The organism is Planococcus sp. 107-1 (assembly GCF_021513255.1).
In the GTDB taxonomy this organism is placed as follows: Bacteria; Bacillota; Bacilli; order Bacillales_A; family Planococcaceae; genus Planococcus.
Genome location: NZ_CP090977.1, coordinates 1,496,561 through 1,957,933 on the forward strand (window position 1 = coordinate 1,496,561; position 461,373 = coordinate 1,957,933).

General features: G+C 44.1%; 446 protein-coding genes, 1 other RNA gene, 61 pseudogenes, 2 riboswitches and 1 other annotated feature (3 of these 511 cut by a window edge). Of the genes and pseudogenes, 251 read left to right on the forward strand and 257 right to left on the reverse strand.

Annotated features, from left to right (window positions below; all coding sequences use genetic code 11):
• From alaS to mtnN, 10 genes and pseudogenes are all read left to right on the forward strand, one after another.
• A pseudogene (gene alaS / locus L0M13_RS07885) lies at window positions 1–1,349 on the forward strand (alanine--tRNA ligase); it begins 1,274 nt to the left of the window's first position.
• 89 nt (window positions 1,350–1,438) lie between these two features.
• Entirely contained in the window at window positions 1,439–1,705 is a 267-nt protein-coding gene (locus L0M13_RS07890) for an IreB family regulatory phosphoprotein (protein WP_052651832.1), read from the forward strand.
• Window position 1,706: 1 nt separating this feature from the next.
• On the forward strand, window positions 1,707–2,123 hold the full coding sequence (gene ruvX, locus L0M13_RS07895; protein WP_235199018.1) for a Holliday junction resolvase RuvX: 417 nt from the start codon (window positions 1,707–1,709) through the stop codon (window positions 2,121–2,123).
• 13 nt (window positions 2,124–2,136) lie between these two features.
• Window positions 2,137–2,445, forward strand: coding sequence for a DUF1292 domain-containing protein (locus L0M13_RS07900; protein ID WP_235199019.1), 309 nt, complete (start codon window positions 2,137–2,139; stop codon window positions 2,443–2,445).
• 220 nt (window positions 2,446–2,665) lie between these two features.
• Window positions 2,666–3,789, forward strand: a pseudogene (gene mltG / locus L0M13_RS07905) (endolytic transglycosylase MltG).
• 92 nt (window positions 3,790–3,881) lie between these two features.
• On the forward strand, window positions 3,882–4,499 hold the full coding sequence (locus L0M13_RS07910) for an O-methyltransferase (protein WP_235199020.1): 618 nt from the start codon (window positions 3,882–3,884) through the stop codon (window positions 4,497–4,499).
• Between the two features lie 25 nt (window positions 4,500–4,524).
• A complete protein-coding gene (gene udk / locus L0M13_RS07915) occupies window positions 4,525–5,148 on the forward strand; it encodes a uridine kinase (RefSeq protein WP_235199021.1) in 624 nt (207 codons plus the stop codon).
• A 77-nt stretch (window positions 5,149–5,225) separates the two neighbouring features.
• On the forward strand, window positions 5,226–5,702 hold the full coding sequence (gene greA / locus L0M13_RS07920; RefSeq protein ID WP_235199022.1) for a transcription elongation factor GreA: 477 nt from the start codon (window positions 5,226–5,228) through the stop codon (window positions 5,700–5,702).
• 548 nt (window positions 5,703–6,250) lie between these two features.
• A complete protein-coding gene (locus L0M13_RS07925; protein WP_235199286.1) occupies window positions 6,251–6,550 on the forward strand; it encodes a YrrS family protein in 300 nt (99 codons plus the stop codon).
• 51 nt (window positions 6,551–6,601) lie between these two features.
• Window positions 6,602–7,305, forward strand: a pseudogene (mtnN, locus tag L0M13_RS07930) (5'-methylthioadenosine/S-adenosylhomocysteine nucleosidase).
• Window positions 7,306–7,363: 58 nt separating this feature from the next.
• Here mtnN and pssA read toward each other — a convergent pair.
• Window positions 7,364–7,903, reverse strand: coding sequence for a CDP-diacylglycerol--serine O-phosphatidyltransferase (pssA, locus tag L0M13_RS07935; protein ID WP_235199023.1), 540 nt, complete (start codon window positions 7,901–7,903; stop codon window positions 7,364–7,366).
• A gap of 247 nt (window positions 7,904–8,150) precedes the next feature.
• On the opposite strand from pssA, the gene L0M13_RS07940 reads away from it, so the two are divergent.
• From L0M13_RS07940 to L0M13_RS07995, 12 genes are all read left to right on the forward strand, one after another.
• Entirely contained in the window at window positions 8,151–8,924 is a 774-nt protein-coding gene (locus L0M13_RS07940; RefSeq protein ID WP_235199024.1) for a phosphatidylserine decarboxylase, read from the forward strand.
• A gap of 30 nt (window positions 8,925–8,954) precedes the next feature.
• Window positions 8,955–9,485, forward strand: coding sequence for a YqeG family HAD IIIA-type phosphatase (locus tag L0M13_RS07945; protein WP_260107751.1), 531 nt, complete (start codon window positions 8,955–8,957; stop codon window positions 9,483–9,485).
• Window positions 9,482–10,585 carry a ribosome biogenesis GTPase YqeH gene (gene yqeH, locus L0M13_RS07950; RefSeq protein ID WP_235199026.1) on the forward strand — a complete coding sequence of 368 codons (1,104 nt, stop codon included), beginning with the start codon at window positions 9,482–9,484 and terminating at the stop codon, window positions 10,583–10,585. The genes L0M13_RS07945 and yqeH overlap by 4 nt, the downstream gene beginning before the upstream one ends.
• A gap of 10 nt (window positions 10,586–10,595) precedes the next feature.
• Window positions 10,596–11,423 carry a shikimate dehydrogenase gene (gene aroE, locus L0M13_RS07955; protein ID WP_235199027.1) on the forward strand — a complete coding sequence of 276 codons (828 nt, stop codon included), beginning with the start codon at window positions 10,596–10,598 and terminating at the stop codon, window positions 11,421–11,423.
• Window positions 11,410–11,709 (forward strand): ribosome assembly RNA-binding protein YhbY, encoded by a 300-nt coding sequence (gene yhbY / locus L0M13_RS07960; RefSeq protein ID WP_235199028.1) that lies wholly within the window; start codon window positions 11,410–11,412, stop codon window positions 11,707–11,709. Before aroE ends, yhbY begins: the two co-directional genes overlap by 14 nt.
• On the forward strand, window positions 11,706–12,308 hold the full coding sequence (locus tag L0M13_RS07965) for a nicotinate-nucleotide adenylyltransferase (protein WP_235199029.1): 603 nt from the start codon (window positions 11,706–11,708) through the stop codon (window positions 12,306–12,308). The genes yhbY and L0M13_RS07965 overlap by 4 nt, the downstream gene beginning before the upstream one ends.
• On the forward strand, window positions 12,262–12,840 hold the full coding sequence (gene yqeK / locus L0M13_RS07970; RefSeq protein WP_235199030.1) for a bis(5'-nucleosyl)-tetraphosphatase (symmetrical) YqeK: 579 nt from the start codon (window positions 12,262–12,264) through the stop codon (window positions 12,838–12,840). Before L0M13_RS07965 ends, yqeK begins: the two co-directional genes overlap by 47 nt.
• Window positions 12,833–13,171, forward strand: a complete 339-nt coding sequence (gene rsfS / locus L0M13_RS07975) for a ribosome silencing factor (RefSeq protein WP_235199031.1) — start codon at window positions 12,833–12,835, stop codon at window positions 13,169–13,171. Before yqeK ends, rsfS begins: the two co-directional genes overlap by 8 nt.
• Window positions 13,168–13,893: a class I SAM-dependent DNA methyltransferase gene (locus tag L0M13_RS07980; RefSeq protein ID WP_235199032.1), complete on the forward strand. Its 726-nt coding sequence runs from the start codon at window positions 13,168–13,170 to the stop codon at window positions 13,891–13,893. The genes rsfS and L0M13_RS07980 overlap by 4 nt, the downstream gene beginning before the upstream one ends.
• 158 nt (window positions 13,894–14,051) lie before the next feature.
• Window positions 14,052–14,651 (forward strand): helix-hairpin-helix domain-containing protein, encoded by a 600-nt coding sequence (locus L0M13_RS07985; RefSeq protein ID WP_235199033.1) that lies wholly within the window; start codon window positions 14,052–14,054, stop codon window positions 14,649–14,651.
• Window positions 14,652–14,733: 82 nt separating this feature from the next.
• Window positions 14,734–15,324 carry a ComE operon protein 2 gene (locus tag L0M13_RS07990; RefSeq protein WP_235199034.1) on the forward strand — a complete coding sequence of 197 codons (591 nt, stop codon included), beginning with the start codon at window positions 14,734–14,736 and terminating at the stop codon, window positions 15,322–15,324.
• Window positions 15,325–15,407: 83 nt separating this feature from the next.
• Entirely contained in the window at window positions 15,408–17,621 is a 2,214-nt protein-coding gene (locus tag L0M13_RS07995; protein WP_235199035.1) for a DNA internalization-related competence protein ComEC/Rec2, read from the forward strand.
• 20 nt (window positions 17,622–17,641) lie between these two features.
• On the opposite strand, the gene L0M13_RS08000 is transcribed toward L0M13_RS07995, so the two are convergent.
• Window positions 17,642–17,776, reverse strand: coding sequence for a YqzM family protein (locus L0M13_RS08000; RefSeq protein WP_036806444.1), 135 nt, complete (start codon window positions 17,774–17,776; stop codon window positions 17,642–17,644).
• A gap of 156 nt (window positions 17,777–17,932) precedes the next feature.
• Between L0M13_RS08000 and holA the strand changes: the two genes are divergently transcribed.
• On the forward strand, window positions 17,933–18,964 hold the full coding sequence (holA, locus tag L0M13_RS08005) for a DNA polymerase III subunit delta (RefSeq protein ID WP_235199036.1): 1,032 nt from the start codon (window positions 17,933–17,935) through the stop codon (window positions 18,962–18,964).
• Window positions 18,965–19,010: 46 nt separating this feature from the next.
• Here the strand turns inward: holA and rpsT are convergent, their stop codons facing one another.
• Complete coding sequence (rpsT, locus tag L0M13_RS08010) at window positions 19,011–19,262, reverse strand: 30S ribosomal protein S20 (RefSeq protein ID WP_235199037.1); 252 nt, start codon at window positions 19,260–19,262, stop codon at window positions 19,011–19,013.
• Window positions 19,263–19,482: 220 nt separating this feature from the next.
• On the opposite strand from rpsT, the pseudogene lepA reads away from it, so the two are divergent.
• The 23 genes and pseudogenes from lepA to recO all read left to right on the forward strand — a co-directional run bounded on the left by lepA (window position 19,483) and on the right by recO (window position 40,442).
• Window positions 19,483–21,311: pseudogene (lepA, locus tag L0M13_RS08015) on the forward strand (translation elongation factor 4).
• A gap of 56 nt (window positions 21,312–21,367) precedes the next feature.
• Complete coding sequence (gene hemW / locus L0M13_RS08020) at window positions 21,368–22,507, forward strand: radical SAM family heme chaperone HemW (protein WP_235199038.1); 1,140 nt, start codon at window positions 21,368–21,370, stop codon at window positions 22,505–22,507.
• 167 nt (window positions 22,508–22,674) lie between these two features.
• Window positions 22,675–23,706, forward strand: coding sequence for a heat-inducible transcriptional repressor HrcA (gene hrcA / locus L0M13_RS08025; protein ID WP_235199039.1), 1,032 nt, complete (start codon window positions 22,675–22,677; stop codon window positions 23,704–23,706).
• A gap of 19 nt (window positions 23,707–23,725) precedes the next feature.
• Complete coding sequence (gene grpE, locus L0M13_RS08030) at window positions 23,726–24,328, forward strand: nucleotide exchange factor GrpE (RefSeq protein WP_235199040.1); 603 nt, start codon at window positions 23,726–23,728, stop codon at window positions 24,326–24,328.
• Between the two features lie 22 nt (window positions 24,329–24,350).
• Complete coding sequence (dnaK, locus tag L0M13_RS08035; protein WP_235199041.1) at window positions 24,351–26,180, forward strand: molecular chaperone DnaK; 1,830 nt, start codon at window positions 24,351–24,353, stop codon at window positions 26,178–26,180.
• A gap of 118 nt (window positions 26,181–26,298) precedes the next feature.
• Window positions 26,299–27,417: a molecular chaperone DnaJ gene (gene dnaJ, locus L0M13_RS08040; RefSeq protein WP_235199042.1), complete on the forward strand. Its 1,119-nt coding sequence runs from the start codon at window positions 26,299–26,301 to the stop codon at window positions 27,415–27,417.
• A gap of 15 nt (window positions 27,418–27,432) precedes the next feature.
• A pseudogene (gene prmA, locus L0M13_RS08045) lies at window positions 27,433–28,372 on the forward strand (50S ribosomal protein L11 methyltransferase).
• A 12-nt stretch (window positions 28,373–28,384) separates the two neighbouring features.
• A pseudogene (locus L0M13_RS08050) lies at window positions 28,385–29,120 on the forward strand (16S rRNA (uracil(1498)-N(3))-methyltransferase).
• Window positions 29,121–29,135: 15 nt separating this feature from the next.
• Window positions 29,136–30,470 carry a tRNA (N(6)-L-threonylcarbamoyladenosine(37)-C(2))-methylthiotransferase MtaB gene (gene mtaB / locus L0M13_RS08055; protein WP_235199043.1) on the forward strand — a complete coding sequence of 445 codons (1,335 nt, stop codon included), beginning with the start codon at window positions 29,136–29,138 and terminating at the stop codon, window positions 30,468–30,470.
• A 40-nt stretch (window positions 30,471–30,510) separates the two neighbouring features.
• Window positions 30,511–31,179, forward strand: coding sequence for a deoxyribose-phosphate aldolase (gene deoC, locus L0M13_RS08060; protein WP_235199044.1), 669 nt, complete (start codon window positions 30,511–30,513; stop codon window positions 31,177–31,179).
• Between the two features lie 94 nt (window positions 31,180–31,273).
• Window positions 31,274–31,447, forward strand: coding sequence for a 30S ribosomal protein S21 (gene rpsU, locus L0M13_RS08065; RefSeq protein ID WP_052651799.1), 174 nt, complete (start codon window positions 31,274–31,276; stop codon window positions 31,445–31,447).
• A 300-nt stretch (window positions 31,448–31,747) separates the two neighbouring features.
• Window positions 31,748–32,515 carry an NfeD family protein gene (locus tag L0M13_RS08070; RefSeq protein ID WP_235199045.1) on the forward strand — a complete coding sequence of 256 codons (768 nt, stop codon included), beginning with the start codon at window positions 31,748–31,750 and terminating at the stop codon, window positions 32,513–32,515.
• 4 nt (window positions 32,516–32,519) lie between these two features.
• On the forward strand, window positions 32,520–33,509 hold the full coding sequence (floA, locus tag L0M13_RS08075; protein ID WP_235199046.1) for a flotillin-like protein FloA: 990 nt from the start codon (window positions 32,520–32,522) through the stop codon (window positions 33,507–33,509).
• Between the two features lie 26 nt (window positions 33,510–33,535).
• Window positions 33,536–34,021 carry a hypothetical protein gene (locus L0M13_RS08080; RefSeq protein WP_235199047.1) on the forward strand — a complete coding sequence of 162 codons (486 nt, stop codon included), beginning with the start codon at window positions 33,536–33,538 and terminating at the stop codon, window positions 34,019–34,021.
• Between the two features lie 146 nt (window positions 34,022–34,167).
• Complete coding sequence (locus L0M13_RS08085; protein ID WP_235199048.1) at window positions 34,168–35,127, forward strand: PhoH family protein; 960 nt, start codon at window positions 34,168–34,170, stop codon at window positions 35,125–35,127.
• A 214-nt stretch (window positions 35,128–35,341) separates the two neighbouring features.
• Complete coding sequence (locus tag L0M13_RS18510; RefSeq protein ID WP_311195642.1) at window positions 35,342–36,415, forward strand: hypothetical protein; 1,074 nt, start codon at window positions 35,342–35,344, stop codon at window positions 36,413–36,415.
• Window positions 36,402–37,007: an HDIG domain-containing metalloprotein gene (locus L0M13_RS18515; protein ID WP_311195643.1), complete on the forward strand. Its 606-nt coding sequence runs from the start codon at window positions 36,402–36,404 to the stop codon at window positions 37,005–37,007. The genes L0M13_RS18510 and L0M13_RS18515 overlap by 14 nt, the downstream gene beginning before the upstream one ends.
• A 64-nt stretch (window positions 37,008–37,071) precedes the next feature.
• Complete coding sequence (locus tag L0M13_RS18520) at window positions 37,072–37,467, forward strand: hypothetical protein (protein ID WP_311195644.1); 396 nt, start codon at window positions 37,072–37,074, stop codon at window positions 37,465–37,467.
• 14 nt (window positions 37,468–37,481) lie between these two features.
• Window positions 37,482–37,964, forward strand: a complete 483-nt coding sequence (gene ybeY, locus L0M13_RS08095) for an rRNA maturation RNase YbeY (RefSeq protein ID WP_235199049.1) — start codon at window positions 37,482–37,484, stop codon at window positions 37,962–37,964.
• The gene (locus L0M13_RS08100) at window positions 37,951–38,304 is read left to right on the forward strand and encodes a diacylglycerol kinase family protein (protein WP_235199050.1); all 354 of its coding nucleotides are present in this window, start codon (window positions 37,951–37,953) and stop codon (window positions 38,302–38,304) included. Before ybeY ends, L0M13_RS08100 begins: the two co-directional genes overlap by 14 nt.
• 19 nt (window positions 38,305–38,323) lie before the next feature.
• Entirely contained in the window at window positions 38,324–38,734 is a 411-nt protein-coding gene (locus L0M13_RS08105; RefSeq protein ID WP_235199051.1) for a cytidine deaminase, read from the forward strand.
• Window positions 38,718–39,635, forward strand: a complete 918-nt coding sequence (gene era, locus L0M13_RS08110) for a GTPase Era (protein WP_235199052.1) — start codon at window positions 38,718–38,720, stop codon at window positions 39,633–39,635. Before L0M13_RS08105 ends, era begins: the two co-directional genes overlap by 17 nt.
• A gap of 12 nt (window positions 39,636–39,647) precedes the next feature.
• Window positions 39,648–40,442 carry a DNA repair protein RecO gene (gene recO / locus L0M13_RS08115; RefSeq protein ID WP_235199053.1) on the forward strand — a complete coding sequence of 265 codons (795 nt, stop codon included), beginning with the start codon at window positions 39,648–39,650 and terminating at the stop codon, window positions 40,440–40,442.
• A 143-nt stretch (window positions 40,443–40,585) separates the two neighbouring features.
• On the opposite strand, the gene L0M13_RS08120 is transcribed toward recO, so the two are convergent.
• Window positions 40,586–41,962: a glycine--tRNA ligase gene (locus tag L0M13_RS08120; RefSeq protein ID WP_235199054.1), complete on the reverse strand. Its 1,377-nt coding sequence runs from the start codon at window positions 41,960–41,962 to the stop codon at window positions 40,586–40,588.
• A gap of 312 nt (window positions 41,963–42,274) precedes the next feature.
• On the opposite strand from L0M13_RS08120, the pseudogene L0M13_RS08125 reads away from it, so the two are divergent.
• The 8 genes and pseudogenes from L0M13_RS08125 to L0M13_RS08160 all read left to right on the forward strand — a co-directional run bounded on the left by L0M13_RS08125 (window position 42,275) and on the right by L0M13_RS08160 (window position 50,633).
• A pseudogene (locus L0M13_RS08125) lies at window positions 42,275–42,912 on the forward strand (helix-turn-helix transcriptional regulator).
• Window positions 42,913–42,922: 10 nt separating this feature from the next.
• Window positions 42,923–43,725: pseudogene (locus tag L0M13_RS08130) on the forward strand (pyruvate, water dikinase regulatory protein).
• Window positions 43,726–43,977: 252 nt separating this feature from the next.
• Window positions 43,978–45,781 (forward strand): annotated as a pseudogene (gene dnaG, locus L0M13_RS08135) (DNA primase).
• Between the two features lie 33 nt (window positions 45,782–45,814).
• A complete protein-coding gene (gene rpoD, locus L0M13_RS08140) occupies window positions 45,815–46,972 on the forward strand; it encodes an RNA polymerase sigma factor RpoD (RefSeq protein ID WP_235199055.1) in 1,158 nt (385 codons plus the stop codon).
• Between the two features lie 130 nt (window positions 46,973–47,102).
• Window positions 47,103–48,241 (forward strand): annotated as a pseudogene (locus tag L0M13_RS08145) (acyl-CoA dehydrogenase).
• 129 nt (window positions 48,242–48,370) lie between these two features.
• Window positions 48,371–48,763: a cytochrome c550 gene (cccA, locus tag L0M13_RS08150; RefSeq protein WP_235199056.1), complete on the forward strand. Its 393-nt coding sequence runs from the start codon at window positions 48,371–48,373 to the stop codon at window positions 48,761–48,763.
• Between the two features lie 60 nt (window positions 48,764–48,823).
• Entirely contained in the window at window positions 48,824–49,564 is a 741-nt protein-coding gene (locus tag L0M13_RS08155; protein ID WP_235199057.1) for a tRNA (adenine(22)-N(1))-methyltransferase, read from the forward strand.
• Entirely contained in the window at window positions 49,524–50,633 is a 1,110-nt protein-coding gene (locus L0M13_RS08160) for a Nif3-like dinuclear metal center hexameric protein (RefSeq protein ID WP_235199058.1), read from the forward strand. Before L0M13_RS08155 ends, L0M13_RS08160 begins: the two co-directional genes overlap by 41 nt.
• Window positions 50,634–50,647: 14 nt before the next feature.
• Here the strand turns inward: L0M13_RS08160 and L0M13_RS08165 are convergent, their stop codons facing one another.
• Both L0M13_RS08165 and L0M13_RS08170 read right to left on the reverse strand, forming a co-directional pair.
• Window positions 50,648–51,178 (reverse strand): DNA topology modulation protein, encoded by a 531-nt coding sequence (locus L0M13_RS08165; RefSeq protein WP_235199059.1) that lies wholly within the window; start codon window positions 51,176–51,178, stop codon window positions 50,648–50,650.
• 95 nt (window positions 51,179–51,273) lie between these two features.
• The gene (locus L0M13_RS08170; RefSeq protein WP_235199060.1) at window positions 51,274–52,251 is read right to left on the reverse strand and encodes a 4-hydroxy-3-methylbut-2-enyl diphosphate reductase; all 978 of its coding nucleotides are present in this window, start codon (window positions 52,249–52,251) and stop codon (window positions 51,274–51,276) included.
• A gap of 125 nt (window positions 52,252–52,376) precedes the next feature.
• Here L0M13_RS08170 and L0M13_RS08175 point away from each other — a divergent pair.
• From L0M13_RS08175 to L0M13_RS08200, 6 genes and pseudogenes are all read left to right on the forward strand, one after another.
• Window positions 52,377–53,671 (forward strand): annotated as a pseudogene (locus L0M13_RS08175) (DEAD/DEAH box helicase).
• Window positions 53,672–53,684: 13 nt separating this feature from the next.
• Window positions 53,685–54,578: a deoxyribonuclease IV gene (locus L0M13_RS08180; protein ID WP_235199061.1), complete on the forward strand. Its 894-nt coding sequence runs from the start codon at window positions 53,685–53,687 to the stop codon at window positions 54,576–54,578.
• 185 nt (window positions 54,579–54,763) lie between these two features.
• Complete coding sequence (locus L0M13_RS08185) at window positions 54,764–55,537, forward strand: metal ABC transporter ATP-binding protein (RefSeq protein WP_235199062.1); 774 nt, start codon at window positions 54,764–54,766, stop codon at window positions 55,535–55,537.
• Window positions 55,530–56,384, forward strand: coding sequence for a metal ABC transporter permease (locus tag L0M13_RS08190; RefSeq protein ID WP_235199063.1), 855 nt, complete (start codon window positions 55,530–55,532; stop codon window positions 56,382–56,384). Before L0M13_RS08185 ends, L0M13_RS08190 begins: the two co-directional genes overlap by 8 nt.
• Window positions 56,381–56,791 (forward strand): Fur family transcriptional regulator, encoded by a 411-nt coding sequence (locus L0M13_RS08195; RefSeq protein ID WP_235199064.1) that lies wholly within the window; start codon window positions 56,381–56,383, stop codon window positions 56,789–56,791. Before L0M13_RS08190 ends, L0M13_RS08195 begins: the two co-directional genes overlap by 4 nt.
• Window positions 56,736–57,179, forward strand: a complete 444-nt coding sequence (locus tag L0M13_RS08200; protein ID WP_235199065.1) for a hypothetical protein — start codon at window positions 56,736–56,738, stop codon at window positions 57,177–57,179. The genes L0M13_RS08195 and L0M13_RS08200 overlap by 56 nt, the downstream gene beginning before the upstream one ends.
• A 174-nt stretch (window positions 57,180–57,353) precedes the next feature.
• On the opposite strand, the gene L0M13_RS08205 is transcribed toward L0M13_RS08200, so the two are convergent.
• The 3 genes from L0M13_RS08205 to L0M13_RS08215 all read right to left on the reverse strand — a co-directional run bounded on the left by L0M13_RS08205 (window position 57,354) and on the right by L0M13_RS08215 (window position 59,804).
• The gene (locus tag L0M13_RS08205) at window positions 57,354–57,944 is read right to left on the reverse strand and encodes a hypothetical protein (protein WP_235199066.1); all 591 of its coding nucleotides are present in this window, start codon (window positions 57,942–57,944) and stop codon (window positions 57,354–57,356) included.
• 12 nt (window positions 57,945–57,956) lie between these two features.
• Window positions 57,957–59,078, reverse strand: coding sequence for a flavodoxin-dependent (E)-4-hydroxy-3-methylbut-2-enyl-diphosphate synthase (gene ispG, locus L0M13_RS08210; RefSeq protein WP_235199067.1), 1,122 nt, complete (start codon window positions 59,076–59,078; stop codon window positions 57,957–57,959).
• A 216-nt stretch (window positions 59,079–59,294) separates the two neighbouring features.
• Complete coding sequence (locus tag L0M13_RS08215; protein WP_235199068.1) at window positions 59,295–59,804, reverse strand: DUF1189 family protein; 510 nt, start codon at window positions 59,802–59,804, stop codon at window positions 59,295–59,297.
• A gap of 170 nt (window positions 59,805–59,974) precedes the next feature.
• Here L0M13_RS08215 and L0M13_RS08220 point away from each other — a divergent pair, with 170 nt between their 5' ends.
• From L0M13_RS08220 to L0M13_RS08280, 13 genes and pseudogenes are all read left to right on the forward strand, one after another.
• A complete protein-coding gene (locus tag L0M13_RS08220) occupies window positions 59,975–61,606 on the forward strand; it encodes a Na/Pi cotransporter family protein (protein ID WP_235199069.1) in 1,632 nt (543 codons plus the stop codon).
• 191 nt (window positions 61,607–61,797) lie between these two features.
• A complete protein-coding gene (locus L0M13_RS08225; RefSeq protein WP_235199070.1) occupies window positions 61,798–62,277 on the forward strand; it encodes a DUF456 domain-containing protein in 480 nt (159 codons plus the stop codon).
• Window positions 62,278–62,387: 110 nt separating this feature from the next.
• Window positions 62,388–62,996: a superoxide dismutase gene (locus L0M13_RS08230; RefSeq protein ID WP_235199071.1), complete on the forward strand. Its 609-nt coding sequence runs from the start codon at window positions 62,388–62,390 to the stop codon at window positions 62,994–62,996.
• Window positions 62,997–63,107: 111 nt separating this feature from the next.
• The gene (locus L0M13_RS08235; protein WP_235199072.1) at window positions 63,108–65,300 is read left to right on the forward strand and encodes a peptidoglycan D,D-transpeptidase FtsI family protein; all 2,193 of its coding nucleotides are present in this window, start codon (window positions 63,108–63,110) and stop codon (window positions 65,298–65,300) included.
• Between the two features lie 189 nt (window positions 65,301–65,489).
• Window positions 65,490–66,464 carry a PstS family phosphate ABC transporter substrate-binding protein gene (locus tag L0M13_RS08240; protein WP_235199073.1) on the forward strand — a complete coding sequence of 325 codons (975 nt, stop codon included), beginning with the start codon at window positions 65,490–65,492 and terminating at the stop codon, window positions 66,462–66,464.
• A 70-nt stretch (window positions 66,465–66,534) separates the two neighbouring features.
• Complete coding sequence (pstC, locus tag L0M13_RS08245; protein WP_235199074.1) at window positions 66,535–67,461, forward strand: phosphate ABC transporter permease subunit PstC; 927 nt, start codon at window positions 66,535–66,537, stop codon at window positions 67,459–67,461.
• Between the two features lies 1 nt (window position 67,462).
• Window positions 67,463–68,340: pseudogene (gene pstA, locus L0M13_RS08250) on the forward strand (phosphate ABC transporter permease PstA).
• A gap of 28 nt (window positions 68,341–68,368) precedes the next feature.
• Complete coding sequence (gene pstB, locus L0M13_RS08255; protein ID WP_235199075.1) at window positions 68,369–69,187, forward strand: phosphate ABC transporter ATP-binding protein PstB; 819 nt, start codon at window positions 68,369–68,371, stop codon at window positions 69,185–69,187.
• Between the two features lie 16 nt (window positions 69,188–69,203).
• Window positions 69,204–69,863 (forward strand): phosphate signaling complex protein PhoU, encoded by a 660-nt coding sequence (gene phoU, locus L0M13_RS08260; protein ID WP_235199076.1) that lies wholly within the window; start codon window positions 69,204–69,206, stop codon window positions 69,861–69,863.
• Window positions 69,864–70,025: 162 nt separating this feature from the next.
• Window positions 70,026–70,175, forward strand: a complete 150-nt coding sequence (gene rpmG, locus L0M13_RS08265; protein ID WP_036809376.1) for a 50S ribosomal protein L33 — start codon at window positions 70,026–70,028, stop codon at window positions 70,173–70,175.
• 64 nt (window positions 70,176–70,239) lie between these two features.
• Window positions 70,240–70,815, forward strand: a complete 576-nt coding sequence (locus tag L0M13_RS08270; protein WP_235199077.1) for a 5-formyltetrahydrofolate cyclo-ligase — start codon at window positions 70,240–70,242, stop codon at window positions 70,813–70,815.
• Entirely contained in the window at window positions 70,812–71,003 is a 192-nt protein-coding gene (locus L0M13_RS08275) for a YqgQ family protein (RefSeq protein ID WP_052651762.1), read from the forward strand. Before L0M13_RS08270 ends, L0M13_RS08275 begins: the two co-directional genes overlap by 4 nt.
• A gap of 164 nt (window positions 71,004–71,167) precedes the next feature.
• A complete protein-coding gene (locus L0M13_RS08280) occupies window positions 71,168–73,120 on the forward strand; it encodes an LTA synthase family protein (protein ID WP_235199078.1) in 1,953 nt (650 codons plus the stop codon).
• A gap of 85 nt (window positions 73,121–73,205) precedes the next feature.
• On the opposite strand, the gene L0M13_RS08285 is transcribed toward L0M13_RS08280, so the two are convergent.
• Window positions 73,206–73,385 (reverse strand): DUF2759 domain-containing protein, encoded by a 180-nt coding sequence (locus L0M13_RS08285; RefSeq protein ID WP_052651760.1) that lies wholly within the window; start codon window positions 73,383–73,385, stop codon window positions 73,206–73,208.
• A 143-nt stretch (window positions 73,386–73,528) separates the two neighbouring features.
• Between L0M13_RS08285 and L0M13_RS08290 the strand changes: the two genes are divergently transcribed.
• The gene (locus tag L0M13_RS08290) at window positions 73,529–74,161 is read left to right on the forward strand and encodes an MBL fold metallo-hydrolase (RefSeq protein ID WP_235199079.1); all 633 of its coding nucleotides are present in this window, start codon (window positions 73,529–73,531) and stop codon (window positions 74,159–74,161) included.
• 66 nt (window positions 74,162–74,227) lie between these two features.
• On the opposite strand, the gene L0M13_RS08295 is transcribed toward L0M13_RS08290, so the two are convergent.
• Window positions 74,228–74,470 carry a DUF2626 domain-containing protein gene (locus L0M13_RS08295; RefSeq protein ID WP_052651758.1) on the reverse strand — a complete coding sequence of 81 codons (243 nt, stop codon included), beginning with the start codon at window positions 74,468–74,470 and terminating at the stop codon, window positions 74,228–74,230.
• 379 nt (window positions 74,471–74,849) lie between these two features.
• Between L0M13_RS08295 and L0M13_RS18325 the strand changes: the two genes are divergently transcribed.
• The 11 genes and pseudogenes from L0M13_RS18325 (at window position 74,850) to gcvPB (ending at window position 83,469) form a co-directional block, all read left to right on the forward strand.
• Complete coding sequence (locus L0M13_RS18325) at window positions 74,850–75,425, forward strand: ATPase, T2SS/T4P/T4SS family (protein WP_260107755.1); 576 nt, start codon at window positions 74,850–74,852, stop codon at window positions 75,423–75,425.
• Window positions 75,406–75,894 (forward strand): GspE family protein, encoded by a 489-nt coding sequence (locus L0M13_RS18330; RefSeq protein WP_260107756.1) that lies wholly within the window; start codon window positions 75,406–75,408, stop codon window positions 75,892–75,894. Before L0M13_RS18325 ends, L0M13_RS18330 begins: the two co-directional genes overlap by 20 nt.
• Window positions 75,848–76,891, forward strand: coding sequence for a competence type IV pilus assembly protein ComGB (gene comGB, locus L0M13_RS08305; protein ID WP_235199080.1), 1,044 nt, complete (start codon window positions 75,848–75,850; stop codon window positions 76,889–76,891). The genes L0M13_RS18330 and comGB overlap by 47 nt, the downstream gene beginning before the upstream one ends.
• 11 nt (window positions 76,892–76,902) lie before the next feature.
• Window positions 76,903–77,226, forward strand: coding sequence for a competence type IV pilus major pilin ComGC (gene comGC / locus L0M13_RS08310; protein WP_235199081.1), 324 nt, complete (start codon window positions 76,903–76,905; stop codon window positions 77,224–77,226).
• The gene (gene comGD / locus L0M13_RS08315) at window positions 77,226–77,657 is read left to right on the forward strand and encodes a competence type IV pilus minor pilin ComGD (RefSeq protein WP_260107769.1); all 432 of its coding nucleotides are present in this window, start codon (window positions 77,226–77,228) and stop codon (window positions 77,655–77,657) included. Before comGC ends, comGD begins: the two co-directional genes overlap by 1 nt.
• Window positions 77,658–77,682: 25 nt before the next feature.
• Window positions 77,683–77,943: a hypothetical protein gene (locus L0M13_RS08320; protein ID WP_235199083.1), complete on the forward strand. Its 261-nt coding sequence runs from the start codon at window positions 77,683–77,685 to the stop codon at window positions 77,941–77,943.
• Window positions 77,931–78,374, forward strand: a complete 444-nt coding sequence (gene comGF / locus L0M13_RS08325) for a competence type IV pilus minor pilin ComGF (protein ID WP_235199084.1) — start codon at window positions 77,931–77,933, stop codon at window positions 78,372–78,374. Before L0M13_RS08320 ends, comGF begins: the two co-directional genes overlap by 13 nt.
• Window positions 78,375–78,574: 200 nt before the next feature.
• Window positions 78,575–79,087, forward strand: coding sequence for a shikimate kinase (locus L0M13_RS08330; RefSeq protein ID WP_235199085.1), 513 nt, complete (start codon window positions 78,575–78,577; stop codon window positions 79,085–79,087).
• A gap of 141 nt (window positions 79,088–79,228) precedes the next feature.
• Window positions 79,229–79,321: riboswitch (glycine riboswitch) on the forward strand.
• A gap of 188 nt (window positions 79,322–79,509) precedes the next feature.
• Window positions 79,510–80,619 carry a glycine cleavage system aminomethyltransferase GcvT gene (gene gcvT / locus L0M13_RS08335; RefSeq protein WP_235199086.1) on the forward strand — a complete coding sequence of 370 codons (1,110 nt, stop codon included), beginning with the start codon at window positions 79,510–79,512 and terminating at the stop codon, window positions 80,617–80,619.
• A gap of 27 nt (window positions 80,620–80,646) precedes the next feature.
• Window positions 80,647–82,014 (forward strand): aminomethyl-transferring glycine dehydrogenase subunit GcvPA, encoded by a 1,368-nt coding sequence (gene gcvPA, locus L0M13_RS08340; protein ID WP_235199087.1) that lies wholly within the window; start codon window positions 80,647–80,649, stop codon window positions 82,012–82,014.
• A pseudogene (gene gcvPB / locus L0M13_RS08345) lies at window positions 82,007–83,469 on the forward strand (aminomethyl-transferring glycine dehydrogenase subunit GcvPB). The gene gcvPA and the pseudogene gcvPB overlap by 8 nt, the downstream one beginning before the upstream one ends.
• Before the next feature lie 58 nt (window positions 83,470–83,527).
• Here the strand turns inward: gcvPB and L0M13_RS08350 are convergent.
• Both L0M13_RS08350 and L0M13_RS08355 read right to left on the reverse strand, forming a co-directional pair.
• Window positions 83,528–84,799 carry an AAA family ATPase gene (locus L0M13_RS08350; protein WP_235199088.1) on the reverse strand — a complete coding sequence of 424 codons (1,272 nt, stop codon included), beginning with the start codon at window positions 84,797–84,799 and terminating at the stop codon, window positions 83,528–83,530.
• Between the two features lie 78 nt (window positions 84,800–84,877).
• Window positions 84,878–85,261 (reverse strand): rhodanese-like domain-containing protein, encoded by a 384-nt coding sequence (locus tag L0M13_RS08355; RefSeq protein ID WP_052651746.1) that lies wholly within the window; start codon window positions 85,259–85,261, stop codon window positions 84,878–84,880.
• Between the two features lie 155 nt (window positions 85,262–85,416).
• Between L0M13_RS08355 and L0M13_RS08360 the strand changes: the two genes are divergently transcribed.
• From L0M13_RS08360 to L0M13_RS08455, 20 genes and pseudogenes are all read left to right on the forward strand, one after another.
• Window positions 85,417–86,196 carry a lipoate--protein ligase family protein gene (locus tag L0M13_RS08360; RefSeq protein WP_311195665.1) on the forward strand — a complete coding sequence of 260 codons (780 nt, stop codon included), beginning with the start codon at window positions 85,417–85,419 and terminating at the stop codon, window positions 86,194–86,196.
• A 177-nt stretch (window positions 86,197–86,373) separates the two neighbouring features.
• Window positions 86,374–88,931, forward strand: a pseudogene (locus tag L0M13_RS08365) (vitamin B12-dependent ribonucleotide reductase).
• A gap of 242 nt (window positions 88,932–89,173) precedes the next feature.
• Window positions 89,174–89,605, forward strand: coding sequence for a type II 3-dehydroquinate dehydratase (aroQ, locus tag L0M13_RS08370; RefSeq protein ID WP_235199090.1), 432 nt, complete (start codon window positions 89,174–89,176; stop codon window positions 89,603–89,605).
• 6 nt (window positions 89,606–89,611) lie between these two features.
• A complete protein-coding gene (locus tag L0M13_RS08375; protein WP_311195645.1) occupies window positions 89,612–90,679 on the forward strand; it encodes a M24 family metallopeptidase in 1,068 nt (355 codons plus the stop codon).
• A 17-nt stretch (window positions 90,680–90,696) separates the two neighbouring features.
• Window positions 90,697–91,257 (forward strand): elongation factor P, encoded by a 561-nt coding sequence (gene efp / locus L0M13_RS08380; RefSeq protein WP_235199092.1) that lies wholly within the window; start codon window positions 90,697–90,699, stop codon window positions 91,255–91,257.
• 228 nt (window positions 91,258–91,485) lie between these two features.
• Window positions 91,486–91,995, forward strand: a complete 510-nt coding sequence (gene accB / locus L0M13_RS08385) for an acetyl-CoA carboxylase biotin carboxyl carrier protein (RefSeq protein WP_235199093.1) — start codon at window positions 91,486–91,488, stop codon at window positions 91,993–91,995.
• Window positions 91,996–92,009: 14 nt separating this feature from the next.
• Entirely contained in the window at window positions 92,010–93,359 is a 1,350-nt protein-coding gene (gene accC, locus L0M13_RS08390) for an acetyl-CoA carboxylase biotin carboxylase subunit (RefSeq protein WP_235199094.1), read from the forward strand.
• A gap of 17 nt (window positions 93,360–93,376) precedes the next feature.
• Window positions 93,377–93,771, forward strand: a pseudogene (locus tag L0M13_RS08395) (Asp23/Gls24 family envelope stress response protein).
• A gap of 228 nt (window positions 93,772–93,999) precedes the next feature.
• A complete protein-coding gene (gene nusB / locus L0M13_RS08400) occupies window positions 94,000–94,389 on the forward strand; it encodes a transcription antitermination factor NusB (protein ID WP_235199095.1) in 390 nt (129 codons plus the stop codon).
• A 14-nt stretch (window positions 94,390–94,403) separates the two neighbouring features.
• On the forward strand, window positions 94,404–95,279 hold the full coding sequence (folD, locus tag L0M13_RS08405; protein WP_235199096.1) for a bifunctional methylenetetrahydrofolate dehydrogenase/methenyltetrahydrofolate cyclohydrolase FolD: 876 nt from the start codon (window positions 94,404–94,406) through the stop codon (window positions 95,277–95,279).
• A gap of 72 nt (window positions 95,280–95,351) precedes the next feature.
• Window positions 95,352–96,713 carry an exodeoxyribonuclease VII large subunit gene (gene xseA, locus L0M13_RS08410; protein WP_235199097.1) on the forward strand — a complete coding sequence of 454 codons (1,362 nt, stop codon included), beginning with the start codon at window positions 95,352–95,354 and terminating at the stop codon, window positions 96,711–96,713.
• On the forward strand, window positions 96,706–96,942 hold the full coding sequence (gene xseB / locus L0M13_RS08415; RefSeq protein WP_235199098.1) for an exodeoxyribonuclease VII small subunit: 237 nt from the start codon (window positions 96,706–96,708) through the stop codon (window positions 96,940–96,942). The genes xseA and xseB overlap by 8 nt, the downstream gene beginning before the upstream one ends.
• Entirely contained in the window at window positions 96,939–97,817 is an 879-nt protein-coding gene (locus tag L0M13_RS08420) for a polyprenyl synthetase family protein (RefSeq protein WP_235199099.1), read from the forward strand. The genes xseB and L0M13_RS08420 overlap by 4 nt, the downstream gene beginning before the upstream one ends.
• Window positions 97,818–97,909: 92 nt before the next feature.
• Window positions 97,910–99,810, forward strand: a pseudogene (dxs, locus tag L0M13_RS08425) (1-deoxy-D-xylulose-5-phosphate synthase).
• Window positions 99,807–100,632, forward strand: a pseudogene (locus L0M13_RS08430) (TlyA family RNA methyltransferase). Before dxs ends, L0M13_RS08430 begins: the two co-directional pseudogenes overlap by 4 nt.
• A 194-nt stretch (window positions 100,633–100,826) precedes the next feature.
• The gene (gene ahrC, locus L0M13_RS08435) at window positions 100,827–101,276 is read left to right on the forward strand and encodes a transcriptional regulator AhrC/ArgR (RefSeq protein WP_052651734.1); all 450 of its coding nucleotides are present in this window, start codon (window positions 100,827–100,829) and stop codon (window positions 101,274–101,276) included.
• A gap of 17 nt (window positions 101,277–101,293) precedes the next feature.
• Window positions 101,294–102,991 (forward strand): DNA repair protein RecN, encoded by a 1,698-nt coding sequence (recN, locus tag L0M13_RS08440; RefSeq protein ID WP_235199100.1) that lies wholly within the window; start codon window positions 101,294–101,296, stop codon window positions 102,989–102,991.
• Between the two features lie 33 nt (window positions 102,992–103,024).
• On the forward strand, window positions 103,025–103,783 hold the full coding sequence (gene spo0A / locus L0M13_RS08445) for a sporulation transcription factor Spo0A (RefSeq protein ID WP_235199101.1): 759 nt from the start codon (window positions 103,025–103,027) through the stop codon (window positions 103,781–103,783).
• A gap of 135 nt (window positions 103,784–103,918) precedes the next feature.
• Window positions 103,919–104,362, forward strand: coding sequence for a glycerophosphodiester phosphodiesterase (locus tag L0M13_RS08450; RefSeq protein WP_235199102.1), 444 nt, complete (start codon window positions 103,919–103,921; stop codon window positions 104,360–104,362).
• A gap of 8 nt (window positions 104,363–104,370) precedes the next feature.
• Window positions 104,371–104,643, forward strand: coding sequence for a hypothetical protein (locus L0M13_RS08455; protein ID WP_235199103.1), 273 nt, complete (start codon window positions 104,371–104,373; stop codon window positions 104,641–104,643).
• A gap of 27 nt (window positions 104,644–104,670) precedes the next feature.
• Here L0M13_RS08455 and L0M13_RS08460 read toward each other — a convergent pair.
• A pseudogene (locus tag L0M13_RS08460) lies at window positions 104,671–104,917 on the reverse strand (DUF2627 domain-containing protein).
• 123 nt (window positions 104,918–105,040) lie between these two features.
• On the opposite strand from L0M13_RS08460, the gene L0M13_RS08465 reads away from it, so the two are divergent.
• The 14 genes and pseudogenes from L0M13_RS08465 (at window position 105,041) to L0M13_RS08530 (ending at window position 122,225) form a co-directional block, all read left to right on the forward strand.
• Window positions 105,041–107,086 carry a sigma-54 interaction domain-containing protein gene (locus L0M13_RS08465; protein WP_235199105.1) on the forward strand — a complete coding sequence of 682 codons (2,046 nt, stop codon included), beginning with the start codon at window positions 105,041–105,043 and terminating at the stop codon, window positions 107,084–107,086.
• Window positions 107,087–107,218: 132 nt separating this feature from the next.
• A complete protein-coding gene (gene yqiS, locus L0M13_RS08470; protein WP_235199106.1) occupies window positions 107,219–108,130 on the forward strand; it encodes a phosphate butyryltransferase in 912 nt (303 codons plus the stop codon).
• 22 nt (window positions 108,131–108,152) lie between these two features.
• Window positions 108,153–109,247 (forward strand): Leu/Phe/Val dehydrogenase, encoded by a 1,095-nt coding sequence (bcd, locus tag L0M13_RS08475; RefSeq protein ID WP_235199107.1) that lies wholly within the window; start codon window positions 108,153–108,155, stop codon window positions 109,245–109,247.
• Between the two features lie 22 nt (window positions 109,248–109,269).
• A complete protein-coding gene (buk, locus tag L0M13_RS08480; protein ID WP_235199108.1) occupies window positions 109,270–110,361 on the forward strand; it encodes a butyrate kinase in 1,092 nt (363 codons plus the stop codon).
• Window positions 110,362–110,378: 17 nt separating this feature from the next.
• Window positions 110,379–111,806, forward strand: a complete 1,428-nt coding sequence (lpdA, locus tag L0M13_RS08485; RefSeq protein ID WP_235199109.1) for a dihydrolipoyl dehydrogenase — start codon at window positions 110,379–110,381, stop codon at window positions 111,804–111,806.
• A gap of 13 nt (window positions 111,807–111,819) precedes the next feature.
• Entirely contained in the window at window positions 111,820–112,824 is a 1,005-nt protein-coding gene (locus tag L0M13_RS08490) for a thiamine pyrophosphate-dependent dehydrogenase E1 component subunit alpha (protein ID WP_235199110.1), read from the forward strand.
• Window positions 112,824–113,806, forward strand: a pseudogene (locus tag L0M13_RS08495) (alpha-ketoacid dehydrogenase subunit beta). The gene L0M13_RS08490 and the pseudogene L0M13_RS08495 overlap by 1 nt, the downstream one beginning before the upstream one ends.
• A 289-nt stretch (window positions 113,807–114,095) precedes the next feature.
• A pseudogene (locus tag L0M13_RS08500) lies at window positions 114,096–115,439 on the forward strand (dihydrolipoamide acetyltransferase family protein).
• Window positions 115,440–115,577: 138 nt separating this feature from the next.
• Entirely contained in the window at window positions 115,578–117,119 is a 1,542-nt protein-coding gene (locus L0M13_RS08505) for a methylmalonyl-CoA mutase family protein (protein ID WP_235199111.1), read from the forward strand.
• Window positions 117,116–117,277, forward strand: coding sequence for a hypothetical protein (locus tag L0M13_RS08510; protein ID WP_235199112.1), 162 nt, complete (start codon window positions 117,116–117,118; stop codon window positions 117,275–117,277). The genes L0M13_RS08505 and L0M13_RS08510 overlap by 4 nt, the downstream gene beginning before the upstream one ends.
• Window positions 117,274–119,419: pseudogene (gene scpA / locus L0M13_RS08515) on the forward strand (methylmalonyl-CoA mutase). Before L0M13_RS08510 ends, scpA begins: the two are co-directional and overlap by 4 nt.
• On the forward strand, window positions 119,419–120,486 hold the full coding sequence (gene meaB / locus L0M13_RS08520) for a methylmalonyl Co-A mutase-associated GTPase MeaB (protein WP_235199113.1): 1,068 nt from the start codon (window positions 119,419–119,421) through the stop codon (window positions 120,484–120,486). The pseudogene scpA and the gene meaB overlap by 1 nt, the downstream one beginning before the upstream one ends.
• A gap of 65 nt (window positions 120,487–120,551) precedes the next feature.
• On the forward strand, window positions 120,552–120,992 hold the full coding sequence (locus tag L0M13_RS08525) for a BrxA/BrxB family bacilliredoxin (protein ID WP_235199114.1): 441 nt from the start codon (window positions 120,552–120,554) through the stop codon (window positions 120,990–120,992).
• A 240-nt stretch (window positions 120,993–121,232) separates the two neighbouring features.
• Complete coding sequence (locus L0M13_RS08530) at window positions 121,233–122,225, forward strand: aromatic acid exporter family protein (protein ID WP_235199115.1); 993 nt, start codon at window positions 121,233–121,235, stop codon at window positions 122,223–122,225.
• A 44-nt stretch (window positions 122,226–122,269) separates the two neighbouring features.
• Here L0M13_RS08530 and L0M13_RS08535 read toward each other — a convergent pair whose 3' ends face one another.
• Window positions 122,270–122,449: a CsbD family protein gene (locus tag L0M13_RS08535; RefSeq protein ID WP_235199116.1), complete on the reverse strand. Its 180-nt coding sequence runs from the start codon at window positions 122,447–122,449 to the stop codon at window positions 122,270–122,272.
• 103 nt (window positions 122,450–122,552) lie between these two features.
• Between L0M13_RS08535 and L0M13_RS08540 the strand changes: the two genes are divergently transcribed.
• Window positions 122,553–123,164 carry a 3'-5' exonuclease gene (locus L0M13_RS08540; RefSeq protein ID WP_235199117.1) on the forward strand — a complete coding sequence of 204 codons (612 nt, stop codon included), beginning with the start codon at window positions 122,553–122,555 and terminating at the stop codon, window positions 123,162–123,164.
• A gap of 60 nt (window positions 123,165–123,224) precedes the next feature.
• On the opposite strand, the gene prli42 is transcribed toward L0M13_RS08540, so the two are convergent.
• The gene (gene prli42 / locus L0M13_RS08545; RefSeq protein WP_199876604.1) at window positions 123,225–123,320 is read right to left on the reverse strand and encodes a stressosome-associated protein Prli42; all 96 of its coding nucleotides are present in this window, start codon (window positions 123,318–123,320) and stop codon (window positions 123,225–123,227) included.
• A gap of 167 nt (window positions 123,321–123,487) precedes the next feature.
• Here prli42 and mce point away from each other — a divergent pair, with 167 nt between their 5' ends.
• The 6 genes and pseudogenes from mce (at window position 123,488) to L0M13_RS18335 (ending at window position 129,517) form a co-directional block, all read left to right on the forward strand.
• Window positions 123,488–123,886: a methylmalonyl-CoA epimerase gene (gene mce / locus L0M13_RS08550; protein WP_235199118.1), complete on the forward strand. Its 399-nt coding sequence runs from the start codon at window positions 123,488–123,490 to the stop codon at window positions 123,884–123,886.
• Between the two features lie 15 nt (window positions 123,887–123,901).
• Window positions 123,902–125,440: pseudogene (locus tag L0M13_RS08555) on the forward strand (acyl-CoA carboxylase subunit beta).
• A gap of 403 nt (window positions 125,441–125,843) precedes the next feature.
• Window positions 125,844–126,965: a M20/M25/M40 family metallo-hydrolase gene (locus L0M13_RS08560; protein WP_235199119.1), complete on the forward strand. Its 1,122-nt coding sequence runs from the start codon at window positions 125,844–125,846 to the stop codon at window positions 126,963–126,965.
• A gap of 91 nt (window positions 126,966–127,056) precedes the next feature.
• Window positions 127,057–128,292, forward strand: a complete 1,236-nt coding sequence (locus tag L0M13_RS08565) for a DNA polymerase IV (protein WP_235199120.1) — start codon at window positions 127,057–127,059, stop codon at window positions 128,290–128,292.
• A 7-nt stretch (window positions 128,293–128,299) separates the two neighbouring features.
• Window positions 128,300–129,260 (forward strand): annotated as a pseudogene (gene rnz / locus L0M13_RS08570) (ribonuclease Z).
• Between the two features lie 128 nt (window positions 129,261–129,388).
• Window positions 129,389–129,517, forward strand: coding sequence for a hypothetical protein (locus L0M13_RS18335; RefSeq protein ID WP_260107760.1), 129 nt, complete (start codon window positions 129,389–129,391; stop codon window positions 129,515–129,517).
• Between the two features lie 178 nt (window positions 129,518–129,695).
• Here L0M13_RS18335 and namA read toward each other — a convergent pair whose 3' ends face one another.
• Together namA and proC are read right to left on the reverse strand one after the other, a co-directional pair.
• Entirely contained in the window at window positions 129,696–130,712 is a 1,017-nt protein-coding gene (gene namA, locus L0M13_RS08575) for an NADPH dehydrogenase NamA (protein ID WP_235199121.1), read from the reverse strand.
• A 56-nt stretch (window positions 130,713–130,768) separates the two neighbouring features.
• Complete coding sequence (gene proC / locus L0M13_RS08580; protein ID WP_235199122.1) at window positions 130,769–131,572, reverse strand: pyrroline-5-carboxylate reductase; 804 nt, start codon at window positions 131,570–131,572, stop codon at window positions 130,769–130,771.
• An 82-nt stretch (window positions 131,573–131,654) separates the two neighbouring features.
• Window positions 131,655–131,862: a binding site (T-box leader), on the reverse strand.
• Window positions 131,863–131,981: 119 nt separating this feature from the next.
• On the opposite strand from proC, the gene L0M13_RS08585 reads away from it, so the two are divergent.
• The 8 genes and pseudogenes from L0M13_RS08585 to L0M13_RS08620 all read left to right on the forward strand — a co-directional run bounded on the left by L0M13_RS08585 (window position 131,982) and on the right by L0M13_RS08620 (window position 141,823).
• Complete coding sequence (locus L0M13_RS08585) at window positions 131,982–132,929, forward strand: MBL fold metallo-hydrolase (RefSeq protein ID WP_235199123.1); 948 nt, start codon at window positions 131,982–131,984, stop codon at window positions 132,927–132,929.
• A 116-nt stretch (window positions 132,930–133,045) separates the two neighbouring features.
• Window positions 133,046–133,597, forward strand: coding sequence for a DUF3221 domain-containing protein (locus L0M13_RS08590; protein ID WP_235199124.1), 552 nt, complete (start codon window positions 133,046–133,048; stop codon window positions 133,595–133,597).
• A gap of 197 nt (window positions 133,598–133,794) precedes the next feature.
• Window positions 133,795–135,027 (forward strand): argininosuccinate synthase, encoded by a 1,233-nt coding sequence (locus L0M13_RS08595; RefSeq protein WP_311195646.1) that lies wholly within the window; start codon window positions 133,795–133,797, stop codon window positions 135,025–135,027.
• Window positions 135,024–136,398, forward strand: a pseudogene (gene argH / locus L0M13_RS08600) (argininosuccinate lyase). The gene L0M13_RS08595 and the pseudogene argH overlap by 4 nt, the downstream one beginning before the upstream one ends.
• Before the next feature lie 266 nt (window positions 136,399–136,664).
• A pseudogene (locus L0M13_RS08605) lies at window positions 136,665–138,418 on the forward strand (ABC transporter transmembrane domain-containing protein).
• Window positions 138,418–140,192: pseudogene (locus tag L0M13_RS08610) on the forward strand (ABC transporter ATP-binding protein). The pseudogenes L0M13_RS08605 and L0M13_RS08610 overlap by 1 nt, the downstream one beginning before the upstream one ends.
• Window positions 140,193–140,517: 325 nt before the next feature.
• Window positions 140,518–141,228, forward strand: a complete 711-nt coding sequence (locus L0M13_RS08615; RefSeq protein ID WP_235199126.1) for a cytochrome c biogenesis CcdA family protein — start codon at window positions 140,518–140,520, stop codon at window positions 141,226–141,228.
• Window positions 141,229–141,322: 94 nt separating this feature from the next.
• Window positions 141,323–141,823 (forward strand): CcdC family protein, encoded by a 501-nt coding sequence (locus tag L0M13_RS08620; RefSeq protein ID WP_235199127.1) that lies wholly within the window; start codon window positions 141,323–141,325, stop codon window positions 141,821–141,823.
• Between the two features lie 17 nt (window positions 141,824–141,840).
• Here L0M13_RS08620 and L0M13_RS08625 read toward each other — a convergent pair whose 3' ends face one another.
• Window positions 141,841–142,293, reverse strand: a complete 453-nt coding sequence (locus tag L0M13_RS08625; protein WP_235199128.1) for a DUF2621 family protein — start codon at window positions 142,291–142,293, stop codon at window positions 141,841–141,843.
• A gap of 121 nt (window positions 142,294–142,414) precedes the next feature.
• Between L0M13_RS08625 and L0M13_RS08630 the strand changes: the two genes are divergently transcribed.
• The 4 genes from L0M13_RS08630 to L0M13_RS08645 all read left to right on the forward strand — a co-directional run bounded on the left by L0M13_RS08630 (window position 142,415) and on the right by L0M13_RS08645 (window position 143,712).
• Window positions 142,415–142,633, forward strand: coding sequence for a DUF1659 domain-containing protein (locus tag L0M13_RS08630; RefSeq protein ID WP_235199129.1), 219 nt, complete (start codon window positions 142,415–142,417; stop codon window positions 142,631–142,633).
• 25 nt (window positions 142,634–142,658) lie between these two features.
• A complete protein-coding gene (locus tag L0M13_RS08635; protein ID WP_235199130.1) occupies window positions 142,659–142,874 on the forward strand; it encodes a DUF2922 domain-containing protein in 216 nt (71 codons plus the stop codon).
• Window positions 142,875–142,931: 57 nt separating this feature from the next.
• Window positions 142,932–143,060: a YvrJ family protein gene (locus tag L0M13_RS08640; protein WP_235199131.1), complete on the forward strand. Its 129-nt coding sequence runs from the start codon at window positions 142,932–142,934 to the stop codon at window positions 143,058–143,060.
• 109 nt (window positions 143,061–143,169) lie between these two features.
• Window positions 143,170–143,712 (forward strand): SCO family protein, encoded by a 543-nt coding sequence (locus tag L0M13_RS08645; RefSeq protein ID WP_235199287.1) that lies wholly within the window; start codon window positions 143,170–143,172, stop codon window positions 143,710–143,712.
• Between the two features lie 13 nt (window positions 143,713–143,725).
• On the opposite strand, the gene mscL is transcribed toward L0M13_RS08645, so the two are convergent.
• The gene (gene mscL, locus L0M13_RS08650) at window positions 143,726–144,115 is read right to left on the reverse strand and encodes a large conductance mechanosensitive channel protein MscL (RefSeq protein WP_235199132.1); all 390 of its coding nucleotides are present in this window, start codon (window positions 144,113–144,115) and stop codon (window positions 143,726–143,728) included.
• Between the two features lie 138 nt (window positions 144,116–144,253).
• Here mscL and L0M13_RS08655 point away from each other — a divergent pair, with 138 nt between their 5' ends.
• Window positions 144,254–144,910 (forward strand): lytic transglycosylase domain-containing protein, encoded by a 657-nt coding sequence (locus L0M13_RS08655; protein ID WP_235199133.1) that lies wholly within the window; start codon window positions 144,254–144,256, stop codon window positions 144,908–144,910.
• Between the two features lie 45 nt (window positions 144,911–144,955).
• On the opposite strand, the gene L0M13_RS08660 is transcribed toward L0M13_RS08655, so the two are convergent.
• From L0M13_RS08660 to L0M13_RS08670, 3 genes are all read right to left on the reverse strand, one after another.
• Window positions 144,956–145,216, reverse strand: coding sequence for a GlsB/YeaQ/YmgE family stress response membrane protein (locus L0M13_RS08660; protein ID WP_235199134.1), 261 nt, complete (start codon window positions 145,214–145,216; stop codon window positions 144,956–144,958).
• Window positions 145,217–145,305: 89 nt separating this feature from the next.
• A complete protein-coding gene (locus L0M13_RS08665) occupies window positions 145,306–145,848 on the reverse strand; it encodes a cysteine hydrolase family protein (protein ID WP_235199135.1) in 543 nt (180 codons plus the stop codon).
• Window positions 145,849–146,121: 273 nt separating this feature from the next.
• Window positions 146,122–146,976, reverse strand: coding sequence for a site-specific integrase (locus L0M13_RS08670; protein ID WP_235199136.1), 855 nt, complete (start codon window positions 146,974–146,976; stop codon window positions 146,122–146,124).
• Between the two features lie 218 nt (window positions 146,977–147,194).
• Here L0M13_RS08670 and L0M13_RS08675 point away from each other — a divergent pair, with 218 nt between their 5' ends.
• The 4 genes and pseudogenes from L0M13_RS08675 to L0M13_RS08690 all read left to right on the forward strand — a co-directional run bounded on the left by L0M13_RS08675 (window position 147,195) and on the right by L0M13_RS08690 (window position 151,490).
• Window positions 147,195–147,701, forward strand: a complete 507-nt coding sequence (locus L0M13_RS08675; RefSeq protein WP_235199137.1) for a DinB family protein — start codon at window positions 147,195–147,197, stop codon at window positions 147,699–147,701.
• Between the two features lie 127 nt (window positions 147,702–147,828).
• Window positions 147,829–150,539, forward strand: a pseudogene (gene acnA / locus L0M13_RS08680) (aconitate hydratase AcnA).
• Between the two features lie 218 nt (window positions 150,540–150,757).
• Window positions 150,758–151,198: an acyl-CoA thioesterase gene (locus tag L0M13_RS08685; protein WP_235199138.1), complete on the forward strand. Its 441-nt coding sequence runs from the start codon at window positions 150,758–150,760 to the stop codon at window positions 151,196–151,198.
• The gene (locus L0M13_RS08690; RefSeq protein ID WP_235199139.1) at window positions 151,182–151,490 is read left to right on the forward strand and encodes a hypothetical protein; all 309 of its coding nucleotides are present in this window, start codon (window positions 151,182–151,184) and stop codon (window positions 151,488–151,490) included. The genes L0M13_RS08685 and L0M13_RS08690 overlap by 17 nt, the downstream gene beginning before the upstream one ends.
• Here L0M13_RS08690 and L0M13_RS08695 read toward each other — a convergent pair.
• Both L0M13_RS08695 and plsY read right to left on the reverse strand, forming a co-directional pair.
• Entirely contained in the window at window positions 151,471–151,797 is a 327-nt protein-coding gene (locus L0M13_RS08695; RefSeq protein WP_235199288.1) for a HesB/YadR/YfhF family protein, read from the reverse strand. The two genes, L0M13_RS08690 and L0M13_RS08695, sit on opposite strands and share 20 nt — an antisense overlap.
• Before the next feature lie 25 nt (window positions 151,798–151,822).
• Complete coding sequence (gene plsY, locus L0M13_RS08700) at window positions 151,823–152,416, reverse strand: glycerol-3-phosphate 1-O-acyltransferase PlsY (RefSeq protein ID WP_235199140.1); 594 nt, start codon at window positions 152,414–152,416, stop codon at window positions 151,823–151,825.
• A 205-nt stretch (window positions 152,417–152,621) separates the two neighbouring features.
• Here plsY and L0M13_RS08705 point away from each other — a divergent pair, with 205 nt between their 5' ends.
• The 7 genes and pseudogenes from L0M13_RS08705 (at window position 152,622) to arsC (ending at window position 162,343) form a co-directional block, all read left to right on the forward strand.
• Window positions 152,622–153,029 (forward strand): CoA-binding protein, encoded by a 408-nt coding sequence (locus L0M13_RS08705; RefSeq protein ID WP_235199141.1) that lies wholly within the window; start codon window positions 152,622–152,624, stop codon window positions 153,027–153,029.
• Window positions 153,030–153,149: 120 nt separating this feature from the next.
• Window positions 153,150–155,120: a DNA topoisomerase IV subunit B gene (gene parE / locus L0M13_RS08710; RefSeq protein WP_235199142.1), complete on the forward strand. Its 1,971-nt coding sequence runs from the start codon at window positions 153,150–153,152 to the stop codon at window positions 155,118–155,120.
• Window positions 155,117–157,547: pseudogene (gene parC / locus L0M13_RS08715) on the forward strand (DNA topoisomerase IV subunit A). Before parE ends, parC begins: the two are co-directional and overlap by 4 nt.
• 320 nt (window positions 157,548–157,867) lie before the next feature.
• Window positions 157,868–159,463, forward strand: coding sequence for a long-chain-fatty-acid--CoA ligase (locus L0M13_RS08720; protein ID WP_235199143.1), 1,596 nt, complete (start codon window positions 157,868–157,870; stop codon window positions 159,461–159,463).
• Window positions 159,464–159,522: 59 nt separating this feature from the next.
• A complete protein-coding gene (locus L0M13_RS08725) occupies window positions 159,523–160,149 on the forward strand; it encodes an HAD family hydrolase (protein WP_235199144.1) in 627 nt (208 codons plus the stop codon).
• A gap of 304 nt (window positions 160,150–160,453) precedes the next feature.
• Window positions 160,454–161,890 (forward strand): DHA2 family efflux MFS transporter permease subunit, encoded by a 1,437-nt coding sequence (locus L0M13_RS08730; protein ID WP_235199145.1) that lies wholly within the window; start codon window positions 160,454–160,456, stop codon window positions 161,888–161,890.
• A 34-nt stretch (window positions 161,891–161,924) separates the two neighbouring features.
• Window positions 161,925–162,343: pseudogene (gene arsC / locus L0M13_RS08735) on the forward strand (arsenate reductase (thioredoxin)).
• Between the two features lie 55 nt (window positions 162,344–162,398).
• Here the strand turns inward: arsC and L0M13_RS08740 are convergent.
• The 4 genes from L0M13_RS08740 to L0M13_RS08755 all read right to left on the reverse strand — a co-directional run bounded on the left by L0M13_RS08740 (window position 162,399) and on the right by L0M13_RS08755 (window position 167,342).
• Window positions 162,399–163,721: a CitMHS family transporter gene (locus tag L0M13_RS08740; protein ID WP_235199146.1), complete on the reverse strand. Its 1,323-nt coding sequence runs from the start codon at window positions 163,719–163,721 to the stop codon at window positions 162,399–162,401.
• A 176-nt stretch (window positions 163,722–163,897) separates the two neighbouring features.
• On the reverse strand, window positions 163,898–164,608 hold the full coding sequence (locus L0M13_RS08745) for a response regulator (protein ID WP_235199147.1): 711 nt from the start codon (window positions 164,606–164,608) through the stop codon (window positions 163,898–163,900).
• A complete protein-coding gene (locus tag L0M13_RS08750; RefSeq protein ID WP_235199148.1) occupies window positions 164,605–166,254 on the reverse strand; it encodes an ATP-binding protein in 1,650 nt (549 codons plus the stop codon). The genes L0M13_RS08745 and L0M13_RS08750 overlap by 4 nt, the downstream gene beginning before the upstream one ends.
• Window positions 166,255–166,421: 167 nt before the next feature.
• Window positions 166,422–167,342 carry an iron-hydroxamate ABC transporter substrate-binding protein gene (locus L0M13_RS08755; RefSeq protein ID WP_235199149.1) on the reverse strand — a complete coding sequence of 307 codons (921 nt, stop codon included), beginning with the start codon at window positions 167,340–167,342 and terminating at the stop codon, window positions 166,422–166,424.
• A 292-nt stretch (window positions 167,343–167,634) separates the two neighbouring features.
• Between L0M13_RS08755 and L0M13_RS08760 the strand changes: the two genes are divergently transcribed.
• The 10 genes from L0M13_RS08760 (at window position 167,635) to L0M13_RS08805 (ending at window position 174,753) form a co-directional block, all read left to right on the forward strand.
• Entirely contained in the window at window positions 167,635–168,147 is a 513-nt protein-coding gene (locus L0M13_RS08760) for a hypothetical protein (RefSeq protein ID WP_235199150.1), read from the forward strand.
• 135 nt (window positions 168,148–168,282) lie between these two features.
• Window positions 168,283–168,480, forward strand: a complete 198-nt coding sequence (locus tag L0M13_RS18525; RefSeq protein ID WP_311195647.1) for a hypothetical protein — start codon at window positions 168,283–168,285, stop codon at window positions 168,478–168,480.
• Window positions 168,453–168,797 (forward strand): GNAT family N-acetyltransferase, encoded by a 345-nt coding sequence (locus L0M13_RS08765; protein ID WP_311195648.1) that lies wholly within the window; start codon window positions 168,453–168,455, stop codon window positions 168,795–168,797. The genes L0M13_RS18525 and L0M13_RS08765 overlap by 28 nt, the downstream gene beginning before the upstream one ends.
• Before the next feature lie 570 nt (window positions 168,798–169,367).
• Entirely contained in the window at window positions 169,368–169,760 is a 393-nt protein-coding gene (locus tag L0M13_RS08770; RefSeq protein ID WP_235199151.1) for a hypothetical protein, read from the forward strand.
• Window positions 169,761–169,875: 115 nt separating this feature from the next.
• Window positions 169,876–170,034 carry a hypothetical protein gene (locus L0M13_RS08775; protein WP_235199152.1) on the forward strand — a complete coding sequence of 53 codons (159 nt, stop codon included), beginning with the start codon at window positions 169,876–169,878 and terminating at the stop codon, window positions 170,032–170,034.
• 161 nt (window positions 170,035–170,195) lie between these two features.
• Complete coding sequence (locus L0M13_RS18530) at window positions 170,196–171,806, forward strand: ATP-binding cassette domain-containing protein (protein ID WP_311195649.1); 1,611 nt, start codon at window positions 170,196–170,198, stop codon at window positions 171,804–171,806.
• Window positions 171,718–172,659, forward strand: coding sequence for an ATP-binding cassette domain-containing protein (locus L0M13_RS08790; RefSeq protein ID WP_235199153.1), 942 nt, complete (start codon window positions 171,718–171,720; stop codon window positions 172,657–172,659). Before L0M13_RS18530 ends, L0M13_RS08790 begins: the two co-directional genes overlap by 89 nt.
• A gap of 118 nt (window positions 172,660–172,777) precedes the next feature.
• On the forward strand, window positions 172,778–173,167 hold the full coding sequence (locus L0M13_RS08795; RefSeq protein WP_235199154.1) for a VOC family protein: 390 nt from the start codon (window positions 172,778–172,780) through the stop codon (window positions 173,165–173,167).
• A 486-nt stretch (window positions 173,168–173,653) separates the two neighbouring features.
• Window positions 173,654–174,505 carry a hypothetical protein gene (locus L0M13_RS08800; RefSeq protein WP_235199155.1) on the forward strand — a complete coding sequence of 284 codons (852 nt, stop codon included), beginning with the start codon at window positions 173,654–173,656 and terminating at the stop codon, window positions 174,503–174,505.
• 59 nt (window positions 174,506–174,564) lie between these two features.
• Entirely contained in the window at window positions 174,565–174,753 is a 189-nt protein-coding gene (locus L0M13_RS08805) for a hypothetical protein (RefSeq protein WP_235199156.1), read from the forward strand.
• A 48-nt stretch (window positions 174,754–174,801) separates the two neighbouring features.
• On the opposite strand, the gene L0M13_RS08810 is transcribed toward L0M13_RS08805, so the two are convergent.
• The 8 genes and pseudogenes from L0M13_RS08810 to L0M13_RS08845 form a co-directional block, all read right to left on the reverse strand.
• A complete protein-coding gene (locus L0M13_RS08810) occupies window positions 174,802–176,808 on the reverse strand; it encodes an ABC1 kinase family protein (protein WP_235199157.1) in 2,007 nt (668 codons plus the stop codon).
• Between the two features lie 120 nt (window positions 176,809–176,928).
• Window positions 176,929–177,441, reverse strand: coding sequence for a GNAT family N-acetyltransferase (locus L0M13_RS08815; protein ID WP_235199158.1), 513 nt, complete (start codon window positions 177,439–177,441; stop codon window positions 176,929–176,931).
• On the reverse strand, window positions 177,438–178,259 hold the full coding sequence (locus L0M13_RS08820) for an MBL fold metallo-hydrolase (protein ID WP_235199159.1): 822 nt from the start codon (window positions 178,257–178,259) through the stop codon (window positions 177,438–177,440). The genes L0M13_RS08815 and L0M13_RS08820 overlap by 4 nt, the downstream gene beginning before the upstream one ends.
• Window positions 178,260–178,425: 166 nt before the next feature.
• Window positions 178,426–179,058 carry a YIP1 family protein gene (locus L0M13_RS08825; protein WP_235199160.1) on the reverse strand — a complete coding sequence of 211 codons (633 nt, stop codon included), beginning with the start codon at window positions 179,056–179,058 and terminating at the stop codon, window positions 178,426–178,428.
• A gap of 50 nt (window positions 179,059–179,108) precedes the next feature.
• Window positions 179,109–179,762 carry a Yip1 family protein gene (locus tag L0M13_RS08830; RefSeq protein WP_235199161.1) on the reverse strand — a complete coding sequence of 218 codons (654 nt, stop codon included), beginning with the start codon at window positions 179,760–179,762 and terminating at the stop codon, window positions 179,109–179,111.
• Between the two features lie 164 nt (window positions 179,763–179,926).
• Complete coding sequence (locus tag L0M13_RS08835; RefSeq protein ID WP_235199162.1) at window positions 179,927–180,433, reverse strand: AAA family ATPase; 507 nt, start codon at window positions 180,431–180,433, stop codon at window positions 179,927–179,929.
• A 300-nt stretch (window positions 180,434–180,733) separates the two neighbouring features.
• On the reverse strand, window positions 180,734–181,180 hold the full coding sequence (locus L0M13_RS08840) for an SRPBCC family protein (protein ID WP_235199163.1): 447 nt from the start codon (window positions 181,178–181,180) through the stop codon (window positions 180,734–180,736).
• Between the two features lie 131 nt (window positions 181,181–181,311).
• A pseudogene (locus L0M13_RS08845) lies at window positions 181,312–182,032 on the reverse strand (3-ketoacyl-ACP reductase).
• A gap of 145 nt (window positions 182,033–182,177) precedes the next feature.
• On the opposite strand from L0M13_RS08845, the gene L0M13_RS08850 reads away from it, so the two are divergent.
• Window positions 182,178–182,384: a hypothetical protein gene (locus tag L0M13_RS08850; protein WP_235199164.1), complete on the forward strand. Its 207-nt coding sequence runs from the start codon at window positions 182,178–182,180 to the stop codon at window positions 182,382–182,384.
• 23 nt (window positions 182,385–182,407) lie between these two features.
• Here the strand turns inward: L0M13_RS08850 and L0M13_RS08855 are convergent, their stop codons facing one another.
• Complete coding sequence (locus L0M13_RS08855; RefSeq protein WP_235199165.1) at window positions 182,408–183,634, reverse strand: AI-2E family transporter; 1,227 nt, start codon at window positions 183,632–183,634, stop codon at window positions 182,408–182,410.
• A 236-nt stretch (window positions 183,635–183,870) separates the two neighbouring features.
• Between L0M13_RS08855 and L0M13_RS08860 the strand changes: the two genes are divergently transcribed.
• Window positions 183,871–184,023: a hypothetical protein gene (locus L0M13_RS08860; RefSeq protein ID WP_235199166.1), complete on the forward strand. Its 153-nt coding sequence runs from the start codon at window positions 183,871–183,873 to the stop codon at window positions 184,021–184,023.
• 47 nt (window positions 184,024–184,070) lie between these two features.
• On the opposite strand, the pseudogene L0M13_RS08865 reads toward L0M13_RS08860, so the two are convergent.
• The 3 genes and pseudogenes from L0M13_RS08865 to L0M13_RS08875 form a co-directional block, all read right to left on the reverse strand.
• Window positions 184,071–185,983, reverse strand: a pseudogene (locus L0M13_RS08865) (fructose-specific PTS transporter subunit EIIC).
• Window positions 185,980–186,910 (reverse strand): annotated as a pseudogene (gene pfkB / locus L0M13_RS08870) (1-phosphofructokinase). The pseudogenes L0M13_RS08865 and pfkB overlap by 4 nt, the downstream one beginning before the upstream one ends.
• A 13-nt stretch (window positions 186,911–186,923) precedes the next feature.
• Window positions 186,924–187,658, reverse strand: coding sequence for a DeoR/GlpR family DNA-binding transcription regulator (locus tag L0M13_RS08875; RefSeq protein ID WP_235199167.1), 735 nt, complete (start codon window positions 187,656–187,658; stop codon window positions 186,924–186,926).
• Window positions 187,659–187,835: 177 nt separating this feature from the next.
• Here L0M13_RS08875 and L0M13_RS08880 point away from each other — a divergent pair, with 177 nt between their 5' ends.
• Together L0M13_RS08880 and ptsP are read left to right on the forward strand one after the other, a co-directional pair.
• Window positions 187,836–188,105, forward strand: a complete 270-nt coding sequence (locus L0M13_RS08880; RefSeq protein WP_235199168.1) for a phosphocarrier protein HPr — start codon at window positions 187,836–187,838, stop codon at window positions 188,103–188,105.
• A complete protein-coding gene (ptsP, locus tag L0M13_RS08885) occupies window positions 188,102–189,817 on the forward strand; it encodes a phosphoenolpyruvate--protein phosphotransferase (RefSeq protein WP_235199169.1) in 1,716 nt (571 codons plus the stop codon). The genes L0M13_RS08880 and ptsP overlap by 4 nt, the downstream gene beginning before the upstream one ends.
• Before the next feature lie 287 nt (window positions 189,818–190,104).
• Here ptsP and L0M13_RS08890 read toward each other — a convergent pair whose 3' ends face one another.
• Complete coding sequence (locus L0M13_RS08890) at window positions 190,105–191,031, reverse strand: MBL fold metallo-hydrolase (RefSeq protein WP_235199170.1); 927 nt, start codon at window positions 191,029–191,031, stop codon at window positions 190,105–190,107.
• A 130-nt stretch (window positions 191,032–191,161) separates the two neighbouring features.
• Entirely contained in the window at window positions 191,162–192,283 is a 1,122-nt protein-coding gene (gene yfkAB, locus L0M13_RS08895; protein WP_235199171.1) for a radical SAM/CxCxxxxC motif protein YfkAB, read from the reverse strand.
• 229 nt (window positions 192,284–192,512) lie between these two features.
• On the opposite strand from yfkAB, the gene L0M13_RS08900 reads away from it, so the two are divergent.
• Window positions 192,513–193,379, forward strand: coding sequence for an NAD(P)H-hydrate dehydratase (locus L0M13_RS08900; RefSeq protein WP_235199172.1), 867 nt, complete (start codon window positions 192,513–192,515; stop codon window positions 193,377–193,379).
• Window positions 193,380–193,421: 42 nt separating this feature from the next.
• A complete protein-coding gene (locus L0M13_RS08905; RefSeq protein ID WP_235199173.1) occupies window positions 193,422–194,129 on the forward strand; it encodes a Na-translocating system protein MpsC family protein in 708 nt (235 codons plus the stop codon).
• 39 nt (window positions 194,130–194,168) lie between these two features.
• Here L0M13_RS08905 and L0M13_RS08910 read toward each other — a convergent pair whose 3' ends face one another.
• On the reverse strand, window positions 194,169–195,599 hold the full coding sequence (locus tag L0M13_RS08910; RefSeq protein ID WP_235199174.1) for a carbon starvation CstA family protein: 1,431 nt from the start codon (window positions 195,597–195,599) through the stop codon (window positions 194,169–194,171).
• Window positions 195,600–195,840: 241 nt separating this feature from the next.
• A pseudogene (locus tag L0M13_RS08915) lies at window positions 195,841–196,293 on the reverse strand (SGNH/GDSL hydrolase family protein); the annotation flags it as partial.
• Between the two features lie 523 nt (window positions 196,294–196,816).
• On the opposite strand from L0M13_RS08915, the gene L0M13_RS08920 reads away from it, so the two are divergent.
• Window positions 196,817–197,383, forward strand: coding sequence for a TVP38/TMEM64 family protein (locus L0M13_RS08920; RefSeq protein WP_235199176.1), 567 nt, complete (start codon window positions 196,817–196,819; stop codon window positions 197,381–197,383).
• 54 nt (window positions 197,384–197,437) lie between these two features.
• Here L0M13_RS08920 and L0M13_RS08925 read toward each other — a convergent pair whose 3' ends face one another.
• Both L0M13_RS08925 and L0M13_RS08930 read right to left on the reverse strand, forming a co-directional pair.
• Window positions 197,438–197,821, reverse strand: a complete 384-nt coding sequence (locus L0M13_RS08925; protein ID WP_235199177.1) for an EAL domain-containing protein — start codon at window positions 197,819–197,821, stop codon at window positions 197,438–197,440.
• A gap of 135 nt (window positions 197,822–197,956) precedes the next feature.
• Entirely contained in the window at window positions 197,957–198,487 is a 531-nt protein-coding gene (locus L0M13_RS08930) for a divergent PAP2 family protein (protein ID WP_235199290.1), read from the reverse strand.
• Window positions 198,488–198,775: 288 nt separating this feature from the next.
• Here L0M13_RS08930 and L0M13_RS18340 point away from each other — a divergent pair, with 288 nt between their 5' ends.
• The 3 genes from L0M13_RS18340 to L0M13_RS08940 all read left to right on the forward strand — a co-directional run bounded on the left by L0M13_RS18340 (window position 198,776) and on the right by L0M13_RS08940 (window position 201,336).
• Window positions 198,776–199,603, forward strand: coding sequence for a DUF2207 domain-containing protein (locus L0M13_RS18340; RefSeq protein ID WP_260107762.1), 828 nt, complete (start codon window positions 198,776–198,778; stop codon window positions 199,601–199,603).
• On the forward strand, window positions 199,596–200,444 hold the full coding sequence (locus tag L0M13_RS18345; RefSeq protein ID WP_260107764.1) for a DUF2207 domain-containing protein: 849 nt from the start codon (window positions 199,596–199,598) through the stop codon (window positions 200,442–200,444). Before L0M13_RS18340 ends, L0M13_RS18345 begins: the two co-directional genes overlap by 8 nt.
• A 118-nt stretch (window positions 200,445–200,562) precedes the next feature.
• Entirely contained in the window at window positions 200,563–201,336 is a 774-nt protein-coding gene (locus L0M13_RS08940) for an arylamine N-acetyltransferase family protein (protein WP_235199178.1), read from the forward strand.
• An 82-nt stretch (window positions 201,337–201,418) separates the two neighbouring features.
• On the opposite strand, the pseudogene L0M13_RS08945 reads toward L0M13_RS08940, so the two are convergent.
• The 29 genes and pseudogenes from L0M13_RS08945 to L0M13_RS09070 all read right to left on the reverse strand — a co-directional run bounded on the left by L0M13_RS08945 (window position 201,419) and on the right by L0M13_RS09070 (window position 225,630).
• Window positions 201,419–202,593 (reverse strand): annotated as a pseudogene (locus L0M13_RS08945) (iron-containing alcohol dehydrogenase).
• A gap of 21 nt (window positions 202,594–202,614) precedes the next feature.
• Window positions 202,615–204,044 (reverse strand): annotated as a pseudogene (locus L0M13_RS08950) (aldehyde dehydrogenase family protein).
• Window positions 204,025–205,446 carry a DUF3360 domain-containing protein gene (locus tag L0M13_RS08955; RefSeq protein ID WP_235199179.1) on the reverse strand — a complete coding sequence of 474 codons (1,422 nt, stop codon included), beginning with the start codon at window positions 205,444–205,446 and terminating at the stop codon, window positions 204,025–204,027. Before L0M13_RS08955 ends, L0M13_RS08950 begins: the two are co-directional and overlap by 20 nt.
• A gap of 146 nt (window positions 205,447–205,592) precedes the next feature.
• A complete protein-coding gene (locus L0M13_RS08960; protein WP_235199180.1) occupies window positions 205,593–206,603 on the reverse strand; it encodes a LacI family DNA-binding transcriptional regulator in 1,011 nt (336 codons plus the stop codon).
• A gap of 147 nt (window positions 206,604–206,750) precedes the next feature.
• On the reverse strand, window positions 206,751–208,784 hold the full coding sequence (locus L0M13_RS08965) for a Na+/H+ antiporter (RefSeq protein WP_235199181.1): 2,034 nt from the start codon (window positions 208,782–208,784) through the stop codon (window positions 206,751–206,753).
• A gap of 103 nt (window positions 208,785–208,887) precedes the next feature.
• Window positions 208,888–209,262, reverse strand: a complete 375-nt coding sequence (locus L0M13_RS18535; RefSeq protein WP_311195650.1) for an HNH endonuclease — start codon at window positions 209,260–209,262, stop codon at window positions 208,888–208,890.
• Window positions 209,246–209,857 (reverse strand): hypothetical protein, encoded by a 612-nt coding sequence (locus L0M13_RS18540; protein ID WP_311195651.1) that lies wholly within the window; start codon window positions 209,855–209,857, stop codon window positions 209,246–209,248. Before L0M13_RS18540 ends, L0M13_RS18535 begins: the two co-directional genes overlap by 17 nt.
• A gap of 258 nt (window positions 209,858–210,115) precedes the next feature.
• Window positions 210,116–210,430 carry an ABC transporter permease subunit gene (locus L0M13_RS08975; RefSeq protein WP_235199291.1) on the reverse strand — a complete coding sequence of 105 codons (315 nt, stop codon included), beginning with the start codon at window positions 210,428–210,430 and terminating at the stop codon, window positions 210,116–210,118.
• Entirely contained in the window at window positions 210,321–210,947 is a 627-nt protein-coding gene (locus L0M13_RS08980) for a carbohydrate ABC transporter permease (RefSeq protein WP_235199355.1), read from the reverse strand. Before L0M13_RS08980 ends, L0M13_RS08975 begins: the two co-directional genes overlap by 110 nt.
• An 11-nt stretch (window positions 210,948–210,958) precedes the next feature.
• A complete protein-coding gene (locus L0M13_RS08985) occupies window positions 210,959–211,837 on the reverse strand; it encodes a carbohydrate ABC transporter permease (protein WP_235199182.1) in 879 nt (292 codons plus the stop codon).
• An 81-nt stretch (window positions 211,838–211,918) separates the two neighbouring features.
• Window positions 211,919–213,031 carry an extracellular solute-binding protein gene (locus L0M13_RS08990; RefSeq protein ID WP_260107771.1) on the reverse strand — a complete coding sequence of 371 codons (1,113 nt, stop codon included), beginning with the start codon at window positions 213,029–213,031 and terminating at the stop codon, window positions 211,919–211,921.
• Window positions 213,032–213,035: 4 nt separating this feature from the next.
• Window positions 213,036–213,179: a hypothetical protein gene (locus L0M13_RS08995; protein ID WP_235199183.1), complete on the reverse strand. Its 144-nt coding sequence runs from the start codon at window positions 213,177–213,179 to the stop codon at window positions 213,036–213,038.
• Between the two features lie 246 nt (window positions 213,180–213,425).
• The gene (locus tag L0M13_RS09000; protein ID WP_235199184.1) at window positions 213,426–213,686 is read right to left on the reverse strand and encodes a toxin-antitoxin system YwqK family antitoxin; all 261 of its coding nucleotides are present in this window, start codon (window positions 213,684–213,686) and stop codon (window positions 213,426–213,428) included.
• Between the two features lie 20 nt (window positions 213,687–213,706).
• Window positions 213,707–214,522, reverse strand: a complete 816-nt coding sequence (locus tag L0M13_RS09005; RefSeq protein ID WP_235199185.1) for an MBL fold metallo-hydrolase — start codon at window positions 214,520–214,522, stop codon at window positions 213,707–213,709.
• A 155-nt stretch (window positions 214,523–214,677) separates the two neighbouring features.
• Window positions 214,678–215,121: a mannitol dehydrogenase family protein gene (locus L0M13_RS18545; protein ID WP_311195652.1), complete on the reverse strand. Its 444-nt coding sequence runs from the start codon at window positions 215,119–215,121 to the stop codon at window positions 214,678–214,680.
• On the reverse strand, window positions 215,079–215,831 hold the full coding sequence (locus L0M13_RS09010) for a mannitol dehydrogenase family protein (protein ID WP_311195653.1): 753 nt from the start codon (window positions 215,829–215,831) through the stop codon (window positions 215,079–215,081). Before L0M13_RS09010 ends, L0M13_RS18545 begins: the two co-directional genes overlap by 43 nt.
• Window positions 215,832–216,268 (reverse strand): annotated as a pseudogene (locus L0M13_RS09015) (PTS sugar transporter subunit IIA).
• Window positions 216,269–216,301: 33 nt separating this feature from the next.
• Window positions 216,302–217,447, reverse strand: coding sequence for a PTS transporter subunit EIIC (locus L0M13_RS09020; RefSeq protein WP_397443527.1), 1,146 nt, complete (start codon window positions 217,445–217,447; stop codon window positions 216,302–216,304).
• On the reverse strand, window positions 217,434–217,781 hold the full coding sequence (locus L0M13_RS18715) for a PTS sugar transporter subunit IIBC family protein (protein ID WP_397443528.1): 348 nt from the start codon (window positions 217,779–217,781) through the stop codon (window positions 217,434–217,436). Before L0M13_RS18715 ends, L0M13_RS09020 begins: the two co-directional genes overlap by 14 nt.
• A 375-nt stretch (window positions 217,782–218,156) precedes the next feature.
• A complete protein-coding gene (locus L0M13_RS09025; protein ID WP_235199186.1) occupies window positions 218,157–218,750 on the reverse strand; it encodes a TetR/AcrR family transcriptional regulator in 594 nt (197 codons plus the stop codon).
• 244 nt (window positions 218,751–218,994) lie between these two features.
• Window positions 218,995–219,483: a DUF1648 domain-containing protein gene (locus tag L0M13_RS09030; protein ID WP_235199187.1), complete on the reverse strand. Its 489-nt coding sequence runs from the start codon at window positions 219,481–219,483 to the stop codon at window positions 218,995–218,997.
• 118 nt (window positions 219,484–219,601) lie between these two features.
• Entirely contained in the window at window positions 219,602–220,336 is a 735-nt protein-coding gene (locus tag L0M13_RS09035; RefSeq protein WP_235199188.1) for an SDR family oxidoreductase, read from the reverse strand.
• A gap of 101 nt (window positions 220,337–220,437) precedes the next feature.
• Entirely contained in the window at window positions 220,438–221,097 is a 660-nt protein-coding gene (locus L0M13_RS09040) for a uridine kinase family protein (RefSeq protein ID WP_235199189.1), read from the reverse strand.
• 20 nt (window positions 221,098–221,117) lie between these two features.
• Window positions 221,118–221,567 (reverse strand): VOC family protein, encoded by a 450-nt coding sequence (locus L0M13_RS09045; protein WP_235199190.1) that lies wholly within the window; start codon window positions 221,565–221,567, stop codon window positions 221,118–221,120.
• A 42-nt stretch (window positions 221,568–221,609) separates the two neighbouring features.
• Window positions 221,610–221,825 (reverse strand): hypothetical protein, encoded by a 216-nt coding sequence (locus tag L0M13_RS09050; protein WP_235199191.1) that lies wholly within the window; start codon window positions 221,823–221,825, stop codon window positions 221,610–221,612.
• Window positions 221,826–221,894: 69 nt separating this feature from the next.
• The gene (locus L0M13_RS09055; protein WP_235199192.1) at window positions 221,895–222,347 is read right to left on the reverse strand and encodes an SRPBCC family protein; all 453 of its coding nucleotides are present in this window, start codon (window positions 222,345–222,347) and stop codon (window positions 221,895–221,897) included.
• 86 nt (window positions 222,348–222,433) lie between these two features.
• Window positions 222,434–223,297 (reverse strand): M15 family metallopeptidase, encoded by an 864-nt coding sequence (locus tag L0M13_RS09060; protein ID WP_235199193.1) that lies wholly within the window; start codon window positions 223,295–223,297, stop codon window positions 222,434–222,436.
• A 129-nt stretch (window positions 223,298–223,426) separates the two neighbouring features.
• Window positions 223,427–223,993: a DNA-3-methyladenine glycosylase I gene (locus tag L0M13_RS09065; protein WP_235199194.1), complete on the reverse strand. Its 567-nt coding sequence runs from the start codon at window positions 223,991–223,993 to the stop codon at window positions 223,427–223,429.
• 47 nt (window positions 223,994–224,040) lie between these two features.
• Complete coding sequence (locus L0M13_RS09070) at window positions 224,041–225,630, reverse strand: sensor domain-containing diguanylate cyclase (RefSeq protein ID WP_235199195.1); 1,590 nt, start codon at window positions 225,628–225,630, stop codon at window positions 224,041–224,043.
• 499 nt (window positions 225,631–226,129) lie between these two features.
• Between L0M13_RS09070 and L0M13_RS09075 the strand changes: the two genes are divergently transcribed.
• Window positions 226,130–226,987, forward strand: a complete 858-nt coding sequence (locus tag L0M13_RS09075; protein WP_235199196.1) for a pentapeptide repeat-containing protein — start codon at window positions 226,130–226,132, stop codon at window positions 226,985–226,987.
• Between the two features lie 103 nt (window positions 226,988–227,090).
• Here L0M13_RS09075 and L0M13_RS09080 read toward each other — a convergent pair whose 3' ends face one another.
• Complete coding sequence (locus L0M13_RS09080; RefSeq protein ID WP_235199197.1) at window positions 227,091–227,759, reverse strand: hypothetical protein; 669 nt, start codon at window positions 227,757–227,759, stop codon at window positions 227,091–227,093.
• A gap of 314 nt (window positions 227,760–228,073) precedes the next feature.
• On the opposite strand from L0M13_RS09080, the gene L0M13_RS09085 reads away from it, so the two are divergent.
• The gene (locus tag L0M13_RS09085; protein WP_235199198.1) at window positions 228,074–229,012 is read left to right on the forward strand and encodes an aldo/keto reductase; all 939 of its coding nucleotides are present in this window, start codon (window positions 228,074–228,076) and stop codon (window positions 229,010–229,012) included.
• Window positions 229,013–229,206: 194 nt separating this feature from the next.
• Here L0M13_RS09085 and L0M13_RS09090 read toward each other — a convergent pair whose 3' ends face one another.
• The 15 genes from L0M13_RS09090 to L0M13_RS09155 form a co-directional block, all read right to left on the reverse strand.
• On the reverse strand, window positions 229,207–229,560 hold the full coding sequence (locus L0M13_RS09090; protein ID WP_235199199.1) for a transcriptional activator HxlR: 354 nt from the start codon (window positions 229,558–229,560) through the stop codon (window positions 229,207–229,209).
• 174 nt (window positions 229,561–229,734) lie between these two features.
• The gene (locus L0M13_RS09095) at window positions 229,735–230,295 is read right to left on the reverse strand and encodes an HAD-IIB family hydrolase (protein WP_311195666.1); all 561 of its coding nucleotides are present in this window, start codon (window positions 230,293–230,295) and stop codon (window positions 229,735–229,737) included.
• Window positions 230,295–230,570 (reverse strand): HAD family hydrolase, encoded by a 276-nt coding sequence (locus L0M13_RS18550; RefSeq protein ID WP_311195654.1) that lies wholly within the window; start codon window positions 230,568–230,570, stop codon window positions 230,295–230,297. The genes L0M13_RS09095 and L0M13_RS18550 overlap by 1 nt, the downstream gene beginning before the upstream one ends.
• Before the next feature lie 131 nt (window positions 230,571–230,701).
• Entirely contained in the window at window positions 230,702–231,256 is a 555-nt protein-coding gene (gene hxlB / locus L0M13_RS09100) for a 6-phospho-3-hexuloisomerase (protein WP_235199200.1), read from the reverse strand.
• 1 nt (window position 231,257) lies between these two features.
• The gene (gene hxlA / locus L0M13_RS09105) at window positions 231,258–231,899 is read right to left on the reverse strand and encodes a 3-hexulose-6-phosphate synthase (protein ID WP_235199201.1); all 642 of its coding nucleotides are present in this window, start codon (window positions 231,897–231,899) and stop codon (window positions 231,258–231,260) included.
• A gap of 402 nt (window positions 231,900–232,301) precedes the next feature.
• Window positions 232,302–233,558, reverse strand: coding sequence for a Y-family DNA polymerase (locus L0M13_RS09110; protein WP_235199202.1), 1,257 nt, complete (start codon window positions 233,556–233,558; stop codon window positions 232,302–232,304).
• 177 nt (window positions 233,559–233,735) lie between these two features.
• Complete coding sequence (locus L0M13_RS09115) at window positions 233,736–234,014, reverse strand: hypothetical protein (RefSeq protein ID WP_235199203.1); 279 nt, start codon at window positions 234,012–234,014, stop codon at window positions 233,736–233,738.
• Entirely contained in the window at window positions 234,011–234,886 is an 876-nt protein-coding gene (locus L0M13_RS09120) for a leucine-rich repeat domain-containing protein (RefSeq protein WP_235199204.1), read from the reverse strand. The genes L0M13_RS09115 and L0M13_RS09120 overlap by 4 nt, the downstream gene beginning before the upstream one ends.
• A gap of 34 nt (window positions 234,887–234,920) precedes the next feature.
• Entirely contained in the window at window positions 234,921–235,127 is a 207-nt protein-coding gene (locus L0M13_RS09125) for a hypothetical protein (RefSeq protein ID WP_235199205.1), read from the reverse strand.
• 83 nt (window positions 235,128–235,210) lie between these two features.
• A complete protein-coding gene (locus L0M13_RS09130) occupies window positions 235,211–235,507 on the reverse strand; it encodes a hypothetical protein (protein WP_235199206.1) in 297 nt (98 codons plus the stop codon).
• A 50-nt stretch (window positions 235,508–235,557) separates the two neighbouring features.
• Window positions 235,558–236,010: a hypothetical protein gene (locus tag L0M13_RS09135; RefSeq protein WP_235199207.1), complete on the reverse strand. Its 453-nt coding sequence runs from the start codon at window positions 236,008–236,010 to the stop codon at window positions 235,558–235,560.
• A 25-nt stretch (window positions 236,011–236,035) separates the two neighbouring features.
• The gene (locus tag L0M13_RS09140) at window positions 236,036–236,404 is read right to left on the reverse strand and encodes a hypothetical protein (RefSeq protein WP_235199208.1); all 369 of its coding nucleotides are present in this window, start codon (window positions 236,402–236,404) and stop codon (window positions 236,036–236,038) included.
• A gap of 470 nt (window positions 236,405–236,874) precedes the next feature.
• Window positions 236,875–237,330: a hypothetical protein gene (locus L0M13_RS09145; RefSeq protein ID WP_235199209.1), complete on the reverse strand. Its 456-nt coding sequence runs from the start codon at window positions 237,328–237,330 to the stop codon at window positions 236,875–236,877.
• Between the two features lie 47 nt (window positions 237,331–237,377).
• On the reverse strand, window positions 237,378–237,899 hold the full coding sequence (locus L0M13_RS09150) for a DUF2199 domain-containing protein (protein WP_235199210.1): 522 nt from the start codon (window positions 237,897–237,899) through the stop codon (window positions 237,378–237,380).
• A gap of 200 nt (window positions 237,900–238,099) precedes the next feature.
• Window positions 238,100–238,537 (reverse strand): hypothetical protein, encoded by a 438-nt coding sequence (locus L0M13_RS09155; protein WP_235199211.1) that lies wholly within the window; start codon window positions 238,535–238,537, stop codon window positions 238,100–238,102.
• A 624-nt stretch (window positions 238,538–239,161) separates the two neighbouring features.
• Here L0M13_RS09155 and L0M13_RS09160 point away from each other — a divergent pair.
• Genes L0M13_RS09160 through L0M13_RS18555 form a run of 3 tightly spaced genes read left to right on the forward strand, consistent with a single transcriptional unit; the run spans window position 239,162 to window position 240,574 of the window.
• Entirely contained in the window at window positions 239,162–239,680 is a 519-nt protein-coding gene (locus L0M13_RS09160) for a cysteine hydrolase family protein (protein WP_235199212.1), read from the forward strand.
• 41 nt (window positions 239,681–239,721) lie between these two features.
• Window positions 239,722–240,345 carry an HAD family hydrolase gene (locus tag L0M13_RS09165; RefSeq protein WP_235199213.1) on the forward strand — a complete coding sequence of 208 codons (624 nt, stop codon included), beginning with the start codon at window positions 239,722–239,724 and terminating at the stop codon, window positions 240,343–240,345.
• Window positions 240,346–240,370: 25 nt separating this feature from the next.
• A complete protein-coding gene (locus L0M13_RS18555) occupies window positions 240,371–240,574 on the forward strand; it encodes a hypothetical protein (protein ID WP_311195655.1) in 204 nt (67 codons plus the stop codon).
• 44 nt (window positions 240,575–240,618) lie between these two features.
• On the opposite strand, the pseudogene L0M13_RS18560 reads toward L0M13_RS18555, so the two are convergent.
• Window positions 240,619–240,907 (reverse strand): annotated as a pseudogene (locus L0M13_RS18560) (hypothetical protein).
• A 1,168-nt stretch (window positions 240,908–242,075) separates the two neighbouring features.
• Between L0M13_RS18560 and L0M13_RS09175 the strand changes: the two are divergent.
• Together L0M13_RS09175 and L0M13_RS09180 are read left to right on the forward strand one after the other, a co-directional pair.
• Window positions 242,076–242,687: a TetR/AcrR family transcriptional regulator gene (locus L0M13_RS09175; protein ID WP_235199215.1), complete on the forward strand. Its 612-nt coding sequence runs from the start codon at window positions 242,076–242,078 to the stop codon at window positions 242,685–242,687.
• A 35-nt stretch (window positions 242,688–242,722) separates the two neighbouring features.
• Window positions 242,723–245,038, forward strand: a complete 2,316-nt coding sequence (locus L0M13_RS09180) for an MMPL family transporter (protein WP_235199216.1) — start codon at window positions 242,723–242,725, stop codon at window positions 245,036–245,038.
• Window positions 245,039–245,183: 145 nt separating this feature from the next.
• Here the strand turns inward: L0M13_RS09180 and L0M13_RS09185 are convergent.
• Window positions 245,184–245,587, reverse strand: a pseudogene (locus L0M13_RS09185) (VOC family protein).
• Between the two features lie 356 nt (window positions 245,588–245,943).
• On the opposite strand from L0M13_RS09185, the gene L0M13_RS09190 reads away from it, so the two are divergent.
• Entirely contained in the window at window positions 245,944–246,348 is a 405-nt protein-coding gene (locus L0M13_RS09190) for a hypothetical protein (protein WP_235199217.1), read from the forward strand.
• 376 nt (window positions 246,349–246,724) lie between these two features.
• On the opposite strand, the gene L0M13_RS09195 is transcribed toward L0M13_RS09190, so the two are convergent.
• The 3 genes from L0M13_RS09195 to L0M13_RS09205 all read right to left on the reverse strand — a co-directional run bounded on the left by L0M13_RS09195 (window position 246,725) and on the right by L0M13_RS09205 (window position 249,337).
• Window positions 246,725–247,123: a VOC family protein gene (locus L0M13_RS09195; protein ID WP_235199218.1), complete on the reverse strand. Its 399-nt coding sequence runs from the start codon at window positions 247,121–247,123 to the stop codon at window positions 246,725–246,727.
• 403 nt (window positions 247,124–247,526) lie between these two features.
• Window positions 247,527–248,153, reverse strand: coding sequence for a potassium channel family protein (locus L0M13_RS09200; protein WP_235199219.1), 627 nt, complete (start codon window positions 248,151–248,153; stop codon window positions 247,527–247,529).
• Between the two features lie 410 nt (window positions 248,154–248,563).
• Complete coding sequence (locus L0M13_RS09205) at window positions 248,564–249,337, reverse strand: PhzF family phenazine biosynthesis protein (protein ID WP_235199220.1); 774 nt, start codon at window positions 249,335–249,337, stop codon at window positions 248,564–248,566.
• Window positions 249,338–249,962: 625 nt separating this feature from the next.
• Here L0M13_RS09205 and L0M13_RS09210 point away from each other — a divergent pair.
• Window positions 249,963–250,887, forward strand: a pseudogene (locus tag L0M13_RS09210) (iron-hydroxamate ABC transporter substrate-binding protein).
• A 378-nt stretch (window positions 250,888–251,265) separates the two neighbouring features.
• Here L0M13_RS09210 and L0M13_RS09215 read toward each other — a convergent pair.
• From L0M13_RS09215 to L0M13_RS09225, 3 genes and pseudogenes are all read right to left on the reverse strand, one after another.
• Entirely contained in the window at window positions 251,266–252,162 is an 897-nt protein-coding gene (locus L0M13_RS09215; RefSeq protein WP_235199221.1) for an alpha/beta hydrolase, read from the reverse strand.
• 130 nt (window positions 252,163–252,292) lie between these two features.
• Window positions 252,293–253,627: a right-handed parallel beta-helix repeat-containing protein gene (locus tag L0M13_RS09220; RefSeq protein WP_235199222.1), complete on the reverse strand. Its 1,335-nt coding sequence runs from the start codon at window positions 253,625–253,627 to the stop codon at window positions 252,293–252,295.
• Window positions 253,628–253,893: 266 nt separating this feature from the next.
• A pseudogene (locus L0M13_RS09225) lies at window positions 253,894–254,262 on the reverse strand (GNAT family N-acetyltransferase); the annotation flags it as partial.
• A gap of 647 nt (window positions 254,263–254,909) precedes the next feature.
• Here L0M13_RS09225 and L0M13_RS09230 point away from each other — a divergent pair.
• On the forward strand, window positions 254,910–256,025 hold the full coding sequence (locus L0M13_RS09230) for an IS4 family transposase (RefSeq protein ID WP_235199223.1): 1,116 nt from the start codon (window positions 254,910–254,912) through the stop codon (window positions 256,023–256,025).
• A gap of 291 nt (window positions 256,026–256,316) precedes the next feature.
• Here the strand turns inward: L0M13_RS09230 and L0M13_RS09235 are convergent, their stop codons facing one another.
• From L0M13_RS09235 to L0M13_RS09265, 7 genes and pseudogenes are all read right to left on the reverse strand, one after another.
• A complete protein-coding gene (locus L0M13_RS09235; RefSeq protein ID WP_235199224.1) occupies window positions 256,317–256,817 on the reverse strand; it encodes a DinB family protein in 501 nt (166 codons plus the stop codon).
• 52 nt (window positions 256,818–256,869) lie between these two features.
• Window positions 256,870–257,304: a YybH family protein gene (locus L0M13_RS09240; protein ID WP_235199225.1), complete on the reverse strand. Its 435-nt coding sequence runs from the start codon at window positions 257,302–257,304 to the stop codon at window positions 256,870–256,872.
• A 153-nt stretch (window positions 257,305–257,457) separates the two neighbouring features.
• Complete coding sequence (locus L0M13_RS09245) at window positions 257,458–257,829, reverse strand: YciI family protein (RefSeq protein WP_235199226.1); 372 nt, start codon at window positions 257,827–257,829, stop codon at window positions 257,458–257,460.
• A 506-nt stretch (window positions 257,830–258,335) separates the two neighbouring features.
• A pseudogene (locus L0M13_RS18565) lies at window positions 258,336–258,624 on the reverse strand (hypothetical protein).
• A 1,264-nt stretch (window positions 258,625–259,888) separates the two neighbouring features.
• Window positions 259,889–260,113: a hypothetical protein gene (locus tag L0M13_RS09255; RefSeq protein WP_235199228.1), complete on the reverse strand. Its 225-nt coding sequence runs from the start codon at window positions 260,111–260,113 to the stop codon at window positions 259,889–259,891.
• A gap of 32 nt (window positions 260,114–260,145) precedes the next feature.
• Window positions 260,146–260,457 carry a hypothetical protein gene (locus L0M13_RS09260; protein WP_235196232.1) on the reverse strand — a complete coding sequence of 104 codons (312 nt, stop codon included), beginning with the start codon at window positions 260,455–260,457 and terminating at the stop codon, window positions 260,146–260,148.
• Window positions 260,418–260,810 carry a hypothetical protein gene (locus tag L0M13_RS09265; protein ID WP_235196233.1) on the reverse strand — a complete coding sequence of 131 codons (393 nt, stop codon included), beginning with the start codon at window positions 260,808–260,810 and terminating at the stop codon, window positions 260,418–260,420. Before L0M13_RS09265 ends, L0M13_RS09260 begins: the two co-directional genes overlap by 40 nt.
• A 1,021-nt stretch (window positions 260,811–261,831) precedes the next feature.
• Here L0M13_RS09265 and L0M13_RS09270 point away from each other — a divergent pair.
• The gene (locus L0M13_RS09270) at window positions 261,832–262,044 is read left to right on the forward strand and encodes a hypothetical protein (RefSeq protein ID WP_235196234.1); all 213 of its coding nucleotides are present in this window, start codon (window positions 261,832–261,834) and stop codon (window positions 262,042–262,044) included.
• An 83-nt stretch (window positions 262,045–262,127) separates the two neighbouring features.
• Here the strand turns inward: L0M13_RS09270 and L0M13_RS09275 are convergent, their stop codons facing one another.
• From L0M13_RS09275 to L0M13_RS09295, 5 genes are all read right to left on the reverse strand, one after another.
• Window positions 262,128–262,541 carry a hypothetical protein gene (locus L0M13_RS09275; protein ID WP_235196235.1) on the reverse strand — a complete coding sequence of 138 codons (414 nt, stop codon included), beginning with the start codon at window positions 262,539–262,541 and terminating at the stop codon, window positions 262,128–262,130.
• A 139-nt stretch (window positions 262,542–262,680) separates the two neighbouring features.
• Entirely contained in the window at window positions 262,681–262,962 is a 282-nt protein-coding gene (locus tag L0M13_RS09280) for a hypothetical protein (protein WP_235196236.1), read from the reverse strand.
• A 73-nt stretch (window positions 262,963–263,035) separates the two neighbouring features.
• Window positions 263,036–263,275: a hypothetical protein gene (locus L0M13_RS09285; RefSeq protein ID WP_235196237.1), complete on the reverse strand. Its 240-nt coding sequence runs from the start codon at window positions 263,273–263,275 to the stop codon at window positions 263,036–263,038.
• 227 nt (window positions 263,276–263,502) lie between these two features.
• On the reverse strand, window positions 263,503–263,853 hold the full coding sequence (locus L0M13_RS09290) for a DUF3221 domain-containing protein (protein WP_235196238.1): 351 nt from the start codon (window positions 263,851–263,853) through the stop codon (window positions 263,503–263,505).
• Between the two features lie 419 nt (window positions 263,854–264,272).
• Window positions 264,273–264,929: a hypothetical protein gene (locus tag L0M13_RS09295; protein ID WP_235196239.1), complete on the reverse strand. Its 657-nt coding sequence runs from the start codon at window positions 264,927–264,929 to the stop codon at window positions 264,273–264,275.
• Between the two features lie 484 nt (window positions 264,930–265,413).
• Here L0M13_RS09295 and L0M13_RS09300 point away from each other — a divergent pair.
• Together L0M13_RS09300 and L0M13_RS09305 are read left to right on the forward strand one after the other, a co-directional pair.
• Window positions 265,414–266,617, forward strand: a pseudogene (locus L0M13_RS09300) (Nramp family divalent metal transporter); the annotation flags it as partial.
• Between the two features lie 221 nt (window positions 266,618–266,838).
• A complete protein-coding gene (locus L0M13_RS09305) occupies window positions 266,839–267,057 on the forward strand; it encodes a hypothetical protein (protein ID WP_235196240.1) in 219 nt (72 codons plus the stop codon).
• A gap of 67 nt (window positions 267,058–267,124) precedes the next feature.
• On the opposite strand, the gene resA (L0M13_RS09310) is transcribed toward L0M13_RS09305, so the two are convergent.
• The 6 genes from resA (L0M13_RS09310) to L0M13_RS09335 all read right to left on the reverse strand — a co-directional run bounded on the left by resA (L0M13_RS09310) (window position 267,125) and on the right by L0M13_RS09335 (window position 271,252).
• The gene (gene resA / locus L0M13_RS09310) at window positions 267,125–267,661 is read right to left on the reverse strand and encodes a thiol-disulfide oxidoreductase ResA (RefSeq protein WP_176295239.1); all 537 of its coding nucleotides are present in this window, start codon (window positions 267,659–267,661) and stop codon (window positions 267,125–267,127) included.
• 42 nt (window positions 267,662–267,703) lie between these two features.
• Window positions 267,704–268,411 (reverse strand): cytochrome c biogenesis CcdA family protein, encoded by a 708-nt coding sequence (locus L0M13_RS09315; RefSeq protein ID WP_235196241.1) that lies wholly within the window; start codon window positions 268,409–268,411, stop codon window positions 267,704–267,706.
• A gap of 63 nt (window positions 268,412–268,474) precedes the next feature.
• A complete protein-coding gene (locus L0M13_RS09320) occupies window positions 268,475–268,915 on the reverse strand; it encodes a disulfide oxidoreductase (RefSeq protein WP_235196242.1) in 441 nt (146 codons plus the stop codon).
• Window positions 268,915–269,598 carry a DsbA family protein gene (locus L0M13_RS09325; RefSeq protein ID WP_235196243.1) on the reverse strand — a complete coding sequence of 228 codons (684 nt, stop codon included), beginning with the start codon at window positions 269,596–269,598 and terminating at the stop codon, window positions 268,915–268,917. The genes L0M13_RS09320 and L0M13_RS09325 overlap by 1 nt, the downstream gene beginning before the upstream one ends.
• A gap of 31 nt (window positions 269,599–269,629) precedes the next feature.
• Entirely contained in the window at window positions 269,630–270,721 is a 1,092-nt protein-coding gene (locus L0M13_RS09330; protein WP_235196244.1) for a copper resistance D family protein, read from the reverse strand.
• Entirely contained in the window at window positions 270,722–271,252 is a 531-nt protein-coding gene (locus tag L0M13_RS09335; protein ID WP_235196245.1) for a copper resistance CopC family protein, read from the reverse strand.
• 240 nt (window positions 271,253–271,492) lie between these two features.
• Here L0M13_RS09335 and L0M13_RS09340 point away from each other — a divergent pair, with 240 nt between their 5' ends.
• The 3 genes from L0M13_RS09340 to L0M13_RS09355 all read left to right on the forward strand — a co-directional run bounded on the left by L0M13_RS09340 (window position 271,493) and on the right by L0M13_RS09355 (window position 274,960).
• A complete protein-coding gene (locus L0M13_RS09340; protein ID WP_235199294.1) occupies window positions 271,493–272,107 on the forward strand; it encodes a CadD family cadmium resistance transporter in 615 nt (204 codons plus the stop codon).
• A 76-nt stretch (window positions 272,108–272,183) separates the two neighbouring features.
• Window positions 272,184–272,549 (forward strand): ArsR/SmtB family transcription factor, encoded by a 366-nt coding sequence (locus L0M13_RS09345; RefSeq protein WP_235196246.1) that lies wholly within the window; start codon window positions 272,184–272,186, stop codon window positions 272,547–272,549.
• Between the two features lie 242 nt (window positions 272,550–272,791).
• Window positions 272,792–274,960, forward strand: coding sequence for a heavy metal translocating P-type ATPase (locus L0M13_RS09355; RefSeq protein WP_235199295.1), 2,169 nt, complete (start codon window positions 272,792–272,794; stop codon window positions 274,958–274,960).
• Between the two features lie 49 nt (window positions 274,961–275,009).
• Here L0M13_RS09355 and L0M13_RS09360 read toward each other — a convergent pair.
• Window positions 275,010–276,399: pseudogene (locus L0M13_RS09360) on the reverse strand (murein hydrolase activator EnvC family protein).
• Between the two features lie 362 nt (window positions 276,400–276,761).
• Between L0M13_RS09360 and L0M13_RS09365 the strand changes: the two are divergent.
• The 3 genes from L0M13_RS09365 to L0M13_RS09375 all read left to right on the forward strand — a co-directional run bounded on the left by L0M13_RS09365 (window position 276,762) and on the right by L0M13_RS09375 (window position 278,941).
• Window positions 276,762–277,229, forward strand: coding sequence for a class I SAM-dependent methyltransferase (locus L0M13_RS09365; protein WP_311195543.1), 468 nt, complete (start codon window positions 276,762–276,764; stop codon window positions 277,227–277,229).
• Between the two features lie 358 nt (window positions 277,230–277,587).
• Window positions 277,588–277,923 (forward strand): ArsR/SmtB family transcription factor, encoded by a 336-nt coding sequence (locus L0M13_RS09370; protein ID WP_235196247.1) that lies wholly within the window; start codon window positions 277,588–277,590, stop codon window positions 277,921–277,923.
• Window positions 277,924–277,996: 73 nt separating this feature from the next.
• Entirely contained in the window at window positions 277,997–278,941 is a 945-nt protein-coding gene (locus L0M13_RS09375; protein ID WP_235196248.1) for a cation diffusion facilitator family transporter, read from the forward strand.
• A gap of 259 nt (window positions 278,942–279,200) precedes the next feature.
• Here the strand turns inward: L0M13_RS09375 and L0M13_RS09380 are convergent, their stop codons facing one another.
• The gene (locus L0M13_RS09380) at window positions 279,201–279,494 is read right to left on the reverse strand and encodes a hypothetical protein (protein ID WP_235196249.1); all 294 of its coding nucleotides are present in this window, start codon (window positions 279,492–279,494) and stop codon (window positions 279,201–279,203) included.
• Window positions 279,495–279,882: 388 nt separating this feature from the next.
• Window positions 279,883–280,854 (reverse strand): arsenic resistance protein, encoded by a 972-nt coding sequence (locus L0M13_RS09385; protein WP_235196250.1) that lies wholly within the window; start codon window positions 280,852–280,854, stop codon window positions 279,883–279,885.
• A gap of 122 nt (window positions 280,855–280,976) precedes the next feature.
• On the opposite strand from L0M13_RS09385, the gene L0M13_RS09390 reads away from it, so the two are divergent.
• The 4 genes and pseudogenes from L0M13_RS09390 to L0M13_RS09405 all read left to right on the forward strand — a co-directional run bounded on the left by L0M13_RS09390 (window position 280,977) and on the right by L0M13_RS09405 (window position 285,735).
• Complete coding sequence (locus tag L0M13_RS09390) at window positions 280,977–281,525, forward strand: bifunctional transcriptional activator/DNA repair enzyme AdaA (RefSeq protein WP_235196251.1); 549 nt, start codon at window positions 280,977–280,979, stop codon at window positions 281,523–281,525.
• A 112-nt stretch (window positions 281,526–281,637) separates the two neighbouring features.
• Window positions 281,638–281,856: pseudogene (locus L0M13_RS09395) on the forward strand (hypothetical protein); the annotation flags it as partial.
• A gap of 1,071 nt (window positions 281,857–282,927) precedes the next feature.
• The gene (locus tag L0M13_RS09400) at window positions 282,928–284,379 is read left to right on the forward strand and encodes an N-acetylmuramoyl-L-alanine amidase (RefSeq protein WP_235196252.1); all 1,452 of its coding nucleotides are present in this window, start codon (window positions 282,928–282,930) and stop codon (window positions 284,377–284,379) included.
• A gap of 205 nt (window positions 284,380–284,584) precedes the next feature.
• Window positions 284,585–285,735 (forward strand): IS3 family transposase gene (locus L0M13_RS09405; protein ID WP_235196253.1). Its coding sequence is split into 2 segments (ribosomal slippage): window positions 284,585–284,858 and window positions 284,858–285,735, totalling 1,152 coding nucleotides; the frame shifts between segments, so codons are not numbered across the junction.
• 467 nt (window positions 285,736–286,202) lie between these two features.
• On the opposite strand, the gene L0M13_RS09410 is transcribed toward L0M13_RS09405, so the two are convergent.
• The 7 genes and pseudogenes from L0M13_RS09410 to L0M13_RS18720 form a co-directional block, all read right to left on the reverse strand.
• Window positions 286,203–286,934, reverse strand: coding sequence for a ZIP family metal transporter (locus L0M13_RS09410; protein ID WP_235196254.1), 732 nt, complete (start codon window positions 286,932–286,934; stop codon window positions 286,203–286,205).
• A gap of 486 nt (window positions 286,935–287,420) precedes the next feature.
• A complete protein-coding gene (locus L0M13_RS09415; RefSeq protein WP_235196255.1) occupies window positions 287,421–287,993 on the reverse strand; it encodes an alanyl-tRNA editing protein in 573 nt (190 codons plus the stop codon).
• Window positions 287,990–288,163 carry a hypothetical protein gene (locus L0M13_RS09420; protein WP_235196256.1) on the reverse strand — a complete coding sequence of 58 codons (174 nt, stop codon included), beginning with the start codon at window positions 288,161–288,163 and terminating at the stop codon, window positions 287,990–287,992. Before L0M13_RS09420 ends, L0M13_RS09415 begins: the two co-directional genes overlap by 4 nt.
• Before the next feature lies 1 nt (window position 288,164).
• Window positions 288,165–289,211, reverse strand: a complete 1,047-nt coding sequence (locus L0M13_RS09425; RefSeq protein ID WP_235196257.1) for a threonine aldolase family protein — start codon at window positions 289,209–289,211, stop codon at window positions 288,165–288,167.
• Window positions 289,212–289,646 (reverse strand): MarR family winged helix-turn-helix transcriptional regulator, encoded by a 435-nt coding sequence (locus L0M13_RS09430; RefSeq protein ID WP_235196258.1) that lies wholly within the window; start codon window positions 289,644–289,646, stop codon window positions 289,212–289,214.
• A gap of 288 nt (window positions 289,647–289,934) precedes the next feature.
• Window positions 289,935–290,051, reverse strand: coding sequence for a hypothetical protein (locus L0M13_RS09435; RefSeq protein WP_235196259.1), 117 nt, complete (start codon window positions 290,049–290,051; stop codon window positions 289,935–289,937).
• Window positions 290,052–290,183: 132 nt separating this feature from the next.
• Window positions 290,184–290,429, reverse strand: a pseudogene (locus L0M13_RS18720) (DUF6431 domain-containing protein); the annotation flags it as partial.
• A gap of 463 nt (window positions 290,430–290,892) precedes the next feature.
• Here L0M13_RS18720 and L0M13_RS09440 point away from each other — a divergent pair.
• Window positions 290,893–292,779 carry an LTA synthase family protein gene (locus L0M13_RS09440; RefSeq protein ID WP_235196260.1) on the forward strand — a complete coding sequence of 629 codons (1,887 nt, stop codon included), beginning with the start codon at window positions 290,893–290,895 and terminating at the stop codon, window positions 292,777–292,779.
• A 164-nt stretch (window positions 292,780–292,943) separates the two neighbouring features.
• Here the strand turns inward: L0M13_RS09440 and L0M13_RS09445 are convergent, their stop codons facing one another.
• From L0M13_RS09445 to L0M13_RS09500, 12 genes and pseudogenes are all read right to left on the reverse strand, one after another.
• Window positions 292,944–293,588, reverse strand: a complete 645-nt coding sequence (locus L0M13_RS09445) for a lytic transglycosylase domain-containing protein (protein ID WP_235196261.1) — start codon at window positions 293,586–293,588, stop codon at window positions 292,944–292,946.
• Between the two features lie 132 nt (window positions 293,589–293,720).
• Window positions 293,721–294,002 (reverse strand): annotated as a pseudogene (locus L0M13_RS09450) (redoxin domain-containing protein); the annotation flags it as partial.
• A 197-nt stretch (window positions 294,003–294,199) separates the two neighbouring features.
• Entirely contained in the window at window positions 294,200–295,087 is an 888-nt protein-coding gene (locus L0M13_RS09455; protein ID WP_235196262.1) for a hypothetical protein, read from the reverse strand.
• Window positions 295,088–295,144: 57 nt separating this feature from the next.
• Window positions 295,145–296,329, reverse strand: a complete 1,185-nt coding sequence (gene ccsB / locus L0M13_RS09460) for a c-type cytochrome biogenesis protein CcsB (RefSeq protein WP_311195545.1) — start codon at window positions 296,327–296,329, stop codon at window positions 295,145–295,147.
• On the reverse strand, window positions 296,326–297,966 hold the full coding sequence (locus tag L0M13_RS09465; protein WP_235196263.1) for a cytochrome c biogenesis protein ResB: 1,641 nt from the start codon (window positions 297,964–297,966) through the stop codon (window positions 296,326–296,328). Before L0M13_RS09465 ends, ccsB begins: the two co-directional genes overlap by 4 nt.
• Window positions 297,967–297,979: 13 nt before the next feature.
• The gene (gene resA / locus L0M13_RS09470; RefSeq protein ID WP_235196264.1) at window positions 297,980–298,525 is read right to left on the reverse strand and encodes a thiol-disulfide oxidoreductase ResA; all 546 of its coding nucleotides are present in this window, start codon (window positions 298,523–298,525) and stop codon (window positions 297,980–297,982) included.
• A gap of 40 nt (window positions 298,526–298,565) precedes the next feature.
• Window positions 298,566–299,273, reverse strand: coding sequence for a cytochrome c biogenesis CcdA family protein (locus L0M13_RS09475; protein ID WP_235196265.1), 708 nt, complete (start codon window positions 299,271–299,273; stop codon window positions 298,566–298,568).
• A gap of 133 nt (window positions 299,274–299,406) precedes the next feature.
• Window positions 299,407–300,321, reverse strand: a complete 915-nt coding sequence (locus tag L0M13_RS09480) for a COX15/CtaA family protein (RefSeq protein WP_235196266.1) — start codon at window positions 300,319–300,321, stop codon at window positions 299,407–299,409.
• 145 nt (window positions 300,322–300,466) lie between these two features.
• Window positions 300,467–300,907, reverse strand: coding sequence for a disulfide oxidoreductase (locus tag L0M13_RS09485; protein WP_235196267.1), 441 nt, complete (start codon window positions 300,905–300,907; stop codon window positions 300,467–300,469).
• Window positions 300,907–301,593, reverse strand: a complete 687-nt coding sequence (locus L0M13_RS09490) for a DsbA family protein (protein WP_235196268.1) — start codon at window positions 301,591–301,593, stop codon at window positions 300,907–300,909. Before L0M13_RS09490 ends, L0M13_RS09485 begins: the two co-directional genes overlap by 1 nt.
• Before the next feature lie 28 nt (window positions 301,594–301,621).
• A complete protein-coding gene (locus tag L0M13_RS09495; RefSeq protein WP_235199297.1) occupies window positions 301,622–302,662 on the reverse strand; it encodes a copper resistance D family protein in 1,041 nt (346 codons plus the stop codon).
• 54 nt (window positions 302,663–302,716) lie between these two features.
• A complete protein-coding gene (locus L0M13_RS09500; protein ID WP_235196270.1) occupies window positions 302,717–303,274 on the reverse strand; it encodes a copper resistance CopC family protein in 558 nt (185 codons plus the stop codon).
• A 214-nt stretch (window positions 303,275–303,488) separates the two neighbouring features.
• Here L0M13_RS09500 and L0M13_RS09505 point away from each other — a divergent pair, with 214 nt between their 5' ends.
• Together L0M13_RS09505 and L0M13_RS09510 are read left to right on the forward strand one after the other, a co-directional pair.
• Entirely contained in the window at window positions 303,489–303,857 is a 369-nt protein-coding gene (locus L0M13_RS09505) for an ArsR/SmtB family transcription factor (RefSeq protein WP_235199298.1), read from the forward strand.
• Window positions 303,854–305,962 carry a heavy metal translocating P-type ATPase gene (locus tag L0M13_RS09510; protein ID WP_235196271.1) on the forward strand — a complete coding sequence of 703 codons (2,109 nt, stop codon included), beginning with the start codon at window positions 303,854–303,856 and terminating at the stop codon, window positions 305,960–305,962. The genes L0M13_RS09505 and L0M13_RS09510 overlap by 4 nt, the downstream gene beginning before the upstream one ends.
• A gap of 180 nt (window positions 305,963–306,142) precedes the next feature.
• Here L0M13_RS09510 and L0M13_RS09515 read toward each other — a convergent pair whose 3' ends face one another.
• The 4 genes from L0M13_RS09515 to L0M13_RS09530 form a co-directional block, all read right to left on the reverse strand.
• Window positions 306,143–306,706: an SCO family protein gene (locus L0M13_RS09515; protein WP_235196272.1), complete on the reverse strand. Its 564-nt coding sequence runs from the start codon at window positions 306,704–306,706 to the stop codon at window positions 306,143–306,145.
• Between the two features lie 231 nt (window positions 306,707–306,937).
• A complete protein-coding gene (locus L0M13_RS09520) occupies window positions 306,938–308,332 on the reverse strand; it encodes a murein hydrolase activator EnvC family protein (RefSeq protein WP_235196273.1) in 1,395 nt (464 codons plus the stop codon).
• 426 nt (window positions 308,333–308,758) lie between these two features.
• Window positions 308,759–309,541 carry an alpha-glucosidase C-terminal domain-containing protein gene (locus L0M13_RS09525; protein ID WP_235196274.1) on the reverse strand — a complete coding sequence of 261 codons (783 nt, stop codon included), beginning with the start codon at window positions 309,539–309,541 and terminating at the stop codon, window positions 308,759–308,761.
• 11 nt (window positions 309,542–309,552) lie between these two features.
• On the reverse strand, window positions 309,553–310,212 hold the full coding sequence (locus L0M13_RS09530) for an alpha-amylase family glycosyl hydrolase (protein ID WP_235196275.1): 660 nt from the start codon (window positions 310,210–310,212) through the stop codon (window positions 309,553–309,555).
• A 371-nt stretch (window positions 310,213–310,583) separates the two neighbouring features.
• On the opposite strand from L0M13_RS09530, the gene L0M13_RS09535 reads away from it, so the two are divergent.
• The gene (locus tag L0M13_RS09535) at window positions 310,584–310,817 is read left to right on the forward strand and encodes a hypothetical protein (RefSeq protein WP_235196276.1); all 234 of its coding nucleotides are present in this window, start codon (window positions 310,584–310,586) and stop codon (window positions 310,815–310,817) included.
• A gap of 124 nt (window positions 310,818–310,941) precedes the next feature.
• Here the strand turns inward: L0M13_RS09535 and L0M13_RS09540 are convergent, their stop codons facing one another.
• From L0M13_RS09540 to L0M13_RS09570, 7 genes are all read right to left on the reverse strand, one after another.
• A complete protein-coding gene (locus L0M13_RS09540) occupies window positions 310,942–311,886 on the reverse strand; it encodes a cation diffusion facilitator family transporter (RefSeq protein WP_260107220.1) in 945 nt (314 codons plus the stop codon).
• A gap of 113 nt (window positions 311,887–311,999) precedes the next feature.
• Window positions 312,000–312,962 (reverse strand): sodium:calcium antiporter, encoded by a 963-nt coding sequence (locus tag L0M13_RS09545; RefSeq protein WP_235196277.1) that lies wholly within the window; start codon window positions 312,960–312,962, stop codon window positions 312,000–312,002.
• Between the two features lie 350 nt (window positions 312,963–313,312).
• On the reverse strand, window positions 313,313–313,963 hold the full coding sequence (locus tag L0M13_RS09550; RefSeq protein ID WP_235196278.1) for a vWA domain-containing protein: 651 nt from the start codon (window positions 313,961–313,963) through the stop codon (window positions 313,313–313,315).
• Window positions 313,964–314,055: 92 nt separating this feature from the next.
• Complete coding sequence (locus L0M13_RS09555; RefSeq protein ID WP_235196279.1) at window positions 314,056–315,054, reverse strand: macro domain-containing protein; 999 nt, start codon at window positions 315,052–315,054, stop codon at window positions 314,056–314,058.
• 54 nt (window positions 315,055–315,108) lie between these two features.
• Window positions 315,109–316,341: a glycosyltransferase family 4 protein gene (locus L0M13_RS09560; protein ID WP_235196280.1), complete on the reverse strand. Its 1,233-nt coding sequence runs from the start codon at window positions 316,339–316,341 to the stop codon at window positions 315,109–315,111.
• 130 nt (window positions 316,342–316,471) lie between these two features.
• On the reverse strand, window positions 316,472–317,461 hold the full coding sequence (locus L0M13_RS09565) for a bile acid:sodium symporter family protein (RefSeq protein WP_235196281.1): 990 nt from the start codon (window positions 317,459–317,461) through the stop codon (window positions 316,472–316,474).
• Entirely contained in the window at window positions 317,458–318,861 is a 1,404-nt protein-coding gene (locus L0M13_RS09570) for an FAD-binding oxidoreductase (protein WP_235196282.1), read from the reverse strand. Before L0M13_RS09570 ends, L0M13_RS09565 begins: the two co-directional genes overlap by 4 nt.
• Window positions 318,862–319,036: 175 nt before the next feature.
• Between L0M13_RS09570 and L0M13_RS09575 the strand changes: the two genes are divergently transcribed.
• Entirely contained in the window at window positions 319,037–319,768 is a 732-nt protein-coding gene (locus tag L0M13_RS09575) for a FadR/GntR family transcriptional regulator (protein ID WP_235196283.1), read from the forward strand.
• Between the two features lie 45 nt (window positions 319,769–319,813).
• Here the strand turns inward: L0M13_RS09575 and L0M13_RS09580 are convergent, their stop codons facing one another.
• The 3 genes from L0M13_RS09580 to L0M13_RS09590 are packed head-to-tail and all read right to left on the reverse strand — an operon-like array spanning window position 319,814 to window position 321,604.
• Window positions 319,814–320,584, reverse strand: coding sequence for an SDR family oxidoreductase (locus L0M13_RS09580; RefSeq protein WP_235196284.1), 771 nt, complete (start codon window positions 320,582–320,584; stop codon window positions 319,814–319,816).
• Window positions 320,584–321,117, reverse strand: a complete 534-nt coding sequence (locus tag L0M13_RS09585; RefSeq protein WP_235196285.1) for an NUDIX hydrolase — start codon at window positions 321,115–321,117, stop codon at window positions 320,584–320,586. Before L0M13_RS09585 ends, L0M13_RS09580 begins: the two co-directional genes overlap by 1 nt.
• Before the next feature lie 49 nt (window positions 321,118–321,166).
• Entirely contained in the window at window positions 321,167–321,604 is a 438-nt protein-coding gene (locus tag L0M13_RS09590) for a GNAT family N-acetyltransferase (RefSeq protein WP_235196286.1), read from the reverse strand.
• Window positions 321,605–321,847: 243 nt separating this feature from the next.
• Here L0M13_RS09590 and L0M13_RS09595 point away from each other — a divergent pair, with 243 nt between their 5' ends.
• Window positions 321,848–322,042, forward strand: a complete 195-nt coding sequence (locus L0M13_RS09595) for a helix-turn-helix transcriptional regulator (protein ID WP_235196288.1) — start codon at window positions 321,848–321,850, stop codon at window positions 322,040–322,042.
• Window positions 322,043–322,044: 2 nt separating this feature from the next.
• Complete coding sequence (locus tag L0M13_RS09600; protein ID WP_235196289.1) at window positions 322,045–322,500, forward strand: DUF3278 domain-containing protein; 456 nt, start codon at window positions 322,045–322,047, stop codon at window positions 322,498–322,500.
• Window positions 322,501–322,657: 157 nt separating this feature from the next.
• On the opposite strand, the gene L0M13_RS09605 is transcribed toward L0M13_RS09600, so the two are convergent.
• Window positions 322,658–322,951 carry a DUF2087 domain-containing protein gene (locus tag L0M13_RS09605; RefSeq protein WP_235196290.1) on the reverse strand — a complete coding sequence of 98 codons (294 nt, stop codon included), beginning with the start codon at window positions 322,949–322,951 and terminating at the stop codon, window positions 322,658–322,660.
• Window positions 322,952–323,028: 77 nt separating this feature from the next.
• A complete protein-coding gene (locus L0M13_RS09610; RefSeq protein ID WP_235196291.1) occupies window positions 323,029–323,472 on the reverse strand; it encodes an Lrp/AsnC family transcriptional regulator in 444 nt (147 codons plus the stop codon).
• A gap of 118 nt (window positions 323,473–323,590) precedes the next feature.
• Here L0M13_RS09610 and L0M13_RS09615 point away from each other — a divergent pair, with 118 nt between their 5' ends.
• Window positions 323,591–324,136, forward strand: a complete 546-nt coding sequence (locus L0M13_RS09615) for a cysteine hydrolase family protein (protein ID WP_235196292.1) — start codon at window positions 323,591–323,593, stop codon at window positions 324,134–324,136.
• A gap of 154 nt (window positions 324,137–324,290) precedes the next feature.
• Here L0M13_RS09615 and L0M13_RS09620 read toward each other — a convergent pair whose 3' ends face one another.
• From L0M13_RS09620 to L0M13_RS09630, 3 genes are all read right to left on the reverse strand, one after another.
• On the reverse strand, window positions 324,291–324,479 hold the full coding sequence (locus L0M13_RS09620; RefSeq protein WP_235196293.1) for a hypothetical protein: 189 nt from the start codon (window positions 324,477–324,479) through the stop codon (window positions 324,291–324,293).
• Between the two features lie 89 nt (window positions 324,480–324,568).
• Window positions 324,569–325,069, reverse strand: a complete 501-nt coding sequence (locus tag L0M13_RS09625) for a site-2 protease family protein (RefSeq protein ID WP_235199300.1) — start codon at window positions 325,067–325,069, stop codon at window positions 324,569–324,571.
• Between the two features lie 299 nt (window positions 325,070–325,368).
• Window positions 325,369–325,818: a VOC family protein gene (locus tag L0M13_RS09630; RefSeq protein ID WP_235196294.1), complete on the reverse strand. Its 450-nt coding sequence runs from the start codon at window positions 325,816–325,818 to the stop codon at window positions 325,369–325,371.
• A 76-nt stretch (window positions 325,819–325,894) separates the two neighbouring features.
• Between L0M13_RS09630 and L0M13_RS09635 the strand changes: the two genes are divergently transcribed.
• Window positions 325,895–326,803, forward strand: a complete 909-nt coding sequence (locus tag L0M13_RS09635) for a helix-turn-helix transcriptional regulator (RefSeq protein WP_235196295.1) — start codon at window positions 325,895–325,897, stop codon at window positions 326,801–326,803.
• A gap of 229 nt (window positions 326,804–327,032) precedes the next feature.
• Here L0M13_RS09635 and L0M13_RS09640 read toward each other — a convergent pair whose 3' ends face one another.
• The gene (locus tag L0M13_RS09640) at window positions 327,033–327,494 is read right to left on the reverse strand and encodes an NUDIX hydrolase (protein ID WP_235196296.1); all 462 of its coding nucleotides are present in this window, start codon (window positions 327,492–327,494) and stop codon (window positions 327,033–327,035) included.
• A 335-nt stretch (window positions 327,495–327,829) separates the two neighbouring features.
• Window positions 327,830–328,330, reverse strand: coding sequence for a GNAT family N-acetyltransferase (locus L0M13_RS09645; protein ID WP_235196297.1), 501 nt, complete (start codon window positions 328,328–328,330; stop codon window positions 327,830–327,832).
• Window positions 328,331–328,520: 190 nt separating this feature from the next.
• Here L0M13_RS09645 and L0M13_RS09650 point away from each other — a divergent pair, with 190 nt between their 5' ends.
• Together L0M13_RS09650 and L0M13_RS09655 are read left to right on the forward strand one after the other, a co-directional pair.
• Window positions 328,521–328,862, forward strand: coding sequence for a hypothetical protein (locus L0M13_RS09650; RefSeq protein ID WP_235196298.1), 342 nt, complete (start codon window positions 328,521–328,523; stop codon window positions 328,860–328,862).
• 63 nt (window positions 328,863–328,925) lie between these two features.
• On the forward strand, window positions 328,926–329,288 hold the full coding sequence (locus tag L0M13_RS09655; RefSeq protein WP_235196299.1) for a hypothetical protein: 363 nt from the start codon (window positions 328,926–328,928) through the stop codon (window positions 329,286–329,288).
• Window positions 329,289–329,363: 75 nt separating this feature from the next.
• On the opposite strand, the gene L0M13_RS09660 is transcribed toward L0M13_RS09655, so the two are convergent.
• From L0M13_RS09660 to L0M13_RS09695, 8 genes are all read right to left on the reverse strand, one after another.
• The gene (locus L0M13_RS09660) at window positions 329,364–329,957 is read right to left on the reverse strand and encodes an NADPH-dependent FMN reductase (RefSeq protein WP_235196300.1); all 594 of its coding nucleotides are present in this window, start codon (window positions 329,955–329,957) and stop codon (window positions 329,364–329,366) included.
• A gap of 14 nt (window positions 329,958–329,971) precedes the next feature.
• Window positions 329,972–330,955: a ring-cleaving dioxygenase gene (locus L0M13_RS09665; protein WP_235196301.1), complete on the reverse strand. Its 984-nt coding sequence runs from the start codon at window positions 330,953–330,955 to the stop codon at window positions 329,972–329,974.
• A gap of 235 nt (window positions 330,956–331,190) precedes the next feature.
• Entirely contained in the window at window positions 331,191–333,113 is a 1,923-nt protein-coding gene (locus L0M13_RS09670; RefSeq protein WP_235196302.1) for an ABC transporter permease, read from the reverse strand.
• Window positions 333,091–333,906 (reverse strand): ABC transporter ATP-binding protein, encoded by an 816-nt coding sequence (locus tag L0M13_RS09675; protein WP_235196303.1) that lies wholly within the window; start codon window positions 333,904–333,906, stop codon window positions 333,091–333,093. The genes L0M13_RS09670 and L0M13_RS09675 overlap by 23 nt, the downstream gene beginning before the upstream one ends.
• Before the next feature lie 102 nt (window positions 333,907–334,008).
• Window positions 334,009–335,031: a sensor histidine kinase gene (locus L0M13_RS09680; protein WP_235196304.1), complete on the reverse strand. Its 1,023-nt coding sequence runs from the start codon at window positions 335,029–335,031 to the stop codon at window positions 334,009–334,011.
• Window positions 335,032–335,045: 14 nt separating this feature from the next.
• Window positions 335,046–335,723, reverse strand: coding sequence for a response regulator transcription factor (locus L0M13_RS09685; RefSeq protein ID WP_235196305.1), 678 nt, complete (start codon window positions 335,721–335,723; stop codon window positions 335,046–335,048).
• A gap of 111 nt (window positions 335,724–335,834) precedes the next feature.
• Window positions 335,835–336,440, reverse strand: coding sequence for a lipoprotein BA_5634 family protein (locus L0M13_RS09690; protein ID WP_235196306.1), 606 nt, complete (start codon window positions 336,438–336,440; stop codon window positions 335,835–335,837).
• A gap of 217 nt (window positions 336,441–336,657) precedes the next feature.
• Window positions 336,658–338,703: an ATP-binding protein gene (locus tag L0M13_RS09695; protein ID WP_235196307.1), complete on the reverse strand. Its 2,046-nt coding sequence runs from the start codon at window positions 338,701–338,703 to the stop codon at window positions 336,658–336,660.
• Between the two features lie 201 nt (window positions 338,704–338,904).
• On the opposite strand from L0M13_RS09695, the gene L0M13_RS09700 reads away from it, so the two are divergent.
• The 4 genes from L0M13_RS09700 (at window position 338,905) to L0M13_RS09715 (ending at window position 341,502) form a co-directional block, all read left to right on the forward strand.
• Complete coding sequence (locus L0M13_RS09700; protein ID WP_235196309.1) at window positions 338,905–339,240, forward strand: hypothetical protein; 336 nt, start codon at window positions 338,905–338,907, stop codon at window positions 339,238–339,240.
• Between the two features lie 90 nt (window positions 339,241–339,330).
• Window positions 339,331–339,513: a hypothetical protein gene (locus L0M13_RS09705; protein WP_235196310.1), complete on the forward strand. Its 183-nt coding sequence runs from the start codon at window positions 339,331–339,333 to the stop codon at window positions 339,511–339,513.
• Between the two features lie 179 nt (window positions 339,514–339,692).
• A complete protein-coding gene (locus tag L0M13_RS09710) occupies window positions 339,693–340,271 on the forward strand; it encodes a TetR/AcrR family transcriptional regulator (protein ID WP_235196311.1) in 579 nt (192 codons plus the stop codon).
• 55 nt (window positions 340,272–340,326) lie between these two features.
• Entirely contained in the window at window positions 340,327–341,502 is a 1,176-nt protein-coding gene (locus tag L0M13_RS09715; protein ID WP_235196312.1) for an MFS transporter, read from the forward strand.
• Window positions 341,503–341,572: 70 nt separating this feature from the next.
• Here the strand turns inward: L0M13_RS09715 and L0M13_RS09720 are convergent, their stop codons facing one another.
• The 3 genes and pseudogenes from L0M13_RS09720 to L0M13_RS09730 form a co-directional block, all read right to left on the reverse strand.
• Complete coding sequence (locus L0M13_RS09720; protein ID WP_235196313.1) at window positions 341,573–342,196, reverse strand: flavodoxin family protein; 624 nt, start codon at window positions 342,194–342,196, stop codon at window positions 341,573–341,575.
• Window positions 342,197–342,346: 150 nt separating this feature from the next.
• Window positions 342,347–342,887 (reverse strand): annotated as a pseudogene (locus L0M13_RS09725) (NADPH-dependent FMN reductase).
• A gap of 220 nt (window positions 342,888–343,107) precedes the next feature.
• Window positions 343,108–343,665 (reverse strand): TetR/AcrR family transcriptional regulator, encoded by a 558-nt coding sequence (locus tag L0M13_RS09730; RefSeq protein ID WP_235196314.1) that lies wholly within the window; start codon window positions 343,663–343,665, stop codon window positions 343,108–343,110.
• Between the two features lie 153 nt (window positions 343,666–343,818).
• Between L0M13_RS09730 and L0M13_RS09735 the strand changes: the two genes are divergently transcribed.
• The 3 genes from L0M13_RS09735 to L0M13_RS09745 all read left to right on the forward strand — a co-directional run bounded on the left by L0M13_RS09735 (window position 343,819) and on the right by L0M13_RS09745 (window position 345,896).
• Window positions 343,819–344,760, forward strand: a complete 942-nt coding sequence (locus L0M13_RS09735; RefSeq protein WP_235196315.1) for a DsbA family protein — start codon at window positions 343,819–343,821, stop codon at window positions 344,758–344,760.
• 5 nt (window positions 344,761–344,765) lie between these two features.
• Entirely contained in the window at window positions 344,766–345,071 is a 306-nt protein-coding gene (locus L0M13_RS09740; RefSeq protein WP_235196316.1) for a monooxygenase, read from the forward strand.
• 234 nt (window positions 345,072–345,305) lie between these two features.
• Window positions 345,306–345,896, forward strand: coding sequence for a DedA family protein (locus tag L0M13_RS09745; protein WP_235196317.1), 591 nt, complete (start codon window positions 345,306–345,308; stop codon window positions 345,894–345,896).
• Window positions 345,897–346,103: 207 nt separating this feature from the next.
• Here L0M13_RS09745 and L0M13_RS09750 read toward each other — a convergent pair whose 3' ends face one another.
• A complete protein-coding gene (locus L0M13_RS09750) occupies window positions 346,104–347,978 on the reverse strand; it encodes a serine hydrolase domain-containing protein (RefSeq protein ID WP_235196318.1) in 1,875 nt (624 codons plus the stop codon).
• A gap of 525 nt (window positions 347,979–348,503) precedes the next feature.
• Here L0M13_RS09750 and L0M13_RS09755 point away from each other — a divergent pair.
• The gene (locus tag L0M13_RS09755) at window positions 348,504–349,181 is read left to right on the forward strand and encodes a YoaK family protein (RefSeq protein ID WP_235196319.1); all 678 of its coding nucleotides are present in this window, start codon (window positions 348,504–348,506) and stop codon (window positions 349,179–349,181) included.
• 37 nt (window positions 349,182–349,218) lie between these two features.
• Here the strand turns inward: L0M13_RS09755 and L0M13_RS09760 are convergent, their stop codons facing one another.
• Complete coding sequence (locus L0M13_RS09760) at window positions 349,219–349,350, reverse strand: DUF1232 domain-containing protein (RefSeq protein ID WP_235196320.1); 132 nt, start codon at window positions 349,348–349,350, stop codon at window positions 349,219–349,221.
• A 16-nt stretch (window positions 349,351–349,366) separates the two neighbouring features.
• On the reverse strand, window positions 349,367–349,879 hold the full coding sequence (locus tag L0M13_RS09765) for a helix-turn-helix domain-containing protein (protein ID WP_235196322.1): 513 nt from the start codon (window positions 349,877–349,879) through the stop codon (window positions 349,367–349,369).
• A 161-nt stretch (window positions 349,880–350,040) separates the two neighbouring features.
• Between L0M13_RS09765 and L0M13_RS09770 the strand changes: the two genes are divergently transcribed.
• From L0M13_RS09770 to L0M13_RS09780, 3 genes are all read left to right on the forward strand, one after another.
• Window positions 350,041–350,976, forward strand: coding sequence for an LCP family protein (locus L0M13_RS09770; RefSeq protein ID WP_235196323.1), 936 nt, complete (start codon window positions 350,041–350,043; stop codon window positions 350,974–350,976).
• A gap of 49 nt (window positions 350,977–351,025) precedes the next feature.
• A complete protein-coding gene (locus tag L0M13_RS09775; RefSeq protein ID WP_235196324.1) occupies window positions 351,026–351,313 on the forward strand; it encodes a hypothetical protein in 288 nt (95 codons plus the stop codon).
• A gap of 132 nt (window positions 351,314–351,445) precedes the next feature.
• Window positions 351,446–351,916: a DUF948 domain-containing protein gene (locus L0M13_RS09780; RefSeq protein WP_235196325.1), complete on the forward strand. Its 471-nt coding sequence runs from the start codon at window positions 351,446–351,448 to the stop codon at window positions 351,914–351,916.
• A gap of 170 nt (window positions 351,917–352,086) precedes the next feature.
• Here the strand turns inward: L0M13_RS09780 and L0M13_RS09785 are convergent, their stop codons facing one another.
• The gene (locus L0M13_RS09785; RefSeq protein ID WP_235196326.1) at window positions 352,087–352,410 is read right to left on the reverse strand and encodes an IDEAL domain-containing protein; all 324 of its coding nucleotides are present in this window, start codon (window positions 352,408–352,410) and stop codon (window positions 352,087–352,089) included.
• 348 nt (window positions 352,411–352,758) lie between these two features.
• Between L0M13_RS09785 and L0M13_RS09790 the strand changes: the two are divergent.
• The 5 genes and pseudogenes from L0M13_RS09790 to L0M13_RS09810 all read left to right on the forward strand — a co-directional run bounded on the left by L0M13_RS09790 (window position 352,759) and on the right by L0M13_RS09810 (window position 357,575).
• Window positions 352,759–353,459, forward strand: a pseudogene (locus L0M13_RS09790) (DNA alkylation repair protein).
• 156 nt (window positions 353,460–353,615) lie between these two features.
• Window positions 353,616–354,356, forward strand: coding sequence for a Bax inhibitor-1/YccA family protein (locus tag L0M13_RS09795; protein ID WP_235196327.1), 741 nt, complete (start codon window positions 353,616–353,618; stop codon window positions 354,354–354,356).
• Between the two features lie 152 nt (window positions 354,357–354,508).
• A pseudogene (locus L0M13_RS09800) lies at window positions 354,509–355,670 on the forward strand (Gfo/Idh/MocA family protein).
• Between the two features lie 34 nt (window positions 355,671–355,704).
• Window positions 355,705–356,448 carry a ThuA domain-containing protein gene (locus L0M13_RS09805; protein WP_235196328.1) on the forward strand — a complete coding sequence of 248 codons (744 nt, stop codon included), beginning with the start codon at window positions 355,705–355,707 and terminating at the stop codon, window positions 356,446–356,448.
• Window positions 356,449–356,465: 17 nt separating this feature from the next.
• Window positions 356,466–357,575 (forward strand): Gfo/Idh/MocA family protein, encoded by a 1,110-nt coding sequence (locus L0M13_RS09810; RefSeq protein WP_235196329.1) that lies wholly within the window; start codon window positions 356,466–356,468, stop codon window positions 357,573–357,575.
• A 151-nt stretch (window positions 357,576–357,726) separates the two neighbouring features.
• Here the strand turns inward: L0M13_RS09810 and L0M13_RS09815 are convergent, their stop codons facing one another.
• The 3 genes from L0M13_RS09815 to L0M13_RS09825 form a co-directional block, all read right to left on the reverse strand.
• Window positions 357,727–358,710 carry a ketoacyl-ACP synthase III gene (locus tag L0M13_RS09815; RefSeq protein WP_311195549.1) on the reverse strand — a complete coding sequence of 328 codons (984 nt, stop codon included), beginning with the start codon at window positions 358,708–358,710 and terminating at the stop codon, window positions 357,727–357,729.
• 166 nt (window positions 358,711–358,876) lie between these two features.
• The gene (locus L0M13_RS09820; protein WP_235196330.1) at window positions 358,877–359,647 is read right to left on the reverse strand and encodes a DUF4240 domain-containing protein; all 771 of its coding nucleotides are present in this window, start codon (window positions 359,645–359,647) and stop codon (window positions 358,877–358,879) included.
• Window positions 359,648–359,792: 145 nt separating this feature from the next.
• Complete coding sequence (locus L0M13_RS09825) at window positions 359,793–361,085, reverse strand: M48 family metallopeptidase (RefSeq protein ID WP_235196331.1); 1,293 nt, start codon at window positions 361,083–361,085, stop codon at window positions 359,793–359,795.
• 181 nt (window positions 361,086–361,266) lie between these two features.
• Window positions 361,267–361,372: riboswitch (TPP riboswitch) on the forward strand.
• A gap of 89 nt (window positions 361,373–361,461) precedes the next feature.
• On the opposite strand from L0M13_RS09825, the gene L0M13_RS09830 reads away from it, so the two are divergent.
• The 5 genes and pseudogenes from L0M13_RS09830 (at window position 361,462) to L0M13_RS09850 (ending at window position 364,789) form a co-directional block, all read left to right on the forward strand.
• On the forward strand, window positions 361,462–362,052 hold the full coding sequence (locus L0M13_RS09830) for a YkoF family thiamine/hydroxymethylpyrimidine-binding protein (protein WP_235196332.1): 591 nt from the start codon (window positions 361,462–361,464) through the stop codon (window positions 362,050–362,052).
• A gap of 1 nt (window position 362,053) precedes the next feature.
• A pseudogene (locus L0M13_RS09835) lies at window positions 362,054–362,634 on the forward strand (ECF transporter S component).
• Complete coding sequence (locus tag L0M13_RS09840) at window positions 362,621–362,785, forward strand: hypothetical protein (protein WP_235196333.1); 165 nt, start codon at window positions 362,621–362,623, stop codon at window positions 362,783–362,785. Before L0M13_RS09835 ends, L0M13_RS09840 begins: the two are co-directional and overlap by 14 nt.
• The gene (locus L0M13_RS09845; protein ID WP_235196334.1) at window positions 362,782–364,056 is read left to right on the forward strand and encodes an ABC transporter ATP-binding protein; all 1,275 of its coding nucleotides are present in this window, start codon (window positions 362,782–362,784) and stop codon (window positions 364,054–364,056) included. Before L0M13_RS09840 ends, L0M13_RS09845 begins: the two co-directional genes overlap by 4 nt.
• On the forward strand, window positions 364,037–364,789 hold the full coding sequence (locus L0M13_RS09850; protein WP_235196335.1) for an energy-coupling factor transporter transmembrane component T family protein: 753 nt from the start codon (window positions 364,037–364,039) through the stop codon (window positions 364,787–364,789). Before L0M13_RS09845 ends, L0M13_RS09850 begins: the two co-directional genes overlap by 20 nt.
• Window positions 364,790–364,989: 200 nt before the next feature.
• Here the strand turns inward: L0M13_RS09850 and L0M13_RS09855 are convergent, their stop codons facing one another.
• The 4 genes from L0M13_RS09855 to L0M13_RS09870 all read right to left on the reverse strand — a co-directional run bounded on the left by L0M13_RS09855 (window position 364,990) and on the right by L0M13_RS09870 (window position 368,554).
• Window positions 364,990–365,814 (reverse strand): GNAT family N-acetyltransferase, encoded by an 825-nt coding sequence (locus L0M13_RS09855; protein ID WP_235196336.1) that lies wholly within the window; start codon window positions 365,812–365,814, stop codon window positions 364,990–364,992.
• A 66-nt stretch (window positions 365,815–365,880) separates the two neighbouring features.
• Window positions 365,881–366,297, reverse strand: a complete 417-nt coding sequence (locus L0M13_RS09860) for a sporulation protein (protein WP_235196337.1) — start codon at window positions 366,295–366,297, stop codon at window positions 365,881–365,883.
• 61 nt (window positions 366,298–366,358) lie between these two features.
• On the reverse strand, window positions 366,359–367,546 hold the full coding sequence (locus L0M13_RS09865) for an AI-2E family transporter (RefSeq protein ID WP_235196338.1): 1,188 nt from the start codon (window positions 367,544–367,546) through the stop codon (window positions 366,359–366,361).
• Between the two features lie 60 nt (window positions 367,547–367,606).
• Window positions 367,607–368,554, reverse strand: coding sequence for an LCP family protein (locus tag L0M13_RS09870; RefSeq protein ID WP_235196339.1), 948 nt, complete (start codon window positions 368,552–368,554; stop codon window positions 367,607–367,609).
• A 181-nt stretch (window positions 368,555–368,735) separates the two neighbouring features.
• On the opposite strand from L0M13_RS09870, the gene msrA (L0M13_RS09875) reads away from it, so the two are divergent.
• Window positions 368,736–369,272: a peptide-methionine (S)-S-oxide reductase MsrA gene (gene msrA / locus L0M13_RS09875; protein WP_235196340.1), complete on the forward strand. Its 537-nt coding sequence runs from the start codon at window positions 368,736–368,738 to the stop codon at window positions 369,270–369,272.
• 58 nt (window positions 369,273–369,330) lie between these two features.
• On the opposite strand, the gene L0M13_RS09880 is transcribed toward msrA (L0M13_RS09875), so the two are convergent.
• Window positions 369,331–370,026, reverse strand: a complete 696-nt coding sequence (locus tag L0M13_RS09880) for a YjjG family noncanonical pyrimidine nucleotidase (protein ID WP_235196341.1) — start codon at window positions 370,024–370,026, stop codon at window positions 369,331–369,333.
• A gap of 24 nt (window positions 370,027–370,050) precedes the next feature.
• A complete protein-coding gene (locus tag L0M13_RS09885; protein ID WP_235196343.1) occupies window positions 370,051–371,235 on the reverse strand; it encodes an MFS transporter in 1,185 nt (394 codons plus the stop codon).
• Between the two features lie 89 nt (window positions 371,236–371,324).
• Between L0M13_RS09885 and L0M13_RS09890 the strand changes: the two genes are divergently transcribed.
• Window positions 371,325–371,558 carry a hypothetical protein gene (locus L0M13_RS09890; RefSeq protein WP_052651512.1) on the forward strand — a complete coding sequence of 78 codons (234 nt, stop codon included), beginning with the start codon at window positions 371,325–371,327 and terminating at the stop codon, window positions 371,556–371,558.
• A 108-nt stretch (window positions 371,559–371,666) separates the two neighbouring features.
• The gene (locus L0M13_RS09895; protein WP_235196344.1) at window positions 371,667–373,274 is read left to right on the forward strand and encodes an ABC-F family ATP-binding cassette domain-containing protein; all 1,608 of its coding nucleotides are present in this window, start codon (window positions 371,667–371,669) and stop codon (window positions 373,272–373,274) included.
• Between the two features lie 282 nt (window positions 373,275–373,556).
• Here the strand turns inward: L0M13_RS09895 and L0M13_RS09900 are convergent, their stop codons facing one another.
• The 4 genes from L0M13_RS09900 to L0M13_RS09915 all read right to left on the reverse strand — a co-directional run bounded on the left by L0M13_RS09900 (window position 373,557) and on the right by L0M13_RS09915 (window position 375,196).
• Entirely contained in the window at window positions 373,557–374,033 is a 477-nt protein-coding gene (locus tag L0M13_RS09900) for a YkvA family protein (protein WP_235196345.1), read from the reverse strand.
• A 44-nt stretch (window positions 374,034–374,077) separates the two neighbouring features.
• The gene (locus tag L0M13_RS09905; RefSeq protein WP_235196346.1) at window positions 374,078–374,320 is read right to left on the reverse strand and encodes a cold-shock protein; all 243 of its coding nucleotides are present in this window, start codon (window positions 374,318–374,320) and stop codon (window positions 374,078–374,080) included.
• 176 nt (window positions 374,321–374,496) lie between these two features.
• Window positions 374,497–374,697 (reverse strand): cold-shock protein, encoded by a 201-nt coding sequence (locus L0M13_RS09910; RefSeq protein ID WP_052651506.1) that lies wholly within the window; start codon window positions 374,695–374,697, stop codon window positions 374,497–374,499.
• Between the two features lie 202 nt (window positions 374,698–374,899).
• Entirely contained in the window at window positions 374,900–375,196 is a 297-nt protein-coding gene (locus L0M13_RS09915; RefSeq protein ID WP_235196347.1) for a DUF1033 family protein, read from the reverse strand.
• Window positions 375,197–375,396: 200 nt separating this feature from the next.
• Here L0M13_RS09915 and L0M13_RS09920 point away from each other — a divergent pair, with 200 nt between their 5' ends.
• On the forward strand, window positions 375,397–376,098 hold the full coding sequence (locus L0M13_RS09920; RefSeq protein WP_235196348.1) for a 5-bromo-4-chloroindolyl phosphate hydrolysis family protein: 702 nt from the start codon (window positions 375,397–375,399) through the stop codon (window positions 376,096–376,098).
• Window positions 376,070–377,251, forward strand: a complete 1,182-nt coding sequence (locus L0M13_RS09925) for a toxic anion resistance protein (RefSeq protein ID WP_235196349.1) — start codon at window positions 376,070–376,072, stop codon at window positions 377,249–377,251. The genes L0M13_RS09920 and L0M13_RS09925 overlap by 29 nt, the downstream gene beginning before the upstream one ends.
• 58 nt (window positions 377,252–377,309) lie before the next feature.
• Here the strand turns inward: L0M13_RS09925 and L0M13_RS09930 are convergent, their stop codons facing one another.
• The 11 genes and pseudogenes from L0M13_RS09930 to L0M13_RS09980 all read right to left on the reverse strand — a co-directional run bounded on the left by L0M13_RS09930 (window position 377,310) and on the right by L0M13_RS09980 (window position 389,259).
• A complete protein-coding gene (locus tag L0M13_RS09930; RefSeq protein ID WP_235196350.1) occupies window positions 377,310–379,163 on the reverse strand; it encodes a vWA domain-containing protein in 1,854 nt (617 codons plus the stop codon).
• A gap of 9 nt (window positions 379,164–379,172) precedes the next feature.
• On the reverse strand, window positions 379,173–380,027 hold the full coding sequence (locus L0M13_RS09935; RefSeq protein ID WP_397443537.1) for an AAA family ATPase: 855 nt from the start codon (window positions 380,025–380,027) through the stop codon (window positions 379,173–379,175).
• Window positions 380,028–380,092: 65 nt separating this feature from the next.
• Complete coding sequence (locus L0M13_RS09940; RefSeq protein WP_052651494.1) at window positions 380,093–380,290, reverse strand: DUF6501 family protein; 198 nt, start codon at window positions 380,288–380,290, stop codon at window positions 380,093–380,095.
• A 56-nt stretch (window positions 380,291–380,346) separates the two neighbouring features.
• On the reverse strand, window positions 380,347–380,946 hold the full coding sequence (locus L0M13_RS09945) for a DedA family protein (protein ID WP_235196352.1): 600 nt from the start codon (window positions 380,944–380,946) through the stop codon (window positions 380,347–380,349).
• Window positions 380,947–381,040: 94 nt separating this feature from the next.
• A complete protein-coding gene (gene odhB / locus L0M13_RS09950; protein WP_235196353.1) occupies window positions 381,041–382,312 on the reverse strand; it encodes a 2-oxoglutarate dehydrogenase complex dihydrolipoyllysine-residue succinyltransferase in 1,272 nt (423 codons plus the stop codon).
• Window positions 382,313–382,402: 90 nt separating this feature from the next.
• A complete protein-coding gene (locus tag L0M13_RS09955; protein ID WP_235196355.1) occupies window positions 382,403–385,225 on the reverse strand; it encodes a 2-oxoglutarate dehydrogenase E1 component in 2,823 nt (940 codons plus the stop codon).
• A gap of 236 nt (window positions 385,226–385,461) precedes the next feature.
• On the reverse strand, window positions 385,462–386,406 hold the full coding sequence (locus tag L0M13_RS09960) for a sensor domain-containing diguanylate cyclase (protein ID WP_235196356.1): 945 nt from the start codon (window positions 386,404–386,406) through the stop codon (window positions 385,462–385,464).
• An 84-nt stretch (window positions 386,407–386,490) separates the two neighbouring features.
• Complete coding sequence (locus tag L0M13_RS09965; protein WP_235196357.1) at window positions 386,491–387,120, reverse strand: PAS domain-containing protein; 630 nt, start codon at window positions 387,118–387,120, stop codon at window positions 386,491–386,493.
• A gap of 18 nt (window positions 387,121–387,138) precedes the next feature.
• Entirely contained in the window at window positions 387,139–387,837 is a 699-nt protein-coding gene (locus tag L0M13_RS09970) for a diaminopimelate epimerase (protein WP_235196358.1), read from the reverse strand.
• Window positions 387,822–388,091 carry a diaminopimelate epimerase gene (locus L0M13_RS09975; protein ID WP_235196359.1) on the reverse strand — a complete coding sequence of 90 codons (270 nt, stop codon included), beginning with the start codon at window positions 388,089–388,091 and terminating at the stop codon, window positions 387,822–387,824. Before L0M13_RS09975 ends, L0M13_RS09970 begins: the two co-directional genes overlap by 16 nt.
• A gap of 74 nt (window positions 388,092–388,165) precedes the next feature.
• Window positions 388,166–389,259: pseudogene (locus L0M13_RS09980) on the reverse strand (undecaprenyldiphospho-muramoylpentapeptide beta-N-acetylglucosaminyltransferase).
• Between the two features lie 145 nt (window positions 389,260–389,404).
• On the opposite strand from L0M13_RS09980, the pseudogene L0M13_RS09985 reads away from it, so the two are divergent.
• Window positions 389,405–390,759 (forward strand): annotated as a pseudogene (locus L0M13_RS09985) (MATE family efflux transporter).
• Here the strand turns inward: L0M13_RS09985 and L0M13_RS09990 are convergent.
• The 16 genes and pseudogenes from L0M13_RS09990 to L0M13_RS10065 all read right to left on the reverse strand — a co-directional run bounded on the left by L0M13_RS09990 (window position 390,747) and on the right by L0M13_RS10065 (window position 402,302).
• Window positions 390,747–390,992, reverse strand: a complete 246-nt coding sequence (locus tag L0M13_RS09990) for a hypothetical protein (protein ID WP_235196360.1) — start codon at window positions 390,990–390,992, stop codon at window positions 390,747–390,749. The pseudogene L0M13_RS09985 and the gene L0M13_RS09990 sit on opposite strands and share 13 nt — an antisense overlap.
• On the reverse strand, window positions 390,989–391,870 hold the full coding sequence (locus tag L0M13_RS09995; RefSeq protein ID WP_235196361.1) for a CobW family GTP-binding protein: 882 nt from the start codon (window positions 391,868–391,870) through the stop codon (window positions 390,989–390,991). Before L0M13_RS09995 ends, L0M13_RS09990 begins: the two co-directional genes overlap by 4 nt.
• A gap of 60 nt (window positions 391,871–391,930) precedes the next feature.
• A pseudogene (locus L0M13_RS10000) lies at window positions 391,931–393,470 on the reverse strand (S41 family peptidase).
• A gap of 105 nt (window positions 393,471–393,575) precedes the next feature.
• Complete coding sequence (gene deoD / locus L0M13_RS10005) at window positions 393,576–394,280, reverse strand: purine-nucleoside phosphorylase (protein ID WP_235196362.1); 705 nt, start codon at window positions 394,278–394,280, stop codon at window positions 393,576–393,578.
• Window positions 394,281–394,350: 70 nt separating this feature from the next.
• Complete coding sequence (locus L0M13_RS10010) at window positions 394,351–394,566, reverse strand: YozE family protein (RefSeq protein WP_235196363.1); 216 nt, start codon at window positions 394,564–394,566, stop codon at window positions 394,351–394,353.
• A gap of 57 nt (window positions 394,567–394,623) precedes the next feature.
• Window positions 394,624–395,049 carry a peptide-methionine (R)-S-oxide reductase MsrB gene (msrB, locus tag L0M13_RS10015; RefSeq protein ID WP_235196364.1) on the reverse strand — a complete coding sequence of 142 codons (426 nt, stop codon included), beginning with the start codon at window positions 395,047–395,049 and terminating at the stop codon, window positions 394,624–394,626.
• Entirely contained in the window at window positions 395,046–395,576 is a 531-nt protein-coding gene (msrA, locus tag L0M13_RS10020) for a peptide-methionine (S)-S-oxide reductase MsrA (RefSeq protein ID WP_235196365.1), read from the reverse strand. The genes msrB and msrA (L0M13_RS10020) overlap by 4 nt, the downstream gene beginning before the upstream one ends.
• A 15-nt stretch (window positions 395,577–395,591) precedes the next feature.
• Window positions 395,592–396,170, reverse strand: a complete 579-nt coding sequence (locus L0M13_RS10025) for a YpmS family protein (protein WP_235196366.1) — start codon at window positions 396,168–396,170, stop codon at window positions 395,592–395,594.
• An 11-nt stretch (window positions 396,171–396,181) separates the two neighbouring features.
• A complete protein-coding gene (locus tag L0M13_RS10030; RefSeq protein WP_235196367.1) occupies window positions 396,182–396,841 on the reverse strand; it encodes a GDSL-type esterase/lipase family protein in 660 nt (219 codons plus the stop codon).
• A gap of 176 nt (window positions 396,842–397,017) precedes the next feature.
• On the reverse strand, window positions 397,018–397,857 hold the full coding sequence (locus L0M13_RS10035) for a DegV family protein (RefSeq protein WP_235196368.1): 840 nt from the start codon (window positions 397,855–397,857) through the stop codon (window positions 397,018–397,020).
• A 76-nt stretch (window positions 397,858–397,933) separates the two neighbouring features.
• Window positions 397,934–398,677, reverse strand: a complete 744-nt coding sequence (locus L0M13_RS10040; RefSeq protein ID WP_235196369.1) for a lysophospholipid acyltransferase family protein — start codon at window positions 398,675–398,677, stop codon at window positions 397,934–397,936.
• A gap of 9 nt (window positions 398,678–398,686) precedes the next feature.
• Window positions 398,687–399,166 (reverse strand): dihydrofolate reductase, encoded by a 480-nt coding sequence (locus tag L0M13_RS10045; RefSeq protein WP_235196370.1) that lies wholly within the window; start codon window positions 399,164–399,166, stop codon window positions 398,687–398,689.
• 31 nt (window positions 399,167–399,197) lie between these two features.
• A pseudogene (locus tag L0M13_RS10050) lies at window positions 399,198–400,141 on the reverse strand (thymidylate synthase).
• A 72-nt stretch (window positions 400,142–400,213) separates the two neighbouring features.
• Window positions 400,214–400,807 carry a YpjP family protein gene (locus tag L0M13_RS10055; protein ID WP_235196371.1) on the reverse strand — a complete coding sequence of 198 codons (594 nt, stop codon included), beginning with the start codon at window positions 400,805–400,807 and terminating at the stop codon, window positions 400,214–400,216.
• A gap of 288 nt (window positions 400,808–401,095) precedes the next feature.
• Window positions 401,096–401,869 carry a class I SAM-dependent methyltransferase gene (locus tag L0M13_RS10060; protein ID WP_235196373.1) on the reverse strand — a complete coding sequence of 258 codons (774 nt, stop codon included), beginning with the start codon at window positions 401,867–401,869 and terminating at the stop codon, window positions 401,096–401,098.
• A pseudogene (locus tag L0M13_RS10065) lies at window positions 401,866–402,302 on the reverse strand (BrxA/BrxB family bacilliredoxin). Before L0M13_RS10065 ends, L0M13_RS10060 begins: the two are co-directional and overlap by 4 nt.
• 290 nt (window positions 402,303–402,592) lie before the next feature.
• Between L0M13_RS10065 and L0M13_RS10070 the strand changes: the two are divergent.
• Complete coding sequence (locus L0M13_RS10070; RefSeq protein WP_235196374.1) at window positions 402,593–403,708, forward strand: IS4 family transposase; 1,116 nt, start codon at window positions 402,593–402,595, stop codon at window positions 403,706–403,708.
• A gap of 549 nt (window positions 403,709–404,257) precedes the next feature.
• Here L0M13_RS10070 and L0M13_RS10075 read toward each other — a convergent pair.
• The 4 genes and pseudogenes from L0M13_RS10075 to L0M13_RS10090 form a co-directional block, all read right to left on the reverse strand.
• Window positions 404,258–404,548 carry a hypothetical protein gene (locus L0M13_RS10075; RefSeq protein WP_235196375.1) on the reverse strand — a complete coding sequence of 97 codons (291 nt, stop codon included), beginning with the start codon at window positions 404,546–404,548 and terminating at the stop codon, window positions 404,258–404,260.
• 156 nt (window positions 404,549–404,704) lie between these two features.
• Window positions 404,705–405,840, reverse strand: a pseudogene (locus L0M13_RS10080) (conserved virulence factor C family protein).
• A gap of 26 nt (window positions 405,841–405,866) precedes the next feature.
• Window positions 405,867–407,750, reverse strand: coding sequence for an ABC-F family ATP-binding cassette domain-containing protein (locus L0M13_RS10085; RefSeq protein ID WP_235196376.1), 1,884 nt, complete (start codon window positions 407,748–407,750; stop codon window positions 405,867–405,869).
• A pseudogene (locus L0M13_RS10090) lies at window positions 407,747–408,380 on the reverse strand (HD domain-containing protein). The gene L0M13_RS10085 and the pseudogene L0M13_RS10090 overlap by 4 nt, the downstream one beginning before the upstream one ends.
• A gap of 163 nt (window positions 408,381–408,543) precedes the next feature.
• Here L0M13_RS10090 and L0M13_RS10095 point away from each other — a divergent pair.
• Entirely contained in the window at window positions 408,544–408,750 is a 207-nt protein-coding gene (locus tag L0M13_RS10095) for a cold shock domain-containing protein (RefSeq protein WP_235196377.1), read from the forward strand.
• 118 nt (window positions 408,751–408,868) lie between these two features.
• Here L0M13_RS10095 and L0M13_RS10100 read toward each other — a convergent pair whose 3' ends face one another.
• On the reverse strand, window positions 408,869–409,069 hold the full coding sequence (locus L0M13_RS10100) for a zinc-finger domain-containing protein (RefSeq protein WP_235196378.1): 201 nt from the start codon (window positions 409,067–409,069) through the stop codon (window positions 408,869–408,871).
• A gap of 144 nt (window positions 409,070–409,213) precedes the next feature.
• Between L0M13_RS10100 and L0M13_RS10105 the strand changes: the two genes are divergently transcribed.
• The 4 genes from L0M13_RS10105 (at window position 409,214) to L0M13_RS10120 (ending at window position 410,964) form a co-directional block, all read left to right on the forward strand.
• The gene (locus tag L0M13_RS10105) at window positions 409,214–409,897 is read left to right on the forward strand and encodes a queuosine precursor transporter (RefSeq protein ID WP_235196379.1); all 684 of its coding nucleotides are present in this window, start codon (window positions 409,214–409,216) and stop codon (window positions 409,895–409,897) included.
• Window positions 409,898–409,905: 8 nt separating this feature from the next.
• Entirely contained in the window at window positions 409,906–410,295 is a 390-nt protein-coding gene (locus tag L0M13_RS10110) for a ribonuclease HI family protein (RefSeq protein WP_235196380.1), read from the forward strand.
• A gap of 124 nt (window positions 410,296–410,419) precedes the next feature.
• The gene (locus tag L0M13_RS10115) at window positions 410,420–410,632 is read left to right on the forward strand and encodes a hypothetical protein (RefSeq protein WP_235196381.1); all 213 of its coding nucleotides are present in this window, start codon (window positions 410,420–410,422) and stop codon (window positions 410,630–410,632) included.
• A 14-nt stretch (window positions 410,633–410,646) separates the two neighbouring features.
• A complete protein-coding gene (locus L0M13_RS10120; RefSeq protein WP_235196382.1) occupies window positions 410,647–410,964 on the forward strand; it encodes a hypothetical protein in 318 nt (105 codons plus the stop codon).
• 8 nt (window positions 410,965–410,972) lie between these two features.
• Here L0M13_RS10120 and L0M13_RS18350 read toward each other — a convergent pair whose 3' ends face one another.
• Window positions 410,973–411,095, reverse strand: a complete 123-nt coding sequence (locus L0M13_RS18350; protein WP_260107278.1) for a hypothetical protein — start codon at window positions 411,093–411,095, stop codon at window positions 410,973–410,975.
• Window positions 411,096–411,168: 73 nt separating this feature from the next.
• Here L0M13_RS18350 and L0M13_RS10125 point away from each other — a divergent pair, with 73 nt between their 5' ends.
• The gene (locus L0M13_RS10125) at window positions 411,169–412,179 is read left to right on the forward strand and encodes a PQQ-dependent sugar dehydrogenase (protein ID WP_235196383.1); all 1,011 of its coding nucleotides are present in this window, start codon (window positions 411,169–411,171) and stop codon (window positions 412,177–412,179) included.
• A 66-nt stretch (window positions 412,180–412,245) separates the two neighbouring features.
• On the opposite strand, the gene L0M13_RS10130 is transcribed toward L0M13_RS10125, so the two are convergent.
• From L0M13_RS10130 to L0M13_RS10140, 3 genes are read right to left on the reverse strand one after another with little or no spacing between them, the layout of a single operon-like run.
• Complete coding sequence (locus L0M13_RS10130) at window positions 412,246–412,743, reverse strand: GNAT family N-acetyltransferase (protein ID WP_235196384.1); 498 nt, start codon at window positions 412,741–412,743, stop codon at window positions 412,246–412,248.
• Between the two features lie 15 nt (window positions 412,744–412,758).
• Window positions 412,759–413,769, reverse strand: coding sequence for a S66 family peptidase (locus L0M13_RS10135; protein WP_235196385.1), 1,011 nt, complete (start codon window positions 413,767–413,769; stop codon window positions 412,759–412,761).
• A 25-nt stretch (window positions 413,770–413,794) separates the two neighbouring features.
• A complete protein-coding gene (locus tag L0M13_RS10140) occupies window positions 413,795–414,001 on the reverse strand; it encodes a hypothetical protein (RefSeq protein ID WP_235196386.1) in 207 nt (68 codons plus the stop codon).
• Window positions 414,002–414,184: 183 nt separating this feature from the next.
• Here L0M13_RS10140 and L0M13_RS10145 point away from each other — a divergent pair, with 183 nt between their 5' ends.
• The gene (locus tag L0M13_RS10145) at window positions 414,185–414,829 is read left to right on the forward strand and encodes an SDR family oxidoreductase (RefSeq protein WP_235196387.1); all 645 of its coding nucleotides are present in this window, start codon (window positions 414,185–414,187) and stop codon (window positions 414,827–414,829) included.
• Window positions 414,830–414,859: 30 nt separating this feature from the next.
• Here L0M13_RS10145 and L0M13_RS10150 read toward each other — a convergent pair whose 3' ends face one another.
• Together L0M13_RS10150 and L0M13_RS10155 are read right to left on the reverse strand one after the other, a co-directional pair.
• A complete protein-coding gene (locus L0M13_RS10150) occupies window positions 414,860–415,117 on the reverse strand; it encodes a hypothetical protein (RefSeq protein ID WP_235196388.1) in 258 nt (85 codons plus the stop codon).
• Window positions 415,118–415,188: 71 nt separating this feature from the next.
• Window positions 415,189–415,692, reverse strand: a complete 504-nt coding sequence (locus tag L0M13_RS10155; protein ID WP_260107283.1) for a cupin domain-containing protein — start codon at window positions 415,690–415,692, stop codon at window positions 415,189–415,191.
• A 126-nt stretch (window positions 415,693–415,818) separates the two neighbouring features.
• On the opposite strand from L0M13_RS10155, the gene L0M13_RS10160 reads away from it, so the two are divergent.
• On the forward strand, window positions 415,819–416,616 hold the full coding sequence (locus L0M13_RS10160; protein WP_235196389.1) for a TIGR00266 family protein: 798 nt from the start codon (window positions 415,819–415,821) through the stop codon (window positions 416,614–416,616).
• A gap of 70 nt (window positions 416,617–416,686) precedes the next feature.
• Here the strand turns inward: L0M13_RS10160 and L0M13_RS10165 are convergent, their stop codons facing one another.
• Entirely contained in the window at window positions 416,687–416,896 is a 210-nt protein-coding gene (locus L0M13_RS10165; protein WP_235196390.1) for a hypothetical protein, read from the reverse strand.
• A gap of 2 nt (window positions 416,897–416,898) precedes the next feature.
• On the reverse strand, window positions 416,899–418,479 hold the full coding sequence (locus L0M13_RS10170) for an amidohydrolase (protein WP_235196391.1): 1,581 nt from the start codon (window positions 418,477–418,479) through the stop codon (window positions 416,899–416,901).
• A 180-nt stretch (window positions 418,480–418,659) separates the two neighbouring features.
• On the opposite strand from L0M13_RS10170, the pseudogene L0M13_RS10175 reads away from it, so the two are divergent.
• A pseudogene (locus tag L0M13_RS10175) lies at window positions 418,660–419,998 on the forward strand (hemolysin family protein).
• 40 nt (window positions 419,999–420,038) lie between these two features.
• Here the strand turns inward: L0M13_RS10175 and L0M13_RS10180 are convergent.
• The 12 genes and pseudogenes from L0M13_RS10180 to L0M13_RS10235 form a co-directional block, all read right to left on the reverse strand.
• A complete protein-coding gene (locus L0M13_RS10180; RefSeq protein WP_235196392.1) occupies window positions 420,039–420,971 on the reverse strand; it encodes a sulfurtransferase in 933 nt (310 codons plus the stop codon).
• A gap of 3 nt (window positions 420,972–420,974) precedes the next feature.
• Window positions 420,975–424,556 carry a dynamin family protein gene (locus tag L0M13_RS10185; protein ID WP_235196393.1) on the reverse strand — a complete coding sequence of 1,194 codons (3,582 nt, stop codon included), beginning with the start codon at window positions 424,554–424,556 and terminating at the stop codon, window positions 420,975–420,977.
• Window positions 424,557–424,743: 187 nt separating this feature from the next.
• The gene (locus L0M13_RS10190) at window positions 424,744–425,502 is read right to left on the reverse strand and encodes an SDR family NAD(P)-dependent oxidoreductase (protein ID WP_235196394.1); all 759 of its coding nucleotides are present in this window, start codon (window positions 425,500–425,502) and stop codon (window positions 424,744–424,746) included.
• A gap of 99 nt (window positions 425,503–425,601) precedes the next feature.
• Window positions 425,602–427,107, reverse strand: a complete 1,506-nt coding sequence (locus L0M13_RS10195; RefSeq protein WP_235196395.1) for a carboxypeptidase M32 — start codon at window positions 427,105–427,107, stop codon at window positions 425,602–425,604.
• A 54-nt stretch (window positions 427,108–427,161) separates the two neighbouring features.
• Window positions 427,162–429,069, reverse strand: coding sequence for an ATP-dependent DNA helicase (locus L0M13_RS10200; RefSeq protein ID WP_235196396.1), 1,908 nt, complete (start codon window positions 429,067–429,069; stop codon window positions 427,162–427,164).
• A 50-nt stretch (window positions 429,070–429,119) separates the two neighbouring features.
• Window positions 429,120–430,254, reverse strand: a pseudogene (locus tag L0M13_RS10205) (class I SAM-dependent RNA methyltransferase).
• Window positions 430,251–431,999 carry a putative bifunctional diguanylate cyclase/phosphodiesterase gene (locus tag L0M13_RS10210; RefSeq protein WP_235196397.1) on the reverse strand — a complete coding sequence of 583 codons (1,749 nt, stop codon included), beginning with the start codon at window positions 431,997–431,999 and terminating at the stop codon, window positions 430,251–430,253. The pseudogene L0M13_RS10205 and the gene L0M13_RS10210 overlap by 4 nt, the downstream one beginning before the upstream one ends.
• A 79-nt stretch (window positions 432,000–432,078) precedes the next feature.
• Window positions 432,079–432,456: RNase P RNA component class B (gene rnpB / locus L0M13_RS10215), an RNA gene on the reverse strand.
• A 48-nt stretch (window positions 432,457–432,504) separates the two neighbouring features.
• The gene (gene gpsB, locus L0M13_RS10220) at window positions 432,505–432,798 is read right to left on the reverse strand and encodes a cell division regulator GpsB (RefSeq protein ID WP_052651436.1); all 294 of its coding nucleotides are present in this window, start codon (window positions 432,796–432,798) and stop codon (window positions 432,505–432,507) included.
• A gap of 65 nt (window positions 432,799–432,863) precedes the next feature.
• On the reverse strand, window positions 432,864–434,111 hold the full coding sequence (locus L0M13_RS10225; RefSeq protein ID WP_235196398.1) for a ribonuclease H-like domain-containing protein: 1,248 nt from the start codon (window positions 434,109–434,111) through the stop codon (window positions 432,864–432,866).
• Window positions 434,112–434,118: 7 nt separating this feature from the next.
• A complete protein-coding gene (locus L0M13_RS10230) occupies window positions 434,119–436,389 on the reverse strand; it encodes a DEAD/DEAH box helicase (RefSeq protein ID WP_311195550.1) in 2,271 nt (756 codons plus the stop codon).
• Complete coding sequence (locus tag L0M13_RS10235) at window positions 436,382–436,750, reverse strand: YppE family protein (protein WP_235196400.1); 369 nt, start codon at window positions 436,748–436,750, stop codon at window positions 436,382–436,384. The genes L0M13_RS10230 and L0M13_RS10235 overlap by 8 nt, the downstream gene beginning before the upstream one ends.
• 191 nt (window positions 436,751–436,941) lie before the next feature.
• On the opposite strand from L0M13_RS10235, the pseudogene recU reads away from it, so the two are divergent.
• Both recU and L0M13_RS10245 read left to right on the forward strand, forming a co-directional pair.
• Window positions 436,942–437,537: pseudogene (recU, locus tag L0M13_RS10240) on the forward strand (Holliday junction resolvase RecU).
• A gap of 32 nt (window positions 437,538–437,569) precedes the next feature.
• Window positions 437,570–440,308, forward strand: a complete 2,739-nt coding sequence (locus L0M13_RS10245) for a penicillin-binding protein 1A (RefSeq protein WP_235196401.1) — start codon at window positions 437,570–437,572, stop codon at window positions 440,306–440,308.
• A 96-nt stretch (window positions 440,309–440,404) separates the two neighbouring features.
• Here the strand turns inward: L0M13_RS10245 and L0M13_RS10250 are convergent, their stop codons facing one another.
• Window positions 440,405–440,959: a lysozyme inhibitor LprI family protein gene (locus L0M13_RS10250; RefSeq protein ID WP_235196402.1), complete on the reverse strand. Its 555-nt coding sequence runs from the start codon at window positions 440,957–440,959 to the stop codon at window positions 440,405–440,407.
• Window positions 440,960–441,109: 150 nt separating this feature from the next.
• Here L0M13_RS10250 and L0M13_RS10255 point away from each other — a divergent pair, with 150 nt between their 5' ends.
• The 4 genes from L0M13_RS10255 to L0M13_RS18580 all read left to right on the forward strand — a co-directional run bounded on the left by L0M13_RS10255 (window position 441,110) and on the right by L0M13_RS18580 (window position 444,565).
• The gene (locus tag L0M13_RS10255; protein ID WP_235196403.1) at window positions 441,110–441,580 is read left to right on the forward strand and encodes an RNA polymerase sigma factor; all 471 of its coding nucleotides are present in this window, start codon (window positions 441,110–441,112) and stop codon (window positions 441,578–441,580) included.
• A 33-nt stretch (window positions 441,581–441,613) separates the two neighbouring features.
• Window positions 441,614–442,321, forward strand: a complete 708-nt coding sequence (locus tag L0M13_RS10260; protein WP_235196404.1) for a hypothetical protein — start codon at window positions 441,614–441,616, stop codon at window positions 442,319–442,321.
• Between the two features lie 370 nt (window positions 442,322–442,691).
• The gene (gene asnB / locus L0M13_RS18575) at window positions 442,692–443,846 is read left to right on the forward strand and encodes an asparagine synthase (glutamine-hydrolyzing) (RefSeq protein WP_311195551.1); all 1,155 of its coding nucleotides are present in this window, start codon (window positions 442,692–442,694) and stop codon (window positions 443,844–443,846) included.
• Window positions 443,847–443,875: 29 nt separating this feature from the next.
• On the forward strand, window positions 443,876–444,565 hold the full coding sequence (locus tag L0M13_RS18580) for an asparagine synthase-related protein (protein ID WP_311195552.1): 690 nt from the start codon (window positions 443,876–443,878) through the stop codon (window positions 444,563–444,565).
• 97 nt (window positions 444,566–444,662) lie between these two features.
• Here L0M13_RS18580 and L0M13_RS18585 read toward each other — a convergent pair whose 3' ends face one another.
• Window positions 444,663–446,168: a bifunctional NAD(P)/FAD-dependent oxidoreductase/class I SAM-dependent methyltransferase gene (locus L0M13_RS18585; RefSeq protein ID WP_311195553.1), complete on the reverse strand. Its 1,506-nt coding sequence runs from the start codon at window positions 446,166–446,168 to the stop codon at window positions 444,663–444,665.
• Window positions 446,169–446,181: 13 nt separating this feature from the next.
• Entirely contained in the window at window positions 446,182–446,586 is a 405-nt protein-coding gene (locus L0M13_RS10280; RefSeq protein ID WP_235196405.1) for an Rrf2 family transcriptional regulator, read from the reverse strand.
• A gap of 263 nt (window positions 446,587–446,849) precedes the next feature.
• Between L0M13_RS10280 and L0M13_RS10285 the strand changes: the two genes are divergently transcribed.
• Complete coding sequence (locus tag L0M13_RS10285) at window positions 446,850–447,218, forward strand: MFS transporter (RefSeq protein ID WP_235196406.1); 369 nt, start codon at window positions 446,850–446,852, stop codon at window positions 447,216–447,218.
• Window positions 447,219–447,262: 44 nt separating this feature from the next.
• On the forward strand, window positions 447,263–448,054 hold the full coding sequence (locus tag L0M13_RS10290) for an MFS transporter (RefSeq protein ID WP_235196407.1): 792 nt from the start codon (window positions 447,263–447,265) through the stop codon (window positions 448,052–448,054).
• Window positions 448,055–448,121: 67 nt separating this feature from the next.
• Here the strand turns inward: L0M13_RS10290 and L0M13_RS10295 are convergent, their stop codons facing one another.
• Window positions 448,122–449,498: a M1 family metallopeptidase gene (locus tag L0M13_RS10295; protein WP_235196408.1), complete on the reverse strand. Its 1,377-nt coding sequence runs from the start codon at window positions 449,496–449,498 to the stop codon at window positions 448,122–448,124.
• 399 nt (window positions 449,499–449,897) lie between these two features.
• Between L0M13_RS10295 and L0M13_RS10300 the strand changes: the two genes are divergently transcribed.
• Both L0M13_RS10300 and L0M13_RS10305 read left to right on the forward strand, forming a co-directional pair.
• Window positions 449,898–450,275 carry a GNAT family N-acetyltransferase gene (locus L0M13_RS10300; protein WP_235196410.1) on the forward strand — a complete coding sequence of 126 codons (378 nt, stop codon included), beginning with the start codon at window positions 449,898–449,900 and terminating at the stop codon, window positions 450,273–450,275.
• A gap of 155 nt (window positions 450,276–450,430) precedes the next feature.
• Window positions 450,431–450,676, forward strand: coding sequence for a KGG domain-containing protein (locus L0M13_RS10305; protein WP_235196412.1), 246 nt, complete (start codon window positions 450,431–450,433; stop codon window positions 450,674–450,676).
• Window positions 450,677–450,960: 284 nt separating this feature from the next.
• Here the strand turns inward: L0M13_RS10305 and L0M13_RS10310 are convergent, their stop codons facing one another.
• The gene (locus L0M13_RS10310; RefSeq protein WP_235196414.1) at window positions 450,961–451,284 is read right to left on the reverse strand and encodes a YpoC family protein; all 324 of its coding nucleotides are present in this window, start codon (window positions 451,282–451,284) and stop codon (window positions 450,961–450,963) included.
• Window positions 451,259–451,939, reverse strand: a complete 681-nt coding sequence (gene nth / locus L0M13_RS10315; RefSeq protein WP_235196416.1) for an endonuclease III — start codon at window positions 451,937–451,939, stop codon at window positions 451,259–451,261. Before nth ends, L0M13_RS10310 begins: the two co-directional genes overlap by 26 nt.
• Before the next feature lie 13 nt (window positions 451,940–451,952).
• Complete coding sequence (locus L0M13_RS10320) at window positions 451,953–452,654, reverse strand: DnaD domain-containing protein (protein ID WP_235196418.1); 702 nt, start codon at window positions 452,652–452,654, stop codon at window positions 451,953–451,955.
• Window positions 452,655–452,713: 59 nt separating this feature from the next.
• A pseudogene (asnS, locus tag L0M13_RS10325) lies at window positions 452,714–454,008 on the reverse strand (asparagine--tRNA ligase).
• A 35-nt stretch (window positions 454,009–454,043) separates the two neighbouring features.
• Window positions 454,044–455,234 carry a pyridoxal phosphate-dependent aminotransferase gene (locus L0M13_RS10330; protein WP_311195554.1) on the reverse strand — a complete coding sequence of 397 codons (1,191 nt, stop codon included), beginning with the start codon at window positions 455,232–455,234 and terminating at the stop codon, window positions 454,044–454,046.
• Window positions 455,235–455,249: 15 nt separating this feature from the next.
• Window positions 455,250–455,726 (reverse strand): cell wall elongation regulator TseB-like domain-containing protein, encoded by a 477-nt coding sequence (locus L0M13_RS10335; RefSeq protein WP_235196420.1) that lies wholly within the window; start codon window positions 455,724–455,726, stop codon window positions 455,250–455,252.
• Window positions 455,727–455,734: 8 nt separating this feature from the next.
• Window positions 455,735–455,905, reverse strand: a complete 171-nt coding sequence (locus L0M13_RS10340) for a YpmA family protein (protein ID WP_110925597.1) — start codon at window positions 455,903–455,905, stop codon at window positions 455,735–455,737.
• 74 nt (window positions 455,906–455,979) lie between these two features.
• Window positions 455,980–458,742, reverse strand: coding sequence for an ATP-dependent DNA helicase DinG (dinG, locus tag L0M13_RS10345; protein WP_235196421.1), 2,763 nt, complete (start codon window positions 458,740–458,742; stop codon window positions 455,980–455,982).
• 194 nt (window positions 458,743–458,936) lie between these two features.
• A complete protein-coding gene (panD, locus tag L0M13_RS10350; RefSeq protein WP_235196422.1) occupies window positions 458,937–459,320 on the reverse strand; it encodes an aspartate 1-decarboxylase in 384 nt (127 codons plus the stop codon).
• Between the two features lie 2 nt (window positions 459,321–459,322).
• Window positions 459,323–460,159, reverse strand: coding sequence for a pantoate--beta-alanine ligase (gene panC / locus L0M13_RS10355; protein WP_235196423.1), 837 nt, complete (start codon window positions 460,157–460,159; stop codon window positions 459,323–459,325).
• A gap of 245 nt (window positions 460,160–460,404) precedes the next feature.
• Window positions 460,405–461,373 carry the 3' portion of a biotin--[acetyl-CoA-carboxylase] ligase gene (locus L0M13_RS10360; RefSeq protein WP_235196425.1) on the reverse strand. 15 nt of this gene lie beyond the right edge of the window, so only the last 969 of its 984 coding nucleotides appear in the window; the start codon falls outside the window, past its right edge; the stop codon is at window positions 460,405–460,407.
• Window positions 461,366–461,373: the 3' end of a CCA tRNA nucleotidyltransferase gene (locus L0M13_RS10365; RefSeq protein ID WP_235196426.1), read on the reverse strand. It continues 1,126 nt past the right edge of the window; only the last 8 of its 1,134 coding nucleotides appear in the window; its start codon lies beyond the right edge, outside the window; it ends in the stop codon at window positions 461,366–461,368. The genes L0M13_RS10360 and L0M13_RS10365 overlap by 23 nt, the downstream gene beginning before the upstream one ends.

The window sequence follows — 461,373 nt, forward strand, 5'->3', positions numbered from 1 at the left end:
TGCAAGCGCAGCGCGACCGTGCACGCAGTGCGCGCCAAAACGTCAACTCGATGCAGACGCAATCGGAAGTACTCGGGAATATTAAAGAACCGAGCGAATTTATCGGCTATACGCAAACAGTTGCGGACGCAAAAGTTCTTGTCATTATCAAAGACGGTGAGTTAGCTGAAAGTGCGCATGAAGGGGAAGAAGTGCAAGTCATTCTCGACCAGACGCCTTTTTACGCAGAAAGCGGCGGGCAGATTGCCGACCACGGAAAACTGACGAACGACTTAGTAAAAGCTGTAGTGCTTGATGTGAAAAAAGCACCAAATGGCCAAAACCTCCATTCAGTTCGAGTGGAAACCGGTGAATTGACGAAAGCATCGGTCCACGCCCAAGTGGATTCAAGTGAACGCCGCCATACCGTCAAAAACCATACGGCAACCCACTTATTGCACCAGGCATTAAAAGATACATTAGGAACACACGTCAATCAGGCAGGTTCATATGTCGGTCCAGATCGCCTGCGTTTCGACTTCTCCCATTTCGGGCAAGTGACAAGTGAGGAACTGGAAAAGATTGAACGAATCGTCAACGAAAAAGTCTGGGAAGGCATTTCGGTTCAGACCGGCTACCATAATCTGCAAGAAGCAAAAGACATGGGAGCTATGGCTTTATTTGGTGAAAAATACGGAGATGTCGTTCGCGTCGTTGAAATTGGCGGCTATTCGCTTGAACTTTGCGGCGGTGTCCATGTAACGAATACAGCTGAAATCGGCGTCTTCAAAATTGTTTCGGAAAGCGGAATCGGAGCAGGCATCCGCCGTATTGAAGCGGTAACAGGCAAAGGCGCTTATGAAAACTTGAAAGAAAGCGAAAACTTGCTTGAAGAAACAGCGGGCTTGATGAAATCTTCAACGAAAGATCTGATCCAGAAAGTCCAATCGTTCCAGCAGGAAATGAAAAATCTCCTACGTGAGAACGAATCGCTGATGGCAAAAATGTCGAATGCCCAGTCTTCTGAAATTATGGCAGCTGCACGCCAGGTTGACGATATCACGGTGCTTTCTGCAAGAGTCGAAGCGAAAGACAACAACCAATTGCGCCAAATGATGGATGATTTGAAACAGAAGTTTGAGAAAGCCGTAATAGTTTTAGGTGCCACAGACGGTGAAAAAGTTATGTTGGTTGCAGGCGTGACAAAAGAATTGGCAGGCGGGAACTATCACGCCGGACAGATCGTCAAACACGTAGCTGAACTTTGCGGAGGCAAAGGCGGCGGCCGTCCGGACATGGCGATGGCCGGTGCTAAAAATCCAGGCAAACTCGATGAAGCATTAGAATCTGTCTACAACTTGCTCAAATAGGTTTAATAAATGGAAGATATCGTTTATAATGAGATTCAGGCAGTGAGAACGTTTATCTCCTATCTAAATCCGAAAGCGAGGTGCTTGTCGTGAGTTCATTTGATCAAACTATGAAATTCAATCCGTCTGATGAATCGATGGAGCAGGAAGTGAAGCATGTGATGCTTCAGGTCCATGCTGCACTCGAAGAAAAAGGGTATAACCCGATCAATCAGATTGTCGGCTATTTATTATCAGGTGATCCGGCTTATATTCCTCGCCACCAGGATGCACGCAATATGATTCGCAAACTTGAACGGGATGAAATTCTGGAAGAGCTTGTGAAATTCTACATCAAAAAGAATAACGAGGAATAACATGAGAACAATGGGACTGGATGTCGGTTCGAAAACAATTGGTGTTGCCATCAGCGATGCGCTTGGGTGGACAGCCCAAGGCATTGAAACTGTCAAAATCAATGAAGCGATAGGCGAATTCGGCTTGGAGCGTTTAGGTGAATTGATCAAACAGTATGAAGTCAGCCATATTGTTGTCGGTTATCCGAAAAACATGAACAACTCAATCGGTCCGCGCGCCGAAGCATCCGAGAAATTTGCAGCGATGCTTGAAGAAGCGTATTCCATACCTGTTGTGCTATGGGATGAACGGTTGACGACGATGGCCGCAGAGAAAATGCTGATTTCAGCGGATGTCAGCCGAAAGAACCGCAAGAAAGTGATCGACAAGATGGCGGCAGTGATGATTTTGCAAGGCTATCTTGATTTTAAAAAATGATGAGGTGACCCAAATGGAACACGGACAAGAACATATTACGGTCGTAGACGAAAACGGCAACGAGCAATTATTTGAGGTATTGTTTACATTTGAATCAGAGGATTTCGGAAAATCATATGTATTGTATTTCCCGGTAGGCGCTGAGGAAGATGACGAAGGCGAGATTGAAATCCAAGCTTCTTCATTCACTGAAAACGAAGATGCAGATGGAAAAATCGCTGGAGGCGAACTTCGCCCGGTTGAAACAGACGAAGAGTGGGACATGATCGAAGAAATGCTGAACACGTTCCTTGACGAAGAAGAAGAAAACGAAGAATTTTAATCTAATTGGAAAGGGACGGAATTGATTGCTGATTCCGTCTTTTTCTTTTGCAGCGACTTCTGTATACTGATAGAGAGAAACTTTTAGACATGGAACTTCTTCATTCCTGCTGCGTTTCAATAGTATGGAACTAATGATAGTGGCCAGTGATTTTCTGCTTGAACGGGCAGAGTCTTGCTGGCCATTAAAATGGATTGAAGAAAAAGCTAAGGGGGGACCCATGGACAAGCCGTCAAAGAAACAAGTCATGTTCGAACGGATGAGCGAAAAGAAAAAAGAAACGAAGGTCGTCCGCCGAATCGTGGCGATTATTGCGCTGGTATTGCTGCTTATTGTCGGGGTCGCTGGATTCCTGACGTATAATTACGTGACAGGTGCATTAGCACCGGTCGATCCGGATTCTGAAAAAGTGATCGAAGTTGAAGTGCCGATCGGTTCAAATCTAGACAGCATTGCGGAATTGCTTGAAGAAAAAGGGTTGATTGAAGATGCACGGATTTATAAATATTACGTGAAATTCAATAATCATTCTGATTTCCAAGCGGGAACCTACGGGTTGCTGCCGTCGATGACGTTGGATGAAATCACCGAAAGCTTAAAAACGGGTAAAGTCTACCGCGAACCGTTGTTTTCAATCACTGTCCCAGAAGGGCTCACGCTCGAAGAAATTGCAACGCGGTCATTGAAGAAAAAACCGATTATACAGCTGAGGAATTTATGGCGCGTGTAACGGATGAAGCTTATATCGACCAATTGATGAATGAGTATCCTACGCTGTTGACAGAAGAAATCAAAGGCGAAAATATCAAGTTTGCACTGGAAGGCTATTTATTCCCTGCGACCTATCCGTTTTATGAAGAAGATCCATCCTTGGAGCTGATCATTAAACAAATGTTGGATGCCACAAACTCAGTTGTCTCCCAATATCAGACGGTACTAGAAGAAATGGAAAAGACGCCGCACTGGCTTTTGACTTTCGCTTCCCTTCTTGAGGAAGAAGCGACAGCCCAGGCAGATCGCGAGACGATTGCAAGTGTCTTCTACAATCGCTTGAACGATGATATGCCGCTGCAGACAGATCCGACCGTCATTTACGCGATGGGTGAACACAAAGAACGTCTGTTCAATAAGGATTATGAATTCGAAGATCCTTACAGCACCTATCAGAACAAAGGCTTGCCGCCGGGGCCGATTGCTGGAGCAGGAGCTTCATCGATCGAGGCTGTATTAGATCCTGCAACGACCGAATACTATTATTTCTTAGCCGATTCAGATGGAGTCAACCATTTTGCTAAGACATATGACGAACATTTGAAGAATCAGGCCGAATACATCGGCAACTGATGATGCGCAAGAAGGAAGCGACCTCGCATTCCTTCTTGTTTTATGTTATTATAGGTAGTAATTTTTGCTGCGGTAAAAAGGAGCTATTAATGATGGAACAACAGAAATTATTCGCTGCTTTGGCATTGGTCAGAATTTACGCAGAAGAGCATCATGTGCCGATCATGGAAGAAACCGGAATCGATGAACTGCTGGCCTTATTAAAAAAGCAGCAGCCTCACCATATCCTGGAGATCGGTTCGGCAATCGGGTTTTCAGCCATTAAAATGGCTGCTGGAATGCCAGGATGCCATGTCGATACGATTGAGCGGGATGATACGCGCTACGAAAAGGCGGTTGAATTTATTTCACTTGCTGGCTTAAGTGAGGCCATCCGCATTTTCCATGCAGACGCATTGGAAATGGATTTAGCGGAGCTAAAAACCTCTTATGACGCAATTTTTATCGATGCAGCCAAAGGGCAATATGAGAAGTTTTTTAATAAATATGAAAGCCTGTTGGCAGACAATGGCTTGATTTATTGTGATAATATGCATATGCACGGCATGGCTGGAATGGATATCTCGGAAATTCCGAGAAGAAAACGGACGATGATCCGAAATCTGAAAGCCTTCAAAGAACATATGATGAATCACCCCTCTTACGAAGCGGAATTGCTGCCGGTAGGAGACGGCATCATGATTTGCCGTAAAAAATCATTAAAAAAATAATATAGTTTGCAAGGAGCTTGGAAGTATGTCTAAAAACCGTCCAGTCGTAATTGGAATTGCAGGAGGATCAGGCTCAGGCAAAACGAGCGTGACAAATTCCATTTATGAAGTATTCAAAGAAAATTCAGTAGTAGTGATCGAACAAGATTATTATTACAAAGACCAAAGCCATTTGGCATTTGAGGAACGGCTGGAAACGAACTATGATCATCCATTGGCATTCGATACAGATTTGCTGATTGACCATATCAATGAATTATTAGCTAGAAAACCGATAGAAAAACCTATCTATAACTATGCCTTACATACCCGTGCTGAAGAGACGGTCGTGATTGAACCGAAAGATGTCATCATTTTAGAAGGCATTCTTGTGCTTGAAGACCAACGCCTCCGTGATTTGATGGATATTAAGCTATTTGTTGATACCGATGCCGATTTACGAATTATCCGCCGCCTGCTGCGTGATATCAACGAACGGGGACGGACAATCGATTCTGTCATCGAGCAGTATTTGACCGTTGTGCGTCCGATGCACAATCAATTTATCGAGCCGACAAAGCGCTATGCAGATGTGATTATCCCTGAAGGCGGGCAGAACGAAGTCGCAATTGACTTGATGGTTACAAAAATTAAAACAATTCTTGAATAGATTGACAGTTTATAATATGATGATACGAGACTGACGGATAGGAATATCCAAAGTCAGCAGTTGAAGGAGTGGGAACAATGGCGAACGAAAAACAATTTCCGATGACAGCTGCAGGAAAGCAGAAGTTGGAAGAAGAACTGGATTTCTTAAAAACCGTAAAACGTAAAGAAGTCGTTGAACGGATTAAAATAGCACGCAGTTTCGGAGATCTTTCCGAGAACTCTGAGTACGATTCGGCTAAAGAAGACCAGGCATTTGTAGAAGGCCGAATTTCAACATTAGAATCGATGATCCGCAACGCGGTAATCATCAATGAAAACGAACTGAACAAGGATATTGTCCGTTTAGGGACAACGGTTACTTTCGTAGAAGTTCCGGATGGCGATGAAGAATCGTACACAATCGTCGGATCAGCGGAAGCAGATCCGTTGGAAGGGCGAATTTCAAATGACTCGCCTATCGCAAAAAGTATGATCGGCCGGACAATCGGTGAGAATGTGAAAGTATTGACGCCAGGCGGCGAAATGGAAATTAAAATCGTTTCAATTACCTAATGCTTGGGGCCATTCTTAGTAAGAATGGCCGTTTTTATTAAAAATTAATCGAAAATGAAACATTCTTTTCGTCAAATCGTCAAATTTGTTACAGCGCATTATGCTAAAATAATGTGAAGAGGAGGCAATTGAATGTCGAATGAAGAAAAACCGTATCCTTCTCGTTTGAAAAAGAAAAATCGATCGAATTCCATTTTAAATATGATGATCGGTTTGGTATTTACATTAATCCTGATTACAGGGGCTTTTATCTTCCTGGATAATGGAGAAGAAAATGCGGCGGAACCTGAAAAGGTGGAAATCGCATCAGATACTGAACAGCAAACGAGCGAAGAAGATACGAATGCCACAGAAGACGAAACTGAAACAGATGAAACTACTGACACGGATACAGAAGCAGACTCAGAAACTGATGCAGCAACTGAAGACACAGAAGCGGAAGCAACTGAAGAAGACAGTGAAGCAGAAGAAACGGAAGAAGGCACTGTGACGGTTGGCGGAAAATCACGCGTGAGGAGTCAAATGATCCGATCGTTGAAGAAACTGTCATCAACACAAGCTGGGAACCAGTCGGCACATCTCAATCCGGAAATCACGTTTCGGTCTATGACAAAGGTTCAGTGGACTGGAATGAAAAAATCAAAGCGATTTCTTATGCCACAGGTCTTGGTGAAGACAATATGTACATCATGATGATCAAAAACGGCGGTGGGCCACAAAAATCCATCGGCGTCGTACAGTCGAAAGACCAATCCCAGAAATACCGCGTCCATCTGGAATGGGTTGACAGCGAAGGTTGGAAACCTGTTAAAATGGATGTATTAAAAACGCTTGATGGCGCCTATTAATAAGGCGTCTTTTTTTACGAAATGATTTGTGGATGAAAGGATGATCATAAAATGAAGATTGGCGTAATCGGAGCAATGGAAGAAGAAGTGGAGCTGCTGCGGAGCAGTTTGGAAAATGCGGAGACGGAAACGATTGCAAATTGTGAATTCACTTCCGGTACCTATAAAGGCCAGGAAGTGGTTTTGCTTAAAAGCGGCATCGGCAAAGTGAATGCTGCGATGTCGACGACTCTTTTACTGCATCACTTCAAACCGGATATTGTCATCAATACGGGATCAGCAGGCGGATTTGATGAAGAATTGGAAGTTGGTGCGATTGTCATTTCGGATGAAGTCCGCCACCACGATGTAGATGTTACGATTTTCGGCTATGAAATGGGCCAGGTGCCTCAAATGCCGGCTGCTTTTACATCCAATGAGGAATTGGTCGAATTAGCGGTAAAAGCGGTAGAGGAGATCGGAGAGCACGCTCACGCTGTTGGCTTGATTGCAACAGGTGATTCGTTCATGAATGACCCAGAACGCGTAGCGAAAGTGCGGAATTTTTCCCGACAATGAAAGCTTCTGAAATGGAAGCGGCAGCCGTTGCCCAAGTTTGCTATCAATTCAACGTTGCTTTTGTCGTCATCCGTGCCCTGTCCGACATTGCCGGCAAAGAATCGAATATCTCTTTTGACGAATTCCTTCCGGTAGCGGCCAAACATTCGACGCAAATCGTCCTTCATGTAATCGAGCGCCTTGCAGACCGAATTTAGTTTGAATAGATAGGCAAAAAGAAAAAGCTGGAGGCGTTTTTCACAACGCTTCCAGCTTTTAAACTTTTCTTAAGGTAAATGTGCTGATCATCAAGATGGCGCAGATAATGAAAAGAAACATGAATGCAACTGGCGGGAATACGGATATTCCGAAAAAGGATAAGGTGACAACTGTTCCGGCTGCTGTAATCGGCAAACCGACAAAATAGCCGTTCGATTCAGAGATATTGAAGCGGGCGAGCCTGAACGCGCCGCTGGCAATATAAATCACGGTGAAGACCATACCGGTTATGCCGAAATCCGTTAGCACCAATTCATAGATTAGAATCGCGGGCGCTACACCGAATGATATGATATCGCTCATTGAATCGAGCTGTTTGCCAAGTTCCGATTCCTGGTTGAACTTTCTTGCGACCATTCCATCAAAACGGTCCAAAAATGCAGCGATGAAAATAAAAAGTACACTATAGCTATAAAAGCCATTCAGCGAAGCCATTAAAGAAGCACCGCCAAATGCCATATTCCCAATGGTGATCATATTTGCGGTTTGAGATCTCAGTTTTTTGATTGTGCTATCCATTCGTTCGATTATCAGCAATGGAAAACACTCCTTTTTTGTCTAGTCTACAGCATAAGTGAAATACCAATGCTTGCGCTTTTATCAACGTACATTCTCATGGATTAAAGAGATGATGGATCATTCAGTATGGCATATTCCAGCCTGCAAACCAACTGAATCTAAAAAAATTTAGTGAGGATTGTATATTTATAGTATACTTATTCATTTCATTATACTGTGAAAGGCCAAAAAATGGTAGACTATTTTAAGCGATGGAGGTGTCCCTGTGAAGAAAAAACTTTATCAGCAATCAATTGAATTGACGAATGGCCCCATCACCTCTGGGCTGGTCAGGAAATTTGCTGAATCATCGATAAGCCGGAGATTCATTCCCGGCTATATTAAAACTTATAAAATTGATACAGCTGATATTGAAAACCCGCTCGAATCTTTCCCCACTTTGCATAATTTTTTCATTCGTACGCTGAAACCGGAAAGCCGGCCAATTGCTTCCGCAGAGGTCGTTTCACCTGTTGATGCTAAAATCGAAATTACAGGGGATTTGCATGAAGGTATTCAATTTCTTGTGAAAGACCAGCATTATTCTCTTTCGGATCTGCTCGGAAACAAAGAACTGGCGGATCGGTATCAGAATGGAAAGTACATCGTTCTCTACCTTTCTCCGGCAGACTACCACCGAATACACAGTCCTGCAAACGGGATGGTCATCAAACAATACGTGCTTGGCAAAAAATCGTATCCGGTTAATGACTGGGGTCTGAGCTTCGGCAAATCGCCTCTAAGTGGAAATTATCGATTAATATCGGAACTTGAAACGGCATTTGGACACATGCTGTCAGTCAAAGTCGGCGCTATGTTCGTAAATTCCATCCAATTGACGAATCTTACGGATAATTGGACAAAAGGAGACGAAGTCGGTTATTTCAGCTTCGGTTCTACTGTGGTGCTTTTCTTTGAAAAAGACAAGATTGAATTCAGCGATAATGTGAAATCTGGAAAACGTATCTATATGGGAGAAGCGCTCGCATATATGGTATAATCAATAGCATTAAGTTCGGAGAAACAGGAGTTGTTTGCAGTGTATCAATATTTTATACCAAGCCAATACGTGAGAAAAGTCTATGACATTTCGCCTGAGATGCTTTTAGAGCAGAACGTAACGGGAATCATTACCGATTTGGACAATACTTTAGTGGAATGGGACCGGGCAGATGCTACGCCGATGCTGATTGATTGGCTGAAGGGCATGAAGGATGCCGGCATCCAAGTAGTGATTGTTTCCAATAATAATGAACTTCGCGTGAAGTCTTTTGCAGATCCGCTCGGCATCCCATTTATTTTCCAGGCTAGAAAGCCGATGGGACGCGCTTTCCGTAAAGCATTGGCAATCATGCATGTGAAGCGTGAAAATGTCGTGGTGATTGGAGACCAGATGCTGACCGATATTTTTGGCGGCAATTTGAACAAATTCCATACCATTCTTGTACTGCCGGTCGCGCAGTCGGATGGTTTCTTTACGCGTTTTAACCGCATGGTCGAACGCCGCATCATGAAAAAATTAAAGCAAAAAGGTCAACTTACTTGGGAGGAAGAAAATTGAACGAAATGCCTACATGCATCGGATGCGGAGCGCAAATCCAGACAGATCGCCCCGGCGAACTTGGATATGCTCCTGTGTCATCTTTAGATAAAGAAGAAATTATTTGCCAACGCTGTTTCCGTCTGAAAAATTACAACGAACTGCAGCCGGTTTCATTGACGGATGATGATTTCCTGAAAATCCTAAATGGACTTGGGGAACGCAAAGGACTGATTGTTAAAATCGTCGATATCTTTGACTTTAATGGCAGCTGGCTGCCGGGCCTCCACCGTTTTGTCGGCAACAACGACATCCTGTTGATTGCCAATAAAGCGGATTTATTGCCGAAATCAGTCAAACAGCAAAAGCTCATCAACTGGATGAAGCAAGAAGCGAAAAAACTTGGCTTGAAGCCGATTGACGTATTGACAGTCAGTGCCCATAAAGGCACGGGCGTGGAAGAAGCGATGGCGCTGATCGACAAATACCGTAAAGGCCAGGACGTTTACGTTGTCGGCTCTACAAATGTCGGGAAATCGACGTTCATCAACCGCATCATCAAACAGGCGACCGGACAGTCCGATATTATCACGACTTCCCATTTCCCGGGAACGACACTGGATATTATTGAAATTCCGCTTGATGATAAACGTTCCCTATACGATACACCGGGGATCATCAACCACCATCAGCTTGCGCATTATTTGAATCCGGCTGATTTGAAAATGATCATGCCGAAAAAAGAGCTGAAGCCGCGCGTTTTCCAATTGAATGCGGAACAAACGCTTTATATCGGCGGCCTTGCCCGTTTTGACTTTATCAAGGGGGACCGGTCTTCGTTTACTGTCCACGTAGCCAATGATCTTGGGATTCACCGGACAAAACTGGAAAATGCAGACGCTTTGTATGAACAGCACCTCGGCGATATGCTTTCTCCGCCGTCTGCTGAATACAAAGAAGATTTCCCGGAGTTAGTGCGCCACGAATTCCGGGTAAAAGACAGTAAAACAGATATCGTATTTTCAGGCCTCGGATGGATTACCGTCCAGCATCCGAATGTGGTTATCGCTGCCTATGCGCCAAAAGGCGTCGAAGTGATTTTGCGCCCATCGTTGATCTAGGAGGATTCTAATGAAGAAATGGTATGCCGTAATAGGAGATCCGATCGGCCATTCACTATCGCCTTATATGCACGATTTGTGGATGGATGAACACGGAGTTGATGCCAGCTATATCCCGGTCCATGTAAAACCAGCGCGATTAAAAGAATCATTCGATGCTTTGAAGACGCTTGGAGTGGGTGGATTCAATATCACTTTGCCGCATAAGCAGACAATCGTTCCTTATTTGGATGATTTGGATGAAACGGCTGTTATTATGGATGCTGTCAATACAGTGACATTCGATGGCCAAAAATATAAAGGCTGGAATACGGATGGGGACGGATTTGTCCGTTCGCTCATGTCCGAGCCGATTACATTAAATGAAAAAGTGCTGATCATTGGGGCAGGAGGAGCGGCTCGAGGCATTGCTTTTGCTTTGAAGCGAGCTCGCTTCCAGGATGTCACGATTGCCAACCGGACTTTTCAGCGTGCTGAAGAACTGGCAGCAGCTACGGGAAGTGCACCGATTACATTGAAGGATGCAGAGGATTCATTAGGGGATTTTAGCATCATCATCCAGACGACTTCGGTCGGGCTTGCGGAAGATGAAGCCTTGCCGCTATCTCTGGATTCGGTTCAACCGGGAGCATTGGTAGCGGATATTATTTATACGCCGCTCGAAACCCGGTTTCTAAAAGCGGCAAAAGAGAAAAACTGTACGATTTTGAATGGCGTCGGCATGTTTGTCTATCAAGGCGCCATCGCATTTGAAAAATGGACAGGGATTAGCCCGGACACAGAAAAAATGATCAAAATCATCACGGATAAACTAGGAGGAAATTATGTTAACAGGTAAACAAAAACGCTTTTTAAGAAGCGAAGCCCATCATTTAGACCCTATTTTCCAAGTCGGCAAAGCAGGCGTCAGCGGAACGATGCTGCGCCAGATCGAAGAAGCATTGGAAGCAAGAGAATTAGTGAAAATCAGCATCTTGCAAAACAACGAAGACGATAAGCATGATGTTGCGAACCAGCTGGCTGAAGGCACTTATGCGGAGTTGGTCCAATTAATCGGCCATACAGTTGTCCTTTACAAACCATCAGTCAATAAAAAACGGATCGAGCTGCCGGTGAGCAGATGAAAAAAGTCGGGATATTAGGCGGAACTTTCAATCCACCTCATCTCGGCCATTTGATCATGGCCAATGAAGCGCTTCACGCCGTCGGTTTGGACGAAGTGCGCTTTATGCCGAATTTCATCGCGCCTCATAAAGAAGTCAGTGGGGCAGGTGCTAAACAGCGGTTGGCAATGACGGCACTTGCGGTTGAAAACATTCCGTATTTCTGCGTTGAAGATTTTGAAATCAAGCAAGGCGGAGTCTCCTACAGTTTTGATACCTTATCGAAATTGCGGAAGAAAGAACCCGACAGTGAATTTTATTTCATCATTGGCGGGGACATGGTGGAAGGTTTGGCCAGCTGGCATCGAATCGATGAACTGGCAGAGATGATCCGTTTTATCGGCATTAAGCGGCCAGGCTACTCACATTCGAGCCCATACCCGGTACAAATGATTGATACGCCGGAAATCCATCTATTGTCAACGATGATTCGCAGCCGGGCTTCTGATGGAGGCACAATTCGCTTCCTGGTTCCGGAAAAAGTGGAAGCTTATATTCGAAAGGAGCGGTTATATGGATCGGAGTACAATGCTTCAGCGAGTGAAGAAACGCGTTCCTGAAAACCGGTTTAATCATATACTCGGGGTCATGAAGACGGCAATGGCATTAGCCCAAACGTTCAATGTATCAGAAGAAAAAGCACAGATTGCGGCCATCTTGCACGATGTCGCTAAATTTTCCGATCGGGATTGGATGAAGTCCATTATTGAAAAACAGCAGATGGATCCTTTATTGCTCGAATACCATTCTGAATTATGGCATGCCCCAGTCGGCGCTTACGTCGCTTCCTATGAATTCGGCGTCAACGACGAAGACATCTTGAACGCGATCCGTTACCATACGACAGGCCGTCCAGGAATGTCAGATTTGGAAAAAGTGATTTATATTGCCGATCTGGTAGAACCAAACCGCAAATTTTCAGGAGTTGAAGAATTGCGACAATTAAAAGATCAAGGATTGGATGTTATGATGGAAGCCAGCGTCAAGCATACGATCGACTTTTTAGAATCAAAAAATCAGCCGGTTTATCCGGATTCACTGAAGTGTTATGAATACTTCGTGCAACAGAAAGGGAAAGTGAAGAATGACTAAACACACATTGCTACAAATGGCATATGATGCCGCGGAGGATAAAAAAGCCGAGGATATCGTGGTTTTAAATATGGAAGGCATCTCGCTTCTTGCAGATTATTTTGTCATCTGCAGCGGGAACTCTGACCGCCAAGTCCAAGCGATTGCGCGTGAATTGATCGAGCAGTCGAACAAAGCGGGGAATGAAGTGAAGAGCGTTGAAGGATTTGATGCAGCGCGTTGGATCCTGATCGACCTAGGAGACGTGGTTGCCCATGTGTTCCATAAAGATGAACGTTCATACTATAACTTGGAGCGCTTGTGGAGAGAAGCTCCTCAAATGGAAATATGAGATATGGAAAATTTGCATCAGTGTACGATGAACTGATGGAAGATATTCCGTACGAAAAATATGTGGAATGGGTTGCTGCCCATGTAAAATCCGGCGCTTTGCTGGATTTGGCGTGCGGGACAGGAACCCTTTCGCAGCTTTTTGCTGAAATGGGCTATCAAGTCACTGCAAGCGACCTGTCGGAAGAAATGTTGGCTATCGCTAGCCAGCGTTTCCAAGATGCACAGCTGCAAGTGCCACTCCTCCAATTATCGATGGATAATCTGGAAGGTCTAGCTGGCTTCGATGCCATTACGATTGCCATCGATTCATTGAATTACTTGGAAACCGAACAGCAAATTCGGGAAACCTTCAAAGAAGTGCATGCTGCACTAAATGAAGGCGGACATTTTTTCTTTGATGTCCATTCCCTCCATAAAGTGGACCATATTTATATGGACAGCCCGTTTGTTTATGATGGAGAAGATATTTCGTATATTTGGCATACAGCTGAAGGCGACTCTGAACACAGCGTGATCCATGATTTGACTTTCTTCATCCGCAACGGGGAATTTTTCGAGCGATTTGAAGAAACGCATGAACAACGGACGTTTCCAATTGCGCAATACAGTGCTTGGCTAAGTGATGCAGGCTTTGAAGTAATGGAAGTCACAGCTGATTTTACAGATGAAAAACCTGTTGATGACAGCGAACGCATTTTTTTCCATGCATGCAAAAAGTAAAATACGCCATCCGCAAACCAGCGGATGGTTTTTTTGTTGTGCGAGCAGACCTGCTAAAAAATAAATTCGACATCCGATAAAAGTTAATATATAATTCAGACAGCTTCTATCTGATTGCTGATTGTGGAAAAGAGGGGAACCTACTGAACTTTTCACAGTTGAAAGACAAATTTGGCTGGCTGTTGATCCCAGCAATCGCCTTCGCAGCCGCAGCCATCTATTTTTTAGCTCCTCAAGATGACCCGGAAGCAACGCTCGAACTGACCCAAACTGAGCCCCCACCGCAAATAGAAACCCCCATCGAAAGCAATCCCATACCTGAAGTGATCATGGTCGACATTAAAGGCCAAGTTGCCAATCCAGGCGTTTATGAACTGCAGACAGGAGCGCGTGCAAAAGATGCGATCCAGGCCGCTGGTGGATTTTTAGAAACGTCTGAAACTTTATCCATCAATTTAGCGATGGTCATTCAAGATGAAATGGTTCTTTACGTTCCGGAAATCGGAGAAGAAGCGGCCGTTCCGGCAATTCAGGCACATCAGCCTGCCGCTGCAGAAGCCGGCAGCCTCGTTAATTTAAATACGGCTACAGCAGAAGAGCTGATGACGTTGAACGGCATTGGACCATCGAAAGCCGAAGCGATCCTTTCCTACCGGACAGAGAATGGAAATTTTCAAAGCATCGAAGACTTAACGAAAGTATCTGGCATCGGCGACAAAACTTTTGAAAAACTGAAAGAGGCCATTACGGTCAATTAACCAGGCGTGAGCCAAAAGAACGGTTGACGAAAATTTCGCCTCTGCTACACTTATTTTAACTAAACCAGCAGGAGGCAATCAGATGAAGCGAATAACTTGGGATCAATTCTTCATGGCGCAAAGCCATTTACTAGCACTTAGAAGCACGTGTACAAGGCTATCTGTCGGAGCGACAATTGTCCGGGACCGACGGATTATGGCGGGCGGCTACAACGGCTCAATTTCAGGCGGCGACCATTGCATCGACAAAGGCTGCTACGTCGTGGATGGGCATTGCGTCCGGACCATCCATGCCGAAATGAACGCATTGTTGCAATGCGCAAAATACGGCATCAATGTCGGCGGAGCAGATATGTATGTCAGCCATTTTCCGTGTCTTCAATGCACAAAGTCGATCATTCAAGCCGGCATTTCGAGACTGTATTATGCAGCGGATTACAGAAACCATGAATATGCGATTGAACTGCTTGAACAAGCGGGTGTCGAAGTGGTGCAAGTGCCATTTGATGAACGCAAAATCGATTTCTTAAGTGTAGAGAAAACCGCTTTGTACATGGAATTGCTTGAAAAATTGCGGGAAAAAGGCGGCAGCGAAGAAGAATTGGCCCATTACAACGAACGGGTGAAACAATTATTCGGAGACGTGGAAGAAGTAGAGGGAGCCGAAGTGTAAGTTCGAATTTCTTCATTTATTTAGCGGCGGCAACAATGCTCGCGAGCTTTGCAGCGCATGAATCACCGAGGATGCTTGGTTTCATGGCGCTGCTTTTTTTCTGGATGGCTTGGAAACGGGAAACCCTCTTATTAATCGGCTTTATCGCTTTTTCTGCCTGTTTAATTTATATGGTGCAGGAAATCAGGGATCTGGATAGCGAAACCTTAGCTCCGAATTTTGCTGGAGAGCTGTTATTTCTGCCAAATTATACAATCGACGGAGACGGATTGCGCGGATTTGCCCGGCTCGGCGGAGATAAGCTGGTCTATGCCAAATACCGGTTTGAATCGGCTGAAGAAAAAGCGCTTTATGAAAACAGGCTCTATAAATCGACGCTCCGTGTAACCGGGGCTTTTGAAGAAGCCAGTGAACCGTCGCACCGTTATTCATTCAATATGAAAAATTATTTGGAGCATAACGGCGCCAGCGGCTTATTTAAAATTGAAACCATTCAAGCGCTTTCTGAAAATCGGACATTTAAGAGCTGGATGGCAAGCCGGCGCGAATCGTTGAAAAAACATATTCGCGGAAGTTTTCCGGACAGTTTGTCGACGGAGGCAGAGGCGCTCTTGATCGGTGAACAGGACCGTATGAGCCTTGAAGAACGGCAATTGTTCCAGACGCTCGGCATCACCCATTTGTTTGCGATTTCCGGGCTTCATGTTGCGATCATTGCCGGCATCATCTATTTCCTGCTGATTCGCCTGCATTTCCGCAAAGAAACCGTGATTTTGCTGATGCTAGCTATATTGCCGCTGTATGCTTTGCTTGCCGGAGGAGCACCTTCCATCTGGCGTTCTGTCAGTATGGTGTGCCTCGTCTTAGCGGGGAGTTTGTTGAAACTAAAATGGCCGATTGCACATGTTTTAGCCGTAAGTTTGATTTTCTTTGTTTTATGGAATCCGACACTGCTATACAATATCGGATTCCAGCTTTCTTACGGCGCAACGTTTGCAATCATCTATTCCAGCCGATTTTTATCACAGTCTGCTTCAGCATTCAAAAACGGATTGATTATCACTTGTGTTTCCCAATTAAGTTTGTATCCTTTGCTGCTATACCATTTTTATGAAATTTCATTATCGTCTTTTTTGGTGAATAGCTTGTTTGTGCCGCTGTATACATTGATTATCTTGCCGGTTAATTTAATTCTTCTGGTGCTGACTTTTATTTGGCCGCCCGGTGCAGAAATCCTCTTTCGCATCTACGAACCGGCTAGAGGCTTAGTCGCTGGGTTTATGGAATCGCTCGCAGCGGTACCGCATCAAATGTGGAATCCTGGAAAGCCTGAGCCGCTCATCCTCGTTTTGCTTCTCGCTAGTGTCTTCGTCTTTTACTTGCTGGCTGAAAGACAATTCCGGTATCGGCAATTGTTTGTCTTGCTAGTTCCAGCCATTCTTTTTACGCTGTTGCCGTATACAGACAGCAGCTTGAAAGTCACCTTTTTGGATGTGGGGCAAGGAGACAGTGCAGTCATTGAACTGCCGCACCGGAAAGCAGTTTACGTCATTGATACAGGGGGCTTGCTGCGCTTTGAGCAGGAAGCTTTCCAGGAGCGCGAAAAGCCTTATGAAATTGGACGCCAAGTGGTTGTGCCTTATTTGAAAGGCAAGGGTATTTCAGCAGTCGATATTCTCGTCCTTTCGCATGCCGATGCCGATCATGCCGAAGGGGCGGAAGAACTGTTCAAGCTCTTGTCAATCGATGCTCTCCATTTATCGCCAGGCTCCGCTGAAACGGATTTGATGCAGGCACTTGCGCCTTATGCAAAAGAAGCGGCTGTTGCTTTCCCTTATGCCGGATCTTCTTGGCGTTCTGGAGAGATAAACTTTTCATACTTGTCGCCTGCAGACAATGTGTATGAAGGGAATAACGATTCGCTTGTGCTTTTGCTTGAAGTGGCAGGGGCGCGGATTTTGTTTACCGGTGATTTGGAGGCGGAAGGTGAGCGGGAAATCGTAGAGAAATACGGGAGTTTGATTGCCAATCTGTCTTTGTTGAAAGTCGGCCATCATGGCAGCAAGTCTTCAAGCAGCGAAGCCTTTCTGGAAACGGTGAATCCGGCCCTCTCCATTTTTTCGACAGGCAAGGACAATCGCTACGGGCATCCCGCGGCAGAAGTGGTGAACCGTTTTGAAGATCTGGAATTGAAGACTCTCAATACAGCTGAGCGTGGAACGCTTGAATTCACATTCAGCGGCGGTGAAATGAGATTGGATGCGATGCGCCCAATAAAAAAAGGTTCCAGCCGATGAAGGCGGAACCTTTTTTCTATTTAGCGAGCTACAAATTGCACTACTGCCGCAATAATGAAGATAGCTGCAAAAAATACGAATGATACAACAAATCCCATTCCTGCGTCGATCGCGTCATTGCGCTTCGACTGTACGTTCTGTTCAAATTCATTCATTGCTATCCCTCCTAATTCCCTCTTATTATAAGCGATGGGTGTGGAAAAATCTAGATTGAAGAAGATTAATCTAAAGGAATTTAGCGGCAGACACAAAAATGTCAAAATACCAAAACAGCTGAAAATCCGATATAGTAGAAAGAGGAGGTGCGGTTTATGATCACTTCAGTATGGAAAGCGATACGCAGTGGACAAATCGATCCTGTATACATCATTACGGGGACGGAAAGTTATTTCATCGAAAAAACGCTGGATTTATTGAAAACGAAATTGACGGACGGGGAGCCGGAGTTCATCCATTTTGATCTGGACGAAGTGCCTGTCGATTATGTAATAGAAGAAGCGGATACAATTCCTTTTTTCAGTGACCGAAAATTGATCATCGCGAAGAATGCTTCGTTCCTTAAAGCGGCAGAACGCGGCAAAGAAAAGATCGACCATAATTTAAAAGCGTTGGAAGCATGGCTTGAAAATCCACCTTCCAGTTCCGTGACTGTATTTGTGGCGCCATATGAGAAATTGGATGAGCGGAAGAAAATCACGAAGCTGATGAAACAGCGGGCGATCATGGTGGAAGCGAAATCGCTGCAAGCGAATGATTTGGAGACATGGCTGACGCATGAAGCGAAAACATACGGCAAGATTTTGGAGAAGCAATCGGCTCAGAAGCTTGTCGAAATGGCAGGGACCAATTTAACGCTGCTGTCTTCTGAACTGGAGAAGATGTCGCTTTATTTGGGGGCGGATGAAGAAGAGATTACGGGCGGCTTGATTGAGCAGATGACGGCACGGACCTTGGAACAGGATGCTTTTAAGATGCTCCAGTCCTATTTGGATGGAGATGTCAGTGGAGCGCTCAGCGTCTATTACGATTTGATCCGGCAGAAAGAAGAGCCTGTAGCGCTTACGGCTTTGCTTGCTTCGCAAATTCGTTTCATGGTACATGTGTTTTATTTGCAGAAAAAGGGTTATCACGCCCAAGCCATTTCAAAGCAGTTAAAAGCGCATCCGTACCGCGTCAAATTGCTTGTTGAAAAGCGCCAGCAGATTTCCGAACAGCGTTTACTGGAAGTGCTGCACGATTTGGCGGAAATCGATCTGCAATTAAAAACGCAAAGCGGGAACCGGGAACGGATTTTGGAATTCTTTTTGATGAAACGCAAAGCAGTGCCGGCAGCGGCACGCTGAATAAAGTAAAAAGGCCGACTCCCCGTAGGGAATCGGCCTTTTGCTGTTACGCTTGTTTTTTCATCAAGCTAGATTTTTTACGAGCTGCTGTGTTTTTGTGGATAAGACCTTTAGAAGCTGCTTTTTCCACTTGTTTGATAGCTGCTTTTACAGAATCGCTTGCGTTTTCATCTTTGTTAAGCAAAGCTGTTTCAGCTTTTTTAACTGAAGAACGCATTGTCGATCTCACGTGTGAGTTCTGAGCATTTTTCGTTTCATTCGTGCGAACACGTTTGATTGCAGATTTAATGTTTGGCATGTATTTCACCTCCTAGACAAATAGGAACAGAGATGGAATCATCTCATGTATCTTTTATGTCTCTATACAACATGAGTTATTTTATCAAATCGCGGAAGGGATTGCAATAGATATGTGCAAAGAAGTTTACCTTGACACTGAAATCATTTCGACAGTCATACATTGCTGAATACAGGCTGTACTGCTATAATTCATAGTAGTTTATATAGGAGTGAAGAAAATGAATCATGAGGAAAGATTATCCCGGCAAAGCAAAATACGAAACTTTTCCATTATCGCGCATATAGATCACGGCAAGTCGACGCTTGCTGACCGTATCTTGGAGAAAACGGAAGCCTTGACTTCCCGAGAAATGAAAGCACAATCGCTTGATTCCATGGACCTCGAACGCGAGCGCGGCATTACGATCAAATTGAATGCTGTCCAGTTGAATTATAAAGCAAAAGATGGGGAAACTTACATCATGCACTTAATAGATACACCGGGACATGTCGATTTCACTTATGAGGTGTCGCGCAGTCTGGCAGCTTGTGAAGGAGCTGTTCTGGTTGTCGATGCTGCGCAAGGCATTGAAGCGCAAACTTTGGCGAATGTCTATTTGGCACTTGATAACGAACTTGAAATCTTGCCAGTCATCAACAAAATCGATTTGCCAGCTGCCGATCCTGAACGGGTCCGGGGAGAAATCGAAGATGTGATCGGACTGGATGCGTCAGAAGCGGTCTTGGCTTCAGCCAAGGCGAACATCGGCATCGAAGAGATCCTTGAACAGGTAGTTGAAAAAGTGCCGGCTCCGACCGGCGACCCGAGTGCGCCGTTAAAAGCGCTGATTTTCGATTCAATCTATGATCCGTATCGCGGCGTTGTGGCCTATATCCGGATTATGGAAGGGACAGTCAAGCCGGGAGACCGCATTAAAATGATGGCATCAGGCAAAGAGTTCGATGTCATCGAAGCAGGCGTTTTCACACCGCACGTTTCTTTGCAAAAGGAATTGACCGTAGGCGATGTCGGATTTTTGACCGCAGCCATCAAAAACGTTGGAGATTCAACGGTTGGTGATACAATCACGCTTGCAGACAATCCGGCAACAGAAGCACTTCCAGGCTATCGCCGCCTGAATCCGATGGTCTATTGCGGCTTGTATCCGATTGATACATCGAAATACAATGACCTTCGGGACGCTCTTGAAAAATTGGAATTGAATGATGCCGCTTTGCAATTCGAACCGGAATCTTCGCAAGCGCTTGGCTTTGGCTATCGGTGCGGTTTCCTGGGCTTATTGCATATGGAGATCATCCAGGAACGCATTGAGCGTGAATTCAATATTGATTTGATTACGACTGCGCCAAGTGTAATCTACGATGTCCACATGACGGACGGGGAAGTCTTGAAAGTTGATAACCCTGCCATGATGCCAGATGCACAGAAAATTCAAGTCGTAGAAGAGCCGTATGTAAAAGCGACCGTTATGGTGCCGAATGATTACGTCGGCGCAGTTATGGAAATTTGCCAGAAGAAACGCGGAATTTCCTGACAATGGATTATATCGACGCAACTCGCGTCAGCATCATTTATGAATTGCCATTGGCTGAAATTGTCTATGATTTCTTTGACCAATTGAAATCGGGCACGAAAGGCTACGCTTCATTTGATTATGAATTGATCGGCTATAAAGAATCGAAACTGGTGAAAATGGATATCCTGTTGAACAGTGAACAAGTCGATGCCCTTAGCTTTATTGTCCATCGCGATTTCGCTTATGAACGCGGGAAAGTCATCGTCGACAAATTGAAGACTTTGATTCCACGCCAGCAGTTTGAAGTGCCGATCCAAGCTGCGATCGGCCAGAAAATCGTCGCTCGCCAAACAATCAGCGCAATGCGCAAAAACGTTTTGGCGAAATGTTACGGGGGAGACATCTCGCGTAAACGTAAACTTTTGGACAAGCAAAAAGAAGGTAAGAAGCGCATGAAACAAGTCGGTTCTGTCGAAGTGCCTCAAGAAGCTTTCATGGCCATCCTGAAAATGGACGACCAATCAAAATAAACAAAAAAAGGAGGCCGATTTTGCGCCTCCTTTTCCTATTAGAAAGAAGGAATACTATGGTCAAGGGATTGTACATCCATATCCCCTTTTGCCACCAGATTTGCCATTACTGTGATTTCAATAAAGTCTTTTTCAAAGATCAGCCTGTGGATGCGTATATCGATTCGTTGGGGAAAGAGCTTGCGCTTTGGAAGCAGGAAGGAGCGCTCGACCAGCCGCTAGAAACGATTTTTCTTGGCGGTGGAACGCCAACATCGCTAGATCCGGACCAATTAAGAAAATTACTGGCTTACATCCATGAATTTGTGCCGATGGCAGAAAATCTGGAATGGACTTCAGAAGCGAATCCGGACGAATTGACGAAGGAGAAAATGGAAGTGCTGTTTGCAGGCGGGGTCAACCGGATTAGCATGGGCGTCCAGACATTCGATGCCGATCTATTGCAGCGCCTTGGACGCACCCATAGTAATGATGATGTCCACCGTGCGGTAAAAGAAGCGCGCGAAGTCGGCTTTACGAACATCAGCTTTGATTTGATGTATGGTTTGCCAGGGCAAACGATGGCGCAATGGGAAGATACGCTGAAACAGGCTTTCGAATTCGACTTGCCGCATTTCTCTGCCTACTCATTGATCATCGAACCTAAAACGGTATTTTATAATCTGATGACCAAAGGCAAACTCAACATCGTGACCGAAGATTTGGAAGCGGATATGTATGAAAAGCTAATGAATGAAATGGAACAGCGGGGGTTGAAGCAATATGAAATTTCGAATTTCGGAAAGCCGGGATTCGAATCCCGGCATAATCTCATCTACTGGGACAACGAAGAATACATTGGCGCCGGTGCCGGTGCCCACGGCTACGTAAAAGGCATCCGCTATTCAAATGCCGGACCATTAAAGAAATACATGGGACCGCTTGATGGAGGGGAACGTCCACTGCTGAGCACGCACGAGGTGCCGGTCAATGAACAAATGGAAGAAGAAATGTTCCTAGGGCTTCGGAAAACGGCAGGCGTATCACTCGCCCATTTCCAAGAGAAATTCGGCCGTTCACTCGAAGAAGTCTACGGCGAAATTATCGGAGTGGAAATCGGCAAAGAGAATTTAGCCATTGAAGATGGCTGCATCAAATTAACGAAGCATGGCCGATTTGTCGGCAACGAAGTTTTTGAGAAATTCCTTCTCGCTTAATATTTGCGGAGAAGAAATAAATCGAAGCAGTCGGCGAAAATTAATTTTAAAATTTGTCTTTCTTTGACAAAAACAAAAGCGCATTCGTTGACAAGGCTATTAGAATTTGATAATTTTAAAGTAGTCTTAGCACTCACACCTATAGAGTGCTAACAGAGGTGATGATCATGTTAACAGAACGGCAGTTGCTCATTTTAAAAGTAACAGTAGATGATTACATTCAATCAGCTCAGCCGGTCGGATCGAACCAACTCTCAAAAAAATCCGAAATCCCATTTAGTCCGGCAACGATCCGTAATGAGATGGCTGATTTGGAAGGGTTGGGCTTCTTAGAGAAGACCCACACTTCTTCCGGCAGGGTGCCTTCAGAAAAAGGATATCGTTACTACGTCGACCATATGTTGACGCCACGGCCATTGCCGAAAGAGGATATCGTACAGCTTCGTTCCATTTTCGACGATAAGATTGCAGAAACCGAAGAAGTGATCAAACGGTCTGCGATGATTCTGTCGGAATTGACGAACTATACGGCCATTCTGCTTGGTCCCGATGTGCGGAAGCATACGGTTAAAAAGCTATCGATTGTCCCATTGACGATGGATACTGCAGTGGCCATTATCGTAACGGATAACGGCCACGTAGAAAACCGGGTCTTTACAATTCCGCAAGGGCTAGATCCTTCGGATATTGAAAAGATGGTCAATATCTTAAACGAACGGCTAGTCGGCGTTTCATTGAACGACTTGCACCGCCGTTTGGAACAGGAAACTTTGACGATTTTCAAACAGCATGTTAACCGCTACGGAGAACTTTTTTCGACCTTTAGAAAAGCGGTTATCCTTCCGCACGAAGACAATGTCTATTATGGCGGAAAGCTGAACATCCTGAATCAGCCGGATTTCCACGATTTGCATAAAATCAGGAATCTCATGGATGTGATGGAAGAGTCCAAACATATTCCAATGATTCTTCCTGTAGGCAGCCAAGGGCTCCACATACGGATCGGTTCGGAAAATGCGCTTTCAGCAATGGAAGATTGCTCAGTGATCACCGTTTCATACGATATCGGAGAAGAACAGACGGGATCAATTGCTATTGTCGGCCCAAAACGCATGGATTATAAACGCGTTGTCACGTTACTCGACACACTTAGCGGTGATTTATCGAAAGAACTGACCCGAATGATCAGGGGCAAGTGAACAAAAGGAGGAACAGGATTTGTCTAATGAAAAAGAACCTCAAAAATCAACAGAAGAAGTAGAACAGGAAGTCCAAACTGAAGCGGCAGGGGACGCTGTGGAACAGCAAGAAGAGCTAGTTCTAGATGAAGCTGCCGGACCTGCCGAAGAAACAGTGGACGCACCGGTTGAAGTGGATGAAACTGCTGCATTGAAAGAGGAATTGGAAGCTGAGCAGAACAAATACCTGCGTTTGTTGGCTGATTATGACAATTTCAAGCGCCGCTCCCAAAAAGACCGGCAAGATGCGGAGAAATTCCGTTCTCAGTCTTTGCTGGTGGACTTGCTTCCGGTATTGGACAATTTTGACCGCGCTTTATCTGTTGAAACAAAAAGCGAAGAATCTGCGTCCTTGTTAAAAGGTGTGGAAATGGTCCAGAAATCTTTGATTGAAGCGGTTAAACGCGAAGGCTTAGAAGAAATCAAGGCACTTGGTGAGCCATTCGATCCGAATTTCCACCAAGCAGTGATGCAAGAAAAAGACGAAACAGCCGAACCGGGCATCGTGTTAATGGAACTGCAAAAAGGCTATACGTTAAAAGGCAGAGTCTTGCGCCCGGCAATGGTTAAAGTAAACGAATAAATCAGATAATGGAGGAATTTCAATGAGCAAAATTATCGGTATTGACTTAGGAACTACAAACTCTGCTGTCGCGGTATTAGAAGGCGGCGAACCAAAAATCATTCCAAATCCAGAGGGCAACCGTACAACTCCTTCTGTTGTAGCGTTTAAGAACGGCGAGCGCCAAGTCGGTGAAGTGGCAAAACGCCAATCAATCACTAACCCGAATACGATCCAATCGGTAAAACGTTTGATGGGTACTCAGCAAAAAGTAACGGCTGAAGGAAAAGAGTATACAGCACAAGAAGTTTCTGCCATGATTCTTCAATACTTAAAAGGCTATGCAGAGGAATATTTAGGCGAAAAAGTAACGAGAGCCGTTATCACGGTTCCGGCTTATTTCAATGATGCAGAACGCCAAGCAACAAAAGATGCAGGCCGTATTGCAGGTCTTGAAGTGGAACGCATCATCAACGAGCCGACTGCAGCAGCCCTTGCATATGGTCTGGATAAAACTGATACGGACGAAACGATTCTGGTATATGATTTAGGCGGCGGTACGTTCGACGTTTCAATCCTTGAACTTGGTGATGGCGTATTTGAAGTTAAATCAACAGCGGGCGACAACCGTCTTGGTGGAGATGACTTCGATAAAGTGATCATCGATTATTTGGTACAGGAGTTCAAAAAAGAGAACGGCATTGACTTGTCTCAGGACAAAATGGCGACTCAACGTTTGAAAGATGCGGCTGAAAAAGCGAAAAAAGACCTTTCTGGCGTTTCTTCTACTCAAATTTCATTGCCATTTATCACTGCAGGAGAAGCTGGACCGCTTCACTTGGAAGTGACAATGAGCCGTGCGAAATTCGACGAATTGACTTCTTCATTAGTGGAACGCACGATGGGGCCAACTCGCCAAGCGTTGAAAGATGCAGGCATCTCTGCTTCTGAACTTGACCGCGTAATCCTAGTCGGTGGGTCTACACGCATTCCTGCCGTTCAAGAAGCAGTGAAGAAAGAAACAGGCAAAGATCCGCATAAAGGCGTTAACCCGGATGAAGTTGTAGCAATGGGCGCAGCTGTACAAGGCGGCGTATTGACAGGTGACGTTAAAGACGTAGTCTTGCTTGACGTAACTCCACTATCTTTAGGGATTGAAACAATGGGCGGCGTGTTCACGAAATTGATCGACCGCAACACAACAATTCCAACATCAAAATCGCAAACATTCTCAACGGCTGCTGACAATCAGCCAGCTGTAGATATCCATGTATTGCAAGGTGAGCGCCCGATGGCTGCTGCCAACAAAACGCTTGGCCGTTTCCAATTAGCGGATATTCCGCCGGCACCACGCGGCATTCCACAAATCGAAGTGACATTTGATATCGATAAAAACGGTATCGTAAGCGTTAAAGCGAAAGATCTTGGAACACAAAAAGAGCAGACGATCACGATCCAGTCAAATACTTCATTAAGTGATGATGAGATTGAACGCATGATCAAAGAAGCAGAAGAAAATGCAGAAGCGGATGCGAAAGTGAAAGAAGAAGTTGAACTTCGCAACGAAGCAGACCAAGCAGTTTTCCAAACAGACAAAACAATCGCTGACCTTGGCGAAGTTGTCACTGAAGATGAAAAAAAACAAGCTGAAGAAGCACGTGATGAGTTGAAAGCGGCTCTAGAAAGCGACAATATCGACACGATTCGCGAGAAAAAAGACAAATTGAACGAAATCCTTCAAGGTTTGGCGATGAAAGCTTATGAGCAAGCAGCAGCTCAACAAGCAGCCGGCGGCGAAGAAGGTGCAGCTCCAGGAAACGACGATATCATGGACGCTGAGTACGAAGAAGTAAACGACGACAAAGACAAGTAAGATAAGCGGGGCCTGAAAAAGTCAAAGCAAAGCAACATGCTTTGGCTTTTTCAATGTCTTTGCAACCACAATTTAAACCGTGTACAATTACAGGTGATTGCAATAGGGAGAGTGACATATGAATAAACGAGATTATTACGAAGTGCTCGGCGTTTCAAAAGACGCTTCGAAAGAAGAAATCAAAAAAGCTTACCGGAAATTATCGAAACAATTCCACCCGGATATCAATAAAGAAGCAGATGCTTCTGAAAAGTTCCAAGAAGTAAAAGAAGCTTATGAAGTTTTAAGCGATGAGCAAAAACGTGCTCAATATGATCAATATGGCCACCAAGACCCTAATCAAGGATTTGGTGGATTTGGCGGCGGTGCTGAAGGATTCGGATTTGATGATATCTTCAGTACGTTCTTCGGGGGCGGTTCAAGACGCCGGGATCCGAATGCGCCGCGCAAAGGCGACGATCTGCAATATTCAATGACGATTGATTTCATGGACGCCGTTTTCGGCAAAGAAGAAGAAATCGAATTGCCGAAAGACGAAACTTGCTCAACGTGTCATGGATCAGGTGCAAAGCCTGGGACAAAACCGAAAACTTGCCCTTATTGTGAAGGGTCTGGCCAAGTGAATGTCACGCAGGACACACCGTTTGGCCGTATGGTCAATCGCCGTGCTTGCCAACATTGCCAAGGCACTGGACAAATCATTCCAGAAAAATGTACAACATGCCACGGTGAAGGAAAAGTCCGCAAAGTCAAGAAAATCAAAGTTACCATCCCTGCAGGCGTCGATGATGGCCAGCAATTGCGTGTTACGGGACAAGGCGGCCCAGGTGTAAACGGTGGGCCAACTGGAGATTTGTATGTAGTCTTCCGCGTCAGACCGCATAAAACGTTCGAGCGCGACGGCGATGATATTTACATGGATTTGGCCATTTCCATTGCACAAGCAGCACTTGGCGACGAAATTGAAGTGCCGACTGTATCGGGCAAAGTGAAATTGAAAATCCCGGCAGGAACCCAGAGCGGAGCGCGTTTCCGTTTGAAAGGCAAAGGCGTCAAGAACGTTCACGGCTACGGCACGGGCGACCAGCACATTATCATCCAAGTGAAAACGCCAACGAAATTGAACGAAAAACAAAAGCAGCTGCTCCGTGAGTTTGCAGAAATCAGCGGAGATATTCCGGAAGAACATAGCAGTTCGCTGTTTGATAAAATCAAGCGCACCATCAAAGGTGAGTAAAGGAGCCGGTTTTAGATGAAATGGTCAGAACTGTCAATTCACACGACAAACGAAGCGATTGAAGCTGTTTCGAATATTATGCATGAGGCAGGCGCTAGTGGAGTTGTCATTGAAGACTCCGATGATTTGACGAAAGAACGAGCAGATGAATTTGGGGAAATTTGGTCGCTGGACCCAGAAGATTTTCCGACCGAAGGCGTCATTTTAAAAGCATATTTGCCAGTGAATAGTTTCCTCGGCGAAACCGTAGAAGCGATTAAATTGGCGATTAATAATTTGGTGACTTTCGACATCAACCTTGGAGCCAATCTGGTAACAATCAGCGAAGTGAACGAAGAAGAGTGGGCGACCGCGTGGAAAAAGTATTACCATCCGGTAAAAATTTCAAAACGTTTTACCATTGTGCCGACATGGGAAACGTATGAACCTGTTTCAAGCGATGAATTGATTATCGAACTCGATCCCGGGATGGCTTTTGGAACGGGTACCCATCCAACGACCGTCATGAGTCTACAGGCGCTGGAAAAAACGGTGAAGTCTGGGAATCGCGTGATCGATGTGGGAACTGGGTCGGGTGTCTTGGCAATCGGAGCCGCTTTATTGGATGCGAAAGAAGTCCATGCGCTCGATTTGGATGATGTCGCTGTGACGGCAGCCCGCATTAACGTCAAATTAAACAAAGTCCAGAATAAAATCAATGTAGTGCATGGAAATCTCCTGGATACGATAGATGAACCAGGGGATGTCGTGGTCGCCAATATTTTGGCGGAAATCATCATGTCGTTTACCGATGATGCTTTCCAAGCAGTTAAGCCAGGGGATTTATATCACTTCTGGCATCATTTCTGCGAAGAAAAATGATGTGCGAGATGCACTTGAGGCTTCTGGATTTATCGTGGAAGATGTCATGATGATGGAAGACTGGGTTACGATCATTTCTAAAAAACCGGAATAACGGGGTGTAACGATGCAGAGATATTTTATTGAAGGCAAAGTTCCCGATAACCGAAAAGTGGCGATAACTGGCGATGATGCGAAGCACATCGCCAAAGTTATGCGGCAAGGCACTGGGGACGAAGTCATTGTCGTGATGGAAGGGAAATCTTTTTTAGCGATTATTGAAAGCGCTGAATTCGATATTGAGCTCCGGTTGTCAGAAGAGCTGCAGGCAGATGTAGAAATGCCTAAAAATGTAACGATTGCTTGCGGTTTGCCAAAAGGCGATAAATTGGAACTCATTGTCCAAAAAGCTACTGAACTCGGCATGCATGCCATGATTCCGTTCGAAGCTGAACGATCGATTGTAAAATGGGATGCTGGAAAAGGCGAAAAGAAACGGGTCCGCCTTCAAAAAATCGCCAAAGAAGCAGCCGAGCAATCCCATCGGGTAAAAATACCCGAGATACATAAAATCCATACGTTCAAACAATTGCTCGAAACGGCGAAATCGTATGATGCCATCATTGTCGCCTATGAAGAGGAAGCCCGTGCTGATGGTGGAAATCGGTTTGCCGAAATTTTAAAATCAATGTATGATAAAGATTCAATAATCCTTATCTTCGGTCCGGAAGGTGGAATTTCAATTTCTGAAGTCGAACGGCTGAAGGAAGCCGGGGCGTTGTTCACTGCTTTAGGCCCGTATTTTACGTACGGAAACAGCTCCGCTTTATGCGTTATCTGCAATGTCTTATGAATTCGAATGAGAGAGGTGGACACTTATGCCAACGGTTGCATTTCATACCCTAGGTTGTAAAGTGAATCATTATGAAACCGAAGCGATTTGGCAATTGTTTAAAGAACAAGGCTATAACCGTGTAGAGTTCGAACATCATTCCGATGTCTATGTCATTAATACATGTACGGTTACAAATACAGGAGATAAAAAGAGCCGCCAAGTGATACGCAAAGCCGTGCGCAAAAATCCAGACGCAGTCATATGCGTGACCGGATGCTATGCACAAACTTCACCTGCTGAAATTATGGCAATTCCCGGCGTTGATATTGTTGTGGGCACTCAAGATCGCACCAAATTGCTTGGGTATATTGACCAGTATCGCAATGAGCGCAAGCCGATCAACGCGGTTGGGAATATTATGAAAAACCGGGTGTATGAAGAGTTGGACGTACCTGCTTTCACTGACCGCACACGTGCTTCATTGAAGATTCAAGAAGGCTGCAATAACTTCTGTACTTTTTGCATCATTCCATGGGCCCGTGGATTAATGCGTTCCAGAGATCCACAAGAAGTGGTAAGGCAGGCACAGCAATTAGTAAATGCGGGTTATCAGGAGATTGTCTTGACTGGAATCCATACAGGCGGCTACGGAGAAGATTTAAAGAATTACAATTTAGCCCAGCTTTTGCGTGATTTGGAACAGCAAGTCGTTGGTTTAAAACGGCTGCGAATTTCTTCAATCGAAGCAAGCCAATTGACGGATGAAGTCATTGAAGTGCTCCGGAATTCGGAGATTGTGGTCCGCCATCTTCATATCCCAATCCAATCAGGATCGGATACGGTATTAAAACGCATGCGCCGAAAATATACAATGGAATTTTTTGCAGACCGGCTTGTGCAGCTGCGCAAAGCTTTGCCGGATCTTGCCATTACTTCCGATGTCATAGTCGGATTTCCTGGAGAGACCGAAGAGGAATTCATGGAGACCTATCGCTTCATTCAGGAGCATAAGTTTTCTGAACTCCATGTTTTCCCATACTCGCAGCGGACCGGAACGCCCGCTGCCCGGATGGAAGACCAAATTGATGATGAAGTTAAAAACGAACGGGTTCATCGCCTGATTGCGTTAAATGATCAATTGGCTAAGGAATATGCTTCGAATTTCGAAGGGGAATTGTTGGAAATCATTCCTGAAGAACGCTTCAAGCAAAACGAGGAAACCGGATTGCTTGAAGGATACACGGACAATTACTTGAAAGTGGTCATCCCTGGAGATGACCGGCTGATCGGGAAGATTGTCAAAGTGAAAATCGTGAAAGCCGGCTATCCATATAACGAAGGACAGTTTGTCCGAGTGATGGAAGAACAGCTGGCTTAGCGCCAAACCGAATTCAAAAAGAGAATGGAGTAATTTTAACATGACCAACATCGCTTCTTATATCGACCACACTTTATTAAAGCCAGAAGCTACAAAAGAACAGATCGTTCAACTTTGCAAAGAGGCTGCAGAATATCAATTCGCATCTGTTTGCGTTAACCCTGCTTGGGTAGCTACTGCTGCAAAAGAACTTGCGGACAGCACGGCGAAAGTCTGTACCGTTATCGGCTTCCCATTAGGTGCATCAACTTCTGAAACGAAAGCTTTTGAAACGGCTGATGCAATTTCAAAAGGTGCTGACGAAATTGATATGGTCATCAACATCGGCGCTTTGAAAAGCGGAGATACGGAACTTGTGAAAAATGATGTTGCTGCTGTAGTGGAAGCTGCGAAAGGCAAAGCAATCGTTAAAGTCATTATCGAAACTTGCTTATTGTCTGACGAAGAAAAAGCGGTAGCGTCTCGCCTTTCAAAAGAAGCGGGGGCAGATTTCGTTAAAACTTCGACTGGTTTCTCAACCGGCGGAGCGACTGTGGCTGATGTGAAAATTATGCGCGAAACAGTAGGTCCGGATCTTGGCGTGAAAGCTTCAGGCGGCGTTAGAAGCCTAGAAGATTTAAACGCAATGGTAGAAGCAGGGGCAACTCGCATCGGTGCTAGTTCAGGTGTTAAAATCATGCAGGGATTAATTTCAAATTCCGATTATTAAGTATTGACCTAGGTAGATATATACGTTATAATTTTTGATATATAACACGTATTGTTATATGTTTCAACGTGTGTTCGGAGGGAGGGAAAAAGAGATGTCAAAAACTGTAGTTCGTAAAAACGAATCGATTGAAGATGCTCTTCGCCGCTTCAAACGCACTGTTTCTAAATCCGGAACAATGCAAGAGGTAAGAAAGCGCGAGTATTATGATAAGCCAAGTGTTAAACGTAAATTGAAATCAGAAGCTGCGCGTAAACGTAAATTTTAATTGACCTTACTTTATAAAAGACATTAAAAAATATGAACGATCAGCCATGGCCGGGTACACGTATCATCGTGTACCCGGTTTTTCTATGCCTAATAATAAATGAGTTTCCCGATATGTATTTAACAGTACCCGAAGTATGCCTGCAGAAGTAAACCGGTCGCTTCCGCTTTTCTATATTTGTAAGCGCATTCCTTCGTGTTTCAAAATTATTCATTTATAATGAAGTTAGCTACAAAAAATGAAACCTTTTCCCTTTTGGTCCGTATAAAAGGTAGCAGTAAAACGAAAGGAGAGATTCGTTTGCATCCGTTTAGGATTTTTTCTGCACTTATGATTCTATTTGCGTTGTCAGTATTTCTCATGCCTGGTGCATTGGCGGCAGAATCTGCTGATGCGAGCGGAACATTCGGCAGCCAATTGATAGAATTCATCACGCATCCGTTTGTGGTGCCGGTTCTGTTGTCTATTGCAGCGCTTGGCATTCTTTTGGAAATGTTTACTCCAGGTATGGGCGTACCGGGATTGATCGGGTTTACCGCTTTGGCTGTTTACTTTTACGGCCACTGGGCAGCTGATCTGGCTGGCTGGGATACCTTGTTTCTGTTAATTCTTGGCGTCACTCTCCTTTTAGTTGAACTGATAATCCCAATCGGGCTGATTGGTTTTCTTGGGTTGTTAGCTATTCTTGGCAGTGTGTTATTGGCAGGTGGAGACCTTAAAACCACTGCCATCGCCATTTTGATCGCATTGATTGTAGCAACTGCAGGGATGGTGATTATTGTGAAATTTTTTGGCAAGAGGCTTCATTTGTTCAAACGAGTGGTCTTGACGGATTCAACCAATACGGAAAGCGGATATGTATCGAATGTAAACCGCTATGAATTGGTTGGCCAAACTGCCAAGACGGCCACTGCATTGCGTCCATCAGGTACGATTAAGTTGATGGATGAACGGATAGACGCCGTTTCTGACGGGCGGTTTATCGATGCTGGAAAAGAAGTGAAAATCATCAAAGTCGAAGGTTCACGGATCGTAGTTCGAGAAGTGGAAAAAGAGGAGGAGGAATAAAAGCATGGAATTAGGTCTTATAGGTTTAGCCGCAGCAATAATCGGTGTCATCATCGTTCTGGCAATATTCTTCACGTTTGTTCCGATTACATTATGGATATCTGCGCTGGCAGCAGGTGTTAAAGTCAGCATCTTCACATTAATCGGGATGAGATTGCGCCGCGTTATTCCGTCGCGCATCGTTAACCCGTTGATCAAAGCGTCAAAAGCGGGATTGACTGTATCTATCAACCAATTGGAAAGCCATTACTTAGCAGGCGGTAACGTTGACCGCGTCGTAAATGCGTTGATTGCAGCACACCGTGCGAATATCGAACTTCCGTTTGAACGCGCAGCTGCCATTGACTTGGCCGGCCGTGACGTGTTAGAAGCGGTTCAAATGTCCGTTAACCCGAAAGTCATTGAAACACCATTTATTGCAGGTGTAGCAATGGACGGGATCGAAGTAAAAGCAAAAGCGCGTATTACAGTTCGTGCAAACATCGATCGCTTAGTCGGTGGTGCCGGTGAAGAAACAATTGTTGCCCGTGTAGGTGAAGGGATTGTCTCGACACTCGGTTCAAGCACAAGCCATAAAAAAGTATTGGAAAATCCTGATTTGATTTCGCAGACTGTTTTAGCGAAAGGCTTGGATTCGGGTACGGCATTTGAAATCTTATCCATTGATATCGCGGACGTTGATATCGGCAAGAACATTGGTGCCGAACTTCAAACGGAACAAGCGGAAGCGGATAAGAAAATTGCACAGGCCAAAGCGGAAGAACGCCGCGCAATGGCTGTTGCCAGCGAACAGGAAATGAAAGCCAAAGTTGTCGAAATGAGATCGAAAGTTGTGGAAGCGGAAGCGGAAGTGCCGCTTGCGATGTCCGAAGCGCTTCGTTCTGGCAATATCGGTGTCATGGACTACGTAAATTATAAGAACGTCCAAGCGGATACTGGCATGCGTGATTCGATTGCCAAGACCGGCATGGAAAAATCCGACGATAAACAATAACCGTCGATAGCAAGGGAGGTTATTGAATGGAAGGTTTTATCTTCGCTCTTGTGGTGATGGCGCTCGGAGCGATATTCGGCAATAAAAAAGGCGGCGAAGACAAGGATCCGGCAAGTCCGCCGGTTCCGAAGAGCCCTCAGACCCGTCAAACTCGGCAAACCCAAACGCGTGAAACCGGACAGAAAGCATTTAAGCGAGTTGAAGATTATGCCAGGGAAATCTATGGCGATTTGCAGACTCAGATGAAAGAACAGCCGGAAAAAGCGAAACAGGTGCAGCAGAGAGTCGAAAAAGCAATAGACCGGACGCCTCTTCGTGAAACTCGCCAAGAAATACAGCGTGAAATTCAAGAACGGCAGCCTACCGGCAGGCTTTCTGCACATCAAAATGCTCGTCCAGCCGTTGTTGCGAAAGCAAAACAGGAAGAAGACATCTTCCCGCTGGATGCCGACGATATCCGAAAAGGCATCATTTTAGCGGAAGTGTTAATGCCGCCTAAATCGAAAAGATGATTTTTAACCGATCAGATTCTTCTGGTCGGTTTTATTATACTTATAATATTATTATGTAAACAAATATGATTAAAATGTTTTACAATTCCAAATGAATAATGATACAGTGAAATTGTACTAAATATTCGATTCCAAGGAGCGTCTACATGACAGAAAACCAACTATTAGAACTGCATGTGAAAGATCCAAATGAAGCGGTGCAGCTGCTCGGGATTTCTGATAGTCACATGACTTTAATCGAAGAAGCATTTCAAATTCAAATCATCACACGTGGAGACGTTATCAAATTATCAGGCTCTGAAGAAGGCAAACAGACAGGGAAATTACTAATCGAACAATTATTGAAAGTCATCCGCAAAAATATCAATATCGACCAACGGGATATTGTCTCAGCAATTGAGATGGCTCGCGCCGGAACGATTGAATATTTTGCGGAACTATATGATGAAGAAGTTGCGCGGAATGCCGGCGGGAAAGCGATACGAGCAAAAACAATCGGACAACGGCATTACATTCAAGCCGTACGGAGCAATGATCTGGTTTTCGGCATCGGACCTGCCGGAACCGGTAAAACTTACCTGGCCGTGGTTATGGCGGTCCAGGCATTAAAAAATGGCCATGTCAAAAAAATCATTCTTACCCGTCCAGCTGTTGAAGCAGGAGAAAGCCTCGGATTTCTGCCGGGCGATTTAAAGGAAAAAGTGGATCCTTATTTACGTCCTTTATACGACGCGCTTCATGATGTTCTCGGACTCGAACAGACGAACCGTTTTATCGAGCGAGGGACCATAGAAATCGCGCCTCTCGCCTATATGAGAGGGCGGACGCTTGACGAGGCATTTGTCATACTCGATGAAGCACAGAATACGACTAAAGCCCAAATGAAGATGTTCCTGACCCGCCTCGGATTTGGTTCGAAAATGATTATTACAGGCGACAAAACCCAGATTGATTTGCCGAGAGGGGCAGAATCTGGATTAATAGCGGCAGAAACCACTTTATCTAAAGTGCGGGGACTGCATTTCCAGTACTTAGAACGCGGAGATGTCGTGCGCCATCCGCTTGTTGCGAAAATCATTGCAGCTTATGAAGACCAGCCTTCCTGATTATTAGCCAATAAATTTTCATTTACAGCCGATGAGGAAAAGCCTTACTTTTCCTTATCGGTTTTTCGTGGTTTTAAAGATTCGTTTACGAATTATAAATGAAGAAAGGGAATTAACAGTAATAATACATAGCGAATTTCAAAAAATTACAAATAGACAATGAAATACTTTCTTTAAATTGATATGATGAGAATACAAGAAGAGAGGTGTTTCAATGCGCAATTGGGCGAAACAAGTCTACGACAGGATGGGCTACCGGATGATTGCGGCCACGTTGATTTTTCTGATCGGCGCAGTTATTTATGCTTTCCTCTATACGTCTGTAAACGGCGATACATATAAAGTTGAGCTTTTCCAGCTCTCTGAAGAAACCATACGATCCGCTAAGACGGTTGAAGATCCAGTGAAAACAGAGTTGGAACGCCAACGGGCAGCGGCTGAACTGGGGCCGAGCTATCAATTTTCAGCTGAAAATGCTGACAATCAGGCTGCATTGATCAAATCGATTTTCGGGTATATAACCGATGTAAAAGAAATTCCTGAAAATGAAGAGACGCTCAAGCCGCAAGCGATCAACAAAATGATTGAAGACGTAAGAAAAAACATCCAATTATTGGATGCGAATGAAAGCAATCTCCGCTTAACGGATGAAATGCTTCGTGCGCTGCTCTTAGTACCGGATGAAAATCTAGTGAGAATGGAACAGGAATTGACGGAACTGGTGAAATCCAGATTAAGCGAGCCGCTAAGAGAGGAAGACGTCGCTGGAGTTCAAAACGAAATCGAACAGGAAATCCGGGGAAGTACGAGAATTCCTGCTTCCGCTTTGCAGGCGGCGATTGTCATTGGGCGTTTTGCGATTGGGCCGAACGAAGTTATTGACGAGGAACTAACGGAGGCTCAAGCAGAATCAGCACGGGCAAGTGTCGAACCAACCCGCATTTTGCAAGGCCAGGTATTGGTGCAGGAAGGGCAAATGATTGACCGTGAGGTTTATCGTCAACTGGAACTTGCGGGCATGACGCAAGAAAAGGAAGATTTCAAACCTCTGGCTGGTTTATTGTTGTTTGTCGTTATTACAATGGGAATTCTTGTCATCTTAACGATTCGTTCGAAATCTTCAAAGCAGCAGAAGCTTATCAAATTCTCTGTTATTCTAGCGGTTGTTCTTATTTCGTTGACTTTAATGCAGCTATTGAGCCTGGTCAGCGGCAATTTTGATGTAACCATCGCCTTTCTTTTTCCCGACTGCGTTAGCAGGAATGCTCGTTCGCATGCTGTTGAATGAACGAATTGCTGTCTACATTACCTTGTTGATCGGCGCGGTCGGCGGCATGATGCTGCAAGGGGAGAATGCCTCTACGCTGCAGATGGATATTGCGTTGTATATCATTTTTGGAGGGCTTGCCGGCGTTTATTTGATTGCGCAGCAAGACCGCCGATCTCATTTGCTGCAGACAAGCTTAGCTGTAGCTGTAGTGAATGCTTTCTTTATTGGCTTCTACTTATTGGTAGGCCAAAGCCAGTATGACTGGACAGAAATCGGCTTCTATTTTGCAGCTGCAGTCATCTCGGGATTGTTATCAGGGGCTTTGACGATTGGGCTATTGCCGTTTTTCGAGTCGATTTTCGGCTTATTGTCGACTATGCGCTTGATTGAACTGTCGAATCCGAACCATCCATTGCTGAAGAAGATTTTAACAGAAACACCAGGGACGTACCATCACAGCGTCATGGTGGCAAATCTCGCGGATGCATCTTGTGAAGCGATTGGTGCTAATGGGCTTTTAGCGAGAGTGGGCTGCTATTACCACGATATCGGCAAAACGAAGCGTCCGCAGTATTTTATCGAAAACCAAGTGAGCATTAAAAACGCATGATTCCTTGCCGCCTGAAAAGAGCCGCGACATCATTTTGGCGCATGGTGCGCAAGGAGCGGAATTGTTGAGAAAGCATAAAATGCCGAAAGAAATCATCGACGTCGCTGAACAGCATCACGGCACCAGCTTACTGAAGTTTTTCTATTATAAAGCGAAGGAAGAAAATCCGGAAGTTCGTGAAGAAGACTACCGGTATGTCGGCCCAAAACCTCAGACAAAAGAAATTGCAATCATCAGCGTGGCAGACAGTATCGAAGCGGCAGTCCGTTCGATGAAAGAGCCAACATCAGAAAAAATAAAAAAATTGGTTGATGCAATAGTTGAGGATAAACTTAAAGATGGGCAATTTGATGAATGTGATTTGACGATGAAAGAGTTGAAGACCGTTAAACACGTTATGTGTGAAACATTGAATGGGATTTTCCATTCGCGGATCGAATATCCGCAAGATACAAAATGAGAGGAGGAAAAAACATGCTAGCGATCGATTTAATTGATGAAACAGCAACTTTAAAAGAACAGGAGCTGCAATTTGTAGAGAAAATCCTGAAACATGCAGCAGAAGAGGAACAAGTGGGGGATTCGGAAGTATCGGTGACTTTTGTGACGAACGATATGATCCAAGCGATCAATAAGGAATACCGCGGCAAAGATACGCCAACAGACGTTATCTCTTTTGCCATGGAAGAATTGGGCGAAGGGGAACTTGAAATCGTCGGTTCACCTGAAACTAGAGTTCTAGGGGATATCATCATTTCGCTGGACCGTACAAAAGAACAAGCTGCCGATTACGGGCATTCATTTGAACGTGAATTGGGCTTTCTTGCCGTCCATGGATTCTTGCATCTTCTAGGATATGACCACATGAACGAAACGGATGAAAAGGAAATGTTCGGAAAACAGGAAGCGATTTTATCTTCGCTTGGCATTACCCGTGACGCGCATGAAGCTGAGTAGGTTTTTCCGATCTTTCAGTTTTGCGGCACAAGGGATTGTTGCGGCTGTCCGAAAAGAACAGAATATCCGCTTTCATTTGATGGCGGCGGTTGTCGTAGGCATTTCCGGATGGCTGACAGGCCTCTCCAAAACGGAATGGCTCATCGTGATCTTGCTGATTGGCGGCATGCTCGCATTAGAGCTCGTCAATACGGCAATGGAACGTGTCGTGGATCTTGCTTCTCCTGCGGTCCATCCACTCGCTAAACAAGCGAAGGATATGGCAGCAGGCGCCGTTTTGGTATTTGCAGCAGCTAGTGCTATAATTGGATTACTAATATTCTTGCCCAAATGGCTATAACTCACAGAGGTGATTCGCAATGGAGAAAGAACAATTGATGACAGAATCAAAAACTGCACGCGAACGGGCATATGTGCCGTATTCAAAGTTCAAGGTAGGGGCAGCGCTTCTTACAGCTGACGGCAAGGTTTACCATGGCTGCAATATTGAAAATGCCGGCTATTCCATGACAAATTGCGCAGAGCGTACAGCGATGTTCAAAGCGGTATCCGAAGGCGAGAGAAACTTCACTGCACTGGCTGTTGTGGCAGATACAAAAGGCCCGGTGTCGCCGTGCGGTGCATGCCGACAGGTGATTGCAGAATTCTGCTCGCCAAATATGCCGGTTTATTTAACAAATTTAAATGGAGATGTCCAGGAAACGACAGTCAGCGAACTGTTGCCTGGAGCATTTTCAACGGAGGATTTAGAGTATGCAGCAGGGAAATAACGGATTCAAATCAGGCTTTATCTCAATCATCGGACGACCGAATGTCGGAAAATCGACGTTTTTGAATCGGGTTGTCGGCCAGAAAATCGCGATCATGAGCGACAAGCCTCAAACGACGCGCAACAAAGTGCAAGGCGTCGTGACGAACACGGACAGCCAGATGATCTTCATCGATACACCAGGGATCAACGAACCGCGCCATAAGCTGGGCGATTTCATGCTGAAAGTGGCGAAAAACACATTCCGTGAAGTGGATGTGCTGCTATTCGTTGCCAGTGCAGATGAGCGGATCGGCAAACAGGATCGCTTCGTCCTTGAAATGATCAAAGGCCTCGATGTACCGGTCTTTTTAGTGTTGAATAAAATCGATCAAGTACATCCGGATGAATTGCCGAAGCTGATCGAATCCTTTAAAAAGGAATTCGATTTTAAAGAAGCGATTCCGATTTCGGCGCTGCAGGGCAATAATGTCGAAAACCTGCTTTCGAAAATCAGCGAATACCTTCCGGAAGGCCCGCAGTACTACCCGGCGGACCAAGTAACAGACCATCCGGAACGGTTCATCATTTCGGAACTGATCCGGGAGAAGGCCTTGCATTTGACGCGTGAAGAAATTCCGCATTCGATTGCTGTGGTCATCGAGAAAATCGCACCCGACAGCGAAAATGAGAACATGATCCGCGTACAGGCAACGATCATGGTCGAGCGCGATTCCCAAAAAGGGATTGTCATCGGCAAAAAAGGCGTGCTTTTAAAGGAAATCGGTTCACGCGCCCGCAAGGATATTGAAAATCTCCTTGGCTCAAAAGTCTATCTGGAACTTTGGGTGAAAGTGCAAAAAGATTGGCGCAACAAGGCGATGCATTTGCGCGACTTCGGTTTTAGAGACGACGAATATTAAGGAGTCGGTTCCATGCTGAATCAATTAGAGGGAATTGTGATCCGGACGCAGGCTTATGGCGAAAACAATAAAATCGTTACGCTTTTCACCCGTGAAGCCGGCAAAATCACTTGCATGGCGAGAGGTGCTAAAAAGCCTTCGAGCCGATTAGCTGCGGTGACCCAGCAATTTACCCATGGTAGCTATTCCGTCTTCAAAGGGCGCGGGATGGGCACACTCCAAAGCGGGGATCCGCTCGAGTCGCTTCGCCATATCCGGGAAGATATCATGAAAACGGCCTACGCCAGTTATATTACAGAATTGATCGACCGGCTGACGGAACAAGATGAACCGCAGCCGTCGATCTACGATATGCTTTACCAGGCCTTACATGCAATTGAAGAAGGGTATGATCCGGAAGCGATTTCGCTGTTTGTTGAATGGAAGATGCTGCCGCTAGCTGGACTGACGCCGACTTTGCATGAATGTGCGAATTGTGGGGCGACTGAAGGCGAGTTCGCGTTTTCGTTTCAGGAACTCGGCTTCCTGTGTCATCGCTGTTTTGAAGTCGACCGTTACATTATCCGGCTAAGCCCAGCACTCGTGAAATTGATCCGCACTTTTTATTTTGTGCCGATTGAACGCGTCGGGTCCTTGAAACTGAAAAAAGAATCGAAATCGCTTTTAAAAGGGATTGTCCGCACCATTTACGAAGAACAGGCGGGAATTCGCCTGAAATCACGTAAATTCTTGGAACAGTTGGAACGGACACCTGAATTTTTGCCCCGAAAAGAAGAACAAGACCCGCAGCAGGATGAAATCACCTGAGCGGGTCTTTTTTGATGTTTTTACCGGGGGGAAGTAGGTTCTTTGCAGAATCGGGAAGCTTTATTTCTATTTTCATTTACTTTCCGAACCAAAAAAGGGAGACCCGCATCGAAATGCAGGTCCCACTTTTTGTAAGGTCTTAATTAAAATTGAATGTGTTTTTCGATATAAGCCTGTACTTCGGCAATCGGCATACGGACTTGTTCCATAGAATCGCGGTGGCGGACAGTCACTTGGCCGTCTTCTACTGAATCAAAGTCGTACGTGATGCAGAATGGCGTACCGATTTCGTCTTGGCGGCGGTAGCGTTTACCGATTGATTGGGATTCGTCGTAGTCGACCATGAAATGCTTCGCCAAATCAGCAAATACTTCCGTTGCGCCTTCAGCCAATTTCTTCGATAGCGGAAGAACGGCTGCTTTATACGGAGCAAGAGCCGGGTGAAACTTCAAGACTGTGCGTTTGTCGTCGTTTTCAAGCGCTTCTTCGTGGAAAGCATCTACTAGGAAGGCTAAAGTGACGCGGTCGGCACCAAGAGATGGCTCGATGCAATAAGGCACATAGCGCTCGTTCGTAATCGGATCGATGTAATTGAAGTCTTCGCCTGAATGTTCCATATGGCGCTTCAAATCGAAATCTGTGCGGTCAGCAATGCCCCATAGCTCGCCCCAGCCGAATGGGAATTTGTATTCGATGTCGACGGTTGCATTGGAGTAATGCGACAATTCGTCTTCGTCGTGTTCACGAAGGCGCATATTGTCTTCGGACATGTTCAAATTCAGCAGCCAGTTTTTGCAGAAATCGCGCCAGTAAGCGTACCATTCCAAATCTTCGCCGGGCTTGCAGAAAAATTCAAGTTCCATTTGTTCGAATTCGCGTGTACGGAACGTGAAATTCCCTGGTGTGATTTCATTTCGGAAACTTTTACCGATTTGAGCAATACCGAACGGCATCTTTTTGCGCATTGAACGCTGAACATTTTTGTAGTTCACAAAAATCCCTTGCGCTGTTTCAGGGCGAAGAAAAATCTCGTTTGTCGAAGATTCGGTAACGCCTTGGAAAGTCTTGAACATCAAATTGAATTGGCGGATGTCTGTGAAATCCTCTTTGCCGCAAGTCGGGCATTTGATTTCATGTTCTTTGATCAATTCAGCCATTCTTTCAAAAGACAGACCGTCTACGATCATTTCGATGCCTTTTGCATCTAAAGCATCTTCAATTAATTTATCGGCACGGTGGCGTGTTTTGCAGCTCTTGCAATCGATCATCGGATCGTTGAAGTTGCCGACATGCCCGGATGCCACCCAAGTTTTCGGGTTCATCAAAATTGCAGCGTCAAGGCCGACGTTATGCGCCGATTCTTGGACGAATTTTTTCCACCATGCTTTTTTGATATTGTTTTTAAGTTCTACGCCAAGGGGACCGTAATCCCATGTGTTGGCAAGGCCGCCGTAAATTTCAGAACCCGGAAATACAAAGCCTCTGTGTTTCGCTAACGATACTACTTCTTCCATTGACATAAAAAAACCTCCATAAAATAAAAAATCGTACACGTCCCGGACATAATGTCCGAGGACGAGTACGTTAAGACCCGCGGTTCCACCTCGATTGGCTGCATCAATGCAACCCTCTTAAAAGAAACTGGCTCCAGAGCGCCTTTTCCCGTCTTTGCAGGCTTCCACTATCCCCGCTCGCTGATTGCGACAGTACTTATAACTCCATCATTGCCTGATATTCAATTCTTTAGTATTGTATCACGGGAAAGTTTTCTTCGCAATATCGCATCCATTAGTATATAATAATCATCATTGAGTATAACATATTTTGAGGCGGTGAGTCCGATCGAACTCAATAAGAGACAAGAGGAAATCCTGCAGATCGTGAAAGGCAATGGCCCGATAACGGGGGAACAAATTGCTGAACGCCTGCATTTGACAAGAGCTACATTAAGGCCAGATTTGGCAATTTTGACGATGGCTGGGTTTTTAGATGCCCGTCCGCGTGTCGGCTATTTCTATTCCGGCAAAAAACCTGGCCAGGACATCACGGATACGATGAACAATATGAAAGTGAAAGACTTTCAGTCGATTCCGGTTGTGGTAAGGGAAGATGTCAGTGTTTATGACGCGATCAGCCAGATGTTCCTTGACGATGTCGGGACCTTGTTCGTCGTCGACAAGAATTCGTTTCTGACGGGTGTGTTGTCCGCAAAGATTTATTACGGACAAGCCTCGGAAGCCAAAATTTAACTGCAATCCCGGTACATATCATCATGACAAGAATGCCGAATATTACCTACTGCGTGAAAAACGAGTCGCTAATTCAGGCTGCTCACCGGTTGATCAATCAGCAGATTGATGCTTTGCCGGTCGTAGAAGAACAGCCGGAAGGCTTTAAAGTCGTCGGGCGGTTGACAAAAACGAATATCACCCGGGCGTTTTTATCATTGTCGGAAAACCACGAATTGTGAGGTGCACGAAATGAAACAACTCCGTATGTTCATAGTCTCTGACTCTGTAGGAGAGACTGGCGAACTGGTTGCAAAAGCGGCTATTAGCCAATATTTATATGCCGATCAAAATGCAGTATTAAAGCGGTTCCCCTATATTGATTCCGTTGAACATCTTGAGGAAATCATAAAACTGGCAGCACAGCAGCAGGCCTTTATCGTCTACACATTGGTGTCAAAAGAATTGCGGCGGTATATCCAATCGGAAACGCCGAAATTCAATGTAACAGCTGTTGATTTAATGGGGCCGCTGATGGACGCATTGGAAAATGAACTGGATTCCATTCCTTTAGAAGAAGCGGGGGTTGGTTCGCAAATTGGATGATGATTACTTTAAAAAAGTGGAAGCCATCGAATTTGCTGTTAAATATGACGATGGACGGGACCCGCGGGATATTGATGGCCGATATTGTTCTGGTCGGAATTTCGAGAACGTCTAAAACGCCGTTATCGCAATATCTGGCGCATAAGCGTTTGAAAGTGGCGAACGTACCGCTCGTGCCAGAAGTGGATCCTCCTGAAGAACTTTATAAAGTCGATCCAGCCAAATGCTACGGATTGGTCATTTCTCCTGAGAAATTGAACTCAATCCGCAAAGAGCGGTTGATTGCATTAGGATTAAGCGATGATGCAAATTACGCGAAAATCAACCGGATTCATGAGGAAATTGCCCATTTTGAGAAAGTTGTCAGCAGAATCGGCTGTGAAGTCATCGATGTGACAAACCGCGCCGTAGAAGAAACTGCTAATTTAATTTTGAGCAAACGCAAGTAATAGCGACCATTCACCTGCAGGCGATGGAGCCCAGTTGAGTGGAAAATAGTAAACAACAAAGAAAAACCTCCTCAACAGGTGGTTTTTCTATTTAAATTGTGGATTTTTTGTCCAAAACGTTTTATAATGAAGAATTGTGGCTAAAACAAATATAATGGCCAATAAATTGTCTCGATCTTTTTGATGAAAGATGAAGGAATTCCTTAAAATATCACGAATTAAGTATGTTAAGCAAAAAAAGATGGTGATAATGTGTCAAATCGAGTTCCAGAAGAAGTGATCGAACAAATCCGTACTTCTACGGATATTGTAGACGTCGTCGGTGAATATGTTCAATTAACAAAAAGAGGGCGCAATTGGTTCGGGCTCTGTCCATTTCATGGTGAAAGCACGCCATCGTTCTCGGTAACATCCGACAAGCAGATTTTCCATTGCTTCGGCTGCGGAGGCGGGCGGAAATGTCATCACTTTCCTGATGGACATTGAAAACATTACATTTCAAGACGCATTGGCTCGCCTCGGCAGCCGGGCAGGAATCGACGTAGACATCACAGTCCCGAACGATTCCGGCCCAGCACCTACAAAAACAGACCATCAGCTTATTTTGATGCATGAATTTGCAGCAGACATGTACCACCATATCCTCATGAATACAGAAGAAGGGCAAGAAGCGCTCGACTATTTGGAAAACAGAGGGTTCACAAAGGAAATGATTGAAAAATACCGGATTGGCTGGTCATTGCCCGAATGGAATTACATGGCTACCGCATTGCAGCGAAAAGGCTTCAGTGAAGAGGAATTGGTGTCTAGCGGGCTCGGTATCCAGCGAGAGCAAAAAAATGGATTTTTTGATCGTTTCCGCGGTAGAATCATGTTTCCAATCACGAACGAATCTGGTAAAGTCATTGCATTTTCCGGCAGGATCTTAGTAAAAAGCAAGGAAGAGGCAAAGTACCTTAATAGTCCCGAGTCGCCGATTTTCCAGAAAAGCCAAGTGCTTTATAATGTGCATCTGGCCCGAAATGCAATCCGGAAAAATCGGAAAATCGTTTTATTTGAAGGATTTATGGATGTTATTGCTGCCGGCAAAGCAGGTGTAGATAATGCGCTTGCAACGATGGGCACTTCTCTTACGTCGCAGCATATTAAAGCGATGAAGCGTTTCGCACAGGAAATTGTCATCTGCTTTGATGGGGATGATGCCGGATGGGAAGCTGCTAAAAGAGCGGCCATTGCATTAAATGAAGAAAAGTTCAAAGTGGAAGTTGCTGTCCTCCCAGGCAAAATGGATCCTGATGATTTTGTCCGGGAACACGGCAATGAAGCTTTTAAAGAGCAGATCATCGGCAAACCGCATGCATTTATTGCATTTGCGATGATGCATGCCCGCAGACATAAAAATTTTCAATATGAAAATGACCTTCTGCAATACATTCAAGAAGTGCTGCAGCTCTTAGCAGGGCGGTCGTCACCGATTGAACGTGATCTTTACATCAAGCAATTGTCTAATGAAACCGGCCTGTCAGAGGAAGCGATTCTTCAGCAATACCGGAAACTTGAAAACAAGACAATCGAACGCAGCCGTCCAAGCGCACCAGTTCAAGAAAAAGCGCCGAAGCGGGATCCGAAACGTGTGACTTCTCTCCACCGTGCTGAAAGGCTGCTGTTTTCCCATGCGTTAGCAAATGCTAGAACCATGGAAAAGTTAGCCCAGGCACCAGATGGCATGCCGTTTGTCAGCGAAGAATTTACAGCGCTGTACGTTCAATTGCTCGGTTTTTACGAAGAATGGGAAAAAGCGGATTTCCATAAATTTCTGGAAACGCTGCGTGACCCGGAACTTCGGAAGCTCGTTATGGAAACAGCTTTGACTGAACGCGATCCTGAACATGCAGATGAAGAAATTGCCGATTGCTTGACGCATCTGCAAAAGCATCGGATCGAACAGCAGATCAAGCTGAAAATTCAGCAGTCAAAAGAAGCTGAAAAACAGCATGATATGAAGCGTGCCTTAGTTTTGGCACAAGAAGTGATTGCTTTGAAGAAATCATTATAGGTTAATCCCGTTTTTTTAAAGGAGGAAAATCGTATGGCTGAGAAATCAGAACGTCCAAACGAAGTTGAAGCAAGCAATGTCTCATTAAGCACTACAGAAGGTCCTGAAGCGACTGTAGAAGAAGCGAAAAAACAATTGATCGAAACAGGTAAAAAAACGGGAGAACTGAATTATGAACAGATTGCCGATAAATTAGCTGTTTTTGAAATGGAATCGGATGCCGTTGAAGAATTCATCGATCAACTTGAGGGGCATGGCATTGAATTGGAACGGAAATCAGATGATGAAGAGCATTTGGACCGTCTCATGAAGCCGACTGAAGAGAAATTCGATTTGAATGATTTAAGTGTGCCGCCAGGCGTCAAAATCAATGACCCTGTCAGAATGTACTTGAAAGAAATCGGCCGGGTGGACCTCTTAAAAGCGGAAGAAGAAGTAAGGTTGGCCAAATTGATTGAACAAGGTGACGAAGAAGCGAAAAAGCGCTTAGCTGAAGCGAACTTGCGTCTTGTTGTCAGTATTGCCAAACGCTATGTTGGACGAGGCATGCTTTTCCTTGATTTGATCCAGGAAGGGAATATGGGCTTGATCAAAGCAGTTGAGAAATTCGATTACTCGAAAGGCTTTAAATTCAGTACGTATGCAACTTGGTGGATTCGCCAAGCGATCACTCGTGCGATTGCCGACCAAGCGCGTACAATCCGTATCCCGGTGCATATGGTGGAAACCATCAATAAATTGATCCGTGTCCAGCGCCAGCTTCTGCAAGACCTTGGACGTGAACCTTCACCGGAAGAAATCGGAGAAGAAATGGATCTATTGCCGGAAAAAGTCCGGGAAATCCTGAAAATTGCTCAAGAGCCAGTATCATTGGAAACACCGATTGGTGAAGAAGATGATTCCCATTTGGGCGATTTCATCGAAGATTCGGATGCGCAATCACCATCTGACCATGCTGCCTATGAATTATTGAAAGAGCAGTTGGAAGACGTTTTAGATACATTGACTGACCGTGAAGAAAATGTATTGCGCCTTCGCTTCGGCTTGGATGATGGGCGTACGCGCACTTTGGAAGAAGTAGGGAAAGTCTTCGGCGTTACACGTGAACGGATTCGCCAAATCGAAGCCAAAGCGCTTCGCAAACTGCGCCATCCGTCACGCAGCAAGCGTTTGAAAGATTTCCTCGAATAAAAAATGCAGGTTGCCGAAATTTTCGGCAGCCTGTTTTTTTATGAATTTCCCCTTTAGAGTTGAGTTTGTCTAAATTTTTCCTATATAATGAAAGTTGTAAGCGTATTCATAACAAAGGGGATGTAATAAGATGAATTTTGATTTGACGCAAGAACAGCAAATGATTAAGAAAACGATTAAAGAATTTGCGGATAAAGTGGTGGCGCCCGGAGCAATCGACCGTGACCGCACAAATGAGTTTCCAAAAGAAATTTTCAAACAGCTTTCCGACATGGGGATGATGGGATTGCCGTTTGATGAGAAATACGGCGGCGCGGCGCTGACACGACAAGTTTCGCTATCGTAACAGAAGAATTGAGCCGCGCATGTGCTTCTACAGGCATTACGTATTCAGCGCATATCTCACTCGGCGGTGCACCGTTGAATCTTTTCGGCACGGACGAACAAAAAGAAAAATACTTGGCTCCGATTTGTTCAGGCGAATCGTTCGGCGCTTTCGGATTGACAGAACCGAACGCAGGGTCGGATGCAGGCGGTACGGAAACACGTGCAATCGAAGACGGCGATGACTGGGTCATCAACGGTTCGAAAGTTTATATCACGAATGCAAGCTATGCAAAGCATTTGGCGATTACCGCAATCACAGGAATGGAAAATGGCAAGAAAGAAATCAGTGCCATTATCGTGCCGACAGATGCAGAAGGCTTCACAATCATCGACAATTATGAAAAGATGGGGCTTCATGCATCGAACACGACGGAACTGGTACTGGAAAATGTCCGCGTGCCGAAAGAAAACTTGCTTGGCAAGCGCGGAGAAGGCTTCAAGCAATTCCTGGTGACTTTGGACGGCGGCCGCATTGGCATCGCTGCAATGGCTGTTGGAATCGCTCAGGCGGCGTTTAACCGTGCATTAAACTATTCTAAAGAGCGCAAGCAATTCGGCAAGAGCCTATCCGAATTCCAAATCACGCAGTTCAAGCTGGCAGATATGGCCCTCAAAATTGAATTGGCACGCAATATGGTATACAAGGCAGCATGGCTGAAAGACCAAGGGCGTCCGTTTACGAAAGAAGCTTCGATGGCAAAGCTTTATGCTTCGGAAATTTCAATGGAAGTGGCGGATGAAGCCATTCAAATCCACGGCGGCTACGGTTATATGAAGGAATATGAAGTGGAGCGTTATATGCGCGATGCGAAATTGCTGGAAATCGGCGAAGGGACATCTGAAGTGCAAAAAATGGTGATTGCACGACAAATCGGCTGTTAAATTACTGAATTTGTCACAATAACTTAAAACTTCTCCCATAAGACTTTTCGTTTTGCAAATAATACAGTACAATAATGAATGATACGAACACTATCATCAAGCAGAACTTTATAGAGGGAGGGGTAACGGATGCAAAAAAATGCAATTGTACCTTATATCTTAATCATGGCGTTCGGTATTGGTCTGATTTTCTTCTTATCTTTAGAAGGCGCCAATAACCAAGAAGAGATTGCTGCAGAACACGCAGAAGAAGAAGGCGGCACAGGCGGCGAAGAGCAAGGCAACGACGGCGGCAGCACGGATTCTGCTGAATTCGATCCAGAAGCACAAGCACAGCAAAGCTGTGTATCATGCCACGGTTCAAGCTATGAAGGCGGAGTAGGTCCATCATTGGTTGATACTGAAATGGATCAAGCAGGAATCGAAGATATTATTGCAAATGGTAAAGGCGCAATGCCAGGCGGACTCATCGAAGAAGAGAATATTCCAGCTATGGCTGAGTGGATTTTATCTCTCGAATAGTTTGAAAACCCCCTTAGTTCTTCTTGAGCTAAGGGGTTTTTGTTGATAGGAGGATAACGGATGAATGCTCAACAATTATCGCTGCGATTAGAACGAGTGGCAAGCCATGTACCGGAAGGCGCCATCGTTGCAGATATCGGCAGCGACCATGCTTACCTGCCATGTTACTTAATATTAAATGGGATGGTTAAAAAAGCGGTTGCCGGGGAAGTAGTAAAAGGTCCCTTTGAATCGGCAAAAAAACAAGTTCGCTTAGAGCAGCTTGATGAACAGATTACGGTGAGGCTAGCGAGCGGACTTTTGGCCATCCACCCTGAAGATGGTGTGACAGCAGTCACTATTGCGGGAATGGGCGGTCCGTTGATTACCTCCATTTTAAATGAGGGGATGGAGCGGCTAGAAGGAGTCAAACGCTTGATTCTACAGCCGAATGTCCATGCCAAAGCCATCCGCGACTGGGCTCAGCAAAACAGCTGGACCATCCAAACGGAAGAAATCTTAAAAGAAAACGATAAAATTTATGAAATTTTAGTGTTGGAACCTGTCGCTGCAGTTTCGGGCTTATCGGAAACGGAACTTTTGATGGGACCTTATTTGATGACACAGCGTTCTCCGATATTCATTGAAAAATGGCAGCGCGAAAGTACCCAATGGAAGAAAATCGTCGCTTCCATGGAATCTACTGAACAAACGGTAGAGATCCTTTCGCGGAAAAATGATTTAGTGCATAAAATCCAACTAGTAGAAGAGGTGCTGAACAGTGAAAATACCGAATGGACAGCAGATCATCGAGGAGTTTGAGAAATGGTCGCCGAAATACTTGGCGATGGAAGATGACCCGATCGGGCTTCATGTGGGAACGTTAAATAAGAAAATCGAACGGGTATTGGTGACTTTGGATGTCAACGAAGAAGTCGTGGATGAAGCGATTGCAAAAGGTGCAGAGTTGATCATTGCCCATCACCCGCCGATTTTCCGACCGCTCAAGAATCTGCAGACCGATTTTCCGCAAGGGCGCTTAATGGAAAAGCTCATTAAACATGACATCGCCGTGTATGCGGCCCATACCAATTTGGATGTGGCAAAAGGCGGCGTCAATGATTTGCTTGCGGACGCGCTAGGGCTCACGAATACGAAAATTCTTGTTCCTACATACGAAGCGGAGTTAGTTAAAATTGCCGTTTTTGTACCGGAAACCCACGAAGAAGAAGTTCGCGTGGCACTCGGAAAGGCAGGAGCCGGAGCTATCGGAGACTATGAATATTGCAGCTATACATTGAGCGGCACGGGACGTTTCAGGCCAACCGATGATGCAGATCCGTTTATCGGCGAAGCGGGAAAAATGGAGATGACGGCAGAATCGAAAATTGAAGTGGTCATCCGGAAAAACGAAAAAGACCGTGCGATCAAAGCGATGATTGCGGCACATCCCTACGAAGAAGTGGCATACGATGTTTTTACATTGGAAAACAAAGAGTTGCCAATGGGCTTAGGGCGCGTCGGCTTGCTTGACGCAGAAATGAGCCTCGAGGATTTTGCGGAACACGTAAAAGGGCGGCTCGATGTTCCGGCTGTACGAATTGTCGGCGACCTCACAAAACCTGTCAAAAAAGTAGCTGTACTCGGTGGCGATGGCAATAAATACATCCATGCAGCAAAACGTGCAGGGGCCGATGTCTACGTCACGGGGGATCTTTATTTCCACGTGGCGCAGGACGCTGATGCAATGGGCCTTGCTGTTGTAGATCCTGGACACCATGTTGAAAAAGTGATGATCAAAGGCGTGGTCAACCACATGTCAAAAACGCAGAACTGGCAATGTGAATTCCTGCCATCCGAAGTCAGCACAGAACCGTTTACATTCAAATAAACAGAGAATCCAGTTTACTTAACGGTAACTGGATTCTCTGTTTTTAGTTGTTCGATAAAGTCTTTTGCTTCTTTTGGGGAAGTCAAAATAACAATTTCTTTTTCACTTGAAAGTTTTTGCAATTTCAGCAAGACGTTCGGGCGTTTATCACGCGGATAATTCCACACCCACTTCAAAAAATTCAAATCAAAGCGTTCTTTGCAGCCTGCAGCTATATCAGGGCGCTGCTTGTTCCGGTAAAGGAAGTTGCGCTTCAGTATCCGGTAAACACATAATTTCCGCGGCATATCCATAAAAATGATGCAATCAGCAGCTTTTAAGCGAAGATCCAGCGTGCCATTGTAATTGCCATCGATGATCCAATTCTCTTTACTGACCATTTGAAGCTGAATCGCTTCTTGTTGCTCCCGAGAGACGGCTGTCCAGTCCGGTTTCCAAAGGATGGCGTCAAGATGATAAACGTTTAGCTGCAATTTTTCACCCAAGTGGCGTGCAAAAGTGGATTTTCCAGACCCTCCTGAGCCGATGATTGCAATTCTTTTCAAGTTGTTTCACCTCACTTTAATCATACGTAAAGCAAAACCGTGAGACTTTGTAGAAAGCTCACGGTTTATTTTAATGGCCCATAGGACATTTCAAACTATTCAACTGGATAAGGTTCAATGCGTTCCGAAGGTTTCGGATGTTTGATCTTCGGCAAGATTTTATTTAATGGTACGCTGCGTGTCAATTCATGCGTTTCCGGATTTTCCGGATCATATTTATCAAGGAAGTTCATCACTTCTTTGACGATCGGAGTCGGAGTAGATGCACCGGCAGTGATGCCGACTGTTTCAACGCCATCGAGCCATTCCAATTTCAGTTCTGAAAGATCTGAAATGCGGTAAGCCGGAGTTCCAGCGATGTCTTGTGAAACTTGAGCCAAGCGGTTCGAGTTGTTGCTCATCGGATCGCCGATGACAATCAGCAAATCCGCTTCGCCTGCTTGGGTTGCCACCGCTTCCTGGCGAACTTGTGTAGCCAAGCAAATTTCTTTATGGACTTCTGAATGCGGGTATTTCTCTTTCAGGCGCTTCATCATATCTACAACATCCCATTGGCTCATGGTCGTCTGGTTGGTCACAATGATTTTGTCTGCTGTTAATTGCAATTGGTCGACATCTTCAACGCTTTCAACCAAGTGAACCAAGTCAGGCGCCACGCCGATTGCCCCTTCAGGCTCCGGATGGCCATTTTTCCCAATGTAGATGATGTGGTAGCCTTCTGCTGTCTTTTCCCGGATCAAATCATGGGTAACTGTTACATCTGGGCAAGTTGCGTCGATAGACACCAAGCCCTTTCTTCTGGCAAGTTCACGGACTTGTGGAGAAACGCCGTGTGCGGTAAAAATAACGGTACCGGATTCCACTTTTTCCAAAATTTCAAGCCGGTTTTTGCCATCCAATGTGATGATCCCGTCTTCTTCAAATGCGTCTGTAACATGTTTATTGTGGACTATCATGCCTAATATATAAATAGGGCGGGGCAAAGTTTCGTCCATTGCAGCATTTTTCGCAATGACCATTGCATCAACTACGCCGTAACAATACCCTCTTGGCGATATTTTCATTACCTTCATAACCGCACTCCTTTCAAAATCATACCTTCATTATAAACGAGACGGCCTGTCTTTACAAAAGTTGCAATACGAAAAAAGGGAATTCATGCTATAATGTCAAGAGCGTAAGGAGGGAATATAATCCCATGACAAAATTTAATGACTATCCATTCAAGCCGTTCCTATTAGAAGCGGTGGAAAAACTCGGTTTTAAAGAACCGACCCCGATTCAAAAAGAGATGATGCCCCACATATTGAAAGGCAACTCAGCCATCGGACAATCCCACACAGGAACAGGGAAGACCCATAGCTTCATCATTCCGATTGCAGAGCGCATCGACACAAGCCGCCAAGAAGTTCAGGCAGTCATCTGTGCCCCGACACGTGAACTAGGCACGCAAATTTATGCAGAAATGATGAAACTGGTAGAAGGTTCCGATATCGAAGTGAAAAGCTTTATCGGCGGTACGGACAAAAAGCGTTCGATTAATAAGCTGAAGACTCAACCGCATATCGTCATCGGCACACCGGGACGATTAAAGGACTTGGTGAATGAAAATGCGCTTCTGGTCCATACAGGAAAAATTCTTGTAGTCGACGAAGCGGATCTGGCTTTCGACCTTGGCTTTATCGAAGAAATCGACCAAGTGGCGGGCAAAATGCAAGAAAAATTGGAGATGTATGTATTTTCTGCGACCATTCCGGAAAAATTAAAGCCATTTCTAAAAAAATACATGGAATCGCCGGTCCATATTAAAATTGGCGACAAACGACCGACTGCGGAAGGCTTGGACTTCTACTTGGTGCCTGCACGAAGCAAACGGAAAGTAGAGCGCCTGAAAGAAATCATGGGCATCATCAATCCATATCTAGCCATTATTTTCGTCAATACGAAAACAAATGCAGACTATGTGGCAGATGAACTGGCAAAAGCGGGCATCCGTGTTGGCCGTGTCCATGGTGATTTGGCTCCTCGCGAACGCGTGAAAATGATGAAGCAAATCCGCGACTTGGAATATCAATACATTGTCGCAACGGATCTTGCTGCGCGCGGAATTGACATCCAAGGCGTCAGCCATGTCATCAATTATGAGCTGCCGGAAGACCTGGAGTTCTTTATTCACCGCGTCGGCCGTACGGCACGAGCCGGATTAAAAGGGATTGCCATCACGATTTTCAATCCGGAAGAGGAAGATGCGATCAACCGCGTCGAGAAAATGGGCATTCCATTCCAGCAAAAAGATATCGTCAAAGGCGAGTTTGTTGATTTGAAAGACCGCCACAGCCGCAAAACGCGGTTAGACAGACAAATGAAGCGGATGCGAAAGCGAAGACCATGGTCCATAAACCAAAAGCTGTAAAACCGATGTACAAAAAGAAAATGAAATGGAAAATGGACGAAATCAAAAAAGTCGAACGCCGCAAAAACCGCAAAAAGTAAGGAGATTTTTTAGATGTTAATAGGTTCACACGTATCCATGAGCGGAAAGAAAATGCTTCTTGCAGCAAGTGAAGAAGCGGCTTCCTACGGAGCGAGTACATTCATGATCTACACCGGGGCACCGCAGAATACGCGGCGCAAACCGATTGAAGATCTGAATATCGAAGCGGGACAAGCCCACATGGCTGCCCATAATTTGAGCAATATCGTGGTTCATGCACCTTATATCATTAATTTGGCGAATACCGTAAAACCTGAAACTTTTGAACTTGGCGTTGAATTTCTCCAAAAAGAAATCGAACGGACTGCAGCGCTTGGCGCAAAACAGATCGTCCTTCATCCGGGAGCTCACGTGGGAGCTGGTGCAGAAGCGGGAATCGCGAAGATCATTGAAGGGTTGAACGAAGTGCTGACAGAAGATTATGCTGTCAATATCGCGCTTGAAACGATGGCTGGCAAAGGGACGGAATGCGGCCGCAGTTTTGAAGAAATCGCGGCGATCATTAACGGGGTAACCCATAATGAGCGTTTGTCGGTTTGCTTCGACACGTGCCATACGCATGATGCCGGCTACAACATCAAAGAAGATTTTGACGGAGTGCTTGAGAAATTCGATCGGATTGTCGGAATCAACCGTTTGCAAGTGCTCCATATCAATGACAGCAAAAATGTCCAGGGCGCCGGGAAAGACCGCCATGAAAACATCGGCTTCGGTGAAATCGGATTTGAGGCTTTGAATGGCATTGTGCACCATCGCGATTTGAAACATGTGCCGAAAATTCTTGAAACACCGTATGTCGGAAGCGATGCAAAAAATAAAAAGCCGCCGTACGCTTTTGAAATCGAAATGTTTAAAAACGGGATTTTCACTCCCGGCGTCATCGAAGAAATGAAAACCCCTCTATAAAAGGGATATATAGAAACCGCAGGCAAAACCGGAAGTTCCGGCAAGCCAGCGGTTTTTATTTTTACTGAAATGGTTGAAAGCGAGTGGTTTTCTGAGTTCAATCTATTTACAAGGGGGCTGGAGTCATCTATACTGATTTAATGATGTAAATCGTAATCATTATTAATTAGAAAAGAGGCGGCTTTATGGACGCGCCATTAATCAACATTAAAGAAATCAGTTATGAATATGAACAGACAAAAGCACTTGAGAACATTTCCCTGCAAGTGGAAGAAGGCGATTTTCTGGCCATACTCGGACCGAATGGATCCGGAAAATCAACTTTGCTGAAAGTCATGCTCGGCTTGATCAAGCCGACAAAAGGCAAGATTGAACTTTTTGGCGTCGATTCAAAAAACTTCAAACACCGTGAATGGATCGGCTATGTTTCCCAGAAATCCAATTCCTTCAATTCCGGTTTTCCGGCAACAGTTGAAGAAGTGGTCGCGGGGGGACTGGCCAAAAAAGCAGGCTTGTTCCACCGGCTTTCGAAAAATTACAAACAGGATGTAAAAGAAGCGCTCCTGTCGGTCGGCATGGAAGCTTTCAGCGGCCGAAGCGTCAGTGAATTATCAGGCGGACAGCAGCAGCGCGTTTTTATTGCGAGGGCTTTGGTTGCAAAGCCGAAAGTGCTCATCCTGGATGAACCGACGGTCGGCATCGACCATCAGAATGTCCAATCTTTCTATAATATGCTGGCTTCGCTTAACCGCGATCAAAACATTACGTTGGTGCTGGTGACCCATGACGTGGATACGGTGACGGACCGCATCACTCATGTAGCTTGTCTAAACCAGACCATCCATTTCCACGGATTTAAAGAACAGCTTCATACAATGAGCGACGCCCAGCGCGAAGCTTGGTATGGCCATTCTGTCCGTAAAATTCACCATATCGGAGGAAGCCATAGCCATGATTGATGCTATATTAACGTATGAATTTCTGCAAAACGCCTTTGCTGCAGGGTTGATTATCGGCGTGATTGCACCGCTTCTAGGCGTGTTTATCGTGGTTCGCCGCCTTTCGCTTATAGCGGATGCCCTGAGCCATGTAACCTTAGCGGGAATAGCCGGAAGCTTGTTTTTGAGCCAAAGTGTAGCCGCTTTTGCTTTATTGAATCCGTTATTTCTGGGCATAGCCGCATCTGTCGGCGGATCGATTCTGATCGAACGTCTGAGAAGCCTCTATAAGCATTATGAAGAACTGGCAATTCCGATTATCATGTCGGCAGGGATTGGCTTCGGGGCCATCTTCATTTCGCTGGCGCAAGGCTTTTCCAATGATTTATTCGGCTATCTATTCGGTTCCGTTTCGGCCGTCAGCCGGGAAGACCTGATGATTGTAGCTGGAATTGCGATCGTTGTCTTGGTCTTTATCTTATTATTCTTCAAAGAATTATTCGTATTGTCGTTTGATGATGAGTACGCCAAAGCTTCCGGTTTGCCGGCTAAGTGGATACATTTCCTATTTATGATCGTCACAGCGCTTGTTATCGCGGGCTCAATGCGGATTGTCGGGATTTTATTGGTGTCATCACTGATGACAATTCCCGTAGCTGCAGCAATGCGGGTAGCGAAAAGCTTCAAGCAGACCATCCTGTTGTCCATCTTTTTTGGTGAATTTTCTGTCATCACAGGGTTGGTCACCGCATTCTACTTTAATTTAGCGCCGGGAGGCACTATTGTTGTCACTTCAATTTTCTTGTTATTGCTGGTCATTGGCTTCAAAAAGATCTCTGTTTCAATGAAGAAGGGGGCTGTCGCATGAACATCTCAAAAGCGTGGGACATTTTAAAAGAAAACGGCTATAAGGAAACGACAAAACGTTCGCAAATCCTTGAGTTATTTGCAGACGATGACCGCTATTTGACGGCTCGTGATTTGCTCGACGTCATGCAAAAAGATTATCCGAGCATGAGCTATGATACCGTGTACCGCAACTTGGCGACATTTGTGTCGCTTGGCATTTTGGAAGAGACGGAATTGTCGGGAGAGCGCCATTTCCGGATGCAATGCGAAAGCGAGCATCATCATCACCACTTTATCTGTTTGGACTGCGGGAAGATCAAAGAAATTCCAGTTTGTCCGATGGATATGCTGGGTGCGGCATTGCCGGCTTATGAAATTGCCAACCACAAATTCGAAATTTACGGCAAATGCCCAGAATGCCAATAAGAAAAGCGGAAGTGCCTGTCCAGCTTCGAAAGGCATAAGACGGATTGCCGAAGCGGCGCATCTTGCCGCACAGGCGAGACGGCTTATGACCCGAGAAGCTAGGCACTGGAGTCTGGACAGTAAGAAAAGCGGAAGTGCCTGTTCAGCTTCGAAAGGCATAAGACGGATTGCCGAAGCGGCGCATCTTGCCGCACAGGCGAGACGGCTTATGACCCGAGAAGCTAGGCACTGGAGTCTGGACAGTAAGAAAAGCGGAAGTGCCTGTCCAGCTTCGAAAGGCATAAGACGGATTGCCGAAGCGGCGCATCTTGCCGCACAGGCGAGACGGCTTATGACCCGAGAAGCTAGGCACTGGAGTCTGGACAATAAGAAAACGCAAGCGGTCTGATGCCGCTTGCGTTTTTTCATGTATTTATTCACCGAATGCAAATAACTTACTGCTGAATGCAAATAAAAAATTTTAAGCGCAAATAAACCGCCGCCAAGCGCAAATAAACTTCCTTCAATTGCAAAGAACCAAACAAAAAACCATCAGCGGTTCAGTTCCGCTGATGGTTTTCATTTATTTTGACCGAATGGTTTGCTGAAGAGCAAATTCTTTTTCCACCCATTGCTCGGCTTCTAGCCAGTTATAAACGCGGACCACATTTTTAGGTGTCGGCAAGCGGTTATAAGGAGTGTCGAACAAAATGACAGGAATGTCCAGCTCCTCAGAAATTTCAACAGCGTTATCATGTTTGTCTTCAAAGAAGAGATCCACTTGATGGCGTTTTGCTGTTTCGATTTTCTTATGGGTTCCGATCAATTCGATATGATCATAAGCGATGGCGTGCTCTGCAAACCAATCGTACGTAACATCGCGGACATTTTCGCCGCGTGCTGAGATGAAATACAATTCGTATTGCTCTTTCCATTTATCCAAAATATTCTTTGCGTTTTCCGAAATGGGCGAAGTGGCATAGATTTTTGGTTCAGCTCCCCGGAACCAGTCAAAAAACTCGCTTTTGGGAAGGTGGGGAAGAGCTGCAGTCAAATCGTATTCCTTTATGTCATTTAAAGTCAGGGTGCTGTTGAATGCTTCATTAATATGTGGAATCAATGAGGTAGGTGATGTCACCGTACCATCGATGTCAATGCCAAAACGGCTTCTCATAGCTTCACGACCTTATACTTGTTGTTGTTCCAATTCCGCTTTTTCAGCAGCTTGCTTTTCAAAGTATTCCTTTGCGAGCTTATCGATTTCAACTTTCAATTCTTCAACCATTGTTTCTTCCGGTACTTTACGGACCGTTTTGCCTTTCATGAACAGCAAACCTTCGCCGCGGGCACCAGCGATGCCGATATCGGCTTCACGAGCTTCACCTGGGCCGTTTACCGCACAGCCAAGGACTGCTACTTTAAGTGGAGCTTTGATGTGGGAGATGTATTCTTCCACTTCATTTGCGATTTTGATCAAATCGATTTCAATGCGTCCGCAAGTCGGGCAAGAAATCAATGTCGCAGCGTTTGAAGACAAGCCAAAGACTTTCAATAATTCACGGGCCACTTTTACTTCTTCAACCGGGTCAGCACTTAGCGAGATGCGCAAAGTATTGCCGATGCCTTTTGCAAGCAGTGCCCCGATGCCGGCAGCACTTTTCACAGTTCCAGAGAACAAAGTACCGGATTCTGTGATGCCGAGGTGAAGCGGATAGTCGAAAGCTTTCGAAGCTTTTTCATAAGCTTCAATCGCCAAACTTACATCTGATGCCTTCATCGAAACGATAATGTCATGGAAATCCAAGTCTTCCAGGATCTTAATGTGGTGAAGTGCACTTTCAACCATGCCATCTGCAGTTGGGTAGCCGTATTTTTCAAGGATTTTGCGTTCCAAAGAACCGGCGTTAACCCCGATGCGGATCGGAATGCCTTTCGCTTTTGCTGCGTTTACAACAGCTTCCACTTTTTCGCGGCGTCCGATATTGCCTGGGTTGATGCGGATTTTGTCAGCGCCTTGTTCAATAGCGATCAAAGCCAATTTATAGTCAAAATGAATATCAACAACAAGCGGGATATTGATGCGTGCTTTGATTGCACCGATTGAATAAGCTGCGCGTTCATCCGGACAAGCGACGCGGACAATTTGGCAGCCTGCTTCTTCAAGGCGCAGAATTTCTGCAACTGTCGCTTCCACATCGTGGGTTTTTGTTGTTGCCATACTTTGAATGAATAATTCATTGCTTCCGCCAACCGTCAGATCACCAACTTTAACGGGGCGTGTTTTCGTACGGTGAATGCTTTCACTCATTAAAATTCTCTCCTTTTTAGCAGGATAGGCTTCACTCGGCCTACCGCTTTTTCCAACTAGTTGACTAGTTTGTTTCAGTTACCTATTGCCATTTTAGCAGTCTGACAACCGAAAAGACAAGAAAGAACGGTTATGCTGCCATTTTTTTGAATAATGGCAAGACTCCATTGCGAGATCGGGATCTGTTCTTGTGCAGATTTCGGTTTAAAGCATATTTCAAGCTTTTTTAACCGGTTGTTTTGGATAATAATTCGTGGCCAAATACAAATAGAGGACCGTCAACAAACTTGTTCCGGCTGAAACCCATAAATCAGCTCCGATAAAACTGAAGGCAAAGGACACAAGTGTCGGAATTGTGACTGCTAAAGCAGTAGTGCGCCAAAGGTGGCGATATTCGCCTTTGCGTTTTTTCATTTTAATAAATAACAAGCCGACTAAAGCGAAAAAACTGATTTTCAAAAAATGATAGAGTGTCGTCGAAACAAATAAAAATACGAAAGCAAAAGGATAGAGCAGAAATTCGATTTGTTCGACAAACTGGAGAAGGCCATCCACATCACTGGTCGTATCGCTCAAGCCGAGTGATAATTCAATGAAGGAAATTACCGTCATAAACAGGATGAACACGAAAACAAAGCGCATAATCTTTCCTATTGTCATAATACGGACGGCTGCCTGCTTTTTTGGTTCCATTAAACTGGCTTTAAATAATTGATAAAGATTCACATCCATCTTCCTTTCAGCTAATAATTATATCCTAACATGGAGAGCAGGTAGAAATTGGGGTGCTTTGTTACGGGAATGTAAATTTTAATTAAAGGTATTTACAATGCCTTATCGAACTCTTCATAATAGACTAGGTGTGAAATCGTAAATTTAGGAGTTGAATGTACATCGTGGAAACGAATTGGCAAGAAATGCTTTTTACTTTCTTTGGCGGTTTGGGAATATTCCTATTTTCTATTAAGTATATGGGGGATGCCTTGCAAAAAGCTGCGGGCGACAGATTGCGGGGAATTTTAGACCGCTTTACGACTAACCCTTTCATGGGAGTCCTCGTAGGGATTATCGTTACTGTGCTGATTCAATCGAGTTCGGGTACAACAGTTATTGTTGTCGGATTAGTAAGTGCAGGATTTATGACTTTAAGACAGGCTATCGGTGTCATCATGGGTGCCAATATCGGGACAACCGTAACGGCATTTATCATTGGGCTGGATGTAGGGGCGTATGCATTGCCGATTATGGCAGTCGGTGCCGCGCTGATTTTCTTCTTTAAGAAAAATCAAATCCAGAACTTCGGACAAGTGGTGTTCGGTTTCGGCGGCCTGTTCTTCGGGCTCGAATTGATGAGCGACGGGATGAAGCCTTTGCGCGAATCTTCCGCTTTTATCGATTTGACAGTCAGTTTAAGTGATCTGCCGATTCTAGGAGTAGTTGTCGGGACGGTATTTACCTTGATCGTACAAAGTTCAAGTGCGACTGTTGCGATTTTGCAGGGCCTTTACGCAGAGAATGTCTTGTCGTTGGGCGCATCGCTGCCGGTACTTTTCGGAGATAATATCGGTACAACGATCACTGCTGTACTCGCAGCATTAGGGACTTCAATTGCTGCGCGCAGAGCAGCAGCTGTCCATGTCCTGTTTAATGTCGTGGGTTCAATTGTTTTCCTGCTGCTATTGATGCCGTTCACGGCGTATGTAGAATGGATTGCTGGGATATTGAACCTGGAACCGAAAATGCAAATCGCTTTTGCCCACGGTACATTTAACGTTGTAAATACAATTATTCAGTTTCCATTGATCGGCTTCTGGGCTTATCTGGTGACGAAAGTCATACCAGGCGAAGAAGTTTTGATCGAATTCAAGCCGAAGCATTTGGATGTCCATTTTATCGAACAATCGCCTTCGATTGCGTTAGGCCAAGCGAAAGAAGAAGTTTTGCGAATGGGCGGATACGCGGTGCAAGGCCTTGAAGAAACTTACGAATACTTGAAAACGAAAAGCAAGAAAAGTGCGGAGATGGCTTATCAGCTGGAAGATGCCATCAATAATCTGGACAGCAAAATAACGGATTATTTGGTATTGATTTCTGCTGAATCGATTTCCGCTACAGATTCGACACGCCACACAATGCTGATGGAAACGGTGCGGGATATTGAACGGATCGGAGACCATTTTGAAAACATCATTGAATTGGTGGATTATCAGGAAAATAACCGAGTGAAAATCACAGAAGATGCAATGGAAGATTTACGTGAAATGTTCACATTGACGATTGCCACTGTGAAAAAAGCTTTGGATGCTCTGGATACAACGAGCCACGAATTGGCGCGTGAAGTAGCTGAGCAAGAAGATCTGATTGATAAGATGGAACGCAAATTCCGCAAAAAGCATATTATGCGCTTAACGGAAGGCCAGTGTTCTGCTCAAGCGGGAATCGTTTTTGTCGACATCGTCAGCAATTTAGAACGGGTCGGCGACCACTCCGTCAACATTGCAGAAGCCATTCTTGGCAACCGGGCATAAAACATACTGGCGGGTGGAGAAAAACGGATTTTCGTTGCTCTTTAACCGGCAGCAGCAAGAACCCGGGAGTTAAACTGGAACTCTTGCTGCCCATTCCAGTAGAATAGATAAAACAGCTCCTTTTCATTACTTTACATTTCAAAAAATGTAGGGCACGATGAAAAGGAGTTTTTTACTAGGAGGATGAAGAAATGGAAATTTTCGCTTGGATTGTCATTTTGCTGTTTTTTGCTGTTGGATTCATCGGCTTGATTTATCCGATTATTCCAGCGGTCCTATTTATCTTCGGCGGATTTGTCGTTTATGGGCTGTTCTTCGAGTTCAGCGATTTGCCTTGGTGGTTCTGGCTGATTGAAAGCTTGTTTGTTATTTTGCTGTTCGGAGCGGATGCGCTGGCCAATGCTTTCGGCGTAAAAAAATTCGGCGGTTCGAAAGCGGGTTTATGGGGCAGCACAATCGGGTTGATCATTGGCCCATTCGTCATCCCGATTGCCGGTATTTTAATCGGGCCGTTCCTTGGGGCGATTCTTGCAGAATTGATTTTCAATAAATCGACGATCAAGCAATCGGTAAAGTCCGGCATCGGTTCTGTCGTCGGGTTCATCACGTCGGTCTTCACTAAAGGGATCATCCAAATAATCATGGTCGTCCTGTTCTTTATCGTAATTTGATTCAGTCAAAAGACTGATTAAATGAATTGTCTGGGCATTTTAATTGTATCGCTCGAAAAACTTTGATACGCTAAGAAAGTAGAACAATAGACTCAAGGAGGAATTTAATCATGGCTTATGAATTACCAGAATTACCTTACGCGTATGACGCACTTGAACCACACATCGACAAAGAAACGATGAACATTCACCACACGAAGCACCATAACACTTATGTAACAAACGTAAATGCGGCTTTAGAAGGCCACGAAGACCTTGCTTCAAAATCAGTGGAAGAACTAATCTCTGACTTGAACGCAGTTCCTGAAGATATCCGTACAGCAGTGCGCAACAATGGCGGCGGACACGCTAACCACTCATTGTTCTGGCAATTGCTTACGCCAAATGGCACTGGCGCTCCATCAGGTGCTCTTGCTGAAGCAATCGATGCTAAATTCGGCAGCTTTGACGAGTTCAAAACTAAATTCGAAAACGCTGGTAAAACACGCTTCGGTTCAGGCTGGGCTTGGCTAGCAGTTTCAAACGGTGAGTTGGAAGTAACTTCAACTCCTAACCAGGACTCTCCATTAATGGAAGGCAAAACGCCGATCCTTGGAGTAGACGTTTGGGAACATGCTTACTACTTGAAATACCAGAACAAACGCCCTGATTACTTGGCGGCATTCTGGAACGTAGTAAACTGGGATGAAGTTTCAAAACGCTACGAAGCAGCAAAATAATTCAAATCCAACGCAACTTTACACACACTTTTTCGTCAGAAAAAGTGTGTGTTTTTTTATGTAAAATGCTATACTAGCAATTGCCTATTTTGGTGAAAGGAGTGCACAAAAATGAATACCCCTCAGAAAAGGCGTGTATCGCTCGCGAAAGCGAAACTGAAGTCGCATACCGTCTTTCGGATGAATATCCTCTTTTTCTCCATTTTCTTGCTGTTTTCTGTATTGATTCTTCGGCTAGGCTATTTGCAGATCGTTAAAGGCGAAGATTTCACGCGCGCTTTGGCCCGGACAGAAGAAGTTCCGGTCAACACCAGCGTGCCGCGGGGACGTATTTTTGATAGCGAAGGCCGCGTGCAAGTTGATAATAATCCTGTCAACGCCATTACATACACGGCCATGCAGACGACCAAAAGAGAAGAAATGATGCGAGTTGCAGAAAAACTGGCATCTTTGATTGAAAAAGACCCAAAAAAAGTGACGCTGCGCGATAAACAGGATTTCTACATTTCATTGAATACCGAAAAAGCGACAGCAAAAGTCACAGATGAAGAACGCCTTGAGATCAACAATAAAGACATTCAGGAAAAAGAAAAGCAGCGTGAAATCGACACGTTGATCCGCGAAAGAATAACAGATGAAGAGCTGGCGAGCCTGACAGACCAGCAACTCGAAGTATTGGCGATTTATCGCGAAATGACATCTGGCTATGCGCTTTCTCCCCAAATCATTAAAAACGAAGGCGTAACCGATGAAGAGTTTGCCCGGGTATCTGAACGTTTGACCGATCCGGATTTAAAAGGAGTCAACACGATCACGGACTGGAAACGGGTAAAAACATCGGATTTGACCATTTTAGGGAATACGACGACGCCTGAACAAGGGCTGCCAGCAGATAAAATCGATTATTACTTGGCACGCGATTATTCACGCAATGACCGCGTCGGCATCAGTTTCCTGGAAGCGGAATATGAAGAAGTGCTGCAAGGCCAGAAATCCATCGTGAAAAACGTGACGGATGGCCGGGGGCGTGTTGTTGAGACGGTGACTGTCGATGAAGGGGAGCCAGGGAAAGATGTGGTTCTTACCATCGATTCAGAAATTCAAAATGCAATGGAAGATATTGTCGAAAAGAAACTATTGGAGCTGAAAGCTGGCCCCAATTCCCAATTGGTGAAAGATGCTTATTTAGTCATGATGGATCCGCGGACCGGGGAAATCATTTCGCTAGTGGGCAAACAATTGGACCGGGATGAAGACGGCAAACGGATCGTCCGCGATTACTCATTCGGAACCATCACGGCAGCTTATCCGACAGGTTCGGTCGTCAAAGGGGCGACAGTACTTGCGGGTTACAGCAATGATGCCATTGCCATGGGCCAAACGATGATCGATGAGCCGATGCTGCTTCCTGGCGGCTTGATGAAAGCTTCCCTTTTCAACAGAACGATCGGCAACAGAGTAGCGGTCAATGACCAGACTGCACTGGAACGTTCGTCCAACGTTTATATGTTCAAAATTGCATTGGCAATTTCCGGGAATGCCTATGAACGCTATAGAGGATTCAGCGTAGCGCAAGAAGATTGGGATACGATGCGCAATTCCTTTGCGGAATTCGGTCTGGGTGTACGCACAGGCATCGATTTGCCGAACGAAGGAAAAGGTGTTACCGGCCGTTTCATCCGGACAGAGCCCGGTACATTCCTTGACTTTGCCATAGGACAATATGATACGTATACGCCGCTCCAATTGCTTCAATATGTATCAACAATCGCCAATGACGGCTACCGCATGCAGCCGCATGTTGTCAAAGAAATCCGCCAGCCTTCAAGCGACGGCAAAACTTTAGGTGCGGTCGAAACGGTGGTTGAACCCAAAATCTTGAATCGCATCAACAATAGCCAGGCTGAAATCGACCGGGTGAAACAAGGCATGCGCATGGTTTACACAGGCAGCAACGGGACTGCCCGCAAATACTTTAACGACCTTAAATATTCTGCTGCCGGCAAGACAGGTACAGCAGAGATCAATTATTACGACGACAAAGAGAGCCCTTTCTATACAAAAGCTTCGGTCAATACGACGCATGTCGGGTTTGCACCTTATGAGAATCCTGAAGTCGCCTATGCGGTGGTAATTCCTTATATTACGACCGATCCGCGCAACGTTCCGCCAGCGAGCAATGAGATTGCGCGTGCCGCTCTGGATAAATACTACGAACTGAAAAACAAAGAAGTAAATGAATCACCTTCCGTTATCAAATCACCTGCCACTGATACCGCAGTTGAAGAAGGCGAAGAAAACTGATCAAAAGCGATGGACACAGGCTTTAAGCCCGGGTCTATCGCTTTTTTTACGTCTTCAAACTGTTTATGAACCAAACTACATGGAAATAAACCCGATTTACATTTTCTTAACATTCGCTTTATACTTCCTCAACAATCGGTCTTTATAGTTAAGAATGTAAATAACACAAACCTTAGGAGGAAATGAGAAATGAGAAATTGGAAGTTCGCAATGGCATCGACAATTCTAGGTTCAGCGTTAATTTTAGGGGCATGCGGCGGAGAAGAAGGATCTGCGGATTCGAATTCTGACGTTGAAGAAACAACATCTGACACAGCAGGCGAAGAGTCAGCTGAAGTAGAAGGCGCTGTTTCAGGTGATGGATCTTCGACAGTTGCACCTATCATGGAAGGAATTGTTGAAGAATATGCAGGAGACCAGCCGAAGGTCCAAGTAACAGTTGGGGTTTCCGGTACTGGCGGCGGATTTGAAAAGTTCATCCAAGGTGAAACGGATTTCTCAAATGCATCACGTCCGATTAAAGAAGAAGAAGCGGCAAGCCTGGAAGAAGCAGGCATTGAATACACAGAGTTCCTACTCGCTTACGACGGCTTATCAGTCGTTGTCAGCCAAGACAACGACTGGGTGGAAGATTTGACGGTAGAAGATTTGAAAAAACTGTGGGTCGAAGATGGCTCTACGAAAAAATGGTCGGATATCAATCCTGAATGGCCGGATGACGAAGTGGTCTTCTACGCTCCAGGAACTGATTCAGGGACATTTGATTATTTCAATGAAGTCATTCTAGAAGATGAAGACATTGTCAGCAGTGCGACGCTATCAGAAGATGACAACGTGTTGGTTCAAGGGATCCAAGCTGATCCGAACGCGATCGGATTCTTCGGATTTGCTTATTACATCGCTAACAAAGATACATTGAAAGTAGTGAATATTGGCGGAGTGGAGCCGACGCATGAAACGATCGAATCAGGCGAGTACGAACCATTATCGCGTCCGTTGTTCACCTATGCGAGCAATAAAGCCATTTCAGAAGATCCAGCTGTTTATGATTTCATGGAGTACGCATTAGAAAATGCAGGTGAAATGGCTGAAGCAGTCGGATATGTATCACTTCCAGAAGAAGAATATGAAAAAGGGCTTGCAGATTTAGAAGCACTTAAATAATACGGGTTAAAGATCGGGTCTTAGGGTGAGCAGCCGCTGCTCGCCTTTTGCGGTTGAAAGGGGATTTCATATGCGTCCATCTGTGCAGGAAATGATCGCGCAGTCGAAAGGCAAGAAAAGTAAAAAGATCATTGAGAAAATCATTCCAATTCTATTATTCCTGATTGCTTCAGTTTCGGTACTGACGACAATCGGCATTGTTTTAACTTTGATTGTAGAAACCTTCACGTTCTTCTCGCGTGTTTCGTTCTTCGATTTCATCACCGGCACCACGTGGCTGCCGTTTTCGAATAAAGAAGCGCAGTACGGCATTTTGCCGTTGATCATCGGTACGCTGAAAATAACGGCGATCGCTGTGAGTGTCGCTGTCCCTATCGGTATCGGGGCTGCCATCTATTTAAGTGAATATGCTAGCGAAACGGTCCGAAGAATCGTTAAGCCGGTACTGGAAATCCTCGCTGGAGTTCCGACGATCGTTTACGGTTTTTTCGCTTTGACATTTGTGACACCTGTCTTGCAAGGGTTATTTCCGGAAATCAAAATCTTCAATGCCATCTCACCAGGGATTGTAGTAGGCATCATGATTATTCCGATGATAGCTTCCTTATCCGAAGACGCGATGTCTTCAGTGCCTAGGCAGATCAGAGACGGGGCTCTTGCAATGGGTTCGACGAAATTTGAAGTGGCCATAAAGGTCATTTTGCCAGCCGCTTTATCCGGGATTGTCGCATCCGTGGTGCTTGCCGTCTCCCGTGCAATCGGTGAAACGATGATCGTGTCACTGGCGGCAGGATCTACACCAAGGTTTGACGGGGATTTCACAGGTTCCATCCAGACCATGACTTCGTATATCGTCCAAGTTTCAAAAGGCGATGCAGGATATGGCACGACGATTTATTACTCCATCTATGCCGTCGGTTTTACCTTATTCATCTTTACGATGCTTATGAATATCCTTGCCACTTATGTTTCAAAACGTTTCAAGGAGGAGTATTGAGATGAGATATGTAGACCACGACTTAGTAGTGAAGCGGATGGGCAGCAGAAAAATCGTCAATTTTCTGTTCAAGGGCCTTTTCATGCTCGCAACAACCATTGCATTGCTCGCATTGGCAATTTTGCTTTATCGCATCATTACCCAAGGAGCGGAAATCTCTCGTGGGAATTTCTGAACAACTTCGCTTCCCGGTTCCCGGAAAAAGCGGGGATCAAAGCGGCTTTGATCGGCTCACTTTGGCTAATGGCTGTAGTGGCTCCGACTTCCATCATTTTAGGTGTTGGTTCAGCCATCTATTTAGAGGAATATGCGAAGAAAAACCGGATGACTTCCTTTATCCGCACCAATATCTCAAACTTGGCGGGGGTCCCGTCAGTCGTGTTCGGCTTGCTTGGGTTAACCATTTTTGTCCGAGCCCTATCACTTGGAAATAGTGTGTTGGCAGCCGGATTCACCATGAGTCTGCTGATATTGCCGGTCATTATCGTAGCAGCACAAGAAGCGATCCGTGCGGTGCCAAATGAACTCCGGGATGCTTCGCTTGGAATGGGTGCAACTAAATGGCAAACGATTGTGAGGATCATTTTGCCGGCTGCCATTCCGGGAATCTTGACGGGTAGCATTTTGGCTTTATCACGTGCGATCGGGGAAACGGCGCCTTTGATTGTCATCGGGGTGCCGGTGATCATCCAGTTCCTGCCTGCCGGTGTAATGGACACGTTCACCGCATTGCCGATGCAAATCTATGATTGGTCAAGCCGCCCGCAGCAAGAATTCCAAGCAGTCGCGGCAGCTGGAATCATTGTGCTGATGGCCGTACTTTTAACGATGAATTCAATCGCTGCACTTATCCGCAACAAGTTCCAGAAACGCTATTAATACTATTTATGTGAGAGGGGTTTCACAAATGACAACCATCAGTCCGATAAAAATCAAAAAAGAAATTCAGCCGAAAGAGCAGCACGACATAAAAAAATCGGTGTATTTAACGAAGCAATTGAATCTTTGGTACGGCGATAAGCATGCTTTGAAAAACATTGACTTGGATATAAAAGAACATGAAGTCACGGCCATAATCGGGCCTTCAGGATGCGGAAAATCAACATATATCAAGACTTTGAACCGCATGGTGGAATTGGTGCCGACGGTTAAAACGTCTGGAGAAATCCTTTACCGCGAACGGAATATTTTCGATTCAAACTACGCTGTCGAAGAATTGCGCACGAAAGTCGGCATGGTATTCCAGAAACCGAATCCATTTCCGAAATCAATTTATGACAATGTGGCTTATGGACCGCGGATCCATGGCATCAAAAACAAAAAAATCCTTGATGAGATTGTCGAGAAAAGTTTGCGCGGAGCAGCCATTTGGGATGAAGTGAAAGACCGGTTAAATGAAAATGCCTACAGCATTTCAGGGGGGCAGCAGCAGCGGATCTGCATCGCCCGGGCACTTGCGATCGAACCGGATGTCATCCTGATGGATGAACCGACTTCGGCACTGGATCCCATCTCGACATTGAAAATCGAAGAATTGGTCCAGGAATTGAAAAAAGACTACAGCATCATCATCGTTACGCATAATATGCAGCAGGCAGCGCGTATTTCGGATAAGACCGCTTTCTTCTTGAACGGCGAAGTGATCGAATATGATGATACGGATGTCATTTTCTCAAATCCTTCCGATAAACGGACGGAAGATTATATTTCAGGGCGATTCGGATAAAGGAGCGGAACAGAATATGTCAGTACGCGAAAAATTTGATTATGAATTAAATTCTGCGCAAGACCAGCTGATCGGAATCAGCAAAATGGCAGTTGAAGCTTTAAGCAAATCGGTAAAAGCCTTACTGACCCATGATGTGGATGCGGCGCTTGAAGTCATCGAAGATGATGTCGAGATTAATAAATTAGAAGAAGAAATCAACGACCAGGTAATTTTGATGATCGCTAAACAATCGCCGGTGGCAACTGACTTGCGGAGATTAATCGTTACGATCAAAGTAGCAAGTGATATGGAACGCGTCGGCGATTATGCGGTGAATATTGCAAAAGAAACCATCCGGATCGGCAAAGAGGATTTGCTTCCGCAAATTCGCCAAATCGAGCAGATGCACGACTTGGCCGTAGCGATGCTTTATCAAGTAATCGATGCTTTTGTAGAAGAAGATGTCTTGAAGGCAAAAGAGATTGCAGAACTGGACGACCAAGTCGATGAATTATACGGCGATGTCATCCGCAAATTGATGCATGCAGGTGGGGAGCATCCTGAAAAGCTCAGCCAAATCACACAATTGGCATTCGTCAGCCGGTATATGGAACGTTCAGCTGATCATGCCACAAATATCGCAGAACAATTATTTTATCTGGTGAAAGGCCGCCATTACGACTTAAATAGCTAACCGCTTCCCGGCAGCATTCACTGCCGGGAAGTTTCTTGTATTTCCGGAAGAAATAATGAATATTTTCAGTAGACTTTGCCTCTAGATATGCTATAATAGTTAAGTCGTATAGATCAACCGCTTATTAACAAATGATCTTTGAAAGAATTAGGAGGGATACCGATGCGTGTTAACATCACTTTAGCTTGTACAGAATGTAGCGAACGTAACTACAGCACTGTTAAAAATAAGCGCAACAACCCTGAGCGTCTTGAAATGAAAAAATATTGCTCACGTGAAAAGAAAATGACTCTACACCGTGAAACGAAGTAATTCATTGACTGCCAAAACCTACACGGGTTTTGGCTTTTTTCTTTATATAAGGAGATGTTTTGATATGGACAAATCCACCAGCAGAAAAGAAATGCTTGCAAAATTAAAGGCGATGCCTGAAGAAGTACATAGAGAAAAAACAGAAAAAATCATTCAGCGATTGGCTGAAGATCCTATTTTTGTAAATGCAACAACTATCGGAATGACCATTTCGGCTTTTCCGGAAGTCGATACCTCGCAACTGATTCACTATTGCTGGAGCATCGGCAAAAAAGTGGCTGTTCCTAAATGCATTCCGAGTACGAGAGGAATGGATTTTTACATCTTGACGGATTATAGTGAACTGGAAAATGTCTATATGAAATTGCTGGAGCCACGGATTGACAAAAACCGCTACGTTTCACCGAATGAAATCGATTTAATGATTGTACCCGGTGTGGTATTCAGTAAATCCGGGTATCGCATCGGTTTCGGCGGCGGCTATTATGACCGTTATCTTTCTGCCTATAACGGGGACACTGTTTCACTTGTCTTTGAAATCCAAATGGTGGAATCGATGCCTGTAGAAAACCACGACATTCCTGTGCAGCAACTTATTACGGAAAATGAATGGATCGAAACGATGGGGTGGCGAAAATGAAAAATTTATATGATGTGATGCAATTATTGAAGCGATACGGCACGATCATCTACACGGCTGATTTTCAAGCGGATTTGGCATTGATGGAAGATGAGGTGCGGGAGCTTTACCGCATGCAATTCATTACGGCAAAAGAATATACCACCGCTTTGATGATTCTTCGCCAAAAGCGCAGTGAAGGAAAATAGTTCTTAGAAAGAAACAATTTGAGGTTTTATCCGTCTTAATAAGGGTACTCAATATGTTGAGGCTATAATCTGCAAACTTCCAGTTTACATTCTTATGTTAAAGTAGAGGTAGACGGAGGGTTAAGAATGTGTAAATTACCCCTGTGAAAAGGAGGATGCGCGGGATGATGAAAAAAGAGTGGCCCAGACATTCGATCCTGGCTATCGCAATCATCGTTACATGGCTAAAAACCTACATTATCTACAAAACCAGCTTCTCGATTACAATCGACAACGCTTTGCAGGAATTTATCCTTTTTATCAATCCGCTTAGCTGGCTGCTGTTCGTTTACGGCATATCGCTATTCTTTAAAAGCGATAAAGCCAAAAATCGGTACATTCTTGCAATCGCTGTCATTTCGTCTATCGTTTTGTACGCCAATGTTGCCTTTTACCGGTTTTTCAGCGATTTCATTACGCTTCCGGTGTTGTTCCAGAAAGATAATTTCGGGGATTTAGGAGCAAGTGCTGCCGAAAGTGTTTACTGGACAGACATTGCTTATTTTATCGATGTCATCGTAATTTCACTTGCGATCAAGTTCATAAAAATCAAATCGGAATCAACAGCATTCCGCAAAGGGCAGCGAAAAGCCTATTTCATCCTCTCCACTGCAGTGATGTTTTTCAATTTAGGCCTTGCGGAAGCAGAACGGCCACAGTTATTGACACGCAGTTTTGACCGTGAAATGTTAGTGAAAAATATCGGGATGTACAACTACCATATTTACGATATTTATATCCAATCAAAATCACAAGCGCAGCGCGCTCTCGCAGATGGCTCGCAGCTCGTTGAAATCAATAACTATGTAAGTTCAAACCAATCAGAGCCCAATCCGGAAATGTTTGGGCTCACTGAAGGCCGGAATCTTATCGTCGTGACATTGGAGTCGCTGCAATCATTTACGATCAATAATGATATGAACGGAGAGACGATTACTCCTTTCCTGAATGACTTGACAGAAGATGAAGATACTATTTACTTCCCGAATTTCTATCACCAAACAGGGCTTGGAAAAACTTCCGATTCTGAATTCCTGCTTGAAAATTCGCTTTACCCATTAAGCGGCGGAGCCGTATTTTTTACGCATAGCGGAAATTCTTATAATTCAATGGCAGAAAGCCTTGGAAAGAATGGGTATCATACTTCCGTCCAGCACGCGAACACAAAGAGTTTCTGGAACCGCGACATGATGTATGAATCATTGAATATCGATGAATTTCTGGACATCGACAGCTATGAAATCGGGGAAGGTGAAGCGGTAAACTGGGGAATGAAAGACATCCCGTTTATGGAGCAATCCGTAGAGCATATGGCAAAATTGCCTGAGCCGTTTTATACCCGTTTATTGACGCTGACGAACCACCATCCTTTCTATTTGGATGAGGAAGATAAAATGATCGATGAATTCGATTCCAATTCAGGCACCTTGAACCGCTATTTCCAAACAGCCCGTTATTTAGATGAATCGGTAAAAGTATTATTCGATGAATTGAAACAGCAAGGGCTGTATGAAAATTCGGTTATTGTGATGTATGGTGACCATTATGGAATTTCAGAAAACCATAATGCCGCGATGGAGCAGTATCTTGGAAAAGAAATTACACCATTTGAGACGGCGCAGCTGCAGAAAGTGCCTTTCTTTATTCATATCCCGGGCTATGGTGAGGGGCATGTTGATGAAGAAATCGGCGGGCAAGTGGATATCCGCCCAACTATCATGCATTTGATGGGTGTGGAAACGAAGGAAGACATCCAGTTCGGCGGCGATCTATTCTCGGAAGAACATGAAGAGTTTGTTGTGTTCCGCGATGGACGCTTCATCACCAAGGACCACGTTTATGCAGGAAATACTTGCTACGATAGCGAAACCGGCGAAGAAATCGACCAGACAGCTTGTGAACCGTATATCGAGCCTGCGTTTACCGAGCTTGAATATTCCGAGTCGATTATCAACGGAGATCTTTTAAGATTTTACGATGAGGACAATGGCCAAATGATCCTTTCAGAAAAAGAACTGGATAAATTAGAAAAAGAGCAGCAAGAAAATGAGGCCATTGAAGTTGTGCCCCAGCAATAAGAAGAAGCGGTTGCTACTACAGCTCCCGCTTTTATTTTTAAAGCAATAAAAAAAGCTGATGCCAGAAGGCATCAGCTTTTTCGGATTAATGTAGGCTTGGTGGATATCCTTGTGTAATGATCGTCGCGATCGTGAAGCCGCCGAAAATTACAAACGTACCGAAGTTGAAAATTAATCCTAAAAATTGTTTGTTTTTCAAGGTTTGTACAGTGCCTACTGCTGCTAAAATAGCAATCAGCCCAAATATAACCATAAGCAAGTTCATCTATGACACTCCCTTCAACATTAACAGCCAGTGCCGCCGTGTTCTCTTATTATTGTAATGAATAACAGGATGTTTGTCGAGAGATAATATTGTCATTCCGTTGAACACTTGAGATGCTATAATTTGAAAGAGGTGAAATGCACATGTTGAAAATCAATCAAATGGAATTAGGGCCAGTGCAAACGAATTGCTATATCATTTCCAGCGACTTGAATGAGTGCTTGATTTTTGATCCGGGAGAAGAAAGCAAAAGAGTGGTTGAGTTTCTGAAAAAGAAAAAGTTGAAGCCGCTCGCGATCTTATTGACGCATGCCCATTTCGACCATATTGGGGCGATTGACGATTTGCGGGACCAGTTCGACATTCCGGTTTACTTGCATCGCTTGGAAAAAGACTGGCTCGGACGTCCGAATCTCAATGGTTCTGGAAAATACCCTTCCTTGCCGGATTACCGGATGCGGGAAGCAGATAGATTGCTGGATCAGGAAAAGTCGCTTGAAATCGGCAGCTTCAAAATGGAGTTGTTCCACACGCCGGGCCATTCGCCGGGAAGCGTCACTTTTTCTTTTGGAAAAGAAGGATTTGCGATTGTCGGAGATACATTATTTCGGGGAAGCATCGGAAGAACGGATTTAATCGATGGCTCTGAAGTGAAATTGCTTCAATCGATTAAACAATCGTTGCTGACGATGCCTGAGCATATGATCTTGTATCCGGGACATGGACCGGAAACGACGCCGTCAGTAGAAAAGAAGTCGAACCCTTTTTTGCAATAGCAGAGTTGAAAAGAGGAAATTAAAAAAGCGGCCGCAATGGGCCGCTTTTCTTTTTTGATTTCTTGATTAATGTCCAGCTCCGGGAATATGGATGAACGTTGTGTAGTAAGTGAAGCCTACGAAGAATACGGTTAAGTAAGCTCCGAAAATGTACAAGTACATGCGTTCGGAAATGTTTAAGAATCCAAGAAGAACGAAAAATCCAGTATTAGCTACCATTATTAATGATACCTCTACCATATCACCTACGTAAAAAAGAACTGCGAATATCCCAGTCCACCATCCCATTAATTTGAACATCTTATCCATGGGTAATCCCTCCTTTGCCACAACACAATAATCTCCTATTTATTATATAGGAAAGGGAGCGAGTGTGTAAACAGCGAGTTGTTCTTTCTTTGTGACAAACAGGTGTATTGTTGCCAAGCAGATCAAACAACCGGCGTTTTCTCTGGTCGCTATGAAAGTGAGCTTACCTCAAGAAATGATTTATTGCAATTGCCGAGCAAAAAGAAAAGGGAAAACAGCTGAAATCAAATCGGTTAAATGTGTTCAAAAATGAGATTTCCCCTCTATAGAGCGATCAAATATTTATTTTGAGAGAAAGTATTCCCAAAGCAAATTCAGCCGGTTATACTGTGGGGGAATGAAGAGGCGCCCTTTATTCAACTATTAATAGGAGGTGGCTATGCAAGAGATAATCGAACGCAGATGTGCAGATCTGCTGAGCCAGGCAGTGGAATGTGCCACAACTGATATCCATATAAAACCTGAGCAAGATAGTTATTCCATTTCGTTCCGTTCGTTCCAAGCTTTAAAGCAAGTGACCAAAATCCCCCTTGAATTAGGCAATCGCATGATTGCGTATTTTAAATACCTTTCCCTTCTGGATATGAGTGAAAAGCGAAAACCTCAAACAGGCTCATTCCAACTTCCAATTGAAAACCATCCTTATTATTTTAGAATATCAACTTTGCCATCGGTTTTAACAAAAGAAAGCATTGTGATCCGGATTATGGCAGATGATGTAGCAGATTCAATCCATTCGCTTGCCGCATTTCGAGACTCCGCCTTTCTGTTGGAGAAATTATCAGAAGCGCCTCAAGGGCTATTGTTGTTTACGGGTCCAACAGGATGCGGAAAATCAACCACCTTGTATTCGCTCTTAAAGCACTGCGCAGAGCAGTTAAACCGCAATATCATCACGCTGGAAGATCCGGTGGAGCGGAAAAAACCAGTCGATTTTGCAAATCCAAGTCAATGAAAAAGCGGGGCTAAGTTATGCGGCAGGACTGAAAGCAATTTTGCGCCATGATCCCGATATCATCATGATAGGCGAAATCCGTGATGCTGAAACTGCGCAAATCGCGGTTCGTGCGGCTTTGACAGGCCATTTGGTGCTATCGACAATCCATGCCAGGCATTCTGTCGGGTGCCTACATCGCCTTTATGACCTTGGTGTTTCCTATGAAGATATGGCGCAGACCCTGATTGCCATATCAGCGCAGAAAATCATTCCCGTCTTTAGTGAAATGGATCAACTGGAAACGTCGTATCGTGCATTGTATGAAATTTTGCATGGGGAACGGCTGATGGAAGCGGTGGATTCGGCAAAAGAAAAGAAACCGTATAGGCTGCCGGAACATTTGTCGTTTAGCGGACAAATCCGGGAAGGAGTGAGGATCGGTGCGATTGAAGCGAGTCTTGAAGCCGAAACCAATCCCTATTCATGACCGTGAACATTTCCTCAGCCGGCTTTCCGTGTTAATGAAAGAAGGCTATTTGCTGCCGACGGCATTGCAGCTGCTGCTTCCAGTGCATACAAAAAAACTGGAAGAGGCGCTATCTGGCATCACCGCTATTTTAAAAGGTGGAGGTACGGCAGCTGAGATTTTGAAGTTTCTTGGCTTCAAAGACCAAGTGCTGTTTCCGGTGGAAATTGCTGAATTCCATGGCCGCTTGCCTGAGTCGATAGAAAGCATCGCCAAAAGTTTTTCGCGGACGGAACAAGTACAGAAAAAACTAAAGAATATCTTGATTTATCCGGTGTCTTTGCTGCTTTTCACTTCTATGCTGTTTTTGTTTTTTCGGACAAACTATGTGCCCAATTTAACGGAACTCATGGAATCGCTTCAATCCGGTGAAGAAACGTCCGGAGTGCCGACTTATTTACTGAATTTGCCGGATGTTTTCATCGGCCTCTTTGCCTTGTTTGCTTTAGCGGCAACCAGCTTTTGGCTGATCTTAAACAAACAGAAAGTGCCGATCCAAATCCATTGGATCTTGAAGCTTCCTGTGCTGCGAGGCTATATGAGGCTTTACTGGTCCCATCTCTTTGCCCGGGAACTCGGAACCTTATTGCATAGCGGCATCTCATTGCAGCAATCCTTGCAATTGCTTCAAGAACAGACTTACCATTCGATCATCCAGTTTATGGCCAATGCATGCCGTGAAGAAGTCATCAGCGGCCAAAATCTATCGGTTGCGCTTTCCCGCCAGTCTTTTTTTGCGGGCGACATGGCGTCATTCGTCCAGCACGGGGAATTGACTGGACACCTCGGGAAAGAATTGATTTTGTATAGCGAAGTGCTGATGGAGCGGATCGAGAAGAAATCCCAAGCGATGCTGAAAATTATTCAGCCTGCCTTTTTTGTCATCATCGCTTGCTGCATTGTCGGCGCTTATTTAGCGATTTTATTGCCTATGTACAATTTAGTCCATACGATCTGAGGAGGAGAACAATGAAACGATTAAAAAATCAAAAAGGATTCACTTTAATTGAAATGCTGATTGTTATGCTGATCATCACTGTATTAATCGCGATTGCCATACCGAACGTTACAAAACAGACTTCTGCAGTTGAAGATAAAGGCTGCAAAGCTTACGTGCATATGGTCCAAGGCCAAGTCGAGTCTTACCGAATGGATGAGAAAGCGGTGCCGACAATGCCGAACCTTGTGGAAAAAGGCTATTTGAAAGAAAACGAGACAAGCTGTCCGAACGGTGACCCGGTATCGATTTCAACGGCTGGCGTCGTGACGACATCTAAAAAAGGAACGCCATAATCAAAGGCGAACAGGGGTTTACGTTGATTGAAATGTTGTTGGTGCTGCTCGTGCTGATGACTGTTACAGGCATCGCGATTCCAAGTTACCGGGCGTTTGAAACTGAAAGGGACGAACAGCGCTATTTCGAATTGCTTCAGCAGGATATTTACTATGCCCAAAGTGAAAGCTACCGGTCCAAGGCGCCGGTCACGGTCGTCTTCAGGGAAGTCAGCCATTCAAGCGAAGTTGTACAAACTTTCAGAGGGGCGCTTTCAACGAGGAAAATGCCAAAAAGCGTCCAATTAAAAAAATCCAGCAACCTAAAAGAAATTCACTTTACCGGAAACGGTTCGGTTTCCGGGTCCGGCACGTTGAATTTTGAAACGAGTGCTGGAGATAAATCCATAGTCGTCCATTTGGGCAAAGGGAGGGTGGTTTTTTCTGAATGAAAAAGGGGTTTCCTGGGCAGAAACCATGCTCAGCCTGTTCATGTTTTTTATCGTATTTGGAACGCTCTTGCCGACGTTCCAATACACACAGCAAGCCATGCATTTGAAAAAAGAAAAGATGATCGCTTATGAGACGATGCATGAAGGGGCGAAACAACTAGCGAGCGGGACAATGTCGGGCCGAAGAAAAGTGGAAGGCACCGTTTATCGATGGGAGTTCTCAGGGGATTTATGCGTCAGTTATGAAAACTATAAAGAACAACAACAAACCGTATGCTTAAATTAAATCCGTTCAATGAAAACGGCTTTACTTTTCTGGGATCGCTTTTCGAGCTCATCATTCTAATGGCGTTTCTTCCATTAATCGTTATTTTCTTCAGTCTCATGATTGCTTTTGAAAAAGAAACCGATGCCGGCAATGCGGAATGGCATTTGTTTTCTTACGAACTGCAAAGTTATTTAACAAAAGTCGATTCAATCGAAGTCATCAACAATGGCAGCGGAATAAGAGTGATTCAAGATGAAGTGGAATACGATATCGAACTGTACGGGAATTTAATCCGAAAGCAGAAATTCAGGCAAGGGCATGAAGTGATGGCTACTAAATTGGATTCCTGCTCTTTTCAAATTGAAGGCACAATCTTGACGATTTTTGCAGAATTCGCAAATGGCCGTTCGATGGAGGCAGAATATGTTTACACGTATGCTGAAAAATGAAAAAGGGGCATTGTATCCGATTTCGCTTGTGTTTTTTATGTCGGCTTTAATCCTGCTTTCCCACAGTCTCGCCTTATACACGGTCCATTATAAAACATATGACGGATTGGAAAATATGCATAGACATGCTACTATACAACTACTAATGGAAATTCAGAAAAATAAAATACCTGAACAGTAGGGTGGCATTGGGTGGTAGGATGAAAAGAATTTATTTGATCGGATTCATGGGCTGCGGCAAAAGCGCTGTTGGCAGAAGGCTCAGCTTTTTAATGAAACTGCCTTTCTACGACATGGATAAAGAAATTGTACGGCAAACGGGAAAAACGATTCCTGAAATCTTCGACCAATACGGTGAAGAGCATTTTAGGAATCTGGAAACAGAGTTTTTGCGGAACTTCAACCATAACAGGTGCATCATTTCGACGGGCGGCGGTGTGGCTATGAAAGAACGCAATCGAAAAATCATGCGGGAAACCGGACTCGTCTTGTTTTTGGATGCCCCTTTTCGAGAAATTTGGCGGAGGATCCATAAAGATCCCAACCGTCCGATCGTCAGGGATTCCACAAGAGAAGAAATTGAAGCGATGTTCAAATCGCGCTACCGGACATACAAAGCTGCTGCCCATATCACTATCCGCACAGAATTTCGTACCTTGCGGCAAATCACACAGTATGCAGCCTTTCAAGCAAATCGTTTGAAAGGCGAATAATTCGGATGTTTATATACAGAATGTTCGTTTTTGACAACTCAATGGAAAAAAGTTTGCGCTTACGCCAATTCAATGTTAGGATATAGTCAAAGTTGTACTATTCAGTATAACGTTTTGGACCAATCAAATTGATTTGGGCGGATGATTGTACGGGGAGAGAACGCGAAAGCGTCGCCGAAGGAGCAAACGACAAAATGTCGTGAATCTCTCAGGCAAAAAGACTCGTACGGGACGCATCTCTGGAGAATGCTGCATGCAGCTACCAAAGAGGAAAGCCGTAAAGGTAAACTTTCAGGTTCCAGGACAGAGATTTCCCTTATTAAAGGGGAATCTCTGTCCTTTTTTCATGGCGAAATGCTAGTCTGAAGTGAATTTTGACGGACTCGCCATGCAAAGGATCTGACAAATAAGGAGGAAGTTGAATGGCAGAACTTACAAACCAATTACAGCGAACACCACTTTTTGAATCTTATGCAAAGCATGGCGGAAAAACCATCGATTTTGGCGGATGGGAACTGCCGGTACAATTCTCAAGCATTAAAGAGGAACATGAAGCAGTGAGAACAAAGGCCGGACTTTTCGATGTTTCCCATATGGGCGAAATTTTCGTCACAGGCAATGACAGTTTGGCTTATTTGCAGCAGCTCGTTACCAATGATGTTTCCAAAATCCAAAATGGGCAAGCCCAATATACAGCTATGTGCTATGAAGATGGCGGCACAGTCGACGATTTACTGATATACAAAATAGAGGATGCCCATTATTTGTTGGTTGTCAACGCTTCGAATATTGAAAAAGATTTTGAATGGATGCAAAAAACGGTTTTGGGTGACGTGAAATTGGAAAACCATTCAGCTGATTATGGCTTACTTGCTTTGCAAGGCCCGCTCGCAGAGAAAATCCTTCAACGGCTTACGGAAGAAAATTTAGCTGAAATCAAAGCCTTCCGCTTTAAAACGGATGTTTCAATCGATGGACATTCTGTCATTGTGTCACGGACAGGCTACACCGGTGAAGACGGTTTTGAAATCTACGGGAACCCGCAAGCTGTAGTTGCACTTTGGGATGCATTATTGGCTGAAGGTGCAGAAGACGGCCTTGTTCCGTGTGGTCTCGGTGCACGCGATACGCTGCGTTTTGAGGCATGCTTAGCGCTTTACGGACAAGAGCTTTCCGATGATATTACACCTTTGGAAGCCGGATTGAATTTTGTGGTGAAATTGAACAAAGAAGAGTTTATGGGCAAAGAAGCCCTGGCTTCACAAAAAGAAAATGGCATACCAAGGAAATCCGTCGGAATCGAAATGATTGATAAAGGAATTCCGCGCCACGGCTATGCGGTTTACTTACATGATGAAAAAATCGGCGAAGTCACAACCGGTACGCAATCGCCGAGCTTGAAGAAAAATATTGGTTTAGCCCTGATTTCCAAAGAACATGCGGAGCTTGGAGCAGAAATTGAAATCGAAATCCGCAACAAGCGCCTGAAAGCGAAAATTGTCGAAACGCCATTTTACAAACGCTCAAAATAATTCAATTTGAAAAGGGGTCAGCACTCAATGAAACATCGCTATTTACCAATGACGTCTCAAGACGAAAAAGAAATGCTGGAAGCTATCGGAATCGAATCAATCGATGAATTGTTTGCAGATATTCCTGAGAAAGTCCGCTTTAAAGGCGAATACAATATCAAACCGGCTAAATCCGAGTCTTCTTTGACGAAGGAATTGGCTGCTCTCGCTGCTAAGAACGCGGATTCCAACCGCTTTGCTTCTTTCCTCGGAGCCGGTGTATATGATCACTATAAACCGATCATCGTTGACCACGTCATTTCACGTTCTGAATTTTATACGGCTTACACACCATATCAGCCTGAAATTTCCCAAGGTGAGTTGCAGGCGATTTTCGAGTTCCAGACAATGATCAGCGAATTGACAGGCATGGATATTGCCAACTCTTCCATGTATGACGGCGGAACGGCCTTAGCGGAAGCGGGAATGCTTGCAGCTGGCCATACACGCCGCAAGAAAATTCTCGTCTCACGTGCTGTCCATCCGGAATCCCGTGATGTTGTCCGCACCTATGCGCTTGGACAATCCATCGAAGTAGAAGAAATTCCGTTGAAAGACGGCCATACTGATTTGGAAGCTTTGAAAAACATGATCGACGATAATGTCGCAGTGGTGATGATCCAGTATCCGAACTTCTTCGGCCAAGTTGAAAACTTGAAAGAATTGGAGCCGGTCATCCACGAGGCAGGAGCGCTATTTGCAGTATCGGCAAATCCGCTTTCACTCGGCGCTTTAACGGCTCCTGGGAAATTAGGTGCTGATATTACAGTCGGCGACGCACAGCCTTTTGGAATCGCTGAAGCATTCGGCGGCCCACATTGCGGTTATTTCGCAGTGACCAAAAAATTGATGCGTAAAGTACCTGGCCGTTTAGTCGGTGAAACGGTCGATGAAGATGGTCGCCGCGGATTTGTGTTGACTTTGCAAGCGCGCGAGCAGCACATCCGCCGCGATAAAGCGACGTCGAATATCTGTTCAAACCAAGCCTTGAATGCACTCGCCGCTTCTGTTGCGATGACAGCTCTTGGAAAAGTCGGAACAAAAGAAATGGCAGTCCAAAACATTACGAAAACACATTATATGAAACAGCAACTTAAAGGAGCCGGTTTCGAAATTCCATTTAGCGGCGCTCATTTCAATGAAGTCGTTGTTAAAGTCAATGCACCGATCAAAGAATTGAATGCGGGCTTATTAGCAAAAGGAATTATTGGCGGATACGATCTTGGCCGCAGCTACGATGAATTGGATGGCCATATGCTCGTATGTGTTACGGAACAGCGGACAAAAGAAGAAATCGATGCATTTGTGCAGGAATTGACTGCGAAAGTGCAAGAAGTGGGGGCTACTCATGCATAAGGACAATCAACCGCTCATTTTTGAAATGACAAAAGAAGGCCGCATCGGCTATAGCCTGCCGGACTTAGACGTGCCGGAAATCGATCTTGACGAGCTATTTCCGGAAGAATTAGTGCGCGATGAAGCAGCGGATCTTCCCGAAGTTTCCGAACTGGATATCATGCGCCATTACACTGCATTATCTAAACGCAATCATGGTGTGGACTCTGGATTCTATCCGCTTGGCTCATGCACCATGAAATACAACCCGAAAATCAATGAATCGGTTGCGCGGTTCCCTGGGTTCGCAAATATCCACCCATTGCAAGAGGAATCGACAGTCCAAGGTGCATTGGAGTTATTGTTTGATCTTCAGGAACACTTAAAAGAAATTACCGGAATGGATGAAGTGACGCTTCAGCCTGCTGCAGGTGCACACGGCGAATGGACAGGCTTGATGATGATCCGGGCATATCATGAGTCAAGAGGCGATATGAAACGTACGAAAGTCATTGTTCCCGATTCAGCACACGGGACAAACCCCGCTTCTGCAACCGTTGCCGGATTTGAAACCGTTACGGTGAAATCGAATGAACACGGACTCGTTGATTTGGAAGACCTGAAACGCGTAGTCGGTGAAGATACGGCTGCATTGATGTTGACCAACCCGAACACGCTTGGTTTATTTGAAGAGCAGATTCTCGAAATGGCTGCCATCATCCATGAAGTCGGCGGAAATTGTATTATGACGGCGCTAACTTGAACGCGGTTATGTCTAAAGCACGTCCAGGAGACATGGGCTTTGACGTTGTCCATTTAAACTTGCACAAGACCTTCACTGGCCCTCACGGCGGCGGTGGCCCGGGATCGGGTCCTGTCGGCGTGAAGAAAGACTTGATTCCGTATTTGCCAAAACCTGTGCTTGTTAAAACGGATCAAGGCTTGACGTTCGACTATAACCGTCCGGAATCCATCGGACGCGTGAAGCCGTTCTATGGCAACTTCGGCATCAACGTCCGGGCATATACGTATATCCGTTCAATGGGACCAGACGGCTTAAAAGCTGTAACGGAATATGCGGTCTTGAATGCCAACTACATGATGCGGAAATTGCAGCCGCATTTCGACTTGCCGTATGATCGCCATTGCAAACACGAATTCGTGTTGAGCGGCCGCCGCCAGAAGAAACTGGGCGTCCGTACATTGGATATGGCAAAACGCTTGCTTGATTTCGGCTACCATCCGCCAACGATCTACTTCCCGTTGAATGTGGAAGAAGGCATGATGATCGAACCGACTGAAACAGAATCCAAAGAAACCTTGGATGCTTTTATCGACGCGATGATCCAAATCGCGAAAGAAGTGGAAGAAAATCCGGAAATCGTCCAAGATGCACCGCATACGACAGTCATCAAACGTTTGGATGAAACACAAGCAGCCCGCAAGCCGGTGCTCCGCTACACTAAACCAGAATAGAATAAAAACAAAATGCAAAAAAAGCCCGATGGAATTTTTCCATCGGGCTTTTCACTGTTTAAAAACCGATTGTGGTATCTTGTTCAACCCAATCGTTCTGCTGGGTGCGCTTGTTTTGCTTTTGCAATTCTCGGATGCTGTTTTCATAGTTGGAATCGCCTTCGTAATGCCAGTTCAGCGCTGAAGACATATACAATTCATTCATCTGCGAAATGGAAAGCCCTTTGCTCAGTTCAGCCATATGCTCCAGCTGGGAATCGGTGAAAATCGATTTGACATCGAGTTTTTCCAAGTAGGATTTTCGCAATTCTTTATTTGGCGACGGAATTTCATACGCCCTGTCAAAGCGCCCTGCGCGGTTGATCAAGGCAGGATCGATTTTTTCCGGATAATTGGTCGTCCCGATGATAAACAAGCCCTCGCGTGATTGTGTGCCGTCTAAGGTGTTCAGGAAGACCGATCGGGTGAACTCCGGCATGGAATCGATATCTTCAATGACCAAGATGGCGGGGGCTAAGCCGGATACAATGCCGAAAACTTCCTGAATCGTGTAGCTGTTCGTGTATTCTGTGATTTGCCAGTAGATGACGGGTGCATTGGTCGAGCCTGTAATGGACTTGACCAGCGTCGTTTTGCCGTTCCCAGGGGCGCCGTACAACAATATGCCGCGTTTATAAGGAACGCCGTACTCTTTGAAGAATTGGCCGCCGTCTTTGAAAAATTCATCGATGGAGCGGAAAATATCCGTTTTCACTTTTTGTTCCAGCATAACGTCTTCGCGGGAAACGATCGCCATCTCTCCATAATTCCGGCGTTTCACGCCTTCTTCCGTATCGACAAGGAAAGTGATATTGTTCATCAGGGCTTGGCGCACCATTTCGTTGGCGTGTTCAAGAAATGAAAAGGCATCTTCTACGGACTTGGCAAAGCATTGAAATTCGGGCCAGCTGTTTTCAGAAGAGGTGAAAAAAGGTATCTGCGCAAGAGCGACATCATAGCCAGGAAAATAAATTAAGCGGTTTTCAAAAGTCTCCTGGATTTTAATATGGCCTTTATCATTTGCATCGGACACATTAGTGATTTTGCCGAGAGGTTTGGCTTCATATATATAAGAGAGCGTATCGTAAGGCAGATCGCCATTTTCCATCATGTCGAGTAGGTGCGTGCTAAGCTGGATAACGGGCTCTGAGATATCGATCTGCTTCCATTGTCCATTCGAACGATCGTTTAGTATAGAAAAGATCTTTTCTGAAACAATGGAAAAAGCGGCGTAATAAGGCAGAACTTCCTGAACTTCAATCGTATTCGGAAATAGGATGGGTATTTTCATCTGTAGCCTCCTGTAGTTAAATGATGACGAGCTGATTAGGTAGAAAAAAAGCCTTTCCAGGATGGAAAGGCTTTTTGATTAGGATTTAGACTTGATCTTACCGGTCCATTGCTTGAAACCGCCTTGCAATTGATACAATTGCGTATAACCTTGTTTTTTAAGGAATAACGCCACACGGCCACTGCGTGCGCCATTTTGGTCGTAAAGGTATACAGGTTTATCTGCGCGGATTTCTTTGTAGCGTTGGCGCAATTGGGATTGCGGCAAGTTGCGAGCCCCTAGAATATGGCCGCCTGCGAATTCTTTCGGTTCACGGACATCAATCAGCTGAGCTTTCCGATATCCCTCGATAAATTGCTCTTGAGTCAATGTAGTGACAGCTTTCTTTATGCGGTAATAGGAAATAACCGCAAAGATAATGACGATCAATAATACGGCTAAAATAACATACAGAAAATCCATTGTCTTGCCCCTTTCTCTTCTACTTCTATTATAAAAGAAGGAGTGACTCTTATTCAATGGCAATGTTACACTTATTAATGGATTTAGGAGGCGATCTTGTGAAATATGGACGATGGTTTTTTATAAATTCAGGGTATTGCAGCCCTTCTTATAATATGGCGCTTGATGAAGCCTTATTGAATTGGCATAGTGAAGGATTGATTCCGCCGGTTATCCGGTTCTACGGATGGCAGCCGGCCGCCTTGTCGATCGGCTATTTTCAAAAAGCGGAAACGGAAATTGACTTAGAGCGGGTGAAAGAGCTTGGCCTCGGTTTTGTCAGGAGGCCGACAGGAGGCAGAGGTGTTCTGCATGAACATGAACTGACTTATAGCATCATCGTCAGCGAGGAGCATCCCGATATGCCTGAAAGCGTCACGGAAGCTTACCGGATTTTAAGCGGCGGATTGCTGGAAGGATTTAAAAATTTGGGCCTCGATGCTTATTTTTCAGTCCCGGATACCGCAGAAAAACTGGCAGACCTGAAAAAGCCGAAATCCGCGGTTTGTTTTGACGCACCGAGCTGGTATGAGATGGTCGTCGAAGGAAAGAAAGTAGCAGGCAGCGCTCAAACTCGCCAAAAAGGCGTGATTTTACAGCATGGCGCTATTTTAATCGATCTGGATGCTGAGAAGTTATTGTCTTTATTCCGCTTTTCAGACGCTGGAGCTAAGGAAAAAATGCGGCTCAAAATACCGGAAAAGGCCGTATCGATCAATTCCTTGCGCAGCTATCAAGCGACGATGGATGAGTGCATCGAAGCCTTTAAAGAGGGCTTTCGGTCATCTCTCGAAATCGAGTTGGAACCATACATATTGACTTCGGAACAAATGGAATATGTCAAGACCTTAGAGAAAGAAAAATACGCCTCTGATTCGTGGAATTTCAGAGCGTGAGGAGACTTTTGACTCATTTTCAAAATGGAAACCTTGCTGCATTCGGCTTTGCAGGTTTCTTAAGCTTTTAACTATAATTTTGTTATTTAAAAAAGTTTCAATATCTAGTATGATGGGAAATGTAATAATACTATATATAGTGTTTGACCCCATATAATATAAAGGAGGAATTGTCAAATGGTTTCCGTTGCACAATCCCAATATACACTTGATCCAAATTTATTAAACAAGGATATTCAGCTGTTTCCGCAAGTCCATGAAATTACGCCGGATATGAAAACAACTCATAAAGGGGTTTCCGCCTGGTCATGATTGACCGCTATTCTTTTAAGGATACGGCTAAGGCAACGCTAAAAGCAGGCGATTTTGTGGTGCTTACTGTTAAGGAAGATCCGAAATTCCCTGCGCGCGGCCTCGGCTATATCGTTTCAGTCGACAAAGAGGCAAATACCGCCAAAGTGTGGATTGAGGAAGATTACCGGAGTGCTATCGACAAAGAAGACGAAATCACGAGCGGCATTGTCAATCGTTCATTGGATGTCATTGAAAAACCTTTAGAGGTTTACTATGAGCAAATCGCGAAACGCAATGCAACAGGGCTCGCATCTGTTGAACAAACAGCTGAAAAACGCCAGGAATGGTTTGAGAAATTCTACAAGCAATTAGTGGATTTAAAGTTCATTCCGGCAGGTCGCGTTCTTTACGGGGCAGGCGCTGATACGGACGTCACGTATTTCAACTGCTACGTAATGCCATTCGTGGCAGATTCACGTGAAGGCATTTCTGACCACCGCAAACAAGTGATGGAAATCATGTCAAGAGGCGGAGGCGTCGGAACAAACGGTTCGACTTTGCGCCCGCGCAATACCTTGGCGCGCGGTGTTAACGGCAAATCGTCCGGATCGGTTTCATGGCTTGATGACATTGCGAAATTGACGCATTTGGTGGAGCAAGGCGGATCTCGCCGCGGAGCGCAAATGATCATGCTTGCTGATTGGCATCCGGACATTGCGGAGTTCATCATCTCGAAAATGCAGAATCCTCGCATTCTGCGCTATTTGATCGAAAATACGAATGATGAAACGATTAAGAAATTGGCTCATGAAAAGCTAAAATTCAAACCGCTCAGCCAACAGGAAGAAGCGATGTACCAAGGCATCTTGAATTACCGTACAATTCCTGGAATGGGCGGGTTCAATGAAAAAATCATGCGCGATGCTGAAACGAAGCTGCGCGACGGTGGAACCTACTCTGTCCATAACGAAGAATTTTTGACAGGTGCAAATATTTCCGTGACGCTGACGGACGATTTCATGAAGGCAGTCGAAGAAGATGCGGATTTTGAACTTCGCTTCCCGGCAGTCGAGTCTTATTCGAAAGAAGAAATGGCCGTTTACAACGAACAATGGCACGAAGTTGGAGATGTCCGCGAATGGGAGCGCCTGGGCCATAAAGTCCGCACTTACCGGACAATGAAAGCTCGCGACCTTTGGAACTTGATCAATGTCTGTGCAACTTATTCAGCAGAACCGGGCATTTTCTTTATCGATAATGCCAACGAAAAAACGAATGCCCGTGCCTACGGACAAAAAGTCGTCGCTACAAATCCATGCGGCGAACAGCCGCTTGCTCCGTATTCAGTCTGCAACCTGGCAGCTGTGAACTTGGCGCAATTTGCGGATCCGAAAACAAAGCAAGTGGATTTTGAAGCGTTGAAAGAAACAGTACGCGTCGGCGTCCGCATGCAAGATAACGTAATCGACGCAACGCCTTATTTCCTTGAAGAAAATCGGGTGCAGGCTTTAGGCGAACGCCGCGTCGGCCTTGGCGTCATGGGCCTTGCCGATTTACTGATCTACTGCGATAAGGAATACGGTTCTCCGGAAGGCAACGAATTAGTCGATGAAATCTTCAAGACGATTGCAATCGCAGCCTATGAACAATCAACTGAGCTTGCAGCAGAACGTGGAAGCTTCCCGTTCCTAGTCGGCAATACAGATGAAGAAACGGCTGCACTTCGCAAAGCCTTTACCGAAACAGGCTTTATGCAAGGCATGCCGGAAGAAGTCCGCCAAGGCATTTTGGAAAACGGAATCCGCAACTCTCATTTATTGACGGTTGCGCCGACAGGATCTACGGGAACAATGGTAGGTGTTTCAACGGGATTAGAACCTTATTATTCATTCACTTACTACCGCAGCGGCCGTCTCGGCAAGTTTATTGAAGTAAAAGCGGATATTGTCCGTGAATACTTGAAAAACAATCCGGATGCAGATGAAGAAAATCTTCCAAAAGCATTTGTTACGTCGATGGATCTAGCTCCGGAAGCGCATGCGGATGTCCAGTGCATCATCCAGCGCTGGATCGATTCATCCATCTCGAAAACCGTCAATGCACCACGCGGCTATACAGTCGAACAAGTGGAAGGCGTTTATGAGCGTCTTTATAAAGGCGGCGCTAAAGGCGGAACGGTGTATGTAGACGGAAGCCGTGATTCACAAGTCTTAACGCTGAAAGCGGAAGAAAACACATTTGAAGAAGACCATCAGGAAGATGTTAAAGGGAAACGCCCAATCGTCCTTATTGATACCATTCAAGATTTGCGTTCAACAAACGTGACAATCGGTTCTGAAGTAGGCGACACTTGCCCTGTCTGCCGAAAAGGGACTGTTGAAGAAATGGGTGGCTGCAATACCTGCACAAACTGCAATGCGCAGTTGAAATGCGGATTATAAGTTCGATTCATAAATTTTTAGAAGCGGTGGCTCATGCCACCGCTTTTTTTATTTTGCCGGTTTTCGGTAAAAAGTAAAAAATAGAGCCAAAGGCATTTCTAAATTTAAATGTAATTAATTACATAAGGGTATTTAGAAAAAATCAAAAAACGAAACAAGAAAGGAACGAAAACGGGAAGAAGTTGCTCGAATGGAGGCTTGTGATAAAATAAAAAGGGTGAGGCAGGAGAGGAGTGCATGGAATGAAAGTTTTATGTTTGAACGGTCCGAACTTAAACCGCTTAGGCAAACGTGAAAAAGAAGCTTATGGGACATTTACACTTGCCGAACTGGAAGCTGAATTAATGGAATTTTCCGCCCAAAACGGCATAGCTTTGGAATGCCGGCAATCGAACCATGAAGGGGCTCTAGTCGATTGGATCCACGAAGCGGCGGATGACGGAACAGAAGGAATCGTCTTAAACGCAGGGGCATATACGCACACAAGCGTTGCAATTCGGGATGCGATTGCATCCATAGAAGTACCTGTAATCGAAGTACATATTTCAAATGTTTACAAACGGGAAGAATTCCGGCACCACTCCTATATTGCACCGGTAGCTGCCGGACAGATTGCAGGATTTGGAAAAGACGTATACAAACTTGGCTTGCAGGCTTTATTATTTCGAAACTAGAGGGGAATGGCGAAATTGAAATTACAAAAATTGCGCAATGAAATGGCAAAGCAAAACATCGAAGCATTATTGGTTACCAGTTCTTATAACTTACGGTACATAACAAACTTTACGGGATCTGCAGGATTGGCGCTTGTAACGAAGGAACAGGCATTTTTCATCACAGATTTCCGCTATACGGAGCAAGCATCCGAACAAGTGACGGAATTTAAAGTCGTACAAGCGAAAACGAATCTACTCGAAGAAGCAGCTGAAAAAGCGAAAGAGCTTGGCATCGAATCATTGGCTTTTGAACAGGATTACGTGACTTATTCTTCTTATCTTCAATACCAGGAAAAAATGGGCTCGGCATTAAAGCCAGTCAGTGGCTTGATTGAAAAAATCCGCATGATTAAAACACCTGAAGAAGTTGGAATCTTAAAAGCGGCAGCAAAAATTGCAGATGATGCTTTTGAACATATTTGCGGTTTTATCAAAGCTGGACAAACGGAACTCGAAATATCAAATGAACTGGAATTCTTCATGCGCAAACAAGGCGCGACGTCTTCATCATTTGATACGATTGTTGCCTCAGGCCTTCGTTCTGCATTGCCGCACGGAGTTGCAACAGACAAAATCGTTGAACAAGGCGATATGATTACACTTGATTATGGAGCACTCTATAACGGATATATTTCAGATATCACCCGTACAGTTGCGGTAGGAGAACCTTCTGAAAAAATGAAGGAAATCTACCAAATCGTCTTGGATGCACAAGTGCTTGGCGTTGAAAAAATCGGTCCGGGAATGACTGGAATCGAAGCGGATGCAATCGCGCGTGACTACATCAAGTCAAAAGGCTATGGCGAGGCGTTTGGCCATTCTACGGGACACGGCATCGGGCTTGAAGTCCATGAAGGTCCTGGGTTATCATTTAAATCACAGACGGTGCTTGAGCCAGGCATGGCTGTAACAGTGGAACCGGGAATTTATCTTCCGGGAATTGGCGGAGTACGCATCGAAGATGATATACTAATTACCGAGTCAGGAAACGTACGATTAACTAACTCCACAAAAGAGCTACGCATTTTATAACAAACGGAGGAACTCAAATGATTTCAGTAAACGATTTTAAAACAGGAGTAACAATTGAAGTGGATGGCGGAATTTGGCGCGTTATGGAATTCCAGCACGTAAAACCTGGCAAAGGTGCAGCATTCGTCCGCTCGAAACTGCGTAATTTGCGTACAGGCAGCGTAACGGAAAAAACGTTCCGTGCCGGTGAAAAAGTGGCGAAAGCCCAGATTGATAACCGCAAAATGCAATATCTGTATGCAAATGGCGATGAGCATGCTTTCATGGATACAGAAACTTACGATCAAATCGAATTGAACGAAAAAAACATCGAGTATGAATTGAAGTTCTTGCAGGAAAACATGGAAGTTCAAGTCATCCAGTTCCAAGGGGAAGTCTTGGGCGTTGAATTGCCGAACACGGTCGTGTTGGAAGTTGCTGAAACGGATCCTGGCATCAAAGGCGACACAGCTAGCGGTGGATCAAAACCAGCTAAGCTTACTACTGGCTTGGTCGTACAAGTTCCATTCTTCATCAATGAAGGCGATCAATTGATCATCAACACAACAGACTCTTCATACGTATCACGGGCACAATAAGTTCGGAAAATGTGTGTCGACTCTTGATGCGGCCCTAGCAAGGTCTTTAGTTCCATTTATGCATTAGGAATATTAAGCAATGGCGCAATGGAGCTATTCTTGCTAAAAAATCCGGCCTCTTCCTATAGAGGCCTTTTTTTAAATGTCCATCAGGCTATTTCCAAACCATTCAAAAAAGTCTAAAATGGTAGAGTAGTTCATTACATACATAAAAGGGAGTTGGATACATTGAAAATTCAAGAAATCCGAGAAATCATTAAATTAGTGGATAATTCTTCAATTGATGAATTCACATATGAATCTGAAGGTACAAAAGTGAAGTTGAAGAAAAGCGGCAGTACAGTAAGTTCTTCAGCACCTGCCCAAGTTTCGGCGCCTGCAGCTGAACCGGCGGCTCAAACAGCAACTGCACCAGTTTCAACTCCTGCACCAGCAGCAAAAGCGGAGGAATTGATTTCCGAGGAAACTCCTGAAGTTCCAACAGCCCAAGAAGACAATATGCACAAAATCCTTTCTCCGATGGTTGGTACATTCTATAAGTCGCCGTCGCCGGAAGAAGAAGCATACGTCCAGCCAGGAACAAAAGTATCTGCTGATCAAGTCGTGTGCATCGTAGAAGCGATGAAATTATTCAATGAAATCGAAGCGGAAGTGGATGGGGAAATTGCTGAGATTCTTGTCAAAGACGGCCAGCTTGTCGAATACGGCCAACCTTTATTCCTCGTCAAAACTAAGTGAGGAGGGTTATGGCCATGAAAAAAGTTTTAATAGCAAACCGTGGTGAAATTGCCGTCCGGATTATTCGTGCCTGCAAAGAAATGGGCATTGAAACCGTAGCGGTCTATTCTGAAGCAGATAAAGAAGCTTTGCATGTGGAACTCGCCGATGAAGCTTATTGCATCGGTCCGAAACTTTCCAAAGACAGTTATTTGAACTTCTCAAACATCATGAGTGTCGCTAAACTGACGAATTGCGACGGCATTCATCCAGGATATGGCTTCCTTGCAGAAAATGCGAGTTTTGCTGAGCTTTGTGAAGCGTGCGACATCATGTTCATCGGCCCAACTTCCGATGCCATTTCTAAAATGGGAACAAAAGACGTTGCCCGTGAAACGATGAGAAAAGCCGGCGTGCCGGTCGTTCCTGGATCCACAGGCATTGTAGGGAGCGAAAAAGAAGGTTTGGAAATTGCTGAAGAACTTGGATTCCCGGTCATCATCAAAGCGACAGCAGGCGGAGGCGGCAAGGGCATCCGTGTGGCACGCAATCGTGAAGACTTCATTACCGGACTTCGCATGACCCAAAAAGAGGCGGCAGCTGCTTTTGGCAATCCTGGCGTCTATATTGAAAAATTCATCGAAGATTTCCGCCACGTGGAAATTCAAGTGCTGGCCGATTCGCATGGAAATGCGATCCATCTTGGAGAGCGCGATTGTTCGATTCAGCGCCGCATGCAGAAATTGGTCGAAGAAGCACCATCACCGGCATTGACGCCTGAAATCCGTTCACAAATGGGCGATGCTGCAGTTAAAGCTGCTTTAGCCGTTCAATACCGTGGTGCAGGCACAGTCGAATTTATCTTTGACGCGGTCAACCAAAAGTTCTATTTCATGGAAATGAATACACGAATTCAAGTTGAGCATCCCGTCACTGAAATGATTACAGGAATTGATCTGATCCAGCAGCAACTAAAAGTGGCTTCTGGGGAAACATTGGCTTATAAGCAAGAAGACGTGAAATTTAAAGGATGGGCGATTGAATGCCGCATCAATGCGGAGAACCCGGCTAAAAACTTCATGCCATCAGCAGGCAAAGTCAATATGTACCTTCCGCCAGGCGGACTTGGCGTACGCATCGATTCAGCAATGTACCCTGGATATAGCATCCCGCCGTACTATGATTCGATGGTCGCGAAATTGATCACATTTGCAGACACACGCGAAGAAGCGATTGCAAAAATGAAGCGTGCACTTGGCGAATTTGTAATCGAAGGCGTTCATACGACCATTCCGTTCCATTCGAAATTGATGGATCACGAAGTGTTTAAATCTGGAGACTTCAATACAAAATTCTTAGAGAAATATGATGTATTGGAATCCTAAAAGGAGGATACCAACCGATGGCTGAAAAAACTGCACCTTATGTACGCATGCAATCAAAAGGCGCCCAAGACCTTGGCAATATCGAAGTTGCTCCTGAAGTATTGGAGATTATTGCGAGCATTGCTGCAACAGACATTGAAGGAGTTGCCAGCATGCGCGGAAACTTTGCTTCTGATGTGGTTGAGCGTCTTGGAAAAAAGTCCATGGCAAAGGCATTAAAACCGATTTATCAGAAGAAGGTTTGATGATTGACGTGTATTGTGTAGTCAATTACGGAGTTTCCATTCCGAAAACGGCATTGAAAATACAAGAACAAGTGCGCCAAACACTTGAAAATATGACATCACTTCAAACTCAAGAAGTGAATGTACATATCACTGGAATTCAGTTCGATACTCCAGCAGGCGAATAATGTTAAGCTATACCTTTTCCGGAAATGAGGAAAAGGTATGGCTTTTTGTTTTGCTTATCACTGGCTAGAAAACATGAAATGAGGTCACTCCCGATTCATTTAGCGGTTGAAATCAGCACCAATTCCAGAATTGAAGGAATTTGTCTAAAGATTTCAAACATGGAAGTTCAGGCTGAATACCTGTATAATGAGGGGTAATTAGTTGTGAAAAGGAGATCGGGAATAGATATGAAAAGACATGAAGCACGTGAAAAGGCGCTCCAGACTTTATTTCAGTTGGACGGCACCGAATTGACGATTGAAGAAGCGATTGAACATGTGATGGGGACAGAGCAGGACAATTTCTATAGCTTGCTTGTCCAAGGAACTTTCCAAAATATGCCGGCAATCGATGATAAATTAAAAGGGCATTTGGAGAATTGGTCGCTTGAGCGCCTTCCAAAAGTCGAACGCACCATTTTAAGAATGGCCGTATTTGAACTTTCCTTTATGGAAGATGCACCTTCAAATGTTGTGATGAACGAAGCGATCGAATTGAGCAAAACATTTGGAGACGATAAATCCAGCCGATTTGTAAACGGGGTATTATCGAAATTCACTGACGAACTGGCAAACTAATTGGAGGGTTTTAAATGGCTGCAACAATCATTGATGGTAAAGCAGTAAGCCGAAAAATTAAAGAGCAAGTGCAAACGCGAGTGGAAAATTTAAAGCAGCAAGGTGTGGTGCCTGGTCTAGCAGTCGTTATTGTTGGCGAAGATCCTGCATCTCTTACATATGTGAAAAACAAGAAAAAAACCTGCGAAGCGCTGGGAATGCGTTCCGATCTTCATCAATATCCGGATACAATCAGTGAAAACGAATTGCTTGAAACAATTAGAGGGCTGAACAACGATCCTGAAATTCATGGGATTCTGGTGCAATTGCCGTTGCCAGCCCATATCGACGAATTTAAAGTGATCCTGACAATTGATCCTTCAAAAGATGTAGATGGCTTTCATCCGGTTTCTGTCGGCAATATGATGATCGGACGAGAAGCATTCCTTCCATGCACGCCGCATGGCATTATGAAATTGCTCGAGCATTATCAAATCGATCCAGCTGGAAAACATGTCGTGGTGATCGGGCGCAGCAATATTGTCGGAAAACCTGTTGGCCAGTTGATGCTTCAGGAAAATGCGACGGTCACGTATTGCCACTCAAGAACAAACGATCTTCCTTCTTATACAAAACAGGCGGATATCTTGATTTCTGCCATCGGTAGAGCTAAGTTTATCGATCATCGTTATATCAAACCAGGTGCTGTCATTATTGATGTCGGCATGAACCGTGATGAAAACGGGAAATTATGCGGTGATGTGGATTTTGACGATGTCTTGGAAACAGCATCTTATATCACACCTGTTCCCGGCGGCGTCGGGCCAATGACCATCGCGATGCTGATGGGAAATACGCTTCAATCGGCTGAAAACGGTTTGACGAAAGACAAAACCGGTAAAACGATGTAAAATGGATAGAAATGAAGCTGTTTTTCGAAAGAAAGACAGCTTTTTAATTTCTTAGACAGGGGTTGAAATTTGTTGTCGGCCGACCCGTACTTATCAGTAAAAGCATTAACCAAATACATAAAAAAGAAATTTGACGCGGATCCCCATTTGCGCGACGTTTACGTTAAAGGGGAATTGTCGAATGTCAAAATCCACACAAGTGGACATATTTACTTTACGTTAAAAGACAATTCGGCACGCCTCGCTGCGGTCATGTTTTCAGCGAATGCAAAATCCGTTAAATTCAAGCCGGAAAGTGGCATGACGGTCTTGATTCGGGGAGATGTCAATGTCTACGAAGCTTCGGGGCAATATCAATTGTATGCCCAATCGATGCAAGCAGATGGAATAGGGGATTATTATCTGGCTTTCGAGCAGTTGAAAGAAAAACTGGCAAAAGAAGGCTTGTTCAATGCTGTGCATAAAAAGCCGTTCCCTCGTTTTCCGAAGCGGATTGCAGTGGTGACAGCTCCAACCGGTGCAGCGGTTAGGGATATCGTTACCACGTTGAACCGGCGTTATCCGCTGGCTAAAGTGGTTATTTTCCCAACGCTGGTGCAAGGTGCACAAGCGACACAGTCGATTGTCCAGTCCATTCAAGCGGCTGGAAAAAGTGATTTTGATGTGATGATCGTTGGCCGCGGAGGCGGCTCGATTGAAGATTTATGGGCATTTAATGAAGAAGCGGTTGCACGAGCGATTTTTCAGTCGCAAATTCCGATCATTAGCGCAGTTGGCCACGAAACGGATACGACCATTTCCGATTTTGTCGCTGACCTGCGGGCTCCTACGCCGACTGCCGCTGCGGAACTGGCAGTGCCAAGCAAAGCCGAATTGATAGACCGGCTGCTCGGTTACCGGTCAGCCATGTACCGCATGACCTCCAATATGATTACAAAAGATAAAACAGCATTAAACCGGTTGATGAATTCAATGCCGTTTGCATATCCGGACCGCTTATACCGCCCATTTATTGAACGGGTCGAACGAGCGACGGATTCGTTGCAGCGCGAAACGGATCAGCTGATTGTACGGGCGAAAGAGCGCCATAATTATCTGCATAATCAATTGGCAAATCGCACACCTGTCCAACGCATCAAACAGTCTGCAATCGATATTGGACAATTGGAGCGGAGGCTCGATCATCTGCTTTCTGCCCAGCTCCGTTCGAACCAGCAGCAATTCTCATCTGCAATGCGGACCTTGGATGCTTTGAGTCCTTTGAAAATTATGGATCGCGGGTATTCGATTTCCTATAAAGAAGGGCAAGTCGTAAAAAGCGTCAAACAAGTTGAAAAGGGCGACGAATTAACCGTTTCCTTACAAGATGGCACATTAAAGGCATTAGTGACTGAACGAAATCTTACGAGTGAAGGAGATAAAGAAAATGGCTGAAAAAGAGATCATGTTTAACCAAGCGATGGAACAATTAGAAGAGATAGTCCGTCAGTTAGAGCAAGGGGATGTACCGCTTGAAGAAGCTTTGACGCTTTATCAAAAAGGGATGGAGCTTTCCAAAGTGTGCCACGATAAATTACAGAGTGCGGAGAAGCAGCTGGTCACGATGATGAATGACGGCAAAGAAGTTTCAATTGATGTAGAAATGGATGGGACTTCCAAATGAATCTGACTACATTCCGAGAAGTGAACGAACCATTAATCCAAAATGAATTAGCGTCATTGATCAAGCAATTGGAAATTCCTGCTTCATTAAAAGATTCCATGGATTATTCCTTGCAAGCCGGCGGCAAACGGATCCGCCCGATTTTATTGCTGGCAGTGGTCCATGAACTTGGCGGCAGCCACCCGGATGCTATAAAAGTGGCAGCAGCCATTGAAATGATCCATACGTATTCGCTGATCCATGATGATTTACCAAGCATGGATAATGATGATTTGAGACGGGGAATGCCGACGAATCACAAAGTTTATGGCGAAGCCGTCGCAATTCTAGCTGGGGATGCCTTATTGACTTATAGTTTCGGTGTTGTGGCACGTCTGCAGCATGTTTCAAGCGATGACAAAATCCGTCTGATCGATTTGATGAGTGTATCAGCTGGGGCTGAAGGCATGGTAGGCGGCCAAGTGCTGGATATTGAAGGCGAAGAAAAGAAATTGAGTTTGGAAGAACTGGAGCAAGTCCATCGTTTGAAAACAGGGGCTTTGCTGACGTACAGCATTTTAGCTGGCGCAATATTAGGCGGGGCGACGCCAGAGCAAATTCTGGCATTTTCAAAATTCGGGGAACATATCGGGCTCGCATTCCAAATTCAGGATGATATCTTGGATGTTACGGGAACTTCACAGGAGCTTGGCAAGACGGCTGGAAAAGACGAATCAAGCGAAAAAAGCACATATCCAGGTCTGTTAACTTTGCCAAAAGCAAAAGAAAAGCTGGATTACCATGCTTCTGAAGCATTATCGGCCATTCGTTCGCTTGGCGGAAATATGCAGCTGCTAGAGGAATTGACTGCTTTGATCGTAAAACGAAAAAATTAAGCGATGCGCTCAAGTTTGTACATTTGGAATAGATTGTTATAATAGGTAAAGGTAATTTTACGGTAAAAATATAGAAAAAGGTGTGTGATGGAATGGATCTGCATACGATTACTAGTCCATCTTTCTTAAAAGAGCTAGATCAGAAACAGCTCGTTGAATTAAGCGAAGATATCCGGAAATTTCTTATTGAAAATTTATCAAAAACAGGCGGGCATATCGGTCCAAATTTGGGTGTAGTTGAACTGACAATTGCTTTACACCGTGTATTCAACAGTCCAGCTGACAAATTCATCTGGGATGTAGGGCATCAGTCATACGTCCACAAGATTTTAACGGGACGCGCTAGCCAATTTGATACATTGCGCCAATTCAAAGGCTTGTGCGGATTCCCGAAACGCAACGAAAGTGAGCATGATGTTTGGGAAACCGGACATAGTTCCACGTCTTTATCAGCGGCTATGGGCATGGCTGCTGCGCGTGATATCAAAAAAGCTAAAAACCATGTTGTTCCGATTATCGGAGATGGTGCGCTTACCGGCGGGATGGCTTTTGAAGCACTTAACCACATTGGTCATGCTAAAACGAATATGATTGTCATTTTAAACGACAACGAGATGTCGATTGCACCGAATGTCGGCGCGATGCACAGCGTCCTCGGAAGAATGCGGACGGCTGGCAAATACAATAAAGTCAAAGACGATTTGGAATATCTATTGAAGAAAATTCCGGCTGTCGGCGGAAATTGGCTTCCACCGCAGAACGCGTCAAAGACAGCTTGAAGTATTTGCTGGTATCGGGCATGTTCTTTGAAGAGTTAGGCTTTACATATCTTGGACCGATCAATGGCCATGATCTGGAAGAGCTGGAAGAAAATCTTCGATATGCGAAAAAGATGGACGGCCCAGTGCTTCTGCACGTCATAACGAAAAAAGGCAAAGGTTATTTGCCGGCTGAACAAGACCGCATCGGAACGTGGCACGGCATCGGGCCTTATAAGATGGAAACAGGAGATCTTGTGAAATCATCTTCAAAAGCGCCTTCCTGGAGCGGCTTGATTGCAGAAACGGTAAGGAAACTTGCAAGGACAGATGAGCGAATTGTAGCCATTACACCGGCAATGCCTGTCGGTTCGAAGCTCGAAGGATTTGCCTCTGAGTTCCCGGACCGCATGTTTGATGTCGGCATCGCGGAACAGCATGCAACAACGATGGCTGCGGGACTTGCGACGCAAGACATGAAACCATTTTTGGCGATCTACTCTACATTCCTTCAGCGCGCCTATGATCAAGTCGTGCATGATATTTGCCGCCAAAACTTGAATGTTTTCATCGGCATCGACCGTTCGGGATTAGTAGGAGCGGATGGCGAAACGCACCAAGGTGTATTTGACATTGCGTTCTTGCGCCATTTGCCGAATATGGTGATCATGATGCCTAAAGATGAAAACGAAGGACAGCACATGGTGAAAACTGCCATCGAATACAATGACGGCCCAATTGCCCTCCGCTACCCACGCGGAAATGGTTTAGGCGTTGAGATGGATGCCGATTTGATGACATTGCCGATCGGTTCGTGGGAAGTTTTAGAAGAAGGCAAAGATGCTGTAATCCTGACTTTCGGAACGACGATTCCAATGGCGCTCCATGCAGCGGAACAATTGCGTGAACAAGGCATTCAGGCAGAAGTGGTCAATGCACGATTCATCAAACCGATGGATAATGCGATGCTCCATAAAATATTCGGACGCAATGTGCCGATCGTGACGATCGAAGAAGCTGTGCTTCAAGGCGGCTTCGGCAGCGGTGTGCTTGAATTTGCTGAAGAAAATGACTACCGCAGCGCAGTCATCGACCGCCTTGGTATTCCAGATCAATTTATCGAACACGGCGATGTGGCTGAATTGATGGATGAAATCCATTTGAACAGCGATGAAGTTGTTAAAGTCATCAAAAAACGTGTAAATGCTTCTGCGAAAGCGGAAACGAACGTATGACCAATAAAGTGAAAAAAGAACGGGTGGACATTCTCCTCGTTGAACGGGGAATTTGTGAAACCCGGGAAAAAGCAAAACGCGCCATCATGGCTGGCATCATTTATTCCAATGAAGAGCGCATGAACAAACCTGGCGAAAAAATTCCGGAAGATGCGCCGCTGCAGATGAAAGGCAATGATTTAAAATATGTCAGTCGAGGCGGATTGAAGCTCGAAAAAGCCATAGCGGAGTTTGATTTGTCCGTAGACGGCAAGTTGATGCTCGATATCGGTTCTTCGACTGGCGGCTTTACAGATTGCGCTTTGCAAAATGGAGCGAAGCATTGCTACGCACTCGATGTCGGCTATAATCAGCTGGCTTGGAAAATTCGGCAGGATGAACGTGTCACCGTCATGGAACGCACCAATTTCCGCAATTCGAAACCGGAAGATTTTACAGAAGGTTTGCCTGAATTTGCAACGATTGATGTGAGTTTCATTTCCTTGCGCATTATTTTGCCGGTTCTCAAAGAAATCATCGTCCCTGGCGGCGATGTGATCGCTTTAGTGAAACCGCAATTTGAAGCTGAAGCGGGAAGCTGTCGGAAAGAAAGGGATTGTCCGTGAACCGAAAACTCACCGCGATGTGCTGATGAAAGTCGGCGGCTTTGCGGTGGATGCCGGTTTCCACCTGCGAAATATGTCTTTTTCACCCATTACCGGAGGAGAAGGAAATATTGAATTTCTTTTCCATCTTCAGTCCGCTATGGATGGCGAGGAAATTGCAGCGGTATCAGAACAAACTGTTCAAGCTACCGTGCAGGAAGCACACGAGCGCCTATAACACATTCCATTTGGAATGTGTTTTCTTTTTGAGAAATTCGGCCCCTTTTGCATATGAAAAATTCAGTAATCGTATTTCAGAACTGCCAATTTAACCAGTAAATTTCGTGTTTTTCTAATTGACTTGTCAGCGCCTCTGTTTAAAGGTACGATATTAAGGAAATAGAATATTTATTCATTCTAGGAGGATAAACCGTGAACAAAGGCCAACGCCATATCAAAATCCGTGATCTGATTTCGAACCGAGAAATCGAGACGCAGGATGAATTAGTCGACTTACTGAAATCAGCAGGCTACGAAGTGACGCAAGCGACCGTTTCAAGAGATATTAAAGAATTGCATTTAGTGAAAGTGCCGCTGCAAGACGGCCGTTACAAATATAGCCTACCGGCAGATCAGCGATTTAACCCGATGCAAAAATTGCATCGTGCGTTGACAGATGCGTTTGTCAGCATCGATGGGGCGAGCCATTTCTTAATCATGAAAACCTTGCCGGGAAATGCCCATGCTATCGGTTCCTTGATTGACCATTTGGATTGGGAGGAAATTTTAGGGACCATTTGTGGGGACGACACGTGCTTGATTATTTGCCGTGACGTGGAACAGCGCGAAATCTTAAAACAGCGTTTAATTGAAATGCTTTAAAAAAGAGGTGGATGGGTATGCTTCGGGAATTGGATATACGCAATTTTGCTATTATCGACTCCTTGACAGTCAGCTTTACAGAAGGGCTGACGGTTTTGACTGGGGAAACTGGGGCCGGCAAATCGATTATCATCGATGCGGTCCATTTATTGGCTGGGGGAAGAGGCAGCCAAGAGTTTATTCGCCATGGCGCTAAAAAAGCGGAAATCGAAGGATTGTTCACACTGGACAATGAAAAGCATCCGGTGTTTCGCAAATTAGAAGAATTCGGCATCGATTCGAGTGACGGGGATATTCTTCTGCGCCGGGAATTGAATGACCGCGGAAAAAATGTTTGCCGGATCAATGGCAAGCTTGTCACGATCTCTATTTTGCGTGAAGTGGGCGCTGCCCTCATTGATATACACGGCCAGCACGAGACCCAGGAATTGATGGATGAAAAGCAGCATCTTTATCTGCTGGATCAGTTTGCCGGAAAAACCTTGACCAAAGCGAGAGAAAGCTATTCCCATACGTATGATAAATACATGAAGCTGAAGCGGGAATTTGCCTCATATAATGAAAATGAGCAGCAAATTGCACAGCGCATCGATTTACTGACGTTCCAATTGCGGGAAATTGAAGCTGCCGAACTGGTAGCAGGGGAAGAGGAAGAGCTTCAGCAAGAGCGTAAGAAACTTCAAAACTTCAATAAAATCTTCGAATCGGTATCGGCCGCCCATGAAGCCATCCAAGGCGAATCGAAGGGACTCGATTGGGTAGGTTCAGCGATGTCGGAACTCGAGCATGCCGCTTCAGTGGATGAACAGCTGAATAGCCATTCCGAAACACTTTCGAGCGCCTTTTATTTGATCCAAGATGTATCGACTGATATTAAACGGATACTGGATGACATGGAATTCGATCCAGCCAGGTTGAATGAAATTGAACAGCGTCTTGTCTTGCTCCAATCGCTTAAACGGAAATACGGAGCTTCGGTGGAAGACATCCTTTTGTATCACGAAACGCAAGTGGACGAATTGGATAAATTGATCAACCGTGACCAGCGCATTCAGCTTGACCAGGAAAAGCTGAAGGAATTGACGGAAGACCTGCGCGTGGAAGCGGAAGAACTGACGATCTTACGGAAAAAAGCAGCTGCCAAGCTCAGCAAAGCCATCATGGAACAATTGCGCGAACTCCATATGGGGAAAGCTTCTTTCGAAGTGAATTTTGCCTCGCTGCCGGGTGGACGGTTTGACCGCAATGGCCGTGATGCGATTGCGTTCTACATTTCAACCAATCTTGGCGAACCATTGAAGCCCTTGACAAAAGTGGCTTCCGGCGGGGAATTGTCGCGGATGATGCTTGCGCTGAAAACGATTTTTTCGAAACACCAAGGCATTACTTCCATTATTTTCGATGAAGTGGATACGGGAGTCAGCGGCAGAGTGGCACAAGCGATCGCCGAAAAAATCGCTGCCATCTCGGTTCATTCCCAGGTTCTGTGCATTTCGCATTTGCCGCAAGTTGCAGCTATGGCCGACCAGCATTTATTCATCGAAAAGAAAGTGGAGAAACAGCGTACCACTACAGCGGTCCATGAACTAGAGGGCTATGAACGGACAGAAGAAATGAGCAGAATGCTTTCAGGAGCAGAAATTACTGATTTGACTTTACAGCATGCCGAAGAATTACTGACGCTTGCGCGCGACAGAAAACTTACCATGAGGTAGTATGCAAAAAGCAGTCAACAGGGGGAAAAGTTGATGGATAAGATAAAAATTGCAATTGCGGACGATAATCGTGAACTTGTGAGGCTGATGAGCGATTATTTAAGCAAAGAACCGAATATGGAAGTTGTCGCAATCGCATACAACGGAAAAACGTGTATTGAAATGCTGAAAAAACAGAAAATCGATATATTGGTATTGGACATCATCATGCCTTATCTAGACGGAATAGCGGTTTTAGACGCGATCAAAGAAGATGATAACTTACGGGGAATCGACGTAATTATGCTTTCGGCATTCGGGCAAGAATCGATTATGAGCCAAGCTGCCCAATACGGTGCTTCCTACTTTATCATGAAGCCGTTTGAAACCGAGCGGCTTGCTGTGCAGATCAACCACATCATGCAAAACCGGTCGGTTCCGCAGCAGACAGCGAGCGGCGAAACCTTAAAAGAAGAACGCATCAGCACGATGATGAAAGATATCGGCGTTCCTCCGCATATTAAAGGTTATGTTTATCTGAAAGAAGCGGTTTCGTTGGTGCTTGAAAATCCGGATATCTTAAACCGGATCACAAAAGCCCTTTATCCGGGAATCGCCGATATTTTCGATACGACCCCTGCCAGAGTGGAGCGCTCGATCCGTCATGCGATTGAATTGGTGTGGAATAAAAGCGAGACCACCCACATTTCCAAGATTTTCGGCTATAGCGAAGAACATCTACAGTCGAAGCCTTCCAACTCGCAATTCATTGCAATGGTTGCCGATAGTATTCGGCACGGCCATCATTTATAATTACAATATGCGATTAATCCTATTTAATCGCTCGACTTAAACACTCAGCCAATGACTGTTCATCGGAGTAAAAATAGAAAGAAAAGCCGGGGAACAAGCCTGGCTTTTTTTATATTAGAAAGAGGATGATAAAACGTGTCTGAAGTTAAAGTGTACGCTCACCGCGGCACCTCCGGCTACATGTTGGAAAATACATGGAGTGCTTTCCAAAAAGCATGTGAATTCGGAGTGGGCATCGAGTTGGATGTGCAAATAACGAAAGATGGAGTTGTTGTGGTCTATCACGACGACAATTTAAAGCGGCTCAGCGGAAAGAACTGCTTAATAGAAGAGCATAACTACGAAACACTGAAGGACATTAAAATCGGCAAACGCTGGAAACGGCGGTTCACTAGCCATTCCATTCCGCTTGCTTACGAAGTGTTTCAATGGGCGAAAGAAAAAAATGTGCCTTTGAATATAGAAATGAAAAAATCGGTTTCTACCCATCCGAAAGGACCTGAAATTCTGGCAGCGATGCTTGAAGGGGCGGGGAATTTCATCTTTCGTCATTCGACGCAGAATTGCTTCGCAAGATGAAAGTCTTGATGCCTGGCACTGAGATGGCTTTGATCATTAAAAAAGGAATGCCACTTGAAAAGATCGAAACAATGGATTGGATCGATAGCATCCACCTCCATAAACGGCTGTATTCCATGGAATTTTTGAAGAACTTGCATAAAATGAAAAAGAATATCCGCGTCTATGGCCTGCTCGGACGAGAAGCTGCTTTAAGAGAGCTTGCGCCAGAACTGGTTGGCGTAATTACGGATTACCCAGATCGGATAAAAGAAAAATTGCGTCTTGCCTATGAAAGGTAAGACGCAATTTTTTTGAGGTTTTAATTCTTATTTTTGGGGGCGCTTTTGAAATTTCTCAGCGACTGTCCCTTTTTTTGCGGTCCCGGTTCAATAAGAAGCCGGCGAAAAATCCAATTCCAATTACAACAAACAGCGTTCCTAATGTGAATTGCAGCCATAATGCAGGGTACGGCTCCAATAATTTATTGAACAAAGTATCGCGCATAAGCTTAATGCCATAAGCAGCCAAGATACCTGGAATCAGCAAAATAATAAATGCGATTAAACGGCCCATCTTTTCACTCCTTTCATCTATTGTTTCCAATTCTGATTAAGTTGTCAAGAATTCGTTCCTGATGTACCCTTTAAAAAGAGACTGCAATTTATTGCAAGATGTATAGGAAAGGTATGAATCCATTTGCAAAACGTAGTGATTATCGGCGGCGGCGCTGGAGGCTCTGCCATTTTACAGATTTTATTGGAATCGGATTATATGCAGGTCATCGGCATTGCAGACACAAATTTGGATGCGCCGGCGATTCATACGGCGCATACCGAAGGAATATTTGTCACTGACAATTACCGGGACTTTAACAAAGAACTAGTGGATATGGTCTTTAACGTAACGGGAAGTGAGAATGTGCAAAAGGAATTGCCGCAATTTTTTTCGGAAAATACGGTAATCATCCCCGGCAGCATCGCCAACGCCCTTGTCCGCCTGTTGATAGAAAAAGAACATTTGATTTCGTTGCTGAGCGAAGAAAGCCATAAACAGAATATCATTTTTAATTCCATAGAAGAAGGCATGATCGGAATCGATAAAGACGGGCATGTCAATTTCATGAATCGAAGCGCTGCCCGCATGGTCAATGTGGATATCGAATCTGCCATCGGCCGGCCGGTCAATGAAATCATTTCTTCGAGTGAACTTTCGCGCATTTATGAAACTGCGCGCACTGAGTTGAACCGGGAACTGGTGTTAAAAAACGGCACCAAAATTGTCACTTCCCGTTTTCCGATGATTGACGAGAACGGGGAAACCATCGGCGCTTTCGCTGTTTTTAAAGACATCAGTGAAGTCGTTTCCTTAGCGGAGCAGATTACGGATTTAAAAGAAGTCCAGACGATGCTGCAAGCGATTATCCAGTCCAGTGATGATGCCATTTCCGTAGTCGATGAAAAAGGCAATGGATTGTTGGTGAACCCGGCTTATACACGCATTACCGGTTTGCAGATGGCAGATGTAATCGGGCAGCCGGCTTCTGCAGATATATCGGAAGGGGAAAGCATGCACTTAAAAGCACTGCAAACACGCAAGCCTTACCGGGGAGTTAATTTGAAAGTCGGCCCTGCGAACCGGGAAGTCATTGTCAATGTGGCGCCGATTATCGTAGACAATCAATTAAAAGGCAGTGTCGGCGTTATCCACGATACAACAGAAATCCGGTCGCTGATGAAAGAATTGGACCGGGCACGGAGCATCATCCGGACACTTGAATCGAAATATACATTCGATGACATTGTCGGCTATTCTTCTGAAATGCAGCTCAGCCTTCAGCAGGCAAAACTTGCCGCACAGACCTTGGTGACCGTATTGCTCCGCGGAGAATCCGGAACCGGCAAGGAATTGTTTGCGCACGCCATCCACAGCGCCAGTGAGCGGAAATTCAATAAATTCGTAAGGGTCAATTGTGCGGCTTTATCGGAATCGCTGCTCGACAGTGAATTGTTCGGCTATGAAGAAGGGGCACTTCCTGGCGTCAACAGCGGAGCCAAACGCGGTTTGTTCGAAGAAGCGAACAACGGCAGTATTTTTCTTGACGAAATCGGGGAATTATCTCCCGCCCTTCAAAGCAAGCTCCTTCGTGTGCTGCAGGAACATGAGACGCTGCGCATCGGCGGTACAACACCCATTCCCGTCAATGTCCGTGTCATCGCTTCGACAAATGCAAATATGGAAAAAGCGCTTCTTGACGGCACATTCCGTGAAGATCTTTATTACAGGCTGAACCGGATGCCGATTTTAATTCCGCCGCTGCGCAAACGAAAGCAGGACATCCCGCAAATCGTGGAACGGCTTTTGCTGAAATTGAATCAGGAATACGGCCGGAATGTAGAGGCGGTCACGGAAAAAGCGACGCAATTATTGAAAGTATACGATTGGCCCGGAAATGTCCGGGAACTGGAGAACGTAATTAGCCGTTCAATGATTTTCATGCAGATGAATGACAAGACTTTAACCGAAGAACACATTCCGAGGAATATGCTGAAAGCGGCTGAAGCAAAGCATGAAGTAGTTGTTGAATCTTCTGTGCCGCTCCAGGAACAGCTGGACGCAGTTGAACGCGGCATTTTGCATCACGCACTCACTCAATTCAAAGGGAATAAATCCAAGACTGCAAAGCAGCTGGAAATCTCCCTTCGCACTTTGTATTACAAACTCGAAAAATATGGCTTATCGTGAATCTGTGCAAATTATTGCAGGGTTTTGCAATAATTTGCACGATAAATAGCCTTAAAAAGGAAATAAAGCGCTTTCATCCCTTATATCTTAGCTTTCAATCTGTTTTAATAAAGAAGGAACGGGGTGATTTTGATGGCCACATTAGCTGAAATCCTGGAAAGTACGGCGAGCAGCGAAGAAACGATTGTAGCCGTTGCGGCTGCAGCTGATTCAGAAGTACTTGAAGCAGTCCACCGCTCGCTCGAACGGAATCTTGCCAGTTTCAGGCTTTTCGATGATATGAGAAAATTGCGTTCTGTAATGGCGCAAAGCCATCCCTATCTAAGCAATCATCCTAAAATACAAATTCACCATGCAGCCGATCCTCAATCAGCAGCTGAAGAAGCTGTGAAGTCAGTTTTCAATAAAGAGTCTGACGTATTGATGAAAGGGCATATACCAACAGCTGTATTAATGAAAGCGGTTTTACAACCGGAATTTGGCTTGCGGACCGATCAGATTTTGTCACATGTTGCCGCCTTTGAAATCGAAGGTTTTGAACGGCTGCTATTTGTGACGGATGCGGGAATGAACATCAACCCGGATCTGCAAAGAAAAGCTGAGATACTCCAGAATGCAGTTTTTTTCGCGCATTCACTTGGAATCTGCATGCCGGTTGTTGCGCCGCTCGCTGCAATTGAAGTCGTCAATCCCGTCATGCAAGCGACAGTAGATGCTGCTGCTCTCACTGCGATGAATAAGCGCGGTCAGATAACGGGCTGCATTGTAGATGGGCCGCTCGCCCTCGATAACGCGATTTCATTAAAAGCAGCCAAACACAAAGGGATTGCCACGAAGTCGGCTGGATTAGCTGATATTTTGCTGGTCCCCAATATTGAAGCAGGCAACATCTTGTATAAATCATTAGTCTTTTTTTCAAAAGCGAAAGTGGGAGGCGTCATTGTGGGGGCAAAAGCGCCCATCGTCTTGACTTCCCGGGCAGACAGCGCAGAAACGAAATTGTTCTCGCTTGCTCTCGCCATTCGCTCATCGAGCATTCAATGAGACCCACTAGGAGGAATTTACAATGGAAATTTTCAAAAGAATGGAACAGCACGACTACGAGCAATTGGTATTTTGCCAAGATAAAAACTCAGGTTTGAAAGCAATCATCTGCATTCACGATACGACGCTTGGACCAGCTCTAGGCGGTACACGCATGTGGAATTATGAAACAGAAGAAGAAGCAATCGAAGATGCAATCCGCCTTGGCCGCGGAATGACTTATAAAAACGCAGCTGCCGGATTAAACCTTGGCGGCGGTAAAACAGTTATCATCGGCGATCCGTTAAAAGACAAAAACGAAGAAATGTTCCGTGCTTTCGGCCGTTTCATCCAAGGCTTGAATGGCCGCTATATCACAGCTGAAGATGTGGGTACGACAGTTGCAGATATGGACTTGATCCATGAAGAAACAGATTTCGTCACTGGAATCTCACCTGCATTCGGTTCTTCAGGCAACCCTTCACCGGTAACAGCTTACGGAATTTACATCGGCATGAAAGCCGCTGCTCTTGAAGCGTTCGGCGACGATTCGCTTGAAGGCAAAACGATTACGGTCCAAGGCGTAGGGAACGTTGCCTACACACTTTGCAAACACCTTCACGAAGAAGGCGCAAAATTGATCGTTACGGATATTAACCAAGACGCGGTACAGCGTGCAGTAAATGATTTCGGCGCAGTAGCTGTTGCACCAAATGATATCTATTCACAAGAAGCGGATATTTTCGCACCATGTGCGATGGGCGCAATCATCAACGACGAGACGATTCCTCAATTGAAAGTAAAAGTTGTAGCAGGGTCTGCAAACAACCAATTGAAAGAAGAGCGCCACGGCGATGAATTGGAAGCGAGAGGCATCGTTTATGCTCCTGACTTCGTCATCAACTCAGGCGGCGTAATCAACGTTGCTGATGAATTATACGGCTACAACAACGAACGTGCGATGAAACGCGTTGAAACAATTTATGACAGCATCACACGCATTTTCGAAATCTCAAAACGTGATGGCATTCCTAGCTATATCGCTGCAGAGCGTATGGCAGAAGAACGCATCAACCGCGTTAGAAATTCAAGATCACAATTTTTGCGCAACGGACATGACATCCTAAGCAGAAGATAACAAAGAAATGGAGGGTCCGCTTGTGCAAGAACAGCATCATCGTATTTTGGTCCTGAATCCCGCTTCGGATGCGACTAAAATCGGCGTTTTTGACAACGACATTTTGATCATGGAGAAAACGCTCCATCATTCTTCAAGTGAATTTGATGAATTTGCTTCATTAGCAGGTCAAAGTGCCGTTCGAAAACAAGCGATTCTTGAAGCGTTGGATGAAGAAGGCATGAATGTCTCGAATCTGGCGGCAGTATGTGGAAGAGGAGGATTGCTCCGTCCCATAGAAGGCGGGACTTATTTGGTGAATGAAGCAATGCTCGAAGATTTGAAAAAAGGGATATTAGGTCAGCATGCCTCCAATTTAGGGGGCATTGTTGCGTATGAAATCGCAAATGGCTTGAATATCCCTTCTTTCATTGTCGACCCGGTAGTGGTGGATGAATTATCGCCGCTTGCCAGAATCTCTGGCTTTGACGGCATCGAACGAAAATCGATTTTTCATGCGTTAAATCAGAAAGCGGTTGCCCGCAGATATGCCAAAGAACGTGGGCGAAGCTATGAAGATGTTCGGCTGATTGTCGCCCATTTAGGCAGAGGGATTACCGTAGGGGTCCATCAAGGCGGCAAAGTGGTCGATGTCAACAACGGCCTTCACGGCGACGGCCCTTTCAGTATGGAACGTGCAGGTACGATCCCTTCCGGTGATTTGGTGGAATTGTGTTATTCCGGGCGTTATAGCCGGCGGGATATGCTGCTGAAGCTTGTCCGGAATTCTGGAGTTGCAGGATATTTAGGCACGAGCGACAGTGTCCGGATCGAACGGCGGATTAAGAACGGCGATCTGGCAGCGAAAACGGTTTATGACGCGATGGCTTATCAAGTAGCAAAAGAAATCGGGGCGGCAAGCGCAGTTCTTGAAGGCCGGATCGATGCCATCATTTTGACCGGGGCGCTGGTGCACGGCAAAGCCTTAACCGAAGAAATCACGAAGCGCATCCACTGGATTTCAGATGTAATCATTGAACCGGGTGAAAACGAGCTTCAGGCATTGGCTGAAGGAGCTGTCCGGGTTTTAAAAAATGAAGAAGACGCAAAAGTTTACCCAGCATTATCAGAATAAGGAGGTCATCTTCACTCATGGCACAAAATTATGATGTAGTTATCCTTGGAGGCGGGACGGGCGGTTATGTAGCTGCTATCCGTTCAGCACAATTAGGGTTAAAGACGGCAATTGTTGAAAAAGGTAATTTAGGCGGTACCTGTTTGCATAAAGGCTGTATTCCAAGCAAGGCGCTGCTTCGCAGTGCAGAAGTCTACTCGACGACGAAGAACCATGCAGCGGACTTCGGTGTGAACACTGGTGAAGTATCATTGGACTTCTCACGTGTCCAGCAGCGCAAACAAGGAATCGTTGATCAATTGCATGCAGGCGTCAAAGGCTTGATGAAAAAAGGCAAGATCGACGTCTATGAAGGCATTGGCCGTATTTTAGGGCCATCCATCTTTTCGCCGAATCCGGGCACCATTTCTGTTGAAATGAATAACGGAGAAGAAAATGAAATGCTGATTCCGAATAATGTCATCATCGCTACCGGATCTCGTCCGCGCACGTTGCCGGGTCTTACAATTGACGGGAAATTCGTCATGAGTTCAGATGAGGCCCTTGCAATGGAAGAGCTTCCCAAATCGATTCTGATTGTCGGCGGCGGCGTTATCGGCATCGAATGGGCATCCATGCTCAATGATTTCGGTGTAGAAGTCACGGTTATCGAGTATGCGGACCGCATCATTCCAACAGAAGATAAAGATATTTCAAAAGAAATGCAGAAGCTTCTGGCGAAAAAAGGCATCAAGTTCGCAACGAGCGCTAAAGTGATGGCTGAAACGCTCCAGACTGGTGACAACGGTGTGACGATCCAGGCAGAAACGAAAAACGGGACTGAATCTTTCTCAGCTGAAAGAATGCTGGTTTCTGTAGGGCGCCAGGCAAACGTTGAAAACATCGGCCTTGAAAATACCGATATTATTGTTGAAAAAGGGTTTATTCAAGTAAAAAATACCTTCCAGACTAAAGAATCCCATATTTACGCAATTGGAGACGTCATTGGCGGCCTTCAACTCGCGCATGTGGCTTCACACGAAGGAATTACGGCGATTGAACATATTAAAGGGAACAACCCGCACGCCATCAATTATGATCTGGTATCCCGCTGCATCTATTCAAATCCGGAAGCTGCAAGCGTCGGCATCACAGAAGATCAGGCAAAAGAAAAAGGCTTTGACGTCAAAGTCGGCAAATTTTCGTTTAAAGCAATCGGCAAAGCGCTTGTTTACGGCGAGTCAGACGGCTTTGTGAAAATCATCGCTGACAAGGCGACTAACGACATTCTTGGTGTCCATATGATCGGACCGCATGTAACGGATATGATTTCTGAAGCTGGCCTTGCAATGGTGCTTGATGCAACGCCGTGGGAAATTGCAGAGACGATTCATCCGCACCCGACTTTGTCTGAAGTAATGGGCGAAGCAGCACTCGCTGTAGATGGAAAAGCGATCCATAGTTAAAGGAGGAATTCAAATGGCTTCAAAACACGAAGAAGTAGGTTTGACAACAGAAGATTTATTGAAGATCTATGAAACGATGATGACGGCCCGCCGTGTCGATGAGCGTATGTGGCTCTTGAACCGTGCCGGCAAAATCCCATTCGTCATTTCATGCCAAGGCCAAGAGGCGGCTCAAGTCGGAGCGGCTTATGCACTGGATAACACAAAAGATTATATCGCGCCTTATTACCGCGATTTAGGGGTTGTTTTGCATTTCGGCATGACGCCTAAAGACATTATGCTTTCTGCTTTTGCGAAAGCGGAAGATCCGAACTCCGGCGGACGCCAAATGCCAGGGCATTTTGGACAGAAGAAAAACCGCATTTTGACTGGATCTTCACCTGTAACGACGCAATTGCCGCATGCAGTAGGCGTAGCGCTTGCCGGGAAAATGAAGAAACAGGATTTCATTACATTTAATACGCTTGGTGAAGGCTCTTCCAACCAAGGTGATTTCCATGAAGGCCTAAACTTTGCCGGCGTCCATAAATTGCCGGTCATCACAATGGTTGAAAACAATAAATACGCCATTTCTGTTCCATTTGATCGCCAAGTGGCGAGCAAAAACGTTTCGGACCGTGCGGCAAGCTATGGCATGCCAGGCGTTACGATTGATGGAAATGACCCAATTGAAGTTTACAAACATGTTAAAGAAGCAGCTGACCGCGCCCGCCGCGGCGAAGGCCCAAGCTTGATTGAAACTGTTTCTGAACGGATGACGGCCCATTCGTCGGATGATGATCACCGTCAATACCGCTCAGCTGACGAATTGGCTGCGCAAAAAGAGAAAGATCCGATTCTGACTTTCGGTGCTTATTTGAAAGAAAATGGCATCATGAATGACGAATTAGAGAAAGAAATCAACGACCGCATCATGGTGATTGTCAATGAAGCGACAGATTATGCTGAAAACGCGCCATACGCAGAACCGGAACATGCGCTTAAATATGTCTATGCGGAAAAAGGAGGAAACGAATAATGGCAGTAATGAATTATATTGACGCCATCACGCTTGCCATGAAAGAAGAAATGGAACGTGACGAAAACGTTTTTGTCCTGGGTGAAGATGTGGGTAAAAAAGGCGGCGTATTTAAAGCGACGCAAGGACTTTACGATCAATTCGGAGAAGACCGCGTTGTCGACACGCCGCTGGCTGAATCGGCAATTGCCGGTGTCGGGATCGGAGCAGCTATGTATGGCATGCGTCCAATCGCAGAATTCCAATTTGCTGATTTCATCATGCCTGCAGTCAACCAGATCATTTCGGAAGCTTCGCGCATCCGTTACCGTTCGAACAACGACTGGTCATGCCCGATCGTTTTCCGTGCACCATTTGGCGGCGGCGTTCACGGTGCTCTTTACCATTCTCAATCTGTAGAAGCGGTATTTGCGAACCAGCCAGGATTGAAAATTGTCATTCCTTCAACTCCTTACGATGCAAAAGGATTATTGAAAGCGGCTATCCGCGATGAAGATCCGGTCATGTTCTTTGAACATAAACGCGCTTACCGTTTGATCAAAGGTGAAGTTCCAGAAGACGACTATACTGTTGAAATTGGAAAAGCCGATGTAAAACGAGAAGGCGACGACATTACAGTCATCACTTACGGATTGGCTGTCCATTTCGCGCTGCAAGCTGCTGAACGTTTGGCAGAAGACGGCATTTCTGCACACGTTCTTGATCTTCGGACAATTTATCCATTGGATAAAGAAGGCATCATTGAAGCTGTGAAGAAAACAGGGAAAGTATTGCTTGTCACAGAAGACAATAAAGAAGGAAGCATTATCGGAGAAGTGGCGGCAATCATCGCTGAAAACTGCCTATTCGACCTTGATGCGCCAATCAAACGCCTGGCGGTCCTGATGTTCCGGCAATGGCTTATGCTCCAACTATGGAAAAATATTTCATGATCAACCCGGATAAAGTGGAAAAAGCGATGCGGGAACTAGCGGAATTTTAAAAAAGGAAAGCGCAAGCGCCCGTGTAGATTCGACGGGCATAAGACAGGCTGGCGAAGCGGCATTTTTTCAGCCGCACAGCTGGACTGGCTTATGACACTAGAATCTGGGCGCTGGAGTCTGGACAAAGGAAAGCGCAAGCGCCCGTGTAGATTCGACGGGCATAAGACAGGCTGGCGAAGCGGCATTTTTTCAGCCGCACAGCTGGACTGGCTTATGACACTAGAATCTGGGCGCTGGAGTCTGGACAAAGAAAAGTAAAAGATGCACTCAATAAAGGAGGAATCCCTTTTGGCTATAGAAAACATTAAAATGCCGCAGCTTGGCGAAAGTGTGACTGAAGGAACCATTGAAAAATGGTTGGTTCAGCCAGGAGACCACGTCAATAAATACGATCCTTTGGCTGAGGTCAATACGGATAAGGTAACGGCTGAAGTACCTTCTTCATTCACTGGAATCATTAAAGAATTGATCGCTAATGAAGGCGACACGCTGGATGTCGGAGCGATTGTCTGTACAATCGAAACTGAAGGCGGAGGTTCTGAACCTGCTGAAGAAGCAAAACCGGCTGAAACCGGAAAAGAAAATGTTATGCCTGCTGCAGATACGGAAGTGACAAAAGGCTTGCAAGGAACGAAAGGTTCATCCCAGCCGGTACGTCCGGAAGGCTCAAAAGCCCGCTTACTCGCCTGCAGTTCTGCGTTTGGCCCAAGATAATGATATCGACTTGGCACAAGTGCAGGGAACTGGAAACGAAGGGCGCATTACGCGCAAAGATTTGCTGGCATTAATCGAAGGCGGCAATATTCCAAAAGCCGGAGATGTACAAGCAGCTCCTGCGAAAGAAGAAAGCCGGCCAGCTGCAAGTGACTCTGCGCCAGCTCAAACGTCATCTGCGCCAGCACAAAAATCTGCACCGATCGAAAGTGCGCCTGGCGACATTGAAATTCCTGTCACGGGTGTTCGCCGCGCGATTGCAGCCAATATGCTGAAGAGCAAACACGAAGCGCCGCATGCGTGGATGATGATCGAAGTCGATGTGACGGAATTGGTTTCTTACCGTGATTCCCTGAAAACGGAATTCAAAAGCAAAGAAGGCTTCAACCTCACATATTTCGCATTTTTCGTCAAAGCGGTTTCTCAGGCATTGAAAGAATTTCCAATGATGAACTCAATGTGGGCGGAGATAAAATCATCCAGAAGAAAGACATCAATATTTCAATTGCTGTCGCTTCTGACAATGCGTTATTTGTCCCGGTCATCAAAAACTCGGATGAAAAATCAATTAAAGGCATCGGCAAGGAAATCAATGAATTGGCTGTTAAAGCCCGTTCCGGCAAATTGAAATCAGCTGATATGCAAGGCGGAACATTTACTGTGAACAGCACAGGATCGTTTGGTTCAGTGCAATCCATGGGCATCATCAACCATCCGCAAGCGGCGATTCTGCAAGTCGAGTCAATCGTTAAACGTCCAGTCATCATGGACAATGGTATGATTGCGGCGCGCGATATGGTCAATTTATGTTTGTCTCTTGACCACCGTGTATTGGATGGACTCATTTGCGGCCAATTCATGGGACGCGTGAAAGAAATTCTTGAAAATATGAACAAAGGCAATACTTCTGTTTATTAATTTCGTTGAGCAGGAGGATTTGCATCCTTTGAAAATAGAGAGAAAAGCTCGGAGTCTTTGGACTTCGGGCTTTTTTTCTTTAATGTCGGTGCTTACTCGGGTAAAATGAAGATAGATCGCCTTTGAGGAGGGAACCTAGTGACAATCGAGTCCATGAAACAGACCAAATTTTCGGAGCGTACATATGAAGAATGGCAAGCTGCCGCTGAAAAAGCGTTGAAAGGCAAACCGTTCAATGAAACTTTAAAAACCAAAACTCTTGAAGGGATAACCCTTGAACCTCTTTACACGAAAGAAATGCTGGGGCAATCCGGTGAAATGATTGAACAGCAGATCCAAGCTGTCCGCAGTGGAAAGCAATTGCCTGGGTGGTTTATCGCACAGGAAACAGCAGCGGCGACTGCAACGGATTATTTAACGGCTGTCAAAGAGGACTTGGCGCGCGGCAATGAAATGATTGTCTACACAAGCTATCAGCGCTTGGAATGGAATGACAGCGAGCTGAAGGAATTGGCATCGCTGATTGAGCGTTTCCCATTATACTTCCGCCTAACGTCAGATGACACGCAAATTCTGCGGGTTTTCGATTTTATGGAAGAGGAAAAGCTGACGAATGTACAAGGTGTGATTTATTCGGAAGAATTTGTGAAAGCGCCTGCAAAAGTACGCACCCAGCTAATTGATACGATACCGGTACATCATGCAGGAGGCACCATCATCCACGAACTTGGCGTGGCACTCAGCATTTTAGCGGAGACGGTCACTAAGGAGGATTTCCAGAAACAGGCTGAAAACACGTGGGTGCGTTTTGCAGTCGATACGGCATTTTTCCAGGAAATTGCGAAATTGCGCGCTTTTCGCGTACTTTGGACGGCATTCTGTTCAGCTTATGGGGAAGAAGCTCCTCCAATTCCGATTTTTACCGAAACATCGGTCCGTTCTTATTCAAAATTGGACCCATACGTAAACTTGCTTCGCGCAGGCAATGCCACTTTTTCGGCAGTCCTTGGCGGAACGAATGCGCATACTGTCCATCCACATGACTTCTTGACCGTTTCGGACGCACAAAGCCGCCGGATTGCACGCAATGTCCAGTTGGTTATTAAAGAAGAGACGCATGTCAACCATGTCATGGATGCGAGCGCAGGATCTTACTTCATTGAAACATTGACGAATGAATATGTTGATGCAGCGTGGCGCTATTTCTTGGAGATTGAAGGTGCGGGCGGCTATTCAGAAGCGATGAATTCCGGCTGGCTGACCGATGATATTCAAGCGAAATGGATGGAGCGCAAGGAAAAAGCGGCAGTCCGGGAGATGTCGCTGATCGGTACGAATGTTTATGCGAACCCACAAGAGCCGGTGAAAGATGGGCAAATTGATGAGACGCATCTCGAATATATGACAGCTAAGCGTTTGGCTGCACCGTTTGAGAAATTGCGGGCGCGCAGCAAAGAAGTGATGCTGAAGACAGCGATTGTCCATCTTGGCCCATTAAAAGCCGTGAAAGCACAGTCTGATTTTGTCCAAGGATTTTTAGCCGTTGGCGGAATCGAGCCGATGATCAGCCCTGAAATCCAGACGGCGCAAGAATTAAATCAGTTCCTTGCAGAAAATCATATCCAGTATGCAGTATTATGCGGCGGAAAGAAAAAATTGATGAAGTTGCCATTGGTATGACTACGGATGCAGTAATTGACGTGGCAGGCAAGTATCCGGAACAGCAGATGGCTGAGTGGAAAGTTTTCCATATCGAAGATGCCATCTACACCGGCAAACACATTACTTCGAAGCTCGAGCAAATTTTGAAGTTAGGAAAGGAGGCTGTTCAAGAATGAGAAAGCCGGATTTTACAAAAGTTGATTTGAATGGGATTAAAGCTTCTCACACAGAAGAATATCAGCAAGAGGCATTTGAAACGAATGAAGGCATTGCAGTGAAGCCTTTTTACACTTCCAAAGACGCGGCAAGTACAGAAGACAGCCTGCCTGGATTTGCGCCGAATGTCCGCGGCCGTATTCGACCATGTATGTTTCGCGTCCCTGGACAGTCCGCCAATATGCGGGATTCTCTACTGCAGAAGAAAGCAATGCCTTTTATCGGAGAAACTTGGCAATGGGGCAAAAAGGGTTATCGGTCGCATTTGACCTCGCAACACATCGAGGCTATGACTCTGACCACCGCGCGTAGTGGGGGATGTAGGAAAAGCGGGAGTTGCAATCGACAGTGTGGAAGACATGAAGATCTTATTCGACGGGATTCCGCTTGACCAAATGTCCGTGTCGATGACAATGAATGGAGCAGTTGTGCCGATTATGGCATTTTTCATCGTTGCCGCTGAAGAACAAGGGGTCACGCCTGATCAATTGGCAGGGACCATTCAAAATGATATTTTGAAAGAATACATGGTCCGCAATACGTATATTTATCCGCCGGCAATGTCGATGCAAATCATTGCGGACATTTTCAAATACACATCAACTAATATGCCGAAATTCAATTCCATATCGATCTCGGGCTATCATATCCAGGAAGCAGGAGCTACCGCGGATATCGAACTTGCTTATACATTAGCCGATGGATTGGAATATGTCCGTACCGGCCTCGCAGCTGGAATCGGCATTGATTCATTTGCGCCGCGTTTGTCATTTTTCTGGGGCATCGGCATGAATTATTTCATGGAAATCGCTAAAATGCGTGCTGCCCGCGAGATTTGGGCGAAAATGATGAAAAGCTTTGATCCGAAAAACGAAAAATCATTGGCTCTGCGGACGCATTCCCAAACTTCAGGTTGGAGTTTAACGGAACAGGATCCATTTAATAACGTAACCCGGACATTGATTGAAGCAAACGCAGCGGCTATGGGCCACACCCAGTCGCTGCACACGAACGCGCTTGACGAAGCAATTGCACTTCCAACTGATTTTTCTGCGCGGATCGCCCGCAATACGCAATTATTCTTGCAGGAAGAAACCATGATGACAAAAGTGATCGACCCTTGGGGCGGTTCTTATTACGTGGAATCTTTGACAAAAGAATTGACGGAAAAAGCATGGCAGTTGATCGAAGAAGTGGAAGAACTCGGCGGAATGGCTAAAGCGATTGAAACCGGCCTGCCAAAAATGAGAATCGAAGAAGCCGCAGCTAAAAAGCAGGCGCAAATCGATTCCAATGAAGAAGTGATCATCGGAGTCAACCGTTACCGCCTGGACGAGGAAGACCCGATCGATATTTTGAATATCGACAATACAATGGTCCGCAAAAAGCAGATTGAGCAGATCGAACGGATGAAAGCGGATCGCGATGATGCAAAAGTGCAGGAAGCCTTGGCTAAACTGACGGAAGCTGCAAAAACCGGCGATGCGAACATCCTGGAATGCGCAGTCGAAGCAGCGCGGTACCGGGCAACACTTGGTGAAATTTCAGATGCGATCGAAATCGCATCCGGCAGACATAAAGCGGTGATCCGTTCTGTGAGCGGCGTCTACAGCTCAAATTTCTCCAATCAGCAGGAAATGGAGACAGTCAAAGAAATGACGGAGGACTTTATTGAAAATGAAGGACGGCGCCCCCGTATTTTGGTTGCGAAAATGGGCCAAGACGGCCATGACCGCGGAGCGAAAGTCATCGCAACGGCATTTGCCGATCTCGGATTCGATGTGGACATCGGACCCCTATTCCAAACGCCGGCAGAAACAGCCCAGCAAGCAGCAGAAAATGACGTCCATGTCATCGGGGTCAGTTCGCTAGCGGCAGGCCATATGACCTTAGTGCCAGATCTTGCAGCGGAACTGAAAAAAATCGGCCGTGAAGATATCCTGATAGTGGTCGGCGGTGTAATTCCAGCACAAGATTATGAGTTCCTCCGCAATAATGGGGCGAGTGCAATTTTCGGGCCGGGAACGGTCATTCCAGTTGCTGCCCAAAAAGTCATTGAGGAAATTTATGTACGCCTTGGATACGAGGAAGTGGCAGACTGATGGACCGCCAAAAAGGATCGCGTCGTGTCATGGAAGGCGTTAAAGCAGCACATGACGGCATGAAATCTTCTCCGCGGAAAAAATTCAAGAAGCCGGAATCCAAACCGTTTGATGCAGCCGCAATGGCTGAAGGCGTTCGAAGCGGCTCCCGTCTGCATCTCGGAAAAGCCATCACTTTATTGGAAAGTGCGAATCCTCAGGATAAAAATAACGGGCAAGAGCTGTTGAACCGGCTTCTGCCCTATACCGGCAAAAGCATTCGCCTTGGCATCACTGGTGTACCGGGTGCCGGCAAAAGCACGTTTATCGAAACTTTCGGCGAAATGCTGACGAAAGATGGCCATCGTGTAGCGGTTCTTGCCATCGATCCAAGTTCTTCGATAACCGGGGGCAGTATTTTAGGAGATAAAACACGGATGGAGCAATTGGCCAAAAATCCAAATGCCTTCATCCGGCCTTCTCCAACAGCCGGTACGCTCGGCGGCGTCCATAAAAAAACAAGGGAAACGATGCTTCTATGCGAAGCGGCAGGCTACGATATCATATTGGTTGAAACGGTCGGCGTCGGGCAAAGCGAAACCTTGGTGCGGGGCATGGTCGATATGTTCCTGCTGCTTGTCTTAACCGGGGCAGGCGATGAATTGCAAGGCATGAAAAAAGGCATCCTCGAACTTGCTGATGCCATTATTGTCCATAAAGCAGACCAGCATAATCTAGCGTTGGCCCAAAAAACGGTGCGTGAATACAAGCAAATCCTTCATTTCATGCAGCGTGCAACAGAGGGCTGGAAAACGCAAGCGCTTCCGGCATCCTCATTTGAAAAAACCGGAATTCAGGAAGCGTGGGCCATGATCAAAGATTTTGAAGAGCAGATCAAGTCGAGCGGCTATTGGCAGAAACGGCGCCAAAGCCAAACGAAGGACTGGTTCCGTTCGATGATTACGGATGAATTGCTAAGCCGCTTTTACGAAGACCCTAGCCGCAGCCAACAAGTGAAAGGGCTGGAACGAGAAGTACTTCAAGAAAAATTGACGGTTTCCCAGGCCATAGCGGATTTGTTCGAGTAAGCTTTTTTGCAACTCTTTTCAAGTCCTGCTATGATAAATGGAGTAATAAATAAGGAGTGTTCGATATGGCAATGGATTTTAATTTTCTTATGAATGATATAGTGACTCAAGCTCGCCAAGAAATGACCGATGCTGGGTATACACAATTGCAGACGCCGGAAGAAGTGACGGATGTTTTAGCTCAGCCAGGCACTAGCCTTGTGATGATCAACTCTGTTTGCGGATGTGCCGGCGGAATTGCCCGTCCAGCAGCGACGCATGCTGTGCATTACGACAAACGCCCTGACCGCCTTGTAACTGTATTTGCTGGCCAGGACAAAGAAGCAACAGCTCAAGCACGTGCGATTTTCGGCGACGACCACTTGCCTTCATCTCCATCTTTCGTCTTCATGAAAGACGGTAAAATGGTCGATGAAATCGGCAGACATGAAATCGAAGGGCATGACCCAATGTCTGTTATCACGCATATTCAAGAAATCTTTGAAGAGCATTGCGAAGAAATCTAAAGAAAATGCCCCTCAAGAAGGGGCATTTTTTTTAATGAGTAGATTGTGTAGGTTGCAAGGTTCGTTATTTATCCGTCGAACTTAAACGGCCGCTTACGCTTTTCTGCGTTGTCCAGACTTCGGCAGCCAGATTCTCGGGTCATAAGCCAATCCGGCTGTGCGGCTGAGAACACGCCGCTTCGCCAGCTCGTCTTATGCCCGTCGAATCTAGACGGCTGCCTACGCTTTTCTTTTAAGGGGATGCTTATGAAACTTAAGAAATACAGGATTGGCTACCGCACGATGAAAACAGCTGCGGGGGTGGCGATTGCCATTTCGTTAGCCCAGTTGCTTCAGCTTGATTATTATGTCTCTGCTGGAATCTTGACGATTCTTTGCATTCAGCCGACAAAAAAGAAATCGATACGCGCTGCTTTTTCCCGCTTGGTCGCGAGTTTGATCGCAATTGCGTATGCTTTTATATTTTTTGAAGGGATTGCGTACCACCCTTTGACCATCGGCGTCATGATTTTGCTTTTTATCCCGACTTTGGTGACGTTCCGATTTGCGGATGGGTTTGTTTCGAGTTCGGTCATCCTTTTGCATATTTATGATTCCCAGAACTTGACGCTGGATTTATTTTTCAATGAATTGTCGCTGATGGCTGTAGGGTTCGGAACCGCTCTTGCAGTCAATATGTATATGCCGAGCATCGAGAAGAAATTAGACGATTACCGCTACCAGATTGAGGTATTGTATTCCTCAATTTTCTCGGAAATCGCAAATTATCTCCGGCAAGGGGAGTCGGACTGGTCGGGGAAAGAATTGATGGAAAGCTCGGAGCTATTGAAAAATGCAAAAGCTTTAGCGTATCAGGATGTTGAAAACCATGTTACCCGCCTTGAAAATAAGTACTACCACTACTTTGACATGAGGGAGCAGCAACTGGAAATCATTGAACGCATCCTGCCGAAAATTACGGCTTTGCCGGTAATAGTTGGGCATTCCCATCTTATTGCTGATTTCTTGGAAGATCTTGCAAGCCATGTCCATTCGGGAAATACCGCCTACCGGTATATTGGGAAGCTGGAAGCCGTCAAAGACGAGTTTGCGGACATGCCGCTGCCGGACAGCCATGAAAAATTCCTGGCCATGGCCGCTTTATATCAAGTAATTGAAGAGATGGAAGCTTATTTGGAAATCAAATCTTCCTATAAAGGGTTCAAAAGCGCGAAACCTGCTGCAGCCTTATAAAATCACAAGACCGGTGAAAGAAAAGCTTTCACCGGTCTTGTGTTTTATTTTTTGTTTTTAAGATCGCCAATGGCGTCTTGTGCTTTGCCTTTTAATTTGTCTGCTTTTCCGTCACGCTGCATTTTAGGGTCATCAGTTGCATTGCCGATCTGGTCTTTCATCTCACCTTTTGCTTTGCTGACCGTTCCCTTAAGTTTGTCTCCCAAACCATTGTTTTCTGCCATGTTATGTTCCTCCTCGTTGTTGTCTTACTCTTTGTATAGCCTGAAAACGGAAATTTGAAACAAACTCGCGTATAATAAAAGCATGAAACCGAGGAGGGAAAGCATGGAAAAACGCGATGCCAGACAAATTCTTGAACAAAAAATGAAAGAGACGCGGCCGAAGTGGACAAGAAACCAATCCGCTCGCCCTAAAAAATATAGATCAACTACGCAAACACCTGAAGATTATGTGGTACTGGATTTTGAAACGACCGGGCTTCGTTCCGGCAGCGATAAAATCATCCAGATCGGAGCTGTTAAATACATTCAGCACGAACGCAAAGAAACGATGTATTTAATGGTGAATCCGGAATGTCCGATTTCCGGAACCATTACCCGGATCACCGGCATTACGAATAAGGATGTTGAAGATGCACCCGTGATTGAAGAAGTGGCCCATGAACTGATTGCGTTCATTGGCGGACTGCCGATTGTCGCACATAATGCCCCGTTTGATATGGGCTTTCTTTATGCATTAGAAGAGATTACGCCGATTCCGGAATACACGGTCATTGATACGGTGAAACTTGCCAGAAGAGCCATTACGGAAACGCCGAACCATAAGCTGACGACGCTGACCGCTTTTTTGAAATTGGAGCATGATGCCCATGATGCTTTAGGGGATTGCCTCGCGACAGCGTCCATTTATCAATTTTGTGTGGAGCGGCTGCGCTGACAAAAGAAAAGACGGAAAATCGGCATGTGCGATTTTCCGTCTTTTTCTATTTTGCAGTTATTAAATGATGAAGCTGATGCCCATTAGCAAACTTGAAAGCAGCATTAAACCGACCATTGTGTAGACGATTACTTTTCGGAAAGCACTATTTCTCATCCATCGAAACTCCTTTATAGATAGTTGAACTTTGTTTCTATAATAGCATAGTTCGAGCACATTTTATAGGCGGAGCTCTGGCATTATCCAAATATTCAAGAAGAACTAGAGTTTTCCTATGTGAATCTGTACAATAAAAGAGAACATAAAAAAAGGAAGTGAATTTAATGAAGAAAGTCGACCATATCGGAATTGCGGTACGAAACATTAACGAAGTGCTTCCTTATTATACGGAAACGCTCGGCTGTCCTTTATTGAAAATTGAAGAAGTGGAATCGCAGAAGGTGCGTGTGGCTTTTATCGATGCCGGCAATATTAAACTGGAATTGCTCGAGCCGATGGATAGCGCTGGAGCGGTTTATAAATTTATCGAAAAAAGAGGCGAAGGCATCCATCACATCGCTTTCGGAGTGGATGACATCGAATCCCGTATGAAAGAACTTCGTGAAAATGGGGTACAATTGTTAAGTGAACATGCAAATCCAGGGGCAGGCGGCGCTTTAGTGGCATTCTTGCATCCGAAATCTTCAAATGGCGTATTATACGAACTTTGTGAAAAGCAATGATTGAGGAGTGGGGAAATGGACATTTACGAAAGAATCAATGAATTATACGACCGCAAACGGGAGATTGAACTTGGAGGCGGAGAAGAACGGATAGACAAACAGCACGAAAAAGGGAAATTAACGGCTCGGGAGCGCATCGAATTGCTTGTCGATGAAGATTCCTTTGTGGAACTTAGCCCGTTTGTGGAACACCGCACGACCGATTTCGGCATGGCAAAAGGGCCAGGCGAAGGGGTCGTTACTGGATACGGGAAAGTGAACGGCCGTCCAATCTATTTGTTTTCGCAAGACTTTACGGTGTTCGGAGGGGCACTCGGTGAAATGCATGCCAAAAAAATCGCCAATGTCATGGACTTGGCTGCTAAAAATGGAGCGCCGTTCATCGGGTTGAACGATTCAGGCGGAGCCGCATCCAGGAAGGCGTGTTGTCGCTGGATGGTTATGGCCATATTTTCTACCGGAATTCGATCTATTCAGGCGTTATCCCTCAAATCTCGGTCATCATGGGGCCTTCTGCAGGGGGTGCTGTTTATTCGCCAGCTATCACGGACTTTGTGTTCATGGTCGATAAAACGAGCCAGATGTTCATTACAGGACCGAAAGTAATTGAAACAGTGACAGGGGAAAAGATTTCTTCTGAAGACCTTGGTGGATCTCGAGTACATACAGCTATAAGCGGAAATGCGCATTTCCGTTCGGATTCCGAACAGGAAGTGCTGAAGATGGTGCGCCGCTTGATCAGCTACTTGCCGCAAAACAATCAGGAAATGCCGCCGCGCCTGGAAGTGGATGAAAAAGACGATTACCGTCCGGATCTTGCAGATATCGTTCCATTTGAAGCAATCCGTCCCTATGACGTCCGCAAAGTGGTGGAACAAGTAGTGGATACGGATAGCTTTATGGAAGTGCAGCCGGAATTTGCCCGCAATATCGTCATTGGACTTGCACGCATCAAAGGCGAAACGGTCGGGCTAATCTGCAACCAGCCGAAAGTGATGGCTGGCGGCCTGGATATCGATTCATCCGATAAAGCAGCGCGCTTTATCCGTTTCTGTGATTCATTTAATATTCCGTTGATCACATTTGAAGATGTGACGGGTTTCTTCCCGGGCATCAAACAAGAGCACGGGGGCATTATCCGCCACGGCGCGAAAATCCTTTACGCTTATTCAGAAGCGACGGTTCCGAAAATGACGGTCATTCTTCGAAAAGCATACGGCGGTGCATATGTAGCGCTTAACTCGAAGTCAATCGGAGCTGACCTTGTTTATTCATGGCCAAATGCTGAAATTGCAGTGATGGGGCCGCAAGGAGCAGCGAATATCATCTTCGCCCGCGAAATTGCGGCAAGCGATAATCCGGAAGAAACACGGGCTGCTAAAATCGAGGAATACCGCGAAAAATTCGCGAATCCTTACGTGGCAGCTGCTCGCGGAATGGTTGATGACGTCATCGATCCGCGTGAAACGCATCAAACTGATCCAAGCACTTGAAATGATGCGCAATAAAAAAGATACGCGACCAGCGAAAAAACACGGAAATATGCCTTTGTAATAAGAAAAGCGTAAACGGCCGTTCAGGTTCGACAGGCATAAGACAGGCTGGCGAAGCGGCGTTTTTTGCCGCACAGCCAGAATGGCTTATGTCCGAGACCCTGGCCGTTGGAGTCTAGACAATAAGAAAAGCGTAAACGGCCGTTCAGGTTCGACAGGCATAAGGCGAGCTGGCGAAGCGGCGCTTTTTGCCGCACAGCCAGAATGGCTTATGTCCGAGACACTGGCCGTTGGAGTCTGGACAATAAGAAAAGCGCAAACGGCTATCGTATTTCCGAAAGTCATTCACGCTGCAAGAAATAAAGAAACGAGAAATAGTTGTCCGAATAAGACAAGTTCCTTTCCATTCCTTTTCAAACTGGAATGTCTTTACTTTCATAGATTTTATAAAAGAGGGGTGCCAGATGAACAAGGATAGATTATTAAACGAGTTTCTGGAATTGGTCCAGATTGATTCGGAAACAAAAAATGAAGCGGAAATTGCTTCGGTTTTAAAACGAAAATTAGAGGATATCGGCTTCCATGTGGCGGAAGACGATTCATCAGTCCGAAACGGACATGGTGCGAATAATTTGATTGCGACGCTGCGTGGTGCCTTTACGGAAGTGCCTGCCATTTATTTCACCGTGCATATGGACACGGTAGTGCCAGGAAAAGGCATCAAGCCGGAAGTGCGCGACGGTTATGTGGTTTCGGATGGTACGACTATACTTGGTGCTGATGATAAAGCAGGGATTGCCGCTTTGTTTGAAATGGTCCGGACAATCCAAGAACAGCAAGTGGAACACGGCGATATCCAGTTTGTCATAACAGCTGGCGAAGAAAGCGGACTCGCTGGAGCGAAAGAATTGGATCCGTCCCTATTGATTGCAGAATATGGCTATGCTGTTGACAGCGATGGGAAAGTCGGCGGAATTGTCACTTCAGCTCCGAACCAAGCGAAATTATGGACGACCATCCATGGGAAAACGGCGCATGCAGGCGTTGCACCAGAAAAAGGGATTTCAGCAATTACAATTGCAGCAAAAGCGATTGCGAAGATGAACCTGGGCCGCATCGATGAGGAAACGACAGCCAATATCGGTCGCTTCGAAGGCGGACAAGCGACGAATATCGTCTGCGACGAAGTGCATATCCTTTCTGAAGCACGGTCAATCAGCGAAGATAAATTAGCTGCCCAGACGGCGCATATGGAATCCGTTTTTGAAACGGTCGCGAAACAGATGGGCGGAAAGGCCGTAACCGAAGTTAAATTGATGTATCCGGGCTTCCATTTTGAAGAGACGGAGCGCGTTGTTCAGATTGCGAAGAGAGCAGCGGAAAAAATCGGCCGACCATCGCCTGTTTTGACGAGCGGTGGAGGAAGCGACGCGAATATCTTCAATGGCTTTGGCATCCCGACCGCAAATCTTTGTGTGGGCTATGAAGAAATCCATACGACAAAAGAGCGCATACCAGTGGAAGAATTAGAGAAATTAGCCCAATTGCTGATTGAAATCGTTAAAGAATCGACTAAAGCCAACTAATAATCGAATAAGTTGTACAATGAGAGAACAAGCTGTTTGTTCTCTCTTTTTTTGTTAAAATGAAAGAAAAAGCGAAAGTGAAGCGATTTCCATGAGCGGGCGAGTGATATTCCACATAGATATGAATAGTTTTTATGCATCCGTCGAGCAATCCCATGACCCGTCCTTAAAAGGGAAAGCTATTGCGATTGCCGGGAATCCGAAAGAACGGCGCGGCATCATTGTGACATGTTCCTACGAAGCACGGGCGCACGGCATTTACACGACCATGCAAGTTTTTGAAGCGAAGCGCAAGTTTCCGGAATTGATTCTTTTACCGCCCAATTTTGAACGGTATCGCATTGCCTCAAAAGCCATGTTCGAAATTCTGCGTTCCTATACCGATCTGGTCGAGCCGGTTTCGATAGACGAAGGTTATATCGATATGACGGAATTAGCCCAGGAACGGAATGCCGTTTCGCTGGCAGAAGAAATTCAGCAACGGATTTTAGCGGAACTGGACCTTCCTTGTTCAATTGGCATTGCGCCGAATAAATTTCTGGCAAAAACAGCTTCGGATATGAAGAAACCGATGGGCATCACCATTTTAAGGAAACGGGAAATCCGAGAGAAGCTATGGCCGCTTCCAGTCATTGAAATGCATGGCATCGGCGAAAGTACAGCAGACAAACTGAAAAACTTAAGCATTGTGACAATTGGCGATTTAGCTCAGGCAAATGCCGGATTGATCAAAGAGAAAATGGGCAAGAACGGCTTGAGGCTGCAAAATCGGGCGAACGGAATCGACGACCGGGCTGTGGATCCTGAATCCATCTACGATACAAAAAGCGTGGGAACTTCCACTACCTTGCCGATTGATGAAACGGATGAGGAAAATTTAAAAGCTATCTTCCGGAAACTCAGTGCAAAAGTGGCAAATCGGTTGGAAGCAAAGGAATTGGCCGGGCCAACTGTCAGCATTCAAACGCGCAGCTCAGAATGGAAAAACCGGACACGCAGTGTGACTTTACGGAATACGGTATGGAAAGCCGATGATATCTTTCGCAACGCTTGGCAATTGTTCATCAAAAATTGGAACGGAGAGCCTTTGCGCTTAGTCGGTGTAACCGTATCGAATGTAGCGGCAAAAGAAGACATGACCGAGCAATTATCCATTTTTAATTTTCAGGAACACGCCAAAGAAGAGCCGATCTTGAATTTGATTTCGCAGCTTGAAACCAAATTCGGCAAAAATGTGCTGAGCAAAGGGGTTAAACTTAAAAAAACCTCATACGATTCCAAGACGAGCTTCAGCAAAGACTTTTTGGATGACCACGAAAGAAAGTAGGGGGATTATGCAATTATTATTTCTTGGGACAGGAGCGGGCATGCCGTCCAAACAGCGAAATACCAGTTCGCTTGCACTTAAATTGCTCGAAGAACGCGGCACCATCTGGCTTTTCGACGTTGGAGAAGCTACTCAGCATCAAATCCTTCATACGACCTTGAAACCCCGGAAAATCGAGAAAATCTTCATCACCCATTTACATGGCGACCATATTTTCGGTTTGCCGGGATTGCTCGGCTCCCGTTCGTTCCAAGGGAGCGATCAGCCGCTTGAAATCTATGGACCGAAAGGCATCAAGGAATTCGTAGAAAGCGTCTTGAAAATCAGCCGGACCCATCTTACGTATCCGATTCTCTTTAACGAAAAGCTGGAAGGCCGAATTTTTGAAGATGACACGATGATCGTAGAAACGGCTTTGCTAGACCATGTCATCCCTTCCTACGGCTATCGGATCACGCAAAAACCGCGGCCGCCGAAATTGAATATTGAAAAAGCCACCGCTCTTGGGGTTCCGAAAGGCCCGTTGCTCGCGAAATTGAAAAGCGGGGGTAGATGTAGAGCTCGAAGGCGGCAAGATGGTAAAAAGCTCAGAAGTGACGGAAGCGGAGCAGCCTGGGTTTATCTTATCCATTTTGGGAGACACCCGTTTTTGCCAAGCGGCGATTGATTTAAGCCGCGGGGCGGATGCAGTGGTCCACGAAGCCACATTCGATGCTGAGACCCAAAAATTGGCGAAAGACTATGGCCATTCCACCATTTCCGACGCAGCTGAAACGGCGCAAAGAGCTGAGGCGAACTTGCTGATTGCCAACCACATCAGCGCAAGATTTTTGCCGGAAGACGAAAAAATCTTAAAAAACCAAGTTAAAGACATATTTCCGGATCTGGTGATTGCACGGGATTTTATGGAATTTGATTGGAATCTGCATACACGAAAATTCAAGAAGAAACTGGAAAGCCATCGATAAAAAGATGGCTTTTTTTGAGAGTTCAAAATTTTTTATGCAAATAATAGAACATACGTTCTTTTTGTGTTAAAATAAAGGTACAGCTGCAGAGGGCGGTAAGGCCATTCCCCAGGAAAGGGGGTGGTAACATGACGATTACAGAATCATTCGGCCTTGTTTTTACGAGCATTGGCCTGACCATTAGTGCATTGACTTTCGTCGTTTCAATGATTCTCGTCATAAATAAAAAAAATAACCGTCCCTGTGGTGAGGAATGACGGTTATTTTTCAAAGCCTAATTCCAGCCGAACCGCTCTCAAGCGGTATGCAGCTGGCCGAATGCGCTCTGCATTCGGTTTTTTTATGAAGAAGTCTAAATCTGAGTCGAAATCAGACCCGTGCATTCTTCATTGAGTTACCTTTAGTATACTAAATTTTGAGTTTTTTGCAACTGCCTTACACCCATCCGCGCTTATACGGCACTGGCACGTCGATATCCGCGTTCAACTCTTTCGCTGCTGTATATGCCCAGTAAGGGTCGCGAAGCAATTCGCGGGCCAGGAAGACCAAATCCGCGCGTTCATTTTGCAGGATCTCTTCAGCATGCAGGGCGTTTGTAATCAGTCCAACTGCGCCAACTTCAATAGGCGTCTTATGCTTGATGGTTTCTGCAAACGGAACTTGATATCCTGGAAAAGCATTGATTTTTGCAGGAACGACAGCCCCTGAACTGACATCGATTAAATCTACGCCTTGGTCTTTCATCCACTTCGTCATTTCCACATATAATTCTGGCGTCATGCCGCCTTCTGTATAGTCATGTGCAGAAATGCGGACAAATAAGGGGCCGTCCCACACCTCGTTGACGCCATCGATGATTTCTTTCAAAATGCGGTAGCGGTTCTTCGCTGATCCGCCGTATTCATCGCTGCGTTTGTTACTTAGCGGCGACAGGAACTGGTTGATCAAATAACCATGTGCCGCATGCAGTTCAATTACATCAAATCCAGCTTGCTTGGAACGTACAGCAGCCGCCTTAAACGCCTCGACCGTTTCCTGGATTTCCTCGACGCTCATTTCTACCGGCAATTTGTATTGGTCACTAAAAGCGATTGCACTCGGAGCTTGAATCGCTCCGTCTACGGTCGCTTTTCTGCCGGCATGTGCTAATTGGATGCCGGTTTTCGAACCGTGCAATTTCATCAGGCGGACGAGTTCAGCCAGACCTTCGACATGGCCATCTTCCCAAATTCCAAGGTCTTGCGCAGAGATTCTGCCTTGAGGCTCTACAGCGGTAGCCTCTAAAATGATCAGCCCAACTTGGCCGACAGCACGCGACGGATAATGGATGCGGTGCCAATCGGTGACTTGGCCGTCTTCTTTATCGCTTTGGTACATGCACATCGGAGCCATGACGATGCGATTTTTAAACGTCGTGTTTTTAATGGTGTATTCTTCGAATAATTTTGCCATTCCAAATGCCTCCTCTAATTTACAAAACAATTAGAGTTTAAGTATAGCAAAATACCTTATTCGAACTCTCGTCCCAAAGCTCGGGATCTCGCAGCAGCCTGTTCAATGCATTGCCCGATCGTCCCTTTGAAATCATTTTTTTCAAGCGAAGCGATGCCTGCTGCAGTCGTGCCATTCGGGCTAGTGACTTTTTTTCGCAGCTCTGCAAAGTCGTCTTGCTGCAGCATGTCAGCTGCGCCGGAGAAAGTTTGGCGTACTAGTTTTTTTGCATCTCCAGGAGACAGGCCGTTTTGAATGGCAGCTTCCGTCATCGCCTCAGCAAAATAATAGATGAATGCAGGCCCGCTGCCAGCCACAGCCGTCACGGCGTCAAGCTGGGATTCTTCGACAACGGTGACGCCCCCAATCGAGGAAAGCAAATTTCTTAAATCGTGTTGTTGGCGCGTGGAGACGTAGCGGCTCCATGCGACCCCAGTCGCGGATTTGCCGATTTTTGCAGAAGTATTTGGCATGGCGCGAGCCACCGGCAAATTGCCCACATATTTTTGGATCGTTTCAATGGAAACACCTGCAACTACAGAAAGAATGACCGTTTTATCAGAAAGTTTGTCTTTAATATCGGTAAGGGCGGCTGCTACATCTTTCGGCTTCATCGCCAATAAAATAAAATCGGCTTGCTTCAATTCTTTTTTCTCTTTCTGGACAATTTTCACTCCATACTCATCTTTCAAAAATTCCAGCCGTTCTTTATCGGATTTATTCATCACAGAAATTTCTTCCGGCTTTAAAATCTTTTTCTGGATCCATCCATGCACCATGGACTCTGCCATCGACCCAGCGCCTACACATACGATATCCATCTTCATCACGTCCTTTGTCTTAAGTAAGAAAATGCGAGCCCGTTATTTTGCGCATTAAAAAAAGCGCATCCGTCCCAGCATTTGCAAGGACGAAAACGCTTGGTTTCCGCGGTACCACCTAAGTTTGCCGGTAAACGGCACGACTCGTAATCCTTATCGCGGATAAAACGTCCGTGTTTTCACGGCAGCTCAAAAGTAGGTTCAAGAAGGGAGCGGGGATGCGCATTTCACCAATAGCGCACTCTCTATACACCATCACCGTCTTTACTGGTCTTTTTCTTCGCTCGACTATGTAACTGCATTATAGGGGGAGGGCTGAATATTTGTCAAATGGCTTTTAGGCGTGACGACTCGGTTTTTAAGCTGTATGATAGATGAATAGCCATTCATTCTTTAAGGAGCTGATGTAATGAGTATACATAAGATTATTATTCCGACACCTTTTGCCGTAGGAGATGTGAACTCCTACTTATTAAAAGGCGATGCCCTGACTTTAATTGATGCGGGGCCGAAAACTCCGGAAGCATGGGAAGCGATAAAAGCGGGGCTTAAGGAAGTGAATTTACGTCCGCAGGATATCGAGCAAGTGGTTTTAACGCATCATCATCCCGACCATGCAGGCTGGGTGGATGGTTTTGAGAATGCTAAATTATATGGCCATCCTTATAACGATTTATGGTTAAGAAGAGATGAAGCCTTTTTTCAATACCACGATGCCTTCTATATGGAACGCTTAAAAGAAGAAGGCGTGCCGGATGACTTGGAATATTGGGTTAAAAAGATGAAGCGGCCGTTGAATCTGATGGGCAGCCGTCCGCTCGATATGTCGATCAATGAAGGCGATGTCCTGCCAGGCCATGAGGAATGGAAAGTCATGGAGACGCTCGGGCATGCCCAAAGCCATCTGTCTTTTTGGAATGCGGAAACAAGTGAAATGATCGGCGGCGACCACGTCATTGCGAAAGTATCGTCAAATCCGCTGATTGAACCGCCGCTTGATCCGGATCAAGGGCGTCCAAAATCATTGCTTCAATACAATGAATCGCTCGGGAGACTGTTGAAGATGCCGATTGAGGTCATTTATAGCGGACACGGGGAAGAAGTCCGAAATATGAAGGAATTGATTACTGCGCGCTTAGAGAAGCAGCATCTCCGTGCCATGAAAGTATTGAATATGATCGAGCACGAAGAAAAGACCGTCTATATGCTTGCTAAGGAATTGTTCCCGCATGCGTATGTGAAAGAACTGGGGTTGACGCTTTCCGAAACGATCGGCCAGATCGATTATCTACTGGAGGATGGGCTCATTACCGAAAGGCTGGATGGCGACGGCCTGTTTTATTACCAGAAAGCGTAATCGCCGTCATTCGTTTGTTATTGCGTAATGCCGGTTTAAAGGTTAAAATAAAGCCGTTGGACTTTTCAAAATATGGACAGCACAACTGAGATTAACACGAAAAGGAATGGATTATTTTGAAGAAATTCACTATGTTGATGGCAAGTTTGTTATTTTTAGCCGCGTGTTCAAATGATGAAGAGGCAAAGCCGAAAGTTGAAGAACCTAAAAAAGAAGAAGTGGCGACGGAGCAGCAGGAGATGACAGAAGAAGGATTTATCACTCAAGTTACGGCAGACCAGATCCTCGTCAATAATATTTACTTCACGATTCCTGAAGAAGTTAGCATAAAGCATGATGATGGCAAGGAACAGAAAGACGGCGTGATCAGCGATATCCGCACCGGCATGAAAGTGGTCGTTGATTATAAAGGTCCGCTCGCAGATTCGTTCCCGATGGAAGGCAAGGCTGAAACCGTGTCGATCCAAGAAGATGAAGCGTCATTAGAAGAAGCCAAAGCTTTGACCGCCTTTATCGAAGGCGAGAAACTTCCGCGCTTATTGATGCTGGGCCAGCCGATTGTGCGCGAAAACGAAATCGGATTCCTGTTCACCAATATGGAGAATGGCAAAATGTCTGAAGTCAAAATCGATTTAGATACACATGAATATACAATTGGCGGAGAATAAACTTTCTCTTCAACGCTTCAGTTTTTAAATAGAAACTGTTTATTTGTGAGAATATTTCAAAAAGAAAGGCAGCTGCAGCTGCCTTTCTTTTTTTTTGATTGAATGTAATTAAATTCACTTGCACTAATAAATATTCCATGTTAGTATATGAATATTCATATTAAATAATGCATAAAAATACATTGGAGGTTTTCCTATTGAATAAAAAGATCGTACTCGCATACTCAGGTGGATTAGATACATCGGTGGCCATTCCGTGGCTGAAAGGACAAGGCTACGACGTTGTCGCTGTGTGCCTGGATATCGGGGAAGGAAAAGATTTGAATTTCATTAAACAAAAAGCGCTTCAAGTCGGAGCGGTTGAAAGTTATATGATTGATGCGAGAGAAGAATTCGCGAATGAATATGCACTTGTATCCATGCAGGCTCATACGCTATACGAAGGCAAATATCCGCTTGTATCCGCGTTATCCCGCCCGTTGATTTCGAAAAAACTGGTGGAAATTGCAGAAGCGACAGGATCGACTGCCGTAGCGCACGGCTGTACAGGCAAAGGCAACGACCAAGTCCGTTTTGAAGTTTCCATCAAATCGTTGAACCCGGCACTTGAAGTGGTTGCCCCGGTTCGTGCTTGGGCATGGTCGCGTGATGAAGAAATTGCTTATGCGAAAGAAAACAATGTGCCGATTCCAGTCAACTTGGACAGCCCATTCTCGATCGACCAAAACTTATGGGGCCGCGCCAACGAATGCGGCGTTTTAGAAGACCCATGGGCTGCACCGCCAGAAGAAGCATATGACATTACAAACGCTTTGGAAAACACACCGGATACACCGGATGTGGTCGAAATTGAATTTGCAAACGGCGTTCCTGTCCAGTTGGACGGCGTTTCCTATACCTTCGCCAACTTGATCCTTGAATTGAACAAGCTTGCAGGCAAGCACGGCGTCGGCAGAATCGACCATGTTGAAAACCGTCTCGTCGGCATCAAATCACGTGAAATTTATGAAGCTCCAGCTGCGATGACTTTAATTGCAGCGCATAAAGAGCTTGAAGACATTACACTCGTAAAAGAAATGGCGCATTTCAAGCCGGTAATTGAAAAGAAATTGACGGAATTGATTTACGAAGGCCTTTGGTTCTCGCCGCTTCGTACAGCGCTTCAAGCATTTTTGCAAGAAACGCAAACCTTTGTCAACGGCACAGTGCGTGTGAAATTGTTTAAAGGCCATGCAATCGTTGAAGGCCGTAAGTCCGCGAATTCTCTTTATAGCGAACAATTGGCTACTTATTCGACTGATGATACATTCAACCACGAATCGGCAGTCGGATTTATCGAATTGTGGGGGCTTCCAACGGTGGTCAATGCACAAGTCAATAAGAAAGAAGTCGCGATCCCTGAAAACGTGAAGGTAGGCGTTCAATCATGACCAAACTGTGGGGAGGCCGTTTCCAGAAATCGGCCGAACAGTGGGTGGATGAGTTCGGCGCATCGATTTCCTTTGACCAAAAACTTGTACTAGAAGATCTAGAAGGCAGCACGGCCCATGTTAAAATGCTATCGGCTTGCGGCATCCTATCAGAAGAAGATGCAGCTCTTATTTTATCTGGGCTGCAGACCTTGAAAGGCAAAGCAGCGGCAGGCGATTTGGAGTTCAGTGTAGCAAATGAAGACATTCACTTGAATTTTGGAAAAATTCCTGATCGATGAAATCGGTCCGGTCGGCGGCAAGCTTCATACGGCGAGAAGCCGGAATGATCAAGTTGCGACAGATATGCATCTTTATTTGAAAAATCGGGTAACAGAAATAATAGAAGCTGTGACAGCATTCCAGTCGGCTATCGTCGATCAGGCTGAAACTCATGTGGAAACAATTGTACCCGGTTATACACATCTTCAGCGTGCCCAGCCGATTTCATTCGGCCATCATTTGCTGACGTATTTCTGGATGCTTGAACGCGATAAAGAACGTTTGTCGGAATCCTTAAAACGCATCGACCTTTCGCCGCTTGGCGCTGGGGCGATGTCCGGAACGACATTCCCGATTGACCGGGAATTGTCAGCGAGCCTGCTCGGATTTTCAGGCGTCTACCAAAATAGCCTAGATGCCGTGAGCGACCGAGATTTCATTGTGGAATTTCTAAGCAATGCATCGATGTTGATGATGCATATGTCGCGTTTTGCTGAAGAAATCATTCTTTGGTCAAGCGAAGAATTCCGATTTATTGAATTGGATGATGCGTTCTCTACCGGATCGAGCATCATGCCGCAGAAGAAAAATCCGGATATGGCGGAGTTGATCCGCGGCAAGACAGGCCGTGTCTACGGCAATCTGTTTGGTTTGCTGACAACTTTAAAAGGATTGCCGCTCGCTTACAACAAAGACATGCAAGAAGATAAAGAAGGCATGTTTGACACCGTCCATACATTAATGGGTTCATTGCCAATATTTGAAGGCATGGTCCGGACGATGACTATCCGCACCGATTCGATGGAAAAAGCCGTCCATTCCGACTTTTCCAATGCCACAGAACTTGCCGATTATTTGGCAGCTAAAGGCATGCCATTCCGCGAAGCGCATGATGTTACCGGGAAACTGGTCTTTACGTGCATTCAGCGAGGCTATTATTTAAAAGATCTTCCGCTTGCAGACCTGCAGCAAGCAAGTGCGTTGATCGAAGAAGATATTTATGAGACCTTAATGCCCAAAACTGCAGTTAAACGCCGCAACTCACTTGGCGGCACCGGCTTTGATCAAGTACACCACCAGTTGGGACTTGCCAAGCAACTCATCGGGTAATCAAGTCCAATCTTATAAAGCCGTAGCGCTTGGTACCCGCTATCGGCGCCTTTGACCGGAATTCCTATCCCCCTTAGGAATTCCGCTTTTTTGATTTTCAGAAGGAAAATTAAGTAGAAAACCCTTCATTAAACGATCGTTCATCCCGAAAATTCTCGGCCTATTGTCTGATTTACTTCAAGAATCGAAATATTTATTCCTTTTACATAATGGTATTGATAAAATAAGACAGGTAGTTCCATATCGAACAGCAAGGGGAAGAGAATATGCGTGTGTTTTTCGAGTTAGGGTGGTTTTTTAAAGAACGGAAACTTCATTATGCTGTCGGTATTTTCATGCTGCTGATTGTGGCATTTCTCGGAGTGCTGCCGCCGCGGATAATCGGTTTTGTAGTGGATGAAATCAGCAAAGGGACGTTGACAAGATCTTATCTGCTGATGTGGCTCGGGGTGTTAGCCGGTGCAGCACTTGCTATGTACGCACTTCGCTATGCATGGCGGATCATGATTTTCGGATCTTCAATTCTTTTGGCAAGAAATTTACGGGAACAGCTTTTCCGGCATTTTACCCGGATGTCCCCGGCGTTTTACCAAAAGCGGCGGGTCGGCGATTTGATGGCTCATGCAACGAATGATATTCAAGCCGTCCAGCAGACTGCGGAGCCGGAGTTTTGACGCTTGTCGATTCCTTGGCTACCGGCGGGTTTGTCATTGCGGCCATGGCGTTGACAATCAGCTGGAAATTGACATTGATCGTCTTGCTTCCGCTTCCATTGATGGCGTATATGACGAATTATTACGGGAAATTGATGCATCAACGTTTCCATAAAGCCCAAGAAGCCTTTTCGAGTTTGAACGATAAAACGCAGGAAAGCATTTCAGGCATGAAAGTAATCAAGACTTTTGGCCAAGAAAAAGAAGACATCGAAGATTTCAAGCGGCTGTCGCATACTGTAGTCGATGAAAATATTAAAGTGGCCCGTGTCGATTCCTTGTTCGATCCGACTATTTCGGCTATCATCGGCGTCTGTTATCTTCTGGCCATTGGATTCGGATCGTATTTTGTCGTTTCAGGAAGCATGACCATTGGCGATTTGGTCGCTTTCACTGCCTATCTCGGCTTGCTCGTTTGGCCGATGCTCGCTTTCGGTTGGCTATTCAATATCGTCGAACGCGGTCGGGCATCCTATGACCGCATCCGCCTCTTGCTTGCAGCACCGGTGGAAATCGAAGACCAGGAAGATGCTGTCGATTTCAAGCCGCAAGGAGATCTTGTGTTTGCACTCGAACGGTTTAATTTCACAGGTGATGAACGAGCGGCTCTCCAAAACATTCATTTCCGTTTAAAACAAGGAGAAACGCTTGGCATCGCAGGGAAAACCGGATCTGGGAAATCTGCCATCCTGCGCTTGCTATTGAGGGAATTTGATCAGTACGAGGGCGAGATTACATTTGGCGGCATTTCGATCAATGAATACAAAAAACAGTATTTGCGCGAAGCGATCGGCTATGTGCCGCAAGAGCATTTCCTGTTTTCAACAACCATCGCGGGCAATATTGCATTTGCCCGGCCAGAAGCCACGCTAGAAGAAGTACAGGAAGCTGCTAAGCTTGCTTATATCCATGAAGATATCCTGAATTTCACCAACGGCTACGAAACGGTAGTCGGAGAACGCGGCGTCTCTCTTTCGGGCGGCCAGAAACAGCGGATTTCAATTGCCCGTGCGTTAATGATGAAGCCGGAATTGCTGATTTTGGATGATTCTTTGTCGGCGGTTGATGCGAAAACGGAAGAAGCCATCTTGTCATCCTTAAAAGAAACGCGCAGCGGACAGACGACGATCATTACGTCGCATCGCCTCAGTGCAATCCAACATGCGCACCAAATCCTCGTCATGCACGAAGGAACAGTGGCGGAGATTGGAACACACGCGGAATTGATGAGCAAAAGAGGCCGTTATTATGAAATGTATGAGCTCCAGCAATTAGAGGCGCTCGTCGAGCAAGGAGGCGAGTTATGATGGAAAAGCAGCCGTCGTTGACCGGCAAAGACCAATGGAACGTGTTTAAGCGCCTGCTCACTTATTTGGCTCCCCACAAAAAGATGCTGGCATTTGCTTTAGGCTTACTGGTACTCACCGTTGTCGGAGATGTGTTGGGGCCATTTCTCATTAAAATGTTTATCGATGATTTTTTGACCCCTGGCAATTTTCCGACAGGGCCTGTAGTAGGTCTCGCATTAGCTTATTTGTTTATCCAGATTTCCAATGTCGTCATCAGTTATTTTCAATTGCTGAAATTCCAGGAAGCGGCTTTAAAAATCATTCAGCAAATGCGCATCGACGTTTTTGCTAAAGTCCAGAATCTTGGCATGCGCTATTTTGACAAGACGCCTGCCGGCAGCATCGTATCGAGGGTGACGAATGATACGGAAGCAATCAAGGAAATGTTTGTCAGTGTATTGATCGGATTCATCCAAAGCGCTTTCTTGATTATCGGCGTCTATATCGCGATGTTCTTCCTGAATGTTAAATTGGCAGCTATTTCGCTTGTCCTGTTGCCGATTCTGTTTTGGATCATGTACCTTTACCGCAAATACAGTTCCGTATTTTATCAGGATCTGCGCGAGCGGCTGGGGCAATTGAATGCCAAGATTTCGGAATCGGTCCAAGGCATGGGCATGATTCAAGCATTTGGACAGGAAAAGCGGTTGAAAGACGAATTCAGCGAAATCAACGACCAGCATTGGAAAGCTGGAAAACGCAATATCAAAATTGACGGATTGCTTTTGCGGCCCGCAATCGATTTGGTTTATGCATTGGCATTGATTATTCTATTAAGTTATTTCGGCATCACTTCTTTTTCAAATACAGTGGAAGTTGGGGTGATTTATGCGTTTGTGACGTATATTGACCGATTTTTTGAGCCGATCAATCAAGTCATGCAGCGGCTTTCCATTTTCCAGCAAGCCATTGTCGCTGCAGCGCGCGTATTTTCGTTATTGGATGAAGAAGACATGGCACCAGCTCAAAAAAACACGGCCGGCACTATTGAAGATGGCCGGATCGAATTTAATGATGTCAGTTTTTCCTATGACGGCATGACAGATGTTTTAAAGCATATTTCATTCACAGCGATGCCGGGTGAAACGGTCGCACTTGTTGGCCATACGGGAAGCGGCAAGAGTTCCATCATTAACTTATTGATGCGGTTCTACGAATTTTCAAAAGGGGACATCTTAATCGATGGACAATCGGTTAAGAATTATGAATCGCAGGAGCTACGTAAGAAAATCGGATTGGTGCTGCAAGATCCGTTCCTTTTCTATGGAAGCATCGAAAGCAACATCCGCCTTCATAACCAACAAATGACGGATGCGGAAGTATGGGCCGCTGCTGAATTTGTCCAGGCTGACCGGTTTATCAATGCTTTGCCAAATGGATACCAGCAAGACGTGACAGAACGCGGTTCGACTTTTTCAAGCGGACAAAGGCAGCTTGTGGCATTTGCGCGGACGATGGCGACCGATCCGAAAATTTTGGTGCTGGATGAAGCAACTGCGAATATTGACACTGAAACCGAAATCGCAATCCAGGCAGGGCTTGAACGTATGCGAAAAGGGCGGACGACAATCGCTATTGCACACCGGCTTAGTACGATCCAAGATGCAGACCAAATTTTAGTTTTGCATCACGGTGAAATTGTTGAACGCGGACGCATCAAGAATTGCTTGCAGAACGCGGACTTTACCATAAAATGTATTTACTGCAAAACGGAATAGTAGAAGCAAGGTAAAGCGGCTCCGGCCGCTTTTTTTTGTGAAAAAATTTACTAATAAAAAAACACAGCACGTTTTTAATAATACATGTAGGAAACTACATAAGGTTTATTTAAAAAAACAAAAAACCGTAACAAAAAAGTGAAAAAAGAGGCTAAAATCATTGTCCACAAATATGTCACAGGCAAAGAGGCGGTTTTGATCGAGATTATTTGGTAAGATGGGAGGAGTAAAAAAGAGAAACTATGCTCTTTGGGAATCTTGGAGCAGCAGTGGATTCAATTGGACTTTGATGCGCAAGTTTGATCTTGCGGTTAAAGCCAGGATAAGGAGTGACCAATAGTGGGTGCTGATATAAACTTGTTTTTGGCGTTCGGGGCAGGGTTTCTGAGTTTTATTTCGCCGTGTACGCTGCCGCTGTATCCAGCATTTTTATCTTATATAACCGGCATGACGATTGATGAGATTAAAAATGACAAAAAGGTAATGCAGCGCCGTGGAATGTACCATACTTTGTTTTTCCTTTTAGGATTTTCCACCATTTTTATTGCACTTGGATTTAGCACATCATTCTTTTACGAATGGTTCTTGCGTTACGATGACTTGATTCGCCAATTAGGCGCCATCTTCATTGTGGTTTTCGGCTTGATGATTGTCGGGGTATTCACACCGAAATTCCTCATGCAAGACCGTAAGTTTTCATTTAAAAACCGGCCATCCGGTTTTCTTGGAACTTTTGTCATCGGCATTGCCTTTGCAGCTGGATGGACGCCTTGTACCGGACCAATCACAGCGGCAATTTATGCCTTAGCTGCAACAAATCCGGGATCTGGGATTTGGTATATGATCGCTTATATTCTTGGTTTTGCGATTCCGTTCTTTGTATTGTCGTTCTTCGTTGCACAAACAGGCTGGCTGCGCAGAAACAGCAACAAAATCATGAAAATTGGCGGCTATGTCATGATCGCAGTCGGAATTCTCTTGTTCTTCGATGGCATGACATATATTATACGGATTTTAAGCCCGATATTTGGAGATTTCCAAGGGTTTTAAATGATGGTATGATTATCATCAGTAAAAGCGGAGTAAGCGGGTGTAAGGATGAAAAACAAACAAAAATTAAAAAGAGTGAGCAAGGTGGGATTCGATGTTTGATATGATCTCTCCAGAAATCATGCTGATGGTGACTACTGTCGGAGCGCTTGGCATGGGGGTACTTGCCATGTTGGTCCGCAATAAATCGGCGAAAAAGCCGGCTTCTGTCAAAAAGATCGTTTTGCCGCCATTATTTATGTCGACCGGTGCGTTGATGTTCATTTTCCCTTTTTTCCGGGTGCATCCGATGCAGATCCTAGAAGCTTGTTTCGTCGGGGTGATGTTCTCGACAGTGCTTATCTGGACTTCGAAATTTGAAGTGCGGGACGGCGATATTTATTTGAAGCAATCAAAGGCATTCATGTTCATTTTATTTGGTTTATTGCTGATCCGGGTGATTGCAAAAGTGGTGCTGAGTGCAACAATTGATGTAGGTGAGCTCGGGGGCATGTTCTTTATCCTGGCTTTCAGCATGATTGTGCCATGGCGCTTAGCCATGTATCTGCAATATAAGAAAATGACGAATAAAGTAAAAAGCGCAGTCCCGAATTGAGGGCTGCGCTTTTTTCATTATACGGTCTTTTGATTTTCCTGATTGAAATAGACTTCATAGGGATGGACATCGATCTGCATCTCAGCCAGCTTTTTGCGGAGGAATTTATGGTCCCTTTTTGGCGTAGCTAGGATATAACCCCGAATGATATGTTCAAGTTTCATTGATTTCACTTTTTCCTCTAATAAAATCTGTCCGATCCGGCCAGCGATTTTCTGCTTGGCGACAGGACGGAAAAGATCTGGAACAGGTTGGACCAATTCGTTCAACATCGCTTTTTCTTCTGCGCCCCATAAATGGATCGTCTTATCGACATAATATTCTTCCCAGTTCAAATCCGAAAGCCCGTCTTCTTTTGGCATCGATTTAAGAAATTTGCGGAACATGAAATATCCGCCTATGGCAAAACTACCGATTAAAACAGCGCCCCAGAATAAGATAAACCATAAAAACCAACCTTCAAGTGCCATTTTGTTCACCTCATTTATTCATACCTGTTCCTATTATAGAAGGGTTTTTTAAAAAATTCATTAAAAAGGTATCTTCTTTTTTCATTTGTGTCTATATAGCGAATGAAAGGAGGTGATCGACATGGCAATCAGCGAATTTAAAAGTGCAAGCATCCGTTGCACTTTTGATCTTGGCTTGGATAGCAAAGGCAAGCCGAAGAAAAAAGTAAAAGCGTACCACAATGTTACAGAAGCGGCAGGAGCAACACAAATCTTTGAAGTGGCAGTCGTATTGGCAGACTTCGGTACAAAACCGATGATGCTTGTGGAAAAACAATCCGGCTTGAACATCTTCGCGTAATTCAATTAATGAGGGGGAATAGGAAATGGCCAAAACATTGGAATTGATATTTGAAACAGCTGCAGGAAAAGATGTGACTTTATCGATCGACGAACCGCGTGAAGACATCACAACGCAAGAATTAAATGCGGGAATGCAGACCATCATTACGCAAAACATCTTTGAAGTGGAAGGTTCTGCTTTTGCAAAAGCGAAGGCTGCCCGGCTTGTTGAACGGAATGTCACAGATTACCCGCTATAAGCAACAAAAGCTCTCCTTAACGGGAGAGCTTTTTAAAATAGGAGTGAGGTGAAAACGATGGATGAATGGATGCGTTTAATCCAGGAAGTTGGATTTCCGGTCTTTGTGTCATTTTATTTGATGCACCGGGTGGAGGCAAAACTTGTAGCGATACACGACGCGCTCATCACTTTGAAAGTATCCTGATTTCACAGAATTGTGATAAAGGGAGGCCTGCAAATATTGAATTCAATGTCCTCATTCGATAAGATGGATAGAGCAGAAGAATGGGGGCAGGCAATTGAAAGGTTTCAAAATGCTCGTGCTTTTAGCTTTGGTCTTTTTGCTTTCAGCATGTGGTGATCAGCCGATCGACGATTTTTCACATACTAACCAGCGAGGCGAAACGGTGTCTTTGGAAAGTTTAAAAGGAACGCCGTGGCTTGCGACATTTGTTTTTACAAATTGTGAAACGGTTTGTCCGCCAATGACGTTTAATATGGCGAATATTCAAGAAGAATTGATCGAAAAAGGTATCGAAGACTATAAAATTATCGCTTTCAGCGTCGATCCGAGAGAAGACACTCCCGAAAAAATGGCGGAATACCTAGCGAATTTCTCCGTGCCGGACGACTCCAAGTGGAATTTACTGACTGGCTACAGCCAGCAGGAAATCGCGGATTTCGCTAAAGAAAATTTTAAAGCTTTTGTAAAAGATGATCCGAACAGCGATCAAGTCGTGCATGGAACTTCCTTTTATCTAGTCGACCAGGAAGGAAAAGTCACCAATAATTATGATGGCTTTGAAGAAGTGCCGGTCGATGATATTGTAAAAGACCTGCAAAATTTAATCGAATGAAAAAAACCGGTCGTTAAAGACCGGTTTTTTCTTTGCTCAGCAAATCGCGGATTTCCACAAGAAGCTCTTCTTTTTTGTCGAGCACTTCTGGTTCTTCCTCTGCAGGCACATCTTTTTTGCGCTTGAATTTCGTAAACAATCGAATCACTAAGAATATAGAGAATGCAATGATGAAAAAATCGATGACCGATTGGGCGAAAGCGCCGTAACGAAGGTTTACGCCATTCAAAGAATAGGTTAAATCTTCGACACTGAAACCGCCGATTAAGATCCCAACAAGCGGCATAATGATGTCTTCAACAAGAGAAGAGACGATTTTACCGAATGCTGCACCGATGACAACCGCGACAGCCAGATCCAAGACATTTCCTTTTAACGCAAATTTCTTAAAATCTTCCCACATGATTAACACCACCTTTCTTTTAGTATACCGGAATGTCATCCATTGGCTAGGCAAATTTAAAGGAAAGATGAATACTGTTTTTATTTACCAAAAGAAAAATAAAAAACTTTATGTTAAACTAGGGGAAATACGTGATAGGTGTGGGAAAATGAAGAAAAAGAAAAAAAGAGTCTGGCAACTCGGATCAAAATTTGGTTTTTGATCATCCTGGTGCCGGTATTGCTTGTGATAACTACACTCGCGATTGTGATTTTTAATGTGTTTAACCCAGGAGATATTGTGCATACAATCAAAGAGACGCCCCAGCAATTATTTGAATTGGAAGTTCCAAAAGAAAATATCCCCTTGTATAAAGAAGCCGCAGAAACCTACGGCATTCCGTGGACATTGCTTGCTGCCCATCATCGCATTGAAACTAAATTTTCAACGATGGATCCGCTTTTATCGCCGGTTGGTGCTGAAGGCCATCTGCAATTCATGCCTTGCACATTTGTAGGATGGCAGCACCCGACCTGTTCTGGATTAGGGGGAGGGGAAATTCCTGAGAAGGAAAAAACCGACCCGGCTGTCATCGAAGAATACGGTGGTTACGGTGTAGACGGAAATGGGGACGGAGTAGCAGATCCCTATGATCTGACAGACGCTTTGTATAGCGCAGCCAATTTCTTATCGAAATACGGTGCAGCAGACGGGGATTTGGAAAAGGCAATTTTCCAATACAACCATAGCGATAGTTACGTAAAAGACATTCTGCATTATTATCACTTGTATGAAGAGCAATTTAAAACACCATAAAAAAAGAAGCGGGGCAGATGCCCCGCTTCTTTTTTGGGTTTGTTATTAAGCTCTGCGGCCTTTTCTCATTGAACCTAAGATCAAGCTCAATACAAAGACAAGTACTAAAGCACCAATTAATGCAGGGATGATGAATACGCCCCAAATTTCAGGACCCCAGTCTCCAAGCAGCAAGCCACCAAGCCATGCCCCGATAATACCTGCAATAATGTTCCCGATAATACCTCCAGGAATGTCTTTACCGAGGATTAGACCCGCAAGCCATCCGATGATACCACCCATGATCAAATATAATAGAAATCCCATTTCGTTCCAGCTCCTTTTAAGGTTATGAATAATTGCTACACTGAATATATAACCTTATTCAGGACGTTTGAAACATGTACAAGTAAATTTTATAGGATTTCAGCGCCAAGGGTGTTTTTGAAATGCCGTAATGCCCAGCGATGGCCTTCTTCGTCGAAGCTCGCAACCGCTTCTTCATGGACTTTGATCGCGAAGTTTTTATTGTAAGCATCCACTGCAGTGTGGAGCACACAAATGTCCGTGCAGACCCCGACAATATGAACTTCTGTGATATTGCGCTCTCGCAGCATGATTTCCAGGTTGGTGCCGGCAAAAGCACTATAACGCGTTTTATCCATCCAAACAATTTCTTCTTTATGATGTTCATAAACTTCTGCAAGACGCCCGTAAAGATCCCGGCCCGCAGTTCCGCGTATATTGTGGGGTGGAAATAGTTTCGACTCCGGGTGAAGTTCATTTTCATGTTCGTGCAAGTCGACCGGTAGGACAACAAAGTCGCCATTCTCTAAAAATTGCTCCGTCAGCGAGCATATTTTCGCTTCAATGGCCTGTCCAGGTTTTCCAACTGTCAATGCTCCGTGATCCGCTACAAAATCCACCGTATAATCCACAACCAATAATGCTTTTTTCATCCCAATTCCTCCCATCGTCTATGGCTCCATCTAATCATAAAAACAATTTAATGAAAAGTGAAAATAATCTTTTGCAAATTGAAAAAATATTCAGTATACTCCTTAAAAGGAGATGAGGAATATGGTTTTTGAAAACACACAGAAGTTGAATCGCCAAGCGTTTTGGTTTGTAGCACTTCATACTTTGGTCATCCTGAATTTCGTCATCGATTTCGAATTCTTTATTTAATCCTAAAACGCCTGCCCGAAAATTGGGGCAGGCGTTTTTATAGATCAATCCTGTTTTAGGCGAGTCAGGGATTCTGTCAACATGCGCGAAGCGGAATCAAGAGAGACTCCCATAATTTCCTGGATTTCCTCTAAATTTTTATGTTCGACCGTATAGAGATGGTGGACATAGGCAAAACGAAGGTCTCCAGAACGGATAGGCACACCCAAAAAGTCCGTTAACGCCTCCGTGTAATCTGACAAGGAACCCATTTTAAACATGGAGTAGCCGTCTTTCACCTTTGAAGAAAGAAGGTACGGTGTATTTCGGAAGACTGCGCGTTCAATACCTTCCATCAGAACCGGAATTTCCTTGCCGGAAAATTCAAGTTGGCAGACATAGCCATCCTTTTTCTCCAATGGCAGCAACAGGCCGCCATCGACATCTTCAAAATCGTCCACTTCTATCGTAGTCATATCGCGCAAGCGCAGTCCTCTCATATACAAGATGAAAAGAATTTTGGCATTCAAGGACAACTGGCTGGATTCAAGCACCGAATCTTTTTTCTCTAGCAGTTCTCCGTAGTTTACGTGAATATCCGCTGGTGTCAGATCCAGCTTTTCAGCGAATTTAAATTTCGGCATGAAATCCACCGGAATCTTACCGATCTGCCACATATAATCGAACCACAGGCGGATATAGATCAGCTTGCGGTTTAACGTGCTGTCTTTAATGCCTGTTTCGTGTTGCTGCTGAAGGAATTTTTGTATATCAATCGGCCGGATTTCATGCGGTTCCACCGGTTTTTTATAAGTATTGCGCAAAAAGGCGAAGAGCGCTCGAATCAATTGGACTTCGTGGACAACCGTATTCGGGCTGATGCCATTTTTCAAACGAAATTTTTCATAACCATAAGGCATTCCGTCACACTCCTCTTCTCATTCTCTTTTATAATTATACCATTAAATGGATTGAATAGAACGCACTTTCCCCTTGAAAACCCCGTAAACACGTGGTTTTTTATAGAAAGCCCCGCTTTTTTCTGTATACCGGGCAAAAGTGCTTGTTTTTGGTGGAAATGGGGTATGCCATACAAGAAGGCAAAAGGCTAGTTGGCGATGAAAATGGAGGCATTCTAATGTATAAAGAAGACAATGAAAAAGTTCGAGCCGCAGTATTAGGAGCGGTGAATGGCGTTTCAGACGACATCCTAAATACGAAACCTTCTCCGGAAGAATGGTCGCCGATGCAAATCCTCGATCATCTTCAGCTGATGGAATCGGTGGTCGCTAGGAACGTCCAAAAACAACTTACGAAAAGCGAAAGCGAAAAGGCAAGGAAAAAGCCGATTCAATTAACTGTCAGCCGGTTGATCAAAGTGGATGCCCCAAAATACGTGGTTCCGACGAATGAATTTGTGTCTCTAGAAGAGATGAAGAAGCGTTTGGAAGCATCCGCCGAGTTGCTGGATGCAGTTTATAAAGAGGCTTCACCTGAAGCACTCGAAGCAAAATCATTGCCGCATCCGGTTTTCGGCAAAGTGCCTTTAATCCAATGGTTTCCATTTGTTGGGCTGCATGAAAAGCGCCATTTAAAGCAATTGGAGAAGACATTGGAAAAACTTCATGCTAGTTCCAATAAGTAATTGGAAAAACTTATCACATTCTATAATTTTAATGTAATTTACTTATGCTTCTGGATTCGTTATGATAGAAGAGGAGAAAAGACGCTAACAAAAGCCTTTTCAGAAGATTTAAAGGAGGAACATGATCATGGCAAAAAGCAGTTTGCATAACAGCCGTACTTCTTTTGAGCTAAATGGCAAAACGTTTAACTACTATCGTTTAGCTGCATTAGAAGAAGCAGGAATCGCGAAAGTATCACGACTTCCTTACTCAATTAAAGTCCTTTTAGAATCTGTCCTGCGCCAGCACGACGGATACGTCATCAAAGACGAGCATGTTGAAGAACTTGCTAAATGGGGCAAGAACGCAAACAAGGAAGCTGAAGTTCCGTTCAAGCCTTCCCGCGTTATTCTTCAGGATTTCACTGGGGTTCCAGTTGTTGTCGATTTGGCAGCACTTCGTTCAGCTATGGCTGAAATGGGTGGAGATCCAAACAAAATCAATCCGGATGTACCGGTTGACTTAGTCGTTGACCACTCTGTGCAAGTAGACAGCTATGGTACAAACGAAGCATTGAAAATCAACACGAAATTAGAATTCGAACGCAATGCAGAGCGTTACCAGTTCCTTAGCTGGGCTCAAAAAGCATATGACAACTACCGTGCAGTTCCACCTGAAACGGGTATCGTTCACCAAGTTAACCTTGAGTACTTAGCGAACGTGGTTCATGCCATAGCGAACGAAGATGGTACATTTGAAGCTTACCCGGATACTTTAGTCGGAACAGATTCCCACACAACGATGATCAACGGTCTTGGTGTTCTTGGATGGGGCGTCGGCGGCATCGAAGCGGAAGCTGGAATGCTTGGACAACCTTCATTCTTCCCGATTCCTGAAGTAATCGGCGTTAAATTGACAAATGCATTGCCAAACGGCGCGACTGCTACGGATTTGGCACTTAAAATTACACAAGTGCTTCGCCAAAAAGGTGTGGTTGGTAAATTTGTTGAGTTCTACGGCGCTGGTGTTACAACATTGCCGCTTGCAGACCGTTCAACAATTGCGAACATGGCACCGGAATACGGCGCAACTTGCGGATTCTTCCCAGTTGACGAAGAAGCACTTGACTACTTGCGCTTAACTGGCCGTGAGGAAGACCACATTGCCATCGTTAAAGCTTACTTGCAAGCAAACGATATGTTCTTCGATGCAGACAAAGATCCTGTTTACACAGATACAATCGAATTGGACCTTTCGACTATCGAACCGAACCTTTCAGGACCTAAACGCCCGCAGGATTTGATTCCTCTTTCTCAAATGAAAACGGAATTCAACAAAGCGGTTACAGGACCTGAAGGCCCGCACGGTTTTGCGTTAGGCGAAGAAGAGATCAATAAGACAGCCACTGTCAACTTCAAAGACGGCTCAACAGCTGAAATGAAGACAGGCGCAATCGGCATCGCTGCCATCACGTCTTGTACGAACACTTCGAACCCATACGTAATGCTTGGTGCTGGACTTGTTGCGAAAAAAGCAGTTGAAAAAGGCTTAATGCCGCCTGCATACGTGAAAACTTCACTTGCTCCAGGTTCAAAAGTCGTAACTGGCTACTTGCAGCAAGCTGGACTTTTGGATTACCTTGAGCAAATCCGTTTCAACTTGGTCGGCTACGGCTGTACTACGTGTATCGGTAACTCAGGCCCGATGCTTCCTGAAATCGAAGATGCGATTTTAGACAGCGACTTATTGGTAACTTCTGTTCTTTCGGGTAACCGTAACTTTGAAGGACGCATCCACCGCTTGTAAAAGCGAACTACTTGGCTTCACCGCCGTTAGTTGTCGCTTATGCTTTAGCTGGAACAGTGGATATCGATCTTCAAAACGACCCAATCGGACAAGATAAAGAAGGCAATGATGTCTTCTTGAGCGATATCTGGCCAACAACTGAAGAAGTAAACGAAGTTGTTAAGAGCACAGTAACGCCTGAATTGTTCCGTAAAGAATACGCTCGCGTATTCGACGAGAACGAAACTTGGAACGCAATCGAAACAAATGACGATTCTTTATATAACTTCGATGAAAACTCGACTTATATCCAGAACCCGCCATTCTTCCAAGGTCTTTCAAGAGAGCCTCAGCCAATTCAAACACTTGCTGATTTGCGTGTTGTTGCGAAATTTGCTGACTCGATCACGACTGACCACATTTCACCAGCTGGAGCAATCGGAAAAGATACACCAGCAGGGAAATACTTGCGCGAAAACGGTGTAGAACCACGCAACTTCAACTCTTACGGCTCACGCCGAGGAAACCATGAAGTCATGATGCGCGGAACATTCGCCAACATCCGTATCCGTAACCAAGTGGCTCCAGGAACAACTGGCGGATTCACAACTTACTGGCCAACGGGTGAAATCATGCCGATCTATGACGCAGCGATGAAATACCAGGAACAAGGAACTGGCCTAGCCGTGCTTACGGGCAAAGACTATGGTATGGGTTCTTCACGTGACTGGGCTGCTAAAGGCACATTCCTTCTTGGAATTAAAACAGTCATTGCGGAAAGCTATGAGCGTATCCACCGTTCAAACCTTGTAATGATGGGTGTTCTTCCATTGCAATTCGTTAATGGACAAAACGCTGATTCACTAGGGCTGACTGGACGCGAAAGCATTTCAGTGAACTTGACAGATGACGTGAAACCACGCGACATCTTGAAAGTTACAGCAACTGCTGAAGACGGCACAGTAACAGAATTCGACGCATTAGTGCGCTTCGACTCTGAAGTTGAAGTAGATTACTACCGCCATGGTGGTATCCTTCAAATGGTACTGCGCAGAAAATTAGTAGAAGCTTAAGAAAAGCGGAAACAGCCGTGTAAGTTCGACGGGCATAAGGCGGATTGCCGAAGCGGCGTTCTTTGCCGCACAGGTGAGACGACTTATGACCCGAGAACTTGGCTGGTGGAGTCTGGACAATAAGAAAATCTGAAATAAGCTGCCGAGAAGTTCTCGGCAGCTTATTTTTTATTTCTATCCGGATTTTTTGTATACTTACAGACAGAGGTGAAAAGGAAATGTACATCAGTGAAAAAGAAATTGAAATCCGTTATGCGGAAACCGATCAAATGGGTGTTGTCTACCACGCCAATTATATAATTTGGCTGGAAATCGGCCGGACAAAATTGATTGAAGACTTAGGGTTTACATATGCAGGGATGGAAAAAGACGGTTACCTGTCTCCGGTGACGGACATTTCGATCCAATACAAGGCAGCGCTCCGCTACGGACAGAAAGCGATCGTGCGTACATGGGTGGAAAGCCATGACCGGCTGCGCACGACATACGGCTACGAAGTGCTCCACGAAGACGGCACGCTTGCTGCAAAAGCGACATCTGAGCACGTCGTCGTGAAAAAGGACAATTTCCGTCCGGTGTCGATCAAGAAAATCTACCCGGAATGGCATGCGAAATACGAGGAAATCAAAAGGAAGTCTCCCGATGGCGTTCGGAATTAAGCGGGATGAATTGAATCAGTGGAAGCAGGACGTGGAAGATGAAAAAATCGCATTCTTGACCCATTATTGGATCGATGAGCGATTCCTGGGCGCATCGACTGTCACAAAGGTCGGTTGCCGCAATTTAAAAAAACTTGAAAAATGGGGCCGTCAATACGGACTGGAACCGGAATGGATGGACCTTCGCGGCAACTATCCGCATTTTGATCTTTTCGGGGAACACCAAATCCGTATATTGGAAGCGGAAGGCATGATCGATCAATTGAATAGATTCAAAAAAGAAAAAGCGTGAGGAGCCTCACGCTTTTTCTTTTTTCGTATGAATAATCAAGTTCGTGCAAGTCGTCATTGACCGAGACTATTAAGTCATGGCCATCAAAATACCAAATATCCCGTTCTTCAATATAGTAGGTCACTTGGCCCTGTTCAATGGCTGCGGCCGCATTGTCCGGCTCGTCTTTTGTGACACCGAGCGAGAAACCGGGCTGCAGGTTTCCTGCGCCTCCGTAGCGGACAAAAAAACGGACCGTGTCGCCAGATTCGACTTCCATTTCATTATGGAACCATGTAAATGCATCTTCAGAGATTTTGATTTCCACGTAGCGTGCACGCCCTTTCATTCAGCTAAAGCCATTTGACCTTCGGTTCTGTACCGGCTTTGATGCGTGCGATATTCGCACGGTGCCGGTAAATGATAAATGATGCGAGAATGATGATGACAATAAGGAATGGATAGTCCCCGGTATTAAGTGCGTAAATCAAGGTATAGATGACTGCAACGATAGCGAGGATAATCGATGACAGCGATACCATTTTTGTGATTTTTAAAGCGATCAAAAGGACAACTACTGCCACAATGAACAACGGCCATTGATAGCCGAGCAAGATGCCGCCGGATGTGGCAACCGCTTTGCCGCCTTTGAACTTCGCAAAAATCGGGAACATATGGCCAATAACCGCAATTACCCCGAATACCAGCGGGTGGACATTTGTTTCCATGTAGAGGGGAATCATGGTGGCTGCAGTCCCTTTTAAGATATCAAGAACGGTCACCGCGATGCCCGCTTTGATGCCGAGAGTACGGAATGTATTGGTCGCGCCCAAATTGCCGCTGCCTTTTGTCCGGATATCCGTTTTGTAAAAGATTTTCCCAACCCATAATGCGGACGGGATCGAGCCGAGCAGATAAGCTAGTATGACTGGAAGCAATATGTCCATGTTGAACTCCTTTGAACAGCTGATATTTATAGTTCAAGTTTAACACGAAGCGCGTTCGTTCGACAATATAGAGAGCCGGATTGCCAATGCTGAACGCCGCCGAATATGATACAATAGAGGGACACAGCAGTTGATGAATGAAATCATCGGCTCCGCATGATACTGTTAACGCATTGAAAATACGGAAAAAGGATAGGTGAAGTGCATGAACAATCCAAGCCGTGTAGAAATCAAAGAAATACTGGATACTGCCAAGACTATTGCCGTAGTGGGGCTTAGCCCGAACGTGAACCGGACGTCCTATATGGTATCCGAAGCTATGCAAAAAGCAGGATATCGGATCATTCCAGTTAATCCCGCAGCAGACGAAGTGTTAGGCGAAAAAAGCTACGCTTCGTTACTGGATCTGCCGGAACCGGTAGACATTGTCAACGTTTTCAGGCGCAGTGAATTTCTTCCGGAACTTGCGGAAGATTTCAAAAAGATCGATTGCCCAGTCTTCTGGACGCAATTGAACGTCGTCGATGAAGAAGTTTTCAATGATTTGACCGATAAAGGCTACACGGTCATCATGGACCGGTGCATCAAAGTGGAACATGCCATCCTTAAATAAGATCACGAAGGAGAAGAGGGCGCAAAGCTCTCTTTTTCTGTGATTATTGACAGATAGCACGGTTATCGATACGATTAAAAGAGAGATATGTACGAACAGATGTTTGATGGAGGGAAAGCAATGGCCAAAATTCAAAATACGGCATACAACGAAGAAGCAATCCAAGTACTCGAAGGCTTAGATGCCGTTAGAAAACGCCCGGGTATGTATATCGGTTCTACCGATGCGAGAGGTTTGCACCACCTGGTCTATGAAATCGTCGACAACTCAGTCGATGAAGCATTGGCGGGATTTGGTGAAAAAATAGATGTGACGATCCACGAAGACAATAGTTTAAGTGTCCGGGATTACGGGCGGGGCATGCCGACCGGGATGCACCGAAGCGGAAAACCGACGCCTGAAGTTATTTTAACCGTCTTGCACGCCGGCGGGAAATTCGGGCAAGGCGGCTATAAAACGAGTGGAGGACTCCACGGCGTGGGGGCTTCTGTCGTCAACGCGTTGTCCAAATTCCTCGAAGTGACGATTCACCGCGACGGCAAAAAATACCGCCAGCGTTTTGAAAATGGCGGCAAGCCAGTGACGACACTTGAAGAAATCGGCTCGACAAAAGAAACCGGCACTTTGATCCATTTCTTGCCGGATGACACGATTTTCTCTGCTACGAAATACAATTATGAAACTTTATGCGAGCGCTTGCGCGAATCCGCTTTTTTATTGAAAGGCTTGAAAATCGAATTAGCGGATAAACGCACCGACGCCCACGACACCTTTTTCTTTGAAACGGGGATCGAAGCGTTTGTCAGCTATTTGAACGAAGAAAAAGATGTCCTGCATCCCGTCGCTTATATCGAAGGGCAACAGGAAGAGATGGAAGTCGAATTCGCTTTTCAATTCAACGATGGCTATTCGGAAACGATTCTGTCATTCGTCAATAATGTACGCACACGCGATGGCGGTACGCACGAAACGGGTGCGAAAGCGGCGATGACCCGCGTATTCAATGACTATGCACGAAAAATCAATTTGCTGAAAGACAAAGACAAGAACTTGGAAGGCTCAGACATCCGGGAAGGGTTAGCGGCGATTGTATCGGTCCGTATTCCGGAAGCATTGCTGCAGTTTGAAGGCCAGACGAAAAGCAAGCTCGGCACAAGTGAAGCCCGCAGCATCGTCGACTCTGTCGTATCACAGAAATTGATGTATTTCCTTGAAGAAAATGCGGAGTTAAGTGCGTCGCTTGTACGAAAAGCCATTCGTGCCTCCCAAGCGCGCCTCGCAGCCCGTAAAGCGCGTGAAGATGCCCGCAACGGCAAAAAACGCAAGAAATCGGATGCGTTATTGTCCGGTAAATTGACGCCGGCACAATCCCGCAACGCAGCTAAAAATGAATTGTACCTGGTCGAAGGAGATTCGGCCGGCGGTTCAGCGAAGCAAGGGCGCGACCGGACCTTCCAGGCGATCTTGCCGCTCCGCGGAAAAGTCGTCAATACCGAAAAAGCGAAATTGGAAGAAATCATGAAAAACGAAGAAATCTCGACGATCATCCACGCCATTGGCGGCGGAGTATCATCAGACTTCTCGATCGAGGACATCGCCTACAATAAAGTCATCATCATGACCGATGCGGATACGGACGGCGCGCACATTCAAGTGCTGCTGCTGACGTTCTTCTACCGCTACATGAAGCCGTTGATCGAAGCGGGCAAAGTGTTTATTGCCTTGCCGCCGCTTTACAAAGTATCGAAAGGCATCGGCAAAAAAGAAGTGGTCGACTACGCCTGGACCGAAGCTGACCTTGAAGCTTCGACCAAGAAAGTCGGCAAAGGCTATATGCTTCAGCGCTATAAAGGGCTAGGCGAGATGAACGCCGACCAATTATGGGAAACAACGATGAATCCGGAAACCCGGACCTTGATCCGCGTGACCATCGAAGACGGCGCGCGTGCTGAACGCAGAATTACAACCTTGATGGGCGATAAAGTAGAACCAAGAAGAAAATGGATAGAAAACAACGTCGACTTCGGCATGGAGGAAGACGCAAATATTCTAGAAAATGATTTGATTCATGCTGAGGAGGAACTTGTATGACACAAACCGAACGTTTCCAAGATCTGCCATTAGAAGAAGTCATCGGCGATCGGTTTGGACGCTATAGTAAATACATCATCCAGGACCGTGCGCTTCCGGATGCCCGGGACGGTTTAAAGCCGGTACAGCGGCGGATTCTTTATGCCATGTACAAAGAAGGCAATACGAACGATAAAGCATTCCGTAAATCGGCTAAAACCGTCGGGAATGTCATCGGCAACTACCATCCACACGGAGACAGTTCCGTCTACGAAGCGATGGTGCGCTTGAGCCAAGACTGGAAAATCCGCCATATGCTCGTAGAGATGCACGGCAACAATGGATCAATGGACGGCGATTCGCCGGCTGCGATGCGTTACACAGAAGCGCGGCTATCCGCAATTTCATCAGAATTGCTGCGTGATATTGACAAGCGGACCGTAGAATTCATCCCGAACTTTGATGATTCGGACATGGAGCCGACGGTATTGCCATCCCGCTTCCCGAATCTGCTGGTCAACGGTTCGACAGGGATTTCCGCCGGTTACGCAACGGATATCCCGCCGCATGCCTTGCATGAGGTGCTGGACGCTGTATTGATGCGCATGGACAATCCAAAAGCGACTGTTGATGAGTTGATGACGGTCATCCATGGGCCGGATTTCCCGACAGGAGGAATCATCCAAGGGGTCGACGGCATCAAAAAGGCTTACGAAACCGGCAAAGGGAAAATCATTGTCCGTTCAAGAGCTGCCATTGAACCGCTAAAAGGCGGGGAAAGAGCAAATTGTCATCACCGAAATTCCATTTGAAGTCAATAAAGCGTCCATGATCAAGAAAATCGACGATCACCGCTTTGACCGTAAACTGGAAGGGATTTCAGAAGTTCGCGACGAGTCTGACAGAACAGGATTACGCATCGTTATCGAATTGAAAAAAGACGTCGATGCAAACGGTATTTTGAATTACCTTTATAAAAATACCGATTTGCAAGTCAGCTATAATTTCAATATGGTGGCGATCTACAAACGCCGGCCGACAATGATGACGCTCCAGTCGATGCTTGATGCATATATCGACCACCAAAAAGAGATTGTGACGAAGCGCTCGGAATTTGATTTGCAGAAAGCCAATGACCGCATGCACATCGTCGAAGGCCTGATAAAAGCTTTATCCATTCTCGATAAAGTCATCAAAACGATCCGTGCTTCGAAAGACAAGCGCGATGCGAAAAATAATTTAATTGCCTCTTATGCGTTTTCTGAAGCACAGGCAGAAGCCATCGTTTCCTTGCAGTTATACCGATTGACGAATACCGATATTACGGAATTGAAAGCGGAAGCGGACAGCTTGAAAAAGCTGATTGCCGAATTGACGGGAATCTTGACGAGTGCGACCAAGCTGAAGAACGTTATTAAGAAAGAACTGGCGAATGTCCGCAAGCAATTTGCAGAGCCTCGCCGCTCTTCGATTGAAGAGAAAATCCAGGAAATCACAATTACACGCGAAGTCATGATTCCAAGTGAAGATGTTGTGGTTACCGTAACAAAAGAAGGTTACGTGAAACGCACAAGCACCCGTTCACATGCTGCATCGAATGGCCAGGACTTTGCGATGAAAGACACTGACCACTTGCTTTTTGAAGGCAATCTGAACACGCAAAATACAATTTTACTGTTCACAACAGCTGGCAATTTTGTTTACCAGCCGGTGAATGAGCTGCCGGATATCAAATGGAAAGACTTAGGCCAGCATTTATCAAGCATTGTTCAATTGGAGCCAAATGAATCAATTCTTGCAGCATATCCGTTTGAGAACTTTGATGAAGACGCTTATGTTTTGACCGTTTCGAAAAACGGCTTGGTCAAGCGCTCAGCCTTAAAAGATTACCATGTCCAGCGCTATTCTCGGGCAATCAAAACGATGAACTTGAAAAAAGACGATGCGATGATTTTTGCCGGATTGATGAAAAAGGAAACCGAACTTTTCATCGGAACGAACCAAGCGTACGGTGTGCGCTTCCCGATAGAAGAAATTCCGGTTACGGGACTTCGCACAGCTGGCGTCAAAGGCGTTAATTTGAAAGACGGCGACGAAGTCGTATCTGCTATCTTGATCGATCCGGAGGAGAAACAGGATCTGGTCTTAGTGACGCAGCGCGGAGCCGCGAAGAAAATGAAGCTTCAGGAATTCGAAGTAGGAAGCCGGGCGAAACGGGGAGTTGTCATGCTCCGCGAGTTGAAGTCGAATCCTCACCGGGTGGTTGCTGTAATGGCAGCGACAGGTAAGGAAGAAGTGCTTCTCGAAACAGCTAAAGGCATACGGATGAACCTTGCAGCCAACAACTTAAAACCGGTTGACCGCTACTCGAATGGATCGTTCATTTTAGATGAGGGGTCGGACGGAAAAGTCATTGCGGCTTATCGGATCGAAGCAAAAACCGAATAATAGAAGTTTGAAGCATTGCCCTCGGGCAATGCTTTTTTTTGGATTTCAACACACCATCTTATACATAAGCGTTCACTTATTATATAAATAAAAAAATTATGTAAACCAATAAATTTGCAGTTAAATCAAACCCATAATCATATGCTTATGAATTTAATAAAATAATTATGTAAACAATATAGGGGCTTTCGTTTAACCATTTCATCATCGATAAAATTGTCGGTGAATTCCGACTATTCAATTGACACAGTTTCTTAGCAGAAATATACTTGATCTATAACAGTTGTAAAATCTTTGGAAAAAAGGGAGGAACGTCTATCATGTTTGCACCTTTAACACCACTCGATTGGAAGCGCCGGGCGATCAAGTACTATCCGGATAAAACGGCGATCATTGACGAAGACAAGACCTTTACATATAAAGAGTTCGGTAAACGTACGGATCAGCTAGCTTTTGCCTTACATAACGCAGGCATCCAAAAAGGCGACCATGTGGCAGTGATGCTGCCGAATACCCATTATATGCTCGAATGCTTCTACGGCATTTGCCAGCTTGGCGCTGTAATGGTTCCGCTAAATTACCGGCTGACAGCCAAAGATTTGGAATACATCATCCGCCACAGTGATGCACGGATGCTGATTGTCGATGCGGAATTCGGAAAAATCATTGAAGGCATCCAAAAAGAATTGCCGATTGAAAAATACATCGTTGTCGAAGTGGATGGCCACGATTCTCGTATTGACGGAGAAACGTATGAAACGTTCATTTCCTCGTCTGAAAGCGAAGGGCCATTGCCTGAAGTGGAAATCGACGAAAATCAGATGTTGACCTTGAACTATACGAGCGGCACGACTTCAAACCCTAAAGGAGTCATGTTGACGCATCGCAGCAATTATTTGAACGCTGCGAATTTCCTTCATCATTTGAATGTCACGCACGATGATGTCTATCTGCATACCTTGCCGATGTTCCATGCTAACGGCTGGGGCGGCGTATGGGCGCTAACTGCTGCCGGAGGCACCCATGTGTGCCTCCGGAAAGTGGATCCTGCACTAATTTTGGTGCTTTTTGAAAAACATCATATTTCGCTTCTTTGCGGTGCACCGACGGTCATCAATATGCTTGTAAATGAACCGAAGGCGAAACAGGTAAAGATTTCAACCAAACCGCGGATGGCGACAGCTGGAGCTCCCCCGGCTGCAGCGTTGATTGCGAAAGCCCAGCAGATTCTCGGATTGAACATGATGCATGTCTACGGTTTAACCGAGACGTCCCCGTTCATCCTTTACTGTGAGTGGAAAAAGGAATTCGACAGCAAATCACCGGAAGAACAAGCAGAAATAAAAGCGCGGCAAGGAATTGAACTGGCGTTTAATGGAGAAACAAAAGTCGTCAATCAAGAAGATGGCCGTGAAGTCGCTTGGAACGGCAAAGAACTTGGCGAAATCATCACACGCGGCAATGTCGTCATGAGCGGCTACTACAAAGATCCTGAAAAAACAGCGGAAGCGATCAAAGATGGCTGGTTCTATACGGGTGATTTAGCTGTTACATATCCAGACGGTTATATCGAAATCCAGGACCGCATCAAAGACATGATCATTTCAGGCGGTGAGAACATTTCTTCCACTGAAATCGAAGGCGTGCTTTATCAGCATCCGGATGTAATGGAAGTCGCGGTCATTGCCGTGCCGGATGAAAAATGGGGCGAAGTGCCAAAAGCGATCATTGTGCTGCAGCCGGAAGCAAATGTGACGGAGCAAGACATCATCGACTACACCCGTTCAAAAATGGCACATTTTAAAGCGCCGAAGTCGATTGAGTTCGTCGAAGCGCTGCCAAAGACCGCGACAGGAAAACTGCAAAAATTCCGCCTGCGGGAAATGTATTGGAACAGTTCGAAAAAAGTGAATTGAAGACAAGCTGGAGCAAATTTGCTCCGGTTTTTGTTTTAGAAGGAAAGGATGGATTGTCAGTGGATAGCATCATATTTGATTTGGACGGAACGTTATGGGATTCCCGCGAAACCGTCGCTGCTGCCTGGAATGCCGCAATTGAACAAAACAATTTGGACGCAGAGCCGATTACGGTCGAAGATTTAAAATCAACCATGGGCCTTCAAATGCAAGACATCATGAAGAAACTGTTTCCGCAATACAATGAAACGGTAAGGGCTGAATTGATCGAGGCTTGTGGGGAAGTTGAATGCGTTTATTTGAACAAAAGCGGCGGTGAACTTTACCACCGGGTGGAGGAAGTATTGAGCCGGTTGGCAGAAAGCTACCCGCTCTACATCGTCAGCAATTGCCAGGAAGGTTATATAGAAGCATTTCTGTCATTCCATCAATTGGAAAGATATATTAAGGATTTTGAAAACCCGGGAAGAACCGGGTTATCGAAAGGTGAAAATATTCAGTTGCTGATCGAGCGAAACGGGCTCGAGCAGCCGATTTATATCGGAGATACAGCAGGAGACCAGCAAGCTGCTGAATACGCAGGGATTCCTTTCGTCTATGCAGCTTATGGTTTTGGTGATGTTGAAAGTTTCGACCGCAAAATTGACCGTTTTGAAAACCTGATGGAAATAGCGAAACTAACCTGATTTTTAGCTTCTCTAAATTTTTTTGAAAAAGGAAGGGCTTACATTCGCAGCTCTTCTTTTTTGTTTGCTTTGAATAGGGTAGTATGGAAAAAGAAGAAAAAATGGGGATTGCAGAACATCCTTGGAGTTTGAGGAAGTAACTTTCTTGAACGATGGCCAAAGTATTTTTGGACAACAACTGAATAAAGGCCAGTTCCTTTTGATGGTTGTTTGGACAATTTGTAAATAGCCACATCGAACACCAAACATGCTGCATGATCCAAATCGAAACATGTAGATTCACGATTATTGGAGGAAATTATTCATGGCCGAAACAACCGCATTACCGAAACAACCTATTTTCAGAACGACCCCCATCCTAGTTTCATTCCTGATTGCCGGATTTATCGGGCTTTTTAGTGAAACGGCCTTAAATATGGCGTTAGGGGATTTGATGATGCAATTCAACATCAATTCAGCCACCGTTCAGTGGCTGACGACCGGTTACCTGTTAACGCTCGGCATCCTGGTGCCGGTATCAGGTCTATTGCTGCAATGGTTTACAACGCGCAAGCTGTTCATGGCCGCACTCGGCTTTTCGATCGGAGGGACGCTGCTCGCAGCGCTGGCGCCAACTTTTGAAGTTTTAATGGTAGCCCGTGTTATCCAGGCAATCGGCACCGGTTTATTGCTGCCGCTGATGTTCAATACCATTCTGGTCATCTATCCGGTCCATCGCCGAGGAGCGATCATGGGATTGATGGGGCTGGTCATCGTATCGGCGCCTGCCATCGGGCCGACGATTTCCGGTTTATTGATTGAAAACTTGAACTGGCACTGGATTTTCTGGATTTCATTGCCGTTCTTAGTCTTTGCCTTAGTTTTTGGCATTGTCTTCATGCAAAACGTCTCTGAAATCACCAAACCGAAAATCGATGTGGTTTCCATCATTCTCTCGACGATCGGTTTTGGCGGCATCGTCTACGGTTTCAGCAGTGCCGGAGAAGAAGGATGGGGAAGCGCGATTGTTGTATCGACTTTGCTTGTCGGTGTCATCGCCCTGTTCCTGTTCGTATTGCGTCAACTGAAAATGAAGCAGCCGATGATCAATATGCGCGTCTTTAAGTTTCCAATGTTCACATTGGGCTTATTGAGCGTCTTCATCGCCTTTATGGTTATTTTGTCAACGAGCATCCTGCTGCCGCTTTACTTGCAGACGGGGCTTGGCTTAGCTGCTTTAATCGCGGGGCTTGTACTCCTGCCAGGCGGGCTTTTGAACGCATTGATGTCACCGGTGACGGGGCGCTTATTTGATAAGTACGGACCGCGCGGACTCGTGACACCCGGATTCATCCTCATGATGATCATGCTTTGGCAATTTACAAACGTTACAACCGAAACCTCCATTTACTGGATCATCGTGCTGCATACATTCTTATTTATCGGTATCTCGATGGTCATGATGCCTGCTCAGACAAATGGCTTGAACCAGTTGCCGAGAAACTTGTACCCGGACGGTACAGCGTTAATGAATACGCTGCAGCAAGTATCCGGCGCAATCGGTACAGCTGTCGCAATTACGATCATGTCCACATCGCAGGAAAGTTTCCTAAAAGATGCGGCTGAACCGGCAGACCCTTCTGCCATCGCCGCGTCTTTGACAGCAGGCATTCAAAACGCCTTCACATTCGGCTTGATTTTAGCGGCTGTGGGATTGGTCATTTCGTTCTTCATCAAATCCCCGCTCGCCGTGAAAGAGTGAGGTCAGAACCATTTTTTTGAAAGGAGTTTTCGTTATGGCAAAAAGAACTTTGTATTTCTTATGTACAGGAAATTCTTGCCGCAGCCAGATGGCTGAAGGCTGGGGAAAAGAGATTCTAGGTGAGGACTGGCAAGTGCTAAGTGCGGGAATCGAAGCGCACGGCTTGAATCCAAATGCAGTCAAAGCGATGAATGAAGTCGGAATCGACATTTCTGCTCAAACATCGGATCGGATCGATATGGATATTCTCACTAACGCTGATTTTGTAGTTACTTTATGCGGAGATGCAGCGGATAAATGTCCGGTGACACCGCCGCACGTAAAACGCGCTCATTGGGGATTTGAAGATCCGCAAAAGCGGAAGGCACAGAACACGAAAAATGGCAGGTTTTCCAAAGCGTCCGCGATGCAATTGGTGAAAGGATCCGTGAGTTTAGCCGGACCGGCAATTGATTGAAGGGCAACTAAAAATACCGCTCCCCGAAAACGGGAGCGGTATTTTTTCTGTTTAAATGACGCCGATCAAGACGGAAATGGCAAGCAAGACGATGCTGAAGCCCCACATGATCAAAAGCGAATAGCGGATGTGGCGGCCCATTTCAAGTCCGGCGAGGCCGAGAGCAAGCCAAAGCGCCGGAGAAAACGGACTGACGAAAGTGCCGATGATATTTCCAATAATCATGGCATAAGCGGTTGAAAGCGATGAAACGCCTGCGCCGGAAGCCACTTGTTCTACTATCGGCAAAAGGGCGAAGTAATAGGCGTCGGTGCTGAGCAACAAGTCGAATGGAACGCCGAAAAAACCGATGATCAGATGTAGGTAGGGCAAGACAAATGCCGGCAGTATTTTTACTAAGTCCGTAGCGATGGAATCTAGCATCAACGTGCCATTCAAAATTCCAAGGAATGAACCAGCAGCCAGGATGATCGCTGCCATCAGCAACGCATTCGGTGCATGCGCTTTGATTCGTTCCATCTGGTCTTTCATGTTTGGATAGTTAAGCGGCAAGGCCAAGCTTACGCCAATCATGAAAGTGAAACCGGCGGGAACGATACCCCACACCAAAATGCCGATGATGGCGAGTGCAAGAATGGCGTTGGCCCATAGTAATTTTGGCCGGCGCAGAGAAGCAGCTTTCAAACTTGCTTCATCGTCTGCGTTGTCGACCGGCGAAGCCGCCTCTTTATAAAGTTCTTCGTTGAAATCACCGCGCTTTGCAATCAACCGCTTCTCGCGGATTGCCAGTAATATAGCAAGCCCGACCAACAATAGGAGGCCGATGATTTGTACTTTGATCAATGGGCGCCAGAGATCTGTCACATCGACTCCGAGAACGGCTGCTGTGCGGCCAAGCGGGCCAGCCCATGGCAGCATGTTCATGATGCTCGCTGAGGTACCGACGAGCAAAAGCAGTAAGTACGGATTCATCTTCAAGCGTTTATAGAGCGGCAACAAAGCGGGAATCGTAATCAGGAATGTGGAGGCCCCTGAGCCGTCAAGCTGCGCGACTGCGGCGATCAACACCGTTCCGACGGCGACGGCGATGACATTCCCCCGCGATAAAGCAATCATCTTATTGATCAAGGGATCGAATAAGCCGACGTCCTGCATCAAGCCGAAAAATAGGATGGCAAAGATGAACATGATGACCACGCTCATCACGGATTCAATCCCGCTGTTGAAGAAATCGCCGATTTCCGCAAATCCGAAGCCGGCGACAAATGCCGCTACAATCGGTACGAGCACTAATGCCACAATCGGTGTGATTTTGTTGCTGATCAATAAGCCGACAATAATGGCAATGGTTAATAAACCGATAATACTTAACATGATAATTCCTCCCGTTATGTAAAAAAAGTAAATGGAAGGGTGAATGAAAACGCATACAATTCATGCGTTTAGAAAAACCCCTCTGCTAAAGATGTTAGAAATAAACTTAGCACAGAGGGGTTTGAAAAATAAGATTATTCAATTAAGGCATTTAAAGCGCCTTGCGTTCATTTTGTTCATTTTGTCCACGGGATGTATCGCCGTTCGGGACGGCCGATTTCCCCGTAGTTCAACTGGGCTTTCGCATCGCCTGTCGAAACCAAATGTTCGAGGTAGCGGCGTGCAGTTGAACGGCTGACCCCGACCGCTTTGCCGGTTTCCATCGCGTTCACACCAGGGGCAGGGGAAGAGGTTAACACTTCGAGCACGTCAGATAAGGTCAAGGCGTCAATCCCTTTTGGCAAATCTTCTTCTTGAGCGGCTTCCTTAGAAATCCCGCTTTGCTGGCGGCCGAAAAGGCGATCGATGTCGCTTTGTTTCAAATCCGTCTTTGACGCGAAGAACGTTTTTTGATCCCGGTAGCGGAGCAGACTTTCTTGAAAACGGTTAAAGTCCACAGGTTTGATCAAGTAGTCGAAAATGCCGCCGCGCATCGTTTGTTCAATCGTACCGGCATCCGTTGCTGCTGAAAGCATAAGAATGTCGGCTTTAGGATAGGCGCTGCGGATTTCCCAAAACAAGCTAAGGCCTGAGCGGTCTGGTATGTAGACATCCAGTAACACAAGATCCGGCAAAGGATCCGCCTGCTGCAAAAAAGCGATCGCTTCATCGCCGGTTTTAGCGATGGCCTCTACATGGAAGCCCTCGATTTGATCCACCAATTCCTGGTTAATGCCTGCTACACGAAAATCGTCTTCAATAATGAGTACATGTATATTCGGTTTCATCTTTTAGTCGCCTCTTTCGGTATTGAAATTACAAAACAGGTCCCGCCAAGCTCACTTTCTTCCAGATGCAAGTCGCCGCCGGCTCTTTCAACCAACCGATGAGCGGTGTGGAGGCCGTAGCCCCGGTCATTGCCGGCTTTTGTAGAATAGCCTTTGTCAAACAACCGTTCAGCATCTGCATCTGCTAGACCCGGCCCGGAATCGTCGATTTCAAACAGGAGATCGTCGCCGACGTCTGTGAAATACAATGAAATCTGCCGGTTATCGGATGGAGCTGTTTTCACAGCTTCCAATGCATTGTCCAAAAGATTGCCAAGAGCTGATAAAATCGCTTGCTGTTGAGACGCGGTCAGTTCTGCCTCCAGTCCGCTTTCCGGTTCAATCGTGATGGCCACATGCTGTTCGTTCGCCTGATGGAATTTGCCGAGCAATAAGCCGCTGATCAACGGATCCTGTACCTTATCCACGAGATGGCGATGCCATTCCTGCTGGGTACGGCGTTCCAGCTGAATAAATTCCAGAACTTCTTGCTTTTTATTTAAATGAATAAGCCCGGAAATGGTATACAGCTTGTTCGAGAATTCGTGGGTCTGGGACCGCAGCGCTTGTGCATACTGCGTAACTTGAGAAAGTTCTTTCGTCAATTTGTCAATTTCGGTTTTATTGCGGAAAGTGGAAACGGCACCGGCCAATTCACCTTCCACATAAATCGGTCCGGAATTGACGTAAACAGGCGTATTGCCGTACATACGCTCTTTGTCAAAGCGGCTTTCTTCAGACTTCAAAATGGCGGGCAGTTCGGAGTCAGGGAAGGCTTCTGTAATCGGTTCGCCGATCAGCTTTTCTTCCGGCTCTTCGTCACCGAACAGCAAACGCTTGGCCATTTGATTGAGCAATGTGATGCGGCCCGTTCCGTCCACTGCAATGATCCCTTCATGCGTCGACTGCAGAATCGTTTCTTTTTGGAATAAAAGATGGGCGATTTCTTCCGGCTCAAGCCCATGTAATAGGCGTTTAATATAAGAAGCGATGCCAAGAGCCGCTAAAAATCCGGCTGCGGCAATCAGCAAAAGCATGAGCCAGAGTTCCTGATTGTAAGCTGCAATAAGGGTCTGAATATCCGTTGCAAGGAAACCGACCGACACGACACCGATGATTTCGCCATCTGCATAAATCGGGACTTTCGCACGCAAGGAACTGCCGAGCGACCCCGTTGCTTCTGAGATATAAGATTTGCCGTAGGCAAGTGCTGCCTGGTTATCTTCTCCAACCATCTTTTGGCCAATTTTTTCAGGCACCGGATGGGAATAGCGAATTTCTTCCGTGTTTCCGACCACGATAAATTCAGCATCGGTCGCTTTTTGGAGAGGCGAGATCAGCGGTTGGATAATGGAGGCTGGATCGGGTTCATTGAACGCTTCCGCAATTTCGGGATTGAGTGCGACGCTTTCCGCTAAGGCAAGTGCTTGTTCCCCGAGTTGCCCTTTTAAGGTATCGGTAACGAAATAATGAAGGAAAATGCCCATGACTGCCACAACGGTTAAAATCAGGAGAGCGATCAACAAGACCATTCTCATTTTTAAATTCAACCGATTTCGCGGGGCCTCTGTCCGTTTTTTGTTGCCGTTTTTGGGAAAGTGGATCATCCAGCAGTTCTCCTTCCTGACTAGTTGCTTTTGCCATAATAGCATAAATGCGGCTCTGTGAAAGGAAGGAAAAGGCAGAAAACGCCGGTTGTAGTTCCAAAGAAAAGAAAAAAGCCCCTGGATGTCGGCACTCGGTTGCAAGTGCTGGAATCCAGGGGCTTTTTAACTTAGTTGCCTAAAAATGATTCTTCAAAGAAAGTCAAAAGCGTCTCTAATGTGATTGGGTCACTGTAAGTAGAGGCTTTCGTGTTGATTTCAAACACTTGGCCGTTTTTCACAGCCGGGATGTTTTTCCATACGTCTGTTTCCATGAAAGAGTTATCGACATCCGGGTTTTTGCTGAGGATGACATAGTCTCCTGCAAATTCCGGAAGGACTTCAGAAGAGAAGGTATAGATGCCTGCTTCAAGTGCCATTTCTTCAACTTTAGCGGGCATTTTCAATTTCATGGCCTGGTACAGGATTTCTGTGCCGCGCGCGTAATTGTCGCCGAACACATAAAATTCTTTGTTGCCGCTTTCGATAACCGATACGGTCGCATCTTCACCGATTTTCGCACGGATTTCTTCACCTGCAGCTGCAGCGCGTTCTTGGAAGTCCGCAACCCAATCCGTCGCTTCTTGTTCTTTGTTCAATAATTTACCGATTTCAACTTGCTGATCCAAGTAATCCAGAGTGCCCCATGTGTAAGCGACAGTCGGTGCGATTTCGCCGAGCTTGTCCAAGTTTTTCATGTGAGTGCCTGCGATGATCAAATCCGGTTCAAGTTCAATGATTTTTTCCAAGTTATCTTCTGTAACGATTTCCGCATCCGTTAGTTTGTCGGTGAATAGCGGATTAGCATTTGTCCATTCGTCTACTCCGACAATTGTTCCTTCAAGCGCAAGGACGTTTGGTGCATTTGTCAATGCAATGATGCGTTTTGGTTCTTTTGGTACTTCAACCGGGCCTGTTTCAGACTCGTAGGTAATGGTGTCTTTTTCAGTTTCTTTGTCTGCATCTGCTGCGGTTCCCTCATTTTCTGTGTTTCCGCATGCGGCAAGCACAAGCAGCATGAAGAAAAGAAGTGGCAATAATAGCTTTTTCATGTGGTTATTTTCCCCTTTCGATAATCCTTGAAAATGATAATCATTTTCATTTAGATACTTTTAAATCATAAATTGAAAGGACGTTGCTGTCAATCCCGAATTAAGTGGCAGAAAAGCAACAATCGTGATGAAAACCCAAATTTAAAAGGAAAAGGCTACCGAAAAACCCGGACTATTGGAAAAGTGGATTGCTATTGTTTGAAAGGCATTGAAGAAGACCGAGAAAGAGTGGTACGCTAATGGCAAGGGAAAATTTTACATAAAGTGTTAGCTAAAGAAAAGAGGGCATGCAATGAAGAAATGGAAGATGGCTTGCGGAGTTTTGGCCGTCCTGGTCGTGTTATTGGCTTTTTTAGTGGGCCGGCAACAACAGCAAGTAGAGAAAGCTTTGATTAGAGAGTATGTGCTGCAGCATGCATCAGTAGAGCAAGCTCTCCAAATCATGATTGAAGAATACGATCAATCCCAAAATGCCCGGAAGCTCGCGGATGATTTGATCTATGCCTACGGCGCATCGGATGAACTGATTGGTTTACCGACCGGTCTCGAAGCAGTACCAGGCTTTATTTATTTTTCGAATATGGAATATTTCTACAAAGTACAGGACCAATTTGATTTTTATTTGCCAATCGGCATTAGAGAAATCATAACCGATGCAAAAGACGGAGAGCTGACTGAGAAGTATTACAAAAAAATGATTGGCTATCATCAGATTTTAGAAACATTTAATCAACTCACGCTTTCGGGAAATCTTGAAAAGAAAAATGCGGAGACTACGAAGAAGAATTCAAGCAGTTTTTCTTAGCGAATGAAGAGAAAATCAGGGAACTGATCAATTAATGATCATCAGACCGTTTTAAGAAGACAGAACTTACTCCAATACGGGTTTCTTCATTTTTCTTTCCTATAGAAGAAACTCGATTAGGAAAGGAAGATACCGATGCAGATCAGAAGAGCGGAATCAGGTGACGCAAAAGGCATGGCGAAAGTGCACGTCGATAGTTGGCGGACGACGTATAAAGAGATTGTCCCTCAGCATTTTTTGGACGGCATGTCGTATAGCGAAAGGGAAAATCGTTGGAGCAGGCAAATCATGAAGCAGGAAGTTTTGTGGCAGAAAACGAAAAAGGGACGATAGTCGGCTTTGCGGCTGGCGGAAAAGAACGCAGCGGTGCTTATTTAGAATACGATGGCGAGTTATATGCGATTTACTTGCTGGAAGAAGTTCAAGGGCAGGGCATCGGAAAAGCGTTGGTAAAACAGGTGGCGCAAAGCTTACTTGATAGGGGATACCATTCAATGCTGGTTTTGGTTCTAGCTGAAAACAGCGCTCGCTATTTTTATGAAACCTTGGGGGCTGTACAGATCCATACGGAACTTGAAACGATTGCGGGAGAACGATATGAAGAAGTGGTTTACGGGTGGAAATCGATAAAACGGTTAAATGAGAAGTGAAATGAAAGCTGAAAGCAAAAAAAAATAAAAAATTTTTTATTTTTTTTTGCTTTCCGAGTATAGCGTTTTCCTTTTATTTTCCAAAACCCTTGAAAGTGGGAAATGAGTTATTTTTACTTTGCGAAGGATCTTGCATTAAATTTAACAGAATGAAACCTTAATTTTTACCGTCGATGATTCTCATTTTTGAAATGAGAATTTCCCCCAAATTTATAAAACAGAACTTGGAGAAGGATTATGAACTATATCGTGAAATAGTTTGAATTATCTAATAATTCATAAAGCTATCAAAAAATAACATTTTTTATTGAAAAGGAGGGGAATAGAAAAATACCGTAAAATTAAGTATTTACAAAAGATATAGGATATTATAGTCTGTTGGTAACGAAATAAAGAAAAAAGAAAGAAGTAAGCAATTAAATATATGCTAAAAGATATAGGGAGAAGGATTATATTTTTTTACTAATTAAAGTTTTCTGAATTTGTCGTCATTTCGTTGAATGAACATCCAGAATGAATCTTTAAGAATGAATAATAATTAGGGCAAGCTTTAAGGAAGGAAGGATCGGTATGGTGTGCATCTCTTTTGAAGAAGCAATGGTACAAAAAATCGGTTTATGGATGGGAACAGTTGGAGAGTTACTGGAGGGGTATTACCGGTTTCAAACGAAGCGGATGCTTCAAGGTACGGAACGGCTTTTCTGTTCATTTGAAATCACTCCACTGGCTAAAAGCGGGGAAGCGACCAACCAAGCTAGCGTTTATTTGTTGGCTGATGAGATTTCAGCATTCAGTACGGCGCTTTGGCGGCACCCGATTCCATTTCCGACTAATTTCTCACAAGTACAGACAACGGCTCAGGGCCTGACTTGCATTCAGTTAACGACCACCGAGCCGCCTGAAGACTTTGCAAAGCGGCTGTCACAGGCTCTCAAGCAATTAACCGGCCAAGCGGCCAGTTGACCTTCTTACCGGGATTCCAGATTTTTGTTTAATAGATCCGTCCATTTTAGCCTCAGCCACGGAAATTCAGTATGTGCGCAAGACAATCACTGACCATTATAAGGGGGAAATGAAAATGACGATTATTCAAAGAGAAACAAACGAGATGGAAGAAAACGCAATCAACTACTTGGAGCTTTACTTGAATCACATTGAAGGATACAAAAAATACAAAGAAGAAAAGCGGAAGTCTGAGAAAGAAACTGCATTTTCGAGCATTGACGTGGCTCAATAAGTAAGTAGAACGGTTATATAGATGTTTAACCAAAGCCCCGGCCGTAAAGGTTCGGGGCTTTTTTGCCAGTCTTGATAAGCAAATTTGCAGCAAAATGGTTAAGAAGAACACGAGAAGCAATTGCTGCCGGTACCCCGGCTTAATTGGAGGAGGCTTTTAAGATGACTGAAACCATTCGCATCGTGCGTGCCGCTGAAAATAATTTGAAAGACATTTCTCTAGAAATTCCCAAACAGCAATTTGTCGTGATTACAGGGCCATCCGGCTCCGGCAAGTCGACGCTCGCCATTGACATTTTGCAGCGGGAAAGCCAGCGCCAATACTTTGAAATGAACGGCATGGCAACGAATTTCATCAATAAGCCGAAAGTCGAGTCGATCAAAGGGCTCTCGCCATCCATCGGCATCACCCAGCAAAAAACGACGAACCGCAATCCGCGTTCGACAGTTGGCACGGTTACGGACATGTATACGTATTTGCGTGTCATCTATGAAAAATTAGGCAGGCAACTTTGTCCAAATTGCGGTTCTTTCGTTAAAAAGCCTGCGGATCTTCCGGAAGGCAGTGAAACGATGCCATGTGCTGTTTGCGGTTTTGAGATGAAAACCTTAAATAAAGCCCATTTTTCCTTTAACACAGTAGAAGGGGCTTGCGCCAATTGTTCAGGGCTGGGAAAGAAGCTTGGAATCAAAGTAGCAGAGGTATTCGATGAATCGAAAAGCTTGCGGAATGGGGCGGTGTCATTCTGGTTCGACAACATGGGCATTTACTACGGGCAAGTACTGACTGCGGCAGGCGCATATTACGGAATGGGTTTCGATATCGATTTGCCGCTAAAGGATTATTCTGAAATTCAGCGGGACCTGCTTTATTACGGCGCAGAAAGCACGGAGTTCAGCCGTCATTTTCCTGATCTTCCGCCTCCGAAAACAGCCGCAAAAGGCCGTTTTGAAGGGGTCTTAACCGGGATGTGGCGGCGCTATGCTGAAAAAGAAGGCCAATCCGGAGAATCGGCTTTTTTCTACCAGAAAACTTGTTCCGAATGCGGCGGTGACAAATTAAAAAAAGAAAGCCGGCTCGTCCTTGTTGCCGGCCAATCGATAACAGAAGTGTCGAAATTGCCGCTGGAACAAGTTTTGGATTGGGTAAAACGCATCAAGTCTGACCTTGAAAAGCGGGAAAACTCCATAGCGGAAAACTTGGTTTTTGAACTCGGCGTGAAATTGGAACGCATTTTGCATGTCGGCCTTGGCTATTTGTCGATGGACCGTACGTCAATGACGTTGTCAGGCGGCGAATCACAGCGGCTGCGTCTTGCAACCGTTCTCGGATCGGATTTAAGCGGGGTGTTGTATATTCTTGACGAACCGACTGCAGGCCTTCACCCAAAAGATACGGAAGGGCTCGTGTCGATCTTAAAGCAGCTTCGGGACCATGGCAATTCGGTTTTGGTCATTGAACATGATGTCGATGTCATGAAAGAAGCAGATTGGATCATTGATATCGGACCGGGAGCCGGCATTAACGGCGGAATAGTTGTTGGGGAAGGTACGCTTTCTTCTTTAGCCACCCAGGCAAGATCTGTGACCGGCGTATATTTGAATGAACCGTACTTCCCGAAAACCGTGCGAAGAGCGGGGAACAGGCGAATGCATCACGATTACGGGGGCAGTAAAAAACAATTTGAAGCACATCGATGTTTCGTTTCCGATTGGCTGTTTTATAGCGGTTACTGGGGTATCAGGTTCCGGCAAATCAACTTTACTATTTGATCTTCTGGCTTCAAGCGCAGAGAAAAATCATCAGAAAGCGGGCTACGAGAAGATTACGGGCATGGAATTTATCCAGCGCATGGTGACGGTCGACCAGTCGGCACTAAGCCGCATGCAACGGTCGAATATTGCGACTTATACGGACATTTATACGGGGCTCCGGAATTTATATGCAAATCTTCCAGCGGCAAAAGAGCAGCAGTTAACAGCAAAGCATTTCTCTTTTAATACAGAAGGCGGCCGCTGCGAACATTGCCAAGGACTCGGATACGTGTTCGTTAATATGCATTTTTTGCCTGACCTCGAAGTCGTTTGTCCGGTATGTTCCGGGAAACGTTTTAAAGTGGAAGTGCTAGCTGTCCATTACGAGGGCCAGTCCATTTCCGATGTCCTGGACCTCAGCATCGAAGAAAGCTTGCCGTTATTCCAAGGCCAAAAGAAAATCGTCTCCACAATCAAGCTATTGCTTGAAGTTGGCCTCGGCTACTTGAAATGGGGGCAGACCTTGACGACCTTATCAGGAGGCGAAGGGCAGCGCTTAAAGCTGGCAAAAGAGCTGAATAAGGCGGTAAAAGGCCCGACGCTTTATATTTTGGATGAACCGTCGTCCGGGCTCCATCCAAATGACGTCAAGCAATTGCTGCTATTGGTCAATAAACTCGTCGACGCCGGCCATACGGTGATTATCGTCGAACACAATACGGAAATGATCCAAGAATCCGATTGGGTCATCGATATGGGACCGGAAGGAGGAGAAGCGGGTGGCGAAGTTGTCGCAACCGGAACACCGGAGCAAATTGCAGCAAATCCAACTTCATTTACTGGAAATTTCTTAAACGTGCAGCCTCTTTAAATACGGCGGAAAAATGCTAAGAAAGCAATAAATTATCCGTTTTTACGGGGGTTAGACCTTTTAAGGTGAAAAAAGGCAGAAAACCTCTTTAACTAAATTGGAAAAAGGAGCGGTTAAAATGGCTAATGAATTTTGGATCAATCTTTCAGTGAAAGACTTGAAAAAGTCGCGAGAATTCTTTAAAACGCTTGGTTTTACGATGAATGAGCGCTTTGCTGATAGTGAAGACATGGCAGGACTAGTCGTCGGCGACCATCAAGTGATGGTTATGCTGTTTCCGGAAACGACATTCCAATCATTTACAGAAAGTCCGGTAGCAGATACGCAGCAAGCTACAGAAGTTTTATTGTCCATATCCATGAATTCGCAGCAAGAGGTCCGTGAAATGACCGAAAAGGCAAAACATGCAGGCGGAAAGGTTTTTGCGGAGCCTGGAGAACGAAACGGCATGTACGGATCCGGATTCAGCGATCTGGATGGACACCGGTGGAATTTATTGATTATGTAAGGTTTAAAGTTATTTTGAAGAGCGATGAAAATCCTCAGTGCATCATCAGTCGATTAAAGTTGTCCGAATGAATGATGGATTGAGGATTTTTTGGCATTGAGAATTTGCTGTGAGATTTTTAAAATCGAATTCGTTTCGTTAAATTAATAAATGAACCCCACATAAACGTCAACATATGCAAAATGAACTTACTGAATGCAAAATAGCTAAAACGCTAAAAATCATGAAAATCCAGATAAAAATCGATTTCGTCTCACTGTCTTAAGTATACTTTATGAGTGAAACACTACTTCCGATAATTTATATTATGTCAACTTAAATATTTTTTCGTTTAAAAGTACGTTTTACTTCCGTACTCCTCTCTTACTTTTTATATTCCGTTCTCTAGATTGTTTGCCTTTATGCTATGATGATTTACGTGTTCTTTTTCTATTCTATACGAATTGAGTGATGTATCCAGTGATACCTGCCAACGAGAAACGAACTTTGTTCCAATGGATTCATTTTTTGATTCCTTATTTGTACACCATCGGCATTCTAGTCATCTTCCTATGGATGACCGTTGCAGCCGCCGCATTAGCCATTATTACTTTCCATGAAAATCCGACTGCCTTGCTTATGCTGACATCGGATGATTCACGCTCTCTTGATTTGCTCGCTGGAACTTCGTGGCTGGATGTCTTAATTAAACCGATTCTTGCCTCTAATTTCAACCAGATCATTTTTAAAGGGTTATTTATGCTATTGGTTTGGATGCTGCTATTCCTGGTAGTTCCGTTAGCTTTTAGACGGCTTACCCGTTTCAAATTCTTCAATTTAGAGATCGAAGTTGATGCAGCTGCACAGACGGTCATTGAAACGATCGAAGTCAGTGCCCCCAAAGCGAAATTGATGGCGTATTTATCAAGTTCAGATGCTACAGACCGGACAATCGCCTTGTTAGATGCCGAATCTGCCAATTTCCGTGATGTATTGGCTTATTTTCTGGAAGAAATTCAAGCAGGTTACAAGAAATCGCCGTTAAATACGAATTTTTCATTCAGCATATACACGCATAACCCCCCTGCTGAACTCGATGAGCTGATTGCAGCTTCCAGAGAAGCAAACGTTTCAGTCATCAGCAATAAGGCAGATCCGGATAATGTGATGAAGAAAAGCTATTTCGTCTATGCGTATCAAACCGCCGAAAGGGAATTTATTACCGTCATCAGCAGCTATACGAGCCTCTTTGATTTATTTGACCAATATCTCTTCGAAACATTGCATCACACGGTCACGAGAAACCAGGAATATTACGAATTGCTGATTGCCGTCGCCACAATGGATGCAGATGCCTAACCGATTCTTTTGACCTTATGGCCCTGATGCCTTATGATGAAAAAAAGGAGTGATGTTAGATGGTAAGCGCAAATACTCCACTGAAACAGAAATCGGTTAAAGAGCGTGCCGAAAAACGTTTGACGTCCATTCGGTCGCGCAGCCGCACTGCTGATAAACCAAGCATTAAAGGCAATCTCATTCAACCGGTTCATGTAACCAAATCCGATGCTTTAGTAAAACGAATTGCCGAACGGAAATCCAATTAAGCAAAACTCCCCTAAACTGAATCCAGTTTAGGGGAGTTTTTTTATCGATTAATCGTCGTTGCTGCGTTTCATGTCCCGTATTGCCTGCACGGATAACCGCACCAGTAAGATTACACATAAGAACAAGCCTGTATAAGCTGCTGTATTCAAATAGACGGCATAGGCAGTCTCAATGAACTGGGCAATGGCCAGTAAAGCGGCAGAAACCAATCCGAACGTAATTCCCGTCATGAGGAGCACGAAACGCGAGAATAATTGAATGACGAAATTGGCGTTTTTCTTATCGGAAAACACATCGTGGTGCAAAATGATTTTGCCGCTTTCTATCCGTTCCACTAAACGGTCGACGCGCTTTGGCAGTTTTAGCAGCTCCGGAATCAAGACAGCCATTTCGCTTTCGACTTTTTCTTTCGTCGCTTTCGGTTCCGTAAACGGCTTTTTGAGGAAAGAAGTCTTATATTTTTTCGCAAAAGTCTTCGCTTCTGTGAACATATCAAATGTCGGATCGATTAAATGCAAAGTGCCGTCAAGTGTAATCAAAGACCGCAAAGCGATACCGACCGACGGATAAAATGACAAACCGAAATCCCTTACGACGTCAAATAGCGAATGAATGAGTTCGGTTGTCGGAATCCGGTCCACATACGAAATCCGCAGCAGCAATTGGCCAATGGCTTGTTCGAACCGGTGGCGGTCGATGTGCTGATTGTCTTCAACGAGCAAGGTAATCGCATCGTATATGACACTGGAATCCCCTTGCTGGACGCCTAAGATGAAAAGGTTAAGACCTTCCTGCTGTGAAGACGCAAGGCGCCCCACCGCCCCGAAATCAAGCAATATCGGAGAGCCGTCTTTTTCATTGATGAAAATATTGCCGGGATGCGGATCCGCATGAAAAATTCCGGAAAACAGCATTTGTTCAAAGAACGAAAATAGGATGGTTCGGGCAAATTCTTTTGAATCAATATCAAACCGATCGAAAAGTTCCTGTCCTTTTGCTAAGTTCATGCCCATCACTTGTTCCATAACAATAAGCTGGCTGTTGCTGTATTCGGTGTAGATATGGGGAATCTTGACTTTATAAGGGCTATTTTTTAAGGCGTTGGAAATTTGCACCGTATTGCGGGCTTCGATATCAAAATTGACTTCTTCTCGCAAACCCGCTGCAAATCCGATGGCCAGCTCTTTAAACCCGAGATTTTCCGCCCATTTGGATTTACTCGTGACCCATTCGGCAAATTCAACGAGGATATTCAAATCGTCCCGCATGATGCGCTTTATGTCCGGCCGAAGCAATTTCACGACAACGGGCTGGTTGTTTTTCTTCAGAACGGCTCTATGGACTTGGCCGATCGATGCGGCTGCAAGCGGCTCCATGTCAAAAGAAGAGAAAACATCCTCCATTTTATGGCCTAAGGAGTTTTGAAGAATCGTCTGGACCTGGATCGTTGTGAGCGGTTTAACGTTTTGCTGGAGTGTTCCAAGCTCTTCTACGAACACCTGCGGGAAAAGTTCAGTCCGGGTTGAAAGCACTTGCCCAAACTTGATGAATATCCCCCCGCTTTGCTCCAGAGTATCCCGGAAAGCGATGGCCAGTTCCCGGTCATTTTCACGATGCCGCGCGTACTTCAAGGCACGAGATATCCCGTTGCGAACAGCAATTTCCACCACTTGGCTCAAGCGTTTCTGCCTTCTCCAGCGGTGTTGGATGCGCCTCAAGATAAACTTGCGCCCTGTAATGCGTTCACCTCTAGAACCGAGTTCGATGGGATCGAATAATTCCAAAAGCAAATACAGGAGCATGGTGATCAATAAGATACTGCCGATCCAAATGATTGTGCTGACATTGGCGGCATTTTCCACGACGCTTTCGTTCATGAAATCGGTATAGCGCAAATAGGAATACCAATAGACAAATGTCGTAAGCGCCACACCGATCGTAACCGAAAGTACGCGTTTCATGAAATTGACTTTGGCACCCATCAAACGCCCGCTGACAAAATAAATAAAGATCGTAATCAGAATAATTTCAGCAAGCAAAATAGCATAGACCAAGGCAACTCCTCCTTTCCAATTCAGAATGACGGCTCTATTTTGATATCCCAATATTGTCAGTATAGCAAAATTATTCTGGCATGTTCGGATAGAACATAAAAACCCTTCTCTTATCAAGCGTCATTTTTGGTGAAGGACCAATTCGTAATACGGTTCTTCTTGCTGGGTATCGTCAAACCATCGGTGGTCTATGTAGTGAAAACCAAGCTTTTCAAGCACTTTCAGTGAAGCCTTGTTTTGGGGATCAGCAGATGCATAAACCAAATGGATGCCATTCTGTTTTTGAGCAAGTTTCAAGGCAAGCGCACCAGCTTCAGTCGCATAGCCCTTCCCCCAAAAAGCAGCGGCAAAATGATAGATCAATTCGATTTTCTTGTCATTGGCTGTCCCGTTAAAACCAGATGCTCCGATGAGCTGTCCAGAATGCTTTTCAATCACGCCAAAAACCGTGATTCCTGTCGCTTCGTAGCATTGCCGGTAAGCAAGGATAATCGCCGGAAGATTTTCCAGTTTAGATGCCCCGCCGGATTCTGCCATCACGTCCGGATCGCCCCAAAAATGCTTAGCTCCTTCGACATGCTGTTCATCCATGACGACAAGTCCTAAGCGGTCTGATTCTGCTAAAAACTTCATGTGTTATGATTTTCCTTTATCGAAAGCGGTTTTAGCTCTTTGATGACGGAGCGTATGGTATGGAGCGTATCCCATTCTCTTTCCGAATACAAAACAATTGGGTAGTTCCCTGGAAACAAGGCTTCATTGATATCTTCGACGGATAAGCCCTCAGCATCCAGTTGTAAAATTTTCTCGGTCATTTCGCGGAGTTTCTCCAATTTCTGTTGAAGAATTTCTTTGCCATTTGGAAAATAGCCGGCATGGCTGCAATATAAATGCGTAAAGTGGCAGGCCAATAATGTTTCAAGAGAATCCATCATCTGTTTAACTGATTCTGTTGCCATCGTCACTTTTGTATGGGGCGAAACGTATAGATCCCCGCTAAACAGACGCCCAGTTTCTTCGTTTAGAAACGATACATGGTCGCTAGCATGTCCTGGTGTATAAATGACTTTCCATTCCAAGTTTTTCGAACGGATCACTTCTGAAATCGGTTTTGCTGTGAACGCTTTTCTTTGTCCCCAAATTAGCTGACGGTAAAGCGGGTACTCCCCGTCCGCTAGGCAAAGCGAGATCCCTTTTTCATTCATCAATAGCGGGACTTGAAAATTCTCTGCAAGAAATGCAGCATTCCCAGTGTGGTCTTCATGGTTATGGGTAAAAACCACTTGATCAAAATCATGTTCTTCAAAAAAAGGCTCGAGTTCGGTTAAGAGTACTTCAGGACCTGAATCAATCAGCATGCCATCGACTAAATAGACAAATACTTTTCTTCCGTATTTCTCTATAGTTCCTTCTGCACAAAGGACCCCTTCTTTAACGTAGCTGGTTAACATCGTATTCCCCCTTAAAACGCGTTTCTTTCATCATACGCATCGCTTTATTTTCTGTCATCTTCTTGAAGAATTTCTTTTATTGCGTTTTTGTTTTTTATATTATTTTCCTTATATAAGAATCTACAAATGATTATTTTTAGCAAAAAAAAAGAGACCGAAGTCTCCCTTAAAAACCGGCTAACGCAAAAACGAGCAGAATAATTACGTAAGTCATGATCCCCCACATTACGGCGCTTGGCACGAGAAAAGTCAAAAATCCTTTCCAAGTCGCCATCCGGTGGGCTTCTGCTATCGCTTTGCTCTGGATTACGATGCTCCAAAGGCTTGTAGCCAATACAATCAAAAAATACGCTGCATATAAAAAGAGCCTAAACGGACCCTCCTTCGGCGTTTGCGACAGGAAAATTTCGGGGGCAATGATCAAGAAAAGGAAAATGAGCGGAAGCAGCCAAATCTGCGGAATCAATCCGGTAATCACCGCTTTAAAAATGGCTATATAAGCAGCTGAGCCTTTCATTATTTTCCCGAACCATAAATAAAGGGCTGACATAAAAGCGGCTGCGATTAAAAGCAGAACTGGTGAAATGACAAAAGCGAATAACAGCGCTGGCTCCAATGGCAGTTCAAGCATGGCGGATTGGGACAAGCTGATAAATCCGACGCTAATGCCTGCCAAATAAAGCAGAAAGAAAAAATAAGGCCACGCTTTAGTCGCCAGGACCCAGCGAATCGCCTCGCGGGTATTCAGCCAGATGGCTGTAAATGGATTGAGTTGCTGTTCTTTCTCAAGTTCGTCCATTCCCTGCACTCCTTCCGTATTCAGTTAATAAAAAAAGAGACCGAAGTCTCTTAAATTGTCGATGCCCCAATGATCAAAAATAGGATGATGAAAATAAAAACGAAAACGACAAATCCGATAATGACCGATGGGATCAATAAGGTGAAGAACCCTTTCCAGCTGGACATACGGTGCGCTTCCCCAATGGCTTTGCTCTGAATCACAATCCCCCACACTGTTACAATGGCTAGAATAATCGCAGAAAACGCCATAAAGAATAATGCGCCATTTGAAGCGGGTTCAGTGCTTCCGAAAAACGAATCTGGTGAAACAATCATCAAAATGATGAACAGCGGCAGCAGCCAGATTTGCGGAATCATGGAAGTCGTCACCGCTTTAAACAGTTCGTTATAGGTTCCGGTCCCTTGGAACATTTTCCCGACTAGTAAATAGATGCCGGACATAATAGCGATTCCGATTGCCACAGCAATCGGCGAAATAATCGCGCTCCCTACGATTAAGATCCCGATAGGAATCCCAATACCATCTGTTCCTTGGTACATGCTGACAAAAGTACTGGTGACACCCGCAAGCAAAATGAGCAGAAAAACATAGACCATCGATTTTTCTTCGATTACATAACGCACCGTGTTCCGTGTGTTCAACCACACGGATAAAAATGGATTGAGTTTGCTGTTGTAAGTCGTTTCATGTTGTTCATTCATAAGACTTTCCCCCTCTATTCTCTATAGTCTTTATACGTAGTATAGCTACATCGGTTTCAAATAATATAGAAATCTTTTACTTCTAAGTTTCTTGACGGCATTTTTTGTTTTTAAACGGTTATTCCTTATGTAATATTCTACATGTATTTTTGAAAAGCGATTAGTTAGATTCTTTTTTCGAATATAGTCGTTAATGCTGCTTCCGATGAATTAGAAATAATAGTTTTGTTAGGATAAACTTGAAATTTCTTTAAAAATTCGGGCTTCATCTTATCTTCATAGTAGCGGTTCCATGTAAACATCTTCTGGAGCATCTTGAATTTCGGTTTATAATTTGCACTCTCTACTCCCGCTAGTTGTTTAAAAAATCGTTTGATAATGCGTCTCTTCCGTTCTTTTAATGGGAGATCCAAAAAGATAATCCAATCTGCCTGGTCGATCGCAGCGTCCGTCCAATCAATGTGGACCCCTTCAACGATCCATTGCGGCTGCATCAATGCTTCCGCTAAATGAGCATTCCTTTGCTCTTCTGAGTTCCGAATATCTCCGCCCGGTGCACGTTTCCAGACAAAATTATCCGTCTCGAAATGGAGCAGACCCAGTTCAGCCGCCAAACGTTTTGCCAATGTTGTCTTTCCGCTCCCTACCGAACCCGTTATGTAGATTTTCAATGATTTTCACGCCTTTATGCAGACTTGGGCAGTGCTTTCATCAATTATACCGAAGAGCTTTACGGAAAAAGCGAGTTTGCCGAAAATGGGCAAAAAAATACATCAGCCTAAGAAAATTACGCTTAGGCTGATGTATTTTAAATATAAAGGAGCTCATTGTTTATTTGCTGCCATGCCGTTTCAGTGCTCTTTTACACTTTCTCTAACGAGTTAAAGACGGTGAAGAAAATTTTCTTATCAATCACTAGAAAGACCAACCTGCTGCGTTACAATTTCTTCCAGGATAGTTGATCATTAAGCTTATGTCGCTTCTATTTTAACCCGTTCCATGAATGCGCGAACTGTTTCCTCGCGTTTTCGCTTTGATCCTGCAAGCAGCATGGCTTTGGCGGTCATATTCGCTCCTTTATTGGAGCCTTCGTAGTGGAACTTCGTCTGATTTTCGCCCATTTTTTCGAGCGTATATCGGTATTCCACTTCGAACATGCCGCTCATAAGAAACTTTACCGCTTTATGCTTGCGCTCAGGGGTGTCTTCAAAAGCGGTCGTTTCCACGAGATAGCTTTCGAGCTGGCTGCCTGCATAATAGCTTTGTGAATGCTTCGCGCCGAGTGTATCGTCTTCTTTTTCAAGCAACAGATGCTCTTCCACTTTCGGCATGATTCTTTTGATGTTGCGGTCCATGAATAATTGCCAGACCTGTTCAATAGGTGCATCGATGATGATTTCTTCTTTCCACTTGACCACGGTGATTGCTCCTTTTTCCAAATGAAGGATTTACTTGCCTATCGCGTTAAAATACGATCCGTCAGGCTGGAAATACTGTCCTTAGCCGGCGATTTACTGTCGGTTCCAGCCCAAATACTGTCCGCCGCCTCTTAAAACGGGTTCGTCGCCCATTGGCTAGACGTTGGAATGAAAATACGGGTGCAATTTCAGTTGCGCTACGATATATTCCGCGATGTCTTCCGGCTGCATGAACTTTTCTTGGCTGTTTTCCGGTTCTTCCGTCGAACCGCCGAATTCCGTAATGACCCGGCTCGGCGTCAAAGCGAAAACGCGGATATTATGTTTGCGGACTTCCTGCGACAAGGATTGGGTAAACCCGAGCACTCCGAATTTCGAAGCACTGTAAGCACTCGACCCCGGATCGCCTTTCAGTCCGGACATGGATGAAATATTGATGACGTCTCCGCCATTTTTTTCAACAAGTTGCGGAAGGACAGTACGCGTCACATAAAACATGCCCATTAAATTCACATCGATGACTTGTTTCCAGTCTTCCGGCGAAGTTTCAAGAACCGTTCCGAATTTGCCGATGCCTGCATTATTGATCAGGATGTCTGCCGAACCAAGCGCTTCCGTTAATGCCGAAATCGCCGCTTCCACTTCTTCAAGCGAGGATACATCGGCCACCGCAAAAGCTGCACGGACGCCTTCTTTTTCAGCTTCTTCCACGACTTTTTGCAAATCGCTTTCGGTGCGGGCGATTAAACCGAGGTTCACGCCTTCTTTCGCAAGCGCAAGGGCAGCCGCTCGTCCGATCCCTTTACCCGCTCCTGTAATAAATGCTGTTTTCCCAGTCAACGATTGTGCCATTCGATCTCCACCTTTTCATTTATTCATAATTTCAGTTTGAATGAATTTCAATTAAAACGCAAAAATTCCATACGGCTTTTCTTATCTGACCGATTTCCACTTTTGAGGTACAATAGAGGAAAGACAGACAGATAAGGATGGCTCTATGAAAACTTCAACCGTTTTACTCTTAACGCTCGGCTTAATGCATCTTTTAACCATGCTGAATATCGTATTCCTTGACGGCGCATTGAACGACTTGGTCTTTTTCTTTAATACAGCACTTTTCTTTTTTGCTTTTTCCTTCTACCTTTGGAAACGCGACAAAGACACTAAAGAAACAGCGGCAACTCCAACAAAATCCAAAAAATGAAGCCATCGAAATGGCTTCATTTTTTATTTGCGTTTAAGTTTCAATTGGCGCTTTTGCTTTTTTTCGGAAAAGACCGGCTGCGGGGCCGGATTAAAATCATCATCGTAAAGGCCGGTATACGCCTTATACCAAAGGAATAAATGAATGAACACCACTTTGATAACGGCATAGGCTGGAATTCCAAGGATGACGCCCGGAATGCCGAACAGATTCCCGGCAGTCAGTAACACTGCAATGATTGTAACCGGATGGATATTCAAATTATTGCCGAGGATTAAAGGCTGGATGACCCGGCCTTCCAAGGTTTGCTCGACAAAAAACACGGCCGCGATTTTCACGAGCATAAGCGGCGGATGAAGCACGATTGCGATAATGACGACTGGAATAAATGCGATGAACGAGCCTAGAAAAGGAATCAAGTTCAATGCCCCCGCCATGATGCCGAGAATCAACGCGTATTCAAGGCCAATTACGCTGAAGCCGATCCAGAACATCAAGCCGACGAAAAAAGCGACTATCAGCTGGCCACGGATATACTGGCTGATTTGCAGATTCATTTCTCTCAGCAATTCATACGATTTTATCCGCATCTTGGACGGAACGAACGGCATGAGGTAGTACGGTAAATGATGCCCGTCTTTCAGCAAGTAAAATAAGATGAATGGCGTCGTAATTACCGCAAGCACCGTAGTGGAAAGGACGCCGACCACACTGCCGATCCCCGTGACCGTCGTATCCACCACATCATCCGCCTGCCCGCTGATGGAATCGGAAATGCCGTCTTCCTCTCCGGTAAGCTGCTTTTGCAGCTCAGCGAGTACATCACTTTGAAAAAATCCATTTACTTGAGAGATGAAACGATTTAAATAATCCTGCCAATTGTCAATCAGGCTCAAAGTCTGTTCACGGAGAATCGGAATCAGTGTAGCAACGCCCCATGCGACTAATCCCAGGATGACGAGAAAGACAATTGCGATGCCGCCTGCGCGGTGAATCTTTTTCGTTTCCATCCAATCGATCAAAGGATTCAAGAGATAATACAAAACGCCTGCCATGACAATCGGCAGCCCCATGACGTCAAAAAAAGCAGCGAATGGCCGAAATACGAAGCTGACTTTCGGCAACAAAAAGAGAATCAGCAGCACCAATAGGAGGATGAACAAAATCGATACGGCTTTATTGTTCAACACCCATTTCATAAACCAGCTGGCAGCGAGTTTCAACATCTGCTTATCCTTTTGCTCTTCCATAACGAAGCCCCCCTTTGGTAAATTTGAGGACCGCTTGATGCCTCTATGTATAGGGGAATGCCTTGCTCATTTTCTAAAAGCTTTTATAAGGATAAAATACCCGACTGAGTAAATCTTAAGCGTTTAAAGGGTTTAGGCCATACGGATTAATTGCATTTTTTTATCGCGATGATGTTTTTTTGATTATTCAAAGGGAATAACAGAAACAAATAAAAAATAGAGAAAGGATGAGAAAAATGGCGTTGGATGATAAATTTAAAGATGCAAAAGACCAAGCGACGGAAAAAGGCAAAGACCATTATGACGAGCACAAAGATGAATACAAAGAACAAGGTAAAGACAAAGCCCAACAAGAAGGAAAAGAGTTGAAAGAAAAGTTTTCTAAATAAGCGCAAAAAAACCGGCTGGATCTCAACAGATCCAGCCGGTTTTTTAATTATACTGCTGCAGCCACTTTTTTCTTTAATAGCCCTGCAACGATTGCCGTAATGACAGCACCTGCAATAATTGCAAGTGCATAGAACAACACTTTTGTTATGCCGCCGTCAACGAGACCCATAACGAACACGCCCCCGTGCGGTGCACGCAGTCCGATATCAAACAGCATCACCAAAGCGCCCGTAGCGGCTGCACCTGCAACACACGCCGGAATGACGCGAGCCGGGTCAGCTGCTGCAAAAGGAATAACGCCTTCTGTGATAAAGCAAGCACCAAGAACGTAAGCTGTTTTCCCGGCTTCCCGTTCCGGCTTCGTGAATTTATTTTTGAAAAGCGTCGTAGCAATCGCCATGCCAAGCGGCGGCACCATGCCGGCCGCCATGACGGTTGCCATGAAATTGAAATTCTGCGCATCCAGCATCGCGATGCCGAATGTATAAGCTGCTTTATTGACAGGGCCGCCCATATCGATCGCCATCATACCGCCGAGGAGCAAGCCGACCAAGACCAGATTCGTTCCGCCCAGGCTTTCCAGGAATGATGAAATCGCTGTATAAACTTTTGTCAGCTGCGGGTTCACAAGCATCATGATGATGCCGGTGATGGCGATGCTGAATACCGGGAAGAACAGGACCGGTTTAAGCCCTTCGAGTGCATCAGGCAACACCGAGAAGGCTTTTTTAACGAGAAGCGTCACATAACCTGCCAGGAATCCGGCGATCAAGCCGCCCAGGAAACCGGAGCCGCCGCTTGCTTCTTCCACACCCGTGACAGTAATGGCAATCAAACCGCCGATCATCCCCGGCGCAAATCCTGGCCGCTCGGCAATGCTCATCGCGATAAATCCAGCAAGCACCGGCACCATCAAGAAGAAGGCATTGCCGCCGCCGATTGTGTTCAACATCGCCGCAAATTCATTGTAATCCGGGCTTGATGGGTCTGATGCATTGATGCCCCAGAAGAAAGAAATCGCAATCAAGATCCCGCCGCCTACGACAAATGGCAGCATATTCGAAACGCCGTTCATCAAATGCTTGTAAAAGCCGCCTTTTGAGTCGCCGTCGTTTGCGTCTTCTTTTGTCCGGTCGTGTTTGTATTCCGGTGCATCTCCGCCAATTGCCCGGTCGAGCAGATCGTCCGTTTCGTAGATCGCTTTTCCGACTTTCGTTTGGATTACCGGTTTACCGGCAAAACGGGCCATTTCCACTTTCGTGTCTGCCGCCACTATGATGGCGTCCGCTTCTGCGATTTCTGCATCCGTCAACCGGTTTTTCACACCACTCGAGCCATTCGTTTCCACTTTCAATTGGATGCCGCGCTCTTTCGCGCGTTCATTCAGTTTCTCAGCAGCCATATACGTATGGGCAATGCCTGTCGGACAAGCAGTGACCGCTAGAATTTTCTTGCCTGAAGCTGCAGGTGTGCTCGCTTCAGCTTCTCCGTCTGTGCCGTCCACTTCCGCTTCTTTGTCAGTGACCGCTTGGAGCACTTCTTCCTTGGTTGTTGCGGCAAGCATTCGATCACGGAACTTGCTGTCCATCAGAAATGTTGCAAGGCGAGACAGCGCTTCCAAATGATCGTCATTTGCACCTTCTGTAGCAGCGATCATGAAGAACAAATGAGCGGGCTGGCCATCGAGTGATTGATAGTCCAGTCCTTCTCGCGAGCGTCCGAATCCAATCGCCGGCGATTTCACCGCTTTCGATTTAGCATGCGGAATCGCAATACCATCGCCGATTCCAGTTGTGCTTTGTTCTTCCGCGCTAGGATATCAGCTTGGAAAAGCTTCGAATCGGTTAATTTCCCCGCTTTGTCCAATTGGCTGATCATTTCAGCAAGCACTTCTTGTTTCGAACCAGCCTTAAGATCCAAGATGATGGTTTGTTCAGTCAATAATTGTGTGATTCTCATACGCTCACGTCCCCATGTTTTATTTCCTTCACGTGCACTTCCCCGATCAACGCTTCCACATCTTCTTTTTGGCAAAGATCTGAACGAAAAGCGGTGGCGCTCCCACTAGCTACGCCGTATTTAAACGCTTCAAGCGGATTTTCCGTTTTGCAAAACGATGCGATAAATCCAGAAACGAGTGAATCTCCCGATCCCACGGTGTTGACCACTTTACCCACTGGCGCTTTTGCTTCAAATGCCAATTTTTCATTGACGAATAATGCACCATCGCCTCCGAGAGAAACAATCACGTTCTTAACTCCACCGTCCACTAATTTCTTGGCATATTGCAAAGCTTCCGTTTTTGTAGCAATGTCTGCATCAAAAAGTTCTCCTAACTCATGGATGTTCGGTTTGATCAGAAAAGGCGAAAACTTCACCAGCTCTTTTAAAGCCGGCCCTGATGTATCCAAAACAAAACGGATATTCCGCTCCCTGCAAAGTTCAGCGAGGCCGCTGTAATACGATGCTGGAACCGAATCCGGCAAACTGCCGGCAAGAACCAGCCAATCCCCTTCACACATATTGTTTATTTTTTCAGTCAATTGAGCCAAGTCATCCGCATTAAGCGCAGGTCCCGGGCCATTCAATTCCGTTTCTTCTGCCGCTTTGATCTTGACATTTATGCGGTGATTTCAGCAGTTTCAATAAAATCTGTCTCAACACCTTCACGCAGAAGGAAATCTTCTATATAATTGCCTGTAAATCCACCTATGAACCCTAGCGCCTTATTGTGGGCTCCCAATCGCTTTAAGACGCGGAGACATTGATTCCTTTGCCTCCGGGATAATAGAATACCTCTGATGTACGGTTCAGTTTTCCGTTTTCAAAAGAGGGTAAATACGTGGTGTAGTCAACAGACGGCGTAATCGTACAAGTATAGATCATCGTTTCTCCACCTTTACTGTCGTCTTTTTTCCAGTTGTTCCATCATTTGCTGATCGATTTCATTCACAATCAAATCAGCGCCATCCAGATCCATGATTTTAGCGAAGCTGACTTGATTCGCTTTTGTATGGTCTGCAAGGATGTAGGTTTTTCGCGCGTAAGAACTGGCAAGCCTTTTGACAGCCGCTTCTTCCGGATCCGGTGTCGTATAGCCGTAATCGGGATGAAAACCGTTTACGCCAAGAAAGCAAAGGTCAAAGCGGTAATTCATCAAAGATTGAATGGTCTGGGAGCCGACCATAGCACCGGTACGGGATTTCATCAATCCGCCCGTCAGATATGTCGTAATGCCGTGTTCGTTCAGGGAATCCACTAAGGTTAACCCGTTGGTGACAACGACCACATCTTTGTCTTTTAGAAAAGGAATCATTTGAAAAGTTGTGGTTCCGGCATCAAGAAAAACACTATCGCCTTCTTGGACAAACGATGCAGCAAATTTCGCGAGCTTGATTTTTTCTTCAAGATTCCGTGTCGACTTGTCGGAGATGCTCGGTTCAGAAAGGTTGCGGCCAGGCGCAACGGCACCGCCGAATACACGCACTAAAAGCTGCCGGTTTTCAAGTTCCGTCAAATCTCGGCGGATGGTTGATTCAGAAGCTCCAGTTTCATCTACGATTTCCTGAATTTTGATGGTCTGTTTTTGGTCAAGCAAGCCCAAAATATATTCGTGGCGTTCATTCGTCAGCATTTTTGCACCCTCTTTATTTAAGGTTAAGTAGATAATACTTGAAAACCCTTCCAAAATCAATCATAATCATTCATAAGCAATCAAAAACATTCAAACAGCTATTTTACCTTTCAAAATCGCTCATGAATGATTTGATATCAAGCAAACTCAATCACATTTTCTTAGGAGGAATTTTACATGGTAGAAAAACAATTCACTATTACAGATGAAGCAGGTATCCACGCACGTCCAGCATCCGCTTTAGTCGGCTCATTAGCTAAATTTAAATCGGACATTACATTGGAGCATAAAGGCAAAAAAGTAAACTTGAAATCAATTTTAGGCGTTATGTCTTTAGGCGTTTCTTCAGGATCAACCGTTACAATCGCAGCTGATGGCGAAGATGAAAACGAAGCCATCGAACAAATTACAAACGTGATGAAATCTGAAGGGCTTGCTGATCAATGAGCACTTCCCTCTCTGGAATTGCGGCTTCAAACGGAATCGCTTTTGCTAAAGCTTTCAGATTGGAAAACCCAAAGCTGAACGTGGAAAAAACGACGGTTGAAAATCCCGAAAAAGAAGTTTCGCGGTTAGATGCTGCCTTAGCTAAATCCGTTGCCGAACTTGAAGTGATCCAACAACGGACGCGCGAGCAGATTAGCGACAAAGAAGCTGCAATTTTTGGTGCACACTTGCTCGTACTCAGCGATCCCGAATTGATTGGACCGATCAAAGAAAAAATTACGAATGATAAACAAAATGCTGAATCCGCTTTGAAAGAAACAGCGGACGGTTTCGTTGAAATGTTTGAAGCGATGGACAATGAGTATATGAAGGAACGTGCTGCCGATATCCGTGATGTGACGAAGCGGGTCCTCGCCCACCTTCTTGGTGTCTCGATTCAAAACCCAAGCATGATTTCAGAAGAAGTGATCATCATTGCGGAGGATTTGACGCCTTCTGATACGGTTCAATTAAATCCGCAATTTGTGCAAGGCTTCGTCACTGAAATCGGCGGGCGCACGTCGCATTCTGCGATTCTTGCGCGCACGCTTGAAATTCCTGCTGTCGTCGGTGCAAAATCACTGATGGCGACGATCGAAAACGGCGTCTTTGTGATTGTCGACGGATTGGATGGCAAAGTCATCATCAATCCAGACGCGGCAACCATTTCCGAGTACCAAGTGAAAAAAGCCCAGCACGAAGAACAAAAAGCCGAATGGGCAAAATTGAAAAATGAAGCCACTGTTACGGCTGACGGCCAAGCAGTCGAAATCGGCGCAAATATCGGAACCCCTAAAGATACGACAGGTGTTCTTGAAAATGGCGGCGAAGCGATCGGCCTTTACCGGACAGAGTTTCTCTATATGGGACGAGAAGAATTTCCGACAGAAGAACAGCAGTACGAAGCGTATGCATCGGTTCTTAAAGCAATGGAAGGCAAACCAACCGTTGTCCGCACCTTGGATATCGGCGGCGACAAAGAGCTGTCCTACTTGGATTTACCAAAAGAACTCAATCCGTTCCTAGGCCTTCGAGCTATCCGCTTATGCCTGGAAATGCCGGATATGTTCCGGACCCAGCTTCGTGCGCTGCTTCGTGCCAGCATCCACGGCAATTTGAAAATCATGTTCCCGATGATTGCGACTTTGGAAGAATTCCGCAATGCGAAGGCATTGCTGCTTGAAGAAAAAGCGAAATTGCTTGAAGAAGGCATTGAAGTGAGCGACAGCATCGAAGTGGGCATCATGGTGGAAATTCCGTCCACTGCTGTTATGGCCGATGTGTTTGCCAAAGAAGTGGACTTCTTCTCTATCGGTACGAACGATTTGATTCAGTACACGATGGCTGCAGACCGTATGAACGAACAAGTTTCTTATTTATACCAGCCATTCAACCCGGCGATTTTGCGCCTGGTCAAAATGGTCATTGATGCGTCGCATCGTGAAGGGAAATGGACAGGCATGTGCGGAGAAATGGCTGGCGATGAAATTGCCATCCCGATCTTGCTCGGCCTCGGGCTTGATGAATTTTCAATGAGCGCTTCTTCCATCCTTAAAGCGCGTGCACAAATCAGCAAATTATCAAAAGCCGATATGGCTAGCCACACAGAACGCATTTTAGCGCTTGGCACTTCGGATGAAGTCGAAGCGTATGTAAAATCGATCGTTTCATAAGAAAAGGGGTTGTCCAATAAGTCTTTATTTGACTTATTGGATAGCCCCTTTTTTGCATCTTATTCTTTTTCATGATCTTCTTTTCCGGTATTTGCCGTTTTCTTGAACTGCTCCAGCTGTTTTTCTTCATCTTGTTCCGGCTCGAAATCCGGAAGATCCGCATTCGGCATTTCTGTAAATTCTTCTTGTTCTTTATCTTCTTGCTTTTTTTATCTTCCATCGTCTCACTCCTTTGATTATTTTTCCCTCTTACAGAATGTTTACCCGAAATTGAGCGAAGCAATCCCTTATTTGCTGAGTGAGTCCATCAAGCCCATGGAGCTGACTTCAAGATCCAATTGGATAATTTCGTATACTTTATGGTTTTCCGGGACACCCAATGCATCCAAATGGATCTTTACTTGCTTCATTAATCTACCGGCTAACTCGGCAGGGTTCCCTCCTTCTGCCATTACTGATTTTGCTTCATCTACGAAGATGCCGAGCCACTGTTCCACTTGAACCAATGCTTCTTCCGGAATGGTAGACATGCTGTAATGGCCATAATAAATCGCAGCAAACCGCGCGCTTCGAAAACGTTCGATAGCTGACTGCATGACAAGAGGATCAAATTGGTTCGGTGAAGTCGAAGGCAGAAAGAAATCAATGCCGTCTTTCGCCAATTGTTCATAGCGGATGCCCACTGTATCCCCTGCAAAGATCCCGTTGCTCGGTGGATGGACGATGGAAAAATGATGCTTCGCATGGCCCGGCGTGTCCCAGAATTCCAATCGGCAGCCAGGGCCGATATCCAGATGGTCCCCTTCTGTTTTAACAAGCAGCCGTTCTTCTGGGATGGGTGCAATCGGATCGAATAATTGCTCGAATTTATCGCCATAGACCATTTTTGCTCCAGCGATCAACCGGCTCGGATCCGCTAAATGACGCGCTCCCTTAGGATGGACGACCACTTTCGCGTTTGGACATTCCTGAAGCAATAAACCTGCTCCTCCGGCATGATCCAGGTGGATATGGGTGACAATTATGTATTTCACCTGGTCCAAAGAAAATCCCATTTCCTTGAGCCCCTTTTTAATAAAAGGAACAGATGGACTGGCACACGTGTCGATCAAGGTCAGCTCGTCTTCGGTTAAGACATACGTACCCGTCCGTTCTTCGACATTCAAATCATGGTCGTCAATGATAAAAACCCGATCCCTTAATTGCTGCGGCATAGTTTCTCTCCTCCTGTCGAATAAATAGAATATTCATCCATTTTAGCAAACTTCCAAAATATGACCAACGGATAAGGTGAAAATAAAAAAAGCAAGAAGACCGGTTCGGCCCTCCTGCTTCCATATCATTTTATATCCTTGCTTTATTCTTCAAAAAATCCTGATCCGCGTAATAAGCGTCTTTTACGAGCAGATTCGGCCCTAGGCATTTGACAGCAGGGCAATGGCAAGCAATTGTTTTTGCCAGCGGACGTTCGAGCCAGCGATCAAGCATCACAGGGAGCGAGTCGTTCTGGATATTGCCCATTGGCGGAGTGTCGCCAAAATCGGTAACAATCACTTCACCCGTAAAGACGTTGACATTCAACCGGGAGCGGCCATCCGGATCATTCCGGACCGTGACATTTTTGCTGCTTCGAATTCGGTTCAATAATTTGATGTCTTCGTCATTCATGCTGCAAGGATAAAACGGAAGCGTACCGAAGAGCATCCACACTTCTTCATTTCGCTCATCCAGCAATTCGTGGATCGCTTTTCGTGTTTCATCGAGCGACAGCACTTCGAGCTGGCTCGCAAAATCGCTTGGGTACATTGGATGCACTTCATGGCGTGCGCATTTCATTTCTTCAATCACTTGCTTGTGGATTTTTGCAAGATGCGGCAAAGTCCGCTTGTTAAGCATCGTTTCAGCAGATACCATGACGCCTGCTTCTGCGAGAGCGCGGCTATTATCGATCATGCGTTGAAATTGTTCAGCACGCCGCTCTCGCGGAGGCTTCCGTTCCATATTGGCAAATCCGCCATCCACAAAATCGTCAATCGTGCCCCAGTTATGGGAAATATGCAAGACGTCCAAATAAGGGGCAATCAGCATATACCGTTCAAGCGGCATCGTCAGGTTCGAGTTCATCTGGGTACGGATGCCGCGATCATGTGCATATTTCATCAACGGCAAAACGATTTGCTCGACAGACTTTTTGGAAAACATCGGTTCGCCGCCTGTAATGCTGATGGTCCGTAAATGCGGAATTTCCTCAAGGCGGGCGATCAACAAATCGATCGGCAAGGCATCCGGGTCTTTATGCTGCAGCATATAGCCGACCGCGCAATGCTCACAGCGCATATTACAAAGATACGTCGTTGTAAATTCAATGCTCGACAAAGTCAATTTGCCGTGCTGTTCGATGTCCATATACGCTTCCCAAGGATCAAATTCCGGCGTTATTTTTTTCATTTGCTGTGGTGTATTCATGCTAAAGTCTCCTTACTTTTCTTCAGCTATTAATTATGAGCTTCGAAGTTAATCGGCGCAAGGCTATTCAAAAAGTCAGTTTTTTGATACTGTTCAAAAAATTATTCTTACTATGAGCGATTAAAGATGGATTTCACAGTGGATGGCTTTCTTTTGTTAAACGAATGGCGTTTATGGGTATATTCTAACATCAAGATTTCTTTAAAATACGAAAGGCGGTTGAATAATATTGCCAGCTCATTATGAGACCGTTCCAGCTTGGGACGAACAGCAAGTCAAATCCACTTTGCCTATTCGCAGCGCAGATGGGCATAAAGGAAGCTTCGGGACAGGTTTATTGATTGCCGGAACACGTGATATGCCCGGTGCTGCACTTCTCGCAGGTCTTGGCGCCATGAGGAGCGGTTTAGGGAAACTCGAAATTGCAACAGAATCGGAAGTAATTCCGATGATCCTCCCTTCTTTGCCTGAAGCCACCTATATAAGAAACATCGAAGAAACACTTTATACCAACAACTTTAAATTAGATGCATATAAAGCGATCGCCATCGGTCCCGGTAAAGTCCCGGATAGCCAGATGGAACAGAACTTAATGAAGTTATTTGAGTCAGCAGTTCCGGTCATACTCGATGCCGGAGCTTTATCAAAACGGACATATCCCATAAGAAATGCACCCACCATCTTGACGCCGCATCCCGGTGAGTTCTCTAGAATCAGTGGAATCCCGGTAGAACAGATCGCGAAAGATAAGGCACAATATGCAAAACGCTTAGCAAAAGAACTCGATGCCACAATCGTCCTGAAAGGTCCCAAAACGGTGATTGCCTTTCCGGACGGTGAAGCTTGGACAAATCCGACCGGCAATTCCGCACTTTCAAAAGGCGGCACAGGCGATACGCTGACTGGGATGATGCTCGGGATGCTTTGCTGCCATGACAACTGGAAACACGCGGTATTAAATGCAGTTTATTTGCACGGTGCATGCGCAGAACATTGGACGAAAACGAAATCGCCCCATACCTTATTGGCCCACGAACTCTCTTCTATGCTTCCGGAAGTTTGGAAAAGCCTGGAGGGCCTTTCATCAGAGGAATAATAGACCTGTTAGTAAAATTTATGTGTGTCGGGAGGAATTGCTATGGCAAAAGAAAAAACAACAGAATCTTTGATTGGCGGCTATTTCTCGACTTTATTGCGTACCAATTTCGGCAAGGGCCCCACTTCCGTATTCGTCGCTATCAATGGTCCTTATTTAGCCATCCATCTTCGCGGATTTATAGGGCCGATGGAAAAAATTCTATTGAAACAAAATGAAATGAAACGCATTATGGAAATCCGGGATCTATTGTTGAATGAGTTGCGATCGGATATCATTTTGGAATTATGGAAAATTGCCAACCTTGAAATTCAGGAAATCTATGCAGACTGGGATTTGCAGAATGAAACAGGTTTGATCATCGGTGTGATTAAAGCGGATGACGGAAAAAAAGAGATGACGTGGCCTAAAGAAGTTGATCATAAGGCTTTTGAAGGCGAAATCAATAAAGCGAGTGCAAAAGCTGAAAAAACTCCAGAACAGACGAAGCTTGTCTGGTTGAATGACCGCATGATTTTGGTGGAACGGTCCGGAATCTTAATCCAGCTCGAGAAAGAACTGATCGGCATCGGCGTTATAGAAGAATTAAAAATGGCCAAACGGCCCTTAGAGCGGAAAATGTTGGATATCAGCAGCATAGAAGCTATTGTTGAAAGAAAAGTCATCGAGACATTTGTTGATTGGAATTTCGAAAAAGATTTAGGTTATATGGTGTTCATCTTGGAAGCCCCTTCAAAAACAGGAAAATAAAAACTGGTCGAACTCCAATGAGTTCGGCCAGTTTTTTTATCACTCTACGGCTACGGCGGTTTCCACATTGTCAATGCGGTTCTTCCTTGCTTTCGCATAGAACATTGCCACGATGACAATTGTTAAGATCAAACCGACAATAAAGGAAATATTCAAATCGAGATTGAAACCGATTTTTTGATTTAGTATATAAACGAACACCATATACGTGATGAAAATGGCCGGTGCCATCGCAACCAAGTAATTCTTGCCTTGGATGTATAGATACATCGTACCGATCCATAAAGCGATGGCAGCAGTTGCCTGATTTGCCCAGGAAAAATATCTCCATAAGAGGTTAAAGTCAATTTGAGTGAGCATGATAGACACTGCAAATAATGGGATTGCAATGATCAAACGCTTCATTATTTTCTGCTGGTCCAATTTGATGTAGTCGGCAATAATCGATCTGGCGGCACGGAAAGCCGTGTCCCCTGAAGTGATTGGCAGAACAATAGCACCGAGAACGGCGATGGTCCCCCCCACAGCACCAAGCAATGTCATCGAAACTTCATTTACGACAGCTGATGGTGTACCTGAGTTGATCATCGAACTTAATGTCTGCCCATCGAAAATACTCATTGATGCAGCAGCCCAAATCATCGCGATGATCGCTTCAGCAATCATCATACCGTAAAAGATGTATCGGCCCTGTGATTCTTTTTGTACAGTCCGTGAAATGATTGGTGATTGTGTTGCATGGAATCCGGATAAAGCTCCGCATGTAATTGTAAAGAACAGCATTGGGAAGATCGGTAAATTATCCGGATGCAAATTCGTCAATGACAATTCAGGAATCTTATAATCCGAGAAGACAAGTGCAATACCGACACCGAGTGTACCAATCAGCAAAACCGCTCCGAAATACGGATACAGGCGTCCGATAATTTTGTCGATTGGCAAGATGGTCGACAAGAAATAATACAAAAAGATAACGCCAATCAGTACAGCTACAGCCACTTTCCCGTCCAATAAAATGGATAACAGCGATGCCGGTGTCGTAACGAATACCGTACCGACCAATAAAAGAAGCAATAACGCGAACACGTTTACGATATGTTTTGAAACGCTTCCGAGGAATTTCCCAGCCAGTTCTGGAATATGCGCCCCTTTATTGCGGATGGAAATCATTCCTGTAAGATAATCGTGGACAGCTCCAGCGAAAATCGAACCGATGACAATCCATAGGAAAGCGACAGGACCATATAAAGCTCCCATAATCGGACCAAAAATCGGACCCGTTCCTGCGATATTCAAAAGTTGGATCATTGCATTTTTATGTTTGTTCATCGGGACAAAGTCTACTCCGTCGCCGTTCGCATAAGCCGGCGTCTTTCGGGACTCTGCAGGTGCAAACATTTTTTCAATGAATTTTCCGTATGTAAAATAAGCAATGATAAGAATAATAATCGATACAAAAAATGTAATCATATGGCACCTCTTTCTATCTATTTAGTAAACGCTTTCATAAAATAGCAATTACAATAGAATTTTAATTTCAAGAATGACTTCTTTTTAATTTGATTACGTATTCATCCTCCTTAAAAAGTGATATTTATTACGAATGCCTCTAATTATATTATTAGAATTTTCTTAAGTCAATATACTGCAATATTATTTCTCCAAAAAATACAATAAAAAACTGCCAGGAGCAAACCTGGCAGTTTTAAAGTTAAGAATGTCTTATGGGAGTGGCAGCTTCTCTGGCTGGAATGGAGATGCCTGTAGAAGCCAAGGTTTTTAAGAGAAGCTCATGCATCATTTTATAGCCTTCTTCATTCGGATGGATTGAGTCCAGCCAGATGGAAGGATTTTTCCCCATCGGTTCCGTACGTGAGATAATGATTCCTTCTTCACCGATTGCTGAATTCCACATCCGGAATAGCAAATTGGTGAAACCGAAATATTGCACTTCTTTTTTCATGGAATTATACAGGTTATTTTGGACAATCAACAGTTTTTCATTGAGGCTCCGCAGATGCTGATAGATTTCCAACAAGTTTTTACGGTAAATTTTCTTCAAATTCGAAAACTGTTTGACCAGCCCTTTTGCGCCGCTCCCTTTAAAGCCACGGAGCAGATCATTGCCGCCAATATTCAAAAGTACCATATCTGCAGATGCTAAGGTCTCGTCCCAGTTGCCGGTTCGAAGGCGATCGACTAACCTCGCTGCTCGTTAAGCCATTGATCCCTAAATTTGTTACTGTGCTGGTGTGGAAAGTTTCTTTCAGGTATTTTGCAATACCCCCTCTTGTTCCATAACCATAAGCTACCGAATCGCCTAATATGACAATATGTTTTATTTCAATATTTCCGTTAAAATTTTCAGTGGATTTTGGCCCTTTAATAAGGGACTTTGAGATTTTCGCATTAGCCAAATTGCAGCACATCCCTTTCAAAGTAGATAATATTATTTTACCATAAAAAGGGCGAAAATCCGACTGAAACGCTTTTGCACAGCGGTTTTAGCATATTAAATTTATGTGTTTTCGCCCGCCCTTAAATTCGGAATTAATCTTAAACTCCTTCGGGAAAGCCCTTTATATAAGACGTTCTTTAAGCCCGCTTCAATCTCAATCTCTTGCATTTAAATACAGCTTAGCTTATCTTCAACAATAGGATAACCTTTACAGACAGGAGAAATAGTTATGGATCATTTCGATCAAACCCTTGAAACGTTCATTGAAAGCTTTGGGTGGCTAGCTCCTATTCTTTTTGTGATTTTGCATTTAATCAGACCGATCTTATTCCTCCCTGTTATTGTCGTATGTATCGTGGGCGGCGTGGTTTTTGGATTTTTTGAAGGAGCGCTGCTTTCTTTTATCGGCTTGTCTCTCATGAGCTTCGTCTCTTATGTATTGGTCAATAAATTCCCGAATTTCCGCGATAAAATGTCCAGGCTTAAAGACAAAATGTTTCCGGACCGGACGCTATCTGTCGGTCAAGTGATGATATTACGCATTATGCCTTTTATTCATTTCCATTTATTGTCCTTGTATCTAATGGAAATGACCAAAAACTTGCGGGAGTATATGTACTTTTCAACATTGGGGCTTATCATGCCTGCTATTCTCTACACGGCATTCGGCCAAGCGATAACGGAAATGCCGTGGTATGTCAGCCTTTTGATGTTTGTCATCCTCGCTATCTTATTTGCGGCCATCGACCGCTACAACAAGCATCATCTCAATGCCAGCAACAACAAATACTCCTAACCATCTAAAAAATCGATAGAAAAAAGCCGAATGCGAAATGCGTTCGGCTTTTTTTCAAGCGGATCTCTCAATTCCTTTAGCTTGTAGCCACCTCTCGAACTTAGCTACAGCCAGCGGCGGGCTGAACAAATAGCCTTGTCCGTAATGGCAGCCTTTGTCGATGAGTAAACTTAACTGGTTCCCATCTTCGATTCCTTCAGCGACTAATCGGAAATTTAAATTGTCTCCCATTTCTATAATGGTTTTAACCAAGACCGAAGCATTTCTGCTCGATAACATATCCTTGATAAAGGAACGGTCAATTTTCACGATATCGATCGGCAAATTATTCAACAAACTAAGCGAAGAATAGCCGGTTCCAAAATCAGTTATTAAAATCAACACACCGATTTCCTTTAACTCGTTAATGATTGCGGCTGAATGGCTCGTATTTTGCATGACGCTCTCGGTTTATTCTAATTTTTAATCAGGAAATTCAACGATCACTAGCCTTTCCTTTTCCAGTAAGTTTATAGTACAAAAAAGAGCGCTTTGAATGACGACCAAAGCGCTCTTTTTTGTATCATTCAATTTTTATTTTCGGTTCATCCGCAAGTTTCTACCGGAGCGTCTGCGTGCTCGTCTATGCTTGCCTCTTTCTTCATTTTCAATTTTTGCTGAAATCAGCCCAAGAACAACACCGAATAATGCTCCACCGAGCACTTCGATTGGCTGATGCCCAAGAAGCTCTTTTAATTCTTTCTCCCTTTTTTCAAACTTCAAGCTCGGAAAATCTCCTGTCAATGAAACAAAGCTATCTTCCAGATCATTGACCAATTGGGCAATTTCCCCCGTATGGCGTCTGATTCCTTGCGCATCATACATGACGATCGTGCCGAATACGACGGCAAGCGCCGTTTCCGTATGGCCTGTCCCTTTGTTAGCTGCCACATAAGAAGCTAAAGCAGATACACCTGCTGAGTGGGAACTCGGCATGCCTCCTGTCGTAAATGCCTGCTTCCAATCCCAATTGCCAGTTACTTTCTTATGGGTTAAAATTTTCAGTCCTTGTGCAATGCCGATTGCTGATAAGGCTGTCACAATTCCCCTGTTCATATTTTCAATCGCTTTGGTTTCCATAAGCCACTGCCTCCAGTCCAAGTCTAATTGCCTGTTTTCTATTGATTGCCGTGCGTGCACTGCATCGTACATCCGCAAATTTCAACTGACGCTCCGGCATCCGGATTGTAAATTCCATTCTTTCTCTTATACCCCAAGTAAAATCATTTTATGCCCACTGTCATGAAACTTTTAATGCATGAAGCGGAATATAAACGAAATAGTGATGCTGCAAGAGGAATATTTTGAAACTTACAGCATCACGATACGTAAATTAGAAAGAGGTGATGACAAATGCAGGTCAAAAAATTAATGCCCCTGCTCGTAATGTTTCTGTTTCTCCTGCCTGTCACGGTTTTAGCAGTGGATTTTGAAATAAACGAAGCAACCATCGATGCGCAACTGCTGGAAAATGGCGATGTTGCAGTTGAAGAAGAGTTCACTTATGAATTCGATGGGGATTTTGAAGGAATTACAAGGGAACTCAAACCAAAATCCGGCACTGAAATCACCGGATTTACAGCACATGATAAAATGAAAAAATTAAAAGTCGACAAAGAAGAAAGTATTTATAAAATTTATCGTAATGGCGACGATGAAACGATTACAATTTCACTCAATTATGTAATTGAAGGAGCTATTGAAAAATTTGAAGATGGCGCTGAATTTTATTGGCCGTTTTTCGATGATCGAAACGAAAGTGATTACGAACAAATGACGATTGCCATCCATCCTCCCTCTTCAACTGATGAAGTTTTATTTCTCGGATACGATGAAGCGTTTGAAAAAGGGATCGCCAGCGACGAAGGCTCAGTGGTCTTTAAATTAGGAAAAGTGCCTGAAGGAAGCAACGGAGATATCCGGGTTATCTATGATGGGGAATTATTTCCCGGCATCTCTCAATCAGGTGGAACTGTGAAAGATTTGCTGCTTGAAGACCGTAAACAGCAGGAAGAGGAAGCCGCGGCTTTCGCAGCTAACCAAAACACGGCCTCAGTAATCGGGAAATCCGCGTTGCCAACACTCGGATTAACGCTTGCATTGCTGCTTCTTTTTGCATATTGGAATGCCAGAAAGAACAAAGAGGAAATTGTAGACAAACAAAGGGTTTTATGTGCCTGATGAAAAACTCAGCCTTCCTGCCACCGTCCATTTCACCCATTCCCCTTATTTAACACCGGATGCAATAGCTGCCGCTTTAATGGAGATGGTGCGGAAAAAGAATGTGAGACAACTTTCAGAGGATCAATTTGAATTAACTGGTAAAAAAGCCCAATGGCCGCATGAACAGACTTTGATCGATTTATTATTCCATAAAATCGGTGATGGCCAGACTTTTAACTTATCCGAAGTGGAGGCTTATTCAAAGAAAGAATTGAATCACTCCGCTTATAATGATGCGATAGCGAAATGGAATCGGGAAGTGGCGGATGAAGTGAAAGCCCATCATTTTAAAGAAAAAGTTTCTGGTATCAGGCTCCTTTCTGGCGCAATCAGTGCCGCCGCCGCAGGGCTTGCAATCTATACAGGGATCTATGAAATTTACCCAGTTATGGCGCTTTTTATTTTAGTTTCTTTAATCGCAGTAAGCTTTGCCCTCTTCTATTCACCGTTGACAGTAGAAGGACATACCGTTAAAGCCCAATGGAAAAAAATGCGCAAGGCAATGGAAAACTTGCCTGCCAGTGAATGGAAAAAATTAACTGCAGATGATAAACTCCGCGCTTATGCCTATCTTCTCGCAGTAGACGGCAAACAGCTTGACAAAAAATCACGAAGCTTTTCCGTAGCTGGACAATATGCAGAAGAAACGGATTCTGCCTTGTACTTCAATCCAATTCTATTGTCAGGTGTGTTCGTGGCAGCAAGTTCCAATACTTCCGCTTCTGCAAGCGGCGGCAGTTCGAGTGTTTCATCAGGCGGAGGAGTTGGCGGCGGTGGCGGCGGATCCGGCGCATTTTAACTGCCAGCAAATTCACATCCAAAATTCCGAACTTTAATAGAAGCAAAAGGTTTCGGCCTTCAGTTGCGTCCGTGCTATGATAATGGCATGTTATTAAACGGAAAAGGATGCTGATGTTATGGATACAACTGCTTATTTGAAACGTTTTAACGCTTATCCGGTTGAAGAGCTTTATTTGCAGGATCTGGCCCGGCTCCAGTCGCTGCATATGCAAAATGTGCCATTTGAAAACTTGGATGTCATTCGTTCAGTACCGATTTATTTAAACCTTGAAAACATTTATGAAAAGATCGTCACCCACCAGCGCGGAGGCTATTGCTATGAAATCAACGGCCTATTCCATTGGTTGTTGAAAGAGCTCGGGTTCGATGCAAAATTGATTTCCGCAACCGTTATGAAACCCGACGGCACTTGGACAAAAGCCGACACCCATGCTGCGATTCTCGTTAATCTGGATAGACCTTATTTAGTGGATGCTGGGTTCGGGGACTCAACCGTCAATCCAATTCCACTTGGCGGCGAACGCCATACAGACAATAGCGGGACTTATTCAGTGATTGAACGTGATGGGCTTTGCTATGATTTAGTCCGTGAGAATGAGGGAAATCAGCAGATTCTCTACCGATTCACTACTGACGAACGCATGCTTGCAGAGTTCCACGAAGGCTGTATTTTCAATCAAGTCTCAAGAGAATCGCCATTCACCCATGACGATTTGGTCACTAAAGCAACGCCGAACGGCCGCGTTACTTTATCCGGCATGCAGCTGACCATTTCAGAAAATGGCGGGAAAACGAAGAAAGAATTGTCCGCAGAAGAAAAGTCAAAGCTATTAAAAGAAAAGTTTGGCATCCTCTTGGACTCAGAAGAAGCAGTTGAGACCACCACTTGAAACCATGCATTTATAAAGAGAAAAGAACCGGAAACCGGGATTTACTCCCTTGGTTTCCGATTCTTTTTCTTCGAGCAGCCATTTATTTTTCTTTGATTTCGCCGTAATAAGCCGATTGGTAAATCGTGAAAATATCATCGCGTTCAAGAGGCATTGGGCTTCTTGCAAGAATCCGCTGCTGTTTGATGGCGTCATCCGCTAAGGAATCGAGGGCCTCTTGTGTGATGCCAAACCCTTGCAGGTTCAATGGAATGTTGACATCCGCCACTAATCGCTTCAGCTCTTCCACGCATTTGTAGGAAGCTTCCTGCTGCGACAATTGATTTGAGCTGACTCCCATCGCCTCCAGTATATCCTTCATGCGCTTTTCGCAGCTCGAACGGATATAACCCATAACATACGGAAGCAAGACCGCATTCGATTCGCCGTGTGAAATATGGAATTGGCCGCCGAGCGGATAAGCGAGTGCATGAACTCCGGCAACACCCGCATTAAAGAACGCGAGTCCTGCTAAATAGCTGCCATAGCTCATGTCCGAACGCGCTTGTTTATGATCCCCTTCATTTACCGCTGTGCGAATAGAGCCGCTGATCAAGCGGATTGCCTGCAGCGCCAAGGAGTCGGTCACAGGATTGGCATTTACGGAAACATAGGATTCTATCGCATGAGTCAATGCATCGATGCCAGTCGCAGCTGTTACTTTTGGCGGCAATGAAACGGTTAATTCGGGATCCACGATCGCGACATCCGCCAACAAGCAATTATGAGTTACCACATCTTTGGTTGTTTCAAGCGATAAGACAGCGATATCTGTCACTTCAGATCCGGTTCCGGAAGTTGTAGGAATCAGGATTTTCGGGATGCCTTTATTTGAAATTTCACGCGTTCCAGTCAGATTCAAGTAATCTGCAGCTTTCCCTTCGTGAGTAGCTAATACTGCCGCTAATTTTGCAAGGTCCAAGGCGCTGCCGCCCCAAGCCCGATTACCAAATCGAATTGATGCTCTTTTGTATAAGCAACCAATTTTTCGCCAACCTCAAGCGGCGGTTCTGGAACCACTTCAGTATAAATGCTCGTTTTCCAGCCTTGTTCTTTTAAAGGTGCTTCAATCTTATCCGCAATTCCAAGATCCACTAAAAAAGGATCTGTGACGATTAAAATATTGCTGGCTTTCATTTTTTTCACTTCATCTGTTAAATGGTCGAGCGCTCCCCATCCAGTATAACTGAGTGGTGTAAAAGTAATTTTATGCGACATCGTTTCCACGCCTCCTTCGGTTTATTGCAGTGGGTTGTGGTTCCACACAACCAATTTCATTTCCGTCATTTCTTCAATTGCGTATTTTAGCCCTTCTTTGCTGTTGCCGCTTTCTTTTACGCCGCCATAAGGCATTTGGTCAACCCGGAATGTCGGAATGTCATTGATGATAACGCCTCCCACTTCCAGGCTTCGTGAAGCGCTAAATGCAGTGCTGATATCGTTCGTGAATATTCCCGCCTGCAAGCCGAAATCGGAATCGTTGATTTCCCGTATCCCATCTTCAACCGAGTCAATCGGATTGACGATGACAAGCGGCGCAAATACTTCCATACAGGAAACTTTTGAATTTCGTCGGACATTCGCCAAAATCGTCGGCCGGAAAATGCCGTTTTCTATTGTCCCTCCGGTGATTAACGCTGCCCCTTCCGAAACCGCTTCCTGCACCCAAGATTCCGCACGCGTTTGCTCTTTTTGTGAAATCATGGCAGAAAGGTCCGTCATGCCATCCAGTGGGTCACCGATCACAATGCGCTCCGTTGCCGCTTTAAATTGAACAAGAAATTCTTCCATCTGTTCTTTTACAATGTAAATGCGCTGAAGGGAAATACAGACTTGCCCCTGATTTGAGAAGGCCCCTGTAACCGCCTTTTCGACTACCGCTTCCATATTTACCCCTTTATCGATGATCACACCCGCATTTGAACCGAGTTCAAGTGATACTTTTTTCAATCCTGCTTTGTCGCGGATGCCTTTTCCGACTTCAGGGCTGCCGGTGAACGTGATCATCCGGACTGACTCGCTTTCGACTAAAGCGTCGCCAACCGTTTTGCCGCTTCCAGTCACCACGTTAAAAGCCCCTTTTGGCAAATTCGTCTGATCGAGAAGCTCTGCCAAGAAAAGAGCAGAAAGCGGTGTTTGGGAAGCCGGTTTTAAGATGATTGTATTTCCGCTGCGATAGCTGGACCGACTTTATGGGCCACTAAATTTTGTGGGAAATTGAATGGCGTAATCGCTGCCACCACACCGATCGGCTCTCGCATCGTATAGCCAATCCGATTTGCTCCGCCTTTTGCGGCATCCAGCGGGATCATTTCACCCGTCAATCTTTTTGCTTCTTCTGCTGCAAATTTATAGGTTTCAATCGTCCGGTCAATTTCGGCCAAGGCGTATTTCAACGGCTTGGCCGATTCCAACGCAATGATTTCCGCTGCTTTCTGTTTATGTTCGATAAAGAGTGAAGTCAGCTGCTCTAAAATCTGTGCACGTTCATAAGCAGTCAAACGAGACATCGCTTTTTTTGCAGCTTCTGCTGAATCGATTGCAAGTTGTACATCTGCCAAACTCGCTTTTGGTATTTCAGCAATTTTTTCATAAGAATAAGGCGACAGCAAATCCGAGTATTCTTCAGCCTCTGCCCATTCTCCGTTTCTATATAACTTTTTTCTCACGTTTTTCAGCCTCCAATTCCAATTTATCTTGCAGACCTTCTACATCTTTTGTGAAAGTCTGGTCGGTTTCACCCTTAAAGAAGTCTTTGCCGTAAATCAGTAAGCACAGGCCAATTCCGATGGCAAACGCCCAAGCAGCGCCTTTGACACATAATACTGCGCCCATGATTCCAGCAATTCCAAGGTCACGTTGGCTTTTCGCCTCCAGGATTCCGACTTTGACGCTGACATATCCTTGGATCAATAAAGTCAAGGCGAGCGCAACTCCGAGAATCGGTTGTACTAAAGTGACAATCGGCAGCAGGAATAATCCTGTATTCGTTCCCCAGCGGAAAGATCCCGCGCCTCCAAAGAACGAATCCATCGCTTTACGCCCTTCTTTAAACCGTTCGACAAGGACTACTTGCATCGCTGACCATAAAGGTCCGGCCATGGTAACGTCTGGTCCGATAACGCTCATTACAGAGTTTCTTGTACCAAAGATCAAATGGGCACGGCTCGGATTGTAATCCAATTTTTCGTCAGGCCGTGCTTTGCCTCCCTCTTTAACCAATGCACTGGTCTGGAGTACATCCCCAAAAAGAACGATGTAGGTAGCCAAGACTGTCGGGAGCCCTGTTAAAAACAACATTAACGGCGGGAACCCAAGTCCGAACAGCGTATAATTGGTCCACAGCCCTATGAAGTCTGGTGAACTGATGCCCCATTCAATTTTCGGCCATGAAGCTTCGCCGAAAAGCGGCGCCAAAATAATGGCCAAAACAATAATCGGAAAGACCCCTAATTTTCCGATTGTGTTCCAAAATATATTTTTGTTTCGCAGCTTGCTAAAATGTTTAGAGAACAAGAGATAAAATCCAATGCCGATAGCGATTGAAATCGTCCATGGGAAGGTTTCAAAACGGCCGCCCACTTCAAAAACAGAAATGACGGCTGCAAATCCTGCACCGAGAATTACCCCAGATTTAATCGCAGAAGGGACCAATTGCACAACTTTCGATGCCAACCCTGTCGCACCCAAGAATAGCGATAAGATCCCTAAAGTCATTTGGAACGCAATAAGTGCATGCACCCTTTCCGGCCCTTCCGGGAATTGCATGCAATAAAGCATAATTAAAGGAATAGCCGGCGTAATCCAGCCAGGAACTGCCGGGTCGCCTAGCAAATGGTGCAGCAAATAGAAAGCACCATTCAAAACAACGATCGCTAATGCCACTTCAAAAGGCATTCCCAGTAATTCAATCAATAAAGGAATAGCAGATAAGTCTACTGCGCACATCAATAATCCTTGAATGTAATCCGGCCATTCAAACCGGTAATGGATAAATGGCAATCTGATTTTAAACGGGCCAGCCGGTATGTATGGCGACTCTTCCCCGAACTTACGGTCTTTCCATTTCATTTTTTCTTCCCCTTTTCTGTTTGCTAGATGTTGTTGAAACTAATATGAATGAGCGCTCTCCCCCTTTTTATGAAACCGCATACATAAAAGCTTTTTAAAAATGAATACGTAACCATTTATCCGGAAAAATAAATTCATATAAATGATTATATGAATTTATGGTCCATGGTTGTATTTCTTTCGAATAGTCTAACAGACTTTTGGATTTGGATGCAAGACTTATTTTTCTGATAAATCATTTCAAATAACTTCTCCACCGCTAAGAATCCCAATCCCCGCTCATCTTCCATGCCGATTGTCGTTAAATTCAAGGAGGCATGCCGGCTCAATTCCACGTTATCGATGCCGATAATGCTGAGATCTTCCGGGATGCGAATCCCCGCAGAAATATAAAAATCCATGAGGCGAATCGCAATGGCATCAGTTGCTGCACAAATGGCAGTCGGCTTTTCTGTTGATTTTTGCAGTGCGAGAAACGTATCGTATAGTTCTTCCCTCTTTGTATCGGTGATGACGATCCGTTCTTTTGGAATAGTGACTTGATGGTCTTCAAGTGCCTGGATAAAACCTTCCATCCGCCCTTTGAAAGTACTGATTGTAAGAGGGCCGCCGATCCAGACGATGTTTTTATGGCCCTTATCCAATAGATGCGCTGCCGCTAAATAGCCCGCTTGCCGATTATCGATTTCCACATAGTTTTTCTCACTTTGATGCTTTCGGTTGAACAATATAAATGGAATACCCGACTTCTCCAATTTATTAAAGATTGGATCGTCGAGATAAATCGAAGATAAAATGATGCCGTCCACTTTATTTTCAAATACGGAATTATAGACTTCTTCGCTATTTTCATCATTAATGAAATGTACATTGGTCCGGAATCCTTCGGCATTCGCATAATTGATGATGGCTGTGGTTGTTTCAGAGAAAAACGGATTATGCAATGGACCGGAAATCAATGCAATCGTCCGCGTTTTCCGCTGCACCAATGAACGTGCATTGCCGTCCGGGATATAATTCAATTCATCGATTGCATCCATCACTTTTTTCAATGTCGGTTTTTTCACGCGCTCCGGCGTATTTAAAACCCGCGATACAGTCGTTTGAGATACACCTGCATGTTTCGCTACATCTTTTGAAGATACCAATTCATTCACCTAACTTTCTGTACCAGCCGTAAAACCATCTGCTTATATTTTGATGGATAGGCAATTCATACTAATAATGTACCATAGGATTTCAGTAGAATGCCAAACAGAAATAGAATTAGAAAAAGCCTGAGCATCTGCCCAGGCTTTTTCAAGTTATTCACTGTATTCATATAATGTAATGCTTTCGATATGGTTTAAGTAGCGTCGCAGCTCTTTTGCTTGTTCCCGTGAAATTTCACCTTCTTCATACATTTTATAAATTTTTGAACGGCCCATGTCCATGATCACCAAGCGCAGTTCTTCTTTTTGCATTTCATATTGTTCATTGAAATGCGATTCAGGCGTTTTTAGCCCTTTAATCATCCGTTTATAGTCGTGTATGACGGAACTCGCCATTTTTTCTTTGCCATCTTTTGAAGCTTCCACCAGATAATCCATCGCTTTTTGCAAGGCTTCTAACTGTATATCTTTGCCTACTTGAAGATTAACCAACCGTGTTTCGTCATCTTTTAAGTATTCGCCTTTAAAGCGTCGCCAAGCTCGAATCAGCTTGCTTTGGATATAAACATTCAAGGAATGCACATTTTTTTCGATGGCCGCTTCTCTTCTTCTGAAAGATTTCGCAAAAGCTTTTCTAATTTTTTCATCATCGTAGTTTTCCTCTTTCAACCGCATATCTATATGTGATTTTTCAATAGATAACGCCTGCAGCCGGATTTTCTTCAAGCTTTTTCGTCGCTGTTTATTTTCATCCGATCTCAATTCTTCCTCCGGCAAAATTTGTTCGAGCCGCAATTTGTATTCTTCGATCAATTCATAAGCAACGGTTTCATTTTCTTCAGTTGTTTCAGCTTTCAATTTCTTAATAGAGGCAAGCAAGAGCCGTTTTCTCGCTTCTTCCGTATCGATCTTCCCTAAATTTTGCCCTTCAATTGTCTCGCCGCGGCTCAATAGCGGCAATAAAATCGTGGCAGCGAGCAAAGTGAAGAGAATTGTACCAGCAGCTAAAAAGACGATCAGCGAGCGATTCGGAAAGTCTTCGCCAGATTCCAAGGCATACGGAATTGACAAGACCCCGACCATCGTAACCGTACCTCTAACACCGGTCAGACTAGTAAACAAAGTTTGTTTAAAACTTGGTTTTTCCACTTCATCGGTTTTGTTAAAACGGGATTCGAAACTTGCAAAAAGATAAGACCAGATAAACCGGACCCCTAAGATGAAGACCCCGAGGCCGATCACATAGGAGAACAACAGTAAATAGCCTATATCCGGATTTTCCAGAACCCCGCTCATGGATGAAGGGATATTTAACCCGAGCAATAAGAAAACGATGCCGTTTAGAACAAACAAAATAATCGTCCAAATATTTTCAGCTAACATCTGTTCTTCAGCAACTAAAGTTTCCGTTCGTTCCCTGACAAGTGAATGGATAATACCGGCCACAACCACAGAAATGACACCCGAAGCATGCAGCAATTCTTCCGTTACGATAAAAATGAAAAACGGCGTCATGATATGCAGCAAAGACTGGAAGGTCACATCGTTGATCCCTTGCTTCCGAAGGATATGGCGGATCCAGATGACGAGTAGTCCAAGTACAATGCCAAGCACTCCGCCCGCTACAAATTTATAGGAAAAGTCAAAAATCGCTTCTTGAAGCGAGAAATAACCGGTGACGACTGCAGCCACCGCATAATTGAATGCAACGAGTCCGGATGCATCGTTGATCAAGGACTCGCCTCGCACTAAATTCAGCACTTTATCGGGAATATGAATGCGTTTGGCAATACCGTTTACTGCAACTGGATCTGTCGGCGATAAGATCGCTGCTAGCGCAAATGCTGCATAGAGCGGTATCGCGGCAATCATCCAGTGAATAAAATAGCCACCAAGAATCGTGGTGAGAAGAACGAGTATAATGGCGTTTCCGAGTATCGGGCCCCGCATGCGCCACAGCTCTTCCCTTGGAAAATGGCGGCCATCATTATATAAAAGAGGGGCAATAAATAGCAGCAAGAACCATTCGGTGTCGATATCAAACGATATATCCTCAAAAAACAGCACCAATAGAACCCCTAAAGCGATTTGGATCAATGCCGTTGGGATAAATGGTGTGTAATGGCTGATAACATTTGAGATGAGCAATGCTAAAAGCAAAAGAAGGATCGTCATTAAAATATCCATAAATGACCTCCAATCATTTTCATAATCTCTTACTGTATACCCCTATAACACCTTGCTCTAGACAGAAACTAACAGGGAATAATAAAAAAACCATTGCAGGCGATCATTCGCCTGCAATGGTTTCTTCCCTAGAATCTGAATTGGTTGTTTTTCTTTTATCGACAAAAATCTCTCTTTTATGCCATCTGAAGAATTCGCCGTTGTCAGGGTAAACCGAGATTTTCTTCCCTTTTTTCAATCCGTATTCGGCGTAGCGCTCCTCTGGTATCTGTTGTGCGATGTGCAGCTTTCCGCCAGCTGTGAAACTGATTAATCCGGAAGTAAACATGGCTTCGTGATTATTGCAGAGCAACAAGCCGTTATAAGGATTGATTTTTTCCGCATCCGTGCTATCTTTCCACGGTTTTGCATAGCCAGCTTTTAACGCGGCATCGATGTCCATGCCGCATAGCGGACATTCTTTATGCCATAAAGGCAAAAGCGATTTTCTGAATTGCAGCTGCCCGCTGGATTTTCGTTTTCATTTCCATGATGGTTTCTGCGATTAGCGTGATTAACGGATTGTGTTCCGTCACTCGGACCACTTCCATTGCGAGTTCCAATTGCTCCGCTTCGGGTACATACACATTCAAGCGGCTAATGCCTTCCAGCAATTCGATGGCGAGCTCTTCGTTGCAAGGATAAAGGTATCCGGGATTGCCTGTACCGTCTTCTTTAAAAGCCGCATATTTCACTGGCAGAAGACTCGAAATATCGTCCAAACATTCTTTGATCGATAACGGATTCTCCAACTCCCGATATTCAACCTGCACCAAATAGCCAACCGCTGATTCTTTTTCAGGACTCTCTTCTTCAAAAGGCTTCCGTTCTTTTTTGAAGGCTCCTTTTGCTACGCTGATGGCCACGATCGCCCCTTTGACGTAATGGAAAATCCGGTCTCCTTTTTTCACTTCCATCAACCGCTGATAGGAATGCGGAACCATTCCTGCTTTGTCCGTTTCCGGAGCCCAGATCAAACCGGCATTCTTTTCTTCATGATACGTTTCACCCTGCATGACGATATATGCGTTCAAAACTTTTCCTCCTAATTGCTCAGCCGGATCGGCATTTCATTTTAGCGATGCAAATCCGTTTATGTAAACTTCTATGCTTCTATCATAACCCAAATTCCTGTTGAATGTTTGACAAGAAGCCTAAACGGAGACAATAAAAAGGAGTTGTCCCAAAAGTAATTTGGGGCAACTCCTTTTCGCAATGAAGCTAGCGCAGCGATACAGAGACAGGAGCAATGGTATAATCACATGCTTTAAAAGAATCACAAGTGCTTTGCTTCACTTTATGCCTGAACTGATGACGCTTCGGACAAAATAACGGTTTGCAGCGACAAATAGGATGAATGCCGGCAAAGTAGCCACAACCGTTGCCGCCATCATCCTCCCTGGATTCACGAAATTAGAGCCTTGGACGAGGTTTGCGACTCCGACTGTGACCGTTTTCATTTCATCTGCACTGGTCACAACAGATGGCCAAAGAAAATCATTGTAGATGGTCAGAAAAGTCAAGACGGACAATGTGGCAACGACTGGGCGGATTGCTGGGAAAATAACAAACCGCAAAACTTGCCATAACGAAGCCCCATCGATGATCGCCGCTTTTTCCAAGTCTTTCGGGAATCCCCTCAAAAAAGCTGTAAATTAGGAAGACGCCCATCGTGTTCGCGGAATAGACCAAAATCAACGGAGCATACGTATCAATCAAATTAAATTGCCGGAATAAGTAGAACATCGGAAACAAAGTGACGATCGTTGGAACTGTAAGAGCTGCCACAACCACAAGGAAAAAGAACCTCTTGCCGGGCAGATTCAAACGGGCAATCGAATAGGCCGCAAGAACATCTACGAAAACCACCAGCAAGGTCCCAATTGCTGTAACGATAGCGGTATTCAAAAGCCAGCGGAGCACCGGAACGTCTGCAGTGATGCCGAAGATGCTTTTGTAATTCTCTAAAGTCCAAGTTTTCGGCAGTAATGAAGAAGTCGACATCGCCTCTCCCAACGCTTTGAATGACGTCAACACCATAAAAATCAGAGGCAGCAGAAACAACAATGCAAGCAATGTCGCCAATAAAAGAATGAGGAAATTTTTGCTTTTGGATTTTTTCATTTTCTGCCTCCTTATTGTTTTCTGAACGAATAGAAGTATTGTGCAGCAACGATAGCGACCATGACGGTCCCCATCGCCATTGCCATGGCTGATGCAATGCCCAAATTATTTTGGCTGAAGACCATTTGCTGGATCACCATGATCAATGACTGGGTGCTTTGCCCCGGCCCGCCTGCTGTGATGAGCAATGTCTGGCCGTAAAGATTGAATGAAGCAATGACTGTGATGATCGTTAAAAAGACAAAGACGCCTTTGATGGATGGAAATGTGATGTGGCGGAACTGCTGCCACGCCCCAGCACCATCCAAGCTTGCCGCTTCATATAAATTTTCATCCACTTCATCTAAAGCATTGATGAACAAGATCATATTAAAGCCGATCGTCCACCAGACCGTGGCGATTAAAATAGCGATCCAGGCAAGCGGCTGGTCGTTCAGCCAATTGAATGACCAGCCGCCAACATTATTCAGGACATTGTTGACATAGCCGCCATTTCCGGTAAAAAGCCATTTGAAAATAGCCGACACTGCCGTTACCGATACCGCATAGGATATGAAAAAGACAGTCCGATAAAATACCTTGAATTTTTTAGGGATGCTGTTAACCAGCAGCGCCAATGCCAAGCTGATTAAAACGAGCGGTATGACACTGATCGCAACAAAAATAAGCGTGTTTTTCAAACCATTATAGAAGGCATCTCCAAACACCGTGCCAGGGGTTAAAATGGAGATATAATTGTCGAATCCGACAAAACCGCCATTTCCGGCAAAGATGGACCACTGATGAAAGCTGATGTAAATGCCAAAAGCTAACGGAATGACTAAAAACAGCAGAAAACAAATCAAGAATGGCAGAAACAAGACCGTTGACCAGGTTCTGGAAATCCGCATATTCCAATCCTCACCCCTTTCGTCAGTTTAAAGGCACTCCACTTAACAAACATGAAATGCCTCTACGTAGCAGTTATTTAGTTATTGAGGAGCAGTTTCAGCAACTTGTTTTGATTGTTCCGTTGCTTTTTCAAGCTCACCCATCAATTTCTCTTTCGTCATGCCTTCTTCTGAAATAATTTGAGGATAGACGTTTTCCACCAAATAACGGACTTGTTCACGGTATTGATAAAGTTTAGGTGCTCCGACAAACGAATCGAATTGCTGAATGTTTTGAGCGGATAACGGGTATTTCTCAACATCACCTTCAACCAGCTCCATCGTCGGAATGTGGGTCGGCGCCTGGCCGCTTTCTGCCCAGTTCGCCAAATTCTCAGGTTGATACATGTAGTTCAGGAATTCCGCAATACCTGCCATTTTCGCTTCATCGTTTACTGAAGACGGCAAAGCGAGCGTATGGCCAGCTCCGTAGACGCCTTTTTGCTCCCCAAGCTGCGGGATGGAAGCAATGCCTAAATCATCTCCATAAGCTTCTTTTACCGCTGCGTAATACCAAGGGCCAGTTAGGGAAGTAGCAGTCTGAACTGCGCTGTTCCCTTCTTCCACTTGTTTCATAAATGCTTGGAACTCACCGTCAAGGCCCAGCCCCGGCGGAGAGATTTTGTCTTTGAAGACCATATCGTGGTAAATCATAAGGGCATCCGCCAATTCTTCCTGCGCCAAATTCATATGGTCATCTTCCACCAAATCGATGTTATTTTGAGCGGCAATCGTCATGATGAACCATTCAGCAAGTCCAGCACTTGGAATCCCTGTTGCAAAAAGGTTGGGGTCGTCTCCATTAAGCTTCTTCGATAATGCCATTAAGTCTTCGTATGTGGCCGGCGGCTCAGAAGCAAGCTTCTTATTGTAGAACATCGTTAACGGATGGATATCAAGCGGTACTGCAAAAACACCATCATCAAATGTCACATACTCCTGAGCTGTCGGGTGGAAATCATCCATACTGATTTCAGCTGTTTCCATGGCAGAGCTGATATCTTGGATCATGCCATCCTGTTTAAATGTTTCAAGCATATCCGTATGGATAACAACTAAATCATAATTTCCAGTCTTGAACTTTGTATAATGATCTTTTTCCTGGGATTCTTCGACGACATACTGATCTTGTGACTCATTAAAACCATCCGTTATTTTTTCATGTAATCCCCATCACCGCCAGTAAATCCGTTAATAAAGGTAATTTTTGTTTTGCCATCCGCGGTTTCACTGTCTGCTCCCCGCCGCATGCAGCCAAAATCAGTGCACTCATTAACATGACGGCTAATAATATCTTCTTCATTTTCATTCTCCTTTCTTTCATCGAAAAGTGTGCTGAAATTTTGTGAGCTTCCGTACCCAAGCCCTCCTTTTTAATTGCCATATTAAGGATTTGTTAGTTTTCTTAATTTTAATACAATTCAGAAAACTAATAAATTCTATTCGACCCTGTAAAACAAATCAAAAAGGAACCACCACTTCAGTGGAAGTTCCTCGTTAGAAAAATAGAACAGTTAGTGGACTGCTTTGCATTTCATTTCCCTTTCATTCATCCGCGATTGGTCGTTTTGTACTCATCGCCTTTACTATCATAAGTGACCCATTCTCCCACCGGATCTCCTTTTTCAAAGTACCCCGAGCGTTTGATCTTGCCATCAGCACGGTACCACTCCCAATAACCATCTGGCTTGCCTTCTGACATTTTTCCTTTTGACCAAACTGTTTTTCCGTTGGCATGATATTTTATGGTATAGCCGTCAATCACTTCCTGCTTTTTATCTTTGACTTCGTTGCATTTTTTGTCTTCCATTTGGCACCTCCTGCCGGATATTATGTATCAGCTAGCTCATCATTTAAAGCCGAGATGTAACGCGCTGCAGAATTCAGGACTTTTTGTCTTGCATCCATTTCCATGACCCGCTGAAAAGCGTCATACAGTTGTTCGAAAGAGAGCTGCTTCACTTGATTTGCCATTCTTTTTACGACCTTCGAAGAAAGCGGAATGAAATTAGGGTAGCTGTACATGAACGTCGCCCAGTTCCGATCTGCCGCCACCCGAATAACGTCACCAGTAAACAGCTTGCCGTTATCTTTAGTCCAGTGGGCAATTGCCGCACCTTTAAAATGTCCGCCTATCCGGTGAAGTGTGATTGTTGGATGAAGCGCCAGAGAATCTCCCTGCCAGTAGCGGATCCGCTCACTTTCCCTCGTGATAAACTGCCGGTCATCTTCATGAATATAAATAAGGGCATCAAACGTTTCAGCCCACTCGACTTGGGAAGCATAATAATGCGGATGAGACAACGCGATCGCATCTATGCCCCCCTTACCCTTAATTTGACGGATGGTTTCCTCGTCCAAATAAGTAATGCAGTCCCAAAGAAGATTAAACCCTTTATTTCGAATTAAATAAGCGGACTGCCCAATCGCATACTTCGGCTTGGTTTGGAGCATTAACAAATTGTCGGTGATCTCTGAAATTTCATTTTGATAGAAGCCGCTTGCCTGCATTTCTTCTAATGTTGTCCAGGTTTGTCCAGATGGATTGACGTATTGCCTTTCTTCATTGCAGATGATGCATTTATCGGGAGGCGTTTCTGACTTGCTGTATTGCACACCGCATGTTTCACAAATAAATTTAGGCATGAATTTCTTCCTTTCTTTCATTAGATGCGAATGCTTTAGAGTTTAGTTAACTATAGAATTGTTTTACAATTCCGTCATCATCCATTAGTCCAGTTATGAACACAGAAAAGCCGATGAAGAAAAATTCTTCATCGGCTTTTAGGGCTGCAATCTTTTTATTTTCTTTGAAGTTCTTCCACACGTTTCATAATAATCGGAATGAGCGGATCATCCGCGTCCAATTCTGCCACTTCTCGAAGTGTTTTTTCAAATCCCTGCGCTGCTATCATTTCCTGCAATTGTTTGGCTTCAGGATCTTCGTCATTTACGTAAAGCAAGACAGCCGCAATGACCGTTGCTAAATGGACAGGCTCTTTTCCTGTCAGTTGCCAGTAAAGACTTGCCGGGCGAATCAAGCGGTCGTTTTTGCCTAATTTACGCAACGGGCCTCTTCCGACACGCGTCACATGGTCCGAGATATTCGGATTCTGGAAGCGGCCAATGATTTTTTGGATGTACGCTTCGTGTTCTGCCCGGTCAAAGCCATGCTCTTGAATGATCACTTCACCGGTTTCACTTAAAGCTCCTTCAAGAAGCTCTTCAATCTCTTCGTCCTGCATCGCATCGAAAATCGTCTGGAACCCTTTATAACGGCCAAAATACGCGGAACCGTATGGCCTGTATTGACAGTGAACAATTTCCGTTCAATGAACGGGCTTAAATCGTCCACATACGTAATGCCTTCTACAGCAGGAACTTCACCTTTTAATACCGGTTTTTCAACCACCCATTCGTAGTAGGGTTCAACTGCGACAGCTAACACATCATCGCTTGTCTGATCCGGGACGATCCGGTCGACCGCTGCATTCGGAAAACCAATCAGCCGGTCCGCTGTTTCTTTTTCCTGTTCGGTTAAATGCGTATAAACATGTTCTTTCAACAAAGAACTGGCATTAATCATGTTTTCGCACGCAATGATATTCAGCGGCTGGGGGTTTTTCTCAAATCTCACTCTCAGCCCTTCTGCAATAAGACTTGAAATCATCGGCAATACTTTCGGGCCGACAGCCGCAGTCACTAAGTCAGACTGGACGATGGCATCTGCGCCTTCTGCTGGATGGCTCAGTGTATTGATGCCGTGAACCTTTTCAACGTGAATAGTTTGTTGTTCTGAACCCATTAATGTCACGTCATAGCTATTTCGCTCATTCAAGGCATCAACAACCGTCCCATTGACATCCAAAAAAACCGTTTCGTAATTTGATTCATATAACAGGGCGCCGATAAACCCTCTTCCGATATTGCCGGCGCCAAAGTGAACAGCTTTCATTCAGCTCACCTCGCTGAATAGTTCCAAAATTTCTTCTTCAGTCGTCGCATTCAAAATTTTATCGATATTTTCTTCTTCTGAACAAACAATCGCGATGTTCGAAAGGATTTCCAGATGTTCATTTCCTTTTCCGGCAATGCCGATCAAGATTTTAGCAATATTGCCCCCGCCAAAATCGATGCCGTCCGGAACAGTCACGACCGAAATTCCGGTTTCAAGCACATTTTTTTCGCATCTTCTGTGCCGTGTGGAATTGCGAGTGAATTCCCCATGAATGTAGAAGTCAGCTCTTCCCGCTCCAACATTTTTTCGATATAAGCTTCATCGACATATCCGCCATCGACCAGAATGCTTCCGGTATAGCGGATAGCTTCTTCTTTTCCGGATAACGAAACATTTAATTTGATATTTTCTTTGCTCAATACTTCTTTTGCCATTCGTTCAACCACTCCTTTAAAGGTCTATTAGCCTCACTTGTCAGTTTTCAAACGTTGGGCTAGTTTATCGTATTCCGGGCTGTTCATAAAATTCTCTACTGAAATATGTTCAGCTCCAGGCAGTTTCGCTTTCGCACGATCCGTTAAATCTTTGTGCGTCACCACAATATCTGCATCAGCCGGCAGCTGATTGATCGCTGTATTGGAAACTGGAATATCAATATTTTCTTTCTTGAACTTGTTGCGGAGTAATGAAGCTCCCATAGCGCTCGATCCCATACCCGCATCACAAGCAAATACCACTTTGTGGACATCTTCCGGTGCAAGCATCGTTGAATCGACCGGCTGTGTATTATCCGTTTCCACTCGTTCCCCTGCTGCCGCACCAACAGCTGCTTGTGCAGGTTTCGGAGTCAAATAACCAGTTGCATCACTTTTCTTGCCTTTCATTTCTTCCATTTTGCCAGCTGCTGCAGCTAAATCTTCATCTTCTACCTTGCTCGTTTTCAAGATAACGGAAGCAATCGCGAAAGAAACAGCGGCAGCGACAACGACGCCTGAGATAACGCCGAGGTAATTTCCTTGAGGCGTCAATGCCAACAAGGCGAAGATACTGCCTGGTGACGGTGTCGCCGGAAGGCCCGCATCAAATAGTGTAAACATGAATACACCGCTCATGCCCCCGCCAATAGCCGCTAACAGCAGCATCGGTTTCATTAAGATGTACGGGAAGTAAATTTCATGGATACCACCGAGAAATTGGATGATTGCTGCACCGGGAGCCGAAGCTTTTGATACCCCTTTGCCGAAAATACTGAAAGCCAAGAGAATTCCAAGACCTGGCCCCGGGTTTGTTTCAAGCAAGAATAGAATTGATTTTCCTGCTTCTGCCGCTTGATCGACGCCAAGCGGGCTCAAGATCCCGTGGTTGATCGCATTGTTTAGGAAGAGAACTTTTGCCGGCTCGATAATAATGCTTGCGAGCGGCAACAAGCCCATGTCTACGATCACTTCAACCCCATCAGCCAGGATATTAGTCAAAGAACTAACGACCGGTCCGATGATGTAAACGGAAAAGCCGGCGAGAATTGCCCCTAAGATACCGGCAGAAAAGTTATTGTAAAGCATTTCGAAACCGGTTCTGATTTTTGCCAAAAACAAGTTATCAATCACTTTCATTAAATAACCCCGCAAGCGGCCCCATAATCATGGCCCCTAAGAACATCGGAACATCAGCGCCAACAATTACTCCTAAAGTGGCCGTTGCACCAACTACGCCCCCTCTGAAATCATAGACAAGCCGTCCACCGGTAAAACCGATCAATAATGGAAGCAAGTATTTGATCATCGGATCGACAAGGCTGCCAAGCGTTTCATTCGGAATCCAGCCATCCGGTATGAACAGGGCTGTGATAATCCCCCAAGCAATGAATGCTCCGATATTCGGCATAATCATGCCGCTTAAATAGCTCCCAAAACGCTGAACTTTTGCACGAACATTTGTCTCCGCCATTTAAATCCCCCTTTTTCATATTTAGTTGAATGAAGGTACCGCTTTCATCTTACATAACCACCAAGCCCTTTCTTTTTAGAAATTTTGTCCAATATTAAGTTTGTACCCTATTTAAACCATTACTTAATCCCCAAATTAAAAATAGTCGAATTTAAAGATCAAGCATTTGGATAGCTGAACATAAAAATCGCTTAATTTTAATGTAGCATAATCTTTTGTTAAGAAGGTTAAAAAATTCATAATAATCTAATTAATTAGATTTAGACCTTTGTTTAAAATTGAATAAAATCAGAAAATATTTTTATTATGTCATCTAAATTTATTGTGCATAAAGATGCACATTCTTCATAACCCGCTTCTAGCTTACTCTGACAATCAAAAATCTTCGCTGCAAATCGAATTCAGATGATAAACAATGATCCGCTTCAATTTATGCGTTTCCATCAAATGCGGCCTGATCATCCCATCGAGCGCCAATCCATCCAGTAAGGAATACATCCTTTCTGTCTCCAGATGAAGATCCGCCTCCTTCTTTAATAAATTGAGCAAGACGAGATAAGACATCACTTCTTTGATCGCAAGGTAGACACTGTCTCTCTCAGCATCAAACACCTCCCCTTTATGGCGGGCATGGATTTTAAACACCAATCTTACTTCGGCTTCCAGTTTTATTTTTCCTGCCGCTGGCATTAAATCCAATAGAACTTGGACAATTTTTTCTTTCGGCGGCATGTCCAATTTAAAAACTCTCGTCATCCTTTCAGCTGTTTTTTGGTAGACCAAATCTCTGGAAAAACCTAATAATTCACTCTGCGAAGCAAAATAATAGCGCAAAGATCCTAAAGACAATCCAGCTTCCTTCGCAATATTCCGTACAGACGCCCCTTCCATTCCCTGCTCTAAAATAACTTTCCATGCGGCTTCAGCAATCATTTCTTTACGTTTAGTATGTTCAATAAATTTTGGCATAAACCCATTTTATCAGAATACTATTAATATTCAATATTTTAATACAAGTGTATTAATTAAAAATATGCATAATCTTTTATTTAGTACGAATGTATTAACAAAAATATGATAACTTTATCGCAATGTGGATAACTCTCTTTAGCTGTGGGTTACTGTAAATGCATACTCAAAACCGTCTCCAATGCATAAAAAAAATGCCTACCCCGCTTTAGCGAAGATTAGACATTCCTTTCCATAAACAAATTCACATTTTAAGCATTCGATACATGAAGAAAAACGTACTTCCGAAAATGACTACAAGGAATATCGGCAAAAATGCAGCACCCAATCCTTCTACTGCTCCTTTAGCAATTTGAATGGTCTGATAAGTAATGAAACTGAAGAATAACACGATTGCATTTTTCAGTACATTCATCATTAAACGTGCGTTTTTATATTGCGCTTCGATATTATCTTCCCGTAGATTGAGGTAATTGAACGTATGCGGGTATTTTGAAACGGCTGTCAACAGAAGCCATAAGCCGCCTCCAACTAATGGCAATATCCATAATTCCATCTTGCTTCCCCAGCGGTCCGCTTCACCGCTCCCATTAAAATGTCCAGGTACTTCATCCGGCAGACTCCCGAATACGGAAACCAAGTAAATAATTGAAAGTAGAAAGACGGTAATGCCTATTGCATCAAATATTTGTTCAAACCGCGTTTTAGGAAGATCGATTTTAGGTTGTTTCATTTGATAGATCCCCTCCCCTCTTCTTCCTTTTTACGAATTTTTTTTGAAATGGTTTCAAAAAATACAAAAAGCCGATTTGCGTTATTCACAAATCGGCCTATATATTCATATTCTATTTTTACGGCTGCTGTCTTGGACGAATCAAAATTTCATTGACATCAACATTCACCGGCTGCTGAACGGCATAGCCAATCGCGCGTGCAATGTCTTCCGGCTGAAGGAATTCCATCTCCGGCCCATCTTTGAAGCTATCCAATACATCGTCATCGGTAATCGTATTGACCAGTTCCGTTGCCACTGCACCTGGTGATACAATCGTCACCCGAATATCCATGGAAGGATCAATTTCCTGGCGCAACCCTTCGGAAATTGCCCGTACCGCAAATTTCGTTCCGCTATACACTGCACTTCCTGGCGTGACCGAATGCCCGGCTACAGAGGAAATATTGATGATATGCCCTTCTTTTTGGCTTTCCATATGCGGAAGGACAGCCGCAATTCCATAGAGGACGCCTTTGATGTTCACATCCACCATCCGGTCCCATTCGTCCAATTTTAATTTATTCATGAACGAAAGCGGCATTAAGCCCGCATTATTTAATAGCACATCAATGCGTCCGAAGCGTTCGATAGCCGCCTCAGCCAAAGCTTTCATCTGTTCAGCTGAAGTTACATCCGTCACTACGTATTCTGCAGTGCCTCCCGTCTCTTCAATTGCCTGTTTCAATTCCATAAGCCGGTCTTCGCGTCTTGCGGCCAGCATGACCGAGTAACCTTGCCCTGCTAACTCTTTTGCGGCAGCCTGTCCAATTCCGCTGCTCGCTCCTGTAATGATCGCTGTTTTCGTCGCCATATGTAATCATCTCCATTTCAAAATTACTATCACGTTTATTATGTACCCATTCTCTGGACTTTGACACTTAAAGAATTAACCTTCATGTACAGCTTAATTCTTTAATTTATTAAATTGCTTAATGAGCAAGCTTTTTCGATATGCATTTCTTCTCCAACTGCCTTTAAGGTGATATCAAAGTTTCGGCTAGAAGGATGCATAAAAATTTCGTATTGAATTCGCCGCTCTACATGCGACTGACGCAAATATTCAAGTTCTGCTCCTCTTTCTAAGACATCTCGGCCAGCTCTTCTTTCAAACTCTGTTTGGCCATCCGTGTAAAGATAAATTTTTAAATCAAATAAGGACGGATTTAAAAAAGCGACACTCATCCCTTCAACAATCGACAGTTTTTTATCCGCCGAAAGGAGTTCACTCTCCATATAATGAGGATCAATCGTTCTTACACTCAACCCATCCCGAATCATTCGGACGTCTCGCTCCAAAGATGGAAGGTGATGGGCGCCTGGGTGGCAGGCAGTCATTTTAAACCGATGAAGTTGATCTTCATATGCATATTCGAGCATCGTATTTTTACGAACACTCGAACTGATGATATAGGGATCCGTGTTCAGGTAATTCGCTTTGTTTCGGCCGATCCTATCCATCAATTTATTGGCAAATACGGTTTTCCCGGCAGCTCCGTGTCCTGAGATGCCAATCAGTAGTCTTTTCTCTGAATGGCCAATCCTTTCGGCTAACTCTTGAATAAATCCGTCCATTGCTCGCCTGCTTTCTATTGTCAATTTCCGAGTTCCTCTGCCAACCCCACTAAAATCCCTTCAGGACCCCGAATGTAGCAAAGACGGTACGATTCTTCGTATTGAACCACTTCACCTACAAGCTGTGCTCCTTTTTCGGTCAACCGTAAAACCAGTTCGTCCAGCTCTTTAACCGTAAACATGACGCGCAAATAGCCGAGTGAATTCACAGGTTCCGTCCGGTGATCAGCAATCACTCCAGGACTGATAAATCGCGAAAGCTCGAGCCGGCTATAGCCATCAGGTGTTGCCATCATCGCAATTTCGACAACTTGCGAACCCAGTCCAGTGACACGGCCTGCCCACTCTCCTTCAACATTCATTCGCCCTTCTAGTTTCAAACCGATTTCCTCAAAAAACGATATGGCATCATCTAAAGATTCGACAACAATGCCGACATTGTCCATCCGAAGCAATCTATTCGTTTCCATGGATGCAACTCCTTTAATGGATCGATTTAGTAGGTGGATATATTAGATACCCGTAGTCATTTTTTCGATTTGCCATTCCTTTTTAAACTGCCTGTATTTCCAAACTTCAAGTACAAAGAAGCCGATCAAGGCACCGCCTGGGGCTGAGTAAGTTACAGGACCTCCGATTAAAATAACACTTGATGCATATCCAACCAACATCGTCAGCAGGAAAAGAATGATGTTCGTTCTTTCTTGATTGATAAATGCTGCTTTCAACTTCTTTTCCACCTCGTATGTCTTATATAGTAGATATCGTATATTTTGATACCGCCTCAGTGAAAAGGCTTAATAATTTTCAGCAATTTTCTTTAATTCATTTGCGCGGTCGATTATAAAGCGTTTCATGTACCTTTGCAAAAATATTTTATCTGCTAAGATCCCCAGAAAACCAAGAGGAGAACGGTAGACAAAATGGTCTTTCATAATGGTCCCATTCTCTTTTTTGGTAAATTCATGTGTATGGGTAAATGAGTGAAATGCACCGTTGACCATAACATCCGTAAATCGGCAAGGCCTGTCCATTTCAATTATTTTAGCCGTAAGTTTTTGCTTGATTCCTAGATGGACTGCTTCCCAAGTGACCTGGTCGCCTTCTTCCATTAGTCCTGACGTAACTCCAGCAACTGCTCGCTCTTTTGTTTTAGCGGTCGTTTTCGTGTGGATCTCCACATCCCGAGTAAGATCAAAACAAACCTCGATTGGGGCATTAATATAAACTTCATAACTAATAACGGGCATAAAAGTTCCTTTCTTCTACGGATTTCGACTTTATAGAATTCCAATTGCATCTAAAGAAATTTCCAAGTCAACGGCAATACCCTACCTCACTCCCGGTGCTCAGTGACAATGATTCCTTCCATATTATCTCCTGAAATTTCATAGGAGCTATCCTTTTGTATCCGAATGTTTTCTGTTCCTAAAACCGGATAGTAGCTGATGAGATAGTTTTTATCGTTTGCTTTCACAGAAATGCGTTTCTCGTTTTTTAAATAAGCAAGGTATTCTTCTAAAACGAAATTCTTTTCTTTCATAATAACACTATGGGGCAATCCAACGTAACGGATGTGCCAAGGCTCATATTCGATTCCGGTTATATGCGTTTTGTCTTTAGGGTACCGCAAGATGAATCCGTATTTCCAGGAGTTTTCTTCAATCCATTTTCCTTCAGGCGCTTTCTCCATCTTCATTTCGGTGCTTCCAATATCGAGCGAGAGCCCAAGATGGTGTTCGCTATGGCCTGCAGGCAACGCAAAAGAAGAGCCCATCTCCTGATACAGGGACTCTTGTTGTTCAAAACTCCGGTAACCGCTCGTGATGATGAAATTTGAAACTCCATCTGCTTGAGCGTCTGCCATCATCTTGGAAAATTTCTCTGTAATATCTTTAGACAAGAAGAGCTGATTTTCATAGAGTGAAAAGCCTTCGATAAGTTCTGGGTGCGACGGAAGGTCAACCAAATCTTTTTTGATTCCATGCTTTTCAGCTGCATTCTCACGGTTTACCAAAAGTAAATCGCCTTCATACAGTTGATGTTCCCCTACTTGTACTTCTTCTAGTTCTTTGGAATTCTTAACCTGCTCATAAGAGCTGAGTTGACTTTTCAACTCGATGTCCAGACTGGGTGAGTAAACTTGTCCGCCGATGAAAAAAATAATGATGATGAATAATAAAAATCCCCATTTTTTCATATCTCAGTCTCCTTCTATTCTTCTTATGAAAAGGATACCGAAAAGATATGAAGGAAATGCGAGGGTAAATCTTAACTTTCTCTTAAGTTCACGCTACATGAACTGAAGAAAAATTCGGCTGCTCTTAACTTATTTGCTTCTATTAAAAGTATGGAACGAACAAGATTTAATGTGATCATCCACCATGCCAATCGCCTGCAAAAATGAATAGGTTGTTACTGGGCCTACAAACTTGAACCCTCGTTTTTTCAGTTCTTTGCTGAGGCGGATGGATAAAGGAGATTCAGCAGGCATCTGTGTGTCGTTCTCCCATTCATTGACTACTGGCTCAAAATCAACGAATTTCCACAAGAAGTCAGCCAAACTTCCAAATTCATTTTGGATTTCTAAAGCTGCTTTCGCATTGGTGCGAACCGATTGAAGCTTTGTTAAGTGCTTGATAACATTATGATTTTCTTTTATATTTTCCAAATCCGCATCGCTTAATCCAGCACAATAGCCGATATCGAAATGATGAAAAGCATCCTGGTAAGCTTCTCTTTTTCTTAAAACGATACTCCACGATAAGCCCGCCTGCGCTCCTTCTAACGTCAGCATTTCAAAAATATAGCGGTCATCTCGGCTCGGACGGCACCATTCTCTATCGTGGTAAGCTTGCATAAGTTCACTTGACTGTGGCCACAGGCATTGTTTCATAAAGCACCTTCCCCTTCCGGTAATGTATAAAGAGCTTACAAGTACGCTCAATCCCTTGAAAGCGTAATTCGATTTCGTCCTTCAGCTTTTGACCGGTAGAGCGCTTTATCAGCCAAACTAAAAAGCTTTTCCAAGGAGCTGGTTTGTGCAGGGAACTCTGCTATTCCGATAGAAACCGTAACTGCTTGGTGCGGAATCAAACGGGTTCCTTCTATTTTTAGCCGGATTTTTTCGGCTGTTTGATAAGCGGATGGACCGGTTTGTTCCGGAAGCAACAAGACGAATTCCTCGCCGCCATATCGGAAACAATGATCTTTATCCCCTAGCATAGCTTGTACGGTTTCAGCTAGTTTCTTTAAAGTTTCATCCCCGGTCTGATGTCCGAATGCATCATTGATGGATTTAAAATGATCAATATCCAGGACGAGCATCGAAAATTGCTGTTTGTCGCTTGCCCACTCGGCTAATACTTCTTCAAGTTTACGACGATTCGGAAGGCCTGTTAATGAGTCCGTGACAGCGGACTCTGTAAGTTGTTGATTATTGCGCTCGATAATCTCAAAGGCCATGACAGCGCTCTTGGTTAATAGGTCGGCTTCCCGGTTCCAATGGGGCTTCATCAAGCTTTCTTTTAAAGGCTGGGCGACTTTTTTGCCCTCCGCTAATCCGTTGACCAAGTTCCCTAATTGGATGAAAGGAGCTGCTAATTTACGCGCAATAAAAATAGAAAATAAAAGCAGGATTAAAAATGGAATTAATACAAACTTCAGCGTTTGCCGCAATTGTTCAAACAGCAAGTCCTGAACAAATGAATAAGGAGTTTGCTGCACAATCCCCCATTTTGCTTCGGATACATAGCTGTATGCTGCAAGCATTTTTAATCCACTTGTGTTCGTAATTAACTCCATGCCATTATTTCCTAGCGTCAGTTGGCGAACTACCGGATTTTCATAAACACCTTTCCCAATCTGATTGGTGTCCGGATGAAACAGCAGCGTCCCTTTCGGACCAACTACAAAGTAATACGAACCATTTTCTTCAACTGCATCATTCCCAAGAAGCTGATTTAGAACGTTCTGTTCTTGCAGAAAAATGGTGCCGCCAATCACGCCTTTATAAGTTCCGTCTTTCGCATAGATAGGGTGGCTCATTAGAACGATTAAACGATCGGATAATCCTGTATAAGGAAGACTCAAACCAGGTTTCTGGGCATCCAATGCTTCTTTTGCAGCGCCGTCTTCTATTTTTTTCCCTTTTAATCCAATACTGCCCGGGCTGATCGCGCGGATGGTGCCCGTTTCATCAATCCAAGAGAGCGAATTGAAATAGCCGCTGCTTACATGCAGTAGGTCTAATTGCGTTTGAAGTTCCGGTTCACTGATCCCCTCAGGATCCTCTAAAAATTCCGCAGTGGTTTCTAAGTTTTTATTCATTGAAAGAAATAAAGAGTCAGCTGAATGACTCATCTTTTCTGCCTTTGAATAGTTGAGGGCTAAATAAGTTTCCGTCAAAGACTGCTTGTTCGATTGATAATACGAGACTGTCAAAATTAACAATGTCAAAATGACGGAAGCGGAGACAAGAGAAGTCAACACTACGGCAAGGTTCACTTTCCGTCTCTTTCCTAACTTCTTCACGCAAATGCCTCCTTTCAAAAAAATAATCGGCATTTCTTCTATTATATAAGGTTCTGAAATAAATTGCGTAGTAAAATGGAAAATAATAGATGATTTTTGACACTCCAGTGCTAGTACGAAAAAGAATGTTGTGAAAACGCTCTTTTCTACCGTATTCTGTACTTATCCTGCAAAGATATAAAAAAAGATCATATAATTCAGAAGAAAAAATGCACGTTCGTATACCGCATGTTCGTAAAGACGCTTGTATCAATACAACTTTTATTTCCATTAACTTGATTCTTTTTCACCTTTCCCTTTAATTCTGTCCATCAAATACACTAAGCGAGACATGGGATAGCTAACAATTTAAGGAAACCTTTTCATTGATTTTCAAAGTTTAGTCGAGTATTTTCGCCATATTTACCGACGTACAACCCTAAAAGCAGGAATTATCGTTATTTTCGAGAAGATAACTATATATAAATTGCAGGATATTAAGCGAAAAGGAAGAGTAGCCATGACTCCATCCCAACCGATTGAACAGCTTCAAGCAAAAGAAATTAGATCCCGGCTGAAAGCAGATTGTTCTCAATGTTTCGGACTGTGCTGCACGGCTCTTAACCTGATTGCTTCAAACGATTTTGCCATTAATAAGCCTGCAGGAATGCCTTGCCCGAATTTACAACAGGACTTTCGATGTCAAATTCACAGCAAACTGCGCGAAAAAGGATTTAAAGGATGCACGGTTTTTGATTGTCTTGGCGCCGGCCAAATGATTGCACAGTCCACTTTCGGCGGAAACAGCTGGCAGACCCATCCAGAGAACGCCGAAAGAATGTTCCAGGCTTTTCCGGTCATGGAACAATTATTTGAAATGATTGCCTTTATCGCTGAAGCATTGTCTTATAAAAGCAGCGCTGCGCTGCAGCAGGAACTCACAGATCAATTGGATTTACTGCAAAGATTGGCGAAGCTGAGTGCAGATGAATTGCTGAACTTGGATTTGGTTGCTTATCGCCATCCGGTCAAAGAGCTATTAGTGAAAGCCAGCAAAGAAATTCGAAGCAAAATTGGCGATGGGAAACGAAAACTTGAACACCCAGGCGTTGATTGGATGGGCAAAAGATTGGTTGGCCAGGATTTGAGAGGCGCGAATCTAAGAGGGGCTTATTTGATTGCAGCTGACTTGGGAAAATCGGATTTGCGCGCAGTCGATTTCATCGGGGCAGATTTACGGGACGCTAATCTAAATGGAGCGAACCTATCAACCAGCCTGTTCTTGACTCAGATGCAAATTAACTCAGCAAAAGGAAATCAAGAAACGAAATTGCCTGATCATTTGGATCGTCCTTCGCACTGGAAAGACGAGCGATAAAATAAATTCTCGGTAAATAGTTAAAAGGAAGATCACTGCTTTCGAAAGCTAAATGATCTTCATTTTTATATTCAGCTAATGTTCACCTCACACCCATAAATGATTATAAGGTGCGTGTTTTTTCGCTGTCAATCAGCTTGAAACGGATGTTAAATGACCCGCCACCATCAATGTGTTTGTGGACTCCTGATAAATTGAGGAGTTCGTCCATATGAATCGGCTTTTTTTCATTCGCTTTCATCGTAATCTTATACGGTCCAGCTAAATTCATAAGCGATTCCATTCGCACGTCATCATCCATAAAACCTGAATCGATAAATTCTAATTCAAAGGATACGTCCTCATTGCTTCGATTATGCAATACCAAATCGCATTGACCCATCATTTTTTGGTCGATCACCTCAAAACTGCAGTGGCCGTTGTTATCGTATGAGACAGCTGTAATCCCTCTTGCAAAGGTTTCTTGATATGCCGTAATTAAAAGGTTCGGCAAAATTATATAAAGGATCATAACGATTAGGATGGTTCTTCCTTGGTATTTACTCAAGCTGATGAAAAGTAAAATAAAAGCGAGGATAAAGAGAATCGACCCCACAATTCCAAGCGGGATATATCCATCTTGATTTTGAATCGGAAAGGACATAAACATAAATTTCGGTTCTCGCATCACGTTATTCGGAAATGGAAAAAACAAATACATACAGATTCCAAGGATCACAAAAGAACTAAAGAATGCAACTTTGTTTTTAATCCATTCAACTCTTTCTTCCATGCGAGCACCTCTTCCTTTTCTAATTATACGGATATCTTGCAGCAAAGTTTCGCAGAGAGGCGGAAAGTCATCTTGGATAGAAATAATTGTCCAAAATGTAAATTGGCAAATGGGTTTAAGTTTGGAGCTGAAATTTTTTCCATCCTATTCAAGTTTCTGAAATAAGATTATAACTATTTATTTGAAGCGGTTTGTGAAACGGCGAATCTTTACTTCTTATAAAATACACCGCTTAATGAGTAAAGTTTACTTTAGTTAAACGGAGGTATTAAGTACGTATACTACGAGTGACGATACGAGAGAGGATGAGCGCATTGAAAACGAAGAAATTAGGCCAAAGCGATTTAGAAGTATCAGCGATTGGATTGGGGTTGATGGGCATGTCCCCGATTTACGGACAAGTGAATGACGAAGAATCGATAAAGACCATCCACCGTGCTTTGGAATTTGGGGTTACGCTGCTTGATACAGCGGATGTCTATGGCAACGGACATAATGAAGAGTTGTTGGCTAAAGCTTTAAAAGGCCGCCGCGATCAAGCGGTTATCGCCAGCAAGTTTGCATTCGGACCCAATTTTCAAGGCATCAATGGCCATCCGGACTATGTTAAGGAATCCATCGATAAAAGCTTAAAACGGCTAGACCTCGATTATCTCGACTTGTATTATCAGCACCGGGTAGATCCTGATGTTCCTATCGAAGAAACTGTAGGGGCGATGGCGGATTTGGTGCAGGCCGGAAAAGTGCGGGCGATCGGTTTGTCAGAAGCGACTCCTGACCAAATTCGCCGGGCCCATGCGACGCACCCGATTACCGCTTTGCAAACTGAATATTCGCTTTGGAGCCGGGACGTTGAAGCGGAGGTTTTGCCGACCGTTAACGAACTCGGAATTAGTTTTGTAGCTTACAGCCCGTTAAGCCGAGGATTTTTATCCGGAGAACTGCGCAAATTTGAAGATTTGGATGAAAATGATGGGCGCAGAAATCTCCCCCGTTTCCAGCCGGAAAACTTTTCTATAAATCTAGAGTTAGTGGATAAAGTTAAAGAGATGGCTTCGGAGAAGAATTGTACGCCTTCCCAACTGGCCATTGCTTGGACGATTGCCAATGGAGCTATACCGATTCCCGGAACGAAGCGCATCAAATACTTGGAAGAAAACGTTGCATCTCTCCAAGTTGAATTGACAGATGAAGATTTACAGCGCATTGATGCGCTTATGCCAAAGAACGCAGCGCTTGGAAGCCGCTATTAATTAATAAAAAAATAAAAAACTTAACCCTATTACTAAGAGCCCTTGATGGAAAAGAAGATGATATACTCTATAAAAACTCCGGCTTGGAGAGATTCAGAAGTATAGGAGCAAAATTTCTAAAAAACAGGACGGATTTCATTTTACTGAAATCCGTCCTGTTTTTTTAAAAATATCCTATTGGCTGACTAATTTACTTATTTATTTTCTATTTTCTTATCCAAATTACGATCTATATACTCTTTTCCCCATTCATACATCGAGTCAAGTATAGGGATAAGGGTTCTTCCTTGTTCAGTAAGAGAATATTCCACTTTAGGCGGAACCACAGGATAAACTTCCCGGTGGACAATCAAGTGATCTTCAAGTTCACGCAACTGATTAACAAGCATGCGTTGTGTGATCCCAGGCATAAGGTTTTTTAATTCCCCAAAACGTTTAGTTCCTTCTTTACCTAAATGCCATAGCACTAACATTTTCCACTTTCCTCCAATAATCGAAAGCGTCAGCTCTTTTTCACAATTAAAAACTTTCTCTCCTAAATTGGGCATGCGCTTCCTTCCTTCCTTCCTTGCTAGTTCCTCATCGTATACTTTTTGCTGGTACTAGATGAAAAATCATGTACTGTAAATAATGCAGCTTATCAATTGTACTTGAAATTGTAGGGTTAGTAAATTTTCCTGCAACGGAATAATCTTTTTGCTTTTCTACTTACATGACTCTAATTAAACTGGCATTTTTCCTTCTTTGTCCCTCTTAACACGCGCTGGCTCTAAAATGAATCTTTCTAACACATGAAGAACCCCTTCCTCATTGTTCGTAAAGGTAGTGTAATCAGCTTTTTCTTTCACTTCCTTTACGGCATTTCCCATTGCTATTCCTAGACCAGCCGCATCAATGAGTTCGAGGTCATTGTAGTTGTCGCCAATGCCTATTATCTCTGAAGGATCTATATCCAGTTGTTTTGCTAAGTGTAGTAGGGCACTGCCTTTGTTGGCCTCTGGGTGGGTGACTTCCAGGTAGTTTTTCTTTGATTTTGCGATGTGGGCATACTTGCTGTATAAAGTCTGCAATTCTTGCTGCAGCTGATCGAGGACGTCGGGGTCTTCGATAAACAGTAATTTTGTAATCCCTTTAGACGCTAATTTCTTAAGATCCGGTTCAATCGTATAAGGAACTTTAACTGCTTGAGAATAAGCGATTAGCTTTTCATTTTCTTCGGCACTAAAGAGAATGTCATCTTGATATACTTGTAGATGTATTTTTTTCTCAAGAGCAATTTCGATTAGCTTTGTGTAACCTCAGGAGGAACAGTGCGCTCATACATTACTTCTCTTCCGTTTACATCCTTGATTAGTGCACCCTGATACGTAATGAGCGGTACATTTATATTCAATTGCCGGGCAATGAGACTCGCTGAAGCAAACATGCGCCCCGTAGCAATTGTCACGACTATTCCCTCCGCAACCACTTTTTGAATGGCAGCCACTGTATCTTGTGGAATCACTAAGTCATCTGTGAGCAGTGTTCCATCAAGATCGATCGCAATCAATTTATACATAGACTCTCTCCCTGCAATTATGTTTTATCCTTCATGGCAACAGAAATACTCTTTCATCATTTTGCTGCCCTTCGGCTAAAGAAAACAAGCCCGAGTCCGCATAAATCTCAGACTCGGGTTTGTTCGTCGAACTATTCCAAATTGGCATGCCTGCCATACATGACATCAGCTTTGAGCCCTTTTTTATCCATGAATCTCAAAATCAATGCATCGTAAAACAAGAGAAGCGATTGTTCAAATAATGAGCCCATCGGTTGAATCGATTTACCCGTGGCGCCTTCCCCTTTTGCTTGTGCAGGAATTTCAATTCGAATATCCGCTAGTTTCCCTATTGTGGAATCAGGATGGATGGTAACAGCCACTATAGTCGCGCCGATATCTTTTGCTTTCTTCGTCATGGCTGCGAGGCTTTGGGTCTCGCCAGAACCAGAACCAACGATAAAGAGATCATCCGGCTCCAAATTAGGTGTTACTGTTTCTCCAACGACATAGGCATCCAGGCCAGAGTGCATCATGCGCATTACAAATGCTTTAGCCATAAAGCCGGACCGGCCACCACCTGCAACAAAGATTTTTTTCGCATGCATGAGGCCATCCACTGCCTTTTCGGCTTCATCATCATCAATGAGCGAAGTGGTCCGCTTCAATTCAGTCAGGATTTCGTCGGTATAGGCTGTTATGTTCATGTTACGCCGTTACGCTTTCTTTCATCAGCTTTTGAATTTTTTCAGCTTCTGCACTCTTGTTTTCTTTGCTAGTGATTCCCCCACCGACAATAATCAAGTCAGGTTGTGCTTTAATCACTTCCGGCAATGTCTCGAGTTTGATGCCTCCAGCGATTGCTGTTTTAGCATTTTTCACTACGCTTTTGATTGTACGGAGATCTTCGAACGAATCTTTCCCTTCTGCTTGCAAATCGTAGCCTGTGTGGACACAGATATAATCCGCACCAAGTTGATCAAGTTCTGCTGCACGTGTTTTGATGTCTTTAACAACAATCATGTCTACCAGGATTTTTTTTCCTTGTTTCTTCGCTTCTTCAACTGCGCCTTTGATGGACGAGTCTTCTGCTTGAGCAAGAATTGTAATAATGTCTGCCCCTGCTGCTGAAGCATTTGATACTTCATACGCTGCAGCATCCATAATTTTCACATCTGCAAGAACTTCTAAGTTAGGGAAAGCGGCTTTCATTTCTGCAACAGCTGCAAGCCCTTCTTTATTGATTACGGGCGTTCCAATTTCAACAATATCGATAAACGCTTCTACTTCTTTAACCACTTCGATTGCTTGTGGAATATTTACTAAATCTAATGCTAATTGTAATTTCATATATCTGTCTCCCCGTTTTTTGTATTTCGATGCAAACTTAGTGTATGTTACACAAGCATCCTTGTGAAGTACGCACTTTAACAACACATACTGACAAAAAGTATACTGTGAGGATAAATATAAGCTGAAGTTCTTATTTAATCTGCATGCGAAGAATAGGAAAAAATCAGAAAGTATTTTCTTAATTGAAGAAGAGGCATATATGTATTTTCTAGCGGTTAAAAGCTTCCATTCTCTTTTTTACATCATTTTCTCTTACGTCTATTTATTTGCAGGTTTGGAGTTATGAAGCTTGATTGGTAAGTGGGATTCTTTATCATAATCCAGAGTTCAATCTAAAAAACTTGGATTCATGTGAACTTTTTGCATACCGATGCCATAACTTCAACCAAACTTTATGAGTCATTTTTTATGTCCACCGATCAATTGGGTTCGGGCAATTGCGGTACCAGCTTCGGTTTTTGAAACCGCCCGAAAAATAGCCGCATAGCCATAGCGGTTCCGGATCTCGTCCATGGCCGCAGCCAATTTTCTACGTTCCCATTTCCGCTCTTCAAACAGGCTCAGCTGCACAGAAGATTCATCCTCCAACTTGCTGATGGATAAATGAATCTGGCGAACAGGCAGGTTCTGATGGAATTCGTGGAACAAGTCCTGGCAGATCCGGTAAATTTTCATGGTGTCATTGGTCGCTTCATGGATCGTACGCGAACGAGAAAAGCCGCCGCCGTAAGCGGATTTGCTGTAGCCGATTCCAAGCTGGATGGTGCGCCCTGCCATTCCTGCTTCCCGGGTCCGTTTGCATACATCCTCGCACATCTCCAAAATAACTGTAAGAATATCTTCCGTCTCAATATAATCCCGATACAGGATCTGTCCTTTTCCGTAACTGATCTGTCCCTCAACAAGCGGCGCGCCGAGTTCCGAAAAGTCGATGCCATTGGCATGCTGGTACAATTGGTGGCCCATGATGCCGAATTTGGCTTCTAATAACTCGAGGTCCGTCTGTGCTAAATCACCGACCGAGAAAATCCCCATATGGTTAAGATTGGTTTCCATGCGGGAACCGATCCCCCACATTTTGCTGAGCGGCGTGACGGGCCATAATTTCTTCGGAACATCTTCCATTTCCCAGTGCACCACGCCCTTCTTTTTCGCCTCAAGGTCCAGGGCTAGTTTCGCCAGCAACATGTTCGGCCCGATGCCGATCGCGGAAGGCAATCCGAATTGCCGCTGAATGGCATCTTGGATATCCACCGCAATTTCCTCTGGGCTGTTCCACTGGCTCAAGATGCCCGTGAAGTCGATGAAACTTTCATCAACGCTGTAGACATGAATGTCCTCCTCCGCCACATAACGACCCAACAGCTCCGTAATTGCCATTGAGACTTTCAGGAAAAAATGCATTTTCGGTTCAATCAGTTGAATCCGCGGGTCGTCCGGTATTTCAAAAAGCCGGGTGCCGGTCTTCACGCCAAATTCCATTTTCATGCGCGGCGAAGCTGCCAAAACCACACTGCCTTTTCGCTCCTGATTTCCCACCACCGCAATACAGGCCTGCATCGGATCTTGCCCCATCTCTACAGCCAGGCAGCTCGCATAGAAACTGCGCATATCGATGCAGGCAATCACCCGTTTTCTTCCTGAGTAACCTGTCATTTGATTCACCCCTAAAAGAACACTTGTTCTTATTCTATACCACAGATTTCAAGTGAACAATCCTTCCGGGCAAATAAATTTTGGCTGCAAGGCGCAAAACGTATACAAATAAAAACGCCATGAGAGTTCTTAAGCTGTTAAAAGCTCTCATGACGTTGGATCCGATTCAATTTTTCGTTAGACAAGTTGTTTAAAAAGCTGCCGCTCTTTAGAAGTATGCAGCAGCCTGCGGAGTTTCTTGCTGGAAGTTAAATAGATCTTTAGCTCTTCCTCTTCTATCATCCAATCAGCCTCAAAAGGAGATTCCCTAATAAGCTGCTCGAACCAGTATTTCTTCTGAAGCTGATTTAAGTTAAATTCCACTTTTTGATTTTTTGAAAGAAAACCATATTTCATTTTTCCAATCAGTGCTTTCAGTAGATCCCAAAGACTTTCTCCAGCAAGCTCTAACATCATTCTACTCCATCCTTTAAGTGAATATTTCGGCTCCCTCTAACTTCTAATTCTATTTTATAAGCTTCTTGCAAAGACCGGAATCGCTCCTCATATTTCTTCATTTTTACTGAATCTTTGTTTGAGTTTAAGAACGGCTTCCGTTTTCCAACCACCATAAGATCTAAACCATCCGGAAGAGCAACTCGCACAAAAGGGGAAAACTTGTCACAAGTGGTATTCGGAAGCGCAACCGACAGCTTTGCAAATTCCTCTGTAGAAAATTGGTTGGATATCGCTAATTCTTTTAATCCCTTCAGTTCTGAAAGCGGCTGTAGAGACTCGTCCGCTACCTTAATATTGGATAAGCCAAGATAGGTCAACTGCTTTAACTCCTTCAGCGGCTGAAGCGTTTCAAGCAGCAACGGATGCGTATGATCCACCTCCAATTCGAGCAGTTGAATGTTTGGGGCTTGGGCGAGTGAAGTGATGTCCCGCAGCTTAGAAAACCCTTTGATCGTGAGCGCTGTGAGGTTCAGGTTTTTGGAAAGATCCCATAACTGCATTGCTTTTGGATTCCATTCCAGTCCTAAGACGTGCAAATTGGACAAATTCCCGAGCAGCGACAAATCTTCCACCCGCATCCCGTACATATACAGCATTTCAGGATTCACGCTGTTTAAAATCCGGGTAAATTCCTTTTGGCTAACAGAATGAATCCATAATTTAGTCAACTGGCGAAAAGAAGCAAGCAAGTCCAATCCTTTGGTTTTTCCGTGGATAAAAAGTTCTGTTGCATGGGGATCTGTGTTTCGGAGGTCTTCAACCAACTCTGGCTGAATAGCGGTCCGAAATAAGTATTGGGGGCTGTTATTTGCATAATTTATCTGGAACATTCCACCTTCTCCTTTTTTCTTTGCTGCTTCCTCGTCACGCTTTCCACCTGTTCACGATTACACTGGACAGCACAAACGAAACAACCGCAAGAACTGGAAGCACAACAATGAGCGAGATGAGCTGCGTTTGCACAGTAAACGGCAGATAAGCGTTTTCGATCCAGCCATATATGTTGAGGAATAAAAGAAACAAACCAAAAGCGATTATACAATAAATTGCTTTCGATAAAATATTTTTCAAGGGAACCTCCTTTTAAATTTGAAGTATAGCAAGAGAATCCAGCTCAAGTTACGTTCTTTCGCGCGATTTCTTCAAATCTCTAATTAATTGAAATACACGTACCAAGACAAATAAATCAGTCCCATCATCAACAAGGCCATCACAAGTGCGGCTCCCCTAAAAACAATCAGCTGAACCGGTGGCGAAAATAATTTGTTGCTTCCCCATAAAACAAAAGCAAAAAACAGTCCGATAATCGCAAACGGTCCATCGCTGTATGAAAAAGCGTCATCAAACCCCCGCTCTTCATTTTCTTGATACGGCTTCACTCCTGCATAGAAGCTGACGAGCCCAAAGTACCCAAACAATGCAGTCGCAAGCAAAGGTATCCATATTTCCATAGGTTTCTCCATTCTCCTGGTCGCTTATAGCAATGTTTCATGTACCCACGTCACTTTTCAAACAGTTCTTTTTTCTCGTCTGTCGTAAGGCCCGTAAAAAACACTTTATGAACTCTCAGTTGCCTTGTATTCGATAACGGTATTTCTAGCCAAGTCGCTGCCATTGGCGTATGTTCGGGTTGCGCGTTTACTTTTTCTAAAAACTGTTCATATTCTTTTATCACTTCATCATTCAAACTTACAGGGTCCATATTTCTGCTTTCATAATCCTTTGCAGCCAGTTCTAGTGCCGTGATAGGCTCTGACAATTTTTTAACTACGCCAATCTCGCAGGGCATGCGCTGGTCATCCAATGAGACGAAGTAATAATGGTCTCTTGGAAGGCGGAACAATCCCTTCTTCGCATCCTTTTTACTCGCAAGATAGAGCCAGCTTCCTTTACTGCCGTGGCAATTAAGCTCAGGTTCATCAATAGCCAGCAGCATTTTCTCAAACTTCTTCAATATATCCCCCTTTTTTATCGGTACTTCAATCTCCCAGCGCGATTACTTTTTTGCTATTATCGAGCGCATTCAAACAAAGCACTTTTAATTCTTTAGCGAATGCATTGATTCCCCTTACCCGTTCATTTACCTCCCACTGTCTCTCAGTATGGACGTCATATTCTTGAAGCAGTTCCTCACAAATGAGGACCAGTTCCTCCACCTCTCTAGCTGAAAACACCCGGTCCTTATATTGGTCAAGATTTAAAAGAAGGCCGAAGCTTTTTGCTGGATAACCCTCCTTTTCCAACAAATAAGCTTGAAGTTCTTCTTCAAATTTCACATGTTTTTCAGAATGAAAAACTTCACCACGAGTATTGGCAACATAAAAATCAAGCCCAACGCCGCTTAACATGCAAATTCCTCCCTATAAAAACATATCTATATTCGTTCATTGATAGATTAAATCCCAACTGCTAGATTTCATTCTCTCAATGAATCCGGTCGCGCTGCCTTCTCTCCATTGTGTCTGGCAGCTTGTAGATTCCAAGTTCCTTATCGGTGCACCGAATGTGAAGCTTTTTCAAATAAGGCAGAATGTTTTTTGTAAATAATCAAAGTGATAAGCGAAAGGCAAAAGAAACCAATGGCGAACAAGGTATTCCTTACTAGATTTTCGGTATTATTGGTGTATACATTGTGAATTATACGTATAAGAGAGCCTCCTAGGAATAACGTATATAAAACGGGGACATATATTACAGGTCTCTCCAGATCTACATTTTGCTTTTTCTGAAACATCGTACATCCCTTTCATTTTAGAAGCATGAGATCATGCTATTCACTTAATTAACGGTAACGTGCAGTTTCCTCCGCATTCCGCCATTATTCCTCATCCCTTAATACGCCATACCGCTGCCTTTCACCCATCCAGGGACTGGCGTCACGCCAGTAAACTTCTTGTGCAGAAATCCAGCTAACCGAATGACGAATCGGCTGATCGATTTGCCAATCTTCGTCTTGTGCCCAATAAAATTGTCCGTCGAATGCCATTAACTTGGCGCTATAAATAACCGAATCACTATTTTTTGATGAAGGACAAATATGAAAATTCGTGACGCCTTTAAAGAGCAATTCGACTGCGGATGGCGCTAGGGCTTGTCGTTGAAATAAAATCCGTGCGCAAGTGTCTAAATCAGTCGACATACTCATAGCGAGATCCTCATCCACAAACGTCTCGGTCCACATGTAAAGCTCTTTCAAGCAGCTGTCATGAAAACCGCCGAAAAGTTCCATAAAATCTGCGATCGCTGTAGAATCGTCGATTTGATGCCAGGTCATTTAGTGCCTCCTTCTTTTAAAACGAAATTCGAAAACGATTGGTCTCCTCACTTCTCATTATGGCAGAGTTCTTCCGCAATCTTTTGGATCCGGTCGAGGGTCATGCCATTTCTTTGCTCCATCGCCAGCGGGTGATCCGTTGGCTCGAGTTCAATGAACGGAATCATTCCAACTGAACGCGTATGGACCATCGTCTTTAGTTCCAACGTTTCTGGATAACACGGAATGGAAGTGGACAGCCACCCAAACATGGAGCTCAGTTGTTGTTCCCGCCCTTCTGTTTCCCAATATTCCAGTGTCTGATCAAAATTAGCTTCACTTAGCGAAACCCAGACGTTCCAGATAAACGGATGGTCTCCGCCCGTTACCGGAATTTCTATCGCTCCTCGTATGAAGAAGTATTCCTCATCCACATTGCATAAATCATCATTCGCCTCAATCCGGCTTTCCCGCTCTTCTTCAGGAATGTCCAGACAATAATCAGGCAGTGGGCTCCCGTAGCTCATTGGCAGCGCTGCATGATATTCACCGCAAGTTTTACAGAAATATCCTTGGTCGATTCTGCTCATTCTTATCTTCTCCTCACACCTAATTTCAAGTGTCTAAATGTCATAAAAATACTAGACTGGCCGTTCTTTCAAGTATATTAAGTACGGATAAAGATAGCTAGCTAAATTTGGGAAATAAAAAAGATGATTTTAGAAACTAGTAAAGCAACTGAAACAGCGTGCCAATACACTTTCGGATTAATAATTGCTTTTACACAGTTTTAAAACAAATCGGTACTCACCTTATTTTTATAGAGATCCACTTTAGTGGCACTAAAGTGGAGTTTCCTTAACACTCCATTGATCTGCAGGTGAATCGTGATGGCTACTGGAAAATCGAGCTGCTTGATCTTGTCTTCAATCGCATAGTAGTCTGCGCGTTCTTTGTCATAAAGAACGATGGAACTGATGAATGCTTCCTGTCCTTCAATATCCAGGCTGCACATGAGCGGAGACAATTCTTTGTCGTTTATCGTAGCTTCGCCCAGGACAATTGAGCCGTTTAAGACTGCTGTGAAATTAGTGGTTTCAGCTGGCTGGACCCAAGTTTCGTCCTGCTCTTCCTCGCCTTCTGAACCGATTGCCCAGTCCCAAATGGGAAATTGTTTCAAATCTTCTATAGTCAATTCGTCGACGGGTTTGCTTTTTTTCCTCATCATTGTTTCATCCTCCTTTAGAAAAAATTAAAACCCTTAATAACGAGTTGAATCTTCGATATAACATTTTCCGTTCATTATATATCATGGTTTTCATAAGCATTTGTTATTGGTTTATGCGCAGAATCAACCGAAAAGAAGACAGCAAAACCAAGCAGACGCGCAATTGAATTTTGTACTTTGATTTTCAGGATTAATAAATACCGGCTGAAGATAAAACAGCAATACTCCAAGTGATAAGCACAAAAGAAGCCGTAAGCCAGAACGTATTTATCGATGTCTTTTCATTTGCCTTCACCTTTTTAATAATGGTCACCAAGTTTAGGCAAAAATAATACTTAATGCAGGAACAAGAACCCAAGCTATGTACATAAAAAGAATTATCAAATCATTGCCTACATTTAATTGTCTCATTTACAAGATGAAAACTCGACTTAATAATAACATTAATTTCCATTTTGCCATACACAATTAATAAAGTAGAATAAGTTAACCCTTTACTTTTCTTCCTGCCTTTCAGTTGATCACCACTAAAAATTCGTATCTCACGGAATAAATGAAAGCTATACAAACAAGCAGATCCTTTGTAATATAAAGAAAACGTTTTCATGAAAAGGAGAATGCCGGTTGTCTAAAACTGCGCTCTTAATCGTTGATGCTCAAAATGAGATGTTAGATGCTGCCAACCCTGTCGATCAAAGCGAGAAACTGCTCGAAAATCTGCAGTCCCTTCTTCAAAAAGCACGGTCAGCTAAGGTTCCGGTCATTTATGTGCAGCATAACGATGCCGGGCTCGTAAAAGGCACGGATTTCTGGCAAATCCATTCCTCCCTCACGCCGGAAGAAGGCGACGTCGTCATCCAGAAGTGGGCTGCGGATTCCTTCCAAGAAACTGAGCTGTTGGAAACTTTGAAAAATGAAGGCATACAGAAACTCGTAATAGGCGGAAACCAGACCGAACATTGCATTGCTGCGACGACTCGCCGTGCGAGCGATTTGGGGTTTGATGTAGTTCTTGTGAAAGATGCCCATGGTACGTGGGATTCTGACGACTTCACCTCCAAGCAAATCATCAACCATCAAAATGAATTATTGAGCCATTTCGCCACTTTACAAGGAACAAACGAAATCACGTTCGAACAATAGCTGCCTGTCAAAAAAGTTGCCATTATTAAGGAGGATTTTAGTTGTTTAAATATGTAATTTTCGATGTGGATGGAACGATTTTGGATACGGAACGGGCCATTTTAAAATCACTGGACCAAGTTTTGCGAGAAGAAGTCCATGCGTATCCGATAGAAGAATTACGTTTTGCGCTGGGCATCCCCGGACAAGAAACCTTAAGAAAACTGAAAGTGAACGATATGGAGCGTTCCCATTCAAAATGGTCGCAAGCCGTATTGGAATTTTCGCATGAAGTAGAGGTCTTTGAAGGCTTGCGAGAAGTGATACAGTCATTGCCGGTAATCCCGGTTCGAACAGGAATTGTCACGTCAAAAACAAAGCAGCAATTGGCAGATGAATTCGAACCGTTTGGGTTAACTTCTAATTTTGAACAGATCGTCTGCGCAGATGACACACAAAATCATAAGCCGCATCCGGATCCGTTATTGCTTTGTTTAGCGAAATTGAACGCGCCTCCAAACGAAGCTCTATACATTGGCGATTCGGTCTATGACATGCAATGCGCTAAGGAGGCAGGCGTGAAATTCGCGCTTGCGCTATGGGGTGCGAAGCGGCGAAAAGGATTTGAATCCGCTGACTACGTATTGTCGGAACCAAAAGATATGTTGCAATTACTTAACGAGTGATTATCCTAAAAGGAGGAATGGAACGATGTCGAGAATCGAAAATTCCAAATGGAAACTTAGCACGGCCGGCTTTACAGCGTTTATTTTAGGCTCAATCTTCTACTTGATAACAGGGCCTAATCTGCCAGGAATACTCGGTTTTTTTATCTCTGCCATCATTCTGTTCCTTCTAAATGCCGGTTATGTTTTTTACATGAAAATAAAAGCGAAGAAAGCCAAAGAGGCGTAAGTCCAATCGCCTAATACTTTTCTTAGCTTTTTTGGAAGCTTGCTTTACCATTCGCGCCATTCTTCGGTAACGTCCTCTTCCGTCTCCAACCCGGCTTCCTGTGCTTTTTCCATAAGGAACTCCTGCAGCTCTTCCCCGCTCCATCGTCTCTATGAAGTAATCGTATTGATCATTTAAGGCATTTAAACGGAGCACTGTTTTTTCTACTTGTTTTAAGATTTGCTTTTCAGAAGGATCGTGAAGACGTAAAAGCTTCTTTTGATAATCTTCGAGCACGTCTGCAACGGCCGCCAGATTTTCTTCCGTAAATAAGTCATCTTCGTCTTCCTCCATCCGTATTCTCCATGCATCCGTAGGCAAAAGCTGGGCTGCCGAAGCAGCTTCTCCTGCCTCATTCCGCTTAGGTTTCTCGATAAACGTCGGTGGATATCCATCTTTTAGCCGATGGGAATAATGCTTTTTATTTGTAAAATACGCGTAGTCCAAATTGATGCATGGTGAAACATCGCCGTCGAGGACCGTCGTATCCCAAAATTGCATGCTTTTCAAGTGAGGTAGTTGCTTAATGAACCCGATGGATGGTATGGTTCCGCAGTTATTGAGGTCCAATTGTTCGAGCGACTGGACTTTTCCAATCGGCGATAAGTTTTGAATGTTTTTTACACCTTCCATTGAAAGTGATACTAAATTGCCCGAAAGTTCCTGGATCGCTTCGATGTCTTTTAAGCTTCTCATTCCATATAACTCCAAGTACTGCAACTGGGTTAACCCCTGAATGCCGTCTAAAGATGTAATATTGGAAGTAATGAGCTCTAATTTCTCAAGTGCTTCCAGGCTTCTAAATTCCTCTAGATTTTTCCCTTTCGGCTTATAGCTCCAAATCTTCATGCTTTTCAAATGATGGAGACTGCCAATCGCTTTGGCTTTAGGCGGCAACGTACCATATATCTTTTCCAACGAAGAAAGCTGGCTAAAATCAACAGAAGAGACCGGCATAAGATCACCGATTGACAGAACTTTTAAAGCCTCCAATTCATAGAGGCCGCTTAAATCGCTCACATTCAGTCCGTATAATTCTACTGATTCAATGCTTGGGCAATCGCTGAGAAATTCAATTTGAGACGCTTGATAGTATTCGGAAATCTCTACATTTTTAATTTGATTTGTTTGGATATACTGAATCGATTCCGGTACATTGTATTTGCCAATTCGTACCGTAATTCCATTCTCGTCTTTTTGTAAGCGAAGTTTGCTATTTTCCATAAGCCCTCCTATGCCGCCTTTTATGCTTAACGGCAAAACTCTTATATTAAATATACTGAGAGCTAAAATTATATGCTTGATAATCCTTGAAATCCAATATTTAGGAAAAATTAATAATAACAATCGATTCCTTCTCCATTTCCGAAAAAATACTAATCCAATTCTTGCACAAAAGGTAAATTTGCCCTTTGGGCAATTTCGTGTTATAACTTTAACGTATCTTGAATGAGGTGAAGAAATGGCAGAAAGCAATTTGCGCGATAAAAAGAAGATCGCGACGCGAAAAGCATTGGCCGAAGCTGCCTTTGCGCTCGCTGTCGAGCGCGGAGTGGATGGTTTCGTGGTGGAAGACATTGTAACGAAGGCCGGTTATTCACGGCGGACATTCGCCAATTACTTTTCATGCAAGGAAGAAGCGATTGCGAATTCCTTAGGTCTGGATGATTATTTCCAACCGGAGGATCAATTTGAATTTTCTCCGAAAGATCACACCCCTTTAGGTACCATTGAAATTTTCATCCGACGCAGTTTTACCATCAATAAACTGAAACGGCTGAACCAGCTTATTTCCCTTTCACGCACGCACCCGGCGCTTCGGTTGTATGTAACCGGAGCCTTAAAGGAAATGCAGGATTTTGCAGCACGCGGCATCAGCGAAGAATATGGCAGTGATTATCCGGAGGAATATTACCCTATTCTGATAGGTGCTGTGTTTGGCGCACTCCTACCGGTTCTCGATGAAAGCTTCGATGTGAATTTGCCGGAAGATGAAGAACAAAACGAAACAAGTAATGAGTTCAATCAGTATATGGATACTGTCTTCACTCATTTACGAAAAGGATTCAACTGAACGACTAAAACCAAGCAGAGAACGGAGTTTCACACATGTCGAGATTTTTTTACAGCATCGGAAAAACAGCATACAGCAAGCCCTGGCTTTTCATTGCCGGCTGGCTGCTCATTTTAGGCATTATTATTACCGCCATCGTCACGAATGGCGTAAGCACAAGCAGTGAGACAAGAATTGATGGAACCGCAGCCCAAGATGTGTTGGATGAGCTTGCAGAAGAATACCCGGCAGCATCCGGCGGCCAAGGAAGCTATCTTTTTGAAGTCGCTGAAGGGCAAACCATTGATGACCCTGCGAACGCGCAAGCTCTTGCCATGGCCGTAAACGAGATTTATGGATTGAAGCACGTCGTAAATCCAATGGAAATGCTGCAGGATCCTGAAGCAATGGCGCAGATGCAGGAACTGCAGGGCATGATGAGCCAGCTGCAGACACCTGAAGTTGTGCACCGTCCTTTAGTTATTCAAGACATGCCGGTTCCCGGTGTCCAAATTTCTGAAGATGGCACTGTCGCATTATTCCAGTTTCAACTCACCAAAACAGCAGAAGATCTGAGTGAAGGTGAACGCGAAGAACTCGCGGATGCAGCAGAAATCGCAGCAGAAGGATCTTCCATCAACGTCATTCCGACAGGCACGCTCCAAGGAGTCGATATTCCGATTGGCGGCACGCATGAAATCATCGGTCTGGCGATTGCCGGAATCATCCTGGTTGTCACTCTCGGTTCCCTCATCGCCGCTGGTTTGCCGCTAGTAGTCGCTTTAATCGGCGTTGGCGTAGGTGTTGGCGGAACATTCGCTTTGTCGAATCTGTTCGAGATCAACAGCCTGACACCGGTACTTGCCCTCATGATCGGATTAGCCGTCGGAATCGACTATGCGCTATTCATCGTTAATCGCCAGCGCAATCTGATCATATCAAAAAAACTTTCAGCAAAAGAAGCGGCAGCACGGGCAACTGGTACAGCCGGCAGCGCGGTCTTCTTTGCCGGCCTGACGGTCATCATCGCGCTTAGCGGTTTACTGGTCATCGGAATCGGATTCCTGAGCAGCATGGCACTTGTCGCTGCGTTGACTGTTTTAATCGATGTACTCGTCGCACTGACACTCCTCCCGGCATTGCTTGGGTTGATCGGTGAGCGAATCGTTTCGAATAAAACAAGAAACAAACAGCAGACAGCTTCAGTTTCCAAACCAAGCTTTGCCCAAGGATGGATTACGGGCCTTCTGAAAGCCAAATGGGTCGCGGTGTTACTTGTCATTGCGATTCTTGGGACGCTTGCCATTCCGGTTGCACAGATGAATCTGGGCATGCCATCTGGTGCAAGCTCCAATAAAGATACACCTACGAGACAAAGTTACGATATTATTTCTGAAAGTTTTGGTGAGGGCTTTAACGGACCGCTCTTAGTCGTTGCAAAAGATAAAGACGCGGCGGCAGTCGATCCACAGGAATACTTCCAGCTGCTGTCCAATATTTCACAGCAAGACGGCATAGCAGAAGTCTCTCCAGGCGGATTTAATGAAGATGGAACTATTGCGATCATCTCCATCATTCCAAAAAACGGACCGACGGATGAAGCGACAAAAGAGTTAGTAGAAAACCTGCGTACAGATGCAGCAACTACCGAAAACACGAACGCTGAAATTGGCGTGACCGGAATGACCGCAATCAATATCGACATTTCGGAGAAATTGGCCGAAGTGTTCCCGATCTACATTGTGATTATCGTCGTCCTATCTCTATTGATACTGCTCGTCGTATTCCGCTCAATCCTGATTCCGATCAAAGCGACTGCTGGCTTCCTTTTGAGCATCATGGCAACATTCGGTGCAACAACTGCTGTATTCCAATGGGGCTGGCTCGGTTCCCTATTCGGAATTGACACAGGAGGTCCATTGCTCAGCTTTATCCCGATTATGGTGACCGGTATCTTGTACGGCCTTGCCATGGATTACCAAGTATTCCTTGTCTCTTCCATGCGTGAAGCCTATATCCATGGGGAAAAAGGCAACCACGCCATTGTGAACGGCTATAAGACTGCAAGTAAAGTCGTCGTCGCTGCCGCGTTGATTATGGTTTCGGTTTTCTCCGGCTTTATCTTTACGGACGATATCATGATCAAGCAAATCGGCTTCGCTTTAGCATTCGGTATTCTTGTAGACGCCTTCTTGATTCGGATGATTTTCGTGCCGACCGTCATGTCGATGTTCGGCGACAAAATCTGGTGGCTGCCGAAATGGCTCGATAAGCTTCTGCCAGACTTGGATATCGAAGGAGAAAAACTGCTCCAGGAATTAGAAAAAGAAGAAAAAGTGAAAGTAAAAAATACAGAAGAAAATCCTGTATAACGAATCTCCAAGCTGCCAGGAAACTCCCGGCAGCTTTTTTCTTATCAAGATTTCTGTACATTTATTTTTCTAACTCTTATTAAGAAAATAATCCAATAGAAAAATATGTTTTATTATCAAAAAAGAAAGGAGCTGCACATTCCTTTTATTCGTATGCACGATTCATTAAAACGATGCGCCAACCATCAGGATCTTCAATCGTAATCCCTTTTTCTTTCCAATAATTATTTTCAGGTGCGACTGCCTCAAAGCCCATGTTTCGCAAACGCTCGTAAATAGCGTATATTTCATCCTTATTGGTTATGTAAAAAACTAGTAAATTATCTTTAGAAGGGCGGGACATGAACTTCCCTCTTCATGACGAGTGAATTCTAAATGATAATCGGCATTAGGCAAGCCAATAATCACGCCATCATAACCTTGATGCTTTTCGAACCTTCCTATTTCTTCAAGCCCTAAACCATTTACATAGAAATCTATAATCTCTTCGAATTTATCCGTAGGCCTAGCAATTCTAATTTGAGTCGCTGTAAATTCTTTAAACTTCATGCGTGAACCTTCTTTCCAACAGTTTTCCATCATAAAACTGTATATTTGAAGATAGTTATTGATAAAAAATTTATCTTTTCTTAAATTTTACTCAACTCACTTCTTCCATTCTATACAACTTTAGGTTGAACAAAGATTGGTTATTTTAAATCCCTTCGTTAATTTACATTGCCTTTAAGCATTCGTGAAAATGTACGGTTACAGACATAGAAACACGTTCTTGAGCTTTTTGACTGTAGAAATTTAAAATTTTCGCGTGCAATTCTTTAATGGAAAGAGAGGCATCGAGCTTCAGGGACTCTTTGGCAGCTCTATTTGATTATGTTACGATAAAAATAACGAAGAGGAGGGATAAGATGAAGAAAATCGTTGTCGGTATACCGATTGCCTTGTTCTCTGCTTTGATTCTGGTAATTGCTTGGGTTAATCTAGCTTCCGAAGAAAATGCTTCTGCAAAGAATACTTCGGCAGAAGCACCCATTATAGGAAATGCAAGAGAAAATATAGCAATTGCTTGGCATCACTGGAATGACGGAGCAATTGATGTAGAGAACATTGAAAAAGAAACTACTTTTATTGCGCTTAAATCGATTGGCAGTAGTGAAATGAAGAATTTAGGAATGGCCAAAGAATTTTCGGAACTCCAAGAGCTTACTGACATTATTAGCGGCAAGTATGGAAGACTTACGGATGACGAAAAACAAGTTCAATATAAGGAATTTGGAGATCAATTATACAAAATTCATAGCTCAATAAATTAAAGAGAAAGGAACCTGGATGGGTTCTTTTTTAATTTTCCTAACTAAAGCCCTTTATGACCGTTCGTAAAAGTACAGCCCTAGGAATAAAAAAGAGAAAGAACTTAACATGAAGTTCCTACTCTCAATAAATTTTGATGTATCAACTATGTTTTCAAATGCCGGCTTTAAACCTTATTAATATGCTTTTGAATATATCTTTTTTGAAAGTTCAATTCATTATTGTTCAAGCCAATTGAGATTGAAATTATGAACGTTATTTATTTTTAATCAGTTACAGCCAATTAATAGATTTTATAAGAAATTCAGAAGAGCGCTAATCCTTATTACAAGATTATCGCTCGCTGGCAAGCCATGCGGCACTTCATTTACAGCAAGTTTATTCTGGCAAATTCAACTGCCACGACACCCCAAATTGATCTACCAGCCACCCGAATTTTTTACTGAATCCATAGTTATCTATAGGCATAAGTGCCTTTCCATTTTTCATCATTTTATCGTATAAGCTGTCAATTTCCTCTTCCGTATCACACGTAAGATAGATGGAAAAAGACGGAGTAAACGTAAACTCATGGTCAACATGGCTGTCGATACACATGAACTCTTGACCTTTTAATGAGAAGACAGCTTGGAAAACTGTTCCTTCTTTACCTGGCCCTTCAGCTCCGTATCGAGTGATGTTTTTAATTTCTGAATCCTCGATGAGGGATGTGTAGTAATTCATAGCTTCTTCCGCCTTACCGCCTTGAAACATTAAAAATGGTGTGATGTTCTTCATATTTTCCTCCCCTATCTACTTGTAACTTTAATGGACTGTTTCAACTACTTTTAAATTCTGAAGATTTTTAAGTATTGGATATTCTTCCTGAAACCATATTTGTTTTTACTTTAACATACACCTAAAAAGCTTTTTATCTATTTTTCAATTCTTACTTCAATTGCTGTATCTATTTATGTTCTTTTTTACCTGGCCATTCTCTGGCATCCGCTTGAACTAATTGAAGCAATTTTCTTCGATGGCCTTCGAGTGCCCCAACCCTTTCTTCAAGACTCTCTTTAGAAACAATCGGCATACTTGCAGCTTGAATCTCAGTTAGATCAATACGAGGTGGAGAATCAGCTGCGGATCGGCTGGCCTCCCCTTTAAATGTATTTAAGTAGCTAATTATCCCTGCACGAACTTACTGCAGGAGGAGTTGATTAGGCACATACTTCTCCGGAATACCCATTTGCCAAATAGTTACTGCGTCATCCAATTGAGCTAGTACTGGAGCTATCGCTTTATTCGAATTCTCGCTATAGTAATATTGAAGAATCGGATAGGCCTTTTTTTGTTCAGCCAAAGTGGACAATTGGGCGGCAAATGTATTCAGCAATAAATCTGCGTTTCGAAAGTCTTTCCCATTCCATGAGTTTTTGATTATTTCTTTGCTGCTTTCTCCCATAGCGGTTACACTATCGGCAAAAGACCGTTGTTGGATAACCGAATTGATGACGGAAAGAATATAAGTGACACTCATCGTGATCAACAGCATGCCAGTTCCAGATGCGAGAATGGAAGCAATTTGCCATCCCCCTTCTTTCGGGCTGTATTCCCCGTTTCCTAACGTGATAATGGTATAACCAGCGTAATAAATTCTTTCCACCCAAGAAATCGGTTCGTTATCGGTTGAATCCGATATCGCGCTTTCACTTCCGGCAAAAACGAATGTCCAGCCCATCCATACCAATACTATCCATAAATTAATAGTCAAGGTCATGATAAGAGGACCGGAAAAGCTAAGAAGTTTCGGAACTTTTTTGCTCATTCATTTTAAACTCTTCCAGGTAAAAGTAGCTAACCGATCGGTTATAGGACCGGCTCCTCCATCTACCCATAAAGTGGTCCATAAAAAATCAATGATTCCTGCCGTTAACAGAAGAATCCCTATTAAAAAATAAAATATTTCCACACCTATTCCTCCGTTTCTTCTTTATTATTTACCTACCCTCTCTATCTCAATTTAGTAGGAAATTACTTAACAATTTTCTTTTCACAAGATTAAACGATTCATAAACGTGCATCTCTACGAATAAAAAAGGGAAGAAACCTTAATCGAGGTTTCTTCCCTTCTAATAACTCATCGATATATTAGCTTATTTTATAACAATCAACTAACATGTCCAAAAGCATTAATTTCAGAAATGATATTATTCCTTTTTATTTTCAACCCGATTTTTATACTTCCAAATACTTGATGTCACAATAATAGCCTTTTCCGCCTACATAAACTTTTTCTACCTTCTCCAGTTTATTGAGCGTTAATTTCACTATAATTTCAGATGGCAAATCCAAAGAATATCCTTGCTCGAATACATACTCTTCTTTCATTAAACGATGCTGTTCATATAGGTAACAAGCCAAGGCCGCATTTGAAGTTCCAGTTGCGGCTTCTTCATTGATATCGTACAGCGGAGCAAAGTTCCTGCAGACGATTCGATCTTCCTCAAAAGTATAGAGATGCGTACCAACTACCTGATAGGCCTTACTGATTTCTTTGATCTTTTCGAAATTTGGTTTCAGTGCCTGTAATTGAGCTTCACTTTTAATGGGAATAAGCATATCTTTTAAGCCTGTAGAGACGATTTGAATGGGGTATGCAGGATCTACAGTTTCCAAGTCAAAGCAGTCGATAAACTCTTCCGGAGGGATAACTTCATAGAACACCGGTTTGTTTTGTTCCATGAATATCATATTGCCTTTAATGGCAATAGACAGGATTCCACTGTTCGTTTCAATCGTATAATGCTCCTTATAAATCTTACGTAAATGCATTATTATCACAAAAGAACCGATCGTTGCATGACCACATAAATCAACGTGTTCTTTTGGTGTAAAATATTCCATTTTTTGAGCAGTCGTCAATGGCTTCTCCATAAATACGACGCCCGCTTTGTTTCCACCTTTACCGTCTTTACTAAACGCACTGGCAACATAAACAGGGATGTTCATCCGACACTCTCCTTTTTTATTTATAAGAAATCGTAGCATAGTAAGGGCTGCATTTCCTCTCGCTGCTTCTGAGAGATGATTGGATTCAAATTATTTGGCTTTACGTCACTTACGATCAAAAGAAAAAGATTAACTTTGAAGATGAATAGAACAGTTCGCAAAAGTACTCTTTTGCAAACTCGAATTAACTATTAAATTTTAATTCCTAACTTTGTCTAAGACAGCTCCGTTTATTATTTCCTTGCCGCCAGCCATCAAAATTCTTTATGCCTATGTTTGTATTGACATCCTTTAAAATTCGTCATATAGTAATGCTTGTAACTCAATTGAGAATAATTATCATTTTCAATTACATGAAATTTGAAATAGGAGGTTTTAGAATAAGATATTGTTCATCGAAGAGTTGGATATTAACTGAACCCATCTTTTGATTGTAAAACTCAACAATCGATTGAAATTCCGTTAAATACCTGTTCCTATGGCTATTTGGAAACAATAATGCAAAAGCCATTACTCAACCCGAGTAACGAAATATTGCGAATTTCGGCTGCAACCGAGCTGGATTCACGAAGAAGACATAACTAACAGGTAATACATACAACTTAATCAAAGGAGTCTAACCCACATGAAAAAACTATTTTTGCCCTTGTTCCTATTTATTTCTCTGCTAATTCTTGGAGCTTGCAATTCTGAAACAACTGCTAAGGAAGCGGAAAGTTCAACAGCTGACCAAACACCTGAAACCATTACATACGAATCGGAAAACGGACCTATCGACGTTCCTGCTGAGCCCAAACGTGTAGTCATGCTCTCTTCTTACACCGGTGACGTAATGTCTTTGGATATCCCTTTAATCGGAGTGACTTCATGGGCAAAAAACAACCCGCTTTAAAGAAGAGCTGGCAGATGTAGAAGAAGTAGCAGAAACAGATCTTGAAAAAATCATCGAATTGGACCCCGATTTAATCATTGGCGCTTCCACAACAAACAACATCGATAAATTGAAAGAAATCGCACCAACCGTTACATTCACTTACGGCAAATTGAGCTACCTGGATCAGCATTTGGAAATTGGCAAGCTCTTGAATAAAGAAGAAGAAGCAAAAACGTGGATTGAAGATTTCCAAAAACGTGCTCAGGAAGCTGGAGAAGAAATCCGCGCTGAGATTGGCGAAGATTCAACCGTGTCCGTTATTGAAAACTTCGATAAGCAAATCTATGTATTCGGAGACAATTGGGGACGCGGCACAGAAATCCTTTATCAGGAAATGAAGTTGAAGATGCCTGAAAAAGTTAAAGAAATGGCGTTGGCGGACGGATATTATGCATTGTCTCAAGAAGTACTCCCTGAGTACATGGGCGATTACGTCATCTTCAGCAAAGATAGTTCACAAGACAACTCCTTCCAGGAAACAGATCTTTACAAAAACACACCTGCCGCTCAAAATGGCCAGATCTTTGAAGCGGATGCAACAGAATTTTACTTTAATGATCCAATTTCATTGGAACATCAATTGGCATTCTTTATTGAAAAGTTTTTAGGAAAGTAAAAATGGTGAAATCTTTTTTTAAAGCTCAGCCTTAACTGGTGGAAAGCTATAAAAATGTTTGTTTACTACCTAAGCAAAGCTATCGAAATGGTAGCTATCAAAAAGTATCAAAAAGCGGGATTCTGATATAAGAATCCCGCTTTTTCTTTTAGAAAGAAAATAATGATTAGTGAACTCTAAATTTTCCTTTCCAATTCTATTCCTCTTATACCTACTGTTGTTCTTGTTCACTCCAAATGTCTTGTAATCCACCTGAATAACGATATCTCCCCGAGAAAGCGGCGGCTACCCAATGCATCCTTCTTTTGCATCACTGAAGACTTTGAGTTCCAATGCTCCGTTTTGCAGCAGGAGTTACCTTTAGCTAGAACAGTCCTTTTAAATGCCCTCTTCAGATAATTCTTTTAAAGTCGAAATGACAACATCTGGCCGGTCCAAATGTATCGAATGCCCAGAGTTCTTCGCAAACTTAACTTCACTTCTGTTTGACAGTTTTCCCTGCTCCACTATTAATTGCTCCCACAGGCTTTCTAACATCAAAAGTTCCGACTCAGGCAGTCCTCTGCCGACGCCTTGTTGGATTACATGATTTTTATCGCGTCCAATAGCAACTAACGGAATATTACCCACAGTCCCGAGATTTTTGATTGTTTTAGCATCAAGTTTAAAGTGTTCAAATTCAGACAGCATGGCCTTATACAAGTTCGGCTTTTGCCGAAACAGGATTAATCGCTTTTGTATATGCAAAGGCAGCTTCTTCTGGTTTTCGGTCAAGTTGGGATGAATGATTTTTCTGGCTTGTTCTTCAGTCATGCTTGCATAGTTTTGATAAAGCTCTCGCCAATTATTAGATGTATTTCCCATTAATCCTGGAAGTTCAAGCTCATCCAGTCTCTCCAAATCTTCAGAAGTAGAATCGATTAATAATATGGCTTTTACTCTGTCAGGATAAAGTTTCGAAAAATGCTGTGCGCATAAGCCCCCATATGAATGGCCCACCAAAATAACTGGAATCTTAATTTCCAACTTATCCATTAATTGCTTCATCTCTTCGGCATTAGCAGTTGTTGTTCGTTTTTCTTCGCCTATTGCACTTTCTCCTGATCCTGGACGGTGAAACATAAAAATTCGATTCGATTTACTTAGGATTTCTGTCACCTCGAACCATTCTTCAAACGAACAGCCCATTCCCGGTAAAATTAGGATAGGTACACCGCTTTCGCCTTTTTGTTCTACTTCAATTTTCCGTTCATTAATGGTGATAAATCGACTCATAGTTTTCGCTCCTTAATAGATCATTCAGCCATCATCACAGTACAGGGCCTAGGGAAATCTTTAAATGCCTGGACCCGCATGAACGGGCTGTAAACGAATTCTTATTCAATGAAAAGGATTAGCAGCTTTTTTATTGTAAGGAAAAACCTTGTGTTCTTCTCCTATTTCTCACTTTCAAACGCTGATTTGAAATCGGAAAATGAAGTGAATTCTTTTTCCGCCAAATCCAAATGCCCTTTATGCCCTTGCTTTTGTGAAAAGTATTCTGCTCCATTTTATTGTTATCACTGGTTAAAAAATAGTTGGCTACAAATATACGTGATTCACCAGCGGTTAGGGTGTTTTTCTTTATCGTATTTAATTCTGCATCATGCTGCACCAACAACTGTCCCCCACCCAATTTCTTAGTGTCATTTTGATCCAGTATATTTTGCGAGATTAAGGAATTCCGAGTTCCTCCACGGTCTTCGTCATATCCACCAATTGATATTCCTGTAAAATAGTTCTCATAAATATGGTTATTTACTATGGCAATGTTTTCAGCATATTTTCCTTTGTGTTCGGACGTCGCTTCGATGCCGATATCACTGTGATGTACAGTATTTTCTTCAATTCTAATGTTTCTTCCTCCGTCTACATAAATCCCTCCCGCATTATACTCTTTACCGTATGCGGGATTATCATAAGTGGATATGTCGTGGACAGTGTTCCTGTTAACGACTCCATTACGTGCAAAATCAAGTGTTTTATTCGAAGCTACACCTTCAAAACCAATTAAATCAATTCCGATGTTATCATTATGGCGCAAAATGTTTTGACTTATATTGAAGCCGTTGACATTTCCATTTAAAACAAGTGCTTCGCTAAATCCAAGCTTCAAGTTCTCCAGTATATTGTTTATTACTGTAATGTTTTTTGTCGGGCCAGTTCCGTATACAGCAATCCCATGAGCATTCCCATTTTCTGCATGAGTTTCGATCTGCCGAACAAGATTGTCTTTCAATGTAATATCATTACTAGAGCCCGTCACTAAAATCCCCATAACCGTTTCATTTTCTAACTTGGTCTTTAAGTCTTTTATAATCAGCCCTTCAATAGTTACATGGCTTTTACTTTCAATTGTAACAACAGCCGTATCTCCTTCTTCACTTTTTGCATCTTCTCCGCTGAGAACGACCTTTTCTTTACTGTATGGCTTAAAAACAATCGGTTTTGAGGATTTGCCATCGTGCTGCACTATGAGCTTTTCCTTATATACGCCTTCACGGATATAAACTGTTGTTCCTGCTGAAGCGGCAGATGATGCTTTTTGAAGAGTACGGTATGGTTCTGCTTTTGACCCAATATTTTCATCATTTCCATTGATTGCTACATATATTTCCTCCTGCTTCCCCTCATTTACATAAAAAATAATGGAAAACAGAATACCTATTATCATTCCACAGATCAATAATGTTTTTTTCATGCCCATCTCCAAATTATTTAGAATTTTAATCGAACGTTGCATCTGATTTCATTCATTCAAAACTTAGCCCTTTACGATTATCCGTTAAATCTTCATCTGAACTTAAAACAGCTCTTTTTTAGCAACATTTCGAACTGCCGGACGGGGATACTGCTCAATGGAAAGTTGATGCTGCTGACACCTGTTTCCGGCTGTCTAAGGATGCGTTCCTTGTAAGGATGGGCCGTTCTGTACCTGTAAAACTATCTCAAGTTACTTTCCGTCTCTTAATTTCCATTAGAAGGAGGTGACATATCATTGAAGTTAATAAAGTAAATTAAGTTGTCGGTCCACTCACCAAATTCAAAAATAAACCCTTCTCTTTTGCATTCGAATTTCATCCCAGCACTCTCGGCTAATTTCATGGAAGCGGTATTATCAACGTTAATATGGGCTTCAATCCGATGAAACTTTAAATCCTTATGAGCAATAGTAAGAGCTGCTTTGACAGCTTCCTTGCCATACCCCCTTCTCCAGTGCTGATTATGAATCGTATAGCCAATCCGCCCCCATTGAAAATCCAGTCGTTCCAATGTAGAAAAATCGATCATGCCGATATGTCTGTTATCAGATTTGCGGAATATACCAAAAATATAAGCAATATTGATATGTAAACTTTAAATTATGAAGTACCTTTAGCATAACGATTTTGAATCGCTATTTTCACTCTGTGGATAGTTAATCATTAAATTTCTGACAGATAATTTTGATATAAAATTAGAAAATATTGTGTAAAATGTGATTCTTCTAACGAAAATAGTTCCAAATTATAGATTACTAAATTCTGTTCCAATTATTAGCAGATATGCTATTCCTAACATGGCGATGTTTGATATGGTACCTATAAAAACATACCAGAGTTCTTTGGAGGCCAAAGCAAATATTATTCCTAATATCGAAATTAAACCAATTATAATTGCATCTGTTTCATCATCTATTGGTAGAAAGAAGAAAATCACACTTGTTACTGCTGCAATTAATGATAAATATCCTAACATATTTCTTTTATTTTTCTTCGTAACAATTTCCTCCTCCCAAAATAGAAAATGTTTGTTTATAATTTTTCACTGTTTCTATTAATAGTTGTAACTTATCTATACTTTGTCACTAGTGTTGCATTAATTGATTTTGAAGATTAGGAATTCATAAAACATTCAAAAACCGATGAAAACCAAAAGAAAAAGTCCTTTATAATGGAAAGGTCAGGTAGTTCCTGTCCAAATCCAATAAAAAGGACTCACGCATGGACAAGAATACACGAAAAACTTCATTTGGTAAATGGCTTCACGCCATTAATTTTGAGAAATTCAACGAAAACGTGAAAATTCACGGGCAAGACCGGTACACGAAAAAACTGACGACACAGGCGTATACGCTGCTGATGCTGCACGCGCAATTGACCGAGGCGGATAGTCTTCATGCGCTTGAAGCAGCGTTAACGAACGCCGATTTTCAGCAGGCGGTTGGCGTGAAGTCCATCAGTGTGTCGCAGCTTTCCCGTAAAAACAACAAGTTGGATCCAGCGATTCTGTCGAATCTTTTCCAGCAGCTGGTCAGCCAGATTGCCGCGCAAAAGCGAGCGCCGAAAAAGGGCATGTTGTTAAAAATCATTGATTCCACGACACTTCCTTTGAATGTGAACCATTTCAACTGGGCGGAATTCCGAAAAACCAAAGCGGGGATCAAACTGCATCTGCGACTGGTTTACGATGAATACGGAACGCATTATCCGGACAAAGAAGTCATGACCCATGCCAAGGAATCCGATCGCAATCAGCTGGAAGTGCTGGTGGACGACAAGGAAGCCATGTATGTTTTTGACCGCGGCTATATCGACTATGAACGCTTTGATACCTTCACAGATGACGGCATCTTTTTCGTTTCCCGATTGAAAAACAAAGCCGTCATCCATTCAGTCGAAACATTTGAACTTCCGGAAGAAAGCGATGCTGTTTCCGATTCGATGGCATTCGTGGGAAACGCCACCAATTGTACAGAAAATGTCTTCCGAATTATCGTTCTCCCAGATGGAAAAGGCGATGTGTTGCGTCTGATCACCAACCGCTTCGATATTTCCGTAGAGGAAATCAGTGATATTTACCGGAACCGTTGGGCCATCGAACTGTTCTTCAAATGGCTTAAGCAGCACGTGAAAATCAAGCATTTTTATGGTCAAAGCGAAAACGCCGTGAAAAACCAGGTGTACCTTGCTTTGATTGCCTACTGCTTGAACGTGCTTGTTCAAATGGACACGAACAGTAGAGTGTCGATCTTACGAATTTCGCGTGTACTGGTCGCCAACCTTTGGAAAAATCCCCAGTACTGGCTTCGGAAAATCGGAAGTGAAAAGGTTCCGTAACAAGCTGTTCTGTCATTGTCGCCTCTGCCGAAATGTATAAATTTACCAAATGGACAGTGCTACCTTTATTCGGGTGCTTCCCTTTTTGGCAAAAATAATTGAAACGTTGTGACTGAATATTTCGTCATTATTTATGCAACACTAGTGATACTTTGTAAACGAATTAAATTTGTCATTCTTTAAACTTGTAGATCAACAGATTAATTCGACGAACCCGCAGATAAAAAAGCGCAAGTGGGTCACAGTAGTTGAAACGTGTATTGGACGTACACAATTTCTCTAATCACTCGTTTATCCCTCTAGTTTTTGATCCAGTTCATACTTCTGACGCAAATGATGACGAAAATGCATTGCCACAAGATCAAGCCACTCCTGTGCATTCAACCACCCAAGCCCACCGTGTTTGACTTTGTAATTTGGGTTGATCTTCTCTACCTTCATTTTCACTTCGCTCATTCTTTTCATTAACTGATCCAGCTCCAAGATTAAATCTTCTTTCTTTTTTTCATTATTCGGTGAAGCATTAAGTTCAGGAGGCAATTCGATTTTAATGGGTGGAAATCCGCCAATATTAAATAAGTATGCTCCAAATGTTGTTTTATCCCGAGGGTTTTCTTCACATGCTAAACTGCAAGCTTCAGCACTATCCAGATACTCATGTGCTACGACTATTAAATGGTCGTACATTTGGCCTATGGACCAGACTCCGGGGTCCGGAATATACCTGATTTGCTCCAGTGAATAATCTTGCAAAAAACTTTTATATGTTTCAATCAATTTTAGGTCGTTCAAAATCATTCCCCCCTTCCTTTAGTTTTTTATCGCGGCTCTTCCGTCATGAATCTCATTTAAAGTTTCCTTTTCCAGGGTCTGGATTTAATGGCACTGAAGAATGTTCGTGGACTATAAGCCAAGATTCATTCACTTTTTTCAATCCAAAAGTGAACCGATTGGTCATTTGCCGAATTTTCTCTTCAACGTTATCTTTAAAGGCAGCATACTTAACTGCACAATGAACAAAAGCAACATCATTGTTTTCCAGAATAGCTACGTCGTTAAAATCTACATTCAGTAAATAGCCGCCCTCATTCAATTCATTAAACCAGCCTACTACATTCTGGCGCCACAAAGAGATTCCTTTACACTCCCAATTTTCCCAACAATCGTAAATGTATACATCGTCCGCATAAGCAGCTAAAAATTTTTCTACATCTTTTTCATGAACAGCATCTTTGTAATTTTTAAGCATGTCCTCAACTTTAAGAATTCCATTCGCCATCAAATCATCTCCTTAATAAAGGTAGTTCTATCAGAAATAAAGGAAAGTTTCTTTAAACATATTGCATGTACTTCCGATTAGGTTGGTGTATGTTGGGTTCGTTTCGTAGTTTTATAGCCCACTTGCTCTCGAGCAGGTCATTAAGCTGACTCATTAATCGTTTTTAAAGTAATGAACAGGACGAACCTCGATACGCCACCCTAACTTTTCGCCTTCCTTTACTTGTGTCGTCGGATGAATAGAGGCTATTTGGATCGCCTCTTCCATATTCTCAGCTTCAAAAACGAATACACTGCCAATGAGCTCTTTCGTTTCTGTGAACGGCCCATCTGTTACGATGACTTTATCTTTTACACGCTGCAAATTTTTGGTTTCTGACTCCAGACCGGCATCAAGCAGTACCTTACCACTCTTATAAAATTTCTCAATATGCGGTTGGCATTCTTCCATCACTGCCTCAATCTCTTCCGTCGGGCGTGCATTCATTTTTTCAGGGTTGAAGTACCCCATACATAAAAACTGCATGATCATCTCTCCTTAATTACTCATTTTTTGTTTCTACTAATACAACGATCAGCAAATTGAAAAATCGACAAAACCAATTTTTATTCCATACAATCTCTAACTTGTTTCAATAGCAATTTTTGTTCTTGAACATTTTGCGTTAACAAAGAAGCCCGCTGAAATTCTTCCATCGCTTCCCTCTTTCTTCCGAGCTTTAAAAGAAAATTACCTTTTACACTTGGAAGTAAACGAATGAATTTCGATTTTATCGACATTCTTTTTGAAATTTTGTCTTAAAATTTTATACTTTCTCTAAGTTAGCGTTTGTAAAAGTACACTTCTACGAACAAAGAGAGGAGAAACTTCAATTTCGTTTAGTTTCTAATCGAGACAATGGGATTCTGATTTTGAATGTAACTTATTTAATGTGGATTTTTTTGAATGTAACTTAACTACACTTAAGTTACATTCACTTCGCTAGATATTGGTTTTCTTTCTTAGCTTATAAAACATCTATTAGAATTCTCCTACCATTCCCGCCATTCTTCTGTAAGATCTTCCTCTGTCTCTAAGCCAGCACTTTGCGCTTTTTCCAGGATGAACTCCACAAGTTCTTCCCCGCTCCAGTGTTTCGATAAAAAAATCGGATTCCTCATTTAAGGCATTCAGACGAAACACGGTTTCCTGTACAATCCGAATGAGTTCTTCTTCACTTGGATCCTGAAGGTGAAAAATGTCTTCGCTATACTTCTGGAGTACTTTCTCTGTTGCGGCTATATTTTCTTCTGTAAACAAGTCGTCGTCTTCTTCATCCATCCGGATTTTCCAAGCTTCAGTAGGCAACGGCTGCTCCAGCTGATTTGTGTTTTGGTGAACCCGTTCAGTGGCTCGCGGTAAAGATTGCTCGATCAAAGAAGGGCCGTCATCGGACCGATCCTTTTCGATCAGCTTGTGCGAATAATGTTTCTTATTCGTAAAATACGCGTAGTCCAGCTGGAGGCACGGGGAGACGTCTCCATCTTCTACAGTGGAATCCCAAAATCTCACGCCCTTTAAATGAGGAAGCTGCGTTATAAAACGGATGGATGGAATCGTTCCACAATTGTTTAAAGCCAAATATTCAAGCGACTGGACCTTGCCGATTGGCGAAAAATCCGCTATTTTTTTCGCAGACTCGATGTCAAGATCCTTCAAATTTCCCGACAGCTGCTGGATCGCGCTGATGTCCCCCAAGTTTCTCATTCTGAACAATCCTAGCCGATGCAGCTTCTTCAATCCTTGGATCTCCTCCAGGGAAATAATATTGGAGTTGATGAGTTCGAGATCTTCGAGCGCTTTCATCTCTGTAAATTCCTTCAGGTCTTTCCCTTTTGGTTTATAGCCCCAGATCCGTATTTTTTTCAAGTGAATCAGGCTGTCGAGGGCTGCGGCTTTAGGAGGCAGTGTGCCGTTAATCTCTTCCACTCCCGTTAATTGGCTAAAATCGATTGACAAGGAAGGGGCTGTATCATTGATTGACAAAAATTTAAGCCCCTTCAAATGATAGAGTCCACTTACATTCTTTACATACGGACCTTGCAGCAAAAAAGATTCGATGCTTGGACATTCACGAAGGAAATCGATCTGGGATTCTTCGTAGTAATCGGTCACCTTTACCCTTTTGATTTGGTGTGTCTGGATATACTGAATCGATTCTTGTACATTATATTTGCCGATTAATACGGTGATTCCATCCTCGTCGTTTCTTATACGAAGTTTACTTTGTTCCATAGTTCCTCCTCAGTTACCTCATATTAATAAAATTAAAACCGTTATGCTTAATATACGGAAAACTAAACACATTAGCTAGATATGCCTGTAAATAAGAACTTTCGCAAAAGTACACATATACATATAAAAAGGGGAAGCATTGCATATCAGCAACGCTTCCCTTTTTATGTTATATGGTTAAAATAACGGCTGCATTTTACAATCCCTCGTATGTAAATCTGTGTCCCTTTGAACTTCTCTACTTCAAGCGTGGGCACTCATCTTTCGAATGTATCTTTTCGCTGGTAACTTATCGCCGAATTTTTATGAATCAATCAGAAAAATCCCTGAGAAGTACGTCTAATTCTGCTTCACTGTAAATCTTGCCATCGCTTGTGAACTTTTCGATTTCGATCGTTCCTTCATCTGAAAACTCGATTTCCCACCTTTCGCCTGGCACCGCTACTTCCACCATAATAGCTTCTGCTCTTACTTTATTCAATTTATAGTAAATCTGGTTCTCTTCGAGTAGATTCAGAAATTCGTTTAGTTTCATCAGGCTCCTCCATATGAAAATTCAATCGGTTTTTATTTGTCCCTCGCTATGACTTGATACAGTGCCACTTCCCGATCCGTAATGGAGATGAAATGATTGATTTCGGATGGATCCAACCCTCTGACGGTTCCTTGAATAGTTCCGAGCAACAACGGTTCCTGTTTGCCGATTTGCCATTCATACAATTTTGGAGCAGCACCATATGGGTTGAAAAAGTAGGCGTACATCCCTTTAACACAAATTGCATCAGCGCCGTGCAGCATTGCCGGAACGGGATAAGAGCGGAAAGTCCGCTCTTTCGGATTCACTTCCACCAGCGGAAATCGGTGTATGGGAACAGCCAAGCCGTAGATGCACTCCCCGTGCAGATCGCATAACAGTCAGCAATACCAGGCTGTTCCACTAAATCAGAGTGATAGCGGAATAGGAGTTGTCCAGTCTTGTCAAAAAGGACCAGTCCTTCGGTCGAAATACCGCTTCCGAAAACGCCTTCATCAAAATAGCTGATCCAGATCCCTTCGCTTCCGACGGCTATTTCTTGGATCGATTCACCTCCATGAAAAGAGTGGAGAAGATTACCCGCCAAATCAATAATAAATACATTTACGTTGTCTTCTTCCTGTTCATACGTGGCTACTAGGAGATGAAGGTTATCCACCCAGCGGATCCGAGATAAGCTATGTTCAGTAAAGTCCACCCCTATCTCAACCCCCTTTACTTGAATAAAGGTCTTTTTCTTTTTCCGAGAAAGAAGGGCCAGTCCGTACTTATCTTTCCAGTCCGCATCAACGGTTTCTACTGATCGCTCCTGTTGAGAAGTTTCTATAAAAATGGTTTTTTTAGTTAGTTCAGACCTCAAAGAAACACCTCATAATTCAACTATCGTAGTTGCATCCTTTTTTCCTTTAATATACCCAGTCAACGCAGTGAAAGCCAAATTCTAAGTAGAAAAAATATTCTTTCAATTGTACTTAAACGAAAAACAAGGAAAGAAGCTATGCCTTTCACTTCGCTCCTTTCCATAATCGGATGGTACGTAATACATATATCCATTTATAAGTTCCATCCTTAAAGCATTAAAAAACCGACTATTGAATATACCCTTTTCCTTTTTATCATTCTTAGAAGCTCGCTGGAATAATAATTGTGAATGCAGTATTAAGTTACATTCACATCTAATAGGAATTCTCGAAAATTGGTTCCTAAAAGTTAGTACCTCGGAGGGTAGATTTTGCCAGTATCCATATCTAAGACAAAATCAACTTCTATATCCTCTGAATACGGAATTTGATCAAAGTTATGAAGCCGTCAAAACACATTGGCAAAGTCACGAGTCTCAAAAGTTAATTGGCCTGCTTGTCGATACATTTGCCTCAATTGCTGCTTGGAGCATTTTTCACCAGCCAATAAAATAAGGCTTGGTTGAAGTAACCTTCAATTTCAATAATCATCATGATCACGGCTGATTGCTAAACAGCTATATAACTTAAATTTTCAATACTTCCCTTTTTCCTATGTTACTGAAATTAAGATAAATCAAGTACTTCGAATCTAACCTAATTGCCATTAAGTTACATTCAGAATTCTTAAAAAATATTATTTATTTCAGTTATACTAAAGACAATTATTATCTTTTTTAAAAAAAATTGTCCTAAGCTAGTCCAAACTAGTAATTTTTAAGTTAACTACTCTTTGTATGAGAAAGGGGGAACGTTGGTATGTCAAGACTAGATAATTCCCGATGGAAAATGAGTATGGCTGGCTTTACTGCGTTTGTTTTAGCTACTATTTTCTTCTTAATAACGGGGCCTAATATACCTGGAATACTTGGCTTTTTAATATCCGCAATAGTATTGTTCATTCTAAATGCTATTTATGTTTTATATGCATACAAGAAATCAGGAAACACAAAAAAATCAAATATAGACTAACTGTGAGACATTTGTTTTCCTTAATTTTGAATGTAACTTAATTCACAATATGTTACATTCAGTTCTTTAAGTATTGAGTGAAACTAGTTTTTGAGAAGTTCTTGTAGGAAAGAAGAACTGGAATCATTTAAAACTCCTAGTTTCTTTTGGTTTTCTTCATCATTTAACAGTATCGAATATCCTTCTGAATCATCTACTAAGATATCGTATCTCACTAATCTTTCAGGCTGTCCACTATATATGTCGTGTAAAAAAGTAATGGTCATATTTTTATTAGTTGCTAGCTCAGTACTGTCCTGCCACTCTACTTCTTCTACTAAATCGTAAAGTTCCTTTAATTCTTCCTCATCGCTTATGAACTTTTCCTCAATTTCTTGCCCACTTCCGTCAAAAGTTTGTATTATTGCGCTTTCAAGATTTCGGTAGCTGGGATTAGAACTACAACCACTGATCAATACCAATAGAAAAAGGATTAAAATTTTTTTCATGATTGCCATAGTCAAATATCCTCCTCTAATTTTCTGTTCAAGATATCCTACGTTTTTCGACAGGTCTTCGATTCATTTTCTAGAAAATAGAACCGAATGTAACTTAACTGCACATAAGTTACATTCAAAATCGCTAAAATCAAAAGGTTTACGATACTCTTGTTTCCGAAGGATTAGAGGTGAATTTATCATGCATTCTCAAAACGATTCCACATGCTAACACGGTTGCTAAAAACGAACCAGCATACAAAAAGGGAGAAGATGCAGAACCGAAAGCGACTTCATTTGACAGATTTTCTGCATTAGCCCAGGCGGCCTCCCAATCTGGTTTATTATTCACCGTTTTTATGTATCCTACCGTCATCGTACTCATGAAAAAAATACCATGGATAGCAGTTGCTCCTAGTAGAGATTTCGAAATAATATTCATCCTGGCTACCCCCCTATTTTTCTGAATTTTAACATATCAGCGCCTAGTGGTTTTATTGGTTCCAGATCCTCGCCTATAAAACTAAGGTGTCTTTTTTTGGTGCTATCGTTTTAGATTCGCTTTCTAGCTTCTGTAAGGACGATTCTTGTGAATCCAGCTCTGGTTTTTCGCGCATTGATACAGCTAGTTGCTTCTGATTCTCTTCTATCCAATCCAGTTTATGCCTCATTTCTTCTAAGATTTCCACAAATAAAAAGTCATGTTTTCGCATCTCTTCTTTCAGACTTTGGTTCTCTTCTGCAAGACCTTCCATTTTTTCGAGATAACGGCTGTCATGACATTGTCATGGCGCCGCGAGGGTGTACTTAATGACGCCGTTTTTTGGCGTTACGGTAGATGCACCTTTTGAACCTTCAACAGTTTCTTTGACATCATTCTCCTAATTATAAATAATGCATATATTCTATGGGTCTCCTTTTCCGATGTGTGAAGCTTATATTCCCCTGATCATGCACACTCCTTCCATGAAACATTTATGATTTATTTTAATATGAGAAAAGTATTCTCAACCAGACTGGGTGCTGTTTGGAATGCCCCGCCTGGCCAAAAGACTTTTACTTTTTCTCCTTCTTTGAAAGAAGAGGTGTTGGTTACTTTATTTAACAAGGCGGTTTCAAATATGATTCCTTCTGAATCAGCGGCTTTTGCCTCCAATAGTTTAGCAATATTGCTTCCACCATCTATTTCTTTTTCTTCAAGTTCAATAACCCATAGGGATGAATCTTTAGAAGAATAAACATATCCTTCGATACTTTCTTGAGTATTCACCCAAAGAATTATACCGGTAACCAGTAACATCAACGTAAGTACTATGATGATCATTTTTTTCATTGATCTTCCTCCTTAAGGTTCATTATTTGGGTTTCTCTTTTCTTATAATTCCGTAATATACTTTAATGAACTAATGGCAATTATACCCTATAATTTCAAATTTTTATTTTTGTATAGGCTGTCAGTTAAAAGTTGTTTCGATACAGTTTCTGTTTTATCTGCCTTCTTCTATTCTTTTGGATAAAACCTTATAAAGCCTTCTTTCAAATGTATCATTTTCCATTAAGAGCAGTTTCGTTTTCTAGTGGTATCAATAACAAGGAAGTTCTGAATTTAATTTAATAGCGATTACCTCATCTTCAGGTCTACTAATGAGAAGAAAACTGTTCGTAAAAGTACAGTTTCTCAAACGAAAAAGAAAAGGAACTTCATTTGAAGTTCCCTCTTTCGATAAGGAGCTGATATGTAAACTATTTGTTTCAATGGATCGGTTCTACCCTGACCACTTTACATTTGTAGCAGTAGAAGAAATTGAATACCATTTCTCCAAATAAAAAGGGCAGCACGGAGATTAATTTACCTTCAGTCGAATCTTCCCCTAGTGATGCAATATAATCCATGTCTTTAGTGCAAGATATGCAAGATATCTTTTCCATTTCTCCGAAATCGTTTAAGCGTCCACCGAAAACACGAGCGATGTAGTTCGCCCCTAATTGATCGAAAACTTCATACACCTTTTCCTCACTGGACTTGACAGAAAGAATTTCTTTTTTGGCTAGTGGCAGTAAGTGAATCGGGATTTCCGGAAGGGGCGAAGGTAATCTGTCCTCTTCCTCCATAAACCACTTCTCCTCGTCGAATTGTTGCAAATTCAAGATGCGGTTCTCGGCCACTTCATAATACTGAGTGTCCCAACAACCTGAACAATTTAAACAATTAGCTAATGGTAATCTTGAAAGTCCTTGTCCAATATCTTTGAAGATAGGATCTTCTAGATCGAAGACAAGTAGAACCTGCACCGGAAGCCCGCAAGTCGGACAAGGAAGGGTTTGAATTGAATTTCCACCGAAAAAATGTGCGTACTTTCCTTCCCCTTCAATCACTTTATATCCTTTATTCTGTAATTTTTTATTCATTGTATTTTCTCCTCTTTATCCATTGAATAAAACTCTAAATCGAATTGGCCTGTAATTCCCTTAGTTGTCAGACTTGTTCCTCTAAATATACTTAACCATTCATTAAATAGCCAGCTGATTTTTTTAGTAATTAAAGCGTTCGTAAAAGTACATGTTTACAAAAAAAGAGGAAGAGAAATAGCTCTAGTTGAGCATCCTCTCTTCCTCTCCATTTATATCGATTCGTCTTCTTGCTTCCGGTAATTAGTCATATGTAAACTCGCTAAAAATGATTTAAATTTCAAATAAATCAGATATTTAAGTTGCATTTCTCTTAAATTCATCATATAGTTTCACAAAGGAAACATTTTATCCTACAGGAAACTAAGCACTAGTCATCCATCTCGAAAAGGAGGAGTGCGTCATGATTGAGGTGAAGGTCAAGCCGGCGGAGTCCGAGTACAAATCGTTCGAGGAAATCACCGCTTATCGGAAACAGCATCACAAAGTACTGGTTTTTCTTGGACCTGCTTTCATTGCCGGCGTCGCTTACATCGATCCGGGGAATTTTGCCACGAACATCACGGCGGGTTCGAAATACGGCTATCTCTTGCTGTGGGTCGTGCTGGCATCCAATTTAATGGCCATTCTGATTCAGTCTTTATCGGCCAAACTGGGCATTGCTACAGGGCTGAATCTTCCGGAAGTGTCAGCGGGAAAATCTGCCCAAACCGGTATCTTTCGGTCTATGGATTCAAGGCGAACTGGTCGTCATGGCAACTGATCTGGCCGAATTTATCGGGGCGGCTTTGGGGTTATATCTCTTGTTCGGCATTCCGTTGTTTCCGGCAGCATTGATCGCTGCTGTCGGTTCTTTTGCCATTCTGGAGCTGCAGCGAAGAGGGGTGCGCCAGCTGGAAGCCGGAATTGCGGGAATGGTACTGATTGTGGTCCTCGCTTTTGGGCTGCAGATGGTTTTTGCGCAACCGGAACCGTCTTCGATTTTCAAGGGGCTGTTCACACCCCAATTCCAAGGCGTGGATAGTGTCATGTTGGCCGCCGGTATCCTCGGGGCCACTGTTATGCCGCATGCTATCTACCTGCATTCCGCTCTAACGCAAAAACGCGTCATCGGGAAAACGGAAATCGAACGAAAACAGATTTTCCGCTATGAATTTTTTGATGTGTTGATAGCCATGATCATTGCAGGCGCAGTAAACGCCAGTATGCTGATTGTTGCGGCTTCCCTTTTCTTTGGCAATGGCCTGCTCGTCGAAGACTTGGATGTGGCTTTCAACCAGTTTGGCGAGATCATCGGCCCGTTTTCCGCCATCTTGTTTGGGGTTGCCTTGCTGGCGTCCGGATTGGCGAGTTCTTCCGTTGGGACCAAAACCGGCGACATCATCATGCAGGGGTATATCAAACGCCGAATCCCGCTTTATGTGAGAAGAGCCATTACGATGATTCCGCCGCTGGCCATTATCGCGTTGGGCGTCAATCCGACAGCTGCGTTGGTGTTAAGCCAGGTCATCCTGTCTTTCGGCATTCCGTTTGCCTTGGTTCCCCTGATCATTTTCACCAGTAACCGAAAAATCATGGGTAGCTTGGTGAACCATTGGCTGACAAAGTTCCTTGCTTGGGCCATTGCCTCGGTCATCATTGTCCTGAATCTGTTCCTGCTGTACCAAACGCTCCAGATGCTGTTTTAAGAAGAACTTCCGTTACTAGAGGCAAAAGAGTAATCCTTTGTATGGGGGAAGGAATTTTCATCAATATGACATAAAGATGAATTGATTTTAAACAAACCTGTACTACAGTTAAACTTGGGCATGTCCTGTATCAGTTCGCAAAGCTTTTGCTGGTATCTCTTCTGATGCAGTTGCCTTGATGAATGTTTCAATAGTTCATCATGAAAAGAGGAGGTAACAACATGACGGGAAAGAAAAACGACCAAAAGGATTGGTCTTCTGCTATTGGGTTTCTCTTTTATAGCGGTGCCCTGCTCATTTGGTCCATATACGATTTCATAGCAGCGGATCAGATTGGCTGGCAAATGCCCATCCTCTTTATTGGATTGGCACTTTTTCTCTGGTTAAAGGTATACAAGCATCAAAAGAGCGTGAAGGCGTCTCTGGCAGCCAGACATTAAAGAATATGGATTCAATAAAAAGCGCTTCACTCTCGAAAATGTGAAGCGCTTTTGCATATTCTTATGATTAAATGGGTTTGATCTGTTCCATGTAACTTTGGATGTCTTCTTCCGACATTTCCCCGGTGATGATCTTTTCGATGTTGCCTTCGGCATTCACCAGAAGTGTCGTCGGCAGCGGGATGATGTTATAAGCTTCCATGACGCTCTTGTTCTTATCAATGACAATCGGGAACGTCAGATCACGCTGTTCGGCATATTGCTTCACTTCAAAATCCGATTGCGCGATGTTGACGGCCAAGATCTGGACCCCCTGGTCCTTGTAGACCTGGTACTGCCTTTCCATCAGCGGAAATTCCTTTTCGCATGGTTTGCACCACGTTCCCCAGAAATTGACGAATACCCCCTGCCCTTTATAGTCAGACAGCTGATGCTCTTCCCCGTTCAAATCCGTCAACTTAAAGTCCGGCGCCGGATCTCCCACCTGGAGCACTTCCCGGTTCTCCTTGGTGGCATTGTTGTAGAGTGTAAACCCGATTGCCCCGGCGAGAACCAGCAAGATGGCGGTTCTCATGAAAAAGCGGTTCTTCTTCTTTGTCGCCAAGCCACATTCCTCCCTTTCTTTTCATCTATTCCACTTGTACGGTTAGAATCCCGTGAATCCGCCCGTGAACTGCGACAGGTATGCGATGACATCCGTCATCATATCAAAATACAGCATGACGCCCATGAGGACCATCAAGCCCCCACCAATCGACATGAACTGGGCACTCCGTTTTTTCAGGAAGGTCATCTTCTCGATAAAGAACGACATCAAGAGGAACGGAATCGCAAAGCCCAAAACATAAAACAGCATATACAAGAGCCCTCGGCTCGGATCGGCGATGCCCATCGCCATGACCGCAGCAAGGATCGGGCCGGTGCACGGCGTCCATCCGGCGGCGAAACCCAGTCCGATTACCACGGAGCCCGTATAGCCCGAAGGCCGCTTCTGGAAATGGACTTTCTTATCCGAAAGCAGGAAATCGAATTTCAGGACGCCGGTCAGCACCAAACCGAAAAATACCATCAAGATGGCGCCCAATTGGCGCAACAGGTCGGCGTTCTCAAAAAAGAAAGCACCGATAAACGAAGTTGATAAGCCAAGCGCCAGAAAAATGATGGAAAATCCGAATAAAAACAGCACGGTATGAATCAGCGCACTCTTTTTCATCGCGCCTTTCCCCGTTTTCAGCTCATTGACCGAGACACCTGTGATGTAGGACAAAAAAGCCGGATACAGTGGAAGCGCGCAAGGCGACAGGAACGATAACAGCCCGGCGCCGAACGCCAGCACTAAACTTACTTCTGCCATAGAAAGAACTCCTTTTGAATGACGCTCATTTATTTACGTCATCCTATTGTAGAATACGGTATATTAATTGGTTTTTTTCTTCACAATCAACAGCACCATCGCAATCGTAATCATCAGAAAAGCAATGAGTGCAAGGAAGGGGATGGTGATGAACCCCAACCAGTTGATGTACTCCGCGCTACAGGGAACCCCACTCACACAGGGACGGATGCCGCCGAATCCCGGAATTTTCTGTTCCATGTAGTGCATGGCCGAGATGCTGCCGCCGATAAGGGCCAACGGCAGGACGTAACGGGCAATCTTCCAATCGTTCTGGAATGTTGCGATCCCTAAAATCACTACGAGGGGATACATGAAGATTCGTTGGAACCAGCACAGGTCACATGGAATGAAGCCTTTGATTTCACTGAAGTACAGGCTGCCGAGCGTTGCCAATAATGAAACGAACCAGGCTCCATAAAGCCAAAAACCACTCTTGTCAGATTGCTTGTGGGTCTCTTCCATCAGTTTGCCTCCGCTAATGCTTCATCGATAAGCGCTTTGATGGCGTCGTAATCAAACGGATCTTCCAGAGTCTGGCCATTGACGACGATTGTTGGCGTCATCGACACGCCGTGCTCCTCTACCAACGCCTTGTCCACTTCGACTTTATCCATGGTCTCTTGCTTTTCCATGTCCGCTTTCAGCTTTTCTGGATCAATGGCTGGGAATTGAGAAGCCACTTCCAAGGTTTTTTCCGGCGTCAGCCAAGTCCCATCGTGATTTTCAGTCGGCTGTTCCGCAAATAAGGCTTTGTGGAAATCCCAGTAGGATTCCGGGTTTTGTTCATAGACCGCTTCGGCTGCCAATGAGCCCACAACCGATTCATTGCCATGGAACAGGACATTGATATAGGCGAATTTCACATCGCCCGTGTCGACATAGTCTGCCACCAGCTGCGGGTACACCATTTCTCCCCACGCTTTACAAGAAGGGCACTTGAAGTCCCCGAATTCCACGATTGTGACTGGTGCATCGCTTTCGCCAAGCGTCGGTTGGCCCGTGATGTCCACTTTTGCGGTTTCCACAGACGAGGCACTTTGCTGGTTCGTCAAGACCACGATGGCTGCGAGAACCACGACTGCTGCCAATGTCAGGATTACCGCTAGCTTCATCCCCGATTGTTTCTTCTTATTTTTCTGATTCATAAAATCCCTCTTTTCTATGGTGATCTATTGATTAAATGCTTGTCATCAATCCCAAGTACATCGCTAAGACACAACATAAACTCATGACTAGCGAAACGCGTGCCGGCATCTTTTGCTTGAAGCAATACACAACCAGGAAGCCGAACACGGCTGCCACGAGTAAAAATAACATACTTAACAGATTAAACCCGAACTGCAAGGTCATGGCCGAATCGATCTGGCCGGAATAGAAATAATCGAAGATTTTCGAGGGGCCGCTGCTCCGTAAATAGGTCTCAATGGAATGGGGCGGCTCCTGCTGTCCCAAAACCCCCGTCGTAATGAAAATCAGCAGCAAGATAACACTTTCCGCCTTTGCCCAAGGCAGCGGGTTGATGCCGCTGCCGCGCTGCAGTTTCCGCCGAATCCAAACCCCGTTGATGAGGGCAAAAAGCAGAACCGGAAGAACCATCAAATGCTTCAGCAACAACGCTTGCCCATAAGGCATCATCCACGTTTCCTGATATTCCGTCAGTTCGACGGCCAGGGTCATGATGAAGAGGCCGGAACCGATCACTAACGCCAAACAGCTCAGGGCTACTGGCGTGTACCACTTCAAGAAGGGCAGCCAGTTCTGCTGGGACGTGGAAAACCAGCTGACGACCAGCAACAGGCCGACCCAGACCGTGACAGCCGCAAAATGAAGGGTATGGAAAACCAGCCCGCTCCAATCGTTCAGAGAAGCAGAATGGCTCGCCCAGCCTAAGGCGACCAGCAGAACTGCCGTAAATGCCAGAGCTGCCGAAATGAAGGCCTTTCGCTCCAATACCGGAATTACAGAAACAAATAGATAGAAAAAGAGCGATACGATAATGGTCAATGTCCAGGCTTTCCCTACTGCAAATTCTCCGATCACGTTCCGAATCGTCAGCAGCAACCCGATGTCTTCATATAAAAACAGGATCACGCGAACTACGGGTGCAGCAGACAACAGGACGATCCCCAGAATCGACACCTGCAGCACCCGTTTGGATAGCTTCAAAGGCGGCTTCAGGTGAGGCGGAACTAAATGGATGAGCAAGGTGCCGATTAGTAGCGAAAAACAAAGATAAAGCAACGCTTCCGTTAAGTACACCCCAATCATCTAGTTCGCCCTTCTCTTCGCCGTCCAGATTAAAGTACAGGCTGCCACCACGATTAGTACCATGAGTACCAGCACTAAGGTGTATGAGGATCCCGCTTCTTCTTCTGGTTGTGCCTGCACTTCCTGCACTGTCTCTACAGGCGCTTCCGTCTCTTTTGGAACATCCGGTACTGCTGTTTCCGCACCCGTTTTTAAAGTGAACGCATAGGAGCCTTCAATAGGATGGCCATCTGCCCCGATAATATTCCAGTTGACTGTGTATTCCCCGTCTGCCATCGCAGCCCCGAGTGTCCCAACCATTGTGTCGTTCTCGACTGAGACTCCGAGTGGAATTTCCATTCCCTCAGCATCTTTAACGGTGAATGAGCTGGCTTTCTCTAACTCGGTATTGAATGCCAGCACCATTTCCTGCAGCTCTTCGGTCACAACCTCCCCTTCAGCGGGTGTGCTGCTTTCGAGTCCAGTATGAGCAAAGGCGCTTGGTCCGGACAGTAAGAAGACCAATAACGTCAATGCGATAATCTTTTTCATGATTTTGCCTCCTTATGCTTAGAAGAAAAGATGTACTATTTTAAGTTCGAAGGAGCCTTTCGGTTGTTCACTCCCTGTTCATTCTAACAAGCAAGCTCAAACATTAAAACAACCATTTGAATATATAATTGACAATTCAGCGAAAAATTTATACACTTACATTAATCAAACGTTCGTTTGAATGTTTAACTATGAGGTGTATATTGAATACCAGTCGTATTTTTAAAGGAGTTGGTGATGCTGGTAGCCACGATTTTTACCGCGGTTGTCGCTTATGTTGCGACAAGCATTGATTACGTCATTATTTTGCTGATCCTTTTTTCGCAGACGCTGAAAAAAGGCCAATTAAGATCCATTGTCGTTGGACAATATTTAGGAACTACCATTTTGGTGGGTGTCAGCCTGTTGGCTGCCTACGGCTTGACACTTGTCCCCCCTCATTGGGTCGGTTTGCTGGGCCTCATTCCCATCTACCTGGGTATCCGGGTCTGGAAACGAGAAGAAGAAGAGGAAGACGAAGAGAATCTTTTGTCCCGCCTGTCTTCAGGAAAGCCCAACCGTTTGTTTATCACTGTGACAGTCATCACCTTGGCAGCAGGCGGCGATAACATCGGCGTGTACATACCGTATTTCTCAACCCTGAATCCAAGTGAGACCGTTGTGATGCTGGTCGTCTTCGCCATTTTGGTCGCTGTCTTGTGTTACCTCAGTTACCGTTTGGCATCCATTAAAACAATCTCGGAAACGATCGAGAAATGGGAGCATTGGATTGTCCCCATTGTCTTTATTGGACTCGGCATCTTGATTATGATGGAGAACGGAACCTTCCGTTTCCTTTGGGAATTGGTGAGTTAAGGTGATTTTCAAAGCTTTGAATGACTAGAGGAAAGTGAACTGCTGGAAGAACGAAACGAAAAAGGAGTGAAAGAAATTGGCAAAAGATATTTGTGATGTGGTCTGTATAGATGAAGAAAAGGTGGAACGAGTCCAGCAACAATTGGCGGAACAGAATCCATTGGAAGTGGCGAAAATCTTCAAGGCGTTGTCGGACGATACGCGTATCAAGATTGCCTATGCCCTCTCGCTGGAGGACAAACTTTGTGTGTGCGACGTGGCGAATATCATCGGCTCTTCCACCGCAACCGCCTCCTACCACCTGCGCTTGTTGAAGAATATGGGACTCGCGAAATACCGCAAGGAAGGTAAATTGGTCTACTACTCACTGGATGACGCGCATGTGAAACACTTGGTACAAGTGGCCTTCCTCCATCAGAAGGAGGTCGTTTCCGTTGGTTGAAAAAACAAAGGAAACCGAAGACAAAACCGTTTACCGGGTTGAAGGCTTCTCGTGTGCGAACTGCGGGGAAATTCGAAAAGAACGTCAAGCAGATTCCTGGAGTCCAAGATGCGAAAGTGAACTTCGGAGCTTCCAAAATTGCGGTTTACGGCGCAGCGACGGTCGAGGAATTGGAAAAAGCCGGTGCCTTTGAGAACTTGAAAGTGGCACCGGAAAAACTGAAACGCCAACCGGTTCCTGAAGTGAAGGTGGCAGTCGAAGACAAAAGTGTTTACCGGGTCGAGGGCTTTTCGTGCGCAAACTGTGCCGGAAAATTCGAGAAGAATGTGAAGCAGATTCCGGGCGTCCAGGATGCCAAAGTGAATTTCGGTGCATCTAAAATTTCCGTTTATGGGGCAGCGACCATCGATGAACTGGAGAAAGCCGGTGCCTTTGAAAACCTGAAGGTGGCGCCTGAAATAACCGGACGTCCAGCTATCCCGAATACCGGAACTGAAAAAGCGACCGAACGAACAGAGAAAAAAGTGCCATTCTACCAAAAGCACAGCGTCCTGCTCTACTCCGCCCTGCTGATTGTCTTCGGGTACGTTTCCCAATCTGTGAACGGGGAAGATAACCTGATGACGTCCCTCCTGTTTGTGGCAGCCATTGCCATTGGTGGGTACTCACTCTTTAAGATCGGCTTGCAGAACCTGATTCGTCTGGATTTCGACATGAAGACCCTTATGACCGTCGCGGTCATCGGGGCAGCCTTTATCGGCGAATGGGCGGAAGCGTCCATCGTGGTCATCTTGTTTGCCATCAGTGAAGCACTGGAACGCTATTCGATGGACCGAGCCCGGCAATCCATCCGTTCGTTGATGGACATTGCGCCGAAAGAGGCACTGGTCCGGCGGAATGGCCAGGAACTTCTAATCTCGGTGGACGACATTGTGGTGGGCGACACCATGATTGTCAGACCCGGCCAGAAGATTGCAATGGATGGCACGGTAACTAACGGCTATTCGGCGGTCAATCAGGCAGCAATTACCGGTGAATCCGTGCCGGTTGCCAAGACCGTGAACGATGACGTCTTCGCCGGCACGCTGAACGAAGAAGGCTTGCTGGAAGTCCAAATCACCAAACTGGTCGAAGACACGACCATCGCAAAAATCATTCATCTGGTCGAGGAAGCGCAGGGCGAACGCGCCCCATCACAGGCATTTGTCGACAAGTTCGCGAAATACTACACACCGATCATCATGGCAGTAGCTGCACTCGTGGCCATTGTTCCGCCTCTTCTGTTTGATGCCAGCTGGGAAACCTGGGTTTATCAAGGATTAGCTGTTTTAGTGGTAGGTTGTCCGTGTGCGTTGGTTATTTCGACACCGATTTCAATCGTATCGGCCATCGGGAACGCAGCGAAAAAAGGCGTGCTAATCAAAGGCGGCGTCTACTTGGAGGAAATGGGTGCACTGAAGGCCATCGCGTTCGATAAGACTGGTACACTGACTAAAGGAGTTCCGGTTGTAACGGATTTTGAAGTTATAAACAAACAAATAAACGAAAAAGAGCTGCTTTCCATCGTGACAGCGCTGGAGTACCGCTCGCAGCATCCCCTTGCCTCCGCCATCATGAAAAAAGCGGACGAGGAAAATATCCCTTATACCTCTGTCTTAGTCGAAGAGTTCTCTTCCATCACCGGCAAAGGAATTAAAGGAACTGTCGAAGGAATTACGTACTACATCGGCAGCCCGATTCTCTTCAACGAGCTGGGCGCTGCAAGTGCCGATCACACCCTGGACCAAACCGTAACGGCGCTGCAAGAACAAGGCAAAACCGCGATGATCATCGGCACGGAACAACACATCCTGGCGATAATTGCCGTGGCCGATGAAGTCCGGGACTCCAGCAAGGAAGTCATCCAGAAGCTGCACGATATGGGCATCAAGAAGACGATCATGCTGACGGGCGACAACAAAGCGACCGGTCAGGCCATCGGCCGAGAGGTCGGTGTCACCGAAATCCAGGCCGAGCTGATGCCAGAAGACAAATTGAATGTCATCAAACGCTTACGGGCCGAGTACGGCAACGTGGCAATGATTGGAGACGGCGTGAACGACGCGCCGGCACTCGCCGCTTCTACCGTTGGGATTGCCATGGGCGGTGCTGGAACCGATACGGCTTTGGAAACGGCAGATGTCGCTTTGATGGGCGACGATTTGAGCAAGCTGCCATTCACGGTGAAATTGAGCCGGAAATCCTTGAATGTCATCAAAGCGAACATCGCGTTTGCCATCGGGATCAAGGTAATTGCGCTGCTGTTGGTCATTCCGGGTTGGTTGACCCTGTGGATCGCGATTATGTCCGACATGGGAGCTACTCTCCTGGTGGCCCTCAACAGTTTACGGCTGATGCGTGTAAAAGAATAAAAAGAAACAGCGTGCACCTGAAAAGATGCACGCTGTTTTTGCATTTCTATTAGAAGAAATTCATCGGGTTTACGGCGTTTGAACGAGCTCCGTTCCACGAGCCGATGTGAACTTCAAAGTGAAGGTGAGGCCCGGTAGAACGGCCTGTACTGCCGACCAGTCCAACCGTTTGACCTTGTGAAATTGCTTGGCCAGCTGAGACTTTAATGGCGCTCATATGAGCGTAAACTGTCGCATAGGATTGACCATTGATGGAATGTGTCAAGATGACGACATTTCCGTAGCCGCCCATTGCTCCTGCATAAGAAACATAACCAGAGGCTGCTGCAGAAATTGGCGTACCGGTTACATTGGCAATATCTTGCCCAAGATGCGATTCTGCCCCTGCTCCAATATCACGTCCGCCAAACCCAGATGAATAACGACCAGAAATTGGCCGAATAAATATCCCATTTGATGATGGCTGCGCTACTGTTTCTTTCGGAGCACTTACAGCTGCATCTTCAGCTTTTGGCGTGCTCACAGATTCTGTCTTAGCACTTTTGGCAGCTTCCGCTTCACGGGCTGCTTTAGCGCGCGCTTCTTCTCTTGCAGCAGCTTCTGCTTTGGCTTTTTCAGCGGCTAGTTTCCGTTGACGTTCTTCTTCCGCTTTTCTCGCAATTTCAGCTAGTCGGGCTTGTTCAGCGGCGATTTGTTGCTCCAAATCCGCACTAATTTCGATGACTTCGCTGCGTTGATTTTCCAAGCTGCCTTTTTCTGCTGCTAACCGTTGCTGTTCCGCTTCTAAATTCTTCACCAAGCCAGCCTGTTCTTTCTTCTGACCATCAAAGGTAGCTTTTAACTCAACAAGTTCCGAGCGGCGTGATTCCTGTTCGGCCAGTTTAGTTTCCACTTGAGCTTTTTGATCGGCCAATAACTCTTTGTCGGCCGCCTGATCACGCATAATCTCCCGGTCTGCTTCAATCAAGGTATTGACAGCGGAGAACCGGTCGATGAAATCGATAAAGCTATTGGCTCCAAGTAAGACGTCAATGTAATCCACGGAGCCGCCACTTAATTGAATGGCGCGTGCGCGTTCTTTCAACAATTCTTCACGTTCAGCAATTTTTTGTTTCAGTTCTTCAATTGACTTGTTCAATTCATCGATTTCGACTTTTGTCTGATCGATTTGAGCTTGGACATTGCTGATTTTGGCTTGGGTATCATTGATTTGGGTATTCAAATCCGCTATTTTCGTCGCCAGCTGTTCCAGCTTGGAAGCGTTTTGATTGATCTGCCCCCGCTTTTTCATTGATGCCGGAATTCAATTCACTTTGCTGCTGTTGTGCTTCTTGCTGTTTTTGTTCCAATTCGCTTAATGTATCCGCATTCGCTGTTGGCACTAAAATTGACAAGGCCAAGACAGAGGATAAACCGGTTACCATCCATTTCGAAATCAAGTGCTTGTTCCCCTTCCAGAATCTTTCTACTTTTTTGGTATGTATTAGTCGATTTCAGCTCCAAGTAGCTTGCACGGTGAAGCTAAAATTTATTGAGGTTACATGATTTTACTCTTTGCCGAATTACGCTTCTTTAAAAAATCCGACTTGCTTAGTATATCAGCTAAACATTTAATTCCTGTTACATTTATATTTCATTTTCTTCTAGCAACGAAATATTTGTTTGTTAATTTCAAATCCCGATTACTTAACAAATACGCTATTTATTAAAGTTGCCTACTTAATTTCTTTTACTCGAGAAGATGACTGAAGGAAAAATGAGGAACATGCAGAAATTAGAAACTGACAGGAGGCAGAGTGCATTGAATAACTATTGGAACAAAATCATTTATAAATTATGGTCCCCGGTCTACGATATATTCTTCAACGCGGGTCCCTTTCTGGCTGCACGGAAAAACGTGTTCCATGGAATAACCATCAATCCTCAACAACAAGTTTTGGTGGTCGGTGTCGGAACGGGAGCTGATTTAGAACTGTTGGATCTGGATGGAATGGAGATTACCGCCATAGACTACTCGGAAGATATGCTCAATCAAGCCCGAAAGAAGTTTAAAGACTCCTCCATTCAATTCATAGAAATGGATGCCCAACAAATGACATTCGCTGACAACCAATTTGATGTGGTCATCGGAATTTTGATTCTTTCCGTGGTTCCCCATGCAGAAGATTGTTTTAAGGAAATGGAAAGAGTGTTGAAGCCTGGTGGAGAAATACTGCTCTTTGATAAGTTCCTTCCTAGAGAAAAAAGCTCTCACTTCCTAAAAAAATGATTCGACCCGTCATTAAATTATTAGGAACCGATATTGGCTTAGACTTTGATAGATTGGTCGAAAATAATAATGGAACCTTACTTGTCAAAGAAGATGTCCCGGTCCTGTTCAATGGAATGTATAGAAAGATTGTTCTCAGCAAACAACGTATTTAAGGGGTTCATAAAAATATACTTACCTATATTATATGGAAGGTATTTAATCTATCTTGATAAGGACGGACTATCAACCGTGTTAAGTTAGAATTTATACAGGACTTAGCTTGACATTCCTTCACATTCTTCCTTATAATCAATATATGAACATATGCTCATATATTGATATTTTTTTATCCATTCTATTGGAGGTGTCTACCAACATGACGCAGGAGTTTGAAAAAGAAGTAGATTATATGGAAAACGAACATCCGTTGGATGAAGAAACCCTTTTTGTCGTCTCTCAAACATTCAAGGCATTGAGCGATCCGACCCGTATCCGTATCTTGAATTTGCTTTGTTCCGCGGAACACTCGGTGAACGAATTGGCTGAACGATTGGATTTGGGCCAGTCTACCGTGTCGCACCAATTGCGTTTTTTGAAGCAGCTGCGACTGGTGAAATACAGAAGAGCTGGGACCACTTTATATTATTCAAAAGACGACGACCACATCATGAACCTATTGAAACAAGCCATTGAGCACGCTGCGCATCATTGAGAATAAAATTGGAAAATGGCTAAAAGCATGAATGGCTTTATAAGGAAGAATAATTTTGAAAGGAGGAGTTGAAATGGCCCATGATCACAATCATGACCACACACACGGAGCAAACAAAAAGGTGCTGTTCATTTCTTTTTTAATCATTACAAGTTACATGATTATCGAGGCCATCGGAGGTTTTCTCACCAATAGTTTGGCGCTTTTAGCGGATGCCGGGCATATGCTGAGCGATTCCATTTCACTGGCGATTGCCCTCATTGCCTTCAAACTGGCTGAAAAAGTAGCGAACTACAGCAAAACCTATGGCTACAAACGGTTTGAAATTATCGCCGCGGTCATCAACGGTGCCACATTGATTGGCGTGGCCCTTTATATCTTTTATGAAGCCATTGACCGGTTTGCTAACCCTCCAGAAGTAGCAACGACCGGCATGCTCATTATCAGCGTTATTGGATTACTGGTTAACATCCTGGTCGCTTGGATTATGATGCGCGGTGGAGATACAGAAGATAACTTGAATATGCGTGGAGCGTATTTGCATGTACTGAGTGACATGCTGGGATCAATCGGCGCCATTGCGGCCGCCTTACTCATCATGTTTTTTGGCTGGGGATGGGCGGATCCCGCAGCAAGTGTAATCGTGGCAGTCCTCGTCCTACGAAGCGGGTACTATGTAACGAAGGCTTCTCTTCATGTGCTAATGGAGGGAACGCCTCAAAACATTGATGTAGAGGACGTCCTACAGACCATTAAAAAGACAGAGGGAATCCAAGGTGTTCACGATTTGCACATTTGGTCGATCACCAGTGGACTCAATGCCTTGTCGTGCCATGCGGTTGTAAATGATCAGCTCACCATCGCTGAGAGTGAAAGTATGCTGCATCGGATTGAACACGATTTGACGCACAAAGGAATTACGCATGTCACCATCCAGTTGGAAACCAGTGCCCATGAACATGATGAGTCCATTCTTTGTACGGCAAAAAATGAACCTTCACACGATCATCACCATTAGGATGAACAGTTGTAGTTCAATCTTTGTAGTTTTTTGATGCAAGAACTTCATTTTTTCGTTTGGTAAATAATTTAATATATTCCGTAATCAATTGTCTGTTACTTTTCTTCTGGAAGTTAGACTTCAATAAAATTATAAATATGAAAAAAGAGAAGAAGGTCAACCGGCCTCTTCTCTTTCTTGAATCTACTGTCTCTTTTCAGCTACCGTTGTTATAAAGGATATATTATGGAGCGGCAGTCAAAAAACAGGCTCTCCTTTAATTTTTCCATAATCCAATCATGCCTCTTCGGCGATAAATCACCTTTTCACGTTCAAGAACCTCGAGTATTTTAACAAGCATATAAGAAGGAATACTTAAATCAAAAGCTATCTCTTTGATTGTCTTAACCAAAACTCCATCTGCCGTAGAATTCTTCAGGAAGTATTTCATAAATCTCTCTCCATTTTTGATGATTTCCTTGCTTTCTTCGGCCAAACGATTCTGCGCCTCCTCTACCGCTCTTGGCTCTATAGACAACTTCATGTGCTCGTATCGATATTTCGTAAACATTTGGAAACCTCCTCTCCGCCTTGAATCGCACAAACCATCAAAATATAAAATCTTTTAACGAGCTTGGCTTAGTTCCGAAAGGATAATTTTCTTATGTAAGGTAACAGACCGACTATTATAAGCTTTAATTCATCAACTTGTGCACAAGCATAGGTATAAAAGGTTTTTTATTATCTAGTTAATATTCTATTTGTTGAACATTTGGAAAATCTATTTTTTCTTGATTATACAATGAGGATTTAGTTGAGAGTATGGTAATTACAATGCTCGTAAAATCACGCGGTGTAAAAAAAGAAAAAATTCATGAGAAGCTCTTTTTCTGTTGATAATCTGGTGAAATGCAAATATATACCATTTACTTTTGCAGTCACTTTACTCTTTCAATGACCTATTGTTTTAAACTTTTTTCTGCATTTGCTCTCCTTAAAGAAAGTAAGAGTTGAGATACAAGCGCTAGAATAGGCAATTCAATCAACGGACCAATAACCAAGGCCAACGCAATCAATGGCTGATCCGGAAAGGCAATGACCGCAATGGCCAGCGAAACGGGCGAATTGCGGGCGATGATTGTCAGGCTTAGACTCACCGTATCTTCATAGGAAAATTTCAGGGCCTTCCCCATCGATTGCGCCACAATAAAGTTCAGGCCAAAGAATAGCAAAACCGGCAGCAGCAAGATGGAAATGACTTCAAGGTTGTCGAGCAGGTACCTCCCTTGCGAAGCAAACATCGCCATGATTGCCAAGGATAAAAAGAAGATCTGTGCCATAGCGAAAAAAGGGACGAGTTTCTCATTCAAGAATCTCTCTTTCTTCCGCAAGGCATAGCGCGTCAAATGCGCCAGGGAGAATGGAAGCACTAGCACCAGTGCGATGCTTTCGCCGATAGTCGACAACGGGATCGGTTCGATCGTGCCGGCGAAAATGAATAGGTAGACCGGCAGCAGCACGACCTGCAGAATCAAATTAATTGGCAAAACGGACGTGGACAAAGGGACATTCCCTTTGGCAATCGAAATGAACAGCAAGTACCAGTCGGTACAAGGCGTCACCATCAGCATGATAAACCCGATCCATAGCGCTGGATGATCCGCAAGGAAAATAGCCCCCAGTCCCCACGCCACTAAAGGAGTCCAGACAAAATTGATAAGGATGCTGGCATTCAAGAACTTGCGATTTTTAAAAGCATCTTTCAAGTGCTGCAGTGGAATGGTTAGAAATAATCCATAGAGCATCAGCAACAAAAATGGCACGATGAAGGATCCGGCGTATTGTTCAAAAAAGTGGACATGACCGATCAATAGACCGATCCCCACTGCGGTTAAAATAATGACGGTTTGAAATCTCTCGAATATATTCATAACGACACTCCTTGTATAATAGAGAGAAAGTACGCGCGACCGACTCTTCTCTATTAGGATAACGGAAGTGGCAGCCGATTACTTTGCCAATCTTGACTTTGAATCCGAACGGAGGGGAAATCTTGAAAAACTATCAGTGGGAGGCAATTTTCAGCAATAACCAAAGCTATGACGGGGAATTCTATTACGCCCTCTCTACCACCAAAGCCATATGCCGGCCTTCTTGCCCTTCCCGTACCCCCAACCCCAAAAACGTATCGATCTTTTCCACCGTAGAAGAGGCCATCCAGCAAGGGTTTCGTCCTTGCCATCGCTGCAAGCCGAACCAATTGGCGTGGACGGGCTATAAAAAGGAACTGGCAGATCAAACAAAGCAGTACATCGACCTGCATTGCCAAGACCCAATCACCTTGGAAACCCTGCACGAAGCATTAGAAAAGAATCTTTATTACATCCAGCGTTCCTTCAAAGAAGTATGGGGAATTACCCCTCTTCACTACCTGCATCAAGTTCGAATTGACAAGTCCAAGGAATTGCTAAAAAAATCGGCTTACTCCATTACAGCCATCGGCTTAGAAGTGGGATACAATGACAGCGCACAGTTCACTAAAAAATTCAAAGTAGTGGAAGGAACAACACCTAAAGCATTCCGTAAAATGGCGATGAACTAATAAGCGGGCTGAACAAAAGTATAAAGACAATTTCTTCTATTCGCATAGTTTTTCCTGATGTCTCTTATGATGCAGTTGCCATTATGAATGTTTTAATAATTCATCATGAAAAGGCAACGATTTGAGCAAGCTGCCGTTTACGGGGAAATTGGGCCGGAAATCCTTGAATGTCATCAAAGCGAATATTGCATTTGCCATTGGCATCAAAGTGATTGCGTTGCTGCTGGTCATCCCAGGCTGGCTGACTTTGTGGATTGCTATCATGTCCGATATGGGCGCTACCCTTTTGGTCGCTCTCAACAGTTTACGATTGCTGCGTGTAAAAGAATAACATGAAAACAGCGTGTAACTGAAAAGATGCACGCTGTTTTTCAATTGCTATCAGAAAAAATTCCATGGGGTTCGCGGATTTCACGCAAACCCATGAGCTATCTGGATTTTAACATTATGGAATCAAAATCCAGATGAAATAGCAGATGATGAAGAGGAAAAGCTCATTGAACAATACCTGAAATCGATTCATTTATATGATATGGTCGCCAGTCTACAATAGGTTTTTAACACGGGCTATTCTCTAGCAGTCCGAAAAGAGATATTTCACGAAGTCAGCTTTAAAGAATGATGAAATCATAAAAGAAAATGGCCACCGATTTTAAATGGATTAAAAAACAAAGCTAATTTTAATAATGGCAAAATCAATTATGTTAAATCTGCTATCAGGGAAGGACAGTTCGAAGTAATTACGGTATAAATTGTCCGAAATAACAGTTTGATTTAAAAGGAGACAGCCTGTGGCTGCCTCCTTTTAATTGGTTCGATGATTTTCATGGTTAACCTCTTGGAGTTTTGCTTAAAAGGGCGCTAAATTTAAAGTAAGAGATAAAAAATACATGGTGTTTAAAAAAAAGATTATTTGTAAATTTCTTATCTTTTGTAGGGCTCCCATCAACTCCATCATTCACAACATTAACTAAATCAAGATAAGTATTGGGTTTACTTTATCTAAAATAATTCGACTCAATTCTATAATAACTATATATTACCATAGTCATTTATAAGCTCATTACTAAACTAAACACTCCCACGTTCTCACTGAGTTCTTTTCTTTATTTTCCCCATTTCAAACATGCGCTTTTCCAATTTTCTCTTTCGGATATCTTCGTTCTGTATAAAGAATTTGTTTATATTTTTTCACCCCAATTTCTATTCTATGAGAAATTACGACTTCTACTTCTTTCTTTATTATCTTTGGAAAGTCGAAATTACTTGCTCTAAAAAAATTATTTACATTTCCTTTATAAAAAATGTTAAATAATAGAGAAAGGGTTAAAAGAATCATAGAAATAATCATTTTTATACGCTAAAGTAGGTGAAGAAAACTAAACATAGGAGGAAATGAGATTTGAAAAAATGGATTATGATGCTATGTTTTGCATTAATTGCCTCAATAATCGTCCCACAAAGCCAAGCGAATGCAAGTGCGAATTTTAAAGACATCGGAGATACTCATCGTGCAAAAGCGGAAATCACCTATTTGGTGGATAAAGGTTTTGTCAACGGTGTTTCGAACACTCATTTTGTCCCGAGCAGACAAGTTACCCGGGGAGAAGCGGCAGCGATGCTTGGCCGGTCACTTGGTTTAAATGGAACCAAACAAAACACGGAATTCAGTGATGTCGGCTCAGGAAACTTTGCGTCAGGCTACATAAACGAAATGGTCAAACGCGGCGTCATCTCCGGATATCCGGATGGCACATTCAAACCGTACAAAGTATTGAAGCGCGGAGAAATGGCGATCTTGATCAACCGGGCTTTCGGCTACGGCGGCAATAGCGTTTCTGCAGCAGCAACCAACTTGATGAATAAAGGAATTGCCCAAGGTTTCCCGGATGGCACATTCGGAACTGAAGCAACAATCATCCGTGCTGACTTTGCCGTATTTTTGGCACGCAGCTTGAACGAAAGCTTCCGCGTGAAGCCAGGCGAAGTTTCATTCAGCACAACGATGTACGTAAACACAGGATCTGATACATTAAACATGCGTTCAGCGCCAAGCAATTCGGGTGCAGTCATCAGCAAATTAAAAAGCGGAACAGCAGTCGGCGTTGGCAAGTCGTCTAATGGCTGGTCTCATATCCGTGTAAACGGCGTAATCGGCTATGTCGCAACCAGCTATCTTTCCACAACGAAACCAGGATCTGTACTTCCAAGCCCAGCACCGATCGGCGGCAGTGATTTGACGGTTGTCATCGATCCAGGACATGGTGGAAAAGATCCAGGTGGCGTCAGTAACGGTTTTCAAGAAAAAGATATCACCTTAAATGTTGGACTTCATATGAAATCGTATTTTGACAAGACACCCATCTCAATTAAAATGACACGTTCAACAAATGTATTTATTGAGCTAAACGACCGAGCGAAGTATGCTTCTAAAAATACTGGTGATGTTTTTATCAGTTTGCACACGAATAAGTTTAACGGTTCAGCTAAAGGCCAAGAAACATTTTATTACGCAAGTACAGCAGCAACCAACCCTAAAGTCCAGCAGTCACGGGCTTTATCGATTTACCTGCAAGCACGTATGCAAGAAGCGTGGAATTTGCAGAATCGTGGCGTAAAAGTCGGCAACTTAGCTGTACTTCGAGACAATACAGTACCAGCTGCTTTAGTAGAAATGGGTTTTATAGATAATGCGACCGACATTAAATATCTCCAATCCGAAGCAGAACGAAAAGTGATGGGGAAAGCATTATTCCTTGGGACACTCGATTACTTTTACAACTATGAGGGTCGTATAGATGTTTTAACCTATTACAATACAGTAGGTGCATCTCCCAGTAAAAAACTTCATTAAACAAATTTTTTTCAAAATGCAATGAAAGTTAAAAGATTAATCAGCTCAAAATATTTTATATCGTTTTCATCAAAAGTCCTTACACTATTAAAGAGCCGACAATCAGTTACAATATAACTTAGAGTGACCCAATAAAATGAGACAAGGAAAAAGCACCCCCAACGTCGTATGTAATACCAACGACAAACTGGAGGTGTTTTTCTGTATGGGTTCAAAAAAGCGATTCTATCCGGAGGAAATCAAACTAGAGGTCATTGAGATGAAATTGAGTGGGGACTACACCAACGCCGAGATCATGGAGATTCACCAAATTAAAAGTGTGACGCAAATTAAGAGGTGGATGCAGTGGTACCAGAAAGACGAGCTCCATCGGCTCGCACAAGGTGTGGGGAAACAATACGCTTATGAGAAGAAGTTGAGTGAGGTGGAGGAACTGAGGAAAAAGGTGCTGTATTACGAAATCAAAGAAGAACTGATGGGAAAGTACCAGGAACTGGAAAGGGGGTGGAGCCGCCCCTCTTCCTAAAACTGGTGGAATTGTTCAAAGAGAAATATTCCATCACGATGATTTGTAAATGCATGGGCGTCCCTCGCCCTACTTATTACCGGTGGCGCCAGAAGAAATTCGGCAAAACGGAATTGGAGAAAGAGATTATCGCAATCTGTGAACAGCTGAAATTCCGGGCAGGTCACCGGACGGTGAAAGGGTTGTTAAAAAATGCCGGCATCCTTGTCGATCGGAAGACGGTGCAGCGCATCATGCAGAAATACAACAGCCAGTGCCGGGTGAAACCCAAGCGAGCGAAGCAGATGACCGGTGAGACGCACTTGGTGGTGCCGAACCTGTTGGAACAGAATTTCAAAGCGGATGCCCCCGATCAAAAATGGGTGACGGATATTACGTATCTCCCCTTCGGGGAAAGCATGCTTTACTTGTCGACCATTCTGGACTTGTATAACAACGAAGTGATTGCTTACAAAGTCAGTGACACTCAGAATGCCCAGCTCGTGTTGGATACCCTGGAGATTGCTTGCCGGAAACGGAACACCGCCGGAATCATTCTGCACAGTGACCAAGGGGCTCAGTACACATCACGTGCATTTCAACTGATGACAAAAGAAAACGGCATTATCACCAGCATGTCCCGCAAAGGAAACTGCTTTGATAACGCCGTCATCGAATCCTTCCACTCCTCGCTAAAGTCGGAAGAATTCTACACCCTGGAAAGGGTGCACCTAACCAATGCCATTGTACAACAAAAAACAGAAGATTACATGTATTACTACAACTACATCCGACCGTTCCAAAAATTAAACTGCCATTCCCCGATTGAGTATCGGACAATGGCAGCCTAGGTGCTTTTTCTATTATCTCAAATTACCGGGTCAGTTCAGATTGTGTGCCTCAGCTCTTTATTGCGTTCATTAACACTTCCGATAAGTATCATTATTTAAAGAAAAAGCACCAAATCTCTTAAAAAGAAAAACTCGGTGCCTCTTCTTATTTTTTTAGCAATCTCGAATTTCTTTATTCAACCTCTTGCTCTGTACTTTTCACTTCGGACTCTCTATCCAGTGAACTTTTAAGAATCGTATTTAAAAAAGAAATTTCTTCTTTGAGTTGTGATTTCACGTATTCATTCGCACACTGTTGATACTCCCGATTCAGTTTATACAGTTCATATTGAAAGACTATTTTTTCTTCATTTGTGATCATTTATTGCACCTCAAAGAATTTCATTTACATCATTCAACTTTATACGGCCATTTATTTTGACAGCACAAGATGAAACGAGCAAAAACCTGCTAATAAGCAAAAATACTTATATCAACAATAAAAGTATGGAATAACCAACAATACCTAAGCAGAAAGAAGCGAAACTGCTTTCTCTATCTTCCGGCAGCTCCTCCTTCAGAACATTCAAAATTACGCCTCCTGCAAGCAATGCGGTTAAGAAAGAAACAATCAGCTCATTAACTTCTGTTGTTATTCCAATGCCCCATCCTATTAAGATGGCAATCGCCAAAAGCCATCTGCCATATTTGTCATAGTCGCCTTTATGAGTTTCGCGGAGACCTTTATCGTTCGTGATAAAGTGGACGCCCATTGCTATGAAGAAGAAAACCATGTCCCAAGCATTCTCATATTCTTCGCGTACAAGCAAATAGCCAATAAGTGCATTGTAGAGTGTGAATGATCCGATATGGACCCAGAAAACGCCGTCTTTCGGTTCGCTCACTTTATGTTCCTTATGCCTCCGTTTCGAGGATTTGACCATCTGTTCCAATCCATAAAAGAGAACGAGGCCAAACATTGCCACGACATAGATATGGCTTTCTAGAAATCCCCATCCGGAATTTTTGATTTCCCCATGAAGCTCTTCTTGAAATACACCGAGCTCAGGCAGCAAATGCAAGAAAACATAGGCAACCGATATTCCACCTGCAATAGAAAGAAAGCGACTGCGTGGAACTGTTTTTAAGAACTTCATTTTCTTTGAGAAAATATGGAGAAGCAATAAGCCGATAACCAATATAAAACTGAGCCATGTCATGTCCGTCACCTCCTTTTAACAAAAATAAGCAGATCAGACAACCTTTCTCATCTGAATGGCCACTTGGTATCTATTTATGATTGCTGTAACCGTTTTTCACTCAGCTCGTTTCCTACTCCTCTTCTTAATATTCTTTCTTCCTACTTAAAACCATATAATCTTCCTTCTGTAATAGCAAACAATCTGATAACTTATTCTATTCAACAGACGCAAACTTCACCAAATATGGATATGTTTATAAATCTAAAGTAATTCTTTTATATGTGTATCGGTAAGAAAAACATATCTGAATAAAAAAGAGAAGAAGCTTTTCTTGGCTTCCTCCCTTCCGATAACTCATTGATATGTAACCTTAAAAAGACTTTAAGTTAACTTTCTTAGATAAATCTAGAGTGTCTAAATAAAATTCAAACTTCGGCTGCCTTAAGAATCGATTAGAAACTAATCTCCATTTAAGTAGTACAGCAGCTATTATGGCCATTGTTTTTACTGTCTTTTTAATTCATCAATCTGGTTTTTTAACTGTAGCTTGATTTTCATTCTGGTTTTCCCTCTTTTTTTCATCTGTAAGATGGAAAAGCCTTTAATTTCTCGGGTGTTTTTCAGATGTGTACCACCACAAGCTTGTTCATCGATCATTTCAATTTCCACCGTCCGGATTTCACTCAATGAAGGCGGCAGCAAACTGACGGTTGTTTTAATGATGCCTGCTCTTTTTTCTGCTTCGTCTCTGCTAATCGTGTCTATTTTTACATCATGCGGAGTTTCTAAGAGCTTGTTAACCGCTTCTTCGATTTTCTCCGCAGTTATTTCTCCCGGCAGTTCAGATGGAAACGTAAGTTCTAACCGGGCGTAGTCTTTTTCTATTTGGCTGCTGGTGGCAAGTGCAGCAAACTGGCTAAACATATAACCAGAAAGAACATGAAGCAAGGTATGATACTGCATGTTCTGGTAGCGTTTAGCCCAATCAATTTGTAATTCTACCGGTATTTCCAAGCTTTTCAGCGGGTGATCTACTTCGTGCAGTATCTGTCCATCGACCTTTTTCACGTCTATCACGTTATAGGTTTCCCCGCTTGAAGAATAACGCCTCCATCGCTTGGCTGGCCACCTCCTCCGGGATAAAAAATGGTTTGATCAAAGCAATAAAACCGTTGTTCTTTTACGTCGATCACTTTTGCTGTGCAGGTTTTTTTGTAACTGTCCTCTAAGAAGATTGCTTTATTCACCTTATTCCCTCCGTTTCAGAGAGTTAATATCGTTTACTAATGAATCGACATGTTCCGCTTTAGTGGACCAGCTGGTACAGAATCTGACAACGCTTTCTGATTCGTTCACTTTTTCCCACGTATGGAACGAGTACTTCTTGCTCAACTCTTCGATGTAATCGTTTCTCATAATAGGGAATTGCTGGTTGGTTTTCGAATTGTATTTAAATTTAAATGCATTGTGTTCAAACGCTTTTCGTATGGTCATTGCCGCATCAATCGCGTGCTTAGACAGCTCCTGATACAAACCATCTTCAAACAGCGTCTCAAATTGGATACCCAGCAGTCTTCCTTTTGCCAATAGCCCGCCCCGTTGCTTGATCAGATACCGAAAATCTTTCTTCAAGGCTGGGTTGGTAATGACGACAGCCTCTCCGAACAAAGCACCAATTTTCGTTCCGCCAATGTAGAACACGTCGCAAAGCTTTGCTATATCGGCTAGTGGTAAGTCATTATCCTCTGAAGCCAATCCATACCCCAATCGTGCACCGTCTATCATGAGGGTTAAGTTGCATTCGAGACAAGTTGTTCTCAGCTCTTCTAATTCTGATTTACTGTAGGTGGTCCCAAATTCTGTCGGATTGGAAATATAAACCAAAGCAGGTTGTACAATATGCTCATGGGTCGCATCGTTCCAGTGCTCTTCATACACCCTTCTAACTTGATCGGCTTGGATTTTTCCATCTTCGCTCGGCAACGGAAGTATTTTATGGCCCGTCGCCTCGATGGCACCTGTCTCATGGACCGCAATGTGGCCAGAATGTGCTGAAACAACCCCTTGGTGAGGGCGCAAGACAGAAGCAATGATGGTGGTATTCGTTTGCGTACCCCCTACTAAGAAATGGATATCCGCTTCTGGCGCATTGCAAGCCTTCCGGATAAGATTTCTGGCGGATTCGCAAAAACGATCCATGCCGTAGCCTGGGCTTTGTTCCTCATTTGTTTCAAACAAACGCTTTAATATTTGCGGATGCGCACCTTCTGCATAGTCATTGTCAAATCTAATCATTTACTTCTTCTCCAATCGGCTTAATTTTTCCTGGATGGTCCGCATGGCTGCATGAACCTCAGCGATGTCTTTTTCTGAAAGCCTATCCAGCAATCGGACGACTTGTTCATCTGATTTTTGGTCTATTTCTTCAAATAGTGAGGTGCCTTCAGCTGTCAGGCGGATTAAATTGGTCCGTCCGTCTTCAGAGGAATTTTCTTTTGTTACGAGTCCATCTTTCTCTAATTTCTTCAAGGTCCTGCTCATATAACTCCGATCCATATTTAATTGGGCAACCAGGTAGCTGGCCGTACACTGACCGGCAAAACCGATATCAAGCAGCACCCGTGCTTCTGTAAACGAATAATGCGTTCCCAGCGCATTTTGATTTAGCAGATCCAAGACATTCGTATAAAAACGGTTGAATTCACGGATTTCTTTTATTTTAGTGTTCATGACGATCTCCTTTTAGTGGACTAAGTCCATTAAATATTAGAGGTGCTAGTGGACTTTGTCAACAATGTGGAGCGAATAAAATAAAATGCTTTTGTATCGTCATTAAGAATCTTTTCTGGTTAGAGATATAAAGCATGTAAAAGACGAAAAAATCTTTCGTAAAAGTACACTTAAATAAACCAAAAAGGATAGAAACTGCTCTTATCAGCTTCTATCCTTCCTATATTCCCTCATATGTAAACTGGAAGTACTTTTTCACTTTTTCGGACTGCATAGGAACGTTATACTCTAGCAGCCTAGGAAGGAGAGTACAGGTAGTGAATGGGCGGATAATCCATTCGCCGGAGGAGCGAAACGTCCTACCGTATTTGTATAATGAATATTTTCTGACAGTCTGTCCGCCACGGTTTTTAAAAACTCATCTCCAATATGATGACCGAGGAATCATTGATGAACTTAAATCGACCCAAATTCAGAAAAAGGACATTTTGTTTCGAATTGCAACAGGGGTTCCACAAGCAAACAGCAAGTGCTCAATCAGTTGGTTGAAGCAACTGTGCCAGTGGAAGAGCGCAGAGGCACCAACGGTTCTCCTGCTTTAATCGTTGATTCGATCACTTTTACTTTATCCCTTATATAAGGGGTGATGAGATTTGAAAGTTCTTGATATGTTTTTTCACATAATCGGAAGCAAAACCGGAGAACGACATAACAGCAGTTATCACCGTTTTCCATCCAGAGCTTTCGGTTCCGCGAACCTGCTACTTCGTCCTTCATCCCCTTGCAACAAAGACAAGCTACCTGCTATATATTTAACGGAAAACTCCTTTCACAGTATCTTCAATGAGAATATAACCATTGACGATAATCACATTTTTAGGGAACGTCTTCCATCTGGCCATTGTAACGGCCAGCCACTTGGGCAGGTTTCTTTTCCATATCCAGATCTCCTGAAGACATTATAACCGTCAGTTTCGGAGCAGGCTCATACCGGCAGTTCTTAGTCATTATAAAAGAACATTAATAGTAAAAAAGACCCCTAGTAGAGAACCTGCTGGAAACGATTTTTCGTTGTATATATGTTACGCTAAATATAATTTGTTAAAGACGGAGATTATATTGAGCTGCTAGTCTATGGAAAGAACGCACTGCAGATGTCAAACAAACAAGCAGAAGCCTCTATACTTTCATCATTACCTGGAAAGCGGAAAACGCTTCCCAGGTAAAATTACAAAGGAGAATTTACATGCTGAAAAAAGAATGGCCGAAGCATTCCATCTTGGCAATCGCCATTATTGCAACTTGGCTTAAAACATATATTGTCTATAAAACAAGTTTTTCAATTACAATCGATAATCCTCTTCAGGAATTAATCCTTTTTTTAAGTCCTTTGAGTTTGCTGTTATTCTTGTACGGACTATCCCTATTCTTCAAAAGTGAGAAAAACCGTAACCGTTATTTAATCATTGCTACTCTTCTTACTTCCATTGTGTTGTACGCAAATGTGGCTTTCTATCGGTTTTTCACCGACTTTATCACGCTGCCTGTCCTCTTTCAAACAGATAACTTTGGGGACCTTGGTGCGAGTACAGCTGCAAGCATTTACATGACGGATATTCTTTACTTCGTAGATGTGTTTGTTTTGCTGCTTGCCATCAAATTTATTCGAGTAAAAGCGCATGCCCCTGAATCCGCCGTTGTTCAGCGCAAAATTTATTTCATTTTATCCGCCGCCGTTCTTTTTTTGAATTTGGGATTAGCGGAAGCAGAACGGCCTCAACTCCTGACGCGCAGCTTTGATCGGGAAATGCTAGTGAAGAACTTGGGGATGTACAATTATCATCTTTACGACCTCTATATCCAGTCTCGATCCCAGGCACAACGGACATTTGCTGATAGCTCGGATCTCGTAGAGGTTAATAACTATGTACGCGCCAATCAAGTTGATGCATCGGAAGAAATGGCTGGACTTGCTGAAGGGAAAAATTTGATTGTAGTCGCTTTGGAGTCTATGCAATCTTTTCCGATCAACAGTAAAATGAACGGCCAAACCATTACACCGTTTTTGAATGAATTGACTGAAGACGAAGATACCATCTATTTCCCTAACTTCTATCATCAAACGGGGCTTGGGAAAACATCAGATTCTGAATTTCTGTTGGAAACGTCCTTATATCCGCGAAGTAGGGGTGCTGTTTTCTTCACTCATAGTGGAAATACATTCAATTCCATGGCTGAAAAACTGGGAAACCAAGGATATTCCACTAATATTCAGCACGCCAATACGAAAAGTTTCTGGAATCGGGATATGATGTATGAGTCACTGAATATTGATAAATTCCTTGATTTGCAGAGTTTTACGGTAGAGGAAGGCCAAGCCGTCAACTGGGGGTTGAAAGATATTCCGTTTTTTGAACAATCCGTTTCGCATATGGCTGAAATGCCGGAACCCTTTTATAGCCGGCTAATCACCTTAACTAATCATTACCCCTTCACATTGGATGAAGAAGATAAGATGATGGACGAATTCGATTCGAATTCAGGAACGCTGAACCGTTATTTCCAGACAGTCCGTTATTTGGATGAGGCTGTTAAGTCTTTGTTCGATGAATTGAAAGAAAAGGGTCTGTATGAAAACTCCGTTATCGTTATGTATGGGGATCATTATGGCATTTCAGAAAATCACAATGAAGCCATGGCTCAGTATTTGGGCAAGGAAATTACGCCATATGAATCTGCGCAGCTACAGCGAGTGCCGTTTTTCGTTCACATTCCGGGTTCTGGAAAAGGTGGCGTGAACGAAGAAATTGGTGGACAAATTGATATGCGGCCGACCATTCTTAATATGATGGGACTGGACACCTCTAAAGATATGCAATTCGGCAGCGATTTATTTTCCGAAGAACGCGACGAGTTTGTCATCTTCCGTGATGGCCGATTTGTAACCGACCAATATGTTTTCGCCGGTAATGTTTGTTATGAAAATGAAACTGGCGAAGAAGTTGATAAACTGTTGTGCGAGCCCTATATCGAACAAGCTCTTACCGAGCTGCAGTATTCAGAATCGATTGTTACTGGGGATTTGTTGCGGTTTTATAATAAAAAAACCGGAAAGGTGTTGCTTCCTGATTGATAAAGTAAATTCAAAAAGGACAGATGTGCTGTAACCAGCCACCTGTCCTTTTTCCCTGCTCTGTCTTTCGCTTTTTATGTGTCATAGTAAAGGTTATTCGACTGCTTAAATCTGCATGGAAATTAGTTTACTAATTGGACGGATAGCGGGAAGGTTACCGAAGCTTACTTCTTACGAAACTGTTCTTCATATTTATTGTAATAAAATAACACGTCCTCCACATACTCATTACTGTGATTGTAAGTAGAAATAGCCCGCTCTAGCTCCCCTTGTGAAGCTCCGCTTTGGGATAAATAGTTTGCTGCGCTGTATAAGGCATCTGTTAAATTGTATGGATCCGCAATTCCGTCTTTATTGCCATCCACACCGTAACCTCCATACTTTTGAATCGCAACGGGATCCGTTTTTTCACTTTCTTCGATTTCCCCTTTCCCAAGCCCCGTACAGGTTGGATGACTCCAGCCAACAAATGTGCACGGCATAAATTGCAAATGCCCTTCCGCACCTGCTGGGGACAAAAGAGGACTCATGGCAGAGAACTTTGTTTCAACGCGGTGATGCGCAGCCAGTAAGGTCCATGGGATATCGTAAGCGTTCGCAGCTTCTTGATAAAGAGGAATATAGTCCTCCGGCACTTCCGGTTCAAACATCTGTTGAGCAAACTTCTTCAAAGGACTTTCGTTCGCTGTTCCGGAAACTAGGATCAATGCAAAGATTACGAGTATAGATAAGACAGCAGTAACCGACCAAAAAGCAACGAACCGCCTATTTGCGCCGGCTCGCTTTCTTTTCCTGATTTCCGTTTTCATATTTTTCACACCTGACATCAATATTTCTGTTAGTCTATTCCAGCCTCAAGAAAAATCTTTTTTCCCGTTTTCTCCTTTGCATCAATTCTTCAAAAGACCGAGCAGCATAATGTTTTAAGAATTCCCCTTGCATTAACCCGGTTGGATTTGCTCCATATAGCTTACAATATCCTGTTCAGACATTTCGCCGGTAACGATTTTTACGATTTTCTCTTCTGGATTGACCAGAATCGTAGTAGGAAGGGGGCGAATGTTGTAAGCTTCCATAACACTTTTACTTTTGTCGATGACAATTGGGAACGTTAAATTTCGCTGTTCGGCATATTGTCTCGCTTCATAATCCGACTGGGCAATGTTGACAGCCAGTATCTGCACACCTTGGTCCTTGTATACTTGATACTGTTTGTCCATAGCAGTTTAGTTTTCTCAGCTGCTGTCACATGGATATTAATTGAATTAATTTCATAATTCCGAGCCCTTGCGGCTCTAAGGAGTTACAGGAACTCGAAAGACTTCGTAGCGAACAGGAATTGATCGTTGACATCGGATGGCCAATTCATCAGTGCATAATCGTAAAACCCACTGAATTCGATACTTCAGCGGGTTTGGGATTATGGCTGCAAGTAGTTCTCTGAATTCAAAATCATGGATTCAAAGAACAGAGAAGGCGAAGTTTCATTCCATTCGATGGAATTTAGGTCTGCTGTCCGTACTGTTATAAAGCCATAGCTCAATTGTGTACGAGGGTCATCGGTCAACGGAAGTTTAACAAATGGTCCTTGGGGCGTCAACCAGTTTAACTGAGCCTGAGGGTTTTCAAGCGAAAATGTGATCCACTCATCTTCCGCTTTTTCCGTTTCGAACAGCGGTTCTTGCGTGGCCATCATCCAGGTTTGACTCTGATGTTTTGGCGGCAGCCAGTAATTTTTAGCTAAAACGCCTTCCTCTAAAGTGAATTCAGGGATTTCGTGGCGAAGTTCCTGTACCCAGTCGCCAGTTTCCAGCTGCAGGTTACGTGAAACGAAGACATTCCCCTGCAGAATTTCTGTATTTCCTCTAGTAAAGACGCCATAAGGATTTGTCGTCGGATCCGGGCCGTAGATTTCCTCGTCCAAGCTTGCTGCAGTTTCCGGGTTCCAGGACTTGAAGTCGGCCTCAGCCAGATTTTTGACATTCAAGGATAGCGCGTATGGAATCCATCCGGTATTTTTAATTTCTTCGAAAATGAGCGATGCACCGTTTTCAAGTGTCCGTTCGACAAGTGTGTAAGTTCCGACATTCAAGCCAAGCAAAGACATGTCATAGACAGCTGTCCTATCGCTGCCTTTTTCAGTAGCTGCTGGTTCGCTTAAATTGATGAACATAGGCTTTTCAATCGCCAACGTCACTTCTTTGTTCGAATAAACCTCGACTTCGTTTTTCAAAAACATGACGGCTGTAAAAATGATCAGCAACATGAAAAATATGACCAATAATAAAATGATGAACTTTCTGAACACGTTTCCCACCTCGGTTTTCTGCGCTATGTCAGTCTAAATCTAGAAAAGGGTTTTTATTTACGCGTACGAGTGCAAGCCGGCAATAATCAGATTGACGACAATCAAATTAAACATGATAATCGCGAAGCCAATTACCCCAAGCCACGCTGATTTCTCTCCTTTCCAACCTTTTCCAAGGCGCAAATGAAGGTAGGCCGCATAGAACAGCCACGTAATCAATGCCCATACTTCTTTCGGGTCCCAGCCCCAAAAACGGGACCAGGTGATTTGGGCCCAGATCATAGCGAAAACGAGTGCCCCTAACGTGAATATCGGAAATCCAATGATGATAGCTCGGTAATTTATTTCGTCCATCAATTGGGAACTGACATTTTTCAACATTGGCTGAATGAGCTGGGAGATTCGCCGGCGGGTAACCAAACGAATCAATACATACAAAACAGTGCCGACTAACAACGACCATGTAATAGTCGTCAGTTTTGTAGCGTCAATTACCGCAGGAGTTTCTATGAACGGGGTCAGGGCATCCTCGGTCAATGGAACAGATTCATTCATCCCAAAAATAGGCGGCATGTAATAGATGACGGCTGCTTCTTTCCCATCCTTATTTATATACTGAAAACCGGCTTCATAATTCGTCAAGTTAAAGTAGGAACTGGAAATGATAAAACCTAGAACCAGTACCAGTGTATACAGAATGGCTTCTAGCCAAAACCGCTGCTTCGATTTTTTAGTCAAATCTACGATTTTCAGCAAGTATACCAAGCCGGCTGCTGCACTTATCGCCAGTATCCCTTCCGCAATGACCACCGTGCTGACATGAATCGCCAGCCAGTTCGTTTGGAGCGCGGGAATCAATGGACTGATTTCATTCGGAAACATACTGGCATACGCAATGATCAGCAAAGCCACCGGCAGGACAATCATACCCAGCACCGGTGTCTTATAGAGGAAGTAGATCAGAATAAATCCTCCCACTAGCGTCATGCCAAAAGCGGTCGTGAATTCAAACATATTACTCAGCGGGGCATGTCCAGATACAGCCCATCGGGTAAAAAAGTAACCCACATTCGCAAGAAACCCAAAAATAGCAATGGCAATGGCCACTTTCCCCCATCGCTGTTCCGAGTCGAATGATCCTTGTTTGTTCCCTTTTACGGCTCCCCCAAATACAAATGTGGCAATCAGGTACGCAAAGAAAGCGATGTACAGTAAATTCGAGCTGATAGTGGTCAATGTCATGATTTCAGTTCCCCTTCCTTTTCTGTGTCTTCCTGCTGGTCGCTATAAGCAGGGAGTGATGCATATACAGAAATTTGTTCGAGGTCTTTCTTCAAGCCGAACCAGTTTTTGTTGGTGTGTCCAGCAAGGAGGATGTCGCCGCTGTCGGTCTGCTGCAACCAAAAACGTCGGTGGTTAAAGTACATCCCCTGTGCTACCCCTATCATAAAAATCAAGCCTCCGAGACCCAGGATTGGCAGGGTTTTGTCTTTACGGACTGTCAAACCTGAAACGTTACGCATCTCAGCGCTTTGAAAAGCTAATTTATATTGATTGGTTCCGAAAGGCTCAATGGTATTTTGAATGGTAATGAAACTGGTTTCCCCTTCCGGTGTTGCCGGTGTGGTCATCTCCACAAGAAAACCAGGGTTGTCCGGCAACGGACTGGCCGTTTGCGGTTCCCCGTTTTCAAATCCGGAGAAATTCGGGTAATAACCGAGCAGCTCTACTGTCGATCCATTCTTTAACTCATACTTTTTATCGGGATCAATCAAATCAATAGTCAACTCACCCAGCGATTCCTCCGTTTCTTGGTCTGTCAGCGTGAACGTCATTGTTTTTAGTTCATTCAATTTGTAATCCATCTGATACATGGCATAGCCATCAAATTTTAGCGGTTGGTTTACACGGATAGAGTACTCTTTGACAACTTCCAAGTTATCAGTTGCCCCTGGCAAACTGTCTTTTGGCGCCTGATACAGCACGATATCTGTCTGGTAGTTTTTCGCAACCGTTCCCACACGGCCGAGGGCTTCACCGAATCTGGCTTCTTCGCCTTCACCCGTATACGTTTCCAATGCGAACTTCACATTTTCTAAGGAATACCCGGGCACTTCTGGAATAGCCCGTGTTTCCCCTTCCCGAATCCATAGTGTTTCATCGACATAAAACCCCGGAATCATTCGCAGCATGACGCCGGCGAGGAAAATGATCAAACCGATATGATTGACGTACGGGCCCCATCTGGAAAAACGCCCTTTTTCTGCCAAAAGCCCGTTTTTATCCGTTCGGACCTTGTACTTTAATTCCTTCAATTTAGCTTCGACTTTTTGCAGCGTATCTTCTGCTCCTGGACCCTCGGCATAGATGCGCTGCTTGTCCATAAAGCTTGGATGGCGCAGTACCCGTTGATTTTTCAACGATTTATAAAGTGGAACAAAACGGTCTAAGCTGGCAATCACCAACGATATCGCCAGCATCCCGACTAATGCGATAAACCAGTAGGAACTGTATAAGTCGTGAAAACCGAGAAAATGATAGACACGGCCAACGCTGCCATAAGTATCGGCATAATAAGCTTTGATAGTCGCTTCTGTATTTGCTGGAACAAAAGCTTGCTGCGGCAGGATTGTGCCGATGGCCGCTGCAACCAGCAGGATGACAATAATACTGACGCCCACTTTCACGCTTGAAAAGAAGTTCCAGATTTTGTCGATGATGGATCTGTTATAGGTTTGTGAACGTCTAGCCGTTCCTTCATAGCGCATATCCACCAATTTGCTGTTTTGTTCTTTATCAGTCAAAGACCGTCCGCACGATTCGCAAAGCTTCGTACCCAGCGGATTGCTATGACCACATTGGCACCGTAAGTTTTCCATCCTCAAAATCTCCTTATTCAGGTTTGATTTCTTCCATGTAGCTGACAATATCCTCTTCAGACATCTCTCCGGTAATGATCTTCGTTATCTTTCCTTCAGGATTAACCAGGAGCGTAGTAGGAAGAGGGCGAATGTTATAAGCTTCCATCACGCTTTTATCCTTATCGATGACAATCGGGAACGTCAAATTCCGCTGTTCGGCATATTGCCTCACTTCATAATCCGACTGGGCAATGTTGACGGCCAGTATCTGCACACCCTGGTCCTTATACACTTGATACTGTTTTTCCATCAGCGGAAATTCTTTTTCGCATGGTTTGCACCAAGTGCCCCAGAAGTTCACGAACACCCCTTGCCCTTTATAATCAGACAGCTGATGCCGTTCCCCGTCCAAATCAGTCAACGTAAAGTCGGGTGCCGCATCTCCAACCTGCAGCAATTCACTTTTCTCCTTTGTTACCCCGTTGTAAATGGTGAAGGCAATAGCTCCTGCCATGACAAGCAAAATACTTGTCCTCATCACCAAGCGATTCTTCTTTTTCTTCTTTTTAGTAGCCATGCAGTGTCACGCCCTTTCTAGATGCTTGAAATCCGGTCTATTAAAATCCAGTGAATCCACCCGTAAACTGCGAAAGGAAATTGATAATTTCAGTCATCATGTCAAAGTAGAGTAAAACACCCATTAGGATCATCAGTGCCCCGCCAACTGACATGAAAAGAGCACTTCTTTTCTTCAAGAAACTCATTTTCTCAATAAATAACGACATCAGGAGAAAGGGAATCGAAAATCCGAGGACATAAAACAGCATGTAGAGAAGGCCCCTGTCCGGATCCGCTACGCCGAGCGCAATAACGCCCGCCAGTATGGGACCGGTACACGGCGTCCATCCAGCTGCGAAACCGATGCCAATCAGGACAGAACCGGCATATCCGGAAGGCCTTTTCTGAAATTGGATTTTCTTATCCGAAAGCAAAAAATCAAATTTTAAAACGCCTGTTAAAACTAAACCGAAAAATACCATGAGAATGGCGCCCAGTTGTCGTAAAAGGACTTGATATTCCAAGAAAAAGTTCCCAATAAGCGAAGTTGATAAGCCCAACGCTAAAAAAATGATGGAAAACCCGATTAAGAATAAAACCGTGTGAATTAAAGCGGTGCTCCTCATCATTCCCTTTCCTGCTTTTAAATCATTGACTGAAACTCCGGTAATATAGGATAGAAAAGCCGGGTATAAAGGAAGGGAACAAGGAGAAATGAACGATAAAAGTCCTGCGCCGAACGCAAGGAATAAACTAACCTCTGCCATGTGGACACCTCCCTGCGTATTAATTGTGCCTATCGTTTCATATTGAGTTGGATAGGAATTGATGATGGTGCTGAAACGTATGCTCTCTCCTATTTTCTACCGAAACTTGCATGTAAACAGATTAATCAGACGCTTAAATTCCGTCCGTTGCTGACTGATTTATATAGTAGGGACCAAAATAAGATTTTGAAAGTAGATATGCCCCTTGAAACACGGTTACGATGACAACAATCATATGCAAGGAGGAAGCCCATTCTTGGAGTCCTGAGATTTGCGTTAAGTAGCCTGTTACCCCATTTAAAACTAGGAGTGCGAAAAATGAAACCGACTCTTTAACAAGTACACAGCGACGGATGGACCAGAACATCAAATACGCTGCGCTAATCAGAATGATTGCATTACTTATTCCATGAACGCTGTAAATGAATTGTGAGAGGGAAGCCGAACTTATCAGTAATTCGTTGACAGCGATGTCGTGCAAGATTTTGCTGGCTCCACTGTGTTTGAAGAAAGCCCCTACAATGATTTCCAGGAAAAACAGACTGAACGCCCAAAACGCCGGCGTAATAAGTATGCGATAGTGGCTGTTTTCCGCCTGGGCTTTTTCATTTGAGCGGATACGAGTGCGCTGTAACGCTGTTGCTAAAAAAACGGTGCTCATTAACAGAAACAGACTGATGGTCACGTCGATTGTGGTAAAACCGGGTGGTGTCCCCCACATTACATTCAGCGCGCCAACCAGTGACTGGACTAACAGTAGGACCATGGTGAGCAGCGCCCATACTTTAATTGAAGATTCGTTTGGATATTTTCTTTTCCACACAAATATAAAATTAAGCAGAATTACAAATCCTAATAAACTAGTAAATACGCGATGGGAATATTCAATCAGTATTTTATATTGTGTAAAATCAGGAATAATTTTTCCATTGCATATCGGCCAATCTGTTCCACAAGCATCTCCAGCATTTGTTGCCACAACTAAATTTCCTAAAACCAGAGCGAATACGGTCATGTAAGCCGTATATAAAGCAAAACGGTGTCTCATGTCGCTCCTCCAAGCAGTAAATTGTCCTTTTCCTGCCTCCCCTCTCCCATTAATTCCGTAATGTTATTTTTTCTTAATTAGTTTGGCCAATCGCTCTTGTACATCTTCATCATTTAGAGAAACAATTATTGAAAACGAACGAAGATCAAGCATTTGGTTTTTTTAATGCCAGTATCAGCATAGCAGTCGTAATCAGTACAAACGCAATCAGAGCCAAAAATGGAATGGTAATGAATCCCATCCAGTTGATATACTCCGCACTGCACGGAACGCCGTTGACACAAGGTTTGATCCCTCCGAATCCCGGGACCTTCTGTTCCAAATAATGCAGGACAGAGATGCTTCCTCCTAAAAGAGACAGAGGCAAAACATATTGAGGTGCCTTCAAATCATTTTTGAATGTGGCAATTCCTAAAATCAGGACCAGTGGATACATGGAAATCCGTTGATACCAACAAAGTTCACATGGTATAAAACCTTCAATTTCACTAAAGTACAGACTGCCAAGCATCGCGATCAGCGAGACAAACCATGCCCCGTAAAGCAACAGGCTACTTATTCGAGATTCCGTCTTTGTTTCTTCCATTATTCTTCACCCGCCAATTCCTGCTCGATTAAGGCTTTTATTGCGTCGTAATCGAACGGATCTTCAGGTTGTTGGCCATTGACGACAATGGTGGGCGTTTGGGAAACGCCTGCTTCTTCCACCAATGCCTCATCTGTTTCAAGTTCCTCTTGCTGTGCAACTTGTTCCATGTCTTCCTGTAGCTGTATTTGGTCAATAGAAGGAAACTCTGACGCCACTTCCAGGATTTTTTCCGGCGTGATCCAGGCGGTATCATGGTCTTCGGCCGGTTGGTCCGCAAATAGCGCTTTATGGAAGTCCCAGTACGATTCGGGATTGCGCTGGAAAACCGATTCTGCAGCCAAAGAACCTAAAATCGATTCATTTCCGTGGAAGAAGACGTTGATGTAAGCAAACTCCACTTCTCCTGTATTGACATAGTCTTCAACCAATTGGGGATAAATCGTTTCTCCCCATGCTTTACACGATGGACACTTGAAGTCACCGAATTCTACAACATTCACAGGCGCATCATTTTCTCCAAGAGTTGGCTGGCCGCTTATATCAATCTGCGCTGTTTTCACAGCCGGTGCTTGTTGCTGATTCGTTAAAACCACAATGACGGCCAGAACCCCAACTACTAAAATAGTTGCCAGGACCATCCATTTCATCCCGGATCGGTGATTCTTCTTATTTTTCTTTTCCATATTCAACCTCTTTCCTGTATTGGTTTGTTTATTGAATGCTTGTCATTAATCCCACATAGAACGATAAAATACAGAACAGCCCCATCAGCAGCGAAATATAGGCAGGCACTTTCTGCTTAAAGCAGAAAACAACGAGACCGCCAAAGGTAGCTCCCAGCAGTAAAAATAAAAGACCCGGCAGATTTAATTCAAATTGCAGGTGCATGGCAGGGTCAATCGGACCGGTATGGAAATAAACAAAAAGCTTCGATGCGCCATTCCCTCTCAAGAAAGATTCAATGGAATGAGGAGGCTCTTGCTGGCCCAATACCCCTGTTGCAGCAAAAACAAGAAGTAGCACCAGGCTTTCCGCTTTTGTCCACGGTATTGGATTGGTCTCCTCTCCGCGTTGCAGCTTCCGCCTGATCAGGATGCCGTTAATGAAAGCAAACAGCAAAACAGGAATAACCGTCAAATGTTTCAGTAAAATCGCTTGGCCGTAAGGCATCATCCAAGCATCTTGGTAGTCTGCCACATCAACGGCCAAGGTCATGATGAAAATTCCGGATCCAATGATAACCGCAAGGCAACTGATTGCGACGGGTGTAAACCACTTTAGAAACGCCAGCCAATTCTGAGATCCAATGGAAAACCAGCTGACTATAAGTAAGATTCCCACCCAAACAGTCACTGCCGTAAAGTGCAGTGTATGAAAAACGAAACCACTCCAGTCCGTCAAAGAAGCAGAATGGCTTCCCCAGCCTAAGGCCATCAGCAGAGTAAAGGTGAAAGCTAGGGAGATTCCGATGAATACCTTGCTTTTAAAAACAGGAACGATCGAAACAAAAAGATAGAAAAAGAGCGACACCCAAACGGTTAGCGACCAAGCCTGCCCCACCTCGAATTCCCCAATGACATTTTGGATAGTCAGCATGAGTCCGATGTCTTCGTATAAAAACAAAACCAACCGAATGACGGGGGCCGCTGACAAGAGAGTAATTCCTAAAATGGAAATTTGTAGAACACGTTTGCTAATTTTTAAATCGGGCTTCCGATGCTCTGGAACCAAATGGATCAGCAAAGAGCCCATCAAGAGCGAAAAGCAAAGATAGAGCAGTGTCTCAGTCGTGTAAATCCAAATCATTTAGTTCTCCCTTCTCTTCGCTGCCCACATCAATGTTCCCACGGCAATTACCGCCAAAACCATTAGCACAATCACCATCACGTATGGTGCGTTGGAGGATTCTTCTTGATCCGTTTGCTGTTCTTCAAGCAGAGGCGCTGTTTCTTGCTCCGGATCTTCAGAGACAGGATCCGCTGTCTCCTCATTCTCTTCCGCAGGAACCGTTTCTTCCTCGGTCTTCACTGTAAAGGCATACGTTCCTTCAATCGGATGCCCATCGGCTCCAATGATTTTCCAGTTGACGGTATATTCCCCATCTGCCATGGCAGCCCCTAGTGTTCCAATCATTTTTTGATCTTCTATCGTAACTCCAAAAGGAATTTCCTCTCCTTCAGCATTTTCTACTGTAAAAGAGCTCGCTTCCTCCAGGCTCGTATTGAATTCCAGCACAATTTCCCGAGGTTCCTCGGCCACTGTTTCTCCGTCAACGGGTGAACTCTCTTCCAGTGCTGTGTGGGCGGAAACGACAGCAGACGACAGCAATAAAATAAATAGGGTTAGCAACAGAATTTTCTTCATTTTCGTACTCCCTTCTCTAATAATTACGTACTCAACAAAAACTTAATGGATATTCATTCAATGTTTCCAGTGTTTTTTACACCTTATTCATTTTAACAAGTATCCGTTAACATTAAAACAATGCTTTGAATATTAGAATTGACAAAGCAATGAATTTTTCCTACACTGAATATAATCAAACGAGCATTTGAATGAGGTGGACACATTGAATGAAATGGAAATCAGTAAAAAGCACGATACTTGCCAAACCTTTTGTTATGACGAAGAAGTAATTGAACGAGTCCAGCCCAAACTTGTCGGCATTCGCGGGGCGGAATTGATTTTCAAAGCACTTTCAGACGCTACGCGTTTAAAAATCGCTTATGCATTAACATTGGAAAAAGAGCTTTGTGTATGTGATGTGGCGAATATTTTAGGAACGACAACCGCTACCGCTTCCCATCACCTTCGCTACTTACGGAATATGGGATTGGCGGACTATGAGAAGAGAGGCAAGCTGGTCTTTTATTCGCTGACGGATCACCATGTGCATCAGCTTGTCCGAATCGCCTGCGAGCACGCTGAGGAGGATCGATACAAATGAGTGAAAACCAGAACGTTTATCAACTGCAAAATCTGTCCTGCACGAACTGTGCCGCCAAATTCGAAAAGAACATCCGGGAAATTCCTACCGTTGAAGATGTAAAATTGAATTTTGGCGCTTCGAAAATCACTGTTGCAGGCGAAGCATCCATCGAACAATTGGAACAGGCAGGATCTTTCGACGGCATCCGGGTGTATCCGGAAAAACAGCGGATAACGGAAACAAAAGAGCCTTTCTGGAAAAAGCGGGAAAATCAAACGACCTTGGTTTCCTTGCTTTTCCTCATTCTCGGTTATGCTTCTTCAATCCAAGTTGGTGAGGAACATGTTGCCACCATTGGGCTTTTTGCTCTGGCGATCCTCATCGGCGGTTTCAGTCTTTTTAAAGAAGGACTGGGAAATCTGGTAAGACTGCAATTCGATATGGCCACTTTGATGACCATCGCCGTCATTGGTGCAGCAATCATTGGTGAATGGGGAGAAGGCGCAGTCGTCGTCTTTCTGTTTGCAGTCAGTGAAGCATTGGAAACGTATTCCATGGACAAGGCCAGAAACTCCATCCGGTCGCTCATGGACATCGCACCGAATACGGCTACCATCAAACGCGGATCGCAAGAATTGGAAGTGGATGTGGACGACATCCGGATTGGTGACATCATGATCATCAAACCGGGTCAGAAACTGGCAATGGACGGAGAAGTGGCCAAAGGCACTTCATCAATTAACCAGGCAGCCATCACCGGTGAATCCGTCCCTGTCCATAAAGTCATTGGAGATGAAGTATTCGCTGGAACGCTCAATGAAGAAGGCGCTTTGGAAGTACGTGTCACAAAGAGATCCGAAGATACCACCATTGCGAAAATCATTCATTTAGTGGAGGAAGCGCAGGCAGAACGCGCTCCCTCTCAGCAATTCGTGGATAAATTTGCGAAATATTATACACCCGCTATATTAGTAATTTCCCTGTTGGTTGCAGTGCTCCCCCCTCTTCTTTTGGGAGGCGTATGGAATGAATGGGTTTACCGCGGACTCGCCGTGTTGGTAGTAGGCTGCCCTTGTGCCCTCGTCATTTCGACACCTGTAGCCATTGTGACAGCAATCGGGAATGCTGCGAGAAACGGTGTTTTGATCAAAGGCGGGATTCATTTAGAAGAAACCGGCCGCTTAAATGTCATCGCATTCGATAAAACCGGTACGCTCACTCAAGGCACTCCGGAAGTGACAAATATCGTTTCCTTATCCAAGATGAGTACTGAAGAAATTTTAGCAACGGCGGCATCCATTGAAAAGCTCTCCCAGCATCCGTTAGCTTCAGCTATTTTGCGGAAAGCTGAAAATTCCGATGTCGACTTAGTCGAAGTGGAAAATTTCCAGTCGATTACCGGCAAAGGTGCAAAAGCAGAAATTGATGGGGAAGTTTTCTATATTGGCAGCCCTAACCTTTTTGCAGAAACACTGAAAGTATCCGCTGACATCGAAAAAGAAGTGGAAACTCTTCAGGCTGCTGGCAAAACAGTGATGCTGTTGGGATCCGGCAGCGAAATCAAAGGCTATATCGCGGTAGCGGACCAAATTAGACCAAGCAGTTCCACCATCATTCAAAAACTTTATGACTTGGGTATCCAAAAGACGATCATGTTAACCGGCGACAATCAGCTTGCCGCCAGCGCCATCGGCAACCAGCTCAATTTATCTGATGTCAAATCAGATTTGATGCCTGAAAATAAATTAGCTGCCATCAAATCGCTGCGGGAGCAGTTCGGCAAGGTCGCAATGGTCGGTGACGGAGTGAATGATGCCCCGGCATTAGCGAGCTCCACGGTCGGGATTGCCATGGGCGGCGCCGGCACGGACACAGCACTCGAAACGGCTGATATTGCTCTCATGGCAGATGATTTGGATAAACTGCCTTACACCATTGGCCTTAGCAGAAAAACTTTGACGATTATTTACCAAAACGTAGCTTTTGCATTAGGGTTAAAAGTACTGGCTTTGCTGTTAATCATTCCAGGATGGCTGACACTTTGGATGGCCATCTTTGCGGACATGGGTGCTACGTTAATCGTGGTATTGAACTCCCTTCGCCTGATGAAAAGCAAATATTAATCTCAGCAAGCTGAACGCCTGAACAGAATTCATGGGCATCAACAGCAGCATGAACGAAAAAGCCGCCGATTCAAGTGTCACTGAATCGGCGGCTTTTTCGTCATTATTAAGATTTTTTACTTGTTAAAGTAGCTTAGGGCTAACACTACATCCAGTCTGAAAGCAGCTATGACCAGTTGTTCATGGCTCTTCAATCAACTTTTCAAGGTCTTTTCGTATCTCATCCACGGGTACATTTTTAAAGCCGTCATAATTGCTTGCCACTTCGCCTTCCTGGTCAACCAAATAAAAAGAAGTACCATGGATGACTTGATTGCTGCCCGGTTCCTTTTTGACGAACGATTTAAAATTCTCGCTGGCAAACTCCGCTATCTGTTCCTGCGTGTACCCCGTCAGCAAATGCCACTTCGATTCATCCGGAACCGAAAACTGCGACAAATACTGTCGCAGTTTTTTGGGCTTGTCTACGGCAGGGTCTACGCTGAATGCAACAATTTTGTACTCTTCAATACCATTGGCCTTCAATTCTTCCTGAATCTCGGTCATATTGAACATCATCGGCGGGCAAACCGTCTCGCAACTGGTGAAAGCGAACGTGGCCAGCCACGGTGTTCCATTTAAATTTTCCAAAGACACCCTTTCTCCTCGATGATCGGTATATGAAAAATCCTCAATTGCAGAACTGCCGCATGCAGAAAGCAACAAAATCACACTCAGCAAAGTTGCCAAAGAAAAAAACTTCATTTCAGCGCCTCCATTCTTCCATCTCGCTTTATTCTACCGAAAGTACTATCCGACTCCAACAAAAAGTCAAGTTAATGATGTGATAAGTTTTTAAATGTCGAATCACTTTTATGTACCCGCCTTCGCCTTCAGTCTACCTCAGAAATTACCCCTTTATTTAAAAGGAAATCAATAATTATAAAAGCAACTACATAAAAACAGCCGACACCTCTCGTGATGTCAGCTGCTTTATTAAGACCCAATATAATTACGTGGATCGACGGCGTTGGAACTTGAACCGTTCCATATTCCGATATGAGTTTCGAAGTGTAGGTGTGGTCCAGTCGAGCGTCCCGTATTTCCCATTCCGCCAATACGTTGACCTTGGGATACCTTCTGCCCAACCGAAACATCAATAGAGTTCAAATGACCATATACCGTGGTCATCGTTTGTCCGTTGACTGAGTGAGTAATGACAACGGCATTTCCTAATCCCCCCATTACACGAGCACTTGAAACGTAGCCGTCGGCTGCTGCTTTAACTTCTGTTCCTGGAACATTGGCAATGTCCATACCTGCGGTAAATTCAGGTCCATCTCCAATATCACGCCATCCAAAATTGGAGGTGTTTCTGCCTGTTGTTGGACGGATAAACGGAGAACCCATAGATGTTGCAGGGGCTTGATAAGATTTGACTGATGAATTTGTGTTTGCAGACTTTTTCCCATTTGCTGTTTTCACACGTGGCGTTTTTGCAACGTTGGCTTTGGCAGCTTTAGCTTTTTGTTCTGCAGCTGCTTTTTCTTGAGCCGCTTTTTCAGCCGCTAATTTGCGCTGACGCGCTTCTTCAGCTTTTCTTGCCACTTCTGCTAGACGTTTCTGTTCATTCATAATTTGTGTTTCTAATTCCGCGCTAATGTCAATGGCTTCGGTACGTTGTTCCTCTAAAATGGATTTCTCACTTGCTAAACGTTCTTGTTCAGCTTGCAATTCTTTTACAAAACCGGCTTTTTCGGTTTTCTGGTCGTCGAGCGAAGCTTTCAGGGTTTCTAATTCAGCAAGACGTTCTTCTTGCTCGGCAAGTTTTGTTTCCACTTCCGCTTTTTGTTCAGCGAGAAGTTGTTTGTCTTCTGCTTGTTCTCTCATGATTTCACGGTCCGCTTCGATTAAGGTATTAACTGCTGAGAAACGGTCAATAAAATCAATAAAACTGCTTGCTCCAAGCAAGACATCAATATAATCAACTGATCCGCCGCTCAATTGAATGGCACGGGCACGTTCCTGCAACAATTCTGTGCGTTCAGCAATTTTACGTTCAAGTTCTTCGATCGATACTTTTAATTCGTCAATTTCCACTTTCGTTTGATCGATTTCAGCTTGTACGGCGTTAATTTTGCCTTCCGTCTCCTGAATTTTATTGTTCAATTCAGTAATTTTAGCCATGATCTTTTCTAGACTGGATTGATTTTCGGTAATTTCGCTTGTTTTTTCTTGAATGCCTGAATTTAACTCACTTTGTCTTTGTTCAATTTCCTGTTTCTTTTGTTCAAGTTCGCTCAGTTTATCAGCACTCGCTGTCGGAACTAGAATCGACAACGCTAATACAGACGATAAACCGGTTAACATCCATTTTGATTTCAAGTTCATGTTCCCCTCTCAGAATATAGCTTTTTCTCTCTATTTTTAACACTCTTCAATAGTGAAACCCCATACCTTGAATATGTTGAATTTCCTCTTGATTAGAATGCTTTATAAAACTCCAGCTGTTATATTGTATCACCCGAACCCTTTAGTTCTATTACAATAACTTTACAATTCAACTTTTTAATTGAAATTTTTTTGGCTTTAATTCCCACATTTGCTCTTGATAACTGTTCCTTTCTCTACAATTTTTAATGAAGGCTTCCATTTTTCACAATTTCAATGTGGAACGCAAATTATTTCAAGCAAAAAACCTGAATATGCAGAAACATATTCAGGCAATATTTTCTATCAATTATGTGGTTGAGACATTTGAGTTGCTGATCGGAAAAGATCGGATCTTCTGTTAAATTTATTTAAATTTCTTCCGTTTCACTGACTGGCAACTCCCATTTTCCTTACTGCAGCCCTTTTCTTCCCTCTTCGCCATGCTGCCCATAAAAAAGTCAAGAAAGTGACATATAGAACAATCAACGCCGCAATGTAAGCTTGATTGAAACCTTTTTGCTCGATGACGTTAAAAGCTTCCCCCAATTCTCTGTCCAATGTTAGTTGGTAACTGCCATCATCATTCTGCCGGACAATATTGTTTTCAAATAAGCCGCGCAGTTCTTTATCATCGCCAATTACACTGGCTGGCAGAGTTAAGCTTTTTGTAGAGGGAGAATTATTGATGGCAATAATCCATGTATCTTCTTCATTTGAACGCTTATAAACAAGCCACCCCTCTTCTTCATGCAGCACTTCCATATCTCCTGTCCGGAGCGCTTTCGATTCATTCCGAAGGGAAGTTAAATTGGTAATGTGATCTATTAATTCTTTATCTACTCCCATGTCCAAAATCGGATGGGTTTCAGGCGCCGCTGTTCCATTCATCGCGATTTCAGAACCGTATTGGATAACCGGGATGCCTGGCATGGTCAATAACTGAAACATTAATAAGTTCCAGCGTGTTGGCGGAAACCCTCTTTCTTTTATTACATCGGCCGTAAAGCGGGAGCTTAAAAGAGAATCGACTTGAGTCAGGTTCCCCTCCGCCTTTTCCCAAAAGTCAGGGGAAACTGATGAATCCGGGTTAAAATTTTTATAACTGTTCCGGAGTGCTTCTTCAACACCCGGCATGACAACTGCATCCAGCCCCGGATTAGAATCCATGGCAACGTCACTCAATATATAAATGTCACGAATACTTTTGATTTCTTGAGAAAACCGTTCGATAAAAAGGGGTCCAGTTCGTCAGCCGTCTGCAAACGAATACCATCAATCTTGTATTTGCTGACAAAAGTACTGAAACGATCAATCAACTGATCCTGCACTTCCGGATTGCTGGTGTCCAGCGCAACCGTTCCATCCCCGTTTTCGCTGAACCACTCCGGGTTACTTTCCCGCCACATATGGTCATTGCTAACCCTTTGCGTGGGAAGATCAATTGTAATTTTCATGTCCAACTCATGCACTTTCTCGATGACTTCCTGCCATTCTTCCTCCGTTCCAAACCGGGGTTCCAGCTGCTGGTAATCCAGCACTTCTTTTCCGTCATAAGAATTGGCGGAAAAGACAGGACCGATGGAAACCATGGTAAACCCCATATCTTTGATGTATTGCATTTCACTGCTGAGACCTGCAAAATCCCCTCCGCTAAATGCATTTGGATTTAAAGAATCCACCTGAATATCATTTTGAATTCCTTTGTTAAAAAAACGGTCGACCAAGAGATCGTATATAATCTCATCCTGCAGTGCTTGTTTTTCTGCGGCCGCGGTTGATGTAACCAGACTGAAAAGCAATACTCCTATTAACACGACTGAAATCCATTTCAGTTTCACTTCAATTTCCTCCTTCGGCAAGGACAAACTGTTTCCTTACATTTGGTTCAGTTTATCAAACACGTGGCTCTGCTTCTATGTAAAATCGCGTAAACACACGAATCTGCTAAAAAGTTTCAACGATATTGTGAAGATTGAACAAAAAACTGGATACAATTCACTTGTAAACAAGATCCAGTCGTAAATCCGCAATCCCTTTTCTCTAAAAAGACATAAAAGTCAGTTGATTTTTACGATAAGTGTATTACAGTTAGACAGTGGATAATCAGATATTGTTTAACAGAAATACTGTTTTCTATCCTCTTCGGCTTCCGACGATATTAACTCAAATAAGCGTTTAACTATTCATTTAAATTGAAGGAGGAAATAAAATGGATCGAACAAAGAAGGAGCAGAAGGATCACGCTTCTACTTATGGATTTCTCTTTTACAGTGGAGCGTTGTTACTTTGGTCTATTTATGATTTTTTCGTTAATGATATAACTGGCTGGCAAATGCCCATTTTGTTTGTTGGTTTAGCACTCTATTTATGGTCGAAGGTTTTTTACCAACAAAAAAGAGTAAAAGAATCTTTAAAAATCAGAGATCCAGAAAAGCGGGTTTAAAAGACAAGAAAAAAAGAGGAACGGCCAATTCGTTCCTCTTTGCATTAGCATTATTCTTTTATTTCAATCAATTCTCTCGATAAGGATGGTTTAAATACCTCGCCTGCATAACGCCATTTCCAAGCTAATGATGGTTATGTTCCGCCTTCCCCGATTCTTTGTCATCTTGGCACATAATCGAATCTTTATGGGGATGCTCTGACGTTTCGAGCTGGACTGTGACATGCCCGATTTTTTGTTCTGCCAGTGTTTCTTCAATCTCCCTCAATATAAGTTGACTATCTCTGAAAGAGACCCCCTCCTCAATGACCACATGTCCGGATAATGCGTTTTTCCCGCTGGTGATACTCCACACATGCAGATCATGGATATTTTTCACACCCGGTATATTTTCGATAGCTGCCGTCACTTCATCGATACTCACATTTTTCGGCGTTCCCTCCATTAAGACATGAATGGCTTCTTTTGTAACACGCCAGCCACTGACTAAAACGAGCACTGCCACAATGACACTGGCTAATGGATCAGCCCACGCCCATCCAAAAAACATGATGAGCAATGCCGCTGTGATGGCACCAATAGATCCTAGTAAATCGCCCAGCACATGGAGAAAAGCTGCACGAAGGTTTAAATTTTCTTTTGTGTCGCCGCCCCGCATTAAAATCCAGGCAACCAAAATATTTATCAGCAAGCCAATTACCGCTATCGTTAACATGCCGGTTGAAGCAACGTCTGGCGGATCGGCAAAACGATGGTAAGCTTCATAAAAAATGTAGACGGCAATTAACACAAGGGTTACCCCATTGAAGACAGCCGCCAGTATTTCAAACCGTTTATAGCCATAGGTTTTCAATTGATCGGCGGCCTTCTCGCCGATCGTAAAGGCCAAAAAGCCGATTCCCAGCGAAATAGAATCGCTCAGCATATGACCAGCATCCGCAATTAAGGCTAAACTGTTAGTCAGAAAACCGCCCACCGCTTCTACAATCATATAGGAAGTTGTAATAAGAAAGGCGATCATCAAGGTTTTTTTATTTCTTCCGTGGCTATGGCCATGTTCGCTACCCACCTGCAACTCCTCCTTTTTTATTGTGCAAGGTTATGAAATGACGATATGGATCCCGTTATATCACATTAAAAATCACCAGCAGTATGACCGCCAAGTAAACCAGATAACTTGCATCAAAAGCTAACCTGCCAGCGTTTGAAACCCGGCTCCTTGCCTCCCCAGCTGACAAAAGCAGTGTACAAAGCAGGCATAAGGGCGACGAACAGAAAGTTTACCCAATAGAGCTGAAAATTTTCAATCGGTACGCTTTCTAGTGCCAATGAGACAAAAGCGACCGTCATGGTGATGGCATTGTCGGCAATCACACTGGTTGTGCCAGCCGTCACTTGCCCGCTTCTTGAAACGCTCCATGTCTTAAATACTTCAGGAGCCGTGCTCATGATCCCCGTGATGAACAAGCCGCCGATTACCTTTGAAATGCCGAATGCGGCCACCATGTTTTCTGTCGCCGTGACAATGAAATAAGCGCCAACAGCGATAGCTCCGGCCCCAGCTACTGACAGCCAGATATGCTTTTTGTTCCACTCGACTTTCTCTTTCCGGCCGCGCCCTCTAAAAATCGCCTGGGCAAGAAAAGCGATGTACGCACCCAGCATAATCCATGCATCCAACGGCTGCAGGCCACGCCAAGGTGCAGGAATCGTCAGTAGTGCCACTAACGCCAGAATCCCTAAATAAGGCAGCACGAGAACCGTGACTGTTTTTTGGTCCAAATACAGGATATGTTCCTTCAAGTGGTGCTGATGATCCTTCGTTTTGGAATTTAAATTACTTTCTTTTTCCTTGAACGTTTTTCTCGTGACAAAATAAGCAATACTCACCATCAGCGGAATGGAAATAATATTGGAACCTAATAGATTGCCCAAGCCGATTTCGGCATTAACGGTAAGCGCACTGGTCACGTTGATGCCCACTTCCGGGCTGGCCGTAACGATAGCGAGCAGAGCGGCCCCGCCGGAAGATGTTAAGCCCCACTGTTTGCGGAGGTTTTTAAGCGGTCTCACTAACTGTTCGGCTCCCCAATGGGCTCCCCAGGCCGCAATGATTAAGACTAAAGCCCATAGGCAGGCTGTCATGATAAACTCCTTCATTCCCATTAGCCTTAAAAGGCAACAATACATATTATTCCTTTATCCTAAATCCATGAAACTAAACGAAAAAAGAGGTTTAAAGACAAAATATTAAAGCAAAATTCGCTGGGAAATTTTTTAAAATGCCTATATCGTTTACTAAACAGAAAAATTGCAACAAGGAAATCCAATAGGATTGATTTTAAAGATGTACAAAAAAGCGTTCGTAAAAGTACACTTTTACGAACGCTTTAAAAATGCTTGAAAACGACTAAAAAAACGTTCGTAAACGTGTCAAAACACATTACGAACGTTCAGTTTGTGAAACATACGTTTACGGACAATTTACCTTGAATTTACTGTCTGCTGCGCTTGCTAAAGTCAGCTTCGATATCCTTCTTCCAGTTCTGATCCAGTTTTCTTCCTTGCCGGAATGAACTGACGGTTTCATTCAATACGCGGTAATTCAGTTCTGTCCCTTTATCATCCGCGTGGTAATTTACAGCCCGGTCTTCACTGATTCCGAAGTTTTTGGCGGTCGCGACTGCGTCGATGTTGGCACCGAGGAAGATAAATTCCCAGCCGAACTTTTCTTTTTGAAAAGAAAGCATTTTTCTTATTTTTGCGTAGTCGTATTCACAGCTGGCATTTTCCATGCCGTCTGTCGTGATCACAAACATGACTTTTTCCGCTTGTTCTTCCTGGCTTGTCCGTTTTTGAACATTCACCAGCTTTTGGATGGCTGAACCGACAGCATCCAGTAAAGCGGTCGTGCCGCCGACTTCAAACTCTTTTTCCGTTAATGGGGCGATCCCCGAGATTGCAATGCGGTCATGCAGCAACTCATACTGGTGGTTAAAGAGAATGGTGGTTATTTTTGCGTCTCCCGCTTCTTTTTTCTGCTTTTCAATTAAAGCATTAAAGCCCCCAATTGTGTCTTTTTCAAGCCCTGCCATTGAACCGCTTTTATCGAGAATAAAAACGATTTCCGTACTTCCTTTTTTCATATCGGTCTCCTCCTTAGTCTGCCTGTTCTTCACAGGTGATACCTAAAGAGTAACCTTTACCGGAAATCGTTTGGTCGCTTTTGAAGCGACAATTATGCACCAAGCAAAGGCTGGTCAAAGGCAAATAAAGCTTCGTTGATTTCATGGATGTTGTATATTTTTTGGATTATGAAATATTCAATGATGACGTCCAATTTATGGCTATGGGACAAAGCGTACCCGGCCGTTCCTAATAGTTCTGCAGTTTCCTCGAGGTCCAGTTCTAAGGCAATAGCAAATGCAAAAACGGTTTTCTTAAGCGGTGTATACCCTGGCGAGTTTCGGATCTTTGAAAATAATCGCCGATCGATATTGGCTTTTTTATAAGCTTGTGCATCCGTCATTCCTTTTTCGTCAATGAATTGAAGAAGTTTGTCCGAAAAATTTTCTTTTATTCGGCTTAGGGCCTCTTCTAATCCCTCAACTGTTTGATGGACAGCAGTAGACCGTTCTTCGGTTGAGTAGGATACTTCTTCTAAAACACGGCGGCTTCGAGCGTATTTTAGCTGCTGGTGTTCTACGTAATTTTCGTCGATGTAATTGCGGATCGATTGAGACAGTTTTCCGCTGAAACCGAACGATGCTTGATCAAAGACGACAAGAAAAACGAGTATTTCATGGTCCGGCTTCATTAAGAAACGATGGATTTCCGAAATGGCGACTTGCAGAGCCTGTTCTTTTGGGTAGCCGTAGATGCCGGAAGAAATTAACGGAAAAGCGATCGATTCACAATTTAAGGAATGGGCAAGTTCCAGCGAATTTGCGTAGCAAGACCGGAGATGGCCTTCTTCATTTTCCTTTCCTCCGTGCCAGATTGGCCCCACTGTATGGATGATGTAATTGGCATGCAAGTCGAAGGCCTCTGTACTGACAGCTTCACCGACCGGGCAATAGCCGATTTCGTTGCAGGCTTTTTGCAACTGGGCAGCCCCAGCAGCATTAAATATCGTACCGCACACGCCGCCGCCCATTCGAAGTTCTCTATTGGCCGCATTGACAATGGCATCTACATGCATTTTTGTGATGTCATTTCTCACAATTTCTAAAGGCATCTTCTCGTCCCCCTTTCTTCTATTATAGTATCCACTTGCAATGGCCGTAAAAGTTTAATCGAAAAGCTTTTCGATTTCATGGATTTCGAGCTGCATGCGTTCTGGCCAGGAAAGCAGTTTTTCTTTCGCATAACGCCGACCATTTGCCGCTAGTCCTCGAAGCAGTTCTTCGTGGTCCATCCATTCAGCCAAACGCTCCGCAATGAACGTTTCATAGATTTCATCCAATAAAATAGCATTGAATCCATCTTCCAATACTTTACAGACGCTATCATTTTTCAAGGTGCAGACGGCCGTCCCAAGAGCCAGTGATTCCAGTATCGAGTTTCCCAGATTTCCGCTTTCATTCAATGTGATGTAGAGGTCGGCATTCGCTAAATGGCCAATGGTTTTTTCGTGATCCATCGCGTCCAGGAAAAGGATATTCTTCACCCCTTTTGCGTGGACCATCTCAATTAACCGGCTTTTTTCAGGTCCATCCCCAATCGCTATTAAATGAGCGGTTGGCTTAAGTTCTTCTAAATAGCCCATCATTTTCACAAGGCGGTCCAGCCGTTTCCAATCCACAAAACGATTGGCGGTACAGATGATAAAGGCGTCTTCAGGCAAATGCATGTTCATTGCGTAATGCTCATCCCGTTGATAGCTCACGTATTTTTCTTTATCAGCCAGACCATTCGGCCAGAAACGGACTTTATTTTGATTGATTTCCAATCGTTCCAATACTTTATCACCGTCCGTTCCGTCATTCGCCATGATGATCAAATCCGCATCAACTGCAGTTCCTTTAATGTAATCATGGGCATCATCAAATTTCGGGCTGTCCAGCAGAAGTCCAAGCTCGGTTCCTTGGAAACGGGTGACGCAAGGAACTTCTAATTTACCTGCGAGCTTTTTAGCGGCACGGGTACTGTAGATTTCATAACCATACATAAGATCCGGCTCCAGTTCAGCTGCGAGTTCCAATCCCTCCCGGTAAGCCATGCGGTTCCAGAACTTCGCAAAAAACGTCGCTTCTGTCCGGTCCGCTTCCGCATGGTCTTTCACTAAATTTAGACGCTTCAAGGATTTATATGCATCATAATACCGCGATCGCTTCACCAGGATATTCGGAAAAGGGATACTTTGTTTCGGGACATCAGCAAACGTCAGCATCGTTACATGGTAGCCTTGGTCGCTAAAGCCTTTTAGCGTATTGTAGAGCGTTTGGTTTCCAGCGTTTTTATTCCCTTCATCCCCTTCAAAATTCACAAGCGGCAAACTGTTGAGCATCAAGATCTGTTTCATCAAGGTCTGCCTCCTTTTGCTCAAATCTCCCATTCTTATTTTTGTTTTCCCGAAATATAGGACTGCATTCATAAAAAAAGCTTATCTTGAATTCCGGCTTGGCCAGATGTCAAGATAAGCGCTAAGGATCTTATTTATCAAGAGTTGCTTTTGGTACGGTTTGAAGATTCTTTACTCGATCTGCTTCAATGGCAGCTGCCGGTTTCTTCGACCAGATGGTTGCAAGAATCGGACCGGAAATATTATGCCAAATCGCACCCCAGACGCTTGGAAGTGCTGCAAGTGGACTGAAATGCGCTGTAGCTAAAGCAACGCCGAGTCCGGAATTTTGCATCCCGACTTCCAATGAAATGGCACGTCGGTCGGTTTCGTTCAACCCTAGTGCCAAAGCGGTCAAATACCCTAAAAGCAATCCGAAGCCGTTATGAAGGAATACGGCAAAAAAGACGACGGCTCCTGAACTGACGACATTCCCAGCATTGGCAGCCGTCACTGCAGAAACGATAATTAGAATCGCCAGTACAGAAATCAGTGGAACGATGGTGATGCTTTTTTCAACTGCTTTTGGCAAGAAGCGCTGAACCATGAAACCTAAAGCAATCGGGATGATGATCACTTGAATAATGGACATGAACATCGAAACCGGATCAACAGGCAGCCATTGCCCTGCTAGAAGCAGCAGCAATAGCGGTGTCATGATCGGTGCAAGCAAAGTAGAAAGTGAAGTCATCGCAACGGACAACGCCAGATTTCCTTTTGCTAAATATACCATTACGTTTGAAGCGGTTCCGCCCGGTACACAACCAAGGAGCACTAATCCCGCCGCAAGTTCCGGTGGAAGGTTTAACACTTTCGCAATGGCAAAGGCAGCGAGCGGCATGATGATGAACTGGGCGGCAACGCCAATGATAACGGGAAGCGGCCGGGTCAAGACAATTTTAAAATCGACCGGCTTCAACGTTAACCCCATACCGAACATGACAATTCCAAGCAATATGGTGATGTATGCCCCGAGCGGAAGAAACGGATCTGGGAGTAAAAACGCGATTAGGGCGATTAGGATGACCCAAACCGCAAAATATTTCCCGGCAAAATTACTGATGGATTCTAAAACTTTCATTGGACCGCTCCTCTCGTTTCTTGCTTGATCAGTTTATTTGGATTTAACCGGTTGTCCGGGTCCAAGGCCTGTTTGATGCGTTCCATGACGAGCAGTGCAGCTCCGTGTTCTTGCTGCTGGTATTTTTGTTTGCCGATGCCAACCCCATGTTCGCCGGTGCATGTGCCGCCGCGCTCTAAAGCATACAAAACGATTTGTTCATTCAGCAATTGCGCTTTTGCCACTTCAGCTGGATCATTCATATCCATCATCAACAAGACATGGAAATTCCCGTCCCCGACGTGCCCGACAATGCCGCCGACCATCCCGAGCGCAAATACTTTCTCGCGGGCATCGGCTACTGCGCCTGCCAGTTCCGAAATGGGAAGACATACATCCGTCACCATCATCTTTTTCCCAGGATTCCCGTGGATAAAGGCGTAAGCCAAATTATGGCGTGCTTCCCATAGCCGGTTGCGGCCTGCATTGTCCGTTTCAAACTCGATGCTTTCACATTGGTGCCCCTCGACAATTTCGTTCATGAACGCGATATCTTGTTTTAACCCTGCTTCATTGCCATGGAACTCGAGGAATAAGGTCGGCTTTTCGGCATAATCCGTTTCACTGAACAGATTTACTTGCCGAATCGAGACTTCATCGACCAGTTCCACTCTCGCAATTGGAATTCCTGCCTGTAAAATCGAGACGACTGCTTCTACCGCGTCTTTGACCGTTGGAAAAGATGCCCGGGCAGCCGACACATGTTCTGGAATTCCGTAGACTTTCAATGTCAATTCCGTAAAGCAGCCAAGCGTGCCTTCCGATCCGGTAAACAAACCGTTTAAATGCAATCCAGACGAGGACTTGGCCGCCTTGTTGCCAGTATGGATGACTGTTCCATCAGCCAAAACAACTTCCAAATCCCGGACCTGGTCACGCATGACACCGTACTTGACTGAAGTCGTCCCACTGGCATTGGTCGCTGCCATTCCACCTAGTGTCGCGTCCGCTCCAGGATCAACCGGAAAGAACAATCCGTATTTCTTTAATTCTTTATTCAGCTGGGAACGCGTGACCCCCGGTTGAACTTTCACTAAAAAATCATTTTCGAGCACTTCCAAAACCTGATTCATCCCCGAAAAATCGATTGTAATGCCGCCTTTATCTGGAATCACATGCCCTTCCAGGCTTGAACCGAGTCCAAAAGGAACGATTGGGACTTGCAGATTTTTTGAAATTCCCATTATGTTTACGACATCTTCAGCCGTATCCGGAAATACAACGATATCCGGCAATTTCTGCTGATGGTAGGATTCATCCCTTCCGTGCAATTCCCGGACGGTTTCATTAATCGTGATTTGGTCTTCTCTTAACTTCGTATGTAAAGCATCCATAACCTGTTCAATTTCTTGAATTAGCATTACCGCTCAACCCCTTACTTGTCTGTAAAAATATATTCGTTGCAATTGGTCCGACCAATAAAATTTATTATACCGATTAATCTGAATTTTTCAATGATTATTTTAATTTATTGATTATTATTTTAGAAGTTGATAAGGTGGAAGAACTAAAGGTTCAAAAAGAGGAGCGAAATGCATGGGTTCTGGAAAGAAAAAAACTTCGCAGATTATTGCGGAAAAAATTGAAGAATTCTTTTTGAAAGGCGACTTGCAACCTGGTTCAAAATTGCCGTCAGAACGTGAACTTGCGAGCCGGTTCGGCGTAAGCCGCTCTTCTGTCCGTGAAGCGCTGCAACAGCTTGAATTGACCGGTGCAATCATTATTCGCCAAGGCGGAGGAAGCTATATCAATACAAGCGAAGTCGAAAAAGTCAGCCAGCTCCTTTCCGACTCCATCGTAGAAGCGGAAAGCCATCTCGTTGTGGATATGCTCGAGCTTCGGCGCGCTCTCGAAATCGAAGCCATATCGCTTGCTTCTGTTCGAGCAGTTCCGGCTGATTTAGCCAAAATTAAACAAGCACTCGATGAGATGAAGAGCTCACTGTACGATGCTGAAAAAGGGATCAAAGCGGATTTGCATTTTCATCAGCGGATTGTCGAAGCTTCCCATAACCCGCTATTGATCAATCTCGTTCAGTCTTTAGCGGAAAAAATGGAAGATTCCATCCGCGCGACCCGAACTCACCGGTTTATGGATGTAGACCGCTATGAAGATACTTTTATCGAACATGCGGAATTATTTGAAGCCATTTCCATCCGGAATTCGGTTCTTGCTAAAGAGCGGATGGAAAAGCATATCACGCGCATTTTGGATGAGCTGGATTTGCCGGACCATCCTTTAAACAGTTATCCGAATAATGTCGGCTAAACAACAAAACGCCTGCTGGAGTGCCAGCAGGCGTTTTGTGTCGGTTTACCGGATAAATCCGCCTTCCGAATGAATGATCTGTCCTGTAATCCATTCCGCATCGGGACTTGCGAGAAACTGGACCAATTTGGCCGCATCATGAGGTTTGCCGAGTCTGCCAAAAGGAAACCGCTCTTTTAAGTGCTCTTTCAAGTTTTCGTCCATCCAGCCCGTGTCCGTCGGTCCTGGATTGATAGCATTGACTGTGATGCCAAGAGCTGCAGTTTCCGCCGCCAACGTAATGGTCATGGCATCTATCGCTCCTTTTGTCGAGGCATAGGCCAGTTCACCTGGCATTGCCCCTTGAAACTGGCCGGAACTAAGATTGATGATGCGCCCGCCTGTTTTTTTCTTAAAAGACTTAGCGAATTGACTGCATAAAAGTGCCGTTCCCCGCATATTCACTGCGTAATGGCGGTCCCATACTTCAGCGGTCAACTCGGTAAAATGGCCGGTAGTTGAGTAAGCGGCGTTGTTGATTAAAATATCAGGAGAACCCATTTCACGAACAACTATCTCCATTAAAATGGCCGCCGCATCGGGCTGCGCTAGATCCAACTCCAGCGCTTTCGCTTTTACCCCGATTTTTTTCAGTTCCTCTAGCAGCCTCTGCGGCTCATTCGCTTCGATTCCCCAAGGCATTTCCTGATCATAAGCTGTCCAATAAGTAAAAAACAGATCGCAGCCATTTCTGGCAAGTTCCAGGCAGATGGCTGCACCGATTCCATCGAGTCGGCTCGCACCAGTCACGATCGCTGTTTTTCCTTTGAGTTTCATTAAATCACCCCTTCCGAATTCTGTTGGCGCAAGTATGGCATAATCTGGTGCCGATTCACCTGGAACCGGTCCCAGATCCTTGATACGACAAGCCCTTGTTGAACCATTTCTTCAAACTCTGCCAAAGTCACCAGTTTTGCGCCGCAAACTTCACCGGGCTGCAAGATTAGGTCTTCAGGTTGAATCGCTGTCTTTCTTTTCCATACGTAGCTATCCAAGAAATAATTGCCGTATTTCATTTCCCCAAGCAGTTGCAGCTCTTCTTCCCCCGCAACAAGCCCTGTCTCTTCCTCGAGTTCACGCAGTGCTCCTTTTAGGCTCGATTCACCTGAAGTCACGGAGCCTCCGGTCGTTTCCCAAAGGAGCGGATACGTTTTTGCCGCATCCCTTTGAGTCAAGAGAATTCGGCCATCCGCGTTCACGGTTAAAATTTCCACGACCACATGATATTCTCCTGACTGCTGTGCTTTTCCCCTTGTATGTAATTTACCTATCGGTTTTCTCCGCTCATCTACTAAATCCCAAACTTCCATCCTATCTCCTCTTTCTATGGTTTCCTTACTAATAGGTGAGTGGCTTCATCTATAGTTTCAAGCTCATGGAAACAGTTCTCGTTTTGAATCCCAGATGTTCATATAGTTTCACCGCTGGATTATCGGCTTTCGCACTAAGGCGCACTTCCGTATAGCCTTCTTGTTGAAAATAGGTGAAAGCTGCCTCCATTAAAGATTTGGAATATCCTTTCCCTCTGAATTCCTTTAACACAAATAATTCATAGATAAAACCATTTCTTATTTCAGTGAATGGGTCCTTACTTGTCCCCAAGAGAATCCACCCCAAAAGCTGTTCTCCTTCTGCCGCCGCTAAGTAAAAGCATCCCTTATCCAACAACGGCTGCACAAGCAGTTTGATTTTCTCATCAGTGGGCATGACCTCTCCCATCGTGCCATCGTATATGGCTTGAGGTGAGAGCGATAGGATCGTTTCCATTAGAATATCATTCGGTTTCTTTATCTCCATTTTGTTCCCCCCTTATAGTCGCTGGTTTGCGTTTTTTCACTTATTAAATATACCAAATAAAACCAAGATCTAATATTCCAACTAAACTATCTTTCTGACAAAACTACTTAGTCTACTCTTTTCTGATTGACTGATCATGTCCTATTTACCTCTTAATGCAACGGTTAAGTTGACATTTCAATGAATTGATGTAATATATAAATTACATATGTAAGATATATATTGCAAAGTGCAGGTGAAGAGATGAAAAACAGAGTGAAGTATACACGGATGGAATTGGCAATTACTCAAGAGCAGCTGGCTAAGCGGGTCGGTGCAACGAGGCAAACCATTGGATTAATTGAGAAAGGGGAATACAATCCCAGCCTTCATCTTTGCATAGCGATATCGAAAGAGCTGGGGAAAACACTGGACGAATTATTTTGGGAGGTCGATTGATCATGAAAACGTGGATATCCTTTTTATTGCCGGAAGACGAATATAAGGAGAAAAAGATTTTTCACTTTTTCGCAGAAGGAGCGATCCTTCTTTTCTTAGCCCTTATTGTTTCGCTCATTTGCAGCCGATTTATCAATTTTGATACGGAAACGATCTTATTCCTCCATATCGCATTATTCGCAGTTTATGTTTTAGGCAGATATGTCCTGTCCGGAATTGAATTCACCGCTATCGCAACGGAACGGGAGTACAAGAAAGAACGGAAAGTCATTGTCATTAAATCAGTCGGTTTTGTCGTCATCTTTATCTTCGGCTATTCATTTTTAAGTGGATTCCCTAGCAGCCTCAGTGAATGGCTAAACATCTTAGCGGTTCCACTATTAGCAGGGATGTTCCTGTTTTCCATCAACTATATTTCTTTGAAACGTTCCTATCATAAAAACAAAGAATTGACTTAAATGGAAAAGGCCGTTAAACTAAAAAACCTTCAGTACAGTATCCAAAAGATATCGTCTTGAAGGTTTTGCGTATTTAAACCTTTATTTTCTATTAATAAAGAAGCGTTTTTAATAAGACTGAGAAACTGATACTTTGCCATTTTGAAGCAATTAGGCGTTATTCTTTCAGCCAGTAGGAAGAGCCGTCTTTGTTCCGATCCAAAAATCCGTATTCAATCAAATATCTTCGGATTGATACATAATCGTGGTATACCTTCTTTAAAATTTCATTCATTTCATTTTCTGAGTACATTCTATGAGGCTCGAACTGCGCAGCAATAAACTCCAATAGAATCAGCTTCTTTTTCTCCTTGCTCGGAAACACTTCAATACGGTTAGTGAAATCACCTTTGAAATAATTCGTTAAAACCTTCTCTTTTACTTCTGCCGAAATCTCATTGTTTTGATTCATCCATTTACTCCTTTGTTGAAGTATTTCCAGTAGCTGACTAGCATATTAGAAAAATTGCTTTATCACCATGAACAGCTTTATATGGCATTCAAATCGGATTGCCGTTTCTTGACTTCATTTATGGAAAGATACAATGCATAATTTCCGTAGCTGAGCGTAGCATTTAAAAATAGGTTCAATTGTTCTTGGGATCGCACTTTTATCGTCAAATGGTAGCAGCCTTCTCCGGAAACCCGGTGTGCTTCAACCACTTCCTGCCGTTCGTTGAGAAAGTCAATGAACTTTCCGTGGCCGACTGTTTCCATATAAATGATAACAAAAGCGGTATAGGGTAGGCCAAGCTTCAATTCATCTACCACAAGCGAATAAGCTTTTATAACACCGCTGTCCTCCATCTTTTTTATGCGGTTCCCGACAGCCTGGCCGGTCATGTGGATCTGTTCCCCCAGCTCTTTCCACTGAATACGTGAGTTTTCAGACAGCAAGCGGAGGATTTGAAAATCAATCGCATTAAGTTCCATATTCAATTCCTTTCATGATGAAATGATTTAGTGAAAAAGTGCTTCATCAGCCACTCGATAATTCAGTGGAACGTGTATATCATTCAAGTGTACCCAAAATTATGAATGAGGTGGAAAAATGAGCACAGCATTGATCGTTGTCGATATACAAAATGATTATTTTCCGAATGGAAAGATGGAACTGCACAACGCGGAAAACGCAGCTGCCAATGCGGCGAAAGTTTTGGAATGGTTTAGAACAAACCAAAAAGAGAATATTTTTCATGTTCAGCATCTGGCAAGCAATCCCGCAATGGGCTTCTTCCTTCCGGATACCGATGGCGCTGAAATCCACGAAATTGTTCAGCCTTTAGAAAACGAAAGCATTATTACGAAACATTTCGCGAACAGCTTCCTCGAGACAGATCTGGAAAGCCGATTAAAAGAAAAAGGGATAACTAAACTTGTGGTTGTCGGCATGATGACGCATATGTGCATCGATGCAACTGTGCGCGCTGCCGTTGATCTGGGCTACGAAACGACTTTGATCGAGGATGCCTGTGCGACCCGTGAGTTGATGTATCAAGATAAAGTGGTGCCAGCTGAACAGGTACACTATGCGTTTATCGGCGCACTCCAAGGGATGTATGCCGAAATAACATCTACCGAAGAATTCTTGAAATAATAATCTTCATTCTGACAGAAATATTGGAAGCAATCAAAAAGGAAGCTTGTTCTACGCAAGCTTCCTTTTTTGTTCTCCCATCGGTTGGATGATTTTTTTCGATATTTTAAAGTTAAAACCATATTGACTTTATAAAAATTATTCTGTAAGCAAATTATAATGCAAACATCCACGTTATATTAAATGTGATATAGACAGCTGAAAGCGTCAGCCAAAAAGTATTTGCAGAGGTATCCACATACTTATCTTTCTTTGTTTTTTTAATGATTGCTACTAAATTCAGGCAAAAAACGATAGCGAAAATCGGGTTTAAAAAAAACCCTGCTTGAATCAAGAATTCCATCTTGCCACCCCTTATTTGTGAATGCGATACGAGAGCCGCAATGCTTTTCTTCTGTAGAATTAAATGGACAGCTTTTTCAATGCTGTTTATTAAGAAACGGGGTTGCGTTGTTTCCGATTTTCTTTGATCAAGTTCATGAGCTGCAAACCGTCACTCGGTCCACCGCCTAAAAAACGGGGGTAATTAAATGGAATTAAAGGCGTAGCGAACAGAAAAAAGCTAGCGCCTGCAAGATTAATAAGAATATTGCCAGCTACACCTGGAAAATAGGCTGAAGCCATATATAGTAGAACAAAACCTATTAGTGAAGCTACTGGTCCGCCTAAAAGGAAGAAGGACCTTTGTTTAAATGACGCAAGCGGAAGTTCTTGCCAATTTGATTGTCTGCAGAATCCGTTTAGCGCTACAGTCAGATAACAGGTAATTCTCCCAAGCTTCAATTTCAACTTTTTCTCTTTGCTTGATGAACCCATAAAAATTTCTGCCTTTGCTTTTTTATTCAACAAGATTGTGGCAATGGCATGTCCCATCTCATGCATAAAAATCGCAGTAGAAAAAATCAGCAAAACTAAAATGATTTCAAGTAGCATTCCCAATACCGTTTCTCCTCTTCTTTAAATTAATTGCACTTCTTTTTAAACTCAAATGCGGGTTAAATATCATAGAATATATAATCGAATTTTTAAAATTATCCATTTAATTTTACCATTTATTATCATTTAATCCAGCCCTTTCTAAGTATTTCCTCATCAAAAAAATTAGGGTAGTGATCAGCAATCCAATTGAATTCATTTACGGATCAGTTTCTCCTCTATTAAAAAAAAAAGAAACAGCTTAAGAAAGCCGTTTCTTTTATACGAATATTTACTTTATTGATTTTCAAAAGCCTTTATACAAAACCATCTAAGAATTTGCTTGCCTCACCGTTGAATTTCCATATCACTCCAAACCGGTCAACCAGCATGCCGAAACTGTCGGACCATGGCGTAGATGATAATGGCATAATTACAGTGCCTTTTTCTGACAACGCTTGAAAGATAGAGCGGTTCTCATCCGGAGATCCGTCAATTAAGCTTATTAAAATTGCGTTTCCTTTCAATAGCGGACCAGTCACAGCTTGCATACTTGGCAGAACATCGGAGAGCATTAAGGTATTGCCGAAAAATTCGACGCTTGCTTCCATAATCATATTTTGTTCTTCTTCCGTCAATGGTAAATTCGGATTCGGACCAAGTGCACTGAACCGAACTTTCTTCACTTTTGCTGCCAGCGCTTTTTCGTAAAAAGATAATGCTTCTTCTGCCTTGCCTTCGAATTGTAAATAAGCGATTGTTTTCATATTTCCTACCTCCCTTTTCTATTCACAGTATAATTGGTTATAGGCGACAGCTATATGTCGTATATAGGAGGTAATGATGAAAAAAATTGAACGGCTCATTTCAATCGTCATGATTTTATTGCAAAAAGAAATTGTTTCCGCTTCTGAACTCAGCCGCTTATTTAATGTATCTAAGCGAACGATTCAACGCGATATGGAAAGCTTGAGCTATGCTAATATACCCGTCTATGCTGAATACGGGCCTGATGGCGGCTATGGATTGATGAACGAATACAAGTTTGACAAACGTTTGTTGAACAGCCAGGATTTGGAGAACATCCTTGTCTCTCTGGACGGCTATGACCAGCTCATCACGGATCCCGAAATTCAAGTGACCATTCAAAAAATTAAGGCGATGGCTAATGCTAATCTATCCGCAAACCTCGACCTGACATTCTATAATTGGACAGGTCGAAGTGAACTTAAGGAAAATCTCTCGTTTATCAAAGAAGCGATTGAAAAATCTTGGCTTATTAAATTTGATTATATCGATCAACTTGGGAAAAGAACGGTTCGCTTAGTGGAACCTTATCGCCTTCACTTAAATGAGATGGATTGGTATCTCTCTGCATATTGCACCGAGCGCAGCGATTATCGAACGTTTAAACTTACGCGAATGATTGAAATGAAAAAGGAAGGATTGTTTAAGCCGAGGCTTGAAAATAGAGGGAAAACGACATTGATGCAACGTGAATCACTTAAGAAAGTACAGGTAGAGCTCCTAATTGAAGCAGCCATCCGCGATCAGTTTATCGAAAGATATGGGCAAAGCTTAGTCACGGAAATATCGGCTGATTCCTATCTGGTGGAAATTGAACTGCCTGAAAATCATTTTGCCTACCAGTTTCTAGCAGGGTTTGGAAACAAATTGAAAATTCTCAAGCCCCAAACTTTCGTCGAGAAATACCTTCATTTTTTAGAAGAAACAATCGGCTTATACAAATAATTTATAGGTCTATTCGCTAATGATTTCAGGAGATAAAACCCCAGTTCTGGCGTTTGTCTCCTTTGGCTTTGGATTTTGGCTATGAGTGCTTCCCTGGAAAGGCAAAATTCCCCACAAGTCCGGAGCACTGTTGGGGTTAAGAAATTTTTAGAATGAGTCGTTTTTTTAAACATCAGCTACATTCAAGTCCATCACGGCATTCCCTTCGTTCAGCATTTTGCTATTGCATTCACTTTATAATGGGCAGTTTTGATTGATGGACCCAATCCAAAATAAACCTCGCTTGATGGGCATTCAAATGCGGAAGTTCATCTGGAGAAAAGAACCGATGTTCCCGGCTTTCTTCTGCTTCTTGGATTAGCTCCCCTTTAAAATCTGTAGCATGAAAAATGATTTGCACACTAAAGATTTGATCGCCATTTCCATATTCAGCAAAACCCTGTTCACCCGAATAAAGGCCGAACAGTTTTAAGTTTTCCACCTTCAAACCCGTTTCTTCGAAGGTTTCACGGAGCGCTGTTTCCTCGAAAGTTTCTCCCGGTTCCATGACTCCTCCCGGAATTCCCCAAACGTCTTTGTCTTTTCGGTGCTGCAGCAAAATTTGGCCATTTTCTTCGAGAATGATCCCGCAGCCTATTGTCATCAGCATGCGAGAACCGATTAACTGCCGCATTTCTTGTATATAGTTCATAACTGCCTCCTGAAAATAATCGATTGTATTTAATTGAAATTGAAAAACTAAACCTTGCAAGCTATAGGATTCTTACATGATCTCTCTTGTCAGTTCCACTCGGGTTCATAATTGAATTAGTTTTTTCGTTGCGTTTTGCCTGTTAACTGACCTGCAATCAGACCTAATAGCACATTGGTTACAATAAGTGCACTCATCGGTGTGTTCGAAACGATTAAGATTAAAGACAGAATACCGCTATTCCGGCAAATAAAAGAGCATTTGAAGTCATGCAAACCATCCTTCCCGCAATTCTTTTTATTAGGTCCTAACTTATTGATTCTCTTCGGTATTAATCAGCACCATAAATAATGAACAAAGCGCATTTTTTCACCATTCAACTCGAACTCTTCTTCACCAATACCAGTTTGTTTGAAACCATTCTTTTCTAATAATTTCATCGACGCCTTATTGACAGTTGTCGTCTTTCCACTGATTTTCTTTACAGGCAAATCGGATTGTATCAATAGGGTTAACGCTTGATTGCCGACTCCTTTTCCGATAGAGTCTTCGCCTATTCTAAATCCAATTTCTGCAATGCTATTTACTTTATCAATATCCACTAAGTTAATTCTTCCTAGAATTTTTCCAGCCTCATTTTTTATTAAATAAAAACTGGAAGAGCCTTTTTCTTGTTCCACTAATAATTTTTGAAGGCTTTCTGCAAAGCCTCTAAGAGTATAGTAGGCATGTCCCCGGCTTGGTACCGATTTTTCAAAAAAAGCCCGATTTTCTGCTTCAAATTCAAGCAATGGTTCCGTGTCCATTCTGTTTAATAAATGCAAGGAGATTTCCATTTTCAGTGCCCTCTTTTCTATTGGCGGTTGAATGATATAATCATTGTACCAATTATATCCAATAAGTTAATCAAAAAATTAAACTTTTCTTAATACTCACTATTGAATTGCAATGTATTCAATCCTCATTATTAAGAATCAAAGTGGTTATAAAATCCGATGACAAAGTTTTCTATGAGAAGGTGCTTTAATGAAGAAAAGCGTACCTATATTCATGATTTTGTGTCTACTCATTTTGGAGACAGGCTGCACCAATAACTCTTCTGCAGACTGGGCGTATTCTTTTGTTGTATGGAATGAAGATATGTATAAGGTCAGCGATGAATCTGTTGAAGAAGTAGGCGAGAAGATTGGAGAGCTTGCTATTTATTCAGATCAAGAGGGCTCTTATACTGGAAACTTCTCCAATAAATTTGAAAAAGGTACAAGTTATTATTCCATACCTGGCATTTCCACGGAAGAAGCCATAGCCGTCCAAGATGGGGATAAGTTTCGAAAAGTGATCCGAGAAGGAAAATACGGAGGAAAATGATCATGAATTTGACTATTTAATAGATCTTTAATTCCGAATTAAAATTAGAGGAGCTTATTAAAAATGAGATATTGCAAATGCCGTGTTAAAAGATTCAGCAATAAGAAATTATACACGCGACTCGCTCGGTTGCAGGAATATGAGAATCCAAATCTTAAAGCAATTCATGTGCTCCTTTCGGAAATAGAAAGCCGGGATCCAGCGGAATACGAAGCGGGGATTATTGAAGCGAAAGTGGAACAATCCAAACGCTTTGCGGTAAGAGAAGTGGATGAAATCCTTCATTATGAAATCAAATACAATGAAGATTACCTTGCCAAACCGGAAGCTGAGACAGACCCGTTTGAACGCAAATTGCGCGCTGCAAAACTAGCAATGGTTCAAGACGTTTTAAATCGGAGAAACAAGACGAGGCAGGAAAAATAATAGATCCTATTCGAAAATAAAAAAGCTGCCCCGCTAGCCACATAATGTGGCTATACGGGACAGCTTTTGTTGTTATTAACGAATGGTTTTCAAAGCTGTCGACCAAGGAATTACTTGATCCAGCATTTGGTTCACCGAGTCAGCTTGTACAGGTGCCGGTTTGAACTCAGCGCCGTTCACGAAATCAGTGAACAATGAAAGAGCCGGGTGGACACGAACGTCCGCAACCATCAATTCGCCTAAAATGCCGCGAAGATGTTCAGTTGCGCGAGCACCGCCTACTGAACCGTAGGAAACGATTCCAGCCGCTTTGTTATTCCATTCCGGACGCAGATAATCCAATGCGTTTTTCAAGGACGCACTAATGGAATGGTTGTATTCCTGTACGATAAAGACGAATCCGTCTTGTGCCCCAACTGCTTCAGACCATGCAGCAGCTCCAGAGGCGTCTCCGCCATTTTCACCAAGCAATGGCAATTTGTAGTCAGCAATATCAATCAATGTATAAGTTGCATCACCGCGTTGATCTGCCAATTCTTTGACCCAGTTCCCTACTTGTGGGCTTAAACGCCCTTCTCTTGTCGATCCTAGGATGATGCCGATGTTTAGTTTAGTCATTTTCGTTTCCTCCTGTTGTTTGTTTCCAAATAGTTTAGATAGAAAGCTCATATAAGTGATTCTCCTTACAGGTATTCTTTTTCAATCGTTTTTGTGCTTCTGACAGTATCAATCGGGCGAACCATCGCTTCGATTTCGTCGCGTTTCGGCTCCAAGAATGGCGGCAAGGATAATTTCTCGCCTACCGTTTCATATGGTTCATCTCCCATGAATCCTGGGCCGTCTGTTGCCCATTCAAATAAAATGCCTTGTGCAACACGAGCATACAGCGATTCAAAGAAGAAGCGGTCCACATAGCCGGATGTACTAAAGCCAAGCTGCTGCATCCGGTCGATCCATTCTTTCAAAACATTGGTATCCGCTACACGGAATGCTGCGTGATGTACGGTACCGAATCCTTGTTGGCCGCGCGGCAACAAGGTATTGTGTTCAACAATCACTTGTGCCCCGTTGCCCCCTTCACCAACTTCAAATAAATGAAGCGATCCTTCTTTCGCGATTTCGCGCATCAACATCGCTTTTTCCAGAACTTCTTTGAAATAATCGAATTCTGCAATGCGGATGTGAATGGGCCCAAGTCCCGTAATGGCGAACTCTAGAGGCACAGGTCCATTCTGCCAAGGCGTTCCGGAAGCCACTCCCACATTCCCTTCGTCTGATACCAGCATGTACTGCTGGTCGTCAAAATCTACGAAAGATAAAGTTTTTTTGCCGAATACTTCTTTAATGCCTTTGTGCTTCACTTCGTATTTTTCGAAACGCTTCACCCAATATTCCAAGGCTTCATCTGTCGGCACTCGGAAAGCGGTTTTGTAAATTTCATTGGTGCCATGCGTCCCTTTTGGAATTCCCGGGAAGTCGAAAAATGTCATATCTGTTCCGGCAGATCCTTTATCATCCGCAAAGAATAAATGGTAGGTTTGGATATCATCTTGATTGACTGTTTTTTTGACCAATCGCATCCCAAGTACATAAGTGAAAAACTCATAGTTTTTCTCAGCACTGCTCGTAATAGCCGTAACGTGGTGCATCCCTTTTAATTCGTTCATATGAAAACTCTCCTCTGTATTATAATTATCTCGAATTCGAGATATATGCTTAAAAAATAAAACCTTGCTTCAGAACTGGCGTGTCATTAATTTATCTTTAATTCGAGATAATCATAACATGGGATTTTTCGATGGTCAAGCATTAAGTTTAAATATTGTTAGGTGCCTGTTTCGCCCCTTCCGCCTAAAATGAAAAAGGCATCCAGTAGAGGATGCCCTTTTGCTTAAAATAGGATTATCTTAAAGCCATTTTCACTGTCTTGCGGTAATAGCCTACTGTCAAAAAAGCAAATAACAGGTAGATGATGGCGAATAAGATCATGACGGTTGCTGCTGAAACCATGATATTCGTCTGGAAAAAGTAAGATAAAGCTTTTAGCGCAAAGAATGAATGCACCAAACTGATCACTAGCGGCAAGCCAAAAACGAAAATCTGCTTGCGGATAATGCCTTGCATGATCTCATTCACCGAAAATCCAAGCTGGCGCAGAGTGGAATAGCTTTGTTTTTCTTGTTCCGCTTCGGTCATTTGCTTGAAATACAGGATGCTTCCGGTTGAAACCAAGAACACGAGCCCTAGGAATCCGGCGATGAAAATCATCAATCCGTTTGATTCCATCCCTTCTTTCACCGTCGAATAATAATCTTGGCGCGGATTTTTCCCGTTGTATTTGGGCTGGTGATAAAGCGCTGATGCCTCTTCCAAATCTTCATCATTTAAAATATGGAATCCGTCAATTCGACGAATTTCGGCAGAACCTTTTGCTGCTAAATCGGTTTTCAGCTGTTCATATTTCTTTGGATTCACCACAACTTGGGTGTAAAACGTTTCCCAGTTGATGACATTCCCTTCACCGAAAGCTTCAATTTCAATCGGTTCTTTTACATCCTGCAAGTATAGATCCACAGGCAAGCGTTCATTATCCATGAACATCGATAGTGAAGATGTCGAGTGGAGGCTCGCACTGTTTGTTCCCGGCGCTTCAATCTCAATTCCTGCTTTTTGAAGCTGCTCATCACTTGCAACGGCGATATAGAGCGGATCACTTGGAACAGCTAAAGCCCCTTCTTCAAGTTGCCCTTCCGTCACCAATATTTCCACAATGCCTTGCTGGAAATCGATGCCTTTTTCTTTCATTTCTGCACTTATTTCAGAAGCAAAAGCTTCCTCATTTTCAAATATGAAGTCAAAAGGCATTTTTGCTTGTGCTTCCTGTTCAGTTGAATAGTAGAAAGAATAAGCGCCGGCGATCATCGACAAAGTCATAGCTGACAAGATGGTAATGATCGTCAATGAATTGGCATTACCTTTTAAGCGATGCATCAAGGGCGCGATGGATAAACTATTATTCAATCCAAGATGCCCTTCTTTGCGGCTTCTGATTTTGTATAATAGCCAGCTGAGCGTCACGCGGAAGGTCAAGTAAGTGCCGGCAATAGTCGAGATTAAAACACCGGAGATATTCAAGAAGAAATTGGCATCGAACATTCTTTCAGAGAGCCAATAGCCAAATCCGATCAAAAGAATCCCGGCCACTGCCAATACAGCTGCAGAACTGGTTTTTGGTTTTTTTGGATGTTCCCCGGCTTTTTCTGTGTTAAATAGCGACAATAAGGTGTTGCGGTAAACCGTCCGGATCATCTGGATCGTCGTTAAAGCAAAGATCCCGATAAAGACAGCAATTGTCTGCAGCACTGCTTCGATTGAAAATGACACGCTGATCGTTGTTTCAAAACCGATCAGTTTTAACAAAAGCAGCAGGAAAACACGCGAGACAAGCATCCCGATTACGATCCCTACTATTAAAGCCCCGATTCCAAGCAATGTATTTTCAACGATCAATAGACGGGCGACCGTTCTTTTTTTCAACCCGATCAGTTGATAAAGCCCGATTTCCCGGCTTCTTCTCTTCAAGAAAATCGAATTTGCATAAACGATGAAAATCCCAGCGATGAAGATCAGCAAGATTCCAGCAGCCAAGAAGGCAGAGCTGATCATCTTGTTTCCTTGTTCAACAATGGCCTGGTCATATTGCAGCGTGGCAAACACGAAATACAAAACCACACTCAAGATCAATGCAAAGAAATAAAGGTAATAATGCTTGATGTTTTTCCGCATGCTGCGAATGGCTAAATCAAAGAGCGTCAACGCTGTCACCCCCGAGTACAGCCTGTACGTTCAAGATTTCCTGGAAAAAGGCCTGTCTTGTTTTATTGCCTTTGTACAACTCGGAATAAATATTGCCGTCTTTCAGGAAGACCACCCGGCTGCAGTAGCTGGATGCGAGCGGATCATGCGTAACCATCATGATGGTCACTTCTCGTTTTTCGTTGACGTCTGCCAATGTACCCAGCAAGGATGACGCGGCTTTTGAATCAAGCGCTCCTGTTGGTTCATCCGCAAAGACCATTGACGGCTGATTGATGAGCGCCCGGGCAGCTGACGTCCGCTGCTTTTGCCCGCCGGAAATTTCATGCGGGTATTTGTTTGCTAGTTCCGTGATGCCGAGGATATCAGCGATTGAGCGGAATTCCGCTTCTGCCAATTTTTTTCTCACTTTGCCAAGTGAAACGGGAAGTAAAATATTCTCTTTCACTGTCAATGTGTCCAGAAGATTGTAATCCTGGAATATGAATCCGAGGCGGTCGCGGCGGAATGCCGACAATTGGGCATCTTTCATTTTTGAGATGTCCGATCCGCTGATTGTAATCGTCCCTTCAGTTGCCCGGTCAATCGTTGCAAGCACATTCAGAAGCGTCGTCTTTCCAGCACCGGAAGGTCCCATGATGCCGACAAACTCCCCTTTTTCTACGCGCAAGTCGATGCCTTTTAGCACTTGCTGGACATTTCCTTTAGAGCCGAATGACTTTCGTACATTATAGGCTTGAAGAACGGATTGGGTATCTGTTTTTTTATTGGTTTTGATCGCATCTTTTATTTTTGTGAACATTGTTTTTGCCTCCCTGTTTTCTTATATCCCTATCGTACCTCGTGCACTGCACCCGGTCGTTTGATTTACATGACAAACAGGAAGCCCAATGTGACAATGCCGTCACTTACGGATATGATCGAATTCGTTTTCAATGGAAAATGCCAATTCCATCGTCGTTCCTTTTGCCAATTCGGATTCAGCGTGCAGCTGGATGCCGATTTTATCTGCCACCAATTTCGCCAAATACAAACCGAGGCCAGTGGCTGCATTTTGAATTCGCCCAGTCGAACCTGTAAAGCCTTTATCGAATATCCTCGGCAAATCGTGCGGTGCAATTCCTGCACCTTCGTCTTCCACCATTAAAACAGTCTGCCCCGTTTCTTCAGTCCGTGTAGAAATCGCAATCGTTCCGCCGTCGGGGCTGTACTTGACTGCATTCGACAGAACTTGCCGCAATGCAAAACGGCTCCATTTCTTATCCGTAATCACTTTTTTATCCAAGCCATCCATATCCACCGCTAAGTTTTTTTCTAAGCACCAAGACATCAATTCCCGGATTTCAGCCGAAACCAATTCTTTCAGTTCGACTTCTTCCAAGGAATAATCACTTTCAAGCGTGGGCAGCCGGCTTATGTATAATTGCTGGTCAATCAGTAAATAGATGCGCAGCCATTCCGCTTCAATTCGCTTTACGGCTGGCAAATTTCGATTCGAGTCAATGATTAGTTTCATAGCGGTCAGCGGTGCTTTGGCTTCATGCACCCATGCCGCTGTGTAATCGCCTTGGATCATGCTGCTTTTCCGGATTTCCTGCAGCTGGGTTGAAAAGAGCATGCCTTTTTCAATTAAAAGATCGTTGACGATTTCATCCTGTCTAAAAGAAGCATCGGGTAATCCTTCAACCCAATCCATTCCGCTCGATTCACTCAATGAGGCGAGTTCTTTCAGATAAGCGGTTTCTTTAAAGTAGCGCCAGACGATGAAACAAACGAGAGAAATGAGCAATAAGGCATTCATATAAATAACTGAGGAAGCCTCAACATCAACTCCCGGGTCCAGCCATAGCAGCAAGTCGATGGCACTTAATGCAAGGATAATGAATAAGATCCAGCTTAAGCGGTCGCGCAAAAAACGTAAGAACATCGAACCCCTCTTTTCTAAAATGTGACGGCTACATAGCCGAGCCCTTTTTTCGTGATGATGGCATCGCCTAAATCGAGTTCCGCGAGTTTTTGACGGAGTCTTGTGACATTCACGGTTAAGGTATTGTCGTTAACAAAACGTTCATCGTCCCATAATTTACGGATCAATTCATCACGCGAAACGATTTCGTCTTTTGCATCTACTAACACACTCAAGATAAAGAATTCGTTTTTCGTCAGTTCAACTTCCTTTTCATCCCGTCGGATAAGTCCACGTTTTAAATCGATAACCGCCCCGTTCCATTCTTTTACGTCGGATACCTCTTCTCCATATGAATAGACGCGCCGAAGCGTAGCTTGAATTTTAGCGATCAAAACGTCTGAATGGAACGGCTTTTGCACATAATCATCTGCCCCCATCTGCATCGCCATGACCATATCCATCGGATGGTCGCGTGACGAAAGGAAAATGATCGGCACTTTTGAAACCGCGCGGATTTCACGGCACCAATGGAATCCATCGTATACCGGCAATTGAATGTCCATGATGACCAAATGCGGTTTTTGTTCGATAAACTTTGTTAAAATTTCCTGGAAATTCTCTGGCCCGACGGCTTCAAGCCCCCATTTTTGCAATCCTTCCTGCAGCGCTTGAAAGATTGCCGGATCATCTTCTACAATATATACTTTCATGTCCATCCACCATACACGCCCTTTCTTTCATACATTCTACTGGAAACTCGAAGCGACAAGCAACGACAACGAAAAAAGGCCCACCCCAGTAAAGGGGCAAGACCCGTTTCATCACCCTTCAATTCGAACGAGCTGGTTGCCTTCTACGTCATACTGCATTATTCGGACACTTGGGTCATTATCATATTCCAGGACCGCCATGATTTTTTCTTCTCCGTCCATCTCATTCCAATCCGCATCGTCAACAATCAGGAATTTATCCACATATGCTCTGCCGTTTCCGATGATGGAGTTGCCGCCATATTCCGCTTTCAACTCTTTGCCGCCAACTGTTACATCTTCCTGTTTTTCTTTCGCGTAAAGAACCGCTTCACCTTTCGACAAATCTGACACGCTTTCTACTGCTTCCGTCTTGTCTCCTTGGATCACTTCTCTTAACAACTCTTTGTCTATAAGTGCTTGCGCTGTTTTCTCACTCAATACCATGACTTTTTCGCCGTTGTCTTCCGCTAACTTGATTTGATACTGGTCGTCGCTGACCAATTTGATTTCTTCTTTTTTATCATCCGCTGCCGCTTGTTCCAGTTTTAAAACTTCGTCGATATTCGGCCCATCTCCATATACGATCAGCCCGTTCGCTTTTTCAAACCATCCGCATCCGGAAAGCAAAGCCCCTGCTAGAATTGCTGATGCACCCATCAATGCCATTTTTTTCATACTAATTACCCCTCTCATATTAAGGACATGCTGCTCACTTTTTCCTTGGCTGAACTTCAGCGCGCCTTTTGTAAGCAACTCCTTTATTAACCTTAGTATACGAGGGGAAACCGAAACTTGCGTTTGTTCTAGATGACGCTATCCTTACAATATTGCAAGAAACAGCCAAATAAAAAAAGAAACTGCTTTTAAAAAGCAGCTTCTTTCATATCTGGACTCAGATCATCGGTTTGAACAATGTATAGAACACTGTTCCTTCAGGACTGGTCTCGATTTCGATTTTCGCATTATGCCTTGCTGCGATGCCATAAGATACGCCAAGCCCTAGCCCTGTGCCATTGTCTTTGGTCGTATAGAACGGCGTACCGAGTTTTTCAAGAATGTCTTTTTCGATTCCAGTTCCTTGATCCCGCACTTCCAATACAACGTCCCCGTCTTCTTTCATATACGTGGAAATCGAAAGGGTCCGGCCAGCTTCCATCGCTTCCAGGCCGTTGCGGCATAGGTTAATCAGCAATTGTTTGATCTCATCTTGGTTCAGGAAAAGCTCAGGAATCTGAGACGTCTGGATATCGATCAATTTGTTTTGGTTGATCGTATCGATTTCCAATAGCGGTGCCACATCGTAAATCAATGCATTCAGATCCGATTTTTTCAAATCGGATTTATTGATATTCCCCATGGCAAGGAATTTTGTGATGATCGAATTGGCGCGGTCCAGTTCATCGATCATCAACTTGAAGTATTTTTTATGCTCTCCCAAGTCTTCCATCGTCAATAATTGAAGAAACCCTCTAACAGTAGTCATGGGATTGCGGATTTCATGGCTGATTCCTGCAGCCATATGGCCGATCAGCTCCAAATTGGCTAAGCGCTTCAATTCTTTCTCGAAATTCTTTTTTTCTGTTATGTTTTTCGACAAACAGCAGATTCCCTCATCGTACGGGTATGCCACCATTTCCTGCCAGAAAATACCCGAATCTGAAGACAATTCAAAATGAACCGGTATTCTGTCAAACATGGCTTTATGGAATTGTTCGAACATTGCCGTGCTGGCTAGTTCTGGGAATGTATCCCAAATCGATTTGCCGATGAGGTCATTGGGTTCCATTCCTTTTGGCAATGGCTGGTGCTTGTTAATATAGATGAATTTCCATTCTTTATTGACCGCAAAAAAACCATCGGTGATGCTTTCAATTACATCTGTGACCCGTTCGTTGGCATTGGCCAACTCTTTAGTCCGTTCATCTACTAATTCCTCTAACTGCTCCATCTGCAATAAATTATCAAAATTTATGGCAGTGGCGTCAAGTATCGATTGAACCAATTGGATGTCCGGGTTGTTCATGGAAATTGTCTTCTCGAAAAACGATTCAACCGTAAGGACACCCAAAACTTTTCCTCTGGAAATCATCGGAAACAGAAGGACCCTTCGCTTTCCATCCAACGGAATGATCGCCATTTCTTTATTGCGAAACACTTCACGCAATGTTTCTTCGAAGACCTGGCCCGTTTTATCATTCATGCCCGATGTCCAGTCTTCGATTGGCCATAGGGCATTTTCGCTTATTTTCTTGATGGCAAATCCCGATCTGTTGCTCGAATCTCTTGTATGCAAAGCCGCGTTTCGGCTCCCCCATATTTTGCGTACATAGGAAAAGCAGATCGTCAAACAATCCTCAATAGAGGAACAAGCCGAAAGTTCTCGGTTTGCATCCAATAAGAGTTGTTTCTCACTGACGACTTTTTCTTTTTGTTCCAAGTTCTTAGCGTTCTGAATGGCAATAGCCGCCATGTTCACGTACGCTTCGGCACTTTGGATTTCGGAATCGTCCATTTGGATGAAGTTAAAATAAAATAACTGGACCATTCCCAGCATTTCCTCTTTGTAGATGATCGGCAATGCCAGTAACGATTTGATTTGCAAAGCTTCGCATATTTGCGGATTCGGCCGGTGGTCATTCATGGCATCTTCGATATAGATGGTTTTTTTTGTCTCGATTAATTCTTTTGCTAAAAGATCCGTTTCCGGGTCAATCACCAAAGAATAAATCGACATCCCATTCATAAAATCCGGTTTGCCTGCGCTGCCTCTAAAAGTGCCGTCCCCTACCGGAAGGAATATCCCAACAGCATCGCATTGGATAATTTCTTCTGATATAGCAGAAGTCACATAATCCAAAACTTCATTCAGTTCAAGTTTTTTATTGATGATTTTTGTGATTTCGAAAATTTTAGAGTTCCCGGTCGTTTCTTTAGCCATCGTCATTGCTCCGTTCTATAGGGGAAACTTTCAAGGAGCGAAAGGCAAAAATAGGCCATTCAGCTCCTTGCAGATTGATTTTAAGTTAGATACCACTAGCTTACCATATATTCCTATTTTATACTTAGCCCTTTTTCTAAATTTCTCTCTTGTTTCATAGACCCCAATTGAATATGATAAGAAGCGAAAGGAGTTGAGAAAATGAAAAAAGTGGCTATCGCAGAAATAATGATTTTATTGTGTTTTTTCCTATTCGCTAACCCGATTCAAGAAACAAACCAATTGCCTTCCCAAGCTTTCGATGAAGAACCGATTATTTCTTCAATGAAGATAGTCACCAAAGTGGACGCCCTCAGCCCTTCTACATTGATGCTCGTCCAAAAATGGGAAAAGCAAGCGCCTACAGCCGCTTTGCCAATTCCTTTTTACGATCGAGCGGAACCCTCTCTTCAAAAACCAGAAGTTCCGGTTTTCAGGAACGCTGCGTTTTTTGGATTCATTAATGTAATCCACCACCAATCCAACTACCTCTCCTAAGGCCCTCAGACCTTTAAACCCATCTATTAAAAACAACGCCGCCTCGTTGCTTTTTAATAGAAGAAACGAGGCGCATAAGGGGCCAATCAGATGAATGAAAAAAGTGAATTCAGAATCGCTGTGGAAGCGAATCTGATCGTCGGAATATCCGCGTTATTATTTTTTGGCAGTATTTTAGCAGTAGCCCAGTGGTCTGGCAGCGACTTGATCGCCATCTTCTCTGACCTTCCATGGAAAGAGATCAACACATGGAGCGATATCCAGCGCAATTAATGAGGCGGCAACAACTGAACAAATCGAACGGATGGAGAATGCAGCCCTTTCTCCATCCGTTTTTTATATTTAAAGGTTTGACTAATTCACTGCTCGGTTCCATTGGAAATCTTCGCTTCATTTGACATCTATCAAGTTTCATGAGATTATTTCCTAACGACCGTTAGGAAGGTGAAATTTTGAAAGCAACTCTTTTACTCGAAACTGCATTGAAACATTTCGCAGAAGAAGGCTATGAAGGGGCTTCACTCAGCAAAATTGCTGAAGAAGTCGGCATTAAAAAGCCTTCCATCTATGCCCATTATAAAAGCAAAGACGATCTGTTTATGTCTGCATTACACTATTCAATGGAATCCCAAAAAACACAGATGGCTTCTTATTTTAATCTTTCCCGCCACCAGCCATTGGATAAAGTCTTATCCGGATACTTCCACTGGTTTGCAAAAGAGACAGATGAAAATGTTCAAATGAAATTTATCATACGGACCGCCTATTTCCCGCCTTTGAAATTAGAAAAGGAAGTCGGCCAGCTGTTTGATCCTTTTTTAGATGATATGCATCGCCATCTCACCCGTTTGCTGCGAGAACGTGAACGGCATCAAAAAGTCCTGTATGAAGATGATTACAGTAAAGCGGCTTTGGCTTTCCTGACGATTGCGGAAGGCACAATGACGGAACTCGTTTACAGCGGGCAAGAACAATATGAAAAACGGTTTGAAGCCATCTGGCCGATATTTTGGCGCGGACTTGCGCTTTAGACCAACTTACTAAACGGACTTTTAACTTGTATGGCCATTTAAAGGAGAATTTTACGTGAAAACCAACAAACTTGTATTAGCCACTTTATTGTTAAACTTATTTATCGCGTTTTTAGGAATCGGCCTCGTCATTCCTGTTACGCCAACCATTATGAATGAATTGAATATCTCGGGGACAGTAGTTGGCTATATGGTTTCTGCATTTGCCCTCGCTCAATTGATCATGTCGCCAATTGCCGGGAAATGGGTAGACAAATTCGGCCGGAAGCCAATGATCATTATCGGTTTGCTCATTTTCAGTGTCTCCGAATTGCTTTTCGGGATTGGCGAAACCGTTGAAGTTCTGTTCGCTTCACGGATTCTCGGCGGCATCAGTGCTGCATTTATCATGCCGGCAGTTACGGCTTTTATCGCAGATATCACAACGAGCAACACCCGACCGAAAGCATTAGGCTATATGTCTGCAGCCATTTCCACCGGTTTTATCATCGGGCCTGGAATCGGCGGGTTTTTGGCTGACATCAGCACACGCCTTCCATTCTTCTTTGCAGCTGGATTTGGCCTTTTTGCGACCATTCTATCGCTCATCACATTGAAAGAACCGGCTCGAAATGATGAATACGATGATCAGCCGATTCAAAAAAGCGGCTTCGGAAGAATCTTCGCACCGATGTATTTCATTGCGTTCATGGTCATCTTAATTTCCTCTTTCGGCCTTGCTTCGTTTGAGTCGCTTTTCGCTTTATTCGTTGACCATAAATTTGGTTTTACTGCTAAAGATATTGCCATTGTCATTTCCTTGGGCGCAATTGTCGGTGTCATCGTTCAAGTCGGATTGTTTGACCGTCTGACCCGGTGGATCGGTGAAATCAGTTTGATCCGCTACAGTTTGATCGTCTCCACAGTTCTTGTGCTTGTATTGACTTATGTCACAAGCTATTGGGCGATCCTTTTAGTGACCATGACGGTCTTCACCGGTTTCGATTTGATGCGTCCGGCAGTTACAACTTACCTTTCGCGGATTGCGGGGAATGAGCAAGGATTTGTCGGCGGGATGAACTCGATGTTTACGAGCATCGGCAATATTATCGGGCCGATCATCGGCGGTATTCTTTTTGATATCGATTTGAATTACCCCTTCTATTTCGCAACTGTCGTTTTGGCCATTGGAATCGCACTTACGTTTGTCTGGAAATCTCCAGCCGCGCTAGACACAAAAGCGAAAATTTAGATACGACGAAAAAACCAGTAGGGATAAATTTCCTCACTGGTTTTTTCATTTGTATATTTAGCAGTTGAACTCACCCCAAAGTATTTCCTTCTGCAGGGATGGGGTTGTTTTTCAATAGCCCTGCTAAATGGTACGTATTATAAGCTAAGCGTTCAATCGTCGATTTCGTAAACTCATTTTCCCGTCCGGCTTCAATATAGGAAGCCCCTGGACCCGCTTCTCCTACCCAATACGCGTCTACGTTAGGAGGGATCAAAAAACCGATATGCGACAATCCATACAGAAGTGAGGCGGCTGAATGCTTTGCACCATCTTCATTTCCGGTAATTATCGCCCCTCCTACTTTGTTGTAGAAAATGGCCTGTCCTTTGTCATTGGTCACACTGCTGCTGCCGTATAAGCGCTCTATGGCAACTGTCGCAAGTGAACTTTTTTCGCCGAGCCAAATCGGTGTACCGATGATTAAAATGTCTGCATCCTTGACCTTTTCAAGAATCTCCGGCCATTGATCGTCCCCGCCCATATCCTCCTGAACACCAAATGCAATGCGATAATCGGCTAAGCGAACGATTTCCGATTCTACGCCAAGGCTGTTGTAATGCACTTGAACATCATTCATGAATCCTTCCGTGTTGGATGTTTCGTCTGAACTTTTTAACGAGCAATTTAAAAATAGCGCTTTTAATGGCTGCATTCCTCTCATCCTTCCATGGTAAATTTCATTTTTGCTTCCACTATCATTTGTTCCCTTGCCCGCCAAAGCTAAACAGTCCAATTTTATGGCAATAAAAAAACCGCTGGCCTAGTCGGCACAGCGGTTTTCAGTCAAGATTCATTTTACTGCTTAAAATCTTTCCATCCATTTTTCAAAATTAGTAACGACCGTATCCAAATAAGCGACTGTAGCTTCATCGGTAATGTTGCCTTCTTCATCCATTTTTGTATGGACCGCGCCGATGTATACATCATTGCCGATCAAAACCGGCGATTGAAGGCCTGCCGCAAATAAAATATCACGCAAATGCATTTGCGCTTTCACTGTCCCTAAATTGCCCATGGATGCGCCCATGATCCAAGAAGGCTTCCCGATCATGACTTTATCCACGCGGGATAGCCAGTCGATTGCGTTACCTAGAACACCTGGAATGGTGGCATTGTATTCAGGCGTCACCCACAAGACGGAATCTGCTTCTTTCACTTTCTTTTTTAAATCCGATAATTTCCGGCGGCATGTCGTTTTCAATATCTTGGTTATATAATGGCAATACGCTAAGATCCAAGATTTCGATTTCAAAACGGCCGGCATACCGGTTTTTCACAAATTCCGCTAATTTCCGGTTGAACGATTCTTTCCGGACACTTCCAACAATCACTGCAACTTTCATCTAAATGACCTTCTTTCTTATATGGATCCCAACTATTTTCAAAATAGCGAAAAAATTCATCTATTCTCTAGTCTAAACCAAAAAAAGCATAAGCGCCAGGCACTCATACTTTTTCGTAATGTGTCGAAAATAGCCTGTTTCGTTTCTATATATAAACCCCATCAGTTCATAGTGAACTGGCGGGATTTATTTTGATTTAGAATGTTTGCTTCGTAATCTGTTATTCAGCTTCAAGGCCAAATCGAATAAAGGGAATAGCCCCTTTGATAAACGTTTCGGGCGATAACCCGCCATTCCTTTTCCATTCGACAGAAGCACCATATATTCCCCAGCTGAGCATGACCGCAGTCAGATGAAGGGAGTCCGCGTTTGCTTGAGGATTTTTCTTAGTGAGCAACTTAAAGAAAATCACTTCGAGCTGGTCCCGGATTATGCGGGCAATCGTCTCTTCATAGCCGCTATGGCACCGATGAGAAATGGATTGCTGAAAATTTGTTACAGCCTCGAATAGCTGAAAGAACGTTTGCTCATCCAGTTCCCTTTCCGTAAAGGCTGCAGAATCCAGATTGACCAAAAGAACTTCAGACAAGGCTTTCTCCAGCAAATCGTAAATATCTTCGAAATGCCGGTAGAAGGTAGCCCGGTTGATCATTGCCTCCATCGTTATATCTTTTACGGTGATATCTTTAAACTCTTTCCGTTCTGAAAGCGTGATGAAAGAATCCATGATTAATTTACGTGTGCGTACGGCACGGGGATCCATCTTCGCTTGATCCATCATCTTTTCACTCCAATTTAATAGACAATATTCCAAATGTGTTGCTTAAGCGACAAAATCGAATAATTATTGGTGTCTCTCCTTCTCATATTGACTTAAGATTCAAGTGTATAGCAAATTAGATGCTCGAATTATTTAGAGGAGGAAGAAAAAATGGACAATAAACTTCAAAATCAGATGTGCGATCTTGAAACAGGCATTTGTGGACCGGTCGAAGAAGAAGAAACAGGACTTATCGATTTTGGCCAACCGAATAAAACCATTACGCTTTACTATGTAACGGATCCAATCTGTTCCCATTGCTGGGCACTTGAACCTGTACTTCGCCGTTTTGTTGAGCAATACGGCAGCTATTTTAAGTTCCAGACAGTTATGGGCGGCTTATTGGAAAAATGGAATGATGGCCCGATTGACCCGGCAAACGGCATTTACAAACCTTCAGATGTCGCAGGCCATTGGAGAGAAGTCGGGGAATATTCCCGGATGCCGATTGATGGTTCTTTGATGATTGATAATCCGGTGCAGTCGTCCTATCCTCCGTCGCGCGTATTTAAAGTCATTCAATCGCAGATCAATGAAGAAAAAGCGAATGAATATATGCGCCGTGCACGAGAAGCACTATTCGTTTTCAACCAAAATATTTCGAGCGATGCAGTTTTGATTGAAATCGTAAACGGCATGGGACTTGATGGTGAAGCAATCATTCAGAAATCTGCCGAGCCTTCAGCTAAACAAGCGTTAAATGAGGACTTTGCACTTGCCCGCAGCTTAGGTGCAAGAGGATTCCCTTCCATCATTCTGGTCATTGAAGATATGAAAGGTGTCAAAATTGTCGGCGGACAGCCACTGGAAAAGTATGTGGATGGATTGCAGCGTCTTTTAGGTGATGTGCCGCAAGCCAAGCATCAGCCGCTATTGGCCGACTTGCTAAAAAAAGAACAGCTTTTATTTTCCAAGGAAATCGAAGTGATGTACGAAGTGGATCAAGAACAGATTGCAGTTTTTGCTGAAAAAGAACTTTCTGGCCAATCTTATGAGACGAAAGAAATATTAGGGGAACGCTATTATACATTTACTAAAAATGAAGGGCTATGATTTAATTGGCTTATATTTTACAAGTGGATTTTAAAACGGATGGACCATTCGGTGAAGAAATGACATCAGCTTTTGCAGACTTGGCAGAAAGCATTAACCAAGAAGAAGGATTTAAGTGGAAGATCTGGACAGAAAATAAGGACGCCATGGAAGCAGGCGGAATTTATCTTTTTGAATCTAAAGAAACAGCTGAAAAATATGTCGATATGCACACTAAAAGATTATCAGGTTTCGGCATCACAAATGTAAACGCTAAAATTTTTTCGGTTCAAACTCAATTGACTTCCGTAAATCACGGTCCAGCCAATTAACTCTCCAGATCATCAAATTTCTAAGCCCGTCAATTGATGAACCAGGTTTTACCCGATTGTTCCTTTTTCAAGCAGAAAATGAAATTCATGCATTAAAAAAATCTGGAAACTGAAAAACAAAAGAAAAATTCCCTATTTTGACTTCCCATATATTATGGTATACTTTCTACTTTGTGGAGAGATTGGATTTTGCTGATTTCCTAGCAGCATCCACATGATATTGGAGGTTAAAACATGGAAGTTTTGATTTTACAGATGATGGAGGCGCTTAAAAGTCTGTCCTATTTCGGGATCATGCTGGCGCTGACTTTTGAATTTGTTCCCGCCGAGCTTGTGCTTCCCCTTGCAGGCTATTGGGTTTATGAAGGTGATCTTGTTTTATATGGCGCGATTTTAGCGGGTTCGATCGGTGGAGTTCTTGGGCCATTGACCTTATATGCACTAGGACGCTACGGCGGACGCCCGATGGTCATCAAATACGGGAAGTATTTTCTTGTCAAAGAAGAACATATTGATAAATCCGACCGCTTTTTCGAGAAATACGGTGCCGGTGTCGCTTTTTTAGGGAGATTTGTCCCTGGAGTCCGTACTGCCGTTTCCATTCCATGCGGTATGGCCAAAATGAATGTCTGGAAATTTATTTTCTTTACTTATATCGCAATGCTTCCGGTTACAACCATCTATGTCTACTTGGGCTACCGCCTTGGGCCTCAGTGGGCTATGGCGGGTGAATTATTCGGGCAATACGCAAATTACTTATTAATACCAATTGTCCTGGTCATTGTTTGGCTCGTGTTGAAACAACGAAAAGTACGATCAATTTAAAATTAAGTTTTAGATAGCCAACACAAAAAGCCATCAAAATTCTGATGGCTTTTTGTGTGTTTATAATCCGCTTTCATTCTTCTCCATATCTTTAACGGTTTTAGGTACGTCCAAAGTTAGAACCATATATTGGCTTTCTACAGGATTTTCCGTTCTTTTTACAGAAAAGCAGTGCCACTTAGCGATTCCCCTTCCCAAAACAAATAATCATGAGTAAAACTCCCAGATAATCATCAGGATGAAAAGAATTAAAAAATTTCCGATGGCCAGAACATAAACCGCTTTTTGTAAAGCGCTCAATCCTACCTTTTTCCATTTCACTGCCAGTTGAAAACTCAGGAATACACACGCAGCTGTTAATCCATAATTCAGCCAAATGTGGAGAATAATTTCCGAATAAGCGCGATCACTATTTTGCAGCATCCTTAAAGCTAAAACCATGATGTTAATCAACAAAGCGGTCGAACAGAAGTTCAAGGCAAAATACCAAACCGATATTGGTGAATACACTTCCTTCTTCAGCTTTTTCTTTAGCATTATAAACATTAAAAGTATGGTCATTCCAAACGAATAAACGATGACTAGTATGAACATCGCGAGACTAACCTTTAAAAATGGAATACTTTTATCCAGTGGAAGATAATCAGAAATGGAAGTTGAAATCTTTTTGACTTTGCTGTTTTCTACCTCAAAATAGAAATCCTGATTTGGCAAGAAAAGATTATCGCCTTTTTCCATTCTATACACATAAGCTTCTGTCTGGACATAAGTGGCTGTTCTGCCTGATATACTTACTTTAATCCGATCGGAACTAAGCGGGCTGATTTTTAAAGGAGATAAATAATAATAGACGCTTAGAAATCCACTGTGCATTCTGCGGGCCGTTATGTAAGTTCCACTTACTTCGTCTGCATCCGGCAAATCATCTCCGATTTTATGTTTTTTCTCACCGACTATCTCTTTTATCAAACCGTAGGACAAGTCTATTTCTCCTGCTTGATTGGTAAGAATCATGACCGCAAAATGGTCTTCCGGAACGATATGAAGATTTCCTGAAAAGGATGTCGTGTTGCCCGCATGAGTTACTCCCCTGTATTTCCCGTTATATTCCCACAAACCGTGTGCTACGCCTGGCATGTTCGAGTTCGCCTGATAGCTTGTGGACAATAATTCATCCAACGTACTTTCATTGTGAAATAAACGATTTCCCTCTTTTTCCAAAGAAGGCATTAATGCTTTCGCGAATAATGCTAAATCTTCAGCGGTTCCATTTATTCCGCCACTCGGATAAAGAGACATATAAAATGGTGTGGAAGGTTTAAATTGGGAAGGTTGCAATAATTCATACCCAACTGCTTTTTCAGTAAAGACAGAAAGATTTTCTTTAGTTGGCAAATAGACTGCTGAGTTATCGATGCCGACTTTCGAAAAAATATTTTCAGCAGCATATTCGTGGAATTTTTTAGTAGTCACCCGTTCTACCACAAAAGCAGCTAAAGAAGTCGAATAATTTGAGTAGGCCACCACTTCACCTGGCCGGTATACTTGCCGGGGTTCTGCAATCCTTAGCCCCTCTTCTAATGATTTCACCTGTGTTTCAGAAGCAAAACCCAAATCAAACACCCGATCTTCAAAACCCGCATTATGATTCATTAAATGAAGCATCGTAATCGGTTCACTAAAAGTGAGTTTACTTAGAAAGTTGTCAGGCAAATAGGATTGAATATCGGCATTCAAATCTAATTTCCCTTCTTCCACCAATTGCATGACTGCTGTCCATACAACCAATTTACTGATAGATCCCCATTCAAACACGGTACTTGCAGGGTCAACAGGTACTTTCTTGCTGACATCGGAGTAACCATAGCCTTTTGAAAGAACAATCTCACCCTCTTTCAAGATGACGATGCTTGCCCCTGCCACACTTGTGCCAATATAGTCTTCAACGTATTTGTCGACAAATTCCTCAAGATTTTGGAACGGGATACCTGACGGCGTCGAAGTTTCCGCTGCCTTCATTTTTTCGGCAGGCCATATGATCAATAACAAGAAAAGAACAAAAATGCCAACTTTTTTCTTCATTTTTACCTCCTGCTCAACTTAGTTCCGGATAGATTCTAATTTAATATATATAAGACCTTTTCGGAAAATCACTATAAAGAGGCATTGTGTTCATTTAATACATGCTTATAAGTTTATTTGTTTAAGAATGAAACAATTTTACCACTAATTATTTACTGGACAAAGGTAATTAGAATTATATAAATAATATTTATTTGTAAATTTAATATGGTAGTTGATTTAGGATGTCATGATTTATTCATTTATAGATAGAAAATTCATTCTATTTCCGACAACATTAGTCAGCTTCTGCCGCTTCTTGTAGTCAGAGGAGGATTGAACTTTTATAACTCAAGTCCCTAGACAGCTCTCATATAGACGGCTGACATAAAGAACCTTATCATAGGGCTTTTAATAGGATGGAATTATTTCTTTAACTAACATTTTCTGTTATGCCAAATGAATATTTCATTGCATAGATTGGGAGCTTTAACTTATAAAAGGTAACAATTAAGGAATAATAATGATTAAGGAGAAATGAACAGGATGTTAAATCGAAACAAAAAGAGCAATCCAGCTATCACTGCTATTACCATGATTGTCTGTTTCTTGATGGGCTTTATAGATGCTTATACGTTCTTAGTGCAGGATGAGGTATTTGCCAGTGCCCAGACAGGTAATTTTGTTAGTATGAGTGCCAAGCTTTTCTCTGGTGAATGGCGTGAAGCTTTAGGACATATTTGGGTAATTGCGGGATTTGCAGTCGGGGCGATTGCTGGAGAAGCGATGCTTGACCGTTATAAAGCAAAAGGAGTTGCTAAATACCGCTATTTCCTTTTCTTCCAGTCGGTCCTTTTGCTTTTGCCCGCGATTTTTGAAGAGCTGATGAATGATTTGGTCATATTAGTTTTCCTGGGCCTGCTTGCCGGCTATGCCCTTACGACGTTTCGGAACGTCAACCAAACTATGGTTAATAACGGTATCATGACCGGAAATCTGAAGAATTTGATGGGCTACTTTTATCAAATGCTTTTTCAAAAGGATAAACAAGCCAAGCTGCATCTTTTCAATTTGGCAACTGCCATTCTTATTTTCGTGCTAGGCGTCGGGGGCGGCACCCTCACTATTCTATTTAATGCAGGCTATCATTTATGGGGAGCTTTCTTCATTTCAGTAACCGCTTTTGGTTGGACAGTGTTCTCTCCTTCCTTTTCAAAAGCATAAAAAGCCATCGGTTACGATGGCTTTTTCCAGTGATTTTTTATCCGATTTTTGATTCCAGGCGGCTATTCGCCAATTGTACCGCGAGACAGTCATCCAAATAGCCAATCGCAAAGAGGTAATCATGGAGGAGATCAAGCGGCATGATGAAGTACAGCAAGGCGCCCCCCATTATGGCAAGCTCTTTCTTACTCCCCGCTCGCTTGTTCGTAGCTTTTCTGCCATTTTTTTAATAGCAAAAGATGGCGTCCAGCATTCCCGAAGTGTTTCACTTTCGAACTGAATGATTCTTTCACCATTTCTTGGCCTTCTTCAGTTTCAGCGAATAAAGAACAATGATCTAGTTCGGCCGATATCCGGTCAATCGTGATGCTTTCATCCTGCATTTTGATAAGTTCCAACATATGTTTCATTTCATCTATCGCCGGTTTTTGCTCAACTTTTTTCTGAACGTTTCGCATAGCAGCTTTCGGCAATTTCACCGTCTTTTCTTCGGCAGCGATTAAATCAGAAAGCGGCGTCTCTAATACTTGGGCAAAAACTTTTAAGTGGTCGAGTGTCGGCTTTCTTTTGCCATTCAGAATCCGAGAAATTGTCGCTTTGTCAACGCCAGTCAAATCAGCAAAATACCTCAATGTATAATTTCGCTCCGCCCATTTTTTTTGCAAGAATCCACCAATTCCATTTTTCAATTCTGTCATAAGCGACCTCCTTTTCACATTTATAGCGCCTGTTGTCTTGGTATCTCTACTTTAGGCAATCGTTGATGTATTGTCAAACAAGTTATTCGTTGACAATTTGTCAACATCACTTTAAACTCTTTGGAGACTGCGCGTTTTCTAAGAAACGATGAGGTGATGGAATGAAACGAGCAATACTACGAAAAAGCCGAAGAAAAAAAGTGACCATTACGCTGTTTGGCATTTTAATCGCTAGTTTAGCAATAGCCTGTGTCACAGCTTACAGCCAGTTTAATCCTAAGAAAACAGAAACTGCTGGTACAGCCCCATACATAAACAATGGATCTGAAAGTACGGACGAAGAAATTGCGGACATCGATATGAAGAGCTTCAACATCCTCTTGATCGGAAGTGATCGAAGAGAAGAGGAATACGGATTATCAGATGCATTAATGATTTTAAATTACCAGCCAGAATCCAAAGAAATTAAACTGGCCTCGATTATGCGTGATACTTATGTACACATTCCTAAATATGGGATGCAGAAAATCAACGCTGCCCATGCATTTGGCGGGCCTGAATTGGCCAGTGAAACAGTCGAAGAAAACTTTGGCATCAAAACTGACTTCTATGCAGCAGTTGATTTCAATAGTTTCCCGAAATTATTGGATCTCATTATCCCTAGTGGAATTGAAATTGATATTCCATATGAAATGTCCTATGGCATCGGCATGACGCTAGAGCCTGGAAAGCAGATTTTAAATGGCGATCAATTATTAGGATATGTCCGTTTCAGGCATGACAAAAATAGCGATTACGGACGCGTTGAACGGCAGCAGGAAGTGATGTCTGCTGTGAAAGACCAAGGAGTCGAATTTAAGACTTTACTCAATTTACGCAAAATTATTGAAGCTGCTGATACCTTTATTGATACGGACATCGATAAAAAATTGTTGCTCAGCATCGGAAAATCGATGATCCAAACCGGGACAGGCGAAATGGAAACACTGCGCATCCCGGCTCCTGATACATTTACTGAGGAAGGAAAAAATATCGGTGAAGTGCTCGTGTTGGATTTAGAAGCCAATCAAGAAGTGTTAGAGGAATTTTTCAATTAAGTTTCTTCCTTCAAGAATATATATCTTATGATCTGAAAGGAGTTTTCGAATGAAAAACTGGGAGCATATGGAATGGACCGAAAGCATTGACCATGGAATGACTGAAAATGGATTCCCCTTCTACCAAGTTGGAATCACTGGCTGGAATGGCAATGTTGCCTCTTCTGACAAAGAACAGCTGCTACTGATCCGGACTGAAAAAAATAATTTTTCGATAATCACGCATGTCCATTACGTTCACCCGGATGCCCGTTATAATCTACAAGCACGGAAATTGGCGAAAGAAATCAAATTCTATTTAGAAGACTCTTTTAGAGACGATTTTTCCACTACATAAATCCCATTACTTTAAAATTCCTTCTTCACTTCCGCCTATACCGATCAATCAAGGCAAAGAGCTGAGGTTAGTCATGGACCTCTAACGGGTATAGCACATCAAAGACATTTATCGATTTGAGGAGGAAAAAGAATGGATTCTACAATTTGGCTTTATGTAGCACTGGGAATCGTCGTACTTGGCATTATCATTGCAGGAATCGGAGTGTTCCTGATGATCAAAGGGATTAAAGAACCGATGAAAGAAATCAAAGGCTCTGCGAATAACCTAAAAGAACGCATGGACAATCTGAAACTTGAAACGACGAGCCTGCAGCACCACGCCAATGAAATCAAAGAGGACGTTCAAGTGAAGTCTGAAAAAATCACCTTGCTTGTTGACGCAGCAAAAGGCACAAAAAATTCTGTAGTCGATCTGAATTCATCTGTACGCGCCATAACAACTGATATCGCCCACCACGTTGACAATGACCGCTATCAGCAAAAGCAAGTCGAACAATGGAGCAACACCGCTGTAACGATGCTGGCGATGGCGCAGGAAAAACAGCTTCCTAAGCATAAATTGGAAGAACATGCAGACCCAGTATATGAATTTGAAAATTAAGCATGGAACATCAGAATCCGCGGCCACATTGGCCGCTTTTCTTTTTGCATAAAAAAGCGGCAAGAGCGACCGTATATCTCAACACTATTAACAAGTAAAGGAGCAGTGCAGCAAGTCGGGTAAAGACTTGCTGCACTGCCCCTTTACTACATTTTATTGAAATTAACGGATTAATTGACCGCTTGTTTTTTCTCATTCAACTGGCTGGAAAGATCTTGGAACCATTCTTTATCATCAGTAGCTAGTGCGAGGTCGATCAAGAATTCCAATTCTGCCACTTCTTTTGTTTCTGCTGCTGGAATGCTTTCGACTATTTGAATCGGCATGGCAATTGTCATGCCGATAATTGCCTCATTATCGCTCTCTACGACTGTAACGTTTACCGCTTCTTTCAGGACATTCATGGAATCGATATAACCGATAATCAATTCTCCGTGGCGGGACTTTCCTTTAACCCAATCACTTGTCTTTAAAATCATCTTGTTCGCTTCCATATTTATGCACCTACTTTATCTTATTTTAATCACTATGTGTGAATCTCTGGCTTACTGTCCTTGTTTCCCTAATGCATCCGTTGCAAACCACTTTTTGGATACTAACTTAAAATATCCCGGTTGCTGATTTTAATTTTACTCCTCCGTCAGACTCTGTACAATTTATATGCCTCGAATTCGAGATAAGTAATTCTAACTTTAATTGGTTAAGAATGCCGCCCCAGCACTGCCAGACCTTGTACTAAACGAATGGTTTTTATGATAAACTAACGAATATACGTTCCAGTATTTTAGTAATGTCATTCTTAAAACTGATTTTATTTACATAAAAGAAAGGATGCGACAGAGATGGAGCGAGATGCAGTATTGCAAGAGCTTGAAGCACTTGGCACGGAACGCACGAAGAACACCTATTTGAGAAATGGCGCACGCGAACCGCTATTTGGCGTCGCCACTGGCGCAATGAAGCCGCTGGCAAAGAAAATCAAGAAAGACCAAGCTTTAGCCGATGAACTTTATGCTACCGGCAACTATGATGCCATGTATTTTGCCGGTGTTATCTCAGATATGAAAACACCAGAAGAATTTGAACGCTGGATTGAAGGTGCCTATTTCTACATGCTTTCCGATTATGTCGTCGCAGTTTCGTTGGCGGAAGCACCATTTGCACAGGAACTTGCGGACAAGTGGATTGCGAGCGGCGAGGAATTGAAGATGTCTGCCGGATGGAGCTGCTATTGCTGGCTGCTCGGAAGATGGCCTGACAGTGAGTTCGACAAAAACAAACTTTCGGGGATGCTGGACCAAGTGGAAGAACATATCCACGAAGCACCTGACCGGACAAAAGTCTCCATGAACAGTTTTATCTCGACCATCGCTATTTCTTTTGAACCGCTTCATGAAAAAGCAGTGGAAACGGCTGCAGCAGTCGGCCCTGTTGAAATCCGAAAAGGCGAGAAAAAAGCAGCACTTTGCTTGCTTCTGAAACCATCCAAAAAGCGTTGGACCGGGGACAAATCGGATTCAAACGAAAATATGTGCGATGCTGATCACACAGCTTGCCCCCTTCACTTGCCTGGTATAGTGATGGGGGCTTCTCTTTTGAAAGAGCCGTCCCTGAATGATATGGATAAAACGAGTTTTCATTAACAGGCTTCAGCTATAAAAAGATATAATAAAGCCTGATCGAAATAATAGACGGGGTGATGTACATGAGAAGCGGCAATCCAAGTTTAAAAGACGACAAATTTATCAGATCGAGTGCAAGTGGAAATGGCCGTTTGATGACCATCCAAGGGACGGTCAATAAAACATTCATCCTCCTGCTCTTAGTATTGGCAACATGCATCTATTCGTGGAATCAATTTCTCAATGACCCAGGCAGTGTAACTCCGTTAATCCTTATCGGCGCAATTGGCGGATTTATCGTTGCTTTGATCACGATTTTCGTTCCCAAAATTTCGCCGATTACAGCACCGATCTATGCGTTGCTGGAAGGCTTGTTTATCGGGGCGATTTCCGCTCAGTACGAAGTGCAATTTGGCGGCATTGTGTTTCAAGCCGTTTTATTGACCATCGGTGTCTTACTGAGTTTATTGCTCGCCTATAAATTGGGCTTGATCAAAGTCACAGAGAACTTTAGGCTCGGGGTCTTTGCGGCAACCGGCGCAGTCTTTGTCGTTTATCTGATTTCCTTCATCGGCAGCTTTTTCGGCTTTCAAATTCCGTATCTGCATGAAGCAAGTCCGATCGGCATAGCCATTAGTGTAGTGATCGTCATCATCGCAGCTTTGAACCTCGTATTGGATTTTGACTACATCGAAAACGCAGCTGCAAAACGCGTCCCGAAATACTTCGAATGGTACGGTGCCTTTGGCTTGCTCGTGACACTGATCTGGCTCTATCTTGAAATTCTTCGCTTATTATCAAAAATTCGGAGTCGATGAAAAAACGCCCATGGGGCGTTTTTTTTATCTTCTCTTCCAAAACACACATGATAATTTCTCTTTAATAGGGTTTAAATTTGACAGAATATTAACTATTCAGGAAAATGAAATTGTGTTTGTTTATCAATTGAACAAAGATTGGAGATGATTATATGGATCAGTTGAATATTGGAATGGTCGGCTATAAATTTATGGGAAAAGCTCACAGCAATGCTTATCGTGCATTGCCGATGTTCTTTCCTGACCGCCTCCCCCTGGCGATGCAAGTAATATGCGGACGAAATAAAGAAGCAGTGGCATCAGCGGCGGACCAATTCGGTTGGGCGGAATTTAGCACTGACTGGAAAACGCTTGTTTCCCGGGATGATATTGACATCATCGATATCAATGCACCAAGCAATGCGCATAAAGCGATAGCGGTTGCAGCAGCTGGTGCTGGCAAACATCTATATTGTGAGAAACCGCTTGCCCTTTCTTTGGCAGATTCACGCGACATGCTTGAAGCCGCGGAAAGTGCTGGCGTGAAGCATATGGTCGGCTTTAACTACCGGTTTGCCCCTGCAGTGATTCTGGCTAAAAAATTGATCGAAGAAGGCCGCTTAGGCGATATCTACCATTTCAGGGGATGGTTTTTGCAAGACTGGCTGGTCGACCCGGACTTCCCCCTTGCCTGGCGTCTTCAGCAGGAAATAGCCGGTTCAGGTGCGCATGGAGATTTAGGTGCACATCTAATTGATATGGCGCATTATCTCGTCGGCAACATGAAAGAAGTTATCGGAATGAGCGAAACCTTCATCAAAGAACGGCCGCTTCCGGGTGAATCAGGCGGTTTTATCTGCGACAAGCGGATCCACGACAGAAACAGGACCGGTAACGGTTGATGATGCAACGCTATTTATGGCCCGTTTTGAGAACGGTGCACTTGGCAGTTTTGAAGCGACTCGATTTGCTTCCGGCCATCGCAGCACCAATTCATTTGAAATCAACGGTTCCAAAGGCAGCGTCATTTTTGACTTTGAACGCATGAATGAGCTGCAGGTCTATTTCACTAACGACCAAGAAGATGTCCAAGGATTCCGCCGTGTGCTCGCAACAGATTCAGCCCATGCCTATTCAGGCGTGTGGTGGCCGACTGGGCACCCGATCGGATATGAGCACACCTTTACACATGCTTTCGTTGAATTCCTGGATGCCATTCAAGAAGATCGGCAGCCTTCCCCGAATTTCAATGACGGGGTCAAATGCCAGCAAGTGCTCGAAGCTGTTGAACAATCGATAAAAGAAAGAAGATGGAATGACGTAGCAAGTCTTTAAAATAGGAATACAATCGGTTAGGAGTGAAGCATCCATGAAGAAAAAAGCGTTGATCGTGCAAGGCGGCTGGGATGGCCATGAACCGGAGCAGGTGGCGAATATCTACAAAGAGCTGCTCGTTTCGGAAGGTTTTGAAGTCGAGATTTCCGATTCCCTTGATGCCTATGCAGATGCCGAAAAATTGAAAGCGCTTAACTTGATCGTGCCGCATTGGACGATGGGAGAAATCGATCCCCAATATTTGCGCAATGTTTCAGAAGCGGTCATTAACGGGGTTGGGCTCGCAGGAAGCCACGGCGGCATGTGCGACTCTTTCCGGAAAAACGTAGATTGGCAATTTATGACCGGCGGCAATTGGGTTGCCCATCCCGGAAACGACGGCATTGAGTATATGGTCAATATAAAGCAATCCTCGAGCCCCATCCTAGAAGGTCTCGACGATTTTAAAGTCGTCAGCGAACAATACTACCTTCATGTCGACCCGGCTGTTGAAGTGCTGGCCACAACCCGCTTTCCAGTAGCCGCTGGGCCGCATGCATTAAATAAAGCTGTAGATATGCCGGTCGTTTGGACGAAGCGTTGGGGACTCGGACGCGTATTCTACAGTTCGCTTGGACATGCAGCAAATATTGTCGCGATGCCCGAAGTTTCGTTAATTATGAAAAGAGGATTTTTATGGGCTGCAGAAGGAAAAGAACTTTACAGCAGTTCAAACAATCAAAACCGAGCTGTTTTTGAAAACGCCCAAGTTTATACCGGTATGGGCGATAGCCAATGACCTCAGGAGGAAAAGGGATGAAACCATTTACAATCGGCATTATTGGCTGCGGGTACATAAGCTCCATTTACATGGAAAATATCCCGCAATACAACCATTTAGCATTAACAGCTTGTGCAGACTTGGATTTAGAGCGAGCTCAATCTCAAGCCGCCCAATTTGGCATTCCTAAAGCGTGCAGCGTGGATGAATTACTGGATGATCCCGAAATTGACCTGGTCATTAATTTAACTTTGCCAAAAGTCCACGCAGAAGTATCGCTTCAAATTTTGGAAGCCGGCAAACATGTGTATGTCGAAAAGCCATTGGCGATCCAGCTCGAGGATGCAAAACGCGTTTTAGAAAAAGCCGATGAAAAAGGATTGGTTGTCGGAAGCGCTCCTGATACTTTTTTAGGAGCTGGTATTCAAACCGCTCTTCAGCTGATTGAAAAAGGAGAAATTGGCGTACCCATTGGCGCGTCGGCATTTGTCATCGGACGAGGCCATGAACATTGGCATCCGAATCCCGCCTTCTATTATGAAAAAGGCGGCGGTCCCTTATTTGATATGGGCCCTTATCACCTGACCGCTTTGATTGCATTGCTTGGGCCGGTAGAGCGAATTGCCGGATCCGCCCGCATCAGTTATCCCGAACGAACCGTCTCAAGTGAACCGAATACCGGGCAGAAAATCACCGTTTCCACGGAAACACATATTGCCGGAACAATCGATTTTGCCTCCGGTGCGATTGCCACGCTCACATCGAGTTTTGATGCTTTTGGCGGTTCTTCCTTGCCGCCCATTGAAATCTACGGCAGCGAAGGAACCTTGCTCGTACCGGATCCAAATACATTTGGCGGACCGGTCCGGATACGAAAAAAAGGGGATGAAACTTTTTCCGACATTCCGCTAATTTCAGATTTTCAGGGAAATGAACGCGGACTCGGTGTAGCGGACATGGCGCACGCCATCTTGAATGGAGAGAAACATCGTGCTAGCGGACAGCTTGCGCATCACGTGCTTGAAGCGATGCACGGTTTCCTGATTTCATCGCAAAAAGGCGTTTATTACCAAATGGAGAGCAGTTGTGAGAAACCTGAAGCTTTATCCGTTAACGGCCAGGCGTTTAAGCAAACAACTTCATAAAGAAGGCGAATTGATGATTATTGGCTTCCGCTATAAAGGTGTTCTTCATGAATGCTTCCGGAATCCTTAATCTTTTAAAATGCTGTTTGATAGATTTAATACAAAAGGAGTTGACCCAAAAGTAAATGGGGACAACTCCTTAATATTTCGCTTAGATCGACCAATTGATTAACATCCCCGCATGCGTCAAGCCCCCGCCGAAACCATATAACAACAAGTTATCACCCGCCTTGATCTTTCCTTCCTGCACCCCTTTGTCCAGTGATAGCGGAATGGATGCCGCAGACGTGTTTCCAAAATACTCCAAACTGTAAATGGTCCGTTCAAGCGGCAAATCATTTCTGCTGCAGATGGACTCAATGATCCGGAGGTTTGCACTGTGCGGAACAAACCAATCCACACTCTCTTTTTCAAAATCGGCTTTATCCATCAAGGCCTTCATTCCTTTCGGTACGGTGTTGACTGCCCATTTATAGACTTCGCGTCCATTTTGCGTGACAAATCCATTGACCGCTAATTCGTTGCCGAACATTTGCGTTGAAAGATCTGTACAGTAGAGGTTATGGGCTAATTGTCCATCCGTACCGGCATGTGAAGCGATGAAGCTTGGCAAACTTTCGTCGTATTCAACAAGAACCGCTCCCCCACCGTCTCCAAACAAAATACAAGTGGAACGGTCGCTGTAATCCAGAATTTTCGAGAAGGTTTCTGCACCAATTACCAAAATCTTTTTGTTCATGCCGGCTGTTATCAAACCGTTGGCAACCTGCAGTCCATAGGTGAACCCCGAGCATGCTGCATTCAAATCAATGGCACCCGTATTCGGGATGCCAAGCTTCGCCTGCACCAAGGCAGATACGCTCGGCGTCTTAAAGTCCGGTGTCATCGTACAAACAATGATCATGTCGACATCCTCCAACGTTTTATCAAAACGCTCCCTTAAATTTTCAGCAGCTTTTATGCAGATGTCACTTGTGAATTCACGTTCATCCGCGATTCGGCGTTCTTTAATGCCCGTCCGTTGGACGATCCATTCATCATTCGTATCAATCATTTCTTCCAAGTCATGGTTAGTCAATATTTTTTCAGGCACATAGGAACCGATGGCTGTAATTCTGGCTTTAGAAATAATCAATAATCTCATCCCTTCAAGTTGCTTACGCCTAATTCTATCATCAACTATTAGTAATAGGTACTAATTTTACTGAATAAAAAATGCCTAGGATGAATTGGTTAAGTTTTCATCCTAGGCTTGGCTTTGATGGATTGTCATTTTTGACTGAAACTTCGAATTTTCTTCATTAACCTAAAGGATCTTCTCCGTACTTTGCCCATAACTTCGGAAACTTGCGGCTCAAGGTTGCTTCGTCATCTTCATCCCAGTCAAACTCGATTTCCGGAGTCGGACCTTCATCTCCCGCTAAGGAATTGTATATATTGAGAAAATCTTCTTGCTCAAGCCCAGTCTTTTCTTCAAAGGCGATCGTCGCACACGACAGTAAATCTTCGAATTCAGGCACCTCTTCTTCATCTAAATAAGGCATGATGCTTTCTGGATCCGCTATTGCTTGTTCATAAACTTCTTTCCCAGCGAACACGAGCCATGCCCGAAAATAATCGAAGGAATCGTCTGAACATCCGCCCATGATGATGTAAGCTGCAGCCCACAAATCGGACGTATACGATTTTTGATAAACACGGTTAAATTGACTATCAAAATGGACGATTTCATTGATGGATTTTCTCGCTAGCTGTTCAATGAGCCACTCGAGCTGTTCTTCCATGAAATCACCTTTTTGATGAGCGGCATCGATTAACTGCCAGAACTCTGCCTCAGTCATCTGCCTGGCTTGGCCAATATTCTCTTCCTGTTCCCTGTAGCCTTTTTTCAGCTTTGACTGAATCAGTTTATTCGCTTCTCGCAGGCAATGTTCTTCTGAAGAAAACTCTTTCGTATTAATGGAGCCTTGCGTTCCGATTTTTCCGTAAGAGACGATAAACATATTTCCCTGCACTTTGATTTTCCAGAATTTGTTTGAAAATGAGGTGATGCAGACGAATGACTTTTCCATGGAATTCTCCTATCGTTCCTTATATAATCTGAATGATATTAACCCATATTATCATGTTTTGTCAGAAGGCCATCGTGCTAAAATAAAAAAATCCGCCAAGAATTGGCGGATTTGAACTTATTTCTTTTAATTTAATTTCGTCCCATTAAAATCCAGTTTCCAAATACTCGACAAATTCCGCCTCGGATGACGCTTCTGCATAATCCATGGCTGACATCCCATCCGGGCCCTCAAGCTCCGGATCAGCGCCATAATCTAAAAGCAATAAAGCCGTATCGTATTCACCATAATAAACGGCATTCCCGATGGCGGTGTCATAATCATCCATGGAATTAACGTTTGCTCCATTTTCAATTAAGTATGCAGCCATTTCGTTATCACCATTAAAAACTGCATACATTAAAGCGGAACTTCCATCAGCATCGACTGCATGAATATCTTCTCCATTAGCTACAGCTTCTTCAGCACCTGCTAAATCGCCCTCAGCTGCGGCAACAATCAATGGCGTCTGCCCATCAATCGAAAAATCTTCCTCAGCATAAAGCGCATCGTCAAACCCATTTAGAAATTGGGAGTAGACGAGTGTTCCACCGGCAAAAAGCGCAATGCTAATGAAATAAACAGCTGTTATGCCCACAAAAATCAGTGTTGCACCAATGGCAATTCTTCCCGTATTCTGTGTGTAGATAGGGGCATCGTTTCCTTCAAACTGTTGGATTGCCTGAATTCGTTTTGGCAGGAGCGGATGGGACGAAAGCACTTCGCTGAGCCAGACGATGCCGTTCGATTCAGATGAAATCTGTTCGCGGTAAGCTTCTTCATTGACTTCGCTATACATTTTCTTGCCGATGCCGAGAAGCGTCAATGCGCGTTTTGCAGCCGCAGCGTTTTGGATCGTGAAAGCTGCATGGCGGTCGCAAGTGTATTCACATGAGCGGCTATAGGCCTGGCTCAAGAAAGGAATAAACCCTGCCGGCACAATCAAAAGATTCTTCCAGACATGGCGTCGTTTCACATGTGCCAGTTCGTGGGCGATGATGAAGTCGAGTTCTTCTTGGCCCTGCTCACGTGCCAGTTCAAACACTTCTGAATATAAGACGACCATGTCGCGGCCGAAAAAACGGGTCGCAAAGGCGTTCAATGCACCCTCCGACTGAATGACAAAAACTTCTGGAACTTTTTTGAGTTCCATTTCTTTTGAAAGAATTTGCACTCGTTCGTAGACATCCGGAAATTGGCGTTCGTGGATCCGCACGCCGTTTCCGCGTATGGATCCTAACATCATGGCGTTGGCAAAAAGCATAAAAGCAAAAATGATAAGGGCTATGGCAATGCCGACGACAGAAATGATGGCGAATACATAAATGATGATACTGAAAATCAAGCTGGTGATGAAATAGATGGTTTCTCTGTTCGACTGAATTGCAGATTTGTCCAATGATCCTCTTCCCTTCAATATGGAATAACTTACATATAATAGCACATAGAGTCAGAAAGAAATACTTGAATTCAAAGTATTTGAATCCTGCCTTATGTTATTTAGGTGCTTTACTTCCTTATCCATATCCGCTACACTGAACTCAACCGGGCAAACCCGGCCCACAAAAACCGCATACCGTTTACTGCACTAGGGGTGCCCATTATGGCTGAGATGCAAGCGCAAGCTTCGATCCCTTATAACTCGATCAGGTTAGGACCTGCGTGAGGAAGTGCGGCGCATTTCTGAAATGATTCCTTTTGAAATTATTTGTAGATTATGGCTGCATCTTCGCGGATGCGGCTTTTTTTGTGCACATTTTTAGGAGGAATTCAATATGGAACCATTGCAATGCGGCACTAGCCCGATTGTCGGATTTCGCTTTTCGCTTCATCCGATGACCGGCGATTTCATTAAAATCATCAAAGGGGCACTGAATGAAACAGACACTTCGAATGTCTGGATGCATACAGACGACGTCTCTACGGTGATTCGCGGAAAACAGAATCATGTCTTCAACGTCGCAAAAGCACTAGCTTTGCATGCGGCAAAAACCGGTGAACATGTCGCGCTTTCGGGCACTTTTTCCATCGGCTGCCCCGGCGACTCGGCGGGAGATGTGTATTTGGAAAAATCGGATGAATTGTTGAACACAGATACCACCAAGCAATATGTCTCTTCTCAATTTGCGCTATATCCAATGAACAACCCGGATTATATGGCGGTTATTTACCGTGAAGTGGACCGTGCAAAAGAACAAGGTGTCTTTAATGATTCGATGCATTACGCAAGCGGCATTCATGGCGATATTCATGAGGTCTTTGCCTTTTATGAAGAAGCATTTACAAATGCCCGTTCAGAAGAGCATCGCCATCTCGTCATGACGGTATCGATGAGCATCAATAGCCCATCACACGGAGGCAAATAAAATGCTGACATCGTGGAAATTAAAAGAAGTCGTGTTAATGTCTTTATTTGCGGTCGTCTTCGGTATCGTTTATTTGGTATTTGTCCACGTTTCGAACATTTGGGCGGCTGTAATCGGTCCGCTCGCCTATGAATGGATGTTCGGGATCTGGTTTATCGTTTCGATCATTTGCATGAACATCATCCGAAAACCAGGAGCCGCGGTGTTATCGGAATCGATGGCTGCAGCGATTGAAGTGCTGCTTGGGAACGCGGTCGGCCCCTGCCTCCTATTGTCTGGCATTGTACAAGGCCTAGGCGCAGAAGCGGCTTTTGCCATAACTGGCTACAAGCATTTCAATGTTGCTGTGCTGATGCTTGCCGGCGCCGGTTCCGCCGTCTTCAGTTTTGTATACGGCTATTTCATTTCAGGCTATGCAGCACTCGACCCTTCTTTTGTCGCTTTGATGTTTACCTTGCGTGTGCTCAGCGGCATGATTATTGCTGGGATCGGCGGAAATTCATTTCGGATGGCCTGCTTGCGACGGGTTCGCTTCGCGGCTACGCCATTTCTCGTTCGAAGAAAAGTGATGCCCGTGCATGAAGCCGTTTTTTCACTTAGACAGATTGGCTTCCGTTTTCCAGACGACGAACAGCCGACCTTGTCTGCTATTTCCTTTGATATCCATAATGGAGAACGCGTTGTCATTTCAGGGCCAAGCGGCTGCGGAAAAGTACGCTTCTTTACCTCTTGAATCGCTTATACCCGCTTAATTGCGATGGAGAGCTCACGGGCAGCATCCGGCTTTTCGGGAAAGACGCTGAGTCGTATGCGCCGGGTGAAATCAACCGCCGGGTCGCAACCGTCTTTCAAGATCCCGATTCCCAGTTTTGCATGCCAACGGTTGAAGAAGAATTGGCTTTCACCTTGGAGAATCTGCACGTTCCCCGTGAGAACATGCAGACTAGAATTACCGAAATTTTAAAGCTGACCGGTTTGTCAGCTCTGCGGCATGAAGTGATCCAATCCTTATCTGGCGGTACGAAGCAGCGAGTTGCAGCTGCTTGCGCGTTAGTTATGGAACCTGAAGTGCTGCTATTGGACGAACCGATCTCGCATTTGGATCCCGTGACTGCGAAAGAGTTTATCCATTGGCTAGACCGGCTGCAGCAAGACTTGAATTTGACAATTGTTGCCGTAGAGCACCGGCTCGACTTATGGGATTCTTTTTTCAGCCGGGAAATCCAATTAGATCGCTCCGGCTGTTTTATCAGCGACAAAATAGCCAGTGTCCGTTCTCCTGTTTCATTGCCTGAACGAGTTTCGTCAATGGGTTCAGAAATCATTCTGAAGGCTGAAGAAATTGCAGTAAAGGCTAATGGAAAAGAACTCATGACCGGCCTTTCGTTTACTGCCCATAAAGGTGAAATCATGGTCGTTGCCGGTCCAAACGGCAGTGGAAAATCTTCGTTATTAAAGGCATTATGCGGAATATACCCGCTTGATGCCGGGAGCATCCAATCACCTGGAGTCGGATTTGTGCCGCAGTCCCCAGAGTATTTATTCTTAGAAAAAACCGTAGCGAAAGAACTGGCGTTTTCAGGCATTGCAACTCCAGAAGAATTGGACGATTTGATGGACCGGCTGCGCTTGAAGGAAATCCAATACGACCATCCGTTTTCAGTCAGCCATGGTCAAAAACGCCGGGTCGCAACTGGTGCGATGCTTGCCGACCGGCGCACGGTTGTTTTGATGGATGAACCGACTTCAGGCCAGGACGCAGCTGCGCTTCTAGAGTTGCATCGAATGATTGCTGAACGGTCAGACGAAGGCGCCACGTTCTTAATCGTCACGCACGATATGGAATTTGCAGCAAGTCTCGCCGATTCCCTCCTGCTGATAAAAGACGGGAAAATGACCGGAAAATACCCTGCTTATGAAGTTTGGAAAAATACAGATTTGCTCGCTGAACACCATTTGCTTCCGCCGAAAGGAGTTGTACAGTTTGCAAAATCTTTTGCATGACATGAACCCTTCGCTAAAATTTGTTTTGGTGACCCTTTCGATGTTCGCCATCGCTTTTTTCTTCAACCCTTGGACTCCGTTCTTTTTCTGGGTCGGCGTACTGCTTATGCAAGTTTTCATGAGCATAGTGAACTGGAAAACCTGGTCTTTGTTTATGCTCCCTTTTGCTTTAGGTGCATTCGGCTATTTATGGACGACCATCGTTTTTGCTGCTGATACAAGCGGCGAAGTCATCTGGTCATACTTAGGATTTCAAGTGACTGCTGATCAATTGGAAACTGCGCTGTCGCTCGCTTTTCGTGTGATGGCCTTCTCTACCTTATCGCTGATGTTTGCTTTCACGACCGATCCTGTGAAATTCATCATGAGTTTGATGCAGCAGATGAAGCTGTCACCCAAACTTGCGTATGGCGTTCTGGTTGGCTATCAATTCCTTCCGGTAATGAAGGACGAGTTCAACCAAATCCAGCAAGCTCATCGACTCCGCGGAGCTGAAGTCGAAAAAAATGCCTTGCGCCGTTTGCTAGGCATGCGGAAAGTCTTGATTCCGATGCTTGCCGGAGCTGTCCGCAATGCAGAGCGTTCCGCTTTTGCAATGGAAGCACGTGGTTTTACGGGTGAAGCAAGATCTGAATATTTCCAGGTGATTAAACTCCAAAAAGCGGATGCAGCTATGACGGCTATTTTTGCTTTTCTATTAATTGTCAGTTGCTCTGCCGGGTTTTGGTTTTAATTTTTTGAGGGCTTCTTTATTGAAGCTCTCTTTTTCTTGTTGCGGATTTTGTTTTTTTATTAAATCCTTATGTAGTTTATTACAATTGATTTTGGAAAGCCATTTTTCGAAAAGAATTAGAAAAATTTGATGGCTGTTTGTTGTTTATTTAGTTGAATTCCTTATGTAATTTTCTACATTTGCACTCAAAAAACCGCCCATTATATTAATGGCGGGCTTTTGAGTACGGCTCGCTGGTACATCAGTGAAAAGCCGTTCTTTTCCATACTGCGTGCTGATGAATTTCCCGGTTTGGTCGTTACCGTGATAAATTGACAGCCCGCCGCTTTTGCGAACCGGATGCGTTCTTCGATTAAGCGATTTTGGTACCCTTTTCCCCTGTATGGTTTGATGGTAGCCGTTAAAAACAGTTCTGCCAGGTTTTCCTTGATGGCGACAGTGGCTCCCGCTACATTCTCAGCCCCTTCTTTTAATAGAAAAGCTGTATTGCCTGGCACTTCCCAAAATGCGCGGACCGACTCCATTGCTTCTTCTGTAACTGTATGGTCCTGTGAAATGCCAAGGGCTACCGTCCATGCCCAATCGTAAGAATGGTAATCGTCCACTTTTAGGATTTCTGAAGTTGAATTTTGATCAAACCGCGCGGTTTCTTTCCAATTTGCCGTGTCCAATACCCAAACAGACAGAAAATGATCGAAGGTATAGCCCTTATTCTGCAGCAAGTGAATAAAAGCTTCATCGCTAAAAGGGGTAATTTCCAAGTGTAGATGTGCCGCTACATTTCGAGCGACAAGTTCCGCTTCCACGGATTCAAGATCCGGTCGTTGAACAGGTTCACCTAAACCGAACCCGAGGCCGTAGCAATAATCCGGTGTGTAAAAAATAACCCCTTTTCCTTCGGCAGTCTGATAATTCCCATTATAGAAGGAGGCATTTTGCCTTTGGATCTCCATATACTGTTTTGTTCCGCCAATCTTTAATTCTTCTATCGCTTTTGCCAGTTGTAGATCATTAACGGCTGCCATACATCATCTCTCCAATCAAAAAGGCACTTGAATTGTTGAAACAATTCAAGTGCTCGTTTTAGTTTGCTATTCTTGCAGCCCATAAGTGATTTCATCTTCGTCTTGGGCATTGACGCCGTTCTTGATATGGACAACCGTCCGCAAGATCAATTTCGATTTTGGCATATCCAGTATCCAGCGTTCGTCCGGAACAATTTCAAATTGCTGCATGACGGTTTCTTTCGATTTTACAGAGCCTGCAAACTCTAAGGTCTGCTTGGCGACTGTTTTTTCAATCATATCAAAATCGCTGTCTTCCCGGTAATCTTCAATCTGTTTCAATACATTCAATTCAATAAAGTCAATATCTTGATCACTTTCGCCGCCAGTGAAATAGACAGTGCCATTCAATGTTTCGCCTTCATCTAGATGCGGCCTTTCAACTACGGTTTCGATTTGCATCGACCCAATGCCGATAGAAGATAAAAATTGTTTGAAATTCATACATGGAAACCCCCAACTCTTAATAATCTTTCTATACCACTGCCGTTAATTTCTCAAACTGTTAGTGCAACTCGGTGTAATCGTATTTATTTTCAAGAGCCGGTTCATGACGATTGTACCGCCGTTTGAATAATTTATAAAGATGCGATACCAATACGCGCACCAAGGCATACATCGGTATCCCTAAAATAACGCCGGCGATGCCGAACAAAGAACCTGCTGTCAGCAAAACAAAAATAATCGTCACCGGGTGGATAAACATCGTTTTGCCCATGACTTGCGGCGATATCAAATTGCCTTCCACCAGCTGGACCACTGTCCAAACGATCGCAAGCTTCACGAGCATGAACGGTGAAGTGACTAATGCGATTATCGCTGCAGGCGTAATGGCGATTGCCGGCCCAAGATACGGAACCACACTCGTGACCATTGCGAGAACCCCGAGCAGCAACGCATAATCCATGCCGATGATAAGGAATCCGATATAGATCATGACTCCGATGCAGAAGGCTACAATGATTTGGCCTTGTATATATGCGCCAAGCTGTTTGTCCGCTTCCGACAGCACTTCACGTGTGTCTTGGCGCAAACGAGGAGGCAATAGCTTCACAAAATACTCCGGGAGCTTTTCTCCATCTTTCAGGAGGTAAAAAAGAATAAATGGAACAATCACGACGGATAAAATGACGGAAGTAATCGTCGAGATCAGTCCTGTTACGCCGGAAATAATGCTCGTTACGGTATTCTGCAGCGTATCTGTAATATTCCCCGGCAAAGTCGCCACCAATTCCTCAATATCAAAGCTCGATCCCATATAATAATCGCCTATGTAAGATGTACGTAAAAAGGCATCCAAATCCGTTAAAAGCTGCATGAAGTAATTCGGAAATTCCATGATCAAGTTTTGGAATTGAGTCTTCAAAAATGGAAATACCAATACGACCAATAAGGTAATGAGCCCGATGAGCCCAAGGAAAATAATCAAAATCCCCCAGATGCGCGGTATTTTAAACCCTTCCAGCAGCCGCAGAATCGGGCGCAGAAGATAATACAGGATCAGCGCCAGCACGACCGGCAGCACGACGGTTTTCATGAAGACGCTTAAAGGGTTGAAAATGAAAGAGACTTCCCGGAAGATAAAAATCACCAATCCGAGAAGTACAAGGGCAATCAAAGTGAAAAGCGTATTCGTTCCACCTAGAAAGCGAATAAAATTCGTCGAAAAAAAAGATTGTTTTTCCGGTTCCATTCCCACTCCTACTTTCTGAAATATTTCTCTATCTATCAGTTTAACATATTGTCAGACTATTCATTTCAGAGTTTGTGATAAAAATTCGGACAAAGCTTGTCTGTTCTTTTCCATATCAAGTTCCAATACAGAACCTGCATGTGAATAAGAACCGTAGCTATAGCCATCTTTTACGGGAATGGTCAGGCGATCCAAATCGCTGCCGCCGTTCAACGCAAGCTGCATCGCTAATTTCACTTGGTCCGTTGAGGGAATGTCCGTCTGGATATAGCCTTGGACCGCTCCTGCAAGTTTCGGGTATTTCGGAATTCCTGACACGCTGATCAATTCTTCTTTCATCGCTGACAGCACTTGCTGCTGGCGGCGCACACGGCCAAAGTCGCCTTCATTATCCGCACGGAAACGGGCATAGCCGAGTAGTTCCTTGCCGTTCAAATTATGTGTGCCTTTCGTTAAGGTAACACCGATTTTTTCGGACATGTCTTTTTCCACTTCGATTTCTACACCATCCGGCGCTGCAATATCAACGAGTTGTTCGAAGTTTTTAAAGTCGATCAATGCATAATGCTGAATTTCAATGCCGAACATGCCGCGAAGTGTATCAGCCAGCAAATCTACCCCGCCTAAATAATAAGCGGTATTCAGCTTATACGACTGGTAGCCCGGAATGTCTGCATAGATGTCACGCATGAACGAAGTCAACTTCACTTCATCGGTCTTTTTATCATGCGTCATGAGCATCATGGTATCGGTACGCGATTTTTCTTCTCCGCGTGTATCGATGCCCAGCACCAAAACATTCTCAAACTCATCATTTTCCGGATCGCCATTGAATGTAACTGGAATTTGCTCTGTATTTTCAGCTAGCTTGCTGCCGTTTTGAAATTGGATAAACACATAAGCCCCTATCGCTAGAATTGCAATGAATACTAATAGGAGGAGTCCACGGAGGCGGAATCGTTTTTTCTTGCGCCGGCCTCTCCTGGCTTGTTGGCGTTCTTCTTCCATAATCTACACGTTCCTTTCTAAATCGTACCTTACATGAGACGCCTAACCTGTTAAATAGGTTTCTGTTTCATTAGTATAAACATATTTATTGTGCGGAAACAGTGGGAGTGTTAAGATTTTTTCATATTCACTGCTTGGATTTGAAGAAATTCATCCCGATGCAACGAGAGGAGAAAACGATATGACAGAAAAAGCGACATTTGCAGGCGGGTGCTTTTGGTGCATGGTCAAGCCATTCGACCAGTTCGACGGCATCGAAAGCGTCATTTCCGGATATAGTGGAGGGCATGTTGAAAACCCTACATATGAACAAGTGAAGTCTGGAACTACCGGACATTTAGAGGTTGTAGAAATCACTTTCCAACCCGAGATCTTTTCCTATGAACAGCTGCTTGAGATTTTCTGGCAGCAAATCGATCCAACCGACAATGAAGGGCAATTCCAGGACCGGGGTCCGTCCTACCGTCCGGCTATTTTTGTCCACAATGAAAAACAGCGCGAATTGGCTGAAAAGACAAAACGCGAGCTTGATGAAAGCGGCCGATTCAAGAAACCCGTCGTCACAGAAATCCTCGATGCGGTTCCGTTTTATGCAGCTGAAGATTACCACCAAGATTTCTACAAAAAAAATCCCGACCATTATACGGAAGACCGCAAACAATCCGGGCGCGACGAATTCCTGGATGCTGTCTGGGAGCAAGACAAAGTGAATCAGTAATAAGAAACGAGCTGTTCCTCATCGGAACAGCTCGTTTTCTTGTTTCTTCTATATCGTATTAGTTGTTAAGCCCTTTGACGATTTCTTCCACTTCCAATAAGGAATGGACTTCGTAGGTCGGTTTTATCCCGGTTTCATTATTATTATGGTATGGGTTAAACCAGCAGGTCGCAATTCCGTAATTATTGCCGCCGCGGATGTCTGAAGAAAGGGAATCTCCGACAATCAATGCTTTCTCTTTCTCCGCCCCTTCCAGTTTTCCAAACGCATAGTCAAAAATTCCAGGATGCGGTTTCTGGAATCCGGTTTCTTCCGAGACGATGATTTGTTCAAAAAGATCGGCAAGCGGTGAGTTTTGAAGCCTCATCTTCTGTACTTGGCCAAATCCGTTAGTGATGATGGCGAGTCGGCAGCCTTCAAGTGATTGGCATAACTCTACCGCGCCTTCAATGAGATGCGTTTCGTTGCCAAGATGCGTTAAATACGATTGGCTGAAAAGCTTCGGATCAACAGTCAATTCGTGGTGTGCAAATAGACGCTGAAACCGCTCGACTCCAAGTTCCGGCAACGTAAGCGTTCCTTCTTCGAGATCTTCCCATAATACATTGCTGATTTCCCTGTAGCTGGAATGGTAATCTGCGAAGCCAGTCGGCATTTTATAATCCATAAAAGTATTATGTAAAGCTGCTTTTTCAGTGGCCGGAAAATCGAGCAATGTATCGTCAATATCAAATAAAACTAATTCATATTTCATCATCTATTTCTCCTTTATGCGGATTCAAGTTGTTCGTTCTTTTTTTCTCTTGCTTAAAAGAATGGCTAATACAGCGAGCAGCACAATATAGCTCATAAAGAGAATTAAAGTAAGGTCATGGCTGCCGAACCGGTCATAAAAGAAGCCTACCGAGAACGGCATGATGCTGGAAATGACATATCCTCCCCCTTGGATCATCGAGGTCCAGCTGTTTACATCATCAGCCCGCTCGTTTTCATCAAGGGGCATCAGTAAAGCGATTGGGAACAAGCCGCCCAAAGTGAAACCGAGGCAGATGGCCGCAAGCCAAACAAGCGCCAGATTATCCATCATCAACAATCCAATGCCTGCCGCTCCAAAAAGCAAGCTGACAATGGTCCAAAATAAACGGCTCGGAAATTTCGCTAAAAGAGCTGGAATCGATAAATTCCCAACCAATTGAACTGAAGTCATGACAGTGAGAACGGCACTCGCGGCCAATACCGTCATCCCTTTTTCAATGAGTATCGGTGCAAGCCAAGTGATCATCGAGAAAAACAAAGCCGATTGAAGCCCGAAAAAGACCAGCATATACCAGGCGCGCCGATTTTTCCACGGAGAATTTCCTGGCCCCACCGTTAAATCGTGTTCCAATCCTTCGTTTTTCGGTTCATTGACCCGGAACCAAAGTATTAAAGCGATTACCGCCAGAGCTCCCCAGCTTGCAAGCGCAAATGGCCAATTGACCCACGTGTAGAATACGCCCGTAAAACCGGTCGATAATGTAGCACCAAGCCCTAATCCGAAAGAGTAGACGCCGATCAAAGCCGTTGTTTTCGTCGGGAAATTCCGCTTGATCATCGCAGAAATTAAAGGGCTAATGATGGCGATCGACAATCCGATGAAAAAGGAACTCATCAAAAGCACCGCAAATGACGGAACAAGTCCGCGCACAAACGTCAAAGCTCCGATGACCACGACCAAAAATGCCACTGAGCGCTTCATGCCGAATTTCCGGTTGAAGACAACTGCGAGCGGCGCGAACAAGCCCATGCAAAATACCGGAATAGATGTCAGCAAACTGACTTGGGTATTGTTTAGCCCTAAATCCACTCGGATAATTTCAAGCAGCGGGCCGACAGATGAAATGGCCGGCCTCAAATTCAACGACACAAAAAAGATGGCCATCACCATCAAGCCAAGCGCCGATTTCTTCTGTAAAGCGGTCATAATGTTATTCCCCTTTCTTTTAGGGTATATACAAACTTGTGTTCCCCGCAAGAATTTATTAAAATGAAGGTTGAAAGGCGGGTCAACCAATGAAACTCGTAAACTGGAGTTACGCAAAAAGATATAATATCAAAGCGATATTCGATGAATTTCCACACGTAGTTGTGCTATTCCGGCAAATTGGCGGCTATTATTTCATCTTTTCGATGAAAGGCCTGACAAAAGAACATATTCCAGAACGCAAAGATTATGTGAAGATGGAGTATTTGCTGAACAAAGATCTCGGATTGCTTGATGCCTATAAATTACGCAAATACAAATAAATCATGCAGACTGCTTTAAGTTTATCCCAGACCGCAAGTGATTGCTATCGATTTTAATGCGATTCATGGTATACTCTTCTTATTGTGAAATTTAGGAGGTACGTTTAAATGATAGCTGTAAATGATGTAAGTCTTCGCTTTGGCGACCGTAAACTTTTCGAAGATGTAAATATTCAATTCAACCCTGGCAACTGCTACGGATTAATCGGTGCAAACGGTGCGGGCAAATCCACGTTCATCAAAATCCTTTCGGGTGATTTGGAAGCGCAAAGCGGAAATGTGTCCATGGGTTCAGGCGAACGCCTTGCTGTACTCAAGCAGGATCACTTCGAATACGAAGAACACGCAGTTCTTGAAACGGTCATCATGGGCCATAAAAAACTCTATGAAATCATGGCTGAAAAAAATGCGATTTATATGAAAGAAGATTTCTCCGATGAAGATGGAATGCGCGCTGCCGAACTTGAAGGCGAATTCGCTGAATTGAACGGGTGGGAAGCGGAATCTGAAGCGGCGATTTTGCTTCAAGGCCTTGGCATTTCCGAGGACCTTCACGATAAAAAAATGGCTGAACTTTCCGGTTCGGACAAAGTAAAAGTATTGCTTGCCCAAGCTTTATTCGGCAAGCCGGACGTCCTTCTTCTGGATGAGCCGACGAACCATTTGGACTTGAATGCCATCAAATGGCTGGAAGAGTTTTTGATCAACTTTGAAAACACCGTTATTGTCGTTTCGCATGACCGCCACTTCTTGAACAAAGTCTGCACGCATATCGCTGACCTTGATTTCGGCAAAATTCAATTGTACGTAGGAAACTACGACTTCTGGTATGAATCAAGCCAATTGGCTACTCGTCTTGCGAGTGACCAAAATGCGAAAAAAGAAGAGAAAATTAAAGAGCTTCAAGCGTTTATCGCGCGTTTCTCTGCGAATGCTTCTAAATCGAAGCAGGCAACATCGCGTAAGAAAATGCTCGATAAAATCGAACTTGATGATATCCGCCCTTCTTCCCGCAAATATCCGTTCGTCAACTTTACAATCGGCCGCGAAATCGGAAACGATGTTTTGACGGTAAGAGATGTTAGCCAAAAAGTGGACGGCAATCAATTGCTGAATAACATCAGTTTCAATATGAACAAAGAAGATAAAATCGTCTTGATCGGCGATCCGCTTGCAAAATCAGCGCTTCTCCGCATTTTAGCTGAAGAAGACGAGCCGGCAACCGGTTCGATTTCTTGGGGTGTAACCACTTCCCGTGCGTATCTGCCAATCGACAATACGGCTTATTTCGAAGGCAGCGAGCAATCCCTAGTGGATTGGCTGCGCCAATATTCACCAGAAGACGAAAGCGAAACCTTCCTTCGCGGCTTCCTCGGCAGAATGCTGTTCTCCGGCGAAGAAGTGAAAAAGAAACCTTCTGTCCTTTCCGGTGGCGAAAAAGTGCGCTGCATGCTTTCAAAAATGATGCTTTCGCACGCGAACGTCTTACTGCTTGATGAGCCGACGAACCACTTGGACCTAGAATCCATCCAAGCGCTCAATAACGGGATGATCGCCTTTAAAGGCGCGATGGTCTTCACATCACATGACCATCAGTTTATCCAAACCGTTGCGAACCGCGTCATCGAAATCCGTGAAGACGGAACCATCCTTGATAAGCAACTAGGCTACGATGAATTCCTTGAGTGGAAAGAAGCTCAAGGCATCACAAATTAATTTATGATTTAACCGCCTCTCTTCATAGAGAGGCGGTTTTTTATGCCGCGATACTCAAATGAATGAGTTATGCGCGTTCAGATGAATTTGCGCGCGGTTAAAAAGAAATAAGCGCGTTCGTGCGAGTTTGCGCGCGTTCAAAGCGAAATGCGCTCGCTCAGGAGCATTTGCGCGCTCCAGTATATTACGCCTCTTCCCTCCACCCAACGATGCGCCAAAATAAAAACTGCAGGCAAACCCAAATTCACGGATTTGCCTGCAGTTTAAACTTACTATCCTATTTTATTTCATGAAACGCTTCACCAAACGGCCTGCCGGCAATTTGGAAACGAATTTATTGCCTGAATTGGATATGCCGCGGACAACGGACAAGAGTTCGTCATCACCAGCCCAATGCTCTTCAATGACTTCAATCGGGAATTTATTGAGCAGTGTATTGATGACAAAAACAGCTACTACCACGTCATCCAGGAAACCGCCCGGTCCAACAATGAATTCCGGCAAAAAGTCAATCGGTGCGATAAAGTAAAGAATCCCGGCGCCTACCATGCCCTTGTTCTTAGCATCGATCCGGCTGTCGAGCATCAATTTCGTCAGCAAATGGAAAAGATCTGGCGCAAATAGAATATATTTGCTGAAGCGGCTCAGCGGTCCGGACTTGTTTTCTAGCCAATGCTCGATTTTGCTGCGCAAATTTTGATAAAAGTCCTTCTGCTCATCTGTTGATGGCAGTGGTTTCTTTAAATATGCATCCGTCATAGACTAATCTCCTTTTTGTAACTGAATTTTTGACACGAGTGAGTTTAGAAATCCATCGTGATGTTTGTTGCGATTCTTTCTTTTCCCGGTGCGCCATCCACCGCGATGAAATTAACGATCATGCCTTCTTTGAAATTCGAAACGTCATCTGTATCCGTATGCTTGGCATGGGTGAAGAACATCTCCCCATTATCGCCCTTTATATAGCCAAAGCCTTTTGCTGTGTCAAAAGAGACGACAACGCCTCTTAAGTCTTCGGTTCTCTGCATATCGTTTGATCCTGCCATTCTATTCCCTCCTATTTAAGTTCATCTATCCCTATCTCATTTATACCCATAACCCGTCATTTTTTAAACAATAGCTGGTTTTCAAATCCACTTAAATAAAACTTATAATTCTGAATAAAAAGAAATTATTTACAGACAAAAAAAGAACCGCCCATCAAATGAGCGGTTCTTGGAGATTATAGTTTAGTAACATTTGTAGCTTGAGGTCCGCGGTTGCCTTCCTCTACTTCAAACTCAACTTTTTGTCCTTCGTCAAGCGTTTTAAAGCCTTCGCCTTGGATCGCTGAGAAGTGAACGAATACGTCATCTCCGCCTTCAACTTCGATAAAACCGAAACCTTTTTCTGAGTTGAACCATTTTACTGTACCTTGTTGCATGTGTACTACCTCCTGTAGATAAAAAATTTGCAATATGGAATTTCCATAAAAAAATTCACATATTCAAAAAAGTACCATAACGTGCTGATCACTTTTTTGAATAGGTGAATAGCTGTTGCTGGTGAAATCTAATTTTTAACTTCGCTGAAACCTTAGTTCTATATATTCATTATAGCAAGTAAATTAGAAAAGTCAAATAAATCTAAAAACTTTTTATTGGGCTGCCATTTTCAAGCCAAAGTATGCCATGATACATCTGCATGTCGTCATCACATGATTCGCAATACTCAATTTCGCCTTCGCGCCAAAAAGTAGCGAACGCTTCTTCCCGGATTTCACTTTGAGGATACTTCCCTTTTAACTGTTCCACTAATTGATTCCGGTATGTTAGGGCTTCAATTTTACGGGCGAAGGTTTTTCTGAAAACAACTTTCTCTTCCCATTCTTCAAACATCCACCAAGGTTCAAACTCCGCTTTCATATAAATTACTTCATGCATGGACCGGCAACTCCATTTCTCTACTATGCATTTTGCCAAATTTTTAAGCGCTTGTCCAGTATTTCGAATCTTTTGGCGCTCAGCCCGCAAAGTTTGTATTGCCCTTCCCTTCGCTGTAAAATATAAGGTAGACAAGCAAATAAGTGAAACTTTTTGCATATTGAAACGTATTATTGAGTAGCAGTAAAGGAGGAATTCCGATGAAGGCTTTTGAAAACTTCATAAAACGGCAAACCATCAGCCTGCCGCTTATGACAGTGATGTTCCCGGTGCTGTATATGGGTGCTGAAATCGGCCTGATCGCTTCAGGGGCAGTAGCAGCCGGAACCTATATCGCCAGTAATACGACCGTCAAACAAATACAATTCTCCTCCGATTCCAAGAAACTCGGAATGACCCGGAGCGAATATAAACATATCCGCCATCAAGTAAAAGAAGCAAAAAACAAAATCAAACAGCTCCAAGGAAATTATTACCGTGTGCGCTCCATTGCATCATTCAAGCAATTGATGGAATTGACCCGGTACTCGAATAAAATCTTGCAGCAAGTCCAATTGAATCCCCGGAAATTTTATCTAGTGGAATCATTCTTTTATTCCCATTTGGATACGGCATTGGAATTGACCGAGAAGTATACGCTTCTTGTCGGCCAGCCGGTAAAAGACCGGGAGTTGAAAATTGCACTGCAGGATACGCGCGAAACACTTCGGTCGATGACCAGTGTAATGGAACGGGATTTGCAGAAAGTGCTGTCCATGGACGTGGAGAAACTTCGGATGGAACTTGATTTTGCCCGGTTGACGGTAGACCAGCACAATAATCAGAAATTGCTCGTGCAAGAAGCGCCATCAGACAATGAAGGAGACGTGGAACATGACACAAAATCGATCGAATCAAAGTGAATTGGATGATTTGCTAGGCAACCCATTCGGCATGGAACCTATGAAAGAAGAAGTGAATTTGACAAAACGCGAAGACGGCCGCCCCGTCGCTTTAATGGAACGTCTGACTAAAGACGAACAGGAAAAAGCGCGTGAACTGGCCAAGCAGATTCCTGCAGGCAATTACGAGGCCATTTTAACTTATGGGGCCAATGCCCAAAATCAATTGGGGCAGTTTTCGCATAAGATGCTCGACCATGTGCAGCAAAAAGACATCGGGCCAGTTGGCGATGTTCTCCATGACCTGATGAAAAAATTGCAGGAATTGAATCCGGAAGAACTTTCCCAGGAAAAACGCTCTGGCCTCCGCAAATTATTCGCTAAGGCAAAATATTCCGTACAGGAAATGATGACAAAATACCAAAAGCTCAGCACACAAGTAGACCGTATCAGCGTCCAATTGGACCACTCGAAACGCGGGCTATTGGAAGACGTTCAAATGCTTGAGCAATTATACGACCAAAACAAAACCTATTTCCAGGCATTGAATGTCTATATCGCTGCAGCTGAACTAAAACGCGATGAAATTCTCAACGAGACCATCCCTGCCCTGCGAAAAAAAGCGGAACAGTCGAATGACCAAATGGCTTACCAGGAAGTAAACGATATGGCGCAATTCTTGGATCGCTTGGAAAAACGGTTGTATGATCTGCAGTTATCCCGCCAGATCACCATCCAAAGTGCACCGCAAATCCGGATGATCCAGCAAACAAACCAAACCTTGGCTGAGAAAATCCAGTCTTCCATCATGACTTCGATCCCGTTATGGAAAAATCAGATCGCCATCGCTTTGACGCTGAACCGCCAGATGAAAGCGGTCGAAGCACAAAAGCAAGTGACTTCCACGACCAACGAATTGCTATTGAAGAACTCAGAGATGCTGAAACTCAATTCAATTGAAACCGCTAAAGAAAATGAACGCGGTTTGGTTGAAATCGAAACGCTTAAACAGACGCAGGAAAATCTTTTAACTACCATTGAAGAAACATTGCGCATCCAAGCGGAAGGACGCAAAAACCGCAAAGCGGCAGAAATTGAAATTGGCCGCATGGAAGAAGACCTAAAGCAACGGTTATTGTCCATCCAAGACGATCGTGAAGGCAACCGCCCATAAACTTTAAAAAATCCCCGGAAGCACACCGCTTCCGGGGATTTTTTATCTCTGCCACAGATCAGCCCGACTGGATCACTAAATGCAATGTCCGTTTCAGCAAGCGCAAAGTCTGCTCTACAAATTGCTCCAAAGAATCTGCACTGACTGATTTATTGCCGTACATCATCTGATAAAACGAAGCTTGCTCTTCAGAAATTGCCTCGCTGCTCAAAAACAGATGAAGCACTTCGATGGCGCTTTTTTTCGCCTCTAAAACAGCGTTTGCCGTATCCACTACACCGTTCTCAGCATAATCATAGGCAGATGGCTCACCATCTGAAAAGACCAGTAAAAAGCGGTGTTTTTCGGTTCGCTGCTGAAGGCGTTCCGTCATCCATCGGATCGCAAAGCCATCCCGGTTGTCTTCATGGGCTTCCAGCGAAAAAATTTCCTGCGCATGGTCGCGGCTGCCATCTTCAAATTTATGCATCCATTCGAAATAATTGGGCTGGCTAGCTTCACTTGCTTCGTAGGCGTCTTCATAAAACAAGACGATTTCATGCGGAACATTGAGATTCCGCAAAACATCATGGAATAACAAGACCGCTTGCTTTGTTTCCTCTAATTTGTCCACCATCGAAGCAGAACCGTCGATCAACAAGCAGAACACCGCATCCAATTCTTTCGAAGGCGCCGTTTTGCGGTAAAAAGGTTTGGGACGTTCTTCAATAAGCAAAGGCAGTAAATTTCTCGACAGCCTGCCCGCATTCAAATTCCCTCTCGGCTCTTGCCTGCGCTGCGTCATTCTCTTTTTCAACTCTTTTAAAAGAGCCCGTACATATGGCGCTTGCTTTCTTCTCCATCCTTCAATGTCATGCCGGTGATCACCAGACAATTCAATCCGTTTTTCCGTATATTCGACCGCCGCGTTGGTGGAACCGAATTTCCCTGCGGCTTTTTTCGGTTTATCTTCCATCTTCCGGTCGTTTTCATCGTTATCTGCAACATGTTCTCCTGCAGAGTTTCCTTGGGCAGTTTGCTCCGGTTCCCCGCTGCCGTCGTCTTCCCTGCCGCCATCCGCTAGCTGCGAGTCGCCTTTATCCAGTTCGAATTCCATGGCAGGAGAGGCATCGATTTCGGTTTCCCGGTGCCACATCTGGAACCACTCTTCAATGGTATCAATGCTTTCCTCTTCTTTTGATGCTTCTGTTTCCATCCCGTCGTAATAGCGGAACGGCGGAACTTCATCGATCGAGTCGCCAAATGTATAATAGCTGAGCACCATGTCATCATGGAGTAAATATTCAAGGCGTCCCATGAGGCTATCTACAACTGCCCCAGAGTCGGCAGTCGACTTCGCATCGAACATTCTTGACCAGAAGAAGAACAGTTCGCTATAAGTTTCGTGCATTTCCACAGATTGGCCGCGAAGCGCCAAAAAAGCAGCATTTAAAAATGCCTCGGCTTTAAAGCCTTTTTGCATATTTTGACGGTACTGGTCTTTATGGTATTCGATATAGACACTTTCCCGAACCGCAAAAGCTTCACGGGTTCCAGGCCGTTCTCCGCTAACCTGCTCAATCAACCGGAACTCCTCAGAACAGAGGAGCAATTGCTGCCGCATATGAGGCAAAACGCTTTCTTCCTGCAGAAATCGCCGCCAACTGCCCAAATTGAAATGGCGCCAATAACCTGCCGCAAGCAAATAAATATCGGATAAATAGCCATTTCGCTCTATTTGCCTTGGCCGGTGGCGCCAAAACACACTGATGGAAAGCGCGGATTCGGACGGTCGGAACTCCAGCAGTTTGCGTGTGGTCACTTTCAGGAAAGGGGCATCTGCAAGCGCCCCTGCCAGCATTTCCATCTGATGCAGCAATTTCGTATCGATGGTTTCATTGTTAAACTGAATAAATCGATTGACAGATGCCATACTTCACACCTACTTTTTCCACGTATTTGCGAGATCCATAAACAAGTCGCGTTCGCTTTCATCTTCGAGCTTCTCAGCTATCGCATAACGGACCGCCCGCAGCGGATCCATATGCTCTGCCAGCGCAGTGGCATCGAGCAAGCTTCTAATGGAAGCTGCTTCTTCTGACAATAGCCCATTTTGAACTTGTTTCATCAAGTCCGATGCCAAATCGAGCATAAAAGTTTTCAAGCCGGAATTCGCATCCGGAAATTCACGGTCCCATAATTGCTGCAATTGCTCCCCCGTCAAATACGGGATCGGGTACGCGATAAAGCGGTTTTTTAATGCTTCATTCATCGGGGCCGTTCCGATATAGCCTTCGTTTATAGCGGCAATCACCCCAAAATCAGGATGTGCTTCTATCACTTCTCCTGTAAAAGGGTTGGTCATCATGCGGCGATAATCCAATACGCTGTGGAGGATCGGCAAGGTTTCCGGTTTTGCCATATTGATTTCGTCAATATAAAGGAAATGGCCATTTTTCATCGCTTTTACGACCGGGCCTTCCACGAATTCAATCTGGCTTTCCCCATTTCGCTGCGTTAAAGTTTTAAAGCCTAAGAGCGCTTCTGCATCCAAATCAACCGAACAGTTGATGCTTTGCATCGGCTGGCCAAATTGGGCTGATATGCTTTCAGCAAGCTTTGTTTTTCCTGCGCCCGTCGGCCCTTTCAGCAATACCGGCTTCTGCAGAACGACAGCTGCCAATATATCCTGCCAAAGATTTTCGTCCGGAGCGATATACCCTCCGGCCGCAATCAATTTTGTGTCATCGCCATAATCTTTGCCCGTTCGATTTCTTTTATCAATTTCCTGATCCATTAAAGCCATGTATTCTCCCTCTTTTCAAAGAAAAAAACCGATGAGCTGGCACCGGCTTTCATCCATTATTCAAAATAAGTTTTGTAAAATCCGCCAACTTTGCCCGTATTGTCCACGACAAAGATGAATTCTTCCGTTTCATTTTTCACTTCGTATGTTTTGCCTTCAGTCAAAACATTGGAAACCAAAAATTTCGCTGCATTTGTATGGGTACAGGTTACTGTACGGATTGTCTCTTTTGTCAGCCATTCGTTGTGAATCACATGCCTCATCCTTTTCTATATGTCTACCTTCAGTATAAGGAAAAAACGATAAAAATTCAATTGCGCTTATTGCTGCCGGTTTTCTTGCTCCAAAGCAAACGGACCGACACCAGCAAAACGACAATTACAGACAGCGCAATGAAAAACATCTGGAGGTTTTCAAGGATGGATTGGTAGGCGTATGGAAACGTCCGTCCGATATTGAAATAAACAAGCATCCAGATAAAGCCAGCCGTATAGGCATAAAGCATATACGATGCGAAAGGATAACGGTTCGCACCGACAACATACGGCATAGCCCACCGGATTCCTGGCAAAAAGAAACTAAACGAAATCGCTAATGGTCCATGCTTTTCAAGGAACTCTGAAAAACGGGAAATCACGCCTGCTAGCCGCGTGCGATTTAACCGGTGTATTAAACGGTTGCCAAGCATCCGCCCAATGAAATAAGCGAAGCTATTGCTCGTGATCAGACCCAGATACGCGGAAATAAACGCGTAAACCGGCTTAAAATAACTGACTTCCGTCAAAACCCCAGAAAAAGCGGCAGCCACTTCATTTGGAATCGGCAAGCCGAACAGCAAGAGCCAATTAAAAATGAACATGCTCACATAGCCATATTCCTTCACTAATTCCACAAAAAAACTGATGTCCATGGTTCCCACCGCCTTCAACCGCTGTCTCATCTATCATCGCATAAGAAAAGGGAGCCCTGCAAATGCAGAGCTCCCTTTGTAAAGGAAATACTTCTTAAGATTCTAATAGAAGATCTTCCGGGTTTTCGATTAATTCTTTTACCATTTTCAGGAATCCAACAGAATCGCTTCCATCGATTACACGGTGGTCATAAGAAAGAGCCACGTACATCATTGGACGGATTTCGATTGAATCGCCGATTGCTACCGGACGTTTCTGGATTGTGTGCATTCCAAGAATCCCTACTTGTGTACCGTTCAAGATTGGCGTTGACATCAATGAACCAAATACACCACCGTTAGTGATTGTGAAAGATCCACCTGTCATATCGGCAATTGAAAGTTTTTTATCGCGTGCTTTTTTAGCAAGATCTGCAATGCTTTCTTCAATTTCAGCAAAGTTTTTCTTGTCTGTATCACGGACGATCGGCACTACTAGGCCTTCTTCAGTAGAAACTGCGATACCCACATCATAGAACTGTTTCAATAGAAGATCAGTGCCATCTAATTCAGCATTTACGTATGGATACTTTTTAAGTGCTGCAGTTACTGCTTTTGTGAAGAATGACATGAAGCCTAAGCGAGTTCCGTCATGGTCTTGCTGGAACTTGTCTTTTTTGCGGCTTCTAAGTGCCATAACGTTTGTCATATCGATTTCGTTGAATGTTGTCAACATCGCAGTAGACTGGCGTACTTCAAGCAGGCGTTTTGCGATTGTTTGGCGGCGGCGAGACATTTTCTCGCGCACAATGCGGCCGCTTTCTTCATCTGAAGAAGGAGCTGAAGCTTTTGGCGCTTCCGCTTTTGCTGCTGGCGCACTCGCTGCAGCCGGTTTAGAACCGTGAGCTTCCACGTCTTGGACGCGAACACGGCCCATTGGATCAACTGGTGAAATGGCAGCAAGATCGATGCCTTTTTCACGAGCTAATTTGCGTGCAGCCGGACTTGCAATGGTACGGTCAGTAGAAGATTGCTCTTCAATTGCCGGTGCTTTTTCGTTCGCTTCCATTGTTGCAGGAGCTTCTGATTTAGCTGGCTCTTCTGATTGTGCAGGAGCTTCTGTTTTTGGTGCAGCTGCTGCGCTTTCGCCTGAACCTTCGCCAACGATTGCGATGACTTGTCCAACTTCCACAGTATCGCCTTCTTGCGCCAAATGCTCTTGGACAACTCCGGCTTCTTCGGAAATTACTTCAACGTTTACTTTATCTGTTTCGAGTTCAACGATGAATTCTCCTTTTTCAACTGTTTCGCCTGGTTGTTTAAGCCACTGCGCAATCGTTCCTTCTGTAATCGATTCTGCTAATTCTGGTACTTTGATCTCTGCCACAAAAAATTCCTCCTTAGAATATCCCGTTCTTAACCGTTCATCTTATTGTATCAGACACTGCATGGGAAAAGCTTCCCCTTCATGAAAGGATTATGCTTTTGCCAATGCTGCATCGATAATCCGAGTTTGTTCCGCTTTATGAGCTTCTCCGTCGCCTTCAGCTGGGCTTTGGCGTTTGATGCGTCCGTAATACGAGACGTCTTTGCCTGCAGCGATTTCACGAAGATATGGCTCTGCAAAAGTCCATGAACCCATGTTTTGCGGTTCTTCCTGTACCCAGCCAAGCTCTTTGACATTCGGATAGCGGTCAACAATCGCCTGGATTTTCTCTGCTGGGAATGGGTAAAGCTGTTCAACACGGACAATATGTGCCCAGTCATAGCCTTTTCCATCTTTCACACGTTCAGCCAGATCGATCGCCATTTTGCCGCTAGCGAAAAGAATGCGTTCCACTTTTTTGTCTTTTGTTCCCATTCCAGGCTGTTCAATAACCGTCTGGAAATGGCCCTCTGTCAAATCATCCACTTCCGCCCCTACTAATGGGTGGCGCAATAAGGATTTAGGCGAAACGATAATCAATGGGCGGATTGCCTCTTCGCTCAGCATTTTTGCTTGGCGGCGAAGAATATGGAAATAGTTCGCTGCACTGGACAAGTTGGCTACCGTCCAGTTGTTTTCAGCTGCCATTTGAAGATGGCGTTCAAGTCGAGCGCTTGAGTGCTCCGGACCTTGGCCTTCGTAGCCGTGCGGAAGAAGCATAACAAGTCCGGACTTTTGTCCCCATTTAGAACGTCCAGCAGAGATGAACTGGTCGAACATCATTTGCGCCATATTGGCGAAATCTCCATACTGAGCTTCCCAAATGACCAATGCATTTTCATTTTCAACATTATAGCCATATTCGAATCCTAAAACGGCCGATTCGGTTAATGGGCTATTGTATACGACAAAGGAAGCATTTGCTCCAGAGATATGGTGAAGCGGAACAAGTTCTTTCCCTGTTTTATCGTCATGCAGCACAAGGTGGCGATGAGCGAAAGTTCCGCGCTGCGCATCTTGCCCTGTTAAACGGATTGGATGTCCATCTTGCAGGATGGCGCCAAACGCCAATGTTTCTGCATGAGCCCAATCGATTTTGCCTTTTCCATTAAACGGATCTTCACGGCGTTTCAGAATTCGGGCTAATTTGCTGAATACGGAGAAATCACTTGGCCAAGTCAGCAATTCTTCGTTCATTTTTACAAGTACATCTTTATCGACGCCAGTAGGAACTTCCGGATAGCCGTTTAAGACTGCTTCTGGCATCGTCAATTTCGGTGCATCATCTGTTTTGTTTTCTTTCACACGGTCATAAGCTTCCTGCATTTCTTTCTGTGTATCAGCATCTAATGCTTTCACATCGTCTTCTGAAAGAACTTTTTCTGCAGCCAACTGCTGTCCATATAATGCGCGGACAGTGTCATGCTTATGGACTTCATGGTACATCATCGGATTCGTCACTAACGGCTCATCCATTTCGTTATGACCATAACGGCGGTAGCCGATCAGATCAACCAAAATGTCTTTGCCGAATTTTTCGCGGTATTCAAACGCAAAACGCGCAACTGCGATAACTGCTTCCGGATCGTCTGCATTCACATGGATTACAGGAACTTCAAAGCCTTTTGCAGGATCCGAGGAATAATGAGTCGATCTGGAATCGTATTGCTCCGTCGTAAAGCCGATTAGATTGTTGGCGATTACGTGGATCGAACCACCGGTCTGGAATCCGCGGATGCGGCTGTAGTTTAACGTTTCCGTTACAACGCCTTGTCCTGGGAATGCAGCATCCCCGTGAACCAAAATTGCATAAGCTTTTTTAGAGTCGATCGCAGCAATGCCCTGCTGATTTGTCGTTTCCTGTGCAGCACGTGTTTGCCCTACAACTACCGGACTGACGATTTCCAAATGCGACGGGTTGTAAGCAAGTTTGATGTTCGTTCCTTTAGGTGAAGTATAAGCCGCACCCATATGGTATTTCACATCGCCGAACCAGCCTTTTGTAATTTGGACAGATCCGTCTTCAGGCAGGAAAGCTTCGTCTCCGACATGAGCAAAGCCGGCAAACATCATTTCGTATGGCTTATGCAAAATGTGTGTAAGCACATTTAAACGACCGCGATGCGCCATCCCGATCATGATTTTTTCTGTTCCTTTTTCTTCTGACAAACGAACCAGTTCATCGATCAGCAAGACCAATGTGTCTACGCCTTCAATCGAGAAACGTTTCTGGCCGACAAAAGTACGGTGGACGAATTTCTCGAAACCTTCAACACGAGTCAAAAGATCCAAAACTTCTTTTTTCTTCTCTTGGTCTAATGAAGGTTTGAATTCACCAGCTTCGATTTTCGCTTGAATCCAACTGCGTTCCTGCGGTTGAACTATATGGGAAAACTCGAAAGCGACTTTGTCCGTATAAAGCGATTTCAAATACGCAATGGCTTCTAAACCATTTGAAACATTGTCAGGTGCTTCTGAAAGAAGCAATGAAACCGGCACTTCTCTTAAGTCTTGTTCCGTTAAGCCATACGCTGACGGTTCTAAACGGGAAGTATCTTTTGGCTGGTCATTTAACGGATAAATATCAGACGCCAAATGGCCGTGTGCACGAATCGCTTCTGCTAACTGCACTGCAGCCAATACTTTTCCGAATTTGTTCGGTTCAACAGTCCCTGCTGCTTCAGAAATTTCCTGAGTTGCTGAAGGTTGGCTGTTTTCAACAGGTGGTCCATATTGTTTGAACATCTCCGCAAATTCCGGATCGAGCAATTCCGGCGATTCTTGGTAAATGTCATACATCTCCATGACATAGCCAAGGTTCGGGCCTGTAATGGAACTCCATGGGGATTTTGCATCTGAATAATTGCTAGACATTAAAAAACCTCCAACTATTTTGCCTTATGGCAGTCGCTATTATTATATGTGTACCTTCAATATTTTATCACGCCAACGTGGATACATAAAGCGAAGGCGCTCATCGCTTGAAGAACAAATTTCCATATCAATCTTACTACTTCCAGTAAAAAAAACAATGGTTTTTAGTGAAAATATTCACATAAAGCTTTTTAAAGCGCTTTCATGCCTTCAACACCCGATATTAATGGGATTTCCTAGGATTTTTCTTCTGTTCCTTGATAATAAAAAACAAGATTTCTGCCATTTCTTTTCGCTTCGTATAAGGCGTGGTCCGCCTGATTCACTAATGTTTCCAGCTCGGCTGCATTTTCAGGGTAGATTGAAACACCGATTGTTGCTGTCGGCGAAAAATGGATGCCTTCGATTTCCCAGCCGATTTGCAATTCCTTCTTAATCCGATCGATGATCCGGTCGATTTGGTTAGCGGCATCTTCCGGATCAAGTCCAGCCAACGCAACTAAAAATTCATCGCCGCCTATTCGCGCCACCATATCTTGTTTGCGCAAACTGTTTTGAATGGACTGGCCAAAGCGGTAAATGAATTCATCACCTACATCGTGGCCGTATTTATCATTCACACCTTTGAATCCATCGCCGTCCATATAAAGTATGGCAATCCAATCCCCGGTTTCATCTGCCCGTTTTTTCATTTCCATAAACTCTTGGACTATCAAAAGCCGGTTCGGCAATTTCGTCAGCCCGTCATGATAAGCCATAAAATGCAGTTTCTGTTCTAGCGCTTTACGATCGGTAATATCAAACATTATGGATAATAGCTGATAAACGTTTCCGTTGTATCTGGTTAATGGCACGATGGTCGTATCCACCCAAAAATGGCCGCCGCTTTTTGTTAGGCTTTTCAGTTCGCCCCGCCAAATTTCACCGGACAGTACCGTCTTAGTGATTTCATCGAATTCTTCGTCTGTCATGAACGCCTTTCCGATTCCCTTGATGTTTGATTCGATCAATTCTGACCGATCAAAACCTGTCAAGTTCTTGAAGTTATCATTCACATAGACGATATGGCCGTTTGGCTTCCACATGCCAACAAGAGCCGCATAGTTCAAAGCAGACTTATAGCTTTCCAAAACATTTTCGGTCTTCTTCAATTCTTCTATCAGTTCTGCTGCATTATTCAACTCCCGCAAAACGATGTGGAATGCACGGATAACTTTGCCCTCGTATACCGGCGAGTAATTAACTGAAAAAAAGCTGTCTCGCCATTATTTTTTCTTTCTGCTGATTACGGTATGCTGTGGACTTTCACCTGCTTTAAAATTTTTCAGCTCTTCTGTAATATTCTGAAACGTATAATCGTCCACAAATGGAAGTTCGCTATAATGTTTACCGGCCCATTGCTCTTTTTGGATATTGAACGTTTCGGCATACATGTCATTCATCCCGAAGATGGTAAAGTCCGAAGATAAGGTGATCATCGGGTCTAACGAGTCGCGAATGAGAGATTGGTAAAACAAGTATCCCTCTTCCACCTTCTTTTGCTGTGTGACATTTTTAGTAATGGCCAGAATGTAACAAATGCCAGCAGCGAAAATCGGAGTTACTCTTGTTTCATTGGCCGCATGGTTCTCGCTGAAAAGATTATAATCCTGATAGGTATACGATTTCTTCATTTGTATGGCAGTGAGATAAGAACGCTTTATCTCCTCTGCTAATTCTGCAGGCATGCTTTCATCTACAGAAGATCCAGTAAGGTCCTGCTTGAAAACGGCCGTGCAAGCCGGGTTCACATATTCATAAATAAAAGTATCCCCTTCTTGCCGCATGAAAAAAGCCAAATCTTCCGAGCTTCCATACAGCAAGTCCAATTGTTCCATAGTAAAAGGTTTACGCATACGCAGCACTCTTTTCTGTTAAACGAATTGTTTAGCTTTCTCTGCAACTTGATCGATGAATCGCTCGTAATCTTCCTGTTCATCAAAAGTCTCTGCTGAAAGGAATTTGCTGTCCTTCAATTCTTCTGCCCACTCGAAACGATGGCTTGAAAGATAGGTGGCATTGCCGGACAAAGCAAGCTTGAAGTCTTCGCCATCTTTTTCCACTGTGCATTTCACCATGCCTCCCGGATTGTAAACCGTAACTTCTCCGTAAGGGACAATACCCGATAAACAGCTAATTAAAGCTGAAGCGGTCATGGCAGTTCCGCATGCATTCGTAAAACCGACGCCGCGCTCAAACGTCTTGACGAAAATTCCGGTTTCCACTTTGGTCACATAGCTGACGTTAACGCCGTCAGAAAAGTATTCATTCGGGCCGTTAAACGTTTCCGCCCATTTTCTTTGGTGGCTATCGTCTTCTTGATAAGCTTTTGGCACAATACCGATCAAATGCGGATTCGGCACTGCCACTGCTGAAAAATTGATTTCCTCTGAAACAAAAGACAGCGGCTTCATCAGCCACTCGCTGTTGGCTAGATAAGACATCGGCAAATCAGCCAATTCAAATGAAACCGGTGAAATCTCCACTGCATACATGGCATTTCCATCTGCAAGCGGCTGTTCTTTTTTCACTGCCAATGAAGCTTTCATCGTTTCAATCACTGCTTCGTCCAATCCGTCCGCTCGCATACATAGCGTGCAACGCATCGTAAACCATTGCCGCACATCGACGCTTCCGATCCGTCCCGGTTAAAGACCCGCATTTTCGCATGGTCTTTTTCTGAAGGCAGAACAACCAGCAAGCCGTCGACTGAAGAATCCATTTGAGATAACTGGAGAGTCAATTGATCGTAATGTTCAATTTCTGGACCTTCCAACAAGTAAAACGTATTCATGGAACCATGGACTTTCAATAAGGTAATTTCCATTTCTTCACTCCTGGCTGAAATTTTCCCTTTAAAGGAACGTTCTTTTGAATCTGGGTCTCCCGTACAAAACGTTCTTATTTTTTGATATAGCGGGCTTTTGAGTGGGCAACCACTAGTTTGGCCATTTCGCTCGCTGTTTTCGGAGGTTCGGCCAAGGTCATGTTTTCCACAAGCAAATCTTCGTCCATATGAAGCTTTTGCATTTCTAGAAGGAAATTTTCCGGCGTCAATTCCTCTTCTTCTATCACATGCGCAAAGCCTTGCTGCTTAAATAATTGCGCATTTAAAATTTGATCCCCACGGCTTTTCTGCCGCGACAACGGTATGAGGAGCATCGGTTTTTTCAATGCCAAAAATTCAAAAATCGAATTCGATCCGCTCGTGACACGACAAAGTCAGTCATATGAAGCAAATGTGGAAGTTCAGTCGTAACGTACTCGAATTGGCAATAATTTGGAAAAATCTCTAAAGAAGCATCCAAATTGCCTTTTCCGCATAAATGGATGACATTATAAGCTTCCATTAAAGCCGGCAAGTTGCTGCGGATGGCTTCATTGACCACTGCCGACCCTTGGCTTCCGCCCATAATCATCAGTACCGGCAAGTCAGCTGTAAAATGGCATAATTCTTTCCCGATTTCGGCTGATCCTTCCATCAGTTCACTGCGGATAACGGAACCGGTGCAAGTCGATTTTTCTGCTGGCACATGTTTCAGCGTTTCTTTAAAGACAGTGAAGATATGGTTAGCGAAAGGCATCGCAATTTTGTTCGCAAGCCCAGGTGTTACATCGGACTCATGGATAATGACAGGAATGCCGAGCATTTTCCCCGCCATGGCAACCGGTACTGAAACAAAGCCGCCTTTTGAAAAAATCGCTTCCGGCTTTGTCTTTTGGATAATCCGCAACGCCTGAACTAAACCTGCACCTACCCGGAAAGGATCCGAAAAGTTTTTCATGGAGAAATAGCGTCTCAATTTGCCGCTGGAAATGGCATGATAAGGCACCGCTGGAAATGCCTCCGGAATCAGTTCACTTTCAATGCCGTCTTTTGACCCGATATACTCGACGTTGAAATCGAGCTTCTGCAATTCCGGAAGAATGGCCTGGTTCAGGGAGACATGTCCTGCAGTGCCGCCGCCTGTCAATAAAATCGTTCTTTTCTTCATCTAATATCCTACTCTCTCAAAATATCTCTTTTTTTCTCCCTTATGCGCATCAAAATGCACGAGGATTCTATGCTATACTTAGGCTAATTTGAATTTTTGACGTCCGTTTAACATTCGGACGGATGGTCTTACTGGAGGATGGATAATGGTCGAAACAAAAACAAAATCCGAAAAACTGAAATTGCTTTTCAAAATCGTTTTTCCGATACTCATTACACAAGTAGCGATGTATTTGGTCACTTTTTTTGATATTTACATGACCGCACGTTATGGAACCGAAGATCTTGCCGGCGTTTCCATCGGCTCGTCTTTTTGGGTCCCAGTCTACATCGGACTAGCCGGAATACTTATGTCCATCACCCCAATTGTAGCACAATTAATGGGGGCTAAGAAAAGAGAAGAAGTAAAAGATGCCGTGCAGCACGGGATTTATTTGGCGGTTATTTTGGCCATCGCCGTTTTTCTTTTTTTCTTTTCGGAATCGATCCGCTCCTTGGCCTAATGGATTTGGAACCTGCAGTCGAAGCTGTAGCAGCTGAATATATCTTCGCCATGAGTTTAGGACTCATTCCACTATTCGTTTACAATGCCCTCCGCTCCTATATTGACGCACTCGGTGCGACTCGCGTTTCCATGTTCATCTCACTGATGTCCGCGCCGATCAATGTACTTTTCAACTATTTGTTGATTTTCGGCAGTTTCGGATTTCCGGAACTCGGGGGCCCTGGTGCTGGTTATGCATCCGCCATTACTTACTGGCTCGTGCTTGCCATTGCGGTTTGGATCATCCACAGCAGAAAACCGTTTGCTGAATTCACCATATTTAAAGCTTGGACGAAACTTTCGTTTGCTCGAATAAAAGAAATCAGCCGAATCGGTGTCCCCATCGGCATTTCAATTTTTGCGGAGACGAGCATTTTCTCTGCCGTCACGCTGATGATGAGTACATACGGAACGATTACCATTGCAGCGCATCAAATTGCCATCAATTTCACGTCGCTTCTATACATGCTGCCGCTCAGCATTTCGATGGGGGCAACCATACTCGTCGGCTTTGAAGTCGGGGCTAGACGCTTCAACGATGCGCGCGAGTACAGCTGGCTCAGCGTCGGAAGTGCGGTCGTATTCAGTTTTGCTTCCGCTTGCATCCTGTTTTTCATGCGCGAACAAATCGCCGCCTTGTATTCTTCTGACCCGGCAGTTATCGAACTCGCCATCCAATTCCTCGTGTTTGCTGCCCTGTTCCAAGTGTCGGATGCCATCCAAGCTCCGGTGCAAGGGGCGCTCAGAGGTTATAAAGACGTGAATATCACATTTGTCATGGCCGTCGTCTCTTATTGGATCATCGGTCTGCCAGTCGGCTACCTGCTTGCCACCTACACCGGTTTCGATGCTTTCGGCTATTGGATCGGATTGATCGCCGGCCTTTCTGCAGGCGCTATCACTTTATCGATCCGTTTATTGATCAAACAAAAAAAGATTGCCGCTCAGTCAAGTTGAGTGGCAATCTTTTTATATAACTCGAGTAATTGGATTTTTTGTAATTCTGCCAAATCGGATTGTTCGATTCGCTCAGCTGCGTAAGCGAGCTTTTCTTTGACCGGCTTCCGAAGGCGCGGATGGGTCAGCTCATCTTTCAATTCAATGCGAATTTTTTGTTCCAACTGCTCTTCTGTTTCAACCTCTTCAGCACCGGCCCGATTTTTCCATAGCTTCCGATAAGCTTCGATCAAGGCAATTCCACCTCTTCGATCCCTTCTCCGATCACGACAATCTGTGTGTTCATCTTCATGTATTCCGGCAGCCATTGGGCCATTCCGTAAGCGTATTGGAAGGCATGAGGGTATTTATCCCCTTCAAGCGGCACATACCCTTTAATGCGGTAAACCGTTTCTGGCAATTCACGAAGCCACTCTTCAAAGTCTTCGCGTTTTACCGGTTTTGTAAATGGAAAGACCCGTGTATTTAAGTTCAATTTGGAAACTGGAGCAGATTCGACTGCCCCTTTCTTCGAAGCGGTCAATTTCTCAAGCATCGAAAAAGGAACTTTCGAGTGGGTCGTCTGTAGAATCGCAGCTGTTGAATTCAAGCCTTGAAGTTCGAAAGTCACTTTCCCTTGCTCTTCGTCGCTCAATAAATCCATCTTATTTGCCAAGATCAAATCTGCATGGCGAATTTGTTCGATAAATAGCGATCGGATTTGCGGAGAGAGTTGTTCCCGGTCAAGCCAGCGCTTGCTGTCAGCAACCGTAATAATGCCTTTGAAATTCAAACGCTCTGCAAATAATGGCGAGAAAATGGCATCCAATGCTTCAACTGGGTGGGCAGCTCCCGTTGTTTCAATCAATAGCAGATCAAATTCCTCTTCAGCCAGTAAAGTCTGGATTTGGGCTTCTGATCGTTCAGAACCGGTGCAGCAGATGCAGCCGTCCAAAAGTTCTTTTAACGGCACGCCATCTTCCACTTCATCTGAGTCAAAGTTCATCTGGCCAAGCTCATTCATGAAGACTGCAGGTTTTAGCCCCGCTTCTTTCGCTTGCTGAATGATATTTTTTAATAATGTCGTCTTCCCGCTGCCTAAAAAACCGCTGAATAAATATACGTCTTTCAATGTTTTTCCCCCTCAATTGGCATCTAGATAAAAAAGGCCCGCTATTTGCGGACCTCCAGTTTATTCTTCTGTATCTTCTTTCGCCGCTTCTTCTGTTTCTTTCTCAGTTTCAGCAGTAATCCCAGCTTCTTCCATTACGATTTTCTTCGCTTCTAGAAGTTGTGGGTCGTCTTTTTCAATTTTCAAGCGCAGTGCATCCATAATGGCAAAACTTGTATCGCCTGTTATGATGCCTGTTGCTTCCAATTCATTTTCTTCCTGGAAAGTTTCGACTGCTTCTTGAAGTTTTTCTTCAAAAATGCCATCTACTTCTCCAACTTCAAATCCGAGTGCTTCCAGCATTTTTTCTGCAGTCCGTACATTTTCAGAAAATGCGCCGTCTTTCAGCTCAGCTGAAGGGTCTAATATCGGCAATGATGCATATTCTGGATAAGCCACTTCTTTATCCGGCATAATGCCTTTCTCATGTATCCAATTGCCTTCCGGCGTTAACCATTTCGCCGTCGTAAATTTCAAGTTCGAACCGTCTTCCAAGTCGCTCGCTGTTTGTACGGTCCCTTTACCGAAAGTCTTTTCTCCAACTAATTGGATTCCAGCCGATTCACTCATGGCACCTGCAAGAATTTCAGAAGCAGAAGCGGATCCGCCATCAATCAACAATGTGACTGGTACTTTTACTTTCGTTCCTGGAGAAGACATATAGACTTCAGGTTCTTCGCCTTTAGCCTGAACTTCGAACATCTCTTTGCCTTCATCGATGAACAAATTCGAAATATCCAAAGCTGTCGTCAATAATCCGCCTGGATTTTGGCGAACATCCAGGACCATAGCTTCCATGCCTTCTTTTTCCATATCCGTTATGGCACTCAATAACTCGTCATATGTGTTTTCCGAGAAACTGGTAATTTGAATATGGGCAACATTATCGCCGATCATTTCTGCATAAACCGTTTCAATGGGAATTTCATCGCGGATGATTTTAAATTCCATCGGCTCTGCCGATTCACCGCGCTTCACTGTCAAGGTCACTTCAGAACCTTTTTCGCCACGGATTAAAATTACCGCTTCAGAAGCACTCATTCCTTGAATGCTTTCGCCATCCACTTGTGTGATGATATCGCCAGGCATAATTCCCGCTTTTTCAGCTGGAGAATTTTTGATCGGAGATACGACACTGATGTAGCCGTTCCGCTCCTGCACTTCCGCTCCGATTCCTTGGAAGCTCGAAGAAATGCCTTCAAGAAACTGGGAAGCTTCGTCTTTATTCATATAATCGCTATATGGATCATCCAACGAGTCGATCATGCCGTTGATTGCGCCATTGATCAATTCCTGATCATCAAGGTCTTCGTAATATTCAGCATGCAGTTGATCATAAGCTGCATATAATTTCTGGAACTCACTTCTTTGCGGAGAAGTCACTTCCACCGCTTTTTCATCTCCGAACGTCAACGCAAAAACGGTTAACCCCCGCTGTACATAATATCAGAAGAACAACAAGCATGATAAAATAGAATGTTTTCATCCGGATAAAATGGGACGGAGCTTCTTCTGCCGGCGGGATCTGTTGTTGCTCCTCACCTGGGCGCTTTTCATCCATCATTTTCACCACTTTCATAATTGCCAATCAAACTGTTTTAGATTTTATCAGGCTTGGCTAAAAATTAAAAGAAAAAGACTGTCAAGACAGTCTCTTTTTTTGTTCCTATTCCTGGATTGCTGCATCAAGCGCTACAACGATCATGTCATTGAAAGTTGTCTGGCGCTCTTCAGAAGTTGTCACTTCTCCAGTGATCAAGTGGTCGCTAACTGTCAGGATAGACAATGCCTTGCGGCCAAATTTAGCAGCCAATGTATAAAGTGCAGCAGATTCCATTTCCAGGCCTAGAACGCCGTATTTCGCCCATTTTTCGTGTTCTGCGAACTCGTTGTAGAATACATCTTCAGTAAAGACGTTCCCTACACGCAAGTTCAATCCTTTTTCAAGGCCTGCATTATAAGCTTTCAATAGCAAATCAAAATCGGCAAGTGGAGCATAGTCGATGCCGTTGAAAATGATTTCGTTCATTTTTGAATCTGTAGATGCACCTTGCGCCAAGATGACGTCGCGGACTTTAACATCTTCATGGATCGAACCGCAAGTACCCACACGGATCAATTTCTGTACGTCATATTCGTTCATCAATTCAGTAATGTAAATTGAAATTGAAGGTACGCCCATTCCAGTTCCTTGAACGGAAATGCGTTTGCCTTTATATGTACCTGTGTAGCCGAACATATTGCGGACATCATTATACAATACTGCATCTTCTAAGAAAGTCTCAGCAATATATTTCGCGCGAAGCGGATCTCCCGGAAGCAGGATTGTATCGGCGATATCGCCTTTTTTTGCATTGATGTGAACACTCATTTATAAAACCTCACTTTATTTTAGTCGTTCTTATCATACTGTTTTTTCGTTGCTTGTGCAATCGATTAACTTAATGCCTCACATATTCATCCCAAATCGAATCAAAAGTTGAAGCTTTTAATACAGGATGCGCTCGTTCTTCAATATACCTAGATAATTCTTCGAAGTCTTCCGATGCTTTTGGAAAGCTGTGGTCTAAGAACATGGACTCTGCAAATTCCGAGAAATCATCCACTTTTAGCTTGCCGCGGTATTTCAACGCAAATTGATAAAAAGAACGTTTCACCTATTCCCCTCCTCTATTTTCGCAAGGAAAAGCCCGGACATTTGTCCGGGCATCCAATCATTCAAATAGTTGTTTGTATTCAGATAAGCCTTCTGCATCCAATTGGTCTTTAGGCACAAATCGCAATGCCGCTGAATTGATGCAATAACGCAAGCCGCCAAGCGAAGAAGGTCCATCCGGGAACAAATGCCCAAGATGTGAATCTGCTGTAGCACTTCTGACTTCCGTTCTTCTCATGCCGTGGCTGGTGTCAAAGTTCTCTTTGATTTCTGAACCTTCCAGTGGTTTTGCAAAGCTTGGCCATCCACAATGGGCATCGTATTTATCTTTGCTGCTGAAAAGCGGCTTTCCTGAAACGATGTCTACATAAATGCCGTCTTCAAACAATTGATCATATTCGCCCTGGAACGGCGGTTCCGTACCGTTTTCCTGCGTGACATGATATTGCATCGGCGTCAATTTTGCTTTTAAATCTTCTTTCATGATTGTCCACCCCAATTTTTTTCAATGAACCCCGCTCTTCCCGATCCAACTGAATAGCGGTTATAATGGGCAGGGTTTTTCTTATAATAATCCTGATGGTAATCTTCTGCCAAATAAAACGGCTTGGCTTCGAGAATTTTAGTTGCTATCGGTTTTGAAAACTTCCCTGAGTTTTCCAGGTCTTTTTTAGATTGTTCAGCAGCAAGTCGCTGTTCTTCCGAATGATAGAAAATCGCCGTTTGATACGATTGGCCGCGGTCGAAAAACTGGCCGCCTGCATCTGTCGGATCAATTTGGCTCCAAAAAATTTCTAAAAGTTTTTCATAGGAAAAAATTTCAGGCTGAAACGTAATTTGGACCGCTTCATAATGGCCAGTCGTTTCTGAACACACTTGTTCATAAGTAGGATTAGGCAAATCGCCGCCTGTATAGCCGCTTACCACTGACTCAATTCCATCATAGGAATCAAAAGGCTTGACCATACACCAAAAACAGCCGCCTGCAAATGTCGCTTTTTCTGTCTTCATCCAATTCCACCATCCTTATCTCTGAATCGTTACACGCAAACGTATATCATCTTCTTCGAGATTGAAAGAGGTTGCCCTAACTGCGATTCCGCCATCCAACGGGATTTCTGTCAATTTCAGCAACACTGATTCCTCGGAAGGCTCAACTTCCATGAAATCCGGAAGCTCTACTGAGTCTCTTAGCAATTTTAACGCAGATTCAGGCGGAATATCCAGCATACCGACCTCGACCGACTTTTGCTGAAGAAGTAAATTGCCGTCTTCTTGGACAAACGGTTCAAATCTTAACAAGATTGGCAACGTGATCGAAAAAACTTCCAGCTCTGTAGATAAGCTCACATCATCATCTACCGACAAAGCGAGTGGGATTGGCTGGTCAGCCATTGCCTGTTGAATGTAAGTGTTGGCAATGCCTTCGAAATCGTCTTTAGTTACATTTATGATTACCGAGTTTCCGGCTAAATTATTCTGTGCTGCACTTGAATCCGCTAATGAATGCTTTTCTGCTGGTGTGGTGATCAATAGGAACAAGGCAAGGATAGCAAGAATATTCACTGTCAGCAGCACTAAAAAAGCGGAACGCCAAATCTTCAATTAAACCCCTCCTATTCTTGATAACTAAGTCCGCATTCTCCCATTCTTTCAACAATCCGTTCAGTCATCAGCTCGTAGCCTTTACTGTTCGGATGGAAAAAATCTGTATGGTATACAAGATTGTCGTTGCCGACAAACAGATCCTCGACTGGTACAAAACAGGCAAGCGGATCTTCTTCTGTTATTTCCATCATGGCCTCGTTGTAATTGGTGATGATTTCTTCAAATTCTGCCACTTCATCGGTGATTAAAGAAAAAGGATTGTATATGCCGACAGCAATGATGGGAACAGAAGGGTTGATTGCGCGGATGGATTTAAAAATAGTGCGGTAGCGATTTTCATATAAAACGAGTTCGTCTTTAAAAGCTTCGATATTCAAGGAAAAAAGGTCCCTTTTGACAATTTTCATGATATCGTTTCCGCCAATCGTCATCGTGACGTAATCCGCTTCCGTAATTGGGCCGGTCAATACCCCTTTCGGAAACATGGCCAGCAGCTGGTCGCTTCTGCGTCCACGTTTGGCAGTGTTTTCGACTATCGTACCCCGCACCCCTGGCCAATCACTGATTTCCTCAGCTAGCCTGCCGGTATAACCGCCCAAATTTTCAGTATCGCCGACTCCTTGTGAAAGCGAGTCGCCGAGCGCTGTAATAATCAGAGCTTGCGGCACGAAATTCGGCGGCACCCGGTATTCAGAAAAAGCGATGGGGACCCTTGGTTCGGCTTCATCTTTCCCAAAAATGAACGATGAACTGCATCCCGCTAAGATTCCCGCGCTAAAATTAAAATAAACAGGATGCGTTTCAATTTAGTCGCCCCTTTAACAGAATCCATTTGACGGTTTGTTCAGTCTGTATAGAACATGAAACCAATAGCTCCAACTCCTGTATGCGTCGAGATTACCGGGGTTGTGTAGTCGAATTTAATATTGGTATGCCCTTCTTGCTCAAGCTGTTGTTTCAACGGGTCCCCCATTGCCAATCCTTCTGCATGGGCAATGCCGATGCCTTTTACCGTTTTCCCCGCAGTCCGCTCGTTGAAGTCATTCATCAAATATTGAACAACTTGTTTGTAGCTCCGGGCTTTCGCCACCGGCGTGTATTCTCCTCCGTCTAGGGAAGCGATTGGTTTGATCTTCAAAAATGAGCCGATCATGGCTCTTCCTTTCCCGATACGCCCGCCTTTCACTAGGTTTTCCAATGTATCAACTACGACGAATAGCTTTGTATTTTCTCTGATGGTCTCCACTCGTTGAACGATTTCTTCCATCGTTTTCCCTTCAGCCGCCATATCTGCAGCTTCGAAAACCTGGAATGCGAGGGCGTGGGAAATGTAGCGGGAATCGATGACGGTGACGTCCGAATCAGTGAGTTCTGCGGCTGTCCGGGCCGATTCAACTGTTCCGCTCATGCCGCCGGTCATATGAATCGAAAGAACTTGGTCCCCGTTTGCACCAAGCCGATCATAGAGTTCTTTAAAGATCCCAGGGGCAGGCTGTGAACTTTTCGGCAATTCTTTTGAAGTGGCCATCATTTCCAAAAACGATTTCGGTTCCAAATCCACTCGGTCTAAATAGCTCTTGCCATCGATTTGAATATTCAAAGGCACGACATGGAGGTTGTATTTTTCAATCATATCGGGTTTTAAATCTGCTGTTGAATCCGTAACAATATGTATCTTTGGCATAAAATCACTCCTACATAATATATTCCTTTAGTTGGTCCATCTAAAACTTCCGGTGAATTTGTGTAAAAAAACAGATCTATAGCAGACCTGTTTTTCCACTTCCTATCAACGCCACCGCTTCTTCCACTTTTGAACGAATCAAAGGAATCAGGATTTTCGCATCCGTGTCTTTTATAAAGTCGGCTTCGATCGGCTTTAATACCCTCACCTTGATATCGGCGGGACGGATTTTATTATTGTTTTTTTCCATGACCGCGGATGTTCCATGGATGGCAATCGGTACAATCGGTACACCTGAATCTTTGGCGATGCGCATAAAACCCGATTTGAAGTCGCCGACTCCTGCGCCTTTGCTCCTTGTCCCTTCCGGAAAAATCAAGATGGAATGGCCAGCTTTCAGCTTTTCCGCACTATCTGCAATCGACTTAAAAGAACTTCTCCGGTCCGTCCGATCTAGAAACACACAATTCATTTCTTCCATATAATGCGGAATGATCGGCAACTTCTTCACTTCTTTTTTAGAAATAAATCCGAAAGGCTTTGGAATGGATGACAGCAGCACAGGGATATCAAAATTCCCTTCGTGGTTGCTGATAAGCAATACAGGGCCTTCGGGAAGATGTTCCAACCCGTCAATTTCAATTTTGCTTTTTGTTCGCTTCATAATGCCAGCTGCCCATTTTTGAGGTTCAGAATGGATTAACGCGTCATACTCCGCTTTTGCCATACTGGCTTTTTGCGCTTTAAACTTTTTGAGGTTCATGGCTGCAATCGGCAAATAGCCGAATAGAAAAGAAAAGGTCTTAACTGAATTATACATCTTTGCGACTCAGCCCTTTCTCTCAAAAACAAGATAGGAAAACGGTATTCCTGTAGAAGAAAGGTGGTCGGATTTAGAAACCAATTTCCATTCATCGCCATATTCCGGGAAGAATGTGTCGCCTTCAAATTCCTTTTGCACCAATGTGATATATAAACGGTCGGCTTTCGGCAAGATTGATCTGAAAATCTGTTCGCCGCCGATCACCATGATTTCTTCATGTAACCCTTTGCCCTGTTCGATCGCTTCATCCAAATCGTGGACGATTTGGATGCCGTCTGCATGATAGTCTTTGTTGCGAGTCACAACAATGTTTTTTCGCTTCGGCAAAGGACGTCCGATCGATTCGAACGTATTGCGCCCCATAATTATGCTTTTGCCGACTGTATGTTTCTTGAAATACGCCAGATCTTCTGGAATATGCCAAGGCAATTCATTATTTATTCCGATTACCCGATTCGGGTCATGTGCAACCATTAACGAGATCAATAAAACCCCTCCATTATTCGTCTGCAGCCGTTTATACCGCTACAGGTGCTTTAATGCGCGGATGCGGATCGTATCCTTCGACTTGAATGTCTTCCACTTTCAAATCGAATATCGAACCGACTTCTTCGTTTATTTTCAAAACCGGCAATTTCTTAGGATCGCGTGATAATTGTTCCTTCACTTGTTCCAGATGGTTTACATAAAGGTGGGTATCTCCAGTAGTATGGACGAAATCCCCCACTCCGAGTCCGCATTCCCCGCAATGAGGTGCGTGAGCAATGCATAAGAAGCAATGTTAAAAGGAACCCCTAAGAAAACATCGGCACTGCGCTGGTACAGCTGGCAGGATAGCTTCCCGTCTGCGACATAGAACTGGAACATCGTGTGGCAAGGCGGAAGCGCCATATCATCAACGAATTCCGGGTTCCAGGCCGTCACCAAATGGCGGCGTGAATCAGGATTGTTTTTTATCGCATTGATCACATTTTTTAGCTGATCGATGGAACCGCCGTCTGTTTTAGCCCAAGAACGCCATTGTTGGCCATAAACCGGTCCAAGATCGCCGTATTTTTCAGCAAAGCCTGGATCTCCTAAAATCTTCTGCTGGAAAATTGCCATCTGCTCTTCGTATTCAGCTGAAAACTCCGGATCTTTCTGGGCGCGGCGGCCAAAGTCAGCCATGTCCGGCCCCTTATATTCATCGCTATTAACCCATTTTGCAAAAGCCCATTCATCCCAAATATGATTGTTTTCCGCAAGTAAAGTCTTTACATTTGTATCGCCTTTAATGAACCATAAGAGCTCTGAGACAATCAGGCGGAACGCCGTTTTTTTTGTAGTCATCAATGGGAAGCCTTCGTTTAGGTCGTATCTCATTTGATAGCCGAAAACACTCAAAGTGCCGGTTCCTGTCCGGTCTTCTTTTTTCGTGCCCTTGTCTAAAATATGCTTGCATAAATCCAAATATTGTTTCATTTTATTTCGCCTCCATTGTTATAGTTATCATAACAAAATCCAACAAAAAAAACCGTTACAAATGTAACGGTTTTAAGAAAGCCATTTAGGCGGCGTATTTTTGGACCAATAAATATCGCCGAGGGCAATATGCTGTTGGAAATTATCTTCTGCTACATGGTAATGGAAATTGAAGAAATAGCCTTCCAACGGTTTTTTCTCTGTTCTTACATGAAAACGAATCAGGTCTTTACTGGTTTCGCTGTTGTAAACATGGAAAATTTTTTCCGCATGGTCTCCGGATGGCCGCTCAGAAATTGCCAACAGCCTTTGTTTGTCGGGATCAAGTCCGGACAAATGGTCATTGATCGCCTGTTGGATATTCGGCAAGATCGATGTCTGGAATTCGTCTTGGATTACCGGGCCGATGCGTGAACCGAATTTGAGATAAGCCTGTTCTTCTGCGGCTTTATGTACAGTTTCCAAAACCGACTGGCTGCTGTAATAAAGTTCGCTTGGATCCAGAAAATCATATGTATATAGTTTTTCGTTGCCTTCTGCAGCTTGCGAATTGCTTGGTGCTTTATCCTCGAGCAAGTTTTCCCAAATCATATGGTTTGGGGAAATCGCCCCTAAAGTCAACACAGCAACTGCAATCATTAAAGACTTTTGCCACCAGCTTTTCATCCATATCACCCACAATTTTGAACATTTTAGTAACTCTATTGTTTATTTAAACGAATTTCTTGCGTAAAGGTTTCATCTTCTTGAAATTCATTGTACAATAAAATTAATCATATAGCTCTGTTTTTTCGAAAAAGGAGGAACTTTTCATGGATGCATCATTGCTTATCGGTCTAGGACTATTATTCATGCTTGGATATTTGACTTCATTAAACTTTACAGACTAAGAAAAAAACTTCCTAATCGCTTAGGAAGTTTTTTTCTGTCTAAAGCTTTTGCAAGATAAAATTTCTAACGGCAATCGATGACCCCGTAATGGAATTTCGTATTCGGCCGAACGCGTCTAATAAATCCGTACTGCTCGAAATCTGTTGAACGGAAATGAGCTTTTAAGACAACCGACTTCCTCGCAACCCGTACCGCTTGCACCACCCATTCTTCCGTCAATTGTCCCGCCTTTGCTGTCCCTCTGAGCGGAAGGAAATTTGAGGACTCTGAAATTTCTTCCGTGAACATGGGATCCATATAGACGACATCAACTGAATTATCTTCACGCGTCTTCAGAAATTCAACCGCATCCATTCCTACGACTTGAATCCTTTTCATCGCTTCGGTTAAATGTGGCAGTGACTCATATTCTTGCAGCCCTTTCGCTACGACATACGCTAAAGTAGGATGGGCTTCACAGCCGATTACTTGGCCGTAAGCTCCGACTTTCTGTGATGCAACGATGGCGTCAGATGCCATTCCAAGCGTACAATCGATCAAACAATCTCCATCGGCCAATCCTGAAACCTCAATTAACGGATCCTGCTCAAGCGGCCGCTTTGTCCGGAATGCTGCAGAATTTGGATGAAAAAAGAACGGCTCCGCTTTACCCAATGGGTAAAACTCGAGCCGTTCTTTTGCAGCAACCAATACATCGGCTTGTTCATCAGACTGAATCCGTTCAATCGAGCGTTTCCGCCGGAGCACAAAATGAATGCCCAAATCGGACGCTACCTGCGCTGCCAGTTCATCCGTCTTTTGATTCGGCCGGTATGCAGTGGTCACAATCGTCTTCACTCGCCGGCAACCTGCTCAAGCACTTGCGTCAAATGGTCGCGGATATGCTCAACATCATGATCTTCAATTTGCTCGCGCGGAATGAAATAAGCGAGTTGCCCATCTTTCACAACCGCAATTGAAGGTGAAGAAGGCGGTACATCTTCAAAATAATTGCGCATCTGTGCAGTCGCTTCTTTGTCCTGCCCGGCAAAAACTGTCACTAAGTGATTCGGTTTGGCGTCCGTCTGCTGCAATGCTTCGATCACCGCGGACGTGCAAGACCTGCTGCACAACCGCATACCGAATTGATCACCACTAAGCTTGTTCCTTCGGCTTCACTCATATGTTCATTCACTTGTTCTGCAGTCAATAGTTCTTTAAAGCCGTGAGACGTCAATTCTTGCCGCATCGGCACAACGATGCCCTTCATGTACTCATCATATGCGTTCATTTCAGATACCCCCTGCTTTCTTTTTTGTTCGCAATCTATATGATAGATGTTTCTACTATCATATTCTAACTTACTTGCCGATAGTATTCACCTTTTCATGCCTACTGAGTTGTTTTTTGATGTTTATATAAAATCTTTATGTGATATAAAATCACTAGTGTTGCATTAATTGATTTTGAAGATTAGGAATTCATAAAACATTCAAAAACCGATGAAAACCAAAAGAAAAAGTCCTTTATAATGGAAAGGTCAGGTAGTTCCTGTCCAAATCCAATAAAAAGGACTCACGCATGGACAAGAATACACGAAAAACTTCATTTGGTAAATGGCTTCACGCCATTAATTTTGAGAAATTCAACGAAAACGTGAAAATTCACGGGCAAGACCGGTACACGAAAAAACTGACGACACAGGCGTATACGCTGCTGATGCTGCACGCGCAATTGACCGAGGCGGATAGTCTTCATGCGCTTGAAGCAGCGTTAACGAACGCCGATTTTCAGCGGGCGGTTGGCGTGAAGTCCATCAGTGTGTCGCAGCTTTCCCGTAAAAACAACAAGTTGGATCCAGCGATTCTGTCGAATCTTTTCCAGCAGCTGGTCAGCCAGATTGCCGCGCAAAAGCGAGCGCCGAAAAAGGGCATGTTGTTAAAAATCATTGATTCCACGACACTTCCTTTGAATGTGAACCATTTCAACTGGGCGGAATTCCGAAAAACCAAAGCGGGGATCAAACTGCATCTGCGACTGGTTTACGATGAATACGGAACGCATTATCCGGACAAAGAAGTCATGACCCATGCCAAGGAATCCGATCGCAATCAGCTGGAAGTGCTGGTGGACGACAAGGAAGCCATGTATGTTTTTGACCGCGGCTATATCGACTATGAACGCTTTGATACCTTCACAGATGACGGCATCTTTTTCGTTTCCCGATTGAAAAACAAAGCCGTCATCCATTCAGTCGAAACATTTGAACTTCCGGAAGAAAGCGATGCTGTTTCCGATTCGATGGCATTCGTGGGAAACGCCACCAATTGTACAGAAAATGTCTTCCGAATTATCGTTCTCCCAGATGGAAAAGGCGATGTGTTGCGTCTGATCACCAACCGCTTCGATATTTCCGTAGAGGAAATCAGTGATATTTACCGGAACCGTTGGGCCATCGAACTGTTCTTCAAATGGCTTAAGCAGCACGTGAAAATCAAGCATTTTTATGGTCAAAGCGAAAACGCCGTGAAAAACCAGGTGTACCTTGCTTTGATTGCCTACTGCTTGAACGTGCTTGTTCAAATGGACACGAACAGTAGAGTGTCGATCTTACGAATTTCGCGTGTACTGGTCGCCAACCTTTGGAAAAATCCCCAGTACTGGCTTCGGAAAATCGGAAGTGAAAAGGTTCCGTAACAAGCTGTTCTGTCATTGTCGCCTCTGCCGAAATGTATAAATTTACCAAATGGACAGTGCTACCTTTATTCGGGTGCTTCCCTTTTTGGCAAAAATAATTGAAACGTTGTGACTGAATATTTCGTCATTATTTATGCAACACTAGTGATATAAAATCAACTAATTAAATCTAGAAACATGCTCACTGCTCCATAAAGAACTAATATAGCAACAACAATGAATGCACAACCATTAAACTCAATCGAATACATTGTCTCGTAAAAATGTTTTTTAATTTCTTTTAGTATTTCCATACACTCCTCTTTCGTATTTATGCTTAACATTTCCTGTTGCTCTTTTCATTTTATCAAATAATCTTTTATACATATACTTACTAAATCTTTTTGCTTTTGTTAAATTGGCGCTATTTTTAACATAAGCATTAATCCATTCGCTAAAAATTCAAAGGTTATAATCAACTTAGTTCCATATATTAAATATTCTTCTTCCCTTTTAGCCATTCGCTGCCTATTCCCTTATTGAAAAAAGCATCTCCCGAGGAGACGCTTTTTACTCGCTGTAATTATTATTGATGTATTCCAGAATTTTTTCATAGGACTCTGCATCGTACCATTCATAAGGAACGGTTTGTGAAACGCCGTCTTTTTTAATCTGCAGGCTTGTTGCAGATAGTTGGACGATGCGTGTATCTTCTACATTATCTCGGTCTTCGATTTCATGTCCTTTGAACTTGTTTTTTACACCCTCGTAGAATTCGTTGCGCTTTTCCTCACCGCTAAAATCCCATGATTCGTATTTGCCTTGGTGCAATAATTCGATTGAATAGATATCTTCTCCCATTGGCTCGCCCCCATCTGATTGACTGTTATGATTGATTGCCCATTCTAGTATTACTTGCAGTTTACCTCTTACTCCGGAGTTGAAAACCTCGAATCCTGATAAAAAAAGGAACCGGAAGCTTAATCTGCTAGGCAGACGCACTTCCGGCCCCTATTTTTATTTTTCTTCTTTCATCGCTTGGCGCGCTTCGGTCATTTGTTTCCAAACTGAGCCTTTTGCATCTTCGCCTTGTTCGATGCGGGCAATCGCCATTTTGATTTGAAGCTTCACTTCAAATTCCGGGTCGTTCTCCGCTTCTTTTAAAGCGGGCAATGCCGCTTCCGTTCCAGTTTCGTAAAGGAACATCGCCGCACGCCAGCGGACCAATTTGTTTTTATCTTTTAAGATTTCCATCATAATCGGCTCAAACTCTTCGAAGCCGAGGTCGCTGATCGTGTCTCCGCTGTTCTGCGGACCGCCCAGCTTTTGTCTCTCATCGCAAGCTCCAGATAAGGGACCACCGCTTTATCCTTGATGTCTCCGAGGAAAATCGCCGCTTGCCGGCGAATGGACATTTTTTCGTCTTGCAAAGCTTGTTCCAATAGCGGCAAATCGCTGAGCTCCCCTTCGTTCATCTGCTCGAGCAATTGGAAGCGCGTTTGCCAGTCCGGTGTATCGAATTCCTCCAAAGACACTTTTCTGCCGCGGGCAACCGGCTCCACTTGTTCAGAGGACCGGTCTTTCTCGATGATCGCTTCGAGCCGCTCCTGAGGGTAAGCCGCTTCCAATTCTTCTACCACTTGCTTGCCGATCTCTTCTTTGTCGCCGTAGCGGACGCCGTAGTCTGCCCACTTCCGCTGCAATAAGTAATTTTCTTCCGTTGGATCCATGACTGTACTCATGGCAGTCACAAAGCGTTCCGCCATCGCAAAACGCTTTTCTGATGCACTGTCAAAAACTTTCACCTGCAGCGGAATGCCTTTGAATTGCTGCACATGGACATAGACTTCGCCGTAATGTTCATCTATTTCGATTTCATCATTCGTGGTGCTGTTCGTGCCGCCGAAAACATTGCGGACAGCCGCTAAAATGTTTTCCCAGTCAAATTTGGAAAGACGTTCAACTGCCAGAAAGTCAGCTACATGATAAACGCCTTTCACGCCGTCGATGGCCAAGATTTGCTGGATCTCTGCCGGTGCGCCTTCTGAATTATCTTTTGTGTAATTATGGCTTTTGCCGAATGGCAATTCCTGATCGATGATCACTTTCATCGTATTCGGGCTTGGTGTCGGTTCAATTGTAATAATCTTCACAAAGTATCCCTCCTGCATTTATTCCATTAGGATTCAGCGATTTCCTGAAGATAAGTCCATCGCTCGATCTTTTCGTCGTATTTCGCAGTTAGTTCATCCACTTCCAGCGTCAAGCGGTTCAATTTTTCAAAATCCGCTCCGGCTGTGGCCATTTCTTCTTCGCAGCTTTCGATTTTCGCTTCAATTTCTGCAATTTCGTCAAGAATTCCGTTGTATTCCCGCTGCTCATTGAACGTCAATTTCTTTTTTGGCTGCTGTTTTTTAGGCGCCTCTTGTTCAACCGGTTCTACAAATTCCGGAACCTCGGCTGCCGGTTCCGCTTTTTCTTTGATAAAGTCGGAATACAAACCTTGGTATTCGAGAATTTGACCAGTACCGGTTGTCCATAGTTTCCGGGCGATCCGGTCCAGGAAGAACCTATCGTGGGAAATCGTAATAACGACGCCTGGGAAGTTTTCCAGAAAGTCTTCGAGTACTGAAAGCGTCTGGATATCCAAGTCATTCGTCGGCTCATCGAGCAGCAGAATGTTTGGCTGCTCCATCAATAGTTTAAGCAAATACAAACGTTTTCGCTCACCGCCGGACAATTTGCCGATCTGTGTACCGTGGGCATTGGAAGGGAATAAAAACCGTTCCAACATCTGTGTGGCAGACAAGCGCACGCCTTTTGCCGCTTCGTAGTCGCTTGAAATTTCCTGGATGTATTCGATCATGCGCTGGGATTCATCCATTTCCGGCAAATGCTGCGTGAAGTGGGCGATCTTCACCGTGCTTCCGTATTCGATTTTGCCCTCTGTCGGTTCATACTCTCCTGCCAATATCTTCAATAATGTCGATTTGCCGGCTCCATTCGGACCGACAATTCCGATGCGGTCGCCGCCTTGCAAAAGAAAATCGAAATTCCGGAAAATGACTTTATCGCCGAATGCCATCGAAAGATTTTCGCCTTCGATGATTTTCTTGCCGAGCCGCTGACTCTGCATCGATAATTCAAGCGAAGTATTGTCATTCTCTTTTTGGACATTTTCTTTGATTTCCTCAAAGCGCTGGATGCGGGCTTTTTGTTTCGTCGAGCGCGCTTTTGCGCCGCGGCGTATCCATTTCAATTCAGAACGGAAGCGGTTTTCCAACTTTTGCTGGGAGCTTGCAGCCATTTCGTCCCGAATGGCTTTGTTTTCAAGATAATCCCCGTAATTTCCTTTATGGGTATACATCGTCTGATCTGCCAGTTCGAAAATATGGGTAGAAACAGCATCGAGGAAATAACGGTCGTGTGTAACAAACAGCATCGCGCTGCCCATCCGCAGAAGCGTTTCCTGCAGCCACTCGGTCGAAATCGCGTCAAGATGGTTGGTCGGCTCATCCAGCAAGATCAAATCAGCCGGTTCAATCAACGCTTTTGCCAAAGCTACACGTTTTTTCTGGCCGCCCGACAATTCGCCAACCGGTGCATCGAACATGTCGATGCCGAGCTTCGTCAATGCCGTTTTAGCCAATGCGTTGATGTCCCAAGCATTTTCCTGCTCCATGCCTTCCTGTATCTTCATCAGTTCATCCTGCAGCTCAGTCGAACTGGAATCAACCATCATGTTTTTCAATGCCCGTTCATAAGAACGGTTTAAGGCAAGAATCGGCGAATCCCCGGAAAACACGGTTTCCAAAACCGTCAGCGATTCGTCGAATTCCGGCTCTTGCTTCAAATACGTGATCTGGTATTTTTTCGGGTGGTCCATCGACAAGGAATCAGCTTCCATTTCACCTGCCAAAATGGACATTAGCGTGGACTTCCCTGTTCCATTGACGCCGATCAATCCGGCACGCTCACCCGGATACAAAGAAAACTCTACGTTTTTAAAAAGCGTTTTCGCTCCTACTGTTTTTGTTAAATTGTTGATAATTAAATGGCTCATTGATTCCCATCCGTTTCTTTTTTAAGTTGCTCTAAAAAGGATATCATAAACTGATGGCGTTCTTCAGCGATATGCTTTCCGGTTTCCGTATTCATATGGTCTTTCAGCAATAATAACTTCTCGTAAAAATGGGTGGCGCTGCTCGTTGGTTTTGACCGGTACTCTTCTTCGGTCATTTTCTGCCTTGGCTGCTCTTCCCAATCATACAATCTACGCCCTTTCGCCCCGCCATACGCAAAGGTCCTGGCAATGCCGACGGCTCCGATTGCATCAAGACGGTCAGCATCCTGGACGATTTCCGCTTCAATTGACGCCGCCTCTACACCGTTCCCTCCTTTGAAGGATACCGAATCGATCACGGCCTTTATTTTTTCCCGCTTGGCCAGCTGTCAAATCGAGATCCTGCAAAATTTCCGATTCCAGCTCTTCTCCAGGCTTTCTATATTTCGGATCTGATACATCATGAAGCAGCACTGCCATTTCAACGATCAAAGCATCGGCTTGCTCTTTTTCCATCAGCAATCTGGCATTTTGCCGAACCCGTTCAATATGCTGCCAGTCATGGCTCGCATCAAAATTTTCATAAATCGTTTTAACTTGTTTCTCACATTGCTCTATTAACTTTTGCATCGATTGTTTGACCCCTTTTCTTCTATTATAGCTTTTCTCTAGTCCCTTTGCCCGCTTACTTGGCGAAAGATTGACGATTTATACCGCTTCCTGTATAGTTTAATCCAACCGAAACCGGTTTTTTCATGGTACCGCTACAATATCAATAATAGGGGGAACGTGCATGCATCAGGGAACAGTGAAATGGTTTAATACGGAAAAGGGTTATGGCTTTATCGAATATAATGACGGCGATGACGTGTTCGTCCATTTTACCGGCATTCAAGGCGATGGCTTTCGTACACTGCAAGAAGGCAAGACCGTCTCCTTTGAAATTATTGATGGGAATCGCGGGCCCCAAGCCGCTAATGTAATTGAAATTGAAAGTTGACTATTACTATGTTTAATATGGAAGGCCGGTTTAAGGCCTTTTTTCTTTGTCAAAGCCATAGAAAAGCCGGGAGCGAAGTGGTTCGCATCCCGGCTTTTTTGTGATTTATCCAATAAACTTACGATTTATGTTCCGTGCCGATCTTATTTAACTCATTCCCTAAAAACTGCAGCTGTGTCCCGACTGAACAATGGCTGATGCAAAAACGGTGGGCAGCTGTCTTGCCCTGCTCTTTGCGTATTTGTTTGCGGACGAAGCATCCTTCGCAATAAGTCTCCATCATTTCATCAATCTCATTGATTATTGAAAGCTTGTTCAAACTGTCACCCCTTCAAAATGCCATTCGTTTATTTTACTCCTAATTTGTCTTTTTTTGCAACAATCGTTATACTGGCAAAGGACATTTTTTATGTGTTAGCGGTTCGTAAACTCCCGCTTTACCAAAACTAAGGAGGAAATTATTTTGTTTAACGAGTTTTTAGGCCTCGGCTTTGCCGTGGTCAACTTTGTCTTGCTGCTGATCATGTACAAATTCTTCGGCAAGACCGGATTGTTTGCCTGGGTAGCGATTTCAACGGTACTCGCGAATATCCAAGTAACCAAAACGATCGAAATCATCGGTTTGACAGCAACACTTGGCAATAGCCTATATGCCTCAACGTTTCTTGCAACCGATATCCTGAATGAAAAATACGGCAAGAAAGAAGCGAAAAAAGCGGTTTGGCTTGGATTTTCATCATTGCTGATCATGGTCATCGTCATGCAGCTGGGCATCAAATTCATCCCGGATGAAAGCGATATTGCCAATGAAGCGCTTCAGACGATTTTCGGTTTGGTTCCTCAAATCGCCATTGCCAGCATGATCGCGTATCTTACAAGCCAACATTTGGATGTCTTGATCTTTACGGCTCTCCGGAAAGTATTTCCGAAAGACAGCCAGTTCTGGATCCGGAATAACGGCTCTACGCTAATTAGCCAGCTGCTCGATACGCTAATTTTCACAAGCATCGCTTTTTACGGCGTGTTTCCGTTCGATGTCTGGATTCAAATTTTCATTTCCACTTATATACTGAAATTCATCGTATCTGTACTTGATACGCCTTTTGGATATATCGCAAAAGCAATTACTCCCATTGACGAAAAGTAGGTGATTTCATGCTTGAGGTGTTTATCGATGCTGCTACAGCCGGGTCTCCACAAGTCAGTGCAGTCGGTGTTTTTATCCGGGGTGAAGGGCATTTGATCAAATGGAGCGGCTATATCGGGGAAATGGATAACCATACTGCAGAGTTTACCGCGTTGGTGAAAGGGCTTGAACTAGCCAAAGAATTGACGAGCGGTATGGTCTCCATTAAATCGGATTCACAAGTGACTGTCGAAGCATTTGAACGGGGGTTCATAAAGAACCCGAAATTCAAGCCTTTGCTCGAACAAGCACTTCAATTGTCCGGTTCTTTCGAATACTGCTTCATTAAATGGATTCCAGACTCCCAAAACCGCGCAGCGGACGACTTGGCGAGAAAAGAATTGCGGGCAAACAAGTAATAGAATACTTATCATTCGTTTTTGCCGCTATCCTTGTGATAGCGGTTTTTCTTTTCGAGTTGCCTAAAGACGTGTGAAAATAATTCTGCTAAACTTAACTCAGCATGTCTATTGGAGGAATTAGATGAAATTCAATTTAGGAACGGCACTCGATATTTTTATTCTATTGATTGGACCGTGGATTCTTTACACACGTGTGCTTGAGATCTTGGAGAATGGCGTTTCTGCCTACCCCGTCATTTCGATCATCATCGTTACGCTGGCCCTCGTTTTTTCTGTAGCCAACCTTTATAAGGCGATTACCGACAGGCAGCGAAAGAATTCCAATAAAAAGTGAAAAGGTGAGTTTTCTTGAATTCATTACTGTTTTATTTTGTTCCGCTCCTTATTTTTGGCGTCATCAATAATTTGATCGGCGAGTTTTCCTGGCCCTATTATTTGGTGCTTTTGCTGGCATTCTTGATGTTCCAGCTTGCACAGCTCCGCTATCAAAAAAATGCCGTGCCGGGAATTGCCAAAATTTCGCAGGGCTTGTTCTATGTATTGGCTGTAGCCACAATTTTTAGAGATCAATTTTTGAACGTCACGCTAGTTAACGTGTTGATTGCCATCACCTTAGCTGCAGTAATTGTGGAAATAATGCAGAACCGAAAAAAACCGTCGCAATGACGGTTTTTTTATTTGGTGAAATACCATACCAAAACTAGAACGATGGCAACGATCACCCAAGTGGCCATACGGATCTGATTTCGTTTTTTGCGGATTTCCGCTTCTTCTTTAACGTCTTTCATTAAGGACATGCGCTTGCCTCCCTCCTTTCTAATTCCTTTTGCACGGCCCTTTCGCTTATGATGGACAAAAGGAGGTTTTGTTATGAAAAAAATTCTTTTTTCCATGCTTCCCCTCATTATACTAGCCGCCTGCCAAGATGCACCAGCAAATACAGATGAAGCGGACGTGCCGTTTGATGAAATTGCTGCCAATCTTGAAACCCCTTGGTCCATCAATAAAACGGGAGAGGCCTTTTACATTTCCGAGCGTCCTGGAACCATCGCTCATATTGACGAAGAAGGCACGTTAACTCGACAGGCAGTCGATTTTTCAGATCCGCTTTCATCTGCAGCTGAAGCAGGATTTCTCGGATTTGCCCTGTCACCGGATTTTGAGGATTCCAAGGAAGCCTATGGCTATTACGTTTATGAACAAGACGGCGATTCGTACAATAAAATCGTTCAGTTGAAGCTCGAAGGAGATGCCTGGAGCGAAACTGCCATTTTACTCGAAGACATCCCGACCGGCAATGTCCACCACGGCGGCCGGCTTGAATTCGACGAAGATGGCACACTTTTTGCTACAATCGGCGACGCATCCGATCCGGATTTAGCACAGGATCCGGACGCTGTAAACGGCAAAATCTTAAAGCTTAATGAATCGGGCGTTTTTGAAACTTATACACTCGGCCATCGCAATCCCCAAGGCATCGCCTGGCACGATGGCGATATGTTCGCTGCTGAACATGGCCAGTCAGCAAACGATGAAATCAATCAAATTGAAGAAGGCAAGAATTATGGTTGGCCGCTCATTGAAGGAATGGAAACGGAAAGCGGGCTTGAAACCCCATTATTTACGACCGGCGATGACGAAACTTGGGCACCGAGCGGAATTGCAGCCCACAATGGCTTATTGTACATTGCCGCTTTAAGGGGCACAGCTATCAAAATTCTCGACTTGGAAACGAACGAACTGGTTGATTCCATCGAAGGCTTTGGCCGCGTACGCGATGTATTTTCAGATGGTGAAGCCCTTTATTTCATTACGAACAATACGGACGGCCGCGGAACTCCGACAGAAGGTGATGATAAACTTTACCAGCTGTCTCCATGATCAGAATTTGCAAAATAAAAAGAGTGGACCCATCGATTTTTTCATCGTTGAGTCCACTCTATTTCCTTACAAAAATTTCACCATGAGGTCTTCATCAATATAACGGCTTTCCACTTTCATCGAACGATATTCCGTACCGTATTTCTCAAATCCGCTGCGTTTGTATAGTTCAATAGCAGATTCGTTATCTGTAACGACCGCTAAGTATAATTGTTCTAAGCCTTCTAAGCTTTTCGCGTGTTCAATCAACGCGTCCATCAACCGGCTCCCAATCCTCCGGCCTCTTGCAGAAGGCGTAACGTACACCGCAACTACATTTGCACGATGCTGCAGCTTAGCCGCTGTATGGCGCTTTAACGTGACATTCCCTAATAACCTGCCCCCGACAAAAGCGCCGAAAGTGGTGGCTGAAGGCGAAGAAAGCTGCTCCGCTGTTATCTCGACCGGTTTATCCAGCGCTTCTTCTAATGTTGCACCAAATGCATCCGGTGCCAGCATCAATGCCTCGATGCGAAGTTCACGGTAAAATTCGGCATCTTCTGCTGTTAAAATTCGGATTTCCATTCATTTCCGTCCTTTTCACTTGAATTCCTGAGTAACTTTGCCTTTTCCATTTTCAACATCGATAACGGCATAAGCTCCATTGACGAATGTAATTTGCGGAGGAACATGTCCTAAATCGATATCGTAGGCAATCGGAACGCCTAGCTCATCTGACAGGTCTTCGTATAATTTTTCAATGGTATAGCCGCCGACTGCTTCGTTTGCAGAACTTCTTCCAAAGATGATGCCGGAGATATGGTTAAACCATCCTGCATATTTCATCTGCGTCAAAGAACGCTTTAGATCCGCTACGTTCATTTCACAGTTTTCCAAATACCATATGACGGGCTCTCCTGGAATATGCGCTTCCCTAAAAGCCTCAACATTTCCATAAGGCGTGCCGATTATATGGCGAATGACGTCGATACAGCCCCCTAGAAGCCGTCCTGAAAATTGTTCCGCTTCTCCAGACACCGTTTTCCAAGCCGTAGGTTCAGTTAAATGAAAAACGACCGGCGATGGATCCTCATGATCCCATTTCTCCTGAAATTTTTCTGATGAAACTTGGCTGTTGGAACCGTCTTTTTTAGTTTGAAGCACCTCGAGCCATTTCGCTGTCGTGTCATCGGATTCCGGACCGCGCAAATCGATGAGGTTGGTGCCATGTGCAGTTGCCAACCCTGTCTTCAAGGTAATCGCGAGCAGCAGCAAGCTGATATCCGAATACCCCATCACCCACTTTTCAGGGAGCGCCTCGAAATCCAGATGTTCAAGCACCTCTATCAGCAATTCACCGCCCCATGGCGGCATGATCAAATCCAGCGATTCATTGTTGAGCATTTCCATGAGCTCTTCGGCCCGTTTTTCTGCATCTGCAGACTTGGCTTCTGATTGAGTCCAAGCCGTCTCTCCGACTTTCAATTTGAAATTCCGTTCCTCTAATCGCTCAATCGCCGATCGAAGAACTTCATGATCATCCGGCCCTACTCCTGACGAAGGGGCAGTAACACCGATCACTTTAATTTCCCGTGCTGGATATCGAATCATAGCGAATCTCCTTTTAAATTTGTCGTTATGTAAATGATACGAGTAGATACAGCATTCCGCAAAGGATAACTCCGCCTAAGATAAATAAGAAAGTTTGAGTAATAAAGTCCCAAAAAGGGCTTTTTTCTTTATCCAAAGGTTTACCGCTCATGTGTGCTACGCCAAAGGACAGGCCTGATGAATCATTATGTTCATTGAATTTCACATTCTTTTTTGCATTTTCCGAGTTCATTTAGTACCTCCAGAAATCGTTTATTGTCAAAAAAAAGAGATTAGTTACATTATACTAAAGACACTTTAGATATAAAGAAAAATTTTACGAAATTCACGATAAATGAATTGTGGTTCAGCAGATTAAAGAAAATCATGGAGGGTATGGAAAGAGTAAACGCAGATCTTTAAAGGAGGAAACGCAATGAAAGTATTAATTGTAGGGGCAAACGGCCAGATTGGCAGGCATTTTGTCAAACTGTTGGCAGACAGCCCTGATCATACGCCGATTGCGATGATTCGCATGGAAGAACAAATCAGCTATTTTAATAGTTTGAATGTCGAAACGGTCGTGACGAGTTTAGAGGGCAGTGTGGAGGAGATTGCTTCAGCCATGGAAGGCTGCGACGCTGTCGTTTTCACGGCCGGCAGCGGCGGCGGAACAGGCGCTGACAAAACCTTGCTCATTGATCTTGACGGCGCTGCAAAAACCATTGAAGCGGCAAGCCAGACCGGAACCGACCGCTTCCTGATGATCAGTGCAATCCATGCTGACCGGCGAGAAATGTGGGGCGATGACATTGCGCCTTACTACGTAGCGAAGCACCATGCAGATAATATCCTGCGTGCAAGCGGATTGACCTATACCATCATCCGCCCGGGCCTTTTAACCAATGATCCGGGTACCGGACGCATCAAAGCGACCGAATATGTTGACGCCGGGCCGATACCAAGAGAAGATGTCGCAAAAGTCCTTTTGCACTCACTCGACAATCTCCATGTTTTCAATAAAACATTTGAAATCATCTCTGGCGATGACGACATAGAAGAAGCATTAAATCGCCTATAAAAAAACGGATCTCATTGAGAGATCCGTTTTTTATGCCTGCACTTGTTCTTTCACTTTCAAGTTTTTTATCCCTAAAACCACTTGGAAAACGAATGCGATAGAACAAATGACAATTGCTGCCCATCCCAAATTGGTAATCGGCTGCTGCAGGACTGTGCGCAAAACAATCAGGATCAGCATTGCAGATAAAGCAAAATTAACGATATACGGCTTATCGTAAAATTTCTTCAAGGAAATTCCGGCAAATATGGCTACTGCGATGATTAATAATGATAAAACCATTTCCATAACACGACCTCATTTTTCTCTCATTTTCCTTAGAATAGCATATTTTCAAATAATTCGATATAGTCTTTCGCTTATGGAATGTCTTCGTAAGCTAAGCGTTCGATGATTTCCTGATGCTGCGGATAATCCTGCATCAATTGCTGTTGGGTAAAGAGTTCGAAGTCCTTAAAATCGAAACCAGGTGCTACCATGCACCCTACAAGGGAAAATGAATTTTCACTGTCCACTGTCGAGCCGAAAATACTGCCTTTTTTGACTAGCACTTGCGGTTTTCCCCCGTCCGCGATTCCAATCCCCAATCGCTCTTGCCGATACTCCCCTTCTTCGTCGATCATGTGCACAGTCAATGCACTGCCCGCATGAAAATACCAAAGTTCATCCGACTTCAATCGATGGAAATGAGAAAGGTCCTCGGATCTCAACAAAAAATAAATGCTCGTGTACAGCGGTCTTTCACCGTCATGCGCAGCAAATTCCATCTGGTTTATTGACGTGAAAGAAGATTTGTAATAGCCGCCTTCCGGATGCTTTTCCATTTGTAAAAATTCAATCCACTGTTTAGCTTCGATTTTCAATTCCTCCAATCTCAATTATAAGTTTACATAACAATAATATTATCCGTAAATTAATTTATTATTTTTGAAACTTTTAAATTTTTTTCACGTATTCATTATATAACAGTCTTTCAAGGAGGAAAACAGATGAATAATCATGAAATCGATTTTAAACTTTACGGGGACGATATGCAGTTTGTGGAAGTGGAATTGGATCCGAACGAAACAGTCATTGCAGAAGCCGGTGCTTTGATGATGATGGAAGATGGCATCGTCATGGAAACCATTTTCGGTGACGGATCGAATAGCGGCGGCTCTGGCATCATGGGGAAATTGATGGGTGCCGGAAAAAGGATCATTACTGGTGAAAGCCTATTTATGACGACTTTTACAAACCAAGGAATCGGCAAGCGCCATGTTTCTTTCGCTTCGCCCTATCCTGGAAAAATCATTCCGATGGATCTCAGCATGCTCGGCGGCAAAATCATCTGCCAGAAAGATGCCTTTTTAGCAGCGGCTAAAGGCGTTTCCATTGGTGTTGAATTTCAGCGGAAACTTGGGACCGGTTTTTTTGGCGGTGAAGGGTTTATTATGCAAAAGCTTGAAGGCGATGGAATGGCTTTTGTCCATGCAGGAGGCACTCTCCACCGAAAGAATCTTCAAAAAGGAGAAGTTCTTCGCGTCGATACCGGATGTTTAGTCGCGATGACCCCTGATGTCGATTACAATATCGAAATGGTTTCCGGCGTAAAAACTGCCTTGTTCGGCGGTGAAGGATTGTTCTTCGCTACTTTACGCGGTCCCGGCAGCGTCTGGGTCCAGTCGATGCCATTTAGCCGTTTAGCTAGCCGCGTGTTTGCTGCGGCGCCGCAAAATCCTGCAGGCAAATCGCAAGGAGAAGGAAGTATCGCTGGCGGATTGTTCAACATGCTCGGCGGCAAATAATCTTAAAGCACCAAATCCCCCGCTGCATAATTATGCAGCGGGGGATTTTTTTACGGATGTTCATATGGACTTATGAATTGCGCTTCCGCATTTCTTTGACGGCAAAATCATATTTATCAAAATCAAATTCAATCGTTCCAGGCTTATAGAAATACAAAATCGATTCTTTTTCGCCTTTGCCGAGCATATGGGTAACTACCGCTTTCGGGCTTCTCATATCGATGCCTGCTTGTTCTGCAAGCGCCAATTCCGCTAAAATTTCTTCTGGTACAGCTTTCACTTCTATTCACTTCTCTCTTTTTGATACATAATCTCTCCTGCTACGATCGTCAGTTCCACTTCGGCTTCGGTGATCTGTTCAAGTTCACCCTCAAACAAATCACGGTCAAATACCGAGAAATCCGCATCGAAGTTTTCAGCAATCACACCGCGTTCATGCTCTTTGCAAATTGCCGCAGCGCTTCCGCTGGTGTATAGCTGAATGGCTTCAAATCGGCTCAATTTCTCCTTCGGCATATAGCCATCATGTGTTTCATACGGCTTTCTTCGTGCCACGGCCGCATAAATGCCTTGCAGCGGGTCCACCTCTTCGATTGGGGCATCCGAACCTCCTGCACAGATAAGGCCGCGATCCACTAAGCTCTTCCACGCATAGGACCATTTAATCCGTTCTTCTCCCAATCGTTCAATGACCCACGGGAAATCCGAACTGACGAAACTTGGCTGCAAGTCTAGGATGACAGCTAATTTTTCCATGCGTTCCACTAAATCTTCACGGAGAATCATCGCATGGATCAATCGGTCGCGCTTCCCTTCAGCTACCGGATGGGCTTCAATTGCATCCAGCGCTTTTTCCATGGCCAAGTCGCCGATTACATGGATTGCTATAGCTTCGCCGTGCTTCCGCGCCATCGCCACCAAGCGGTGCAATTCGTCATCCGAATGGATGGCAACCCCGCTCGTAGATGGATCATCATTATACGGTTTGCTTAATAGCGCCGTTTTTCCGCCGATGGAACCGTCTGCAAAGATCTTCATAGCACCGGGATCGATGAAGGGTTCTGCGTAGTTGGCATTTTCCATCATCGCTTCAAATTGGCTATGCGCACGTAGCAAGTTCGCACGGAATTTTATTTTACCGCCGATTACATTTTTAAATGCCTGGAGCGGTTTCGTGTAATCATGGCCGTAATACCCCATGTCTTCTGTGTGGGCGCCAGTCAAACCGAGCGACAGTAAGTTTTCTACAGAAGTTTGAAGTGCATGCGTCAAATACTCAACGCTGACTTCCGGAATCTGATTGGCCACCAAGTCTTGTGCTGCATCCAGCAAATAGCCGGTCGGCTCCCCGTCATTGTCCCGGACGATGACTCCGCCTTCCGGGTCTGGTGTGTCTTTTGTGATGCCCGCCAATTTCAGCGCACTCGAATTCGCTAAGACGGCATGCCGGCATACGCGCTTCAGCATCATAGGCGACTCGGAAATTTCGTCGAGTTCAAGTCGATGGAAAATTTTCCGGTCGGGGAAATTGTTTTCATTCCATCCTTCTCCGATAAACCAGTTTTCAGGAGCCAAGTCTTTCGTTGAACGGATCAACTGCTCTCTCATTTCTTCTGATGATTCAATTTTAGAAAGGTCCACCCGCAGCAATTTCTCGCCGTGGCCGATCATGTGCATATGGCTATCCACAAAACCCGGGTACATGACCTTCCCTTCCAAATCCATTTCTTTATCTGCCGACTCTTTTAATTCTTCATATGTACCGATCTTTTCAATTTTGCCATTAGAAACCAACACTGCTTCTACGGTTTCTCCTTCGCTCGCCATCGTATAGATTTTACCGCCACGCCATAAGGTTTTCATAAAGTCACTCCTTTTCTCATTGTTAATCATAATTCCATTTCTGTCGGGTGACAACTCTATTCAATCGGAATACTCAAAATTTTTTGCGAGAAGTTCCCTAAAGAAAGTGGCTTTCAGTTATGGTATAATTAATGGACATTTTAGAAAGCAGAGGTGAACCCTCCAAACCGGAGGGACGAATTGGACAGTATACTTATCTTAAATTTGTTTTTAGTGGCTTTATTAATTGCTTTGACCGCATTATTTGTTGGCTCGGAGTTTTCGATCATTAAAGTGAGAACTTCCCGCATTGACCAACTGATTTTAGAAGGCAATAAAAACGCAATACGCACCAGAAAAATCGTGGATAACCTGGATTATTATTTATCGGCATGCCAACTCGGCATTACCATGACAGCCTTAGGGCTTGGGTGGCTCGGGGAACCGACGGTCGAACGAATCCTGCATCCCGTTTTTGAAAATTTCGGCATCGTGGATCCGACAGCTTCCATCCTTTCCTTCGGGATTGCATTTGCAGTCGTGACATTTCTTCATGTAGTCCTTGGAGAACTGGCTCCAAAAACCTTGGCGATCCAGTATGCTGAAGCAATGGCCTTATTCTTTTCAAAGCCATTGGTTATTTTCGGAAAGATTTTAAACCCGTTCATCTGGCTCATGAATGGTTCTGCACGCCTATTGCTGCGCATGTTCGGAGTCGAACCTGCCGGACATGAACAAGCCCATTCGGAAGAAGAGTTAAAGATCATTATGAACGAAAGCTACCAAAGCGGTGAAATCAACAAGACCGAACTTTCATATATGCAAAACATCTTTTCATTCGACGAACGCGTTGCTAAAGACGTCATGCTTCCACGCACACAGATGGAAACGATCTCTTTGGAGATGGATGAAAATGAGTTGATGGAAATCGTCAGAGACCATCAATATACCCGCTTATCCTGTAACTGAAAATGGCGATAAGGATGACATTATCGGGTTTGTAAATATTAAAGAACTGTTAACGAATTTCACGGTAAATGGAAGTTTGAAAAAAAGTATTATTGTCCATGACATCCCTTTCGTATTGGAGTTAGCGCCTATCCAGGACGTACTTTTAACGATGCAAAGGCAGCAAGTCCATATGGCCATTGTCATTGATGAATACGGCGGCACTTCCGGCGTCATTACAATGGAAGACATTCTGGAAGAAATCGTTGGGGAAATCCGCGATGAATTTGATGATGACGAACGGGACGAAATCAAAGCACTCGATCCGCTCAATTACCTTGTGAACGGACGTGTCCTCCTTTCAGATTTGGAAGACCGTTTCGCCATCGTTTTTGATGACAGCGAAGACGTAGATACGATAGGCGGTTGGGTCCAGCTCAAAAACACAGACATCACTGAAGGCGGCACTGTGCATCTGCCGACCCATGTCATTACTGTGCGGGAAATGGAAAACCACCAGATCATCATGGTTCAGCTGACGCGCAAACAACCGAAAAAAGACATTTCGCTGGCTAAAGAAATCAGCGAATAAAACTGGAAAACCCCGCTCAAATTGAGCGGGGGTTTTCCTATCATTTTTTCTCAAGCAAGGATTTTTCGTATTCAAATTTCTTCATGAGCATTTCGCCGCTATAGCCTTCTTCGATCAATTTTGCTAAGACAGCTTTTGCTGCATCGCCCATTTCAGCGGATTGATCATTCGCATCAATTTCAACGACATTCTTTTCATCCGTTATCCAGTCAGAGAAACTTCCTGCATATAAGCGGAGTGACTGGTACCCTTTATGGGCTAGCATGGCATACAACGCGGCAGCAGTTACGCCGCTTCCGCAATAAACCACTGCGGGTTCGCTTTTCTGGAGTATACCCGAGAAATCCACTTCTTCCGTGAATTCACCCCGGTGGTCAATCAACTGCTCCCAGTCGAAGTTGCGGGCGCCGGGAATTCTGCCAGCAACCGGATCAATCGGTTCAGAAATCCCTGCATAGCGTTCAGCAGACCGGGCATCTAATAAGATCCCAAGCTCTTCTCCATCGATAATTTGCTTAACGTAAGTTTGGTCGGCATAAATCGATTCATCAAAAGAAAGCACTACTTTAGCAGCGGCATGTTCAGGAACCATTGCGCTCGTTTCCAACCCTTCTTTTTTCAGCGATTCGAATCCTTTTTGGCTGATATAGGCATTTTCAAATCCAGCGTATTTCAATAGCCACCAAGCACGTGCTGCATAGGGAGCTCCGCCTTGGTCGTAGATCATGATCTCGTCTTTCGGATCAAGCCCGCTTTTTTCAATCAACCCGCTTAATTTTTCTTTAGAAGGCATCGGATGCCGCCCGCCTGCCGCTTCCATATCTGATAGGTCTTTTTCAAGGTCCCAGTAGACAGCTCCTTCAATATGTTCTTTGAGATAGGCTTTTTCTCCCCAACTCGGATCCTTCAAATCGAATCGTGCATCAATCCATCGATAGTTTTGTGTTTGGTCAATATTTTTGAATACTGGCATTCCTTACACCCTTTCAGCTACGAGATTTGAAAACAAGTCTTTCCACTGTGCCAAAATTTCCTGTTGCTGGAGCACAATTCGTTCTGATTCAATTTGATCGATAGCTTGGCGAAGCATGTGCTGCCGCAAGCCTTCCGCTTCCTGTTCAATCCAATTATCCGCCCAATGGCTGATTTTTACTTTTTCTCGGTCAAGATACTTTAAGGCATCCGGCTCCATCAAAGCCTGCAAAGCATTCCGTAATTTCTCTTTTTCATTCTTCTCGAAAAAGCTTTTATTATTTTTGTAATAGGATTTCACAGATGTATAAGATGTCCCCACAAAAGCCTGATCCGGTTCAATTGCCGCTGACTCTTCCACTTCATAAGGAGTCAGCGAGAAATCCGGATTCATCTCTTTTAGTTTCGCGCTGTCATCTTTGAAACGGTTTGAAATCCGCTTTTCAATAAACTGCGTTAGCCGGAAATGCGTCACCCGCAATTCCTGGGCAAAGTCGAATGTCGTCATTTCAACGATATCGTCGATTGCGGTGTCGAGTGCCTGTTGGGCTGATTTCCCATTGAATGCAGATGGATTAAAGGCTTCTTTGAAGAAATCATTGAAGCGGTAGAATACACGCTGATTTACGTAATACAGCAATTCATCCAATTCCTGCATGGCTTCTTTTATGAAAATCCGCGCAGCAGATGCACTGAACAAGATGCGCAATTGCTGCTCGATCTGTTTCAGCTCTGCTAGACGTTCATCTTTACGCATCAAGTTCTTTTCAGTTTGGGCGATCAACGCGCTAAAACGGTCAACCGCTTTTTGCTCTTCCTCGGCCAAGGATTGAACAGCCATCCCCTTGATTTCATCTTTCAAGAAATGCTGGAAAGCTTCTTCGAATTCCGGCATCCCTGAAACTGCTTTGTCTCTTAACGCAAGCAAGCTTGAAACTCCATAAAGCCTTGGGAAACGGATGCCAAAACGCTGCAGTTCGTCTTGAACATATGTAATGACAGCGTCTTTTTCCTCTTCATTATTCGCTAAATCGATTGCATTGACCACAAAAAACATCTTATCCATTTCAAATGCATCTTTTACACGTCCAAGCTGGATGAGGAATTCCCGGTCAGCTCTGGCAAATGCATGGTTATAATAAGTGATGAACAAGACGGCATCGGCATTGCGGATATATTCGAAAGCGACATTCGTATGCCGGGCATTGATCGAGTCAGCTCCCGGAGTGTCCACTAAAGTGACGCCGCTTCTCGTCAATTCACAGTCGTAGTAGAAGTCGATTTCATCAACGAAACAACTGCGTTCTTCTTTCGCGACATAAAGTCCAAACTCTTCACGATTGGTTCGGAGCGTCTCCCCGAGATGTTCCTTGAATTCCGGATAGCCTTTTTGGAACGCGTCGATAAACGATTTATGGACTTGCTGCTCTGATGAACCTTCTTGCGAAAGTGTTCCGGCTTTAGCGAAAGCTTCCTCTAGCGTGTGGACTTCTACGCCCAAGACCTTAAAGGAATTTCTCACATCTTCCGTCATCTGAGCGACCGTTTTCAAGCGGACATCTGCCGTTTCATGCGGATGGTCCTTAGTCACAGGACGGATCCGGTTAATGGTCGCGGTCGTCGGATTTGGGGAAACCGGCAGAACCGTTTCACCCATCAATGCGTTTGAAAAAGAAGATTTTCCCGCACTGAATGCACCGAATAGCGCAATTGTAAACTCCTGTTTCTCTAAACGTGCTGCTTTTCGCTTCAAGTATTCCGCTGTTTCCGCAAACCCTTTAATCGAAGTGAGGGCCAAAGCCGTTTGATTGGCTCTTCCAATTACCGCATTTTCATCAAATTGGTTTACATTCGATGAAGCGAGCTGGTCACGGCCTTCCCGGTTCGATGCGGCTTTCTGCTCGAGCATCGATTCATCAAATTCCACCATTTCTGCCATCGAAATTGAAAACTCATGCTGCCAATGATCGACTTTTTGCTCCGCTTCGACTTTCTGGCTAGGAAGCATCGCAGAAAAAGATTTTTTCACTTTATCAATCCGCTCATCCATCTCTTCTAAAGTTGTGATGGCCAACAGTTTTTGGTCCAGCAATTGGGCTTTCATATCCATTTCAGTATTGGCATCATCGGATAACGAAGTGAACTTTTCTTCTTGCGCCTTTTTCCAGCCTTCTGTCTCTTTAATGAACCAACGCTGAATGGAAACAGTGATATTCTTCGCAAAATTCAAGATGGCATCGCTCGTGATCGGACCGCTTTTCGGAAGCTGTTCTTCAATCAGCGAGAACGGAGGAGAAAACTCTTGTTCGTCAATGGAAATCGACTCGTCATCAGTTAAGAGCCCTGCGTCTTTCAACGAATTTTTCATCAGTTTTTTCAGATGATTCGTGATTTGCGATGGAACGACCGTATCGAGCCTTTCCACTACTTCTTTTTTCCGCAATGCCGGCTCTTCTTCCGTTTTTTTGCCGCTGAACAACAAACCGACCTTGAAATTAGGCTGGACCGACTCGACATAATTCGTAAGGGCATTCCGCAATTCATACGGCATGATATTGGCGTTTTCAACTAATTCTTTTCGGTCTTTTTCGAATTTAGCCTGCCATTTTTCAAAATCAAGAACCGATCGGCGATTCGCCACTTTCATATTTTCATGTTTGATATCTTCACGGTTTTCCCATTCGTCTTCAGTTAAAACGGATGAAAATGCCTGCAGCCGCTCCTGTTGTTCTTCTTCCAGGAAACGGAGATGTTCATCTTTCAATTGCTGCAAAGCTGCATCGGTCGCTTCCCCAACATGGCCTTGCCATCCTGCCATTGTAGAAGCCACCAATTCTTTGACTTGATCGAAGTCATTGCCCGGAAACGCAAAGTCTTTTAAGGATGTAAAGAAAATCCCTTTCGGTTCCACTCCCCATGCGGCAAATGAATCATAAACCGATTTTTTAAAGTCCTCGAAAGGCAATTCACTAGCCTGATGCTTGTCTATTTGATTGACAATCAAATAGAGCTCCGTGTATTTTTGCAGCTCACGGGTGAAATTGAAATTCAACTCGGACTGGACATGATTGTAATCCATCACATAAAAGACCATGTCTGCAACATGCAGTGCAGATTCCGTGGACAAACGGTGGGCATCGTCTGTCGAGTCGACTCCCGGAGTGTCCATGACCGTGATGCCTTCCGGAAGCACAGAGTCTTGGTGGCCAATATCAACTTGTGTCACATCTCCGCTTTTGCAGAATGCCTTTACCACATCGAAATCGTAATTCTCCGGAAAATAAACCGGTTTTTTGTTTTTGCGGTTGACGATTGCAAAATCGGAAGGCGCTTTTTGAACGTTCACGATATTTGCGCTCGTCGGAATCGGACTCGAAGGCAATAAGGTCTCACCTGTCAACGCATTGATCATCGACGATTTCCCCGAAGAAAAATGTCCGGCAAATCCAATAATAAAATTATTCTTTAATATTTTCTTTGCAAACAATTCCGCTTTTGATGCGCGTTCTGTGTCTTCATTATCTGCAAATATTTTATAAAGCCTTGCTGTTTCAATTAAATCTTTTTGATGGTCATGTGCTGTCATTTGATAACCCCTTCTTCAGATACTGCTTTAATCATAACATTTTTTTACGTCCAACGAAAAAAGGAGTTTCCCCAAATATAATTGGAACATTTCCTTTTTCGGCGAAGCTGGCGCAGCGCTTTAATCGAAACAAAAGGGCTAACCAATAAGTCGAGTAAAGACTTATTGGTTAGCCCTTGCAGATGCCTCACGAAAATCCGTGGATGGACATGCCGCCGTCGACAAATAAAGTTTGTCCGGTAATATAGCTTGCCGCGTCTGAAGCCAGGAAAACGACTGGCGACGCCACTTCCGGCAGTTCACCTACCCGCTTCATCGGTGTTACAGCCAAGATGGAATTTAAGTATTCTTCGTCCGCCAATATTTTTTCCGTCAACGGTGTTTTAAAATACCAAGGGCCGATCGCATTGACGCGGATGTTCTTTGTTCCCCATTCCATCGCCATCACTTTCGTCATTTGGATAATCGCCGCTTTTGAAGCTGCGTACACAACGCCTGTTTTCAGCGCTCGCTCCCCGCCAACTGAGCTGATATTGATGACTGAGCCGCCGTTTTCCATTTGCTTTGCCGCTTCTTGAGAAAACATGAAAACGCTATGGGCGTTCGTATCCATGATTTTTTGCCATTCGCCGTCAGTCGCTTCCATTAAAGAAGAACGGATATTCATGCCGGCATTGTTTACAAGGACATCAAGTTTGCCGAAACGTTCCACTGTTTTTTCCACTGCTTGCTGAATTTGTTCCCTTGAAGTAATATCAGCCACTGCATAATCCGTCCGGCCGTTATTGATTTCTTGTTGGACAGCCTTCAAATCTTCCTCTGTTCTCGCAACCAGCATCAGGTTTGCCCCTGCTTCTGCCACTGCCAAAGCGATCGCTTTCCCGATCCCTTTTCCTGCGCCTGTAACGATCGCTGTCTTGCCTTCTAAACTGAATGATTTTAACATATAACCCCTCCTGCATTTATTATAATCAAAATTCTTTGGAATTGGCTGATGGAAAATAAAAAAGCCCGAAAGCAACTGCTTTCGGGCTCACTTTTCATCTTAATTCAACTGATAAATCTTTGAATATTTCTCTTCCAGGTAGGCTGCTAGATAATCTGCGTTCAATCCTTCGCCGGTGGCGTCTTTCAGGATCTCCAGCGGCTTTTTCGACATGCCGTATTGATGCACGTTTTGAGTCAGCCATTCGCGGATCGGTGTGATATTGCCTGTTGAAAGCAACTCATCAAAGTTCGGCAAATCTTGTAGCATCGCATTTTTGAATTGCGCTGCGTACATATAGCCAAGTGCATAGGAAGGGAAATAGCCGAAGCTTCCTCCTGCCCAGTGCACATCCTGCAATACGCCTTCGGCATCATTTGAAGGACGCACGCCTAAATATTCTTCGTATTTATCGTTCCAAAGCTTTGGCAAATCTTTGACTGCAAGGTCTCCATTGAACAACCCTTTTTCAAGCTCATAACGGATCATGATATGCAGTGCATAAGTCAGCTCATCCGCTTCAATCCGGATTAAGGAAGGCTTCGATTCATTGATTGCCCGCACGTAATCTTCTAGGCTCACAGCTTCGAATTGCTTCGGAGCGTATTTTTTCAATAAATCATAATTGCTTGTCCAAAAGCTTTCGTTGCGGCCGATGAAGTTCTCGAAGAAAAGCGATTGGGACTCATGAATTCCCATCGAAGCCCCGTCTTCAATCGCAAGACCGGAAAGGTCCGCTCCCAGGTTCTGGTCGTAAAGAGCATGTCCGCCTTCGTGGATCGTTCCAAAAACAGCTGTTCGGAAATCGTGCTCATCGTATTTCGTCGTGACCCGAACGTCTCGGCGGTTGATTGTGGTCATGAATGGATGGACTGTTTCATCCAAGCGGCCAGCTTCAAAATCATAGCCTAATTGCTCCAACACTTCGATGCTTAAATCCCGCTGCGCTTCTTTTGGAAAATGCTCATAAAGGAAACCGGTCTCCGGTTTATGTTCAGAAGCCGCTATTTTTTGCACCAATGGCACGATGCGGTTTCGCAGCTTGCCGAAAACTTCATCAAGGATTTCTGTCGTCATGCCCGGCTCGTATTGATCAAGCAGCGTATTATAAGCGCTGCCGTTCTTTTCGCCCCAATAGCCGATCATTTTCTTTGTCATCGACACCAAATCTTCTAAATAAGGCTCAAATAACGAAAAGTCAGCGGCTGCTTTTGCATCTTCCCAAACCGACTCTGCTTTGGACTGCAAAATGACGAATTTCTTATATTCTTCAGGCGGAATTTTTTTGCTCAAATCGTATTCCTTGCGTGACTCTTCGACTGAACGCTGCATCACATGGCTCAGTTTTGCTTTATCTGTTTCCAAATCAGCCAATAATTGCCCGAATTCCTCAGACGTTGATAAAGCGAATAATTCCGAAGACAAAGTTCCGATCGTTTCAGAACGGAGATCCGTTCCTTTTTTTGGTGCTCCGGTACGGAGATCCCAATACAATAAGGAAAGAGCTTCATTGTACGCCTGCATTTTACTTACATGGTCTTTATACTGTTTTTCAAGTGTCAACATAATCCCCCCACATCTTCTTTGCCTAATAATTGTATCATAAGCAGGAAGAAAGGATTAAAAATTCTCAGCAACTACAGGCAAAATCCCTTGCCATAAATGCTCTACTGCAAGCTCTTCTTCATTCAGCAGCAAATGGATTTCACCGTGGTCGTTTGACGTACGGATCAATCGGCCGATGCCTTGCTGGATGCGCAGCTGCATGAACGGCAAATCGATTTCCTCTAACGGATTCAAGCTGAAATTGCGCTTCGCTTCAAATACCGGATCTTTTGGCGGGAACGGCAAATCGACGATGATCACTTTCGTCAATGCTTCTCCTGGCAGATCCAGTCCTTCCCAAAGGTGGTATGAACACAACACCTGGAATTTGCCTTCTTGGAATTCTTTAACGACCGTCGATAATTCCCGGTCCCCTTCGAATTCAATCGCATATTGATGGTCGAGCGGCAAGGATTGCTTGAAATGCTCCATATCGATCTTTGATTTAAACAGCACTAAAGTTTGGTCTCCTGATGAAAACAAATCATATACCCGTTCAAACTTATCTGTTTGCTGAAGTGGATGTTTGACGATTTTCATTACTTCTTCGTATTCAAAAGGTGACGGAACAGAAAATGATTGGAAATCATCGATTCCGAGGCTGTCTGCGATATAAGTGAAATCTTTTTGAACCGATAAAGTCGCAGATGAGAAGATGATCGGCGTTTTTCCATCAAACAATTTTTCGTCCAAAATATCGGTTACGAGACGAGGCATGATGACCAAAGTTTCGATTTCATCTTTCACTTCCATCCAGTTGACCGCATCGCCCTCCTCTACAAATAAACGCATGGAGAAATTATAGAGCTCAAAATATTCTTCTGCCATTTTCAAATCGTATTCCGGAATGGTATACAATTCGCCTTCAAAAACAAATTCTTCCATCAAATCATCAATCAATGCAATCAATTCTTTTCCTAACGATAGAAGTGAATCCGTTTTACGGATGCCTTGGCGGTCTTCATCGCTTGGAATGGCGCAATTTCGAAGTTCCCGGAAAAATTCATTGTGCAAATCGATTGTCCGCTCGATCATACTCAAAGTCTTTTCACGGACACCGTCGACCATAATGCGTTCTGTCACATTTAGCAGCGTCATTTCCTGCACTTCATATGTCAATGCGCGCTGCGCTGCAAATTCAAGCAAATGCCCTTCATCAAGAACAATCAACGATGTTTCCGGAAGCAGCGGCGTTTGGCCTTCCCTTGTCCGTGTTTCTTTTGTCCAAATATGCTCCATCAGGAAATCATGCGAACAAATAACCAAATCTGTCGCCTGGCGGTAATGGTTGCGGTGTATCGTCTGGCCGCATTTATTGCGCAGCTCGCAAGCCGCACAATTCTGGATCGGGTGGTAATTGACTTGCTGCCATTCTTCATCGGTGACATCCGGATAGCTTGAACGTTCACCGTAAGGATAGGTATTTTGCATCGAATAAGTTTTGTTGACGAATTCCGGCAGACTGAACTCGATATCATCCAAGAAATCTGCGTCGCTGCGCTTTTGAGCCCCTTCTAGGCGCTGAAGGCATAGATACTGGTCTCTTGACTTTGCCAGCCTGACGTCCATTTTCAGATCGAATAAGGAGTTCAAGCGGTCGATATCGCCGCCTTTTTTCACGAGCTGCTCAATTAAAGTCTCGTCTGCACAAGAAATGAGTGCCGGTTTGCCCGTGTAGCGGGCATACGCGATCGCTGGCAAAAGATAAGCGAGCGTTTTTCCAGTTCCCACTCCCGCTTCTGCAAAAAGAACCGATTTTTCTTTTAATGCCTGCTCAATTTGAAAAGCCATGAAAATTTGTTCGTCCCGGAGATCAAAGCCTTTTTCGGGAAGTTCATCATAAAAGATATCGCCAATCCAATCATTCAAGGATTCAAAGAAGGTTTTCTCTTTCGATAATGGAAATGGTATAGGTTGTCTCATATATTCTCCTCACAGATAAACGGAAGGGCTATCGCCCTTCCGTTATCCTGTCATTTATTTTTTGGACGCTCGCCCCAGAATTGGAATAAATCGGTGCGGATAAATCCGTTGAATAATTTTCTTTTCTTTGTTGCCGGCTGTCCGTACAATGTTTCAAAACGTGGCATTGACGACAGCATATAAATGGACCATGAAGGATATTTGGCAAAAATCCGCCCCATATCGCCGATCATTTCTTCAATTTCCTCAATTTCTCCAATACGCTCTCCATATGGAGGGTTTCCGACAACGACTCCGTTTTCGCCTTGCGCTGTGAAATCTTTCAACTGGCGCTGCTGGAATTGGATCAAGTCGCCGAAACCTGCTTCTAGTGCGTTCGCTTCTGCGATTTTCACCATGCGATGATCGATGTCAGTACCTAAAATTTCTAATGGTTGATCGTAATTTGCCAGTTCTTCCGCTTCATTGCGCACTTCTTCCCACATTTGCGGCTTCATCCATGGCCAATGTTCACTGTCGAATTCCCGGTTATAGCCGGGTGCAATATTTTGTCCGATCATAGCGGCCTCAATAGCAATCGTACCTGAACCGCAGAACGGATCGATAAAGGGACGGTCCGGTGTCCAGCGTGATAATTTCACAAGGGCCGCAGCCAAAGTTTCTTTTAGCGGCGCTTCCCCTTGGTCCAGCCGGTAACCGCGCTTATGGAGGCCGGCACCGCTCGTATCGATTGAAAGCTGTACTTTATCTTTTAAAATGGAGACTTCAATCTTAAAGCGGGCCTGATTCGTCCAAGAATGAGTTGCGGTGATACGCTTTTTTTAAACGCTCGACAATTGCTTTCTTGACGATCGACTGGCAGTCCGGCACGCTGTATAATTTAGATTTTACCGATTTCCCTTGCACCGGGAAATTCGCATCAACCGGAAGAAACTTCTCCCATTCAATCGCTTTGGTGCGTTCGAACAATTCATCAAACGTATAGGCATTGAATTCCCCTGCAATGATTTTCACCCGGTCTGCTGTACGCAGCCAAAGGTTGGCTTTTGCGATATCGCGTTCTTCGCCCTCGAAAAACACTTTGCCGTTATCTGTTTGTGTTTCATACCCTAATTCTTTCACTTCATCCGCTACAATCGATTCAAGCCCCATTGCAGCCGTAGCCAGTAATTTAAATGTGGTCATATTGACGCCCTTTCCTGTTGCTTAATATTCCAAATTTCGATGAATGCGAGCAGTTCTTCTGCTGCCATCGCTTTACTATAGACATATCCTTGTATCATATCACAGCCGAGTTCTGTCAGCAGTTCCACTTGTTCAGGCGTTTCCACCCCTTCAGCTACAACGGTCAAACGGAGGCTATGCGCCAAATTGATGATGGCATCTACAATGAATTCGTTTTCTTTGATGGAGACAATTTCTTTCACAAAGCTGCTATCCACTTTCAATTGATCAATCGGAAAGCGGCTTAAATAACTTAAAGACGAATAACCGGTCCCAAAATCATCTACAGCTATGGAAAATCCAAGATCTCTCAATTCCTGGAGCTTTACTGTAGTTTCTGCCACATTGTCCATAATGGTATGTTCAGTCAATTCGAGTTCAAAGAAACTCGGTTGGCAATTCATCTTTTCAAAAATCATTTTTATCGAAGCGACGAAGTTGGGCTGCTGAAAATGCAGGCTGGAAATATTGATGGAAATCGGAACATTCAAGCTGTCATTGAAATTCATGGCAATAAAATCCCGGCAAACTGTTTCAATAATCGCTTCGCTGAGAGAAATAATCAGTCCGGTTTCTTCCGCAAATGGGATGAATTCCGAAGGCGCCACTACTCCGAGCTTTTCGCTTTCCCACCGTATCAGCGATTCAAATCCAGTCACTCGCTTTGTCTGAATATCGACTTTTGGCTGATAATGCATCATAAATGTCCGATTTTCAATCGCTTTTCGCAATTCAGCTTCCATTAAGACGAGGCGCCTCGAAGCTGTTTTTAAATCATCGAAATAAAAACAGTATTGGTTCCTGCCATTTTGTTTGGCATAATACATTGCCTTATCGGCTTTCCGGAGCATATCATCCAAAGTCATGCCATCTATCGGATAAAGGCTGATTCCAATGCTTGTCGAAATGTAGATTTCTTCATCCGCCAAGTGGAACGGTGTTTCAAGAACTTCTATAATTTTTTCAGCCATATTGGCCGCTTCAGCGGGATGTTTGATAGCAGTCAAGGCAACGACAAACTCATCTCCCCCATAACGTGCTAAAATATCCTTATTTTTCAAGAGCCCTCGAATCCGTTCTGCAACGCTCATCAACAATAAATCCCCAATATCATGTCCTAAAGAATCATTGATCTGTTTAAAGCGGTCCAAATCCAGGAAAAGAATGGCGTGGCTAAGTTCATACTTTTGGGATGTCTTGATCAATTGCTGCATCCTCTCTGTAAAATCATAGCGATTTGACGTGCCTGTCAGCGAATCTGTCAGCGCCATTTTCTTTAACTCGTCTTCGGAAGTTTTCCGGTCGGTCAAATCAGAAAAAATGCCGCAGTAATTCCGGACAATTCCATTTTCATCTTTTATCGCGGTGATGTTCAACCATTCTGGGTAGATTTCGCCATTTTTCCGGCGATTCCATATTTCCCCGCTCCATTCGCCATCTAGATTCATCTTTTCCCACATGGTTTGATAAAAATCTTGTCTATGAATGCCCGACTGAAGCACTTTAGGTGTCTTCCCTAAAACTTCTTCCCGTTCATATCCGGTGACAAGTTCAAATGCGGGATTCACATGCACAATGCGTTTGTGGAGGTCCGTCACCATAATGCCTTCTGAAACTTTAGTAAATACTTTCTCAGGCAAATCTTGAGGGAACTTGGAAATTGAAATTGCGGAGTTTTTGATGAAAGCTTGTTCGACCAAAATCATGCACCACGATTCTAATAGTATAAGAAGAAAAGCTCCCCTTCCGGAGAGCTTTTAATAAGCAATTTAAAGCCAAAAGAAATTCTATAAGCCATGTTTTGTCTTCCACGTACTCAAACGGTTTGACCCTCGTACTAGTGGACGGCAACCATCTATCTGCAAGCTTAAGCCTGCCTCTTCCTCAGTTCAATTCCTTCAGAAAAGTGCCCCTACCATAATTTGGGTTTCTCACTCGCGGGGTTTACCTCGTTCCACCTGTATAATTTCTTATACAGCTCCGTCACTGTGGCACCTTCAGGGTATTTCGGCCATATCCGAAGACTTAGGCGTTCTACCCGCCGTCAGCTGTAAAGCTGCCTTAGCTTATTGTTTCGCTAAGCGCGATCACTACGGCCATCGCAGGTCCGTGTGAGCATGGACTTTCCTCTCCGAAAAAAATCCGGAGCGATTGCCAGAATTTCAAATGGCTTTACTAGTATACGTTATTCCGGGAAAGATTACAACGAAATTACTCGTTATTCAATTTGTTGCCAAACACATGGTTTTCCAAATGGGATAACCGGCGAAGGATATCAAAATTCGTTGTCCCAGGAGCTGGTGTCGCCTGCTTCCGCGGCATGTCTTCTAATTCTGCTTTTAAGCGTTTGTTTTCATTTTGCAATTGCTCGATTTTTTTTGCGAAAATTTCATAGTCCTGGATGATTTCATCTAGGAAATGGTCTACTTCGTCTTGGTTATAACCGCGCATGCCTGTTTTAAAATCTTTTTCTAAGATATCTTTAGCTGTAAATTTATTGTCCATTTTAATCGTCCTTCCGTAAAAAGCCTGCCATACGCTAAGTATAGCATAAGGCAGGTTATAGGTCTTTATATCTTCTTCACTTCCGGACGTTTTTTTCGAAGTTTTTCTTCCAGACGCACTTGCCGTTTGATCAGATCAAGGACAATCGAATTGCGCACTTTCGTATGTTCACTCGCTTCTTTGGCAAAGCCTGCCATAATCGCCGCTTGCTGAAGGTCCTTCAGTTGATGCTCATATAATTTTGCTGCATGGATCCAAGCTTCCACTTCGACTGTGCCTCTTAAATGAGGCGCTGCTTCTTTAAATAAGCGGACGGCCTCTTCGTATAGGCCGGATCTCTTTTTCTGGATGGCGAGCAGGTATCTGGCCATCGCAGCAGAACTTCCACGTTCTAAAGCGACGTGTTCAAGATAAGCTGCGCTTTGGTCGTATTGTTTTAAATCCGCATACCATTTGCCGATATTCGTATAGGCGCCGCTCGTCTCCGTTTCAAAATCTTCCATTAACAGATCCGACGACAAAACGTATAAAGAAACCAACGACAAGATATCCAATTCATTGTGGAAAAGAACTTTTCCTAAGCCTTCCGGATAGCCGCTTTTCACAGCATCCAGGTAAATCGGCGGGATCAGATAGCCCGGGACGTCTCCTTCTCTGGCAAAGCCGAGCTTTTCTTCTTCAATCGTACTCAGCTTCATTCGTTCCAGTTCATTTTTCCATATCCGTTTTGTGCCATGGAATAAGTCAATCTGGACCGGCGTCGGGAGCTTCGGCAAAATTTGGCGATGCATCGTCCAGCGCGACATCAATTGCGGCCAGTCAAAACTTTTCCCGTTGTAGGAAAAGATGATGGGCTGTTCTTCTTCCCACAGCCTTGTTTCATAAAGAAATGCCGCTTCGTTGGATGGATCGGGCATGATATATTGGATCATTTCGAAACAATTCTCTTTTTTCACCAATAAGCCGATCAAGAAAATATAGGCGCCAGTTCCGCTGAGTCCGGTTGTTTCCGTATCGAAGAAAACAATCTTGTCATCCACATTCAATTTAAATGGATGATCGAAAGAAACGTCTTCCCATGCCTTAAGCACCCGGTCAAGTTCGTTGAGCTTCACTTTGCCATGCTGCGTATTTAAAGGGTACGTGATTTTTTTCTCGTAAACAAATCCGAATTTATTTTCTTTCAGCTCTAGTCCGATACTCTTCCATTTCTCTTCATGCAGAGGACGCTCGTTTGCTTTTGGTTGTTTCTTTTTCACTGGTTGCTTTTTCAGCATGCCTTTCATCTGGAGTAGTTTGCTTTCAAATGACATTCGCTGCTCACCTCTCTTTGCGGAGCTCGCTCAGTAAATCGATTACGTGGCTCTTCATGCTGATGGCCGCTTCCTGCGCGCCGATGCATGCCGGGCATCCATCAAGGCATGGGCATTCTTCCACATGCTGCTGGGCTTTGTCGAGCAGCGGCTGCCAGAGATCGTAAATTCTTTCGCTGATGCCGATGCCGCCCGGATAGGAATCATGGATAAAGAAAGACGGCATGCCGTTATGCGGCGATTTCACTTGAGGCACCACATGAACGTCCCTGCGGTCGCATTGGACGAAAATCGGGATAAACGATTCAATGGCATATGCAGCGCCGGTCATCGTGTCCGACAGTTCGGAATCAGAAAAATCTTCCGGCTTTTCAAAGCTTAGCCATGTAGAAGAAGTATGCAATTCTTCGGCAGGCAATGAAATAGGTCCGGAACCGATATTATCATGGCTGTCGAAACGTATTTTTTTGAAAATCGTCGGCATCGCAAGAACGGCAATATCACCGAATTGGACATCAGCAGTATGCAGTTTCCGTGTTTTGTCTTCGCTCATCACTTTCAATTCAACCGCTAAATTCGCATCGGTAAAATAATCCACGTCCACTTCACGGACGTAGGCTTTCTTTTCTTCCCAATCCAGAATCTCCACTTGGAACTGGGTTCCTTGATGAAGGTAAATGGCCTCTTCGTGCAATAAAGTCATTGCGCTGAAGCGGTCCATTTCCCCGATTACTTTTGTATTGGCAGGAATCGATTGATCGATGATGACCACATTTTCCTGAGAAGCCGAGCGCAGTGAAATGTCATGGGCAGGAAAACGGTCGCTCATCCAATGCCAGCGATCAGAAGTCCGGACAAGGACCCCTTCTTCCTGCAAATATTCCAGCAATTCCTGGACATCAAATTCTCCGTATTGGTCATCTGTCGAAAAGGGCAATTCAAAAGAAGCACATTTCAGATGATCCATGAGAATGATGATGTTCTCCGGATGGATCCTCGCTTCTTCCGGCGTCTGATCCAGCAAGTATTCAGGATGATTGATGATGTATTGGTCGAGTGCAGTGGATTGCGCCACATAAACCACAAGCGATTCATCCTGCCTTCTCCCTGCCCGTCCAGCTTGCTGCCAGGCGCTTGCGATATTTCCAGGATAACCGGTCATAATACACGCTTGCAGCTGTCCGATATCCACTCCCAATTCAAGTGCATTTGTGGAAACGACGCATTTGATCGTCCCATCGCGCAGCCCTTTTTCGATGGCTCTCCGCTCAGTCGGCAAGTAACCTCCACGGTAGCCTTTTATGGATTCGTCTTGAAGCTTCGTTTTTGTAATGGCTTTTAGATACGTGACGAGCATTTCCACCCGCACCCGGCTCTTTGCAAAAACGATTGTTTGGATATTTTGTTTGACGAGATGCGTCGCCAAATCCCGAACTTCGAGCACTGCGCTTCTTCTCACTCCGAATGTTGGATGGATGATTGGCGGATTATAGAAAACGATGTGTTTTTTACCGGACGGGGCTCCGTTTTGGTCAATGAGCACATGCTCCGTATTTGTCAGATTCTCTGCAAGTTCTTTCGGGTTTGCAATCGTTGCTGATGTGCAGATAAAGACCGGATGGCTGCCGTAAAATTCACAAATCCGCTTTAAGCGTCGGATGACATGCGCTACATGCGTTCCGAACACTCCTTTATACGTATGAAGTTCGTCAATGACTATATAATGAAGGTTTTCAAAGAATGAAACCCATTTTGTATGGTGCGGCAATATCGCTGAATGGAGCATATCCGGATTCGTAATGACGATTTGCCCCGCTTTTCTGACTTTCGTCCGGATTGCCGGTGCTGTATCGCCGTCATAGGTATACGATAAAATATCCTGGTCCATTTTTTCGATCAAATCGTGGAGATCGCTTTTCTGATCTTGCGCTAGCGCCTTTGTGGGGAAAAGATAAAGGGCACGTGCGCCTGGATCATTTAAAATTTTGTGGATCACCGGCAAATGATAGCAATACGATTTGCCGGAAGCAGTTGGCGTAACTGCTGTAAATGACTTGCCGCTCACAGCGAGGTCAAACGCTTCACGCTGGTGGGTGTATAATTTATCCACCCCTTTTTTCTTTAGTGCCTGTTTTAAACTGTCATGCATTGCTTCTGGAAATTCCGCATACATTGCAGGCTTTTCCTCTTTTGTATGCCAATGGACAATGCGCTCCATCATATCGGGTTCCGTTTTCCATTCTTCCATCAACTCGGGAAGTTTTTTTCGTTTAATCATTGCAGTCGCCCTTTTCGTCTATCGCTCGTATAAATGTCTGCAAAGTATACTGGGCAGCCTGTATGGTTTGGATAAAACGCTTTTTGCTGGTATCTTTATAAAAGCTTTGGACAAAAAATTGCGTCATCCCTTCTGCTGCCGTGTCGATTTGCGGCTTGTGGACATGCTTTGGCCGCTCCTGCTGTATATAGACTAGCGACTCCCGCTGCCACTCATTTATCAATTCATGCCAGTGATCGGCATATGGCTTTACATCGTTATAAAAATCCGGCTCGGCATCGCGTTCGCGCATGTCAAAAAACCGGTCCTGGCATTTCCCGCATTCATCGAATAGCGTGGAAGAAAGTTCTCGTACTGTCATAAATCTGCCACCTCCGTTGCCAATAGTTTATCATATTCCTTTTAGGCAGACGAATATTATCGAACAGACATTCTTTTCAGTTGGCATTTGGGAAGAGTTCCGCTATTATAAGTCTAGCAATTTTTGAAACCTTTCCACATCGGCATCGTCTAAATCCGTGTGATATGATAGATGGAGTGAGGTGTATCACGATGGCAATAAATTATCCAAACGGAAAAAAGTTCATTCCTTCTAAAGAAAAGCCCGTCGCCAAAAAGAAGAAGGATTTTTCCTTCAGCAACCGGGGTAAGACATTAGAGGATGAATTAAACGAAACAAATGACTATTACTTGCAAATGGGTTTAGCCGTCATCCATAAAAAGCCGGTGCCAGTCCAGATTGTAAAAGTGGAATATCCGTCCAGGAGTGCAGCGGTTATTCGCGAGGCCTATTTCAGAGCCCCTTCTACCACTGATTACAATGGCGTTTGGAACGGCAAATATATCGATTTCGAAGCGAAAGAAACCGAAAATAAAACGTCCTTTCCTTTGAAAAACATCCATGACCATCAAATTCATCATATGGCCCAAGTCGTCAAACAAAAAGGGGTGGCCTTCATGATCATCCGATTCTCTTCATTGCAGCGTTACTTCATCATTCGCTTTGAAGATCTCGAAGTTTTTTGGAACCGGATGATTGCAGGTGGAAGAAAATCCATCGCCTTGGATGAATTGGAAGCAACTGCAATAGAAGTAAATCCAGGCGCTTTCCGCGCCTGGATTACCTGCCTATTCTGCAAAATCTTTAAATGCAAGCATTTACGAAAGTGAGGAACCGATTGTGAGCGAAAAACCAGTTTCGCGTGAACAACGCAGAAAAGCACTCGAGCAACAAAAGAAAACAGCACGAAAAAAGCCAGGCCCAAAGAAAAAGAAAGCCTCTTCCGGCACAAGCTGGATTAAACGGATTGTCCTAGCGATCGTCTTGATTGGCGTCGTCGGATTGCTATCCGGTTTAGGATTATTCGCATATTACGCGAGCGGAGCTCCGGATCTCGACGAAGAATTGCTGCGGGACCCGATTAGCCCGAAATTTTTAGCCGCTGACGGCAAAACGGAAATTCCGTTTATGACGGTAGAGGACCGAACCTATGTCAATTACGAAGAAATTCCGAAAGAGATGGAAGCTGCCATTCTCGCAACTGAAGATAACCGTTTCTATGAACACTCCGGAATTGATGTGATCCGTTTAGGCGGCGCTGTGATTGCGAATATTACAGGCGGTTTTGGATCGCAAGGCGCAAGTACCATTACCCAGCAAGTCATTAAAAACTCGTTTTTATCCAACGAAAAAACCTTGAAGCGAAAAGCCCAAGAAGCTTACCTCGCCTATAAACTTGAACAGGAATACACGAAAGAAGAAATTTTCGAGATGTATTTCAACAAAATCCTGATGTCCGGCAATACTTACGGCTTCGGTACTGCGGCAGAACATTTTTATGGCAAGCCCCTTTCTGAATTGGGATTGCCTGAAATGGCTTTGCTTGCCGGCATGCCGCAAAGCCCAAACAACTACAACCCTTTCAACCATCCGGAAGCTGCAGAAAAGCGCCGCAATATTGTGCTTAGCTTAATGGAGCAGCATGAAAAAATCACCACTGCACAAAAAGAAGAAGCTCAAGCAGCACCTGTGACTGAAATGCTGCTGGCGGAAGAAAACCGCCCGAAAGCACCAACAGGTGAATATACAGCATTCATGGAAATGGTCCAAAGTGAATTGGAATCATTGAGCGGCGATTACTCGCTTGATGAAGGATTGACCATTTATACAACACTTGAACCCGACGTCCAAAAAGCGGTCAACGAAACAATGTCATCCGATTTATTCTTTGACGACAAAGTCGAATCAGCGATGACAATTGTTGATACGCAAACGGGTGCAATCCGAGCAATTGGGGCTGGCCGCGACTATTCCGGCGATGTCCGCATCAATTACGCTACATCACGCGATCGGGTCATCGGTTCAACCATCAAACCGCTAATCGCTTACGGACCGGCAATTGAATATTTAGACTGGTCGACCGGCCAGCCGATTGTCGACGAACCGTATTCTTATGAAGACGGAAAACAAATTCGCAACGTTGATGGCAATTTCCTTGGCGGAATGACGATCCGTGAAGCGCTTTACCGCTCACGCAATATCCCAGCGGTCAAAACTTTGAAAGAAGTCGGCGCTGAAGACGCCAAAGATTTTGTCCGTAAACTTGGACTGGATATCGAAGTCTTCGAATCCACTGCCCTTGGTTCTGACGGCATCTCGACAGTCGATCTTGCAGGTGCATTTGCAGCCTTTGGAAATGACGGCATCTATACAAAACCGCATACGATCACGAAACTCGTTTTCCGTGACGGCACGACCGAAGAAGTAGTAAAACCTGAATCGATTCCGGCAATGAAAGACAGCACCGCTTACATGGTGACAGATATGCTCCGTGATGTTGTGGACTTGAATGTACCTGGAGCGACCGGAAAAGAAGCCGCTCTTAGCGGATTAGACCTTGCCGGCAAAACCGGTACATCCAACTATTCAGCAGACGATTTAGCTAAATATGGGCTGGATTCCTCTTCTGCACCGGATGTTTGGTTCGCAGGCTATACATCTAAATATTCCGTTTCAGTATGGAGCGGCTACCCTACTCGTGAAATTGGGATCGATACCGCTTCAAATGAACGGTTACTCGCACAGCGTTTATTTACGAGTGCGATGTCCAAAATTTCTTCAAGTGCCGATACAGACAATTTCAAAAAACCGGAATCTGTTGTCGAGCTTGAAATTGAAGCAGGAAGTTCACCATTAAGATTGGCAAGTGCATTCACGCCTTATAATTTAAGATCCACTGAATTGTTCGTACGCGGCACCGAACCGACGCAAGTATCCGAACAATTCGTCCAAGAAGAGTTGGACACACCTTCTGGCCTCCGAGCAACTGTAGAGGGCCAAACGGCTAACCTCTCTTGGAATTACGATATTACCGAAGGAGTCGCGTTCGAAGTGGCGGTTGAAGTGGATGGCAATAGTTCCATATTGACCACAACCGGCGACCGTGCTTATTCATTTAGCGGCCTCGAAGAAGGCAAAACTTATACCTTCCGTGTAACAGCGGTCAGCGATGATCTTCGAAGCGATCCCGCTTCTGTCGCAGTAGAAGTTGCTGGCGCTCCTGAAGAAGAAGTCGAAGAAGAAGAACCCGTAGAAGAAGAGCCGGTTGAAGAGCCGGAAGAGCCAGTAGAAACGCCGGAAGATGAAAATCCGGACGGCAATTCGAACGGCAATAACGGCAACGGCAATTCGAACGGCAATGAGAATAATAACGGCAATGGCCAGAATAATGGCAATGGCGGAAACAATGGCAACGGCAACGGGAACGATAACGGCAATGGCGGGAATAATGGCAACGGGAATGGCGATGGCAATGGCGATGTCCCTCCACCACCACCTGAAGACGGTGATGGCGAAGGAGATGCCAATCCGGCCTCTGTTCCAGATGCAACCCCTCCTGAAGAAAATGACCAGCCATAAGAATTAAATTGAAAAAGACCGGCCAATCTGCAAAAGCAGATCTGGCCGGTCTTTTTTAGCTATTTACATTTACTCTCTAAAACCTGGCATTGCACTTTAGCCCGCTTCTTCTTTCAAGTACGTATTCGCGAGGAAAAAACATCTTTCTTTTGTCAATTCTCGGGCTTTAGAAAGCTGTGCAACACTTTCAAGCGTGCCGTCGGCAAACTCAGCCGCGGCTTCGGCCGCTCTTTGGTCGCGCAGCGCAATCCAGTCCAATTGCTTAAGCCGCAAATCTTCCATTTCTTCTGGAGTTAATTGGGTTTTAAGCACGCCGTAGATTTCATTTAAAGCTTTATCCCATCTTCTAAGCGATTCTGCCTCCCCTGCCTTCAAAGCAGCTGTTGAGCCATTATTATACGAATTCTCCAGTTTTGTCAGCGCTAAGTCAATCCGTTCAAGTTCCAGCAAATAATAGGCTTTTGGATTTTCATCCATTGTTGCCCGCTTAGTTGATTGATTTTCAGCAAGCGGTAAAGCGGCATCTTCTGCCGACTCAGCCGTTTCTGCAGGGGTTTCTTCAGCTGGTACTGGTTCAGCTAAGTCTTTTCCGGCATTGCTGCAGCCGTTCAGTAATCCTGCGGCGATAAGCAGGTAAATAATTTTTTTCATAAGGGGCCTCCAACAGCTAAATCGTTTCTTTTGTTCTGCTTGTTCCTAACGACTCAAATATAAACAGTTTCTTTCCATTTAGCAATTTAATTTAAAAAACGATACTTTTTTTCTGATCTTCGTCTATTATTTACACGGGGAGTGAAATGTATGGAAGAAGAAATTGAACAATTATACCTTGATCACAGTGATCGGGTTTACCGCTATATTTTTCTGCTGATCAGACATAAAGAAAATGCAGAAGATTTAACACAAGAAACGTTTTATAAAGCGTTTAAAAACTTAAAGTCATTCAACCACCAATCATCCGTTTCCACTTGGCTGTTGAAAATAGCGCGCAATGTCACGTATGATTTTTTGAGAAGAAAAAAGATTATCCGTTTTTTCAGTATGGAAAATGAAGATGATCTAAATGGCAACCTTCCCGCTCTTGAAGACTTGGTTGAACAGAAAGAACAAACGAGCCAATTATACAAAGCGATGAAAACCTTGAAAAAGGATTACCAGGAAGTATTGCTTCTCCGAAAAATAAACGAATGCTCCATTAAAGAGACTGCCTACATATTGGGGTGGACTGAGGCAAAAGTGAAAACAAAAACTTCGCGGCACTCGAGTCCTTGAAAAAGGAACTTATCGGAAAGGATGGTGGCTTGCATGGATCCGAACAAACAACTCGATGACCTTTTTCAGCAAATGAAAGAAGTCGACCGGTCTAAAAAAGCGCGGCAAGAAGGTTTAGTGAAACTACGGGCACGCGTGCAAAAGAAAAAGAGATTCCATTTGGCCCCTGCCTTCATTTCATTTGGCATGCTGATTGTCGCGGCTCTTCTTTTTTTGACATTTACTACAGGCGAATCCCCTGCTCCGGATAGCCAATCAGGCGTCGGCACTCCTAATGAAATGGAAGAACGCGCAATCACTCACGTGCTGAACGAAGAATTTAACGGTCCGAACAAGGAATTTATAAAGCTTAAAACCAATCCCGCCAATGTTTTAACTGGCAGCTCTACATCGGCCGAGGATTCTGACACCGTTTTTCTTTATGAATTTCTTGAAAAAACATATGGACCTTACTTTACAGAAAGCGGCTTTGATAATTTCGTGCCGTATGCTTATTTCTATCATTTAGGTGAAGAGTCTTCCTCTTACCAATTCACTTTGGGATCAGTAGAAATCAAAAAAACGAATGAGGCACCGTCTCAATACCAAATTGATTTCCAAGTTAGATTTACCAATAGCTTCGGCGTTTCAGAAAACTTCCCGATGAAGGGCATCGCCAAATTTGGAGGTGGCGGAAAACTTCAGGATATTGAATTTGAAGATCCGGAAGGCTTAAGTGTGACGATTTTAGAAAACATCTAACACTTGACCCCTCCGCTTTTCTGTCTCATACATGTACATTGCTTCTCTAGTCAATCAGACGTAAACCTGGAACTTTAAGTTCCACAATCGATATTTAAATTCCATTCGACTCCGAGCATAAGAACATGGCATGTTGAAGGAGTTCATCCCTCTAGAGAGAATTAATGTCGATTCCCTTTCATTTAAATTTTTCTGCGACTAAAAACATGATTTGCAATTTCTGAATGCTCTTATTGAGCATTCTTTTTTTGTCAAATTACCGATACTTTTTACCCCTTCAAGCGTCTATCCAAAGTAAGCAATAGCTGATGACATTTCTGCTCATTTTCCGCTTTATTGCTCATAAATTTCATTGAAGAGGTGCATAAGTATGTGTGGATTTACAGGGTTTTTAGGAGCAGTCGAACAGCCAGAAATGGTTTTACATAAGATGATGGATCGCATTATTCATAGAGGACCCGATTCAGCAGGTGAATTCGTTGAAGGAGAAGCAGCGCTCGGATTTCGTCGATTGAGCATCATTGGATTGGAAACCGGCGGACAGCCTTTTTACAGTGAAGACGGATGTCTAGTCGCCATGGTGAACGGAGAAATTTATAATTTTATCGAACTTCGCCGTACATTGATCAACAAAGGGCATGTCTTTCAAACCGAATCTGATTGTGAAGTGATCCTTCATGGCTACGAAGAATATGGCGAAGGGATTCTTTCCAAACTGCGCGGTATGTTCGCTTTTGTCATTTGGGACCGGAAAAAGAAACAATTATTCGCAGGGCGTGACATGTTCGGCATTAAGCCATTTTATTATGGCCAAATGAATAACACCTTTTTCTTTGGATCGGAAATCAAAAGTTTCCTGCCCCACCCCAGTTTTCAAAAAGAATTCAATAAAGAGGCATTGATGCCTTACCTCTCCTTTCAATATTCCGTTTTAGAAGAAACGTTTTTCAAAGGCATATTCAAGTTGCCGCCTGCGCATTATTTAATCCATCAAAAAGGCAAAACTACGCTTAAGCGATATTGGGCTCCGGAATTCAAAGAAAAAGATCTGCAGCTTAGCCATCTAGTAGAAGAAATCGACGAGAGCATCCAGGAATCCATCTTAAGCCACCGCATCAGCGACGTCAAAGTCGGATCTTTTTTATCAAGCGGCGTTGACAGCAGTTATGTAGCCTCTGTTTTAAAGCCTGACCAGACCTTTACTGTCGGCTTCAGCGATGAGAATTTCTCTGAAATCGCTAACGCGAAACAACTTTCCGATGAACTGGATATTGAAAATAAGCATTCCATTTTAAATGCCGATCGATGTTTTGAAAAGTTAGAGACCATCCAATATTTGATGGATGAACCGCATTCCGATCCTTCAATTGTTCCTTTGTATTTCTTAGCGGAACTGGCCAAGAAAGACGTTACCGTAATTTTGTCCGGTGAAGGAGCCGATGAATTATTTGGCGGCTACGAAGCTTATGATTTGTCTGCTGGGATGAAAAAATATCAAAAAGTCCGCGCTTCATCCGGACACTAGCAGCAAAAACCGCCGCTAAGCTTCCTGAAATGCGCGGCAAGCAATTCCTCATGCATGGCGGGTTGCCGGTAGAAGAATGGTTTATCGGACAAGCAAAAGTGTTCCGTGAAGCTGAAGCCAAAAAAATTGTGAAAGAAGCTTTTCATCATGCCCCAACAATCCAGGATATTGTCACCCCCTATTACAATCAAGTAAAAGGACAGGACGACTTGACCAAAAAACAATTTTTGGACATGAACCTTTGGCTCGTAGGAGATATTTTGTTGAAAGCAGATAAGATGAGCATGGCCCATTCACTGGAAGTTCGTGTTCCGTTCTTAGACAAGCAAGTCATGGCAATTGCTTCAAAAATACCCGCTTCTTATCGTATAAATGAAACGGAAACGAAACACGCGATGCGTTTGGCTGCAAGAAAAGCTTTGCCGGAAGCATCTGCTGCCAGAAAGAAAATCGGTTTTCCAGTGCCGATCCGCAACTGGATCCGCGAAGAACGGTTTTATCGCCAAATTAAAACGTATTTTACTAGTGCAGAAGCCGAAGAATTTTTCAGTATTGAAGACATCATGCAGCTGCTGAATGACCATTACGAAGGAAAAGCCAATAACGGCCGTAAAATTTGGACCATCTTCACTTTCCTGATCTGGCATAAACGCTATTTCCAACTGGATTCAGAACCTGTTGCCGCAGAAAAGCCAGTCTCTGTTGGTGCAGCAAGTTAATCGAAAAAAAGCGTCCTTTCTATGAGGAAGGGACGCTTTTTTCATTTCAATAAACACTATTAAAGATTCACAATATCTATAATAGACACAAAAAATTTTATTGTTTCTTAGCGATAAGAACATAGAGAAATTCGGTCAGGAATTTTTTTTCGATGATCTGCATGCCACTGTTCACCAATTTTTCTTCCATTTTTGCACAGGTGATCCGGGGAGCTCTTTCGCTTGCTTGTGTTGGTTCAAGTTCAATGCAGATAAAATGGCCGCCGCTTTTCAAAACGTTCATGAATTGCTGCAAAGTCTCCTCCAGAGGATTCACTTCATGGAGCACTAGGGACGCCATGATTACATCAACTGAAGCGTCTGGCAAAGGTAAGCGATCATTTCCAGCTAGAATGAGTTGGATGTTGGTGATGTGCTCCTGCTCTGCTTTTGAACGAATCATTTCGAGCATGGTTTGATCGATATCAAGCGCATAGACCGTTCCGTCCACCTTTTGAGCGAATGGCAGTGTGAAATAGCCTGTTCCAGCTCCGAAATCCAAGATATGGTCAGCTTTCTTGAGGGGGATCATGTCCATTAATCGTTCAGGGGAAAGCTCCGCTTTTCTAGCTGCACTTTCCAAATAAGCGATTTTTCCACCGTGATGATGGGTATGCTTAGATTTCGAAAAATTATTTTCCATTAATCCCAGCTCCTTCTTTTTAGCGAATTTTTCTTCCACAAGATCCGCGTTTACACCAAAAGCGGCCATGCTGCCTTCCGAAGCAGCGATAATCAATTGTGCAGGTCCTTCGATTACTGTGTCTCCGCAAGCAAAAACACCTTCAATTGTAGTGCGTTTGAAAGAATCAACTTCGATTCCGCCTTTATCATTTAGACGGCATCCGAGTGATTCTCCAATAGAAGAAGCTTGTTTCCAGTCTGGTGTAACGAATCCACCTGTACGCTGAATTTTTTGTCCTCCATCAAATTCAATCTCTTCCAGCTTCCCCGATTTTCCGCTTAACGATTTGATTTTTTCTTCCCGGATGATAATTCCCTGGCTTTCCAAAATCCTCTTTTCCTCGTCTGTCAGCTTTGACTTGCCGTTCGTGCAAACAACGAGGTCATTCGACCAATTCGAGACCATCTTGGCCATATGGAATGCCCATTGGCTTTCAGAAATGATGGCAAGCGGCTGATCTTTCAGTTCCCATCCGTCGCAATACGGACAATTGAATAAACTCATTCCGTAAAACTCTTCCACATGCTTTACTGCCGGCAGAATTTCCTTTAATCCTGCTGCCAATATCAGCTTTTTCGATTGAAAACTTTCTCCATTCTCTGTTGTGAGATGGAATAGCCCATTTACCTTTTTGACTTCCTTAACACGCTGCTTTTCGATCCGTACATCTGGATAATGGCTCAGTTCGGCATGAGCGATTTTTTTCATTTCCTGAGGGTTGATTCCATCTCTAGTCAAATAACCATGGGCTTCATTCGTCACAGCATTTCTCGGTTTGTTGTCATCAAAAAGGATGGTTTTTCTGCGGGCCCGGCCAAGGACAAGCGATGCGCTCAACCCGGCTGGGCCTCCCCCTACTACTGCACAATCCAATAACATCCCATCATCTCCTCTAAGCTTTTTTATGTTGTTCAATTTCCTTTACAAGATCAGACAAGCGTTTTTCCTGAAGCTCTTGTTTCATGTTCTCTTCCGCTTGACGCATCGTTTTTTCTATCAGGCAGCCTTCATGATGAATGGTGCAATCAAAAAGATTCGCATCTCCTTCAATTGCTTTGATCACATCAAAAAATGAGGCATCGGTTTGAGTTCGAGCAATCTTATACCCCCCTTTCGCCCCCGGAGTCGATTCGATCAACCCCGCTTTAGTCAGTTTGGTTAAAATCTTAGAAAGATAGGTTGGCGACAGCTTCTGCATTTCGGCCAATTCCTGTACCCCTACAGCATTCTCTTTTGGCACCCGCATTAAATGGACCATCGTATGAAGTGCATAATTAGTCGCATTTGAATACTTCAACTTTTACTCCTCCTCTCAATAAAAGATATTAAAGACTCTTTTTGTCTGTAATTAGATTAACATGTCCTTTCTTCCGTGTCAAAGCAGTTCTTTCCGTTTTATACGATTGTGCGTATAATAAATTTAGAAGTATTTTGATAAATCTGAATCCCCCATGGATTTGTCTCTTCATAGAAAGGAAGCCGCTGCCCATGAAACGTCCAATTTGATATCCCTTCTTCGTTAGAATTTTAGTTGAAAAATGAATTCTTGGGGGATTATTAATGAAATTGAATCGCAATTTCACCATTCTATTGACCGGCCAATCTTTCGCCAATATTGGCGATGTGCTTTATATGGTCAGCATTATTTATATGATTTATGAATTGACTGGCTCTGCAGCATCTGCTGCATTTGTTCCTTTTATTATCACCAGTTCCATGTTTGTTTCCAATGCCTTGACGCCTCTTCTCATGCAGCGCTTTAACTTAAAATGGCTGCTTGCAGGCTCGCAGATCGGCAAAACAGCGCTATTGTTTGGATTAGCCTACGGGATGCCGCTGTTTTCACTTTCCAATTATTATTTCGGTTTCTTCATTATCGGGTTAATCGCTTTATTGGACGGCTGCGCGGTCCAGCCACCCAATCGCTGATTCCCATTTACGTGGAGAAAACGCGGCTCCTGAGAGCGAATGGTGTGAATGATGCCATCACCCAATCGATTCAGACCGTGATGTGGTTTATCGGCGGTTCCCTGTTGTTTTGGTTGGCTGCTAATGACATTCTTTGGCTGGCTGCCGGCTTATTTTTAATTTCAAGCCTATTGCTCTGCTGCTTGTCTCCCGTTGCTTATAAACCGGACAGCGTCCGGACTAACTGGCAGCAAATTAGCCATGGCTGGAAGCTCGTAGCGAAATCGCCTTTTTTGAAGCGTATTGCTTGGATGGATTTTTTGGAAACGGCAGCAGGCACTGTCTGGATTGCCGCCATTCTTTTAATATTCGTTCAAGAGGCCCTTTTCAAGGGTGAGGCTTGGTGGGGATTCATCAACGGCTCTTTTTTTCTTGGCTTGATTGCGGGCAGCCTATTGTGCCTGTCGTTTTCTCGGGTATTCGAGGAGAAATTAAGTTGGTTCATTTTTGTTGGCGCTTTTATCAGCAGCATCGCGACGTTCCTTTTCGGTTTATCCGGTTTTCCTGTTCTGGCTTTGCTTCTTTCGTTTTTGGTAGGAGTCGCCGGTCAAATCAAAAATATCCCGCAACAGACGCTGATTCAGTCGAGTACAGCTGAATCCGACTTGCCGACTGTTTTCACCACTTTAGGTGCGATTGCGACTGGCACTTTCGGCATCGCATCTCTTTTAATGGGAATCATCGCAGATGTCTTCGGAATTCGCTCTGTATTTATGCTTTCCGGTTTTCTGCTCCTAGTTGTTGGATTGATCGTCTATAAAGGCAGAGTCCTCTTATGGCGTCCCCAGCAACTTTAAAATCCATAATACGAAAAAGACGACAGGAATCCTTTTCCGGTCGTCTTTTCCTATCAACTTATATTTTCTATTTCAGCCAGCTGTCTAAAAACTCACTTTGGTCCCCTTCAAAATAGGCTTCAAAAAACTGCTTGAACGCTTCGCTGTCGACTTGCTTGAATTGAAATTCCTTGTAATAGGCAGATAAAAATCCAAATGCCGCTTCCGTCCCTCCATTCGCTTCAAAAAACTCTTTGAAAAGCATCGGTACTTTACCGTAAATCGTGGAATAATAGGTCGGTTCTTCAAAATCGTCCAATGGAATATTGGCGTATTTTTCTGTCGGGTAAGCCGCTTCCGCAAACGCGGCGTCTTCAAATCCGCTGTCTGCATCCCCGTTCTGTCCGCTAATATACAGCGCACTGCTAAACTCCGTTAAACTCTCATCAAGCCACGATTCCCGGAAAGGGTCATTCGTGACGAGGTAATAAAACCATTGATGGGCAATTTCATGGATCAATACGGATTCAAGCGCTTCCTGTTCGGATGCCACTTCAATCATATTCGGATATTCCATATAGCCATCATTTGCGATAATATCCAATTCAATGTTCGGATTATCGCCAATCTGTTCTTCAAAATATATGTAGGCGTCCGCAGCCATTTCAGCCGTCGTTTCGAGAACCCCAGAACCCTTTGGCGCAAACACCCTCAGTTCTGTGTCATTGGCTTTGATGCTCTGCGTTTCCCAATCGTCTGGATCCAGTAATGCCAGATAAAAATCCTTGATATTTTCACCTTTCACCGTTCCTGAATCGGCCGGTGCCATTTGGCCATCTTCTGCGGAAGTCGCGACCAAATATTCTTCCGGCAAACGGTAACTGACTAGATAATTTCCGTAGCCCGTATCATAGGATTCCCCTTTTGGATCGTAATCCTCTATTACCCATCCATCTTTATAAATCGCAAGCATCGGATACCAATGGGCCAGATAAAAATTATTGTCTATTTGAGATAACCGCATGCCATATTCGGGCAGACGCATTCTGTAGTTGATATCCACTACGACTGTCGACTGCGGTTCCAGGTGTTGGTCCAATTCGACCAGCAAGCCATTATTGTCTACTTGATACTCTGCCTTTTTCCCATTAACTGAAACTGAAGCAAGCTTAAGAGCGGCATCATCGTATTCGTAAAAAGGTGTTTCTTTTGAATTCATCGCATTTGGCACCAAAAAAAAGCCGATATCTTTTAAAGACTGGTCAGATGAATTAGTGACGGTAATCGAAGCATCAACTCTCACATTGTCTTCTTTATCCAACACAAGTTTCAGTTCATAGTTTGCATCAATATTTTCCGGTTCAGCTAATAAGGCGCAGTTGAAGAGACACGTTCTGCTGTTTAAAAATAGTATCAATGAGACTGCAGCTACAAGTCCAGCCAGTATCCATCCAAATTTCTTCATGATAGTTCTCCATTTCTAGAGCCTCTGGCTTCATTTGCTACCCGTATTCCTTCCAGCGGCTCAAGTGAAACCTCAATTGGCTCATTACTATCAGTTTACCATCATCCATGCATCGATTCTTAAAAACTTATGACAAGCGTTTTACTTTACTTCATAAATGAAGATAGGTATTATGGTCTTGAATAAGATGTACAGAGCCGACTCGCAAAATCATTATAAGCAAAAGTTGGTTCATGATTTATGACTAGATCAATTCCATAAACTGCAGGCAGTGTATTCCAGACAATAGTGCTGGCAATAACGCCAAAAAGAATGTTCCATTCTTTTTGGCGTTTTTTTATTTCCTGCCCATTGCTCTTATAAATGATTTTCAATTTTAAGTACCTGGAGGATGTTAATTTGCTAGTTAAATATAAAAAATTAAATGAGAAAATCGCAATGGGGCTGCTTTCTTTTATGCCCCGCGAACATGATTTGCAAACTTTACAGAATTCAATGGATAGATACACAGAGGACCCCAACTGGCAATTATATCTGTGGAAACAAGATGAAGATTTGGTCGGAGTCATTGGGATCGAGTTAGACGAATTGACTTTCACGGTCCACCACGCGGCCGTTAATCCATCATTCAGAAATGAAGGAATTGGCCAGCAAATGATTGAAAGAGCTCAACAGCTGCATGAGACATTGGCAATGTGTTCCACACATGAGACGAAAGATTTTCTTGAAAAATGTTGGGCAAATCAATATCCGTTAAAAGAAAGTTTGGAGAAATAGGCTTAAAAAAAGTCCAAGAATTCGTTTTCCGCAAAATGAGAACATACTGGTGGAAATTATTACAAATTGGTAAAAAATTCAATTATTGTGTTTTAATGTAATTTATTTGAGGTAGATAATTAATGTAACAAAATACGATTTTAGGAGGAATTGAAATGGCAAACCAAAACGATGATAACAAAATGAGCAGAGAAGAAGCTGGCCGCATGGGCGGTGAAGCAACATCTGACAGCCACGGCAAGGAATTCTATGAAGAAATCGGTTCTAAAGGTGGCCAGAACAGCAATAGCGGCGGCCAAAACAGCAGTAATAATAGCAGAAACAACTCCAATGATGGCAAAATGAGCAAAGAAGAAGCTGGCCGAAAAGGCGGAGAAAACAGCAACGGCGGAAATTCTTAATTTCCTTAAAGCAAAAAGACAAAGCGCATAGTCGTTTTGTCTTTTTATTTTAGATAAGGCAAGTGAGTTACGTTTCTTACAAAATCTCTTTTGTAAAACTCATCTCCTAGCTTCTTTGTGCCCAAAAAATGATCGAAACATCAGATCTAATCTACAGAATAATGAAAACTTCTCCGTACACCTCATTTACCATGCCAAATGATGACCAGGAGAAAAAAGCAAATTCTTCGCAGCAGTCCTATCCAGATTAAAAAAAGACCTGCTGGCTTTCAGCAGATCCTCTATTACAATAATTCATTTTTCATTTGAATTCTTTTCGCAGCTATCTTCTTTTTCATCTCGGAAAACAATTCATCCAATTGGCGAAAAGCCGCGTAGTTGCCCGGACGCTGTTCAATAAAGTGAATGCGCTCGTGGCCGTTCATCGGAAAAATTTGTTCTTCGCAATGAGTGAGCAAGGCTTTAAATAGATCCAAGCCTTGCATCATCTGTTGAGCTGTTTGATTGCAGCGATTTTGATGCAGGTTTGAAATCTCTTCAGCTAATACCGCCCATTGTTCAAAAAACGGAGAAACGGATTCTTTAGTTAACTTCTGTGATAATTTCACGCTTGACCAACCCTTTGTTTTCCCGTTTCTTCCCTTCTCTGCAGCGCTCGAACAGCGGACAGATATGGCACCCCGGATTTTGGGATTTGCAGTGGTAGCGGCCAAAAAAGATGATTTGATGATGGGTTTTCGACCAGTCTTCTGCTGGCGTTTTTTTCATGATCGTTTCTTCCACTTGAAGCGGATTGTCTTTCCAGCGGTTCAACCCCAGCCTTTTTGCGACACGCTCGACATGGGTATCAACTGCAAGTGCAGGTATGCCAAAGGCAACCGACACGACGACATTCGCCGTTTTGCGCCCGACTCCCGGCAGCGTCATCAACAAGTCGCGGTCTGGCGGAACTTCACTGCCGTACTGGTCGATCAGTATCCGGCTGAGCGCTTGGATGTTTTTAGCTTTGTTCCGAAAAAGGCCGATAGAACGGATGTCTTGCTGAAGCTCTTCTAGTGGCACGGAAATATAATCTTCCGGAGTTTCGTATTTCTGGAAAAGCGTCGCAGTGACTTTATTGACCAGTTTATCGGTGCACTGGGCAGACAATAATGTAGCGATCAACAGATCGAAAGGGTTCCGGTGGATCAATTCACAATGCGCATCCGGAAACATGCGATCCATTTCTTCCAGGCATAGAAGCCATTCTTTTTTCGTCATCAATTGCATTCACCTACTAATTCCGGTCCTCCAGCCAATTGTAAAATTGAACTTTTTTTGTCGTGCTTGCTGCTGGCTGAAGCTGGATATTTTTCTCTCTGAACGAAGTTGCATGGCGTGATACTTCCATTGATGTTTTGATGTTTTTCTTTTTCCATTCAAACAGGATGCGGTCCACGTAGCGAAGGCTGATCTTTTGAGAAATGACCGCTTCTTTTAGCGCCATGCGGATAATTGCCGGACTGTGGCCGTCCTGGTCCATCCACATCGAAATCGTTTCAATTTCCATCGGTGAAAGAAAGCGGCCGAATTCCTGTTCAAACAACTGGAATACTTCGCCCTCCAATGCTTTTTGGGAAAGTTCTTTTTCTTCCTGCTTTTCTTTATAAACACAATCCAATAAGCGTTCCCATAAGGGCTGCAAGGAAATATGCTCGGTTATCAATTCTTTGTCATTTTCCTGTTCGATGGCTAAATAGCCTTGCTGCATCAATTTTTGAATCATAGTGGTTACATGGTTTTGAGAAGTCATCATGCGGCTGCCAATTTCGTCTGGCGTCGGAAACGGGTTTCCGGCTTCCAGAAAAGCATGGACATGCATGATTAACATGGCTTCTTCATCTGTTATTTTCAATTCTTTATAGAATCGAAAAAAAAGCTGGGAAATGGTAACATTTCCCTGCTCGATCCAAGTTTGCAGTCGATCCGGCTGTTTCATATCCCAACCACCTTTCTATTCTGTTTCATTCAAACTTCTATCTGTTATTCCAAAAATTATTACGGGTATAGACGGTTCAACAAACGCGGGAATGGAATCGATTCTCTGACGTGTTCTGCGCCACTGATCCAAGCCACTGTCCGTTCAAGGCCTAATCCAAATCCGGAATGCGGCACAGCTCCGTATTTGCTCAGTTCCAAATACCAAGCGTAAGCTTTTTCATCGAGGCCATGCTCTTGGATGCGCTGCTTCATCAATTCGTAGTCATAAATACGCTCCGAACCACCGATGATTTCTCCGTACCCTTCCGGTGCAATAAGATCTGCACAAAGTACGACGTCATCGCGTTCTGGATGCGGCTGCATGTAGAATGGTTTGATGCCGATTGGGTAATTGATGATGAATACCGGCATGTCATAGCTTTCAGCAATCGCTGTTTCATGCGGTGCTCCGAAATCGTCTCCCCATTTGATATCATCATGGCCGTTATCGTTCAACCATTTGATGGCGTCATCATACGTGATGCGCGGAATGGTGCTTTTATGTTTTCAAGTTTCGATGTATCACGGCCAAGGCGCTCCAATTCCAGTTTGCAATTTTTCAATACCGACTGCACAAGGTGAGCGACAAATTGCTCTTGGACTTCCAAGCTTTCCGCATGTTCAACAAAAGCCATTTCCGGCTCGATCATCCAGAACTCGATCAAGTGGCGACGTGTTTTCGACTTTTCAGCACGGAACGTCGGACCGAACGAAAATACTTTTCCTAATGCCATAGCAGCTGCTTCCATATAAAGTTGGCCGGATTGCGAAAGGTATGCGTCTTCGTCAAAATACTTCGTCGCGAAAAGCTCAGAAGTTCCTTCTGGTGCAGATCCTGTCAAAATCGGTGGATCCACTTTCACAAATCCGTTATCGTTAAAGAATTCATACGTAGCACGGATGATTTCATTGCGGATTTTCATGATGGCATGCTGCTTACGCGAACGCAGCCATAAATGGCGGTTGTCCATCAAGAATTCCGTGCCATGCTCTTTCGGTGTAATCGGGAAATCTTTCGCTTCGTGAAGAACTTCAATGCCGCTCACTGCCAGTTCATAGCCGAAAGATGAACGTGTGTCTTCTTTTACTTCACCTGTTACATACAATGAAGTTTCTTGAGTAAACCCTTTTGCTGTTGCAAAAAGCGCTTCTCCAACTTCTTCTTTTACGACAACTGCTTGAACGAATCCAGATCCGTCGCGCAATTGAAGAAAAGCGATTTTTCCGCTTGAGCGTTTGTTAGCGACCCAAGCGCCTAATTTTACTGTTTGTCCATTATATTTAGCCATTTCGGCAATTGTAATCTTTTTCATCATAGCCTCCAAAAATTTAAGTCAATAGTTGTCTTTTAATCGTTCCATTTTGATTGGACAAATTCGTGAATACGTCCAACCGCTTTTTCAAGTGCTTCAAGCGATGTCGCATAGGAAAGGCGGATTGTTGAATGCGAACCGAATCCAGACCCTGGAATTACAGCTACATTCGCTTCAGTCAATAATGCAGTTGCAAAATCATCCACTGAATTATAGCCTGTCTTTTGCGCAGCTTCCGAAACATCCGGCAAGAGGTAGAAAGCACCTTGCGGACGAAGCACTTTAAATCCTGGAATGGCTGCGACTTTCGGGAAAATCGTTTCCAAACGGCTCTCAAACGCTTTTCTCATTTCTTCTACAGGTTCTTGCGTCCCGTTATATGCTTCAATTGCAGCGTATTGGGAAGTCGTTGTCGGATTTGATGTCGAATGGCTTGCAAGGTCTGTCATCGCTTTAATGATTGCCGCATCTCCTGCTGCATAGCCAATGCGCCATCCTGTCATCGAATGGGATTTCGAAACGCCATTAATGACGATTGTCCGATTTTTTGCATCATCTGACAATTCGGCAACGGAGGTATGGCTCGCTTCTCCGTAAATCAGCTTTTCATAAATTTCATCCGAAACGATTAAAATATCGAATTCACGGCAAACTTCCGCTAATTGCACCAATTCCTCTTTTGTGTAGATCATGCCCGTCGGGTTGCTTGGCGTATTCAAGATAATCGCTTTTGTCCGATCTGTAATTGCTTCGCGCAGCTGCTCTGCAGTAATTTTATACTCCTGGCTGGCTGTAGCTTCTATGTATACAGGAACACCTTGAGCCAATTTCACCTGTTCAGGATAGCTGACCCAATAAGGAATCGGAATGATGACTTCATCGCCTTCATTGAGCAATACTTGAAACAGCGTATAAAGCACGTGTTTTGCACCGATGCCGACCATGATTTCGTTTGGCTGATAGCTTAATTGCTGATCGCGCTGAAGTTTATCGATGATCGCTTTTTTCAATGCCGGAAGTCCGCCAGAAGGCGTATATTTCGTTTTCCCTTCCTTCATCGACTCGTAAGCAGCCAATAAGATATTTTCAGGAGTGTTGTAATCCGGTTCTCCTGCTCCTAATCCGATCACATCAACGCCTTTGGCTTTCAGCTCATTCGCTTTTGCTGTGATCGCTAGAGTAGTTGAAGGCGTTAAAGTCTGTACACGATTTGCTAAGTTAATCAAAGTTGTTCAACCCTTTCACAAATTCAAAATCTTCTTCCACTGTTTTCCATCACTCGCCATAATATAAATATAATTCAACTGGTCTTCTTTATCTTTATAAGCGACTTCCCAAACGGCACCGTCTTTTTCCATGCCGAGCCGCGTATGCAGGAATTCTTCGACATCCGCTTCTTCAGCCACTGCTTTTCGGGCCTGTTTTGCCGTCACTGCATCGTCAAGCGAAGCAATTTTCAATTCCCCTTCGCCAGTTGGTACAAAAATGGCATTTAGTTTTCCTTTGGCATCAGTTCCAATTACGGTTACAGAAGTTTGCTTATTGGCATACACATAAGCCTGTTTCACTTCTGCCAGCAAATTTTCATCTTTGACCCGTTCAATCGCTCGCTGTTCCACATCGGAATACGGCTTATTGCCAGCTACAATGACAATAATCATTAAAGCGACAGCCAAAAAAGATAAAAATCCAAGTATAAAAGTAACCCATTGCTTCATTTGATCACCTAAGTCTTATAAATTGTAAAGATCGCTTGTTCCGGATCTTCCTTGTCCAATGCAAGTCCAAACATCAGATCGTTGTGTTTTAACGTTCGATTTAAAGCATCTACCACTTTATACAAATCTGGCTGATATTTCACATTAACAGTGGAGAGCACTTCTATTTTCGATTCCATGCAAAGCGACCTTCCTCTCATTTTGTCTACTGTGTTTAGCTGATAGAGTTTGGCTCTATTCGCCGTTCTTTATTTCATTGCTTATTATACCAATGTTCAATATCGGTTACCATCTTTTCTAAGGACACTTTCGAGACTTTCACTTTTGGCAGAGCATTCAAAAATTCTTTTCCGTAGGACTTCGTTTCAATTCGCCGATCCAGGACAATGAACATTCCTTGGTCGTTTTTCGAACGGATCAGACGCCCAAAGCCTTGGCGCAGCCGCAATACTGCTTCCGGCAATGCGTAATGCATGAAAGGATTGATGCCTTCTCTGGAAATCATTTCGGATTTCGCTTTAAAAATCGGTTCATCCGGAGATGTGAACGGAAGGCGAACAACGACCACAGCACGGAGCGCATCTCCCGGCACATCCACGCCTTCCCAAAAGCTATTCGTTCCAAACAGTACGGATTTCTGGAAGCGTTGGAATGATTTCAACAGCCTCATGCGGCTGCCGGAAGAAATTCCTTGGGCAAACAGCATGTATTCATCGAGAAGCCCGGTGTCTTGGATCAAGTCCACCGTTTTTCGCAGCATATCTTGCGAAGTGAATAAAACAAAACAGCGGCCTTCGGTGACAAGCACGGTCTGGATGACTGCATCAGCTACTGATTCAATGTATTCGACTTGTGAAACTTGCTGGATGTCGGGCATGTCTTCGACGACAAAAACCCGGGCTCCTTGGTAAAACTCTTTCGGCGGTTCAAATTTCGTAATCGGCACTTCATGAGGAATGCCGAGCTGATTGACGATAAAGCGTTCGTTTGATGGCACGCTCATGGTGCCGGACAGCCAAATCACCGCTTTTTCACCCCGTATCGGCGCCACGATGCGCTGAACGATTGAAGTCACTTCAAACGGCTGTTTGTATAAGGACAGACTCGTTGGAAGGCTTCTCAAATCACCTTCAATCCAACTGACTTCATCTTCCAACGGGAACACAAAGATTTCACTGAACTCAACCGCTTTGACCATCAGCTCTTCGGTCCAATAACGCCAGTCTGTAATCGTCAAGCGATCTTGAATGCTTGTTTCTGTCAAACGCTCGGCTTTTTGAAGAATCAATTGCGATAAATCGATCCATTCATTCAAAAAGCGAAGCATATCCATGAAACGATCTTTCTCATAAGGAAGTTCCGCTAACAGCGAAGCACATTTCTTATGGCGGCTCCCTTGGAACCGGTTCTGGAAAGCAGCAGTCAGCGATAAAGCCAACTCATCAAAAATTGCCGTGAATTTATTGAATAACGCTTCTAGATGCAGCATTTCGGGGACATTGGAAAATCCGCTCGCTTCTGCCGCTTGATAAAGTTCGTAGAATAATTGCTGATCATCGTACGTACCCAATTGGCCGAAAATATATTTCCACTGCGTATAGACAAAGGTCTTTTCGTATTGGGAGACAGCTGCTTGCACCACTTGATGCGCTTCATCCCAAATATAGGCATCGACGTTTTCCAAAATGCTTTGGTTGGTCATTCGCTGGTTTAATAAAAATGCATGATTTGTCACGATGACATGAGCGTTTTTAGAACGTTCCAGTGCGTATTCATAAAAATCGAGCGCTTTTTCTTCTCGGGACAATTTGCGCAAATGCGAGCGCCGGATTTTATCCAGGACGAACTGTCCTCCGCTTGAAGTATTCAACTCATTCAAGTCACCGGTTTCCGTCGAAGACAGCCACACCAATACTTGCATGATGGTGAACGTCTCATCGTAAGATTCATCTTCTCCCTGCAGCAATTCCGTAAAACGGCCCAGATCAATATAATGGCGCAAGCCTTTGATGAGTGAAATGCGCACCGGCCCGCCGACCAGTTGTTCCACAATCCCGCCTTCTTTTTGGACTAGCTGGTCTTGCAGATGCGTCGTATACGTACTGATAAGAACTTGTTTTCCAGTCTTTAAGGAATGATTTACAGCCGGCAATAAATAACCGATCGTTTTCCCCATTCCAGTGGAAGCTTCAATGACCAATTCTTCTTTGTTATGAAGAGCTGATTGGATGGAAGCCATCATATCAAACTGGCTTTGTCTCCGTTCAAAATGCGGAAAGGCCGTTTCGAGGCGTTCTTCCCAGTCAAATACCGCAGAATAGGCCTTTTCTGAAGTCGGTGAATAATTTGGACGGACTTTTAACGGGACGCCTTTAAAGTTTTCAAAAGCTTCACTTTGACCATTTCGTTTTTGCTGGGTCATTTCGAAAAAGAGCCGGGATAAATCGGACTTCAATTGAAACGAGCGTCTGTGCAAAAGCGCTAAGGTTTCATAAGGCAGCCGTTGCATGTCTTTTTTTGCCTGTAAATACAAAAGTGCTGTTGCCATGGCATCATCATCTGCACGATGGGCACTTTGGAGCGGAATGCCAAGCTCCGAAGTGATATCCTGCAATTTATAGCTGAATGACGTCGGATACATCAAACGGGCAAGTTCGACTGTATCCATCGTCAATCCTTGCCAAGCCGGCAATCCGCTGCGCTTGAATTCCGACTGCAGGAATGGCAGATCAAAATTCGTATTATGGGCAATGAAAATCGCATCGCGCATTTTATCGAAAATGGTGTCAGCATGGGCTTCGAAGGGAAGTGCACCTGACACATCAGCGTCTGTAATATTCGTCAAATCCTGAATGAACAACGGAATTTTTCTTTCCGGATTGATAAATTCAGTATATGTATCAATAATTTTATCGTTTTCAATCGTTACCATCGCTATTTGAATAATCCGGTCACCTTTAGCAGGGGAATGGCCTGTAGTTTCAATATCGACAACGACATATTTTTGCGTGTTCATCACAAGCCCTCTTTCTCGGGTGATTCTCTCTTCAAAAATTGTAACATATCCAAGCGCATTCCGTCTTACGGACTGGCTAATTCAACCGACATTCTCTTTACAGGTAAGTGAACAAAAAAATCAGAAAAAGCCAAGGGGGAAAAGCAATGCTTTTCCCCCTTGGCTTTGAATCAGTCTTTTTAAACTATAGATGCTTACATCACGGTAGCTTCAGGTTCGTAATTGATGATCTCCCGGATTTTATTGTTCTCATCCATGATGGCTACTGTCGGTTTATGGCTTCTCGCATTTTCATCCATGACATAGCCGTATGTCAAAATGATCACGATATCGCCTTTTTGCACGAGGCGGGCTGCTGCACCGTTCACACAGATCACTCCGCTGCCGCGTTCGCCGGCAATGATATACGTTTCAAAGCGTGCGCCATTGTTATTGTTGACGACATGCACTTTTTCATTTGGCAGCATGCCGACTTCATCTAGCAGATCCTGGTCGATCGTGATGCTTCCCACATAATTCAAGTCTGCTTGCGTAACAGTCGCGCGGTGGATTTTCGAATTTAACATCATACGTAACATGTTCAGTTCCCCTTTGGATTAAAAATAATATTGTCGATCAAGCGAGCTTTTTCAAATTGGACAGCCAAGGCCAAAATGGCCTCCCCTTCAATGGCTGAAGTTAAAGCCGGATACGATAGGAATTCAATATAATCAATTTTGCCGGATGTATGCTGTCGAAGATAGGCCGTTGCTGCAGCTTTCGGATCTTCGCCTGCTAAAGCCGCTTGTTTTCCAGCTTGCAGTGCTTTGTTCAGATGAGGCGCTTCATTGCGCTCTGTTTCACTTAAATAAACGTTTCGTGAACTTTTGGCCAGGCCGTCCTCTTCCCGCACCGTTTCACCCCGGCGAATTTCAACCGGAAAATCATAGTCTGAAACGAGCGATTCAATAATAGCCAATTGCTGTGCATCTTTTTGGCCGAAATATGCCCGGTCCGCTTCAGTCAAATGAAATAATTTCGTGACCACTTTTAAAACGCCGTCAAAATGGCCAGGACGTGTTGCTCCGCACATCTTATCAGCCAATCTTCCAGCAGAAAATGAAATCGATGATTCTTTTGGATACATTTCTTCGACCGATGGCGCAAAAATGATATCTGTTCCTACTGAAGCAGCCAGCTGCTGATCACGCTCCAAATCTCTTGGGTAGCGGTCGAAATCTTCATTCGGTCCAAACTGAGCAGGATTGACGAAGATGCTCATGACGACCAAATCATTTTCAGCTTTCGCTTTTTCGACGAGCGATAAATGCCCTTCATGCAAAAAGCCCATAGTGGGAACCAGGCCAATGGAACGCCCTTCGTTTTTTTGGCTGCGGACCCATTCCTTCAATTCTGTGACGGTATTAATTGTATGCAAAACTTTTCTCTCCTCTCGGGAAGAAAACCATATAAAAAGCCCTTCTATCAAAAAAAGACAGAAGGACAGTAAATTTGTGTGTGGTTTCCTCCGTCCCTGTCATATAGTAGATCAAGGCAGGTGTTGATTATCAAATTGTATTTTCTTGCAAAATAGCCATAGATTTCAGGTGCAGTTCGCAAGCGATACTGCCCGTTGATCCAACTAAAATTACTATAGCAGAAATGCTAAAAAAACAAAACACTTCAGTTTGTCATTTCAATATCGGCCGAATAGATGCCATGCAATTTGCCATCCGCCGTGCGGAGCTGGAGCACGCCATCTTCGGTGATGCCTTCTGCGACGCCCGTCAAAGTCTCTTTTGCCATTCTTGCACGCACCGTTTTGCCGATTGTCGATGAATAGCTTTCCCATAACACTTTCAGCACGCCAAATCCGGTTTCGATGTACAGATCCGTATAAATTTCAAGATGGTGCAAAAGCGACCGCACCAAATCTTGCCGGTTTACCGGCATTCCGCTTTCAATACTTAGTGAAGTGGCAATATCCTGCAATTCTTCCGGAAAATCTTGCAGCGACTGATTGACGTTCAGCCCGATGCCGATAATCAGTGCTTGTATGCCGTCAGCATCTGATTGCAATTCCGTCAAGATGCCCGTGCTTTTTTTGCCTTTTATAAGAATATCATTAGGCCATTTAATTTCCGGTTTTAAGCCGGTCACTTCTTCAATCGCCCGAACGACTGCAACCGCTGCGACTAATGTAAATTGAGGCGCTTTTTGTGGGACGACATCCGGACGCAGGACGACACTCATCCAAATCCCTTTTTTAGCGGCAGAATCCCATTTCCGCGCCAATCTTCCTCTTCCGGCTGTCTGCTCTTCCGTCAATACGATGGTTCCACCAGGCGTACCTTCTTGAGCGAGTTGATGCGCTATAATCTGAGTGGATGGACAAGATTCCACGTAGTGGATAACTTGTCCGAGCTTCTTTGTATTAAGTCCAGCACCAATCGCCGTTGCATCGAGCGTATCGGGGGCGGAAGTTAAATAATAGCCTTTTTTCTTAATGGACTCGATGCCATATCCTTGCTCCACAAGCTCTTTAATATGCTTCCAAATCGCTGTTCGTGAGACACCGAATTCATCGGCGAGCTGCTGTCCCGAAACCGGTTCGCCTTGGGCTTCTATTAATCGCTCTGCTAATTTATTGGT

What these genes read in the sequence shown, in the direction of transcription:
- ruvX (WP_235199018.1), top strand. Translation starts at nt 1,707, where the DNA reads ATGAGAACAATGGGACTGGATGTCGGTTCGAAAACAATTGGTGTTGCC.
- L0M13_RS07900 (WP_235199019.1), top strand. Translation starts at nt 2,137, where the DNA reads ATGGAACACGGACAAGAACATATTACGGTCGTAGACGAAAACGGCAAC.
- L0M13_RS07910 (WP_235199020.1), top strand. Translation starts at nt 3,882, where the DNA reads ATGGAACAACAGAAATTATTCGCTGCTTTGGCATTGGTCAGAATTTAC.
- udk (WP_235199021.1), top strand. Translation starts at nt 4,525, where the DNA reads ATGTCTAAAAACCGTCCAGTCGTAATTGGAATTGCAGGAGGATCAGGC.
- greA (WP_235199022.1), top strand. Translation starts at nt 5,226, where the DNA reads ATGGCGAACGAAAAACAATTTCCGATGACAGCTGCAGGAAAGCAGAAG.
- aroE (WP_235199027.1), top strand. Translation starts at nt 10,596, where the DNA reads ATGAAGAAATGGTATGCCGTAATAGGAGATCCGATCGGCCATTCACTA.
- yhbY (WP_235199028.1), top strand. Translation starts at nt 11,410, where the DNA reads ATGTTAACAGGTAAACAAAAACGCTTTTTAAGAAGCGAAGCCCATCAT.
- L0M13_RS07965 (WP_235199029.1), top strand. Translation starts at nt 11,706, where the DNA reads ATGAAAAAAGTCGGGATATTAGGCGGAACTTTCAATCCACCTCATCTC.
- yqeK (WP_235199030.1), top strand. Translation starts at nt 12,262, where the DNA reads ATGGATCGGAGTACAATGCTTCAGCGAGTGAAGAAACGCGTTCCTGAA.
- rsfS (WP_235199031.1), top strand. Translation starts at nt 12,833, where the DNA reads ATGACTAAACACACATTGCTACAAATGGCATATGATGCCGCGGAGGAT.
- L0M13_RS07980 (WP_235199032.1), top strand. Translation starts at nt 13,168, where the DNA reads ATGAGATATGGAAAATTTGCATCAGTGTACGATGAACTGATGGAAGAT.
- L0M13_RS07990 (WP_235199034.1), top strand. Translation starts at nt 14,734, where the DNA reads ATGAAGCGAATAACTTGGGATCAATTCTTCATGGCGCAAAGCCATTTA.
- L0M13_RS07995 (WP_235199035.1), top strand. Translation starts at nt 15,408, where the DNA reads ATGGCGCTGCTTTTTTTCTGGATGGCTTGGAAACGGGAAACCCTCTTA.
- L0M13_RS08000 (WP_036806444.1), bottom strand. Translation starts at nt 17,776, where the DNA reads ATGAATGAATTTGAACAGAACGTACAGTCGAAGCGCAATGACGCGATC.
- holA (WP_235199036.1), top strand. Translation starts at nt 17,933, where the DNA reads ATGATCACTTCAGTATGGAAAGCGATACGCAGTGGACAAATCGATCCT.
- rpsT (WP_235199037.1), bottom strand. Translation starts at nt 19,262, where the DNA reads ATGCCAAACATTAAATCTGCAATCAAACGTGTTCGCACGAATGAAACG.
- hemW (WP_235199038.1), top strand. Translation starts at nt 21,368, where the DNA reads ATGGTCAAGGGATTGTACATCCATATCCCCTTTTGCCACCAGATTTGC.
- hrcA (WP_235199039.1), top strand. Translation starts at nt 22,675, where the DNA reads ATGTTAACAGAACGGCAGTTGCTCATTTTAAAAGTAACAGTAGATGAT.
- dnaK (WP_235199041.1), top strand. Translation starts at nt 24,351, where the DNA reads ATGAGCAAAATTATCGGTATTGACTTAGGAACTACAAACTCTGCTGTC.
- dnaJ (WP_235199042.1), top strand. Translation starts at nt 26,299, where the DNA reads ATGAATAAACGAGATTATTACGAAGTGCTCGGCGTTTCAAAAGACGCT.
- mtaB (WP_235199043.1), top strand. Translation starts at nt 29,136, where the DNA reads ATGCCAACGGTTGCATTTCATACCCTAGGTTGTAAAGTGAATCATTAT.
- deoC (WP_235199044.1), top strand. Translation starts at nt 30,511, where the DNA reads ATGACCAACATCGCTTCTTATATCGACCACACTTTATTAAAGCCAGAA.
- rpsU (WP_052651799.1), top strand. Translation starts at nt 31,274, where the DNA reads ATGTCAAAAACTGTAGTTCGTAAAAACGAATCGATTGAAGATGCTCTT.
- floA (WP_235199046.1), top strand. Translation starts at nt 32,520, where the DNA reads ATGGAATTAGGTCTTATAGGTTTAGCCGCAGCAATAATCGGTGTCATC.
- L0M13_RS08080 (WP_235199047.1), top strand. Translation starts at nt 33,536, where the DNA reads ATGGAAGGTTTTATCTTCGCTCTTGTGGTGATGGCGCTCGGAGCGATA.
- L0M13_RS08085 (WP_235199048.1), top strand. Translation starts at nt 34,168, where the DNA reads ATGACAGAAAACCAACTATTAGAACTGCATGTGAAAGATCCAAATGAA.
- L0M13_RS18510 (WP_311195642.1), top strand. Translation starts at nt 35,342, where the DNA reads ATGCGCAATTGGGCGAAACAAGTCTACGACAGGATGGGCTACCGGATG.
- L0M13_RS18515 (WP_311195643.1), top strand. Translation starts at nt 36,402, where the DNA reads ATGCTGTTGAATGAACGAATTGCTGTCTACATTACCTTGTTGATCGGC.
- ybeY (WP_235199049.1), top strand. Translation starts at nt 37,482, where the DNA reads ATGCTAGCGATCGATTTAATTGATGAAACAGCAACTTTAAAAGAACAG.
- L0M13_RS08100 (WP_235199050.1), top strand. Translation starts at nt 37,951, where the DNA reads ATGAAGCTGAGTAGGTTTTTCCGATCTTTCAGTTTTGCGGCACAAGGG.
- L0M13_RS08105 (WP_235199051.1), top strand. Translation starts at nt 38,324, where the DNA reads ATGGAGAAAGAACAATTGATGACAGAATCAAAAACTGCACGCGAACGG.
- era (WP_235199052.1), top strand. Translation starts at nt 38,718, where the DNA reads ATGCAGCAGGGAAATAACGGATTCAAATCAGGCTTTATCTCAATCATC.
- recO (WP_235199053.1), top strand. Translation starts at nt 39,648, where the DNA reads ATGCTGAATCAATTAGAGGGAATTGTGATCCGGACGCAGGCTTATGGC.
- L0M13_RS08120 (WP_235199054.1), bottom strand. Translation starts at nt 41,962, where the DNA reads ATGTCAATGGAAGAAGTAGTATCGTTAGCGAAACACAGAGGCTTTGTA.
- rpoD (WP_235199055.1), top strand. Translation starts at nt 45,815, where the DNA reads ATGGCTGAGAAATCAGAACGTCCAAACGAAGTTGAAGCAAGCAATGTC.
- cccA (WP_235199056.1), top strand. Translation starts at nt 48,371, where the DNA reads ATGCAAAAAAATGCAATTGTACCTTATATCTTAATCATGGCGTTCGGT.
- L0M13_RS08155 (WP_235199057.1), top strand. Translation starts at nt 48,824, where the DNA reads ATGAATGCTCAACAATTATCGCTGCGATTAGAACGAGTGGCAAGCCAT.
- L0M13_RS08170 (WP_235199060.1), bottom strand. Translation starts at nt 52,251, where the DNA reads ATGAAGGTAATGAAAATATCGCCAAGAGGGTATTGTTACGGCGTAGTT.
- L0M13_RS08180 (WP_235199061.1), top strand. Translation starts at nt 53,685, where the DNA reads ATGTTAATAGGTTCACACGTATCCATGAGCGGAAAGAAAATGCTTCTT.
- L0M13_RS08185 (WP_235199062.1), top strand. Translation starts at nt 54,764, where the DNA reads ATGGACGCGCCATTAATCAACATTAAAGAAATCAGTTATGAATATGAA.
- L0M13_RS08190 (WP_235199063.1), top strand. Translation starts at nt 55,530, where the DNA reads ATGATTGATGCTATATTAACGTATGAATTTCTGCAAAACGCCTTTGCT.
- L0M13_RS08195 (WP_235199064.1), top strand. Translation starts at nt 56,381, where the DNA reads ATGAACATCTCAAAAGCGTGGGACATTTTAAAAGAAAACGGCTATAAG.
- L0M13_RS08200 (WP_235199065.1), top strand. Translation starts at nt 56,736, where the DNA reads ATGAAATTGCCAACCACAAATTCGAAATTTACGGCAAATGCCCAGAAT.
- L0M13_RS08205 (WP_235199066.1), bottom strand. Translation starts at nt 57,944, where the DNA reads ATGAGAAGCCGTTTTGGCATTGACATCGATGGTACGGTGACATCACCT.
- ispG (WP_235199067.1), bottom strand. Translation starts at nt 59,078, where the DNA reads ATGAGTGAAAGCATTCACCGTACGAAAACACGCCCCGTTAAAGTTGGT.
- L0M13_RS08225 (WP_235199070.1), top strand. Translation starts at nt 61,798, where the DNA reads ATGGAAATTTTCGCTTGGATTGTCATTTTGCTGTTTTTTGCTGTTGGA.
- L0M13_RS08230 (WP_235199071.1), top strand. Translation starts at nt 62,388, where the DNA reads ATGGCTTATGAATTACCAGAATTACCTTACGCGTATGACGCACTTGAA.
- L0M13_RS08235 (WP_235199072.1), top strand. Translation starts at nt 63,108, where the DNA reads ATGAATACCCCTCAGAAAAGGCGTGTATCGCTCGCGAAAGCGAAACTG.
- L0M13_RS08240 (WP_235199073.1), top strand. Translation starts at nt 65,490, where the DNA reads ATGAGAAATTGGAAGTTCGCAATGGCATCGACAATTCTAGGTTCAGCG.
- pstC (WP_235199074.1), top strand. Translation starts at nt 66,535, where the DNA reads ATGCGTCCATCTGTGCAGGAAATGATCGCGCAGTCGAAAGGCAAGAAA.
- pstB (WP_235199075.1), top strand. Translation starts at nt 68,369, where the DNA reads ATGACAACCATCAGTCCGATAAAAATCAAAAAAGAAATTCAGCCGAAA.
- phoU (WP_235199076.1), top strand. Translation starts at nt 69,204, where the DNA reads ATGTCAGTACGCGAAAAATTTGATTATGAATTAAATTCTGCGCAAGAC.
- rpmG (WP_036809376.1), top strand. Translation starts at nt 70,026, where the DNA reads ATGCGTGTTAACATCACTTTAGCTTGTACAGAATGTAGCGAACGTAAC.
- L0M13_RS08270 (WP_235199077.1), top strand. Translation starts at nt 70,240, where the DNA reads ATGGACAAATCCACCAGCAGAAAAGAAATGCTTGCAAAATTAAAGGCG.
- L0M13_RS08275 (WP_052651762.1), top strand. Translation starts at nt 70,812, where the DNA reads ATGAAAAATTTATATGATGTGATGCAATTATTGAAGCGATACGGCACG.
- L0M13_RS08280 (WP_235199078.1), top strand. Translation starts at nt 71,168, where the DNA reads ATGATGAAAAAAGAGTGGCCCAGACATTCGATCCTGGCTATCGCAATC.
- L0M13_RS08285 (WP_052651760.1), bottom strand. Translation starts at nt 73,385, where the DNA reads ATGAACTTGCTTATGGTTATATTTGGGCTGATTGCTATTTTAGCAGCA.
- L0M13_RS08290 (WP_235199079.1), top strand. Translation starts at nt 73,529, where the DNA reads ATGTTGAAAATCAATCAAATGGAATTAGGGCCAGTGCAAACGAATTGC.
- L0M13_RS08295 (WP_052651758.1), bottom strand. Translation starts at nt 74,470, where the DNA reads ATGGATAAGATGTTCAAATTAATGGGATGGTGGACTGGGATATTCGCA.
- L0M13_RS18325 (WP_260107755.1), top strand. Translation starts at nt 74,850, where the DNA reads ATGCAAGAGATAATCGAACGCAGATGTGCAGATCTGCTGAGCCAGGCA.
- comGC (WP_235199081.1), top strand. Translation starts at nt 76,903, where the DNA reads ATGAAACGATTAAAAAATCAAAAAGGATTCACTTTAATTGAAATGCTG.
- L0M13_RS08320 (WP_235199083.1), top strand. Translation starts at nt 77,683, where the DNA reads ATGCTCAGCCTGTTCATGTTTTTTATCGTATTTGGAACGCTCTTGCCG.
- comGF (WP_235199084.1), top strand. Translation starts at nt 77,931, where the DNA reads ATGCTTAAATTAAATCCGTTCAATGAAAACGGCTTTACTTTTCTGGGA.
- L0M13_RS08330 (WP_235199085.1), top strand. Translation starts at nt 78,575, where the DNA reads ATGAAAAGAATTTATTTGATCGGATTCATGGGCTGCGGCAAAAGCGCT.
- gcvT (WP_235199086.1), top strand. Translation starts at nt 79,510, where the DNA reads ATGGCAGAACTTACAAACCAATTACAGCGAACACCACTTTTTGAATCT.
- gcvPA (WP_235199087.1), top strand. Translation starts at nt 80,647, where the DNA reads ATGAAACATCGCTATTTACCAATGACGTCTCAAGACGAAAAAGAAATG.
- L0M13_RS08350 (WP_235199088.1), bottom strand. Translation starts at nt 84,799, where the DNA reads ATGAAAATACCCATCCTATTTCCGAATACGATTGAAGTTCAGGAAGTT.
- L0M13_RS08355 (WP_052651746.1), bottom strand. Translation starts at nt 85,261, where the DNA reads ATGGATTTTCTGTATGTTATTTTAGCCGTATTATTGATCGTCATTATC.
- L0M13_RS08360 (WP_311195665.1), top strand. Translation starts at nt 85,417, where the DNA reads ATGGCGCTTGATGAAGCCTTATTGAATTGGCATAGTGAAGGATTGATT.
- aroQ (WP_235199090.1), top strand. Translation starts at nt 89,174, where the DNA reads ATGAAAGTTTTATGTTTGAACGGTCCGAACTTAAACCGCTTAGGCAAA.
- L0M13_RS08375 (WP_311195645.1), top strand. Translation starts at nt 89,612, where the DNA reads ATGGCGAAATTGAAATTACAAAAATTGCGCAATGAAATGGCAAAGCAA.
- efp (WP_235199092.1), top strand. Translation starts at nt 90,697, where the DNA reads ATGATTTCAGTAAACGATTTTAAAACAGGAGTAACAATTGAAGTGGAT.
- accC (WP_235199094.1), top strand. Translation starts at nt 92,010, where the DNA reads ATGAAAAAAGTTTTAATAGCAAACCGTGGTGAAATTGCCGTCCGGATT.
- nusB (WP_235199095.1), top strand. Translation starts at nt 94,000, where the DNA reads ATGAAAAGACATGAAGCACGTGAAAAGGCGCTCCAGACTTTATTTCAG.
- folD (WP_235199096.1), top strand. Translation starts at nt 94,404, where the DNA reads ATGGCTGCAACAATCATTGATGGTAAAGCAGTAAGCCGAAAAATTAAA.
- xseB (WP_235199098.1), top strand. Translation starts at nt 96,706, where the DNA reads ATGGCTGAAAAAGAGATCATGTTTAACCAAGCGATGGAACAATTAGAA.
- L0M13_RS08420 (WP_235199099.1), top strand. Translation starts at nt 96,939, where the DNA reads ATGAATCTGACTACATTCCGAGAAGTGAACGAACCATTAATCCAAAAT.
- recN (WP_235199100.1), top strand. Translation starts at nt 101,294, where the DNA reads ATGCTTCGGGAATTGGATATACGCAATTTTGCTATTATCGACTCCTTG.
- spo0A (WP_235199101.1), top strand. Translation starts at nt 103,025, where the DNA reads ATGGATAAGATAAAAATTGCAATTGCGGACGATAATCGTGAACTTGTG.
- L0M13_RS08455 (WP_235199103.1), top strand. Translation starts at nt 104,371, where the DNA reads ATGCCTGGCACTGAGATGGCTTTGATCATTAAAAAAGGAATGCCACTT.
- yqiS (WP_235199106.1), top strand. Translation starts at nt 107,219, where the DNA reads ATGGCCACATTAGCTGAAATCCTGGAAAGTACGGCGAGCAGCGAAGAA.
- bcd (WP_235199107.1), top strand. Translation starts at nt 108,153, where the DNA reads ATGGAAATTTTCAAAAGAATGGAACAGCACGACTACGAGCAATTGGTA.
- lpdA (WP_235199109.1), top strand. Translation starts at nt 110,379, where the DNA reads ATGGCACAAAATTATGATGTAGTTATCCTTGGAGGCGGGACGGGCGGT.
- L0M13_RS08490 (WP_235199110.1), top strand. Translation starts at nt 111,820, where the DNA reads ATGGCTTCAAAACACGAAGAAGTAGGTTTGACAACAGAAGATTTATTG.
- L0M13_RS08510 (WP_235199112.1), top strand. Translation starts at nt 117,116, where the DNA reads ATGACTACGGATGCAGTAATTGACGTGGCAGGCAAGTATCCGGAACAG.
- meaB (WP_235199113.1), top strand. Translation starts at nt 119,419, where the DNA reads ATGGACCGCCAAAAAGGATCGCGTCGTGTCATGGAAGGCGTTAAAGCA.
- L0M13_RS08525 (WP_235199114.1), top strand. Translation starts at nt 120,552, where the DNA reads ATGGCAATGGATTTTAATTTTCTTATGAATGATATAGTGACTCAAGCT.
- L0M13_RS08530 (WP_235199115.1), top strand. Translation starts at nt 121,233, where the DNA reads ATGCTTATGAAACTTAAGAAATACAGGATTGGCTACCGCACGATGAAA.
- L0M13_RS08535 (WP_235199116.1), bottom strand. Translation starts at nt 122,449, where the DNA reads ATGGCAGAAAACAATGGTTTGGGAGACAAACTTAAGGGAACGGTCAGC.
- L0M13_RS08540 (WP_235199117.1), top strand. Translation starts at nt 122,553, where the DNA reads ATGGAAAAACGCGATGCCAGACAAATTCTTGAACAAAAAATGAAAGAG.
- prli42 (WP_199876604.1), bottom strand. Translation starts at nt 123,320, where the DNA reads ATGAGAAATAGTGCTTTCCGAAAAGTAATCGTCTACACAATGGTCGGT.
- mce (WP_235199118.1), top strand. Translation starts at nt 123,488, where the DNA reads ATGAAGAAAGTCGACCATATCGGAATTGCGGTACGAAACATTAACGAA.
- L0M13_RS08560 (WP_235199119.1), top strand. Translation starts at nt 125,844, where the DNA reads ATGAACAAGGATAGATTATTAAACGAGTTTCTGGAATTGGTCCAGATT.
- L0M13_RS08565 (WP_235199120.1), top strand. Translation starts at nt 127,057, where the DNA reads ATGAGCGGGCGAGTGATATTCCACATAGATATGAATAGTTTTTATGCA.
- L0M13_RS18335 (WP_260107760.1), top strand. Translation starts at nt 129,389, where the DNA reads ATGACGATTACAGAATCATTCGGCCTTGTTTTTACGAGCATTGGCCTG.
- namA (WP_235199121.1), bottom strand. Translation starts at nt 130,712, where the DNA reads ATGGCAAAATTATTCGAAGAATACACCATTAAAAACACGACGTTTAAA.
- proC (WP_235199122.1), bottom strand. Translation starts at nt 131,572, where the DNA reads ATGGATATCGTATGTGTAGGCGCTGGGTCGATGGCAGAGTCCATGGTG.
- L0M13_RS08585 (WP_235199123.1), top strand. Translation starts at nt 131,982, where the DNA reads ATGAGTATACATAAGATTATTATTCCGACACCTTTTGCCGTAGGAGAT.
- L0M13_RS08620 (WP_235199127.1), top strand. Translation starts at nt 141,323, where the DNA reads ATGTTTGATATGATCTCTCCAGAAATCATGCTGATGGTGACTACTGTC.
- L0M13_RS08625 (WP_235199128.1), bottom strand. Translation starts at nt 142,293, where the DNA reads ATGGCACTTGAAGGTTGGTTTTTATGGTTTATCTTATTCTGGGGCGCT.
- L0M13_RS08630 (WP_235199129.1), top strand. Translation starts at nt 142,415, where the DNA reads ATGGCAATCAGCGAATTTAAAAGTGCAAGCATCCGTTGCACTTTTGAT.
- L0M13_RS08635 (WP_235199130.1), top strand. Translation starts at nt 142,659, where the DNA reads ATGGCCAAAACATTGGAATTGATATTTGAAACAGCTGCAGGAAAAGAT.
- L0M13_RS08640 (WP_235199131.1), top strand. Translation starts at nt 142,932, where the DNA reads ATGGATGAATGGATGCGTTTAATCCAGGAAGTTGGATTTCCGGTCTTT.
- L0M13_RS08645 (WP_235199287.1), top strand. Translation starts at nt 143,170, where the DNA reads ATGCTCGTGCTTTTAGCTTTGGTCTTTTTGCTTTCAGCATGTGGTGAT.
- mscL (WP_235199132.1), bottom strand. Translation starts at nt 144,115, where the DNA reads ATGTGGGAAGATTTTAAGAAATTTGCGTTAAAAGGAAATGTCTTGGAT.
- L0M13_RS08660 (WP_235199134.1), bottom strand. Translation starts at nt 145,216, where the DNA reads ATGGGATTTCTATTATATTTGATCATGGGTGGTATCATCGGATGGCTT.
- L0M13_RS08665 (WP_235199135.1), bottom strand. Translation starts at nt 145,848, where the DNA reads ATGAAAAAAGCATTATTGGTTGTGGATTATACGGTGGATTTTGTAGCG.
- L0M13_RS08670 (WP_235199136.1), bottom strand. Translation starts at nt 146,976, where the DNA reads ATGCCTTATGGTTATGAAAAATTTCGTTTGAAAAATGGCATCAGCCCG.
- L0M13_RS08675 (WP_235199137.1), top strand. Translation starts at nt 147,195, where the DNA reads ATGTATAAAGAAGACAATGAAAAAGTTCGAGCCGCAGTATTAGGAGCG.
- L0M13_RS08685 (WP_235199138.1), top strand. Translation starts at nt 150,758, where the DNA reads ATGTACATCAGTGAAAAAGAAATTGAAATCCGTTATGCGGAAACCGAT.
- L0M13_RS08690 (WP_235199139.1), top strand. Translation starts at nt 151,182, where the DNA reads ATGGCGTTCGGAATTAAGCGGGATGAATTGAATCAGTGGAAGCAGGAC.
- plsY (WP_235199140.1), bottom strand. Translation starts at nt 152,416, where the DNA reads ATGGACATATTGCTTCCAGTCATACTAGCTTATCTGCTCGGCTCGATC.
- L0M13_RS08705 (WP_235199141.1), top strand. Translation starts at nt 152,622, where the DNA reads ATGAACAATCCAAGCCGTGTAGAAATCAAAGAAATACTGGATACTGCC.
- parE (WP_235199142.1), top strand. Translation starts at nt 153,150, where the DNA reads ATGGCCAAAATTCAAAATACGGCATACAACGAAGAAGCAATCCAAGTA.
- L0M13_RS08720 (WP_235199143.1), top strand. Translation starts at nt 157,868, where the DNA reads ATGTTTGCACCTTTAACACCACTCGATTGGAAGCGCCGGGCGATCAAG.
- L0M13_RS08730 (WP_235199145.1), top strand. Translation starts at nt 160,454, where the DNA reads ATGGCCGAAACAACCGCATTACCGAAACAACCTATTTTCAGAACGACC.
- L0M13_RS08740 (WP_235199146.1), bottom strand. Translation starts at nt 163,721, where the DNA reads ATGTTAAGTATTATCGGTTTATTAACCATTGCCATTATTGTCGGCTTA.
- L0M13_RS08745 (WP_235199147.1), bottom strand. Translation starts at nt 164,608, where the DNA reads ATGAAACCGAATATACATGTACTCATTATTGAAGACGATTTTCGTGTA.
- L0M13_RS08750 (WP_235199148.1), bottom strand. Translation starts at nt 166,254, where the DNA reads ATGATCCACTTTCCCAAAAACGGCAACAAAAAACGGACAGAGGCCCCG.
- L0M13_RS08755 (WP_235199149.1), bottom strand. Translation starts at nt 167,342, where the DNA reads ATGAAAAAGCTATTATTGCCACTTCTTTTCTTCATGCTGCTTGTGCTT.
- L0M13_RS08760 (WP_235199150.1), top strand. Translation starts at nt 167,635, where the DNA reads ATGAAGAAATGGAAGATGGCTTGCGGAGTTTTGGCCGTCCTGGTCGTG.
- L0M13_RS18525 (WP_311195647.1), top strand. Translation starts at nt 168,283, where the DNA reads ATGCAGATCAGAAGAGCGGAATCAGGTGACGCAAAAGGCATGGCGAAA.
- L0M13_RS08770 (WP_235199151.1), top strand. Translation starts at nt 169,368, where the DNA reads ATGGTGTGCATCTCTTTTGAAGAAGCAATGGTACAAAAAATCGGTTTA.
- L0M13_RS08775 (WP_235199152.1), top strand. Translation starts at nt 169,876, where the DNA reads ATGACGATTATTCAAAGAGAAACAAACGAGATGGAAGAAAACGCAATC.
- L0M13_RS18530 (WP_311195649.1), top strand. Translation starts at nt 170,196, where the DNA reads ATGACTGAAACCATTCGCATCGTGCGTGCCGCTGAAAATAATTTGAAA.
- L0M13_RS08795 (WP_235199154.1), top strand. Translation starts at nt 172,778, where the DNA reads ATGGCTAATGAATTTTGGATCAATCTTTCAGTGAAAGACTTGAAAAAG.
- L0M13_RS08805 (WP_235199156.1), top strand. Translation starts at nt 174,565, where the DNA reads ATGGTAAGCGCAAATACTCCACTGAAACAGAAATCGGTTAAAGAGCGT.
- L0M13_RS08815 (WP_235199158.1), bottom strand. Translation starts at nt 177,441, where the DNA reads ATGAAGTTTTTAGCAGAATCAGACCGCTTAGGACTTGTCGTCATGGAT.
- L0M13_RS08820 (WP_235199159.1), bottom strand. Translation starts at nt 178,259, where the DNA reads ATGTTAACCAGCTACGTTAAAGAAGGGGTCCTTTGTGCAGAAGGAACT.
- L0M13_RS08825 (WP_235199160.1), bottom strand. Translation starts at nt 179,058, where the DNA reads ATGGACGAACTTGAGAAAGAACAGCAACTCAATCCATTTACAGCCATC.
- L0M13_RS08830 (WP_235199161.1), bottom strand. Translation starts at nt 179,762, where the DNA reads ATGAATGAACAACATGAAACGACTTACAACAGCAAACTCAATCCATTT.
- L0M13_RS08850 (WP_235199164.1), top strand. Translation starts at nt 182,178, where the DNA reads ATGAAAACTTCAACCGTTTTACTCTTAACGCTCGGCTTAATGCATCTT.
- L0M13_RS08855 (WP_235199165.1), bottom strand. Translation starts at nt 183,634, where the DNA reads ATGGAAGAGCAAAAGGATAAGCAGATGTTGAAACTCGCTGCCAGCTGG.
- L0M13_RS08860 (WP_235199166.1), top strand. Translation starts at nt 183,871, where the DNA reads ATGGCGTTGGATGATAAATTTAAAGATGCAAAAGACCAAGCGACGGAA.
- L0M13_RS08875 (WP_235199167.1), bottom strand. Translation starts at nt 187,658, where the DNA reads ATGCTGACGAATGAACGCCACGAATATATTTTGGGCTTGCTTGACCAA.
- L0M13_RS08880 (WP_235199168.1), top strand. Translation starts at nt 187,836, where the DNA reads ATGGTAGAAAAACAATTCACTATTACAGATGAAGCAGGTATCCACGCA.
- ptsP (WP_235199169.1), top strand. Translation starts at nt 188,102, where the DNA reads ATGAGCACTTCCCTCTCTGGAATTGCGGCTTCAAACGGAATCGCTTTT.
- L0M13_RS08890 (WP_235199170.1), bottom strand. Translation starts at nt 191,031, where the DNA reads ATGCCGCAGCAATTAAGGGATCGGGTTTTTATCATTGACGACCATGAT.
- yfkAB (WP_235199171.1), bottom strand. Translation starts at nt 192,283, where the DNA reads ATGAATACACCACAGCAAATGAAAAAAATAACGCCGGAATTTGATCCT.
- L0M13_RS08905 (WP_235199173.1), top strand. Translation starts at nt 193,422, where the DNA reads ATGGCAAAAGAAAAAACAACAGAATCTTTGATTGGCGGCTATTTCTCG.
- L0M13_RS08910 (WP_235199174.1), bottom strand. Translation starts at nt 195,599, where the DNA reads ATGATTACATTTTTTGTATCGATTATTATTCTTATCATTGCTTATTTT.
- L0M13_RS08920 (WP_235199176.1), top strand. Translation starts at nt 196,817, where the DNA reads ATGGATCATTTCGATCAAACCCTTGAAACGTTCATTGAAAGCTTTGGG.
- L0M13_RS08925 (WP_235199177.1), bottom strand. Translation starts at nt 197,821, where the DNA reads ATGCAAAATACGAGCCATTCAGCCGCAATCATTAACGAGTTAAAGGAA.
- L0M13_RS18340 (WP_260107762.1), top strand. Translation starts at nt 198,776, where the DNA reads ATGCAGGTCAAAAAATTAATGCCCCTGCTCGTAATGTTTCTGTTTCTC.
- L0M13_RS08940 (WP_235199178.1), top strand. Translation starts at nt 200,563, where the DNA reads ATGGATACAACTGCTTATTTGAAACGTTTTAACGCTTATCCGGTTGAA.
- L0M13_RS08955 (WP_235199179.1), bottom strand. Translation starts at nt 205,446, where the DNA reads ATGAAATGGAAAGACCGTAAGTTCGGGGAAGAGTCGCCATACATACCG.
- L0M13_RS08965 (WP_235199181.1), bottom strand. Translation starts at nt 208,784, where the DNA reads ATGGATATTTTAATGACGATCCTTCTTTTGCTTTTAGCATTGCTCATC.
- L0M13_RS08980 (WP_235199355.1), bottom strand. Translation starts at nt 210,947, where the DNA reads ATGAAAAAATCCAAAAGCAAAAATTTCCTCATTCTTTTATTGGCGACA.
- L0M13_RS08985 (WP_235199182.1), bottom strand. Translation starts at nt 211,837, where the DNA reads ATGCGGATTTCCAGAACCTGGTCAACGGTCTTGTTTCTGCCATTCTTG.
- L0M13_RS08995 (WP_235199183.1), bottom strand. Translation starts at nt 213,179, where the DNA reads ATGAAGAAGATATTATTAGCCGTCATGTTAATGAGTGCACTGATTTTG.
- L0M13_RS09000 (WP_235199184.1), bottom strand. Translation starts at nt 213,686, where the DNA reads ATGGAAGACAAAAAATGCAACGAAGTCAAAGATAAAAAGCAGGAAGTG.
- L0M13_RS09005 (WP_235199185.1), bottom strand. Translation starts at nt 214,522, where the DNA reads ATGCCTAAATTTATTTGTGAAACATGCGGTGTGCAATACAGCAAGTCA.
- L0M13_RS18545 (WP_311195652.1), bottom strand. Translation starts at nt 215,121, where the DNA reads ATGCAGGACGAAGAGATTGAAGAGCTTCTTGAAGGAGCTTTAAGTGAA.
- L0M13_RS09010 (WP_311195653.1), bottom strand. Translation starts at nt 215,831, where the DNA reads ATGAAAGCTGTTCACTTTGGCGCCGGCAATATCGGAAGAGGGTTTATC.
- L0M13_RS09020 (WP_397443527.1), bottom strand. Translation starts at nt 217,447, where the DNA reads ATGAAAGTGATTGATAACTTGTTTTTGGCAAAAATCAGAACCGGTTTC.
- L0M13_RS18715 (WP_397443528.1), bottom strand. Translation starts at nt 217,781, where the DNA reads ATGGCGGAGACAAATGTTCGTGCAAAAGTTCAGCGTTTTGGGAGCTAT.
- L0M13_RS09025 (WP_235199186.1), bottom strand. Translation starts at nt 218,750, where the DNA reads ATGCCAAAATTTATTGAACATACTAAACGTAAAGAAATGATTGCTGAA.
- L0M13_RS09030 (WP_235199187.1), bottom strand. Translation starts at nt 219,483, where the DNA reads ATGAAACAACCTAAAATCGATCTTCCTAAAACGCGGTTTGAACAAATA.
- L0M13_RS09035 (WP_235199188.1), bottom strand. Translation starts at nt 220,336, where the DNA reads ATGGCGACGAAAACAGCGATCATTACAGGAGCGAGCAGCGGAATTGGA.
- L0M13_RS09040 (WP_235199189.1), bottom strand. Translation starts at nt 221,097, where the DNA reads ATGGACGGATTTATTCAAGAGTTAGCCGAAAGGATTGGCCATTCAGAG.
- L0M13_RS09045 (WP_235199190.1), bottom strand. Translation starts at nt 221,567, where the DNA reads ATGGAAACGAATAGATTGCTTCGGATGGACAATGTCGGCATTGTTGTC.
- L0M13_RS09055 (WP_235199192.1), bottom strand. Translation starts at nt 222,347, where the DNA reads ATGCCCGTTATTAGTTATGAAGTTTATATTAATGCCCCAATCGAGGTT.
- L0M13_RS09060 (WP_235199193.1), bottom strand. Translation starts at nt 223,297, where the DNA reads ATGAAAAAATGGGGATTTTTATTATTCATCATCATTATTTTTTTCATC.
- L0M13_RS09065 (WP_235199194.1), bottom strand. Translation starts at nt 223,993, where the DNA reads ATGAAACAATGCCTGTGGCCACAGTCAAGTGAACTTATGCAAGCTTAC.
- L0M13_RS09075 (WP_235199196.1), top strand. Translation starts at nt 226,130, where the DNA reads ATGACTCCATCCCAACCGATTGAACAGCTTCAAGCAAAAGAAATTAGA.
- L0M13_RS09080 (WP_235199197.1), bottom strand. Translation starts at nt 227,759, where the DNA reads ATGGAAGAAAGAGTTGAATGGATTAAAAACAAAGTTGCATTCTTTAGT.
- L0M13_RS09090 (WP_235199199.1), bottom strand. Translation starts at nt 229,560, where the DNA reads ATGCCCAATTTAGGAGAGAAAGTTTTTAATTGTGAAAAAGAGCTGACG.
- L0M13_RS18550 (WP_311195654.1), bottom strand. Translation starts at nt 230,570, where the DNA reads ATGTATAAATTGATTGCGATCGATCTTGATGGAACACTGCTCACAGAT.
- hxlB (WP_235199200.1), bottom strand. Translation starts at nt 231,256, where the DNA reads ATGAACATAACAGCCTATACCGACGAAATCCTGACTGAATTGAAGCGG.
- hxlA (WP_235199201.1), bottom strand. Translation starts at nt 231,899, where the DNA reads ATGAAATTACAATTAGCATTAGATTTAGTAAATATTCCACAAGCAATC.
- L0M13_RS09110 (WP_235199202.1), bottom strand. Translation starts at nt 233,558, where the DNA reads ATGACAGGTTACTCAGGAAGAAAACGGGTGATTGCCTGCATCGATATG.
- L0M13_RS09115 (WP_235199203.1), bottom strand. Translation starts at nt 234,014, where the DNA reads ATGATGTTAGAGCTTGCTGGAGAAAGTCTTTGGGATCTACTGAAAGCA.
- L0M13_RS09120 (WP_235199204.1), bottom strand. Translation starts at nt 234,886, where the DNA reads ATGTTCCAGATAAATTATGCAAATAACAGCCCCCAATACTTATTTCGG.
- L0M13_RS09130 (WP_235199206.1), bottom strand. Translation starts at nt 235,507, where the DNA reads ATGGAAATATGGATACCTTTGCTTGCGACTGCATTGTTTGGGTACTTT.
- L0M13_RS09140 (WP_235199208.1), bottom strand. Translation starts at nt 236,404, where the DNA reads ATGTTAAGCGGCGTTGGGCTTGATTTTTATGTTGCCAATACTCGTGGT.
- L0M13_RS09145 (WP_235199209.1), bottom strand. Translation starts at nt 237,330, where the DNA reads ATGACCTGGCATCAAATCGACGATTCTACAGCGATCGCAGATTTTATG.
- L0M13_RS09150 (WP_235199210.1), bottom strand. Translation starts at nt 237,899, where the DNA reads ATGAGCAGAATCGACCAAGGATATTTCTGTAAAACTTGCGGTGAATAT.
- L0M13_RS09155 (WP_235199211.1), bottom strand. Translation starts at nt 238,537, where the DNA reads ATGATGAGGAAAAAAAGCAAACCCGTCGACGAATTGACTATAGAAGAT.
- L0M13_RS18555 (WP_311195655.1), top strand. Translation starts at nt 240,371, where the DNA reads ATGTCGAGAATCGAAAATTCCAAATGGAAACTTAGCACGGCCGGCTTT.
- L0M13_RS09175 (WP_235199215.1), top strand. Translation starts at nt 242,076, where the DNA reads ATGGCAGAAAGCAATTTGCGCGATAAAAAGAAGATCGCGACGCGAAAA.
- L0M13_RS09180 (WP_235199216.1), top strand. Translation starts at nt 242,723, where the DNA reads ATGTCGAGATTTTTTTACAGCATCGGAAAAACAGCATACAGCAAGCCC.
- L0M13_RS09190 (WP_235199217.1), top strand. Translation starts at nt 245,944, where the DNA reads ATGAAGAAAATCGTTGTCGGTATACCGATTGCCTTGTTCTCTGCTTTG.
- L0M13_RS09195 (WP_235199218.1), bottom strand. Translation starts at nt 247,123, where the DNA reads ATGAAGAACATCACACCATTTTTAATGTTTCAAGGCGGTAAGGCGGAA.
- L0M13_RS09200 (WP_235199219.1), bottom strand. Translation starts at nt 248,153, where the DNA reads ATGAGCAAAAAAGTTCCGAAACTTCTTAGCTTTTCCGGTCCTCTTATC.
- L0M13_RS09205 (WP_235199220.1), bottom strand. Translation starts at nt 249,337, where the DNA reads ATGAACATCCCTGTTTATGTTGCCAGTGCGTTTAGTAAAGACGGTAAA.
- L0M13_RS09215 (WP_235199221.1), bottom strand. Translation starts at nt 252,162, where the DNA reads ATGAGTCGATTTATCACCATTAATGAACGGAAAATTGAAGTAGAACAA.
- L0M13_RS09220 (WP_235199222.1), bottom strand. Translation starts at nt 253,627, where the DNA reads ATGAAAAAAACATTATTGATCTGTGGAATGATAATAGGTATTCTGTTT.
- L0M13_RS09230 (WP_235199223.1), top strand. Translation starts at nt 254,910, where the DNA reads ATGGACAAGAATACACGAAAAACTTCATTTGGTAAATGGCTTCACGCC.
- L0M13_RS09240 (WP_235199225.1), bottom strand. Translation starts at nt 257,304, where the DNA reads ATGGCGAATGGAATTCTTAAAGTTGAGGACATGCTTAAAAATTACAAA.
- L0M13_RS09245 (WP_235199226.1), bottom strand. Translation starts at nt 257,829, where the DNA reads ATGCAGTTTTTATGTATGGGGTACTTCAACCCTGAAAAAATGAATGCA.
- L0M13_RS09255 (WP_235199228.1), bottom strand. Translation starts at nt 260,113, where the DNA reads ATGAAACTAAACGAATTTCTGAATCTACTCGAAGAGAACCAGATTTAC.
- L0M13_RS09270 (WP_235196234.1), top strand. Translation starts at nt 261,832, where the DNA reads ATGTCAAGACTAGATAATTCCCGATGGAAAATGAGTATGGCTGGCTTT.
- L0M13_RS09275 (WP_235196235.1), bottom strand. Translation starts at nt 262,541, where the DNA reads ATGGCAATCATGAAAAAAATTTTAATCCTTTTTCTATTGGTATTGATC.
- L0M13_RS09280 (WP_235196236.1), bottom strand. Translation starts at nt 262,962, where the DNA reads ATGAATATTATTTCGAAATCTCTACTAGGAGCAACTGCTATCCATGGT.
- L0M13_RS09285 (WP_235196237.1), bottom strand. Translation starts at nt 263,275, where the DNA reads ATGGAAGGTCTTGCAGAAGAGAACCAAAGTCTGAAAGAAGAGATGCGA.
- L0M13_RS09290 (WP_235196238.1), bottom strand. Translation starts at nt 263,853, where the DNA reads ATGAAAAAAATGATCATCATAGTACTTACGTTGATGTTACTGGTTACC.
- L0M13_RS09295 (WP_235196239.1), bottom strand. Translation starts at nt 264,929, where the DNA reads ATGAATAAAAAATTACAGAATAAAGGATATAAAGTGATTGAAGGGGAA.
- L0M13_RS09305 (WP_235196240.1), top strand. Translation starts at nt 266,839, where the DNA reads ATGACGGGAAAGAAAAACGACCAAAAGGATTGGTCTTCTGCTATTGGG.
- L0M13_RS09315 (WP_235196241.1), bottom strand. Translation starts at nt 268,411, where the DNA reads ATGGCAGAAGTAAGTTTAGTGCTGGCGTTCGGCGCCGGGCTGTTATCG.
- L0M13_RS09320 (WP_235196242.1), bottom strand. Translation starts at nt 268,915, where the DNA reads ATGGAAGAGACCCACAAGCAATCTGACAAGAGTGGTTTTTGGCTTTAT.
- L0M13_RS09325 (WP_235196243.1), bottom strand. Translation starts at nt 269,598, where the DNA reads ATGAATCAGAAAAATAAGAAGAAACAATCGGGGATGAAGCTAGCGGTA.
- L0M13_RS09330 (WP_235196244.1), bottom strand. Translation starts at nt 270,721, where the DNA reads ATGATTGGGGTGTACTTAACGGAAGCGTTGCTTTATCTTTGTTTTTCG.
- L0M13_RS09335 (WP_235196245.1), bottom strand. Translation starts at nt 271,252, where the DNA reads ATGAAAAAGATTATCGCATTGACGTTATTGGTCTTCTTACTGTCCGGA.
- L0M13_RS09370 (WP_235196247.1), top strand. Translation starts at nt 277,588, where the DNA reads ATGACGCAGGAGTTTGAAAAAGAAGTAGATTATATGGAAAACGAACAT.
- L0M13_RS09375 (WP_235196248.1), top strand. Translation starts at nt 277,997, where the DNA reads ATGGCCCATGATCACAATCATGACCACACACACGGAGCAAACAAAAAG.
- L0M13_RS09380 (WP_235196249.1), bottom strand. Translation starts at nt 279,494, where the DNA reads ATGTTTACGAAATATCGATACGAGCACATGAAGTTGTCTATAGAGCCA.
- L0M13_RS09385 (WP_235196250.1), bottom strand. Translation starts at nt 280,854, where the DNA reads ATGAATATATTCGAGAGATTTCAAACCGTCATTATTTTAACCGCAGTG.
- L0M13_RS09410 (WP_235196254.1), bottom strand. Translation starts at nt 286,934, where the DNA reads ATGACATGGCTCAGTTTTATATTGGTTATCGGCTTATTGCTTCTCCAT.
- L0M13_RS09425 (WP_235196257.1), bottom strand. Translation starts at nt 289,211, where the DNA reads ATGATTAGATTTGACAATGACTATGCAGAAGGTGCGCATCCGCAAATA.
- L0M13_RS09430 (WP_235196258.1), bottom strand. Translation starts at nt 289,646, where the DNA reads ATGAACACTAAAATAAAAGAAATCCGTGAATTCAACCGTTTTTATACG.
- L0M13_RS09440 (WP_235196260.1), top strand. Translation starts at nt 290,893, where the DNA reads ATGCTGAAAAAAGAATGGCCGAAGCATTCCATCTTGGCAATCGCCATT.
- L0M13_RS09445 (WP_235196261.1), bottom strand. Translation starts at nt 293,588, where the DNA reads ATGAAAACGGAAATCAGGAAAAGAAAGCGAGCCGGCGCAAATAGGCGG.
- ccsB (WP_311195545.1), bottom strand. Translation starts at nt 296,329, where the DNA reads ATGACATTGACCACTATCAGCTCGAATTTACTGTACATCGCTTTCTTT.
- L0M13_RS09465 (WP_235196263.1), bottom strand. Translation starts at nt 297,966, where the DNA reads ATGGAAAACTTACGGTGCCAATGTGGTCATAGCAATCCGCTGGGTACG.
- resA (WP_235196264.1), bottom strand. Translation starts at nt 298,525, where the DNA reads ATGGCTACTAAAAAGAAGAAAAAGAAGAATCGCTTGGTGATGAGGACA.
- L0M13_RS09475 (WP_235196265.1), bottom strand. Translation starts at nt 299,273, where the DNA reads ATGGCAGAGGTTAGTTTATTCCTTGCGTTCGGCGCAGGACTTTTATCG.
- L0M13_RS09480 (WP_235196266.1), bottom strand. Translation starts at nt 300,321, where the DNA reads ATGAGACACCGTTTTGCTTTATATACGGCTTACATGACCGTATTCGCT.
- L0M13_RS09485 (WP_235196267.1), bottom strand. Translation starts at nt 300,907, where the DNA reads ATGGAAGAAACAAAGACGGAATCTCGAATAAGTAGCCTGTTGCTTTAC.
- L0M13_RS09490 (WP_235196268.1), bottom strand. Translation starts at nt 301,593, where the DNA reads ATGGAAAAGAAAAATAAGAAGAATCACCGATCCGGGATGAAATGGATG.
- L0M13_RS09495 (WP_235199297.1), bottom strand. Translation starts at nt 302,662, where the DNA reads ATGGGCTCTTTGCTGATCCATTTGGTTCCAGAGCATCGGAAGCCCGAT.
- L0M13_RS09500 (WP_235196270.1), bottom strand. Translation starts at nt 303,274, where the DNA reads ATGAAGAAAATTCTGTTGCTAACCCTATTTATTTTATTGCTGTCGTCT.
- L0M13_RS09505 (WP_235199298.1), top strand. Translation starts at nt 303,489, where the DNA reads ATGGAAATCAGTAAAAAGCACGATACTTGCCAAACCTTTTGTTATGAC.
- L0M13_RS09510 (WP_235196271.1), top strand. Translation starts at nt 303,854, where the DNA reads ATGAGTGAAAACCAGAACGTTTATCAACTGCAAAATCTGTCCTGCACG.
- L0M13_RS09515 (WP_235196272.1), bottom strand. Translation starts at nt 306,706, where the DNA reads ATGAAGTTTTTTTCTTTGGCAACTTTGCTGAGTGTGATTTTGTTGCTT.
- L0M13_RS09520 (WP_235196273.1), bottom strand. Translation starts at nt 308,332, where the DNA reads ATGAACTTGAAATCAAAATGGATGTTAACCGGTTTATCGTCTGTATTA.
- L0M13_RS09525 (WP_235196274.1), bottom strand. Translation starts at nt 309,541, where the DNA reads ATGGATTCTAATCCGGGGCTGGATGCAGTTGTCATGCCGGGTGTTGAA.
- L0M13_RS09535 (WP_235196276.1), top strand. Translation starts at nt 310,584, where the DNA reads ATGGATCGAACAAAGAAGGAGCAGAAGGATCACGCTTCTACTTATGGA.
- L0M13_RS09545 (WP_235196277.1), bottom strand. Translation starts at nt 312,962, where the DNA reads ATGACAGCCTGCCTATGGGCTTTAGTCTTAATCATTGCGGCCTGGGGA.
- L0M13_RS09550 (WP_235196278.1), bottom strand. Translation starts at nt 313,963, where the DNA reads ATGAAAAAAGGAAGTACGGAAATCGTTTTTATTCTCGATAAAAGCGGT.
- L0M13_RS09555 (WP_235196279.1), bottom strand. Translation starts at nt 315,054, where the DNA reads ATGCCTTTAGAAATTGTGAGAAATGACATCACAAAAATGCATGTAGAT.
- L0M13_RS09560 (WP_235196280.1), bottom strand. Translation starts at nt 316,341, where the DNA reads ATGAAACAGATCTTGATGCTCAACAGTTTGCCGCTTGTGAATTTTGAA.
- L0M13_RS09565 (WP_235196281.1), bottom strand. Translation starts at nt 317,461, where the DNA reads ATGAAAGTTTTAGAATCCATCAGTAATTTTGCCGGGAAATATTTTGCG.
- L0M13_RS09570 (WP_235196282.1), bottom strand. Translation starts at nt 318,861, where the DNA reads ATGCTAATTCAAGAAATTGAACAGGTTATGGATGCTTTACATACGAAG.
- L0M13_RS09575 (WP_235196283.1), top strand. Translation starts at nt 319,037, where the DNA reads ATGGGTTCTGGAAAGAAAAAAACTTCGCAGATTATTGCGGAAAAAATT.
- L0M13_RS09580 (WP_235196284.1), bottom strand. Translation starts at nt 320,584, where the DNA reads ATGAAACTCAAAGGAAAAACAGCGATCGTGACTGGTGCGAGCCGACTC.
- L0M13_RS09585 (WP_235196285.1), bottom strand. Translation starts at nt 321,117, where the DNA reads ATGGAAGTTTGGGATTTAGTAGATGAGCGGAGAAAACCGATAGGTAAA.
- L0M13_RS09590 (WP_235196286.1), bottom strand. Translation starts at nt 321,604, where the DNA reads ATGGAGATAAAGAAACCGAATGATATTCTAATGGAAACGATCCTATCG.
- L0M13_RS09595 (WP_235196288.1), top strand. Translation starts at nt 321,848, where the DNA reads ATGAAAAACAGAGTGAAGTATACACGGATGGAATTGGCAATTACTCAA.
- L0M13_RS09600 (WP_235196289.1), top strand. Translation starts at nt 322,045, where the DNA reads ATGAAAACGTGGATATCCTTTTTATTGCCGGAAGACGAATATAAGGAG.
- L0M13_RS09605 (WP_235196290.1), bottom strand. Translation starts at nt 322,951, where the DNA reads ATGAATCAAAACAATGAGATTTCGGCAGAAGTAAAAGAGAAGGTTTTA.
- L0M13_RS09610 (WP_235196291.1), bottom strand. Translation starts at nt 323,472, where the DNA reads ATGGAACTTAATGCGATTGATTTTCAAATCCTCCGCTTGCTGTCTGAA.
- L0M13_RS09615 (WP_235196292.1), top strand. Translation starts at nt 323,591, where the DNA reads ATGAGCACAGCATTGATCGTTGTCGATATACAAAATGATTATTTTCCG.
- L0M13_RS09620 (WP_235196293.1), bottom strand. Translation starts at nt 324,479, where the DNA reads ATGGAATTCTTGATTCAAGCAGGGTTTTTTTTAAACCCGATTTTCGCT.
- L0M13_RS09625 (WP_235199300.1), bottom strand. Translation starts at nt 325,069, where the DNA reads ATGCTACTTGAAATCATTTTAGTTTTGCTGATTTTTTCTACTGCGATT.
- L0M13_RS09630 (WP_235196294.1), bottom strand. Translation starts at nt 325,818, where the DNA reads ATGAAAACAATCGCTTATTTACAATTCGAAGGCAAGGCAGAAGAAGCA.
- L0M13_RS09635 (WP_235196295.1), top strand. Translation starts at nt 325,895, where the DNA reads ATGAAAAAAATTGAACGGCTCATTTCAATCGTCATGATTTTATTGCAA.
- L0M13_RS09640 (WP_235196296.1), bottom strand. Translation starts at nt 327,494, where the DNA reads ATGAACTATATACAAGAAATGCGGCAGTTAATCGGTTCTCGCATGCTG.
- L0M13_RS09645 (WP_235196297.1), bottom strand. Translation starts at nt 328,330, where the DNA reads ATGGAAATCTCCTTGCATTTATTAAACAGAATGGACACGGAACCATTG.
- L0M13_RS09650 (WP_235196298.1), top strand. Translation starts at nt 328,521, where the DNA reads ATGAAGAAAAGCGTACCTATATTCATGATTTTGTGTCTACTCATTTTG.
- L0M13_RS09655 (WP_235196299.1), top strand. Translation starts at nt 328,926, where the DNA reads ATGAGATATTGCAAATGCCGTGTTAAAAGATTCAGCAATAAGAAATTA.
- L0M13_RS09660 (WP_235196300.1), bottom strand. Translation starts at nt 329,957, where the DNA reads ATGAGCTTTCTATCTAAACTATTTGGAAACAAACAACAGGAGGAAACG.
- L0M13_RS09665 (WP_235196301.1), bottom strand. Translation starts at nt 330,955, where the DNA reads ATGAACGAATTAAAAGGGATGCACCACGTTACGGCTATTACGAGCAGT.
- L0M13_RS09675 (WP_235196303.1), bottom strand. Translation starts at nt 333,906, where the DNA reads ATGTTCACAAAAATAAAAGATGCGATCAAAACCAATAAAAAAACAGAT.
- L0M13_RS09680 (WP_235196304.1), bottom strand. Translation starts at nt 335,031, where the DNA reads ATGTTCTTACGTTTTTTGCGCGACCGCTTAAGCTGGATCTTATTCATT.
- L0M13_RS09685 (WP_235196305.1), bottom strand. Translation starts at nt 335,723, where the DNA reads ATGAAAGTATATATTGTAGAAGATGATCCGGCAATCTTTCAAGCGCTG.
- L0M13_RS09690 (WP_235196306.1), bottom strand. Translation starts at nt 336,440, where the DNA reads ATGAAAAAAATGGCATTGATGGGTGCATCAGCAATTCTAGCAGGGGCT.
- L0M13_RS09695 (WP_235196307.1), bottom strand. Translation starts at nt 338,703, where the DNA reads ATGGCTAAAGAAACGACCGGGAACTCTAAAATTTTCGAAATCACAAAA.
- L0M13_RS09700 (WP_235196309.1), top strand. Translation starts at nt 338,905, where the DNA reads ATGAAAAAAGTGGCTATCGCAGAAATAATGATTTTATTGTGTTTTTTC.
- L0M13_RS09705 (WP_235196310.1), top strand. Translation starts at nt 339,331, where the DNA reads ATGAATGAAAAAAGTGAATTCAGAATCGCTGTGGAAGCGAATCTGATC.
- L0M13_RS09720 (WP_235196313.1), bottom strand. Translation starts at nt 342,196, where the DNA reads ATGCAGCCATTAAAAGCGCTATTTTTAAATTGCTCGTTAAAAAGTTCA.
- L0M13_RS09730 (WP_235196314.1), bottom strand. Translation starts at nt 343,665, where the DNA reads ATGGATCAAGCGAAGATGGATCCCCGTGCCGTACGCACACGTAAATTA.
- L0M13_RS09735 (WP_235196315.1), top strand. Translation starts at nt 343,819, where the DNA reads ATGGACAATAAACTTCAAAATCAGATGTGCGATCTTGAAACAGGCATT.
- L0M13_RS09745 (WP_235196317.1), top strand. Translation starts at nt 345,306, where the DNA reads ATGGAAGTTTTGATTTTACAGATGATGGAGGCGCTTAAAAGTCTGTCC.
- L0M13_RS09750 (WP_235196318.1), bottom strand. Translation starts at nt 347,978, where the DNA reads ATGAAGAAAAAAGTTGGCATTTTTGTTCTTTTCTTGTTATTGATCATA.
- L0M13_RS09755 (WP_235196319.1), top strand. Translation starts at nt 348,504, where the DNA reads ATGTTAAATCGAAACAAAAAGAGCAATCCAGCTATCACTGCTATTACC.
- L0M13_RS09760 (WP_235196320.1), bottom strand. Translation starts at nt 349,350, where the DNA reads ATGGGGGGCGCCTTGCTGTACTTCATCATGCCGCTTGATCTCCTCCAT.
- L0M13_RS09765 (WP_235196322.1), bottom strand. Translation starts at nt 349,879, where the DNA reads ATGACAGAATTGAAAAATGGAATTGGTGGATTCTTGCAAAAAAAATGG.
- L0M13_RS09770 (WP_235196323.1), top strand. Translation starts at nt 350,041, where the DNA reads ATGAAACGAGCAATACTACGAAAAAGCCGAAGAAAAAAAGTGACCATT.
- L0M13_RS09775 (WP_235196324.1), top strand. Translation starts at nt 351,026, where the DNA reads ATGAAAAACTGGGAGCATATGGAATGGACCGAAAGCATTGACCATGGA.
- L0M13_RS09780 (WP_235196325.1), top strand. Translation starts at nt 351,446, where the DNA reads ATGGATTCTACAATTTGGCTTTATGTAGCACTGGGAATCGTCGTACTT.
- L0M13_RS09785 (WP_235196326.1), bottom strand. Translation starts at nt 352,410, where the DNA reads ATGGAAGCGAACAAGATGATTTTAAAGACAAGTGATTGGGTTAAAGGA.
- L0M13_RS09795 (WP_235196327.1), top strand. Translation starts at nt 353,616, where the DNA reads ATGTACATGAGAAGCGGCAATCCAAGTTTAAAAGACGACAAATTTATC.
- L0M13_RS09805 (WP_235196328.1), top strand. Translation starts at nt 355,705, where the DNA reads ATGAAGAAAAAAGCGTTGATCGTGCAAGGCGGCTGGGATGGCCATGAA.
- L0M13_RS09810 (WP_235196329.1), top strand. Translation starts at nt 356,466, where the DNA reads ATGAAACCATTTACAATCGGCATTATTGGCTGCGGGTACATAAGCTCC.
- L0M13_RS09820 (WP_235196330.1), bottom strand. Translation starts at nt 359,647, where the DNA reads ATGGAAAAGTCATTCGTCTGCATCACCTCATTTTCAAACAAATTCTGG.
- L0M13_RS09830 (WP_235196332.1), top strand. Translation starts at nt 361,462, where the DNA reads ATGGAACCATTGCAATGCGGCACTAGCCCGATTGTCGGATTTCGCTTT.
- L0M13_RS09840 (WP_235196333.1), top strand. Translation starts at nt 362,621, where the DNA reads ATGCCCGTGCATGAAGCCGTTTTTTCACTTAGACAGATTGGCTTCCGT.
- L0M13_RS09855 (WP_235196336.1), bottom strand. Translation starts at nt 365,814, where the DNA reads ATGGCAGCCGTTAATGATCTACAACTGGCAAAAGCGATAGAAGAATTA.
- L0M13_RS09860 (WP_235196337.1), bottom strand. Translation starts at nt 366,297, where the DNA reads ATGAATTTCAAACAATTTTTATCTTCTATCGGCATTGGGTCGATGCAA.
- L0M13_RS09865 (WP_235196338.1), bottom strand. Translation starts at nt 367,546, where the DNA reads ATGGAACCGGAAAAACAATCTTTTTTTTCGACGAATTTTATTCGCTTT.
- L0M13_RS09870 (WP_235196339.1), bottom strand. Translation starts at nt 368,554, where the DNA reads ATGGAAGAAGAACGCCAACAAGCCAGGAGAGGCCGGCGCAAGAAAAAA.
- msrA (WP_235196340.1), top strand. Translation starts at nt 368,736, where the DNA reads ATGACAGAAAAAGCGACATTTGCAGGCGGGTGCTTTTGGTGCATGGTC.
- L0M13_RS09880 (WP_235196341.1), bottom strand. Translation starts at nt 370,026, where the DNA reads ATGAAATATGAATTAGTTTTATTTGATATTGACGATACATTGCTCGAT.
- L0M13_RS09885 (WP_235196343.1), bottom strand. Translation starts at nt 371,235, where the DNA reads ATGACCGCTTTACAGAAGAAATCGGCGCTTGGCTTGATGGTGATGGCC.
- L0M13_RS09890 (WP_052651512.1), top strand. Translation starts at nt 371,325, where the DNA reads ATGAAACTCGTAAACTGGAGTTACGCAAAAAGATATAATATCAAAGCG.
- L0M13_RS09895 (WP_235196344.1), top strand. Translation starts at nt 371,667, where the DNA reads ATGATAGCTGTAAATGATGTAAGTCTTCGCTTTGGCGACCGTAAACTT.
- L0M13_RS09900 (WP_235196345.1), bottom strand. Translation starts at nt 374,033, where the DNA reads ATGACGGATGCATATTTAAAGAAACCACTGCCATCAACAGATGAGCAG.
- L0M13_RS09905 (WP_235196346.1), bottom strand. Translation starts at nt 374,320, where the DNA reads ATGGCAGGATCAAACGATATGCAGAGAACCGAAGACTTAAGAGGCGTT.
- L0M13_RS09910 (WP_052651506.1), bottom strand. Translation starts at nt 374,697, where the DNA reads ATGCAACAAGGTACAGTAAAATGGTTCAACTCAGAAAAAGGTTTCGGT.
- L0M13_RS09915 (WP_235196347.1), bottom strand. Translation starts at nt 375,196, where the DNA reads ATGCATGAAGTAATTTATATGAAAGCGGAGTTTGAACCTTGGTGGATG.
- L0M13_RS09920 (WP_235196348.1), top strand. Translation starts at nt 375,397, where the DNA reads ATGAAGGCTTTTGAAAACTTCATAAAACGGCAAACCATCAGCCTGCCG.
- L0M13_RS09925 (WP_235196349.1), top strand. Translation starts at nt 376,070, where the DNA reads ATGACACAAAATCGATCGAATCAAAGTGAATTGGATGATTTGCTAGGC.
- L0M13_RS09930 (WP_235196350.1), bottom strand. Translation starts at nt 379,163, where the DNA reads ATGGCATCTGTCAATCGATTTATTCAGTTTAACAATGAAACCATCGAT.
- L0M13_RS09935 (WP_397443537.1), bottom strand. Translation starts at nt 380,027, where the DNA reads ATGGATCAGGAAATTGATAAAAGAAATCGAACGGGCAAAGATTATGGC.
- L0M13_RS09945 (WP_235196352.1), bottom strand. Translation starts at nt 380,946, where the DNA reads ATGGACATCAGTTTTTTTGTGGAATTAGTGAAGGAATATGGCTATGTG.
- L0M13_RS09955 (WP_235196355.1), bottom strand. Translation starts at nt 385,225, where the DNA reads ATGTCTAGCAATTATTCAGATGCAAAATCCCCATGGAGTTCCATTACA.
- L0M13_RS09965 (WP_235196357.1), bottom strand. Translation starts at nt 387,120, where the DNA reads ATGCGTAAACCTTTTACTATGGAACAATTGGACTTGCTGTATGGAAGC.
- L0M13_RS09975 (WP_235196359.1), bottom strand. Translation starts at nt 388,091, where the DNA reads ATGGAAATTACCTTATTGAAAGTCCATGGTTCCATGAATACGTTTTAC.
- deoD (WP_235196362.1), bottom strand. Translation starts at nt 394,280, where the DNA reads ATGAGTGTTCACATCAATGCAAAAAAAGGCGATATCGCCGATACAATC.
- msrB (WP_235196364.1), bottom strand. Translation starts at nt 395,049, where the DNA reads ATGAAAGAAGATTTAAAAGCAAAATTGACGCCGATGCAATATCATGTC.
- msrA (WP_235196365.1), bottom strand. Translation starts at nt 395,576, where the DNA reads ATGAAGACAGAAAAAGCGACATTTGCAGGCGGCTGTTTTTGGTGTATG.
- L0M13_RS10035 (WP_235196368.1), bottom strand. Translation starts at nt 397,857, where the DNA reads ATGCCAAAGATACATATTGTTACGGATTCAACAGCAGATTTAAAACCC.
- L0M13_RS10040 (WP_235196369.1), bottom strand. Translation starts at nt 398,677, where the DNA reads ATGTATAATTCAGTTAAGACCTTTTCTTTTCTATTCGGCTATTTGCCG.
- L0M13_RS10055 (WP_235196371.1), bottom strand. Translation starts at nt 400,807, where the DNA reads ATGAAAAGCTGGTGGCAAAAGTCTTTAATGATTGCAGTTGCTGTGTTG.
- L0M13_RS10070 (WP_235196374.1), top strand. Translation starts at nt 402,593, where the DNA reads ATGGACAAGAATACACGAAAAACTTCATTTGGTAAATGGCTTCACGCC.
- L0M13_RS10075 (WP_235196375.1), bottom strand. Translation starts at nt 404,548, where the DNA reads ATGGGAGAAGATATCTATTCAATCGAATTATTGCACCAAGGCAAATAC.
- L0M13_RS10085 (WP_235196376.1), bottom strand. Translation starts at nt 407,750, where the DNA reads ATGAGCCATTTAATTATCAACAATTTAACAAAAACAGTAGGAGCGAAA.
- L0M13_RS10095 (WP_235196377.1), top strand. Translation starts at nt 408,544, where the DNA reads ATGCATCAGGGAACAGTGAAATGGTTTAATACGGAAAAGGGTTATGGC.
- L0M13_RS10110 (WP_235196380.1), top strand. Translation starts at nt 409,906, where the DNA reads ATGCTTGAGGTGTTTATCGATGCTGCTACAGCCGGGTCTCCACAAGTC.
- L0M13_RS10115 (WP_235196381.1), top strand. Translation starts at nt 410,420, where the DNA reads ATGAAATTCAATTTAGGAACGGCACTCGATATTTTTATTCTATTGATT.
- L0M13_RS18350 (WP_260107278.1), bottom strand. Translation starts at nt 411,095, where the DNA reads ATGTCCTTAATGAAAGACGTTAAAGAAGAAGCGGAAATCCGCAAAAAA.
- L0M13_RS10125 (WP_235196383.1), top strand. Translation starts at nt 411,169, where the DNA reads ATGAAAAAAATTCTTTTTTCCATGCTTCCCCTCATTATACTAGCCGCC.
- L0M13_RS10130 (WP_235196384.1), bottom strand. Translation starts at nt 412,743, where the DNA reads ATGGAAATCCGAATTTTAACAGCAGAAGATGCCGAATTTTACCGTGAA.
- L0M13_RS10135 (WP_235196385.1), bottom strand. Translation starts at nt 413,769, where the DNA reads ATGATTCGATATCCAGCACGGGAAATTAAAGTGATCGGTGTTACTGCC.
- L0M13_RS10140 (WP_235196386.1), bottom strand. Translation starts at nt 414,001, where the DNA reads ATGAACTCGGAAAATGCAAAAAAGAATGTGAAATTCAATGAACATAAT.
- L0M13_RS10145 (WP_235196387.1), top strand. Translation starts at nt 414,185, where the DNA reads ATGAAAGTATTAATTGTAGGGGCAAACGGCCAGATTGGCAGGCATTTT.
- L0M13_RS10150 (WP_235196388.1), bottom strand. Translation starts at nt 415,117, where the DNA reads ATGGAAATGGTTTTATCATTATTAATCATCGCAGTAGCCATATTTGCC.
- L0M13_RS10160 (WP_235196389.1), top strand. Translation starts at nt 415,819, where the DNA reads ATGAATAATCATGAAATCGATTTTAAACTTTACGGGGACGATATGCAG.
- L0M13_RS10170 (WP_235196391.1), bottom strand. Translation starts at nt 418,479, where the DNA reads ATGAAAACCTTATGGCGTGGCGGTAAAATCTATACGATGGCGAGCGAA.
- L0M13_RS10180 (WP_235196392.1), bottom strand. Translation starts at nt 420,971, where the DNA reads ATGCCAGTATTCAAAAATATTGACCAAACACAAAACTATCGATGGATT.
- L0M13_RS10185 (WP_235196393.1), bottom strand. Translation starts at nt 424,556, where the DNA reads ATGACAGCACATGACCATCAAAAAGATTTAATTGAAACAGCAAGGCTT.
- L0M13_RS10190 (WP_235196394.1), bottom strand. Translation starts at nt 425,502, where the DNA reads ATGTTAAAATCATTCAGTTTAGAAGGCAAGACAGCGATCGTTACAGGC.
- L0M13_RS10195 (WP_235196395.1), bottom strand. Translation starts at nt 427,107, where the DNA reads ATGTTGACACTTGAAAAACAGTATAAAGACCATGTAAGTAAAATGCAG.
- L0M13_RS10200 (WP_235196396.1), bottom strand. Translation starts at nt 429,069, where the DNA reads ATGAGACAACCTATACCATTTCCATTATCGAAAGAGAAAACCTTCTTT.
- L0M13_RS10210 (WP_235196397.1), bottom strand. Translation starts at nt 431,999, where the DNA reads ATGATTTTGGTCGAACAAGCTTTCATCAAAAACTCCGCAATTTCAATT.
- gpsB (WP_052651436.1), bottom strand. Translation starts at nt 432,798, where the DNA reads ATGGACAATAAATTTACAGCTAAAGATATCTTAGAAAAAGATTTTAAA.
- L0M13_RS10225 (WP_235196398.1), bottom strand. Translation starts at nt 434,111, where the DNA reads ATGTCATTTGAAAGCAAACTACTCCAGATGAAAGGCATGCTGAAAAAG.
- L0M13_RS10230 (WP_311195550.1), bottom strand. Translation starts at nt 436,389, where the DNA reads ATGATTAAACGAAAAAAACTTCCCGAGTTGATGGAAGAATGGAAAACG.
- L0M13_RS10235 (WP_235196400.1), bottom strand. Translation starts at nt 436,750, where the DNA reads ATGACAGTACGAGAACTTTCTTCCACGCTATTCGATGAATGCGGGAAA.
- L0M13_RS10250 (WP_235196402.1), bottom strand. Translation starts at nt 440,959, where the DNA reads ATGAAAAAAATTATTTACCTGCTTATCGCCGCAGGATTACTGAACGGC.
- L0M13_RS10255 (WP_235196403.1), top strand. Translation starts at nt 441,110, where the DNA reads ATGGAAGAAGAAATTGAACAATTATACCTTGATCACAGTGATCGGGTT.
- L0M13_RS10260 (WP_235196404.1), top strand. Translation starts at nt 441,614, where the DNA reads ATGGATCCGAACAAACAACTCGATGACCTTTTTCAGCAAATGAAAGAA.
- asnB (WP_311195551.1), top strand. Translation starts at nt 442,692, where the DNA reads ATGTGTGGATTTACAGGGTTTTTAGGAGCAGTCGAACAGCCAGAAATG.
- L0M13_RS18580 (WP_311195552.1), top strand. Translation starts at nt 443,876, where the DNA reads ATGCGCGGCAAGCAATTCCTCATGCATGGCGGGTTGCCGGTAGAAGAA.
- L0M13_RS18585 (WP_311195553.1), bottom strand. Translation starts at nt 446,168, where the DNA reads ATGTTATTGGATTGTGCAGTAGTAGGGGGAGGCCCAGCCGGGTTGAGC.
- L0M13_RS10285 (WP_235196406.1), top strand. Translation starts at nt 446,850, where the DNA reads ATGAAATTGAATCGCAATTTCACCATTCTATTGACCGGCCAATCTTTC.
- L0M13_RS10295 (WP_235196408.1), bottom strand. Translation starts at nt 449,498, where the DNA reads ATGAAGAAATTTGGATGGATACTGGCTGGACTTGTAGCTGCAGTCTCA.
- L0M13_RS10305 (WP_235196412.1), top strand. Translation starts at nt 450,431, where the DNA reads ATGGCAAACCAAAACGATGATAACAAAATGAGCAGAGAAGAAGCTGGC.
- L0M13_RS10320 (WP_235196418.1), bottom strand. Translation starts at nt 452,654, where the DNA reads ATGAAACAGCCGGATCGACTGCAAACTTGGATCGAGCAGGGAAATGTT.
- L0M13_RS10335 (WP_235196420.1), bottom strand. Translation starts at nt 455,726, where the DNA reads ATGAAGCAATGGGTTACTTTTATACTTGGATTTTTATCTTTTTTGGCT.
- L0M13_RS10340 (WP_110925597.1), bottom strand. Translation starts at nt 455,905, where the DNA reads ATGGAATCGAAAATAGAAGTGCTCTCCACTGTTAATGTGAAATATCAG.
- dinG (WP_235196421.1), bottom strand. Translation starts at nt 458,742, where the DNA reads ATGAACACGCAAAAATATGTCGTTGTCGATATTGAAACTACAGGCCAT.
- panD (WP_235196422.1), bottom strand. Translation starts at nt 459,320, where the DNA reads ATGTTACGTATGATGTTAAATTCGAAAATCCACCGCGCGACTGTTACG.